The organism is Paenibacillus sp. FSL R5-0912 (genome assembly GCF_000758605.1).
Lineage (GTDB): Bacteria > Bacillota > Bacilli > Paenibacillales > Paenibacillaceae > Paenibacillus_AQ.
Genome location: NZ_CP009282.1, coordinates 3,574,123 through 4,035,495 on the forward strand (window position 1 = coordinate 3,574,123; position 461,373 = coordinate 4,035,495).

Genomic DNA, 461,373 nt, shown 5'->3' on the forward strand with positions numbered 1-461,373 from the left:
CTACTCTGCCAACTGGGCAGGCTATAATGATCAGGCCCTCAAAGGCGGGTTTCTTGAGCTGACTGATGAATTGCTGCAGAAGTACGCGCCGATGACCTGGGAGGCGATGCCGGAGGTGGGCTGGGGTCAGGCGAAGGTGAACGGCAAGCTCTATATGGTGCCTCAGAACCGCGGGGAAACGATTGAGAAGCTGATCCTGTACCGGGAGGACCTGCGCAAGAAATATAATCTGCCGGAGATCAACAGTCCGGAGGCGTATGCTACTTATCTCAAGACGGTCTCCGAGAAGGAGCAGGGTGTCACTCCGTTCGTACCGGAGACAGGGGACTGGAAGCTGCACAATCTGGACCGGGTCCTGCTGAAGCAGCAGAATGAATGGAACATGTTCGACTTTGATCTGCCGATTGGCTTCAAGCTGACAGATCCGGCCGGTAAGGTATTCAATGTATACGAAACTCCGGAATTCAAAGAGCTTGTCTACTATTATAAAGATCTTGCGGATCACAATGCCTGGTCGAAGAGCGCACTCAACAGCAAGCTGGATCACCAGCAGGAGTTCCGTGCAGGCAAGACCGCATCGATCACACACAATCTTGGCACACTAGGCGCTTTAATGACGGATATGCGCGAGAAAAATTCACCGTATGAGCTGGCTCTGGCTGATATTACACCGGACAAGAAGAAGTCTGTTGCTGTCTCCACCCAGAACGGGGTCTCCATTCACGCTACGACCAAGAACCCGGAACGTTCACTGATGGTGATTGATCTGCTGCAGAATGACAAGGAACTGCATGATCTGATGATGAACGGCATAACGGCTGTGCATTATAATCCGGTTGGCGACGATAAATATACGAATGCTGAGAAAAATGCTAACTATACCGGATTCTCCAACTGGGGCTTTAACTCCCCATTGAACCGGGACAACGCCTCCTTCCCTGACGAAGGCAATGCACTGACTGACAAATGGGAAGGTGAGGTTTACCACTATCCGCTGGAGACCTTTGTCTTCGACAACAGTAAAGTGAAGACGGAGGTAGCTAATGTCGGTAATGTGATGCTGCAATATGGCATTCCGCTGGAATACGGTTCAGTGAAGGATGTGGACGGCGGACTGGCCAAGCTTCAGGCACAAGTGAAGGAAGCAGGAATTGATACCATCATCGCAGAGGTTCAGCGGCAAATTGATGAATTCCTGGCTAATTCCGGGCAGTAAAAGGCTGGAACCATAAGAAGGAGGCCCGCAGGATATATGCGGGCCTCTTTATAAGTTTAATCTTATTATTATACTTTACGGGCCGGGGGAATGCTCTGCGGATTGTTAAATACATTTCCGGGGTCATATTTGGCTTTGACTCTCCGTAACCGGGGATAGTTCGCTCCATAATAGACCGGGCCGGAATGTTTGATCCCCTGGTCCGGAACATTAATATAGCTTCCGACGATGAACGGCTGCAGCTTCCGGCGTGTATTCCGCACTATGGCAATATTTTTGGCAGCATCCGATTTCTTGACCCATGAACTGTTCCACTCTACATAGAATTTCGCTTTACGCCAGTAGAAGGCGGTAGATCTGGGTGATTTACGGCTTACAGCCCCGCCCCAGTTGAGGAAATAGAATCCTGCGAACTCGCCCTCCACGTTCTCAAGGAACTCACGCATAGACTTAAACGCTTTATCCGGGAAAGGTTTTCTTCCGAAACCGCTGGAGAACTGGTTGCTGAATCTTTGGGTCTGCACCGGATCGGGAGCCAGCAGGAAACTCACTACTTTGGGATAAGGTAAAGAGCGGATCAATTGATTCGTGGGCGTCCCTACGTCCGTAATGGGCTTTAAGAGGCGGACCGCCTCCGCTTTTGATCCGAGGAACAGGCCCAGCATGCTGACATTACCGCCCTTTTTGGGACCAATGGATAGCTCGCTGCCCAGTCTGGTGTTAACGGAAGGAGCCCAGCGCTGCCAGGCTTTGAGTACCTTCTCGAACTGATTCCAGGGCCAGGTGATGCGGAATACGGTCGCCGTGGCCGGCGCGGGACGCACTTTGAACTTATAACGGGTGCAGACTCCGAAATTACCTCCGCCACCCCCGCGCGAAGCCCAGAGGAGATCGGCGTTGCTGTTCTTATTGGCGACAATTATTCTGCCTTTGGCATCCACCATTTCGAGCTCAATCAGATTATCGCTGACAAGGCCTACGGTCCGCTGAAGCGGCCCAATTCCCCCGCCTAGTGTAATGCCCCCGATTCCGACAGTAGGGCTATCCCCAAAAGGGGCCATGTATCCCTGCCGTGCAAGCGTATGGGCGATTCTTCCCACCGTATTTCCGGTCCCCACAACTGCAGTTCCCGATTTTTTATTGAGCTTGATGCTCCTCAGTTCACTTACATCGATGACAATGCCTCCGTTGACCTGGGACAGATTGACCTCCAGCGAATGTCTGCCGCTTCTTGGCCGGATAGGGATGTTATTCTCGTTGGCCCAGCGGATGGCGTTGGCTACATCCTGCGTTTGCTGTGCAAAGACAAATACCTTCGGGAATCTGTCCGTATGCGGATCCCAATTTTTGCGTGCCGTTTCATAGCCCGGATCACCTTTATAGATAACCCGCCCGGTAAGTCTCGTTCCTGATTTCAATGATTCCAGCTCCTTTTGAGCTAACAATTTAACTGCATGTATGCAGTTAGGTCCCGATATAGTATGTAGGGCGTTAGTCTATGGAGTGGGCTTTCGCGGAGAGTTTGCGTCAGTACTATCCTTCTTTCTTCAATAGAAGATACAGGAAATAAGGAGCGCCGATAAATGCAACCATGATTCCGGCGGCGATACCGTCTGGCTGGGTCAGGTTACGGCCAATCGTATCTGCCAGCAGCAGCAGCCAGCCGCCGATTAATATGGATACCGGCACGAATTGCTGGTGCCTCGCTCCTACCAGGGCTCTGGCAATATGCGGAGCCATCAGGCCGACAAAGGCGATGCCGCCGGTCATCGAAACAGCCGACGCCGCCAGCGCAACCGCCGCCAGCATAAGGAGGACCCGGTCTCTGGAGACCGCCACGCCTGCACCGATAGAAGTAGGCTCATTCAAAGCAAGCAAATTCAGTGTTCTGGATTTGTACAGCACATAAGGAACCAGAAGGATCAGCCAGGGCAGCAGGGCCAGAACGAAAGGCCAGTCTGTACCCCACACATTGCCGGCCAGCCATTTGGAGATGAAGTCCACCTTGGTCCTGTCCACGGAAGAGATGAGTACGATCATCACGCCGGAGAGCGCCATGGAGAACCCGACTCCGGTGATGACCAGCCTGATCGGCTGAACGCTATCGGTGCGGGTGTAGGAAAACGCATAGATGAGTACAGCGGTTACCAGGGCTCCGGCGAATGCCGCAAGTGGAATCATGTATATGAAGGACCCGGCGTCAATGGATGCAAAGATGAAAAAGACGGTAACCCCGACCCCGGCCCCGGCATTAATGCCTATAATTCCCGGATCAGCCAGCTCATTGCGGGTAATGCCCTGCAGAATAGCACCGGATAAAGCAAGCGCCATACCTGCGAGCAGCGTAATCAGTATCCGGGGGAGGCGGATGGAGAACAGTACAAAATTATCCTCGAAAGAACCGTGCCCGAGGATTGTCGGAATCAGTCTCCCGTATGACACCGGGGAAGATCCGATCCCTATTCCGATAACGATGGTAGCCAGGATAAGAAGCATGAGCAACAATACGACAAGCGGTTGATTACGATACAGCCGGGCTGGTTTCATGAGAAGGATCGCACTCCTTTACGGACAATGAACAGGAAGAACGGCAGGCCCAGCACAGCCACGATCGCGGCGACAGGCGTTTCGAACGGGACGTCAATCATCCGGCCGAGTGTGTCGGCGAACACCATAAAGGTGGCGCCGGCAATGGCGGACAGCGGCAGAATGGCGCGGTAATCTGTCCCGGCAAACACCCGCACGAGATGGGGGATCATTAGGCCGACGAAAGCGATGTTGCCGACAAGCGCAACAGCAGCGCCTGCGAGCAGCGTGATCAATATGTACAGTGCAATTTTAACCTGAGTCGTCTTGAGCCCAAGACTCACAGCCGTTCCTTCGTTCAGACTAAGGATTGTCAGCTGACGGGACAACAGAATGGAAACGATGAGGCAAATGATAATTACAGGAGCTATTGCTGTAATCTGACCCCAGGTGGTGCCGATCAGCCCGCCGGATGTCCACATCGATACATTTTTAGAGATCTTAAATTGAAGGCTGATTCCTTCGGCTACAGCGGTCAGCAGAGCGGATACGGCAGAACCGGCCAGCACCATCCGCAGAGGCGACATATTCTGCCTCCGGAGTGCAGCGATCCCGAACACCAGCATCACGCCACAGGCTGCGCCGATGAAACAGGCGATCATGATTCCGTAGTATCCGATGGAGGGGATGAAGGCAAAGGATACCGCCAGTGCAGCATTGGCACCTGCGGTCAAACCAAGGAGTCCCGGATCGGCAAGCGGATTTCGGGTTAGTCCCTGCATGATTGCCCCGGCAACAGCAAGGGCAGCGCCTACCAGTATGCCGCCGACTTCACGGGGCAGCCGCAGTTCACGGATGATAGAGATATCACCACCCGTAGCCTTCGGGTTGCTGATGGCGCTCCAAATATCCGCCAGTGAAACATTTTTGGCACCAAGCCTGACCGCCAGGGCAAATACGGCCACAAATAAAATCATGCTGACGAGCAGCTTAAGCATAAAAGTAGAGTTTATCGGCTTTTGCGGAGACTGTTTTCCCATTTCAACCATCCGTTCCTTATCAGTTTGCGAAAAAAAAGAACGCGATTTGCGCTCCTTTTTTCGGTTTCACGTGGCTGGATTATTAAAGATTATTTAATTTCCCAGCAATGACTTGGAAATAAAATCAAGCTGATAGTCGAGTGACAGTGCATCGTTGAAATAGAAAGATGTAGCATCTATTTCGTAGACATGGTTATTTTTGACGGCCGGGATATCCTTGTAAGTGGAAGTCTCCTGGAAGGAAGCATCACCGGCAGGGTCTTTGCTGTAGATCACGTAATCTCCCATATAATCCGGCAGGATTTCCAGTGACAAATTGAAATATCCGTCTTTGGCTGTCATTTCCTTCACTTTATCCGGCATCTTCAGCCCCATGGCCTGATAGATGATTTCTGTACCGCGTCCCCAGGCGCTGCCGAAGGTGTACAGATTTTTGGAATCTCCTTCAATAACCGAAATCGTGCTATCAGCACCGATTTTGGCTTTGATTTCTTCACCGGCGGCCTGGGCACGTGCCTTGAAATCAGCAATCCAGTCAGCGGCTTTCTGCTCCTGGTTAACCGCTTTGCCGATCTCCAGGATCTGCGTCAGATAATCCACTTTGTTATATGTATAGGTAACTACTGGTGCAATTTGTTTCATCTTGTCCAGGTTTTTGGTGTCTGACGAAGCAATGATTAAGTCTGGCTTGAGATTCAGAATACTCTCCACATTCTCCTCGGAGACTTCGGCGACATCCTTCAACTGGTCCTGGAAATTCGGATTTGCTTTGATGTAGGAATCCACTCCGGCGAGGGGGACATCCAGAGCGAGCAGGTTGCCTGCGTATCCGGCAAGAACTACAACACGCTGGGGATTAGCGGGAACTTCGACAGGTCCGGTTTCAGACTCATAAGTAATGGTATCCGCGCTGCTGTTGTCAGCACTTGCAGTTGCGCTGGCTTCGGGTGCCGGTGTAGTTGTGGCAGCAGTTGTATTGCTGCTTGCACTGTTGCTTGCATTATTGCCGCAGGCACTTAGAAGCAGGAGGGTAAGGATGAGTAAGGGTAACAACAATTTCTTCATTACTGGTAATCTCCCTTTCCGTGATGTTTTATGAAATTGATAATCATTATCAATGATATGACTGTTAAAACTTTAAATGTTTATAGGCCGTTTGTCAATCCTTAACTTGATTTCGTAACCATGGTGCCAGTTGTTCGTATTAGGATAAAAAGCAGGATCCCCATCTGTTCAAAGGCCGAAATACAGCAAAATAAACCAATATGAAGCTAAGGTTGTGCATCCTATGAATGAAATTGTCAGAGATCATCCCCATACAGGTTATCCATTGGCTGAGCAGAAGGCCGCCCGCTACTTAAGCTCACTCCATGATCAGATGAAGAGCCAATCTTATGTGACGGCGTTGACGGCGGATATCCATGAATGGAAAAAAAAGCATATCCGGCGCTTCTCCGTGTTGTCCTTGTGGTCACCCGGAAAGAAAAAGCCGGATACCCAAGATTATTACCGCTACATCCAATGGCTGAATTACACAGGGAAGCTGGATGATTATCTGGACCGGAGCGTCTCGTACATTTATATGAGGGATCTGGGTAAGGCACCGGATTCTCCAGATACACAGAAACGGATCAGGAGAACCATCGCTGATCTGAACCAGCATCTGCTGAAGTCTGCCCGCTCAGGCAGTGGAGAAGTGCCGGATTTCATGAATCTGGACGGGGTATACCGCTGGGCCCAGAAGGAAGGGATAGAAGCTGCAGTGATCTGGGTGTTTGCCAAATTAAGATCTGTAGCTGCCCATATACCGGAGGGAATGAACGCGGAGCATGCCCAGCGCAAGCTAATCAAGATTATCGTTGGCGTTATTCTGCATGTTATCGAAGAGATGGACGATGATACTGCGCCTGTGGAACGCTCCCGGAGATTGGATGAAGCGATCAGGCTTGGCTATTCCTATGGACTGACGTATCCTTTCGTTGACGATCTGCTGGATTCAAAGATACTGACGGCTCGTGAGAAAGAACAGTACTCCGAGCTGATCCGTGAGGCACTGCTTACCGGGGTTGTCCCTGGGCTGGGCGGCTGGTCCGGCGAGAATATGAAGCTGATCGGATACATTCATTCGGAGCTTTCAGAGGCATTCGAGTATATTAAGCAGCAGCAGCGGCCGGAGACACAGCATATCTTTTTCGGCCAGTCCTATGTTTTTTTTCAGGCTCAGGATAGGGACCGTGTCAAAGTGCTCACCAAGAGGGATTACACTAACGAAGAGCTGTACATCCCCGTTATCTTGAAGTCATCGTCGTCCCGGCTCATTGCGCGTTCGGTGATTAGTGCGTCTGAGGATGAGGGATTTGAAGAGCGGACCTTCTTTTTTGGCCTATACAATCAGCTTGCCGATGATTTCGCGGATATGGCCGAGGATATGAGTGATGGAGCCGTAACGCCTTACACTTATTATTTGAAATATCATGAGCAAAGGCCGGATCTGATGAATCCTTTTGAATTATACTGGGCGGTGATCTCCAATCTGATCCACAGTGTATACCACTCCGATGCCAAAGCCCGTGAGGTAATACTGGATCGGGCGATTAACGGGCTCAAACGATACAAAGAACGTGTGGGATCAGATAAATATAATGAGACGATGAGGATTTTTGCACCAGGAAATACAGAGTTTAACAGGCTCATTCAGATCATGGTAGACAAAGCGGATGAAGTGGACTTTTTTGATAAGCTGCTGCGGGACCGGATGATTGAGCACTTGAAGAAGGATGCCAGGGAGCAGAAGGAGTTTGCCGATACGTTTAAAAGTGTCCGCAGTCTGATCAATGACGAACTGCTCTTTACCAAGCCACAGGAACTGCCGGCCATGAAGGAGCGGCTGATCGATGCGGCCAATTACAGTCTGGAGGGTGACGGCAAGCGGGTGCGTCCGATTCTAACCTGGGTGATGGGTGTGAAGGAATACGGCTTGGAGCCAGCAGCCATAGTTCCGCTTCTCCGCTCGCTTGAATATATGCATACCGCCTCCCTGATCTTCGATGATCTGCCTTCCCAGGATAATGCCGCTACCCGCAGAGGGCGCACGACCCTGCATGAGATTCACAGCAGTGCAGTTGCGGAGTTAACCGGTCTGTATCTGATCCAGAAGGCCATTGGAGAGCAGGCATCGCTTGACCGATTTAAGGCGGAGACTGTGCTTGCCTTGATCCGTTATTCGGCCCGGAAGGCAGAGGAGATGTGTATGGGCCAGGCGATGGATTTGGATGCAAAAGGCAAAACATTGACGCTGGAGCAGCTGAATAATGTGTGCTTTTACAAAACAGGAGTGGCCTTTGAGGCGTGTCTGGTCATGCCGGCTATGCTGGCAGAGGTTGGTGAAGCAGAGATCGCTGCACTCCAAAAAATCGCTTACCATATGGGGATTGCTTTTCAGATTAAGGATGATTTGCTTGATGTGGAAGGGGATACGCATGTACTTGGTAAGCCTGTCGGCAACGATGTTGTTAACAATAATTCGAATTTTGTCTCGATTCTTGGTCAAGAAGGGGCCAGTAAAGAGATGTGGGATCACTATTGCAAGGCCAATGAGGCACTGCGCGGGATCCCGCGTAATATTACCTTCCTGAAGCATCTAATGAATTATGTGGTGAACAGGGAGCGGTAAGCCCGGACTAATCGATCATCCGTCTGACCTCATCTGCGACCAGCCCGGGCTCGCTGTACATGATCATATGACCGGATTGCCGGGATTCAGGTTGCTCCCTCAGCAACCATGGTATGAGCTGCCCGCATAGTGAAATCCTCCTGCCGCTGTTCCTTGTAGACATCCGCTGGCAGAACCTTGCCCGGCTTGCTTCCCATCAGCTTGTATAAGCCGGTTCCGGCAAGCAGCGGAAGGAGGGTGTTCATCTTGGCGAAATGCTTCACGGAGGCTTCCTCGAAATACAGCCTGCAATGCTCGTCTGTCGGATCGACCAGAACAATTCCGCGGATGATGGCGGGGTTCCGTGCAGCTACAGTGCGGACGACAGGCCCGCCCCAGCTATGTCCGACGAGAATGAAGGGGCCTGCTCCTAAGCGGTTCAATAGGCACATGAGATCATCAGCCATTCTGCTCAGGGTCCTTGGGGCGTGGTCCACGTCACTCTTTCCGCTGCCCGCCCGGTCGTAGACGACGGCCCGCGCGTACCTGGCGACTACCGGCTGCACCAGCCCCCAGGCAGAGCGGGACATCCCCATGCCCGATTCGAATACGACAGTTACCGGACCGGATCCGTTCTCCATGTAATGGAGCTGAAGCCCGTCCAGTATTTTTATGTAGTGGCTGTTTCCATACGTATGAGATATCGCAGCTGGCAGCTTCATTTTCCACCCCATCCATTAAGAATGATTATCAATTGGACTCATTGTAAGTGAAGAACGGGGAAAGGACAAGTCCGGGAAAATTCAATTTATATACGCTTAATTGTTTACATTTCGTGTAATGTATATATACTTATAATTTAAAGGATTCATATCTCCGGGTTAACCGGCAAGGGAGGACTATATTAAACATGACTTCAAACATCAGAGTTGGGATTGTCGGTTACGGGAATTTGGGCAAGGGGGTGCAGCAGGCGATTGAACAAAATCCGGATATGGAGCTTGCAGCTATATTTACCCGCAGAGACCCGCAGCAGCTGGCGGAGATCACAGGAACAGTTACAGAGCATATATCCGCAGCCGAGCAATACATAGGCAAAATCGACGTAATGATTCTGTGCGGCGGATCAGCAACAGATCTGCCGGAGCAGACCCCACAGCTGGCCCGGCTGTTTAATACAGTGGACAGCTTTGACACCCATGCCAAAATTCCTGACTTCTTCACTGCCGTGGATAAGGCAGCCCAAGGCGGCGGGACAGTTAGTGTGATCTCAACGGGCTGGGACCCGGGAATGTTCTCCATGAACCGTCTGCTGATGCAGTCCATCCTGCCGGAAGGTGAGGAGTATACCTTCTGGGGCACCGGGGTCAGCCAAGGGCATTCGGATGCGATCCGCCGCGTTCCCGGTGTGAAGGCAGGCGTGCAATATACCGTTCCTGTCCAGGAGGTCATTGACAATATCCGCGGTGGTGAGACCCCGCAGCTGACTACCCGCGAGAAGCACCGCCGCGAATGTTTCGTAGTGGCGGAAGATGGGGCGGACCGTGAGGCAATCACCCGGAGCATTGTGGAGATGCCGAATTATTTCGCCGATTATGATACAACGGTGAACTTCATTTCGGAGGATGAGCTTGCTGCGAAGCATTCCGGCATGCCGCATGGCGGCTTCGTTATCCGTAGCGGTATAACCGGCGGCGGAAGCAAGCAGATTGTCGAATTCGGGTTGAAGCTGGACAGTAATCCGGAATTTACGGCCAGCGTGCTGGCAGCCTACGCCCGCGCAGCTGTCCGCCTGAAGCATGAAGGCCATAAGGGTGCCAAGACGGTATTCGATATTCCGCTTGGCCATCTGTCCCCAAAATCGGCAGAGACGCTGCGGCGCGAGCTGCTGTAGGCTGGCGAAGAGTGAGCAACGGGCATGCTGGTGGGAGCAGCCGGCTGCTGTGATGACGATGATCTGGCCGGGGCTCGCCCGGGGGAGACCCTGATCCTGCTTAAAAAGCACAGCAGTTGGAACAACGGTCCGTTCGCGGAGCGTTCTCACCACGAGTTTATGTGTATCTTATACTCAAAAAACTAGGGGTGTCTCAAGCAGCCATTTCATGGCCTTTGAGACACCCCTTCTGCAGGTTCTGCTGGAATCAAAAAAAAATCAGAGGTAGAAGTACCTCTGATCCATAGGGAGTGGAAGGAACCGGACAAACACGGTTACTAAATAAGCTGGACGAAATAGTCATACTGAAATCCTGCACGAAATACAACATTTCCTTCAGAATATCGGGTCTAATCAAGAATTGTTGTATAAAAAGCAGCATTTTCCACGTAATCAAGCGCAGGTAGCTTTACACATATAGCAACAGATCGATTGCGGGTAGTCCATACAACTCGCTGTAATAACCAAAGCTTGTTCCGCCCGCCATTAATCTGCTGCTTATTTAGTTACACAATCCCCTGCGCCAGCATGGTATCGGCGACCTTCAGGAAGCCGGCGATGTTGGCTCCGGCCACCAGGTTACCGGCAACCCCATATTCCTCTGCCGCCTGTACGGTTCTGCGGTAGATACTCTTCATAATCTCCTGCAGCCTGGCATCGACCTCTTCGAAGCTCCAGGCCAGCCGCATGCTGTTCTGGCTCATTTCAAGTCCCGAGACCGCTACTCCTCCTGCATTAGCAGCCTTGGCCGGAGCGAACAACACATCATTCTCAAGGAACAATTCAACCGCTTCAATCGTCGTCGGCATATTAGCCCCTTCGCCGATGGCCTGAACCCCGTTCAGAATCAGCGTCCGGGCGGATGCCAGATCAAGCTCATTCTGGGTGGCGCAAGGCAGGGCGATATCGCAAGGCAGACTCCAGATTCCGCTGCAGCCATCAATGTACTGGGCATGCGGATGCTCCTTCACGTATTCGCTGATGCGCAGGCGTTCGGTTTCCTTCAGTCTTTTGACAGTAGCGAGGTTGATGCCTTGCGGATCATGAATGTATCCGTTGGAATCACTGCACGCGATAACAAGAGCTCCCAGCTGCTGAGCCTTCTCGATAGCATAAATAGAGACGTTTCCTGATCCCGAGATAACTACCCGGCTGCCCTCGAAGCTGGTTCCCAGCGTGGACGACAGCATTTCCTGCACGAAGTATACACAGCCGTAGCCGGTAGCCTCCTTGCGTGCCAGACTGCCGCCGTACAACAGCCCTTTTCCGGTGAGAACCCCGGCCGCATGTCCTCCGTGAATCCGTTTATATTGTCCGAACATATAGCCGATCTCGCGTGCGCCGACACCAATATCCCCTGCGGGAACATCCGTATCCTGGCCGATGTGGCGGTACAGTTCCGTCATGAAGCTTTGGGTGAAGCGCATAACTTCCTGATCGGATTTATCCTTGGGATCGAAATCACTGCCGCCTTTGCCGCCGCCCATGGGCAGGCCGGTCAGGGCATTTTTGAAAATCTGTTCGAAGCCCAGGAACTTGATAATGCCAAGATAAACGGATGGATGGAAGCGGAGTCCGCCTTTGTAAGGGCCGATGGCGCTGCTGTATTGAACGCGGAAACCGCGGTTGACCCGGACCTTGCCGGCATCATCGACCCAGGGCACGCGGAAGGATATGCTGCGCTCGGGTTCAACCAGCCGTTCGAGAATCCCATGCTTCATATATTGCGGATGACGGGCCAGGACAGGCACGAGACAATCCAGGAACTCCTTGACCGCCTGATGAAATTCGGGCTCTTGCGGGTCGCGCTGCTGGACCTCCGCGTAGATCTGATGAACATATTGTACAGCCTGGTTAGTAATTTCTGAAGTAACGGAATGAACGGTGGACACTTTAGCTAGCACTCCCTGTCTGATAGTGGATTCGGGCAGCCCCGGATTTATTTTTAATTTAAAAGAATTCTATAAAACCTAACATCAATTTACCAATCAATTATTTTTGGTGTGGTCATTAAGAAATTCTATGAACCTTACATGCGATGCCAGATATAGCTTGTGAAAGGACTGATTTGGGCTTCAATATAATGGTAATTATGTTTCAATGTTGTCATATCCTTGTCCGTAAACTTTACAAACAGTATCGGAATAGATATAATTTAAGTATAATTTTTAGGGTTTGAAACAACAGAAAGGGGCCTAACGCCAGTAGGCTCCTTTTGTATTTCTTGCCCATGTTACAGGAGGGCGAAGGTCATTCACAAGGAAAAAATTATGGTATGCGTTCATTATGGTCCGCACGGGGAGCGTTTGATCCGGCGTGGAGTCGAGCTGTCTGAGATGCTGGGGGCACCGCTTTATGTGCTCAATGTGGATAGCTCGGATAGTGATGAATACAATCAAAGCAAAGAAATGTTCATGGCGGTCTGGAAGCGTCTCGCCGAGGAGGCCGGAGCAGAGTTTATGGTCCGCAAACGCCGGGGCCGCAAGACAACGGATGTAATCGTTGAAGCGGCAGAAGAGAAGGATGTCACGCAGATTATTATCGGACAATCCGCCCAGACACTGTGGCAGGAGCTGACCAAGCGCAATTTTGTCAATGAGCTGATCAGTAAAATGAAGATGATGGATCTGCATGTTGTGGCAGTACAGCGGATGCGCGCCGGTCTTGAAGAGACGCATGAAGAAGGTGTAATCTCCTATCTGGTGAAGAATGAGGGCGTTTATCAGCTCAGTGATGAGCCGGAAGGTCAGGATTTCATCAAAGGGAAATTTTTTCACGAATTGCACACGGAATTTGAGAATGGCTTATTCAGAATTGAGCAAGATGGTAAAGCGAGATATTTGCATATCTGCGAGGGGACACTTAGCGATCCCTTATAATCGTTTTTACTTCCAGTAGTATGTACTATTGTTCACAACTTAATTTGTAGAGTGGAAAAGGAGGCTTGCCTTTGCTGCATATAACCGTACTTGTTCCGTTTCTGCTGGCCCTAATGATAGCGCTTCTACGCGGGCGGATGGCCTGGCTCCACCGGGGTTGGCTAGTACTTGCCGGACCGCTGGCGTTGTTCATTTATTTCTTGACCCGGATTCCTGTCATTAAGGGAGGGGACTCCGGATATGAGACTGTATCCTGGATTCCGTCCCTTGGCATTAATCTGGTATTTCATCTGGATGGATTAAGTTTGCTGTTTGCATTGTTAATTACGGGAATGGGGATGCTGGTCATCTTCTACTCGATTTATTATCTGGACAAACGCAAAGAAGAACTGACCCCGTTTTATGTATATCTCCTAATCTTTATGGGCGCGATGCTCGGGGTGGTAATGTCCGATAACCTGATGGTTCTGTACGGCTTCTGGGAGCTGACAAGTGTATCCTCCTTCCTCCTGATTGCCTATTGGCACCGTAGACAGAAGTCACGCTACGGCGCACTGAAGTCGATGCTGATCACGGTCTTCGGCGGTCTGGCAATGTTCGCCGGCTTCCTGATGCTGTATGGCATAACAGGGACCTTCAGTATCCGTGAAATCTGGAGCCAGGCCGGGGACATCAGCGGACAAACGCTGTTCATACCGTCGATGATCCTGATTCTGCTGGGGGCTTTCACCAAATCGGCCCAGTTTCCGTTTCATATCTGGCTGCCGGATGCGATGGAAGCACCGACCCCGGTCAGCGCATATCTGCACTCGGCAACGATGGTCAAAGCAGGACTGTATCTGGTCGCGCGTTTCAGCCCGGTGTTTGCGGGGCAACATGAGTGGTTTTGGATTGTGTCGGGCGTCGGCCTGATCACCTTGATCTATGGATCGATCCAGGCGATGAAGCAGACGGACCTGAAGGCTCTGTTAGCCTATTCTACAATCAGCCAGCTGGGGCTGATTATGGGATTACTGGGAATGGGATCGGCAGCTTCATTCTATACGGGCGAAGAGGCTGTGTTCTTTACCGCCGCAACAACGGCTGCCCTCTTTCATTTAATTAATCATGCCATATTCAAAGGTTCGCTGTTTATGGTGGTCGGGATTGTCGACCATGAGACGAATACACGTGATCTGCGCAAGCTGGGAGGACTGGTGTCACTGATGCCGGTGACCTTCACGGTAGCGCTGATCGGCAGCTTCTCCATGGCAGGCCTCCCGCCGTTTGCCGGATTTCTGAGCAAGGAAATGTTCTTCACGGCTGTACTGAATATCAGACAGCTGGATATCCTCAGCCCGCAATCTTTCTTCACGATCTTTCCGGTGCTGGCCTGGATTGCAAGCATATTTACCTTTGCATACAGCATGATTATGGTTTTCCATACCTTTTTCGGCAAATACCAGCCCGAGAAGCTGGATAAGAAGCCGCATGAAGCACCGTTTGGGCTGCTGCTTCCTCCGATTCTCCTGGCACTGCTGGCCGTTATCACCGGCCTGTTCCCGAACATCCTGTCCAAGACATTGATTGTACCGGGAATGAATGCTATTCATCCGCAGCTTGCGGCAAGCTCGCCCTTTTATGTGAACATTTATTTCTGGCATGGCTTCACAGCTGAAGTGTGGATGACTCTGGGGGTGATCCTGCTGGGAATTGTCGTATACCGTGTGTATGGCCGGTTAAGTCTGGTCGATAAGGAATGGCGCAGCGGGTATACACTCAACCAGGTATACGACGGCAGTATCCGGCTGGTGGAGCGGGTGTCCCGTTCGGTGACAGGGCTATATATGACAGGCTCCATGCGCCATTATCTGATGTATATTTTCACCTTGATTATTGTTGTAGTTGGCGGTTCATTGCTGTACGCAGACGGAATTACGTTTGGCCAAGGGCAGTATGCTCCGGTCACCTTCTTTGAAGTCGTGGCAGTGCTGGTCATGCTGACAGGTGCGCTCGCGATTCCGTTCGCCAGGTCCAGGATTGCGGCAATTCTGTTAACGGGAATGGTAGGGTATATGGTGACATTGCTCTTCATCCTGTTCCGTGCACCCGATCTGGCGCTTACGCAGATGATCGTCGAAGTGGTGTCGGTGACGCTGTTCCTGCTCTGCTTCCGGCATTTGCCCCGACTGAAACGGGAGAAGGTCAAATTCCGGGTAAAGATCCCGAAGCTGATTATCGCCGTAGGATTCGGGGCAACGATGACACTTGTCGCACTGGCAGCGCTTGGGAGCAGTCCGTTCGAGTCCATCTCAAGCTACTACGTGGAGAACAGCTATACCCTCGGCGGCGGCAAAAATATAGTCAACGTGCTGCTGGTGGATTTCCGCGGCTTTGATACCATGTTTGAGATTACGGTGCTTGGTCTGGCCTCGCTGGCTATCTATTCAATGATTAAGCTGCAGCTTGAACCGGGTAGTAAGCCTGATCTGGTCAGAGATGTGCCGGACGATAACAAGCCGCGTTATGCGCGCAGTAACGATGTGCTGCTGCAGTCTGTGGCCAAAGTGGCCTTCGTGATTATTATTACCTTCTCGCTGTATTTGTTCTTTGCCGGTCATAACCATCCGGGCGGCGGATTTATCGGCGCATTGATGGCTGCAGCCGGGCTCGTGCTGCTCTCGATTGCGTTCGGTACAGAGTTTGTAGAGAAGGTGCTGCCTGTCGATTACCGTAAGTTAATTGCGGCCGGAATTTCTATAGCTTTTCTCACAGGGATAGGTTCCTTTGTATTCGATGTTCCGTTCCTGACCCAGACCTTCGGCTATTTCGAGCTGCCGGTGATGGGCAAGACTGAACTTACTACAGCAACACTGTTCGATCTGGGCGTATACCTGTCAGTGATCGGTGTTACCATGAATATCATCTTTACGATCGGGAGGGATAACTGATGGAGATCCTTATTGCCCTGGCGATCGGCGTCTTGTTTACCGTAGGTGTATATCTGGTCTTATCCAAAAGCCTGCTCCGCATCCTTCTGGGGACAACACTGCTGACTCACGGTGTTCATCTGCTGCTGCTGACCATGGCGGGACTTAAGACTGGCGCTTCACCGCTGCTTGGCGAGAAAGCGGAGAGTTATGTCGATCCGCTGCCGCAGGCGCTTATCCTTACTTCGATTGTAATCAGCTTTGGGGTATCCGCGTTCTTCATCGTGCTGGCTTACCGGGCATACCGCTCGGCAGGCATGGATGATGTGGAAGGAAGCAAGGGGGAGAGACCATGAACAATCTGCTGGTACTGCCTTTGCTGATTCCGGCCTTTACGGCGGTCATCCTGATTTTTCTGAAGGAAAGAATTAACCTGCAGCGTATAATCAGTGCAATCAGTGTATTTGTCAATATTGCTGTTGCGATAATTATTGTGTATCAGGTGAATACAAACGGGATTCAAACGCTGTACATGGGAGGGTGGCTGCCGCCCTACGGCATCGTCTTTGTTGCTGATATGTTTGCGGCATTGCTGGTATTAACCACGGCGGTTGTAGGCGCGGCCTGCCTGTTCTTTTCCTTCGCAAGCATTGGGGAACAGCGGGAGCGGTTCTACTACTATACCTTCTTCCACTTCCTGCTGACCGGTGTGTTCGGCTCCTTCCTTACGGGAGACCTGTTTAATCTGTTCGTATGCTTCGAGGTATTGCTGGTTGCCTCCTATGCGATGATTGTACTGGGCGGAACCCGGGTTCAGCTGCGGGAGACACTGAAATATATTCTTGTCAATGTGATCTCCTCCAGCTTGTTCGTAGCGGCAATTGCTTATCTGTACGCTGCGACAGGTACGCTTAACATGGCGCATCTGGCGGTCCGTGTAGCGGAGGCGGGGCAGGGCGGTGTCATGAATGTAATTGCTGTACTGCTGCTGCTGGTCTTCTCGCTCAAAGCCGGTCTGCTACTGTTCTTCTGGCTGCCGGATTCATACAGTGCTCCTCCCCTGGCTGTAAGGGCGCTGTTCGGAGCCTTGCTGACCAAAGTTGGGCTGTATGCCATCACACGTACATTCTCCCTGATTTTTGTTCATGATCCGGGGCTGACACATACGCTGATCGGCTGGATGGCCGGAGCAACAATGATTCTTGGAGCTGTCGGCGCGCTGGCTTACAATGATCTGAGCCGGATTTTTAATTACAATATTGTGATTAGCGTAGGCTTTATTGCCTTTGGCATATCGGTGGCAACCCAGGATTCATTAAACGGGGTAGTGTTCTATCTGATGCACGACATGATTGCCAAGGCGCTGCTGTTCTTCCTGGGCGGTATGATTATTGCAGCGTCAGGAACGGAGCAGCTACGGCAAATGGGCGGCCTGATCCGCCGGTATCCATGGACGGGCTGGATGTTTTTCATCCTGACTCTGGCGCTGGTGGGCGTTCCGCCGCTTAGCGGTTTCGCGGGGAAAGTGATGATGGTCCGCAGCGGCTTCGGGGAGCAGCACGTCGCTCTTGCACTTATTGCACTGGCGTCAAGCTTCGTTGTGCTCTATTCGCTGATCAAAGTGTTCCAGGAAGTGTTCTGGGGTGGTGAAAGAAGCGAGGAAGAAGTCCACCCGCTGCGCTACAAAGCAATGATGGCACCGGCCGCAGTGCTGTTTGTCCTCATCATCCTGATGGGGGTCGGCGCCGAAACGGTGAACGGGCTTGTGGCCCAAGCCGGGGCCGTGCTGGCTGATCCGGCAGAGTACATTAACGCTGTGTACATTAACGCTGTCATGAAGGAGTAGATGAAGATGGCCTTTCAAATATTATTAAATCTCATGATAGCGTTCTTGTGGATGTTCCTGAATAATGACTGGACGGCCTCCGGCTTCATTGTCGGGTATGTGCTGGGTATTGCCGTTCTTATGGCTATGCGGCGTTTCTTCGACGGGCGGCTGTATCTTGGCAAGGTATGGGCTATTGTGAAGCTGGCTGGCCTGCTGCTGCGGGAACTGGTTGTATCCAGCTATATCGTGGTCAAGGCGGTGCTTCGGCCGAACCTCAACATCCGCCCGGCCATCCTAATGTACCACACGGAGCTGGAGTCGGACTGGGAGGTTGCCGTGCTGATTACACTGCTCTGCTTGACTCCGGGGTCCGTGGTGCTGGAAGTATCCAAAGATAACCGGACGTTATACATTCATGCGATGGATATACAGGATGTGGAACAGTTCGGCGCGAATATCCGCAATACGTTCGAACGAGCGATTCTGGAGGTGACCCGTTCATGATTCATTTTATACTCATGCTGTCGCTTTCGATCATGGTCATTTCGATTGCAATTTGCGCCTGGAGGCTGGTCAAAGGACCCTCGCTGCCTGACCGGGTCGCAGCACTCGATACAATCGGAATCAACCTGCTGGCGATGGTGGCGGTTCTCTCGATCCTGTTCAAGACTGAGGCCTTCATTGAATACATTCTGCTGATCGGCATTCTCTCTTTCATCGGAACTATGGCGCTGGCCAGATATATCGAAAGGGGAGTGGTGTTTGAATATGGAAATGATCAAGACGGCCGTTGAATTGCTGTTCGTATTGCTTATCCTGACAGGTGCACTCCTCAGTGCTGTCAGCTCTGTGGGGCTGATCCGTCTGCCGGATGTCTACTTAAGATCACATGCTGCTGCCAAAAGCGCTACGCTTGGTGTATTGTGTGTGCTCAGCGGGGCGTTTCTCTACTTTGCTTTTTTTCTCGATTACGTCAGTGCAAAGCTGCTGCTGGGGATTGTCTTCGTATTTATGACTTCACCGTTGTCAGCCCACCTGACCGGCCGGGCGGCCTACCGCTCCGGTGTTCCGCTGTGGAACCGCCGTATCCAGGATGACCTCAAAGAGGTGCTGGAGAAGGAACGGATCAAGTCGGATTCTTCAACGTCATAGCCGTAAGGTGTAAACAGGGATGTCCTCCAGGCCATAAATGGTCTGAGGGACATCCCTGCCCTGGTTTATTGTGAAAGCTGCTGCGGAGAATTGTGATTCTGTGCAGTCCGTCTGCGGTACAGATGCAGCAGTGCGTATGAGAGGACGAACGCAGCTGTAACCAGCCATAGAGGGATTCGCGGATCGAGCTTGTACGCCCAGCCGCCGATGATGCCCGCAGGTGCAGTGAACAGCAGGATCAGCACGGACAGTGTGGAAAAGACTTTGGCCCGTTTATCGTCATCGATGGCGTTCTGTACGGCAGCCTCCAGATAAGGTGAACTGATCATCAGTCCCACGGCTGCCAGTATGGTGCTGAGTCCGATCCACAAGAGGCTGGACGAAGGATATAACACCAGCATAGCATTGGACAGCGCAGATAGTCCGAAGCCGGCCATCATGGAGCGGTTGGCGCTCTGGTCCGGGATTTTGGGCATAAGAAGCCATAAGGTCAGCAGCATGATTATAGAGGAGACTGCGGGAAACAGGGAGAGGATACCGCTATCCATATGCAGATAATCAGCCAGGTACAGTGACAGATAGGTGCTCTTCAGCGTGGCCTGGAAATTGAACAGGATGTATACGCCGAAGATCAGCAGCAGATTGCGTTCCACCCACAGCTCACGGAATGCTCCGCCATATTCGACCATAATTTCCCGCAGTCCAAGTTCACGTGTTTCCTGACGTTTCCTTATTCCGGCTTCGGTTTCACGGGTCGTTAGCTGACGGCCGACGAACTGGAAGGTCATGAACAGAAACGCGAGCACATACATCATCCGCATCCCCTGAATCATGCCGTACTGGTGTACAAGCAGACCGCCCAGCGGTGCAAACAGCCCTCCGATGACACCGATAATCTGCAGCAGCGTGAAGACATACGTCCGGTCAGAGGGCCGGGTGTCCTCGACAATCAGGCAGTAAAAGGCAATATGCGGGACACGCTGGAAGCCGTTTATGACCGCAGCAGCTACAAAAAACCACAGATTGTGTGAAAACGCCCATAATAGAGTTGCCAGGCTCCAGCTAAGCAGGTCAAAGTATAAAATAGCCCGCTTGCGTCCCAGACGGTCCGTCAAATATCCGCTGATTAATGAAGAGAATACCTGTACGATCAGTCCGATCGTGGTAATCCAGCCGATGTTCAGCTCCGACAGTCCCAGCTCGTACATATAAAGCGTGGCATAGGTGGAGAACATGCTGTAGGGAATCAGGAAAAAAGGTTCAAAGGTTAAGCAGCCCCGGCTGTTTCCCTGCAGCCGCGGAAATAAAGGTTTGGCCATGATTAAATCCTCCAGGGTTGTCTGTAAAGTAAGGAAAGGTCCAAACCATTAAATGATAATTACAGGACAATGTCAACAACAAAACACAGCTTAGTTGCAGTAGTGCCTGAAGTTACTGTAGACTGGTTAGAAAAGATTTTGTGCTCGGGATGAAATTTACATAAGGTGGTTAACATGTATATCCTTATCGGAATCGTATTTATCATTGTATATGCCTTAATTGTATTCTACATCGGCTGGAGCGGCTGGGGCTGGATCAAGCCGGTAGTGTCTGGCAGGTTCCGGCTATTCTATATCCTTGCGCTTGTTTTTCTGGCCAGCTCGCTGATCCTGTCCAGAGTGGTCGCAGGATCGGCCATTTTAAGTGTTATCGGCAGCTACTGGCTGGCATTGTTCAGCTTATTGATTATGCTGCTGCCGCTTGTTCATCTATCGGTCTGGTTAACGAAGCTGAGCAGGCTGCCGCGTCATGCCGTTCAGAAGTGGTCGGGGATTCTTACTATGCTGCTGCTGGCCGGTCTGCTTGGATTCGGGAGCTTCAACGCTTACAGTCCGGTTGTCCGTTCGTATGACATACAGATCGACAAGGCAGGTCCGGCGCAAGGTGAACTTCATATTGTGATGGCCTCTGATATGCATTTTGGCTATTTGTCGGGTAAAAGCCATGCGCTGCGGATGGTAAAGGAGATCAATGCGCTGAAGCCGGATATTGTCTTATTCCCCGGTGATATTGTAGATGATGATATTGTGCCGTATAAGGACAAGGGCATCGGTGCGATTTTAGCGGAGATTGAAGCGCCGCTCGGCGTGTATGCTTCTCTGGGCAATCATGACCGCTTCAAAGGCGGGACGGAGGAGATCATCAGTCTTCTGGAGGAGAGCGGGATTCAGGTCCTCTATGATGAAGCCATTGAGGTGGGAGACTGGCTGACGCTGATCGGGCGGAAGGATTATAGTGATAAGGAACGTGCGAAGCTGGAGGATCTGACCAAGAACACAGATCCTGCTAAGCCGGTGTTTATGCTGGAGCATCAACCGGTCGGTTTCGACACAGCAGAGGAGCAGGGGATTGATCTGATGGTCTCCGGTCATACCCACCGCGGACAGATTGCGCCTGCCAATATATTGACTGACAGATTGTTTGAGAATGACTGGGGATATCTGCAGAAAGGGCAGCTCCATTCCATAGTATCCTCCGGATATGGATTCTGGGGTCCGCCGATCCGTATCGGATCGCGGTCGGAGGTAGTATCCATTCATGTGAATTTTAATCATTCAGAGCGATAGTACAAGAAGGGTCCATCCGGATATTCGGATGGGCCTTTCTTGTTATAAGCAGCTCACTCTTGAGACGCAGCTCCTTTGCTGCTCAATATTTCCTTGTAGAGTTCTATAGCCAGCGCCCGTGACCGCTTAAGATCAACAATGGCATCAGCGCGGGGCAGGTGGATGGCCTGGTCTGACAGTTCTGACAGCTCAGGCATCCAGGTGCGTATATAGCTGCCGCTTGGGTTGTGGGTCTGAGACTGGGTTACCGGATTCATCACCCGGAAGTAAGGCGAGGCATCGTACCCGAGTGAAGAGCTCCACAGCCAGCCGCCGCGGTTCAAAGTATTGTCATAATCGCTAAGCTTCAGCCGGAAGTAGCGCTCCCCGTAAATAAACGGGCAGCCGAGATTCTTGGTCAGGAACATCGCAGTAATCATCCGCAGCCGGTTTGGCATCCAGCCGGTTTCATTCAACTGGCGCATAGCTGCATCAATGACCGGAATACCGGTCTTACCGCTGGACCATGCCTCGAAATTACATGTCCCCAGAGCAGACAGATCATATACATTCTCGTAGTTGAAATAATCAGGTTCCAGCCGCGCCTGATACAGATAGAAATCCCTCCAGGCCAGCTGTCTGAGCCATTCTTCCCCTAAGTGCCCGTTCTCCGTAAGCCGGCTATAGACCGTCCGGACAGAAATCGCCCCTGTATTAAGATGCCTGCTGAGCCGGCTTGTCCCTTCCTGCGAATAGTTATCACGGTGTGCCGCATAATGCTGCAGCTCCGTTTGCAGGAAATCCTCAAGCAGATGACGGGGACTCATCGTCTGCGCAGGCTGGGCAAGCGCTGTGAGCTGCCGGGTAATCTCTCCGGGAATCCGGAAGGTGTCAGTTATTTGCGGATGAATGTCCACGGTTTGCAGTTCCTGCAGACCCGCAGAGTAGGGAGGCCGGAAGCGTTCCGAGAGAAAACTGCGCCAGCGGCGGTAAAAGGGGGTGAATACCTTAAAGGGCTCACTCCGCCCGCACCAATCCATGAAATCTTCCAGGTCACAGAGCATGCTGTCATGATGGGTGTGAAACCGGAGGCTCAGCGCATGGGCCGTGTCACGAAGAAGCCTGTCTCTTTTCAGAGCATAGGGGGTATAGTCGGCATGGATCCTAACCTCATGAATCGGGTGAACCCCGGCCAGACTCCTTAAGATAGCATCCGGCTCCCCGTAAAGAATATGGAGAAGCTTACCTTGACGTTCATATTCCTGCTGCAGGGTGGATACATGCTGGAGGAAATTCAGGCCGCTATGCTCAAGATAACGTTCATTCCGTAACAAAAAAGGCTCCAGAATCAATACATGCAGGGAGTTTTCCTGCGCAGAGCAGATGGCGTCAAAAGCCGGAAGATCATCTGTCCGCAGATCCTTCCGGTGAATGAACAGAATCATAGCTGTAATTCCTTTGGTTCATACAACCGGGTTAAGGCCTGCATATGCTGATCGTTCATGGGAGCTACTCTCGAAAAATAAGGCAGCTGCCATTTCTGCGCAGCAGAAGCCTGCTTATTAGTCACGGTATCCCAGTCCGGATACACGCGCATTGCCATTTTTCCTGGTGCATCCTTGTCCGCCAGCACCCCTTGCATTCTCAGCACGTCTTTGGGAAAGACGAACTGTCCACTCTCCCCGCTGAAGGGATGGAAGGTGTGGATTACCAATATATCGGGAGCGTTCATATAGGCAAAAGCCCGGTTTTTCCGCTCCGCATCCTTTTCCCAGAAGACGACAAACTGCCCTGTCTTCGTTGGGGTGATTTTTGCAACACGGAACCGAACGGACAGAGTATTCAGCTGGAACCACCCTGCGCCGTATTCGGCATTCTGCGGTTCTTCCCGCACTGAATCAACAGTGAAGCGGGCAGGTGCATAAAACGCATCAGTTATATAAGCTAACGTATTATAAAAGTTATTCATGAGATGCCTTCTTCCTGAGTGGTTATAATGCTGTCTTCAATTAAGATAATACCAGTCCATCCGGCATAAATGTAAGCTGTCTGTAATGTTATGGAGATGATATTTGTTAGAATGGGGGAACTGCAGGAATTTACCCGACTAAAGGAGAGGTTTAATTGTCAAGAAAAGGATTTACCGTTATGTTCTCAATACTATTGCTATTATCCGGCAGTATCACGGCATTTACTGCCGGGAAAGGCAGCGGAGGAGCAGTGGGAGTAACCCCATCAGGGATTCCGCTGACCCGTTTGGAAGCTTTTGCCGGACCATTTCCTGACCAGGCTGAAATATGATGATCCCATTACGATGCTTCATCTGATGAACCACAATGCCGGATTTGAGGAGTATATGTTCGACATGGCTTATCAGTCCCCTGAGGAAGTGCGCTCTTTGGAAGAGGGGCTGCAGCTTGCCCAGCCGGCACAGATTTACAGACCGGGTGAGGTTGTAGCTTACTCTAACTACGGCAACTCACTGGCTGCCTATATTGTGGAGAGAATCAGCGGCCAGCCTTATCATGAATACGTTCAGCAGCATATTTTTGATCCCCTCGGGATGAAGGATTCGATTGCCTATTCTGTTGTAGAGGACCGTCCGGAGCTGCTGGAGCATAAAGCTAAAGGTTATTTCTTCGAGGGAGAAGGGAGTTTTACGCAAGGATCATGGAATTATATGTCCATGTACCCTAACGGAGGCAATAACGGCACTGCAGAAGATCTGGCTAAGTTTGCGATGGCATTCATGCCTGCAGCCGGAGAAGCATCCCCTCTGTTCGAGAAGCCGGAGACACTGGGCACGATGCTGACTCAGAGTTATACCTCAGCTGAAGGAATGCCGGGTATTGCCCATGGGTTCTGGGAATATCCCGGAATGAAGCGTACGCTTGGACATGGCGGAAATACGATTGCATTTGCCACCAATCTGCAGATTGTGCCCGAAGACCGGTTCGCGATTATAATTATGACCAATCAGGCCAGCGAATCCAATGCTATGAACGAATTTGTCAATCCCCCTGTTTCTTCCCTTTTTAACAAAGGTTTTTTCAATCCCTTGGGCATGGAGACAACATGCGAGTCGTCGGCTGGCACACTGCTATCCGTGGGTTGGTTCCACATGTTAGGCCTACGTCGAAGGAGCTTCCCTAAACTATTGTCGCACGTCAAACCCATCCGGGTTTTGTGCAGTTGGATTTCGTGGATTCTCCTTGAACCTTTCTCGTTGTCTCCATGCCCCAAGGATTCATCCTTTGGGGACAGGCTTTTTCTTGTTCTATATTATGCGATTCCTGCTTCTGCCTTTACCGCAACACACCAAATGAATCCGACCAATTCCCGTCCCACCGCTGCGATCACCAAGTTTCGGTGTTTTCCCCGTTTGACCATCTGCACATATTTTTTGTGCAATCTCTCCTGCGCCTTCCATGACGTTTCCTGGACATGAGCACTTTGCCCTTCTAACCGCTTTTCTAAATCGCCTTTGACCGCCGGAAGGTAACGGTAACTCCAGGCCGATTCCACCAAAGCACGCCTTACGGAGGCTTTTCCTGTTTTAGTCAGGCGGCCCCGTCTTGTCTTGGGTCCTGTAGAAGATTCCCGCGGAACCAGTCCCAGGTAACTCATCAGCTGCGCAGGCGAACGGAACCGCTCAAAATTCCCGATTTCAACGACGAGCGTCATGGCCGTGAGCAGGGCAATCCCCCGAAGACCCTGGAGCGCTTGAATCACAGAGGCGTACGGGCAGATTTCGGCTTCTTTCCGCATGGCCTCCTCTAGCCGTTTAATGCGCTCCTCCACCTCCCGCAACTGTTGTTGCATCTCGGTGAATACCCGTTCTTGCGCGGTATGCTCAAACGTCAAGGTAGAGAGCCACAGCCGGTATCGTTTCGTCCAGCGTTTTTTCATCTCTTCCGGGGTGTGGATCTGGTGCCGTAACAGAAAATGAACGAGGTGCTGCCGGGCCCGGTGCAGTTCTTCCCGAGCATTCTCCCGGGCTCGGATGAGATCCCGAAGAGCCTCGAGTTCCGGAGTGGGTACATGAATGGCCGTCAATTCTCCCGCACGGTGGAGCTGAGCGAGCCGCTCTGCATCCCGTCGGTCGGTTTTAATGGCATCGCCTGAACGCTGAGGAATACGTGAGGGGGCGATGACCGTGCAGGAAATTCCCATCTTGGTCAGCCAGCGATACAAATCATACCCGGTGGGTCCCGCCTCATAGCAGACTTCAAGAGTAACCTCCGGGCTTTTCAGTTTCCGAATGAGTCGTCCTACAGCATCTGGCGTATGGGCAATCGCTCCGTGATACCGTGCGGGGTCCCGTCCCTCGTCTGCAATCGCCACTGCAATTTTTTCTTTTGACACGTCCAAACCTACGTATTTTATGGTATTCTTCATAGTAACAGCTCCTTTCGCATTTAGCTCTGAAATGGTTGTCCTTACTCCCATTTTAACCTAAGGTGTGCGAACAGGGGCTGCCTTTCGTTCATCATAACTATTGTACATGGTCTGACCAAAGCAATACTGGGCACGCGTGAGCAGGAAGATGCCGGTGATCTGCCGGATTCGTCAGAGGTTCAAGGCGAATTCATGGCTGCGCGGCGCCCCGGACACGGCTTCATGAATCTATTCCCCTATCTAACGCTGATGAAGCTTGAGCCGCAGGGGGAAGATCAACTCCGGGTATCACTTGCCGGGATGACTGGAAGCTATAAGCAGGTTCAGCCCTATCTCTATGAGAAAGTGAGCGGAGACTCGGCGCTGGATGCCTGGCCAATGCTGCATGCCACGGTCAGTGAGGGTAAGGTGGAGGCCATCTCGGTATATACGACAGATTATTTGCCGCTGCCTGCTGGTAAGTCAATGCCGGTGCTGCTCATGAATGCCGTGCTTGCGGCACTGGTTATCCTCTATTTCGTTATCGCCCCGTTTGTCTTGCTGATACAGGCAATATTGAACAAGCGAAGAGCCGGAACACGCCCTGAACCACGTGCCGTCAGCCGCATGCTGGCAGCTGGCCTCACTTTGACAGGCACCGGCATTGTGGTGAATAACCTGATTCTGGCCTTGAGGATGCTAAGCAACAATTGAACGTGCCTACGCAGAAGTGTATCCGCAGATTTTGGTTAACTATGGTCTGACTGGACTGGCGGTGTTGTTCTTGGCCGCGCTGCTGCTATCCTGGAGGAAGAACCGCTCTGCTTCAACAGCCCGTGGCAAGTGGTCAGCTATTCTTCCTATAGTCATGATGGTTGTTCTGGTGGGGTTGCTTGTATTCTGGCAGTTCTACAGTTAATAGCGCAACCAATTACAGACGATTGAAATACATGTTGAAAAAGCCCAGCCTTAATGATCCTTTTCCCTATACTGATTACCAATATATGATAATTGAAGAATACATCGCCAAGGGACGCATGCTCACCGGCGATGTATTTTTTGCGTTCCGAAGAGAGTGCGGTGTAAATGCGACTTTATGCTCAGCTTGTTGTTGTCTGTCTATTCCACCGGCAGTATAGGACAACTGCTGCAATATCCATGATCCGCTCTGAGCTGGTAGGCCAGACAGCAGGTTGCCTTAATAGATATCAAGTGATGAGGGGGGCTTGGGTCCGTTCGGAATCTGGCTAGAATGCGGAACGGATTACTGCGAAGTCCGAAGTCCTCCGGCTTCAGCGCCCAGGTCACAGCCTTGAATTGTTCGGTGATCTGAGCGCGGCGGATCTCACTTGCTGCATCCTGGGCTTCCTCTTCCATGAAGGTATACAACTGACTGTACACCTGCTTCCACAGCATCACTGCTCCGGTCTGTGAAGCCTCGGCAAGCGCAGCAATAATCGGTCTGACATCATTATTGTAGAACATTCCAAGCTCGTCTATGAATTCATTTCCCTTACCCGTCCGATCATAGACACCCTCCCGCAGATTATGGATAGGGAAGGCGAATTCGGGGTATCCCTCCGTGCGGAGGAGCTGCACAGACATATTGCTCCCGCACAAATCATAAGCCATCGGGTGTCCAGCCGTTAGCAGTACAGCTTTGGCTCCGCAGATTCCGGCGATCCAGCTGCAAAAGATGGCCGCCGCGAGTCGTTTGTTCGCCGTTCCAAGCATAGAAGCATAAGTGCTGAGCAGATGCTCTGCTGCAGCAGGCTGGCATAATTCAGTAAGTGATATAGTAATCACTGCATTCTCTACGGCTTCAGGAAAGATAAAGAAACGTTCTGCCCACTGCATGTTTCCAGTTTCGCACATCCTGAAATCCCCTTTATTTCGAGTTGCCTCCGAAGGCCTCTAGAACCGCATCAATCGCATAGCGATTCGCCAGCGGAGACATGCCCAGGTTAAACCAATCCTTGCCCGCCATCATGTACACCTGATTATTCTTCACTGCCTTCATGTTCTTCCACAGAGGGCTGTTCAGCATATCCTCATAGGTTTGCTGCACCTCCGGGCTGTCCTCATTATTCAATTGCAGAATGAGGTGGTCGGGGTTGAACTCCGGTAACTTCTCCAGGGATATGGATAGTGACGGATCTTTATCAGGGAAGTTTGGAATCATCTCCAGTCCCAGGGTGGTATGAATAAACTTGCCGCGATCGATCTGATCCCCATAGAGAACGAAGCTGTTAGGCATAACCATCATATACATCACGGTTTCGTTGCCAACCAGGGCATCTAACTTCAGTTTGGCTTCGTCTTCCTGGACCTCGAGCTCCTGAATGACTTTCTCTGCAAGTTCCTTCTTGTCCAGCACCTCGGCGATATCCTTCAGTTCATCACGCCAGTCCTCACGTTCGGGCAGCAGAACCGTCGGTGCGATCCCGGATAACTGGTCATAGTCCTTGCCTGACCACCATGCGGGAGCAAGGATGAGATCTGGATCGGAGGCCAATATCATTTCAAAATTCGGGGTTTTGGCAATGCCCATTTTCAGAGTATCCTTGAAAGGCTCTTGTAGATAGGTAGGGAACTCTTCCTGGTAATTCTGAACTGCGACGGGTGTAACGCCTAAGGCTTGCAGAAACTCCGGGTAGACTACGGATAGGCCAACGACTCTAGTGGGATGGGCAGGGATCTTAATCTCTCCTTGTTCACTGTTCACTACACGATAATCCGCTTTCGCTGTAGCGTCAGCCTTGGCCTGTCCATCCTTATTTGAGCAGGCCGCCATGATCAATATCAGGACAATAGCCATACACAATGCCATACCTTGTCTCATCTGTCTCATATATTTTGTAACCTCCTGAGTATTGATACCTTCATCCTCACCTGATAGTGAGAATCAATATCACTGTTAGGAGTATAAAACAATCCTGAGTATTCGACTATTGACGATCACGCCAATATTTTATGTCCAATTACGCCACAGAGACAGTGCCAGCTCAAGAATCAGCTCCTGTGTAAACGAGTTATACTCTGTCCAGGGGAAGGGAGGGAGAAGCTCAACACGCGAATATCCGGCTGAATCAGGATGCTTCCACGGCGCCTTATCCCGGAGCCTGGACCAGATGGCCTGCGAGCTGGCATCCTCATCTACAATCAGCAGAAGCTTGTCCGTATCCGCAGACTCCAACTCTTCCAGCGTCAAGGTCTGCCCTTCAAGCTTGCGGTTCACAACGTTCGCCGGAATAAACTGCAGATCATCGTAGAGTACTTCACCTAGGCTCCGGTTAGACATCACGGTGATTGTCTGTGCAGATATCCGGGCAATCAGCAGTCTGACACTGGCGGGTTCAAAGACGAAGTCTGCCCGTATAGATTTGGCTTTGCGCTCATACCGGTTTAGCCATGCTGCCGCCTCCTTTGACTTGCCCAGGCAATCTCCAATGAATCTTAATTGCGTCCGCCAGTCCATGGGATGACGGGGCACCAGATAAGTGGAGGCAAGCTCTCCAAGCTGCTGCTGTATAGCCGGACTTAGCGTTTGCTCCAGACCCAAGATGTAATCAGGACGGAGGGAGGCGAGCTGCTCTATTCTGCTCTCATCATCCTCGGCAAGCGGCAGCACTGCACCTGGCTCATATTTACGGCGGTAATATTCAGTCCACGGATGGTCAGCCGGAGCAGCGAAGGGAATAATATTCAGCGTAAGCAGTGCCCCGATTAGATTGCCGTGGTAGGCAACGATCTTCAACTTGGCATTCCGCATGAAGGTGGCCGGAGCTACACCCGTAACTTGCTTGAACTTGCGCCGGAAATAAGCAATATCCTTGTAACCGACGTAAGCGGCAATATCCTTCAATTCATAATTCGTATGCGGCAGCATAAAACTTCTTGCTTGTCTGATCCGGTATTCGGTCAGGTATTCAATCGCGCTGAGACCGTATCTCTGCTTGAATAGCCGGATGAAATGCCTTACGCTAATGCCTGCTTCGCCCGCGAGCAGAGCGATGGAGAGATCCTCACGGTAGTGCTGCTCTATATAAGTCTTGACCCGCTCCATAACAGCGTCGGTATCGCTCGGCTGCAGCTGGTCTGCATCGCTGAGCAAGCTGTACAGCAGTTCATAGAATCTGCTCTGGGCCCGCAGCCGCTCCAGGCCGTTATCACTCCGCATGGAAGCGGCGATGGCTTCACAGTGTTTGCTGTAAGTAATCGTTGAAGCAACTGCGGCTTCGCCTTCCCATGGGAAGCGACAATGAAGCTCCGGAGAGCTTGCCGGTTCATGAGGTTCATGAGGCCCAGGCAGATCACGCAGCCCAAATACATCAAAGCGCAGAATATATAATCCCAGCTCTCCTGAGCTGTCTAACTGTGCTTCGATTAGTTGCCCAGGCAGGCACACGGACACATATCCGGGTCTGAGTTCGCTATACTTGCCGTCCACAGTGATCCAGCCCCGGCCCGAAACTGGAATCAGGAGCAGATGCGATTCAAGAAATTGCAGGCGGAGTGAACACTCTCCCGTGAGACTGCTGTTCTGCTCAATGCTGCGAAGCCTGAACCACATCTGATTAAGCTGTCCGAAGGTTCCCGCAGGAGGGATCCCGTTCTTGTCATTCATTCTTCGTACCACCTTCCGCTAACTGTCACCGTGCAGATCAATCTCCCTCAGCACCCTTGTGAGTACATGCCCCAGATGGATAAATGCCAGCCTGGAGTGACGGTAGAATGTAGGGGGCTCATATGAAAAGCTTCGGTTGCTGCAGTGTATATTGGACGCAGGGAACCTCTCTGTGAGCAAGACTGTTCTGGACCGCATCCGGTGATATCGTCCCGGGTCCCGCCGCTGGAAGTCTTCCCGCAACATCCGCGATACGAGCTGGTGCAGGCGGAGTCCGCTCAAACCGGTACGCACACAAGACAACCTGCTCAGTTATTGTCCGGCAAAAAAAAGCCGCCCGGCTTCAGCAAGCAACTGAGCACGGGCGGCCCGTCATATTCTTATTCGCAAACGGTACGTTAACCGTAATCAAACGTTTGTGCTTGCATGTTCGAGAGCGGTCACGGTGTTTTCCTTTTTAGAAGACTCGGAGTCCTGGCGCTTGACGGCTTCTTCGTCCCGCACACCATTTAATTCATATTCGTTCTGGTGAAGCTCCTTGAGCATATTCCGGTAAATATGGGTCTCCTGACGGTCCAGTCCGTCGCGATTTTCTTTCATAACCCAGTTCTCGACTGTCTTCTTCAGAATTTCGCTTTTCCGTTCCAGTAATTCCGTATAACTCAAATGACTTCATCCTTTCCGGTTTGCGGTTTCAGACGCCGGATGGACCTTGTTTACCTGCGGTTAGTAAGATTAACATCACATCCGGCGTAATGTTTACCATTATACAGGAAATACGGAACGCACCCAATGCGGTCCAGTCTTCTTCAGGCAGGGTGAGCACGGCTAAGGCCGGAACAGGAGGGCCTCAACGGACCGCTTCGCAGAAGTGCTGACAGATGCTCCGGGATGCGGACAGATGCTGCACGGAGACGAAGGAGTCTTTTTGAACAAGGCCGGCTGTTTACTTTTGTATACAATGCTTTTCAGTTGAATTATGTTGTGTACTTGTATAAATAGTGGAAATCAGACATGGATCAATTAAGAGCTTGGGGGTGAGCGTGCGAAGAGAGCTGGCAAATCTAACAGGGCGCCGTAGAAGCTGAGTCAAAGGTAATGGAGCTGCTGCAGTTTGACGATTACCGCTTTCAGCAACGCCATCCTGGTATTAAAGATTAACTGATATGATATTAGTAAAACGGGGTCTGTGCTAACCGGAGTTCATGGGCCGTTGTCAAATTATACGAAAGTGCATTGTGGCGCAACTCCAGGTACAGCTCGGCCTTAGTGGCATTGATATAGGGCTGAACAAATAATACGCCGATGCCGAGTGCCAGCAGGCCCAGCAGAATCCAGCCAATGAAGCTCAAATCAAGCACAAACATGCTGAATTTATGACCGCGTGTCATTTGCTTGCTTAATTCTACTGCGCGGTTATACCCGATATGCGGATTGTCCGCAAGGATGTAAGGCACCTGACTGTACGCATAGGATTTTACAATGCCAGGAATGATCAGCAGAAGGAACCATAAGAAATTCAAGAAACCTCTCCAGAGCATAGTTAGAACTATAGCCCAATACCGGTCCCTGTTAAACGCATAGCCGACATTGCCCATCCGGACTTCACCCTCGGCAGATCGTTTGAAGTAGCGCAGTGAACCTACAGTAAGAGGGGAAGCGATCAGGACATAAAACGCTATTCCAATTACTACGAAGATGCCAATTATGAATAATGCGATTGCAAGAAAAGACCCTAACACGCTCCAATCTACTTCCACACCGGAGCTGGAAATTTTAGAACGTGCCGACGATCCCCAGTTCCGATTTAAGCTTGGAAGACCTGAGCCTTCTCCGAGAAAGACCAGCAGTAAACTTACTACAAAAGCCTTCCAATACGAGGTGCGGAGAACATTCTTAGCCCTTCCCTTTATTTCTTTACGATCCCACATCAAAAAACCTCTTTCCTTGTTAGCATTTTATTCTTCGTCTTACAATTGATACCATAGATTATGTCATTAGACAATCCATTAATTACTGTAACCTTTGACTGAATACAGAATTGATCTTTTTTTATTATTTTAGCCAGCTAAAAGTGTCACACTAAGTATAGATACAAGCAAACGCGGCAAAGTATGCCCCGTCTCCTAACCTATTCGGAAGAAGGCGGGGTTTTGTGCGTTTAGAAGCAAATTACATTGCAGAGTGAGGGATGGACAATGGGCTTTAAGGAAGAACATGAGCATTGGCTGGCCGGACATTTTCAGGGACTACACCCGGAATATGAAGTTAAGGATTGGCGTGGCAGATCCTATTTTGTCGATGTATTATGGGAGGTAGGAGTCTCGCGTATTGCATTTGAGATTATGGACTTTGGCTCACATGGCACGGACCGGAGCAAATACCGGATGGACCTGAACCGCGGGCTTTTCCTACAGTCACAGGATTGCATGCTGCTCTTTATATCACTGGATGAGCTGAAAGAGAATCCGTCGTTCATCCTCTCCGCGCTGCGGAGTATTCTGTTTCCATATTTGTCGGCAGAAAGGTCTGTACATAGCAGCGCTAAGAGAACCTATTCTAAAATTGAATGTGATTTGATGCGGTCAGCCCTCCGTCCCCATCGTATCTTTCGCCCGGCTGAAGCTGCGAGAGAGCTGGAGCTGCATACAACGACGGTCATTAAAACTGCCGCATGCTGGTGGATAAAGGGGAATTTCACCCCGTGGCAAGAGGAGTATCTCAGCGAATTATTTATTATGAGTATATAGGTACGCTCCAAAGTCCAGATTTGATCTGATGAGTAATGTAACCGGCGAATGGTTATGGAAAACCAGCCATGTAAAGAGGCGGCGGGATGATGAATTGCTCCTCTAATTGGCTCTAATGTTGATTATTCGCCGGTAGCCACAGCTTTACATAACTAATCGATCGCTCCAACTTCCTGCAAAGAGTTGTACATTCGCAGCTGGCAACGTGAATGCTAGTTGGCTTCATGTTAACTTCGGAGTATAAAAAACGAGAGTTACATACAATTTACTGAGTCAAACAATGTTTACTATACTCATACATGTTCATAAAAGTAGGATTAGCTTCAAACCATCATCGGAAATTATTAGAAAGCTAGATTTAGAGGCGCTTTAATTACCTAATATCTCCACCAGCTCTTGAAACTCTTTTTGTATAAGTTCCTCAACGGATTGTCTATTTCTCTTAAGTATTCGAGCCCGTTTTTGCTTATTTTCATTTGAAAAATAGAATTCAAAATCTATCGTACAACCTTCTTTCTCAAAATACTCAACGTTTGTCTCACTTGTAAGCGGTAGTGGACCGATCTCCTCATTAAAAAAGACACCTTTGACTTTGTAGAGATCCATAATATCTTTAAGACCCCTGTCATGTGATAAAAAGAAGGGTAAATAAAATCGCCCTTCGCCAACATTCTTCATGAAATATTCCATAACTCGCGGGACAATAAAGTCCCATGATATATTTTCAATTTTTTTTAATAAATCAGATGTTTTACCCCTTTTTTGAATTTTGCTAAATATTCTAAATCCACCAGGTTTATTGAAATATTTATGTGCCAATATCATTTCACGATCAAAGTAGGCACCTACAATCTCATTCATGTATTCAAATAACTCAGAAACTTTCTTTGCAGCATTCTTTCCACTTTTAAAGTTTATTTTCAGTATTCCAATTAGTATTAGTGTCATTTGTTTTTGGATAAAGATAAATTGATTCAGAAATTCTTTCCCGCTTTCACTGCAATACAAGTCCTCAATTAATTTATTTGCATTGTTAACTGCTTGTTCTTTGGAAATTGTGTAAATTATTCTATTAGAATCTTTAAATTCATCAATATCTATACTTTTAAAAAGCTCTAAACTAACTAAATTCGAATGCAGATCCTGATGCTCCTTTATGAAAATTTGTAAGTCGAATTCCATATGTAGTGAAGTATCCTTGTAGTTTTCTAGTAAATAGAACCAATAGTCATAATTAAATCTTTCCTTTAGCAATATAGAAATTGTGTTGAATACATTATTATTGAAATCTATAGTATCAGCATTGATAAATCTATGTATATAGCTCGCATAATTTGAATCAACCATTATTGAATAATCAAGTGGAAAGTCTACTGATTTTCCGTCGTTTATCTCTTCTAATAATTTTTCATCAACAAAAAATAGATTTTCTGAAGAAAAATAAGAAACAAAATCATGTGCATCCGACCTAGCCAGGTTACTTAGTTGATTTGGGATTATATCTTTATCATAATTCACAAGTGCTACAATTGTTTTAAATTTTCTAGAAGTAATGCCGTAGATGTTTAATGAAAATAATACATGATTAGGTTGTTCGGCCTTAGATAAAAGAAACAAAAGCTTCTCAAGTTCCAAAAAAATGTACCTCCAGTATTATAAGTCACTCAACTTTCGCACCTGAATAAATGGCTAAAAGCCTTGAGTGCGTATGAAGAATTCTGTGGATTTTCTCAAATTAACAAAAAACACCTTACTTGTTTGGAGCGTTCTCCTGATCTCTCTCGATGTGTTCAGGGAGCGATAATTAGTTAATGTCCTTTATCTGCTTGCAAATGTTTTCTCCCGCTTGAGGTTAACTCCTTGTTGGCTTAAGATACCTCTTGGACTCTGTACGAATTCTAAACCTATATGATCCCAGCACAAATAGCCCGCGTCGGACGCGGGCTCATCATATTTACTCTTCCCCAGTCGCCACCGGATTCTCCTCGTACGAAATCCAGTCACTCCAGCTTCCCGCATACAGCCGCACGTTCTTGAACCCAGCCTTCTCCAAGGCCAGTACATTCGGGCAAGCGGTTACTCCGGAGCCGCAGTAGACGATGATCTCACAGTCCTTGTCGAGACCTGCAAAGTGCTCCGCAAGCTCATCGGCGCTCTTGAAGCTGCCGTCTGCGTTCTGCGTGTCTTTCCAGAAGTAATTAACCGCGCCGGGGATATGTCCGGCCTTCTTGTCCAAGGTCTCGTTCTGGCCGTGATAGCGGTCATTCGCGCGGGAGTCGATCAAGACAGCATTTACCGTCTTCTTCGACACCTCCCGAACCTCTTCAACGTCCACCAGCATATGCGGCTGTACATTTGCCGTAAAAGTACTTGGCACCCGCACCGGCTGATGATCCGTCACCGGGTATTTCTCGGCTTTCCACTGGCTGAAGCCGCCTTCCAGGATGAATACCTGCTCGTGTCCGAGGTAGCGCAGCAGCCACCACAGCCGGGCAGCGTTCATGCCGCTCTCATCGTCATAGGCGACAATACGTGAATCGTTGCCGATTCCAAGCTTCGTGAGCCGTGCGGCCAGCACCTCAGGATCAGGCAGGGGATGACGGCCGCCATGTCCGCCAACCGGAGATGACAGATCCAGCTCCATATCCAGATAGACTGCACCCGGAATATGCTCTTCTTCATAACTATTTCTGCCGGCCTGAGGTTTGCCCAGTGTGAAGCGGCAGTCAACGATGATCTGCTCCGGCTCGTAGAGTCTGGCGAGCAGCCAGCGTTTGGTTACGGTAGCGTGCATATGTATCCCATCCTTTACTTATATTCTGTGAAGTTAATTATAACGGAAAAATAGATTTCCGCATAACCGCTGAACCTGAATCATGGCAATTTGACATAGTCTCAATCCTGATTCTACAATGGCTTGAGAACCAGTGGAGTGAACTGAAGATAATTACAGTACATATATTTACTTGGAAAGGGGCAAAAGCCTACGGATACTATTGTAAGCCAGGCCTGGCCGGAGTGGAATGGAACGTTAAGGAAGCGGAGCGGAGGCTGGAATAACACCACCTACTTCGTGGACAAGGACGCCCGCCGCGCTGTACTAAGAATCTATGATACACATCGGGACCGGAATAAAATAGAGTTCGAGCATGCCGTGCTGCAGAAGCTGGCTATACTGGATTTGCCGTTTAAAACCCCTGTTCCCATTCTTACCTCCACAGGGGAAACGATGGTTCAGCTTGAAGAGGGGGAAGGGAAGCTCGCTTGCCTGTTCGGCTATATTGATGGTGAATCTCCCGCTGAACAGGATTCCGGCTTCTATGAGTCGTTCGGTGAGGCAGCTGGGACATTATCTGCTGTGCTCGCTGATGTGAAGCCGGAGAGCCCTCCTGTATACAGGCCCTACTATGAGCTGGGGCGGTCGTACCCGCTGTGCACCCGGGAAGCGCTCCGCGACCTGTTGTTGAATCCGCCTGAACCTCTCCAGGGTTTGCTGCCCGAACTGAAAGTGCTTGTTGAGGCTTATGAAGGAGTGGCAGACTCACTGGAGCAGCTGGAGGAGTTACCCCACCAGCTGGTGCATGGCGATCTTAATGCCTCTAACCTACTGGTGAATGCGGAGGATGCTGCGCAGGTGACGGCGCTGCTTGATTTTGAGTTCTGTACCTGGGATGTACGGGCCATGGAGGCTGCGGTCATCTTGTCCGGAATGCTGTGCCATGAAGAGGAAGAGCGGATTATCCGTGATTTCTGGCGGGGCTTCAGCCGCAAGATCATGCTTACCGCAGAAGAATTCACAGCGATTCCGACGCTGATCCTGCTGCGTAAGGTCGACGTCTTTCTTCATTTTGTCACCCGTTACTGGAAGGGCATTGATGAAGTGAAGGTGCTGCAGGAGCAGATCGCAGTGCTCGCGGCAGAGGTGATACAGATGTCGGGCGGGAAGCTGTAGCTGAATTTATTCATCCGCTAGTTTACTGCCAGCCCTCCCCCGTACGGAAATTAATGATTCGCCGGGAAGCAGGAAGATACCGGATGGCGGTTATTTCTGTTTCATGAGCAAGAATCAGATTGCTCATATAGCCATTAACACGGAATCTCCCCTGATCCGTGGTGTCTACGATGAGCGTACAGCTGCCGCTGGTTTCGCAGCTTTTCCTGCTGTCCGTAATTAGGGTAGAATACTCGGCGAAGCTGCCGCTTTTCCAATAATGAACCAGGTCAAGCGTCTACTGAGGGGTTTGGAAGACAAAGGTTAGAACCAGCAGCACCGCTGCGGGCCAATTCAGGAAGCTGAAGATATAGAAGAACCGGTAGCTGCCCTTGAATTTGTCCCTAGCTCTAATTGTGATGCCGTAAAGCTTCAATGTTAATATCAGTCCGGCTATCCATAAGATGGCACATTGCACCGTTTTGGCGGTGATGAGCCCCTGCTGCACTCCAAGCCCCCAGGCTGTGACATAATAGCGGTCAGCAAACCCCAGGATAACTACGGCAAAGGCAAATCCAGCTAACCGCCAGAAGTATTTCTGGAAGAAGGTTTCCTTGATTACCCGCTTTGGATTCATTTGAACAACCAAATAGGGCACACTCCGGCTGGGCGATACCGGAGCGTGCCCTATTGGTCTTGTGGATGCTACTAGATCAGCCGGTAACCCGAAGGCAGATTTCCGCTGCTGCGGATGCTGCGGATTTGTGCCAGGGTCAGCCTTTGGTTAGTTGAGATAATCGACTCTACATCGTTGCCTGAGATATAGTCATCCAGATCACGAATACTGTGGTTCCCGCGAAGTACACGGAAGCTGCCTCTGAACCGGGTTCTGCTGAACAGGACGAGCGTAGCATTGCTGCTGGTGGAGAAGAAACGGAGACTTTCGATTCCGTCCAGGATATTGTCTGTATTACGGATACCCAGATTGCCCCTGTAAATTCTGCTTCTTCCCCGGTAGTTTTCCTCGCTGTACACGGTCAGCCGCGGATAAGTCTGTGAGATATGAACCTCTTTGTCCATGCGAACTCCTCCTCGAAGCTGGAATGGCAAATGCAGTGCGATACTGCCAGTTGCAATACTATTCTATGATTGCTTTGGAAGACTGGTATGGTTAAACCCCACGCATGAATAGCCTGTTTCAGGTGAGGATAAGGAAAAAATTCACAAACGGGCTTTACAGATTGAAATGTCTAGTGTACTATTTAACTAACACACCAATACAACAATTTAAAAGCACAGTTGAAAACAATAACAATCCCGTACTACACAAGGAGGCTGTCATGAATACATCCACTCGTAATCAAGGGCTGTCAGGCCCGGTGAAGAAAGAAACCGTATTGGAAATGCAAGGCGTCAGCAAGGTGATAAAAGGGAAGGCAATCGTAGACAACCTTAGCTTCGACATCCGCAGAGGGGAGATTATCGGACTGCTGGGTCCGAACGGTGCGGGCAAAACGACCACCATCCGCATGATGACCGGACTCATCCGTATGAGCGGAGGAGATGTCCTCATTCATGGGCACAGCATACAAAAGGATTTCAAGCGGGCCATCTCGCAGATCGGAGCGATCATCGAGAATCCGGAGTTTTATCCCCATATGACCGGTTATGACAATCTGAAGCAGTATCTGCGGATGAGCGACGGGGCCGGAGAATCGCGGATTGATGAAGTTGTGGCGCTGGTTGGACTGCAGGAAGCGATGGAGAAGAAGGTAAAAGCGTATTCGCTGGGCATGCGCCAGCGTCTGGGCATCGCCCAGGCCTTGCTGCATTCGCCGAAGCTGCTCATTCTGGATGAACCGACCAACGGGCTGGACCCCGCCGGAATCCGGGAAATGCGCGATTATATGCGCACGATTGCCGAGGTGGAAGGCATTGCAATACTAATCTCCAGCCATATGCTGGCCGAGATTGAACAGATCTGCCACCGCGCAGTTGTCATTCAGAACGGGAAGCTTGTGACGGTTACGCAGATTGCTGAGGCGCCGGAAGCGCGCAGTGAAGTAGCCCTCACCATCCGGGTGGATAATACCGGGAATGCGCGTACTGTTGCCGAAGCATTGCAAGGTGTGGAGGTGACCGGGACAGATGAAGCTCACTCCGAGCTGCATGTAAGCCTGCCCGACGGGAATGTTCCGGTGCTTGTGGCTGCACTCAGTGAAGCTAAGGTTGGGGTATACCGGATTACCGAGAATAAACAGAGTCTGGAAGATGATTTCCTGAAATGGACAGGGGGGAACCGCATTGCGTAAATTTAATCAGCTCGTACTGAATGAATGGCTCAAAATCTCGAAGAAACGCAGCTTTACTGTTCCATATGCCCTTCTGGTGCTGATGGTATTTGTAATAGGTTATATTGTGCACACGGTGGCAGGGGCGGATACGTATACCTCTGCGGCGGAATTCACAGCAGACTCACTGCTGCCTACAGGAATCGGCCAGGTGCTGGTGATCCTCGTCATTGTAGGGATATCGGGGATTGTGTCCAAAGAATACAGCCAGGGGACCATCAAGTTTCTGCTGATCCGGGCCCGCAGCCGGACTGCGATACTGGCCTCTAAATATGTAACCGTACTGCTCTATTCATTGAGTATGCTGCTGATTGCAACGATCGCGCTGTTTGTCTCAGGAATGATCTTCTTTGGACTCAGCGGAGGGGATTCAGGACTCAGCGATATCCTTACCTCACTGTTGTACTCCTCCGTATACTGCATCGTGTATGCCACGCTCGGATTTATGCTCGGAATCCTGACCCGCTCAACAGGGGTGACGATCGGTGCGACTATCTTTGCCACTACCATAGATAAAATCATCATCAACCGTGATTTCTATAAATACTTCCTGTTCCCGAACCTAAATCTCGCAGCGTATAAAGATGGGGGTGCGCCGATGCCTGGAATGACGTTGAACTTCTCCATTGTGCTGCTGTGCATATATCTGGCGTTGTTCCTGTTCGCTGGATTTGCGGTCTTCAGACGCAGGGATGTTGCTTGATGGTTATCGAATTTGATAACAACCAGCCGATTTATCTTCAGATCATGAATTACATCAAAGGGGAGATCATTACAGGCAAGCTGAAGCCCGGTGACAAAATCCCCTCAGTACGTGAATTGGCGGCAGAAATGCAGATTAACCCGAATACGGTACAAAGAACCTTTCAGGAACTGGAGCGTGAGACAATCGTGGAGACTCGCCGCGGCATGGGCAGATATGTTACCGGAAGAAAAGAGACGATTCTGACCATCAAGAAGGAAATGGCACAGAATGTGCTGGACCGTTTTATCCGCGGCATGCAGGAGCTCGGCTTCCAGGGTGAAGATATTCTGGCGGCCGTAGCGGAGAATATACATCAGCGCGACCAAGAATAGGGGGATTACCAAGAGTGGATGAGTTACTTGAAGTACAGGGTGTGACCAAGAAGTTCGGCTCCAAACAAGCACTGCGCAATGTCTCTTTTAGACTGGGCGCAGGCAGAATTACCGGACTGCTCGGCAGCAACGGCAGCGGCAAAAGCACCCTCATGAAGCTGATCGCAGGATTGGCACAGCCGGGCTCAGGCCGGATATCAGTCCTCGGTGTTCCCATTGGGGTGGAGAGCCGGAAGCTTGTATCCTTCATGCCTGATGTCCCCGTTACGGAGTCTTGGATGAATGTGGGGGATGCGCTGAAGTTCCAGCGGGATTTCTACCCGGACTTCGATCAGGCCAAAGCACATCGGATGCTCGATTTCATGAACCTCAGAGGGCAGGATAAGGTCCGGACGTTATCCAAAGGGATGAACGAACGTCTCCAGCTCACGCTTGCGCTGTCGCGCCGGGCCAGACTCTACATGCTGGATGAACCAATCGGCGGTGTCGACCCTGTAGCACGGACCAAGATTCTGAATGCGCTGATGGAGTTCTATGAGGAAGACAGCAGCATTCTGATCTCTACACACCTGGTGAACGATATCGAACGAATTTTTGACGAGGTTATTTTCTTGAAAAACGGGGAGATCGTTCTCCAGCGCGAAGTGGAAGAGCTCAGACTGGAGCGCGGGAAAAGTATAGATGAGCTGTTCAGAGAGGTGTTTGCCGAATGCTGAAGCTGCTAAAATATGATCTGAGACGCAGAAGGGAACGGATCCTTGTCTTTATTGTTATTGCTCTGCTGGTTCAGCCTGCGATTTGGATATCCAGCACTAAAGTTAATGAACAACTAGTTTCGCTGAATCTGGTTATCTACTTTATACTTGCATTGGCGCTTGTATTTATAGCTGTATTCAGTTATTTCCGGAATCTGAAGTCTTACCAGCGGCGGCTTATCCCGGTTACTGCCCTGCAGACGGTCATGTCACCGTTGCTGTTTGCGCTGCTGCTAATCTTGACGGTGATCGCACTGGGCCTGGTGCATTTTAGCATTTACCAGCTTATCTACCCGCTAGACTTCCTGCCGGACAATATAGTGTCCGTTGGCTTAAGATGTTTACTGCAGTTTATGTGGTCAGCTGGTTTCATGATGATTATGGTCATGTTCTCTATTACTGTAGCATTAAGCTTACGGTTCAAGTGGAGAATATGGGTAGGGATTGTGATCCTCACACTTCTGCAGAATGGTATAGCCTATCTTGAAAAACTTATGTTTAACAGCTATTTCATTGGTCTGGACAATACCTTTAATTTTGAGGTTTACGAGAGTAATCTGCGGCCAGAAAGCGGAGTAACGATTAGATACCTTTCTACCAATCAATGGCCGCTTGTGCTCGAATTTGTAGTTGCCTTTATTCTGATCTATTCAATGGTTGTAATGGTGAAGAAAAGAATTGAAGTGTGATCGTGTAGGGAGCTGCCCTGAGCATATGTCCATTCAACAAGAAAGCAAGGCTGACGATGTCAGCCTTGCTTTCGTTTTTGTGCAAATTACAGTTACAATCCTTGAGCCCTTCTGCCGTGGGTCCAGATCTCCAGCTCCCGCAGCAGCTGTTCTTCTTCGGCTTCCTGCAGATCAAGCCTTACCCCGTACTGGAATTGTCCAAGGCCGAACATCCAGCCCCAGCGGACACTTCCTTCATACTGAAGCTTCTCTTCCGCCAGCTGGAAATGTATAATCAGCTTCGTATCACCTGCAGTAAAACGGAGGTTCAGAGAAGTACGTACCTTACAGCCGGAACGGCTAAGGTCTAGCAGGATGCCTTCCGTCAATTTACCGGCTCCGGGCCCGTTATTACTGGCCGGGATTTCAAGCCAGCAATCGATGGGCTGGTTCATAACATAACGGAACGGTTCTTTTCTGCTGGAGTCATCCATCATTTACCTCCGCGAGTTTATTTGCTATTATATCGAAACGGCTACACTTGGACAATCTCCTAAAGTAGTATATTTAAAAATAAATTATTATCCGGTATTCAGAACTTTAGAATCAATACCCATAGGAAGAGGGGTCAAAACATTATGTATCAATACCACAATGAAACCTTTCAGAATCATAACTTTGATTATGCCAATATGCAGGATGGAGAAATAAATGGTTGTACCTTTGAACACTGCTCGTTCAGAGGGGCTTCCATGGAAGAAATGACCTCCACCGGCTGCCGTTTTGTGGACTGTGATTTTACCGGTGCGCTGCTTAATGCTTCACTGCATCGAGACGGGGCTTTTACCAATTGCAAGTTTACCGGGGCGAATCTGTTTGTGTCGAAGTTTGAGAATTGCAAGATGATTGGTTCCGATTTTGCGAATGCCTATATGGATGGGATTACTCTCACCGGAGGGGACTGGGCTTATACGAATCTGCGCCATCTGAATCTCAGCAGGCAGGATCTGCGGGGCATCCGGTTCGCCGAGGCGGATATGCAGGGCTGCAATTTGCAAAAAGCGGACCTGCGCGGTGCCGACTTAAGCCGTGTACAGCTTGCGCAGTGCCAGCTTGCAGGGGCGGATCTGCAGGGTGCCAAGCTTGAGGGGATAGACCTGAAGAGTCTTGATCTTAAAGGGGTAAGGCTGGATGTGGAGCAGGCTGTGCTGCTGGCGCGCTCGATGGGAGCCAAGGTCGGATAACCGGAGGGGCTGGCCGGTTATTCCCTATACACCTGCATAGGTGAAGCAACAAAGGAACTGCCGCCCCGGAACGGGACGGCAGGGCTGCAGTTTTTGTTGGGGCTGCTTTATGTAACCTGGTGAAGAATTAGAGGCTATAGAGTGAAGCCATGCAATCTACGAACATTTTGTTGTACTGGGAACGGGTCAGATCGCTGGAAGAGGCAATATCTCTGCCAAGGAACTCAAACCAGGTAATTTCCGTGCCGTCTTTTTTATAGAGGAATCTCTGGTGTTCAATGGCAAAAACCTCATTCTCATAAGAAGGGACATGCTCAAATTTCAGCTCGGTCCCCTGTTTCTCCGATATAAGCGTTGCCAGCAGAATAAGCATTTTGAACGGATCATCATACATTTCAAATTGTTCTGTCATCATCAATCACTCCTTAAGGTGGCATGTGCTACAGAGCAGATTATACTATAATGCCACAAAGTAAACACTATCATCCGCCCAACTCCGCACAATATTGATACAACATATGAGCTAAATTAAGGAAATCGGAAAGTCTGCCGGTAGCTGTATTATATTTCCCCTGATTCCTTCCGATAAATAATTATCGACGCTTTTCGACATTGAGTGTGCTTCCAGGCAACCTCGGCGGTCGGTGCTACGAAAAGGTCTTCCGAAGAGGAGAATGTGAATGTCTTTAAATCTGCGTACGTTATTTGCAACGGCTTTTGCGGTCATTATTATCCTATTAACGGCGTTGCTCAGCTATGTTATCGGCCACCGGTCTACTCAGTCCGTAGAGATCAGCATTGGCAGCTCTCTGGCAGAAGAAGCCTACCAAATGTCTGAGAAGCTTGATCATTTCATGTGGTCACGTTCCGGAGAAGTCGAGGTACTCAGCAAGCTTAATGCGTTTCAGGAGCCGGTTGACTCCTCAGAGATCAGCGGATTGCTTCATCAGCTGAAGAAGAGTCTGCCGGTGTTCACCTGGGTGGGTTTCCTCGATAATAAAGGGAATGTCCTTTCTTCCACAGATCATATTCTCCAGGGTACGAATGTTAGCCAGAGGCCGGTGTTTCAGGAAGGCCTGAAGGGGACCTTTACCGGTGATGTCCATGATGCGGTGCTGCTCTCCAAGCTGCTTCCCAATCCTACCGGCGAAGCCTTACAGTTTGTGGATGTTAGCGTGCCGGTTATTGACAAGCAAGGCCGGACAAGCGGTGTACTGGCCGCACACCTCAGCTGGGAGTGGTCGCGTGAAGTCGAGGCTTCCATTGTGACTCCGCTTAAGGAGCGCCTGAAGGGCGTGGAAGTGTTTGTAGTCAGCAGGAAAGATGACACAATCCTTCTGGGTCCTGAAGCGCTTGTCGGCAAAAGAATGCCGCAAGAAGTGCTGCAAAAAGCCCGTAGCGGAAATAGCTCATGGATTATTGAACAGGAGCGGAATCAGGACTCCTATCTGACCGGCTACGCATACGGAGACGGCTATCTGAATTACCCCGGGCTGGGCTGGTCGGTTATTATCCGCCAGCCTGCGGATATTGCTTTTGCCTCGGTGCATCAGCTTGAGCGCTTCATTCTGATCAGCGGACTGATCACCGCAGTTGTCTTCGCGGTTATCGGATGGCTGCTGGCCGGATGGATCAGCCGTCCACTGAGGAACATTACCCGTACAGCCGACCTGCTCAGCTCCGGCGCTGATGTGGAGATTCCATCTTCGACCCGGTTCAAAGATGTAGCGATTCTGTCTGCGTCACTGCGCAACCTGGTGAATAATCTGACCAAAACAGAGAACAAGCTGAGCTATATGTCGGATATGGCGCTGCATGACAAGCTTACGGGCTTGCCCAACCGGGCAGCACTGGATGAATTTCTGGCCCATGCGGTCAGCAAAACCAAGCAGAGCCGCACAACGCTTAGTTTCTTATACCTTGATCTGGACGGCTTCAAAAAAATAAATGATACCTGCGGCCATGCAATCGGCGACGCTTTGCTGCAGGAGGTAGCCTTCAGACTGGTGGATTGTACACGTGATAATGAAATCGTAGTCCGGCTGGGCGGCGATGAGTTCGTCATTATTCTTAATACTTCTGCCGGTAAACCTATGAAGGAGGCAGAAATTGTGGCTTCACGGATTATCAGTAAAATCAATTTGCCTATTGTGATCAGAGGTGAGAATCTGCATGTCGGCTGTAGTGTAGGCGCGGCAGTATGGACACCGGACGGGGGCAGCGACATCGTTGAAACCCTGCGGCTGGCGGATGAAGCGTTATACATTTCCAAGCGGAGCGGAAAGAACCGGATTACCTTCGAAGCGGCTTCTTAAGTGATCCAGCGCAAGTTCATATACGCAGCGAATAACCTCTCTCCGTCAAATGACGGAGAGAGGTTATTCGGCATTCTAGTTATAGAGAACTATATGCAAATATGTATCTAACGAATTCAGCGTAATCTCTTGCGTGGCTTAGACCACCATTTAATCCACAGAAATCCTTCGTCATCACGGAAAAACTTAATACCTATCCAACTAAGCGGTGTCCAGAACTCCTTAAAATAATATGACGGCATAGTAAATTAGTCCCTCCGATATAGTTAATTATTACTAGTTTACGCTACGATGGAAGATTTCACAATACTTTTTTTGCTTATAATTACCATATTATGCATTAGCCCGGTTTTTTCAGGACCTCAGGCATATGATGCTAAGGAAAGACATAAACGACGGCACAGGCTGAGGGAGGAATTGCAATGGGAGAGAATGTGGCTGGTTACGGCTATGGCTGTATTGGAACGTCTGCTGCTACCATTTTGGTACTGTTTATCTTGCTGGTTATTATCCTCAGCGTATTTTAGCTGAAGCTAACTAGACGAATAACTTAAAGAAGCGCCGGAGCGGGAGCTCTGGCGCTTTTTGCATAAATGACCCTGAAGTATCAGGGATAAGCACAGGCAGCATAACTGAACGAGCATTTAATATAGTAGGAAGGGATGTGATGAAATGACGGATTCTGAGTTTATCAACCGAATGGTCTCCTTTGCCGTGGCTGATATGCACCGCAGTCATATTGCGGCTTCCCTGACAATTGCCCAGGCCGCGCTGGAATCCGGCTGGGGGAACAGCAGTCTGACTGTAAAGGCGAATAACCTGTTTGGCATCAAAGGCAGCGGCCCCGCCGGAAGCTTGTCAATCCGGACTACGGAATATAGGAACGGCCAAGCTGTGCAGGTATCTGCGCTTTTCAGGGCCTACAATAACTGGGGCGAATCTGTGGCTGACCACTCTGCCCTGATTGCCCAGGGCGTATCCTGGAACCGGGCCTTATACAGCAAGGTGATTGGAGCGGACGGCAGAACGGCTTCCAGGGAGATCGCCGCTGCTGGGTACGCGACCGATCCGAACTACGCGTCAAAGCTGATTCAGATTATGGATGCATATAACTTGTATCAATATGATGAGCTGAAGGAGGATGAGGAGATGTCGATTGAAGATAAACAAAGGCTTGCGGCTTTGGAAACGGAGCTTCAGGAGATGCGGGGATTGCTGGCAGGACTTACCGTAAGCCGGGATACGCTCAAAACGGGTGTTCTGGAACAGGGACAGTCAATTAAAGGAGTAGCAGAACGGCTTACCGCAATAGAAGGCCGTGCTGCAGTAAGCACACCTGCCTGGGCAGAGCCGGCGGTTCAGGCAGCGGTAGCAGCGGGACTGCTCGATTCCCCTACAGGAGGAAGCTATGATTTCTACCGGATATTGACGGTGTTGAACAGGGCCGGACTGCTGGTTACCAGGAAGGAGGTGTAGACCTTATGTATTACGATGCGCTTAACAATGTGCTGGCGTTTGCGTCGCTGTTGGCCGTCTTTGTGATGGCGCTGGTTCAACTGGTGAAGAACAGTGTGAACCTTCCGCGCAACGTTGTTCCCGCAGTGGGACTGGGAATTGGTCTGCTGGTCGGAGCTGTAGCCTATCCTTTTACAGACATGAACCTTATTCTGCGTTTATGGGCAGGCGGGCTTGCGGGATTGTCGGCAACTGGATTGTTTGAACTGGCCTTTAACAAGCGTGGAGGGACCACCAAGGAAGATTAAGCAGGTTGCTCGTAATATGGGGAGATGTGCATTGGCGTTATATCCAAGCAATTCTGGGGACTTGTTAATACACATATATGAAGAAAGGAGGTGCTTGATATGGGAACTTATGTTGATGGAAGAACTTCGCAGAATGCCAGTACTGCCAACTCTATTGCAATACCGATTCTGGTGGTTGATACTCCGCAGCTGTTCGGGCAGATTGGTATTATCACAGAGGGTGTAACCACTAACCCACGAGTCATAATGAAGGGTACTGTAAGTGTACAGCTTCCGCTTGCACTCGTTGGGATTACTATTTCAATCGTTAGAGGAACGTTGCCCACGGATCCTTTAGTGTACTCCGCTACCTCTACTTTCAGCCTTAGTGTGCTGGCTCCACAGGTTATCACCTTCTCTGCGGATGATTTCACTCCTCCGATCACTCCACAGCTGACTTATACTGCATTTATCTCCTCTAGCCTTCTCGGTACGGTTCGTGTAGGTCCTGAGAGCTTTGACGGAATTCTGGTTTCCGATTAATCCTTAGATTCATGCATCCTGTCCGGTTCGGTTGACCGGGCAGGATGCCCTTGTACATACCCCCAAATTTTGACCGTTTCGCCCAATCTGTTAAGGCATTCTGCTCATATTCTGTTCTGTAGTCATCATTTTGAAGGAGGTAATCTCATGGGTGCAGATTGCGGATACGGTGGTAATGTAGGCGGCGTTAATGTGGTTCCGGTAAGTCCTTGGACTTCAACCGGTGCGATTCTGGTACTTTATATCCTGCTGGTTATTATTCTGAGTGCCTGCTTCTACTAGACCTTAACGTCAATCAGCGCAGTCCTGGGCAAAGGCCTTGGGACTGCGCTTTTTTTCTGATTAGCTATGTCTGGCAGGAATATGCGATAATAGTAGTCATTGTCTTCATGGCAATCAATGCAGTGATGAAAGAGGTGCTTCATGGAAGAGAAGGAATTGGTCTATGCCATACTTAAGCGGATTGAATTGGGCAAGCCGGTCGGTCAGGATGAAATGGGGCTGGAGGCCGCAGAGTATGCCGATATTATGGAGGAGCTTGTGGACAGCCGGATGGTGGATAATGTGAGCTTCCTGAGAGCCGGCAATGGCACTGTAACTGTCCGGACTGCCGGAATGAAGCTGACCCGCCGCGGCCATGATTTTATTCTACTGAAAGAATCGGGCAGAATTTGAATTTACGCTGACTGAGATACAGAATTTGATGTTTCAGCACAAGGGGGCTTGTATGGATATCAGAAAATTGCTGACCGGCGAATTGCCGCCGATGGATTTGCTGCTGTCCGCAGATCCGTCCGAATCATTGGTGAAGGACTACCTCAAAAGAGGCGACTGCTATATTGCCGTCCAGGATGAGGAGGTATTGGGTGTGTATGTGCTGCTGCCTACCCGGCCGGATACAGCCGAGCTGGTGAATGTGGCGGTTGCTGAAGAGCATCAGGGTCAAGGGATCGGCAAGATGTTGGTGCAGCGCGCCATTGAGACGGCGAGGCAAACGGGCTATACAACTATTGAACTGGGAACGGGGAATTCAAGCGTGGTGCAGCTGGCGTTATATCAAAAATGCGGCTTTCGGATCGTTGGCGTAGATTTTGATTTTTTCACCAGACATTACGCGGAGATTATATACGAAAATGGCATACATTGCAGGGATATGGTGCGGTTATCACAGGACTTGAATGGCGGGAAATAAATTTGGGATTATGTAACTATCTGCCAAATGCTCCGTATAAACAAAAGGATGTGAGTATTGAAGGGAGTTGTAATCAATGAGAAGACCCAAACGATTCTTGTTGTCCATGCTGGCCTGCTCTCTGCTGTTATCAGCGGGATTTGTCACACCGCGGGTAGCGCAGGCAGCGGATAACAAAGTAACTCTGAGTGTGAACGGTGAAGTATTGAAGTTCCCCGTAGCCGAGGCGCCATATCTGGAGGGTACAATGATCATGGTGCCTGTCCGTCAGGCAGGGGAAGCTTTGGGGTTTGAGACGGCTTACATAAAAGAGAGCTCCAGTCTGCAAATCAAGCTCAGCGGTACAGAGCTCTTGATGAAGCTGGAAGGCGGTCAGTTTATCTTAAATGGAAAGGATACACTTACCATTGAAGGTGCAGCTGTTCTGAAGAACAATCGAATTTATGTACCGTTGCCGCTACTGGACGAGATCGGCTATATTACTAAGCCCGGTCCGGGCTCTGGCCAGGCAGAAATAAGCACACCGCAGAATTACACCGAGTCAGTAATGAAGCTGCTTGCTTCCGGCCAGTATGAAGCATTATCAGACCGGTTCTTCAGCACAGAGGTGAGGAAAAACTTGTCGAGTCTTAAACTTCAACAGGTCTGGGAGAGCTTTACTGCTGCTTATGGAGAGTATGGTAAGGTCGATTCGCTGAAAAGCAGCCGTGACAATGGGCGGTATTCTCTGTCCGGTATCGCTGTATTTGCACATGGAAAGCTCACGGTGAAGTTTACAGTCAACAGCAGCGGCCAGATTCAGGGGCTGTGGTTTACTCCGTACGAAGATCCGCAAGCAGCGCCGGAGCTGGCTCTGCCGGCAGGTGTTACCGAAGAAGCAGTTACAGTAGGAGCAGGGACCTCACATCCGCTTAAGGGCATTCTGACTCTCCCCAAAGCAACCGGGAAGCCTTTGCCTTCTGTAGTACTGGTGCACGGTTCAGGTATTTCTGATCTTAATGAAGCAGCATATGCGTACAAGCCCTTCCGTGATATAGCGTATGGTCTTGCAGAACAGGGAATTGCAGTTCTGCGTTATGACAAGCGGGGCTACAGCTATCCGCAGGAATTCATGGGAAGTGCCGCCGCATCGGTTACCGTTAAGGAAGAAACGGTTGAAGATGCCATTGCAGCGGCAGCTCTGCTTAAGCAGGACAAGCGTATGGATGCTGTGCAGGTATATCTTGCCGGGCACAGCCTGGGCGGGATGCTGGGCCCGAGAATTGATGCGGATGGCGGCAACTTCGCCGGGTTAATCCTGCTTGCCGGCTCACCGCGAAGCTTGTGGGAGATTATCTACGACCAGAATATGAGAGTGATCTCCAGGCTGGATGATGCTATTCCTGCTAAGGCAGAAGCCGCTGCCGGCGTGAATGCGGAGCTGGCCAAAGCCAAGGCGCTGTCGGCACTGACAGAAGAGCAGGCCAAAGCTGCTCCGGCTGTGTTTGGTGCAGCGGCGTATTACTTCAAGGAAATGGATCAGCACAGTACCGCCGAGCTGGGCCGGAAGCTTACGAAACCTGTGCTTGTGTTGCAGGGAAGCGATGATTTCCAGGTCTATGCGGACGTGGATTATCCGCTCTGGAAGGATGTTCTGAAGAATAATAGCTTGGCAGAGTTCAAGCTGTATCCGGGCCTGAATCATTTCTTCGTTGATTATGACGGAGCGGGGGCAGGAACACCGGATGAATACAATGTCCCCGGTATGGTCGATGCCCAGGTGATTAAAGATATGGGGCGATGGATTTTGAAGCAGAGCAGGTAGAATAAGAAGCTTGGTTCTGGTACAATCTATTTATTAAGTTTTAAGGAGCGGGATGCATGGATAATGATCTGGCAATGTTGTTAAGATCCGTCATTCGTGAAGAATTAGAGCCTGTGAATGAGCGCTTGGAACGGATTGAGACTGAACAGACCGGCTTGAAGCAGGAAGTTCAATTAGTGAAGCAGGATCAACAGACGCTGAAGCAAGATGTGCAAATATTGAAGCAGGATCAGGAATTGATTAAACGTGCGGTATTGGATACGAATGAACGGGTGATCCGGATGGAGTCCATTCTGGAGAATCAGCATCGGATCATCGAACTGCTGTCGGCACGCTCGATTGAGCAAGAGGCTCTCATTAAACGAATTAAATAAATTGCTTAGTCCGGCACTGCATGGTGCCGGGCTTTTCTTATAGGTTTCCCAACACAAAAAATCGAGGCTCCCTTTCGGGAGCCTCTTTCATGGGAGAGGAGAAACCGGACGAAGAGCTTATGGGGAAACGTAAGCCTGCTCCGCGGTTGTCTACGACATTTTGCGATGTCGATAGTTACATGATGGCCCGGTTGCCGGACTTTTATACATCCATTCTCCAAAACTTCTGAACTGCGCATTGTGACAAAGTCGGACAATCTTTTTATTTCACGGAATAATTGTGGTACTATAGGCTTGGACTTGTGCCCTGAAACGGCATAATAAATAGAGACATAAAAGCAGGTGGATGATCGGTGAGAGTAATATCGGGCACTGCAAAGGGCAGGCCGCTTAAGAGTGTTCCAGGCAATGGCACCCGGCCTACAACCGATAAAGTGAAGGAAGCCTTATTCAGTATGATCGGGCCTTATTTTGAAGGCGGAACGGCACTGGATCTGTATGCCGGTACCGGAGGGCTTGGGATTGAGGCCTTGAGCAGAGGGATGGAAGCCGCCGTATTTGTGGATATGGAGCAGAAGGCGCTCGACACTGTGCGGGCGAATCTAAAGGCAGCCAAGGTGGAGTCGCAGGCCGAAGTCTACCGCAATGATGCCGGAAGGGCACTGGCTGCGCTGGAGAAGCGGGGGAGAGCGTTTGATCTTGTTTTTCTGGACCCACCGTATCGTCTGAAGCACGGGGATGAGCTTATGATGACGATGGCAGCCAAGAATCTGCTGAAGCCTGATGCCGTAATTGTGCTTGAGCATGAATCGGGTTATGAATATCCGGAGAATATACCGGGATTCAGCAGGACACGGCAATCCGTATATGGAGAGACTACGATCTCAATCTATCAGTATGAAGCTGCTCTGCCGGAAGTTGCCGTCAGTGGCGAGGAGGTTAATGATGAGTCTGCAAATTAGAAAAGAGCGTGTGGCAATCTATCCCGGAACCTTTGATCCGGTAACCCTGGGACATATGGATATTATTCACCGTGCAGCGAAACAGTTCGACAGGCTGATTGTGGCGGTGCTGAACAATTTAAGCAAGAATCCGTTATTTTCAGTCGAGGAGCGTACAGAGCTTCTGCGCCAGGCTACAGCGGACATCCCGAATGTAGAGATCGACAGCTTCCGTGATCTGCTCGTTAATTATGTCCGGCAAAAGGATGCACAGGTGATTGTACGGGGTATCCGTACGGTCACCGACTTTGAGTATGAGCTGCAGAATGCATCGATTAATCATAATCTGGATCCCGAAGCAGAAACGATATTTATGATGACCAATCCGAGATATTCCTATCTTAGCTCAAGTGTGGTTAAGGAAATTGCCCACTTTGGCGGGAACGTCTCGGATTTTGTAACGCCTGAAGTGGAACAGGCCATGAAGCTTAAGTTCAAACGGATGGATGGCGGCGCCAAGTAAAAAGCTTTAGAGCTACTGATAAGCTTAGCAGGAGCAGGAGTATTAGTCCCTGCAGACTAAGAATCTGAGGGAACAAGCCCCATATTCCGGTTGCAGAGCCTAAACCGGTTTCCAGACTGTCTGAACCGGTACTGGTGAAGACCGGAAGTACAGCGGCGCGGATATTTACGAGCGGCTTCCAGAGCAGTAGGGTTAATGCAAAGGCGGTTAGTCCATGCAATAACCGAACTGCAGCAAACGGGAGAAAGCGGACATTCGCCGGTTTAAGCAAAGTCAGCGCCTGAAGCTGGGCGCAGATTCCGCTCCAGGCAAGCAGAGCTGACAGCAAAGCGGGACCGAGAAGACTGCCGGACAAGAACCCTCCAGGGCTGGCCGAATCTGAGGTTACCGCATGGGCACCTAGGTGAATCTCTAGCACTCCGGCAGCCAGCGGAGACGGGAGCTGCGGCAGCAGCCTGGTGATGATGTTAATAACTACTGCGAACATGATCATATAGCCGCCTACGATCATCAGATTCTGGACAGCGGCGGATACAGATTCGCCCAGCACTTTGCCGAAGCCCCGTCCGTCTCTCGCGCGGGCATCCAGTGCCGCCTGATGGATTCGCCCGGGCAAGGATGCTTTTTTGGCGTGCGGGCCGCTGCCTGGCAGTCTGCTGACAGTGGCGGCGGCCCCGCTACTCTTCCGCGTTCCGCTGAAGAGAGCGGATAGCCATCCGGCGGCAAGGCCTGAGAGCCAGTGAATGGCAAGCAGGGCGTATCCGGCTGCCGGACTGTGCAGAAAAGCGGTGCCGACGACTATAAGCAGTGTAACCGGGCTGGCATAATGGACCATGGAGGCCAGCCGTCCGGCATCCTTGTCCGTGATGTCCCCCTGCTTATGCAGCTGCATCACCGCTCCGGCTCCGGCCGGGAAGCCGGCGGTGATTCCGAGCACAAGCGTCCAGCCGCCTGCTCCGGGAAGCCGGAACAGGCGTTTCATCAGCGGCTCCAGCAGGACGCCAATGCCATGCACGAACCCTGAAGCGGTCAGCATCTCTGACAGGATCAGGAATGGCAGCAGTGCCGGGAAGACAAGGGACCACCAGAGCTTCAGTCCCGCAAGGGAAGCCTTAAATGAGGATTCCGGTGCCAAGACGATCGCTATTGCGAGCAGGATCGCAGCCGCCCCTGATAGGAATGGAGCCGAACCCCGGAAGAACCGCCGTATTGTAAAGTTAATCATTAGTAGCATCACCTCTTCATAGCTTAGGACATGGGCAGAGCTTGTTATCAATTTATGCAGGGGAGACAACCATCATGCCACAGCCGGAGAGAAGCTCCCGGCTCCTGGCAGCACATTCCAATGCCGGGGCTGCATGCCGCGGGAAAGAAGGGGAAGAGACTTGAGGCAACAGAAACGCCGTGTGGGTATCCGCGCCACAGCCTACTTATTTACATTTGTGGTCATTCTCTATGTTGCTGTCTTTATGAATACTCCGTATATTGTGTATCAGCCGGGAAGCGCCTCCGAGGTAGCCCCGATGATCAAGGTGGAGAATGCTGATCCCGCGGAGCAGGGCATGTTCATGATGACTACCGTATCTGCCAGTTATGCCAATGTGGCGCTTCTGGTCGCCTCCGTATTTAACTCGAATGCGGAGGTTGTCCTGAAAGAGACCCGCCTGCAGGATAAGACGGAGCAGGAATACGCGGCTGAGCAGGTCTTTTATATGAACAGTTCACAGTCTTATGCTGTACAGGCCGCTTATCATGCTGCCAAAGTGCCGTATGAGGATGTTGTGGATTATTTGTACGTGTTCTCAGTGCCGGACGCAACCAATCAGGGCCAATTTAAGCCGGGCGACAAGATTATCAGTGTAAAAGGACAGCACGCAGCTGATCCGGCGGCTCTGTCTGCCTTGCTGTCTGCATACAAAATCGGCGATACCGTTGAGGTAGTCCTGCAGCGTGGAGGCAAGGAAATTTCCGAGCAGGTGAAGCTGGTGGAGGTTAAGGATAAAGAAACCTCGGCCGGACGGCCTGGCTTCGGGGTTGTTATCGGAGCTGTTCAGAAGGTACAGCCTAAAGAAGAGGGGAAAGGCGTCAGTTTTGTGGATACGAATGTAGGAGGACCTTCCGCAGGATTGATGTTCACCATGGAAATCTATAACCGGCTCACTCCGGGAGATTTGACCAAGGGCCACCGGGTAGCGGGTACAGGTACAATTGATGCTGAGGGAAATGTGGGAGCGATCGGCGGAGTGAAGCATAAGATTGTGGCTGCTGACCGCAAAGGTGCCGAATTCTTCTTCGTTCCAGTCAAAAACTATGAGGAAGCCAAGGCAAAAGCTGACCAGATCGGCACGGACATGAAGCTGATTCCGGTATCGACTCTGTCTAATGCGCTGAAATATATGGAAGAACAGCCGGTCATCAAATCCTGACCGGCGGCTCCAGATAATCGCTGTACAGATCATTTCGTGCGGGATCGGCATAAGCAGCGGCGAACACAGCTGCCGCCTGCAGATCCCGCTCCAGCATAGGATGGGAGAAGCGGGCAGGGCTTGTGACCACCGGAAGTGCCGCGCGCTGCTTCATTTGCTTCAGCAGCCTGCGGCCGCTCTCCCGGAAGCCAAGAACCCGGATATAACCCGGACCCTGGGCCAGTGCGGCCGGGGTCATTTCTTCTTTGCTGTGATTCAGCAAGGTATGAAGCAGCAGACGCTGCAGCCGTGTATGGGTGTAACGTCTGCTCTTCAGCTCCTGCAGAAGACCGGCGACCGTGAACCTGCCGAGCTGGGGAAGGATGCGGAGTATCCGGTTCTCCAGCCCTTCATTCATATCCTGCACCGTTCGCAGCTCAGCGGCTGAGTGTGTGGAGAGCACGTGGCGCAGCGGAGTCTGGAAGTCCTCGAGCGTAACCGGCCCCCGGCCCGCTGCATGCTCTCTCTCCAGGATGGACACGCTATACTCCGGCATGTATGCCGCCGGAGAGCCGCCTTCCCGCAGCAGCCTGCGGATTGCTGTCGCACTGGCAATGGACGACCCGCCCTGCAGCGGGTCGTGGAAGCCCGCGCCGGTCCGCGGCACGGTGAAGGGCCTGATCGCGCTGCCGAGCCGCTGCAGCGCGATCAGGTAGTGCAGGCCGAGGCTGTTGTTCGGCTGCCGCAGCAGCGCCTCGGCATCAAGGGGACTCCCGTTCCCGGCGGGAGTCTCCCCCCAGGCTGCCGCCGCAGCTGCGCTGTATGCGGCGGGGAATCCCGCACCTTGTGCCATGCGCGCGCGGATCTCGTCCTTAAGCGCGCTGCTCTCCTCGGCCAGGAATCCGGCCAAGGGCAGCAGCGCGCCCAAAGTGCCGGCTTCGGAGCCAAAGCACAGGCTGTCCACGACGCCGGTAGCCTCCAGCAGGAATACCGCTCCGAAGGCGAACCATTCCGCCGGCTGTACGGCATAAGCCACCGGCAGCTCAATCACGAGGTCGGCGCCCATATGCAGCGCCATCTCGGTGCGGGCACGCTTGCTGACCGCCGCCGGCTCGCCGCGCTGGGTGAACGGGCCGCTCATGATGACGATGGAGCTTTCGGCTCCGGAGATTCTTTTGGCCTCGCTGAAATGGTGGACATGCCCGTTATGTAAAGGGTTATATTCGGCTATAATGCCTACAGTGGTCACGTTTGCTTCACGCCCTATTCTGGGATATCTGACGATTCGGGTTCCGGATTCAGACTCATTCCTTCCCGTTTTTTGCAGATTTCTTGCATTAAACTTATCTATATCATAAATTGTCTCTGTGCCTGAAACAATATAAAGGAAAAATGGTTGACAAAGTTCGGTAATAATAGGTATAATAAATTTTGTTTGTTTGGAGTGATAACTATGAACATTCACTTTCGCAAATTAGCGAATGCCGACGAGCCCCTGGTCCTCCACGATGTTGTGGATGTCAGTGAGGTTGTCAAAGGGCGCAAGGATATTCTTGCTGTTGCACCACTCTCAGTAGACCTTAAAGCGCTGCCCGCGGGAACCGATAGTGTGAACGTGGTGGGAACACTGAGTGGAGAAGTGGACATGTTATGTTCACGTTGTCTCACGGAGGTTAACAGTAAGCTGAACATTCCTTTCGCTGAGACTTTCAAGTGGCTTAAACAGCCAATTCTTCCGGAAGATGAAGGTGAGGAACTCATTTACATCAAGGATGAGATTGTGGATCTTATCCCCTATGTGGAAGAAAATTTCGTACTGCACTTACCGGATTCGGTATTGTGCAAGGCAGACTGTCTTGGTCTTTGTCAGAAATGCGGACAGAACTTGAACGAAGGCACCTGCAGTTGCGACAACACAGTGATCGATCCAAGACTCGCTGGGTTGAAAGGATTCTTTACCAAGCAAGATAACTAAGAACAAATCCCGGGCTATAACGGGTCAAAACCAAAATCAGGAGGTTGATTAACATGGCAGTACCACAACGCAGAACGTCCAAGACACGCCGTGACAAGCGTCGTACTCACTTTAAACTGGTAGTTCCAGGTATGGTGAAATGTGAACAATGCGGAGAGCTGAAACTGGCTCACCACGTATGCAAAGTTTGCGGAACATACAAAGCAAGAGAGATCATCAAACAATAGTTTGCATATTTGCATATAAGAGTAGCACTTCATCTGCCGGTGAAGTGCTATTTTTTTGGGGATATATGAATTTATATGCTTCACATGATAGTTCATCCTTCTGTTTCCCGTACTGTTTCCCCAAGTCCGCTGCGGGTTTGCGCCGGTTTTCAAGTCAAAGCTTTATTTTTGCGGCGTCATGCTTTATACTACATATTAGTACCTGGTTCTAATTGTTAATTAAGAACAGAGAGTTATAACTACAAGCGGCCACTCTTGCGGCCGGATGCTTTTCAGTAGAGGCATGTGCCAGGAGGTGAGTCGCCATCGAACGGTTGTCCAAGAAAGAACGGCAGCAGCAGCTGCTCTCAATCATTGAAGGTAATCCTTTTGTAACGGACCGGGAATTGACCCGCCAGCTGAAGGTGAGCATTCAGACGATCCGGCTGGATCGGATGGAGCTGGGGATTCCGGAGCTGCGTGAACGGATGAAGCAAATGGCAGAGCACTCCTATGATCAGGTCCGTTCCCTGCCTGTTGATGAAGTGGTTGGTGACATAGTCGATTTGCAGCTGGACCGGAGCGGGATTTCTATTTTTGAGATCCGTGAAGAGCATGTTTTCTCCAGAAACGGGATTGCCCGCGGCCATTATGTCTTCGGCCAGGCGAATTCGCTGGCAGTTGCTGTTATCAATGATGAAATTGCCCTGACCGCTTCAGCCGATATCCGGTTCGTGCGCATGGTCCGGCTGGGTGAGAAATGTATCGCCAAAGCGCAGGTACGCTCGCTTGCGGGCCGGAACGGCAAAGCTGAGGTGGACGTGTTTACATATGTTGGAGAAGAACTGGTATTTCAAGGCCATTTTGTAGTGTACCGTTCTGCAATTGAAGAGTACAGCGAAGGGGGAAACCGGAGTGCTGATCGCCATTGATGCCATGGGCGGGGATAATGCTCCTGAGTGTAATGTAGAAGGGGCCCTGGCCGCAGCTGCGGAGTGGAGTGATACGCAGATCGTGCTGGTCGGTGATGAAGCCAGACTTGCGCCGCTGCTCAAGAACAAGCCGTCCAATGTGACGGTGCGTCATGCAGGGGATGTGATCGGTTCCGATGAGGAGCCGGTGAAGGCAGTCCGCCGTAAAAAGGATTCGTCCATGGTAGTCGCCGGACGGATGGTGCGCGAAGGTGAGGCCGATGCCATGATCTCGTCCGGCAATACCGGAGCACTTATGACTACGGGGCTGCTGGTTGTGGGAAGAATGCAGGGTATAGAACGTCCTGCCCTGGCACCGATGATACCAACGCTGGATGATGTCGGCGTATTAGCCCTGGACCTGGGTGCCAATATGGATGCCAAACCGCAGCATCTGGCCCAATATGCCCTGATGGGCAGCATATACCGTAATAAGGTCCATGGCATTGCGAAGCCCCGGGTAGGTCTGCTGAACGTAGGGACTGAGCCTGGCAAGGGGAATGAGCTGACCAAAGAAGCTTATCCGCTGCTTGAAGCTTTGACTGGCATTCATTTTGTCGGCAATGTGGAGGCGCGGGATGTGCTCACCGGAGCCTGCGATGTGCTGGTCTGTGACGGGTTTGCCGGCAATATCCTTCTGAAGACGCTGGAAGGAACGGCAGGAGCCATGTTCTCTCTGCTGAAGGAGCAATTCAGCAAGTCGCTTAAGACCAAGCTGGGCGCAGCCATACTGATGCCGGAGCTTAGAAGTCTGAAGGGCAAAATGGATTATAAGGAGCACGGCGGAGCGCCGCTGCTCGGTCTTAGCGGTCTCGTAGTGAAGGGGCATGGCTCCTCCGACGGCAACGCGGTGAAGAATGCGGTAAGGCAGGCCCGGATTGCACTGCAGGCGGATCTGGTAGCCAGTATATCCAGAGAAATTAGCGGGAAGTGAGTGACGATATGAAACAATTACGTCCGGTAGGAATCATTGGTACAGGGAAATATGTACCCGAGAGAATATTGACCAACAGCGATCTGGAGAAGATCGTCGACACAAACGATGAATGGATTGTCAGCCGTACAGGAATCCGGGAACGGCATATTGCTGCTCCGGAACAAGCCACATCCGATCTTGCTTATGAAGCAGCGCTGAAGGCACTGGAATCCGCTGGCATGAAGGCGGAAGAGCTTGATCTTATTATTGTAGCCACAGTTACACCGGACAGCACTTTCCCATCCACAGCCTGTATTCTTCAGGACAAGCTGGGCGCTAAGGGGGCTGCGGCCTTTGACCTGTCGGCAGCCTGCTCCGGTTTCGTCTACAGTCTGGCTACGGCAACCGGCTTTATCCAGAACCGAATGTATAACAATGCGCTTGTTATTGGTGCTGACACATTGTCGCGCATCACGGATTATACAGACCGCAACACTTGTGTACTGTTCGGTGATGGTGCCGGCGCAGTCATTGTAGGTGAAGTACCGGAAGGCCGCGGCTTCCAGTCCTTCGATCTTGGCGCTGAAGGTTCCGGCGGCAGCCTGCTCAAGATGGAAGCAGGCGGTTCACGTCTGCCGGCTTCCCAGCAGACGGTAGAAGACAAGAAGCATTTCATCTATATGAACGGCCGTGAAGTATTCAAATTTGCGGTGCGTGTAATGGGGACGGCTACGGAACGTGTGCTAACCAAAGCGGGATTGACCAAGGAGAATATCGACTTGTTCGTGCCTCACCAGGCTAACATCCGGATTATTCAATCGGCGATGCAGCGTCTGGATCTGCCGCCTGAGAAATGTGTTATCAACGTTGATAAATATGCGAATACTTCAGCGGCGTCCATTCCGCTGGCACTTGTGGAAGCAGCAGAGGAAGGCCGGATGAAGGAAGGCGACACGGTGCTTATGGTCGGCTTCGGCGGCGGACTCACCTGGGGAGCTTCCGTACTGATCTGGTAAAGAACAGGGCAATACTAACAGAACGAAGCGGTTCTATCCGGGCGTAAGGCGGGAGGAGCCGCTGTTAACGGGAAGGGAGCTTTTAAGCATCATGGGTAAAATCGCATTTGTCTTTCCCGGTCAGGGTGCACAGGCAGTTGGTATGGGTAAGGATGTATATGAAGCCCTGCCGCAGAGCCGTGCAGTATTTGAAAAGGGTGACGAAGTACTTGGATTTCCGCTAAGTAAGCTTATATTTGAAGGACCTGAGAGCGAGCTTAAGCAGACTGTCAATACACAGCCGGCATTGGTTACAGCCAGTGTGGCTTATCTGGAAGCACTGCGGGATTTAGGGGTAACGCCTGATTATGTAGCAGGTCACAGTCTTGGTGAATATAGCGCTCTTGTAGCCGCCGGGGTCCTCTCTTATGAGGATGCAGTGCGGCTGGTCCGTCTGCGCGGACAATTCATGGAAGAAGCTGTACCAGGAGGACAAGGGGCTATGGCTGCTACACTTGGCGCAGACCGTGCGGCCCTCACGGAACTTTGCCGCAGTATTTCAGAGGCTGGCAATTCCGTTGAACTGGCTAACGTCAACTGCCCGGGACAGATCGTGGTTTCCGGCACCGTGGCTGGGGTGAATGAAGTGGTGCAGCGCGTTAAGGAAGCAGGCGGCAAACGGGCAATTCCGCTGGAGGTCAGCGGCCCGTTCCACTCCTCATTAATGAGGGAAGCCGCTGAACAGCTGGCTGCAGAGCTGCAGAAAGTAACCTTTAACGTTCCTCTTATGCCGGTAATCGTCAATGTCACAGCTGCCCCGGTAACGGATCCGGAAGAGATCCGTAATCTGCTGGTAGCGCAGGTATTCTCTCCTGTACTCTGGCAGGACAGCGTGGAATGGCTTATTGCAGACGGCGTGGACACTTTTGTAGAGATCGGCTCCGGCAGCGTGCTGGCAGGCCTGATCCGCAAAATTGACAAAAATGTTAAGCTCGTGAATATCAACAGCCTTGAGAGCGCTCAGACTGGCTGGTAATCCGCTTGACATGAGAATAGCGGCATGATTATTGAAGGGGGACAACTGGAAATGTTTGCAGCACTCAAAGGTCAGACCGCCCTGGTTACCGGCGGTTCCCGGGGGATTGGCCGTGCTATTGCACTGGCACTGGCGGAGCAGGGCGTGAAGGTTGCCGTGAACTACTCGGGCAGCCTTCAGTCGGCAGAGGAAACTGTATCCCGGATTCAGGAGCTGGGCTCGGAAGGAATTGCTCTGCAAGGGAATGTCGGTAACAGCGAACAGGCGGAGAACCTCGTGAAAGAGGTTATTAACACTTGGGGAAAAATTGATATTCTTGTGAATAATGCCGGCATTACCCGGGATAATCTGATTATGCGCATGAAAGAGGAAGAATTCGACCAGGTCATCGAGACGAATCTGAAGGGTGTGTTCAATTGTCTGAAGGCAGCGACACGTCCGATGATGAAGCAGCGTTACGGCCGGATCATCAATATTTCCTCTGTCGTGGGTGTGACGGGTAATCCCGGTCAGGTGAACTATACGGCTGCCAAGGCAGGGGTTATCGGGATGACGAAATCCGCGGCACGCGAGCTGGCTTCACGGGGAATTACCGTGAACTGCATTGCGCCAGGGTTCATCGATACCGATATGACCCGCGAGCTGTCCGATGAAGTCCGCAGTGAGCTGATCAAGGGGATTCCCCTTGCGAAGCTTGGGCGGGCGGAGGACATTGCTAACGCGGCGGTATTCCTGGCCTCGGAAGGGGCAGCCTACATGACAGGTCAGACACTTCATGTGGATGGCGGAATGTACATGTAAGGCTTCTAAGCGTCAGATCATTACGGGGGAAGAGAGCAGAGGCGGCCAGAAAGCGTTTTTTATGCTCTATGGTATTTTGACTTCATATCTCGTATAATACCAAAAGAGGAGGTGAACCGGATGTCCGATGTATTGGAGCGTGTAAAACGCATTGTCATCGACCGCTTAGGTGCCGATGAAGCTGAGGTAACATTAGAAGCGTCTTTCAAAGATGATTTAGGTGCTGATTCTCTTGATGTAGTAGAATTGGTTATGGAATTGGAAGATGAATTCGATATGGAAATCTCTGATGAAGATGCAGAGAGTATTACGACCGTGGGTGAAGTTGTGAAGTACATACAATCTCATACCTAGAGTCATATGATTGAGGGTCCCGTTCCTGCCAGGGCGGGACTTCTCCTCATTTTGAGGTGATTTAAGGGCAGCAGCAAAGGGTGCATGAGCATCTTTATGGGGAAAATAACAGAACCGCAGATGGGTTAATCTTGCGGCGACTGCAGTTTATATAGACTTCTGGCCGGAATACAATTACATGTTGTAGAAGTATTACAGCCTACAGATGGGGTGAGCGCGTTTGAGTCAAAGAGTGGTTGTTACAGGTATGGGAGTGATGACGTCGCTGGGCAAGGATCTGGAAACGTTCTGGGACAGCCTGATGAGCGGTACATCCGGAGTATCTCTTGTTGAAGCTTTTGATGTCAGTGAATATACTACGCGAATTGCGGCTTCGGTTAAGGATTTCAATGCTGAGGAACATTTCGGCCGTAAGGAAGCCCGCAAAATGGACCGTTTCGTGCAATTTGCGGTTGCTGCCGGCGAAGAAGCCCTGAAGGACAGCGGACTGAAGATTGGCGAAGATATCGATGCTGAGCGTATCGGCGTTTCTGTCGGCTCCGGTATCGGCGGTCTGGGTACTTGGGAAGACAATCACAATCTGCTGCTGGAAAAAGGCCCGAAACGGGTCAGCCCGTTCTTCATTCCAATGATGATTGCCAACATGGGCTCCGGCCAGCTGTCGATCAATCTCGGTGCCAAAGGTCCGAATACAACGACGGTAACCGCTTGTGCGACAGGCAGCCATTCCATTGGTGAATCCTTCCGGCTGATACAGCGCGGTGATGCGGATGCGATGATCTGTGGCGGTGCAGAAGCAACCATCCGTCCTACAGGTATGGCAGGCTTTTGTGCGATGAGAGCCATGTCCACCCGCAATGACGAGCCGCAGAAGGCAAGCCGCCCGTTCGATGTTGACCGTGACGGTTTCGTTATGGGTGAAGGCGCAGGAATCCTGATTCTCGAATCTCTGGAACATGCAGAGAAACGCGGAGCCAACATTTACGCCGAAGTGATTGGTTATGGCCTGAGTGCCGATGCCCATCATATGACCGAGCCTGATCCTGACGGTGCAGCACGCTGCATGAAGATGGCGATCCGCGATGCCGGAATTAATCCGGAGGATATCGATTACATCAATGCGCATGGCACCTCTACACCGGTAGGCGACAAATCGGAAACAGCGGCTGTCAAGAAAGCTCTGGGTGAGCACGCGTACAAGGTAGCGATCAGTTCCACCAAATCAATGACAGGCCACTTGCTTGGCGCTGCCGGAGGTGTGGAAGCGATTATCTGCGGTCTTTCGCTGCAGAAGGGCATGATTGCTCCTACGATTAATTTGGACAATCCTGATCCGGATTGTGATCTGGATTATGTTCCGAATGTGCCCCGTAAGGCGGATCTGAATATCGCAATGTCGAATTCATTCGGATTCGGAGGACATAACGCGACTGTTATACTCAAAAAATATAATAAGTAGGGGGACAGTGCAGTGAAAGGAGACCTGAAGCAGTTACAAAGCCAACTTCAAATCCAATTTCACGATCCTGTACTTCTGAAGCAGGCTTTTACCCATGCATCTTATGTGAACGAACACCGTTTCAATCAGCATCAGGACAATGAGCGCCTGGAATTTTTGGGTGACGCTGTACTGGAGCTTACGGTGTCCGAATATTTGTACAATCTGCTCCCGGACAGGCCTGAAGGTGAACTGACCAAGCTGCGTGCCGCTATTGTATGCGAGCCGTCGCTGGTCCGGTTTGCCGAGACGCTCGGCTTCGGACGGTTTGTGCTGCTGGGTAAGGGGGAAGAACTTACGGGCGGGCGTACCCGCCCGGCTCTGCTGGCCGATGTGTTTGAAGCCTTCGTGGGAGCGCTTTATCTCGATCAGGGACTGGAAACGGCCCGGAAGTTTCTGGATAATCACGTTTTCCCGCTGGTCGAAACCGATGGTAAGCTGCAAATGCAGATGAGCGATTTCAAAACAGAGCTTCAGGAACTGATACAGCATCATGGCATGGGTACGCTGGAATATCGGATTATTGAAGAGCGCGGACCGGCGCACGAGCGCGAATTCGTATCTGAAGTGTTCATGGCCAGCCGTTCGCTGGGCAGCGGCAGCGGCCGTTCCAAGAAGGAAGCGGAACAGCAGGCCGCAGCAGCGGCGTTATTGCATTTGAAGGAAGACGGTGCCTGAAGTAGACTTGAACAGCAAAGCTGGGCAAGCGGAGTAGAGCAGCAATGGTCTGAATGCCGGCGTTTAGGCGGAAGTCAGACTTTTGCTGCTCTTTTTCGAGATATCAGAAATAAAATGTTTTGGGGTCCCCGCAAAGTACTTGAGTAAACGTCGAAGCGAGTGCACCACTTTGTGGGGGTGTTTAGGCAAGGAAACGCTATGGTATAATGGGTTAGAGGTGATAGGCGAGTTATGTTTCTGAAACGGATTGAATTAGCTGGCTTCAAATCATTTGCCGACAAAACGGAAATGGAGTTTGTGCGCGGAATTACGGCCGTAGTCGGCCCGAACGGAAGCGGCAAAAGTAATATTTCCGACGGTATACGCTGGGTGCTTGGCGAACAGAGTGCCAAATCACTGCGCGGCGGTAAAATGGAAGATATTATCTTTGCCGGAAGTGACGCCCGCAAAGCGGTCAATTACGGCGAGGTCTCTCTTACGCTGGATAATGAGGATCATGTACTGCCGCTGGATTTCAGCGAGGTTACGGTTACCCGCCGTGTGCACCGCAGCGGAGAAAGTGAATATTTAATCAATAAGCAAGCCTGCCGGCTGAAGGATATCACAGAGCTGTTTATGGATACCGGGATCGGTCGTGAGGCTTATTCGATTATTGGACAAGGCCGGATTGAAGAGATACTTAGTACCCGTTCCGAAGACCGGAGGGGGATTTTTGAAGAGGCTTCGGGGATTGTTAAATATAAATCGCGCAAAAAAGACGCCGGACGCAAATTGGACGAGACCGAGCAGAATTTGCTGCGGATTCATGACCTGATCAGTGAGCTTGAGGATCAGGTGGGGCCGCTGAAGGATCAGTCCGAGAAGGCCATCCGTTACAAGGAACTGCGTGAGCAGCTGAAGCATTTGGAGATCTCCGTATATGTGCATCAGATTGAAGGCATACATACGGCCTGGCAGGAGGGGAATGCCCGGCTTGAGCTGCTGAAGGATGAACAGCTGGAGCTGTCGACAGTAGTCTCCGCCCATGACGCCAAGCTGGAGAGCGGCCGTGCTGAGCTGCGGAGCCTGGAGCAGGAAGTGGAGAAGCTGCAGGAGCAGCTGCTGCATTACAGTGAAGCGAATGAGAAAAGTGAAGGCTACGGAGAGTTGCTCAAAGAACGCCGCCGCAACCTGGAGAACAACCGCGAACAGCTGATGCAGACACTGGGTTCTGTAGGCGAGCGTTCTGAGGGACGGCAGCGTGAGCTGGCGGAGCTTGAGCATAAGCTGAAGCAGTCCCGCCAGGCACTGGAGGAACTGCGTCTGCAACTGGCCGATGAAGAATCCCGGCTGCAGGGTGTTGCCGGGGGCATCAGCCAGAGCAAGGAAGAGAAGCTGAAGAGCGCGCTGCTCGAGCTGATGAACCTGATGGCTCAGGCGCGCAATGAGATCCGCTATGCGGATCAGCAGAAGGAGAGCCTGGAGAAGAGGATGAGCCGCAGCCAGGAAGAGAGCGGTAAGTGGACTGCCCGGCTGGAGGAACTGACCTCTGCCCAGAGTGGGCTTAAGGATAAGATTGCCGGACTCGGCAAGGAAATCGGCACTTTGCGCGGCGCATACATTACGGAGAGCGAGCAGACCAGTAAGCGGCAGAAGCTGCTGGAGGAAACGCAAAGCGGCCTGCGCAAATGGGAGCAGAAACGCGAAGCCCAGGTCTCCCGGCATGAGACGATGAAGGAAATGCAGGATGATTTTGACGGATTCATGCTTGGGGTTAAGGAAGTGCTGAAAGGTGCACGCAAAGGACAGTTAACTGGCGTACACGGCGCGGTTGCTGAACTAATCTCGGTTCCGGAGAAGCTCGAAATGGCTATTGAGACGGCCATGGGCGCTTCACTGCAGCATGTTGTTATGGAGAACGAAGCTGTGTCCCGGCAAGCGATTGCTTTCCTAAAGCAGCGCCAGCTGGGACGGGCGACCTTCCTGCCGCTGGATGTTATCCGCCCCCGGCAGATTACCGGCAGTGACCGCAGTATGGTAGAAGGTGCCGAAGGGTTTGTAGGAATCGGATCTGAACTGGTCGGCTTTGAGGAGAAGTATTCTAGCATCGTAGGAAGTTTGCTTGGGAATGTCGTCATCGCTGAGAGTCTGGAGCAGGCAAACCGCATTGCTGCCAAATGCCAATACCGGTACAGAGTCGTAACGCTCGAAGGGGATGTAGTTAATGCCGGCGGTTCGATGACCGGGGGCAGCCAGCATAAGAAGAACAACAGTCTGCTCAGCCGCAAACGGCAGCTGGACCAATTGTTCGGCGAGATTGAAGAGAGCGAGCAGCAGATCGCCAAGCTGAAGCAGGGAATCCTCCGTCTGCGCGCCGAGCAGGACAAAGCAGCGCAGAAGCTGGAAGAGCTGCGGCATGACGGTGACGAGAAACGTCTGGAGGAGCAGCGGGTCTCCGGTGATCTGAAGCAGCTGGAGCAGGAGCTTCGCCACGTCAAGGAGCAGGTTGAGGGTGCTGGCGCAGAGCGCAGCGGATTCGAGAATGAGGTCCGCGGCTTCGAAGAGACCCGCAAGCAGGCGGAGGCGGAGCTTGCCCGGCTGGAGAAGGAAGAGAAGGAAGCCCACGAGGCCATCCGGAACGCCGAATCCGACCGTAAGGCAAATGAAACCGCCAAGGAAGAGCTGCAGGGTAAGCTGACAGGCATGAAGGTTACGGAAGGGAAGCTGGACCAGGAGATTTTCTCCCTGGAGGAGCAGCTGCGGCGTATGCGACAGGATGCCGGCTCGCAGGAGAAAGAGCTGCGGCAGAGCCGCAGCCTGCTGATGACCATCGAGCAGGATCTGGAAGAGAATACACGCGAAGCTGTGAAGCAGAAGGAAGATGTGAACAGCTTACGCCTCAAGAAGGAAGATACCTCAGCGAAGCTCGACCTGGCCCGTGCCGACCGTACCGCGATCTCTCGCAAGCTGGAACTGGCTGAAGGAGAGACCAAAGACCAGCGGCAGGCGCTTAAAGGGGTTGAAGACAAGCTCCGTTCAACGGAGGTTGCCGTCGGGCGGCTGGATGTTGAGCTGGATAATATATTGCGCAAGCTGAGCGATGATTATGAACTAAGCTATGAGCTGGCTAAGCAGCGTTATCCGGTTCCCGAGGATGTGCCAGCAGCGCAGATGGAAGTACAGCGTCTGAAGCGCAGCATCTCCGGACTGGGTGAGGTGAACCTTGGCGCCATTGAAGAGTATCAGCGGGTGCATGAACGCTATACCTTCCTCAGCGGACAGAAAGACGATCTGGTCGAAGCCAAAACTACGCTGTATCATGTCATTCATGAGATGGAAGAGGAAATGTCCAAACGCTTCAAGCAGACCTTTGATGCTATCCGCCGTGAATTCGGCACGGTATTCTCAAAGCTGTTCGGGGGTGGGCGGGCAGACCTGATGCTGCTTGATCCGGAGCATATGCTGGATACGGGGATTGATATTGTCGCCCAGCCTCCGGGCAAAAAACTGCAGAACCTGCAGCTTCTGTCCGGCGGTGAACGCGCTTTGACCGCTATGGCCTTGCTGTTCGCGATCCTTCAGGTCAAGCCGGTGCCGTTCTGCGTACTGGATGAAGTGGAAGCGGCGCTGGATGAAGCCAATGTCGTGCGCTTCGCCCAATATCTTCGCGAGTTCTCGGAACAGACGCAGTTTATCGTAGTCACCCACCGCAAAGGAACGATGGAGGAAGCGGATGTACTCTATGGCGTGACCATGGAGGAAGGCGGCGTGTCCAAGCTCGTATCGGTGCGGCTGGAGGATGAAGAGGCGGAAATTGCCTGATAGGCTGATGCTTACGAAGTGAGTTTTATTGCGGAGTAATTCTATGCAGTATCGCTTCATAAAACTTTTAGGAGGAACAATATGAGCTTTTTTAAGAAACTGAAAGAAAGCATCTCCGGCAAAACGGAAAGCGTAACGAAACAATTCCGCGACGGCCTGGAGAAGACCCGCAAGGGCTTCGTTGAGAAGGTCTCTGATCTGATCATCCGCCGCAAAAAGATAGATGAAGAATTCTATGAAGAGCTGGAAGAGATTCTGATCGGTGCCGATGTTGGCGTCAATACAGTAATGAATTTGGTGGAAGAGCTGCGCGTCGAAGTGAAGCAGAAGCGGATCGAGGATGCTTCAGAGCTGCAGCCGATTCTCTCCCGCAAGCTGATGGAGCTGCTGCGCGGCGATGACGATAACAGTCTGAACGAGAATCCGGACGGCATTACAGTCATTCTGTTCGTAGGCGTGAACGGGGTCGGTAAGACTACGACGATCGGCAAGCTGGCGCACCGTTATAAGCAGGAAGGCAAGAAGGTGTTGCTGGCGGCAGGCGATACTTTCCGCGCGGGAGCAATTGAACAGCTCGAGGTCTGGGGTCAGCGCGCGGGCGTGGATGTGATTAAGCAGCAGGCAGGTTCTGACCCGGCAGCTGTTATGTTCGATGCGGTACAGGCTGCCAAGCAGCGTAACGTAGACGTACTGATCTGCGATACTGCCGGTAGACTGCAGAACAAGAGCAATCTGATGGAAGAGCTGAACAAAATCTTCCGGGTGATTCAGCGCGAAATACCGAGTGCCCCGCATGAGGTATTGATGGTACTGGATGCAACGACCGGCCAGAATGCACTCAGCCAGGCCAAGCTGTTTGGAGAGAAGAGCGGTGTGACCGGGCTGGTGCTGACCAAGCTGGACGGCACCGCAAAGGGCGGAATCGTAGTAGCCATCCGCCAGGAGATGAATCTGCCGGTGAAGCTGGTGGGGCTGGGCGAGAAGATGGAAGACCTCCAGCCGTTTGATTCCGACCAGTTCGTGCATGCCCTGTTCGCAGGCATGATCTCTGAAGAGGAAGAGACCGAAGGACAAGCGTAATATCCGGGTCTCAACTCCTGCTGCACCAGTATGAACGTAATCTATAAGGCCTCCAGTGAGCGAAAATGCCCTGGAGGCTTTTTTGGTATGGGAAACTATAGACTACATGATTTGTGAAAAAGGCGTTGTTGAATCCGGAAATCCGGAAATCCCCAAGTATAACATGTGAGGAACCAGGCTTCATAGTGGAAGTAGAAGTAGAAGTAGAAGTGGAAGTAGAAGTAGAAGTAGAAGTGGAAGTAGAAGTAGAAGTGGAAGTGGAAGTGGAAGTGGAAGTGGAAGGTATGAGGAGGGCAAGAGGAAGGTAAGAGGAAGCTGTAGCTGCAGACAGTACGGGGAACGGACTTATTTCCTGAAAAAACCGCTTTTTGATAGTGCAGCGGGCTGAGATTCCGTTATCCTGTTCATTGGAGCTGAAAATGAGGTGTCAGAAGTCCATATAAGGGATTCTCAGTCCGAATGCTCCGCAAATCACAAGATTTTGCGCGATTAGCAGAATTTCAGTCCGCATCATAGGTGATGGGCATGAAGTAGCCCCACTCACTTCTTTAAGGCATGAAGCGGTCGAACCCACTTTTTTAAGTCGTGAAGCAGCCCGCCCACATTTAAATAGAAGGAACGGCTGTTGTTTTACCGAAATCAATATAAAAAAACATTATATGAAAAATTCATAATAGTACTGCTTGTCAACGCTCCTGCATACAATTTGATGTACGATTCCCATTAGCACGCCTCCAAAGCACCTTTAAGAGAAAGGAAGCGATTCCAATCATGCGGGATGGTTCATAAACTCCATTTTGCTGTTATATATATTGACATGAACATTATCATTTACGTATTATGAAGTTAGTATTTAATATTTTCATGATATATTTCTAAAAAGTAAGCTAATTTGTCAATAAACTTTACACATTACACTGATCCGAGAGGAGTCGGGCTCATGTCCAAACTAGATCCTTTGCCCGGTGTAGCTCCGTATTCATTGCAGCATTTTTACGATGAAATGTATGCCGATGAACGGAGTATCCGGCCTCATTACAAGCATGTGAACCGCATGTTTTCCGGGATGAGCCCCGAAGAGCTGCAAGGCAAGCAGAAGCTGATGCAGCGTCGGATGATGGAAGAAGGCATTACTTTTACACTCTACAACCCGGCACAGGATCAACCGATGGAGCGGACAATTCCCTTCGACATGATTCCACGGATTATTCCAAAGGCAGAATGGGAGCGGCTTGAAGCTGGCATTGTGCAGCGGATTACAGCACTTAACCTGTTCATTCATGATATTTACCATGAGCAATATATCGTGAAGGATGGGGTTGTCCCCCGGCGGATGATTATATCCAACTGCTATTTCCGGCCGGAAATGACTGGACTTCGGGTCCCTGGCGGTGCTTACGTTACTACCTCGGGGATCGACCTGATCCGCCATCATGACGGTGAGTATTATGTGCTTGAAGATAACTTGCGTACGCCTTCCGGATTTTCCTATTTATTCAAAGGCAGATCCCTTATGAACCAGCTCTTTCCCGAATTATCGTTCGCCAGCTCTATCCGCGATGTGGATCACAGCCTGAACCGGTTCCTGTCGGTACTTCGCAGCCTTTCCCCTTCGCGCACCAAAGATCCGGTGATCGCTTTGCTGACCCCTGGCGAATATAACTCCGCGTATTACGAGCATGCTTTTCTCGCTCAGCAAATGGGCATCCACCTGGTAGAAGGACGGGATCTGGTAGCCCAGGACCACAAGATCTACCTGAAGGAAATGAATGGCTTGCGCCGCGTGGATGTACTGTACCGCCGTTTGGATGATGATTTCATCGATCCTTTGGCTTTTCAGCCCAGCTCACTGCTTGGGGTTGCCGGCTTAATGAATGCCTACCGTGCCGGGAATATCGCAATTGCCAATGCACCAGGAACCGGCGTCGCAGATGACAAGGCCATGTATGTGTATGTGCCGGATATGATCCGTTATTATCTCAATGAAGAACCGATTCTGGGCAATGTTCCGACATACCTGCTATCCCGGCCGCAAGAGCGACAGTACGTGCTGGATAATCTGTCCGAAATGGTGGTGAAGGAGACCTCACTCTCCGGCGGATACGGTATGCTGATCGGAAGCGAGGCGACCAAGCAGGATCTGGTGGATTTCCGGCTCAAAATTCTGGCGGAACCGGAGCGGTATATCGCCCAGCCCATAATGTCGCTGTCCCGTGCACCGGTATTGTCGGGAGCTTCCATGGCGCCGCGCCATATTGATCTTAGAGCGTTCGTGCTAATGGGGGCTGACCGCAAGCCCCATGTGATTCCCGGCGGTCTTACCCGGGTGGCGATGCGCGAAGGCTCGCTGGTCGTGAACTCATCACAAGGCGGCGGAGTGAAGGACACTTGGGTAATGGCCTAGCGTGATATGGATTCACCAATAATGCAGCATCAATATGTAAGGTGAAGGGGTGGCTACGATGCTGAATCGCAATGCGGAGGCTTTATTCTGGATTGGCCGGTATATAGAACGGGCCGAGAATCATGCAAGGCTGATCGATGTGCATTATCATATTCAACAGGAAGAGGATTTCCAGGCGGAAGGCCATAAGTGGTCGAGGCTGATTGATGCGCTTGGTGTCCGGAATGAATATCTGCAGCAGTTCGAGAGCTTCGCTGAGCAGGATGTGCTGTCCTTCATCACACTGGATCTCGGTAATACAAATTCATTGTTCTCCTGTGTGCATCAGGCCAGGAACAATCTGCGCACCCTGCGCCAGCATTTGCCCAGTGAGCTGTGGGATATAGCCAACAGCTTCAATCTGTGGCTTGGCGAGCAGTCGGTAGCAGATATTATGAGCAGTCCCCACCAGTTCTATCAGCAGATCAAAGAACGCGCCGCCATGTTCCTCGGAGCAGAACAGTCGGTGATGCTTCGCGGCAACGAATGGCATTTCATTGAAAGTGGCCGGTTCCTGGAACGGGCCGAGAATACGACGCGTATTCTTCAGGCAGTAACGGTATCCTGTAAATCGAAGGATATCAATTCAATCTATACGCAATTGCAAGCGGTGCTGAAATCGGTGAGCGGTTATCAGTCATTCCGCCGGTATTACGCGGATGATATGTCCCCCGAATGCATTTTGGAATTCCTGATTGTGAATCCGCAATTCCCGCGTTCCATAAGATTCTCCTTCCATAAGCTGGAGGAGCATCTGGCTAAGCTGGAGCTGGATAGCTCCGAGAAGGGCTCGGGGCATGAGAAGGTCATCCGTCAGGCGGGGAAGATCAAAGCCGAGCTGGACTATATGGAGAAGGAGGAAATGTCCGGTGACTTGGTTGAGGATGTACTGCAGGCTCTAATGTTATCCTGCCAGAAGCTCGGCAAAACAATGGAGGGTGCATTTTTTCGCCGTGAAGGAGTCTCGGTATGAAGATCCAAATCAATCACACAACAACCTACACTTATTCGGAGCCGGTGACGGACAGTGTCAATGAGATCAGGCTGACGCCGCGCACCAATTACCGCCAATCCTGTTACCATCATGAGGTGGAGGTGCACCCGCCGGCCAATCTGTTGACCTATGAAGACTTCTTCGGCAACCGCGTCCATGCCTATTCTGTGAACAAGCCGCATACGGAGATGGTGATCCATACCAAAGCGACGGTGGTGACGCTCGACAAAGCCCAGGGTGCGGACCTGCCGCATATCCCGCTGGAGGAGCAGGTAAAGCTGCTTAATGATGAGAAGTTCCAGAACCGTTATGTGGAGTTTATTCTGCCGACAAGGTATACCGAGGTGACGCCTGAGCTGGTGGAGTTTGCTTCACAGCATCCTTTTGAGGAAGCCGAGGATATGTATGAGTGGACCAAGAAGCTCTCCTCAACGATCTATGAACAGTTCACATATGACCCTGAAGCGACCAGCGTAAACACAACGGTCAAAAAAGCGCTGAAGCTCAAACGCGGGGTCTGTCAGGATTATGCGCATCTGATGATTGCCGTCTGCCGCAGTGTAGGGCTGCCGTCGCGTTATGTGAGCGGGTATCATTTTGTCGGCGATCTGCAGGGAGGCAATGCCAATTTCGAGCAGGCCTCACATGCCTGGGTAGAGACCCATATTCCGGGAACGGGCTGGCTCGGCTTCGATCCGACTAATAATGTTGAAGTCAGCTGGCGGTATATCAAGCTTGGACATGGACGGGATTACAAGGATATTGTTCCGGTCAAAGGCGTCTACCGCGGGGTAGCGGGCACCCTTACTGTTAAAGTGGATGTCCGTCGGCTGGATAATTAAAGACAACAGGCAGGACCTCACAACGGTGGGGTCCTTTCTTATTGTGAACGTGTGATAATACTGTGCAAGTTGCACAAACTTTGTGCAATTTTTGCATAAAATGATTATAATCCAGGCTCAAATGGGTAATCTTGAAACAGAACCATTCTCATGAAGATGGACGATACGGAGGGAGAGAATACATATGAGCCCAAATATAGCTAAAAAGCAGCGTTTTCTCGGGAAAACGGCCATAATTACAGGTGCGGGCTCGGGGATCGGCAGAGCGGCCGCGATTCAGATGGCGCGTGAAGGTGCGAATGTGGCCTTATTCGATCTGGTGAATGAACGTACCTCGATCCTGGAGCAGAAGCTGAACAAACAGCGCAAAGACTGCGCATTAGCCATTGATGTAGATACTTCGGATGCCGTGCGAATGGAAGAAGCGGTGCGCAGGACCGTGGAGCATTTCGGAGGGCTTGATATTGTCTTCGCGAATGCCGGCATTAACGGAGCAGTCGGTCCGATTGAGGAGCTGAGCCTGAGTGATTGGGAGAAAACCATTTCAGTCAATCTGACGGGTACCTTCCTGACGCTGAAATACAGCATTCCCCACCTGAAGGAGAAGGGCAAAGGCAGCATCATTATCACCAGCTCGATTAACGGCAACAGCAGATTCGCCAGCTTCGGCTGGTCACCATACAGTACAACCAAGGCAGGCCAAGTGGCGTTTGCGAAGATGGCCGCGCTGGAGCTGGCCAAGTTCAAAATCCGTGTGAATGTCATTTGCCCGGGAGCAATATCCACGAATATCGATGAAAGCACAGAGTTCAATGAGGATGTAGAATCGATTGTGATTCCGATTGAATTCCCCGAAGGTGCACAGCCCCTCGCTGACGGTCCAGGTAAACCTGAGAATGTGGCTGATCTGGTGGCGTTCCTGGCCTCAGATGAGTCGATCCATATTACCGGTGCGCAGATTGTTATTGATGGAGCGGAGTCATTGTTATCTTGAGTAGCTTGTATAAATAGGCTGTAGAAAATAACCTTGTCCGAAGATCCGCGTGATCTGGACAGGGTTGTTTTTATGTGACCGGATCAGGTACGGACAGCACAGAACAAGGGCGCAGTATGTGGGCCAGAGTGAAGGGGAAGACGGAGAATGATCTGCGCAAACTGCCGTTCCGGGGAACCTACTTCTTTCGTCCGGGGTTTATCCGGCCTACTCCGGGCTTGACCCGCACACATAAATATTATTATGCTATTGGATGGATGTACCCCGTGCTGCGCGCCTTATCACCGGGGTATGCCGTGACTCTGCAGGAAATTGGACTGGCCATGATTCACATTGTGGGCCGGGGCCATGACCGTGATATTGTGGAGAACCGGGATATTGCTGCTATAGCCAAACCGTAAGAGCCTGCATCACATCCTCCAGAAAAAGGTGATTCCATGAATGAAGAGGTTACAAATTTCATTGCTCAAATCAAAGTACCCTGGCAATTGGAGATATGCTCTAAGTTACGTCAAGTGATTCACGAAACTATTCCTGACGTGACGGAACGGATTCAATACGGCAAACCGCATTTTCTCAAAAACGGAAAATATGCAGCTGTAATCTCCACCGCCAAAGGCTGGGTGAGCTTCTCCATATTCAATGCAGCAGCGCTGGAGGTGCCTGAAGGCCAATTCGAAGCGGGAAGCGGGGACCGTCTGACAACCAAGCTGCCGGAGGGCAAGACTGTTGATTATGAGCTGCTGTCCTCCTTGCTGAAACAAGCCACGGCTTCACTATAGAACGATTAATCAAATAACCACAGCGGGGAACTGAGACACTGCCTTAATTGGCGGTGTTTTTATTTTTTAAACAAACAATCTAATTAGATAGTTGTAAAATAACAAACGAAATGATATTATATCTATATAAAAACAAACAAAGAATGTGGTGATCCAGTTGTCGGAAGGAAATGAAGCGATGCGGATTTCAGAGAAATTCTGGAATGCCTCCATTGCAGAATTGAAGCAGGGCTATACCTGTGAAGGTGACGGGCACCTGGCTGTGTTCCATTGTCTGGTCTGCGGAGAGCCATTCGAGAAGGGGATTATTTATAAGGATGGGGACAGCTTCTATGAAGCTGAGAGGTTCGCAGCTCAGCATGTAGATACCATGCACGGGGGAATGTTCGCTTGGCTGCTTACGCTGGATAAGAAGCTGACCGGATTAACGGAGCTGCAGAAGGGTCTGCTGCAGGCCTTCCGTCAAAGTCTCAGTGACGCTGAGGCCGCCAAAGAGCTGGGAATCGGCAGCACGTCTACAGTCCGCAATCACCGGTTCACCCTTCGGGAGAAGGTGAAGCAGGCCAGGCTTTTCCTGGCTGTAATGGAGCTGGCCGAAGAGAAGCCGGGGGCTTCATCCCCTTTTGTCAGTATTCCGCGTACGGCTGTGATGGTTGATGAACGGTTCGCCATTACTGAACAGGAGAATACCGAGATCTTGGGTGCGTATTTCAAACAGGGCCTGGACGGCCCCTTATCAGAGTTCCCGAAGAAACAGAAACGCAAAGCGGCAATTCTGCGGCATTTGATCCAGCGTTTTGAGACGGGACGCGAGTACAGCGAGAAAGAAATTAACGCCGTGCTGGAATCGGCTTATCCTGATTATGTGACGCTGCGGCGCTACCTGATCGATTACGGACTGCTGGACCGCGAAGATGACGGAAGCAGCTACTGGGTGAAATTATAGCGCAGTTTAAGGGAGAACACAGACTAGCGCAGATATGAAGGAGAGACAAGAGAATGGACAAATTAAGACGCAAAGAGCTGGGATATAATTATGCGCACTCGCACCGGCCGATGGGGGTATACAGAATTGTAAATACCGGCAACGACAAAGCGTATGTAGGAAGCAGCCTGAATCTCGATGGGGTCTGGAACAAGCATAAGTTCATGCTGGATATCAACAACCATGACAACAAGGAGCTGCAGGCCGATTGGAATAAATATGGTGAGGCCGGGTTCCGTTTTGAGGTATTGGAGCAGATTAAGCCAGAAGAAGATTTCGTGGCAGATGTACAGGAATTGAAGAAATACCGCAAAATGCTGCCGGAGCTGGAGAACAAATGGCTGGAGCAGCTATCTCCATACGGGGAGCGGGGTTATCATAAGCAGAAAGTAAACCGGGAATGAATTTCATCAGCGCCTGTGCTAAAATAAGGGCAAACAGCAGGCGCTGGCGAATGGAGCGGTGTGAATGGCTATATTATCTTGGCTTGCAGAACAGAGAATTCAGGAGGCCATGCGCAGCGGAGAGTTCACTAATCTGCCTGGGCATGGCAAGCCGCTGGAACTGGAGGATCTCTCGGGAGTGCCTGAGGATCTGCGGATGTCCTTCAAGATCATGAAGAATGCAGGGCTGCTGCCCGAAGAAGTCTCGCTGCGTGCGGAGTGTGTAACCCTGGAAGAATTGCTGGCTGCCTGCCATCGCAGCGGGAACAGCGATAGCGGTGAACGCAAGGAGCTGGAATCTAAGCTGTCCCTGAAGCGCCTGCGTCTGCAGGCACTGCTGCAGGAGCGCGGACTGGACGACAGTGCGGCTTATATGGATTACGGAGATAAGATCCGGCAGCGGCTTGAAGGAATGGACGAGTAAGGAATATGTAGGAGCAGCCTCCAGTTCGAAGAACTGGGGGCTGCTTCTCTGTGTATATAGCTGGAGCGAAAATATAAGTAGTCTGTACAACAGCGGGTTGTACCGTGAGCTCTTATAGTGCAGACAATAATACAGAGCGTTAGCGGATAATTGTATATCCTGCAGTTAAAAGACGGGGATGAAACGGATGATCCGGGATAACTGCATTCTGTACAACTAAAAATAGGAGAATTATTCTTTTACGGCATGAGAATTTAATAAGTGTAGAGAGTGCAATTAAACCGGCTCCCAGGCAGAAATGGCTCGTTATAGTTGTATAATCTTAATTTGAGCTGAACTCCTTGATATCCAGGCCGGTTTCGCCCATGATAATGAAATGGATATACCTGATTAAAGTATGTTAATTCAAATTACACCTAATTTGTAGCGGATGATGGAGAGATGAAATGAAGCAGCTTCCAATTATGCAGGTGCTCCCTGACCTGAAAAGAATACTTAGAGATACTACTGCGGCAATACTGATCGCCGAGCCGGGAGCGGGTAAGACAACAGGGACCCCTCCGGCTTTTTTGGACGAGCCTTGGCTCGCCGGTAAAACCATTCTCATGCTGGAGCCCAGACGTCTAGCAGCCCGTTCGGCGGCGGCTTATATGGCTTCCTGTCTCGGTGAAACGGTCGGCCAGACGGTCGGATACCGGATGCGGATGGATACCAGGGTCGGCAGGAATACGCGTATCGTTGTAGTTACAGAAGGCGTGTTAACTAGAATGCTGCAAAGCGATCCTTCGCTCGGTGATGTCGGACTCGTGATCTTCGATGAATATCATGAGCGGAGCCTGCATGCTGATCTGGGGCTGGCGCTGACGCTCGAAGCACAGAGTGTACTGCGGGAGGATCTGCGCATTCTGGTGATGTCGGCGACACTGGATGGTGAGCGGGTATCGGCTCTGCTTGGCGGGGCGCCGGTAGTCCATTGTCCGGGACGGACTTATCCGGTTGAAACGGTGTATGTACCGGGCCCCGAAAAGATCTATCCAGAGATAGCGGCAGCGGCTGCCGTGCGCCGGGCACTTGCCGAGCAGCCGGGGGATGTACTGGTCTTCCTGCCGGGCGAACGGGAGATCCGGCGGACGGAGCAGGAACTGGCCTCCTGTGGTCTTCCGGAGGGAACTGTGCTGCGTCCGCTATATGGCCAGCTGCCGCAGCAGATGCAGGATGAAGCGGTCGCAGCGGCTGTACCGGGAGAACGCAAGGTCGTCCTGGCGACATCCATCGCCGAGACCAGTCTGACGATTCAAGGTGTGCGCACGGTGATTGACACGGGACTAAGACGGACCCAGGTGTTCTCTCCGCGCACCGGCATGCCGCGGCTGACCACAGTGCCGGTCTCGAAGGCCTCGGCGGATCAGCGGCGCGGCCGGGCCGGCCGCACGGCGCCGGGCGTATGCTACAGGCTGTGGAGCCGGGAAGAGCATGACCGCCTTCCGGACGATAACGTGCCGGAGATTATGGAGACCGACCTGGCGCAGCTCGCCCTGGAGCTGGCGCTGTGGGGCGTGCCGGGGCCCGGAGCGCTCGCCTGGCTCGACGCGCCGCCTGCCGCGCCTTACGCGCAGGCCACGGCGCTGCTGCGCCAGCTCGGCGCGCTAGACGCCGGCGGCGCCATCACGCCGCACGGCCGCAGCATGGCCGCGCTAGGCGCGCACCCGCGCATCGCGCACATGCTGCTGCGCGCGGCAGACCTTGCAGCAGCGCCGCTCGCGGCACTGCTCGCGGCGCTGCTGCAGGAGCGGGACCTCTTCAAGGGTCCCGCGGCACTAAGCAGCGACCTCACGCTGCGCGTGGAGGCGCTGCTCGGGTCCGGGCGCTCCGCTGCCGGCGGCGGAGCGGACCCGGCGGCCCTTCGCGCGGTGCAGCGCGAGAGCCGGAACTTCCTGGCGCAGCTGCAGGCAGCGCCGGGCGGACCGCCTGACAACATCAGCCTCAGCGGGCTGCTGTTGTCGTTCGCCTATCCCGACCGCATCGGGCAAAAACGCGGCGATGGCGCGTTTCTGCTCTCCGGAGGTCGGGGGGCGGCGATGCGTGAGGGCCAGCCGCTGGCGCGCTCGCCCTATATTGTGGCGCCCGGCGTGGATGATCGTGCCGGGCAGAGCCGGATCATGCTTGCCGCAGAGCTCTCCGAGCAGGATCTGCTGAAGCATCATGCGGACAGCCTTCTTGAAGAGCGCGAAGTCTACTGGGACAGCGAGAGCGGAAGCGTGAAGGCGCGCAGAGTAACCCGGCTGGGCGCGCTCATCCTGAAGGAGACGACGCATGAACGCGCAACCCCAGAGGAGACGGAACGCGTACTGCTGAAAGTGATTGCCGCAGAAGGGCTGGAACGGCTGCCGTGGGAAAAGGGAACCATCCAGCTGCGCCAGCGGATGGGCTTCCTGCATGCCCTGCGGGCGGACTTTCCGGATATGTCCGATGCTGCGCTGTGCGGTACCCTGGACGAATGGCTGGCCCCGTATATCCACGGAATGCGTAATCTGCGCGATCTGCAGCGTGTGAATCTGACCCAGGCTTTGGAGAGTATGCTGGACTGGAACAGCAGGCAGACGTTGAACAAAGAGGCGCCCACACATATTACCGTGCCTAGCGGGTCGCGTATTCCACTGGATTACAGCAATCCGGGATCTCCGGTATTGGCCGTGAGGCTGCAGGAAATGTTCGGGCAGACCGATACACCGAGGATTGGCGGAGGGAAGATTCCGGTACTGCTGCATCTGTTGTCTCCGGCCAGAAGGCCGATGCAGGTGACCTCAGACCTGGCCAGCTTTTGGCAGGGCACATATTTTGAGGTCAAAAAAGATTTGAAAGGCCGCTATCCTAAGCACTACTGGCCGGATGACCCGCTGCAGGCTATTCCAACCAACCGCACCCGCCCGTCCAAATAAACATTTTTGCATATTAACGCAAATTAGCCCGCAAAGAATTGGAATCGCTGTTTGGCACACCTGTGAATGGGTAATACAATAGCGAACGACAATTTCGAAGGAGGGCTTCAAGTGACAGATAAAATCGTAGGTGTATTCGACACAGAACAAGAAGCGACCAGAGCAATTGAAAGTTTACAGAGTCAAGGGTTCACTAACGACAATATTTCAGTAATTACACGGGATCGTGATGATTTAAAAAGCATTTCCAAGGATACAGGAACGATGGCGCCGGAAGGCGTAGCAACAGGAGCGGCAACCGGGGGCGTAGTCGGCGGAATCACCGGATTACTAGCAGGAATCGGCGCACTCGCTATCCCGGGGATAGGACCGATCCTCGCAGCAGGTCCCATTGTAGCCACTTTGACAGGCGCTGCAATTGGCGCAGGTGCAGGCGGACTGGTGGGCGGATTAATCGGACTCGGCATTCCGGAGGATGAAGCCCGTGATTACGAAGGATACGTGGACAGCGGCAAAATCCTCGTCCTCGTTGATGACAACGGCCGCGGCAGGGATATCCATAATATTTTCCGGGGGAACCGTTCCCTCAATGCAAGCCGTTACGACAGCCTCTATGCAGACGATACCGTAAACAGCACACTGGCAGACCGTGGACCTACGAATCCCGATATTATTCCGGAGGATACAAGGGTCGGCAACACGCTGGGTAATAGAGGTGCGATGAACGCCGACAGAGATCCGGACCTCTATAACCGCGACAAAATGTAAATCAGCAGATTCATTTCAAAATGATATAAAGGATAACAAGGACTGCCTCACAGGAGCATTCGGCCTGGGGCAGTCTTTGCTTTGGGAGGGATATCGAGCAGGTATCGTCTAAGAGTCCGTAGGGTCTATGAATGCTTTTCTGAAGTGATTATTGTTCCCTCTGCTGCGGTGCTGTTAAGCATTTTGGTCATTATATAATCAGTCTGTTCCTCGTCGCCCATATAGAAACAATGCGTACCGGTCTGGACAAACCCCATTTTTGTATAAAAAGCAATCGCACCCCCGTTTCGTTCCCACACGCCCAGCCAAATTTTATCGATATTCCGCTCAACCGCAATTGCTATGGCTTTATTTATCAGATATTTTCCAAGTCCCTGATTGTGAAAAGGCCTCCTGATATAGATCCGCTCGATTTCAAGCGAACGGTTACCCATATTTTCAGATTGGGCCTCATTCGTGTTTACTTTCAAATACCCGGCAGGCTCGCCTTTGGAGTAGATGAAATAGAATTCAGAAGCGGTATTAGATAACTCGATATTTAATTGCTCCAGGTTAAAAGCTTTCTCTAAATAGGTTTGCATAACCTCCGCTGAATTTTGATGCTCAAAGGTACCCCTGAAGGTCTCAACACTAATTTCTTGAAGCAAGCCCAAATCGCCGGCCGAGCATTTTGTTATAGTTATACTCATGTATGACTCCTCCTTAATCCAATCAAGCTCCCGTTATTACAACTACCCTGTATAAGCTGAACTTCAGAGACTAACGGCACTAACTAAAAATCCTTACGAATCAGCTTGGATCAATACATACAAGTTGCAATTTGTACAACATTTAGGACTGTTCGCTCGGGTGATTTTACCGTGACTTCTGCAGCCCGTAATAATATTGTCACATGGAGGTAAAAAAATAGTACATGATTTATGTTGCATTTACAACAATAAATATGTAGCGAGAATTGAAATTTCAATACATGAAAAATTCACAATAGTAACTCAAGCATTATGAAGAAATAAACAAAAGATACAAACAGACAAGGGAAAATAGAAAAACAAAAACCGACCAAGAACACACAAACAAACAAAACAAATGAAGTAATAGGAAAGATTAAATAGATCGATAAAATAAATAAATATAGACCAACTGGAGACCAACAAAAGACCATAAGAGACAACAGAAGTTCAAAGAACAAACCCCGAAAAATTGTATAATATCACTATGTGAAAAATTCATAATAGGTTGATAGCATTAAATAAACTCCCAATTAATAAATAAATATAGATAAGTCCGGTCAGTACAGGTATACAGCTGCCAAGAAACAAAGAAAACTCCAGCTCAACGAGGGATCAAAATGGAATCGACCGATAGTATATTTCGACACCATGAAATTGGAGGGTTCTTCCGACTAATCAGTCCGCTTGAGCAAGCAAGGCTACTTCGCCCCACTGATTCCTGTTATTCTGCAAATTCATTATATGAATAATTCACAATAGAAATATAAAAAAATACCAACACGTGCCTACACACTCATACACCTTAAATCACACTCAACATGTATCTATCAAATTTTCAAACCGGAAAAAGGAGGCTAGTATTCAAACCCTCCCGATGTCCTGAATTTAACTTGGGCATAACTTGTTGTGAAAGATGGGAAATAGGGTTTATACTAGGGTAATAAGGAAGCCAAAACAAACCATAAAAAAGCCATATCAAAAACCATATCAAAGAATCCAAATCAAAAAAACACCCAGGAGGTGACCTATGGCGTTCATGATTGCACAGCGGGCGTTTATAAAGGTATATCTGATTACTATGGTGGAACAGCACAAAGGATACGGTTATCAGATGTTGGAGGATTTGCGGAGAGATTTCAAAGCGTATGGGTATTCCCCTCCCCAAAGTGAAATTTACCGTGCGCTGCATGAATTAGTGCAGCAGGGGATACTTTTCCGCACGAAGCAGCTAAAGGGCAGTGATCCCAAAGTCGATTTTCAGGAGATTGTCCTATATCATTTCACTGCCGACGGGGAGGAGAAGGCCAAGCTGTACAAAAAGCAGGTGAAGACTGATCTGGACCGCTGTCTGGGGATATTGAATAAGGCGGTCGCAGACAACTTTTGAAGCTAATCTATTGACCCGCCATTCTGCCCGTAGCGCAGGAATCCTCTTATTCGGTATCCTGGCCCGGAGGGGGAACAGGTGAGCTCGCACTGCCGTAATCCTCGACTGCTTCCCAGGCACCGGCGTCATCGAATCTCCCGCTATGCTCCTGCCGTCCCTGGCCTGCGCCGGAAGGCGGCGGAGTCATGACTTCTTCTTCCACGGGACGCACGTCTGAATTCCGGCTGGACGGGGCATATTCAACAGCGTAACGGGTGTGGGGGATGGCTTCAAGACGTTCATAAGGAATTTCCTGCTTGCTGATTTCACAGATTCCATAAGTACCGTCTTTAATCCTCTGAAGGGCAGCTTCGATATCGGTTAATTCTTGGGATAGTGAAGTGTTGATGGACAGGTCACGGCTGCGTTCAAAGGTTTCGGTTCCTGTATCGGCAGGGTGGTTATCGACAGAAGAGAGTTCTCCCGTAGAGAGTGTAAGTGAATCGCCCAGCAGGCTGTCTTCCGCCCCGTTGCTGGAGAAATGCTGTTCCAGTTCTGTTCTGCGCTCCTCAAGTAGCTGCTGGAGCTTAGTCAACTCTGATTTTGTTAAGTGGCTCATCGGGTCATCTTCCTTTCGGATGTGTGTAGTGGTTATACTGTTGTAATCTTTCCTTACCCTATTGTCCCAGAGTGCAATCAGCAGGCTCACTTCTGCTTAAATGCAACTTTAGTGATGTTTTCAGGTTGCTTTCACCCTGTTATAATAATTACTGCCGGATGAAAGCAGCATAACTTTGGAGGTTACTTAAATGGACGAACATATGAAACGCCGGTTGGACAAGCAAAGAAAGCTGTTCAGCCAGCTAGGTATTACTCTGGATGCACTTACTATTCATGAGAAGGAATTCAGCATGAAGCTTCGCGGTTACGATGCCGAGGAAGTGGATACGTTTCTGGATAGTGTAATTAAGGATTATGAGCGGTTCTATGCTACCATTGCCGATCTGATGGACAAGTGGCAGGAGCAGCAGATTGAAATGAAGGAGTTGAAGGCCGAGACCAAGGCAGCAACAGCGCCTGCTCCGGTTATCAAAGGGATCGACCCGCTGGATTTGGAAGAAATTATTATTAAGCTTGAAGCTAATGTACGGCAGCTCAAGGACAGATTACCGCGTACAGAAGGATATTTGTAGGACTTTACACCTGGAAACCGGTCTACCTGTTACCCCTTGCACCAGACTTTACAATTATAGGAAATAAAGTATATTATAACGCAAAATGGGGGTTGGACCATTGCCGGAGAAGCATGCGTGGAGCTTGAAGATCCGTGGCAAAATCGCACTTGGATATGTCATCATTTTATTAATGCTGGGGCTGTTTCTGGTTATCGTCTCCAACAGGATTACCAGCCTGGAGAAAGAAACCGTGTTCCTGAGTGACCATGATATCGAGGTTCATGAACTTACATATCAAATTGAAAAAAATGTTCTGGATATGGAGACCGGGCAAAGGGGGTACGCCCTTACCGGGGACGAGTCTTACCTGGAGCCATATAGTAACGGACTTGTAGAATGGCGGATTAATTTCGCGAAGCTACACGGTCTGATTACAGATAACCCGGAGCAAGTCGGGAACCTGAATAACATTTCAGATAATATTGAGAAATGGATCGATGAGGCCGGTCAATATGTAGTTGATCTGAAGCGGAATGGCCAGAATGAGACTGTAAGTGCTTTTTTTCGCAATGACGCAGGTAAAATAGTGATCGATGCGATTCGTACGCAATCCGATTACTTTCGCGATATTGAACGCACGCTTACCAAAGAGCGCATTAACAATCTCAAAGACAGTAACCATAAGCTGCTTATTACGATGTACATTCTTTGGGGTCTCGTAGCCGTATTAGCCTCACTCATTACCTATCTGCTCTCAGCCAGCATTGTGAATCCTTTGCACAGTGTAATCCGGGCCATTAACGAAATAGCCAGCGGAGGGAATAGGTCAGAGCGAATCAAAGTGAAGACGTTTGATGAGATCTATGAATTGGGAGAAGCGACCAATGGCCTGCTGGACACTGTGCAGCGGGATCAGTGGAACAGCGAACAGCTTACTTCGATGTCCATTGCACTGCAGGAAACGACGGATATGGCTGCTTTGTGCCGGATCTTTATCAACCGCCTGTCGCTGATGCTGGAAATGCAGTACGCGACTATATTTGTGCTTAACCGGGATGAGCTTTTTGAGCGGAGGTACTCCTATGCTGGAGCCGAGAACAAAGAAGCCCGTTTAAGCGGAGATCTCGTTCAGCCTGGAGCGGGTTTGATCGGCCAGTGCGCATTGGATCAGCGGGTTAACATTATTGAGCATCTACCGGAGGATTATATTTATATCTCCTCTGGTTTGGGCAGGACTGCTCCGCGGTTTGCGGTCATCGCTCCGATTGTTTTTGAGAACAAGACGGTAGCAGTGCTGGAGGTTGCTGCGCTTACGCGGTGGGCGCCATATCATTTCGAGCTGCTGGATGAATTGCTGCAAATGATGGGCGTGACCGTCAATTCCGTAATGACCCGAATGGAGATTCAGAAGCTCCTGCATGAATCACAGGTTATGAATGAAGAGCTGCAGGTGCAATCCGAAGAGCTGCAGGTGCAGTCGGAGGAGCTTCAGGTACAGACTGAGGAGCTGCAGGACCAGACCAGTGAATTGCTGACCGTGAACAAGGAGCTTGAGGATCAGAAGTCTGTGGCAGAGAACGCAGCAATAGAGCTGGAGCGGTACAATGAACAGCTTGAGCTAAGCTCCCGCTATAAATCGGAATTTCTGGCCAATATGTCACATGAACTGCGCACTCCGCTCAATAGCATGCTGATTCTCTCACAGCTGCTTACGGAGAACCGTAATCACACATTGACAGAAGAAGAACAGGGGTATGCCTCTGTAATTTACAATTCCGGCAGTGATTTGCTGAGTATGATTAATGATATTCTTGATCTCTCCAAGGTAGAGGCCGGCAAAATGCTGGTGGAAATGGATGCCGTTAATCTTACAGAGCTGCCGTCCCTGCTGCAAGGTTATTTCGGTAAGCTCGCTGAGGGAAGGCATTTAGAATTTGAGGTGACCATTGGCGCAGAGGTTCCCGATCTGTTCTTCACCGATGAAATGAGGATGCACCAGATCCTGCGTAATCTGCTATCCAATGCGTTTAAATTCACACAGCATGGTTCAGTTTCTGTGGATGTCCATAAGCTGGATTCCTACTCGAATATGAATTACGCCATGAATGATACCTTACTGTCCTTTGCGGTAAAAGATACGGGTATCGGCATTTCGGCGGAGAACCGCGAACTGATCTTTGAGGCCTTCCGTCAAGCTGATGGGACGACTGCCCGCCGATTCGGAGGAACCGGATTGGGGCTGTCCATTTCGCTTCAGTTAGCCAAGCTGCTGGGCGGACATATCAGCCTGGAGAGTGAAGAGGGTGCAGGCAGCACGTTCACGCTTTATCTTCCATGCCGTGAGCTGGACAGCGGGGAAGAGCCAGATAGCCTTCCGGGGCAGACTCAGGCTGCAGCAGCTTCTGAACAGGCAGAGGCTGCCCTGCGCGGGACGGTGGCCAACAGCAAAGATTTACTGTTTGATAAGGAGTTCCAGAAGCTTCAAGGCAGAACTGTTCTGATTGTAGATGATGATACGCGTAATATTTTTGCACTGCAGAAGGGCCTGGAGCCTTATGAAATGAATATCCTCACTGCCCAGACAGGTTACGAGTGTCTGCAGATTGTCAGAGAACAGCCTGATGTGGATATTGTATTGCTCGACATCATGATGCCGAATCTCGATGGCTACGATACCTTGTCTATTATCCGGGAAGAACTATTACTCACAGAGCTTCCGATCATTGCGATTTCAGCCAAGACTATGAAGGAAGACCGTGAACGGTGTCTGACCGCAGGAGCATCAGATTTCATAAGCAAACCTGTAGTAATGAAAGATGTAGTCAGCCGGATGTGCCGGTGGATACAGGAACGGGCTTAATAAGTCTACAACTGAAGAGTCAGGTAAGAACTCCTCTAGAGAGTTTTGTCTGACTCTTTTTTCATGTGGAAATAAGGGATTATTATGCATAAATACTGAATAATGGTGCAGACTACAACGATACAGGCAGACTGGCAGGGGCAAAACTTGACTTTTCGAAAAACCCATTGACGGAACACAAGGTATGATTTATTATGAGATCATAAATGATCATTTATATGCAAGTGGCGTGTTACCTTTATAGGGCATGAGCCAAGATCTGATTTCATTCATTTGAGTCAGTCTTGGCTCTTTTTTGTGCGAAAAATCAGGCAATGGACGGAAAGGAGGGAGAACTTGGCGAGGGAAAATGAACAATTTCAGGTTTTGCGGGTGATCGGAAATAATGTCGTGATGGTTCAAGGAGGTAAGAAAAGCAAGGAATACGTGATTATCGGCAAGGGCATCGGTTTTGCGCTTAAAGACGCAGGTGTGATTGATGCGGATGATCCCCGGATTGAGAAGCTGTTTCGGCTGGAGGACCGGGAAGAATGGAGCCAGTATCAGATTCTGCTGGAAGATATAGATCCTAAGGTCATGAGGATTACGGATGAGATTATTTCGGATATCGCCCGTGAGTTTCCCGGCAAGTTAAACGACAAGATCTATTTGGCGCTCCCCAGCCATATCCAGTTCACCATTTTCCGCTTGCGGAGCGGGATGGACATTGTCAATCCGTTCCTTGAGGAAACCCGGATGACCTTTCCCAGGGAATTTGAGATCGCTTACAAGGCATCGGAGAAGATCAGCGCGGAATTTGAGGTGCGGATCCCTGAAGATGAAGTCGGATTCCTCACCTATCACGTATATTCTGCGGTCAGCAATGTGCCGGTTGGTCAGCTAGTCAAGGCCTCTAACATCGTCAGTGATCTGATGGATATGATCCGCAACGAACGCAATATTATTTTTGAACAGGGTAGTATGAATCATGTCCGGCTGATGGTTCATTTGAGATTCTCTATTGAACGGATTCTGCAGGGTTCGCTCATAGATAATCCATTCGTGAAGCACATCAAGAAAGAATACAAGGATGAATATAAGCTCGCTCATAAAATGGGAAAGATCATGCAAGGCAAGCTTGGTGTAGACGTACCGGAAGAAGAGATATGCTTTCTGGCCATGCATCTGCACCGCTTATTCCAGACCTTAGAGAAAAACAAATAGCAGAGGCAGGGAGTGGAATTTATGTTTTCCAGATGGAAATCTAAAAAAGAAGAGAAACATGCTGAGACCAGCATTGAGATATCTGCGCCGGTCAGCGGGCAAGCCGTGCCGTTATCCGAAGTGCCGGATGAGACCTTTGCTGGCGGACATATGGGCAAGGGGATTGCTATAGAACCTTCCGAAGGGAAATTAATCGCCCCCTTTGACGGCAAAATCGCTCATGTGGTCAAAACCAATCACGCACTTATCCTGGAGCATTCCTCCGGTCTGCAGCTGCTGATGCATATAGGAATTGACACCGTCAGCTTAAAAGGAAGCGGATTCACTAGCCATATTGTAAATGGTGATGAAGTAAAAGCAGGCCAGACGCTGATTGAGTTCGATCTCGAGGCGATACGGACAGCGGGGTACCGAACCATTACACCGGTCATTGTGACCAGCAGCGAGGAGTATACCCCGGAAGTCAAATGCCATTACGGCGCAATATCTGCGGGACAGAGCAGTATTCTTACAGTGGCTTCAAAGCTATAAAAACATATACGTACTAATATGAAACCGGGAGATGATTTCATTATGTTAGCTTTTTTACAGAAGTTAGGGAAGTCTCTGATGCTTCCAGTCGCAACATTGCCGGCAGCAGCGATTCTGCAAGGGCTTGGACTTCTCGATTATGAAAAGGATTTGCATCTGGGTAGCACAATAGGTGGATTCTTGAACCAATACGTTGCTCCATTCTTAAACGCAGGTGCTGGTGCGGTATTCGGCAACCTGGCCTTAATTTTTGCAATTGGTGTCGCCATTGGATTCGCCGGGGATGCCGTAGCTGCTTTATCCGCACTAATTGCTTATATGGTTCTTACCAAAGTATTGTTAATCGTACCGGCAACCTTTGGTTTCATTGGTGATGATGTAGTGCTGGATATGGGTGTGCTTGGTGGTATATTCGCCGGAGCCTGGGCAGCGTTCCTGTATAAGAAATATCATAATATCAAAATGCCGGATTGGCTGGGCTTCTTCGCCGGTAAACGTTTTGTTCCAATTGTTACAGCTGCTTCGACTATGGTACTGGCGGTCTTCATCGGTATGATCTGGAGCCCGGTACAGGATGTCATCAGTGATTTCGGGAACTGGGTAGTAGGCCTTGGCGCAATTGGCGCATTTGTATTCGGAACCGCAAACCGTCTGCTTGTTCCGATTGGCCTTCATCATGTCATTAACACTATTGCTTGGTTCCAGCTTGGTGATTATACGAACGCAGCCGGTGAGGTAATCCATGGTGATGTTTGGCGCTTCCTGGCCGGAGATAAAAGTGCAGGGATGTTCACCACAGGGTTCTTCCCGATTATGATGTTTGCTTTGCCTGGTGCGGCGCTTGCCTTCATCCATACCGCAAAACCTGAAAAGAAAAAGATGGTAGCATCAATATTCATTGGTTCTGCTATTGCCTCTATACTTACAGGTATTACCGAACCACTGGAATTCTCATTTATGTTTGTGGCACCGCTTCTGTATCTAGTTCATGCGATTCTGACAGGTGTGTCCATGGCAGTGATGTACATTCTAGATGTACGGCTAGGTTTCAGTTTCTCCGCAGGTCTCATTGACTACCTGACCAACTTGAAGCTCTCAACCAATGCATGGGTTCTAATTCCTGTAGGGCTGGCTTTCTTCGTACTCTATTATGTATTGTTCCGCTTTGTTATCGCGAAGTTCAATCTCAAAACACCTGGCCGTGAAGATGATACAGATGATGAGATGATTGACTTGGGCAAAGGCACAACAACCGTGTCGGCTTCTTCCCGTGCTGCTAAGATTCTGGAGAACATCGGTGGCCCTGCGAACATCCGCAGCATCGATGCCTGCATCACCCGTCTGCGTCTTAACGTTAACGATGAAAAGGCGGTTAAGGATTCCGCCCTTAAGCAGCTTGGCGCTTCCGGTGTAATGAGACTGGGGCAAGGGGCCGTACAGATTGTATTCGGACCGCAGTCCGAGCAGATTAAGGATGATATTAAAAAGCTGATGTAACTCTGCAGCACAATAGTTTAATCCGAAGCGGACATCTTGGATGTCTGCTTTTTTTACGCACAAACTAATTGTGGATAGCTGAGAAATAAGATCCGTATACCCCAATTTGTGGGGTTATTTTGCGTACCGTCAGCTCTTATGGTAAGAATTAGATGGACCATTTGGAATGGGAATGATACAAATCTGCCTCAGCCTTCGTCTTACTTATAGCTGCAGCGGATAAGGAGGATTACCTGATGGACATTCCGGAATCAGACAACTTTAAATCGATTTTTTATACACATTATCCAATCGTGCGCCGAAAGCTGGCTGCGCTTGTAAGGGATGAGAGTGCAGCCGATGATTTGGCGCAGGAGGTCTTTCTGAGACTGTACAGAAATCCGCCGGATGATCCCGAAGCTCTGGGAGCCTGGCTGCATAGAGTGCTTACACGGATCGGTTACGATTACCTGAACAAGCAAGTACGGGAGCGCAGACTGATTAATAAGCAGGAGTTAATGTACGACACAGATGCCTCAGCCCCTACGGGGGAAGAAATAGTGCTGGGCAAGCTGGACCAGGAAGATGTGAGGAACTGGCTGGACGGGCTACCTGAGCGGGACCGGCAGGCTCTGCTGCTTAAGTACTCGGGTTACAGCTATGCGGAGATCGCCGGAGAGCTCGGTGTGAACCCGCCGGTGGTAGGCACGCTGTTAAGCCGGGCTACCGCCAAATTGAAACAGCATGCGGTGAAGTCGCTTCCGCAAGAATAAGATCATCCGGGAGGAATGAAGCAATGAATAATAGAGCACATGGGAATTCCCAGCCTGCGGGAACAGACGAGGCTTGGGCTAAACTGCAGGAGAAGCTCGGGCAAGAACCGGTGAATCCGGTATGGGCAGATTGGGGCAAGCGGGAGGCAGTCCTAGCGGCTACAACAGAGGAAACCGTTAAAACGGATTCTGCGGCAAGCGGAATCCATTCTATATCTTCAATAAGAGCAAGGGAGAATACAGATTCAGGGCTTTCGCAGAATTCCGTCCGTAAATCACGCAGACCGGGACTAAGCCGCAGCCGTAAATGGGCTGCTGCAGCTGCAGGGGTTGCCATCTTCGCCGCTATCCTGGCTACTCCAGTAGGCAATACCGCCATGGCGGCTATCCTGAACCAATTCCGGATGCAGGATGTAGCCGTAGTCGAAGAGAGCGATCTTCGGGATATGTTCTATCAGGTGAGCGGGGAAGGCAATTTCAACCAAACTATGAATTCCTTCGGCACCTTCACATTCGCTAACGGATCTGTCGAGGGCAAGCTCCCGGTTGGGGAAATACAAGGGGTGCTGGGATATGAACACCTGAAGGGCCAAGATATTACTAATATGAAGACTGTAGAGGTAAGCGCGTCCCGTGATATTACCCTTACGCTGAACGTGGATGAAGTGAATCAGGCATTGAAGCGTGTAGGCTCGAACGATCTGCTGCCGGAGTCTGTGGACGGAAAACCGATTACACTGCATTTGCCCGAAATTGTGAATTATGACCTGTCTACAGATCAGGAGCATTGGGCTACTCTGTCACAGATGAATACACCTGTAATTACCGTTGATCCTTCTATAGATATGGATGAAGCGTTGGATGCCGTAGTTAACTTTCCGCTAATTCCCGATTATCTGAGAAGCGACCTGCAGAAGAGCCGGATTCTGTCTGGTGATATTCCGATGCCGCTGATAAAGGGCAGCAATGATGAACAGATTACAGTGGCTGACACCCCTGTTATTCTTACCGAAATGAAGTTCAGCGAAGGCTATAGCTATTCCGCAGTCTGGGTCCAGGATGGTCAGATGCTCCAGCTTACAGGCGGAGATGTCTATCCGGATAGGGATAAGTTCATTCAGAAGGTACAGGAGTTGATTACACAATGAGTAGCGCACCTGCAATTGATGCTAACGCCCTGACCAAAGAGTATCCTAATGGACGCGGTTGCCGGGATGTTACCATCACTGTGGGGAAAGGGGAAGCCTTCGGCTTCCTCGGCCCCAACGGTGCCGGCAAGAGCACCTTCGTCAAAATGCTGGTGGGACTCATCTCGCCAACGGGCGGGAAAGCTTCCATCCTGGGTCATCCGCTCGGTTCTCTTGAAGCCAAAGCCAAGATCGGGTACTTGCCTGAGCTATACCGCTATCAGGATTGGCTGACCGGAGAAGAGGTAGTCAGACTGCATGCTAAGCTAAGCCGGACCCGGAAAAGTGTGGCGGACATAAGGATCCCACAGCTTCTGCAGGAAGTAGGCATTGGTCAGCGGGGGAAGGACCGGGTCAAGCATTATTCCAAGGGAATGCAGCAGCGGCTGGGACTGGCTTGTGCGCTGGTCAACGAGCCGGAAATTATTTTTCTCGATGAGCCCTCCTCTGCGCTTGATCCAATCGGGAGAATGGAAGTACGGATGATTCTGGAGCGGCTCAAGGAGAGAGGGATCACGATATTTCTCAACTCCCATTTGCTTGAGGATGTTGAAGTGCTGTGCGACCGGATGGCCATGCTTAATAACGGGACGGTCCTGCGGCACGGCAAAGTATCAGAGATCCTGAGCCAGCGGACCAGCTGGCATTTCAAAGTGGGCGGGTATACGCCTTTTTTGCTGTCCTGGCTGAAGGAACATACAGGGCTTACCATCCGGCAGACGACCGCTGGAGCCGGAAAAACCAGGCAGGGAATCGGACAAGAGCCGGAATTAGGCAGCAGTGTCGTATGGCTGGAAGCAGAGCTGGACAACGAGGAGCAGGCGGGCTGGCTGAACGGGCTGATTGTGGAGCAGGGGATGACTCTATATGAAGTAACCCGCAAACAAGAACGGCTGGAAGAGTGGTTCATGGATGCTGTATCCGGACTTAGCCATAGGGGAGAGAGCGAATGAATACCATACTTGAAATGACATGGAAGGAAATGCTGCGTAAAAAGGTGATGCTGCTAACTCTGCTGCTCACGTTTGTCTTTCTGATCGCCTTCTGGTTTGTGGCCGATACGGTTGGAAAGAATGAGCCTGGGGCAGGGTCTATACATAACGGGAGTGAGTTGTTCACACGATTTACGAACGGCGCCTTTATTCTTAGTCTGGGATACTTCTTCGGCGCCTTTGTAATCGCCTTTCTGGCGATCTTCAGCTCGTTCTCGGTAATTGCGGGGGAAGCGGAACAGGGAGTCATGCAGGCATTGCTGCCCCGGCCGCTGCCGCGCTGGAAATGGTATGCCGGACGCTGGCTCGGTTTCGTAACACTGGGTGTAGTTTATGCCTTCATTCTATTTCTGGCTATCCTGCTGATCACAAATGTCCATGCGAGCGTTCCCAGAGATCCGGCAGCACTAGTGAAGTCATTTTTGCTGTTTGCTTCTGTGGTTCCATTGTTAATCTCCGTATCCATGCTGGGCTCAGGGATTTTCTCGGCGCTGGGTAACGGTGTGTTCATGACGATGCTCTATGGGGCAGGGTTTCTGGGAGGAATGCTTGATAAGCTAAGCGGTTCGCTGCGGCTGGAGAATGACGCGCTGAATGTGCTGCATAATCTGACCGGGATCATGTCGATGCTGATGCCGGCAGATGCCTTGCAGCGCAGAATGACCGCCGAGCTGTTCAGTCTGAAGGATATCAGCGGTCTGGTTTCCCTAAGTAATGGCGGACTTAGCATCATTAATATCAGCGCGTACCCGTCAGTGTCATTCATCGTATATGCTGTGTGTTATACCGTAATTGTATTTGTAATAGGAATTCTGCATTTTCAGCGCAAGGATTTATAAGACAAATAAACAGCGCCCTCAAAGTTTCCTGGTTAAGGAACTTCAGGGGCGCTGCTTCGCATGCAGGCCGGCAATCATTTGGTCACGCCAATCTCAATCCAATCCGTAGACCAGTTACCGATTTCACCAAGAATGGGAGCCAGTGCCGTGCCTTTGTCGGTCAACGAATACTCAATACGCACAGGCATTTCAGGATACACCGTGCGCTGAATGATGCCTTCGTTCTCCATTTCCTTCAGCCGGTCGGATAATACTTTGCCGCTTAGATTGGATAAGCAATGCTCGATTTCCCCGAATCGCCGCGGACCATCCATCAGGACGAATACGATCAGTGCAACCCACCGTTTACTAAGCACATCGACCGCTTTCTCGAAGCGTGGACACATTTCGAAATTGTTCATTAGCATCACCTCAACATTCATTATATCATAAACTTACAATAAGTAATCATTAATATTTAAATATATATTATAACTTGACGAACTTATATTACAATGATAAACTAACTTACAAATAGTTACTAGTGAAAATAATGAATATTAAAATTTTACGAACCAGGCATAGGCTATTACGCATTTTTTAGAGAAAAGTTGCTTGCCTGCTTATACCAACTAAGCCTATGCTTCCGATACGAGTTTTGCGTAACCAGTTCGGAGAAGCTTATGCTATCAAAACTAAGTGTATGCTTCCGAAGCAAGTTTTGCGAAATGAAATCGAAGAAGCTAATGCTATCAAAACTTTTAGGATGGTGCACTCATGATCAAACCCGATATCCTTTCCATATTACAGAACAAAATCAAACGGATCTCCAAGGATGATTCCACGAATATACTGGTTGGTCCCATTACCTTGCCGGTGAACCTGGACGGGGAGACCGTTACCTTCAAATGGTACAGCTGGCTGAAAGTGACGGATGAAGAGCTTCAGCAAGCGGAAGGTAAAGAGGCTACTGAACTGCTTATCAGCCGGTTGTCTTCAATGAACCTTGCGGATGGACAACAGTCGAGCGTTCTTGTCTATGGGGATTTCGAGAACTCCGACGAAGCGCTGATCCGGATGCACAGCATTTGCCACACCGGTGATATTTTTGGCAGCAAACGCTGCGATTGCGGCTTCCAGCTGCACACATCGATGAAGATGATTGCCCAGCATGGTTCCGGAGCACTCTTTTACCTGGCTAATCATGAGGGACGAGGCATCGGCCTGTTCAGCAAAGCCATGGCTTATATTCTGCAGGAAGAAGGATATGATACTGTAGAAGCTAATCTGGAGCTGGGCTTTGCTGATGATTCCAGAGATTACACAGACGCGATCAGTGTGCTTCAGCACCTGCGCAGCAAACCGGTGACCCTGATCACCAATAATCCGAAGAAGATGGAAGCTCTGAGAGCTGCCGGAATGAACACGGTCAAAAGAGTACCGCTATGGGGCGATGTCTCGGTCTTCAACGAAAAGTATCTGCGGACCAAAGTAGCCCGCTCCGGACATCTGGAGGCTGTGCAGAGCGCGGATTTTTTTGAGGGCAGAGTAGCTAAATAAGCCGGCCGTACTCTGGCAGAGCAGAATGGTAAGGGAAATAGGTAGTACTTTTGGATTCATTCTATTATAATGGGGTACTGAACCCAATACTTAGCTTAGTGAGGTAACCTATGAATGCTATTCAAGTGCAGGACTTGCGCAAGACATTTAAAGTCCAAAAAAACCGCGAGGGCCTCAAAGGAGCCTTCGCTGATTTGTTTAAACGGCAATATTCCGAAGTGACCGCAGTGAAGGACATTTCGTTCAGTATTCCGGAAGGCGAAATATGCGGATACATCGGGGAGAACGGGGCCGGCAAATCGACCACGATTAAGATGCTCACTGGTATTCTCGTACCTACCGCCGGCAGTCTTTCTGTAGGCGGCTTCGTGCCGTATGCGGAACGTGAGAAGTTCGTACAGAATATCGGAGTTGTATTCGGACAGCGCAGCCAGCTCTGGTGGGATATCGGTGTCATCGAATCGTTCCAGCTGCTGCGTAAGGTGTACCGGGTCTCCGAGCAGGATTTCAAAAAACGGCTGGATGAGCTCGTTGAGCGGCTGGAGCTGCAGGAGCTGCTGAACCGTCCGGTACGTAAGCTCAGTCTCGGACAGCGGATGCGCTGTGAGCTGGTCGCTGCGCTGCTGCACAATCCGTCGATTCTGTTTCTGGATGAGCCGACGATTGGCCTTGATATTGTCGTGAAGTCAGAGATTCGAGAGTTCCTCAAGGATATGAACCGTGAGCATGGCACGACCATCCTGCTGACGACGCATGATCTGCAGGATATTGAAGCTCTCTGCTCGCGGGTAATCATGCTGGATGACGGGCGGATTATCTATGACGGGGGTCTTGAGGATCTCAAGCAGCGGTGGGGAACGGGACGTGAAGTGCAGTTCCAGTTCGGTACCGCTACGAAGCTGCAGCAGCTGGTGCAGTGGACAGAGGGGATGCCGGTTACCTGGACAGCCGAGAATGAGCTGGGTGCCAAGGTATGGATTCCGCTCGAGCTGAATGTATCGGATGTGCTGGGCCGGGTGGTCGGACAGGCAGATATTACAGATATCAAAATCATCGAAACCAATACGGATGACATCGTCCGCAGTATTTATCAGTCAGGCTCGGCAGAGAAGCCGGAAGAGCGGATCGCGGCACTGAGTGATGAGAAAGAGGCACTCCATGTCTAAGCAGCTGGCAACGGCAGCTTCCTCCTCCGGCAGCAGAACACCGGGCGGCTCCCGGGAGAACGGACGAAGGCTGCTGCTCGGCGCTTATTTCGATTTCATCCGCATCCGCTTCCTGACGATGCTGGCTTACCGGATCAATTACTATTCAGGAATTCTGATCTACACGCTGAATATCGGGGTCAACTATTTCACCTGGAAAGCTATTTATGGAGGCGGAGAATCACTAGGCGGCTTTACCGGGGCACAGATGACTACGTATGTGGCCGTCTCGTGGATGGCTCGGGCGTTCTATTTCAATAACCTGGACAGGGAGATTTCTACGGATATCCGTGACGGCAGCATCGCGATTCAGTTCATCCGACCTTATAACTATGTGCTGGTCAAAATGATGCAGGGACTTGGCGAAGGCCTGTTCCGCTTCATGATGCTGATGATTCCGGGCATGGTGATTGCCATTCTGCTGTTTCCGGTGCAACTGCCGACAGAACCATCCGCCTGGATCGGTTTCCTGGTAATGCTCTTCTTCAGTTTCCTGATCAGCTCACAGATTAATATCATAACGGGGCTCTCTGCATTCTTCGTCGAGAATAACGAGGGGATGATGCGCATGAAGCGTGTTATCGTTGACCTGTTCTCTGGCCTGATCGTCCCGATTACGCTTTTTCCGGGCTGGTTATCGTCCATTCTCAAGATTCTGCCCTTTCAGGCCATCACGTACCTGCCGGGTTCCGTATTCACGGGCCGGGTGCAGGGAGTGGGCATTTGGAATGTGCTGGGCATCCAGGTCATCTGGTTCCTGGTCCTGCTGATTCCGATTGTCTGGCTATATCACGCAGCGCGCCAGCGGCTGTTCGTGCAGGGAGGTTGAGCCGGAATGTACTATTTAGGTTTGTTAATTGAATATCTGAAAAATTATATGAAGACAAGGTTAACCTATCGTGCTGATTTCTGGGTGGAGGTTGTTTCCGATCTTCTCTTCCAGGCAACGAACTTTATCTTCATTATGGTCATTTTCATGCATACCGACAGCCTGGGCGGCTGGAATCAGAACGAAGTGGTGTTCGTCTACGGGTTCTTTATGGTGCCGTTCGGCGTGTTCAGCTGTTTCGTGAATATGTGGGGCTTCAGTGAGCGATATATCGTCAAAGGTGAGATGGACCGCATTCTGACCCGACCGGCGCATAATCTGTTCCAGATTTTCCTGGAGAATGTGGACCCGCCATCACTTATGGGCTCCTTCATCGGACTGATTATTATGGCAATCAGCGGCAGCAATCTGGGCTTGCCGTTCGAATGGTGGACGCTTCCGATGCTGATTATCCTGACACTCAGTGCGGTAGCAATCTATACCGGCATCTATACGACATTGACTTCACTGTCTTTCTATTCAGATGCGCCGACGGGTATTCTGCCGCTGATGTATAATATCCAGACCTACGGCCGTTATCCGGTTACGATCTACAACCGGGCGATTCAGGTGCTGCTCACCTGGATTATTCCGTTTGCATTTGTCGGGATCTATCCGGCAGCTCTGTTCCTCCACCGTGATGAGATGAAGGGGATGGCGCTGTTGACCCCCCTAGTGGGTGCTGTGTTCCTCGGCATTGGGCTGATGGCCTGGAGCTATGGCGTTAAGCGGTATAAAGGTGCGGGTTCTTAAGGGATTCCGCTAAGAAAATCATACAGGGTCGTCCGAGCAGCTATCTATAGGATGGCACGGACGGCCCTTTTCGTGTAGAAAATACTATAATGATGCTCAAAAAATCCTACCTGCCCAATAAATGAAAGCGCATAATAAGGAGGGAGAGTGAAGCCAGGACAAATAATGTAAAGGAGCAGAAGCGATGGAAAAATATACGATAGGTATCGATTTGGGCGGAACGAATATCAAAGCTGGATTGTTCGATGGGGATTACAGAGCAGTCGGTGAGCTGTCTCTGCCAACGGAAGCGGCGGCAGGGCCGGCGCATGTGCTCGCCAGGATCAGGCTGGCCGTTACACAGCTGACAGAGGGCAAAGGGATAGATCAGCAGCAGATCACCTGTATGGGGATGGGAATTCCCGGTCTGCTGGACCCGGAGGAAGGCCTGTCCATCTTTTCGCCTAACTTTCCCGGATGGGAACAAATACATATAGTGAATGCAATGAAGCCCTTTTATAATTTTCCGGTCTACATCGATAATGATGTGCGAGTTAACTTATATGGGGAATGGCAGCAGGGAGCCGGACAAGGATGCCGTAACCTGGTGCTGCTCACACTTGGAACCGGACTGGGCTCAGGCATTGTCCATGACGGCAAGGTGTTGTACGGAACAACTTTCAGCGCTGGTGAAATCGGACACATGAATATGTACAGGCAGGGCAGGCCCTGCCGCTGCGGGAGCTCCGGCTGCCTCGGGAGGTATGTATCTGCTGTAGGCATGGTCCATACATTCAAGGAGAAGCTCCGGGAAGGAAGGAGCAGTCAGATCCTGGCCTGGACGAATCAGGATGACGGCCAAATTACCGCAAAGATGATCTCGGAGGCTTATGATCTCGGGGACCCGCTGGCGGTCGAAGTCATGCATGAAACCGGAGAGCTGCTGGGGTACGGTCTGGCAAATGTAATTAATCTGCTGAACCCGGAGCTGATCATTGTTGGAGGCGGCATGGCTGCCGCAGGAGAACGGCTGCTTGGCAGCGTCCGCGGCACTGTAAATGCTCATGCGCTGAAGCTCTCAGGAAGCAAATGCAGGATCGTTCAAGCCGAATTGGGCGCCAGAGCGGGCACACTTGGCGCGGCGGTATATGCGGACCAGAGACTGAATGCTCTAAAATGATGATTGACCGGGACAATGATCTCCTGAAATTGATCGGCGAAGACTAACTATGAGTGATGCAAAACTATTGAATTACAATAATTCACCATATCTACATATTAAGGACCTCAACCGACAATAATCGTCAAATTATCCCAATGATGACAGCATATTCTTGGCTGTATACTAATAACAGGTTAAGAATTCGGCAGCAGTTCTTTATCCGCAGTTTCTGTGGAAGCGGCATGTAACGGTTCTTCATAACTGCTAAACATCATCCCGGGCAGACTGAATAAACCGTGAAGCTGGTGGCTGAAGGTATTCATCCGCTCGATAAGGAGCCAGGTAATGTTATGAATCTCGTAATCGGAGGCAATGGCGGTTTGGGCCATTCCATCACCCAAGAATTACTGTGGCGAGGTAAGCTGGTAACAGCGACCTATCATCGTTCTAATGAGGCACTAAGCAGATTGAGAGGACCGCTGCTGACTATGGTTTCACTGGATATACAAGATGAGAGGGCACTTGCTTCTCTGCTGACAGGAGTGAGAACGGTCTACTTCTGTCTTAATGTGCCTTACCAGGACTGGTACACGATCATGCCCAAAGCGTTGGAACGGGTAACCGCGAAGCTGCATTCCGGGCAGACGCTGGTATTTCCCGGGAATGTCTACGGATACGGCAGATTCCAATACCTTCCCGCTGATGAAAGCCATCCCAAGGCGGCTCTTACCCGTAAAGGGAAGCTTCGTAACCAAATGGAAGAGCTGCTGAAGAAGCAGGCAGCGGAGAACGGCTTCCGCAATGTCATTCCGCGTTATCCCGACTACTATGGCCCCAACGTTACGAACAGGGTATTCGGACCCATATTTAACGGAGCGCTGCAGGCCAAAACCATCGCCTGGCCGGTCAGGCTGGATGTTCCCCATGATCTGATCTATATCCGCGATGCGGCTAAGGCAGCAGTGCTACTGGCGGAAAGCGGGGAAGAAGGGGAGTGGCATGTGTCGGGCTCCGGGGCGATTGAGGGCCGTCAGTTCCTGAATATCATCCAGGATGAAGCAGACAGTCCAAGGAAATGCCGGACACTCCCGGGCTGGGCCGTTGGTTTGGCAGGTATATTCGATAAAGAAGCTAAAGAATTCCATGAGCTGCTATACGAATTCCAGTATCCGCTGGTGCTGAGCGAGAACAAATTCATGAAGCGGTTCCCGGAATATTCTCCAACCGCCTACAAGGATGCAGTCAAAGAAACCTTGGGCTGGTTCCGGGAGCAGCAGGAATAGACAGGAGAACCAATAGGAGGCTTAGCCGTTCATGCATATCATTGCCGTATCACTCGGGACCGCTTTTTCGGTTCCTGAGTTGCTGCCCTATGTGTCACCAGAACGCCGGATGAGCAGCAGCCGGCTGAAACGTGAAGACGATGTTCGCAGGTCTCTTATCGGAGACATCCTTGCCCGGATGTTCGCTATGGATATGGAGGGGATGCGGAATGATGCGATCTGTTTTGACCAAGGGGTGTTTGGCAAACCCCGGCTGTCTGCTATGCGCGAACCGTGGGACTTTAACCTCTCACATTCGGGGAAATGGGTGGCAGGTATCGTCAGCCGCAAGGGACAGCGGGTAGGAATCGACATTCAGAAGATGGCAGCCATAAATCCGGTATTAGCCCGGTACAGCCTGTCCCCTGAAGAAATGGAGCGATACCAGAGCTTGAAATCAGAGGCTCAAATACGCTATTTCTATGACTTGTGGACGCGGAAGGAGAGTTATCTGAAGATGGAGGGCATTGGCCTGACGATTCCAATCCGTTCTGTATTCTCCGAGCAGTACGCTTTGAAGTATGAGCAGTCTGTGCTTAGCGACCGGCTGCCCGATCATGCGTTCAGGCAATATCCGGTAGATCCGGGCTACGTGCTGACCGCTTGTTCAACAGATTTCCGCTTTCCTGATCAGTATTTGGTGGTCCGGGCTAAGGATCTCGTCGAAGTGTTTCTGCGGCGCTGCCGGCTGCAGGCGGAGCAATCTGCTCCAGAACCTGACGGACTCACCGTCTTGTAGGGAAGAGGGTACCCGACAGCCGGCATAAGTTTTACTGGACGCAATATATCCTTGCACGGCGCTACACTTACATACAGCAGCGATTGCCATCATGGCACCGCTGCTTTTTTGGCTAGTATTTCCATTCAGTGCATAAGTTCTAAGTCTCAGAATTGTACGCGATCCGGAGTAGCATGATATGCTGTAGATATTGAAGCTCACAGGAGGGTAATGATGAAACGAGACATTCAACATGTGCCTTATGGTTATGAACCGCCAGCCGGTGAACGCAAAGGAACCTTGATCTTCTATGATTCATTCGAGCATATCTCGGATATGGATTTGCTGAAGGCGGCTGAGACAGCGATAGAGCGAAAATTCACCAAGCTGGTGCTGTATCCGCTGCATGAAGAAACCGTTAGACGGATGACGAAGGAGCCGGTGCAGGCTTTTCATAAACGGGAGGACCGGCTGCATGAGTGGAAAAGAGATCAGGGCCGGTCTTTCATTACGGTGGAAAGTCTGGAGGGGAAACGCAAGAAATACACCCCGCTCGATTCTGCGCTGCGCCATATCAGTGAGGTCTATTCCGCTCCTTACTTTCTCTATCTGACTCCGGAGATGGCAAATCTGTTCGCGTCTTATTCCTCCTTCGAGGAATGGATCGTCAAGCTGCGTTTGCTGGTATCAGAAGCGCCGGCACAACTACATCCGCGGCTGGAGAAATTCCGTCATCGCTGGGATGTGGCTGGCGAAGGCAATTAGGTAAATAGTTGTATACCCTATACCCGTGGGAGGGCGATGAGCATGAATGAGGCCTATCAACTCAATGTTAAATTGCAGCCCAATGAGACGCTTGCGCTGATCAAAGAGGGAATGCCGCAGGAGTCGGAGCTGCTGTACGAGGAGCTGAATGATCTCGGTGAAGGCAAGATGATCGGGACGCTGGTCTATGAGCGGTATTATTTCCGGTCCGGTAATCAGGCTGCGCTGGTGATCCTAGTCGATAATCTGAAGGGCAGAAGTAATGTCCGGCTTATTCCGGCGGGAGGCTCCAACGGGTTGATCCTTAAGCTCGATTGGGGCGCCGGCAAAAGCTTCGCTTCTTCGGTGGAGCGAATTCTGGCGGATTATATTGTGGAATAAGCGGGGAGGTTAAGGAGGGGAGCTTGGAGGCCAGTGTAGGTCCGGCAGCATACTGCTGCTGCGGCTTACTGGCCCTGTAAGATTCACCGCACGGGCAGCACGGACTCCTGCTTATTTGTGGAGAGCTGCCTGTTTGCGTCTATAGGTATACATTCTCCACTGGTAGTGGATGAAGCACCCGATGCAGAAGCCGAGGATAGCTACTGTGGCTGCTACCGCAACCATGATCGAGAAGATATAAGCGGCTACGGTCCAGCCGGCAAGGAAGCTGACCAGCCCTGCAGTCAGGCAGAAGACGGCAATGCTCTGGTTGAACTGCTGCTGTTCCCAGTCTTCCAGTACATAGGCGGAGCGCTCCTTAGTCAGGAATTTCGCCGCAACCTTGATCACCGGATTATATCCGAAGATTAGGCCAGACAGTCCTGCGGCAAGCGGCAGGGCAAGAATCCAGTAAGCTCCCGTAAATAGTGACAATAATACAGAAATTACGATAAAAGCCTGATTAGTTCTGACTAACGGCCGGGGAATTCCCTTAATGATTGAAGGCTCACTCATTAAATTCACACCTTTCGCATTGGAATAATTAAATTATAACCAATGATCTGCAATGTGGCAATCGGTAAGCGTAAACATTAAAATTTGAAATTATTATCCATTGACAGCGGAGCCCACTCGTGGTTTTATTATGTAGACCAATTGTTATAAAAGTGCAGAAACATCTATAAAGGAAGTGTCCGGCTTGTCAAACAAGCATAATGCACGTGAAGCTATTCTGGATACGGCTTCAAGATTGTTTTTCACACAGGGCTATCATGCAACCGGGCTAAATCAGATCATCAAGGACAGCGATTCGCCCAAGGGATCATTGTATTATTATTTTCCTCACGGCAAAGAAGAGCTGGTGTTGACCTGCATTAACCGGACAAGTGAAATGGTCTCCCAAAATTTGCGGCATTATGTAGAGAGTGAAGCCTCACCTGCCCAGGCGGTGCAGAATTTCATTCTGTCTATAGCCAGGGAAGCGGAGGAATCTTCTTTCGAAGGATTGGTGCCGTTCAGCTTCTGGGTAGCCGTTGAGACTTCCTGTGTCAGCAATGAGCTGAGGACTGCTTGTCAATGTGTGTTCAAGGATTGGCAGGATGTGATCGCCCAGCGTCTGATGAAGGAAGGCATGCAGGAGGAAGCTGCTCTGCGCAAGGCGACTGTTGTGGTCTCCTTGTTTGAAGGTGCGCTGCTCCTGGCGTTGACCTGCCGAAATGTCCAGCCGCTGGTTGCAGCAGCAGAGAGTATTCCGGCAATACTGGCTTAAGGTTCACAGTACCATCGTAACACTGTAACACTGCAATACTGCAACAAATAGAGAGAGAATAAACAGATTATCAGGAGGATATGAGAGTGAACGCAACTATGACTGGTAAGGGGCACACAGAGCCCCGCAAATTTAAGACCCTTCCAATTCTCGTCTCCTTATTGCTTGCCGGATTTATCGGCATGTTCAGTGAGACCGCATTAAATGTAGCCTTAAGTGATCTTATGAATGTATTACAAATTACTCCGACCACAGCGCAATGGCTGACTACTGCTTACCTGCTGACGCTGGGTATTCTGGTTCCGATCTCCGGGCTGCTGCTGCAGTGGTTCACGACCAGACAGCTGTTCATTGCTGCACTCTGCTTCTCGATTGCGGGAACATTCCTGGCTGCAATGGCGCCGAGTTTCGAATTCCTGCTTACAGCGCGTGTGGTTCAGGCGATGGGAACTGCACTCCTTTTGCCGCTGATGTTCAATACGATCCTGATTATTATCCCTGCGGAGAAAAGAGGCGCAGCGATGGGTCTCATCGGACTCGTCATCATGGTAGCTCCTGCGATCGGCCCTACCATTGCGGGTCTGCTGATTGAGAGTCTCAGCTGGCACTGGATCTTCTGGCTGTCCCTGCCGTTCCTTGTGATCGCGCTGTTCAGCGGAATTTTCTTCATGCAGAACGTCACAGAAGTGACCAAGCCGAAGATTGATATCCTCTCGATCGTATTATCGTCACTCGGTTTCGGCGGCGTTGTGTATGGATTCAGCAGCGCCGGTGAAGCGGAAGGCTGGGGAAGTCCGAAGGTGATTATCGCCATTGCTATTGGTGTAATTGCGCTCGTTCTATTCTGCATCCGGCAGTTGACGATGAAGCAGCCGATGATTAATCTGCGTGCCTTCAAATTCCCGATGTTCGTGGTCGGTGTTCTGATGGTCTTCATCTGTATGATGGTGATTCTATCCTCGATGCTGATTCTTCCGATGTACCTGCAGCAGGGACAAGGCTATACTGCGTTCAAAGCAGGCTTACTGCTGCTGCCGGGCGGAATTATCAACGGACTGATGTCGCCGGTGATGGGACGCCTGTTCGATAAATACGGTCCGAAATGGCTGGTTATTCCAGGACTCGTGCTCGTAGCTGTTTCGCTGTGGTTCTTCTCCAGTATTACAGCAACTTCTACCGTTATCTTCGTAATTGTACTTCACAGCGTGCTCATGATCGGAATCTCGATGATTATGATGCCTGCCCAGACGAACGGGATCAATCAGCTTCCGCTGGAATACTATCCTGACGGTACAGCGATCATGAATACTCTGCAGCAGGTTGCAGGGGCGATTGGTACGGCTCTGGCAGTAAGCATTATGACCTCCGGTACCAAGAGCTACATGAAGACTGTAACTGACCCTGGTGATCCGCTGAATATTGGCGCTGCATTTACCCATGGGGTACAGAATGCGTTCATCTTCGGCATGGTGATGGCCATTGTCGGTCTGGTTGTTGCTTTCTTCCTCAAACGTGTTATTGTCTCGCACAAGACACAGGCTTCCATGCACTAAACTAATCTTCTTATACAGCAAACAGCACATCCGGATTACGGGTGTGCTGTTTTTGTTATGTGCAATATGGAGCTCACAGAGCATTGATTGTAAAAAATCCTGCCCAAAATACAACATTTCTCTCATGATAACGCTCCTAATTCATAATTGTTGTAAAAATGGATTCCTGAGTTTAAGACGATGATTGGACATCAACTGGGAATTAAAGTATATTAAGCATAGATTAACGATGTATCAGTGAATTGCCATACGAACGGGAGGGGACGTCAATGAAAGTCAGCAAAGAAATGCTGAAGGGCAGCACGGGGACCTTAATTCTCACGCTGCTACTCGATAAGCCGTTATATGGCTACGAACTGATTAAAGAGCTGGAGCAGCGCTCGCAGGGGGTATTTTCCCTGAAGGAGGGCACGCTCTATCCGATACTCCATGCGATGGAGAGCGAACGCTGGGTAGAGGCGTATTGGCTTGAGGTAGAAGGGCGCAAACGCAAATATTACCGGCTGCTGGATGAAGGCAAGGCGAAGCTGCAGGAGAAGAGAGCAGAATGGAATCTTTTCAAAGGCGCGGTGGATTCGGTACTGGGGGAGGGCGGCGCATGATGGAGCAGCGGAAGAAGCTGGACAACTATCTGGACAGGGTGTGTGCAGAGGTTAGAGCCAAAGGGATGCACAGGGAGATAAGGGAGGAACTCAGCGGGCACTTCCAGGACTTGATGCTGGAGCGGCAGCAGCTTGGTGCAACTGAAGAAGAAGCACAGCAATATGCTATCGCGCAAATGGGTGATCCGCAGGGGGTCGGCCGGGATCTGCACAAAATCCATAAACCGCGGATTCCGTGGGGACTGCTCACCGCAGTAATGATGTTGTCAGCTGTAAGTCTGCTGGGGATGGGGGCGATAGAAGCCGGAACCTCCTTCAACCCGGCCTTATCTGATCTGACGATGCGCCAGACGGTGTATATCAGCCTTGGGATCGCCGTTATGACAGGAATGTACTTCGTCAATTTCAAGCTGCTTCAGAGAGCATCAGGATTCATCTATGCTGCAGCATTAATGGCTATAGTTGCCAGCCTATGGCTGGGACCTGAATTAATCAATGGGAACAGACGCTATGTTGGTTTTTTGGGCTTATATTTTGATCTGGTTGGATACAGTCCTTATCTATTTGTTATCGCTCTGGCAGGGATATGGACCAGCCGCAGCTTTATGCTGAAATGGAGCAGACGGACCAGGGAATTAGCGGAGTTAGCCTTACTGCTGCTGCCTGCGGCGATCTATGCGGCGCTCCGGTCTTTACCGGAGCTGGTGGTTTATTTGGCAGTATCGCTGACGCTATATGTATGGATAACACGGCGCTGGATTACAGCCGGATTAATGGTTATAACATTTGTGTCGGGCGGAGCCATCTATGTTTGGAATAATTTGAACTTGCGTGACAGGGTCATCGGAGCGATAAATCATAATTATATGCTTAATGGCCCGGGTTACCTCAACCGCAGAATTCACGAGACCATTACATCCGCAGGCTGGAGAGGGTATGGCTTCGGAGGTGGGGAAGAAGGACTGCCGTATGCGTATTCGGATCTTTTTCCGGTATTTCTGGTTCAATGCTTCGGCAGGGCCGGGGGCTTGCTCTTCATTGCGGCAGTGGGCTGGTTCGTTCTCAAAATGATCTCCTATACCCGCGCTGTACGCGATACCTACGGGCGGATGCTTATCCTTGCTCTGGCTCTCATGTTAGCCATCCGCTTAGTTTATGGTCTATCGATCCTCAGCGGAAGAATGCCAATCACAGCTATACCGTTCCCATTCCTCAGCTACGGACAGCATGTCTTCATTGAATTCGCCGCTGTCGGGCTGCTGATGGGTGTCTACCGGCGGAAGGATATGCTTCCTGCGGATACAAGTCTGGACTTAACTATGGACGCCTAGTGCTGCTGCACGTATACTGGTAGGGTGAAAAATACGGACGAGGCAGGAGAGGGGTTAGCATTGTGATGAAGCTGCGAATTACAGGCAGAAGGTTGGGGCTGATCTCATGTGCGATTATCCTAGGCGGAGCTGCCCTTCTAACGGCAACAGCAGCCACAGCTGCTGCTCCTAAGATACAGAATACAGCCGCAGCCCCGGCGCAAAGTAGGGTGGAGAAGAAACACAACCTGCCCGGCGGTTTTGTGTATCTGGATGAAGTGATTCCTAAGGCGCAATATGAGATACGCTACTACAGTGAGAATAATTTCACCGGAACAAGGGTGGACGGGTATAAGGCTCCGCTGGCGATTTTCTCGCGGACTGCAGCCAATGCGCTGAAGAAAGTCAGCGATGATCTGGACGGCAAAGGTTATATCCTGAGAATCTATGATGCCTACCGTCCGCAAAAAGCCGTTAATCACTTCGTACGCTGGTCACAGGATGCCGCGGATATTAAGATGAAGCAGCAGTATTATCCCAAGCTGGACAAGCGTAATCTGTTCAAGCTGGGCTTCATCTCCAAGAAATCAGGGCACTCGCGGGGCAGCACCATCGATCTGACACTGGCTGATAAAAAAACGGGGGCGCTGGTTGACATGGGCAGCCCGTATGATTTCTTCGGTGAGATTTCTTACTATAATACTACTCTGGTCAACAGTACCCAGCATGCCAACCGTAAAGTTCTTAAGGATGCCATGTCGAAGCAGGGCTTCAAGCCCTATACCAAGGAATGGTGGCATTTCACACTGATCAAGGAGCCGTATCCGCGGCAGTATTTTAACTTTAATGTGGAGTGAGGCTGTTCCAAAGCTGCGCAGAACGGTTAATGATTAATGTAAGTTTAGTGCCTGAAGTTTGCGTGCATAATAATTATATTACAGGAGAGGTGGGATCGATTTGAAGAACAGAATCGTAGCCGTTTTCCTAAGTGTACTGTTATTGGCAGCAGGATCGGGAGTATTAACCGGTAATAGTGTCCACGCAGCCCCGGGTGTAAATATTATAGTGAACGGACAAGCCTTGCAGCTGGATGGACCGCAAACCTATACTAGTGGAACAACCCCAATGCTCCCGCTCCGGGAGACTTCGGAAATCCTTAAGTACAAGACTACCTTTATAGGAGCTACAGGGCAGTTTAAGCTGAACCGGTTCCAGGAAACGATTGAATTCAGGCTGGGCGGGAAAGAGATCCTTCTGAACGGCAAGGATCGGGTGGCTTTTACAGATAGCATTGAACTGAAGCAGCAGCGGGCCTATGCACCATTGTCTTTTTTTAGAGCGATAGGGCTGGTTACATCCTATGATCCGGCAAAAGCTCAAGTTGAGATCTACTCACCGGAGGTAGCTGCCGGAGCGGTAGCCGGATTGCTGGCCGCAGGCAACTATACGGGACTCCGCGAGCGTTACTTCGCTGTGGAAGCAGAGCAGCCCTCGCTGCCCGTCATTCAGCAGAGCTGGGAGGGTGTAAGTGCTCCGGCAGGCCAGTACTTCGGAGTGAAATCTACGGAGAGCCGGCAGCATGAAGGGAATATGACAATAACAAGCGTGCTCTCCTTCTCCAAATCCGAGGCGCTACTGACACTGGAGCTGAATACATCGGGCAAAATCGTGAAGCTGGGTCTGGCGGAGCTGCAGGCAGCGGAAGTGCTGGCCAACCCGTCGAAATAACAAATAACGGATCATTCATAGCAGGAGCATCTCACAGCTGTAAACCGCTGCCGGAGATGCTTCTTTTTTATTAATGACCAACACTTTTGAAAATTTCTGAAAACTTCTATTGACAGATCACTCCAAAGAGAGTAACTTTAGATTCTGATTAAACGCTGTTTAAATCATTGATTAGAAATTGTGGTGAAGGAGGGCGACAACCTGCATTATGGTTAAATCCGACAACAAGGCTGATCCTTCAGATAAAGATACGAAGCAGATTATACTCGATGCTACCGTGGATTTGATCCGCGAGGAGGGGTTCAGTTGTATCACCCTTCGGAGTATCGCAGCAAGGGCAGAGACGAATCTTGCACTGGTGAATTATTATTACGGCTCCAAGGAAAAGCTATTTGGCGACGCAGTGAAGAAGCTAGTGTCTACATTTGATGATGCCTTCAAAACACTGGAAGATGACAGCCTGCCGCCGAAGGAGCGGATGAAGCTATTTTTCATGCGATATATTATGAATCTCAGCCGTTACCCGGGAATGGCCCGGCAGATGCTTGATCAAAGACATCATATTATGGGCTCACAGGATGAATATGCGAAGTACTCCAAATTGATGAGGCTTGAACGCATTAAGGAAGTGCTCAGTGAGATCACAGGGGAGCAGGACCGCGACAAGCTCATGATGATGATGATGCAAGTCTATGGGGCCATTGTTTTTCCGGTAATTATGGTCTCCAGCCTGCCGAAGGACCGGGAGGATCTCAAGGAGTTCTTCAGGCTTTCGCCGCTTGAGGAGCAGATTGATGGGTTATTTGAACTTTATTTTCATAAGTATAACTAATTATAAACAGAGAAAAGAGTGGAGAAGAGAATGACAAACGCCTCAAATAAAGGAAACAGTGCAGCAGTGGAAGTACCGTTCTCGCTGAAAGCCATTATTCCGCCGTTAATGGCTATTATCGTCGGCATGATTATGGTTATCTTGGACAGCACTGCTGTAAACGTTGCGGTACCGAATCTGGTGCAGTATTTCGCAACAGATCTTAAGACCGTTCAGTGGGCCATTACGGGGTATACACTGGCGCTGGCTGCTGTAATTCCGCTGGCTGGCTACATGACTGACCGCTTCGGGTCCAAGCAAGTCTTTCTAACGACTATTGTTATGTTTGTATTGGGGTCCGTTCTTTGTTCGGTTGCCCAGACCTCGACGCAGCTGGTCATCTTCCGTGTCATACAAGGTCTTGGCGGCGGGATGGTAGCTCCAATCGGTATGGCAATGGTCTTCAGACTGGCTCCGGCAGAGCGCAGAGGTTCTATTATGGGGATGCTCGGTGTTCCCATGCTGCTGGCTCCGGCACTTGGTCCGATCCTCTCCGGCTGGCTGGTAGAATACGTGAGCTGGCACTGGATCTTCCTGATCAACCTGCCTATCGGTATCGTTGGTATCATTCTGGGAGTTAAATATCTGCCTGTTACCGAGAAGAAGGGCAAAGCGCATCTGGATATCTTCGGTATCATTCTGGCTCCGCTTGCGTTCTCCATGCTTGCTTATGGCGTGAATCAAGGCGGAGGTGAAAGCTGGACCTCGACGGGGGCTCTTGTAGGTTTGTCTGTCGGTGGTGTGGCGCTGGTGCTGTTCGTCATCGCTGAGCTGCTGCAGAAGCATCCGTTGCTGGAGCTGCGTGTCTTCCGTTCATCGGACTTCACACGCGGCATTATCCTATCCTGGGTGACCCAGGCTGCCTTATTCGGTTCCATGCTGTTCGTTCCGCTGTATCTGCAGCAGATCCGGAACTACACACCGCTTGAGACAGGTCTCATTCTACTTCCGCAGGCGCTGGCATCCGGTATCGGTATGCCGGTGGGGGGCCGCTTATTCGATAAGATTGGTGCACGCCCATTGCTCTTTGTCGGACTCAGTATCATTTCCACTGCACTGTTCCTGTTGTCCGGTGTTACAGTAGACACCAGTCTTCCCGTTATCATGGGCTGTCTTGCTATGATGGGTCTGGGAATGGGCTTGTCGATGATGCCGGTCAACACCCATGTTCTGAACTCCGCGCCGCGTGAATGGGTTGGCCGGGTGACTCCGCTTACCGCCGCAGCCCAGCAGGTTGTTGTATCCTTCGCGGTTGCCGGTATGACCGGATACTTAACCAGCCAGATTACCGTTCATATGGGTGAGATGGCTGCCGGAAGCAACCCGCTTGTCGCCGCTGTTCAGGGTTTCAATGATGTATTCTTCCTCTCCGCCTGCATCGCGCTGGCCGGAGTGGTCATCAGTCTGATTCTGCGCAAACCGAAGACAGCCGGTTCCGCCGGAACTCCGGAAGGCCAGCAAGCGGACGCTGCTGTAATGATGGGACATTAATTCATATCTTGGGTTTACGACCGTCGCAGCATATCGCTGCGGCGGTTTTTTCTGATTTCACCCCCGTTGTTGCGATTACGATTCGAAATCCTGAACAAAATACAACATTTCTCCCAACCCTACGGGTATCTCGGTATCAGAGTTGTACTACGTACAACATTTATGTCCTTACAGCAAGAACTTAAGTAATTCAATTGCTGTCATCTTATAGTACGGCTATACAGAAGGGCGAAAGGAGGAATTAGAGGTATGCTGTTCTTCTTCCTGGAATCGAAGACAGAGAGAGCAGATCAGAGCCATCATCGGGAGGCTATAGATTAGCCCGCCGTTTCTTAAGCGTTCTTGCCGGGAAAGGGGCAAAGTGCAATCTGCCGAGCAGCTCGGAAGCTATAATGCCCAGCAGGACAAGGGCAGCGCCGGTGTAACCTTGCAGCGAAAGCTGCTCATGTGCGAACCAGTAGCCGAAGAAAGCGGCAAAGACCGGTTCCAGGGCGAAGATTAATCCGGTGCGGGTCGGCGTTGTGTATTTCTGGGCAACGGGCTGCAGGATGAAGCCGCAGGCGCTGCAGAAAATTCCGAGTGCGAGGATGGCGATCCAGCCGGGAAGAGTCGAAGGCAGTGCGGGAGTCTCGAAGACAGCTGACAGAATCAGGGCATATCCCCCGGCGAAGCCCAACTGGAGAATGCCGATATTCAGCGAATCGCTGGATTGTACAGCCCTGCTGGTGACTAGGATCTGTACGGCGTAGAATACAGCAGCCAGAATACAGAGCAGATCACCGGGCCGGATATGCAGCGAGCCGTTCAGGGTGAGCAGCCCGATACCGGCGATGGCCAGAATGGCTCCGAAGATCTGAGGAGGTGCGACTTTCTTTTTGAAGATTAGCACATCCAGCAGCGGTACAAACACAACGGTCAAGGCGACGAGGAAGCCGGCGTTTGAGGTCGTAGTGGTCTTCAGTCCGAAGGTGATACAGGTGAACACGCCGAGTAGAAGGAAGCCAAGCAGAGCTCCATATTTCAATGTTCTGGCGTCCACACCGCGCAGCCGTTTGTGGAACAGCAGAGCCGCCAGAATGAAGGCCAGCCCGAAACGCAGTGCAATCAGATTGAATTCTCCCAGTGTGCCGAGTCCCATTTTCATGAACAGGTAGGAGGAACCCCAGAACATCGTTACTACTATGAGCATCAGCTCGGCCTTTAGCGGCTTCATTCCATCATCATCCTTCTTTATTCCAAGTGATTATAGTATAATACGCTCAAATACATAAGGTAACTGAATGTTTATCATATGAAACATGAGGAAATCTCATGCAAACTTGGAGGACAGCGATGAGCATAGTCAAATACGAAGTGTTCCTCAAAGTCGTTGAACTGGGCAGTCTGACCAAAGCCGCCGAGGTGCTGGGCTTCACCCAATCCGGTATAAGCCATACCATCAGCAGTCTGGAGAGCGAATTCGGATTCCCGCTGCTTGTGAGGAGCCGTTCCGGTGTCAAGCTGACAGTCAATGGGGAGCAGGTTATTCCGCCTATCCGCGAAATCCTCAAATGGAATGAGCAGCTGAAGCAGCAGGTGGCCGATATTCATGGTCTGGAGACAGGGACCATAACAATAGGCACCTTCACAAGTGTATCCGTTCATTGGCTGCCGGACATGATCAAACAATTCCGGAGAGAGTACCCTTACATTGAATTCAAGCTGATGGAGGGCGGGTATCTGGAGATTGAGCAGTGGATTGAGGCCGGGGTGGTCGATTGTGGCTTCCTCTCATTGCCTACCAGGGAGAAATTCGAGGTGTTTCCGCTCAAGCAGGACCGGATGCTGGCCATTCTTCCGTTAGACCACCCTCTGAGCAAAGCCCCGTATATGCCGCTGGCCCAGATCGCCTACGAGGATTTCATCATTCCGAGGCCCGGCTCGGACTATGATGTGCAGCGGGTGCTGGAGAAAGCGGGGATTAAGCCGAACATCAAATTCTCGGCCGGAGATGATTATGCGATTATAGCTATGGTGGAAAAAGGCCTGGGTATCAGCATCCTCCCGGAGCTGGTTACCCGCTTCCAGCAAGAGCATGTGGCGATGCTGGAGCTGGAGGAGTGCAGCTTCCGTTCTCTGGGCATTGCGGTCAGCTCAATGAAATATGCTTCTCCTGCAACGAAGCGGTTCCTGCAGCATGTGCAGAATTGGTCGCCTGGCCAAGAAGGGATTTGACGGGGAAGTAAAAGCAGCGATTCTCCAATAACGGGAATCGCTGCTTTTTTAACGTTCGAAGCTTTTGAGAAATTTGAGAACCTAACTTGTCAGTAGAATATCTACTATTGGGACAGCCTCTACTTGGTTTTGCTTAATTGGCGCCCTTCTTTGTCGAGAAACAACAGCTCGTAGTATTTTTTCGGCCGGCCTTTACTGTTGTCACGTTTCTCAAATACCGTTTGGACGTATTTTTTTTCTTCAATTTTGTTAAGGATACGGTTTGCACCTTTGACGGTCATGGACAGGCACCCAGCAACATCCTCAGAGGATAATTTATTGGTTCTCATAATTTCTGCGTAGGACATGATTTTCTGCAAATTGATGTTGTTTATTCCAATATTTTTGGCCAATGCGATGATTTCCGGGTCCCCCTGTTCAGAGAACTGAATGACATTCATGCTCCGCATTGGGCCGATAACCTGCTGATCCTCGTTAATAAAAAAGCTGCAACTGCCCGTAAAGGCTTTGGCCTGTCTGTAAGCTTTGGTGGCGTTCTCGTTAGCTTGAAAATACTCATGTCCTGAGCCCCACCCGATCTTCACCTTGTAGCTTACGTACTCTTCCAGATACTCCAGCAGGGAGCAGTTCTGCGCGCCAGAGGTAATTTTCATGAAATTTCCGTAGGTGGTGTATAGTCTGACAAAGCCTTCCGAAATTTGGGCTGTGTCGGCAAGATTCACGCTGCGCAGAAACCTGCCGACAAGAATTTTCAGCTCATGAAGCTGCTCTTCGGATGGCGGCTGTGCCGTTTTGGTCGATACACATGCTACAACTGCCCTCTGGCTCTTAAGTTTGAGGATGGTAATTTCGTTGATGATCTCTCTTAGGGTTTCTTTAACATCTTCCAAAGTGGGCCGGATCAAGATATATCTGACTCCGTGCTTTTGGAGCTCTGGAACGAAGTGGCCGAACGCCGTAATGGACAGGTCAATCTTCTTGTCTTCCCACAGCGTGATATGGTTCTCCAGCATGGTCTCCACCCGTTCGAGCAGATCTTCGCCGTCAATGGGCTTTCCATCATGAGTCAGGTATTGTTGGAATTCACTGAAAGAATCAATGATATACGCATAATCCACATAGATCCTCGATATATCAAGCCCTGGTTCTGTGACCAGCAGCCGGAAAAGTTCTCTATACAGAAGATTCTCATTATCCTGCAAAATGTGAATAGGGACCTTCTCATCCAGGCAATCCTTATCTATTGACTCATAAAGCATCCTGCCGCTGACCACAAATCCATCCACTGAACCTAAGTTCTGCAGATATAGGTCTGTTGTTTCCCTGAAGTTGCTGACAGTAAGGAACCGGAACTGGCATAAGGGCCGCATTTCTTCTTCAATAGCGCGGAAATAATCCATATGGGTCTCTGGCGTGATAATACCCAGCTTGATTTTCATAGTAGATTCCTTTCATAAACAGTTCAATCAAAAGAGTTATATCACAATAAATGTGATATTACAATGTTCCGGCAGCCTTTAAAATAATGTTCTTAAAATGTCTATAAATATCTTGACAGCGAAGGAATTTAAAAGTACGATGATTATGTTCTTAAAAAGTCTTAAAATGTGAAGGAGGACATTTAAACTCTGTACTTACATTCATTCAATTTATGTTGCGGGAGATGTTCATTGTGATTGAAGAAGCTGGAGACTATTTGAGTATGGCTCATCAGCTGCAGGACAAATTGGTCATGTTCAGGCATCATCTTCATGCGATTCCGGAGCTTGATTTAAGTTTGCCCAGGACAACTGCTTATGTAAAAGAGGTGTTGGAGTCGATGGGTCTTAAGCCCGCTCCAGTAGGGGAATCAGGTCTAACGGTTACGATTGGCGGGCAGCATGACGGGAAGGTGGTTCTTATCCGTGCAGATATGGACGCTTTGCCTATTGCAGAGGAAACGGAGCTTTCTTACGCGTCGTTGAACGGGAACATGCATGCTTGTGGTCATGACATGCATACTTCCATGCTGCTGGGAGCGGCGGAGATCCTGAAGGCTAACGAAGAGCAGCTTCGCGGGACGGTCAAGCTTATGTTTCAGCCGGGTGAAGAGACGCTGCATGGGGCAAAAATGATGCTTGAGAGCGGGATTCTCGACACTCCTAAAGTGGATGCAGCTATGATGCTTCACGTGTTGACCGGAATGCCACTTCCTATCGGACAATTTGTAGTGCCTGAGGAAGGTGGAGCGATTTCTGCTTCTTCGGATTGGTTCGAAATCATCATCCGCGGAAGGGGTTCACATGGCGCAATGCCCGAGGCCGCAGTGGACCCCTTAAATGTGGCTGCTCATCTTCATCTGGCGCTGCAGGGTATACTTAGCCGTGAAATTTCGCCAATTGAACATGCAGTCCTTACCATCGGCGTGATGGAAGGCGGAAGTACAAACAATGTGATTCCCGATACGGCCAGATTGAAAGGCAGTGTACGCACATTTAACGCCGCACTGCGGGATAAAATGGAGATCCGTATCCGCGAAATTACAGCAGGTATCGGAGAAACTTTTCAGGCAAAGCTGGATGTGATCTATTCGAGGGGTTGTCCTGAAGTGAAAACGGATGGCGGGCTTAATGAGCAAATGAGGATTTCGATTGAAAATACCTTTGGTGACGGTTCCTACATTGGTATAACTGAGCTGGTACCCGGCGGTAAATTAATGGGATCAGAAGACTTCGCCTTTGTCTCACAGGCGGTGCCAAGTACCACAGTGTTTCTTAACGCAGGCAATATCGAAGATGGTTATAGTTACCCTGTACACCATCCGAAGACGATGTTCTCGGATGAGGTGCTTCATAGAGGGGCTGCGGCTTATGCAGCATTTGCCAGAGACTGGCTTGAAAATAACGGTTAAGCTCTAAACCAAACTTAGGAGGAATTACAATGACAGAGAGACGTATGATTGGACCCACCAAATTCGAAGAGTACTCGGAGAAATACAAGGAATTCCTGTTAATGACCCGCCGTGACGGAATCATTGAAGTGCGTCTTCACACGGGCGGAGGTTCGTACACGCACAATTGGGAAGCTCATACCGCCTGGTCTCATGCCTGGTCAGATATCGGCCGTGACCCTGAGAACGAAGTCATGATTATTACGGGAACTGGGGATAAATGGTTGATTGGCGACCCAGAGGTCTGGAATACTAAATTTATGGATTGGCCGAAGCAAAAGAAGCTCGAACAGTATCATGAATCGCTGAGACTGCTTGAGAACCTGATCTTCTGCATTGACATCCCGACCATCGGGGCAATCAATGGTCCGGGAACGCACTGTGAACTCGCGACTCTCTGTGACATTACCATTTGTACCGAAGACGCCGACTTCTTTGATCCGCATTATCTGGGAGGCACACCTCCCGGAGATGGAATGCTGCTCACACTGCAGAACATGATCGGTTTCAAAAAAGCAGCCTACTACGCATACACCGGCAAGAATATCAATGGTCAAACCGCATTGGACCTGGGCATTGTTAGTGAAGTTCTGCCCCGGGAACAGCTTCTGCCCCGCGCATGGGAGCTTGCCGAGATGATTATGCAGGCACCGCGTTCAACGAGACATCTGTCGCACTCTATCATCTCCCGTCCATGGAAGCAGGCTATGGTCGCCGATCAGGGATTCCAGCTTGCCCATCAAATGTACGACATGGCCATTGATGAAGAAGGTGCTCTGGAGCGCCTGAAGAAAATGCAAGGGCGCCTTATGGGCAAAGATGTTCAATAGAGAGATGACGGGACCTACACGATTCGAAGAATATTCGAAGAAGTACAAGGACTTGTTCATCATGACCCGCCGCGGCGGCATACTCGAAGTGCGTATGCACACCGGCGGGGAACCGCTTCAATTTGACTGGTCGGTACAGACTGCCTACGGTAATGTATGGTCAGATGTGGGCCGCGATCCTGAGAATGAGGTGATGATCCTTACAGGCACAGGAGAGCTGTGGCAGACAGGCAATCCTGAAGTCTGGAACACCAAATTCATGGATTGGCCGAATCGCCGGAAGCTGGAGATGTACCATGAATCGCTCAGAATGATTGAGAATATGGTTCATTGCCTTGATATCCCCACCATTGGGGTGATCAATGGCACAGGCTCACACTGGCAGCTGGGGACGCTGTGTGATATTACCATTTGTGCAGAAGACACTGTGTTCTTCGATGCCCATTACCTGGGAGGAGTACCGCCCGGGGATGGAATCGTCTTGGCACTTCAACAACTGCTGGGAACCAAGAAAGCGGCAATTCACGCATACACGGGGATGAACATTGATGCTCAAGAGGCACTAGACCTCGGTCTGGTCAATGAGGTGCTGCCTCGTGAACAGCTTCTTCCACGCGCGTGGCAGCTGGCAGAAAGAATCATGCAGGCACCCCGCTCTGTCAGACATCTTACTCATTCGATTGTGTCGCACCCGTGGAAAAAAGCTCTTGCAAATGATCAGGGTCTACAGATTACTCACCAATTGGTTGACATGGCCATTGATGAAGAGGGGATTCATGAGCGCCTGATGAAGCTCAAGGAACGTTTTCAGGGGAAGGGTCAATGAGCCTCAAGCCGCAGGATGAAGAGCTTAAGCCAAAGACAACTGAGAAGGGATAAGGGTGCTATGAGATCGTTGACTGAGCTATTTAAGATTGGCAGTGGACCGTCCAGCTCCCATACTATGGGGCCGGAGAAGGCGGCCAGGATCTTCAAATCAGAGAATGAAGACGCAGACCAATTCAAGGCGTTAATTTATGGTTCCCTTGCCAAAACAGGCAAAGGCCATTTGACGGACAAGGCTATTCTTAGAGCACTTTCACCCGTTCCGGCGGAGGTTGAATTTGTTCCACAGGCAGATTTTGTTCTGCCACATCCCAATACCATGGACTTGTTCGCTTACAAAGACGGGCGGCAAACCTCATCTATGCGTGTTGTCAGTATTGGCGGCGGGGACATCGTTATTGAGGGGCGGGAGGAGATGCAAACGCCCGATGTCTACCCGGAGAACTCCTTTGCAGCAATCAGTACCTTGTGTAAAGCGAATCATATCTCCCTAAGCGATTACGTTGAGCAGCGTGAAGGCGAACAGATCTGGGATTTCCTCCAAGGAATCTGGGAAGCGATGAAGCGTTCGATCGACGAAGGGCTGTCTGTCACAGGTATTCTGGAGGGCGGTCTTGAAGTCGAACGCAAGGCGAAATATCTGTATCATCAGCGGGATATGGATGAGAGCCCGGAGACGAGGGAGAACAGGATCGTCAGCGCATACGCTTTCGCCGTCAACGAACAGAATGCCGCCGCCGGCACTGTCGTAACGGCCCCGACCTGCGGGGCCAGCGGTGTCGTGCCCGCCTCGCTACGTTATATGCAGGAGAAGATGCAGGTTCCGGATGAACAGATCCTCCGGGCTCTAGCGGTCGGCGGGCTCATTGGCAATCTGGTCAAGCAGAACGCGTCCATCAGCGGCGCTCAGTGCGGCTGCCAGGCGGAGGTCGGCACGGCTTGCTCTATGGCAGCGGCTGCACTGGCTGAATTGTCTGGTATGGAGATCGACCAGATTGAGTATGCGGCGGAGGTTGCTATGGAACACCACTTGGGGTTAACCTGTGATCCGATTAACGGACTGGTTCAAATCCCTTGCATTGAGCGGAACGCTGTCGGTGCGATGCGGGCGATCAATGCGCTGAGCCTGGCCAAATTCTTGTCTGGTACCCGTAAGATATCCTTTGATCTAGTTGTACAGACCATGTATGAGACAGGCCTGGATATGAACAGCAGGTACCGTGAAACTTCAGAGGGCGGGCTTGCTAAGCTCTACAAAGCATAATTTCATACTTGTGAAAAATGACGAAGAACGTCCCATGCTGCAGGTTGGCAGAAGGGACGTTCTTTTTGATATATTAGGATTCACTGTCCATTCGATGAAATACGTTTCGAGGCAACGGAAGCGATTCATCCAATCTGTGCAGAGCTGGTCATCTGCGCAAGAAGCAATTTGACGGAGCGCCGCTTGGATGAGAAAATGTATGCGTGTACATGGAGTAGTGAATTTAGTAGAGGAGGCTTCAAATGAAACAGCTACGGATCGGAATGATAGGTTATAAGTTCATGGGCAAAGCCCACAGTAATGCCTACCGCAGTCTGCCCATGTTCTTCCCCCAGGCACTCAAACCGCAAATGTCTGTCATTTGCGGACGGAATGAAGAAGCGCTGCAGGAGGCCGCCGGCCAGCTGGGCTGGTCGGAAGGTGTGACGGACTGGAAGGAGCTGGTCTCCCGCAGCGATATTGATCTAATCGACATCAATGCGCCGAGCAATGCCCATAAGGAGATTGCGCTGGCGGCGGCTGCTGCTGGCAAGCATATTTTCTGCGAGAAGCCGCTGGCGCTGAATCTGGCAGATTCGCGAGAAATGCTCCAGGCTGCAGAGGCGGCCGGCATTGTTCATATGGTTGGCTTCAATTACCGTTTCTCCCCGGCGGTCAGGCTGGCGAAACGGCTGATTGAGAGCGGGCGGCTCGGAAAGGTCTATCATTTCCGTGCCTGGTTCCTGCAGGACTGGATTCTCGATCCTGAATTCCCGCTGGTCTGGCGTCTGCAGAAGGAGATTGCCGGCTCAGGATCGCATGGGGATCTGGGGGCGCATCTGATTGATCTGGCCCATTTCCTGGTAGGCGATGTGCAGGAGGTCATTGGCATGAGTGAGACATTCGTCAAGGAACGGCCGCTGGCAACGGAGATGACAGGTCTTAGCGCCCGGGCCAGCAAAGATGCACCGCGCGGCGCAGTAACGGTGGATGATGCTACTTTGTTCCTGGCCCGTTTTGCAAACGGCGCATTGGGCAGCTTTGAGGCGACACGGTTCGCTGCCGGGCATCGTTCGACCAATTCTTTTGAGATCAATGGCAGTCTGGGCAGTGTGAAATTCGACTTCGAGCGGATGAACGAACTGGAGGTCTATCTGACCTCGGATGACGAAGATGTGCAGGGCTTCCGGAGAGTGCTCGCCACCGATCCTGCACATGACTATGCTGAAGCCTGGTGGCCGCCGGGCCATACCATTGGATTTGAGCACACATTCATTCACGAGATGCTGGAGCTGTCGAATGCGATTGCCGAAGGCCGTCAGCCTGAGCCGAATTTCCGTGACGGTGTGAAATGCCAGGCTGTACTGGAAGCTGTGGAACGTTCGATTGAAGAGCGGCGCTGGGTTCCGATATCTGAAATGTAGATACTACAATGTATAAGGGGCTATCCCAAAAGTAGACATTCTACTGACAAGTCAGATTCTCATATTTCTCAAAAGCTTCAAACGTCAAAAAGCAGTGATTCTCCCGTTACTGGAGAATCGCTGTTTTCTGTTATGGGCGTATTGCTGCTTGCTTCAATTTTAAAAACAGAGGGCTATTTACGTACCATAGAGGGTGTCAGGCCTTTGTACTGCTTATAGAGCTTCGTGAAATAATTGGGATTGTCACAGCCGACTCTGCCGGAAATCTCTGTAATGCTGAAGCCGGTCTCCTTAAGCAGCCGCTCGGCTTCATCCATCCGGCACAGGTTCACATAGTCGATGAAGGTGCGTCCTGTCAGCTTCTTGAAGGTTTTGCAGAAATGGAAAGCGTTCAGATTGACAAAGCGGGCAGCACGCTCGACCGACATTTTCTGATCGACATGTGTTTCCAGATATTCCAGCAACGGCTTGAAGCGTTCGCGGTTGATAGAATGGCGTTCGCTCTGCTGCGCGGGAAATGTACGGGACAGGTGTGTGAAGAATAAGTGGAGCTGGTTCTTCACCACAAGCTGAAAAGCCGGTTGTTTTGCCTGCACTTCCTCAATAATCCGCTCAAGCAAGGGATAATACGAGGCGCATTCCGGGTTGTGGACCACTGGCATGACAGGAAACTGATACCGGTTGCTAAGATAAGGTGCCACATATTGCTCATGCTGGGAATCCTGATTGCGGTCCTTGAACAATGAGGCATGAAAAACAATTGAGACATAGGAAACATCCCCGCTATCCAGGCTATAGCCGACATGCAGCCCGCCGGAAGGTACCATGATCACGTCTCCGGGGCCGGCCTCATAAGGTTTGCTGTCCACATGAAAGATCGCCCGGCCTTCACGCATGACAATAATCTCGAAATGCTCATGCCAGTGCAGGAACAGGATATTCTGTTGGGGCTTGGCATCCCTGCAATGGTTGAAGAATAAGCGGAATGGATAGGTCTTCTCCTCGAGCGCAGGATATTCCTTCAGTTCTTTCGGATATGTCATAATGGCTTCAACTCCCACAAGATTCAGCTAGTTTAACGCAAGATAAGAAGAGATTTTGCCCGAAATGAGGGATATACTTGGGTTATTGAACTAACTATAAACCAATATTGGAGTGGTATACAAGATGCAGGATACAATGAGAATCGGGACACTGGTGGGAGGCGGAGATGCACTAAGAGTGATTCCGCAAATTATAGGACACGGATTCGAATCATTCAGCCTGACCTTCTGGCAGACGACGGGAAATACGGATCTGACAGAAACTGCTGCACGGGTGCGTGAATTGGCCGCGGAGCATGATTTCGTGATCTCTTCTGTAGGGATATTCGGGAATCCGCTTACAGGCACTGGGGATAACTCCGATGCTCTGGCTAGCTGGGAACGGCTGATCGATCATGCCCATTTGTTTGGAAGCGATATGGTCTCCGGCTTTACCGGACGTCTGCCTGGGGTTTCAATCGACGAATCCATTCCGAAATTCGCAGAGGTGTTCGGTGAGCTCTCCAAAAGAGCTGCGGACCGCGGTGTCAGAATCGCCTTTGAGAACTGTTCCATGGATGGAAACTGGCAATCCGGGGACTGGAATATTGCCCATAACCCTACAGCTTGGGAGAAAATGTTCAATGCGGTGGATGCCGATAACCTGGGTCTGGAATGGGAGCCCTGCCACCAGATGGTGCAGCTAATTGATCCGATTCCGCAGCTGCGCAAATGGACGGACAAAATTTTTCACGTGCACGGCAAGGACGCTACGATTGCCTGGGATATTATCAAGGAATACGGAATTCACGGACCTAAGCCGTATGTGTGGCACCGGACACCGGGCTTTGGAGATACGAACTGGACTGATGTAATCTCAATACTGCGGCAGGCCGGGTACACAGGAACGATTGATATCGAAGGCTGGCATGATCCCGTTTATCGTGATGACCTGGAAATGACAGGCCAGGTTCATGCGCTCCATTATTTGAAAAAATGCCGGGGCGGAAGCTTCGTGCCGAATCCGGTCTAATCCAGAAAGCGGGGAACACCTATGACAGCAGAGTATCGTGTAGTTGTAGCGGGCTGTGGAGCCATGGCTAATGAATGGATCAGTTATGCGGTGAAGCATACTGAAATTGAAATCGTCGGACTCGTAGACATCCGGGTGGAATCCGCGCAGACCATGGGTGAGAAGCATGGACTGACCTGCCCGGTATTTACAGATATATCACAGGCAATTGAAGCTACAGCGGCTAATCTGGTGTTCGATATCACCGTGCCTTCGAGCCATTTCAGTATTGCCAGTAAGGCACTGGAAGCCGGATGTCATGTCTTCACCGAGAAGCCGCTGGCAGAAACGATGGAGCAATGTAATGAAATCGTTAACATGGCCGGACGTACCGGGCTGAGCCATGCCGTAATGCAGAACCGCAGGTATGATCCGCATATCCGCTCTTTGCGCGGGTTAATCACCTCGGGAGCAATAGGGAGAACGGGTTCCATAAGCGCAAGCTTCTTTCTGGCCCCGCATTTCGGCGGATTCCGGGAAGCGATGGACAGCCCGCTGCTCCTGGACATGGCCATCCATACCTTCGATCAGGCCCGCTTTATCAGCGGCGCCGATCCTGTAAGTGTGTACTGCCAGGAATTTAACCCTCCCGGATCATGGTATGAAGGGAATGCGGCAGCCATCTGTATCTTCGAAATGTCAGACGGCTCCGTATTCTGTTATCAGGGCTCGTGGTGTGCGGAAGGCGCGCCTACGTCCTGGGAAGCGTCATGGCGGGTCCAGGGGGAACGGGGGGCAGCGATCTGGGATGGCCGGGATATGCCGTATGCCGAGATTATCGGTGGCGGTGAAGCTTCCGGACAGTTCCTCAATGAATATGAGCGGGTAGAAGGGCCGGCTGTGCAGATGAAGGAGACCTTCCATCAGGGCTGTCTTGAAGAGATGTTCCGCTCACTAGCGGAGCAGCGTCCCGCCGAGACTGACTGTCGCGACAACCGCTACAGTATGGCGATGGTGCTTGGCGCTTTGGAGAGTACGCGGACAGGCAGCAAGCTGAACATTGCGGAATTTATCCGGAATGCCGAGCGGAATGTGCCTGATAAATAAATTGAGTGGAAGAGGGGGCAGCCGATTGGCTGCCCCCTCTTCATTCAGTCAGACAGGAACGGAATCTGAGTCCGCTTGCGCAGTAAATTCGCCCAATCTGAGCAAATAGAGGAATGTCAGTCCGCTTCACCAGAGGTTGCAAAACAAGTCACATAAATCCATGGAAAGCTGACAAAGCTGTATTCCTGATCTCTACAAATGAGATTACAATGGATACCAGGGTAGTGAATGCTAACCAAGGAGTGGTCCGGTTGAATGAACCGTTAAAAGTAGTGATTGGAAGCGGAGGTGGCTCTTGGCGGATATATCCGCTGTGCTGTTCCGGACGGGTTCTTCCCTGATGAAGCTTATCAGAACATTGTGCAGATCGGCGGGCCGGGACCGCTGGACCATCCTGCTGCCTCCCACCGGATCGTACATACTTATATTACTCTGCAGAAGATGTTCACTGCCGCAGGGTATCAGGTTAAACTGCTGGAATACTGTGATGAATCCGGCCAATTTCATGAATTTCCCTGGGATGAGCGCGGCGGTTTCATCTACCGGTCGAAGCGTTTTGATCACCGTAATGCGGAGGGGAAGTTAGGTTTTATTTCATTAATTGCCGATGCAGTTAAACTGTGAGACTTGTATTCAAAAGTAACAAATAGGCTGATCCGGTTGCAGGGAAATCTGCGTATGGATCAGCCTATTTACCGTTCTTGATAACTAATGCAAGTTAGAACCCTTTATACTGCGGCTCTTCTTTCTCGATTTCGGTTACGCGGCCTTCCACTTGCTGGACAATTTGCAGCGTCTGCTCTGCAGCACTGGTGAACAGGGTCTTGGCTTCCTCGTTCTGGGTTTCCATGGCAAACTGCTCAAGACTGGCTTGGGCGCTCTTCAGCGAAGCTACGCAGGTTTTGACCTGTGATGCAACAGTCATTGGATCATTACCTCCTCGGGTCTGGGTTGGAACAAAATCTCACAGCGTAGTATCCGCATCCGGCAGTATGAAATACAGGTAATAAATCCCATTGAGCAGAAGGCCAGTGCGCCGTTTGGCAGCAGGAATTTATTCTCTTGGTTATTTTCCGCCTGTTGTGACAAATAATGAAGATACATATGCGGAACATGAATAACTTCACAGGAGGTTTTACGAATGCCGGAAGCACTGGAGGTCATTCTTCGGACAATTTTTGCTGTAGTAGTGCTTTTCTTCCTTACCAAAATGCTGGGGAAGCGACAGGTATCACAGCTGTCTTTTTTCGAATACATTACGGGAATTACTATAGGCAGTATTGCAGCATATATCTCGCTGGATACAGACAAAACCTGGCATCTAGGCATGATCGCCCTACTTGTCTGGGTTGCTTTCTCATTCGGGATTGAGTTCCTGCAGATCAAGAGCAAGAAAGCACGGGATTTCATTGATTTCAAATCGACCGTACTGATCAAAGACGGTAAGATCCTGGAAGACAATATGAAGAAGGAGCGTCTGTCGACGGACGAGCTGCTGGAGGAGCTGCGCAAGAAGGATGTCTTCAAAGTGGCCGATGTTGAATTTGCCATTATGGAGTCGGACGGTGCAATCAATGTGCTGCTCACCCGTGAGAATCAGCCGCTTACACCTAAGCATCTTGGAATTAAGGTTGCTCCAGAGAGAGAGACTCAGGCGGTGATAATGGACGGCGAAATTATGGATGAACCACTCGATGCCCTGAATCTGTCGCGCGGCTGGCTGCAGGGAGAACTGGAGAAGCTGAATCTGAGCGCGGAAAATGTATTCCTGGGCCAGGTAGACTCTTACGGTGAGCTTACCGTAGATTTGTACACGGATAGTGTGGAGGTTCAGCAGCCGCAGGACAAGCCCCAGCTGTATGCGCTGCTGAAGAAATGCGAAGCCGATCTGGAGCTGTTCAGCTTGTCTACGAAGCATAAAGAAGCCAAGCAGATGTACGAAAATTGCTCAGAACAGCTGCAGACCTTGCTGAAGAGACTGAAGCCTTTTATCCAAAATTGACAAAAAATATTGGTTGAAGCTAACCGGCAGCGGTATACTATAATCGATTTCATAAGATCTATTTAGCCAGAAGGAGGATCTGCCGATTATGGAATATGTGAAGCTGGGAACAACGGGACTGGATGTATCACGGATTTGCTTGGGGTGTATGAGCTACGGGGTGCCGGAGCGCGGGACCCATCCCTGGTCACTGAATGAGCAAGAGAGCCGGCCGTTTATCCGCAAAGCGCTGGAGTTGGGCATCAACTTCTTCGATACGGCCAACATTTATTCTGACGGTACCAGCGAAGAGATTGTCGGACGTGCGCTCAAGGATTTCACCTCCCGGGATGAAGTGGTCATTGCTACAAAGGTGCATGGTAAAATGCGTCCCGGCCCCAATGGCGGAGGTTTGTCGCGCAAGGCTATTATGAGCGAGATCGACCATAGCCTGAAGCGGCTGGGGACGGATTATGTGGACTTGTACCAGATTCACCGCTGGGACCCGTCGACCCCGGTTGAAGAGACGATGGAAGCGCTGCATGATGTGGTGAAGGCGGGCAAAGCTCGCTACATCGGAGCATCCTCGATGTCTGCCTGGCAGTTTCTGAAGGCGCTGCATGTGGCGGAGCGGCACGGCTGGACCCGGTTCGTATCGATGCAGAATTATGTGAATCTGCTGTATCGTGAGGAAGAACGGGAAATGCTGCCGCTGTGCGAAGCGGAAGGGATCGGAGTGATTCCCTGGAGTCCGCTGGCCCGCGGGAGGCTGACCCGGGACTGGCAGGAGACGAGTACCCGGTCGGAAAGTGACCAATTTGCTAAGCTGCTGTACTCCCGGACGGAGGAAGCCGACCGCCTTGTGGCGCTGAGAGTGAAGGAGATTGCTGAAGAACGGGGTCTTCCGCGTGCCCAGGTTGCACTAGCCTGGGTCCTGCAGAAGAAGCCGGTCACAGCACCAATTGTCGGAGCGACCAGCATGAGCCATCTGGAGGATGCCGCTGCAGCGGTGTCGGTCACGCTCAGTCCGGAAGATGTACTCCGTTTGGAGGAGCCTTATATTCCTCATCCTGTGATGGGCTTCTAAGGACAGATACAGCAACGATAATGCACCGTTTAATGGAGGAGCCGGGATGATCCGGCTCCTTTTTTAATAGAATTTATAGGTTTCGGGCCCCCGCATAGTGGGGCTATTTGCGCTTAGAGGCATAAATTGAGGGTGTTCTGGCACACTAAGGAAGATTCTCTATAGCCGGAAGGAGGCAGGCAGGGTGCCGGACAAGAATATACTTGAGCTCATCCAAGAACAGCTCACAGATTGCAGTGATGCTGTATACCAGTCGATACATGTGTACGGACACGCCTGCATGCTGATCTATATACCTGCCATCGTGGACATGCTCAGCTTGCAGGAATTTGTTGCCAGTCCGCTGAAATCAGAGGCTAACAGTGAACCGGACTGGCCGCAATTCATGGAGCGTCTGGACCGCGGCTCAGCCTTTGTGATTCCATATATGAAGGCTTTTCATCCGGACAGGGCCGTGGAGCTGATTGTCAGCGGGAATCCGGTTCTATGTATTGAAGGGCTGCCTTATGTCTATTATTTCGAAATTACCCAATATCAGAAGAGGGCAGTGTCCGAATCACAGAACGAGCTGGTGGTCATTGGACCCCAGGAGGCTTTTATCGAGGATGTTCAGACGAATCTGTCCTTGCTGCGGCACAAAATCAAACATGCTGATCTGAAGACCAAACATTTCTCGATTGGCAGATACACCAAAACCGATGTATATCTGGTTTATATCGAAGGGCTCTGTAAGCCGGAAATCCTGGATGAAATGGAAGAGAAACTAAATAATCTTTCAGTCGACGGAATTCTGGGCATCAGCTATTTGGCTGAGCATATGCGCCAGGGGAATTTTTCACCTTTTCCAATCTATCAATATACAGAACGTCCCGACTCTGTAGCCGCATCATTGATGGAGGGCAGAATCAGCATATTGCAGGACGGTACCCCGTCGGCATTACTGGCACCTGTAACCTTCTTTGCGCTCCTGCAATCCTCTGAGGATTATTACCAGAACTTCTATGCCGGCAGCTGGATCCGGCTGGTCCGCTTCTTTTTCTCGCTGATATCGATGATTCTGCCTTCTTTATATGTGGCGATCACAACCTTCCACGCACAGATTATTCCGTCCAACCTGCTGATTACCATTGCTGCCGCCCGTGAGAATATCCCTTTCTCCGCACTGACGGAAGCTTTGATCATGGAACTTACTTTCGAAGCACTGAGAGAAGCAGGGACCCGCATTCCGAAGCCGGTTGGCCAGACTGTCTCTATTATCGGCGGTATTGTCATAGGGCAGGCAGCGGTACAGGCGGGAATTGTCTCAGCACCCATGGTCATTGTAGTTTCCATTACGGGTATCGCCTCCTACATCATCCCCCATCTTGAGCTTGGATTGACCTTCAGGCTGCTGCGTTTCGTGCTCCTGATTCTGGGGGGGACGATGGGACTGATTGGCGTCTTCATCGCCGTTTTTATCATATATGGCCATCTGGCTAATCTAAAATCGTTCGGCACTCCCTTTCTCCAGCCGGTGGCTCCGCTGGTTCTTGAAGACTGGAAGGATACCGTGGTCCGTGTTCCGTCCCAGTATATGACGGAGCGCAGCTCTTCTTATACCGACAGGAAGAATAAAAGGAGACAGAAGCAATGAAACCACTCAAGCTGATCCTTGTGTTAGTGCTGCTTATGAATCTGACCGGCTGCTGGTCCAAGCTGGAACTGGACGAATTGACCTTTGTCTATGGCTTGTTTATTGACGTTGGTGAGGAACCCGGAACGGTTGAGGTGACGATCAGTTCACCGCTTCCGAACCGTCTGGGTTCAGGCGCACAAGAGGGCGGTTCCGGAGACGGAAAGAGCTATTCTATGGTATCCAAGACTGCACCGACCATTCCGGAAGCTATCCTGCTGATTCAGAAGGATTTGTCACGCAAAATGGAGGCTTCACATCTCAAGATAATTGTACTGGGCAAACAATATGCCAAGCAGGGGATAGGAGATATGCTGGAATGGTTCCAGCGGCAGCCTGAGAATTCTCTCGGAACCTATATTATGGCTGCTCCGGGCAAGGCTAAGGAGATCCCGTTGCTGACACCGGTCTTCGAGCAATTGCCCGATCAGGTACTCAATAATATGGCCCGGCAAAAGGTTCTGTTCAGCACTACAATCAGAGACTGCATACTGTCGGAATCCTACCATATGGGCTATGCCATGAATTATTTGTCTTTCGGCAAAAAAAGTGAAACTTCTGAGCAGGGGAAGAAAGAATATTGGTGCGGGGTAGACGGTGTGATGCTGTTTCAGGATAAGAAGATGAAGGCCATACTGAAGGTGAAAGAGGGTAGAGCCTTGGCTTGGGCGGCAGATCATTACGTTCAATCTGTAAATTCGTTTGCTTGGGAGGATGACGGAAAGGGGACTGCCACTGCGTATTTTCTGAATGACAAGGCCTCCTCCTCTGTCAAGATGACTCCTGGAGGGCCAGAATTCCATGTGAAGCTAAAAGGCCGGGCGAGTATAACCTCCTTCAAGGACTCCAATCAACGTAAAGCGGACCAGCTCAGCCATCTGCTTAAGACCAAACTTCAGGAGAAAGTGGTAAAGGAAGTTTCGGAGACGCTGGAAAATGTGCAGAAGGCGGGAGTAGATGTACTTCAGCTCGGTATGCTGCTGGAATGGAATTATCCGGAAGAATGGAAACGTCTGCGTGATCACTGGGAGGATTATTACAGCAGGGAGGCCCGGATCAAGGTGACAGCTGATTTTAAAATTGCAGATTTTGGTTCGGAGAAATAAGGGGGCGAAGGAGAAAATATGCGGACATCGAAATGGCAAATGACTCGGTTCTCGATTGTATACCTGGGCTCTCAAAGCACGATGTTTCTGATTCCCGGTCTCATTGAAACCTCATCCTACCAAGGCTGGATAAGCCTGATTCTAGGCGGTTTCCTCGGCCTGATTCTGTTATATTTCACGATCCTGGTGGGAAAGCTCAAGCCGGAAATAGGCTGGGTAGAGTTCGGGGCAGAGATCATGGGGAAGTGGCTGCATGGAATCATAGTGATTCTGCTCTTGTGCTGGTGTATTTATTACGTATCATATGATATACAAAATTTCGCACTGTTCTTCGGAGGCAATTATTTGCGCGGAACTCCCCCGCTTTTTATTATACTTGTTGTGGGTCTGGTCATTATGTACACCGCTCATCTGGGTTTGGCCTCTATGGTGTATATGTCGGAAGGCATTGCTCTGATCTGCATTGTCTTCGCTATTCTAAGTACGTATTTATTCATCCAGCATGCAGAATATGCTATGCTTCCGGCATTTCTCCATTATCATGACCCGCGTATCGTCATTAAGGATTCGATTACGGTGATGTCCTGGTTTGGCGAATGGGTTGTGTTTCTTTTTGTTGCCCCGGAGCTTAAGATCAGCAATAAGATCATGAAGCCACTGAGTCTTGGGGGGATCACTGTGATACTGATTGTTCTGATCGTATGGCTTATGACTATGCTGAATTTCGGCCCGTATCTCGGGAAGGAACTGCAGTTTCCCTTCCTGCAGATGATCCGCAGTTCCTCGAATGATGATCTCCTGGGAAACTCTGATCCGATTCTGATTGGCATATGGTCGTCCTCAATGTTTATTCACAGCTCTTTTATGATCTATGTTGCTTATAAATGCGCCTTGTATCTTACCAGACAAAAAGCAAAAAAAGTTATGATTCCGCTCCTGACGGTCTGTTCCATTACCATTGCATTTGTATACTCGATGAATGTGGCCGTATATTACCACAATTATTATTCTTTCAATACGACTATTTTTTGGCTGATTGTGGAGTTTATACCGGTGTACTATTTTATCGTGGCATGGGTACGCTCGAAGTCCGGCAAGCAGCTGAAATGACTGTTGATTCTCCCAATTATATAATGTAGACGCTTTCTGGTATGATGAAGCTATAGTACATACCTTTTTTTGGAATAGGATGGTGTCATTATACATGAATCTTCAAGAAGCATCTGCTCGAATTGAATCGATCCGGGGAAATTTGGCTAAGGTTATTGTCGGAAAAGAAGATGGTGTAAACCTGCTGCTGACCGCTTTGCTCGCAAATGGTCATGTCCTCCTGGAGGATGTGCCCGGAACAGGCAAAACGCTGCTTGCCAAAACACTCGCCCGCTCGCTGGACTGCACATTCAAGCGGATTCAATTCACGCCCGACCTGCTGCCTTCTGACTTAAGCGGCATCAACTACTACAACCAGAAAAGCGGGGAATTTCAATTCCGTCCAGGTCCGGTATTCGCCAGTATTCTGCTCGCTGATGAGATTAACCGGGCCACTCCGCGTACCCAGTCAAGCCTGCTGGAATGTATGGAGGAGCGGCAGATTACCATCGACGGTGTGACTCATGAGCTGCAGCGGCCGTTTCTGGTCATCGCCACGCAGAATCCGATTGACAGCCAGGGGACGTTCCCGTTGCCGGAGGCACAGCTCGACCGGTTCTTAATGCGGATTACAACAGGGTACCCTACATTCGATGAAGGGGTTCATATTCTGCAGCGGTTCCGCCAGAACAACCCGCTGGAGGATACCGGTGCGGTTGCAGGTGCAGAGGAAATTCAAGAGATGCAGCGGCTTACCGCCGGTATTAATGTAAGTGATGAACTGCTGGCGTATATGATCAGTGTGGTCGAAGCTACACGTAAATCTCCTGCTGTCCGGCTGGGTGCGAGCCCACGGGCAAGCTTCGCCCTCCTGCGTGCTTCGCAGGGGTATGCTCTGATTCAAGGGCGGAATTATGTACTTCCGGATGATATTAAGTCCGTGGCCGTTCCGGTGCTTGCACACCGGCTCATCCTTCAGCGCGGACCCGGAGTCCGCGAGGGGCAATCGGCAGAGGTCGTGCTACAGGTGCTGCGCGAGGTGGAGGTTCCGGCGGAGGCTGCTGTCCTGTCCAGAGGCGGAAGGGTGGAATGAACCATGTCGCTGCCGTGGTTCATTGCAAGCACGCTGTTCCTGCTGTTGTTCGTCTCTGCTGTATACGACCGTAACGCACTTAAGAAGGTTACATATACCCGCTATTTCTCTTCCAAGGCCGTATATGCAGGAGAGCAGGTGGAGATGGTCGAGGAGATCATGAATAAGAAGCTGCTTCCGCTGCCTTGGCTGCGTCTGGAATCCAGTATCGCCCGGGGGCTTGAGTTCGGTTCCCAGGAGAATCTGGGCATCAGCAGCGGCGAGATCTCACAGAATCACGTCAGCCTGTTCTTTCTAAGGTCTTACCGCCACATCAAACGCCGGCATAATGTGATTTGCCGGGAGCGCGGATTGTTTCTTCTGGAGACCGCAACCATGACCACGGGGGATCTCTTCGGCATGAGCCGCAGATCGAAGACCTTCCCGTTGCAGCTGGAGCTCCTTGTCTACCCGGGGCTGCTTCAATTTCATGAGCTTCCGCTGCCGGTGCACAGCTGGCTTGGCGAGCTGCCCGTCAAGCGCTGGATTGTAGAAGATCCGTTCCTGACCGCAGGTACCCGTGAGTACAGTGCAGGGGATTCCCTGGCTTCGATTAACTGGAAAGCGACAGCCCGGACAGGAAGCATGCAGGTGCATCAGAAGGATTACACGGCCGATTCAAGGCTTGTAATCTGCCTGAACGTGGAGATCAGCGATTCCATGTGGCGGACCGTAACCGATGTGGAGCGGATTGAGCTAGGCATCCGGTATGCGGCGACCGTGGCTGAATATGCCATCAGCCATGGCATTGAGACCCGGCTGCTCAGCAACGGAAGGCTGGACGGCGGCGGGGCAAGAGAGCCGGTGGATACCTGGCCAATATCACATGCTGAAGAATTCCTGGGCATGCTGGCCAGACTGAATCTGGACAGAACATTGCCAATGAGCAGGCTGATGGAGATTGAAGCAGAGAAGGGGGAGGGTGATGCAGATTATCTGATCATTACCTGTCACCGGGGGGCGGAGCTGCAGGCTGCTGCTGCTGCATTAAGCTTCATGGGGAATGGCGTAGAATGGCTGGATATTCCGGAAGAAGGCGGTGCAGCGCGATGAAGCTCCGTTTCTCGTCTTCCTTCCAGGCCAACCTTGCGCTATGGATTACTGCATTCATAGACTGGCTGCTGCTTCTGCCTGTCTGGCTGGTACTTCAGGCTTATCTGCAATCCGGTGAAGCAGTGGTCCGGTGGATTTACCTATTACCGCTGCTGGTTGCAGGCGGTGTACTGCTGCGCTATAAGTGCAGCCGGTTATGGCAGCAGCTGCTGGCAGCGCTGCTGATGGGTCTCTTAGCCGGACTGATAAGCAGCATACTGACACTTCCGGGCATCCCGCTGGTAGCGGGTGCCGCAGTCTGTGCCTATCTTGGCATGACTACTGCTTCACGGATGAACCGGTTCAGAATCTATCTGGCCGGAATCACAATCTATTTCATTGCTTCAATAGCCTTCTCCCGGATTCCGGAGCTGCAGGATAATGTGACTATTCTAACCTGGAGCGGAAGCTTATGTCTGGTGCTGGCACTGATTGACTCGAGCAGCAGCCATCTGCGCTACAGCTCCTTAAACAGTGATTCAGCACGTCTGCCCGAAGGCCTGCGGCGGCATAACCACCTGTATCTGGCGGGCTTCATTGTCCTGGCTGCAATCCTGGCGGCGGGCGGAGGCAAAGCGGTGGGTATGCTGCTGTGGAATGCGGCGAGGCTCTTCTTCACCTGGCTCAGCCGGCTGTCTTCCGGTGCAGAAGAACCTCCGCCGGAGGAGGCTCCCCCACAAGCCATTCAGGAATTCCCGGCAGCGGAAGCCGGCGAACCTGGCATTCTGGCCGCAATTCTTAACATTGGCTTCTATATTATAGGGGCGGCTGCAATAGTTGTGGTGCTGTATTACGGTGTACGCTGGCTTTACAGAAATACCGGTGGACTACTCCGCAGAGCAATGGACTGGCTGTTGACACTACTGCGTAGAGAATCGCCTGCAGCTGCTGCCGGTTATCAGGATGAAGAGACCAGCCTATTCACTTGGGAGCAGACCGTTCAGGGTTTCAGAGATTACTTGCGTACCAAGCTTACACCATCCAGCCGCCGGGACCGGTGGGAGACGATGGACGGAAGCCGGGCACGCATCCGCTGGCTCTATCGGCATTGGCTTCGCGCCAAGCATATCGACGGATATGAGGTGAAGGCATATCTGACCCCTCAGGAGACGGGTGCCGATGTGGCAGCGTGGTCGGAAGGACAGAAGCGGCAGCGCAAAAATCCGGGCAGCGAAGGGCAAGCCTATAGCCGTCTGCTTGCCCTTTATAATAAAGCCAGATATGCAGATGAACACTCAGACCTCACTGAGCTCTCTGCTGAAGAGATTACCGCACTTAAAGAACAGTTGAAGCTCTAGCTAATCCTGCAGGAAGGAGAAATAGGGATGACCCCATATTTACGAGGCGAGCTGGCCAAAGAGGCCGGAGTAAACATAGAAACGCTAAGATTTTATGAGAAATACGGGTTGATTCCGCAGCCGCAGCGCACGTCCAGCGGATACCGGATGTATCCGGAGGAAGCACTGGGACGGATCGCTTTCATTCAGAATGCGAAAGCTTGCGGCTTCACTCTGCGTGAGATCAAGAAAGCTTTGGTCAAATCTGCAGACGGCAGTATCGGAATACCGGACTTTATTACAGTCATTGAAAGTAAAATGGCCGCTGTAGATCTGGAGATTGCCAAACGGCACAAGACCCGCACAAAGCTGGAAGAATTGAAGAGCAGCCTCCTTACACAGGACATACATCCAGGTATTCAGGAGACTCTTGATATCTTGAACATGAAAGGCTGAATCGGCGGGAATTTAATCTGAGATAGCCACTTGACCCTGTACTCCGGTACAGGGTTTATATTGTGTCTATGAACGATTAAGAGGAGGAATGAACCGTTATGATATGCCCTAGTGTAACTCCGGCCGGACTGCTGCAGGCCATTTCCAACCAGTTGAAGTACAATAAACCGTATCCGGGACAACCTGCCCAAGAGATCCGCGCCGCCCTTGCGGAATCCACCGGACAACTGCCTGCGTTAAACGGTGTGCAGGTTGAGCAGGTAAGGACAGAGAGGTTCAGTGGGGAGTGGGTCAGGGCTGATGAAAAAACGGATGCAAATAGGGAGACTAAGGTAATTCTGTATTTCCACGGCGGAGGGTTTGTGGCCGGCAGCTGTGCAGTTTACCGGGATCTGGCCGCTAGGCTCTCGGCCGCCAGCGGAATTGCTGTGCTTACTGTGGAATACCGGCTGGCTCCGGAATTTCGTTATCCGGCTGCAGGTGAAGATTGCCTGTCTGCGTACCAGTGGCTGCTGGACCAGGGCTTCAAGCCCGGGCACATCATATTTGGCGGAGATTCTGTAGGTGCCACGCTGGCCCTTATGACGCTGATCTCTCTGCGGGATGAAGAGAAGGCGCTTCCTGGCGGCGCATTCCTGCTCTCGCCTCATGGAGATCTTGTTCATTTGGACGGAGAGTCTTATACGAGCCGGGCAGATAGAGATCCCACAGGAAGCAGGGAGACTAATCAGCGTATTCTGGAAGATTATCTTGGAGAGTATGCCGGGGAAGCTCCTGCACTATTATCACCGCTGAGACAAGACCTCACTGGATTGCCGCCTCTGTTCATTCAAGTAGGTGATCACGAGGTTCTGCTGAGCGATGCCGATCGGCTGGCCGGTAAGGCACTGATGGATGGGACACCCGCCACGCTGGAAGTGTGGGAGAACATGTGGAGTGTGTTTCAGATGCTGGCTGCGCTGCTGCCTGAAGCGCAGCAGGCGATTCATCATATTGGCGATTATGTAAAAGAGACGCTGAAGCTGGAAGCTGAAGTATAAGAGCTTAATACAGCAGACGCAGCAGCATCAGCGCCAGGATACCGGTAACTACGGTTCCGAGCAGGCTGCGGGTTTTGACGGCTATCCAGAAGGAGGGGAATGCCGCGATCAGCTCCATATTCGTGGAAAGCCCCGCGAACTTGCCGTCTGTTACGAATAGTTCCTGGGCGACCAATGCAGCCATTACCGCAATCGGCACAAAGCTTAACCAGCGCATCCCCCAGTCCGGAATGGAGATCCGGCTAAGCAGCATAAGCGGAAGAACGCGGGGAAGGAAGGTAACAAGTGCAGCACCCAGGATAATGAAGAAGATGTCCAGTCTTATTTCCATTGTTCAATCACCATTCCAATCGTAGAGGCTACAAGAGCTGCCGCAATCACTCCCATGCTGGGCGACCACAGAATAGAGACCAGAACGGCAACAATGACAGCTATGAAGCCGACGGTAATGTCCAGCAGATATTTGCGCCGTGCCATGACCGTCAGCACCAGCAGTCCGATGAACATGGCGGGCAGAGCGAAATCCAGCCCCCACTTCTCCGGACTGGATATCCACTGTCCGAGGAAGGCGCCGGCGATATTGGCCAGGAACCAGTTCAAATAGGCTGTAATATTAAGCCCGTGCATCCATTTCTCGCTGATCCGCTTCCTGGAGGCGCTCTTCTGGATGGCTACCCCGAAGGTCTCATCGGTAAGCAGTGATCCAATCAGCAGATTGCGCAGCGGATTCAAATGGCGGAAGTACGGCGATATCGCCGCGCTCAGCAGCAGATGACGCAGATTGACCAGCAGAATTGTGATAATGATGCTGGAGGCGCTGCTTCCGGCCGCAATCATTCCTGCGGCGATAAACTGTGCTGATCCGGCATAAAGAATAATGGAGATCATGGCGATTTCGGCGATGGAGAGGCCGGCCGTTTTCTCCACAACACCTGCTGCAAAGCCAATGCTTAGATAGCCGAGCAGAGTAGGGAGGCAGTCTTTGACCCCTTGCAGGAAGGTGTCATTCCCCTCCGGTACCTCAAGGGCATCCTGCTGCAGGCGGCCATTCGCCGGAGACTCCTGTTGTATGAATTCTGGCTTCACGGATTCACTCGCTCCTCTATAGTCCAAACTATTCATCTCCAAGCTATGTATAGCATCACATATAAACTTGTAATACCTACTTTGGTAAACTGCTTGCTGAAGGTTTGACAGTGACTGGCTACGGTATATCAGGTAAGCTTAATTGTACTTTGTACAACTAAACCATCTGTTTTACTAGTGTTTAAGCGTTTAGTTGTATATCGTGCAATTAAACTGCCCTATGTAGAGGGGGGCTCGCCCATTCGGGCAAATTTAGTTGTACAGACTACAGTTATAAGAGGCAAACATGCTTTTTCTCTGTTTATAATTGCACATAATACAACTATAACTAACTTCCACGTTGAAACTGAATATGAATTTCAGTTTTTAATATCTAATAATTCACAGCGTATTGCAAGGAAATTCTATATTTTATATGCTGCAATGCCTTCGCCAGTTTCGGTGCCGGGCAGCTTGCAGCAGCAAAAGGGTTCCGCTATCCGCAGAGCAATCTGCGGCGGCGGAACCCTTTTATTTTGATATAGTCATGCCCTAGACTTCATAGCAATTGTTATTCCAGCACCAGAACGCCATATCCATCCAGCGTATAATTTCCACTGAGGGTTTGTCCGCTCAGCAGATCCGTTCTGGATTTCTTAAGCACGATCTCTGCCGGTTCTTCACTATAGTTAAGCAGGAAGGTGAGTCCTGCAGTGGTATTCTCCTCAGAAGCGCGGATCTGCAGCTCAATCTCCGGCGGCAATTCCAGCCATTCAGCAGCTGGTGAATTCAGTCCCAAACTTCCGATCAATTGCAGCACGGCCTGCTCATTAAATACAGCCCCGTAGTACCAGACTTCCCCCTTGCCGCGCTTGTTGCGGGTTACTGCCGGTTTGCCGGCATAATAATCGGTAGCGTAGGTTCCCATAACCTCGACACTGTTCTCTTCCACATGAAGAATATCATTGAAAGCATCCGCACCCGTGAGCGTCTCTGGATTATTCGTCCAACGGATCGAGGTAGGCTGACGTGTTCCTTTGACCATAGTGAACTCTTCCACGGTTACACCGCACATCTCCTGGGCTGCTCCGGGAAAAGGCCGCATATAACATTGTCCGGTGGTATCCTTGTATCCGGTGCGGCAGCCGAAGATCAGCTTCCCGCCTTGCTGTACATATTGATCCAGCAGGGCCTCTGTGTCGTCGCTCATAATGGCCGGGTGCGGGTAGACCAGCACCTCGTAACGCACAAGCTCTGCAAGCGTTGTATTGCTGCGCATATACAGAACATCATTGGGGATATGCATCCGCTGCAGTGCCTTGAACCATTCCTTGTTGCTCTGCCACATGAATGGCCCGTGCCAGACGTCATATTCCCCGTCCCACTCATTATCATAATCCCGCACGATGGCGATATTAGCCTGAGTCCGGCTGCCGATGAAGGCTTTGCCGATCTTTGCCAGCTCCTTGCCGATCTGCTCGGCTTCCTTCACGCGCCGGTTCGGCTGGTTATGATAGTCGTTCAAGCCGTGCCAATAGATTTCGTTCCCCATAGTAGCTGTCCGCCAGCGGAAGTAGAGCAGCATATCCGCACCATGGGCGATAGACTGGTAAGTCCACAGCCGCATCTGCCCGGGCTTCGGAGAAGGCATATCCATCCGGTTTACCCAACCGCCGGGTCCCGACTGCTGTTCCATCACACAGAAGTTGCTGCTTACCGAGCGGACCGCAGAGAGTGACAGCCCCCAGCCGCGGTCACGCAGCGGGTTCACCTCTGCCGGATCAAAGTAAATGGTGGAGAACTGCGGATATGAATCATAGCTGAAGAAGTCCAGCAGCTCGTCATTCAGTTCATGGCTGTCCAGATGTCCGAATAAGCCATTCGTAGTCACCCACTGGTCAGGAGCCAGTTCACGGAGGATATCCGCCTGGATCTTGGCAAAATAAATCGTGTTATAAGAGATGAAGCGCTTCTCATCCAGTGCCTGATGCGGATTGGGCTGGTTCGGCGAGGGGGTTGGCCGGGTCAGATAGACCTGTGACCAGCGTGTATAGGTCTGATTCCAGAACACAGTACCCCAGGCTTCGTTCAGCTTTTCCAGTGTTACATATTTGTCCTGAAGCCATGCCCGAAAGGCAAGATGGTCACTCTCCGAGTAGAATACATTGACTTCACAGTTCAATTCGTTGTCAATCTGCCATCCGGACACACCAGGGTGGCTTCCGTAATGCGCGGCAAGCTTAGTCACAATTCTGGCGCAGAGCTCGCGGTATTTGGGACTGCTGTAATTATAATGACGGCGCATGCCGTGCTGCATCGTCACACCTTCATAAGTCACATTTAATACCTCAGGATATTGTTCGGTAAGCCAGGCAGGCGGAGTGGCAGTAGGTGTTCCCATAATGACCTTCAGCCCGTAGCTGTGCGCCAAATCAATAGCACGGTCAAACAGGCCGAATTGAAATTGACCTTCTTCCGGCTCAAAGACCGACCAGGCGAACTCGCCCAGACGAACAATAGTGAATCCGGTTTCAACCATACGGCGGTAATCATCCGCCCACATGGATTCAGGCCAGTGTTCGGGATAATAACAGACGCCAAGCTCGAATCGTTCTGCAGCAACAGGTTTCTTCATAGTAACCTCCAAGTGTAAATATTTGCTTTATAGTTGATACCAATCTATTGTATTATCAGCAGTGTATACACTTATATAACATAATATTGCTATTGTATTACTATATTGCGTGCTTGATATACGGCAGGTGGAGGTGAGAGTTAATATGAAAAAACATTGGGTTCTGCCGCAGCCTGCATATACGCACTATGTGTGCTATCCGGAGATGCTGGGCCATTACAGCGACTTCCCCCAGCATGCAGAGCGTAGAAGCGAAGGGCTCCTGAACAGCTATAATCTACATATGGTCTTTGGCGGAGAAGGGTATGTGTTCCAGGAAGGGGAACGGATATCCATGAAGCGGGGGAGCGGGTTTCTGTTCCCGCGGGGGGCTTACCAGCAATACGGTTCTGAGCCGGGCCAGGCCTGGAATGTGCGCTGGGTCCATTTCGCCACAGCTTTATCTTTGCCGATGCTGGAGGAGGCGGATCACTCCCGCGGTTATTTTTTCACCTTCGATCCCGGAACGGGCTATGAACCGGTCTTCGAGGAGATGTACAGGCTAAGTGCGGCTTATGAGACCCGGAGTGAACCGCGTCTGTCTACTCTGCTCTATGAGATTCTTGTGACCCTGATGCAGAATTCTGAGCCGCTGCACGGGGCGGTGCCGCTGGAGATCAGACATTCCATCCGGCTCACGGCCGACAGGATACACAGCGAATGCGAGCGGCCCTGGACACTGGAAGCGATGGCTAGGCTTGCCGGTTACAGCAGCTATCATTTTCTGCGGCTGTTCCGGAGCATAATGGGCAAGACGCCGAACCGTTATTTAAGTGACTGCCGGATGGCCCGTGCCAAGCTGCTGCTGGTCTCGACTGAGCTGTCTGTCGCGCAAATTGCACTGCAGAGCGGTTTTCACCAGTCCAGTTACTTCATTAAGGTCTTCAGACAGCTGGAAGGCATGCCGCCCAACCAGTACAGACGGTTGTTCAGCTCATAGAATCATAGTGTAGCCGAAACAATATTAACAAACTTTGTTACATTATCAGCGCTTTTTGTGCTGTACTTGACATGTTTTTGCTTGAGAAGGTTACAAACGGAAGCGAAGGGTTACAAAGTGGATACAATTTCCACGCGATCTGCAACTATAATATTGCTAGTAAATACATCTGGAGGGAAATAAATGAGAAAGTATAGAGTTACATATGCTGCTCTGCTCGTGAGTACGCTTGTAGCCGGTCAGCTGGCCGGCAGCATCGCTGCCCCCGTTGCCGCCGCAGCCGCAACAACTAAGAATGCGGCGGCATCTGCCGCTGCACCAGCATTCAAATTCAATCCCGTTACGCTGGGAGCCGGGGTGACAGCAGTCCTTGAGAACGTGAACATCTGGAGTCAGACCGGCGGAAATATCGTATCTTATACGCTGAAATATACCAATTCCGGTAATTCAAGCGCGAGTCTGCTGAAATATTTCTCACGGGTTGTAACACCTGGAGGTTCAGTGCTTCCGGGAAATCCGGTAGGTACGGATGCACTGAAGAAAAAGGTCGGAGCGAAAGAAAGTCTGAGCGTTACCTACTATGTAAATGTGGGACAAACTTCATCCTTGCAGGGCCTTAAGATCTCTATGCTGGTCTGGGACGCCAAGGCGAAGGGGTACTTGAAGCAGACGGGTTCTTACGCAGTTCCGGCGAATTACTCTACAGCTGCTGCAACCGGTACAAGTCTGAATACCACCATGAACGACATTCCTGTTACAGTCAGTGCGGATTCACTGCAGCTCTACAAATACGGCGGCAAAGTCTATGCCAAGGTAGGGCTCAATCTGACCAATAAAGGAAACAAGGTGCTGGGTGATCCGGGGTATTCCGCGTACCTGGTATCCGCCAGCGGGACTTCCTTTGAGCTTGCATTAAGCAGCACGCAGGCGGATTACAAGATTCAGCCGCAAGAGAAGCGGAGCATCTATTATCTGGCTGAAATACCAGCTTACCTCAAGACGGATAATATGAAGCTTCAATTTACGCAAAAGGATGAAACTACGAAGCTGGAGCTGCCGAAATCGGCCTATAAGCTTCCAGCGGCCACATCGCCTAATCTGGTCGTCGGCAGCGGCGTAGTCAAAAAAATCATCGTGAACAGCAATACCATAGAAACGCTGATACGCAATGCCAATGTATATTCACAGGATGCTGATGCGGTATGGACTTTTCAGATGCAGATCAAGAATACCGGCAACAAAGCAGTCACGCTGCCAAGCTATGAGCTGGCGGTCAAATCCCAGAAAGGCACAACCTTCCCGGTGAGTGCGAAGGGGTTAAGCGGAGTTACGCTCAAGCCGCTAGAGACCAAAATCATTCCGCTGACGGTCCGCGTACCGCTTGAAGTGGAGCAATCCGGGCTGCAGCTCATGATGATCGAAGCGGTTGGCGCGGATACAGCAATTGGATCTGGTACGGCAGGTACAGAAGGTACAGAAGGAACGCCTGGTGCAGGGAATGCTGGCAGTGGAGCAACGACATCCAAAATGATTTTCCCGGTTGCCTATTTCGTCATTCCTTACGCGCTTCGTGCGGATGTGCAGACGGGGCAGGAGTACATGACGACGAATTCATACGGCTCCTTCTCTTACAGTATTCAATCTGTGCAGCGTTACCCTTGGAGAGATGATGATATTGTAGCCGCCAGACTGAAAATTACCAATACACAATCCGTGTCGCTGACCCTGCCGGAACTTAAAGGTTCCATCAAGCTCGATAATGACAGTCTGCTTGTGACTACGGATCTGTTCATGGAGAATAAAGAATCTTCGGTTCTGGCCCCCGGCAAGTCAGTGGTACTGTATGTACTCGGCAAAATCGCCTATACGGCTGAGTTCCGGGATATCCGAATCGCCTTATACGGCACAGAGAATACAGAAACCGTTCCATTCCTGGATCTGAGCATTAACAACTCGATTAACAGTATCGCCATCATTCCGCAGGGCAAGAACTACACCGTCAATGGAAAAGGCAAAACAGCCACTGTGCAGGAAAACAGAACGACCGTCTATGAAGGGGAAAATTACAATCTGGTCTATACCGAGCTGCTCATGAGCAGTGAAGAAAAGCGACAGAGCAAGATGGCCCGGCTGCAGGCATATTACAGAACCAAAGATGGACAATATTTTGAGGCAACGCCTAGCCAATCAGATAACAGCGCTGCTCCCGGTGCGAAACAGCTCGTGGTCTTCTGGACCAAGCTGCCCAAAACCACGGACATCAGTGACATCTCCCTCTATCTGGGTGCCGGTATCAACGGAGGCAAGCTGATTGAGAGTAAGGAGGAAGCGACCGGATTTGTAGATGTGGCTGCGCTCCAGCTGAATCCGCAGGCCAATGTACCGGCAACCACACTACTGAATACGGTTCTATATCCTTATACCATTTCCTTCCTGAGCTCAGAAGGCAGACATATGATATCCACGGATACTATCAATATTTCAATTAACTACAATTTGAAGCGGGATTATCAATACGATGCAGGAGCCTTGGAGCATAAGCTTATTTTACAAATTACCGATCCTTTCGGAATCTCGCAGGAAAAGACGCTCATCATAGGTACCGACCTGATTGAGGGAACGAACAACGTCTATTCGCTCGCCATCAACAGAAGCCTGTACAAAACTCTCGGCGGTGGTACTTATAAATTAACCTTGTATGATGAATTCCAGGGCGAACGGCTGATGCTCGGCGGCCAGGTCTATATCGTCAAAGAAGAGCTTCCGCCTAAATCATAGTAATTGAAATTCACATCAGCCTAAAAAGGAGCAGCTTCCATGTTGCGTGTTGAAGATATTACGCATTCGTACAAAAGCGGTAATGAATGGACATCCGTTCTTCATAAAATCAATTTTTCGATCAATCAGGGGGAGATGGTTGCACTACTGGGCAGCTCGGGGTCCGGCAAGTCGACGCTCCTTAATCTGATGGCCGGCTTGATGAAGCCTACGGAAGGTCATATCTACATTGCCGACCAGGACATTGTGAAGATGGGCGAGAATAAGCTTGCCGAGTTCCGGCGCAAGAATATCGGCTTTATCTTTCAGGCATATGAGCTGATTTCAAGCCTCACGGTCCGTGAGAATGTGGAGCTGCCGCTGGTCTTCCAGTCGGTCTCTCCCAAGGCCCGCAAGGCAAAGGCGCTTGCGCTGCTGGAGCAGGTGGGGATTCCCGACAAGGCGGATTTATTTCCTTCCCAGCTCTCCGGTGGACAGCAGCAGCGGGTCAGTATTGCCCGGTCGCTGATCACAGAGCCGTCGGTCATCTTCGCCGATGAGCCGACGGGGAACCTGGATTCCAAGACCGAAGAGGAGATTATCAGCATTCTGCTGAATCTGAACCGTACGATGAAGACCACGTTTATTGTGGTTACCCATGAATACAAGGTGGCTGAACAAATGCAGCGGATTTTTACGCTCAGGGATGGCTTCCTGATTACAGAATCGCAGAGAGAAGTAGTGGTTGAACAGCAAATAGCCGAGGAAGCTGAACAGGAAGCAGTGGTAGTGGTTGAGGTTGAAGAGCAATTAGCTGCAGAAGCTGAGCAGGAAGCTGTAGAGACAGAACACCTGACAGCAGCAGCGGATGAACATCAGACCGCTGAAGAACCTGAACACCAGACCGCTGTGGAAGTTAAGCCTGCAGAGGGAGGGAAGCCGTGAAGATCAGAGATATTTCACGGATGGCCTGGGAACAGGTCAAACGGCGCAAGGTGGTCACAGGTCTATGTATGACCGGGATTTCCATCGGCTGCGCAGCTATTATCGTGGCCTTGAGTGTGGGCCAATCTGCTCAGGTCTATGTGACTGAACAGGTGAATCAGAATTTCAAAATGGATGAAATCATGGTCTCGCCGGGCGGCGGGATTCCATCAACCGGCAAGGGCGGCAGCGGGGGCGGCGGTTCTGGAGAGGTGAATGAGAACCTCGACCCGGGTAAGCTGACCGACCAGAAGCTGAAGATCATCCAGGGGTTAAATCATGTAAAGGCCGCTTCCCCGTTCCAGGAAGCCGGATACCTGCAGATGGTGACCGTAGATAACAAAATCGCCGATATCCGTATCATCATTGCCGATTTGCATATGCTGACGGCCTATGATCACAAGTTCAAGCAAGGGGCGGCCGGTGGTCAGGTGGGGTCAATTGTGCTGAATTACGGGGCCACTCTTGGCTTGATTGATCTGGAGACCCGTCAGAAGCTGTTTGACCAGATGAATGCGGAACCGTTCAATCAGGACCTGTACCAGCAATATGACAAATTAGCCACAGTGCCCACCGAAATGTATCGGAAGCAGATCCAGATTCAGGCTCAGGATTACAGCTCTACAACACCGGTTATCAAGCTTAGCTCGCCGCTTCAGGTAGACGGAATTCTGGCAACTCCCAAGGGAATGGATGACTTGCGGGCATCGTATGAGAAGATTATGTACATGTCGCCCGAAACGGCCTTGCAGCTCTCCAAGGAGCTGACCTTCGATAATTCCACCACCAGTGTGCTCACGCTTCCGCCGGAGGGGACGTATAACTCGCTTACGGTCAAAGTGGACGATGTGGCGAACATCAAGTCGGTGGAGCAGATGATTCAGAAGCTGACACTGAACGCTCAAGACAATCTATTCCAGCAGGAGATGCTGAAAGAACAATTCGACATGATTAAGATGGCTGCACTCGGAATCGGGGTATTCATCCTGGTGATCGCTTCGATCTCCATCATTGTGGCTATGACCATGTCGACTCATCAGCGGCGCCGGCAGATTGGAATTATGAAGGTGCTGGGAGCGAACATGGGGCAGATCCGCAATATGTTCATTACAGAAGCTGCGCTTCTGGGACTGCTGGGCGGAATGCTTGGTGTCTTGTTCTCTTACTTGATTGTCATGGGGCTGAATAAGCTGGTCGGTTCGGCAGGCGATGGAATGAATTTCTTCATCCCGCCGATGAATTTGCCGATCGGGATGTCCTTTGCCATTATGACCGGCGTATTGTCGGGGATTTATCCGGCGATCAGCGCCTCCAGAACCGATGCATTAACTGCCATTAAACGAGACTAACCCTAAGCTAGAAAGGAAGCCGAAATGATGAAGAGGACTCTAAAGAAGAGCCTGAAGTGGATCATAATCTTAGGTATCATCAGTACCGCAGGTTATCTGGGGTATACCAAATTCTTCAAGGGCAAGGAGGTTGCGGAGCTTCCGCCGGAAACGATGCAGGTGATCAGCTTCCCGGTAACAGAGGAAACGCTAACCACCTCGATACAGATCAAGGGCAGATCGCAATACCAGCAGGAGACGCTGGTATACGCACCTTTCGCCTCCAAGGTTACGGCTTGGAAGGTCGAGAATGGGGCGCAGGTGAAGAAGGGCGATGTGCTCTTCACTCTGGATCAGACTACGCTCCGCAATGAGATTGCGACAGCAGAGGCTGCCAACCGCAAGGCGAAGCTGGAGGGAGAGCTGAACGCTTTTGTCAGCCAGCAGGAGGACGATACTGCGGCTCCGGCCGGTACGGAAGCGGAACGGCTGAAAGCATTGGCCGCCCAGGAAACGGCGCGACTGAACGACGAGCTGAATCAGGTGACTGCCGAGATTCAAGCCAAGGAGCTTTCGGAGAAGAAGGCGAAGCTGGGCACTGCCGTGTATCATGCACCGGAGAACGGCATCTTCCTGTTTGACAGCAGCACTGAACGGCCGCAGACGGTAACCGACAATCAATACATCGGCAAGATTGTGGACATGAAGAAGGTGGAGTTCATTGCCCAGGTCGGAGAGCAGGATATCTTCCGCATCAAAAAAGGCATGAAGGTTAAGGTGAAGATGACCGCGATGAAGGACCTGATCCTGAACGGTGAGGTAACAGAAGTAGCCAAATTTGCCACCACCACCACAGGCCAGAACACAGCCGGACAAATTCCGCAATTTGAAGTCGTCATCTCCCTCCAGCCGGACGAGCATTTGATCGGCGGACTCAGCCTGAGCGGAGACATCGAAACCTCGCGCAAAGAGAAAGCAGTGGTTGTATCCAATATCGCTGTTATCCGTGAAGGTGAATTGGCCTTTGTGATGCTGGACAAAGGGAACGGGCAGTATGAACGGAAAGAGATTAAGGTCGGAATGGAAACAACAGACAAAACGGAAGTGCTGTCAGGACTGAAGGCAGGAGACACCGTAGTTCTGCAGTAGTATAGCAACAATGAATAGCCCCAACCGGGTTGATTGCCGGGTTTGGGGCTATTTTTAAATACAAATTACAGGCGGAGCGCGGCGGATGATCTAAGTGGAATTAGTACATCTAATTTGATGTCACGGGCACAATTCCTGGAAACAGTTGGATAAACAACACTTAATCAGACCGAATTCTGCTAAAATCCTTGGGGCTCAGTGGATTAATTGTACTTTTTCCAACTGCCTCCCTGAAGCGCATGGTTTCGGCAGAATTAAGTGCCTTTTTTCCAACTCTGCTGGTTCACACCTCTCGCTACTGCATAAGGAGTAAGCTTCACTTCCCCAGAGCGTATAAATTGTTGAGAGTGGTACCGATTCCGCTTGTTAACTACTTGTTCTGATGAAATGGCTTACGCCAAGCTTTGATCCCGTTGTTCAGCCCGGTAAGATCCGGGACGGGGACCACCTGATCAGTCAGCTCATATTTGGCTTTCAGTGCAAGAATGCGGTAGACACTTTCATCAATCCGTGATTCTGTGATCGTACCGTCCTTCACGCTGCTAAGCAGAGCGGCACGCACCGCCTGCTCATTCTTGTACTCGTGGGCGACCAGCAGAATATCGCTGCCGGCCCGTACAGTATCGACTGCAGCCGCAGCGAGGCTGTAGTTCTTGACGATAGCGCCCATCGTAAGATCATCGGTAATGACAACTCCCTTGAAGCCCATCTCTCCGCGCAGCTGCTCGCCGATGATTACTTTGGACAGGGAAGCGGGTTTCTCAGGGTCCAGCTTCGGATACAGGATATGGGCTACCATAACTGCATCTGCCTTCTCCTTAATAGCCGCCTGGAAAGGTAGCCATTCCAGCTTGGCGAGCTGCGCCTCGGTTTTGTTAATTACCGGCAGCTCCAGATGGGAATCCACGGAAGTATCCCCATGGCCGGGATAATGCTTCACTACAGGCACAATCCCTTCAGACTCCAAGCCCTTCATTTCGGCGATGCCGAGTCGGACTACCAGATCTGCAGTGCTGCCGAAGGACCGGTCACCAATAACCGGGTTATCCGGATTGCTGTTAATATCAAGGACAGGTGCGAAATCCATGTTGAAGCCGGAGGACTTCACGGCCCGGGCGAGAAGTTCGCCCATTGTTCCGGCATCGGTGGCAGTATTCCCTTTTCCTACCGCTGCATTTGAAGGGAACACTGCGTATTCAGCAGGAAGCCTGCTCACCTTGCCGCCTTCCTGGTCCACACTCATGAACAGCGGGGCAGGGTTGCCGTTATTGCTTTTCTTCAAGGCATTGGTCAGACTGACCAATTGCTTCAGGCTGCTGATATTATCGGAATAGAGGATGATTCCGCCAACCTTGTCTTCGGCAATCATCTTCTGTGCCGCTGACTCTGCCGCAGTTCCATCGATTCCGACCAGCAGCATCTGCCCGATCTTGTCCTCCAGAGTCATTCCGGCTAGCTTCCGGGAGATAACGTCACTAGTGTCTGTACTGTTTGCTGCCGAAGCAGGAGTAGCGGAGGGCTGGACACTGGCTGCAGGTGTTTCTGCTGCTGCTGCCGGTGTAGTTACCGGAGCAGAGGGAGAAGCTGACGCCGGTGCCCGGGAAGGACCCGTTCCTGCCTGTGCAGAGCTTCCGTTTCCTCCACAACCACTTGCCAGCAGAAGACAAACAACGGTTGTCACTAGGAAGAGAGGGCGCTGATGCAGGGACGATTTATATTGCCGTGGGCTGAACCATTTCATTGTTGGAATTCGTCCTTTCGGTTGCTGATTGGCGGGTAGGAATGTTAAGATGAAGTAGATTTTACATAAGAACTGCTTACTGTGTACACAAATGAGAAGGATGAGGTGACCTGTCAATGAAAGAACAATTAATGAACACGCTAAATGAACAGATGAATTTCGAGTTCTACTCCGCTCATGTATACCTGGCGATGGCCGCGTATTGTTCCGGTGAAAGTCTGGATGGATTCGCCAACTTTTTCCTGGTGCAGGCTGAAGAAGAGCGGTTCCATGCGATGAAAATCTACAAATTCCTCAACGACCGTGACTATCGTGCCACCCTTGCCGCCCTGCCGGAGCCGAACAATGAATATTCATCTATGCTGGATGCGTTCGAGCATGCCTTCGCCCATGAGCAGCAGAATACGAAGAAATTCTATCATCTGGCTGATTTGGCCCTGGATGAACGCGAGCATGCTACAATCTATTTCCTCAAATGGTTCATTGACGAGCAGGTGGAAGAAGAAGCGCTCTTCAGCAATATTATCGCCAAGCTCAAACGGATTGAAACGGACAGTAATGCTTTCTATATGCTGGATGCCGAGTTCGCCGCCCGTTCCTTTACACCTCCGGCGGAATAAAATAATTCCGGACTTGTCCCTTTCGTTTGCTTTTACAGCGGATACCTCCTATATAAGGAGGGGATCCGCTTTTTAATGCGGCTGCCGTGACGGCTTCTTATTAGTTAGACGATGTTTGCAATGAAAAGTTACAGGGTTCTGCGACAGGGATTCGTGCTCCATGTTGAACCGGGGCAAACAATGTTGCGCAAGGCAACATACTTCCGGCTCCGCAACTCTATTTGGCGGGGTTAACTCTTGCGCAGTCCGGCAACACTGTTTCTCTAGACCCACCCGCCAGTCAGCGTGTAGTATGGAACAATACTAATATTTGGAGGTCCTTTTTCTTGGATAATTACAGCGATATTAAACAAAGTGAAAAAGGGGCTTGGCTCAGTCTACTAGCCTACATCTTGCTATCTGCCGTCAAATTGTTTATCGGCTCCGTTTCAGGCTCGCAGGCACTACTTGCCGACGGACTGAATAACAGCACCGATATTATTGCTTCCATAGCCATTTTGACAGGCCTGAAGATTTCCCGCAGACCCCCGGATTCCAATCACAGCTATGGTCATTTCAGAGCAGAGACAGTTGCTGCACTGATCGCCTCCTTCATTATGATTGCTGTAGGCTTTCAAGTGCTGTATCAGGGTGTCAACAAGTTCATTCAGCCTTCGCTGGAAACCCCTGATCTAATTGCCGCGTGGACGGCAGCTGCCTGTGCTGTGATTATGATCGCTGTGTTTAGGTATAACATCAAGCTTGCCCGTAAATTGAACAGCAATGCGATGCATGCCGTTGCCCAGGATAACCGTTCGGATGCGCTCGTAAGCGTGGGTGCCTTTATTGGTATTATCGGCTCACAGTTCGGCATTCCCTGGCTTGATCCGCTTACTGCTACCATTGTCGGTCTGCTGATTTGCAAAACCGCTTGGGATATCTTCCGCAAAGCCACTCATGACCTGACAGACGGATTCGATGCAAGTGAGCTGGAGTTAATGAAGCAGACGGTATCGGAGATTGAAGGCGTAGAGTTAATTAAGGATATCAAAGCCCGCATTCACGGAAACAATGTACTAGTGGATACTACGGTACTTGTGGATTCCAGACTGAATGTGGTGCAGAGCCATGATATTACGGAAGAGATTGAGGACCAGTTGAAAGACCGCCATCAAGTAGCTACGGTGCTTGTCCATATTGAACCCTTGTGATTCATATATAGTTGCTTCGAACCATTGGCAGACAAACGGATAGCATATATGCTATCCTTATTTTTTTCTGGAAAACGAATGATGCAAAACGCTCAGTTAAAAGATAAAAGAAATAAATGTTTTTGTTTTTTTACGGTAATGTTCGAAATCATTGTCATACTTCTCGGCAAGGTACTTATCGAGCATCGGGATGTTGTAGAATGCGAAGAAACAGAACAACCATAGTGGTACGAGCAGCGCCCATGCGTTCCATGCGGTGAGCGCCATCGCAAGCACCCACAATACATCTCCGAAATAGTTAATATGGACGGAATAGCGGAAGTAGCCGCCTGTATACAGTTTTCCTTTATGCTCTGGTTTTTGTTTCCATAAATGACGGCATATACAATGTCCCATCCATTCAAAGGAAGTATCTCAAGTATCCATCTACAATTATTTCGGGAGCAAGGACGATCTGTTATTTGAAGCTATCAGTGAAATGATGGAGGAACAATTGAAGAGATATGAGCAGTTAATAGAAGGCCATATGTCTTATCCAAAGCTCATGTATACGGTAATGACGGAGGAAATGAAATACGTCAAGGTCATTCATGACTGCATGAATCAATCTGCTGATAGTCTTGCGATGCAAGGGAGAGTGGACCGGTTTCTGGCGATGAGGTTCGTTCCATTTCTGCTGAAGCTCGTTCAGCGCGGGAAGGAGGAGCAGTATGTGGCAGAGGATTTGAAGGAAGACGAACTATTCTTTTATTTCAATATGTACCAGAAAGCGATGATTCAGTTCCAAGAGACTGGACCTTCCGATCATCCTGTTATTTCCGAAGAACGCTTTATTCAATTTTTCTTCAAAGGTCTTATGGGCGATATGCGGCATGCCAAATCAGAATAGAGGTATTACCAGTTTTTGAAGTAATAAGAGGGTACTATAACGGGATTTTGTCATTTTTCCAGCTATACTTGTGATTGGCATGCATTCCAGGAACCGATATATAATAACACTATGTTATTAACAAGAGGTATAATTATGAGAAAAAGGAGTGCACGCATGCCAAACCAACCCGTCACTGATCACAACGGTCTAACCGAAGAGCAGTTCCTGAAGACTTATGACGCCGGGAACTATGAACGTCCGTCTGTTGCTGTGGATATGCTGATCTTCACCGTAATGGAGGAGCAGCAGGATAATTACCGCAAGCTGGCCGAGAAATCACTGCAGCTTCTGCTGATACAGCGCGGTGAACATCCTTTTCTGGGACAATGGGCGTTGCCTGGAGGATTCGTGGGGATCCACGAAAGCGTAGAGGAGGCAGCCCGCCGGGAGCTGTACAGTGAGACTAATATTGATAATATTTATATGGAACAGTTATATACCTGGGGCGATGTTCAGCGTGATCCGCGTATGCGTGTGATCAGTTGTTCTTACATGGCACTCGTGGACCGCAAAGCGTTGACTGTACAGGCAGGGGATGATGCGGCCGCAGCCGCCTGGTTTGAGGTTTCTTACAATATCCTGGAGACACGCCGTGAGGAGCTGGAGCAGGGCACCCGGCTGGAGACATTTGTGGAGATTATTCTGCAGAATGAACAGGCGAAGCTCAGTGGTGTGGTCAGGCTTACCGAAACCATCCGGGGGCATGTCCGCCATATGGACCGTGAGATTGTCCGGAGCTCGGGGTTTTCTTTTGACCATCTAATGATGGTGCAGGCTGCAATCGAACGCTTGCGCGGCAAAGCTGAGTATACCGATATTGTATTCAATCTGATGCCGCCGCTCTTCACATTGTCCGAGCTTCAGCGTGTGTATGAAATCATCCTTGGCAAAGAGCTGCTCGCCGCCGCATTCCGCCGCAAGATTGCTGAGCGGGTGATTGAGACGGATGAGAGTACCCGCGATGCCGGACACCGCCCATCGAAGCTGTACAGATACAATCTAGAGTGGAATCTAACTTGAGGATGCGAAATATAGGTTAACAGCCTGCTAGAAGACCAGTACAACCTATGTTACAGACTCAGCGGAATTAACATCCAGCCGACTCCAGAGACCTTACGGATTATCGTGGCTCAGTCCACCTTATTCGACAATTAGCATGACGTGTGATGTTGTTTATAGAGGTTTTATGCGGAAAAGTGGACAATAAATTATGCTTTTCATTATGTAATTTATTGTAAAGGGTAGGTGAGTCATTGATTACCTGGAAGGATTCATATGACATCGGAGTAGAGAAGATTGACTGCCAGCACAGACAGCTGCTTGTGAAGCTGAATGACTTTTTTGAAGCATGTACCAATCAGCAGGGCAAAGAGAAGATCGAAGAAACACTGAAATTCCTCAAGGACTACACCGTGGAGCATTTCGGCAGTGAAGAGCAATTGATGAAGGACATCGACTTCCCTGAACTGACAGAACACCAGAAGACGCATGCTGAATTCGTACAGACCGTTCTTGATCTGGAAGAGAGCATTAAGACCAAAGGGGTATCCGTATTGTCAACAATCAAGCTTAACCGAACTTTGACTGACTGGCTGATTAATCATATTCACAAATGTGACAAGCTGATCGGGGACTGTATCGCAGCCAAAGGTAACAAAGCCGTTTAACTACATAATCCGGAACACGAAGATGCCGCAGGGCATTTTCTTTTTTTAGAGGGGAGAGAGGCGCAATATGGATTGCCTGGGATGCAGAATCGCTAAGGGTATTGAACCAGACCTGAATATTATACTGGAAAATGAACTTATCACTTGTGTCCTTGATATCGCTCCGTTCAATGAAGGGCATACCCTGATTCTTCCTAAAAAGCATTACCTGGATACTGACGAGCTGGACCCGGAAACCGCGCATGCGGTTATGGATGCTTCGCAGAAGGTTACTGCGCTGCTCAAAAGCTTGTACAAACCGGATGGGATTAGAATTTGTGCTGACGGCGGTAAATTTAACAGTTAGCTGTCAGAATTCCCCCACTTCTCTAAGTGGCGGGATGAATGTCAGCGGTCTTTCTCATAGACAAATACAACCTAAAATATTACAATAAAAGTATTCAGTAGTATTATGAAATAGGTTGTGATATCCGTGGAATTAGACACAAATAATCATTCAGTATTCTCTCTTCATTATCATCTTGTTCTAGTCGTGAAGTACCGCAGAAAAGTAATAGACGATGACATTTCGAATCGGTTACAAGAGATATTTGAGTCTATTCAGCCTAATTACAATATCACCCTGCAGGAATGGAAGCATGACAAGGATCATGTTCACATTCTAATGAATGCTCACCCCAATAGCGATATTTCTAAATTTCTGAACGCTTATAAGAGTGCATCCTCCCGTCTAATTAAGAAAGAATTTCCTGTAATTCGTCAACAGCTGTGGAAGGAATATTTCTGGTCCAGAAGTTATTGTCTACTGACGACTGGCGGTGCGCCGATTGAAGTCATCCGGAAGTACATCGAATCTCAAGGTCAGAAATGAGGTGGACAGGTGTTAAAGGCTTATAAGTATCGAATCCATCCCACCTATAAGCAAGAGCAGTACTTCACTAAAGTATTCGGCGCAGTTCGCTTCATCTACAATCGAATGCTTGCAGATAAGATTGAACATTACAAGCAAACGGAAACGATGCTCCAAACGACACCTGCGCCCTACAAAAAGGATTTTGCCTGGCTGAAAGAAGTGGATAGTCTAGCCTTAGCCAATGCCCAGCTTCACTTGGACAAGGCATATCAGAATTTCTTCCGTGAACCGAACGCGGGATTTCCAAAATTCAAGAGCAAGAAGAATAGCCATAGCTTCACAACCAATAACCAGAAGGGAACCATTGCCATTACAGAGGGAAGGATCAAAATTCCTAAACTAAAAACGAAAATCAAAATCAAGCTGCACCGTCCATTCGAGGGACGTATTAAATCATGCACCATTTCCAAAACACCCACGGGAAAATATTACGCTTCCGTATTGGTGGAAACGGATATCATCCCATTGCCCCCACTCGAGACGAAGATCGGTGTGGATCTGGGGTTGAAAGACTTTGCGATTCCTTCACATGGCGAAATCATACCGAATCCGAAGTACTTGCGGAAGTCTGAACAACGATTAGCCAAGCTGCAAAAGGACTTGTCACGAAAGAAGAAAGGGAGCCGTAACCGGTATAAAGCAAGGCTGAAGGTCGCCAGACTGCATGAAAAAATAGCGAATCAACGGAAAGACTTTTTGCACAAAACGTCCACCCAAATGATAAACGAAAACCAAGTGATCGTGATGGAGGACTTGCGTGTAAAGAACATGATGCAGAATCATAAGTTAGCCAAAGCCATATCCGAAGTGTCTTGGAGCCTGTTCAGAGACATGCTGACCTACAAAGCGAAATGGTACGGCAGAGAATTAATCATTGCCCCCAAACACTTTGCAAGCAGTCAATTGTGTTCCTGCTGTGGCTACAAAAATGCAGAAGTAAAGAACCTAGCCGTACGGGAGTGGTCCTGTCCTGCCTGTCATACAGAGCATGACAGAGACCGGAATGCGGCACTGAATCTTCTACAACTAGCCATGTAAATGGCCATTAGCGGGTTAGGAACTAGCCTATAAGCTTGGGTAAACTTGGAGCAGTAGCTCTATTGACCAAGAAGCACCCACCTCTTAGGTGGTGTGTAGTTCACCGATCTGACCCATTACCATATGCATGTTGTTCCAAGGTACGAGGGTGATGGGATGGCCTGGAGTGAGCCCTTGCACCCGGATGGTGCAGAGACACGGTTAAACGAGACTAAAGGGAAAATTCTGAAAGCATTAAGTGAAGTATAAATGGAGCCTGCTGGGCTCTTTTTTACTGTGCATACACAGCTTAATAATCTTCCAGCAGTAATTTTTTATCTTCAGGCAGAAGTTTGCAGCAAATGCTGATGGATCTTGTTTGGTATGCTCGATTGAATCAATCAACAATCCAAGTATTATTGATTTCTGTATAGCGGATAATCATTACTCCATCATCGTCTAGCTTATGTTCACTAGTTGCCACCTTTTGTGTATCAGAGTAATCAAAACTCATGAAGTAAGGATCAATGTTTTCACAAAAGTATGATCCAAGGAAATCCTCACCTTTCTCCCGCTTAACGTAAATAGTTACTCAACTGTTACATAGAACGGATTCGTTTTTATTCTGCAAAGTTCCTGATGTGTCTAAGATTTTTCATAGTGGCAGAGCACAATTTATACCTCTCGAATACTTTGTGATATGATCTGAAGTAGATATTATAGAAACTTACCTTAAGGGAGTGGATAGGGTGAAAAACATGCGCATGCTGGCTTCGGGAATTATCATGCTTCTTGTGCTTGGACTTGTTAATTTCTACATTGGATGGCATCTGTGGGTTCTGCTCCAGGAATGGCTGCCGGGTATTCATGCTGCTGCGTACTGGCCTGTCTTTCTTGTGATTGCCTTCTCTTATATTATTGGCAGAGTTCCGTTGCCGAAGGCGCTTAAGCCGGTTGGCCGGTTGTTCAAGGTGGTCGGCTCCTATTATTTGGCCTGTATGGAGTTTGCCGTGCTTCTGCTGCCGTTGACCGATCTGGTATATGGAGTGCTGGCGCTCACTGGTGTGGGCCTCTCGGCGTTTGTGACCGAAGCTGGAGCTACCGTGCTGGCACTGCTTGCCGTATTCCTGCTATGGGGTTCACGTAATGCCTGGAGCACAGTGGTGCGGAGCCACAGACTGAAAGTCGATAAGTCTATCGGAACCAGCGTTCCGCTGACGGTAGCTGTAGCCTCTGACCTGCATTTGGGCAACATTGTCGGGAACCGGCATTTACGCCGGATGGTCTCGGAGATTAATGCGATGAATCCCGATATCGTGCTTCTGGCCGGAGATGTGCTGGATGACAGCATCGAACCTTTTATCCGCAATGGAATGGACCAGCAGTTGAAGCAGCTTAAGGCACGTTACGGGGTCTATGCTGTGCTGGGGAATCATGAGTATTATGGCGGTTCGATTGCGCAGTACACCGAAGTGATGAAGAACATAGGCATTAAAGTTCTGCAGGATGAGGTTGTGGAAACCTCGGGAGTATACGTTGTGGGCCGCAAAGACAAGACGGCGGAGGCGATGGAAGCGGGCGGACGGCTCAGTGTAGAGGCTCTGCTGGACGGACTTGACCGCACGAAGCCGATTATTATGATGGATCATCAGCCGACCGGCTTCGAGCTTGCTGCGCGGGCTGGCGTGGATGTACTGCTGTCGGGACATACCCACCGCGGGCAGATTGCTCCGAATCACTGGATTACGAGACGCCTGTTCGAGCTGGACTGGGGTTATCTGCTCAAAGACAAGCTGCATGTCATTGTCTCCTCCGGCTACGGAACCTGGGGACCGCCGATCCGTCTGGCCAGCCGCTCTGAGCTGATCAAGCTGGAGGTTGTTCTGGAGGGTAGTATGAGCTACAACGAAGAACCAGTAACTTCAACGGCTAAGGCGGTATTGATCTAAAAGATCCTCTAGTGGAGGCGACATAATTGTACGTGAGCCAGCTACTGTGTTCTGTACCATCTACCGGATTTGAACCATCTACTGGAACTGTACCATCTACGGTAACTGTACCATCTATCGGAAGTGTACCATCTACGGTAACTGTACCATCTATCGGAAGTGTACCATCTACCGTAATTTGTACCTTTTGACGTCCTCCGTGTGCCTTCCGCCTTGCCCCCTACCTTCGACTGAAGGATAGGGGGTTTTATTTATGCGAAAAGTGGAACATAGCAGGCCTGATCCGATCAAGCGAGGGAGAAATCCTGCAGAAAGTACAACAATTCGAATTCGATCTCGCTAATTTACCGGGAATCTTGCACAAACTACAACAATTCAGTCCGATAACCGGCTGAATCGTAAGAATCGTTGTAAAAGTACAACAATAACCATTTTTACAAGTAAATTAAGAAAAAATCTTGCATTTAATACAACAATCCGGGCTTAGTCCGGTTAAATCACCAGTAATCCTGCGCAAGATCCGAATGAATACCCAACCGAATGCCTAAACCAGCCGAGTACTGAAATCGTATGATCAAACTAGTACCAAAAACCGTTAGTCCAAACGCACCCCTAAATGCACACCCAAACGCACACCCAAACCCAAACTATGTGTCATTAAAATGGCTTTTAGTTTAAACCCACATCTACCGGGGGGCACTGATGCAACATTTTGACAATAAGAGCTGGTTGAGTTATTCTCTATTTAAATATAGTTAAGCTATTAACTATAATTAGTTTGCATCGTTAAGGGACCTTAAGAAGCGTTAAGAGGCGTTATGTCTCGTTAAGAGGCGTTATGTCTCAATAAAGGGCGATATGGACAAAACTTTGAATGATAGAATGGGTGATCAAATGGGTGAGCGGATGAATAAACCAGCCGACGAACAATTGAACGGACTGATGGATGATTCTATGAATGGACTTATGAGTGAAAGAATGAATGATCGGCTGGATGCACGGATGGATGCACTGCAAAAGTATGTGCTGGAGCTGCCGCTCCACAATGAGGTTTTCTTCGCTATGGTGGGAGCGACAGCCCATGCAGTAGCCGTATCCGAGAAATACTGGCAGGCTCAAGGGCTGAACGGGGCAAGAATTCGCGTACTGGTAGAGATTGCGAAGCAAGGGGGAGCGATACTGCCTTCACTGCTCGCTGAGAGAATCGGTGTAACCAAAGCCAATATCAGCCTCCTGCTCACTCCGCTGGAGAAAGACGGTTATATCTCCCGTGCGGATCATGCGAAGGATGGACGCAAGACGGTGATTTCGATTACCGAAGCTGGCCGCGTCCTGCTGTCTGAACAGTTGCCTGGAAACCGGGAAGCTGTTGCCAGCGTGATGAAGCGTCTGGATGAAACGGAGCTGCACCAGCTGCTGGGTCTGCTGAACAAATTGAGCGAACATACAAGGGAGAGATAAGAATGAAGATAATGATTACTGGCGCCACCGGACAATTGGGAAGTCTGATCATAGAAAATTTGCGCAGCCGTATCCCCGCAGAACAGATTGTAGCCGGAGTGCGGAAGCTGGAGCAGGCGGCGTATCTACGGGAGCAAGGCGTAGAAGTCCGTTATGCCGATTACGATGTGACGGAATCGCTGGACGAAGCTTTTCGCGGGATATCCCGGCTGCTGCTAATCTCCAGCTCGAATACGGATGACGGCATACGTCTGATCCAGCACAAGGGGGTCATTGATGCTGCTAAGCGAAGCGGTGTCGGGCATATTCTCTATACGGGTTTTGCTTTTCCCCGGCAGAGATCTGAGCAGAGCAAGCCGGACAATGTGCACACGCTAACCGAGCAGGCGATTATAGACTCCGGACTGGAATATACCTTTTTGCGCAATGCCTTATACATTGATTTCGTAGGAGTGCTGGGGCTGAAGGAAGCTCTGTCCAGCGGGGAATTGATTACCGCTCCGGGTGAATGGAAGTTCAATTCGGTAACCCGTGGAGATCTTGCGCTGGCAGCTGCGGCTGTGCTTCTTGAAGGAGAACCAGGCAATCATATTTATGAGCTGGCCGCTGCACATACCTGGGATTTTGTTGATCTGACTGAAGTATTAACCGGGGTTGCCGGGAAGCCCGTGGTACACCGTCAGGATGCCGCAGCTCAGCACTGGATCTATGCTTTTATGAGCAAGCTGGATACCTCATCCACTTCAGGAGACTTGGAACGGCTAATGGGGCGTCCTGTCACACCGCTGAAGGAGAGCATTATGCCTTTTCTCACAAGAACGGCTGAAGGCTCATAGGCTTGTCTTAAGAATGGTTTGTTGCTAGTATGATGTCATTGAATTCGGCAAGCCCGGAGGGAGAGCTTACAGTTGAAAAAAATTATAGTAGCCGACGATGATGTCCATATCCGCACGCTGCTGCGGCATGTCTTGACGAGAGAGGGGTATCATGTCCTGGAGGCCGGCGACGGCCGGGAAGCGGTAACCCTGATGCAGGAGCAGACAGTGGATCTTGCGGTGGTTGATGTGATGATGCCGCACATGGATGGTCTGGAGCTATGCTCGTACATAAGGGAAACTTACGATATTCCGGTGATCCTCCTGACGGCCCGCCAGCAGCTCAGCGACAAGGAGCAGGGGTATCTGCGCGGGACGGATGATTATGTGACCAAGCCTTTTGAACCGGAGGAGCTGCTGTTCCGCATTAAGGCACTGTTCCGCCGCTATTCGATTGCCTCTGACGATAAAATCCGCCTGAACTCACTGGTGATTGACCGAAAGAATTATGAGATCAGTGACGGGAATGAGGTGCTTTTGCTGCCGGTGAAGGAATTCGAGCTGCTGGCCCAGCTGGCGCAATATCCCGGACGGCTATTCTCGCGCAGTGAGCTGATCGAACGGGTCTGGGGAGCGGATTATGAAGGGGATGAGCGGACGGTGGATGTACATATCAAACGGCTGCGCCAGCGGTTCAGTGACTACCAGAATGATTTCACGATCCGCACCGTACGCGGGATTGGCTACAAAGTTGACATGGTGAACACATGAGGTCGCTGTATGTAAGAATGAGTATTGTGTTCTGCTCGGTTATAGTGATCAGCAGTGTATTGGGGTTCCTCGTTTCCAATCTCTATTATCAGGCCAAAATCAAACCGCAGAACGATGCCAAGCTGACCAAAATGGCCATCGGCTTGCAGCAGTTCATTCAGGACCACCCGGATGCGGTGGAAGAGTATCTGCTGAGTACCGCCTCGCTAGGCTACAAGATGTATCTGTCCAATGACAACGGCAATGAACAATTCTACGGCCTGCCTTTCCGCAAAAATGACCTGCAGGAGGGAGCGCTGCAAAAGGTACTGGCGGGGGACATTTACCACGGAGTCGGTAATTTCCCCAGCTCAGCGTTTATCACCGGCTTCTTCGATAATCAGCTCAGTAATTCGATTGGTGTACCTGTCCAGATCACCGGACAGACTTATGCGTTGTTCATGCGTCCGGATGCTGAGGTGCAATTTGGCGAGCTGCGGATCTTTTTTGCCGTGCTGATTGGCGTCATTATCTTATTCAGCCTGTGGTTCATGCTCATTACAGTATTTCATGTGGTGAAGCCCATAACGCGGCTAACCGAGGCTACGCTCAAAATATCCAAAGGCAGGTACGACATCAAGTTATATACCGCCCGGCGCGATGAAATCGGCCAGCTGGCTTCCCATTTCATGACGATGAGCCGGGAGCTGGAACGGACAAACCGGGCGCGTCAGGAATTTGTCGCCAATGTCTCACATGAAATTGAATCTCCGCTGACTTCCATCCAGGGTTTTGCCCATGCGCTCAAAGACGGTGCGCTGCCCGAACCCCAGAGGCTGGAGTACCTGTCGATCATTGATGAAGAGAGCCGCCGGCTATCCGTGCTCAGCAAGCAGCTGCTCACGTTATCTTCACTTGACTATGAAGAACATGCGCTGCAGAAGCGAAGCTTCGACCTCCGTGCCCAGCTCCGCCAGGTCATGCAGATTATGGAATGGCATCTTACTGAGAAGGAGCTTGCGGTCCGGCTGCACGTAGCTGAAATCACACTGGAAGGCGACCCTAACCTGCTCTATCAAGTATGGATGAATCTGGTATCTAATGCCGTGAAGTACACTCCGGCGGGCGGCACAATCAGCATTGCAGCACGTGCAGACGATCATACGTGTACTGTAACGGTGACGGATAACGGTGAAGGGATTCCTGCGGAGCAGCTGCCGATGATCTTCGACCGGTTCTACAAAGTGGATCAGGCGCGCACCCGTGACAGCAACAGCAGCGGGCTGGGGCTGGCCATTGCACAGAAGATTATCCAGGCGCATAACGGTACAATCGAGGTGGCAAGTACAGTTGGAGAGGGCACCACTTTTACTGTCACTTTGCCCAGCCACTATTCAGAGTGAGCAGACGCATAGTAACAGATGAACTATGGTTCAATCTGTATAATGTAATTCTTTATTCATACTCCGTTCATTTTCATCCTCTAAACTGTGGATATACAGATTAGAAGGAGTGGTTATATGTTTTTGGCTTTACGGGAGATGAGGCATTCCAAAGCACGCTACAGCCTCATAATGGTGATTATGCTGCTGGTTTCGTTTCTGGTCCTGTTCGTAACGGGGCTGGCCAGAGGACTTGCCTATGCAAATATCTCGGCACTGGAGAATATGCCTGCGAATTATTTTGTCGTGCAGAGCGACGCTGACCATACGTTTAGACGTTCACAATTAGGCGATTCGGAGCTTGCAGCAGCCCGTGCGGTAGCCGGGGAGGCGAAGGCAACTCCGCTTGGCGTGCAGACCAGTACTATTACTGCTGCCGATGCGGATGTGAAGGCGGACATTACTTTTTTTGCCGTAGATATGGCGGGGATGCTGGCTCCTGAAGTGAAGGATGGTGCTGGAATCACCAATGAAGTTCAAGGGAGTGCCGTGGTAGATTCGAAGCTGGAAGAGTCCGGTGTCACGATCGGCAGTACAATCAGTGATCAGGCAACGGGCATGAGCTGGACGGTTAGCGGTTTTGTGAAAGACAGCTCTTACAGCCATACGCCGGTGGTATATATTAACCAGCTGGATTGGCAGGCCATGAAGCAAGGGGCGGTCCAGAGCGGCAGCAGTTCAAGTAATTCAAGTGATGCTCCTTACAACGTTATTGCGCTAAAAGTATCTTCTGCACAGGCATCTGAAATTGCCGGACAGCAGCAGGCGGTAGAGGTGATTACCCAGAAACAGGCGATTTCCAGTGTCCCCGGATATGCGGCTGAACAGAATTCTCTGCTTATGATGATAGCCTTCCTGTTCATTATTGCTGCAGTTGTACTTGCCGTATTCTTCTACGTCATCACAATCCAGAAGACCAGCCAGTTCGGTATTCTTAAGGCAATGGGTACCAAAATGTCCTATTTAGCCTGGAGCGTGGTCGGCCAAGTCCTGATTCTGTCTGTAGCCAGTCTGGCACTGAGCCTGCTGCTTACGTTCGGAATGAATATGGGGCTGCCGGATGCGATGCCGTTCCAACTGGACGGGCAGACGATGATTCTGACCAGCCTGCTGTTCATCGGAATGTCACTGCTGGGTTCACTGATATCTGTAGCAAGAGTAGCCAAGGTGGATGCCTTGGAAGCGATAGGGAGGACTGGAGCATGAGCGCCAAATTAATCATGAAGCAAGTGACCAAAACCTACGGGGACGGAGACGGGGCAATGACTGTTCTGAATAACCTGGATTTTACGGTAAACGAAGGTGAATTCGTAGCGGTACTGGGTCCTTCAGGGTCCGGCAAAAGCACTTTTCTCTCTGCCGCCGGTGCTCTGCTCACCCCAACAAGCGGGGAAATCTTCATCGATGGTGAATCACTGCGTGACAAAGACAAAGGGGCTTTGACGGAGCTGAGGCTGCAAAAGATCGGGTTCATGTTCCAGAGCGCACAGCTGCTGCCTTTCCTGAAGGTGGAGGAACAGCTGCTCTATGTTGCCAAGCTGGCCAAGCTCACCACGAAGGAAGCCAAGGTTCGGGCAACCTATCTGCTGAAGCGTCTGGAAATCTGGGAGCGGCGCAATCAGTATCCCGAGCAGTTGTCCGGCGGTGAGAAGCAGCGTGTGGCCATTGCCCGGGCGTGGATGAACAAACCGGCTATCCTGTTCGCAGATGAGCCGACAGCGAGTCTGGATTACAGCCGCGGCAGAGAAGTAGTGCGGATGATCGCCGATGAGGTGCGGAGCGAAGGCAAGGCAGCTGTCATGGTAACCCACGATGACCGCATGCTGGAGTGGTGCGACCGTGTGCTTCATCTGGAGGATGGCGTGCTGGTTCAAGCCTAGGTTATGATTTGAGTGGATAGTGAGACTGAATCCCGGGGACGGGGTTCAGTTTTTTTGTTAGTTAGGAAGATGATGTACATCAGTTGTGGACAAATAAGTTTTAGACGATCCATAAAATGAAGCAGCGGTAGAAGAAGACTGCATAGATAAAGTCTTCTTCTGCCGCTGTTGTTGTTTAACTAACCTCCACTATGGGTCCAACCTGCCCTAAGTTCGCAGCTATGCCTTGAAATCGCTGCTCGCTCCATTCGTTAGAATTGCGCTCACAATAATACTAAAAACATGCTCAGCTCGTGGCACTGACGAGGGCTGGTCGCCGAGCCACGCAAGTGCAGCAGCTAGCGCGAACAGGTCATCACCGTTCATGTCGGTACGCGCAAGTCCCCTGGACTGAGCGCGAACGAGAAGCCGTGCACCTGCCTCTCGTAACGTGACGCACGAAGCGTGGAGTGCGGACTCCGTGTCCTCCATAGCCTCAACCATAACTGTCACAACACCCTGATAGATCCCAGTGAATGTAACGACCTCACGTAGCCAAGACACAAGTGCATCACCGGGTGAATCCGCAGTCTCGAGCTCACATGCCTTTACGGTCAACTCGTCGAAACCTGCACGGAGCAATGTATCAAGTAGCGCCTCTCTGGTCGGAAAATGACGATATAGTGTGCCGAGCCCGACACCAGCTCTGCGTGCGATATCGCGCAGCGAGGCATCGGCGCCGTGCTCAGTTACAACGACGTTCGCGATTGTCAGTATGTGCTCATAGTTTTTCTTTGCATCGGATCGCATAGTTATCCCCCTTGACAATAGGAGCAGTGCTCCGTATAATCATAAGCGGAACGGTGATCCGTTTAAACGGAGCGCTGCTCTGGTAAGTATAACTCATTTGCATGAAGGGAGAAAGCCAGATGTCTAAAGATACAATGAAAGCAATTCGTCAGTATGAATTCGGCGGCCCAGAGGTACTGCGTTACGAGGAGGCGCCTTTTCCCGAGCTGAAACCAGGTGAGGTGCTGGTCCGCGTTCACGCGGTTGGCATCAATCCGCCTGACTGGTATTTGCGCGAAGGGTATAAGGATCTTCCTCCTGAGTGGCAGCCAGCGGTGTCCTTTCCCTTGATTCTGGGGTCGGACGTGTCGGGCGTCGTCGAGGCGGTAGCTACGGATGTGCATGGCTTCTCCGTCGGCGATGAAGTTTTCGGTATGGTTCGTTTTCCTAGTATGGGGGAGAGCACTGCTTATGCCGAGTACGTCACCGCACCAGCATCAGATCTTGCGCTGAAACCGGCTGGCATCGATCACGTGCTTGCTGCAGGAGCGCCAATGGCAGGTCTCACCGGATGGCAGTTCCTGATTGAGCTGGGGCATAGTGAAGTTAATCCGTTTCAACCGGAGCCGCATCGTCCGGTGCCGCTTAAGGGCAAGACGGTACTCATCAATGGCGCTGCGGGCGGCGTGGGGCATATAGCGGTACAACTGGCTAAATGGCAGGGCGCGCATGTCATCGCGGTCGCATCGGGTAAACATGAGTCATTCCTGCGCGGGCTTGGTGCTGACGAATTCATTGATTATACCAAAAACTCTCCTGAGGATATCGCCAAAGACGTTGATCTCGTCCTCGATACCCTTGGTGGTCCAACAACCGGTCGATTCTTGCGCACGCTCAAGCGAGGCGGAGCTTTGTTCCCGGTATTCATAGGCTTCTCTGACGCTGAGGAAGCCGCGAAACTGGGCATCACGGTATCAATGACCCAGGTGCGCTCCAATGGTCCGCAACTGGCGGAATTAGGACGCTTACTCGACGCGGGGACGGTTCGCGTCGCCATTGATAGTACATTCCCACTCTCCGATGCTCGCAAGGCGCATGAGCGGGTATCCGGTGGACACATTCAAGGCAAAATCGTGCTCACGATCGTGTAAGGACGGCAGCTCGAACGATTATCACTCTCCTAGCAGAATTAGAATTAGTTCTGAAGCAATTTACTCACTTAAGAAAAGGATGAACAGCAATGATGATACTCATGGGTTACGCTCACCTAGATCCATCTGATGTGAATGAGTTCACTGCAGAAGTTCAGGCCGTTGTTTCCAGCACGAGAGCTGAAAAGGGATGCCTGTTTTATGCCTTTACTTTGGAAGATGCACGCACCGGACGTATGCTGACTGTCCAGCGGTGGCAAGATCAAGAATCGCTGACGGCCCATGTTGAAAGACATGAGTCAGCGCCGTTTTTGAAAAAGTGGGGGAACAAGATGACAATGGACATTCTAAAATACGACGTCTCGAACGAGCGCTCATTTATGTAGTGAAAAAGTTGTTTAGACCGGGGGACTCCCCCAATCTCTAACAGAAAAGATCAGAACGTGAAGTTTCCCACTCATTCGGCTTTTGTTATCCAATTGCGGGCACTAGTTTCATTTTCCACTACTAAAAGAGATTTGAGCTGTTCTTGGCAACAGAAGTAAGAAGGATCCGCTGCGGCGGATCCTTCTGCTTTGTATTAATAATGTATCGGCTCCTTAAACGAAACTGCCCGTTAGCTTAATAGGCATCTAATGATTTCGCCTGCCTATTGTCATAGCGCTATCGTTCCCGTCAGCGGAATTACATAAGATCAATGTACGTGTGCATATAATACAATGTTAAATCAATTTCTAATTTTATAAATATAACAACAAATCGGAAAACTTCTTAATGTTTAGATGTTTTGTAGTTTCATCAGAGTTTGGTCTTGAAAGGATTAAAATTGATTGCATACCCAAGGTTGATGCACTATCTAAGTTCTTTTCATAATCATCGATAAATACTGTTTCTATTGCTGGCAAATTCATAGCCTCAAGTGCGTGTCTAAACATGCCAAGACTTGGCTTAGATTCTCCAAGTTCAAAACTTAGTGTCATAGTATCAAAATAATCATATATACCTGCATTTTTTAAGACCCTTTTAATTGATGGGTCAGTATCTGAAATAACTCCAATCTTATACTTTTCTTTCAGACCTTGAATTGTTTTCTTTGTATTATCAAAAAAAATGTAATTAGAATCGTTATACCTCTTAAGCCCCCTAATCGAATTGGAGTCCTAAAGATGCATAAGGTACACTAATAGAGAAGGGGATGAGGACATGAAAAGTAACAAGTTGTACGATGAACAACGGATTAAAGTTGCCCAGGAAGCGATTAATGGGACGAAGCTCTCTTTCCTCGCCCGTAAATATTCAGTTTCTCCCAGCACGATTACGAACTGGGTGAAGTTCTACAAAGAACGATTTGGTGAGCAAGCGACACCTTCAGTTAACGAACGTATTGAAGATGCCAAACGTGTCCAAGAGTTAGAGACCAAAATGGACACTGCGATTAAACTGCTGGGCGAAAAGGATTTGGAGATCGAACTCCTGCGTGAACTGCTAAAAAAGACCAACCCCGCTTACAAGACAGACTTGAAATAGCCGATGAAAGCATTAAGCGGGGCTATGCGGTATCGGTGGTACTTCGGCTGGTGGGTGTGCTGGAATCGACCTACTATGCCCGCAAACAGCGTCAAAAGGAGAACACCAAATCTACGGTAAGCTTAGGGACAGCCGGAAGACCGATCCCAGCGTATTCGTTGACGAAAGACGGCCAGAAGGTCAGCGACGAGCAGATCGAAGAATGGCTTAGCGAACTCGTTGCAGGCGAGGAACACGGCTACGGTTACCGTAACTTAGCGCATGCCCTCTACATCCAGCATGACTTAATTCTGAACCACAAGAAGGCCTACCGGCTTTGTAAAAAGCTAGGGCTGCTCCAAAAGAAACCTGACAAGAAAGTGAGATATCCAAGACGGCTTGCCCAAAACCGCGTGGTTACCGGAGCCAACCAACTTTGGCAAATAGATATTAAGTACGGATACATTCATGGCTACGACCGCTTCTTTTTTATCTTTGACATGATTGATGTGTTTGACCGCTGTATTGTCGGCTACCACTTGGGTGCAAGTTGCAGTGCAAAGGAGATCTGCACGACCATTAAGCAGGCGTTGAAGGCCCGTATACAGCCTGGAGGGGCTAGGCCTATTCTTCGCTCAGACAATGGTCCTCAATTTCTCAGTCATGCTTTTGCAGAGATGTGTATGGACCCGGATGAACCTTTGATTCATGAACGGATTCCGCCTAAAACGCCGAATATGAATGCATATATTGAGTCCTTCCACAGCATTTTAGAACGAGATCTCTACAGCAAAATGTACTTTGAAACCTTTGAAGAAGCCTACGAGACTGTCACGGAGTACATTGAATTTTACAACGAACGCCGCTTTCACGGCAGTTTAAACCGATTGAGTCCTAACCAATACCATGCGGCATGGAGAGCAGGCCAAGTGGCAGAGGTAAACATCTCACTTTAAGAAACTGCAAGAACCAGAGATTTCAAGAGAATGACTCCATAATTAAGGGGCCGAACCGATACACTCTATCATATGCAATAATTTCAGCTTGTTCGTATGTAATATCGATTTCTGGTAACATTTCTGCAATCGTTTTATAGTAATTAATATACCTTTCAAGCTCCTCATTTTCAGTTTTGTAAATTTCATTTTTAACGTATTCATTTGCTTTTGAAATTACAGTATTAAATTTATCTTGTGGTATTGACCATAGAATTTGTGGATTTATATATTCCAAAGCTTTTACTGTTATTCTCCAATCACCTGTTGCTGGACGGAAAATTGTCCAACCAAGGTCAAAAAATATACCGCGAACAGGTTTTATTATAGTCATTTCAAATCCCCCTACTTTATCTTTTTATGAAATGATAATGGTAAAAAACCTTTTGTAAAAGAGAATTTAATCTGTGCTTATTTCCTATTTTAGATTCTCATTGAGGCCTATAGCCTGCCTGCTTACGAAAGTATACTGCCCGTTAGTTTGATGAAACCCGGTCAGACGAATACTTTATTCTTGAATACAGTACGGCCACTTTGTCCTGATTTAGGCAATTATGAATTTAGAAAAGAAGCCGCAGCTTTGTACTGCCATTCACATTCTTTGTTCAGCGGTAGATTTCGTTGCTGCCGAGGATGCCGCTCCGGTCAGCTCCAAGTTATGCTTAAAGGAACTGATAGCGAGGGGGAAGAAGCTGACATGGGAAAATCATTGAATCTGCCGGGTGTCTTGCTGCCGGCAGCGCTGGGTGGAGGCGGATATATTACCGGCTTGCTGCAGCATCCGGCGGACAACCGTGTATTATATGCCCGCTGTGATGTGGCCGGCGTCTTCCGCAGCAGTGATGGCGGAGAGAGCTGGGAGACCCTGAACCGGGGGCTAACCCAGGCATACCATCACCAGGTGCAGAGCTTTGCCATTAGCTGTCATCACCCGGAGGTGATGTTCCGCTGCTGTGGCGAAGTGAGGAGCCGGACCTTCTACGGCGCGGTGCACAAATCAGCAGATGGAGGGAACAACTGGTATGAGGTCTGCGGCGGGATGGGCTTCTACGGCAACGGGCCGACCCGGATGTACGGGGAGGTCATTGCCGTAGATCCCTTTCATCCCAGTATTGTAGCGGCCGGCGGGTATACCGGCGGACTCTGGATCAGCAGGGATGAAGGAGAGAGCTGGGAGCAGAGCAGCCTCCCGGGGGAGCGTTTCGGGTGTGTCGCTTTTCACCCGGATCAGCCGGGCATGTTATATGCCGGAACGATCAGCGATGAGGAGCTGAATATGGATTATGCCGATCCGGGGGAGTACGGCATATTAGGGCTGCTGCAGGACCGCCCGCGGGGGAAGGCGGGCAGGCTGTATCTCAGCCGTGACTCGGGACAATCGTGGGAGCTGCTGGTTGAAGGTCCCAGCTTTGCCGGGCTGTCATTCGACAGCCGGGACCCGCAGCGGCTGCTGGCCGCCTGCATCTGGGGCGGCATCAAGAGCAGTGCAGACGGAGGGCAGACCTGGCAGTCTGCCGGAGTAGGTCTGCTGAAGGGAGCGCAGCGGTACGGGACCCTTGTCCAGGATTGGCACATCCCGGAGCGCTGGTATACTGCACCTGATCTGCGCCCGCAGATGCAGGACATCCCGCCGATACCGCTATATGTTTCAGACGATGGCGCGGAGCGGTGGAAGCTGCTGCATCATCACAACGATAATGATTTAAGCGGCTTTCCGGCATACATGGACAGCTTTATCGGAGGTTCACGGGCTTCAGCTGCCGGCTGGGCGATCTCCAAGATTATCGTAGACCGCTTCACACCAGGCCGCCTCTATCTCTGCAACTGGTATGGGGTAGCCTACAGCGGGGATGGCGGAATGACCTGGCGGGCCGGGCAGTTCCGGGGGCTTGAGACCACCTGCATGGAAGCGGTTGTGGCAGATAAGCTGCTGCCCGGCAAGTTCTGTGTCACCATGGCGGATCATTCCCCGAAGGTGACTGAGGATGGCGGTCTCTCGTTCCGCAATCTGCCCGGACTGTCCGGCTATTCTGGAAGCTCTGCGGCTGTTATTTCTGCAGCAGATCCGGGATTGTATCTGTACGGCCTCATCGGCCACGGCCGTACAGCCTGTATCGCTGTATACCGCAATGGTGATGACCGTGCCCGAGCAGCTCTAACACTGGGTCCCGGGTTATTCGTGCAGGCTTTGCGTGAGGACGGCAATCAGCCGGGAAGCTATTATGCCTATGTGGACGGGGAGATAAGCGCAGGGGCAGGAATCTACCGCTCACGGGACGGCGGCACTTCATGGGACCGCACAGCTTATCGGCCTCCGGCTTATGTGGAGACACTTCCGCATCAGAAGCGCTGGATTGAAGCCGAGCTGCTGTCCGTTGTAGTCTATCAGGTCAAGAATGCCTGCGGGTCCAACCAGCTCATGGATACGGATCCGCATCAGGCAGGACAGCTAATTGCCGGAGAAGCCACAGAGGGGATTTGGCAATCCTCAGACCATGGTGACACCTGGGATTTCATAGGAGAGGGGCTTCCTTTTCAGCTTGGCGGACCCGCTTCAATACTGAGCGCAGTGGCGTACTCTCCCTCCAATCCGGGGACAATCTATGCGGGGTTTATTTCGGAAGGGCTATGGCGCAGCAGTGACGGCGGACAGAGCTGGCACAAGCTGTTTCCGGTTATGGCAGGCAAGCTCTTCAATGTATCAGCACTCTGTGTTGGGCGGGGTGAACACGAAGAGGATGTGCTGATTTCGGCCAGCGAACCGATGGTCCGGACCTCCACAGAATCTGAAATGTCCTGGAGCCGGGACGGGGGAGACACCTGGGAGGAGTGGGAGCATGCCCGGCTTGGAGCTGTCCGCTGGAAGGGGATTGCGCTTGATTGTGAGGTCAGACAAGTGCTTGCCGTCACTTGCGGCAACGGTGCTTTCCGCGGGACAATCAGCCAGTAGCGGGAATAGCTGCTTTTAACTGCGTTGTCATTGCTGAAACACAGTTTTCGTTGCTGCGGGTTCTTGTTGAGTCTCTAGGAAAACGCTTACATTTGATGAGCCGGACGATGTAATCATCGAATATAATCCGGCTCTATTCAAATGGAGGACTGAATAAAGTGGCTGCACGAACGAGCAAAAAATGGTTGCATGGTTGCCTGGCCCTCGCTCTGTTTGTTGCATCAATTCTCCTGCCGCCAACGGTATCATATTCGGCAGGGGAGAATCTTCTTGGAAATCCCGGCTTCGAAGCGGGAGATGTGTCGTGGGAGAAATGGGGGAGTCCGGTGGTGACAACCGCCGAGAAGCATGGTGGCGCGAAGAGTCTTCAGGTGAAGCGAAATACAGGCGGGGCATCTGCATCCGTAGCAGTGCAGGAAGGTAAAACCTACAGGGTGGGCTTGTGGGTCAAATTCGCAGGAACGGGAGTGACGAGTGCGGCGATCGATCTGGATGCCTTCGGCAATCAGCAGACGAAGCAATATCTCTATTTCTCCGGTTCGACCCAGTGGGAGTACAAGCAGCTGCTGTACACAGCGGCTCCCGGGGTGCAGTATATCCGCTTCTCGTTCTGGAACAGCACCAGCAAAGATTATTACATTGACGACGCGGTGATCCGGGAGAATGTAGATATTGAACGGCCGTCAACGCCAGGAACCTGGCTAGCCGAGCATGATCCGGATTCACTTAAGCTGACCTGGGCGGGCTCTACAGATGATATGGCGGTCGAATCTTACCAGCTGTCCTACAAAAAAACAGAAGACTCCGGCTGGAATACCTTATCGGTTCCGCATCTGGAGACCGTTACCTCGTACACCTATACTTTGCAGAACCTTGAACCGTTCTCTGTATACGCTATCATGCTGCGTTCCAGAGATACGGCCGGCAATACATCCGGTGCTGTGATGGGCATGGAGGCAACGCCGGGCGTGAATCTGCTAACTAATGGCGGTTTCGAAACGGCTTCGATCAGCCCGTGGACCGAAACGGGAACAGTGCAGACAATAACCTACGGAACATACGCTGGACAATATGCGGCGCGGTTGACGGACAATTCGGCAATCAGAAGCGAGGAGATTCCTGTATACGGGGAAGACTCTTATCTGGTTTCCTACTGGACCAGGTCAGCAGCTGTACCCCCGCTAGCATCTACCGTAAGCCTCAGTGTCTATCAGGAATCCTCTGAAACTGAGCATCCGCTGATCACAAATACTGCTATGGTATGGGCACGCTCGGAGAATCAGCTGCGGACAACAGGTTCCACCGAATATATGCAGCTGACAGCAAAGAATCAGACGGGGACGGATCAGTTCCTGGATCAGGTATATATCGGCAAGCTGCCGGAGCTTCCAGAGGACCTTGCACCTGGGGCGCCCGCAGGGTTTACCGTGAACCGTACAGATGGTGTATCCGCTGATCTGGAGTGGCTGGCAGCTACGGGTCCTTTTGGTGTGAAGAATTATAGCATTACCTTCAAAAAGGCGGCGGATACTGAATGGAGCAATATAACGGTGCCTTATGTTCCTGGTCAATCCTTGTATGCCTATAAGCTGGAAGGTCTGTCACCTGAGAGTCTCTATGAGGTGAAGGTGACAGCAGTCAGCGAAGGGACGGCAGTGTCGGCGGCGAGTTCACTTGAGCTCACTACCGGCAAGATGTTCCCGGTGAATCCGGGAGCATCGGAGGAAGCGGTGGCCCTTCTGGACCGGCTCTATGCCAGGGTCGGCAATGCTGTGTACACGGGGCAGCATAACTATTACGAAGCGCCATCCCTTTGGTATGATACGGCAGCAGAATTGACCGGATATTATCCGGCAATCTGGGGTTCGGATTTCGCCTATTATACCAGCGGGGATTTCAGCGCCCTGCGCCAGGCCATGATTGACGAGGCTATCAACAAAGGTCATACGGGCAGCATTATTACCCTGACGTATCATGAGCCCCGTCCTATGGATTCTGCCACCGCCGGATGGGAAAGTGTCACAGGAGATGTAACAGCAGCTCAGATGGCGGAGATTGTTACTCCGGGGACTGCACTCTACAATCAGTGGGCTGCTCAAGTGGATGAAGTTGCAGGATATCTTGCCCAGCTGAGAGACGAAGGCATTCCGGTGCTGTGGCGGCCGTATCATGAGATGAATGCCGAATTCTTCTGGTGGGGCGCGCGGCCGGAGCTGTTCAGGCAGCTGTGGGACAATTTGTACGACCGTTACACCCATCTGCATGGTCTGGATAATCTGATCTGGGTATGGAGCCCGAATGCTGAGAGCTCATGGGCCTATGATTCTGCTCCTTATTATCCCGGTCATGATGCCGTTGATGTGCTGGCGATGGATATCTATAACAACGATTACCGGGATACGTATTACAACAAGCTTGTGCAGCTTAGCGGTGGCAGACCGATTGCTATCGGGGAGAACGGGGAGCTCCCGGACATGGATCTGCTGATGGAGAAGCAGCCCCGGTATGCGTATTTCATGACCTGGTCGCAATATTTGACCGACAAAAATTCACTCAGTGCCATTCAAGCACTCTATAGCAATCCGCGTGCGCTCCATAACGGCGAAACAGGCAATGGCCCGTATGTTCCGCCGCCTGCGGACAGTTATCTCATTGATGATTTCGAGCAGTACGGCAGCTCGAACAGCAGCCTGCGTGCCAAATGGCAGCGGAATGTCTCCGGCAACCTGGCGACGGTGACGCTGGACACTTACCATCTGAACAGCGGCATCTACGGGCTTAAGCTGGACTATACGGTTGGCAATCCCGGCTATGCGGGAGTCTACCGCAGCATGGGCAAGGAATGGCCGGGGATGGAAGCCATTTCCTTCTGGCTGCAGCCGGATGGCTCGAACCGGCAGCTTGCAGTTCAGTTTCATGAGACGAACGGTGAGGTATGGGAAGCGAGTATTCCGGTCCAAGGCACATCGCCAGTGCTTGTAAGTATTCCCTTTACCGAATTCCTGCGGCCCGGCTGGTCTACCGGCGGCAACGGCGTCATTGATCTGGGTTCCATTAAAGAGTTCGCCTTCTATATTGCCCAAGGCAGCGGGACACAGGGAAGCGGAACACTGTATATAGACGATGTAAAAGCTATCAAATTGCCCGTGGAGGAAGAATAAGCCCACTGTAACTAACTCAACCAGCCGGAGTGATCCGGAAAAATCTCCGTTGCTGGACCACAGTTTTCGTTGGCTGCGCTACTGGTAGCTCCTTCCTGGAGATCATAGAATGAAGGTGTAAAGCAAAGAAACAGGAAGGATGACCAATGTGGAAATCGAGCGGAGATTGCCTGTCCGGAAGAAAGGAAAATCAGTATATTGGTGCAATAACTGGATCAGACAATGGGATCTTCAGCTGATGGTAGTGCCTGCTTTGATCTTCATCTTTATTTTCAGTTACCTGCCCATGTACGGAGTTCTAATGGCTTTCCAGGATTATCAGCTGTTCGGCGGATTTTTACACAGCCCATGGGTGGGACTGAAGCATTTCGAGGCTTTCTTCAATTCCCCGGACTTCTGGAGAGTCATGCGCAACACGATGGTGATCAGTCTGCTGAAGCTCTGCTTCGGCTTCCCGGCACCGATACTGCTGGCGCTGATGCTGAATGAAGTCCGGAGTATGATGTTCAAGCGGGTCGTGCAGACCGTAAGCTATCTGCCGCATTTTCTCTCGTGGGTGATCGTCGGCGGTTTCGTAGGCTCGATGCTGTCGACTGATAATGGAAGCGTTAACATGCTGCTGATGAGCCTGAATCTAACCTCTGAGCCGATCAGCTTTCTGTCTGTGCCGGAGTATTTCTGGAGTATTCTCGTTGGGACGGGGATGTGGAAAGAGATGGGGTTTGCCGCCATTGTCTATCTGGCTGCCATTGCCGGAATTGATCCGCATCTGTATGAAGCCGCTTCCATCGACGGGGCAGGGAGATTCAAGCAGATCCAGCTGATCACACTGCCATGTATCCGGCCCGTCATTATCATCTTCATGATTCTGGCGGTGGGTAATATTCTTAACGCCGGGTTTGAAGATATTCTCATTCTGGCCACGAATCCGATTCTCCGTGATGTGTCGGATGTAATCGATACCTATGTGTACCGGATGGGGATTCTGAATAACCGCTTCTCATACGCGGCAGCAGCAGGGTTGTTCAAGGCAGTTGTCAGTGTAACACTGCTGGCGCTGGCCAATAAGGCAGCCAGAAAAATGGGCTCCAGCCTATGGTGAGCGAAGCAGCATCAAAGCGGTATAGATGCAGAAATGTTCATGAAATCAGACGCTGCGGGGAAAGGGGTTACAGGTTATGATGAAGCTGTCAACGGGGGATAAAGTGCTGCAGCTGTTCATTTATATCATTCTGATCCTGCTGGGCTTCGTCACCCTGTATCCCTTCTGGAATTCCCTGGTTATCTCTTTCAATATGGGCTCGGATACATCGCTGGGCGGCATCACGTTCTGGCCCCGGGTCCCAACGTTTGATAACTATGAGGTCGTCTTCCAGGACAGCCGGATCGGGCAGGCGTTCATGATATCCATTCTGAGAACGCTAACCGGAACGATCCTGTCCGTGCTGTTCACGGCTATCCTGGCTTACGGGCTATCACGTCATGAGCTGATCGGGCGCAGGTTCTATATGGTCTTCTGCATCATTACAATGTATTTCAGCGGCGGCTTAATTCCTACCTTTCTGCTGCTGCGGGAGTTTGGCATGATGGACACCTTTTGGGTTCTCGTTATTCCCGGCTTAATCAGTGTATATAATATGATTATTTTCCGGACCTTCTTTCTTGGCCTGCCGGCGGGACTGGCGGAATCGGCACGGATTGACGGCTGCAACCATATCGGTGTGCTGATCCGCATCGTCCTTCCCATATCGGGTCCCGTCGTGGCAACCCTGTCCCTTTTTACCGCCGTCTATCACTGGAATGACTGGTTCTCAGCCAGCATTTATATTAACGATCCCAGCCTGATTCCGATCCAGACGCTGCTGAAGCAGATCCTGAGCTCCAATATTGTGACCGATCAGCTTCAGTCCGTCGGCAATGCGGCAGCCCAGGACCGTCTGGCTCTGGTGCAGTCTGTCACCACCAAGTCGCTGATTATGGCTACCACTATGGTGGCAACGCTGCCGATCATTATGGTGTATCCGTTTCTGCAAAAATATTTTGTCAAAGGGGTACTCATCGGTTCCTTGAAAGAGTAGCGCAGATTTCTTGAACTCACATGTAGAGAGGGGTTACTTAATTTGAAACGGACGACCAAACGATGGACACAAATGACGGTTGCATTATGCACGGTGCTGCTGATGGCCGGGTGTGGCGGAGGGAATAACGCGGCAGTTCAGGGTACGGCAGAACCCGTTAAAGAACCGGCGGCAGCCACTGCTGCAGCGGAAACGGCGGTACCCGCAACTACGGAGCCTTCCACAGACGCAGTAAGCACAGTGAAGCCGGTAACCTTCAGCTATTACAGCAATTATGACTGGGATACTACGGAGCAGTGGGGCGCCGACTCAACCACGCGCTGGATTGCCGATACCCTTAAGGTCAATATGACTCCCGTTCAGTCAAGCGGCGCTGCCGAGACGAAGTTCAGCACCATGATTGCTTCAGGCAGTCTGCCGGATGTCATTATGACGGACCGCGGTGCGAGTGTCGAGCGTCTGCGGCAAGGCGGAATGCTGGTGGCACTGGATGATTATCTCGACAAATATCCGAATCTTAAGAATAACGCCGGGGAAGCCACACTCGGTATGCTCCGCTCAGACGACGGCAAGCTGTACCAGTTCCCGAACTGGTATACCTCAAGCCCCAACGGCAACGGCGGTTGGATCATCAACAAGAAAATTTATAAAGAGCTGGGCTCGCCGAAGCTGGAAACCTTCGATGATCTGTATGCCTATCTGAAGCTGGTGAAGGAGAAATACAGTGATGTTGTTCCGCTGGAGGTTGGAGCCAAAGGCCGGGGCATTGATACCATGTATGGCGGATGGGCGGAGAACAAACCTTATCTGACGAGAGCTAATCCTGTGGGCAATGAACTGAAGTCGATCTTTGAAGACCCGATTTTCATTGAGAACATGCAGTATGCCAGCAAGCTGTTCCGCGACAAGCTGATTTCACAGGATGTATTCACGCAGACCGGCGACCAGATTAACGAAAAGCTGAAAACAGGCCGCGTCGCAGTATACGTGGATGGCGATGTGGTCAATCCGGGCCGGGGAGCGGACGGTGCCCTGAAGGCTACCGATCCGGAAGCGGGCTATGAGATCATCTGGCCGATCCATAAAGCTGGCCTGGATGCCACCAAAATCACTCCGAATAATTACAATTCCCTCGGCTGGAATGTGCTTGTTATTACGAAGAATGCCAAGGACCCTGAAGCGATCTTCTCCTATCTGGACTGGTTAACCGGAGAGGAGGGCCAGCGTATTATCAACTTCGGACGTAAGGGGCTCTACTGGGATGAGACTGACGCAGATGGAGTACCGATTCTGAATGCCGGGGGTCTTAGCACAGAGCAGGCAGGAAAAGACAAGGAAAGAATCGGCCGCTTCAACTGGGTAGGCAATACGACATTCATCGATCAGACCAAAGCCAAGATGGATGCGCAGCTGCCGGCTGACAAGCAGAATTGGACGACGCTGGCCCAGCAGAAAGTGACCTGGAAGACTTCCCGAAACTTTACGGAATTCGTGAACCTTGATCCGCTTCCGGATTCGGAAGAAGGAACCATTGCCACTGCCGTTAACGATATCTATCAGGAGGCTTTTGCCAAGACGCTGTATGCCAAGAGTGATGAAGAGGTGCTGAACCTGATTAACCAAGCGAATGAAGACGCCTCAAAAGCGGGTTACGGTAAGCTGCTGGCGTACCAGACGGAAAGATGGCAGAACAACCTCAGCAGGATGAAATAACAATAGAGTCTGCCTGGGGCGTGGGGTATACTGAAGCCAAGTATACCCCATTATTTGGGAAGGGGCTGCCTTCCGCCTTAAGGGGATAACCTCCGCTCTTGCGCCTTGGCAGCAAGCGGTCTGAAGGAGGGGATGGAATGTATAAGGTGCTGCTGGTTGACGATGAGCTGCTGGATCTGAAGGGTCTGCAATACTTCATGAACTGGGAAGATATGGACATGGAAGTGTGTGCAGCCGCAAGCAGCGGCTTCGAGGCGCTTGAAGTGCTGGAAGCGCAGCAGGTGGATATTGTCGTTACGGATATCAAGATGCCGATTATGACCGGGATGGAGCTTGCCCGCAGAGCACTTGAGCTGAATCCGATGCTGAAGATTGTTTTTGTCAGCGGTTATGAGGATTTCCAGTATGCCAAGCAGGCCATTTCCATGAGTGCCTGCGGTTATATTCTGAAGCCTGTGGACGATGAGGATATGCGGCGGACGTTGATTGATGTGAAGGAGGCCCTGAACAAGGAACGGGCGCATAGCCATCTGGAGCATTATTTCTCGGAGTCGGAACCCCTGCTGAAGCGTGAGCTGTTCATGCAGCTTCTCGATGGAACACCGGATGAGGACCGGGTATTGCCGCTGCTTCAACGCATGGGGATTGCATGGCAAAGATCCCGCCTGTACACCGCTCTGCTGGAACCAGATGACCTGGCCTGGAAGCTGAACGGATATAGTGAGGAGGCCCAAGCGGCAATAGAGCAGCAGCTGAGCCTGTCGGTTGAACAGTTCTGTGCGATGGAACGGATTCAGGTCTGCAGACTGGATCAGTTCCATTTTGCTCTAATCCTTGAAGAACGTGTAGAGCATGGACGGCTAAGGGAATTCATTCATCATGCGGTCAGCGGAACTCCGCTGACAGTGACCATAGGAGCCGGACCGCTGGTGAACAGTCTGAAGGAGCTGCATTTCTCCTTCCAGCGGGCCAAGGAAGCCCTAGGATTGAAGCTGTTCATGGGCAAAGGCAAGCTGATACTGCACACGGATGCCAGAGGGCCGGTTACGGCTGAAGCTAAGGATCTTGATGATATTCTCCAGGCCTTGTTTCAGGCCATGTCCTCTTACCGGCTGGTTGCCATCGACGATTGTAATGAGGAGCTGTTCGTGTGGGTAGGGCATATGGAGACCAAGCTGGAGATCTATCAGCTGTTTCTGCATGTGGTGTCGAAGCTCGATGCTTATTTGCATACGATTAATGAGGACTTCTACGGGGTGCTCGGACTGGACCGGAAGCATCTGAGCATTCTCTACCATTTCGAGACTACCCAGGATATGAAATCCTGGCTGCGCCGCCGTATGTTCGAGCTGTCGGAGCATTTGCAGCGTAAACGGCAGGGCAAGAAACGCAAGCTCGTACAGGAGATTGAAGCTTATATAGAGGAACGTCTGGAGCACAACGTGATGCTGCGGGATGCTGCCAATCATTTCTCCTTCTCGCCCAATCATCTGGGACAGATTTTCTTTGAAGAGAAGGGAGTCTATTTCTCCGACTATGTCTCCTTAAGACGGCTGGAACGGGTGAAGCTGCTGCTTGGTGACCCGAAGCTTAAGGTTTATGAAGCTGCCCAGCGGGTCGGCTATAAGAATCTGTCCCATTTCAGCAAGCAATTCAAGGATTATTACGGAGTCAGCCCGGGCGACTACAGGAGACATCTGTAAGATGTGGCGCAGGCTAAGCATGCCCTACGGATACAAGCTGATTCTGCCTTATGTGTTCTGCCTGCTGGTAGCTGTGGGTACGGTAGGCATGTTCGCCTACAGTCATTCCGTGAACTCGCTCAAACAGAAGACGAGGGAGAACATACAAGGCACACTGCAGCAAATGCGGGATAACATCACCTACCGTACGGATAATATTGAACGTATATCCAGCACTTTATACTATAATTTCAATCTGCAAAGTGCCCTGCGGCACTATGATCAAGGCTGGTACAGCTATGAGACCATGACGAAGACCCTGATGCCTACGCTTGAGAATCTGCTCAATTACACGGCAGGTAATGTCGGACTGTCGCTATATCTGGAGAATGACTCCATTCCTGAACTATACTACAGCGAGATTGGACCCAATCCGCTGCTTTCGACCAAACGTTACGAAATTTTTCATGTACAAAGAATACGGAAAGAGAAATGGTACCAGGCTCTTGTGATGCCGGAAGCTAAGGCCGGTACCGGACAATGGCGGCAGGTTCTGCGCGATGAGGCGAATGGCAATATCTCGCTGATCCAGCGGCTGGATGATATTCAGAAGCAGCGGAGCATGGGTCTAATCCGGGTGACCGTTCAGATGCAGGATCTGCTGGATTCGGTGGATTACCGCAAGATCGGCGAATATGCCACTCTTGTGGTGACCGACCGCAGCGGCAGAATGGTGCTGGAATCTTCGCCGGAGACTGCTGATTCCGGCACCTTATATTCCAGCGGTAACCGGCTACAGCTGAGTGAACCGCTGAACGGTGTGGGATGGGTGCTGCAGGCCTATATTCCGAACAGCCAGTTCGATGAGAGTGCAAACGAAGTGCGGAGAATGACTCTGCTGGTCTGTCTGGCCAGCGCGCTGGTCCTGGCCTGTCTCGGCATCGGAGTATCCAGCTATTTCACCCGGCGGATTCAGAAGATCGTCGGATCGCTGAACGCTTTTCACGATGGAGACTTTCACAAGAGAATTAAGTATAAGGGCAATGACGAACTGGCACAGATTGCGGTAGCCTTCAACCGGATGGGCAGCAATATCGAAGAGCTGATTCATAAGAATTATGTTGCCAATCTTCAGAAAAAAGAAGCGGAGCTGGAATCACTGCAGGCGCAGATCAATCCGCATTTCCTCTACAATACACTCTCCTCGATCAATCGTCTGGCCCAGTTCGGAGATATTCAGAAGCTGCACACCCTCGTTCAGGAGCTGGCCAAGTTCTACCGGCTGTCTTTGAACCGGGGCGGAATTATCACAACCGTGGGCAATGAAATTGAGCATGCCAAGGCTTATATTGCCATTCAGGGCATCAAATACGGGGAGCGGATGTCGGTATATTACGATATTGACCCCGGGGTGCTGGAGTATGCGACGGTGAAGCTGATTCTGCAGCCGATGATTGAGAATGTGCTGGAGCATGCCTGGTTCGGCAGCACCATCGGAATCCGGCTGGTAGCGGAGAAGAGGGAGGACAGCATCATCTTCAAGATTATAGACAATGGGGTAGGCATGAATGCGGATACCATCCGGCAGATTCTGGCCCCAGAGGGGACCCGGATCGGCTACGGCATCCGTAATGTAGATTCCCGGATTAAGCTGCATGGCGGCAGCGAATACGGAGTGCTAATCGCCAGCCGTTCCGGAATTGGCACCTGTGTGCAGATTTCGATTCCCTGCCGGTTATAACCGTATAAGCGGATAATTGGCTATGAAGGAGCTTGGACCGTAATGAAGACCATTCGCACGGGAGATTACGAGATTCTTCTTGAAGGAAGCAGTCCGGACTTTCAATCTCAGCTTCATGTGGAGCACGGAGTAGATGGCGTTACCTATACTGTCCTGACACTCAGTGCTCCTGTTCCGGCAGCTCCCCCCAAGCTAACCCTTCGCTGGTGCTACCAGGCCATTGATATTCAAGGAATGTGGCATCCGGCAGCGGAACGAAACAGGGGACTGGTTCCCGATTGGCGGGAGGGATTCCTGTCCAGATCCACTTTCTCTGCACCGGTTGTCAGCCTATATGGCCTCAGGGGGAACAATGCTCTGACCTTTGCCTGCTCCGATGTCTTGAATCCGCTGGAGCTGCGTGCGGGACTGAATGAAGAAACGTCCAGCTTTCAATGTGCTGTAACGTTGTTCGCAGGCGATGTCTCTCCCTTAACTCATTATGAGCTCATCCTGCGGCTGGATTCCCGCAGCGTTCCTTACTATGAAGCACTGGGCGCAGCGGGGAAATGGTGGGCAGGCTTGAAAGGGATTGAGCCGTCCCCGGTTCCTGATACTGCAAGGGAGCCGGTGTATTCCACCTGGTACAGCTTCCATCAGCAGCTGAAGCCGGAGACCGTAGAGCTGGAGTGCAGACTCGCAGCTGAACTGGGCTGCGGCGCGGTAATTGTGGATGACGGCTGGCAGACGTCAGATGAAGCCCGGGGGTATGCGTATTGCGGAGACTGGAAGGCCAGCCCGGACAAAATCGCGGATATGCAGGCTCATGTAGCCCGTGTCCATGAACTTGGCATGAAATACCTGCTGTGGTATGCCGTGCCGTTCATCGGCAAGCATAGTGAAGCCTGGCTGCGCTTCAAGGATAAGTTACTCTACTATAGTGAGAGCTTCGGAGCAGGCGTGGCAGACCCCCGTTATCCGGAAGTCCGGGAATATTTAATTTCCTTATATGAGCAGGCATTGCTGGATTGGGATCTGGACGGCTTCAAGCTCGACTTCGTGGATAGCTTCTATACGGCCAGGGAGGCTGAGGGCCAGAAGGATGAAGACTGGCGCAGCCGGGATACAGGTTCGGTTCCGGAAGCCGTCGATCTGTTGTTAAGCGGAGTCCTCTCCCGCTTGCGGCAGCTGAAGCCGGATATTATGATCGAATTCCGCCAGAATTATACCGGACCGCTGATGCGCAAATACGGCAATATGTTCCGGGCAGCAGATTGTCCAAACGATGCCCTGCAGAACCGGATGCATACAATCGATATCCGGCTGATCTGCGGGGATACCGCGGCACATGCCGATATGCTGATGTGGAATCCGGAGGAACCGGTCGAGGCAGCGGCATTGCAGTTCATTAACATTCTGTTCGCTGTGCCGCAGATATCCGTCCGGCTGGATACTCTGCCAGAGCCGCATAAGGCTATGCTGGGCTTCTGGCTAAGCTTCTGGCGCGAGCACCGGGATGTATTGCTGGACGGCAGATTGGAGCCGGTGAGTCCCGAGCTGCTGTATCCGCTTGTCATCGCCCGCACCGCGCAGAAGTGGGTGTTTGCCGCTTATCATGATACAGTGATCCCTTTAGCAGGGGATTTGCCCGGGCTGGTTCTGGTAATCAACGGGACGCTGAACCCGCGCCTGGTACTGGAGCTGGACCGCGATCCGGGTCTGCTGCTCGTGAATATCCGCGACTGCCGCGGAACTGTTATTGCGGACCACAGGCTGGTGTGGAAGAAAGGTGTGCATGCACTGGAGGTTCCGCCGGCAGGGATAATCATGATTCGGCCTGCCCCGAATAGCTGAATAATTGATCTTACAATACGGCCGGTCCCCCACATGTATTCCAGTGGAGGACCGGCCGTATTGAAGCTGTTCTGCTCTGGCTTCTGCTTGCTGATTAACTGGAGCAGAGTATATCAATCCAGCAGCTTCCCGATAAAGACCCGCATAGCCAGTGTATCTGGAGCATTCTTCTGCCGGATGATCCGGAAATCCCGTTCAGTCAGTGTATGCCTGATTCTTAGTTCACTTAATTCGCCGCTGGCCAGCTCTTTGCGTACTATCCATCTGGACAGCAGGGACAATCCAAGTCCGGCACTGACGGCTTCCTTGACACCCTGGCTGCTGTTGAATACATAGGAGCGTTTTACCGGAATACCAGACTCCTGCAAGAAGCGGTCGCTGAAGGCCCGGGTACCGGAACCCGGTTCCCGCAGCACCCAGACTTCATTATGCAGCATCTGGTCTTCTACAGCGATTTCTCCGCTCAGCGGATGACCGGAAGGGGCAACCAGAATCATCTCGTCCTTCATATACGGGATGATGATCAGATCGGAGCCCGACGTTTCACCTTCGATGAAGCCGATATCCAGCCGGTTAGACCGGACCGCCGCAATAATCTCTTCCGTATTGCCTATGGTGACCTGGAGACTGACTAGCGGATATTGCCGGGCGAAATCGGCCAGGCGGGCCGGGAGCACATATTCCCCAATCGTGAAGCTGGCTCCGATCTGCAGAGTGCCGGTCACTTCGTCCTGCAGCAGCCGGATCTCCCGGCCGGCCTCTTCATAATGCATGAGCATCTGTTTCGCATGCTTGTAGAGAATGGCTCCGGCTTCAGTAAGACGCACTTGCTTGGGGGAACGGTGCAGCAGCTTCACTGCGAATTCGTTCTCCAGATTGCGGATATGCAGGCTGACCCCGGGCTGGGAGAGGTTGAGCAGCTCACCCGCCTTAGAGAAATGCTGCTGCTCTACTACGGTAACGAAAACGCGGAGCGCATCAGTAATCATAATAATCCCTCATTTATTGATGATGGATGTAACGGTAATTGCGATTATTTACTATTTTAACATAGTGAATTCGCCTAAGCATAAGTATTTGTAATGATTGAAATAGCAAACCTGTATTTCACATTCCGTAAGCATGCTTATATAGTAAAGCTATAAAAGCGGCGTTATAACGAAGTAGTGAATGGGGCGCGGGTACGGATGAATGGAAGCGGAAGTTACAGATTGCAGCGGAGTAATCACAAATATGTCTACTTTGCCGGCGGGATTGTTGTTACACTCACACTGGCGGTTGCGGCGAAATATTTAGCCTTGCTGCCGGTCCTTGGCATTATGGGCCAGCTGGTGCTGGCCATTCTGCTGGGGATTGGCCTCAGAGCAGTAGCCGGTGTTCCGGAGCAGGCTATGGCAGGCGTACGGTTCTCGGGCAAAAGACTGCTCAGAGCAGGAATCATTCTGCTGGGGATGAGATTAAATCTGGGGGATATCGTACAGGCGGGTCCAAAGGTGGCCGGGATTGCAGCTATTAACCTGGTGTTCACGCTGTTCACTGTGTATGGTTTGGCGCGTTGGCTGAAAATTGACAGAAGACTGGGGCTGCTGACTGCGTGCGGAACAGCCATCTGCGGCGCAGCAGCAGTAGCTGCCATTGCCCCGCAGATCAAAGCGACCGACAACGAGACGGCAGTAGGAGCGGCAACAGTGGCGATTCTGGGAACTGTTTTTACACTAGTATATACGATTCTATATCCATATATGGGCTTAAGTGCTTCGGGGTACGGAATCTTCGCAGGAGCAACCCTGCATGAGGTGGCACATGTCATCGCTGCAGCCGTACCTGCCGGGCAGCAAGGCTCCGATCTGGCAGTACTGGTGAAGCTGACGCGGGTAGCGATGCTGGTTCCGGTCGCTCTGATTCTGGGCCTGATAGAAGGCCGCAGGGAGCGGAAACTAGACCGCCGTATGAAACTGTCCAATGGAGCAGAAGAAGGGTATACCGCTGAAACGGAAGGAAACCGGGAGCGCAAGAAGCTCCCGGTCCCCTGGTTTATTGCAGGCTTCCTGATGATGAGCGGAATTAATACACTTGAAGTCATCCCTCAGCAGCTTGCGTCAGACATGATCACACTTGCCTATCTGCTGCTGGCCATGGCGATGGCGGGACTTGGACTCGGCATAGACCTCAAGACCTTTAGCAGCATGGGGCGTAAGCCGGTGATCGCCGGCTTCATAGGTTCGGTATTCATGTCGCTGCTTGGATTTGGACTTGTACATGGGTTGGGATTATCTTGATCCGATGGAACCGCTGTATAGATCACGCTCAAACCCCGGAGTAAGCCATGAATCCGCCGTCCACAGGCACGGTGATTCCGGTGACGAACCCCGACATTTGCTCATCTGCCAGCCAGAGCAGGGTGCCGAGCAGATCCTTGGGCGTACCGAAACGGCGCATCGGGGTTTGGGAGATGATTTTGCGGGAACGTTCTGTCAGCTCTCCATTAGTGTCCACAAGCAGCTGTTCATTCTGAGCGGTTACGAAGAAGCCCGGGGCTATAGCGTTAACCCGTATTCCCGCTTCTGCCAGATGGACGGCCAGCCATTGCGTGAAGTTGTTAATCCCCGCCTTGGCAGCACTGTATGCCGGAACTTTGGTCATCGGCGAAGCGGCACTCATTGAGGAAATGTTGATGACGGATGTTCCGGTGCGCCCGAGCATCTGCTTGGCGAAGATCTGGGTCGGAATTAACGTTCCGGTCATATTTAAGTCAAGGACATTGCGGAACCCGCTCACAGACAGATCGAAGAAGGAGACGATATCCGGATTCTCCAGGTCTCCGTCTGTGAAGGTCTCATGGGTCGTAATTGCCGAAGGCTGATTACCGCCGGCTCCGTTAATTAATAAATCACAAGGCCCCCAGTGCTTCAGAAGTTCATCGGCTGCCTGCTGCACATTGCTGGAATCCATAACATCACAGGCCAGGGAAAGTGCTTGGCCTCCGGCTGCAGTTATCTGCGCGGCCAGAGTCGCCCCTTTGTCCGCAGTGCGGTTCAGAATGGCGACCTTGGCGCCTTGACGGGCTAATTCAAGGGCCATCACGCTGCATAGTGCGCCGGCTCCTCCGGTAATCACGGTGATTTTGCCTGCCAGTTGAGGCTGAAATGCCAACTCAGACATAGGTATCCAACCCTTCTCTAATGTAAGTATGATCCTAAATAGGACGAAGTCTGTTTACTATCGGGCATCATTACCCGCCGGGCGGGGCTTCTATTCAGTTCCTCGGATTCCTTTTTAAATGGACGCAGAGCCGTTTCTACTTGTAGTACTGCGGGTATTTCTCCATCAGCATCTCCTGATCGGCAATGGTTAAGGCCATATGCTCCTGCATCATATGATCACCCTGCGAAACATCATGTGTCTGAATCGCTTCATAGAGGCAATAATGCTGCTGATACAGATGCTCCCAATTATGATCTGCCGTAAGCTTAAGCATCCGGCTGCGGTTCAGATGGACCTTGATCTGCTGGACGACTTCCCAGGTGTTCTTCTTGCTGCAGCCTGTAAAGATCAGATGATGGAATTCTTCATCCAGCATGAACATTTCTTTATAGTCCTGATCTTCAATGCAGAGTCTCTGTTTATCCAGATTCGCCTTTAGATCTATAAGATGTTTGGCCTGAAAAGAGCTGCAGGCCTCGCGCATAACCGCCCGCTCCAGATGCTCGCGCATGAAGCGGGCTTCTTCGACGAGTCCGGAATCAATAAGAGAGACAACCGTTCCGCGCTGGGGATAGACATCGAGCAGGCCCTCTTGGGCCAGCCGGACGAAGCTCTCTCTGACGGGAGTGCGGCTAACATTGAATTTAAGTGAAATTTCTTTCTCCGAGATGCTGGTGCCGGGAGGCAGCTCCAACAGCAAAATCTGATTCTTCAAAGAACGATACACGATGTCCCGTGTGGAAACCGCTTGTGTACCGATAATGTATTCCATCGCGTAGCCCTCCTGTTAAGTTGTTCAGAAGCACTACCATACTACCATACAAGTATGGTAGTATGGTAGTGCAAACAGGCAGAAACGGCTAATACCGTCCTCACCAGGACAGGAATCCTCTTCTGCGGGAAAGATAAGAACGTTATATTGCGTGTAGCTTATACATTCTTATCTTCTAAAATACGGTATGACGAAAGGCTGGAGAACACATTGAGTACCTCACCTTTTATTCATGAAGATTGGCTGCTCCTCAACAAAAGTGCGCAAACCCTGTACCATGACTATGCCCAAAAAATGCCGATCTACGATTTCCACAGTCATCTGAATCCTCAGGAGATCAGCAGCAACCGCAAGTTCCGCAATATTGCCGATTTGGCGTTATCGGGGGACCATTACAAGTGGCGTGCGCTGCGCTGGCTCGGTATTGATGAACAGCTGATTACTGGGAACGCTCCGGACAAAGACAAATTTATGGTCTGGGCACGTTCCGTACCCGAGATGCTGGGCAATCCGCTGTACCATTGGACACATCTGGAGCTGAAGCGCTACTTCGGCATCGATGAGCTGCTCTCGGCCGATAACGCGGAGAGTGTCTGGCACCGCTGTAATGAACAGCTGCAAGGAGACGGCATGACTACACAGGGCATCCTTAAGAAGCAGAATGTTGACGTCGTCTGCACAACGGATGATCCGGCCGATTCACTGGAGCATCACATTCTTATTAAGAATGACAGTGCACTGGAGACCGTGGTTGCTCCAACCTTCAGACCGGACCGGGTGCTGAATATCCGCGATGAAGGGTTTGCCGGCTATGTTGCCACGTTAAGTGAAGCCAGCGGACTGGAAATTCACTGTTATTCCGAATTCATGAAGGCTGTGACTTCGCGGATCGATTATTTCCACAAGCATGGCTGCCGTCTGTCGGATCAGGCCTTCGGTGAGCTTCCGCACGCCCATTCAACCGAACATGAAGCAGCTTACATATTTGCCCGTGCCTTCAAAGGCGAGGAGATCAGCGCCCAGGAGGAACAGAAGTTCCAGAGCTACACACTGCTCAAATTAGGCCGGCTCTACCACGAGCGGGGCTGGAGCATGCAGCTGCATATCGGGGCGCTCCGCAATAACAACTCACGGATGTTCGATGCACTTGGCAAGGACAGCGGCTTCGATTCGATTCTGGACTTCAATATGGCACGCAGCTTGAACGCCTTGCTGAATGATCTGGATGCCAGCGGACAGCTTCCGAAGACCATTGTGTATACGCTGAATCCGTCACAATACGAGATGATTGCCACATCGATCGGTAATTTCCAGGGCTCTGGGATCAAAGGCAAAGTGCAGATGGGCTCAGGCTGGTGGTTCCATGATCAGAAGGAAGGCATGCTGCAGCAATTGAAGGCGCTCTCCAGCATCGGGCTGATCAGTCCATTCGTCGGCATGCTGACCGACTCCAGAAGCTTCCTCTCCTTCACGCGACATGAATATTTCCGCCGGATTCTCTGCAACCTGTTCGGCACATGGATTGAAGAGGGCGATCTGCCGCGTGATTATGCTTTTGTGGGCCGGACGATCGAGAACATCTGTTACAACAATGCCGAGGCATATTTCGGGATTAAATAGTATGTAGCTACAAAAAGGAACAGTCCTATCAGCCATCATATGGCTTGGGATTGTTCCTTTTTTTCATTTGGAATAACCTTTGGAGTCTTGCTGTTTTTTGTGCTTATATATGGACCCCTCCAGGTAGCCTATTAAGTTGTGCTCAGAGACTCTGCCGGAAGCAGTTGGATAAATGACATCTTATTCTGCAGGAATAACTAATTCGGCTAATCTAGTTGGAAAAACAACACTTACTTCTACTGAAAATAGGAAAAGTTAGAATATTCGCAGAATTAAATGCTGAAAATCCACTTACTCGCCTTTGAATGGGGAAACGGGATAATTAAGTGCCGAAAATCCAACTAGCATTCCTCGGAAGCGGTTTTTTGCCTAAAAGTCGGGTCCAGCGAAGTAACGCCGCACGTTCTGAACTGCTGGATCTTATATCAGCTATCGCAGTCTTAGCTGGAATGGAGCAGAGCATTCACCCAAGGCGCATATGATTATCGTACCCCAAGCCCCCTACTTCGTACTGCTCCGGTAAGCAGAAGGAGAAACGCCAGTAGTCTTCTTGAATACCTTGGAGAAATGGGCAAGCTCCATGCCGACCTGCTCAGCGATATTGGAGATGCTGAAATCGGTGTAGGAGAGCTGTCTTTTTGCGAGCTCCATCCGTTTCAGCTGAACGTACTGCATCGGGGGAACGCCGATGAATTTCTTGAAATAGGGAATGAAATAGTTCGGATGCAGATGAACGAGCTCCGCCAGCTCTTCCACATCAAGCGGACGCATCAGGCGCTGGTCAATGTAAGTCAGCACATTCGCCAGCTTCCCCTGATCGCTGGTATGTGTCAGGTCATCCAGGAAATTGCTGTAGCCTCCCGATTCCAGACACAGCGCCAATAGCGTGAGCAGCGAAGCCTGAGTCCGCAGAGTCGCCAGAAAGCCGGTATCCTGAAACAAATCAATCATTTCCGTGAAAATCGCCCTTACCGCATCCGGATCCGGCACATCGCTGATGTAGAGCTTATTCGCAGAATGAAACAGCGGCCATTCCCCGATCTGCGCATCGAAATGGCAATAGTAGCGCGTATAAGGATCATTCGGCGAGGTGTCCGTGGTCTGGGTAGAGCCGGCCGGCATGATCATTAATTGTCCGGGCTTGGGATAATACGCCACGCCGTTGATGATCACTTTGCCTTCGCCGGAATCAATATAGTACAGCCGGTTGAAGGAAGGGGTCTCGTTTGTCCTATTCCATCCGGGGTATCTGCTGGTTAACTGGGCATGTGTAACGGTAACGGTCAGATTCTGCAGCAGGCGTCCGGTCAGGTTTCCGTTGGCATTCATATTCATAGGGTTAGCTCCTTTACAACGCTCATACATTCATTATACCGCTTTCATTTATCTAATACATCTTATTATTATACAAAAACACCTTAATTACAGTCATGTTCAGCGGGGGCGATTAAGGTTATCCTCATATCATAAACTGTAATAGGAAGTGATTGGGAGATGGAAAAGGTACGATTTGGCATTATCGGAGTGGGCAATATGGGGCGAGCGCATGCGCAAAGCCTGCTGAGTGATATTAAGGGGGCCGAGCTGGCAGCCGTTTGTGACAGCAACCCGGAAAGGCTGGACTGGGCGGAGGAGCATTTGCCGGATAGCGTGCAGCGGTTCAGTTCACCGGAAGAATTGTTCAAGTCTGGCAGCATTGATGCTGTGCTGATTGCCACACCGCATTATGATCATCCGCCGCTGGCGATTGAAGCGCTGGGGTACGGGCTGCATGTTCTGATTGAGAAGCCCGCAGGCGTCTACACCAAAGCTGTTCAGGAGATGAACGACGCTGCTGCGAGGTCTGACCGCAAGTTTGGCATTATGTACAACCAGCGGACCAACCCGCTCTACCAGAAGCTTAGAGAGCTGATCAAGTCAGGGGAGCTGGGGGAGATCCGGCGGACGAACTGGATTATCACCAATTGGTACCGCTCTCAGAGTTACTATGACTCCGGCGGCTGGCGGGCGACCTGGGGCGGAGAAGGGGGCGGCGTACTGCTTAACCAGGACCCGCATCAGCTGGATCTCTGGCAGTGGACGACCGGAATGATGCCGAAGCGGGTACGGGCTTTTTGCCACTTCGGGAAGTACCGCAATATTGAAGTGGAGGATGATGTGACTGCCTATGTGGAATATGAGAACGGCGCAACGGGGCTGTTCATCACCACCACAGGGGAAGCGCCGGGCACTAACCGGTTCGAGATCACAGGCGACAACGGTAAAATCATAATCGAAGACGGGAAGCTTACGTTCTTCCGCCTGCGCACACCGGAGCCGCAGTTCAATGCTGAATTTACAGGAGGATTCGGAGCACCCGAGTGCTGGAAATGCGAGATTCCGGTTGCCCCTGGTGAAGGAGATCAGCATAAAGGCATTCTGCGTAATTTCACCAATGCCATTCTTCATGACGAGCCTCTCCTGGCGCCTGGAGAAGAGGGGATTCACGGACTGACACTGTCCAATGCGATGTACCTGTCAGCATGGACCGATAACTGGGTAGACCTGCCGATCGACAGCGACCTGTTCCACGAGAAGCTGATGGTACAAGTGCAGAACTCTACTTTTCAAAAGGCGCCTGTCAGCCAGAAAGCCCTGGATGTATCGGGAACCCACTAGCATCACTCTTTAATCTGCAGGTATAGCATCATCTAACCAATTCAAACTAATCTAGGAGTGGATGAATGAAATGGAGCGTTCAACGATTGCCGCACAAATGTATACCTTACGTGAATTTACCCAGAGCCCGGAGGGGTTAAGAGAAAGTCTGCGGAAGGTGAGTGAAATTGGCTACCAGGCCGTGCAGATCTCGGGGATTGGACCCATTGACTCCCAGCTGGTGAAGGAGTATGCGAATGAATACGGCTTGAAAATATGTGCAACGCATGTCCCCTGGAACCGGCTGGTGAATGATCTGGATGCGCTCGCGGCTGAACATAAGCTGTGGAACTGCAAGTACATCGGTCTTGGCGCACTGCCGGCAGAGTATCAGACCAGCCAGGAAGGCTACCGCACCTTTGCCAAGCTGGCTTCCGGAATCGCGCGTACGCTGAAGGAGCAGTATGGCCTGCAATTTGTCTATCATAATCATGATTTTGAATTTGAACGGTTCGAAGGCATGACGGGTATGGAGATTCTGCTGCAGGAAAGTGATCCGGAGGTTTTTGGCTTTGAGCTCGATCTGTACTGGGTTCAAGCCGGAGGCGGCGATCCTGTAGAGTGGATTCATAAAGTGAAGGGCAGAATGCAGGCGGTGCATTTCAAAGATATGACGATTCTGTCGCGCAAACCGGTTTTTGCCGAAATCGGCCAGGGGAACATGAATTACGGAGCGATTATTGAAGCCTGCCGCAAGACAGGTGTGGAATGGCATATCGTGGAGCAGGATGTGTGCCAGCGTGATCCGTTTGAGAGCCTGGAGATTAGTCTGAACTATCTGCACGCCAAGCTGGAGGTTGAAGCATGAGCCGCAAGGACGGAATGATGTATGCCCCGGTACATGAGGCCAAGCCTGTTGTGGGCCCCGGTGAATTCGTAATTGCCGCACTGGCGCTGGATCACGGGCATATCTACGGGATGTGCAACGGGCTTGTGGAAGCGGGAGCACAACTGAAATGGGTATACGATCCTGACCCCGAGAAGGTGAAAGTGTTCCAGAACACCTATCCCGGCGTCCGGGCCGCACGCTCGGCTGAAGAGATTCTTGAAGATCCTGAAGTACGGCTCATAGCGGCGGCGGCGGTTCCTTCGGAGCGGGGTCCGCTGGGTCTGCGCGTCATGGCGCACGGGAAGGATTATTTCACGGACAAATCACCGTTCACCTCACTCGATCAGCTGGCAGCAGCACGCCTTCAGGTAGAGCAGACACAGCGGAAGTACATGACGTATTACAGCGAAAGACTGCATGTGGAGAGCGCTGTCTATGCCGGTCACCTGGTGCAGCAGGGAGCCATTGGTCGTGTCCTCCAGGTAATGGGCATGGGACCTCACCGGTTAAATGCGCCAAGCCGTCCTGACTGGTTCTTCCAGCGCGATAAATACGGAGGCATTCTCTGTGACATTGGCAGCCACCAGATTGAGCAGTTCCTCTTCTATGCAGGCTGCCGCGATGCGAAAGTATTGCACAGCAAGGTAGCCAATTACAACAATCCGGCGTACCCGGAGCTGGAGGATTTCGGAGATGCCACGCTGGTTGGCGATAACGGGGCTACCCAATATTTCCGGGTGGACTGGTTCACTCCGGCGGGTCTGGGAACATGGGGTGACGGACGGACCATTATTCTAGGCACGGAAGGGTATATCGAGCTGCGCAAATACAGCGATATTGGCCGCTCCAGCACCCCTGACCATGTCTACTATGTGGACCGTGAAGGAGAACATTATGAACATGTAGCAGGTAAAATCGGCTTTCCGTTCTTCGGCGAGCTGATCCTGGACTGCCTGCAGCGTACAGAAAATTCCATGACCCAGGAGCATGCCTTCAAGGCGGCCGAACTATGCCTGGAGGCGCAGCGTCAAGCGCTCAATCTGACCCCGGATACTCTCAAATAGTTGCATGAACAGCTACTAGAAGAACGGAAGGTGTATAAGATGAATCCAATTGGAGCAGCGATTGTCGGCTGCGGTGCGATTGCTCCGCTGCATGCCAGGGCCATTGCTTCTATAGATGATGCGCGGCTGCTGGCCGTGGTGGACAGTGATCCCGTTCAGGCGGCACAATCCGCTCAGGATTATGGATGCGAAGCCTTGACGGATTACAGGCAGCTTCTGGAGCGGTCGGATATCGGTATTGTCCATTTGTGCACGCCCCATTATCTGCATGCCGGGATGGCGGTGGAACTGCTGAAGGCCGGCAAACATGTGTTAACCGAGAAGCCGATGGCGCTGGATGTACCTTCTGCCCGGTTCATGCAGGCAGCCGCGGATCAAGCGGATGGGCAGCTCGGTGTAGTTTTCCAGAACCGTTACAATGACCCTTCGGTCCGGATCAAGACAATGATAGATTCCGGCGAATTGGGAGCCCTCATTTGTATGAAGGGGGTAGTTACCTGGACCCGTAGTAGCGATTATTACAAGAATAGCAGCTGGAGAGGACGCTGGGCTACTGAAGGCGGAGGTGTGCTCATCAACCAGACTATTCATACCCTGGATCTGCTGCAATGGTTCGGAGGAGAAATTTCTTCCGTGAAGGGCAGTGTCACAACCGATGTGCTGAATGAAGTCATTGAAGTGGAGGACAGTGCGCATGCATGCATCAGCTTCAGGAATGGTGCGCGCGGACTCTTTTACGGTACCAATGCTTATGTGGTGAATTCTCCGGTTGAACTGGAGCTGGTCTTTGAGCAGGGAACGCTGCTGCAGCGCCGGGATTGCCTGTATCTGTTAAAGGACGGGCAAGAGACGCTGCTCAGCGAACCGGCAACCGGCAGCACCAAGGGGAAATCGTATTGGGGGAGCGGACATTCACGGTTAATTGATGATTTCTATGCCCATATCCGTGATGGCCGAAAGTTCTGGATTGACGCAGCGGAAGGAATTAAGACGCTTGAACTGATCGAAGGGATCTACATGTCCTCGACGAGCAGAACTGGGTTGACGGCAGGACAGTATGTGTAGAATGAACGGAATAAGATGATACGTAGTACCCTCATAGTGTACAAGGCAAAAGGATCACGTGCTGTGATCCTTTTTTGGCGCGCTGCAACGATCATACAGGGGTGTTGCCTGCAAGATTGACAAACCTATAATCTGCATGTGATAATTACCTGACGATCGTCAGGGGGTTGATGAGATGACTGCTAACGCGATACTGCAGGCTGCATGTTCACAATTCGCCGAGAAGGGCTTTGAAGGAGCTTCGTTGGCAGGGATTGCCCAGGCGGTAGGGATTAAGAAGCAATCCATTGCTACCTATTTTCCGAAAAAAGAGGATTTGTTCATGGCCGCCTTCGGCGAAATGGCCCGGCACTACTATGAATTTCTTGAACAACTGTATAAGGGCCTCAGGGATACACCTATAGAGATGAAGCTGCGTGAGATTATGTATAAGAACTACTATTACAAAGCGGAGCACCCGGTATTGACTGCATTCTACAAAATGGCCGTGCAATTTCCGCCGCCGTTCTTCCAAGATTTGCTGGAGGAGCAGATTGCGGTGATGGAGCAACGTTCCGCTGTGCTGTACCGGGCGATTTTTGAGGAGGGCATGAGCACGGGAGTCATACGGCAGCAGCGGACAGACAGCCTGCTCTCGGCCTATTATTGTTTGCTGGACGGGATCGCTATGCAGATGTTATTTTACAAGCAGGAGGAATTTGAACAGCGCCTGGAGGATATCTGGGGGATTTTCTGGGCGGGTATTAAGCAAGCTTAACCGGAGAGGGAGGCAGGATGATATGCGTGTAGACAAGGTTACGAATGAAGCAGGATTACAAGAGGCCTTCCGGATCAGACGTGAAGTGTTTGTGGAGGAGCAGGGCGTACCGCTGGCCGATGAATTTGATCAATATGAGAACCAGGCAGAGCATATATTGGTGTTTCACGAGGATGAGGACGCTCCAGTAGGAACAGCCAGATTGCGGGTTGTGGACGGATGGGCCAAGCTGGAACGGATTTGTCTGCTGGCCCCGTACCGCCGAAGCGGGCTAGGGTCCGTAATTATCGGCACATTGGAGGCTATGGCAGTAGAGCAAGGACTCCGGCAAGCTAAGCTGCATGGCCAGAAGCAGGCCGAAGGCTTTTATCAGAAGCTGGGCTATGAGACTTCCTCGCCTGTCTTTATGGAAGATGGAATTCCCCACGTCATTATGGTCAAAAGCTTGCAGGTCTAATCTCTCAAATTGACTTTATGACCAGCAGGCCTTATCTTCAGAACAAGCGTTAATGTATGAATTGCAGATGAGAGACAGGGAGAGGGATTAAGCTTATGGAACAGGCAATGTTTGCCGGAGGCTGCTTCTGGTGCATGGTTACACCGTTTGAAGAGCTTCCCGGAATTCAAGGAATTGTATCAGGGTACGCCGGAGGCACGGTGGAGAACCCTACATATGAGCAGGTCAAGACTGGGACAACGGGTCACTATGAGGTAGTACAGATTACGTTTGATCCGGCACTTTTCCCCTACGATAGACTGCTGGAGCTGTTCTGGCCGCAGATTGATCCGACGGATGACGGCGGACAGTTTCAGGATCGCGGCACGCAGTACCGGACAGCGGTATTCTACTATAATGAAGAGCAGCGGCTGGCGGCTTTGGCTTCCCGGGAGCAAGTGGCGGCCAGCGGCAGATTTGAGCTTCCTGTGGTGACGGAGATTCTGCCTGCACCCCATTTCTATCCGGCTGAGGACTATCATCAGGACTATCACAAGAAGAATCCGAAGCATTATAAAGAGGACCGTGAGCAATCCGGACGGGATACCTTTATTTCGCAGCACTGGTAAAAGCGGATACTGAAATAAAGTTTAGAAAAGCCTTTAATCACCTGGCATCTGGGGATTGATGGCTTTTTGCTATTTTTGCAGCGCTCTAGAGGTGAAACGGAAGAAATTAAGTCATAAAACCAAAAAATGGGAACCTGAATCCGAAATTCCGAGCCTACTAAATGAAGATTTGCCCTACTATAATCATATTTGTAAACGCATACATCTACACGTAATTCTGGTTTGATCCGGGGATGGGGGAGGGTGGATATTTTCTGAAATGCTGAATGATCTGTCTATAGCTTCCCGTTGCTAAAGGTAATGATTACAGCAATGCCACTATAATTCAGGAGGAATATATGATGCGTAAAAAATGGCTAATGTCCATGCTTGCGTTCGTGCTTCTGCTCTCTTGCCTGCCATTCTTTGGTTCCAAAGCTGCCGCCGCTGATTATACCCAGGGAGTAGAATTGTCGGGAACTACAGCGACGATCTGGTTCAAATCTACAGTAAGCACCAGTTGGGTGGATGTACATTACAAGGTCAATTCCGGAACGCAGCTCAATTACCGTACTACCTACAACAGCAGCAAAGCCCGCTATGAGCAGGTGGTCACTGGCGTTACCAGCGGAACGGTTCTCACCTATTTCTTCACGTACAACAATGGAACACCGGCATATGATACCGGCTGGTTTACGTATACCGCCGGAACGGCGCCGACTACCCCGCCTGGGGGTTCCTCTGCTTCGATCTATTCCATTACCGCCTCTTCCATTCCCACCCCGCCGGGAGGTTCCGTGTCGGTGAAGGTCATGAACGGCACGGGCGGAGCTTATCCGGACAATCAGGTATATTGGGGAGTCATCGGCATTAATCCGGCCAACGGTAAATGGAGTTATCTGGATCTGAGCGGCAATCTGCTGCCAATCTCTAATGCGCTGAATGATGCCTCCGGTCATCTGATCAAGAACGGCGTGAATTACGCGAATATCTACCATACCGTAAGTCAGGCTTCCTGGGTAACGATGCCCAAAATCACCTCCGGCCGCATGTTCCTCAGCGTAGGCACGCCGCTGTACATCAAGACTTATGATGACGGCTTTGCCGGACCGGATATTGATAATCCTACCGACCCTAACCGTAATCTCTATTTCGATTTCGTTGAATTCACGGTGGATGCTACAGGCTATCACGGCAACACGACACGCGTAGATGCCTTCGGCTTCCCGATCCAGCACCGGCTGGTAGGCTTGTCGGGTGGCTATGATAAGACCGTAGGCGAGCTGGAATCGGAGACACGGTCCGGAATCTTCACTAAATACCAGAATGAAGTACCGTCCGCCTTCAAATCACTTGCTACGGATCAGGCGCCTTACCGGATTATCGCTCCTGTCCATGGATCGTTTAAAGCCGGCGGGGCCAATGGCAATTATTTCGCAGGTTATTCCAGCTACAGCACCCAGGATATTCTCCGCAACGATGGCTCGCTTATTGATGCTGCCACCAGCGCTGCCATTAACCGCCATGTCTACACCTCCGGCAACTGGAACAATGTCGCGGACTATTACAAAGCGGCTCCAGCCAATTACTATGCGAAGTTCTGGCATGATCACAGCATCAGCGGGCTGGCTTACGGCTTCCCTTATGATGATGTCAACGGCCAGGCGGCCTATCTCGAAGTCGGCGATCCCAAAGGCCTGATTATCCGCGTGGCCTGGTAAGCAGCTTCATTCTTTCTACACATTTGTCCTCTACACTTCTAGGTATTCGCTAGAGCAACTTGAATGGAGGGACAATGATGAAGAAAAGACTACTGACGGCTACCTTTATCCTGCTGCTTGGAGCTATACTGGCGGGTTGCAGCCCGGGCGCGGATAACAAGGAAGAATCAAGCGCTATCCCTGCACAAACAGCGGTAACCACGCCATGGATCGCTACCAAGAATACAACACGGATTAACTCCTCTGACCCTGTTCAGGCGGCTGTACTGGTCTCCCGGACCTTATGGACGGCTGAAACGAAGGGCAACCGGCCATCGTCTGTAGTCCTGACAAGTGTGGATAACTGGCAGATTGCGGCGGTAAGCACGGACCTGATCCACCATCCGAACAACGGTCCGGTGCTCTTTTTCACCCAAGATGGTGTGCCGGATGAGACTCTTACTGAATTGAAGCGGCTGAAGCCGCTTGGTGCGGACGGCAATGACGGCATTCAGGTTGTAATTGTCGGTCCTTCGTCTGAAGCTGTCGAGTCGCAGCTCAGCTCGCTTAATCTGAAGCTGGACAAGATTGAAGGGGATGATCCAGCCGCAGTGGCAGGCGCTATTGATGCTTACTATGCGAAAGTGTCAGGCGAGCTGCCGCAGAGTGTAATTATCGGATCGGTGGATAGTCCTGAATATACCCTCCCGGCTGTGAACTGGATCGCCCATATGCCAGAACCTTTACTATATGTGAGAAGTAGCGAAATCCCGGCTGCAACAACAGACGCGCTCAAGGAACGCGGCGGCAGTGCAGCAATCTACATTCTCGGTCCCCAATCTGTCATTTCAGCTGATGTGGAAGAGCAGCTTAAGCAATACGGAACGGTTACGCGTATAGCGGGAGAGGATCCTTATGAGAATGCCATTGCCTTTGCCAAATTCAAGGATACGGCGAACGGCTTCGGCTGGGGAATCACTGCTCCCGGACATAATCTGTCCTTGTTGACTACGGATTCAACGATGCTTGCGATTGCCGCAGCCCCCTTCTCCCATCTGGGCAAACACGCGCCGCTGGTCTTCATGAAGCAGGACGGATTGCCGGATTCTCTGATGAATTATACGATGGAGCTGCAGCCCAAATTCAAGGATTCACCGGCGGAAGGCCCGTATAATCACGCTTGGCTGACTGGCGATGCAGCAACGATCAGCGCCGCGGCGCAGAGTGAGATCGATGACATGCTGGAAATTTCCTCCGCCTCCGGTGACAATCCGCACTCGGGGCATTAGACAGAGCAAGCCGGCAGCGGGACCCGCTGTCGGCTTGCTCTTTTTTCGCGGAAACGGACCTCACCCCAAAAGAACGGCATAACCGTTCCCACTTGGGTATAATGAATGCACGAACGATTAACCATTCCACAAAAAAGGGTGAACGGCTTGTCCAAATCTCAAATACTTATAGTAGACGATGAATGGAATATGCGGAATTTGCTGCGTATATATCTGCTGAACGAGGGCTTCACCACCAAGGAAGCGGCCACGGGGCAGGAAGCCATCCGCATGGCGGGGCAGCACGCGTTTGATCTGATACTGCTCGATGTGATGATGCCTGACATGGATGGCTGGCAGGTCTGCCGTGTGATCCGGGAGCAGAGCCATATCCCCATCCTGATGCTCACCGCGCGTTCGGAGATTAAGGATAAGGTGCAGGGTCTTGGCATCGGCGCGGATGATTATCTGACTAAGCCGTTTGAGCCGGAGGAGCTGCTGGCCCGGATACATTCGCTGCTCCGCCGCTCTGCACTGACGCAGTCACTGGCACCCCAGGAAGAAGTACTGGAGTACCCCGATTTGCGGATTTACCCGGAGGCACGCGAGGTGCGTGTACAGGGAAAGAATGTTGATTTTACGTTAAAAGAGTTCGATCTCCTGGCCTTGCTTGCGCGCAGCGGACAACGGGTATTCACCCGCGATGAGCTGGTCGAACGGTTATGGGGCAACGATTACGGCGGTGAAACCCGGGTCATCGACACCCACATCAAGAATATCCGCGAAAAGATGCAGAGAGCGGGACTGGCGTATAATCCGGTGCAAACGGTATGGGGCCTCGGTTATAAATTCCAGGTCACGGGTAGTCCGGATGAAACATAATATCATCGGCTCCAAGCTTGGGCTGGTCATCATGTCCGTATTCCTGATCGTGCTGCTGTCGCTGGGCATGGTGATCGACAGGATGTTCACCAGCTTCTATTACAACGAAATGCAGACGGAAACGGAGGAGCTCGCCTCCCATTTCACGGTCATGGCCCAGTCCAAGGAATCCACGACCAGCCAGATGATGACGACGTTTGCTGAATTCTCTAATGTCAGTATATTTAACATACTTCCCGACGGCCATACGAATCTCCATTCAGGCGTTCACGATTCTTCGGACAGGGCGTTTATCCGAACCGGGGATCTAACTGATATTTTCAACGGCAAAACGGTCAGCTTCCTGTACAAAGATCCAGAGGGGCACCGTTATTTCGTTACTGGTCAGCCTATCTCGGGCAGTGAAGGTGTCAGTTCGGCGCTATATGTGATGTCCTCCACCACGAATATGGAAGAATCGCTGGCCTCAGTACGTAATATACTGCTGCTTGCCGGGATCGGCGCATTCCTTCTGGCGCTCGGCATCACCTGGATTATTGCCGTGGTCCTGTCCCGTCCGCTTCTGCAGATGCAGAGAGCCACCCGCAAGATCGCCGCCGGTGAACTGGAGACACGCCTTACCATCCGCGGTAAGGATGAGATTGGTTTCCTCGCAGGAGCCATTAACGATCTGGCCGTTGATCTGCAGCGTTACAGGGATACCCGACAGGAATTCCTCGCTAACATTTCACATGAACTGCGGACACCGATTACTTACCTGCAGGGATATGCCAAGGTATTGAAGAGCGGGTTGTATGAGACGGAGGAAGAGAAGGGACTGTATCTCGACATCATCGATCAGGAAGCGCACCGGCTGCAGCACCTGGTCGACGACTTGTTCGAGCTGGCCAAGATGGAAGAGGGCAGAATTCCACTGAACCTGGAACAGGTCGATCTCAGACAGATCGTGGATCAGGCGGTCCGCAGGGTGGAATTACCGGCGAAGGAGAAAGGTCTGCTGCTGACAGCGTCGTACGATGGCGGGCAGGACGTGAGGGTATTAGGCGATGGCAAACGGATGGAGCAAATTGTGATGAATCTGCTGGAGAATGCTGTCCGCTATACCGAAAAGGGACAGATCAAGGTGAATCTAAGATTCACTCCGGACTCAGCAATATTTGTTGTAGAGGATACGGGAATCGGAATTCCGGAGGCGGAGCTTCCCTTTATTTTTGACCGTTTTTACCGGGTAGAGAAATCCCGCTCGCGGCAATACGGAGGCTCCGGCCTCGGGCTTTCAATTGTGAACAAGCTGGTCGAGCTGCTCGGCGGTACGATTGTATTTACAAGTAAGGTCGGCGTAGGAACACGCTGTGAGGTTACTTTTAAGAGATAACTAAGAATGATTTAGACTTATCCCTTGCAGGATGTAATCCCAATTCGCATAATCATTCATATCGCCAGGCACTTCCAGAACGCAGACATTGCCGATACCCCATTCCGCTTCTCTTGTTAGGGTAAGGCCGGGTATGGGATTTAGGATGAGTATTGTGAATTTCTTGTTGTCTAAAAGTTTTGATAATATCCTATGCAGCTCCAGTACCTGTTCAGCGCTTGCAAACCATCTGATAAAAAAACTATTGTCGCTGCTGAGCAGACTGTTCCAGAACCGGCCGACCCGGTATTCCAGCTTCAGTCTGTAGGCGGGATAGGAAGCGCTCCAGCCCTGACCTGGAATAATCGGGAAATCGTGGGCAGAGATGATGTTATACAGAGAGTCCCGTATGAAATAGGATGGTGACAGATTGTTCCTGGAATGATCCAAATATACGGGATCTCCATCATCCAGCAAAAAATGAGTCTCATCCAACGGATGCAGATTTCTGAAATCCATAAAGTTCTTGAACTCATTCTTTAGAAGCCGGTTGACGTCTGCCAGTGAATACGAAATCATCCAGTCTAGAGGCATTGAGAATTTACGTAGACCGTATCTCTTCAGGTTAATTGCTGGCGCACAAGATGAACCTAAGCTGACGATCAGTCCATAGTCCTTTTTGACGTCTTGTAGTTTCATGAATTCACCCATCTCTATCCAGACTTCATCGTTAGTAAATCATATACGAGATGCTCCGGGATTGATTGGACGGATGAGACAAAATTCAGCGGTACACATGCTTCGGATAGCTGAGAGGCGATTTCATTCTGAGGGGTTTGTGCGTAATGAAAACCAAAAGGCGCCCGGGCAGCTATTTCTATAGTCTCCCCGGACACCTGTCAATCTTTTATAAACTTAGGTGACTCAACTCTTAGTGGCTCATGCCAGCCATTCCGCCCATAATTTCCGGATTCACCATCCCGAAGATCATAGCGATGTGGGCAACAACGAGGAAGCCGCTGATCAGCAGGAAATGCAGCTTAAGCTTGCTCTCTTCACTGCGTTTGCGGGCGATGAGACCGAGATCCAGCAGGGCCAGAGGCAGCAGGAAGATGACTCCGCTCAGATAAAAGCTTACCGCAACCACATCCACCCAGGTGTGCCATTCACCATTTGCGGTGAGCGGAATGAAGGCGGTAGGGAACAAGTACAGGAAAACTCCGGTGAAATAGAGTCCGGCAAGAATACTACATACCCGGTTGAACGCTCGGAGCGGCCCGTTCAGCTTCTTGGTGAACAGAATAATAAACTCCGTAACCGTAATCGTCTCGGCAAAAATCACGGGAATCGCCATAAAAAGAATCAGATTCCATGGCTGATTGTCCGCCAGCAGGGACATATAATGCGTCATGTTCATGTTACATCCTCCAAATTCAAATATAGCTTACATAGTGATGTTAGTAGATAAGTGTGTGGAAAGTATGAAGAAAGGAAGGTATGATGGATAAAAGTTAAACAGGAAGGGAGCACGAACGGAAGTGAAGGACGCGTTGCATCATATTTTATTTGATCTGGACGGCACATTAACCGACCCCAAAGAAGGCATCACCAAATGCGTGGAATATGCACTGCATAAGTTAGGGATCGGGGTGGAGCATCCCGACCTGCTAATCCCGTATATCGGGCCGCCGCTCTACGATTCTTTTGTTCACATCCAGGGTCTGACACATGAAGCTGCCCTGCAGGGCGTGGACTTCTACCGGGAGCGTTACCGGACGCTAGGCATGTTCGAGAACAATGTGATCCCAGGGGTTCCGGAGTTACTGGAGAACCTGCGGAATCAGGGGTTCAGCCTGTATGTGGCGACATCCAAGCCCACGGTCTTTGCTGAGGAAATTCTCCGCCATTACAAGCTGGATCACTTCTTCAGGTTCACCGCTGGCAGCAATCTGGACGGGACACGCTCGAAGAAGCGCGAGGTGATCCAGTATGTGCTGGACCAGAATGATATTCCTGCCGCACAGGCGGTGATGATCGGGGACCGGGAGCATGATATTATCGGGGCGAAGGCCTGCGGTGTGCCCTCCATTGGCGTGTTATTCGGCTACGGTTCGGAGGAGGAATTATCAGCTGCCGGAGCGGATTATATTGCTCCTACGGTTGAAGAAACGGGTAAGATTATTTCACGGATTTCAAGTGAATGATAGTAACGGATAGATTGCCGGGGGGGCAGCGGCATACAACTATTTTTACATTGAGGTATTGACTTATAGCAAAGGCATTCAGTATTATGTAACCAGCAACACCATATCTAAGGCAATGACCAGAGACAGGATATCCTCCCAGGACTGACCAGAGAGAGAAGTGCAAGGTGAGAGCTTCTTACAGAGACCAGCCGGATGTTACCCCTTTGCAGCCGTGACACTGAACCCTCCTGCTGTTAGTGAGGCTGTAAATGCCACCGACCCATCCCCGTTAACGGATGCCATGAGGATTGTGCTTATCACGTTTCCGCCGAACAGCCGGGGGTCCGTGAATACATAGTCGAATTAGGGTGGAACCACGAGCGTAGACGCACTCGTCCCTTTCCGGGATGAGATGCGTTTTTTTGCGTTCAAATCACACTAACAGAAACCTGAAGAAATGGAGGCCACAATCATGGAGATTCAAGTGAAACTGCCGGATGGAACAATTAGGAGGTATTCGCGTAACACCACAGTTGCGCAGGTTGCGGAGTCAATCAGTGCAAATCTGAAGAAGAATGCGGTAGCAGGTAAGATCGACGGCAGGCTCGTTGACCTTGATCACCCGGTTGAACAGGATAGCCTCGTTGAAATTATAATGGCGGACAGCAGTGACGGTCTAATGATCCACAGACATAGTACTGCTCATCTGATGGCCCAGGCTGTCAAACGGATCTACGGGGATCAGAATGTTAAATTGGGTATCGGTCCGGTCATAGAGGATGGATTCTATTACGATATTGATATAGCACGTCCGTTGTCCGTGGAGGATTTGAGTGCGATTGAGCGGGAAATGGAGAAGATAATCGGAGAAAATCTGCCGATTCTGCGCCGGGTTGTCAGCAGAAGTGAAGCGATGGAACGGTTCCGGCAGCTGGAGGAGCCCCTTAAGCTTGAACTGCTCCGTGACCTGCCGGAGGATGCAGTGATCAGCTTGTATGAGCAAGGTGAATTCACTGATCTGTGCCGGGGGCCGCATTTGCCGTCTACTGGCCGGATCAAGGCCTACAAGCTGCTTAGCGTAGCGGGAGCCTACTGGCGCGGGGATTCAGATAATCAGGTGCTCCAGCGGATCTACGGAACTTCATTCTTCAAGAAATCCCAGCTGGAGGAGCATCTCCACATGCTGGAGGAAGCGAAGAAGCGTGATCACCGCAAGCTGGGTAAAGAACTTGGGTTGTTCATGTTCTCCGAAGAAGCGCCGGGTATGCCGTTCTATCTGCCGAAAGGGATGCTTATCCGTACAGAGCTGGAGAACTTCTCGCGTGAATTACAGAGGTCCAGCGGCTACGATGAGGTCCGTTCACCGTTGATGATGAATAAACGGCTATGGGAGCAGTCCGGACACTGGGATCATTATAAAGACGAGATGTATTTCACAAAAGTAGATGAAACAGATTTTGCGCTCAAACCGATGAACTGCCCCGGACATATGCTGATCTACAAGAACAGCCTTCGTTCCTACCGTGAGCTGCCGATCCGGATTGCTGAATATGGCCAGGTCCACCGCCATGAATTCTCAGGGGCGCTGAATGGTATGATGCGTGTCCGCACGTTTTGCCAGGATGATGCCCACCTGTTTGTCCTGCCGGAACAGATTGAGGATGAAATTAGCCGGGTGCTGGAGCTCATTGATCAGATGTACAAAGTATTCGGTTTCGAGTACAAGGTGGAGCTGTCCACACGTCCGGATGATTATATGGGGGCTGAAGAACTCTGGGATCAGGCGGAGCTGTCGCTCGAACGCGTGCTGAAGAATAACGGGACCCTGTATCGGGTGAACGAGGGGGATGGCGCTTTTTACGGGCCTAAGATCGATTTCCATGTCCTTGATGCCTTGAAAAGAAGCTGGCAATGCGGTACAATCCAGCTGGATTTCCAAATGCCGGAGAAGTTCGATCTGACTTATATTGGTGAAGATAACGTAAAACACCGTCCGGTAGTCATTCACCGTGCTGTATTCGGCTCCATTGACCGGTTCATGGGCATTCTTACAGAGCACTTCAGCGGAGCTTTTCCGCTATGGCTGTCTCCCGTGCAAGTCAAGCTGCTGCCTGTATCCGGGGTTCATGCTGATTATGCCTTCGAGGTTAAAGAGCAGCTGCAGGCTGCCGGACTGCGGGTTGAGATGGATGTGCGGGATGAGAAGCTGGGCTACAAAATCCGTGAAGCACAGCTGGAGAAAGTGCCTTATATGCTCGTACTTGGAGATCAAGAACAGAACAACGGTACTGTTTCCGTTCGGGGCCGTGCGGAGAGTACACAAATACCGCTCAGCGTGCAGGAATTCATTCAGCTGCTGGCCGGCCAAATCGCTGATCGGAAATAAATTGCTTCATTAATAGGTAGTCGAAGAATAGGTAGTCAAAGTTCAGGAGGGCTGATATGATTTCGAAGAATGCTGAGCAACTGGAGGGCAGCGTGATCAGGCTTGTGCCCCTCATGGAAGAGCATAAGCCGGAGCTGGTTAAGGTGCTGAACGATCCGCTGATCTGGGAATACACCTGGAGAAGAATCAGTACAGAAGAGCAGGTAGGGCAATTGATTGACGCGGCATTGGTGAACAAGGCTAAAGGTACGGATATGCCTTTTGTCATCATTGAGCAGGCTTCCGGCCGAATTGCCGGCACTACGCGGATCATGCATCTGGACCGGACACACCGCAATGCTGAGATCGGCTGCACCTGGATTTCGCCGGATTACTGGAGAACCGCAGTGAACACGGAGTCGAAGTCGCTGCTTCTGCAGTACTGCTTCGAGGCGCTCGGATTAATCCGTGTTAACTTCTCTATTGTCAGTAGCAACCTCCGGTCACAGCGGGCGGTTGAACGGATTGGTGCTGTCCGGGAAGGCGTGCTGCGCAAGCACCGCCTCACTTCTGACGGCATGGTTATGGACAATGCGCTGTACAGTATCATTGATGACGAGTGGCCGGCGGTGAAGGCTAATCTTGATTATTTGTTGAATGTGAAGTATAAGTAGCTGCATCCATCCGGGTGCCCAAGCGAAGCTTAGAGGGGTCCCATTGCGGGCCCCTCTATTATTTTTTTGCAAATAGCCATATCTGAGAAACATTGATATAATAGAAAGAACTGAGGATAGAAACATACATTCCCCAATATATCGTTTATCGTGATCCTAGCCCATACTTCACCCTTCGGGGCAGATGTGGGTTTATGTTATGTTGTGAGGTAAATTATGAAGTGATGGCGAGGTTGGCTGGAGCATGAACTGGAATGATTTTGGAGAACGGAATAAACGGCTGAATCCCCTATGGAGTCTGGGGGCAGGCATGAATCTCGGCGAGCTTCAGCCTTATAAGGAAATGATTGCTCTAAGCGTGCTGCTGCAGATCTATTATCTGGAGCTGGAATCGAATGAACAGAGATCCAGGGAGGATCTGGTCCAGCTGACCTGGAGCTCGCTTGAACGCTTCGGCATCGCGAAGCTTGGCAGTCCGGAATCGGTGGAACGGCTGGTGGACGGGCTACTGTGGAGCGGAGGCGGCGGGGATTTCGAGGCGAACTATTATGATGATCAGTCCCGTCAGATGGCGGTGCAGAAATACAAATATTTCTCAGTGGATGAAGATGCCACCCGTACCAGCTGGGAAGAGAACGGGACCACAATCTACCGGCTCTCCGAATATGCGATGGAGCTGATCTTCATGAGCCATGAGATCATTGACGAATTTCAAATCAGCATCAAGCTGCTCGAGATTCAGATGCATATCAAGCATGGACGGGTAACCCGGGCGATGCAGGATGTGAACGAGCTGATCTCCCGGGTGCGGAAGATGACCCAGCAGCAGCAGGAATACCGCAATGCGCTACGCCGTAATCCGAAGCATATCTTCAGCGAATATGGCGCTCAGCGGCACCAGCGGCTGGAGGAGATTCATCAGCAATTTGACGAAGAACGCAAGCATTTCGATAATATTCACCGCTCGCTGGCCCGGCTGGCCAATGATGAGAAGGATGTCATCGACTTCAATGAGCTGCGCCTGCTCTCCGAGCGGGTCGAACTCTCCCGTCGGGTGCATGATGAGCTTGCCGAAGTGGTACTTAGCATTTTTGAAGCGGAAACCAATCTCAGGCTCAACTTCCCCGAGCTGTTCTGGGGTGCCGCCGGCTTCAACTTCCGTACCCACGTCTGGGAGGAATGGGTGAAGCCGGAAGGGTTGCCGGATGGAGACAGCATGGAAACTCTGATCAGCGGGCTATTTTCTCCCAGCCAAGACTTCATTTATCCGCTGGCCTGGGCCTGGGAAGAGCAGGATGTCGGCTTCCTGCCGGACGAATTGCCGGAAGACCCGGATGAAGCCGGGGAGGAGGAAGAACTCCACTATGTCCCCAAAAGCATACCGTGGACCGAGGTATCTGAGCTTTGGCTGCCGGTCTTCGCCGGACTGGCAGAACAGGGAAGCTTTACATTCTCGGCAGAGGCTTTCTCTGAGGATGAACAGCGGCGCTGGGCGGATACCCCCAATGCGGTGGACCTGTGGGTTCAATTTTTCCATACCGAAATTAAGGTGCAGGAGCAGGAAGTGGAAGGTTACGGCGGGGCCGATGAATGTCAGAAGCTGATTGGGCGGCTGATTGCGGACCACCCGGAGCTTGAGACCTTGCGGGGCAAAGTGCTGCAGACCAGGATTGCTAACGGGCAGCAAGGCAGCATCCGCTGGCCCGGTCTGGAGATCAGTCCTTATACCATTACTATAGTAGAGAAGTGAGATGATTCAGCATGAGTTATTCGTTAGAGCAAGTACAACAGGCTTCACGGCTGTTCTTCGACCTGCTTCGCCGCAAGGTGATATCACTTGATGATCCCGCTGCGGCCGAATGCCTGCAGGATACCGTCGCTTATGATGCCTTACAATATGTAGCCAAAGAAGCCGGCTGCCGGATTATGAACTCCGGGCATCGTCTGCACCTGCTCGTGAGTCCAATGGGTTCCGGCTTTGCCAGCAACTTCACACAGCTGCGCAATAAATATTCGCGCATCGAACGCAAGACGCATCTGCATATCATCAACGTAATTATTCTGGTGTTCCTGGCTGAGATGGATCAGGATGAACAGCATTTCAAGCCGGGTCAGGACAGCATGTCCTACATACAGCTCTCGGATCAGGTATCCGTCCTGTTCCAGACATGGATGGACATGGACGAAGACGGCAGCTTCAGCAAGCAGTGGCGGCTGGATATTCAGGCGATGCACAAAGTATGGAGCAGCCTGTATATGCAGACCAAAAGCCAGGAGGAGGGCGATTCGCTGACCCGCGGCGCCGGCTCACGGATCGGCCTGATCCATGAGGGGATGAAGCTGCTGGAGGAAGAGCATCTGGTGTTCATCTCCGAGAACGAGAAGCGGATTTTCCCCCGGGAAGAGCTGTATGAGCGGATGCGTTATCTCTATCATGATGTGGACCGCTATAAGGAGCTGAAGGCCCTGATTGGCCGGACACTCAGCGAGAAGGAGGAGGAAGCCCATGCCGCGCATTGAGCGAATCCGCATCTCCGGACTTAAATATGAGAAGATGCTGAAGAAATATGAGGATATGATCCTCGACCTGTGCAATGAGGAAGGCCCGTCCAACACGCTGATTACACTGATGAACGGCGGGGGGAAGGGCGTGCTGCTGCAGTCGATATTCCAGCTGCTGATGCCCAAGGCGGCCTGGGGTAAAGATAATGAGAACCAGGTAGAAGCCTTCTTCCATAATCACAAAAAACAGCTGAAGCCCTATACGTTCCACGTTGCTATCGAATGGCGGCTGGACGAGCCGGAACGGACGGAGTACATAACCACCGGAATCGCAATGACTGCCCAGAACTCGATGGATCTGCTGGAGATCAAAGTAGATTATCTGCTCTATGCGCTGCTCAATTATGATGAGAATGCGGAGCTTACATTGTCTACCCTGCCGCTCTATGATCACGAGCTGAACACTCCGGCCAGCTTTGAAGCGATTCAGCAATTTGTCCGTGAGCGGCGTAATGAGATCGTTGCGTTTGGCAGCCACAGCTCGGATCTGAAGAAATATTATGCTTTTCTGGCAGACCGGGATATCCATATTGATGAATGGCGGAATATGCGGAGAATCAACGGCGAGGAGGGCGGAATTAAAGGCTATTTCCAGAAGAATGACGCCTTTACCAACCACAATCTGTTCGAGAAGCTGATTATTCCGGAAATCGGGTCGAGTCTAAACGGCAGCATGCGCGAGGATGAAGGCTCACTTCAGCGGATGTTCATAGATTCCGCTACGGTTGCACAGAGGCTGCCGATGCTGGAGCAGAGAGAGCGGGCTTTTGCTGAATTCACTTCACTTGCCGCCCCGCTCTATGAGGCCGTCAAGCAGGGGACTGAGGCTGACCGCAGCTTTCAGGAGACCGAATTGTTCGGGCGGCAGCTGTACACGGTGATCTATGATGAGCTGAAGAATGCCGAAGACAAGCGCCGCAAAACTGCGGATGAGCTGGCCGGGCATTATCAGGAAGCGAAGCAGCTGAAATTTGAGACGGATAATCTGAAGTATCTGAAGCTTAAGGAAGAGCGTGACCGCAAACAGGATGATTTCAAAGCGGTCTCAGATAATCAGGCACGGGCTAAGCAGCGGCTGGAGGAATCGAAGATCAAGGAAAAGGATCTTGAGGTTGCCCATTATCTAGCCAGACGCAGATTGCAGATCCGCCAGATGGAGCAGTGGCAGAAGGAAATTGAAGCCATCGAAGGCTCCCTTGCGATGAAGGAGCGCCAAGAGGTCATTCAAGCGGCCAAGCAGGAGCTTCGCCTGCAGTGGGATGAGGTCTACCGGCTGTGGCAAGCGCGAATTCTGTTCTTCAGCGGCCGCCAGCAGGCTCTGGGTGCAGAAGAGGGCGTTCTGCGCAAAGGCCGGGAGGCATTCCTGCTTGAACTCGGCGGACTGGAGGGCAAGATTCATGAATTAACGGCGCTCATCCGCCAGTATACCGAAGATCTAGGGGTGTTCGCTTCCCGCCACGGGCAGGAGGCTGCCCATTCCCCGGCAGCCGCACTTCAGCGCACGATGATTGCAGCCAGAAGCATGACCGAGAATATCGTTGCCCTGAACGAGCAGCGCAAATCCGCAGAAGAAGAGAAGCTTGCTCTGCATACCAGACATACACGGCTGACTGAGAAGCTGCTGGGGGCTGCAAGCCAGGCGGAGGAGCTTACGGACCGGATTGAAGCTCAGATGGGCAAGGAATCACAGCTCTGGTCACAGCTTGTAGTTCTGCTGGAAATGTATGAAGAACATCAGCAGCTCGGGACGACAGCATTGTTCGAGGCCAAATCACTTATTCAGGAACGGTTCATCCGCAGGCTGGATGATGCCGAGCAGCAGACGAAGCGGCTCAGACGGGAATACTATAATCAATTGCTGGATGTAGAGCTGCAGCAGGAAGCTTATTGGCTGCCTAATAATGATATCCTGACAGTGAAGGATGCCCTGGATGCCCTGAAGATCAGCTCCATGATCGGCAGTGCATATCTGAACGACCAGTCTTACCTGGTCCGTGAAGAGGAGCTGGAACGTCACCCGCTGCTGCCTTACGGGCTGATTGTAACGAAGCGTGAATCGGCTAAGCTTCAGCCTGAGCTGCTTCAGGAGCTTTTGCTCAAATCGCCTGTCCCGGTCTTCGTGCGTGAGGAAATGGCGGATGCCACAGGAGCTTCATTCCTGCTGCTCACCCATCAAGGGCCGCAGATGGTGCTGCAGCCGGAGCGTTTCCTGGACTGGAAGCAAGGGATCGCCTCCCGGCTCAAAGAGCGGGAAGAAGAGCTGCAGGATGCGGAAGGGTATCTGGCGAAGCTGAAATCAGCCAGACAGGAGTATGACCGTCTGCTCCAGGGTGAACACACCGTAAGTCTGCGGGCCAGACAGCAGGTATTAGAGACCCGGCAGCAGGAGCTTGGCAAGAGTCTAAATGAATTGAATGCTGAAATGTCCCTTAATGAAGAGACTATATCCGGAATAGCCAGAGATCTGGCTGTCAGTGAGGCCGAGAAAACCGAGCATGAGGCCAGGGCAGCGGCGCTGCGTGAATGGGCGGAGCGTAGCCGGAAGCAGGAGCAGGATTACAAGGACAAACAAAAGTCAGTTGAATTGAAGACAGCCTTAAGCAAAGAGATTGCCGTCAAGGAACAGCAGCTGGCACTTCTGAAGGCGGACATAGACAGCCTCGCCCTGCAACGGGAGAAGTGGCTGGGAGAAGCTAAGTATTCCTTGTTCCCGCGGCTGCAAAACTGGTTCCCGGAGATTCACTTCCCGAGTGAACATGGCGGTGCTGCACAAGATACTGTGCAGGAAGAAGCAGTGCCGGATGAAGCATTACAGGATAAGCTGCTGCAGCTGCTGAGTACCGTGGAAAGTCTGCAGCAGTCCCTCAGCCAGAATGAGCTGGAAATCCGCACACGGGCTGCCCAGATCAAAGCGGCGGGACAACAGCTGGTTGAACTGGAAGCTGCAGTACATCAGGTCGATGACGGATGGCAGTCTGCGCCCGAACCGGATGAATCACCGGAGGTTATTCAGTCGGCCAGAACACGGCAGAAGAGTGACACGGCGATTCTGGACGAGGATTATCAGCATATCCGCGATTCCTACATCCGCTGTATGGCAGAGCTGGACAACCTGCAGAAGGAGCTGGGCAAAGCCGAGAAGGCCATCAAGGAGAAGCACGAGCGTGCTGTAGAGCTCTGGCATGAGCCGCTGGTACAGAAGGAAGAAGAGCTAAGTGCGCGCTTCCGCGAGAATGAGTATTTGCTGAATACAAGCAAGCAGGCGCTTGCCTCAATGGATATTTGGCTGCAGACTCTCTCCAATCAGAGCAAGGTCATGGATACCCATGTGGAGAGCCGCATGCCGCTGCGGGATGTGCCCGAGGACGTGCAGCTGGATGTGCGGGAGAACTGTGAGCAGTTGGTTGCAGACTGGCTGCTGCGCAGCAAGGAGAGCCGCAGTCAGCGTGCGGAAATCTCGCGCAAGGTCAAGGAAGAGAAGACAACGCTCAGCGGCAGACTGGCCAAATCCGGATGGAACGTTGAGCTGGAGACCAAAATTCAGGACCGGCTGAACACAGTTCACTGGGATGATTTCTCGATTGCACTGCAGGTGCTGGACTCGATGCTCCAGAGCTCACGTGATCAGATTGAGAGTATCCGCAGTGACAAGGAAGATATGGAGCTGTCGCGTAAGCTGTGGGTAGGACGTGCCGCGAAGCGGGTCGTGCAGATTACCGACATTCTCAAGCGGATGGAACGCCGGATGATCATTCATAATGAGAACGGGCATGCCTTCCCCCTGGTCCGGCTGAATTACAAGAATATTACCGTTCCGAGAACGACAGATGACATCGAACCGCTGGTCAGTGAGTATTTCAACCGCTGCATCAGCAGCCTGCTAGAGAAGTTCCCGAAGATCGAGCAGGTTCCGGCTTCCGCAGTCAGAGAGCTGATTAATGACGGGCGGATGGTGTATGCCGCGCTGCAGAACCGCTTCCCGGTGCTCCAGGTATATAAACCGGTGACCGAGAATTATTTCCTCTACGCAGCACCGGAAGAGTACCATTACTCGGATTGGGAGGTCATTAACCGCGGGGCGCTGGATGAGGCCGTCGGCAGCGGCGGTCAACGCCAGTCGGTTCAGCTGCTGGTGGCGATGATGATTATGACCCACAAGCGCGTCAACCGGGAGAATAAAGGCTGGACGGTCTTCCTGTACGATAATCCGTTCGGTGAAATGGTCTCCAATAACGTGCTTGATCCGGTATTCGAGATTTCCAAGGCGCTGAAGTTCCAGTGGCTGATCGTTACGCCGCCGGAGCTGGTGAAGAATGACGTCAGCATCCGTTTCGGTGTGTACTGGCAGCTGTATTTTGGCGGGGATAAAGGAGATGCACTGGATTCAACCCTGATTAAGGGCGGACGCAAGCTGGTCCCTGCCTCATTGTTCTAGCAACAATCCAAATCATATAGATGGGTGGTACTCTGATAATGATGAACCTAAAGTCGGCAACGAAGTTAGCTAACGGTGTAGAAATGCCTTGGTTTGGTCTGGGAGTGTTCAAGGTCCAGGAAGGCCAAGAGGTTGTGGATTCTGTCAAAGCAGCAATTAAGGCCGGATACAGAAGCATTGATACAGCAACTGTGTATGGTAATGAAGAGGGAGTCGGTCAGGCGATCCGTGAATCCGGGATTGCCCGCGAAGAGCTGTTCATCACCACCAAGGTATGGAATAACGATCAGGGGTACGATTCTACGCTGGCGGCATTTGACCTGAGTCTCAGCAAACTGGGATTGGATTATGTGGATCTGTATCTGGTGCACTGGCCGATTAGAGCCAAATATAAAGACACCTGGCGCGCACTTGAGAAGCTGTATGCAGACGGAAAAGTCCGTGCGATCGGTGTCTCGAACTTCCAGATAGATCATTTGGAAGATCTTTTAACTGAAGCCAAGGTGAAGCCGATGGTTAACCAGGTGGAACTGCATCCGCTGCTTAGCCAGCTTGAGCTTCGTGAGTTTTGCCGGGTGCAGGACATTCAGATTGAAGCATGGGCTCCGCTGGCCCAAGGCCATCTGCTGGACAATGAGGTGATTGCTGACATTGCGGCACGCCATAACAAAACGCTGCCTCAGGTCATCCTGCGCTGGGATCTGCAGAACGGTATTGTGACGATTCCAAAGTCGGTCAAAGAAGAGCGGATTATCGCGAATGCCGATATCTTTGATTTCGAACTGTCAGAGGATGAAATCAGCCGTATTAATGCGCTGAACAACAACCAGCGCTTTGGATCGCATCCGGACAGATTTAATAACGAGTAACCTCCGGGCAGTCTCTTTTGAATATGTACTAGATTCGGACATAAGTATAAGGGGAATGGAACTATATCCCATTGTGAGCTTAACCGATATAGTATAGTAGAGATATAAGTAGCCGGAGGGGTATTAATGTATGAGAAAACTTTAAAAACTGCGCTTATCACTATTCTGATGATCCTGCTTCTGCTGCCGCTGGCGCCAAGCCGGACGGAGGCAGCTGTTCCCGCCCATTCGGAGTCCTTTTATGTGAATGACTTCGCGGGCGTAATCGATCAGAAGACAGAGAATTATATGGTCAATTACGGCGTGAAGCTGCATCAGCAGACTGGTGCTCAAGTTGTGCTGGTGACGGTGAATACTACGAACGGAACATCGATGGAAGAGTATGCGACCTCGCTGTTCAATGCATGGGGAGTCGGTTCGGCAGATAAGAATAACGGAGTTCTGCTGCTGCTCTCCACCCAGGATGATGATTACTGGGCGGTTCCGGGCAAAGGTCTGGAGGATACGCTGAACGACAAGGTGTTATCCCGGATTCTATCGGAGTCACTGGAGCCGGATTTCGCGGCGAAGAACTATAGCGCTGGTGCGCGCAAAACCTATGGTTCATTAATTCAGGAGCTTGGCGGAATCTATTCGGAGACTGTCGGCACCAAAAACTATGTATCGGATAATGCCGGGGTCTTCAAACAAGTTACGAAGGATTATCTGAACCAGTCCAGCAACCGTTATGCGGCAACGACCGGAAGCGGGATCTATGTAGTGACAATCAAGAATTCCGGTGATAAAAGCCTGCAGGATTATACGTATGCGAAGTTCGCCGGCGTAGCCGCAGGGCCTAAAGATGTAATGCTGGTGCTGGATATCGGCGGAGATAATTATCATGTCCTTCAGGGTAAGGCAATCGATGGAATTTTGACCAATGAACGCATTGGCGGAATACTGGACACGGTACTTGAACCGGAATTTGCTGCAAAGGATTACGCAGGCGGGGCAACCGGGACGGCGAATGCTTTCTACAGCTTCTTCCTGGCCAGAGCAGATGCCAGCCTGGAGGCTGCGGCGGCGGGCTCCAAATCTACCGCTGCAGCAGGAACCCAATCACCCGTAAAATCGCATATTAACGACAAACCGAAACCCGTCAGCGCATCTACAGGATTAAAGATTATGGGAGTGTATCTGATAATCATTGCTATATTCAGTCTTGCTGCTTCCGGCCGCAACCGTTTAATTGCCCGTTTTGGATCACGGCTTAATCCGTTCAATCAGCAGAATATTAACCGTCTAGTTACCAGGTTCGGCTCAGGTTCTACTATGCGGCAGCGGCGGCACCGCCGGCATGAGCGGCATCGTAACGAAGCCTTGAATCACAGCAGTTCGCAGAGCAGCTTCTGGGGTAGCAATGAGGGAGGTGGCGGTTCATCAAGCGGTGGCGGAGTAGGACGCCATTCCTCTTACCAGGATGAAAATGAGGGGGATGGCGGTTCTACCAATGGGGGTGGAGCGGGGCGTTATTCTTCCTATGATGACGATGATGATAATAATGCCGGCGGAGGCGGCAGTGCAAGCAGCGGAGGCGGTGTAGGCAGACACCGGTGATAGGCTGGAGCTGTAGACTATGCAAATAAAGTATTGTAAAAAAGGACAGTGGCCGTGTGACCGCCCTGTCCCTTTTTCATTGATAAAGATAAAGATAAAGATGTGACGAGCTTACGGTTTGATCAAGGTTTACAGATCAACCCTCAAGGTGCCCAGCATCTTGACGAACTTCGGATCGTGGTAGGATAAGAAAAGACTGTCCCGCGTATCGAGGGCGGTAATTTGTCCGATATCATCCGCGCTCAACTCAAAATCGAAAATATTGAAGTTCTCCGCGATCCGCTCTTTTCTCACTGATTTTGGAATCACAACGATTCCACGCTGAACAAGCCAGCGCAGCACGACCTGGGCGACGGACTTGTTGTGTTGTTCTGCAATCGAGGCCAGGACTTCGTTGCCGAACATGTTGCCCAGTCCTTCAGCAAACGGCGCCCACGACTGGTGCTGCACGCCCTGATCTTTCATAAAAGCAGAGCTCTCGGCCTGCTGGTAGAACGGGTGCGTTTCGATCTGGTTGACAGCGGGTACGATTTCGTTATGCACAATGAGGTCCATCAGACGGTCGGGCAGAAAGTTGCTGACACCGATCGCCCTGATCTTGTTATCGCGGTACAATTCTTCAATAGCACGCCAAGCGCCGTAGTAATCCCCGAACGGCTGGTGAATAAGGTATAGATCGAGATAGTCGAGCTGCAGCTTATTCAAGGATTTGGCGAACGCCAGCTTGGCACTCTCATAGCCGGCATCCTGAACCCAAAGCTTGGTCGTGATGAATAGTTCCTCACGCTTCACGCCGCTACGCTTAATTGCGCGTCCAACCGCTTCCTCGTTGAGGTAACCGGCCGCTGTGTCAATGAGGCGGTATCCAGCTATTAGTGCTTCATATACGGCGTTCTCGCATTCTCCAGCATCCGGGATTTGGTAGACACCAAAACCGATGATCGGCATTTTCACACCATTGTTTAAGGTTACGCTTAGCATTATAATTCCTCCCAGTATTCAGATGTACAACAGCAAACGGTGCGTATCCCCAAGTAGGATACTGAAGCGGGGATTCCACTTCCATCCGAGTTGCATTACAATAAGCCTATCGCCTTCGTGTAACACGAAGTCAAGCGGTCTTATCATTTTTTTCAAGGAGGATCACACATGCATACGGTCAAAGAAGCCGCCCTGATTACAGGACTCACTGAGCACGCTGTACGCTATTACACGGATAAAGGGCTGGTGCCCAGCGTACAGCGAAACCAGAATAATATCCGGCTGTTCGATGAAGAATCGATCAACTGGCTGCATGGCGTCAGATGTCTCAAGCAATCCGGGATGCCGATTGAAGTTATCAAAATATACATTGATCTCTGTCTCAAAGGTGATTCGACCCTTCCGCAACGCAGTGAACTCATGATGAAGCATAAAGAAGCAGCGCTCATTAAGCTTGAAGAAGCCAAACAGCATATAGCCCATCTGGAACAAAAAACTGCCCTATATCAGGACATTCTGGAGCATGGTATACCAGATACGACCAATCCCCGCAACTGGGCCGAAATTCAGCATATGCATGCTGACGTGTTGTACTCCCCCGCTGTCCGGAAGGCGTGAGATGCTCCGAACGAACAGATTTGCACAATATTGTTGTCTTTGAAGAAAATTCGAAATCGGAGGAGAAGCAAACATGAGAAAACTCGATTTGTCCGGTCATCTTGGGCAGTGGGAAATCAGCATTCCACGATGACGGTGAGAAAATCAGGCTCAAGCTGCTATCCAGCCGAACGCTCAAGTCGGGCATTATCGCGGCCCGCTATGAGTTGGAGAAATAGCCTTGCCGTACAAGGTGTTCCACTTAGCCTGACAATTCGCCGACATGAAAAAACTCCCCATACTGTAGACAGGTTGTATGATCTCACCTGTCTACCATATGGGGAGCCTATCCCTAGTTATTAAGCTGAATACTTTTGCGTATTAGCCTTTACTATGAAGAGTAACCTGATAACCGTCCGGGTCGGCAAATGTAAAGGTTCGTCCGAAGGGGCCGTCTATGGGTGCGGATGTAATCTTTACGCCTGCTGCAATAAGCTTGTCGTGGATTTCTTGCGTATCAGGGGCATGAAGCCATAGAGCGACACCAAGTCCAGGTTGAGTGCCTGTACCGAGTTCTATTCCAGGCATTAGATCACGAAGGGCAAATGCAATGGGCTTGGTATCAAAGACCACAGCATGAGGTGGGCCCGCCTGGGAGCGGACCAGTCCGAGATAGTTCTGATAGAATTCCGCAGAGCCTTCAAGATTGCTTACTTGTAGTGAAATGAAGTCGGGTCCAATTGCTGACATAATAATGTCCTCCTGTTTATGTTATTAGAATAATCATCTGACTCGCCATCGCCTCAAAATCAGCATTTGCAAATCTTCAATGCACTATTCGTATATCTTGATTATACAAGCCCCCTACTGCCAACAGCATGTCAGTAGCGTTCTTTCATTTTTTCGATTTCTTCTCTTATCCGGTTTTTGAAGGATTCAGGTTCAGTGACTACTACATCTGCCCCCCATCCAAGCATCCAGCTCAGCAATTCTTCCGGCTCGTGGACACGAAAAGTGACATGGTAACCGTCCTCTTTAGATTCGGCAGTCTCCATATAATAGTTATTGGCTTCTTCAACTCTATCTGTGACGTTTGGATTAAAAATTGCGCAGACCCGTACGCTACGGGTATCCTTCGGCCGGTAGGACTCAAGGTTGAAGTTATCGGGAGTCTGAAACGTATCCTCAGTCATGGTAAGGTCACTGATCCGGGAGACCCGGAAATGGCGAATATCCTCCCTTAGGTCACAGAAAGCAAGTAACAGCCAGCCATTCTGCTCATCATGTGCTAATCCGTATGGCGATACAATTCGCACATTTACCCGGTTCCCATCAGCTTCAGCCACCCGCTTGTGATAGGTTAAACGAAGTTTCTTGCCCTCCAGCATGGCTTCACGAATGATTCCCAAGTTTACTTTCTCCCGGGCCATTATGACCTTTTCATCCCTTTGAAGCAACCGGATGCTCCCTTGGATTCGGGTTGTCTCTTCACGCATGGGCCGGGAAAGAATGGCTTCTATTTTTCTGCGGGAAGAACGGGCACTATTGCGATAAGTCGGATCAAAACGTTTCTCTATGAATTCAGCTCCAAGAAGAAGTGATACTGCCTCTTCTGTGGTAAAACTGATGGGTGGAAGAAAATAGCCTTCCATTAAGGAGTATCCTAATCCAGTCTCACCGATGATGGGAACTCCCGCTTCACTCAGAGCCTGCATATCACGATAGATCGTTCTTACACTAACCCCTAAGACCGCTGCTAATTCATCAGCTGTCTGCAATTTACTTCGCTGTAGTTCTATCACAATCGATAAAAGACGCTCTGTTTTATTCAATTGAAGCTGCACTCCCTTGCTTAGAATTCAACCCTTGATCATATCTTTCGTGGTTTCAAAATAACGTATGATAGTTTCTACATTTCTATTTGCTGTATTCTGATTGATTCCTATCCTTGAGCAGAAAATAACAGATAATGGACAGAGAATTGACCAAACTGAAACTTTTAAACTTCTATATTGCTCTATTATGAGATATGTGAGTGTATAGAAGTATACAACAAAAGGCTTGTTTAGGGAGGATAACTAGAAGTGAATTCTTCATCATTACCGCAACGTTCCACTATCCGCAAGAAGAAAAAACCGGCCCGTAAGCGCAAGAAAAGGGGCTTTTTCCGTACAGTCTTCAGAGTATTTATGTTCTGCCTCATCCTGATGATTATAGCCGGAGGCTGGCTCTACCTTGCACCGTCTGCCCAGAACACCCGATATCTGATTGCCGATACACTGATTACGACACAACACCGGTATATGGCCAAATATATAATTGGCGAAGATGAGCTTAAGAACCGCGTCAGCGAATATACAGAGCGGTTTCAGGAGATGGGCAATGAGGTAGACACCCATGTGATTGAACCGGAGCCCGTGGTCCCGGAGGATAAACCGCTGGTCGAAATTGAAAAGGTTACTGGCAGCGGGTATGCCGGTTATGTGATGATTGTGAATGATCCGAAGAAGGTCCGTCTGGGTGTACCCGATAAGGTTGGTTCAGGGGAAAAGGTATCCAGTATGGTGGCGCGGACAGGGGCAATCGCCGGGGTGAACGGCGGGGGCTTCGCCGATCCGAACTGGAAAGGCAATGGCTTCAAGCCGATCGGGCTGGTCGTCTCACAAGGGAAGCTGTACTATAACGGACTTGGCGGCAAGAAGTCTACACAGATTGTGGGTCTTGATAAAGAAGGCAAAATGATCGCCGGAAACTACACGTTAGATGAGCTGAGCAAGATGGGAGTACAGGAGGCGGTGACTTTTCAGCCGCGGATTATTGTGAACGGCAAAGGCCAGATCAAGAATGCCGCTGAAGGCTGGGGGATCGCCCCAAGAACGGCTATGGGCCAACGGGCGGACGGTGCGCTGATCTTCGTGGTCATCGACGGGCGGCAGCCGGGCTACAGCATCGGGGCGAATCTGTATGATGTGCAGCAGATTATGCTGAAGCAGGGTGCAGTGATCGCAGCCAATCTGGACGGGGGTTCATCCACTGTACTGGTGAAGGACAACGAGATTCTTAACAAGCCTTCTTCACAATACGGGGAGCGTTATCTGCCTACGGCATTCCTGGTGTTTGAAGATCCCGGACAGGCGGATATCAGGAATATCTGGGAAGGACTTGATCCGTCCAAAATCGATGCGGGCAAGAAGCGGACCCAATAACTTCAGCTTTTCACGCTGCATAATCCCTAGTAGATTGGGTGCGGTAAGGTGTGATAGGATAACTATTAAATTCTTATTTGTAGTATAGGTGAATTCCTTGATCAGAGGGGGAACAGGTTTGACATTGCAGCAGCTCCGCTACGCAATTGAGATTGCGAACAGCGGCTCTATGAACGAAGCGGCCAAAAGGCTATTTGTGTCACAGCCCAGCCTCTCGAATGCTATCAAGGAGCTGGAGAGCGAGCTTGGCATTACAATCTTCGAACGCAACAACCGGGGGATCAGCATCTCGGCGGAAGGCATGGAGTTTCTGGGCTATGCCCGGCAGATTATTGAACAAACGGAGTTTATGGAGAACCGCTATACCGGCAAGAAACGCAGTCCGATCTACTTTTCGGTATCCACGCAGCACTATGCTTTTGTTACGGACGCATTTGTGAAGCTGATGAAGGAGAGTAAGATAGCGGAATACAATTTCAGCCTGCGGGAGACGCAGACCTATGAGATTATTGAGGATGTGCGTACCCTGCGCAGCGATATTGGTATTCTGTATATCAATGAGAGTAACTATAAGGTAATGAACAAGCTGTTCAGCGACGGTAACCTGAAGTTTACACCGCTATTCAATACGAATCCGCATGTGTATGTGCGGGCAGGACATGTGCTGGCCGGCAAAGAGAGAATCACTATTGATGATATTCTTTCGTTTCCTTATATTACTTTTGAGCAGGGGGATAACAACTCACTGCACTTCTCGGAGGAAATGCTTAGCTTCACGCAGATTGAGAAGAATATTAAAGTTACCGACCGCGCCACACTGACTCATCTGCTGCTCGGAAGCGACTCGTATACGGTAGGCACAGGGATAATGGCCTCAGAGCTTAATGATGCGGGACTGGTCACTATTCCTTTTGACAGCAAAGAGGTGTTCTCTGTCGGCTGGATTGCCCACAAGGACCGTAAACCGAGCGAGATTATGTCGGGGTATATTAACATTCTGAATGATCTGGTGTCGGATAATTATTTCGAGCTTGAGTCATTCTTACTTTAACAGCAGGAGGGACGTATGAGTAGTCCAGTTATCGGATCGACTAGAAATGCACCGCCCTTTCGCTATGACATTGTCGGAAGCTTCCTGCGGCCAGAGGCGCTCAAAGCTGCGCGCAGCCTGCATGCCCAAGGTACCATGACCGCCGGGGAACTGCGTGAGGTTGAGAACATAGAGATTGCCAAGCTGCTACAGCAGCAGAAATCCCTGGGGCTACATGCCGTAACTGATGGCGAGTTCCGCCGCTCCTGGTGGCATCTTGATTTCTTCTTCGGGGTCCAGGGGACACAGAAGATCACGCTCGGGCCGGCCGGCAGCTCCAAGGAATCGGTGAACCGGGCAGAGAGCTTCAAGATTACCGGGAAAATCGCATTCGGCGACCATCCTATGGTGGCAGACTTCAGCAGTCTGCAGCAGATGGCCGGAGTCACGCTTGCCAAAATGACCATTCCTTCACCGGCGCTGTTTCATTTCGTGCAGGATTATAACGGAAACGAGGTCTACTCGGATTCCGCAACGCTGTATGGAGATATCATCCAGGTGTACCGGGATGCGATACAGGCCTTCTACGATGCCGGCTGCCGGTATCTGCAGCTCGATGATACCACGTGGGGCACACTTTGCAGCGGCAAACACCGGGCGCATCTGCGCAGCAGAGGCGTCGATCCCGACCAGCTGGCGAAGGACTATGTCCGGCTGATTAATGAGAGCATCGCTGCCCGCCCTGCGGATATGACGATTGCGCTGCATGTGTGCAGAGGTAATCTCCGCTCGACCTGGTTTGCTGCCGGGGGCTACGGGCCGGTTGCCGAAGAGCTGTTCGCTGGCGCCGAAGTGGATGCGTTCTTCCTGGAGTATGACAATGAACGTTCCGGTGATTTCGAACCGCTGCGCTTTATTCGTAACCAATTTGTAGTGCTGGGGCTGGTGACCACGAAGCATGGCGGCCTGGAGAGCAAAGAGCAGCTCAAAGCCCGGATCGCAGAAGCGTCACAATATGTGGATATTAATCAGCTCTGTCTCAGCACCCAATGCGGCTTCGCCTCCTCCGAGGAAGGGAATATCCTGACCGAAGAAGAGCAGTGGGACAAGCTGCGGCTGGTGATTGAGACGGCGGATGAGGTTTGGGAGTAGAAGGTATATGCTGCATAGAGGGCGGGTTTGCCCGAAGGGGTGACCTGCTCTCTTTTTTGCAAAAGAAATGGGGGAATCTCCCAAGGAGGGACTGTTCCCGGTTAATGCTTTGTTATTGACAGATCCCTCCCTCCCGAAGTACACTTGCAAATAATTACTTACATACACACAAGCGATGAAGAGAAGAGTAGGCAGGCGGCAGCGTTCACAGAGAGCTCCAGAGTGGTGAAAGGGGGCAGCGAAGCGTCTGATCTGAAAAAAGTCTCTGAGCTGCATACGGAATTGGGCACAGCACCAAGGATGCTATGCCGGGATCTCCCGTTACAGAGATAGGGTATAAGCGTAAAGGCCGTACCCGAAGAGGCGGAAGATTAGCAATAGGTCCGCGAATAGAGGTGGTACCACGAAGCTTATTCAAGCTCTCGTCCTCAAGATAACAATCTTGAGGGCGGGAGCTTTTTTGTGTTCCCGGGCGGCCGGGCGTCGTGCCAAGTCAAATAAGCTCCAAATCGTATCCATAAAACAGTAGAGGTGATTGTCATGCATTGGGCAGAGAGAATAGCAAGCCAGTTAATCGTGAACCATCCGGAGCGGCAGACTTTTGTATGTGCATCGGGGATCAGTCCGTCCGGATCGGTCCATATCGGAAATTTCCGCGAGATTGTGACCACTTCGTTTGTAGCCAAAGCGCTGCGGCGGGCGGGGAAGGAGGTACGGTTCATTTTCTCGTGGGATGACTTTGACCGGTTCCGGAAGGTGCCGAAGCTTGTGGACCCTTCGTTCGGACAATATATAGGGCTGCCGTATTCGCAGGTTCCCTGTCCCTATGGCTGCCATACTTCGTACGCGGCACATTTCGAGGCGGAGTTTGAGCAGGCGCTGCAGGCGTTTGAGATCGAGCCTGAATTCATCTACCAGAGCCGGGAATACCAGTCACACCGCTATAATCCGGCAATCCTGCATGCCCTGCGCCACCGGGAAGAGATCTACGATATTCTGATGTCGTTCAAAACAGGGGAGAGCTCTGCGGAAGACCGGGCAGCTTTTTATCCGGTAAGTGTATACTGCAGACGATGCGGAAAAGATGCGACAACGATTCACAGCTTCGACGACAGCGCAGAGACCGTGGTGTATAGCTGTAAGTGCGGTCATGCCGATACCATTCGTGTTCCTGAGGCTGACAACCTGAAGCTGCACTGGAAAATCGACTGGCCGATGCGCTGGAACATGGAGCAGGTGGTGTTTGAGCCTGGAGGGCGTGATCATTCGTCTGAAACCGGCAGCTATAATGTGGCCGCAGTAATCTCGGAGCGGATCTTCGGCAACCCTCCGCCTATGTATGAGCCCTATGAATTTATCAGCATTAAAGGCAGTTACTCCAAAATGTCCAGCTCTTCCGGGCATAATTACACACCCGATGATCTGCTGAACATATATGCCCCGGAGAATATCCTGTTCCTGTTCGCCAAATACCAGCCGAATGCTGCTTTTCATATTGGACTGGATGAGGATGTGCTGCGCAATTATGCGGAGTTCGAGCGGTATGCTGCTGGAGTTCATACCGGAGCATTAACTGGTGATCTTGCGGATGCGCTGGAGTTATCGCTGCTAAGCGGCTCTACCGGAACGTCCCCGAGCTTCAATCAGGTGTCCAGTCTGCTGCCATTAATCAACTTCGACCGGGAACTGCTCCGGGATATTCTCACCAAGAATGGGGAGAAGGCAGATGAGCATCAGCTGCTGCTGACGGCGGACCGGGCGGAGCACTGGATCAGAAACTGGATGCCGCACAAGCTGATTACGGTCAATTCTTCGCCGAACTTAGCCTATTATCATTCACTGGACGCGGCAGAACTGAAATGGCTGCGCACCCTCTGCGGCCTGCTAAGAAACTGTGAGCTGGACGAAACGCAGAGAATGACTCAAATCTACGCGATCTGTCATCATGAAGACAAAAAAACAATGCGGACTCAGCAAAAAAGGCTGTTCACCATCATCTATCAGCTGGTTCTGAGTGCGGATGAAGGCCCGCGTCTGCCAATGCTTATTCAGGCTGCGGGGACGGACCGGATGCTGGCTTTACTGGATTTATGAATGAGCGCCGGACGGCCCTTTACGGGATATATCGAACAGAGGTATAATATACAGGACTGTTTTTAATCAAATGTTGGAAAGCGAGCGGTAACGATATGGGTCGTAAGTGGAATAATATTAAGGAAAAGAAAGCATCCAAGGATGCCAATACAAGTAAGGTCTACGCCAAGTTCGGTGTAGAAATCTATGTTGTCGCTAAGAAGGGCGAACCTGATCCGGAATCCAACCGGGCACTGAAGGTTGTTCTGGAACGGGCCAAAACCTATAATGTGCCGAAGGCGATTATCGACCGTGCACTCGAAAAAGCAAAAGGCAGCGGCGACGAAAATTACGTGGAGCTCCGTTATGAAGGCTTCGGTCCAAGCGGTTCGATGATCGTGGTCGATGCGCTGACGAATAACGTCAACCGTACAGCTCCGCTGGTACGCTCCACCTTCAGTAAGAACGGCGGGAATATGGGTGTCAGCGGTTCGGTAACCTATATGTTCGATCCGACAGCTGTAATCGGTGTAGAAGGCAAATCGGCGGATGAAGTGATGGAGCTGCTGATTGAAGCTGACCTGGATGTCCGTGATGTGCTGGAAGAGGATGAAGCAGTGATTGTATATGCCGAACCCGACCAGTTCCACGCTGTACAGGAAGCTTTCCGCGGCGCAGGCATTACGGAATTTACCGTAGCCGAGCTGACTCTGCTTCCACAGAATTATGTGGCCCTGCCGGAAGATGCACAGGCGCAGTTCGAGAAGCTGATTGATGCTCTTGAAGAACTGGACGATGTGCAGCAGGTCTACCATAACGTGGATTCGGAAGAATAGAATAAGCTGCTTTGCTAAGCGGACAAGCCCATTCTCAGGCTTGTCCGCTTTTTTACTTCTGCCATGCTGTGTATATTCTGTACCGATCTTTGCCAAAATAAACCGAACCGAGTAGCACACTACTTAGAGGAGGCAATACAGTGGAAGAATATACAGCACCGGATAAGAACCTGGTTAATACCGTCAAGGAGCTTGATCAGGACCCGGTCACCAGCCAGGAAGCGCAGCAGATGGAACAGAAGAAGAGTGACATCCGCAAGGAATCCCTGAGGGATGACAAAACGACCTATAAGAAAAATGAGCAGAATACGTATAAATGATTTACTCCTGTAAATGTAGCAGGGGCCATGCGGGCGGTGAGGGCAACCTTACCGCTTTTTGGCATTCAATGAAGAAGACAGTACCCTTTCCGTCTGACAAAGTACAGCCTGGTATGCTATAGTCGATTGTAAAAAGGCAAACTAATGTTCTCTTTAATTGGTTAGCTGATCATACAGGAGGGATTAACAAATGGAACCTTTCCGGTTGTTGAGTGTAGTCCATGTATTTCTGATCAAAGATGGGCAAATATTGCTGCTGAGGCGCTTGAACACAGGACATCATGACGGGGATTACGGTCTGCCTGCGGGCAAGTTGGATGGAGGTGAGGAGTTGTTCTCCGCCGCCATCCGTGAAGTCCGGGAAGAATGCGGTGCTGTCATCGCGCCATCAGACCTTGAAATGCTCGGAGCGATGCATATCCGGACTCCCGGAAATGAACGGATTGATTTCTTCTTCAAAGCGGAGCATTGGAGCGGTGAGATTTGCAACACCGAGCCGGATAAATGCGATGATCTGCGCTGGTTCCCGCTGGATGATCTTCCGGAGAATGTAATCCCTTTTGTGCAGGAGGCCTGGAGCAAGTTCAGGGATGGTGTCTGGTTTGCTTCACATGGCTGGGCGTGACAGGAGTAACCGGAGCCGTACGCATTTTCACAAATCTATGGTGCATCCTGCGAAAATTGTGTATGCTGAATGAAGTTTACTGAAAACAAATGTAAAGTACATAGCAGGAGGATTTGCACGGGATGGAAGATTGGACGATTGGCATGGTCGCAGTATTGGTGCTTTGCGGTTTTTTGGCCGGATTAATTGACTCTGTGGTAGGCGGGGGAGGACTGATTGCAATTCCTGCACTGCTGTCCGTAGGGATTCCTCTCCCTCTGCTGCTGGGCAGCAGCAAATTGGCCGGGTCAATGTGCTCCCTGACCAGTACGGCTTCTTTCGTGCGGTCCGGCAAAATCAATTTCAAGCTGGTCCGGACACTGATTCCGTTGTCCATTATAGGTGCGGTAGCCGGTACACTTACCGTCCGTCAGGTACCTTCAGAGTTTCTGAAGCCGCTGGTCATTGTCATGCTGGTAGTGATAACGGTCTATACGTTGTTCAAAAAAGCCTGGGGAGATGTATCCACCTTCTCCGGCAGCAATGGCAGAACACGGCTGATCGGGATTATCGCGGCACTGGTCATAGGCTTCTACGATGGCTTCTTCGGACCGGGAACCGGATCTTTTCTGATCTTTGCTTTTCTGATGATGGGCTTCGAATTTGTTACGGCCGCAGGCAATGCCAAAATGCTGAATTTCGCCAGCAACATCACGAGTCTGCTTACGTTTATAGCCCTCGGCTCTGTCAGCTATACCCATGGGCTGATTCTGGGCATTCCGATGGTGATCGGAGCTATTGTGGGCTCCAGAATTGCCATCCGCAAAGGCGCGGCGTATATCCGCCCGCTATTCATAACAGTCACTGTCATATTGATCGGCAAACAGATATGGGATACGATGCATTAAGTACATATATTGGAGTGGATGAGATGGAGATCAGGATCATACAGAAGGAAGAAGCATGGAAACTTAGGCATGAAGTGATGTGGCCCGAGCGTGAGCCAGATTACATCAAGCTGGAGGATGATGAGCGGGGTGTACATTACGGGCTGTATCTGGGAGAACAGCTGGTGTCGGTGTTATCTCTGTTTATTAATGGTACAGAAGCACAGTTCCGCAAGTTTGCTACGCTGGAGCTGGAGCAGGGTCTGGGCTACGGCAGCAGACTGCTGCAGACGGTGCTGAAAGAGGCAGAGCAGGCAGGGGTACAAAGGATCTATTGCAACGCACGAACCTACAAAGCAGGCTTCTACAAGAAATTTGGCATGCAGGCAACAGATGAGGTATTCAGCAAGGGCGGCAAGGACTATGTCGTAATGGAAAGGTTCTTCACGCCCGCTGAAGACGGTAACGGAAAGGAGTCTACGCATGACTAAGAAGCTGTATTATGATTCAGCCTACTTGAATGAATGGAGTACAATCATAAGTGGTACAGTTGAACGTGAAGACGGGATCTATGTGACACTTGCGGAGACAGCCTTCTATCCCCACGGGGGCGGACAGCCTTGTGATACAGGGTACATAGGTGAGCTTCCGGTGCTGGATGTAGTGCTGGAAGATAATGAGGTGCTGCATAAGGTAGCGCAGCTTCCTGATCGGGCTGAAGTCAATTGCAGGCTCGACTGGAGCCGGAGATTTGACCACATGCAGCAGCACAGCGGCCAGCATTTGTTGTCGGCTGTCTTCCGTGATCTGTACCAGGCGTTGACACTAAGCTTCCACCTAGGCAGTGACTATGCCACGATTGACATCGGAGTGCCGGAGCTGTCTGCTGCACAGATGGCGGAGGCCGAACAAGAGGTCAACCGCCAGATATACCTGAACCGCAGTATAACCAGCTACTTCGTCACTTCAGAAGAAATGGCCAGGCTACCGCTGGTGAAGCTGCCTAAGGTGACAGAGGACATCCGGATTGTGGAGATTGAAGGTGTCGAACATAACGCCTGCGGGGGGACACATGTAGCTTCAACAGGAGCCGTGGGCATGATCAAGCTGCTGCGTTCCGAGAAGCAGAAGGGCAACACCCGGATTACCTTCAAATGCGGAAGCCGGGCACTGGATGAATTCAATGACAATGTACGTATTCTGGGGCAGCTGTCAGCCAAGTTCAATACCGGTAAGGACGAAATTATCGACCGGATTGAGAAATGGGAGCATGAGCAGAAGCTGGTGCAGACTGAACTGGCTTCGCTTAAGGAACAGAATGATATTTATCTGGCCCGGGAGCTATTATCCGCACTGGAACCCGGCAGCGGACTGATTACACATATTTCTGATACCCGAGCGCTTAAGGATTTGCAGAGTCTGGCGGCGAAGCTTACAGCATTAACGGACCTGCCTGTTCTGCTGCTGAGCGCGGCGGAGAATAAAGCGGTGCTCGCCCACAGCGGTGCTGCGGATCTGTCCTGCGGAGCCTTCTTCAAAGCCCATCTTGGCGAATATCAGGGCAAAGGCGGAGGCAGCGACAAGCTGGCCCAGGCCGGCTTCCCGGTATGGCAATCAGCCGTGGCCTTTTATGATTTTGCCCAAAAACAATTCTAGTTTCAAGTGAAAAGGCCGCGGATCGCGGCCTTTTGTGTAATGTGACAACGGTTATGCGGATTTAGTGTTATAATCACCCCTGAGTGTGGATAGATGAATTTTGAGGTTATGAACCAGAGGGGCGATAGGTTTGAGCGTAATACGTATGGAGAATGTGACAAAGAAATATGAGGATACATTGATCTTCAGAGATATCTATTTCCGCGTAAGCAAAGGTGAACGAATAGGTCTAATCGGACGCAATGGTGCAGGTAAATCGACTGTATTCAAGCTGATCATGGGACAAGAACAGCCTACGGCCGGGAACGTGGAGCTGGACCCGAAGGTTAAGATCAGTTATTTCTCCCAATTCTCGGAGCTATCCGGGTCCTTGTCTGTGCAACAGGAGCTGGAGCTGTGCTTCGGGCAGGTGACGCTTATCGAACAGGAGCTTCAGCAAATTGGGGAACAGCTTGGGCAAGTAACGGATGATAACCAGATGAATACCCTGTTAGAACGGCAAGCGGAGCTTTTTGAACAGATGGATCATTTGGATGGCTGGAATGTCTCGGTGGAGATTAATACGGTGCTCACTAAACTGGGGTTTGATGAGAGATCACGGCATCAGCCTGTAGACGAGTTATCAGGAGGGTGGCGGAACCGCGCGGCACTGGCCAAGGTCTTAATTGAGGTGCCCGATGTCGTATTGCTCGATGAACCTACCAACTTTCTGGACATGGATGGCATCGTATGGCTCGAGCAGTGGCTGCACCGTTTCACCGGGGCGATGCTTCTGGTCTCACATGACCGGCAGTTTATTGACAGGGTAGTAACACGGACCATAGAAATCGAGAATTATCATTTCCAGGAGTACGAAGGCAATTATACCGATTATGTTCAAAAAAAGAAGATGCGCAAAAAGGTACTCGACCGTCAGTTTGAATGGGAGGAAGAACTTCTGCTTATGGAGTCTGAAGCCATGGATAACCGGGGCCGTAAAAAGTCTCCCAAAGACCGCCTGTCGCGCAAGCTGACGGAGATCAAAAAGCGGGTGGAGCCGCATCCTGTGAATGTCCTGATTACCGATATTTATAGCAATTTGCGTTTTCCGGACAAGCTTGCTGAAGTGAAGGGAATTGGCCAGACGTATGATGACCGGACCATCTTCCAGAACATTAGCTTCGACATTCAAAAAGAAGACCGGCTGGTCATCGTCGGCCCTAACGGAAGCGGGAAATCGACGCTAATCAAGGTGTTGACGGGTCAGGAGGAGCCGGATTCCGGGGTTGTGACCTGGGAGCGAGGTGTCAGCTACGCGTATTTCAACCGGATGTGGGACGAGCTTGATCCTAAAGATACAGTAAGCCATGCGGTTAATGTGTATGGTCTGGGTCTCGATGCGCCGCGGAAAAAAGTGAACAAATTCCTGTCTATGCTGCAATTCTCGGAAATAGATTTGAGCAAAAGGATCGGACATCTATCCGGCGGCCAGCAGGCCAGAGTAGCGTTAGCGAAATGCCTTCTCTCCGGTGCTGCTGTGATCATCCTGGATGAGCCTACCAATCATCTGGATCTGACCAGTATTCAAGTGATGGAGCAGGCACTCATTCATTTTCCCGGGGCGGTAGTTACTGTCAGCCATGACCGGTTCTTTATTGATAAAATAGCGACGAAGATGCTTACCTTTGACCCGGAATCGGGGATCTCGGAGCAGGACGTTTAGGTTAGAAGTAATTAGAGAGCTATGGATCATTCTGTAGCTCTTTTTTTGCGCGGATTTCTTTTGCAGCGACTTAAGGATTATTTAATATTTGCCCCGCTATAATCAGGACAGAGCTTGACGAAAGGAGAACAACATCGTGTTCCTGAAAATACTTAAAAAAGATCTGCGTCGTAAAAAAGTGATGAATACCGTTCTATTGGTACTCATTATTCTGGCTTCAACGCTCGTAGCGAGCAGCTCCAGCCTGATGTATTCCACCTCCAGCGCCCTCGACAGTTTTATTGACAAGAGCCGGGTGGCAGATCTTAATATTGCGCTGGCCGATCATCCGGAATATAACAAGGTCATCCAGGAATGGATTCGGAATGAGAAGAGAGTAGAGACTTCGTACATGGAGAAATTTATCTCAATAACGCTGAATCAGATAGAAATGCCTGACGGGCGTGCCAGCTTTTCCGGGAATATGAGTCTTATGCTGTCTACCGTGCCGGAGCAGGTCAATCTTATCTTTGGAGAAGACAATGAGCCTTATAGCCTTCAGCCAGGGGAAATAGGACTGCCGACAAGCCTAATACTAGCCAGTGGCATTAAGTCAGGAGAACCAATCACACTTACCTTTGACAATATAACGAAAACCTTCAAGGTGCACGGTTTCTTCAAGGATGCCTTTATGGGGTCGGATTTGATGGGCTTCAAACGGATTATACTGGCGGATGAAGATTTTGCAGAAATAGAGCAGAGCCTGCCAGACGATTCTCTGGTGAATCTGTGGAGCTTAATCGCGGTCCCGGGTATATCTCCCACGGAATTGTCGGGCTCATTCGCCACAACGAATCTGCCTATTAACTTCGATGCCGACAAGTCGCTAGTCTCCACGTCTTATTTAACAGACCAGATCATCTCCGTGATGATGTTTGCGATCAGCCTATTTCTGATCTTCATTGCATTTCTCACCCTGCGGTTCACGATTGTCTCTACGCTGCAGGATGAGTACAAGGAGATCGGCGTGATGAAAGCGATCGGGTTCAGGAGCCGGGGGATCAAGCAGCTCTATTTAACGAAATATATGGGTCTCGCCTTTCTTGGCGGCGCCATCGGACTTGGAATCAGCCTTCCGCTGACAGAGCTAATGTCCCGCAGGACCTCGCAGTATCTGATCTTACCCGGCGGCAGCATCAGCATCATTATTTCAGCGTGCAGCACTGTGGCCATTATAGGTTTCATTCTGTTGTTCTGTTTACTCTGTATGCGCAAGATTAACAAGGCTTCGGCCATTGACGCTATCCGCCAAGGCCAGACAGGAGAACGCTTCAAGGCTTCCCGCAGCATTCATTTACATAAAAGCCGGTTCCTGCATACCGCATTCTTCCTGGCGCTGAGCGATGTGCTGAACCGGCTGAAAAGCTATACCTCGCTTATTCTAACTCTAATCTTAAGTACAGCCATCATTCTGATTCCGGTGAATTTGACCAATACAATTGTTTCTCCTACATTTCTGGATTATTTTGGTACGATTGGAGCGGATTTCTATACCAAGACTGTGGTAGGGGATAAGACCACTCAAGAGATTCAGCAGGAGAAGGCAGAAATCAGCCGGAGTATGAAGGAGCAAGGGTTTGACGTGTCACTTGCGGCGAATTACGCATTGATGACCAAGTACATTTCTGATGACGGGCAAGAGAACCGGAGAATTAACGGACAGAAGAATGACTTCGCTGAATCCGTTCCATTCCTGGAGGGCACTGCGCCTATGCTTAAGAATGAAATTGCTGTTACAACCATTATGAGCGAGAAATACGGCAAGCAGGTTGGCGACAATATGATATTTGAGATTGATGGCGTACAAAGCACTTTTATCATTACCGGATTGTTCCAAAGTATCTCTAACGAGGGCTATGCGGTCTGGATTGCACAGGAATACAACCCGCAGGTGATAGGTGCTTATCTGTTCTCCGGAACAATCAATGCCCCGGCTGACCAAAAGGCAGAGATGATTAAGGAAATCCAGAGTCAGTACAGTGACCTGAATATCAAGACGGCGCTGGAAATGCTGGGCGAAATCACTGGAGGCTTCATGGGCCAGTTAAAAAGCATCAATTCGCTGCTCACGGCAATTATCTGCATCATTACATTCTTCATCACTAGCCTGTTTGTCAGGCTGATGATTACGAAGGAAGTGCACGGGATTGCGGTGATGAAGAGCATCGGCTTCACGAATTCAGCCATCCGGCTGTGGCAGGTGCTGCGCATTCTGATTATTATGGCAGCCTCATTAATCCTGGGTGTAATCGCCGCAAACACCCTTGGAGGACGTTTACTCGGCATCCTCTTCCGGATATTCGGTCTGACGAAGCTGGAACTCACGATCGTCCCGCTTCAGGTCTATGTGTTCTATCCGCTGCTCATCCTTGCTGTCGTCATGCTGGCGGTATACACCAGCTGCGGTCAGATCAAACGTGTGCAGATCTGGAATATGAATAAAGAGTGAGCTTCAGCGAACAGAAATCATTTACCCAAGGAGGAATATTGAATGGCAGCTGTACTTGAAGTGACCAATCTATGCAAAACCTATATTGTAAATAAAGGACAGAATAATGTCCTGCGGAATATTAATCTTACGCTTCATGAAGGAGAATTCGTGTCCGTGATGGGGCCGTCCGGCTCAGGTAAATCAACACTGCTCTACACCGTCAGCGGGATGGACCGGCTCACGGCGGGTGAAGTGGTGTTTGACGGGCAGAGTCTCTCGCAGCTCTCCGAGAAAGGAATGGCTGACCTGAGGCTGCACAAGATGGGATTCATCTTTCAACAGATGCATATGCTGAGCAATCTGTCGGTTTATGATAATATCATTCTATCGGGCTATCAGGCGATATCCGGGAAGGGAAGCAGGCGCAGCCGCAGCGATGTCAATCAGTACGCAGATGCGTTGATGCGGAAGCTGAATATTATTGAAACGGCCGGACATGACATTACAGAGGTATCCGGCGGACAGCTGCAGCGGGCCTGTATTTGCCGGGCACTGATTAATGAGCCGGCGATGCTGTTTGCCGATGAACCGACGGGTGCACTCCATTCGAAAGCTGCGCAGGAAGTCATGAATGAGCTGTGCCGGATCAACCGTGAGGGAACAACCGTTATGATTGTGACCCATGATGTGAAGGTAGCCGCACAGAGTGATAAGGTATTATATATGGTGGACGGCAATATTCAGGGCGAGCATGTCCTGGGCAAATATTCACCGGAGCAGGGTTCGAGGGAACGTGAGCGCAGCCTGGCGGGCTGGCTGATGGAGATGGGCTGGTAACAAGCAGCAGGAGGAGATAGCCGTGGCGGATATTCTGATCATTGAAGACAATGCGGAGCTGGCGGAGGTGATCAAGGATTTTTTGCAGTTGGAGGGGTATTCTGTATTCATTGCGGCTTCCGGGGAAGAGGGGTTGACATATTTGGAGATGCATCCGGTCAGGCTGCTGCTGCTCGATATTATGCTGCCGGAGCTTGACGGCTTCGCCGTCTGCAGAATCGCCAGGGAGAAGTTCAATTTGCCGATTCTGATTATGAGTGCACGCCATGGGGATGACAATAAGATTATCGGCCTTACGTTGGGCGCAGATGATTATCTGGAGAAGCCTTTTTCGGTCAACCTGCTGACAGCCAAGGTCAAAGCACATCTGCGTCGCAGCTATGAGATGAACGATGATAAGCAGCTGCTGGCCGATGGAGACCTTACAGTTAACCGGACCTCGATGATGGTATATAGAGGCGGGCAGCAGCTCGGGATGACGGCCAAGGAATATGAGCTGCTGGTGCTGCTGATGAATAACAAGGGAAAGGCTCTGCGTAAAGAGTGGCTGTTCCAGCAGGTATGGGGGGCAGACAGCTTCAGTGAGCCTTCGACGCTGACGGTACATATGAATAAGCTGCGGGACAAAATCGAACTGAACCCCAAAGAGCCAAGGCGGATTGTAACCGTCTGGGGGGTAGGATACAAGTATGAAGGCATTTAACAGACTGATTCTCTGGACAATACTCGGCGGGTTCATCGTGATTGCCATTCTGAATACATATGTATCCTACCGGGAAATAAGGGAGCCCGGCAAAGCTTACCGGGTGGAGATCAACCGGATTATTGAGCAGGTGCAGCGCGGGGTGCGGCCGGAAGAGATTATACTTACTCCGGGAGATTATACATACGTTAACGGCTTAAGCTGGATAGATCAGGGGGCGGAAGCACAGGCAGTTGAGCGGTTTTTTGCCGGAATAGGTGTAGCGGATTCATACGAATTCACGGTCAAACCTGTCTATCTGGAGCAGCAGCTGACAGGGTATTTAAGGTTCTCATACCGGTTGCCCGGTGCGGACCGCAGCGTATTCCTGGTCCTGAATGTGTTCCTGCTGGCGGTGCTTGGGGCAATGATAGCCCTGCTGTTCTATATCCGTAAGCAGATTCTGCAGCCGTTTCACACCCTACAAGAGTTGCCTTATGAGCTGTCCAGGGGTCATGTGAATACAGGGATGAAGGAGCACCGGAGCCGGTTCTTCGGCCGTTTCGTATGGGGGCTCGACCTGCTGCGGCAAACGCTGGACACCCAGAAGCAGACCAATCTCCGCCTGGAAAAAGACCGCCAGACGCTGGTCGCTTCTCTATCGCATGAGCTCAAAACACCGGTCGCCTCGATCAGGCTATACGCCAGTGCGCTGGACGAAAGCCTCTATGACAGTGAAGAGAAACGCAAAGCTGCTGCAAGGCTGATTGGTCAGAAAGCAGAGGATATTGAACAGCTGATCGGCGATATTATCATGGCTTCAGTCTCCTCACTGCAGGAAATGGAGGTCGTGCCGGGGGAGTTCTATATCAGTGAGTTAATCAAGAAGGTGGTCCTGGGTCATAAAGAACGGTTGGAGTTGCTGAAGATAGAGCTGAAGGTGGGTCCTTATCAGGACAAGCTGCTGTTGGGTGATCTGGATAGGCTGCTTGAAGTACTTAATAATCTTATCGAGAATGCGATAAAATACGGCGATGGCGGTACGGTCAGCATGACCTTCCGGGAAGAGGACTACCGCCAGCTCATCGTCATTGAGAATTCAGGCGAACCGCTATTGCTGGGCGAGCTGCCCTATATCTTCGCCAGCTTCTGGCGCGGCTCCAATGCGGACGGGAAGCCGGGTAACGGCCTCGGCCTATTCATCTGCAAGCAGCTGCTGGTGAAGATGGGCGGCGATATCTTCGCGGAGCCGCTGGAGCGGGGCATGCGGTTTGTGCTGGTGCTGCGGTACTGAACCCAAAAGACCTGAGTGGCGGCGGATCGCCGGATCAGGTCTTTTGGCGTGCGGGCTTGCATAGGCTATGAGCTTACCCGGCGCAAGCCGTAAGCCGGTTATGCCATCAGCAATACGGAGGAAGCTTTGATAATTGCCGTAACAGCAGAGCCTTCCTTCAGTTCCAAATCGCGTAGCGCTTCTACTGAGATAATAGAAGTGAGCTTCTGGCCTCCGGTGTCCACCACAACCTTCGCATTGACTTGTCCCTCTTCAATCGACACTACAGTACCTTCAAACTGGTTTCTGGCGCTGATCTTCATGATTGTATTGGAGGTTGAATATGGTGTGACCGTTGACTACAGGGAATTTACTGTTCTGGAGGCTCATGAAGAGGACCGTGAACAACAGTTATTTCATTGATGTGGTTACATACTCAGAAGCTGAGCGCGGTAAAGGATACGGGACGCTAGCCGCCCGGTCACTGATTAGTTATTACCTGGAGAGAGGCCAGCTACCCTTGTGGGAAACCACACATGAGAATACCGCGTCACATAGGTTGGCACTGAAGCTGGGATTCGAGCATGTGGAGAGCTATCCGGTGTTTGCTTATGTCATGGAGAGCTAGGAGCTTAAACTTCAGTCACCGGCTGTGCTCCATTAGAATGGAGGCGGTCTTTTTTAATGTAAACAACTCTATGTTGCATTTGGGTAAGAAATCCAGTGTTGTAGGATGCGGACTGAGATTCCGTTATCTAGTTAAATCGTGTCTGAAATGAACAGTATTGAGTAATTTAAGCGATTCTGAGTCCGATTGTTCAGCAAATCACCCTGATAAGCTCAATTAAGGGAATCTCAGTCCGCGTCAGAGGTGGATGGACTTGGAATCTCCCGCAAGAACGGACTAGTATGCAATCTGCGATTAAGTATGGGGCGGTATAACTATACAGAGACTGGACCTTACCGTGCAAACCATTCATAATAATAAGGTCAGTTGTTAACGGTTCCATAGGATTCATTATACTAACTAAACTCAAAACGGAGGTTCTACGATGAAATACCGCAAGCTGGGAAATACAGGTTTATCAGTAAGTGAAGTCAGCTTTGGCACTTGGGCAATCGGCGGGGACTGGGGCAGCAGCAGGGATGAAGACGGACTCAAGGGATTGCAGCTGGCTTTGGAGCAGGGCGTTAATTTCTTTGATACTGCCGATGTATACGGCTCCGGGCATGCGGAAGAGCTACTCGCCAAGGCAACCAAAGGCAAGCAGGATGAGATACATATTGCCACTAAGTTCTGCCGTGGTGGAGATATTCATGATCCGCAGAACTACTCCGCACGCAGAATTAGTGAATATTGTGAACAGAGCCTGCGCAGGCTGGAGAGAGAGGCCATTGATCTGTATCAGATCCACTGTCCTCCGATTGAGATTCTACGGGACGGCAGTGTCTTCGAAGCGCTTGACCAATTGAAAGCTGAAGGCAAAATCCGCCATTACGGCGTGAGTGTTGAAACTATCGAGGAAGGTCTGCTATGCCTTGAATATCCAGGTGTGGAGGCGCTGCAGGTGATCTTCAATCTGTTTCGCCAGCAGCCTGCACTTGAACTGCTGCCGCGTGCTGCCGCCCACGGAGCGGGTATTCTGGTGCGTTTGCCGCTGGCCAGCGGACTGCTGACTGGTAAATTCAAGGAATCCAGCACATTCCAGGAGAACGACCACCGCAGCTTCAATGCGAACGGGGAGCACTTTAATGTCGGGGAGACCTTCGCCGGACTGCCGTTTGTCACCGGTGTTGCATTGGCCCGCAAGCTCGACTGGATCGCAGAAGGACGCGGGAATATGGCCAGAGCATCTATGCGCTGGATTCTGGATCATCCGGCCGTCAGCTGTGTCATTCCTGGCTTCAAGAACGAGGCTCAGATCGCAGACAATCTTGCTACACTGGATGTTCCATCCTATAGTTCAGCTGAAATGGAGCGTCTTAGCGAATTTTATCAGTCCGAAGTAGCTCCGCATATCCGTGGAGGTGTGTAAGCGCACCGTATGAATAATATAACTGTCGGACTGCTCGCACATGTAGATGCCGGCAAGACGACCTTCGCTGAGCAGCTGCTCTACCATACCGAAGCGATCCGCAGCCGTGGCAGAGTGGATCATCAGGATACCTTCATGGATACCCACGAGATTGAAAAAGCGCGCGGAATCACTGTTTTTGCCGATCAGGCGGAATTTGTGTATAAGGATTCGCGGTATTTCCTGCTGGATACTCCGGGCCATGTTGATTTCTCTCCAGAGATGGAGCGCTGTCTGCAGGTGCTGGATTATGCGGTGGTCATCCTCAGTGCGGTGGAAGGCGTGGAGAGTCATACGGAAACCGTATGGCAGCTGCTGCGCCAGCATAACATTCCCACCCTGTTCTTCATTAACAAAACCGACCGTGCTGGTGCGGATACGCAGCGTGTACTCGAAGAGATCCGGCAGCAGCTCAGCGGCAATGCCTTCCTGCTGTCGCAGCAGCCGGGGGAAGCGTTGACTGATGAGCAGAGAGCATTTATAGCCGAGCGTGATGACGAGCTGTTGGAAGTGTATCTGGAAGGAACACTGTCTGACAACGTCTTCCATAGTGCTCTGCCAGACATGTTGAAGCGCGGAGAGATATTTCCGTGTATGCAGGGCTCTGCATTGCTTGATCAAGGGGTGGACGGGTTCCTGGAGGTTCTTAACGCGTTAACCTTCACGGAGTACGATCATGAGCTGCCTTTTGCGGGGAGAGTCTACAAGATCCGCCACGACGAAAAAGGCACGCGTATCACCTACATCAAGGCTCTACAGGGAGTTCTGAAGAATAGGGACAGCATAATGTACGGACATGGACCGGAACGTTTATCGGCGCGGGTCACCGGAATCCGGAAATATAATAGCACCAAATATATTTCCGCCGATTGGGCTGCCGCAGGGGAACTGTTCGCGGTTGTAGGGCTTACTGAGGCCCTGCCCGGTGAGGGCGTTGGTGAACTGATGGACTCACAGGAAAGCGGCCTGATACCTACGCTGAAATCCAAAGTCCTTTTTGAGCCGCCGGTACACCTGAAAGAACTGATGAATGCCTTTGGACAGTTGGGTGCGGAAGATCCTTCGCTCAATGTAAGCTGGGATGAAGAGCTGCAGGAGCTGCATATCCATGTGATGGGAGGAATTCAGCTGGAGATTCTGGAGCAGATCATGGCTGAACGGTTTCAGATCCGGATCACTTTTGGTCCGCCGGAGATTCTCTACAAGGAGACGATCACTGGCACCGTCTATGGCTACGGACATTTCGAACCGCTGGGCCACTACGCCGAGGTTCATCTGAAGCTGGAGGCTGGGGAACGCGGCAGCGGTATTACCTACATTAACAATTGTCATCCGGATGATCTGGCCGTGGGCTATCAGCATCAGATTGAGCAGCATTTGCTGGAGAGCGGCCATCACGGCCTGCTGACCGGTTCACCGCTGACCGACCTGAAGATCACCCTGCTTAGCGGCAGAGCACATAATAAGCATACGAACGGTGGAGATTTCCGTGAAGCGGCTTACCGTGCCTTACGCCAGGGGCTGGAGCAGGCCGTGAATCTGCTGCTGGAGCCAGTCTATGACCTGAAGCTCCGGATAGATTCAGACTACGTGGGCAAAGTAATGAGTGATATCCAGCAGGCCAGCGGCAGCTTCAGCCCACCTGAGATTACGGAGTCCAACGCTGTCATTACCGGTACGGTTCCAGTGGCAAGCTTCATGAATTATGGGGTGAGACTGGCTTCCATGACCCAGGGCAAGGGTTCGCTGTCGCTTAGAGTCGCGGGTTATCAGCCGTGCCATCAGACCGGGACAGTAATTCAGCAGCGGAATTATAATAAAAATGCCGATCCGGCTTACTCCTCTACCTCGATCTTCTGCGCCAAAGGCCAGGCGTATCCGGTACCCTGGGATGAAGCGGAGCAGCAAATGCATATTAAAGTTCGATGAAGAAAGGTGCAGACGGACAATGACAGAAGTAATTGATAAAATTGCCTGGATATATATTGTGGACGGCAAGGTGCTTGGTGCGCGTTCCAAAGGAAAGGACACTTATTATTTCCCGGGAGGCAAACGGGAGCATGGTGAGAGTGATGCACAGACATTGATCCGGGAGATCCTTGAGGAATTATCTGTTCAGATCATACCGGAGACTATTGCGGAATTCGGAAGCTTTGAAGCTCCAGCGCATGGCAAAGCAGAGGGCATTTCAGTCCGGATGACCTGCCTCACGGCAGATTTCACGGGTGAACTGAGTCCGGCTTCCGAAATCGAGGAATTGGCCTGGTTAACCTATGAGGATAAAGCCCGTGTATCAGCTGTCAGTGTGTTGATTATGGACAAGCTGCGGGAAATGAAGCTACTCTCCTAAACCATACAGTTATAAGCCCGTTTCGAGCCGGAAATCCGGTTTGGAATGGGCTTTTTATCTCTTTACCGGCCGCTTTCGGGCAGCTGTTCGCAGACACTTTTTACAACTCAGGACATATGTCCTTCCCGAATCCGGCAAACTGGCTTTTAATTAAAGCAGACAGTATATAGAGGAGAGAGACAGATGAAGGGGATAATTTTCGCATTTATAGGCGGGGCATGCATTACGCTGCAAGGGGTAGCGAATGCAAGAATCAGCCAGGATATTGGTACATGGCAGGCAGCAACGATCACACAGTTCACCGGATTCCTGATGGCGCTGGTCATTGCGCTGATCGTACGGGACGGGAAGAAACACGGCTTCCGCAAGGTTAATCCGTTGTATCTGATCGGTGGCGGATTTGCCGCATTCGTTATTTTCAGTGAGGTTACGGCGATTCAGAGCATCGGTGTCACCTTAACCATCTCCGCTTTGCTGATTGCCCAGCTGTGCCTGACTTTTGTCATCGACATCAAGGGCTGGTTCGGGGTAGCCAAGCAGAAGATGAAGCTGCCGCAGTTTATCGGGATCGGGATGATGATCCTGGGTGTGGTCGTGCTGAAGTTCTGATGATTAGGTCAAGCAATGTAGAATATATCCAGCAGGCAACAAGGCAATACAAATTAGTATATAAGGGAGCAACAGATATGTTAGCAGGAATATTACTCGCGCTAATCGCGGGTGCACTGGTTAGTCTTCAGAATATTTTCAATGCCAAGGTCAATGAGCATACAGGCTCCTGGACAACCACCACACTGGTGCTGGGCATGGGATTCGCAGCTTCACTGATTATGGGGCTGATTATGGAAGGGAAGAACATGTTCACGCTGCAGCATATGCAGCCCTGGTACTGGTTCAGCGGTATGATCGGTGTGGGTGTCGTCATCTGTCTGGTCCAGGCCACCCGAATTCTTGGCGCAACTTATGCCATCTCCATTGTCCTGACCGCTCAGCTCGGCTTCGCCTTACTCTGGGATTCCTTGGGCTGGCTGGGCCTGGAGAAGGTTCCGTTCTCGTTCAATCAGCTGATCGGTGTGCTCATCATCGTCGGGGGAATTCTGGTGTTCAAATTAGGAGGCAAAAGCGATTCTAAAGAATCCGCCGGAGCCATCGAGCGCCGCAATGCGCTGCATACGGATTAAATGTGAGGCGCGCACCGTTCAAATACGGACTGCGTGCTTTTTTTTCAATATACAAGAATTTATTGGCATCCACCATAAATTTATCCTTCTATTCCTTGCTGAAAAGATGCTTTCCTTATAGGGACGGGTAAGCTGCCGTTACAGGAGAGATGCTGATATGTGAGGGCTTGCTAAGAACGGGTACTGGTGGGGATGAAGGTACTGGTGGAGCTGGTAGTGCTGGTAGCGTACTGGTGGAGTTGGGGAATTGGAAATACTGGTGTGTTGGAGGTGCTTGTGGTACTGGAGATGCTTGTGGTACTGGAACTGTTCGACTAAGTGAAGAAGCGGACTGATATTCCTCTATTTCATGTAAAAAGCTCTATTGCAGCGTACGCGGACTGACATTCCGTTATCCTGTACATTCGGACAAAAAATGAGCGTGTTTCGGACACTTAACGGAATCTGAGTCCGCTTGTCAAGCGATTTCGCCAAAACTGCTGAAATAACGGAATCTCAGTCCTCATAATAGTGTGTTAGTTGTGTAGAACCCGGTATGCTCCCGCAGAAAAAGTGCCTGATCGCCAGTACTCCCGCAAAGGAAAGCAACACCAGGCAGCAGCCCGGTGCTTAACCGCGCGCAAAAAGCAGACCGCAAATACGGTCTGCCGCCCCTTTATACGCCTGCAAAGAGGCTACACCTGCCCAAGGGAGGCTGCCCTGCTTGCTAACATCGTGCTTTTCCATTTCGCATACGTATTCCAGGCCTGACCGTTATCCAGCAGATGCTTGCAGGTATAGACGCCTTCCTCAATAGAGTTGACCCTGCCGGCGGCATGGAGTCGGGCTGCGCCATTGAGCAGTGTCTGATTGTAGAATGCCAGATGTCCGCCGCCCTGCAGCACTTCCTCGGCGGTACGCAGCTGTCTTTCGGCTGTCCAACTGAACTCCGGAACGGGCACGTCCAGTCCGAGCGACTCCGGATCAATAATATCCAGCTCCGCCGCTCCATTCTGAATGCGGTATACGCGGTTCGGCCGGTCGATATACAGATCCTCTGAGCCTTCCACGCCTTGAACAACCAATCCCCGCTGATAACCGAGCTTCACAATCAGCCGGGAGATCCGGTCGAATACCGTATTATGAAAAATGCCGAAGACGATATAAGGTGAACAGGAATAATCAATCAGCTTCTCGGCTGTGTTGAAAATCGTGCGCAGCCCAATGTCTTCACGCAGGCCGCGCAATGCACCCAGCGGCGGGCACCACTGCTCAGAATTTGCGAACAGCACACCGCTGGCCTCCGCCGCCTCAATGGCGGCACTGCGGCTCAGACCGGCAATATCAATTCCGGATGCTTGAATGATATCCTGCAGCGTAATTCCCCACTTCGGAGGCAAGCCTGCGGAGCCATGCAGGGTAACCGGCAGACCGGCGGCAGACAGAAGGAAGGCTGCCGGGAATGTGGCGATGAAAGAATGAACCCTGCCGTCATAGGGGCCGGCACAATCGATCCCCTGTTGGACAGGTTCCCGTGAGGCATATTTGCGGCAGACCGCGACGAAGGCTTCCAGCTCTTCCAGGCTCTCCAGCTTCATGCGTTCGGCGATCAGGAACGCGCCAATCTGCACCGGAGAAGCAGTCTGTCCGAGAATGGCTTCCGCCGCATATTCCGCTTCCCCGTAGCTTAAATCCTTGGCACCGCGCTTGCCGCGGGCCACTTCTTTCAGAATATTAATCATATGGAAGTCTCCTTAAGTTTGATCCTGCAGCATCTGGTACACCTTGACAATGGAAGTAGCGACATCGACCATCCGTTTCCGTTCATTCATGGCCTGCTTGCGCAGCAGGTCGTAAGCTTCGGATTCGCTGATGTTCCTGGCTTTGGAGAGAATACCTTTGGCCATGTCGATCCATTTACGCTCCTCAAGCCGGGATAACAGCTGTTCCCGTTCCTTGAGCCATTGCTGGCGCTCGAAGCATTGTCTGGAGCTGAAGTGGAGGATCCAGTGGATCTCCTGAGGCTGCATCGCCGGAGACAATATTCCATCCACCATAATATCATCTCCACAGGCAGAGACGGATAACGTTGCGGTTCGCGGGGTACACCACCAGAGTACCGGGGCAACCTTGTGCTGAACCAGAATACTTCTCCAATAACTGATCTCAGTAACGGGGAGATGGAGAATGAAGGCATCCGTATCACTGATCAGCGGAAAGACCTGATCTTCCGAAGCAGCCGTCCCGGTTACATAACCGCAGGAACTGAGAATACTGTCAGGACTTGGTGAGGAGCGTTCTTCTGCGGAATTCTCTGTTCTGCCCGGATCTATAACTAACAGGGAATGCATAGTTGACGACGCTCCTTTTACATATAATAAGGGGTTAAGTCTGCACATCAGTGGAGAACAAGTACAGTCGGAATAAAGATGATGTAATATTATATAACACAGTTTAGGTAATTTTGTCGATGAATTAAAATAATAAAATTTTATATGTCATAATTATTGACGTAATCAGGATGGCTGTAGTATAGTCGTTTTAACAAATTCATCAATTCTTCGAATACAACGATGTATTCGGTTGAAGCGGCAATGGCGCCTGCTTTCACTTAAATCGCAAGGGAAGAAGTATGTTTCCGGGCGGAGTGAAGCGGGCTATTTCTGTTGTTTACCTGGAGAGGAGAGAGAGACATGTCAGCAATTCGCAAAAAACTGATACTAGTCGGCAACGGGATGGCGGGGGTACGGGTGATTGAGCATCTGCTCAAATTAGCGCCGGAGGCTTATGACATTACAATCTTTGGTTCGGAGCCGCATCCGAATTATAACCGGATCATGTTGTCTTCTGTTCTTGCAGGCGGTGCAAGCCTTGAAGAGATCGTAATCAACGATCTGGAGTGGTACCGGAGCTTCAATATTCAGCTGTATACAGGACACACCGTAACCTCCATTGATCCTGTAGAGCGCAAAGTCCATACGGATAAAGGAATTACTGCCAGTTATGATGAGCTGATTCTGGCAACCGGCTCCAACCCCTTCATGCTGCCGATCCCGGGTGCAGATAAGGAGGGCGTTATTGCCTTCCGGGACATCAAGGATACACAAATCATGCAGGAGGTATCGCAAAAATATGGCAAAGCGCTGGTGATCGGCGGCGGTCTGCTCGGACTGGAGGCGGCAAGAGGGCTGCTGCATCTGGGGATGGAGGTATCGGTAGTCCACATCCATGAATATATTATGGAGCGCCAGCTGGACGAGTCCGCCTCCGTAATGCTGCGCAAGGAACTGGAAGGCCAGGGAATGAAGTTCCTGCTGAAGAAGCAGTCCGAAGCAGTTCTTGGCAAAAAGCGGGTCAAGGGCCTTTTGTTCGCAGATGGCAGCATAGAAGACGCGGATCTGATTGTGATGGCTGTCGGCATCAAGCCGAATGTAGAGCTTGCCCGCAGCAGCGGGATTGAAGTCAACCGCGGGATTATTGTGAACGATTATATGGAGAGCAGCCTGCCCGGCATCTATGCCGTCGGGGAGTGCGCGGAACACCGGGGTATTGCCTACGGGCTTGTCGCCCCGCTATATGAACAGGGAGCCGTCCTGGCTAAAAGGCTGGCAGGTGTACCAACAGAAGGCTACGCCGGTTCGGTTACCTCTACCAAGCTGAAGGTATCCGGCGTCGATGTGTTCTCGGCAGGACAATTCACCGAACAGCCCGGCACCAAGGCGCTGCGGTTCCAGGATGAGACCGACGGTGTGTATAAGAAGCTGGTCCTTCACGGCGACAAACTGATTGGAGCCGTGCTGTTCGGTGATACAGGTGACGGAGCGCAGCTGTTCTCGATGATTAAGAAGGGCGAGAATATTAAGGGGAGAGAAAAAGAGCTGCTGCTCGGAATATCTGCTGATGCGCTGGCACCTAAAGGGAACCGGCTTGAAGGAATGGCAGATGATGAGATCATCTGCGGCTGCAATGGAGTCTCGAAAGGGGCGATTGCCGATGCGATTACCTCCGGCGGCTGTACCAGTGTTGGGCAGATCAAAGCCTGCACCAAAGCTTCGGCTTCCTGTGGCGGCTGCAAGCCGCTGGTGGAAGGACTGCTGCAGCTATATGCCGGTGAGGATGCCGTAACGGTCAAAGAAGGGATCTGCGGCTGCACCACGCTCGGGAGGGATGAGATCGTCGCCGAAATTAAACGGATGAAGCTGATGACTGTCAAGGAGGTCATGAATGTCCTGGAGTGGAGCAATGAAGAAGGCTGCGCCAAATGCCGGCCTTCCCTTAACTACTACCTGGGAATGCTCTGGCCTGAGGAATATCTGGATGAGAACGAATCCAGATTCACCAATGAGCGCTATCATGCCAATATCCAGAAGGACGGTACGTATTCTGTGGTGCCGAGAATCTACGGAGGTGTCACCTCTCCGGCAGAACTGATCAAGATTGCCCAGGTTGCGGTGAAGTTCGAGGTACCGCTGGTCAAGTTCACCGGCGGACAACGGCTCGATCTGCTTGGGGTGAAGAAGGAGGACCTGCCGAAGATGTGGGAAGAGCTGGATATGCCCTCCGGCCATGCCTACGGCAAGACACTGCGGACAGTGAAAACCTGTGTCGGCTCCACCTATTGCCGGTTCGGCACACAGGATGCCCTTGGAATGGGTATCCGGCTGGAACAGGCCTTTGAACGGCTGAACACACCGGGCAAAGTGAAGCTGGCCGTATCCGGTTGCCCGCGCAACTGTGCGGAAGCGACGATTAAGGACTTCGGTGTCGTAGCCATTGACGGCGGCTGGGAGCTGCATATCGGCGGCAACGGCGGCGTTCATGTCCGGGCCACGGAGCTGCTCTGCGTGGTGAAGACCGATGATGAGGTGATGGAGTGGGCCAGTGCGTTCCTGCAATATTACCGTGAAAATGCCGGGTGGAATGAACGGACTGCCCAGTGGGTGGAACGTGTCGGCCTTGACAGCATCAAGCAGGCGCTGGAGTCCCGCGAGGCACGATTGGCGCTGCAGGAGAGAATTCAGAAGACGCTTAGTCTCACCACCGATCCATGGAAGCAAATTGTGAATACACCGGAGCTGCGCAAAAATTTCGAACCGATCTCCTTGCCGGAGACAGTCTAAGGGGGCTTACAAATGACAATGACCAAGATGCTCATTGGTAACTTGAACGATATTGACATCAAGGGCTCGCGTAAGTTACGGGTGGGAAATACCGAGATTGCCTTGTTCCGGTTAAGCAGCGGGGAGGTGCTGGCGGTGGAGAATAAATGCCCGCATAAAGGCGGAGTCTTATCCGAAGGGATGGTCTGCGGTTCGAAGGTGCATTGTCCGCTCCATGACTGGCGGATCGATCTCCATAGCGGTGACGTGCAGGCACCTGATACAGGGCATGTGACAACCTATGAGGTAGAGGTTGATCACACCAGTGGCAGCTTGTACCTAACGATATAATTCATCCGAGCATATAAGGGGGATTCCTAATGGACTATGTCAAACCAAGTGAAGTATTGACCTCAATGATTGAAGCCGGCAAGACCAAAGCGGAACTGGGCATTATGCAGCTGATTGTCCGCGGCAGCCTTGGCGGTGCCATACTGGCCTGTGCCACAACGCTGGCCTTTACCGCAACCGCTCAGACCAAGATCCCGATGGTTGGTGCACTTCTGTTTCCTGTAGGCTTTGTGATGATCATTCTACTTGGGCTTGAACTCGTCACCGGCAGCTTTGCCCTGGTCCCGCTGGCTGTGCTGGAGAAGCGGACAACAATAAAACGGATGCTGGGTAATTTCTTCTGGGTTATTATCGGGCATCTGATTGGATGCGCAGTATACGCAGCTCTCTATGGACTCACAATTACGAAGATGGGGACGGATATGTCGAATCCGCTGATTCAGACACTGATTACGGCCAGTGAAGGCAAGACGACGGCCTACAAGAGTATGGGGGCAGAGGGGATGACACTCGCCTTCATCAAAGCCATACTCTGCAACTGGATGGTTACGCTGGGTGCGGTTCTGGCCATGACCTCCAAATCCACATCCGGCAAAATCTTCGCCATGTGGCTGCCGATCCTTACCTTCTTCGGGCAAGGCTTCGAGCATACGGTAGTCAACTTCTTCGTTATTCCTGCCGGAATGATGCTTGGCGCGAATGTCAGCTTCGCGGACTGGTGGATCTGGAACGGTATTCCCGTACTAATCGGCAATTTCGCCGGAGGCCTGCTGTTCACAGGCATTCTTCTATATCTGTCGCAAAAAAGTTTCAAACCCGGAGCCTCTTCTGAAGCCGGATTGACGCCGGGACGCGATACAGTAATCTCAGCCACAGCCGCCCTGGAGAAAAGCCTATGAAGCAGGGCAGCATATCCATTGTCGGTGCAGGCCCCGGTGATCCCGAGCTGATTACAGTCAAGGCACTGCGGCGTATTCAGTGTGCAGATGTGATTCTGTATGACCGCCTGGTGAATGAAGAGCTGCTGGGCTATGCCAAAAGCGATGTTCTGCGCATCTACTGCGGCAAAGCACCCGGACTTCACTCGATGCCGCAGGAATCCACCCAACAGCTGATGATCAACTATGCTGCAGCCGGATGTCATGTGGTACGCCTGAAAGGCGGAGACCCGTTTGTCTTCGGACGGGGCGGGGAGGAAGCGCTGGAAGCCGCCGCTGCAGGAATCCCATACGAAGTAATTCCAGGGATCACCTCGGCGATCGGTGCAGCAGCTTCTGCCGGCATCCCGCTGACCCATCGCGGTTTGGCAGCCTCATTCGCTATCGTGACCGGCAGCCGCTGCCATGATCAGGACTCTCCGGTACGATGGGATGCACTTGCCCATAGTGTGGACACTCTTGTCATCTATATGGGAGTCAGCAAACTGGGCGAGATTTGTGATCAGCTGCTTAAGCACGGGAAAGATCCGCTGACACCTATTGCACTGATTGAGAACGGGACAACAGTGCGCGAACGGACGGTGACCGGAACGCTCGGCAGTATTGGCAAACTGGCAGCGGCGATGAGAATCAGCAATCCTGCCATCATCATTATTGGCGAAGTGGTTAAGGTAAGAGAGGAACTACTCAGCCTGGAAAAGGCAGTGCGCTCACAGATCGGCTAAGATATAGTATAATCCCTAATCAGGCGTTGACATGACCCGGCGGCGGCCGGGGCACGTCAACGCCTGATTATATGTTATATTAATGTCAAACCCAAAGTGACTGCTGTCACAGGAGTCCAGGCAAAATACACACTATACTTGTCACCTGATCGAATTCTCAGGCATTTTGCCCTACAAAGGAGAGAAATATCTGATGCAAATACAACTAAACCCGCTTACTGAAGAACGTCTTACGCAGAGTCTTGCCGGCCAGCCCGGGCAATTCAAAATGTTCTATGATACGGAGGATTGCGGCTGTAATGGCGTTCTGGTCATCCGGATTGTAAGCGGTCCTTCCCCGACGGATATCGTATTTCAAACCGAACCCTTCACCTTTCTGTGTGACCGGCAGCAGGAATCCCTATTCGATGAGATCATGCGACTGGAAGCAGAGGAAGGCTACCCGGCCTACAAACTGACAAGCGATTCTACTTTGTTCGGCAGTAATATCAGGGTGCAGGATGCACGCAACTAACAACGGTATGTATTAAGGCCATCCACCGTGAATAACGGGAGATGGCCTTTCTTTTGAAGCAGGGCAGACTATTCATAAGCAGTCCATCCGCCATCGGCTGTCACTACAGCTTCATTAATAAAGCTTGCTTCGTCTGAGCCGAGGAACAGGGCAAGCAGCGCGATTTCCTCCGGTTTGCCTGTGCGCGGATTGAGAGCCGCCCCCGGCTGGGTATGTCCCTTCCCGAATTCATTAATATGCGTCATGGTAGATCCGACCACCGCATGCTTGGAGGCGGTGTAAGCTGCATCTGCCCGGGCACCAAATAGTCCGCCTGCGGATGCTACGTTAATAATCACTCCTTGCTGCCTGGTTGACGCTGTACTTCATGAAGGCTTACCATAGAGGCTATATGAACGGGAAGAGGATGAAGTATATGATCATGATCGGACTGGATATCGGAACCACCTCAATTTCCGGATTGCTCTACGATCTGGAGACACGAACCGTCCTGCATTCGACGACAGAGGAACAGGTAAGTAAACCCTTCAGCCTGAATCATGAATGGGAACGTCTGCAAGAGCCGGGGATTATTCTGCAGCAGGCTGAACGTATCCTTGGTTTCCTGCTGTCAAGGGGGCCGGAAGCAGCAGGAATCGGCCTGACCGGGCAGATGCACGGGATTGTATATATAGACCAGAGCGGGAATCCTCTGGGCCCGCTCTATACGTGGCAGGATGGCAGAGGAAATCTGCCTTGCAGGGCGGGTGACAGCCTCACTTATGCGCAGCAGCTTAGCAGGCTAACCGGATATCGTATAGCTCCCGGCTACGGACTAGCCACTCACTATTATAATTTGCAGCATCAGCTGGTGCCTGAGCATGCAGTCCGATTCTGCACGATTGCGGATTACATCGCGATGAGGCTGGCGAACAGCGTGGTACCTCTAATTGATGCAACGCAGGCGGCTGGCATCGGGGGCTACAGCTTGGAGACAGGTGCTTTTGATATCACTGCGCTTATGCAGGCCGGAATTGATGTGACGATATTGCCGCCGGTTGTCCCTTCCGGAACCGCAATCGGTACAACACTACAGGGAATACCGGTGTATACTTCGCTCGGTGACAATCAGGCCAGCTTCCTGGGCAGCGTACCGCAGCCCGCCGATTCATTGCTGCTGAACATCGGCACAGGAAGCCAGCTGTCGGCCTGGCTTCCTGAATACAACCCTGCTCCATCAGCAATGGAGGTGCGTCCTTATCCGGGCGGTGGAGTACTCATGGTAGGGGCTGCGCTTAGCGGCGGCAGGTCGTATGCTCTGCTGGAAGGCTTCTTCCGGCAGCTGATCACAGCTTACACAGGAGAAGCACCTGCAGATATCTATTCTCTGCTGGCCCAGTTGCTTGCGGAAGAGCCAGCAGATGGTATGACCGCCGGACTAAAGGTGAATACACAGTTTCTGGGTACAAGAGCAGATCCGGGCAAGCGCGGCAGCATCGAGGGAATCACTCTGGATAACTTCACACCTGCCGGACTGTCCCATGCTTTTCTCCAAGGTATGATTGATGAATTATACGGCTTCCTGAAGGATCTTGAGCAGCAGGGGGCGAAGGGGTTCACCCGCCTCATAGGTTCCGGTAATGCATTGCGGAGTAATCCGGTGCTGTGTGCCAAGGCTGAAGCAGCATTCGGAGTACCGCTAACAGCTGGTGCGCAAATGGAAGAAGCTGCGGTAGGGGCGGCTCTATGTGCCGGTGTGGGCAGCGGGGTGATCTCCAGTTTCAAGGATGCTGGTGCTTTTCTTAGGGATATTTATCTTTGACAAAATATATTAAATATGCTATAATTTACATATTAATGTTTTGTGTATATAATAAGATTCTCCCGGCCGGGGGAATCTTATTTTTTTTATGGGAGGATATACGTTTGAAGCAGAAAGAGTCCAGTTTAACTTCCAAAGTAGCAGCGTTTGGCCGAGCCTATCACAGTAAATATGACACACCCAAAATTTTTGATGATTATTTGGCCCAAGACTTGATTTCACCGCAGGAGTTTTCAGACATCAGCAAGAATATGGTGCAGGGCATCCCTTTTTTCAACACAGACATTGCAAATCAACATCAGGATGATCCGGACGCCATTCTGAAATGGATTACACATGTACAGCTGTCCCCGACACCGCTCGCGCGTGCTGCATACTGTGAGGCCATATTACTGCATGAGCTGATCTTAGGATTGAAGCAGTATGTCATCCTTGGAGCCGGACTTGATACCTTTGGCTACCGTCATCCTGAATTGAAAGACCAGCTGGAGATCTTTGAAGTGGATTATCCGGCTACACAGGAGTTCAAGAAGCAGAGGCTCAGTGACGCCGGGTTGGAAGTTCCGGTCAATCTTCACTTTGTACCTATGGATTTCACCAGGGAATTCTCTTCTTCCAATCTGATTGGGCGGGGGTTTGATCCACAAGCCAAGACCTTCTTCAGCCTGCTGGGTGTATCCTACTACCTGACGAAAGAGGAGAACGCCAGCCTGATTACTGAATTGTTCAACGGTCTCCCGGCAGGCAGTTCTATTCTACTGGATTATGCGGATGAGCGGCTTTTTGAAGAGAAGGGGCTGTCGGGCCGGGTGGAAAAGATGGTGCAGATGGCTGCCGCCAGCGGTGAGCCGATGAAATCCTGTTTCGCTTATCATGAAATGGAGCAGCTGCTGGAGCAAGCGGGTCTGCTTATTTATGAGCACTTATCCCCGGCGGAGATCAATGACAGGTTTTTCAGCAACCGGAGTGATGCTTTGACCGCCTTTGAGACGATTCATTATCTTCATGCAATCAAGAAATAACGTCTAATCACAAATCCGCCTCCCAATCTAATATTATTGATTGGGGGGCTTTTCAAGAAATGTGGAGGATGATAACCTATGCAGAGCAAAGGTGAAGAATGTGTACATACAGGGACCCAACTGATTGTTACGGAGCGTCTCAGTTTAAGGCCATTCCTATTGCAGGATGCAGCCAGCATGTACGGCAACTGGATTGGCGATCCGGCAGTTCAATCTGAATATGGAGAGCAGGCCTGCGATACTGTTAATGATGTGAATGAGCTGCTTACGCGCTGGACCGCCGCTTACGGCAATAAGGACATTTATAGATGGGCCATAGTGCTTCAGGAGGACGGAGAATGCATCGGGCAAATTGCCTTCTGCAGTATAGATCACGAACACCGGATTGCGGATATTGAATACTGCATCGGACAAGCTTACCAGCGGCAGGGATATGCCAGTGAAGCTTTGTCCGCTGTGATTAGATATACTTTTGCGGAGACGGGCCTGCACCGGCTGCAGGCTTTTCACCGCGGGAGGAATAGTGCTTCCGGAGGCGTGCTGCGTAAGGCGCAAATGACGTACGAAGGCACGCTCAGGCAGAGCTTTTATTACAGGGAAACCGGAGAATATGATGACAGAATCTATTATGGAATTATAAAAGGGGACTAGGCAGTCCCTGCACCTGCTCCGTAAATAAAAGCTTCCACAGCCGCAGCAGCAACGTTCCTGTCCGGATGGGAATTATCAATCTGTGCCACCTGCGAAGCCGGAAGCGGCCATGCCACGGTGCGGCTGCCCAGGGAAGCGCTGAACTCATCCCAGTGTGCGAACTTCCAGGCGTCCAGAGGGGATTGTCTGCCCTCAAGCCGTTCACGGAACGCTGCCGCATCCGGAAGACTGACCATCACAACTTTGACCTCGACCTCCTCCAGTGTACGTCCGATGCGCGACAGTTCACGCACGATCCACTCCGGGTCGGCCGCTTCTTTGGTGAAGGGACCTACGACGAATATATCGCTTTGTAGTCCGATATTGTCCAGTGCAGCGTCCATCGTAATCCGGTACCCCAGGTCTCGGCATAAGCTTTTATATTCATCCGAATCCCTGTCATCGGGGTCCAGTCCACGCATAGTCATGATCGCTGTAGCTGCCGGACGCAGCAGAATATCCATATCGAATACAGAGGCCGGGCGCCGGGCTGCTATGGTTTTGGCCAGTGTTGTTTTGCCGGCCCCGCCCGGACCGAGGAAAAAAACAAGTTTGTTCATTAGACTCACTCCTTGAAATATGCAGAATTCTCGGATACTCCTTGTGGAACCGGATAACCGCAGGAGAGATCAGGTAGCTCTCCACCGGATTTGGATTGGCTGAAACTATGATAATGATAGCCTATTCTGAATAGAAAAAGCACCTGCCATTCTCTAAATTAAGAGTTGTCAGAAACAACAAAACTAGAAAAGAGGAATTACAATGGCAAAAGCGGTGTTTTTTCATGCGGGTTGGAGTGAAATCTGTACCGGCACTTATTCTGGATGGATGGGCTATCATATTAATTTCGTAGCTTTTTTTGTGAGTTGATGGAGGAGGAAGTCTGCTGTTATGATAAAGTGTATAGGATAGCGGGACATAGCCCGGAAAAATGGCGGGAGGCTTAACAGAATGATGAATATCAGATACATAGAGCGAAGAGATAATGCGGCCATTGAAGGGATTATCCGGGAATGTCTGATTGAATTCGGGGGCAACCGTGAGGGTCTCGCCTGGGCTGATGACAGCATGCATGACCTTTACACCTATTACAATAGTGCTGCGAACAGGGCTTACTGGATTGTTGAAGAAGATGGAGAGGTGCTTGGCGGCTGCGGAATTGCACCTTTTGATGAGGAGAACGGGATCTGTGAGCTGCAGAAAATGTATCTGTCATCCGCCATCCGCGGCCAAGGAGTTGCTGCAGATCTATTAGGGACGGCGCTGGCATTCGCCAGGCAGCATTACGGCAGATGTTATCTGGAGACGCTGCAGACCATGCAGGCCGCAGGCCGCTTTTATGTCAAACACGGTTTCGGGCTGCTGGATGCTCCGCTTGCCGGCTCAGAGCATTATGCCTGTGATGCCTGGTATATCAAAGAATTGTCTTAGAATGGAATAGTCGGTCATCTAATCCTCCTTGAAGATTCAGGGAGGATTTTTGTCACATTCCAGAATAAACCACCGGGATTATAATACTCGGGTGTAAGCACCCAGTAATCGCAAGGAAGGTGGATTTTGAAGAAGCTTGTTTACAGAATCATCAGAGCGCTGTTTCTTATAGCCTTTTTGATCCTAGCCCTTGACTATTCCGGCAAGGTTGCCAAAGAAAAGCGTTATGAGAGCTATGCAACGGAAGCTGTTGATGTGGATACTATCGCAGCCCGAAGGGAGTACACCAAGTCGATACTCAGCCTGACAGAGCCGTTCCGTATCAGTTTCCAGAAGCAGTGGATTCCTGAGGATGAAGAGCATGTGATTGATATTCAGCAGGAGATCCGCAAGATAGGCGATACCGTCGTTACGCTGGAGAAAGCCTACCTGAGCCGGGGTGACGTAACTTTGGCACTGTCGCTGGAGCATCATACTGTAGTGCGGAGCGGTGCTTTTTTGTACGATTATATGATTGATAAAGATGGAGCGCAGCATGGGATAACCCCTGTGCTGAAATTCTATTCCCGCAACGAGCCGCTTGCTGTTGACTCCTTCGGTTACGGGTATGGTTCAGGCAGCAGCAGTGTCTCTGTGTCTATTCCCCTCGAAATCCTGGAACAATACAATTATTCTATTGATGTAGAATACGATGGTTTCGTATTATACGGGTACGAATATACGGGTGATTAATATGATGCAGGCATGATCCTTGAGCACTTCCCTGGCGGAAGTGCTTTTTTTTGATCACGATCATTGAATCGCCTATCTTTTAAGTAGAATTAGCTATTAAAGATCTTGCTGCATTATCTTTATAATTAGTGTGTATTGCAGCGAAGTGAAGGGAGGCGATGAAGATATTATAGATTGTTACGTAAAAAGATTAGACCAGAAGGGTGGCATAGACAGGTTGTAAGAAGATTGGCTCATGGGTTCTACATTTGTTGTAACCGCTCTCACAATCGAAATGAGGAGGAATATAATGCGCAACAAGTATGTCTTATGGTCACTTGTAGCCACGCTGCTAATCTCAACTCTGTTTATGGCCGCCGGACCGCTGACACATTCATCAGCTGCCGGGGGACAGAATCTGACGCTTAACAAAACCATCACTTCCAGCGGCCAATCTCAGACGTATACGCCTGACAACGTCAAGGACAGCAACCAGAGCACCTATTGGGAAAGCACAAATGATGCTTTTCCCCAATGGATTCAGGTTGATCTGGGTGGACTCACCAGTATTGATCAGCTCGTGCTGAAGATACCTGCAGGCTGGGAAACACGCACGCAGACGCTAGCGGTACAAGGGAGTACGAACGGTTCCACCTTTACAGATATCGTGGCTTCGGCAGCTTATGTGTTTAATCCATCGGCTGCGGGCAACAGTGTTACGATTAACTTTGCAGCAACCAGTACGCGTTATGTGCGCCTGCTCGTAACCGCGAACACCGGATGGCCGGCAGCCCAGTTCTCTGAGCTTGAAATTTACGGTGCCAGCACTCCAACGGCCACCCCTGCAGTCACTCCTACTGCAACACCGGTTCCAGCAGGTACCTATGAAGCAGAATCTGCCGCACTCTCCGGCGGGGCGAAAGTGAATACAGATCATGCGGGTTACTCGGGCACGGGATTTGTTGACGGTTATCTGACCCAAGGACCGTCAACCACCTTCACGGTGAACGTAGCCGCAGCGGGTTCGCGGAATGTTACGCTGAAGTACGCCAATGCGAGCGGAAGCGATAAGACCCTCAGCATCTATGTTAATGGAAACAAAATTCGCCAGTCCAGCTTGCCTAATCTGGCGAACTGGGATACCTGGAGCACGAAGGCCGAGCTCCTGACGCTGAACTCCGGCAGTAATACCATCGCCTACAAATATGATGCAGGTGATACGGGGAACGTCAATCTGGATCAGATTGTTGTAGCGGCAGCAGTGACCGCCACACCAACACCTACACCTACACCTACACCAGCTCCTACAACGGCTCCATCACAAACACCGGTGCCTACGGCTACGGTGGCGCCTACTTCCACAACTACACCTGCGCCTACCGCAACCCCAGTTCCGACGGCATCTCCAACGCCGACCGCCACACCGGTTCCAACGCCAACGGCTTCCCCTGGAGGGAACATCGCCATTGGTAAGGCAATCAGCGCATCCTCCAGCACACAGAATTTCGTTGCCGGTAATGCCAACGACAACAATACGGCTACTTACTGGGAAGGAAGCGGTAATCCAAGCTCGCTCACGCTTGATCTCGGTGCCAATCATAACATCACTTCGATTGTACTGAAGCTGAACCCGGCCACGGAATGGGGGACACGGACTCAGAATATTCAAGTACTAGGACATAATCAGAGCACGTCAACCTTCAGCAATCTGGTCTCCGCTCAGGCGTATACGTTCGACCCAGCCAGCGGAAATACGGTGACGATTTCCGTTACGGCAACCGTCAAGCGTGTCCAGATCAATATTGCTTCCAATTCAGGTGCCCCTGCGGGACAGATAGCCGAGTTCCAGGTCTATGGAACACCTGCACCGAACCCGGACCTGACGATTACAGGCATGTCATGGACTCCGGCTTCTCCCGTTGAAACGAATGAGATTACATTGAATGCCATCGTGAAGAATAGCGGCAGTGCCGCAGCAGCGGCCTCAACAGTTAATTTCTATCTGAACAACGAGCTGGCAGGCTCGGCCCCGGTAGCAGCTCTGGCAGCGGGTGCTTCGGCAACCGTGTCATTGAATGCCGGTACCCGAACAGCTGCCACCTACCCGCTCAGTGCGAAGGTAGATGAGACTAATCTGATCATTGAACAGAATGACAGCAACAACAGCTACAGCAGTCCTTCATCACTTGTTGTTGCTCCTGTATCAAGCTCCGACCTTGTAGGTACGACATCCTGGACACCGGGCAATCCGGTAGCAGGTAATAGCGTATCCTTTGCAGTCAATCTCAAGAATCAAGGAACAACTGCTTCCGCAGGAGGTGCTCATGGAATCACCGTAGTATTGAAGAACTCAGCTGGTTCCACCGTACAGACATTCAACGGCTCCTACAGCGGAGCGATTGCTGCAGGGGCTTCTGTGAATGTCTCCATCCCGGGAACATGGAGCGCAGTCAACGGCAATTATACCGTCACCACAACAATTGCTGCAGATGCGAATGAAGTAACGACCAAGCAGGTTAATAATGTAAATACCGTTAATCTAGTTGTATATGCCCTGCGCGGGGCCAGCGTCCCATACAGCCGGTATGATACACAGGATGCAACCCGTGGCGGATCTGCTACACTGAAATCCGCTCCAAACTTCGACCAGATGCTGATTGCTTCAGAAGCATCGGGCCAGAGTTACGTAGCCCTGCCTTCGAATGGCTCTTATGCCCAGTGGACCGTCCGTTCAGGTCAAGGCGGTGCCGGGGTCACAATGCGATTCACAATGCCGGATTCGGCAGACGGAATGGGTCTTACCGGAGCGCTGGATGTATACGTAAACGGCACCAAAGCCAAAACCATCCCGCTTACTTCCTATTACTCCTGGCAATATTTCTCCGGCGACCAGCCTGGTGATGCACCAGGTGCCGGACGCCCATTGTTCCGCTTCGATGAAGTACACTGGAAGATGGATACACCGCTCCAGCCCGGTGATACGATCCGTATTCAGAAGAATAACGGGGACAGTCTGGAATATGGTGTGGATTTCCTGGAAATCGAGCCTGTCCCGGCAGCGATTGCCCGCCCGGCCAACTCGGTATCGGTAACCGATTACGGTGCAGTTGCGGGTGACGGCCAGGATGATCTTGCAGCCTTCAACAGCGCGGTTACAGCAGCCGTGGCCGGCAACAAATCACTCTATATTCCAGCCGGAACCTTCAATCTCAGCAGCATGTGGGTGATTGGCTCCGTCAGCAATATGATCAATAACTTTACGGTTACAGGGGCTGGTTTCTGGCATACCAACCTGCAATTCACCAATCCTAGTGCTGCGGGCGGCGGGATCTCGCTCCGCATCCTGGGTAAACTGGATTTCAGCAATGTCTACATGAATTCCAATCTCAGATCACGTTATAACCAGAATGCCATCTACAAGGGAATGATGGATAATTTCGGCAACAATTCAGTCATTCATGATGTCTGGATTGAGCATTTTGAATGCGGCATGTGGGTAGGCGATTATGCACGGACTCCGGCAATCTTCGCTAACAATCTGCTAGTGGAGAACAGCCGTATCCGCAACAACCTGGCTGACGGCATCAACTACTCCCAGGGTACCAGCAACTCGACCGTCCGTAACACCAATGTGCGCAATAACGGAGACGATGGTCTGGCCGTATGGCCGAGCAACACTTTCGGTGCTCCGGATGGGGTGAATAATACCTTCTCGTACAATACAATCGAGAATAACTGGCGTGCCGGCGGGATTGCCTTCTTCGGAGGCAGCGGCCACAAAGCGGATCATAACTACATTATCGACACGGTAGGCGGTTCCGGCATCCGACTGAACACGACCTTCCCGGGTGCGCATTTCAACAACAACACGGGCATTCTTTTCTCGGATACCACGATTATTAACAGCGGCACCAGCCGTGACTTGTATGACGGGGAACGCGGCGCGATTGACCTCGAAGCTTCGAGTGACCCGATCAAGAACGTAACGTTCACTAACATCGATATCATCAACACCCAGCGTGATGCGATTCAGTTCGGATACGGGGGCGGATTCTCCAATATCGTATTCAACAACATCAATATTAACGGCACAGGACTCGATGGAGTAACCACCTCACGCTTCTCCGGCGCCCATAAGGGAGCTGCGATCTATACGTATACCGGCAACGGCTCGGCTACATTCAACAACCTGACAACCAGCAATATTGCTTATCCAAGCCTGTATTATATCCAGACCGGCTTTGGGCTGCTGATACAGTAGACAGGATAGTAAGGGGAGGGGCTCAAGCGGGCTCCTCTTATTTTACATGGAATATTAATATTGATCTTCGATAAATTCCGACAGCGTAATATCTGCCCCCCATGCTATCCTATTCCTAATACATAATGGCTTTACAAAGGGGAAACGTTGATGAAAAGGTTGCTTCATGTCATTTTGGCAATAGGTTTAATGTTGAGTGTAACGCTCACGGGAGGGACGGGCAATTCATCTGCTGCACAAGCTAATACTGTATTGCGTATTGGTCTGGGAAGTCTTCCAGAGGTACTTGACCCGGCAGTAATTGCAGATGACAGTTCAGTTACGGTTGTTAAGGGGTTGTTTGAAGGACTGTTCCGCCTGAATGCTGCCGGCCAGGCTGTTCCGGCAATCGCAAAATCATGGACCCTATCGAATGATGGCCTAATCTATACCTTCACCCTTCGTTCGAATGCGAAATGGAGCAATGGGCAGCAGGTGCTGGCCTCGGACTTCGAGTATGCCTGGAAGCGGGCGCTCGCTCCGGAAGCAAAGCATGTCTACGCTTTTAATATGTATATGATTAATAATGCGCAGAACTACAACGAGGGAATTCTCAAGGATGCTGCCAAAATCGGCGTAAAGGCGTTGGATACAACCACTCTTCAGGTCACATTAAAGGAGAAGACCTCCTATTTCATTCAGTTGCTTGCGGAGAGCATCTATCTGCCGGTGTACCCGAAGAACGCAAAAGCCAACAGCCAATGGGCATCAGATATTAAATCTATGGTAACGAATGGTCCCTTTAAGCTGAAGCAGTGGTCCTATAAAGAAATTGTTCTAGGCAAGAATCCGGATTATTATGCGGCCAAAGAAATCAAGCTGTCTGAGGTACGCTTGCTTCTGCCAAAAGCCGGAACAGCAAATCCGACGGCTGCTTTCGTCAATAAAGAGGTGGATTGGGTTGGAGGCGGAGGACAAGAGCTTCTGGATTCATCTTCTTTAGATTACAGAACCTCCAAGCTTACTTATGGAGCGCCCTATGCAACTAATTATTACTATCAATTCAATCTGAATAAGGCTCCATTCAAGAATCTGAAAATACGTAAGGCATTGGCTATGGCCGTTGACCGCGAAGGTCTGCGTTATGGTACTCCTGCATTTGGAGTTGTTCCCCCAAGCATTCATGGAGCGAAGCTGAATTTCAGGTCAGAGGTCTCCGACAAAGCCTACTTAAAAGAAGACGCTGCAATGGCGAAGGTGCTGCTGGAGGAAGGGCTGCGTGAAGAAGGATTGACCACTCTTCCAGAATTTACAATTATTATGAATGATGAGGGCAACCATGATTCCATCGCAGAATCTGTCATTTCGGATTGGAAAGAGAAGCTTGGCATTCAGGCAAGTCTTGAGGTGCAGAGCTGGCCGGAGCTGATGGATAACCGGGCGAATCAGAATTTCTCGGTGGCTAGAGCAGGTTGGGGAGCAGATTTCAATGATCCGGCATCTATGCTGGAGCCGTTCACCTCATGGAGTCCGGATAATGATACAGGCTGGAGCGATGAAGGGTATGACGCTTATCTAAAGGAAGCCCGGCAAACGGCAGATCCTGTTATACGCATGCAAATCTATACGAAAGCCGAAAAAATGCTTATCGACCAAATGGTAATTCTCCCGCTGTTTTATTGTGTTTCCGGTGTACTGCATAATCCTTCAATCCAAAATGTACACGTTGACTATGACGGGTCTATAGCGTTTACAAGAGGGTTTTGGATGTGAATCTATACAGGAGCTCGGTATCTTACCGCAGCTCCTTTTTTGCATCTAAACGCATCGCAAGACAAGGTATGAATAGAAGTGGTAAAATTTACTCAACTGATTTCACAGGAGGCAAAAGATGATGCGGATTGAACCCAGAGAGCTCAGCTACAAAGCATTCCCTGCATCGGAAGCGACAGCGGTGGGGATGAAAGTCCTGCCTATGAATCCTGACGCGGTCTATTGCAAGGTGCTGCACAATCATACCTATTGCGAGAGAGACGGCCGGCCCCTGCATATGCATCTGATATTACCGTCACAGCATGAACGTCCGGAAGAATGCCGGGCAGTTTAATATTGATCCGGAGCAAATCGTAATTTGGGGAGACTCCTCCGGCGGTCATACGGCAGTGATGACGGGGATAACTCCGCAGGACAAGACGCTCGATACGGATGTGTACAACGGATTTTCCTGCGAAGTGAAGGGAATCATCGACTACTACGGTCCTGCAGATATTACCCGGATGAATGAGGCACACTCAACGATGGACCATGCCGGAGCAGATTCTCCCGAAGGCCTGCTGATCGGAGGTCTGAGTGTACTGGTGAATCCGGAGCAGGCGGAACCAACCATTATTATGAATCATATTTCGCAGGAAGTGGACATTCCGCCCATCCTAATCATCCATGGCAATAAGGATCGTCTGGTCCCTTTTGAGCAAAGTGTGCTGCTGTATAACGACCTGAAGCAAAAAGGTAAGGATGTTGAGTTCTACAAAATAGAGGGAGCCGATCATGGCGGCCCTGACTTCTGGTCTGATGATGTGCTCGGTATTGTTCAAGATTTTATTATACGGGGAGGGTGAGGTCATAAGCGGATAACGGTTGTGGCCTTTTTAGAAGGTCTTCACTAATCGTTCAAGATCAAGCTGTATCCGGCCAGACAACGAAGCATATCTATGTTATTATATGAAATGAATGAATATAAATATATTCATTCACAAAAACAAGTCCAAAATATAATTATGATCTCATCACTACTCTGGAGGGACAGTCATGAAGAAAGTCACCGCAATTATTGGTAATCAGCAAAAGCATGCGACGTACAGAGCAGTCTGCGAATTTGAAGCTCAGCTAAGGACATACGGGGAGATTGAGTTTGAGTACATTTTCCTGAAGGATTACAGGCTAGAGTTCTGCCGGGGCTGCAAGGTCTGCTTCAGTAAAGGCGAAGAATTGTGCCCGCTCAAAGATGACCGGGATGTACTGATCAGGAAGATGGAGCGCTCCGATGGTGTTATTATGGCCACTCCGAATTATGCATTCCATGTATCGGCAACGATGAAGAATCTGCTGGACCGGCTGGCTTATGTATTCCATCGGCCGCAGTTCTTCGGCAAGACTTATACAGCGGTCGTCAACCAGGGCATTTACGGCGGCAAGGGTATCGTCAAATATCTTAGCAGTATGGGAGAGAATCTGGGCTTTCAGGTGACCCCGGGCTGTGTGCTTCATACGATGGAGCCGATAACACAAGCTGCCCAAGAGAAAAATTCACAGCAAATCCGCAAGGCCGCCGCCAGATTCCACAAAGGGCTTATGCGTCCGTCACCTCCAGCGCCCACGTTATTTAGACTGATGCTGTTCCGCTTGTCCCGGACCAGTATTCATAATATGCTGGATGACAAGTCCAAAGATTACCGGCATTACAAGGACAACGGCTGGTTTGAGTCGGCTTATTATGTTAAAGTTCCGCTGGGGCCCTTCAAAAGACTGGCCGGACGCCTATTTGATCTGATCGGTCGAAGAATGGCTAAGAATGCCAAACAATGAATGAGTACAATTATATTCATTCACGGAAAATGGGGGTGCGTTGGATACGCTGACTTGGCTGAGGCTACTTCAATAGCACAATTAAAAAAGAGCTATGCCTCCTGCAATAGCAGAGGTCATAGCTCTTCAAGACTCACGCAAGAAATCAGCTGTTCAGCAGCTCAGATTTCTTGCGGTCGAATTCCTCTTGCGAAATTACGCCCATATCCAGCAGCTGTTTGAACTTCAGCAGTTCATCCGCGGCACTAAATTTCTCCGGTTTCGCAGCAGCTGTTGTTGCCGGTTCTGGTTTGGAATCAAACCCTAAGTCAAAGAATTCGCCTTCAATTACATTAATCTCCGAATCTGCAACCGCACGCTGCACCTTATCCCTATCCTGCGCCAGCTGAGCTTCTGAATAATGATCGCAAGCATCGTACAAAGCTTCCCGCAGGCGGTGTCCCATAGGTTTCATGGAGAAATAGGTCATCCCACCGGAGAGAAGTCCGCCCAGAACAGGTATGAACTTGGATGCGCCTTGGGCGAAGGTTTTCTTGGTAATTTTAATCCCGATATAAGAAGAGATTTTCTTCAGCAGCGGGTAATACATCGTTTGGGCGAAGTCTTGCCGGGTCTGCTCATTCAGTAGCTGCCGGGAATTAGGTGCGTTCAGAATGCGCAGCATCGGAGCAGAGCCGGCCACTCCAAACATAACTCCCAGATATAATGTAAGCTCACGGCTAACCTGCTCCGAATCCGGGTTGTTGCCTTGCCACAGAGCTGCGCCCCCATACAGGTAGGCTAATTCCTGGGACAAGCGCATGGCTACGCCAAAAAACTGCAGGGTGTCTGCCGGAATGGTCGCTGCCATGGCTAATCCGCCCGGAAGGCCTGCTGCTGTGGAAGCTGCTGTACTCAAGATAGTACGCTTTTCAATTAGCGTCTTGGCTAGTTTGTCAATGACCGATAGGCTGATCCCGGCTTCAAGCGGTCCCCGCTCCAGTATGGTACTCATATTTCCATAAGTATCATATTTGGCAAACTGCTGTGCAAGGAATTCACTCCGGTCAACCTGTACCCCGGGAAGCTTCACTGCTCCAGCCAAAATCATCTCCATCGTCCCTTGTCCAGATTGCTGTTCGTTGGTCATCTCAGATCTCCTTAGAATCGGTATGTTGAATTATTTACTCTACAATATTCTGCACCGCCCTGCGGATCACCTCCTAAATGATGCCATCCATCACCTCATCTTAATGCAATCTTAATGCCACAGCCAATTCCATAATGTCATGCTGATTGTGCACATGATATACTGACGCTATCATAAAGAGTACGAACGCACGGCATGATGCTTATATAGGAAGGAACCATTCGAATGGCAGGATACACACCGGCTGAGAATCAGCGGGGCAGGCTGAAAATATTCTTCGGCTACGCACCCGGTGCAGGCAAGACATGTGCTATGCTCTATGCCGCGCATGAAGAACAAAAGGAAGGTCTTCAGGTGGCCGCAGGCTTTATTGAATCTCATAACAGAGCAGATACGCAGGAGCTGCTGAACGGGCTGGAGCTTCTACCACCGCTGGACATATCTATTCACGGGGAAAGGGTCCGGGAGTTTGACATTGACCTCGCGATCCGCAGAAGGCCGCAGCTGATCCTGGTCGATGATCTCGCCCACACCAATGCTCCGGGAGGCCGCCACAAAAGAAGATATCAGGATGTGGAGGAGCTGCTGCGGGCTGGAATTCACGTATACACCACGGTAAATGTTGAGCATATAGAGAGTCTGACTGATGTCGTGACCTCCATTACAGGTATTCCTGTGCTGGAGCGTATTCCGGACAGCGTATTTGACCGTGCAGATCTGGTGGAGTTTGTGGATGTCGGACCCGGCGAGCTGATTGAACGTTTCCAGAAAGGCCGGATATACCCGGATGAAGAGCTGCAGCAGAGACATGCAGGTTTGTTCATCCCCGAAAAACTGCTTGCCCTGCGGGAAATTGCACTGCGCTATACAGCTGACCAGCTGAACAGGATCGCCGTACAGCTTGGGGAGAAGGCGGTCAGTGCTACCTTTTATACGAAGGATCATATACTGGTCTGCCTGTCCTCGGCAATCTCCAGCAAGAAGGTGATCCGCACTGCAGCCAGAATGGCCGATGCCCTGCATGGAACGTTCACGGCACTGTATGTGGAAACGTCTAGGACGAAAGAATTAACAGTCAAGAACAAGGCAGAGCTGCGAGAGAATCTGAGATTGGCAGAACAGCTTGGAGCACAGGTCGCGACAGTCTATGGGGAGGATGTTCCCGGACAAATTGCCGAATACGCCAAAACAAGCCGGGTCTCCAAGATCGTTCTGGGGCGTTCTCAGCACAAAACCCGCTGGCCGGCCAAATATACCATTGTCGACAAGCTGTCGGCGTCCGCTCCGAATATTGATATTTACATTATTCCGGATAATGGGCCTTCCTTGTACAAAAAGTTCCCGCAATATGCCAAATCTCCGCTTCTGACGCTGGCTGATACCGGTAAAACGATAGGCATCCTGCTGGTCTGTACATTGATCGGGTTATGGTTCAAGTATCTAGGCTTCAGTGAAGCGAATATTATCAACGTGTATATCCTGGGTGTTCTGCTGGATGCGATGGTTACGAAAGGGCGGCTGTACAGCGCAGCTACTTCGATTTTGAGTGTGCTTGTATTTAATTATTTGTTTACTGAGCCTTTATTCTCTCTGCAAGCCTATGATTCCGGTTACCCAGTGACTTTTCTGGTCATGCTGTCAGCCTCGTTTATCACGAGCACACTGACCTTGCGGGTGAAGGAACAAGCCAGGGAATCCGCACAAAAGGCTTACCGGACTGAGGTTCTGCTGGAGACCAGCCGGAAGCTGCAGCAGGCCAAGGATACCCCGGCGATCATCAACGAAACGGCATTGCAAATGCTCAAGCTGCTGGACCGGAGCATTATTATCTATGGGGTAGTGGAGGGTGAGCTTGCCGAACCACTGATTTTTGCCAAGGAGGAAGCCGCAGTTGATCCGCAGAGCTGTATCTTCGATGATGAACGCAGAGTGGCGGAGTGGGTGCTGCAAAATAACAAACGGGCAGGAGCTTCAACTGATACTTTCTCAGCCGCTCATTGTCTGTATCATGCGGTGCGCGGAGGGGATACGGTCTTTGCGGTGGCGGGCATCGTAATGGAGCAGGAAGAACCGCTGGAGGTTTTTGAGAAAAGCCTGATGATTGCCATGCTGGGTGAATGTGCCCTTGCCCTGGAGAAAGATAAGCTGAATGAGAAGCAAAAGGAAATCTCTCTGCAAATCCAGCAGGAACAGCTGCGTACCAATCTACTGCGGGGCATTTCACATGATCTGCGCACACCGCTTACGAGTATTTCCGGCAATGCGGGCATACTGATCGGCAACTCGATGGTCCTGAATGAAGAGCAGAAGAAGGAACTGTATAACGATATCTACGATGATTCCATGTGGCTGATCAATCTGGTGGAGAATCTGCTGTCCATTACCCGGATCGATAACGGCGCTCTTCACCTGAATTTTCAGGCGGAGCTGCTGGAGGAAGTGATTGCCGAGGCGCTGCTGCATGTAAACCGCAATAAGGATGAGCATCATATTGAGATCCGGCTGGAGGATGAGCTGCTCATGGCCAGAATGGATTCACGGCTGATTATTCAGGTCATCATCAATCTGGTGGATAACGCGATTAAATATACTCCGCCCGCGTCACAGATAACGGTATCCGCCAGACTCGAGGCGGGCTGGGTGGTAGTGGAGGTCGCTGATGATGGCCCCGGCATTTCACCTGAAGCCAAAGCCAAGGTGTTCGAGATGTTCTACACGGCAGACAACGTGCGCGGAGACGGCAGGCGCGGATTAGGCCTAGGACTGGCACTCTGCAAGTCGATTATCCACGCCCATGGCGGTAATATTGAATTACGAGATCATGCACCGCAGGGGACGGTATTCAGCTTCACCCTGCAGGCAGAAGAGGTGAATGTCCATGAATAAACCTTTGATACTTGTGGTAGAGGATGACAAACCTATCCGCAAGCTGATTACAACAACACTGGAGACCCAAGGCTATAAATATCATACCGCAGAGACAGGGGAAGCTTCGATTCTAGAGGCCGTGTCCAGTCAGCCGGATATCATGATTCTGGATTTGGGGCTGCCCGATATGGATGGTGTTGATATTATCCGAAAGGTCCGGGCCTGGTCCAATATTCCGATTATTGTGGTCAGTGCGCGCAGTGAAGACCGGGACAAAATTGAAGCGCTCGATGCGGGGGCTGATGATTATCTGACTAAGCCGTTTAGCGTGGAGGAGCTGCTGGCCAGGCTGCGGGTTAGTCTACGCCGGATCCGGGGAGACAGCGAGAAGCTGATGAAGGATTCGTCTGTTTTTACCAACGGGAATTTGCGAATCGATTACTCGGCAGGCTGTGTCTGGATGGAGGATGAAGAAATCCATCTGACGCCGATAGAATATAAGCTGCTGTGCCTGCTGGCCAAGAATGTGGGTAAGGTATTAACCCATAATTACATCCTGCATGAAATCTGGGGCAGCCCTACGTATGATATTCCGGCACTGCGTGTATTTATGGCTACACTCCGGAAGAAGATCGAGAGTACACCCTCACAGCCGAAGATTATCCAGACGCATATTGGTGTCGGTTACCGGATGCTTCAGGCAGGAGACGACAGCAAGGTGATCTGAACCGGCTGGCGGAATTCGCACAGCTGCGGTCCCCAATAACATTCTTAACCATGTCCTTAACAGACATGGTTATTTGTCGTTCCAGCTATGGAGGCGCTAACTGGAGCGGTTGTGCTACCGGCATTTTAACGAAATCTTAATTCGCTGAAGCAAACCCTAACCCTGAATTAATGGCATGAGTGGTACGCTGAAGCGGAAGTGATACACAGAAGAAGGAAGGCAATGTAAATGGATCTGATGTTTAGAAATATTGGTCTGCTCACGGTCATAACAACATTACTGGTTCTGATCAAAAAGAGATACGACTGGATCGGTCTGCAGCAGGAAGGCTGCTATGAGAACTGTGATGTATATAAAGCAGCGGACCGGTTCGCTAATGGAGCGTCTCCAGAGGAGGTCAGGGCGATTCTCGTTGACAGCTTCGAGTTCGATCTAAAGGGGCCGGAACAGATTCTTGCCCGGGCGTTGCCCCGCAGAATGGAACCGGACGGAGGACATCGGGCTTTTATCCAGGCGGTCAATCAGGAGCTGGGTGAGGAAATTTACCGCTCATAATTCAGAAGAATGCACACGGATAGTCATGGTCCATTCGCAGAAAAGCCCCTGTAGGAGAAGCAATCATCGGCCAGTCGCGCACACCTCTATGGCGTGCGTTGTGGAATGAAGAAGATCCGCTGGGCCTGGGCCCAAGCTTATTAATAGACAATCACCTGCACTATGTTCATAAATGTACAGACATGCCCGCATTGGCAATTGCGCATCATCCCCTCTGCTGATAATCTAATGAACAGATGTTCAGAAAAGAACAAATGTTTGAAGATGAGAGGGGATTAATGATGCGAATATTAGTTATTGGAGCAGGTGTACTCGGCAGTTATTTGGCACATGTGCTGGTGCGTGGCGGGAATGACGTAACGGTGCTCGCCCGGGCGAAGAGAGCGACCCAGCTGCAGCAGGACGGGCTGGTGATCCGGCATTATTTTCAGCATAAAACGACTGTAGACCAGGTGAAGGTTATTACCGGACTCAGGACGGAGGATGTCTATGATCTGATCTTCGTGGTGATGAAGTACAATGACTTCCCGGCGGTGCTGCCGCTTCTGGCGGACAACCAGAGTACCAATATTGTTCTGGTCGGCAATAACGGAGATACTCACGGCATGCAGCGGTTCTTCAAGGAGAACAGCCGAATTCCACAGAATATCGTGTTCGGGTTTCAGCTTAGCGGAGGGATCCGGGAGAAGAACGGCCGTGTGATCAGCATTCGTATGGGTGTTCAAATGGTGCTGGGCAGCCTGGAAGGGGAGGTTCCCTTCAAGTCCGAGCTTGCGCAGGCCTTCCGGCAGACGAAATACAAGCTTGATTATCCGGAGGATATTACCGCATGGTTGCTGAGCCATATTGTTCCAATTGTAGCTATCACTTCAGTCAGTTATCTTCATAACGGCGATTTGGCAAAAGCAACAAAGGATAACGCCCGCTGGAAACAAGCCGTTGCGTTGATAGATGAAGGATTCAGTGTGCTTGACAAGCTTGGCATTAAGACGAATCCGGCAGCACTCGTGAAAGGGGTTAAGCGGCATCCAAGGCTGGTCTATCAAGGAATGAAAATGGTCCACAAGCTGCCATTCATGAAGCTGGTGGACGGCTCCTTCAGCGAGATTTCCGCACTTTATCAAGCGTTTGAACCGCTTAAACAGCAAGCGGGTCTGCCTACTCCGGCCTGGGATGATTTCAAGCAGCAAACGTTCACGAAATATGCCCTGGAGCAGAAATGACAAACTAACCAGAAACAACTCATGAAGAGACCGCTGCTGCGGAGCTTTATGAGTTGTTTTGTTATGCGGCTTGACAATTCCCTGAATAAGGGTATACAAATGTATACAACTGAAGGAGTGAACATAAACCATGACAATCATTGATACCATCCAGACCCGCAGAACAATTAAAGTCTTCAAACCGGAGCCAATCCAGGAGAACGATGTGAACTCTTGGCTGGAGGCGGCAAGCTATGCCCCGAATCACCGGATGAACGAGCCCTGGGAGCTGCTGTTTATTGGACCGGAGACAAGAGCAGCGCTGAACCATAAGACAGATTTCGGCGGAGCTCCATTGTTAATTGGCATTCTCTCCAAGCCTGCCGCCAGCCAGATGGAACGCGATGAGAACGTTATGGCTGTCTCCTGCTATATCCAGAATTTCATGTTGGCTGCCCATGAAGCAGGTGCAGGTGTGTTCTGGTCGTCCCTGGGCGCTTCAGTCCGGGGCCGTGAGATTCTTGGCGTTCCGCAGGAGCATGATGTGATAGCTGTACTCGCTGTGGGCTATCCGGCGGAAATCCCTGCTGCCAAGCAGAGAATGCCAATCGCTGATAAAATCACATACTTGCCGTAAACGGACGACTGATGAGATGAAGGTGACCTGAATGTGGAAACTCAGGGGGTTCATGAAGCCGTATGTACTCTGGTGCGTGCTCGCCCCGCTGTTAATGGTAGTTGAGGTAGTTATGGACCTGCTGCAGCCGGCACTGATGGCCAGCATCGTGGACAAGGGCCTGATGATGAATGATCTGCCGCATATTATTTCGACAGGCGGGATCATGCTTGGGGTTGCAATCATAGGTATGGTCGGCGGTGTAGGCTGTACTGTTTTTTCAAGTATCGCTTCACAGAATTTCGGGAATGATCTGCGGATCAAGCTATTTGAGCATATCCAGACCTTCTCTAACCGGAATCTGGACCGGCTCAAGACCGGATCACTGATCACCCGTTTAACGAATGATGTGGTACAGCTGCAGACTTTCATGCAGATGATATTACGGATGTTTGTTCGATCTCCACTGCTGCTGATCGGCAGTCTGGTGATGGCGATCCGGATCAGTCCGTCGCTGGCGCTAATCCTGCTGGCTGCGGTGCCGCTGCTGTTCATTCTGCTATACGTGCTGATCCGTCTATCTTTTCCTTTGTTTGCTAGAATGCAGGAGAAGCTGGATGCGGTAAGTAATGTGCTGCAGGAGAACCTATCCGGCATCCGCGTGATCAAAGCTTTTGTCCGCGCGGGACATGAGCAGAAGCGGTTCGATACCGCTAACACAGACTATACCAATACCGGAATTAGAGCCATTCGCCTAATGGCGCTCAACATGCCGCTGATGATGCTTATCCTGAACGCAAGTATTATTGCCGTCCTCTGGTTCGGCGGGCTGCAGAACTGGAGCGGCAAGCTGCCGGTGGGTGAACTGATCGCATTCATTAACTATGTAACCCAGCTGCTGATGTCCATGATGATGCTGAGCAACATGCTCGCGTTTGTATCACGGGCTAAGGTGTCAGGGGACCGGGTGAATGAAGTGTTCGCAACCACAAGCGAGATTACAGAAGCACCTTCGGCGAATAGTGATGTAATTACGCATGGACGGATCGAATTCAACCAAGTCTCATTCGCCTATAACCGGGCAGATGAGAATCTTGTGCTGGAAGATATCAGCTTTGTTGCGAACCCCGGCGAGACAGTTGCTATTCTGGGGGCTACCGGAGCCGGCAAATCCACGCTGGTCAGCCTGATTCCACGGTTCTACGAGGTGTTGTCCGGAGCTATTGCCATTGACGGAACAGACATCCGGCAGATTGGCATTGATCATCTGCGCAGCCGGATCGGCTTCGTTATGCAGCAGTCGCTGCTGTTCAGCGGCAGCATCAGGGACAATATCCGCTACGGCCGTCCGGAAGCCACAAATGCAGAGGTAGAGCAGGCAGCTATAGCCGCCGAAGCACATGGATTTATTAATACACTGCCGGATGGTTATGACACCTTGCTCGGGCAGCGTGGGGTTAATCTGTCCGGCGGACAGAAGCAGCGGCTGTCCATCGCGCGTGCGCTGCTGATTCAGCCCGTAGTTCTGATTATGGACGACAGCACCAGTGCGCTGGATGCGGTAACGGATGCGCGGATTCGTCTGCTTTTGAAGACTCAGCTGCGGAACTGTACCATAGTTATGATAGCTCAGCGTGTATCGTCGATCATCGATGCGGACCGGATCCTGATCCTGGAGAATGGCCGGATTGCTGCCCAGGGCACCCATAAAGAACTGATGGCAGGCAGCGAAATTTACCGGGATATCCGGGAGTCGCAGCTGAAGGGAGAGGAGGAACCTTATGTCCAGTCATCCTAATCAGACACAGGCACCCGTCCGCCCAGGCGGGTTCGGCGGGGGGCCTCCCGGCGGACGAGGAGCTGTGGTGCCGAAGGTTCGCGCGAAGAACCGCATGGCTACGATCAAGCGCATCTGGTCCTATCTGAACCGTCAGCGTACGGGACTTATTATGGTCTATGTATTTACAATACTTAACGCCGTAGTAGCACTGATCGGGCCTTATTTGCTCGGAAAAGCGATAGACTCGGCAATCATTCCCCATGATTATGGGCGGCTCGTCCGGTTCTGTATCATGCTGGGCGGTGTTTACCTGCTTGGCAGCGCCGTCTCCTGGGTGCAGGCCTACGTAATGACTTCCGTGTCCCAGAGAACGGTGTACGAGCTGCGGCGTGATCTGTTCGCTAAATATCAGGAGCTGCCTATAGGCTTCTTCGATACGCGTGCCAATGGTGAGCTGATGAGCCGGGCAACCAATGACATCGACAACGTGTCGAACTCATTGAATCAAAGTGTGACCCAGCTGCTGAACAGTCTAATCACATTAAGCGGTTCGCTGGTCATAATGCTGATGCTGAATGTTCCTCTGACGGTTATCGCTTTGGTGACGATCCCGCTGGTCCTGCTGGCCAGCCGTAAGATTACTGGCCTCAGCCGGATCTATTTCAAGAACCAGCAGCAGCATCTGGGTGAACTCAACGGCTTCATTGAAGAAGCGATCAGCGGCCAGAAGGTGATCAAGCAGTACCGCAGAGAAGAAGCTGAAACGGCAAGGTTCCGCGGAATGAGCGATGAACTTAATAAGGTCAGCATTAAGGCGCAGATTGTATCCGGGCTGGTCGGTCCGGTCATGAACCTGATTAACAACCTGGATTTCGCGCTGATTGCCAGTGTGGGCGGATGGATGGCTTTCAAAGGCCTGGCTACAGTCGGAGTTATTGTCAGTATGCTGAACTACGCCAAGCAGTTCAGCCGGCCGATATCCGAGCTTGCGAACCAGTACAATCTGATCCAGTCGGCAATTGCCGGAGCGGAGCGTGTATTCGAAGTGATGGATATGCCTTCGGAGTACATCGGCGAGCAGCCGCAAGAGCTGCCCCGGGTGCACGGGGAAGTGATATTCCGTGATGTCGTCTTCGGCTATCAGGCGGATGCTCCGATCCTGAGCGGTGTAAGCTTCGTAGCTAAGCCTGGCGAGAAGATCGCTCTCGTCGGCCCGACCGGGGCAGGGAAGACTACTATTGTTAACCTGCTGACCCGCTTCTACGAAATGAACAGCGGAGAGCTGCTGATCGACGGAAGAGATATCCGCGAACTGAATAAAAATGAGCTGCGCAGCCAGTTAGGTATGGTACTGCAGGACGCGCATGTATTCTCTGGAACAATTCGTGAGAATATCCGGTTCGGCCGCCTGGACGCTACTGACAGTGAGGTTGAAGAGGCCGCAAGCCTGGCTAACGTCAGCGGGTTCATCGCAAGATTGCCGCATGGATACAATACGATGCTTGGCACGGACGGAACATCGCTCAGCCACGGCCAGCGCCAGCTGTTGACGATTGCCCGTGCCATCCTTGCCGATCCGGCTATCCTTATTCTCGATGAGGCAACCAGCAGCGTGGATACCCGGACTGAAATGCATATCCAGCAGGCGATGCGGACCCTGATGCAGGGCCGGACCAGCTTTGTGATTGCCCATAGGCTAAGCACGATCCAGGATGCGGACAGGATTCTCGTCATCCAGGGCGGTCAGATCGCCGAGCAGGGCAGCCACGAGCAGCTGCTTGCTCTAAAAGGTATGTACCATGAGCTGTATAGCAGCCAGTTCAAGCATGCGGTTCAGGCAGGCTAAGGCAGCAACAGTACATTTGAATAGTTGCATTTCAGGAGGGCAGCGCAATGCGCTGCTTCTTTTTCTTAGAAAATTTGAATCAGGGCACATAAAGGACATACAACTCGACTATGCTGAGTGGTATAAACGGGGGGAAAGCGGGGACTACATTGAAGAAGAAATTGCTGCTCGTCGAGGATGAGCTGCGTATCCGTGAACTGGTATCGGATTATTTCATCCAGAACGGCTGGGAAGTGCGCGAAGCCGACAACGGACAGGATGCGCTCCTCTGGTTCGATTCACTTCTGCCGGATCTGCTGATTCTGGATATCATGATGCCCAAGATGAATGGTTTTGAAGTCTGCCGGGAAATCCGCAAGCAATCAGCGATCCCCATTATTCTGCTGACCGCCAAGTCTGCAGATGACGACAAAATATACGGCTTTGAATTAGGTGCAGATGATTATGTAACCAAGCCCTTCAGTCCCAAGGTACTGGTGGCCCGGGCAAATGCGCTTATGAAACGGGCCCAAGGCACACATCTGCCGGATTCGGGCATTGTGAAGTTTGGGTCGGCGATCTTCAATACGCCGGCCCACCGTCTGGAGTTAGAGGGTGCAGAAGTCGAGCTTACCCCGAAGGAATATGATTTATTAACGCTGCTGATCCGGAACAAAGGGATGGTGATTTCCCGGGATACGATCCTCAGCCGGGTCTGGGGAATTGAATTTGAGGGAGACTCCCGTGTCGTGGATAGCCATATCAAGAAACTGCGCAGCAAGCTGGGTTATGAATCCCGGTTTATCCGTACGGTCATCGGTACAGGGTACAGGTTCGAGGTTGAGGAATGAGAAGACGCGGAATTACCTTTAAGCTGTTTGTGATGACTGTAATCTTTTTTGTATGTTTTTACGGGATGGTGATCTTGAGCCAGCTGCTGTTCTTCGACAGCTTCTACCAGAGCCAGAAGGAGAACAGGGTGGAGAAGCATCTTAAGAGCTTCGGGACGGGCTATACGGAAGAATCCTGGGGGCGTAGCCGTACGTCCCGCGAACTGGTCCGCTTCATGCTGCGCAATAAGACTCAAATGGTCATTCTGAAGCTGGATGGCCGAATGAAGTCAGAGGACCCGTTCCGGATGAAGCTGACGGATGAGGCGGGCAAGATTCAGGTAATTCCGATGTCCCTGTTCATGAACGAGTACGGGGATACGCTTAGGGCAGCCAATCTGAAGGAAAATGATCAAGTCACTGTCCAGGGAGAACGTCTTGAGGAAGACAATGACTCTGGGAATCTGATCTATCCGCTCACAATTACAAAGCAAGGCGGACCGCAGATAGGCGAGGAGCCCGAAGACGGGATGAGCACTATTTCCGGGACAATCACTGAACTTGTATTACCGGATCTGAAGGTCTGGAATCCGCGGCAGGGCATCCTCTTCGAGGCCTTGGAGGACTGGTTTCCTCTGACTCTTGAGCAGAATGAAGAGCTCCGTAATCTGAACATACTGAAAGAGGAGTGGACCGCTCCCTGGAGCGGCATCCGGAATTCAGTCATCATTCTTCCGGTCAAGCAGGCGGACGGGGAGATTGAACTCTTATTTACGGTCACCTCCCTGCAGGATGTTAAGGATTCGAATGTAGCGCTGCGCTGGTTCTTTTTATATCTGGGGATCGGCGGGTTTGTTCTGATACTGGTCCTGTCCCTGTTCTATTCCAAGATGGTTACCCGTCCGCTGATTAAGCTCAATAATATCGCGAAACGGATGGTATCGCTGGATTTCACAGGTCATTCTTCGATCCGTCAAAAGGATGAGCTGGGCAGCTTGTCCAAAAGTATGTTCACTTTGTCGCAAAGTCTGGATGCTGCACTGGGTGACCTTCGTGAGGCGAATCAGCAACTGGTTGAAGACATGGAGCAGAAGAAGAAAATGGAGCAGATGCAGCAGGACTTTTTTGCGAGCGCCTCTCACGAATTGAAGACTCCGCTCAGTATTATCAAGGGATTCGCCGAAGGTCTGGAGGATGGGGTAAGCGCCGGCAAACAGGATCATTATATCAAGGTCATTATCGAGGAAGCCGACAAGATGGAGTTTCTCGTCAAAGATATGCTCGATTTAGCCAAGCTGGAGTCCGGGACCATCAAACTCCGCAAAAGCTCCTTTATGCTGAGTGAAATGACGGAGAAGGTGACGGACAAGCTGATCCATTCACTCGGTGACAAGCAGCTGAATGTGGTTATTATTCCGGCGAATGAGCGGCCGCTTTATGCAGATGTGTCATGGATTGAGCAGGTAATCAGCAACCTGCTGACCAATGCGATCAGACATGCGGAGCATGATAGTACAATAACAGTAGCTGTGGAGGGTCATGAGAAATCACTCTCATTCAACATACACAATAAGGGTGAGAACATCCCCGAAGATCAGCTGGAGCAGATCTGGGAGCGCTTCTACCGGGCGGAGGCTTCACGCAGCCGTCTGACAGGAGGAACCGGACTCGGGCTTTCGATTACGAAGCAGATACTCGATATGCACGGCTGCCGGTATGCAGTGATAAACACAACGGACGGCGTCTGTTTTAGTGTGACCTTTGAAGGCTGAACGGACTCCTTACAACCTGTCAAGAATTCTTATATTTTGAGAAAGGAGTGAAACAGCATGAAATGGAACTGGCTGCCTTCAATGTGCACACTGGGAAACCTGGGACTTGGATCAGTTTCCTTGCTTTTCACCATTCAAGAACGTTATAATCTCGCCTTATTAATGATACTGCTCGCGGCAATATGTGATGTCATGGACGGATTGCTGGCAAGAATGCTCCATTGTACCAGCGATTTCGGCAAACAACTGGATTCCCTGGCAGATATTATTTCCTTTGGGCTTGCTCCAACCTTCCTCATATTGTTGTACAGACTGGAGAATATGCAGTGGCTTGGACCTGTTGCTGCGATTACCTTCCTGATCTGCGGGGCGCTGCGCCTGGCCAGATTTAATCTGTCTGCACCTTCGAAGGGGTTCACTGGGATGCCGATTACAGCTGCAGGCGTTATTTTATCGATGATTACATTGGTGGATGAACGGATGAAGCCGGAACTGGTCATCGCCGTAATGGGACTGCTGTCACTGCTCATGGTAAGCCGGATTCCATTCCCGTCGTTCAAAAAATACGTCAACAGGAAGTGATGCCTTATGCCCTGGATCATGGAGATGATCTCGCAATACGGATATATAGCTATATTTGCACTGCTCGCGCTGGGACTTCTTGGACTCCCGGTTCCCGACGAGCTGCTGATGCTGTTCGTGGGCTATCTGTCTTCGACAATGGTGCTTGATTTCTCAGTTTCGGTGCTGGTGTGCTTCATCGGCTCCATAACAGGTATGCTGATCAGCTATACGATCGGTCTGAGACTCGGGCAACCGGTGGTGGATAAATACGGGAAGTGGATAGGACTTACGCCGAAGCGGTTCGCGAGTGTGAAACGATGGTTCTTCCGGTTCGGAAACTGGACGGTCTTCATCGCTTATTTCGTCCCGGGCCTCAGACATGTTACGAGCTATATCTCCGGGATCAGCGCAATGTCTTTCAGGAAATATCTGGTTGTCACCGTTGCCGGTGCATTTATCTGGTCGCTTCTGTTTGTCTCTATCGGGTATCTGGTGGGTGCAAGGTTATCCTTTGCATAGCTTGTTCATAGTTTTGCAATGACCGGAGCGGGCACGGTATGATGATAGCTATAGGTAATAATCTTTTATAATCAAAGAAGATATTACTATGGTTAAACCTTCTATTATATACTGTAAAAAACATCCACTTTTTGCCGTGTGTGTACATTGCATTAGGTGAGAAGCTATAGTGATCTGAGGAGGGAATATCGTAATGCCGGAAACACAAGAAATCGTCATTGAAGAATACGTGCCTGCCAAACATGCCGCATCCATTGCCGAGATGTGGAATCGGAGCTTTGAGAGCTGGGGCGGGGATAATACTTACCGGACAGAGGAAAGTGTGCTCCGTGAACACGAGAACAGCACGCTGCTCAAGGTATTTCTGGCCGTTGCGGGCGGAGAGGTTATCGGATATTGCAGCTTCTCCCACTACAAAGAGGATACAGGCGCGCTTTATATACCACTGCTTAATGTCAGACCGGATTTCCATGGACGTAAGGTTGGCAAGAGACTGGTGAGACATGCTGTCGAGGAGACGATTCGGCTTGGCTGGGCGCGGCTGGATTTGTACACCTGGCCGGGCAACGTCAAAGCGGTTCCTACCTACAAGAAAAGCGGCTTTTTCTGGGAGAAACGGGACGACACCACCCACCTGATGAATTTCATCCCTTCAGTGCTGCAGACCGGAGCGGTGAAGTCTTATTTCGGGACGATCGACTGGTATAACGACAGCATCCGCGAAATCAACGTTCAGCCTGACGGGCAGGGAGACAACGGTTTTGACTATTTTACATATGAATGGCTGAAAGACGGCCTGCGGCTGACAATGCAGTATGAGCGGAGCGGCCGCGGCCTGCGCCTGATTGAGACGGAGGATTACCGGATACAGGCAACGATTCCTGAACGGCATGAGCTGCCTTTCGGAGCCCGATACCCCATTGTCTATGAAGCTGTGAATAAAAGCAGAAAGCCGTTGGCTCTGGAGATTAAGGGCATAAGCAATCCGCAAATCAGCTTTGAGCTGAACGAAGCGCAGGAAATTGAATCCGAGGCACGGATCGAAGGCAGCTTCTTCATCCATCCGGCAGAAGAGGAACAGAGTATCTATCAGACTCATCCGGTTGTTGAGGCTGAACTGCTCATTAATGGCCTGCCCGCCGTATTCAAACTCGGGGTTGAACCCAAGTTCCCGGTCAAAGTACAGCTGCAGCTGCCGGACAGAATAGCTTATATAGGCGAAGAGCTTGAGATTGATGTGATTGTCGAAAATGAATACAACGCAGATACGGTGTTCGCCTTCGACCTGCCTGATGATGCTATACTCTCTTTCCGGCAGTCTGCACTTAAAGTCGAAGTTCCGGCAAAGGGCCGGAGAACGGTTACTGTACAAGCGCGGCTGCAAGCCTACGGTATTTGGCATCATCATGTGAAGATCCTTAATTGGGGCAGCAGTCCTGCGAAGGCCGCTTCATTAATTCTCCAGCAGGAGATGAGCCTGGTCTTCCCTGGGGCAGATGCTGCCTTTGGCGGCAAAACGGAGAAGGAATGGATCATCAGCAGCGGAAGATATTCGGCAGTCCTGGAGAAATCCGGCAATACGCTGAAGCTATATGACGGACGTAAGAATGTCGTTAGCCTGCCCTATCCGAAGTTCGGTCTGCCTTATACCAATGAGTTCAAGAAGGTATCGCCTGTTGAAGTGCAGTATGATACAGATGCTGGAGCCATTGTGCTTGAAGCCGTCTATGAACTGACAGCAAGAAAGGGCATGCTGCTGACCATGGTGGTGAAGCTGAACAGCAATGGGCTCATCTCGCGGCATTTCAGGATTCATAACCCGCTGGAAACGGATCAGGAGGAAGAATTGATCTTGAAGGACAGCTTCGAGTTCAGTCTTAGGGGAGGCGTTATTCCTTATAACGGCAAGTATCTGGATTTGAAATCAGGCGCAGAAGCTTCCAGCCCAGACTACTGGGATGTGCAAAAGTTTACAGAGAACTGGATGTTCGCTTCCCATGGAGCAATCACGCGGGGGATCAGCTGGCCGGCAGAATTAGAGCTTATCCAGGAGTCTTGGCTGCACGCCGTTGAGCATTCGCTGGGCCGGATTCCGGCTGGAGGCAAGCTGGAGACAAGTCCGCTGCGGATTGCATTGGGGACCTGGAACACCTGGCAGGATTTCCGTTCATTCGCACTGCAATGCAGCAACACACGCGATCTGAATGCTGCACAACAGCTGGAAGTGAAGCTTAATCAGGGTAACCCGTTCATCAGCGGTCCGCTTACACTCTCCATTCTGGAGCAGAAGAAGAGTTATTTGGACGGCGAGATCACTGTTTCTTCTTGTGCAGGCAGCATTGAGGAGACCTCGGTTACGGTACAAGGTGAACACAAGCTCTCGGAAATCAGCCTTCCGCTGACCCGTTCATTAGGCTCTGAGCCTGATCTCCTTACGCTGCAGCTGGATATGGATATTTATGAGAGCTCAAGAGCTTTCCTTGTCTTTCCTGTGTCGGATCAGGTTATCCGCCGTCAGACTCTGGAGATTGAGCAGTCTCAGGTGCTTGCCGTAGACAACGGAATTCTGCGGATACAGGCCAGCAGCCATTTTGCTCCGGGATTATTCTCGCTGGAGTATCATGGCCAGGAGTGGCTGGATTCCTCTTTTCCACAGCCCATAGCTAAATCCTGGTGGAATCCCTGGGTGGGTGGGATTTTAACTTCGATCAATGACATGTCCTTACGCAGCTTCATGGAGGAGCCGCGGACCGCTGAGTTCGCTGAGCTCACGGACAACAAAGGTAACCGCTGGTCGGGCATACGCATGAGCGTTACCATTAAGCAGAATGATAAATATAAAGGGCTAACCCTTCATCAGTATTTCATGCTGCTTCCGGGTGTACCTGTGCTTGCCTCTACTGTACACATTGAACAGAATACAGGGACGCCGTTATATCCGCTCGAGCTTGACACCTCGTCCCATTACCGTGCGGCCGCCGATCTTAAGGACAGCAGAGGGTATCTGAAGAATAGCAGTGGTGAAGAGATTGTGTATAAGGCAGGAAGAGTCCAGCTGGGGGTTAGAAGTACTAACGGAATCCTTCAGGTGGGCTCCACAGAACGTAAACAGCGCCTGACTCTAGTTACTGCAAAGGATCTTACTTCTACAGCCTTCATGGCCAACACTCATGCGGCACTGTCTTATGCCATAGACCCGCTGTATCTTCAAGACGGGGAAGAGCGGTTCAGCAAGCCTCAATTCTATCTTATCTCGGATCTGAAGGTTCCTGAGCAGGCCTACGCCGATCTGCTGACAATCCGGTTCAACAAATGAGCTGAAGAAAGGAAGCACCCATGAAAATCATTGACGCACATGTGCATTATTCGAATATTGATACCTTTCACGAGACAGCCCGGACTTTAGCGCATATCGATTATACCGGCAAAGGACTCCTGGAGGAGTTCCGCCGCTCCGGTGTTGTCGCCGGAGTCGGTATGGGCGTAACGGAGACGGCCGCAGGTAGCTTTCCGGATTCCGAAGCGCTTAATCCCATGCTGCTTGATCTTAGCGGGACACTTCCTGACAATTTGTTTACCTGTGCCGGAATTAATCCGCTGACTCTCCATCTGGACGGGCAGCTGGAGGCGCTGGAACAATCGCTGCAACAGAAGGATGTCGTTGGAATCAAGCTCTATGCCGGCTATTACCACTTCAATGTGGGGGATGAGATCTATGATCCGGTCTACAAGCTGGCCTCTGCTTACAGACTGCCGGTCGTTATTCATGGAGGGCTTACTTACTCTGACCGGGGACTGCTCAAATATTCGCATCCGCTGTCTATGGAAGAGACGTTCCTGAAGCACCGGGACATTACCTTTATGCTCTGCCATCTGGGCGATCCCTGGGTTATGGACACAGCGGCGCTTTTGGAGAAGAATCCGAATCTCTATACCGACCTGTCGGGCTGGATCGTCGGAGATCAGGCGAAGGTGGACCGTCTGCTGACCGAGCAGACCTACACCGATCATTTCCGCCGGGCGATTGTATTCGCCGAGAAATATGACCGGCTCGTCTTCGGTACCGACTGGCCGCTGGTTCCGCTGGATGCCTACATTACATTCGTGAAGCATCTGATCCCGGAAGCACACTGGGAGGATGTATTCTATAATAATGCGCTCCGCGTATTCCCTAAGCTGGAAGAGCGGATTAGAGAACTAGATTTGGCGGAGGCGTAAACGATGCACAGAATCTCTGACGAAGATGCTTATAAGTATGGCATTGAAACCAGACATGATCTTATGGATAGCGGTGAGCGCAGATTCAGATTAATCTGCTCAGCAGACGGAAGCTCCTATTGCCGGACGGTAGCCTCTGAGAAAGGTGCCTGGCAGAGCAGTCATTATCATAGGTCCGTCTCTGAGATCTACGTCGTACAGTCCGGCTGGATGGTGTATGCGGAACTGAAAGAAGAAGAATTCAAGCTTCGCGTATTACGGGAAGGAGAGACTGTCTCGTTTGCGCCTTTCGTGCATCATAATATTTATTTGTCCTCCGAGGCAGTCATCCATACGATTAAATACGGCATATCAGAGGACAATGACTGGCACGCCTCCCCGGAGCTGGATAGCCGGACACAACACCTCTCTTCGGAAGTACTTTTATCCTTGTGAAACTAAGAACAGTGATCCTCCTCTAACCGGGGGATCGCTGTTCTTTTTGTTTTTGCGTGAAATGGGTTGGGGCCAGGGTTTACTCCCGCCTGATGCTTGATTAGGCAACCTGTGCTAAGCTATTAAGGGTCATACTTGCCGAAATATAATAATTTCCTACAGATGGAGGGTAAGCATCATGCCTCATGTGAAAGTTAAAGATCTGGAATTGTTTTATGAAAAAATGGGTACCGGAGAGCCGATTATTTTTCTGCACAGCAGTTACTCACGTGGGTTATTAGCCTTCTCTAGTCAAATTCTGGACTTCCAAAATAGATATACCTGCTATTTCCCTGATTTCCGCGGACATGGCAGAACCAGGTGCGAAAGCCTTGAATGGTCTACACCTCAGCTGGCAGATGATATCATAGCCTTCATGGATTGCATGAATATTGAAAAAGCGCATCTGATCGGTTACAGCATGGGTGGCAATGTCGGGCTATACCTCGCGGTGAATAATCCGGCAAGAGTTGCTACACTGACGACAATAGGAACGGGCGGATTCTTCGATCCTGCCGGAGCGGAGGAATTTGAGCCGGAGCGTCTGCTGGAGCTTGGGCAACATGGCATCATCCGTCAGATGAAAGAGAGGCATGAAGAAGCGCATCAAGGGAACTGGCAGGAATTCATGCGTCAATCTGCTAATGATTGGCGTAGATACCCGGACCTGAGCGTAGCACAGTTAAGCAGTATCAGCTGTCCGGTTCTAATCATTGCAGGAGAGCACGATACATACGCTGCAGCGGATAAGATCATTCAGCTAGTCTCGCTGATCAAAGGATCACAATGCCTGATCGTCCCTGGTGCCGGCCACCGGCCGCATATGGGAAGAGAACAGCCGGTGCTGGTGAACGATACGATCCTTGAATTTCTCGCACAGAATTCTAACCTCAAGTGAAAGGGCTGTACATAGCTTATGAAGAAAGTCATCGTAATTGGAGCAGGGATTCTCGGGGCTTCTACAGCTTACCAGCTGACAAAAATGGGGGCAGAGGTGCTGATTGTCGACCGTAAAGATCAAGGACAAGCCACGGATGCGGCCGCAGGCATCATCTGTCCCTGGCTATCCCAGCGGCGCAATCAGATCTGGTACCGGCTGGCAAAGGCTGGTGCACGATTCTATCCTCAGCTGATCGCCGAACTTGAGCATGGAGGCGAAACCCATACGGGCTATGCCCGGGTAGGTGCGCTAAGTATTCATACGGATGCAGGCAAGCTGGATAAAATAGAAGAGCGGGCGCGTCTGCGGCGGGCAGATGCACCGGAAATCGGAGAAATTACGCGGCTTACGGCTGAAGAAACCCGTGAACGGTTCCCGTTGCTTGCTGAAGGGTATGCCTCTGTTCATATCAGCGGGGCTGCCCGGGTAGATGGACGTGCCCTGCGGGATGCGTTACTTCACGCTGCGCAGCAGCAGGGTGCCACCAGAATTACCGGAGATGCGGCGCTTCAATATGGGCCAGACCGGGTGACCGGGATTACAGTAGATGCGGAGTATTACCCGGCGGATGAAGTTATTGTATGCGCAGGCGCATGGGCGAACCCGCTGCTCCAGCCGCTTGGCATTGATTTCAAAGTCAGTTACCAAAAAGGGCAAATCCTACACTTGCAGGTTTCCGGTCATCAGGTGACGGAAGCATGGCCGGTAGTCATCCCGCCGAGTGATCAATATCTGCTCGCTTTTGACCAGCAGCATATTGTAATTGGGGCAACTCATGAGAATAATGTAGAAGGATATAATACCAGAGTAACCGCTGGCGGGATGCAGGAGATTCTGAATAAGGGGCTGGACGTGGCACCTGAGCTGGCAAACAGCACTTTGGGAGAAGTGAGGGTAGGGTTCCGCCCGTTTACACCAGGCTTCCTCCCGGTCTTAGGTACTGTCCCTGGATGGAAGGGGCTGCTCGCAGCCAATGGACTGGGAGCTTCCGGACTCACGATGGGCCCGTTTATTGGCAGCCAGCTGGCGAAGCTGGCATTAGGCAGAGAGACCGATATGGATATTAGCGCTTATGACCTTCAAGCAGCGATGGAGAGCAGATGATTACGAATTCATTTCCTGCAATGGAAGGATTAGATTCACTTCTGACGCTCAAATGAACTTTTGTTTGACAGGAGAAGATGTGTAATCCATAATACAATCCATACTAAACATATATGATTTAATAGGAAGGGTGGATCACACGTGACCAAGTTAAATGCAAAATTTAGAAAAACGATTGGAATGGGGACACTGACAGTAATGTTTGTAATGCTACTGGCAGGCTGCTCCGGTTCCAACAACAATGCGGACACCCGTAATGACGCTCAGGCAAGTGCGAGTCCGGCCGCAACGGAAAGCACAAGCACAGCAGAACCTGCTGCAGGAGGTACTTTTACCTATGGCCGGCCGGCTTCAGTAACCTCGTTTGATCTGCATAACCAGATCACCTCCAATAATGCGTTTGCAATTGATAAAGTGTTTGAATCACTGGTCGCTTTTGACAGCAAGGGTGAAATTAAGGACTTTCTTGCAGAGGCGCACACGATCAGTGAAGATGGCTTGACGTATACCTTCGTATTGCGTGACGGTCTGAAGTTCTCGAACGGAACGCCAGTCACAGCAGAGGACGCCGTGTTCTCTCTGAACCGTCATTTGACGGTTGAAGGTCCGCTGGCGATCTCGGCGACGGTCGAATCCTTCAAGGCACAGGATGACAAGACGCTGGTAATTAAGCTGAAAGAACCGTACACACCGTTCATCTCTGAGCTGTCGAACTTCTCCAACGGTATCATCCCGAATAACTTCGGCGGCGTCAGCGAAGAAGAGTTCTTCAAGAAGCCGGTAGGCACGGGACCTTTCGTAGTTGAAACCTGGGACCCTGCTGGTGATGTTACCTTCACCAAGAACACAAACTACTGGCAGGAAGGCAAGCCTTATATCGATAAGCTTGTCTATAAACTGATTGAAGACGACAGCCAGGCGATCAACCAGCTGAAGGCAGGAGAAGTGGATGCAGTAGAAGCTCTGTCCCTTCAGAATGCAGGGGAGATTAAGGACGGCACAGACACTACTGTCGTAACGAACGGCAGCTGGGTGACGGAGCAATTGTTCTTCAACACGCTGGATGAGCATTTCTCCGATGTGCATGTGCGCCGTGCACTGGCGCTGGCGCTAGACCGTGACGGTCTGACCAAAGCATTAACCTTCGGATATGCACAGACCGCCAATTCTTTGCTGCCGACAACAATTCCATACAACGCCAATGATACCCTTAAGTCATTGAACTTCGATGCCGCCGCAGCCAAGGAAGAGCTTGCCAAATCTGCATTCCCTAACGGATTCTCAACCAAGCTGCTTATCGCTTCCGGCAACAGCACAAGAGCCCAGGAAGCACAGATTATTCAGGCAGCAGGTCAGACCATCGGAATCAAGATTGAGATCGAATCCGTTGAACTGGCTACCTTCCGTGAACGCTTCTTCGCCTATGATTTCGCGGCGATGCTGAACAGCGGTCAAGCCGACTCTCCGGAAGCGAATTCGATCCTGGCGTTCCAGACCGATCCGGAAGGCTTCAGCAAATCGTACTGGACGCATTACACGAATGATAATGTAACCAAGCTGCTGTATGAGGGTCAAAAAACAGCAGACGGCGATGCCCGCGCAGCCATCTACACCGAACTGCTGCAGACGCTTGCCGATGAAGTGCCTTATATTCCGCTCTACTACCCGGATATCCTGATTGGTGCCCGTTCTTCGGTGGATGGACTGGTTGTTCTGCCTAACGGCAGTATCCGTCTGGAAGATGTGCGCATAAGCAAATGATGAATTCCAGGCAAACCTTAACCGGTGCGCAAGGAAACAATGGTTCTTACAAGTGGCTGGGGATAGCACTTGTAAGAGCCTTAATTGTTATCCTCTGCGTGATGACGGCAGTCTTTTTCCTCATACGTATTGTACCCGGCGATCCTGCCAAGATGATTCTCGGAGAATACAGTACGCCCGAAGCGCTTAAGAATATGCATCACACCCTGGGGCTGGATCTCCCGCTATGGGAACAATTCATCCGGTTTATGAAGACCTTGTTTACGCAAGGGGATACCGGCAACTCCATTATTATGGGCACCTCGGCACGAGAGCTGATTATGCAGCGGGCTCCTGTAACTTTGCTGCTTATCCTGATTGCCTGTGTGCTGGCAATTATTACTGCACTTCTGCTTGCTACTGCTGCAGCCACACATAAGGATAAACTGCTGGATCATCTGATCCGCATCTTTCCTGCGATCACTCTCGGTATGCCAATCTTCTGGGTTGGCATCCTTTTGATTCTGCTCTTTAGTGTCCGGCTGGGCTGGTTCCCTGTCGGGGGAATAGGCGAAGGCTTCACAGGGACGCTGCGTAGCCTGGCGCTGCCGGCGATAACGGTTGCTTTTTCACAGATTCCTACGCTGGTCCGCTCGCTCAGGGCGCAAATGCTGGAGGTACTCGAATCCGACTTTGTGGTCACGCTGAGAGCAGCGGGTATACCCTCCAGAGTTATTCTGTTTAAGCATGTCCTGCGCAACTCTGCGTTGCCGACACTGATGCTGCTGGGAGTCAACATCTCTTATCTCATCGGAGGTACGCTCGTCGTCGAGCAGGTATTCGGCATCAAAGGGATCGGCAGCCTGCTGTTCACTTCAATTTCGAATCGGGATTTCCCTGTCATCCAAGGAATAGCCCTATACTGTGCGCTATCTGTAGTGATCATCAGTCTGCTGATTGAAATCATCTCCTGGTGGCTGGATCCCAGAACGAAGGGGAAACAATGACAACTACAACGCCAGATATACAATTGCCAGAGGGCAAGAAGCAAGTAAACGGTCTAAGACGGATATGGAATACCCCATCCCTGCTGATCGGAATTATTATGTTTGCCGTGCTTATCCTGCTGGCTCTGTTCATCCCTTACTTAAGTCCGTATCATCCGACGGAGCAGAACTTGAGCGCCTTCCTGCAGCCGCCGTCTTCCACCCACTGGCTGGGTACCGATCAGCTGGGGCGTGATTTGTTTACCAGACTGATCTATGCAGCGCGGACGGATCTGACTATCATGGTTCTGGCCGAGATCATTCCTTTCTGTACCGGTGTATTATTGGGAATGCTGTCAGGGTATTACGGCAAATGGACCGATAGAATTATTGCACTGATTACAGATACATTCATCGCTTTCCCGTTCTATCTGATCGTAATTATCGTGGCCTTCGCCAGCGGTGCCGGGGAGCGGGGGATTTATATCACTTTCATTCTCGTGGGCTGGATTGTATTCGCCCGTGTGGTCAGAGGTCTTAGCGCATCTTTCCGGGAACAGGAATGGGTGGCTTCTGCCCAGACCCTGGGACTGCCCGGCAGCCGCATTATTCTGCGCCATCTCCTGCCTAATGTATTGCCGCAAGCCGTTGTCGTGCTGATGACGGATATGGTCGGGCTGCTTGTAGCCATTGTTACACTGGGTTATCTGGGTATCGGTATCGCACCGCCTACACCGGACTGGGGGACAATGATCTCAGACGGACAACCCTTTATTACCACCGCCTGGTGGCTGTCAGCAGTTCCGGGATTCGCCGTGGTATATACGGGGATAGCGTTGTCTCTGTTAGGGGATGGCCTGGCCGATATTTGGAGGAAAAAATAATGTCAACTGAACCTGTGCTCGAAATAGAATCACTGACACTTGCAGCCAAGTCGAAAGAGATACTCGTCAATAATATCAGCTTCTCACTTGGGCGCGGGGAGAGTCTCGGGCTGGTAGGGGAATCAGGCTCGGGCAAGTCGCTTACGCTGCGTGCAATACTCGGCCTCCTTCCACGAGGGGTGGAGCAGACTGGAGGGAGCGTCCGGAGTAAGGTAAGCAGTGCGATGGTATTCCAGGACCCGAGAGGCGCGCTGGACCCGCTCTGTCCGGTTGTGAAGCAGCTGGCAGAAGTTGTGTATTACAGACAACAAGTCAGCCGGAGAGCTGCACGGACGATTGCGCTGGAGCTGCTTGAAAGACTGGGTCTTCCGGATTCTTTGAGAAAAAAGGACCGCTATCCCAGCCAGCTGTCAGGCGGTCAGTGTCAGCGTGTTGTTATCGCATTGGCTCTTGCCTGTAAGCCCGGCATTCTGCTCTGCGATGAGCCGACAACCGCCCTGGACGTCACCGTTCAGCGGCAGATCATCGAGACGATCACCAGTCTGCAGCGTGAGCTGGGCTTCGCCATGGTCTTCGTTACACACAATCTGGCAATTGCCGCTAACCTCTGCTCCAGATTGTATGTCATGAAGCAGGGGCAGATTGTCGAGCACGGTGAGACGCTTAGTCTATTGCAGCATCCGGCTGATCCCTATACGCAGATGCTGATCGATTCGGTGCTTCCGTTGCCGGAGCTGGAGCTTGAAGGGAGCGGACAATAATGGATTTAGCTTTGCAGGTGCGGGATTTAACGGTCCGTTACGGCGGATTTACCGCGCTCGACCATATTCAGCTGGATTTGGAGCAGCATACGACGCTTGGACTTGTCGGAGAGTCCGGTTCAGGAAAGTCTACGCTGGCGCGGGTCATTGCCGGGCTGATCGCTCCGGATGAGGGGCAGATTCTGCTGGGTTCCCAGGAATTGCGCAAGAAGAGAAGCAGAGAGCAGCATAAGAAGATTCAGATGATCTTTCAGAATCCGGATGCCTCGCTGAATCCCAAGCATTCTATCCGGCAGATTCTGTCTGAAGCCCTGCTGTTTCACCGGATTGTCGACCGTTCCCAAGTGGAGACAAGAAGTAAAGAGCTCCTTAGCCGGGTGCAGCTGGAAGCCAGGTCCCTGGACAAATATCCGCATGAATTCTCCGGCGGCCAGCGCCAGCGGATTGCCATTGCACGCGCTCTAAGTGTGGAGCCGAGCCTGCTGATCGCCGATGAGCCGACAAGTGCACTCGATGTATCCGTGCAGCGGAGCGTATTGGAACTGTTCCACACGCTCAAGGCTGAGCTTAATCTGACCGTGTTATTCATTTCTCATGATCTCGGGGTTATTCACGCAGTCAGCGACACCGTTGCCGTCATGCGGCAGGGGAAGCTGGTAGAGATCAATACCAAGGATCAGTTCTTCATCCGTCCGGACCATGAATATAGCCGTGAGCTGTTATCTGCGGTTCCGAAGATGCCACAATGACACAATACCATCAGGAGGTCTATATGAACCGAGAAGCACAAGGATTTGTCCCGCTGACCCTGTCAGAGTTCAATACATTAACAGGACAGCTCTCTAATCTCTTATCCACCCAGTACCCTCCAGTGATCATTCCGGGGGAAGCCATTTTAGGCATTGAAGCGGTAGCTGCAGGAATTGCTGCACCCGGCCGGACCATACTAAATGTAGTGACTGGCCCTTACGGCAGTTTGTTTGGACAATGGCTGGAGCGCGGCGGAGCGACGGTGATCGAAGTGAAAGTTTCCTTTGATGAAGTCATTACTGTGGAAGAGGTTGCGTCTGCAGTTGAGCGGTATCATCCGGTTGCTATTTCTTTCGTACAGGCAGAAGTAGTTACAGGCGGCTCTAACCCTGCGAAGGAAATCTTCGGGCTTGCACGCCAGCATAATCTCCTTACGGTGACGGATTCTGTATCAGCAGTAGGCGGAGAGGCTCTGCTAGTCGATGAGTGGTCCGTGGACTTTGCCGTAATGGGTGCGCAAAAAGCGCTCGCCGGACCTAACGGTGTCAGCGCAGTCAGCATTTCACCACGCGGCTGGGCCTTCCTGGAGTCGAATGAAAGAGCGCCTCGCAATTCCATTCTATCCTTGCTCGATCTGAAGCCGGCACCGGATGGCACGCCGCCGCTTCGTGTCCCGCCGAATATTCCGGTACTTGAAGCCAGAGCGCTGATCCAGGCATTGACAGCTGTTGCCGAAGAGGGACTGGCTCAAGTGATTAAGCGCCATGAACTTGCAGCAGCTTCTGCCATAGCGGGTATCACAGCTCTGGGGCTTGAACCCTGGCAGAAGAATAACCGGCATTATTCCACATTGACGACTACGGTTCGAGTGAACGGGGAGCAGAACCTGCTGATCAAGCAGCCAATCGGCATCGTGGCTCCCGGAGACGGCGAATTATCCGGCCAGCTGCTGCGGATTAACCATTTCGGGGCAAATGCCAGCCGGGAAGGTGTTGAAGGCGCAGTGCGGACGCTTGCCGGATTACTGGAGCAGGATGCGGAGCAGGCCGTACAAGCTGTTCATCAGGTTTGGGGTGAAGCCCTATGATTCTCAAGCATCCGCATTTCCAGGCGTACAGCGGTATCCATATCGCAGGTATCGAAGGCAAACCGTTCGATATTGAAATTCAGAATGGCCGGTTCACTTCGGTTAAGGAAGCAGAACCGCAGCATGTACAGGCGGAACAACCTCAGCAGAAGCTATGGATCAGTCCGGGGATCATTGATCTGCATACGCATCTGGCCTGGACCGATTTCGATCATGCCGACCAGCTGAACCGGGACAGCCGGGAGGTTGAAGTGATGCAGGCAGAAGCCTTCGCAGCCACCTTACGGACTGGCGTAACTACTGCGCGTGATGCCGGCGGCATTCTGCCAAGCACCATCCGTCATCTCGTGAAGTATTATCAGCAGCCGTTACGGGTGCAGACCAGCAGTGAAATGCTGGGCGCAGCGGATGCCAAGGGGGTTAAGCATCTGGAGGGCCGCCTGGCAGATATCTACGCTACCGGAGCAGGCTGGATCAAAATCATGGCAACAGGCGGTCTGGGCGCACCTACCGAGAAGGTAACAGAGCCGAACTTCTCTGAGGAAGAGTTCGCCTTCATCGTCCGTCATGCACACGCGAACCGGAAGAAGGTTCTGGTACATACCTGGGGCGGCGTGACGATTGACTGGTCCATCCAGGCTGGAGTGGAATCCATAGAGCATGGGATGTTCCTGACCTGGGATCAGGCGGGCAGACTGGCCGAGTCCGGCGTTGCCTTCGTGCCGACAACTTCGATCTACCGGATCGCAGCTGATCCCAAAGGTGTACTGGCACTGAATCCGGTTATCTGTGAACGGGCTGCCCGTGCAGCCGATGCTCATGCCACGGCCATTGGATATGCCAAGCGGGCGGGAATACGTCTTGGATTCGGTACGGATTATGCAACTCCTTCACTGCATGGCTACAACCTGCAGGAATTCGATACGCTGTTCGATTACGGCCTGAACCGGGCAGAAGCATGGAAGTCCGCTACACAAGACGCCGCAGAGATCCTTGGAAGTGGTCATGAGCTGGGGCGGATTGCCGAGGGCTATATTGCTGATGCGGTAATCTTTGCTGCCGATCCCTATCAGGCACAGAATGCAGATCAGCTCCGGAAGAGCATCATCTCGGTGGTTACCGGGGTGCAGGAATCGGATCTGATCCAGACAAATTGATCGTGCTCAGCATGCTAGGACTGTCCCGTTTAACCATTTCATGGTTTTGGGTCAGTCCTTTTTCACGTTCATTGCTGAAAATAATCCTTGACCTGGAACGCATTACATAAATTATAGTTCAGAGGAACATTACACAAGGGGGCTGGGGATTCATGAGTCAGAGCAGCAGAAAAATAGTCTTCATCGACATTGACGGAACACTTCTCACAGAGAATGGAATCATACCGGAATCGGCGCAGCAGGCGTGCAGACAGGCGCGGGAGAACGGGCATTTGCTCTACCTGTGTACCGGCCGCTCGAAGGCTGAAATCTATGACTCGATCTGGAATATCGGCTTCGACGGCCTGATCGGAGCGGCAGGCGGGTATGTAGAGAGCGGCAATGAAATGCTTTATCACAAAAAAGTAACCCCGGAAGACGCCAAACATCTGATCGATTATTTCCACGCCAATGAGGTGGATTTCATTCTGGAATCCAACACCGCCTTATACGGAAGCCGGAATTTTCAGCCGCATCTGGAACGCAGAATTTATGGTGATCTGCTGAATGATCCTGCAGCACAGGAGCGCAAACGGCTGTCCCCGCATCCTTATATCGCTACACTGACATATGGAAACGAAGAATTATATTTGGATGATGTCAACAAAATCTGCTTTCTGGAGAGCAGTCTGCCCTTTCATCAGATCCAGGAGGCATTAGAAGGGAGGTTCACAGCACTCCAGAGTTCTATCCCCCTGTTTGGAGAGAACAGCGGGGAGCTGATGATTCCGGGTGTCCACAAGGCTTCGGCTATTGCCGATGTACTGAAGCACTTGAACATTCCGCGTGAAGACAGCATGGCGCTCGGTGATGGGCTTAATGATCTGGAGATGCTGGAATATGTCCAGGTAGGTGTTGCTATGGGCAATGCCAGAGAGCAGCTCAAAGAGATTGCCGATGATATCACCGACCACATTGAGGAAGATGGACTATATAACTGTTTCCTGAAATACGGTCTGATCTCTGCTTGAAGAGACACTGTGTGCATACGGCCCGGGTTGATATCCCATAAAGCACATGGTAAAATGCACTTAATTAAAGGATTGGAGTTGAATAGTATAGTGTAGGATTCTCTTGCGGTATTAAACAATAAAACAGCTTTATAGTACGTGATCTTAAGAATGGCTACATTTTCATTCATAAGTTCATCTTATAAGGGCGTTATTTCGTGCGCGCGTTTTATTCTTTATATGCAAGAAGGGTCTGCATCTTTTCACTAAATCAATATATCCTTATTCAAGTCCGTCCGGGCTGAATTTGCTGTATTTATTTGAGCTGTAAGAAGATATCCTTCTTGCAGCTTTTATTATTTTATACAGGAGGATATTGTATGTCATTAATCAATGTGAGCAATCTGACGTTTGCCTATGAGGGCACTTACGATAATATTTTTGAGCAGGTGAATTTCCAGCTGGATACCGATTGGAAACTGGGCTTCACCGGGCGCAACGGCCGGGGCAAAACCACCTTCCTGAACCTGCTGCTCGGCAAATATGAATACAGCGGGACGATATCCGCACAAGTAAGCTTTGAATACTTCCCGTTTCCGGTTGCGGACCCCACAAGTCAGACCCTGGATGTAATCAGTGAAATTGACCCGGAATATGTTCACTGGAAATTGATGCGGGAGCTGAACCTGCTGAAGGTGGCGGAGGATGTGCTGTACCGGCCCTTCAATTCATTATCGAACGGGGAGCAGACGAAGGTGCTGCTGGCAGCCCTTTTCATCAAGGAGAATAGCTTCCTGCTCATCGATGAACCCACCAACCATTTGGATATGAAGGCTCGTAAACTGGTCAGTGACTATCTCAGCACGAAGAGCGGCTATATTCTGGTCTCCCATGACAGAGCCTTCTTAGACAACTGTGTAGACCATATCCTGTCGATCAACAAGACCAACATTGAGATCCAGAAGGGGAACTTCAGCAGCTGGTGGGAGAATAAGACTAGGCAGGATAACTTTGAGCTGGCGGAAGACGAGAAGCTGCGGCGGGACATTAAGCGGTTATCGGCTTCCTCCAAACGGACGGGCGGCTGGGCCCATGAGGTCGAGAAGTCCAAGAACGGCACCCGGAACTCCGGCTCCAAATTAGATAAGGGCTATGTCGGCCACAAGGCTGCAAAAATGATGAAACGCTCGAAATCGATCCAGCAGCGACAGGAATCTGCGATCACCGAGAAATCCAAGCTGCTGCGGAACATTGAAAGCTCGGACAGTCTGGAAATATCACAGCTTCCGTATCATAAGCAACAGCTGGTCCAGCTGGATGATGTTTCGATCTATTACGGGGATAAAAGCGTATGTTCAGAGGTGAGCTTCACGATTGAGCGGGGGGACCGGATAGCGCTCTCCGGCAGCAACGGCTCCGGGAAATCGAGTATTCTCAAATTGATCTGCGGGGAGGACATTCATCATACAGGTGTCATACGGAAGGACAGCCAGCTTGCCATTTCTTATGTATCACAGGACACCTCGCATCTGCAGGGCAGTCTGACCGAATATGCCAGCGAGCACGGGATCGATGAGAGCCTGTTCAAATCGATTCTGCGCAAGCTTGATTTCTCGCGGATCCAGTTCGAGAAGGAGCTCTCCACCTTCAGCGGCGGCCAAAAGAAGAAAGTATTAATTGCCCGGAGCCTCAGCGAGAAGGTGCATCTGCATATCTGGGATGAGCCGCTTAACTTCATTGACGTGATCTCCCGGATGCAGATTGAAGAGCTGCTGATGGAGTTTGCCCCGACTATTCTGTTCGTGGAGCATGACCGGGAATTCTGCACGAATATCGCAACGAAACAGGTTTATCTGGATTGAGCCTGGCCGATACCAGGGTTTGAATTTCAAAAAAAGCATCTGCCGTTACTAAATAGGCAGGTGCTTTTTGGTACGCGGATGAAGGCGATCCACAATGATGGGTAAGCGCTTTAAATATCCAATCAGAGCAATAGATATCCAACCGCTGTTATATATGAAGTGATCCCCCGTTAATTTATGATAGAACTATCAAGGAGGGGATGCACGTTGTACGCAAAGTTTTACAAGTACCGCTGGCAATATTTAATGATTCTACCGGGAGTAGTCCTGCTGCTGTTGTTCAACTACATACCGATGGCAGGGATTCAAGTGGCCTTCCGGGACTTCCAGATAGGCACTTCAATCTGGAACAGCTCATGGGTAGGGCTGAATAACTTCTCCTTCCTGCAGGACCCCCAATTTTTGACCGTGGTCAAAAACACGCTATATATATCGGTGCTTAAGTTCATCTTCGGATTCCCGGCACCAATTCTGCTGGCGCTGCTGATTAATGAAGTCACACGGCCGGTCTTTAAGCGTTTCGTTCAATCCGTCAGCTATCTGCCACACTTTTTCTCATGGATTGTAGTCGCTTACATTCTACAGTCGTTTCTGACACTGGACGGGGGCCTGGTCAATGAGCTGATCGGCAAAGCAGGTGGAGACCCCATATTCTTCCTGGGTTCGACAGACTGGTTCCGGCCTATGGTTATCTTTAGCAGTTTGTGGAAGGAGACCGGTTGGAACACGATTCTCTATCTGGCCGCCATCACAACGATTGATCCGCAGCTCTATGAATCTGCCAAGGTTGAGGGTGCAGGCAAGCTGGCCCAGATCCGGCATATCACCATTCCGGGTATGCTGCCGACAATCTCAATTGTCCTGATCCTGAGCATTCCGAGCCTGATTACCGTAGGGATGGATCAGATTTATCCGCTGATGAATTCGGCTAACCAAGGCGTAGCGGATGTACTGGATACTTATATTATCCGTAACGGATTGCAGCAGGGATACTTCGGGATGGCTACCGCCGTAGGGCTGTTATCTTCAGTACTCAGCCTAATACTGGTTGTCTCAACCAATCAGCTGTCCAGAAGAATAAACGGGGAAGGATTATGGTGAAGATTCATGAAGCTCAGCAGAGGTGAAAAAATAGCCCAGCTTATCATCGTCATCATTTTGGGCGGGCTATGCTTGTCTGTCCTGTACCCGTTCCTGTATATGCTGGCCATTTCTTTAAATGATGGGGCAAGTGCAGCCAAAGGCGGCGTGTATTTATGGCCAAAGGATTTTACTTGGATTAACTATGAAATCGTACTCGGCAATCAGGTCATCCGCCAGTCATATCTGATCACGATTGGCAGAACCGTAATAGGCACGTTTGCGGGACTTATTGTTACGCTCTTGGTAGCATTTGGCTTGTCCTACCGGGGACTGCCTTTAAGAAGCACCATTCTTGGCTACATTCTCTTGACCATGTTATTTAGCGGTGGGCTGGTTCCCTTCTATATTCAGCTGAACAATCTCGGGCTTATCAACACGTTCTGGGTTTATATTTTCCCCGGCCTGTTCTCGGTCTGGAATATGTTCGTCATGCTGAAGTTCATCCAGGGAATTCCGGAAGCGCTGATCGAGTCCGCGGAGCTGGACGGGGCAGGCCCCTTCCGCACTCTGATACAGATTGTGGTTCCGCTCTCTCAGCCGATGTTAGCCGCTCTTGGGCTGTTCACCGCAGTAGGTCACTGGAATGACTGGTTCGCCGGTGCCTTCTATGTCACAAGGCAAGATTTAATTCCTGTACAGACCTTCCTGCAGCAGTTGCTGGCGGCTCAGGATCTATCCGCTGTCCTCGGATCAAATACAAACCAGGAAGCGCTGGCCAGAAGCTCACAGATGGCGAACATAACGCTGCTGTCGATTAAAATGGCAGTCGTTATGGTAAGCGCTCTTCCGATTCTATGCGTGTATCCGTTTCTGCAGAAATACTTCGTAAAGGGGGTACTTGTAGGTTCAGTGAAAGGATGAGGTACAATAAGAACACAGGGGGAGTTATTTAATGAAGATCAAGAGATCAGGACTAACGGTCCTGGCAGCCGCAGTCTTACTGACAACCATTACGGCATGTTCCGGAAACAGCAAGGATACACCTAACAATGCTGCTTCAGGCAACGAAACCGCAGGCAATACGCCAGCGAGCGGTTCAACCTCCTTCAATCTCTGGCTGGGCTGGACCGCAACTCTTAACAACGACAGCCTGGTTCAGAAGTATTGGCGTGAGCAGGAGCCGAAAGTGGATGTTAAGCTTGAGACTACACAAGGCGATGCAATGACAGCGCTTAATCTCAAAATCAATACCGGCGGGTTCGAGGATGCTGCCATCTTCAGCCGGAATGAAACGGTGAAAAGTGCGATGCAGCGGTCCAAACAGCTGATGCCGCTTGAGCAGTATTTCGACATGCCCGACAAATATCCGGGACTGGCCTCCATCCCTAAGCAGTATCTGGACCTGATGAAGGATGATGAAGGACATATCTGGTCCATTCCGACCTGGTTTGACCAGAACCCTGAAGAGCCGTGGCCGGGTTGGGCTTCACAGGCTTGGATTGTGAGAAGTGATGTCCTGGAGAAGACAGGGATGACCAAAGAGGATCTGTCTACGCTTGCCGGGGTTGAGACCTTCCTTAAAAAAGCTGCCGAGCAGAAGGACGCTTCGGGCAAACCGCTGATTCCGCTGTCCTTCCTGATGGATACCAGCGATTCCATAGGCTGGAGTGACGAGAACGCCATTCTGACCGCCTTCGGTGTGAGCACCGCAGGTAAGGGGGTCGACAAACGCGGCGATGAATTTGTATTCGCTTACGATGATCCTAACTACAAAGCCGCCTATCAGTGGATGAATAAGATGTATCAGGAGAAGCTGATTGATCCTGAGGTAGTAACCAGCAAGAAGGAGCAGTACGGGGAGAAAAATAAGTCAGGCCGTGTTGCCATGAATGCAGGCAGCTTCTGGAACATTCCTTCCTCCGCTTGGGAGACGCTGGACGGACCAACCGAACCGGGCTGGTTCTATGAAACGATCCCATTCCCTAAAGTGGATGGTGTAGAGAAGCTGGGTATTAATCAGGTTACTAATCCGAATCCGGGTTATGATGTGTATATCAGTGAAAAAACTAAAAACCTGGATGCCATTCTGAAATTCTTCGATTATACGCTGCAGCCTAAACCGGAAATGCAGCAGATTATCAATGAAGGACCGGCGGGTCTGTATTGGGACTGGAGCGATCAGCCGCTGGGCAAATGGAAATTTATCGACGAAACATACGAAACAGGCCGTAATTCAGGAGATGCTGCACAAAAGGCAAAGGTTACACCTGAGCTCTACATGGCTTCCTCATACAGTAACGCATGGTACCCTTGGTGGAACACGGAGGATGGCGGTAAAGCCGGAGCCGCTAAGACAATAGAGTTCACCGAAGCCATTGGTAAAATGGGTACTATACGCGTAGCTGAGCCTTACGATCTGTTCCCGATGAAGGAAGGCGGCTCATGGGAGAAATACGCCCCGGAAATCGAGAATATCCGCAAGGAATACCGTGCCAAGCTGCTGATGTCCAAGGATGCGGACCAGTTCGAGAGCAACTGGAAGGACTTCCAGGCAGCGTTGGAGAAACGCGGACACTGGAGTGAAGTCAGACAGGAATGGCTGGATACCTACAAGGAAGAAGTACCAGCCCAATAAGATATTAAGTACGGAGCACCTCTCGTTAAGAGGGGGCTCCCTTTGCACTTCATGGGGGGACATATGATTAAACAACATATAGAGAAATGGATCATCCGTATGACCCGTTCCATGAATCTGAGGAGCAAGATCGTCTTATTCTATAGTCTGATTGTATTCATCCCTACCGTAATGCTCGCGGCAGGCGCGGGTTATATGATGCTGCATACGGTACGGGCAAATTACTTGCTTACCATCCGCGAGGCGGTGCGGCAAAGTGCGCAGAGCATCGAGTTCCGCAAGCAGAGCTATGATCTTCTGGCCACCAGGACAGCTACGGACGGGGAGCTGATCTCCAGGCTGTCCAGGGATTACGGAAATATCGAAGAGCAGCTGGCGACCGTAAATTATGTGGACCGTTCGTTCCTGCTTACGAGCAAATACCTGCCGGGCATTGAGAACTTCCGGATCTATCATACCAACGACACCCTTGTGCAGGATGGTGGCCTTCTATGGAAGCCGGAGGACCGGCTGCTCTCCGGCGTACGTGAGAAGGACTGGTATACGCAGATGCTGAATACCCCGGACAATCTGGTATGGAGGAATGCCGCCGATGACAAAACAAAGCTGGTGGTGTCCCACAAGATTCTGAATGCGTACGGCGATGTCTACGGAATAGTCTATCTGCTGCTGGACTATAACGGTGTGTTCATGGAATCCTTCGACCATCCCTTTGACGGGGCCGGGCAAATGTATATCGTAGACGACAACCGGCAGATTATTGCCTCCTCCGAGCCTGCGAAGATAGGCAGCCGCCTGGATTCCTCCTCCTTAGGGCAGTATTGGAACGGTTCTGAGCCGTCCACGGTCACCCGGAACGGAATGATGCTGATCACAGAAGAGATTAAGTCCGGCTGGACCGTTGCTGCGCTTGTACATCTCGACCGGCTCGAAGAGCAGTCTACGCGTATTATGTACTATATTGCAATAGGCATTGCCTTCTTCCTGCTGATATCCATTTTTCTGATCATGATTGTCCTCAAAAATGTCATCTGGCGGATACGCAAGCTGGGGATCCGGATGACCGATATCTCGGAAGGGTATTTCGAAGCGACCGTCAGGAACCGTGACAATGATGAACTCGGTGAGCTTGAGGTACTGTTCAACTCCATGTCCGGCCGTTTGAGAAAGCTGGTAGAGGAGCATACAGAGGCCATGCTCAAGGAACGTGAGCAATCGTTCCGGGCGCTGCAGGCACAGATCAACCCTCATTTCATTTATAATTCCCTTAGCCTGATCCGTTGGCGGGCTATGGATCAGCAGGATGATATCCAAATCCGGACGATAGATGCCTTGACCACCTTCTACCGGCTTGCGCTCAACAACCGGGTTAATGTGACCCTAATCCGTGATGAAATTGAGCATCTGAAGGCGTATATTGAAATCCAGCAGCTGCGATATCCCGGTCAGGTGTCGGTGGAATGGCAGGTGGAGCCTGAGGTATTGGATCTTTACAGCATTAAGCTGATCCTCCAGCCCACGGTAGAGAATTGTTATCTGCACGGCTGGATTCCGACCAGGGCGCATGCTTTTATACAGATCACGATCAGGAGGGTTGGGAATCGAATTCAGTTCCAGATTTTTGATAATGGCCAGGGGATCAGCCGGGAGAAGCTGGAACAGATTCGTTCCGGCAGCTACAGGGGAACCCGAAACGGATTCGGCATGAACAATATCCGGGAGCGCCTGGCGCTGTATTTCGGTCCGGAGGGCCGTTTTGAAATTGACAGCACAGAAGACGAATGGACCAAGGTAACCATATCTATCCCTGTCTGCACGGATAGTCCTGAGATTAAATAGGGGGTGCTTTTATGCGGGCAATAATTGTTGACGATGAACCTATGCAGATTCAGGGGCTTGTCCGGCATATCAGCTGGAAGGCCCTGGGATACGAGGAGCCGCTAACCGCGCAGTCTGGTGAGGAGGCACTGGCGATCCTGCGGGAAACTCCGGTAGATGTACTGATTACGGATGTCTCCATGCCCGGTATGACCGGAATTGAGCTATTGGCCATATGCAAAGCGGATTATCCGGCACTGCAGTCTATGCAGACAGTGATGATAAGCGGATATGACGAATTTGAATTTGTGCAGGAAGCTATACATCTGGGGGCTAAAGCCTACGTTCTGAAGCCTGTCCGGACAGAAGAGCTGGAGTTGAAGCTTGCGGCGTTCAGGGAAGTGTATGAGAAGAAAAAACAGATCGAACAGGAAACCGCCTTGCTTAAGGAGAAGGTTACAGAGAGCTATGAGGTATTGCAGGAGCGGTTCGTCAAGGATATGATCGAAGGCTGGATTCATAATGAAGAACTGCTTGAATCCTGGCGGCGGCTGCTGGAACTGCCGGATGGGGAATGGCAGACTTCGTTATTCCTCTTCGGCTATGACCGTCTGTTCCGGGACAATCCGCATGATGCCAAGGAGCGGATTATGCATAGCGAAGGGCTCTTGAATTGTGTGAAGCTTGGGCTTGCGGGATTCTCTACTGTTTATATCGGCAAGACTGGGGCGGATGAGCTGGCGGTCATTGTACTGAATGCAACACCCTTGGTCCGGGCAAGACTTGAGAAGCAGCTCACGTTCATCCAAGATATTCTAAAGGAGCAGTACACTGCTTCCGTTACAGTCGGAATCAGCAGGGAGTGCCATACCTGGACGGAAATACCGCTGCTGTACAAGGAAGTAAGGCATATGATGTCCGGTGCCAGACTGGCCGGGTACGGGCAAATTCTATATTTTGACCAGAGCCTGATGAACGAATATCAGGACTTCCGGCTACGTGAGGAATATATTCCGGAGATCGTGAAGCTGCTGGACAGCGGAGAGGGCGAGAAGGCAGCTGTGTATTTCAATCATGCATTCGAAAGGCTGCTAGCGCGTGAGCCCGTATCCTTTTCTTATGTGCAGGCTTTCGGTATGGGCTTGCTCAGTGAGCTGGCGCGTAAGACGAAGCGGCTTCAAGAGACGGATACGGAGATGAATATTCTCATGTGGCAGCGGTTGATCGACTGCACCGGAGTGAATGAAGTCAGGAAGGTATTACTGGAATATTTGGCGCAATATGCTAAGCTTAGTCAGGGAGAACAAGTCGCCCAGCAGCATAACCTGATCCAGCGGGTTGCCCGCCAGCTGGAGGAACGTCTCCAGGAGAATATAACAGTGAAGCAGCTAGCCGAGCAGTTTCACCTGAATCACAGTTATTTAAGTGTTCTGTTCAAGAAAGAAATGGGCCGGACGATTTCTGATTTCACGCAGGAAGCAAGAATGAACAAGGCCAAGGAGCTGCTCCGGGACCCGAATGTTAAGGTCTATGAGGTTGCAGAGCAGGTGGGATTCCAGACCGCGGCTTATTTCACCTTCCTGTTCAAGAAAACTACCGGTACCACACCGCAGGAGTTCAGAGATTACCATTACTAGGAGTGAGGATTTTGCAGACAAAGATCAGCCTCGAAGGCGAATGGAAGTTGCAGTTAGACGTGAGTAAGCAGGGACTCGTATTACCTTACACAGATGTAATCACACTGCCGGGAACAACCTCCCATGCACGCAAAGGACCGAAGAATGAGGAGTTTCTGGTAAGCGCTCTTACGGATGAATATTTGTTCGAAGGACCCGTCTGGTACTCCAGGGAGATTAACATTCCAGAGGAGCTGGCCGGCAAGAGCAGTTATCTATATTTGGAACGTACACGGCTTACAACGCTGTGGGTGGACGGGCAGGAGATTGGCAGCCGTGACAGTCTGAACACTGCCCATGTATATAAGCTGCCGCAGCTGCAGCCGGGTACGCATACGATCACGGTCCGGGTAGACAACACGGGTTACCCGACCAAAGGCGGACATCTGACTTCGCCGGATACCCAGACGAACTGGAACGGAATTACCGGTCGTATGGAGCTGCAATTCTACGGAGAGTCACAGCTTAGCGGCATCCGCTTGGATTCAGAACTGGCTGCACGTTCCATCCGCATCGCAGCAACTCTGGAGAGTAAGAGCGAAACTACACTTGTAGTATCTGCCAAGAGCTTCAATAGTGAGGATTCACACACGGTAGAAGAGCAGGAGTACATAGTAGCTCCGGGGAAATTCTCTGTAGATTACGCTCTCGGTCATGAGGCGCTGCTATGGAGTGAATCCGCTCCCAATCTGTATAACATCCTCCTGGTTCTGAAGGATGGCAAAGGCAATGTCATTGACAGGCAGGAGGTTATCTTCGGACTGAAGGAATTCCGGGCAGAAGGGGACAAGTTCACGATTAACGGGGAGAAGACCTTCCTCCGCGGCAAACATGACGGCCTGATCTTCCCGCTGACCGGCTATGCTCCTACAAATGTTGAAGAATGGGTCAGAATTCTTGGGATTGCCAAGTCTTACGGGATCAATCATTACCGTTTCCATACCTGCTGTCCGCCGGAGGCTGCTTTTACCGCTGCAGATATGCTTGGGATCTACATGCAGCCGGAGCTTCCGTTCTGGGGTACGGTTACGGTAGAAACGGACGAAGGGCATAATCAGGCAGAGCAGGATTACCTGATCAGTGAAGGCTATGCCATTCTAAGGGAGTTTGGCAATCATCCATCCTTTGTGATGATGTCTCTCGGCAACGAGCTGTGGGGCAGCAAAGAGAAGATTGATTCCTTCCTGAAGGACTACAAAGCGTTCGATGACCGCCCTTTATACACCCAAGGCTCCAATAACCACCAATGGGTACCGGAGATTCTGGAGCATGACGACTTCTTCAGCGGGGTGCGTTTTACCCGGGACCGCTTGTTCAGAGGCTCTTATGCAATGTGCGATGCTCCGCTGGGCCATGTCCAGACGGCTGTGCCAGGCACGATGAAGGATTATGACGACCAGATCGTTCCTCCGGACTTCCTGAATGGAGGAGGACAGGCTGCTGCTGCCGGCGGCGAGATCCAGATCCAGTATGGCACCGAAGCCAAAACGGTGCAGGCTGGCGGAGAATCCGGCGAATGGATTCCGCAGGTTCCGGTGGTCTCGCATGAGATCGGACAATACGCTACGTTCCCTAATTTCGAAGAAATCGCGAAATACACAGGTTCGCTCAAAGCTGAGAACTTTGTAATTTTCCGTGAACGGCTGGAGAGCAAGGGGCTGGGTCATCTGGCATCGAAATACTTTGAAGCCTCCGGCCAGCTTGCGGTAGCCTGTTATAAGGAAGAGCTTGAGGCCGCCTTCCGCTCGCGGCGGCTGGCCGGCTTCCAGCTGCTGGATCTGCAGGATTTCAGCGGTCAGGGAACTGCGCTGGTTGGCGTGCTTGATGCCTTCATGGATTCCAAAGGATTGGTTAGTGCCGAGGAATGGCGTACATTCTGCAATGATGCGGTGCTGATGGCACGATTTCCTAAGTATAATTATACCTCGGGCGAATTGTTCACTGCCCATGTGGAGCTTAGCTGCTTCCGTAGCGGTATGCCGGATTCCGCTCAGCTGCTATGGCAGCTTGCAGCAGAAGATAGCGTAATAGCCGAAGGATCAACCTTAGCGGCCATTCCGGCCGGAAGCCATTATATCGACATTTGCGGTTTGGCGGTAACTCTTCCTGCCGTAGACCGGATGAATAAGATCGTATTATCCCTTTCCATCCAGGGAACGGATATCCGCAAGAGCTACGACCTGTGGGTATACCCTGAGCAGAGCAGCAACCCGCTTGAGCACATTCACGTATTCACGGAGCTGTCCGAAGAGGCGCTTACAATGCTGGAGAAGGGTGGAAATGTGCTGCTGATGCCAGAGCCGGACTCTCTCCAGAATGCTGTAGAAGGATATTACTGCACAGATTTCTGGTGTTATCCGATGTTCCGTTCGATATCGGAGAGCATGAACCGGCCTGTACCTGTCGGTACAATGGGTCTGCTGATTGATAACAGCCACCCGGTACTTCGTGAGTTCCCGGGTGAGGAGCATTCGACCTATCCATGGTGGAGCATTGTGGAGAATTCGAAATCGCTGATCATGGATGATGCGGACCGCAGTTGGAATCCCGTTGTGCAGACCATTGATAATTTCGAACGTAATCATAAGCTTAGCTTCCTTACGGAGTGCCGTGTAGGCAACGGTAATCTGCTGGTATGTGCACTGGATGCAGGGAAGGTGAGCGAGACCCCTGAAGGCAGACAGTTCTTGACCAGCGTGGCAAATTATATGAAATCTGCTGAATTCAAACCGCAATATGAGGCAACTGTTGCCGAGCTTCAGGCGCTGATTCAATAGCAGGAACGAAATAATAACACAAAGGAGCGATTCTCCATTCCGGGAGAGTCGCTCCTTTGTGTCTTTTTCAAGATTATAAGCCCTCATCTATTCAGACTTCAGTCGAACCTGCTGAATATAATCCAGAAACCGTCTGGAGGCAGGAGACAGGTAACGGTCATGACGCCATTTCAAGCCGACCTCCCATTCCCAGCCCTCTTCCTCAATCGGAATCCAGACCAGGCCGTCCAGCATTAAGCCCAGCGTCTGCGGCAGTACAGAGACTCCAAGCCCGGCTTTGATGAAGCCGGCTACCGTAATCAGGTCCTCTGCTTCATAAGTCGAGGCCAGCTCGAAATGGGTGTTTTTGAATAGCGAGCTAATCGTAGCTTTGAGTCCACAGTTCGTTTTCAAGCCGACAAAGGGTTCACCGGACAGCTCAAACAAACTCAGACTGGAGCGTGAAGCAAACCGGTGCTGAGTGGAGACCACAATAAAGATCGGCATTCGCCGGATAATCATCCATTCGTCATCGTTCATTGTGGTTTCTCTGGAAGTGATCAGCATATCCGAAGTGCCAGTCTCCAGAGCTTCATCGATATCCCCATGATTTCCCTGATACAAATTAAACCGTACCTTGGGGTTGTCCGCCTGATAATCCCTGATCAGTGAAGGCACCAGGTCAACACCGAGAATATTCAGATACGAAATGTGGATGACACCGCTCTCCGCATTCGACCATTCTCCGATTTCACGTATACCGTTGCCGATATTGTTCATCGCTTCTTCTACCCATTTGCTGAACATAACACCATACCTATTCAACTGGACATTGCGTCCTTTCCGCTCAAACAGAGGAACGCCCAGCTCACTCTCCAGCTTGGAGATAGCATGACTCAGCGCGGGCTGGGTAATTCTAAGCGCCTTGGATGCGGAGGTCATATGCTCAAGCCGAGCCACGGTCAGGAAATATTCTAATTGGGTAAGCTCCATTTCAGACGGGTCTCCTCATTACATTAATATTAATAATAGATTTAATGAAAATAATAAATTAGACGCATAACTTAATCAAGCTTAAAATTATTATAGACCTTGAAGGACTGCACCCGGCAGCTTGAACGAGGAATCACTAATGAAATGAGGCTGCAACAATGACTATAACTTATGCAAACCCGCTGACAGAATACGAGGGCAAAAAAATACTGGTGACAGGTGGCACCAAGGGTATGGGGGAGGCCATCGTTAACCGGTTTAAAGCAGCCGGTGCTGAAGTGATGACTACTGCCCGCACACTCCCGTCTGGATTGGCGGATGCTGACTTGTTCGTACAAGCAGATCTGTCTGCCAAAGAAGGCGTGGAGAAAGTGATTGCTGCGGTTAAGGAACGTTTCGGCAGCATCGATATCGTAGTGAATAACATCGGAGGCAGCTCTACACCTCCCGGCGGGTTTCTTGCGGCAAGCGACGAGCACTGGATGGATGCGCTGAATCTCAACCTGCTTGCGTCGGTCCGGCTGGACCGGGGCCTGATCCCCTTAATGCTGGAACAGGGAAAAGGTGTGATTATTCATATCTCTTCAATTCAAAGAGTGCTGCCGCTGGTCGAATCCACTATTCCTTATGCAGCCGCTAAGGCAGCGCTAAGCAATTACAGTAAAAGCCTCTCCAAAGAATTCTCTCCACAAGGTATCCGTGTAAACCGTGTTGCCCCTGGATTCATTCAAACGACAGCGGCAGATGCCATGATGGAGAATATCGCCAAGGTTACGGGCAGTGCTGAAAGCGCGCTGCAGTCTGTAATGGATGCGCTGGGCGGGATTCCGCTGGGCCGTCCCGGCTTCCCCGAGGAAGTAGGCGAGCTGGTAGCTTTCCTGGCCTCCGACCGAGCAGCATCCATTACAGGTGCTGAATATGTGATAGACGGAGGAACCGTGCCTACGGTATAAGCATCAGACGTACTTTCACTTTCACTGGCAAGCAGGAGCAAATCTGCGCTAAAAGATAAAGAACAGACCGGGAAGCGGCTTAATGGCTGCTCCAGGCTGTTCTTTTTGTCTTATTCGGGATATCATTTCTTAAGAAAAGCAGCATTAATCTTTAGCTATTCTTTAGATTTGGTTTAGACTGGATTAAGAATGGCAGGCTATAGTTACAGTTAGCGCAGCTTGCACAACTAGATAGAGGGGGATTTCACCATGTATACCATTCTCATAGCTGATGATGAATCGGAGATTGTAGAGCTTCTGCAGCTGTATCTGGAGAAGGAATACAACATTCTGCAAGCACAGAACGGAATCGAGGCGCTGAAGCAGATGCAGAATAACAAGATAGATCTGGCTATTCTCGATATTATGATGCCGGGGATGGACGGGCTGCAGCTGCTGAAGCGGATTCGTGAGCATGAGCATTTCCCGGTGCTGTTCCTGTCAGCCAAGAGCCAGCATCATGATAAAATCTTAGGTCTTGAGCTGGGAGCAGACGATTATATCTCGAAGCCCTTCAATCCGCTGGAGATCGTTGCCCGTGTCGGGGCTCTGCTGCGGCGGGTGCATCAGTTCGATGCCAAGGCTATAGAAGAAGAACAGACGAAAGAACAGATTGTGCTCGGACGGTTAACGCTTGACCGGAGCAGCTGTCAGGTTGAGGTATCCGGCGAACCGGTAGCGCTGACTTCTACCGAATACAAAATCCTCGAACTGCTGATGGAGCAGCCGGGCCGGGTATTTACGCGCAAGAAGATTTATGAGGCCGTCTGGGAAGACTTCTATGTCTATGAGGACAACAGCATTATGGTGCATATCAGCAATATCCGCGATAAGATCGAGCGTGATTCCAAGAAACCGGAATACCTGAAGACGATCAGGGGATTGGGGTACAAAATTGAAGCACCCGTGGAAAAGTAGAGATAACCGCCCGCTGCAAACGTCGCTGACGATCGACTTTCTGCTGTTCAACTGTATGCTGGTGATGCTTGTACTGGTGGTCTATCTGTTCATCCAGAAGGATATCACCCACGTCATCATGGAGAAACTGATCCCCGATCCGGATCTGTCGGTCGAAGCCGGAGATTACCGTAACGAGCTGGGCCAGGGACCGGAGAGCGACCGGTTGCTGCAAAGCGGAGGGTGGCTGGAGCTGCTCGATTCGGGCAAGCAGGTTATCCGCGTTATTGGAGATAAGCAGGATCAGACTATGGGCTATGATGAGAACAGTCTGTTCCAGGGGCTGGAGAACCGCAGCGATCAGCCCTATTACTACTCCATTTCTCAAGTGGATAGTGACAGCGGAGTGGCCTGGCTGCTGCTCAAGATTCCCCGCCATGTGGTCAGCGTATCCATTAACAACGAAATGCTGATGGCCTATCTGAACCATTCGGTGTTCTTTTATGTGTTTGTGGTCAGCGGTCTGATTCTAATGCTGATTTTTGTATATAGCTACTGGGTCTCCAGAAGGATCAAGAAGCCGCTGCGGGTTCTAAATCTGGGGATGAACCGTATGATGGAAGGGCACTACAATACACGGATTGCCCTCTATGCGGAGACGGAATTTCTGCGGATTGGCAATAGCTTCAACTATATGGCGGATGTCATTGAGCGGACTACGGAGGAGAAGCGGCAGGCCGAGAAGAGCAAGCAGCGGCTGATGGTCGATCTGTCACATGATCTGAAGACACCGATTACCAGTATTCAGGGTTATGCACAGGCGCTGATCGAAGGACGGGTTACGGACCCTGAACGGCAGACCAAATACCTGAATTATATTTATACCAAATCCGTACAGGTGACGAAGCTGATTCAGCATATGCTGGACCTGCTCAAGCTGGAATCACCGGACTTCATTCTTCGCGTGGAGCGGCTGGAGCTGGGGGATCAGCTGCGGGAGATTATCGCCGATACCTACGGTGAAATTGAGCAAAAAGAGTTCGAGCTGCAGCTGCAGGTGCCTGAAGAACAGGTGTATGCCCATTATGATCCGGAGCTGTTCGCAAGCGTGATCAACAATCTGATCTCCAATGCGCTTGCCTATAATCCTGAAGGGACACGCATCCGTGTGACGGTTATTCCGGAGGATACAGATGTCCGGATCGAGATTGCTGATAATGGAGTGGGCATTCCCAAGGAGCTCTGGTCCACGATCTTTGATCCGTTTGTACGGGGAGATGAAGCCCGGACGACAGCAAGCGGGGGGACAGGTCTAGGGTTATCCATAGCCAAGAAGAACGTTGAGAAGATGGGCGGTTCTCTGATCCTGGAGAGCCGGGAAGGGGAGCCGACGGTGTTCATGATCCGGATTCCCAGATAAATAACTATACGAGGAGGAATAATAATGAAGCAGGATACGTTCAAGGGGCTCGTGGAGATTTCTGACCGGGTGATTTCAAGTATAATCCGCTATGCAGTTACCGAAACACCGGGCATTGCCGGAATGTCCGGCAACCCGGTCAGCGGGAATCTGGCCCGGCGCCTAAGCGGTAAGATTGGCACCAATGGATTATCAGTGGATGTTACGGATGAAGCCGTGGCGATTCAGCTGGATATCATTATTAACTACGGATACAAGATTCCTGAGGTATGCCAGATTCTTAAAGATAACGTCCATCAGGCCGTTGAGCATATGCTGGGTCTGTCTCCGCCAATCGTGAATATTAAGGTTGATAAGCTCGCTTTTCCCAACTTATAGCTCTGTTTTCACGTCATCGGTGTAGAAATCCTTCACGACCTGCCGGGCAGCCAGTTTATTCTTCGAGTAGTTAATTCTATAGATGCAGGAATAGATGACATTTAGGACATATTCAAAGGCAATCTGCGAGGAAAAGGTGCCGATCTTGGCATGCTTCACTTCATCCTCAGGCACTTGGATACACAGTGTGCTGAGCTTGGCCAATTCCGTACCATGAGCAGCGGTGATGGTGATAAAGGGAATGCTGTTGCGCGTGAAGTACTTTGCCGCCTGCAAATTATTTGCCGATAACCCGTGATAGGTTAAGAAAATGGCACAGTCCTGCTGCGTAAGATTAACCGTATGATATTCCCACTCCGACAGCTCCGTCGCAATCACGGCGTATTTATTGATTTTGATTAATTTATTCTGGAAGCTCTTCGCCCGGATCTCGGAATCGCCCAGCGCATAGATGAAGATCTTGCCGGACCGGTCAAGAATTTCTGCGGCCTTAGCAAGCTGGGCGTCCTCCAGGAAGGCAAAATTCTTCTCAATGGTTGCCTTCATTACTTCCGCAATTTCTTTGGCTACCTGGATGGGAGTTTCACCATGCTCAAACGGATAGTTGACATCCACATTAGAAATGCTATGGACATCCATCTGGAACTCCCGGGCCAGCTTTAGAATGAATTCCTTATAGCCCGCAAGTCCGAGTTTATGCGTCAGGCGGTTAATCGCCGAATGCGAGGTATAGGTAGATTTGGCGAGCTCCTGTATGGACATCGGCAGTATACTTTCCTTATGGGTCAGGATATGCGCAGCAATGCTTCGTTCGTTGGGGGTAAAATGGTTCATTTCCTTTAATTGCAGCAGCAGCTTCATGACTAAGGCTCACCTCAAGAATTGAATTTCTAAGCTATAACAGGCCCGGCTCTGAACATAATGTTCAAGGATTTATACCGGTAATTACATATGAACGGATAATTGTACCGTTATGCCTGCTAAGTCTTCACGGCGGGTCTTTTTTTTCTATAATTAATGAAAGAGAAGAGGAGGAATTATGATGTTAACACTCGGCTATATCGGCAACGGCAAAAGCACCAACCGCTACCACCTTCCATTTTCCATGAACCGCGATCACTTAAAGGTCAAGACGATCTATGCCCGTACGCTTACGAAAGCGGAATGGCCCAGAGTGCCCGGGATTGAATACACGGACGATCTTGAATCCATAATGAACGACCCGGAGATCCGGCTGATTGTAGTGTGCACCAACACCGATTCCCACTATCATTATGCCAGAATGGCGCTGGATCATGGCAAGCATGTTCTGGTGGAGAAGCCTTTTATGCTGACGGAAGAAGAAGCAGTCTCTATCTTTCAGTATGCCAAAGAGCGGAATCTTGTCATTCAGTGCTACCAGAACAGACGTTATGACTCAGATTTCCTCACCGCACAGCAGGTTATAGAATCCGGTAAGCTTGGAGATCTGCTGGAAGTGGAAATGCACTTTGATTACTATCGTCCCGAGGTTCCGGCTTCAACTCCATTCTCTGTGTACTACAGTTACTTGTATGGACATGGATGTCATACCATTGATCAGGTGCTGTCATACTTCGGCAAACCGGATACCATTCATTACGACGTCCGCCAATTGCTGGGACCGCAGCAGATGAACGATTACTTCGATCTGGATTTCTTCTACCCTTCGCTAAAAGTATCGGTTAAATCCAGCTACTTCCGGCTCAAAGAGCGGCCAAGCTTCGTACTTTATGGTAAAAAAGGTGTGTTCGTCAAGCAGACGAAGGACCGTCAGGAGGAGCATTTGAAGTTATTTTACCTGCCTGAGGGACACAGTGACTTCGGTATTGACCTGCCGGAGCATTATGGTATTCTAACGTATCTCGATGATGAGGGCAAGTACCATGAAGAGAAGGTCACCTCAGCCAAAGGCGATTATGCCAGGGTGTATGACGGGATCTATGATGCCATCGTCCTCGGCACGGATAAATTGATTAAGGATGAAGAGACCATAGGCGTTATGCAGATTCTGGAGCAGGGAATGAAGGGGTGCCGCTAAATGAACCTAGGAATAGCCGGAGCCGGAATGATTGTCAAGGATCTGCTCAGCTTCATCGGAGAGATTCCGGGAATATCACTGACAGCCGTGTTCGCCAGACCCGGCAGGGAAGGCGCTCTGCAGGAGCTGCAGGACCAGTACGGGATAGCCAAGCTCTATACTGATTACAGCGCTATGCTTCAGGATACAGACGTGGATACCATCTATGTAGCACTGCCGAATCATCTGCATTATGCCTTCACGAAGGAGGCGCTGCTTAGCGGCAAGCATGTCATCTGCGAGAAGCCGTTCACGTCTAATCTGGCGGAGTTTCTGGAGCTGAAAGAGATCGCTGAACACAGGGAGCTTATCCTGGTTGAAGCCATCTCGAATCAATATTTGAACAATGTTACGGCGGTGAAGGAGCAGCTGGCTGGTCTCGGTTCCATTAAAATGGTGACGTGCAATTATTCGCAGTATTCTTCCCGTTATGATGCTTTCAAACGCGGTGAGATCCTGCCTGCATTCAATCCGGAGATGTCCGGCGGCGCCTTGATGGACATTAATATCTACAATATCCATCTGGTTGTCGGCTTCTTCGGAAGTCCACAGTACGTGGAATACCGGGCGAACATGGAACGGGGAATCGATACGTCGGGGATGCTGCTGCTGGACTATGGAGATTTCAAATGCGTCTGCATTGGTGCCAAAGACAGCTCAGCTCCTGGTGCAGTGAACATTCAGGGGACGGAAGGGTACATTCAGATCAATGGTTCTGCCAATGGATGCGACTCCTACGATTATGTCCTTAACCGGGAGAAGCCCGTCCGCGTGGATCACAAGGATCACCCCCACCGGATGTATGACGAATTCCTTCACTTCGAACGATTCATCCGAGAGCAAGACAGAAAGACGGCCGCGGAAATGCTCGCACACAGTGAGCGGGTGATGCGGGTTATTGAACAGGCGAAGGCCAGCGCCGGGCTTGTATTTGGATCAGACCGCGGATAATAAAGAGCAGGGCTTCTTCCGGTTGGGGGGAAGCTCTGTTCTTTTGTTTATCTTTTCAGAGGAATGTCACCGGAAATCTCATCAGCAGAGAACTCTTCAAGGCAGAGTGTAATGGAGAAGTGGATTCAACTAACGAAGTAGATAAAACAGCAGGTACCCCGGAATACGTTCCATAGGTGCCAGCTGTTTTATGGCTGTAGACAACAATTTTGGATTTGCGCCGATATTACGAGGGGAATGTTGTATTCTGTGCCACAGAAAGTTGATGAATCAAGGAACAAGCAGGAAATAATTAACTTATTGTCGAATTATCTGATTTGAGCTAATCCAGCGTACAGCCAGGGGCAGCTTACATCCATTGGGGGAAGGAACTAGAACAACTATGAAAAAGATTGTATTACTGCTCACTACACTGTTGCTCATGATCGGACTGGGGCATCCGGGAGGCACCGGACAGGCAGCGGCAGCCGCAGCACCGAAGTACACGGAGATTTCCACATTTGTGGACGGGACACTTATGATCTCGGCATCCAAGTCTGTACTCGTCAATGGTTCGGCTTATGTCCCTGTGAAGCTGCTGAATCAGATTCCCGGCTTTACCGTTGCTACCGCAGCCTCTGTTGTGACAATCACCGGAAGTAAGGGAAGCGCGAAGTTGAACAAGGACAACTCCATATTCTACAAAAACTCCAACTATGTCGCGTTCAAAACACTGCTTAAGCTTGGAGCCATAGACGGCAAGTATGCCACCAGCTCGTATACGCTGTTCATCTGGAGTACGGAAGAAGGCAAAATAAAGAGCAACAGTATGCTCTACGCCATCAGCAAGCTGCCAGGAACAATGGGCCAGGCTGTGGGCAAGAAGGTCTATCTATATGCACATCCCGGCAGCCACTGGGTGACCGATGTTCAATACGCGGATGATACTAATACTTCTACTTTCACCATGCTGAGCGAAGCTGGAATAACCTGGACGCTGGATCTGGACGACAGTGAGACCGACACGTTGTACACGGAAGAGAATCTCTTTGCTTTCAAAGAGAATTTCAACGGTGATTCGGCATGGGCTGTAAATGCAAAGATTCCGGAAAGTCCTTTTAAGAACATGGAGAAGGTTACGGTCAAAGATTTCCGTTCCAGTCCGGGTGATGGCGGTTTAGAGGTACAGATCCGCCGGGCGAACGGTCAGGAAATCTATATCAGTCTAGACACGACCGTTAACCCTGTTGATTACCTTAAGGAGCTATTCTACTTTAAGAATCCTAGAACAGCTTATCCCAGCAGTGATGCCGTATGGGCTGCTATCCGGGATGAGCGGATCATTACCGACATGACGTTTGAACAGGTCTATCTGTCATGGGGAGAGCCCGACAGCTATAACGAAGATTTGGGATATATCGTATACGGCCATCAATATCTGTATTTCGTCAATAACAAGCTGAAATATTATTATGAACTGTAGATGATTGTGCCTAAGTCATTTGTAAATGGTACTTCACTGAAAAAGCCTCACCGTTGAGGCTTTTTCTTTTGGAATACAATACTAAGAATTCTGCAGGGACTGGTTAATTTTAAATTTCAACCTTTGTTCATACCCATGAATATAGTTGAGGCCTGAGTGAGTTAACTCACCTGAATTAGCATAACCTGCTTCGTGAATATGGGTCAGGGTAATATTGAAATCTCTTTCGTTCATCCCTATTTGATTGAAGCGGGGTTCCTTCTCTTCTTCAAGCAACTTCAGAATCTGATATACCGGGTCCGTACGTAGCAATTCATTCAGCTTCCTTCCTGTAAGCAATATGGCTTTAGCATATGCACAAGGAGGGATGTTGGTGACAGTGATTACAAGGACTATTTCGTTTCATGCTCAATAATTTTCTTGTATAATGAATTCACTGGCTCTGGACAAGCTATTGAAAATATTCATAATCGTACACTGTAGGAGGACAATATGCAGCTAATTCAGCCTAAAGACATCCAAACTCAAATCGACCGTTTCACCGGTCAGGATCTTTATATACACCTGGAGCTCACAACAGGCGCTTACGCGAGTCACATTGACAGTTCGCGTCCGCCGGGATCGGCGTTCATCAGTAATGCACTTATCCGCTACACGCACGGTTCGATTTCGGGAACGGGTCCTTACCGGGTTGGCCTGAAGACAGAACAGGGCTGGATTTATGCGGAAGGACTTACCCATGTGGATGAGAACGAAACCGAGCGGCTGATCCTGGCCGGACATGATAGTCAAGGCAAGCTGATTGTGGCATTGCAGCTTAGCCGGAACCCTTTTTAATGCAAATGGAGGATCAAGCAAACATGAATAGGAGACCTATGGACAATAAGAAGATCTTAGTTGTACTTCCCCATCCCGATGATGAGGCGTACTTTGTATCCGGAACCTTGGCTAGGTACATTGAAGAAGGTGCTGAGGTTACTTATGCTTGTCTGACACTCGGCGAGATGGGCCGCAACATGGGGGTTCCGTTAATCGCGAACCGGGTTACCCTGCCTGTGATCCGTAAGGAGGAGCTCGCTGCGTCCTGTCAGGCAATAGGTATTCAAGACTTAAGAATGCTCGGCTTCCATGATAAAATGATCGAGTTCGAAGACCCGAATCTGCTGGACAGTCAGATTATGAAGCTGATTCAGGAACTGGCTCCGTCGCTCGTCATTACCTTTTATCCGGGGTACAGCGTTCATCCTGATCATGATGCCACCGGAGCTGCTGTTATTCGCACCATTGCCCGGTTACCTCTGACAGAAAGGCCAGTTGTACATTGCTCCGCTTTCTCTAACAATCATGAGAAGATGATCGGTAAGGCAGATGTAAATATAGATGTGACCTCATTCCTCGCTGTGAAGATTAAGTCTATTCTATCGCATAGCTCCCAGTTCCAGGAGGACAAGCTTCTTGGCGGCCGTGAAATAACAGATGCTGTAATCCGCAGCAAGTTCGGCACCGAACGCTTCTGGACTTACCGGTTCGGGGATGTCACTGCAGCAAAACCGAGAGGAGAAATGCTGTGTGCGCAGACATAAGTGCTACGTACATAGAACAGTGATCCGTTACTGAACCGGATTATATTGCAGGTAATCTCGAAGCTGCTGTGAATTATGTGATGAATTTAGCTCGATAGGAGTGTTGCAGATGACGGAACAACAAGTGTACGTCCGGTTCCCTGAGGATACAGATGCCGGTGAGCTTACAGCGATGTACAAGCGCAACCGGGAGTTTTTTGAGAAGCATTCGCCTGAAGTTTCTGATGAGTTCTATACAGAAGAATACCAGCGCGACAAGATTGCACAGTATAAGGAAGACAGGGCAGAGGACGAAAGATACGATTTCCTGGTATGTCATAAGGCAGATGACCGGATTATCGGCACCGTAGGGTTGTCTTTTGTTGTGCGGGGACCGCTGCAGAGCTGCATGATCGGGTACAGCCTGGATAAGGATTATAACGGAAAAGGCTACATGACGGAGGCTGTGAAGCAAGTAGTACACTATGCCTTCGAGGAGCTGAAGTTCCACCGGATCACAGGGGAAGCTTCCCCCGCAAATCCCGGATCAATCCGTGTCCTGGAGAATGCCGGGTTCCACAAGGAAGGAATTGCCCAGCGCAACGTGAAAATCAGGGGAGTATGGGAGGATCATCAGATTCTGGCGATTCTCAATCCGTCAGATCTTATCTAACAGAAGCAATGCAGTCATAGCATTCATATTCTTAATTTCGGAGGTTCATTAATGAGTCAGCGTTTGCGTATCACCCGTTCAATGCAGGAAGGTAATGCAGAGCAAGCCATTACTTTGGAAGAGTGCACACAGTATTTTGCAGACAAACCCGATTTCTCGTACTCACACGTCTTAACCGTAAAAGGACCCGAGAGCACGATGTCCATTGAAGGTGACTTTTTCATGTGGAGCTATGAGGGGATGGAATTCCCTTTCCGGTTGTACATGGGGGATTTGTACGTAGCCCTTTCAACAGAAGCCATCGTTCCAGTAATGCTTGAGGTTGCCACCGCCCTGCGGGCTGACGTGGTTGAAGGGTAGCTGAGGGAAAGTTCAGGTTAATCTGTTTATTACACATTAAGTAACCCCTGGTGATGTTATATTTGTCCAATGAGTATGGCACATTTAGGGGGCAATAGAATGAATAATATTAGGATTAGATTAAATCCGCTGCACGAGATGTTAACCGATTTTGTTGAGAATAGACCGTTTACGGGATTAGCTATAGGCATTGTTAAAGATAACGAGGTTATCTTCACAGGTGAGTATGGAACAGCCAATGTGGCGACAGGTGAGCCTGTGGCTAGCAGCACTTTGTTTCATCAAGCCTCCGTCTCCAAAACATCCGTAGTTACGGCGGTTATGCAGCTGGTGGAACGCGGACAGGTAGAGCTGGATTCGCCCGTCACGAACTATCTTCCGTATTTCAAAATGGAGGATGAACGTTATCTTCAGGTTACAGTAGGACAGCTGCTCAACCATACCTCCGGCATGCCGGATGAAGAGGATTATGCCTGGGACCGGCCTGAATACGATGAAGAGAGTCTCGAACGGTACGTGAAAAGCGTCAGCCGTCACAAGCTGCTGAGCGAACCCGGCACTCAATTTGCTTATAGTAATATCGCTTATGAGATTCTGGGGGATTTGATCGCCAAGGTCAGTGGGCTGAGCTTTGAGCAGTATATGTATGAGCATATTCTTGAACCGGCGGGGATGACATCCAGTTCATTTCTGAAGCAGGAGGTGGAAGCGGCTCTAGCTGCTCCTCATGTGCTGAGGAATTCAACAGGGTACGGCCCCGGCGTAAGTGAGGTGTTTCCATACAACAGGGCGCATGCTCCCAGTTCCACGCTGTATACCAACGCCCAAGATATGAGCCAATATATGCTGATGCAGCTGGGTCAGGGGAAGGCAAAGGACCGGTATAACGCTTTACAGCCCGGCAGCTATGATCAGATGTGGAATCCTACTATGGCTACAGGCTGGGACCCTGAACATGGGCATGTCGGGCTGGGCTGGTTCCTGGGTGAGTATAAGGGCTCCCGGATTCTCTCGCATTCCGGATGGGATACCGGCTTTCTGAGTGACCTGATTCTGTTCCCGGATGATCATATCGGCATCTCTATAATGACCAACTGTGACTATGTATGGCTGGGCAGCGTAACCTACCCAATCCTTGATCTGCTGCTGGGTTCAGATATTAGTCAGCTCAAGCAGTCGATGGCACATCGCGTTGCCAAGGTTGCTGTAACCAATGGAGTCGATAAGGCACTTGATGAATACCAGCGTATCAATAGTTTGGAGCAAAATAAATATTATTATGTTGATTTTGAATTTGTGCGCGTCTCCGATACTTTAAGCTGGAGGGGCCACCGTGAAGAAGCTATCCGCGTTCTTACCTGTGCCGCCGCAATCTTCCCTGATAGTGAATCTGTTTCAGGAAGATTGAAGGGGCTTATGGCAGAAGCATAGACGTTTTGCAGATACTTAATAAGAACCTATCAAGGCTCCGCCGACAGTCAGAAGGACTGCGGAGGAGCCTTTTTATAAGATTCTATAGTTGCTGCACTGAATCCATACGCCGCCAGCCCATGTACACCAGAGACAGAGCAACAACGGTGAGGATGATCCCCAGTACCCGGAATCCACCGAAGCTGAACTGATTCCCCATCACGATGCCGATCAGCAACGAAGAGAGGATGGTCCCGAAGTATCTGGACGTACTGAATAATCCGGAGGATACGCCGATAATGTCTTTGGGGGAACTGTTGAACAAGGCGGCTTGCATCGCGACATTGTTCAATCCGTTACTGATTCCGAAGGCCGCCAGAGCGAGGCATATGCTGATCAACGGAGATGACGGATTAAACATCACGATCCATACTGATCCGAGTGTCATAAGGATTGCGGATACTACCATGGCGGGCCTTGGACCTGACACATCAATCCATTTCCCAGCCAGCGGAGAGACAACCAGTGAGCATAAACCCAGACTTAACATAAGAATTCCCGTGTGGAACTCGCTGACATGACGAACCAGCTGCAGGTAAGACGGCAAGCCGAAAAAGACAGAATAAAACAGAAGATTAACCAGCATGAACTGGAGATTGACCCAGGTCAGCGCCGGATAGCTCGCGAAAGTCCGCAGCGGAATAAAAGGTGACTTTGCGCTGAGCTCATGCCGCACGAAGAATGCAAGTAGAACAAGTCCGGCAAGTCCGGCTATAACATTGAATAAGGAGACATGTCCGGAGGATTTGGCAGACAGCAGTTGAGCTAGCAGGGCAACCAGACCTACAGAGAATAGCAGAATACCAGCTACATCCATACGGTTCATCCATTTGCGTACAGACAGCTTATTGGCAGCGGCCGCCAGCGGCTGGTCCTTCGGAATAGTCCTCCAGGCTAACACAAAGCTTGCCGTCACAAAGGGAACGTTGATGAAGAAGATGGACGACCAGCCCCATAAGTGAATCAGTACCCCTCCGATAAAAGGCCCAATGGCTGCGGCTCCCGATGTGAACATAGACAGAACAGACAGTGCGGTAGCCTGCTTCTCCGTAATATGCACCCGTACAATAGCCATTCCTACCGCCACCACCATACTGGTTCCAACGGATTGAACAATCCGGAATACGATCAGCCACCCGAAGCCCGGGGCCAAAGGAGCTAATATAGAAGCAACGAAGACAATAACCAGCCCGGTAAGAAAGATGGTCCTGCGTCCGAATATATCACTGGCTTTGCCCATGACAGGTTGAGCAACCGCGCTGGCAATATAGAATGAGAAGATAATCCAGGAGACTACGGTGTAATCAAGCTGAAACTGATGCTGTAATCGTGGTATAGCCACAGAAACCATCGAAGAGTTGAGCGGGTTTAGCAGGATTCCCAGCCCGACGGATATCATTAACCACCAGCTGCGGGTATTCATTGTAATTTCCCCCTATCATTGCGTTAGGGATATCGTACTTGAATTGGATTATTTACTCCAACGCATTTTATGTTATGATTTCATAGACTTGAGGGAATGAATGGAGGCGGGTTATGGAACTTCTTCAATTGCAATATTTCATCGCAGTGGCCCGTTTAGAGCATATGACCGAGGCTGCGCTTACGTTGCATGTGACTCAGTCCTCACTCAGCAAGACCATCCAGCGCCTGGAAGAGGATCTTGGGGTTCCCCTGTTTGACCGGACCGGGAGGAAGCTGCGCTTAAATGAGTCCGGCAGCAGATTCCTTCCGCGTGCGGAGAAAGCCTTGTTTGAATTGGAACAGGGGAGGCAGGAGCTTAGAGATCTGTCCAGCCTGGAGCCGGATACACTTGAATTAGCCGTCACCACCGCAAGCACATTGCCTAATATCCTCCGGGAATTCCGCAAAAAGCTGCCGGCTGTCCATTTTCACGTACAAATGCTGTCCATGCAGGAGATGATTACCCTTCTTCGAAGGGGAGAGGTCGATTTCTGTTTGTCCTCACCTCCGGTATGGGGAGAAGAGATGGAGTGTCAAATCGTCTGCACCGACCCTATCTATGTTGCCGTTCCAGCGGGGCACCGTTTGGCAGGCCGCCAGAGCGTATCCCTAATAGAGCTCAAGGATGAATGGTTTGCCGGTGTCACAAGAGGCTACGGGATTCGTGATTTGGTGGACTCCGTATGCCAATCCGCAGGATTTACCCCAAAGTATGTGTATGAAGGGGATGAACCGGCAAGGCTCGTCGCCCTGGTGGAAGCCGGAATCGGCTTAGCCTTCATACCCGGCACGGCCAAGAATGCCCAGGATAATATAGTGTTGATCCCTGTTGAGGATCAGGGCCTGGTCAGGGAAATCGCCTTGTTATGGCATAAGAGCCGCTACATTTCACAGGCTGGACGGATATTCCGTGACGTCGTTATTGAATATTTTGATGGAAACAATGAAGAATGAAGGGGGCTGTGAGCCATGGATATTAATCAAGCTGAACATAAGCGCGTGCTAGTTGTATTTCCGCATCCCGATGATGAAGCCTTCGCTGCTGCAGGGACCCTGGCAAAGTACATAGACAGTGGTGCCGGGGTGACCTATGCCTGTCTGACCTTAGGGGAGATGGGACGGAACATGGGAATCCCGCCATTCGCGAACCGGGTTACTTTGCCGGAGATCCGCAAGGAAGAATTGATAGCCTCCTGCCGTGCGATTGGCATACAAGATTTAAGAATGCTTGGTTTCCACGATAAAATGATCGAATTCGAAGACCCGCAGCTCCTGGATAATACACTGCTGGTACTGCTCGAGGAATTGACCCCGTCACTCGTCATTACCTTTTATCCCGGCTATAGTGTCCATCCCGATCACGATGCCACCGGAGCCGCTGTCATCCGGGCGGTCGGCAGGCTCCCGTCTGCGAAGCGGCCAATAGTTCACTGCATTGCGTTCTCCAGCAACCATGAGCAGATGATCGGCCCGGCGGATGTGAACGTAGACGTGACTGCATTCCTAGCGAAGAAAATGGCCTCGATTCAGGCCCACCGTTCGCAATATCAAGCGGCGGAGCTTGTGGGAAGCCGGGAGCTGACTGCGGAGGAGATTCAAACCCGGTTCGGACGGGAATCCTTTTGGACCTACCGGATGGAATAAGTGCTACAATAATAATGTTAATGCACTAAGGCGTCGGGAGGGCAGGCCATGAACAAAGAAGAACAGGTCCTGATGAATTTCAGGGATTTATTTAACAAGCTGAGCTGGCTGAATAAATCCAAGATGGAAGAGAGTCTTAAGGGGTACAAGCCCTCTGAGGTACATTGCATCGAATATATCGGGCAAAATGCGGATTCCAACGTGACCATACTTGCGGAGCATTTTTATATGACTAGAAGTGCTATAAGCAAAATAACCAAGAAGCTCATGGAAAAGGGCTATATCGAAAGCTACCAGAAGCCGGATAATAAGAAAGAAATCTATTTCAGGCTTACGAAGCAAGGGGAAGCGGTCAGCAAAGTCCATGAGGAGCTGCACCAGGAATTCCGCGAGCGGGATAAAGCTGTATTCGAGCAGGTAACAGAGGAGCAATATGACAACATGCTTGGCTTCATTGAGAAGTATAGCAGGCATTTGGATGCAGAAATCACAAAACTCGGTACAGATTTGAAACCGGAATGAATTGAATACTGATAATGAAACCTCAGGCAGCCGGGCTCTTTCGAGAACGGTTGTCTTTTTACTGCATTTTTGTTGACGAGGAAACAAAAATGCAGTAGGATGATTATGTTTCCTAGGAAACATAATCATGACGTTTGAGGGGAGAATTACATGTTCAAATCCAGATCACACTCTACAAAGAACACAGAACAAACCGTAGACAGACACGCTTTAATCTTCGGCCTTATCTCTGTATTTCTGTGCGGAATAGGCTTCACTATCATAGCGCCTGTCGTTCCATTCTTAGTGCAGCCGTATACCGATAATCCGGGCGAACAAGCGGTAATGGTTACGCTGCTGACCTCCGTTTATGCATTTTGCGTATTTTTTGCGGCCCCGGTACTTGGAGCACTAAGCGACAAATACGGCCGCCGTCCATTGCTCTTAATATGCCTGTTAGGTTCTGCGATCGGGTACTTTATTTTTGGTATAGGAGGAGCCCTGTGGGTACTGTTCGCCGGTCGGATCATAGAAGGTATAACAGGCGGGAGCATCAGCACGATCTTTGCCTATTTTGCAGACATTATTCCACCGGAGCAAAGAACCAAATACTTTGGCTGGGTGAGTGCGGTCGTAGGTGCAGGCACCATCATTGGCCCGAGTGTAGGCGGATTACTTGCCAAGTTTGGCTATGCTGTACCGATGTATTTTGGAGCGGCCATTACTTTATTGAATGTTATCTACGGATTCTTCTACATGCCGGAGAGTCTGAGCAAGAATAATAGACTGCAAGAGATTACCTTTGTTAGACTGAATCCATTCTCACAGCTGGCCAGTCTGCTCTCCATGAAAAACTTGAACAGGCTGCTTATTTCCGCCTTCCTGCTCTGGATACCTAATGGATCTATGCAGGCTGTGTTCTCACAATTCACAATGGATTCCTTCAGCTGGAAACCGGCAATCATCGGACTAATGTTCTCCATTATGGGTTTTCAGGATATCCTGTCGCAAGGCTTCATCATGCCCAAGCTTCTGAAGAAATTAAGTGATCAGCAGATCGCCGTACTTGGAATGGTCTCGGAGATTATAGGCTATGGGTTCATTGCCGTCTCGTCACTCTTAGCGTTCTATCCGCTTTTCATCGTTGGAATGTTCATCTTCGGCTTTGGTGATTCGATCTTCGGGCCTTCGTTCAACGGGATGCTATCCAAGTCTGTCGATTCGAGTGAACAAGGGAGGATTCAAGGCGGCAGCCAATCGATTCAGGCGTTGGCCAGGATGATCGGGCCTCTCATTGGGGGGCAAATCTATGTATCGCTTGGTCATTCTGCGCCTGCTGTTATGGGGATCATCCTAATCGCAGCGGCAATACCGGTTCTATACAAGAGAACGCATGTAACAATGTAAAATGTCTTGCAGCCCCGCCAATCAGTGGGGCTCTTGTTCTTCCTATATAATTATGGTATAACTTATTATAAGTCATTTAATAAGTGGTGATTGAGGTGCAGGTCGGCCGATTACTCTACAAGAAAAGGCAGGAACAAACAATGAACCAGAAAGAAAGAATGCTTGCAGGTCTCCCTTATAAAGCTTGGCTGGATGGATTAACGGAAGAGAGAACAGCTGCCAGACTGATGGTCCATCAGTTCAATCTGCTCCGTCCTGATGAAGAAGAGGAGAGAGCAGCACTGATCCGGAAGATTATCGGCAAGACAGGAGAGGTAATTCATATCGAAGCGCCCTTCCACTGCGATTATGGAACCAACATCTCTGTGGGGAATAATTTCTATGCTAATTTCAACTGTACTATTCTTGATGTCGGCAGAGTCGTCATCGGTGATAATGTCATGTTTGCTCCGAATGTATCGCTCTATACCGCAGGACATCCCGTCCATCCCGATTCCCGGAATTCAGGCTATGAATATGGGATCGCTATAACGATCGGCAATAATGTCTGGATCGGCGGCAACGTGATCGTGAATCCGGGCGTAACCATAGGTAACAATGTAGTGATCGGGGCTGGCAGCGTGGTGACCAAGGACATTCCCGATAACGTGATAGCAGTAGGCAGCCCATGCAGAATTATCCGTGAGATCACCGAGGAAGACCGGAAATTTTATTATAAGGATAGAGAATTTGATGTTACGGATTACTAAATAAGCACATAGGTAGCTCTCAGCGGTCCATGCACACCCACCACGAGTTTCATTTCGATATCGGCGGAATTGGAGGGGCCGGAGATGAAATTAATTGATGAGCCCACCGGCTCACCGGCTTGAATTCTCCGGTTAAACGCTGCTGCTGCCTGAGTAGAACGGAGCACAAGCCTCTGCCGCTCAATCACCGCAATATAATGGGCAGGCAGGAAGTGAAGGGAGCGGCCCTGATCCGGGCGGCTCTCTACCACAACCGTTCCGGACTCAGCCAGCGCACAGTCGGCGAAGATAATCGCTGTATTCGCTGATTCAGCCCGCATAACATTCTCCTCTCTTCCTGCTGCTTCCTCCCACACGGCGGCATCCGGGAACTCCAGCCCGTATTCGGCAAACCGGGGATCTCCGGAAGTCATAACCAGCCCGCCGCCATTCGCTTCTATAAGATCATCCAAGGTCCGCTGCAGAATCTCCGGATTCGATTCAATCACTTGAGTGTGAATGAAGAAACACTGCTCCTTAAGAATCTCTACCAGATCATCGTTAGTTAGCTCGCCATAGTTGTCCGGAATCAAGTCCTGTATAACAGGCCGCTGAACATTAGTCTTACGTTCCCGGCCCAGCTTAGCGGCAATTGTATTCAGAAAAGCCTCCTTATTCGAGGATACTGTCATTGCTCTGACCCTCCTTTACGTTTCTCCATCCATGCCCGGAAGCTGTCCTGCTGCTTGACGGGCTGCTTGAGGTCGCGGGCATGAATCCAGCCGTGAATCAAGGCTGGTCCTCTTACGATTCGCCCCTGTTTACTCATCAATCGGCTGGCGGAGTGTGCTAACCGCAGGGTCCGGCCGAATAGGGCAGGGGAGGACAGCAGCCGGCTGGCCACTTTCATCTGAAGCCTGTCTGCGGCGCCGGTTCTTCGCTGCCCGACAATGTTCTGCCGGTGCATGATCAGCTGCTCATGCAGCGGAATCTTCACCGGGCAGACATCTGTACAAGCACCGCAGAGACTGGAGGCAAACGGCAGCTCCTTATAGTCATCGTACCCGCCAAGCAGCGGAGTGATTACCGCACCGATCGGGCCCGGATAGATTGATCCGTAGGCATGCCCGCCGATATGGCGGTAGATCGGGCAGACATTAAGGCAAGCACCGCAGCGGATACACTGCAACGCCTCGTTAAATTCACTTCCCAGAATATCGGACCGGCCGTTGTCGACAACAACCAGGTGGAATTCCTCGGGACCATCTGTCTCTCCGGCTGCAGAAGGCCCCAATACGGTAATGTAGCTGGTTAATTTCTGTCCGACGGCACTGCGGCAGAGCAGGTTATCCAGCACCTCCATTTCCTCCAAGGTCGGGACAATCCGCTCCATGCCCATCACCGCAATATGGGTCTTCGGTATGGCAGCCGTAAGATCACCATTGCCCTCATTGGTCACCAGATTGATCGCTCCCAGATTAGCTATGGCGAAGTTGCAGCCCGTAATCCCGACTTCAGCTTCCAGGAACTTCTGCCGCAGAACCGTCCGGGCGAATCCGGCCAGATTCTCCGGGGTTTCATCTCCCGTATATCCGAGCTTCTCTGAGAACACCCGCCGGATTTGTCTCCGGTCTTTATGCAGTGCGGGAGCGACGATATGCGAGGGCGGGTCCCAATCATCCATTTGGAGGATATACTCCCCAAGATCCGTCTCAATCAGCTCACAGCCGGCTTCGATCAGGACATGGTTCAGCTCAATTTCCTCCGTGACCATAGATTTGGATTTTACAACCTTTTTAGCTTGCTTGCGGACGATCACATCTCTTATATAACTGCTGGCCTCTTCTTTGGTAGCTGCAAAATAAATATGGCCGCCTTGTCGCTCAACATTATCGGCGAGCTGGCCGAGATAATAATCCAGATTCTGCAGGGTATGCTGGCGGATAAGCTGGCCTGCGTTACGCCACTGCTCCCAATCCCCTAGTGCGGTGGCGGCAGACAGACGTCTAGTCTTGAGACTGTCCTGCGCAGAACCGACAGCATTTCGCATGAATGAATCCCCAAGACCGTCCAAAGTCCGTTCGCTGAAATTACGTTTATCGGTTTGCAGGCTCAAGTCCGGCTTCCTCCTCTGCTAACAACAGGCTGATGCTGATTCAGCACTTCAGCAATATGCATAATCTTGACAGGCTCACCCTTGCGGGACAGACGCCCCCCGATATTCAGCAGGCAGCCCATATCTGCACTAATCAGAATATCAGCTCCGGTATCCTTGATACAGCCGCATTTCTCGTCCACCATCTGCTCGGAAATCTCGGGCATTTTGACCGAAAAGGTTCCGCCAAAACCGCAGCAGTTATCGCTGTTCTTAAGCGGCTCCAGCTGCAGTCCTCTGACGTGTTCAAGCAGCTGATATGGAGTTTCCTTCTCACCCAGCAGTCTTGTCATATGGCAGGAACGGTGGTAGGTGGCGGTTCCTTCAAGGCTTGCACCAACATCAGTGACGCCAAGCACCCTGACGATGAACTGCGTGAACTCATAGGATTTTTCTTTCAAAGCAACCGCTTTCAATTCCCACTGCGGATCACCTTTGAAGATCTTCGGGTATTCATGGAACATAGCAACGCAGGAGCCGGAAGGACCCACGACATATTCGGAGTTCTCGAAGGCAAGCATCATATTCTGCATGGCGAGCTTCGAATCCTTCAAATAGCCGCTGTTGTAAGTGGGCTGCCCGCAGCAGACCTGCGAAGCCGGGAAATCGATCTCACAACCCAGCCGCTCAAGGACTTCAACCATAGCAATACCGACCTCCGGGGTCATAAGGTCTACTAAACAAGTAGAGAAAATACTGACTTTCACAGCCGATCCCTCCAATCAATGTAACCCTATATTCATAGCTTAACTCAAGAAGTCAATGAAAAACAACATAAAAACAAATAGTAAATGTGAATCTTATTGACAATAAATATTGATAGCGTTTACACTATGGTTGGGCAATTGTAATAATCTACCTTGAGGGGGAGAAACAGTGACCAAGCATTTGATGTATATCGATGGCCAATTTACGGAATCCGAAGGCAAAGAATGGATCGAAGTAACCAACCCGGCAACAGATGAAGTAATCTCACAGGTTCCCAAGGCTACAAGGAATGATGTCATACGTGCCATTAATGCAGCGGAAGAAGCCCAATTAGCCTGGGAGGAATCTCCGGCCGTCGAGAGAGGTAGATATTTGCATGCCATTGCAGACGGGATACGCGCGGAGGCGGACAGCATCGCCAGGCTGATCTCGGAAGAAGTAGGCAAGACATTGGAATTATCTGCGGTAGAGGTTAACTTTACAGCGGATTATTTGGATTATATGGCGGAATGGGCACGGCGTTATGAAGGGGAGATCGTTCAGAGCGACCGTGATAATGAGAATATTTTTGTGTTTAAACGGGCAATTGGTGTAACGACAGGCATCCTGCCCTGGAATTTCCCGTTCTTCCTGATCGCAAGAAAGATGGCTCCGGCGCTGATTACCGGCAATACGATTGTCGTCAAGCCAAGTGCGGAATCCCCGAACAATGCCGTGGCCTTCAGCCGTATTGTTGATAAAGCCGGCCTGCCCAAAGGGGTATTCAACCTGGTAACAGGCAGAGGCGGAGAAGTAGGCCATGAACTGGCCAGTAACCCGAAGGTCGGAATGGTCAGTCTTACAGGCAGTGTACACGCCGGACAAAAGGTGATGGAGGCGGCCGCCGAGAATATCATCAAGGTCAGTCTGGAGCTGGGCGGCAAGGCACCGGCGATTGTCATGAAGGATGCCGATCTGGACCTGGCGATCAAAGCGATCGTAGATTCCCGGGTGATTAATACAGGCCAAGTCTGTAACTGTGCAGAGCGCGTCTATGTACATGAGGGCATTAAGGATGAATTCACCTCCCGCCTGGTTGAAGCTATGAAGGCAGTGAAATACGGAGACCCGCTCAAGGATAAGGATATTCATATGGGGCCGCTGATTAATAAGGCCGCACAGGAATCGGTTCAACAGAAGGTAGACTGTGCAGTACAAGAGGGGGCTACAATTGCTCTTGGCGGTAAAAAGGTAGAAGGTGCAGGCAGTTTCTTCGAGCCGACGGTCATCACGAATGCCACCAACGACATGGAGATTGTGCAGGATGAAATCTTCGGACCGGTTATCCCGGTCATTTCGTTCTCCACCCTGGATGAAGCGATCGCGCTTGCCAACGACAGTGAATTCGGCTTAACCTCGTCCTTATATACCCAGAATTTGAATGTCGCTATGAAAGTAATCAAACGTCTGAAATACGGAGAGACCTACATTAACCGCGAGAATTTTGAAGCGATGCAGGGCTTCCACGCAGGCTGGAGAAAGTCCGGGATCGGCGGTGCCGACGGCAAACATGGACTGAACGAATACCTGCAGACGCACGTAGTCTATCTACAGTATGACAAGTCAGTTAACTAAATGAACTCATAATTCTCGCAGATATAATAAATGCTCCCAGGCAGTGTGGGAGCATTTTTGCGTGGTTATTCAAGACTTTTCTTCAAATAATATTTCGTCTGGCCTTCCTGGGGACAATTATGGATCTCCCCGAAGACCTCGTACCCCAGCTTCTGATAAAAGTGCGGAGCCTGCCAGCTCATGGTAGTTAATTCACTCACCTTACAGCCGTGCGACCGGGCTCTGTCTTCCAGCTCCTTGAGCAGTATTCCGCCTAGTCCGTTGCCTCTATAGGCGGGATCGACGGCCAGCAGGTGAACATTTAGAATCTTCCAGACCATATCACCGGTAATGCCTCCTACATATGTATCACCTTCATAAGCTGCCAGCGAGATCACTTCGCGCTCATAAGGCGGAATGCTGTCATCCATCCGCCGGCTATGCTCCTCCAGTAATCCCGATATTTCCTGACTGTTCTGCTCCAGGTTCAAATCTGCGATTCTCAACCCAATCACTCCTTCTGCTGAAATTGTAACACAAATTTAAATTATTATTGACAATTTGCCCGCAGTTAAATATATTGTTCATAAGACTAAATGTTTCCCACAGGAAACAAATATGTATTCAGAACTTATTGTTTCATTCAGGAAACAAAGAATATTCAGACTCATAATTACGTCATATTTCAGACAGCTATTAGCAGATAAGGAGTTAGCATATGATCGAGATTAAAGACCTAAATGTTGATTATTTCGGCAGTTCAGCACTGGAGAATGTGAATCTCGAGATCCCGTTCGGGCATACGGTGGGGATCATCGGACCGAATGGCGCAGGGAAATCAACACTGATTAAGGCATTATTAGAAGTGATTAAGAAGAGAACTGGCTCGGTCAGGGTTGAGGGCAGGGATATTTCGGAGTACAAACGGAAGATTGCCTACGTGCCGCAAAAAAATGATATTGATCTCACGTTTCCGATCACGGTGAAGGATACGGTGTTGACTGGAACCTACCCGAACCTGAGAATCTTCCAGCGCCCCGGCAAAAAAGACCGGGAACGGGCCGAGGAATGTATGGCGATGGTGGATATAAGCGATCTTGCGAATAAACAAATCAGCAATTTATCCGGCGGACAGCTGCAAAGGGTCTTTATTGCCAGGGCACTCGCCCAGGGAGCGGACGTTTTTTTCCTGGATGAACCGTTTGTCGGGATCGACATGGTCAGTGAGAAGATTATCGTGAATCTGCTTAAGCATCTTCGTGAAGAGGGCAAAACCATTCTCGTCGTTCACCATGATCTGCATGAGGTGGAAGAGTATTTTGACAAAATTATTATCCTGAATAAAAAACTGATCGCCTTTGGAGATGTGAAAGATACCTTCACTACCGACAATATCCGCGCAGCATATGGTGCCTCCTTGGGCAATGTGATCATCAAAGGGGCAGGAGGGACCGAATATGATTAATTATATGTCAGACTTGTTCAACATCCCGGTCTATGCGCTTAACGCCGGCTTATCCGCCATCATCCTGGGCATTGTATCGGGGGCGCTGGGCAGCTTCATTGTTCTCCGGAAGATGTCGCTGATGGGCGATGCTTTATCTCATGCTGTACTGCCTGGTGTAGCCTTGTCCTACATACTGGGGATCAACATCCTGCTGGGCGCATCCCTGTTTGGCCTGCTGGCCGCAATCCTTATCCAATTCATTACAAGCCGCAGTACGATCAAAAGCGACACCTCTATCGGCATTATACTCAGTTCATTTTTCGCCCTGGGGATTGTCCTCATTACTTTTGCCAAAAGCGGTCTGGATCTGACTCATATTCTGTTCGGGAATATCCTCGCCGTTCCGCAGTCTGAGTTAACGCAATCTTTCATCATCATGCTCGTTGTGATTGCCATTATTGTATTGCTGTATAAAGAGCTGCTGATCAGCTCGTTCGATCCGGTAGTTGCCAAGGCTTATGGTTTAAAAACAGGCTTCTATCATTATCTGCTGATGATGCTGCTGTCTGTAGTTACGGTATCCTCGTTATCGCAAGTGGGGATTGTGCTTGTCATTGCGATGCTGGTGATCCCGGCAGCCACCTCCTATTTATGGACCCATACGCTGATCCACATGATTGTATTAGCCTCTGCGGTGGGGGCGGTATCGGGAATTGTAGGTGTGTATCTCAGCTTTGGCTTTAATCTCCCGACAAGTGCCACGATAGTACTGGTGGGTGTGAGCCTGTTCGCGGTCTCCTTCATACTGTCACCCAAAAATAATTTCTTAAGGAAAGGGCTGAAGCAAGGATGAAACAACTCAAATGGCTATCATCTATCGTACTGATCTCACTGCTCGCTGCTTGTTCTAATACTAATGAGGGGGAAGCGGGTGAGGATAAGCTGCAGATTGTTGCCACGTACTCCATCATCGCAGATATGACCGAGAATATTGTCGGGGACAAAGCTGAAGTATACAGTATGGTTCCCATTGGAACAGACCCGCATATGTATGATCCATTACCCGCAGATACGGGCAAGGTGTCTAGCGCAGATCTGATTTTCTATAACGGCCTGAATCTGGAGACGGGAAAAGGATGGTTCCAGGACCTGCTGAAGGTGACGAACAAGAACGAGGTTGCTTTTGCAGTCTCCGATGAAGTGACCCCGATGTATCTGACTGAGAAAGGCAAGGAAACGCAAGTGGACCCCCATGCCTGGCTGGATATCCAGAATTCCATTAAATACGTGGATGTGATCACCAAACGTGTAATTGAACAGGACCCGGACAACAAGGAGTATTATCTTAACAATCAGACAGCCTACGTGAAGGAACTGAATGAGCTGGACCAATACGCCAAAGAGGAAGTAAATAAGATCCCGCAGGAACAACGGATTCTTGTTACCAGCGAAGGGGCATTCAAGTATTTCTCGAAGGCTTACGGCTTCGAATCTGCTTTCATCTGGGAGATTAATACGGACAGCCAGGGGACGCCGGAGCAAATGAAACGGATCATTAGTATTATTGAAGAGAATCAGGTGCCTGCATTATTCCTGGAGACGAGCGTGAACCCCAAGACGATGGAGACCATCTCTAATGAGACAGGAGTGCCTATACATTCTAAGATCTTCACTGATTCCTTAGCTAAAAAAGGGGAAGACGGCGACACCTACATTAAGATGATTCAATGGAATATCGACAAGGTCATCGAAGGGCTGTCACCTGATAAATGAAGGTAAATGCACATGAAGAGTGTCCAAAAGGCGGAATCCGCTGCTTGGAACACTCTTTTTAGGTTTCATGGTTTGCTGCGGATGCCCGCTTTGCGAGGTGTTTTGCGGACATTATTACATGAACTGCAAGCATTCCGTTATGGATATGCCACGCCTAGTCTCGTATAATCAACTGGTGTACTGCATTTTACTTACGAGAAATCGGGCAGGAGGTGAGCCTGTTGGAGAGTCGATGGGCTATAGTTACGGGTGCTGACCGGGGCGTTGGGCTGAGTCTGGTTAAGGCACTGCTGGAGCAGGGTTATCATGTGTTGGCCGGGCAGTATCTGCAGGAGAGCAATGAATACTTGGAGCAACTGAAGACAGTTTATGATCAGCACCTGCAGGTGCTTACGCTGGATATAAGCGACGGGGATAGTGTACAACAAGCAGTGGAGGCTATAGCAGCTTGCACGGACCAAGTGGACATACTGATTAACAACGGGGCGATTCTGGGTGATATGAGCAAGACGATTCAGGATACGCTGGATTTTGATGAAATGGAGCAGGTCTTCCGGGTGAACACGCTAGGCTCGCTGCGGATGTCGAATGGCTTAATTGATTCTATTCTCCGGAGTGACAGCAAGCTGATCGTTAACATTTCATCAGAAGCAGGCAGTATTGGAACCTGCTGGCGCAACAGCTGGTACGCTTACTGCATGTCCAAGGCCGCGCTAAATATGCAGTCTCAGTTAATTCAGAATCAGATTGCGGCGCAGGGCGGCAAGGTTATGGTTATCCATCCGGGTCATGTCCAGACTTATATGCAAGGAAAGCTGGATATAACCGGAAGCCTCACCGCTGATGAATCAGCCGGGTCTATTCTGCAGCAGATCGCGAATCGCCTGAAGTCGGATTACAAGCAGCAAGAGCTTACTCTGATTGACTATGCCGGTAATACGCTGCCCTGGTAAGTGGTGAAGATCCAATTTCATTTTAAAATCCTGCACAAATTGCAACAATGTGCTCATTTTTCCGGCGCCAATCCGCAAATGTTGTATGAAATGCAGCATTTCTTCGCTTCCCAGCGGCTAATTATAGAAGAAACTTGCCTGAAGTTTAGCTTTCGGGCTTTTTTAATGGGATCGTATAATATGAAGCTGAGAGCCCGTCAGCAATTATATGTGGAGGTGTGTGTAATGGCAGAACAGAAGTACAGGCCGGAGGTAAGCATTGAACCTTGGGATGCCGGAGATTTCGGATTGCTGCAGCAATTGAATTCTCCCGAGATGACAGTTTTCCTTGGAGGACCGGAAACGGAGGAGAAGCTCCTGTCCCGTCATAAACGTTACTGTGAGATTGCCGGAACTGGAACAGGGAGAATGTTCAAGATCCTGTTGCAGCCAGAGCTAGAAGTAGCCGGCAGTGTAGGTTACTGGGATCAGACTTGGCATGGGGAACCGGTGTATGAGATCGGATGGAGCGTGTTAACTGCTTTTCAAGGGCAAGGTATAGCTGCAGAAGCAACCGTTAAGGCCATAGCTAGGATCCATTCAGAGCAGAAGCACAAGTATATTCATGCTTTCCCCAAAATCAGCCATCCTGCTTCTAACGCCATTTGCAGTAAGCTTGGCTTCACATTTATGGGTGAATGTGATTTTGAATATCCTTTAGGCACGATGATCCGGTGTAACGACTGGAGAATAGCTCCGGACCTGGAAGTTAATTTTAATAGACATTTTCGTTAAAATAGTACATTACTATACTTTTTAGGCGAAATCATAAATTGTATTATAAAGAGACTCAAGTATAATAATAGACATGAATTCATTTAAATAAAGGGTTAGCCAACTTGTTTGGTTGACCCTTTTTGGCGAAAGAATAATAAGCGTTCAGAAATGATCAGGAGGAGTACACAATGGAGATTACAGATGCCGCAAAGAAATACCACGAAAGAATGTTTCCGGGTTACGAATCCAAGCTTCAAGTAACCGATCCCGAGTTTATCGAGCGGTTTGATAATTTTGCATTTGATGAAGTGGTTCATCAGGATGATTTGGATGACCGGACCCGTATGATGGCCATTCTATCTGTATTAATCGGCTGTCAGGGAATCGATGAGTTCAAAGCTATGCTGCCCGCAGCCCTGAACTTTGGCGTTACACCGGTAGAAGCCAAGGAAATAGTCTATCAGTCCGTCGCTTATCTCGGTATTGGCAGAGTTCTTCCTTTCCTGCATGTCCTGAATGATGTATTGACTGCGGGAGGTGTGGAGCTTCCTCTACCGGGGCAGGCCACAACCACTATGGAAACGCGTCTTAAAGCGGGGATTCAGGCGCAGGTGGATATTTTTGGCGAGAGCATGCAGGAGTTCTGGAAATCAGGACCGGAGGAGAGCCGGCACATCAATCAATGGCTTGCGGCTAATTGCTTCGGCGACTACTATACCCGGCAAGGACTGGATCTCAAACAAAGAGAGATGATTACGTTCTGCTTCCTGTATGCGCAAGGCGGTTGTGAACCGCAGGCGACCAGTCATGCCGCAGCCAATATGAGGCTTGGAAATGATAAGGAGTTATTGATCAAGGTCATTTCTCAATGCCTGCCTTACATCGGTTATCCGCGCAGTCTGAATGCGCTGCGGTGCGTGAACGAAGCAGCAGCGAAATCATAGTTAACAGGAGGATAGAATGATTATGCACAAAAGAACATGGCTGATTACAGGTGTCAGCAGCGGGTTTGGTTATGTGATGACGCAGCAGCTCCTTGAGCAAGGGGACAAGGTAATCCTATGGCGGACAGGTTGCCTTCCCGGGCAATTCAATGTACCATGCTACCAAATTCGGCATTGAAGGCTTCTGTGAATCTGTGGCCCAGGAGGTCGCTGCTTTTAACATCGGGATTACATTCGTAGAACCGGGAGTAGCCCTTACCGAATTCCGCTATGGCAGCGCACAGGTTGCTTCATTAATGCCAGAATATGAGGGGAATCCTGCGCACGGTTTTTTGAGCATGCTGGACGGTTCGAATGGACTGGCTCCCGGCGATCCGGCGCGTATGGCTGCCCGTATTATCGAGAGTGTGGACGTAGAGCCTGCGCCGATGCGTATGGTGTTAGGCTCCCAGGCATTGGCCACCACCCTTTCGACTCTTATGAAGCGTGTTGCTGATTTCGAGAAGCAGACCGACTTGGCTGCCTCAACGGACTTTCCGGCTGGTGAATAACCGGCACTAATCAGACGGGGTTAAAATCACTTGTAACTATTAACTTAGGAGGAATTACAAATGGAGTATGTAACCTTAAACAACGGAGTACAAATGCCGATTCTGGGCTATGGAGTCTATCAGATTTCAGATCACGCGGAATGAGAGAAATGTGTGCTGGATGCCCTAAGCGTAGGCTACCGTTCCATTGATACCGCACAAGCTTACCGGAATGAGAAAGCCGTTGGCCGTGCTATTAAGAAGAGCGGAGTTCCCCGGGAAGAATTGTTTATCACAACCAAAGTATGGATCTCTAATGCAGGCTATGAACAAGCTAAAGCTTCTATTGAAGAATCCCTGCGAAAGCTGCAGCTGGATTATTTGGATCTGGTCCTGATTCATCAGCCGTTTGGGGATTACTACGGAACGTACCGTGCATTAGAAGAGCTGTATAAGGCCGGTACCCTCAGAGCAATTGGTGTAAGTAATTTCTATCCGGACCGATATATCGACCTTGTACAGTTTACTGAAGTAGTGCCGGCTGTAAATCAGGTGGAGACCCATGTCTTCAACCAGCAGGTCAAAGCTCAGGAAATCATGGAGAAATACCATACGCAGATTGAATCCTGGGGTCCTTTTGCCGAAGGGAAAAATAATTTGTTCACCAACACCACCTTACAAACGGTGGCTGATCAATATCATAAATCCACGGCCCAGGTGGCGTTGCGCTATCTGATTCAGAGAGGCGTGGTAGTCATTCCCAAAACAGTTAGCCGAAACAGAATGGAAGAAAACATGAATGTATTTGACTTCGGACTGACGCCGGAGGACATGGCTAAGATCGCTGCACTCGATACAGGCGAAAGCGCATTTTTCTCCCACTACGATCCGCAAGTCGTTGAGAACCTCACTGGCTACGGGAAACAGGGTCTGGAATAAAACGCAGATCCAGTATAGATAGCCAGACATGGGCAGTTAAAAGAGAAGGGCAGCTTCTTAACGGGAAGCTGCCCTTCTTTTATATTTCTTTTGAAATCACAATTTTTCCCCGTCTGGGTTGTTTCTCGCTTGTGCGGTACGCTTCAAATAAACCTTGAGTGGTAAATGGATACCTATGATCTACATGAATGTTGAGCTTCCCCTCCTGCATGTGAGTGGAAATTACATTAAGATCATCCCGGTTTGGACGGGCACGGAAAAATAGCGAGTCAATATTGCGAACGCCTGGATAGGTTCCAATACCGAAAGAGGTTATGGAAATATATTTCCCGCCATCCTTTAATATGTCATAGCTATAATCCCCGAACTCGCCTGGAAGTCCAGTTTCTAATTCTTTTTTCCCTAGCATAGCTGTATCAAGAACCATATCTACAGGTGCGGATAACCTTGTCACGAAATCCGGTTGTGAATAATAGTCAATGACTTCATCTGCGCCTAAACCCAGGACAAAGCCATGATTATGCTCTCTTGCAGTTGCAATTACATAAGCACCATAATGTCTGGCTAATTGAATGGCCGCATGTCCAACACCACCGGCACCCCCATGAATGAGAATACGCTGACCTGGCTGAAGCTTACCATGCTCAAAAAGTGCCTGCCAGGCCGTCAAGGCTACCGTAGGCGCAGCAGCGGCTTCTTCGAAGGATACATTGTCCGGTATCATCGTTAAGGTATCCTCATCGGCAGCCACTTGATCCATATAAGAGCCTCCACGGACCATCCCCATAACGCGGTCACCTGCTTTAAAGTGCTGTACCCCCGTACCCACACCTCTTACAACACCGGCAACATCACCTCCAAGAAAAAACGGGAATTGAATGGAAAATTGCCCGCCTACCGGGCTCAGTAATAGCTCACCCGAACGTAAATGATTATCTCCAGGGTTAATTGAGGAGGCATACACCTCCACCAGTACTTGTGTCTCTTTAATTGCAGGAACAGCTAGTTCATACTCTTCAAAAGACTCAGGGATTCCAAAGCCGGTTATACCCATTGCTTTCATAGCGCAGCCTCCATTTGTATTATTGAACATTCGTTGAAAAACCAACGTTTGTTTGTTAAAATCACATTACAAAAAAGCAGAGAATTGTACAATCCCCAAAGCGATCCCTTATGTTGATTAATCAACACACACCTTAGAAATGTTCAATTCTGACTCATGAAGGAGAAATATATGGATAGACGTATACAGAAATCCAAACAGGCTATTATGGATGCTTTTTTAGCATTAATGTCGGAAACAGATATTGAAAATATCACTGTAAATAAAATTGCTGAGCTGGCCAATGTTAACCGTGGAACGGTTTATTTACATTTTCTAGATAAATATGATCTGCTTGATCATTGTTTGGAAGAACAAATTAACCGCTTAATCGACAAATGCGCGCCTGACAGTGAGGTTACCGGTAAATTCACTTCGAAATCCACATTGCTTCGGGTTTTTGAATATTTGGAACAGAATTCCGGGTTGTATTCTAAGATGCTGAGAAACCGGGGAGTACCTGCTTTTAGAAATCGTTTGCTTGTCGTTGTCCGGGAAAGTCTTAGCAGACAATTCGATTTAATCGCTGCCGGGCCAAATTTCAACAAGGAAATAACCGTACAGTTTCTAGCATCTGCGGTAATAAGCTCTTTCGAATGGTGGATTAGCAATTCTTTGCCTTATCCAGCTTCAGTGATGGCTGAACAGATATGGGCATTATTAGACCGGACGATGATTAGTTTGCCCCTGTCTAACCAAAATTCCGGATCTGTGATATAATCCTACTCTAAAATAAACGAGCAAAATTACTTCAAGAGGTGCAATCATGCGGTTTCATGAATTTTATATCGGTCAAGTGTTTAGAACCAAATCTCTAACCTTATCGAAAGAGGATATCACCAGATTTGCCGGCGAATTTGATCCGCAGTATATGCATCTGGATGAAGAGAAGGCAGCGCAAGGCCGATTCAACGGAATCATTGCTTCAGGAATTCAGACCCTGGCTGTGTCGTTTAAGCTGTGGGTGGAGACAGGCAGTTATGGGGATGAGGTTATTGCCGGAACTGCGATGAACAACATTAAATTCATGCGCCCCGTCTATCCGGGTGATGAATTGTATACCATGGTTGAAGTGACCGGGGTAGAAGAGAAGCGGAATGGAACAGGCCTGGTTACGGTGTTATTATCAACGTTCACCAGCTCAGACGATCAGGTTTTTGAGGGCGAGTTGTCTGTGCTGGTGAAACAGTGAAATCTTTTATCCTCTTAATGCTCTGAAAAATTCACGGATGTCTTTAGCCAGAGGCGCGGGATCTTCCATGGCTGTGAAATGTCCGCCGCGGGGCATGGTTGTCCAGCGGGTGATATTCAGATTGCGGTCAGCCCATTCCCGGGGCGGCAAGGCGACATCTCCCGGGAAAATAGCTATTCCGGCGGGCACCTCAATGCGCCCCAGAGGCGGCAGCGAATGTGTGTTCTCGTAATAGATATTCGCTGTTGACCCTGCTGTATGGGTAACCCAATAGATCATAATATTCGTAAGCAGTTCATCCTCGCTAAAGCTGTTCCTTAGGTCACCCTTGCAATCACTCCATGCATGGAATTTCTCAATAATCCAAGCTGCCAATCCTACAGGTGAGTCGTTCAGTCCGTAGGCAAGCGTCTGTGGCTTCGTCGATTGAATCGACATGTACCCGCCTTCATCAGCCATCCATTGCGAAGTATTCTTGATGTACAGGAGCTCTTCTTCAGACAGCCCTGACTTATCCTGCACAGCCAGAAGATTCCGGATGATGCCGATGTCGGTAAGATGTATGCCGGTCAGAAGTTCAGGATGATTGAATGCCAGATACCGTGTAACACCAGATCCGATATCCCCGCCTGCCGCAGCGAATTTCGGGTAGCCCAGATGTTCGGTCATTAGTCTGGCCCACAGCTCAGCAACATAGGCATTATTCACACCAGCGCGTTTCAGGCCATTAGAGAAGCCGAATCCGGGCACGGAAGGGACAATGACATCGAAGGAGTCTTCGGGATTCCCGCCATAACGTTCAGGGTCCGTAAGCATAGGGATAATCTTCTCGTATCGCACAAAGCTGTCCGGCCATCCGTGCGTAAGGATAATTGGCTGCGGATTAGGCCCTTTGCCGCGCTCGTGCACGAAATGCACATCGATTCCATCGACGTTACAGCGAAAATGTGACAAGCGGTTCAACTCGGCTTCTCTGGCACGCCAGTCAAACTGCTCCCGCCAATACGTAACGAGCGACCGTAAATAACTCTGATCCGAACCCCGTTCCCAGTCAGAACCCTCTAATGGATCGGGCCAGCGGACATGATCCAGTCTGTATTTCAGATCTTCAAGGATTTCATCAGACACATGGATTTGAAACCGTTCAATCGGCATATTGCTCTCTCCTTAAGTGTATTAGCTACAGCAACGATATAACTATAATATATCTTTTCAAAATCATGAGGCAATGCCGTAAACAAAAGCTAAGGATAATGCTAAGGATAATAGAAACAAAAGAAATCTATACCACCTGGAGGGATGCTAAGCATGAACGAAATGAATCAGGAGTATATCGTGATATCCGGTGCAAGGGAGAACAATCTTAAGAACGTATCCTTGCGTATCCCGAAACGAAAAATTACCATCTTCACCGGAGTATCCGGCTCCGGCAAGTCATCCATCGTCTTCGATACGATTGCTGCTGAATCCACGCGGCTGCTGAACGAGAACTTCAGCATGTTCGTGCGAACCTTCCTTCCGCGTTATCCGCAGCCGGATACAGACGGGATCGAGAACCTGAGCATGGCTGTTATCGTAGATCAGAAGCGGCTGGGCGGCGGTTCTCATTCCACGATGGGTACGATAACCGACATCTCGCCTATTCTCCGTCTGCTGTACTCCAGGGTGGGACAGCCCCATGTAGGCGGAGTGAACATGTTCTCGTTCAACGATCCGCAAGGGATGTGTCCCGAATGTAACGGGATCGGCCGCAAGCTGGGGGTCGATATGAGCCGGGCCGTGGACATGTCCAAGTCGTTGAATGATGGAGCCCTCATGCTGCCGGATTATGCAGTCGGCGGCTGGGATTGGAACATGATCGTGCAGGCGGGTGACTTCGATCTGGACAAGAAGCTAAGCGAATATTCAGATGCGGAGCTGGAACAGCTGCTGCACGGCAAGGCCAGGAAAGTGAAGATGGATTTTGCCGGGAAGGCAACTAACATTACGGTAGAAGGTGTTATTGAGAAGTTCACGGGCAAGTATATCAAACAGGATGTGAAGACCAAATCTGAGCGTACGCAAAAAATGGTCGCCCCGTTCATCACCGAAGGCACCTGCTCCAGCTGCCATGGAGCAAGACTTAGCCAGGCTGCGCTCAGCTGCCGGATCAATGGAAGGAACATTGCGGAGCTGTCCGCTATGGAAGTCGGGCAGCTTATCCGCACCATCCGGGAGATAGAGGAACCTGCCGCAGCTCCGGTCGTCAAGTCGCTGGCGGAGCGGCTGCAGCATCTGGTCGATATCGGGCTGGACTACCTGACGCTGGACCGTGAGACCGATACGCTATCCGGCGGAGAATCACAGCGCGTCAAGATGGTGAAGCATCTAAGCGGCAGCCTGGTGGATGTCACCTACATCTTCGATGAGCCCAGCGTCGGTCTGCACCCGCGGGATGTCCACCGGTTAAATGAGCTGCTGGAGAAGCTTCGCGACAAAGGGAATACCGTCATTGTCGTTGAACATGATCCCGATGTTATCAAGCTGGCGGATCATATTGTCGATGTCGGGCCTCACGCCGGCAGCCGCGGCGGTAATATTGTCTATGAAGGCAGCTTCCAGGGGTTGCTGGAATCAGGAACGCTGACAGGCACTTATATGAAACGTCCGCTTCAGCTGAAGCAGGATTGCAGGGCGTCTTCCGGCAGGCTGTCCATCCAGAATGCCTCTCTGCACAACTTGCAGAATGTAAGTGTGGATATTCCTACAGGAGTACTTACAGTGGTAACAGGTGTCGCAGGCTCGGGCAAAAGTACGCTGATTAATGATGTCTTCCTCAGTCAGCATCCGGATACGATCGTTATTGACCAATCGGCGATTGGCGTCTCAACACGCTCCAATCCCGCTACCTACACGGGGATTATGGATGATGTCCGCAAGGCTTTTGCCGCAGCCAATAAGGTAAATCAAGGGCTGTTCAGCTTCAACTCCAAGGGCGCCTGCGAGAATTGCCAGGGACTTGGTGTCGTGTACACAGACCTTGGTTTCCTCGACAGCGTGAAGCTGCCCTGCGAAGTGTGCGGAGGCAGACGGTTCAAGGAGGAAGTGCTTGCCTACAAGCTGAACGGCAAATCCATTGCCGAGGTGCTGGAGATGACTGTTGAACAGGCTCTTGAGTTCTTCCAGCTCAAAGAGGTGGTGCGCAAGCTTCAGGCTATGAGTGATGTGGGGCTAAACTATATTACACTCGGCCAGCCGCTCAGCACGCTCTCGGGCGGAGAATGCCAGCGCATTAAGCTGGCCAGCGAGCTGCATAAGAAAGGCAGCATCTATGTGATGGATGAGCCGACGACCGGCCTGCATATGTCCGACATCGGCCACCTCATGGAGATCATGAACCGGCTGGTGGATGCCGGCAATACGGTGATCGTCATCGAGCATAATCTCGATGTGATCAGCCAGGCAGACTGGATCATCGACATGGGGCCGGACGGAGGCAGCAAGGGCGGCGAGGTCGTATTCGAGGGCACACCTTCGCAGATTATTGATGCGGAGCATTCAATTACGGGAAGATATTTGGCGTAGTTATCGTCTGGAACCCGCATTATATGCGGGTTTTTCTTTATAATGCTATAAATTATTATAGATAACCCCATCTTCAGAGCCAGAAATGAGATTGACCGTAGATAAATAGAAAGATACCATAGAGTTGATGCAATCACCTTTTCTTGGAAATGTGGTTATGTTAGACGTTAACACATGAAGTATAATTCTATTTCACTAAATAAATCGAACTTAAAAATGTCCTGCTCTTTAGAAGCCTACGCCTTCAAATCTATTGAGAGTAAGTAACTAATGTGGAGTCCATAGCAAATAACTGTACTTCGTACAGTTAAATCATGGAGATAAACCTGATTTGACGGTTTAATTGTATTCTGTACAACTAAAAATAGCGGAAAGTCTTCTCTTACGAAATATGATGATTCTAATTGTAGAAAATACAATTAAAACACTCTCAACGCAATAATCGATCGCTTTAGTTGTACATAATACAGTTAAAGCTTACGTGCATGCTCGTTACGGCCAGCCTGCAGTTCAAGCAGGGAATAGGAGGAGTGATAATGTCTAATTACATTGTAAAAATCATACCAAAGCATGAGAAAACCATCCCCGGCGAAAAAGAGAGAAATGCAATTAAAAATCAAATGAGATTAATGACCGTTAACAAAGAAATAAGTGAACAGCTATATAATGAAGTAACATTTATAGATAGTGGATCGAATTTTGAAGGGATTAGATGCAATCATTGTATGACGTATTTAGAACCCGATTGGTGGGTTGAGCAAATGGATACAAAAAGCTCCAACCAGTTTAATGATTTATCAATAATTTCACCTTGCTGCGCCTCGGCCTTATCATTAAATGAATTGTATTATATTTGGCCAATGGGTTTTGCAAAATATGTTATTGAGATCATGAATCCCGAAGAAGATGAAGTGATTAGGATTGAACAATTCATAGAAAATATAAACTACAAATTAATAAGAGCGCATTACTAGAAATCCCAAAGTAAATATAGAGGCGATACAACATTAAACTACTCTTTATCTGCAGCCGGAATAAGTGGCGCAGTTTGACTGCTGAGAAGATTTTTGACGGATATAACGGTTACGAAGCAAGGTCGGCAGGCACGGAAGAAGGAGCAAGAATACAGGTGACCGAAGGACATATCGGATGGTCGGATCTGATATTCGTAATGGAGAAGAAGCATACAAGAAGGCTAAGGGACAAATTTGCAGACTCCCTAAGGAACAAACAGGTAATCTGTCTTGATATCCCGGACGACTATAGATTTATGGATGAAGAACTAATAGAAATCCTGAAATCCAGAGTATCCGAATATATTGAAGTTCCTGAATAAAGCAAATACAGAATGAAGTGGAATCGTTGAAAGCGTAAGGTGAATCAATGGACAGAATAGCCAACATCAGATCCGAAGAGAAGAAATATCATGATGACTGTTACGATACATACGACTTATTCAAGCCAGGGTCCTGGCTTCACAGGCCTGTTAAGACGGTGATCAGCCTTTTAGAGGAATATAAGGAGCGGGAATACTTAAGTGTGCTGGATTTGGGATCGGGGATCGGCCGGAACAGCATTCCTATCGCTGAATCTTTGAAGCACAGAAATGGTAAAGTGGTATGCGTTGACCTGCTGGAATCGGCTATAGATAAACTATATCATTACAGTAAGGAATTTGGAGTTGAGCAATACATAGTGGCAAGGTTATCCGATATTGAACAGTTTAACATTGAACCGGATGAGTATGATATTATCGTAGCCGTATCTTCTTTAGAGCATATCAGTTCGGAACAGGCACTGGAGCGGAAACTGCAGGAAATGAATGCCGGAACGAAACGAAATGGAGCGAATTGTATTATTATCGCTTCGAACATTCGTGAAGTTAACCTCGCACAAGTGGAAGAACTCGATCCCATGTTTGAAGTGAATCTAACTACGGCAAGAATGTTCGAGCTGCTGGATCAGCAGTATGCCGGCTGGAAAGTTGAGCGACGCTTCGTAAAACCGCTGGAATATGAAATCAGCAGAAAGGGTGAACCTGTCAGGCTGACTTCGGATTGTATAACGTTTGTGGCTAAGAAGAGCTGATCTCATGGGGATCAGCTTTTTATTTTGACCGCTGACACGCAAGAGAAATTTCATTATTTCTGTCCAACTGTGACTATACGCACCACCCCTTCTGTTCAATCGTCTACATTAAAAGTATACGGTTAAGCTTTTTCATAAACTTCCGGAATTTGATTTGAATCCTCCTTTTTGTACGGCAGCCGTAATAGAATGAGGTTGCTGATAAGGATTATCAATCAAACATTGGAGGTTAACAAAATGAGTACACAATTCAAACAAATCGCCGGGGATACTTACTGGGTAGGCAAAATAGATAACCGTCAGGTTCCGTTTCACCGCCTGATTCTGGCTAAAGGAACAACCTATAATTCCTATCTGTTAAAAACGGGCAAGCCGACCGTGATTGATACGGTAGATATGGAGTTCGGCCGTGAATATGCCGAGTGTCTCGCCGGTATGATTGACCTCATGGATATTCATTACATCGTAATTAACCATACGGAGCCCGACCATTCCGGCGGCCTGGCAGCCCTTGCATCCCAGGCGCTAAATGCCACGATCGTGTGCACCGAAATCGCTGTGCCGGAACTGCAGGAAATGTATAAGCTGCACAGCCGGAACTTCCTGGTCGTTAAAGATGGCGATACGCTGGATATCGGCGGAAAAACACTGCTGTTCAAAGAAACGCCGTACCTTCATACTGCTGAGACGATGATTACGTATTGTATCGAGGATCAGATCCTGTTCCCCTGCGATATCTTCAGTACACATGTAGCTGTGGAGAATCTGTTCAGTGATGAAGCGGGATTTGATATCACCGAAGATTACAAGGGCTATTATGCCGCCATTATTCATCCGCACAGAAGATATGTAAGAACACTGCTGGAAGCGGTCAAGGATCTGGATATCCGCATGATTGCCCCATCCCATGGATTCCTGATCCGGGAGGATATCCCTAAATTCATTGATCTGTACGCCACGATGAGCCGCGAAACAACTCAGGGTAAAAAAGCAGTCATTGTATATACCACCATCAAGAACAGCACGAAGAAAATGGCCAAAATCATTCAGGAATGCCTGCAGGAGAATAATATTGGAACAGAAGTCTGGGATGCGGATAAAAGCAGCACTGCGGATATTCTGAACAGCATTGCTTCTGCAGACGCGGTCTTTATCGGCAGCTCTACTAAATATGCGGACATGATCGGGAACCTGGAGGATGTGCTGAAGGAGCTGCAGCATATGAATCTGGAAGGCAAGCTTGCGGCATCTTTTGGCTCGTACGGCTGGAGTGGAGAAGCCATCGAGGTCATTCAGGACTATCTGAACGGAACGAATATGACCGTGCAAAGCACTTCGGAGGTCATTAAAACCACCGGCATGACACATGTTGAATTCCCGGTTAGAGTAAGATTCTCCCCTAAAGAGCCAGAGAAGGTCCAGAAAATTAAAAATGCGGCTGAATTTGTATCGGATCTGCTGCTGAGCTCAATTTAGGGAGGAGGAACAACTTATGACGAAGCATTATGTAATTGTTGGCGGCGGCGTATCCGCCGTCCATGCAGCTAAAGCAATCCGCGATCAGGACTCGGAAGCAGAAATATCGATTCTAGGTGAGGAAAGCGGGCTTCCGTATAACCGGATTAAGCTGACCAAAGGCCTGTTCACCGACCTGCACAGCGAGAAGGTGCTGATCAAGAAAGAGAAGTGGTACCGGGATAACCGTATAAACGTCAAGACCTCAACCCGGATCACCTCGATCCAGCCGGATCGCCGGATGGTAGAGACAGAAGACGGCCAGCGGGTGGAGTATCATAAGCTGCTGTTGTGTATGGGCGCGAGGAACCGCGCACTCTCTATCGAAGGTGCCGGACTTCACAATGTCCATACTATCAGAGACATGAACGATGCGGACCGGTTAAAAGATAGTCTGCAGGATGGAAGCCGCGTAGCCGTAATTGGCGGAGGTGTCCAGGGCATCGAGACGGCTTGGGCCTTGTTCGAAGCAGGTTACGAGGTAACCGTGATCGAAGCAGCCCCGTCCCTGATGGGCAGACAGCTGGACGGGCACTCTTCCAGCCTGCTTAGGGAGACTTTGAAACAATCCGGAGTGAAGGTGATTCTGCAAGCAGGAGTAACCTCTATTACGGGTACAGACTATGTTACCGGGATTACGCTGGACGATGGTTCTAATCTCCCGTGTGACCATGTTGTATACTCTATCGGAATTGTCCCGAACACGGCGCTTGTAAGCGGATCGGCTATACAAGTCCGGAACGGCATTATTGTAAACGAACAATTGCAAACCAGCGATCCGAACATCTTTGCTGCCGGTGATGTTGCTGAAATTAACGGGCATGTTGAAGGACTATGGGGCGGTGCAATAGAACAGGGAAGGATTGCCGGCAGCAACATGGCTGACAGTCTGACCGTTTACCGCAGAGCGGTTCCGGTTACTTTGTTTAATGCTTTTGGGATTTCTCTGTTCTCCATTGGCAACACAGATGAACGGCAATGCGATGTGGCGGTCAGCGGAGAAGAGAATGGCGCCTATACGCGGATCTATGTGAAAGATAATACAATTACCGGTGCGTTATCCTGGCAAGGAGCCGCTGCCTCCCTGACGTATAAGTCGGCTGTAGAACAGGGGATCAGCCTGACCGGAATTCATCTTGCCGGCAATAACATAGAAGCCATTATGGCTGAAGTACAAACCCGATTGAACTAAAAACAAACTATTAGGAGCTGAGAAGAATGAAGAAATACATCTGTACACCCTGCGGCTATATCTATGACCCGGCAATAGGCGATCCTGATGAGGACGTAGCCGCCGGCACCGCGTTTGAAGATTTGCCTGAAGACTGGGTATGTCCGGTCTGCGGAGAGGATACAAGTCACTTCGTAGCAGTTGAAGATAAGAAATCTGTTACTCATTAGAGTAAACAGCTTCTAAATACTACATTTCAGGGGGAACGGTATGAAAGAGCACTCCTGCCAGCACGCCGCAGAACCTTGTACACGCAAGGTACCGATTTTTGCTGCATTGACGGACGATGACCTCACCAGAATTAGCGCCATGATTAAGCACCGCAAGTTTACCAAAGGTCAGCCGTTAATTCTTGAAGGGGCGCCGTCAGATACGCTGTACATTATTCAACAGGGGCATGTGAAGCTATCCAAAATGACTCCTGAAGGCAAGGAACAAATCCTGCACATTCTGACGAATGGGGATTTCTTCGGGGAGCTCAGTATTTTTAACAGTGATGAGCTTAGTAATTTTAACGCATATGCCCTGAAAGACACTAATATTTGTATGCTGACCCGGAATGATATGGAGCATTTAATGACGGATAATCCGGAGATCTCTCTACGGCTGCTGAAAAGTGTAACCAAAAGACTCGCCCATACGGAGAATCTGGCGCAGAGTCTGGCGACCAAAGATCCGGAGATCCGGATTGCCTGCATGATCATGGAACTCAGTGACAAATACGGCAAGCGGCATGGAAGCCGTATTCATATTGATCTTCCGCTGTCCCGTGAAGAGCTGGCTAGTTATGTCGGGGTGACCCGCGAGACCATTAGCAGGAAGTTCTCCAGGTTTGAGGATTCGGGCCTGATCAAGCTGATTGGTAATAAACAGATGGTGCTCATGGATCCGGCCGGTGTGGAGAAGTATATGGGAAATTGAATCATAATAAAAGCGGCATTTCCACCAGTAGATAATGGGGAGATGCCGCTTTTTAAGCATGAAATAGTTAGGATGTAGTCTGCTGCAACAATTGTCCATCCCCAAACGCTATGTCCAGCAGCATAATCTCTGCTCTTCTGCTGACAGCCTGATTCCCCAGCTTAACATCAATGATGAAGTCATTGCTCAGCATCTGGCGGTACCGGGCGATAATGTCCTCTTCCGGCAATTCAGCCATCTGTTTCGTTTCCGGCGGGATGACCTGTATTCCGGACTGCTCAACTTGCCTAATATTGCGTTTAATATCAGCAGCAAGCTTGCTCAATGTACTGTCGCTTCTTGCAGTCTCCAAATCCACCATACCCGTACCATCCTCCGTATAAAAGTGCTTGTTGACTGCTGCCAGGGCAGCGTGTGAGATATGGAAGGCCTTTATATCCGGTTCGATTATATTAGTTAGACCTGCCTGATCAAGTAGTCCGGCAAGACGATTCACTCTTTCGGTCGTCTGTCCATTGATTTCACCAAATATAGTCCCTTGCCCAGGCTCCGTTCCAAACTGGGCGTAGAGCACACCGTCTTTGAGGTCTCCGCCAGCACCAGGGAAGCCTGGGAGCAGCCGCTCGCCTACGATTTCAAGCCAGGATTCATAACCTACCGTGTTGGTCAACGTAATAATGGTTTGGCTTCTGTTATTCTTAATCGCCTCAAGAGCAGACTCCGCCTGATCATACCGGACCGGAACAAAGATGAAATCATAGATGTCATCGTTATCGAGCTCCGCAATTACCTTCACCGGAATTTGCTGTATCGTGCCTTTCTCATTGTATTGCAGACCCTTCTTCTGGAGGGCATTCAGCCGCTTGCCCCGGGCCAGTAAGGTAACGTCAAGTCCTGACCGTGCGAACCGGAGTGCGTACACACTGCCAATCACTCCAGCGCCAACGATTAATATTCTGTCTGATTGTATATTCAAGTTCATCTGTCCTTTCAATTAGGTAACACACATTGTTTAAACAACACATGTCTGATACGATTGATGATAGTCCGGCATCCTGTTGAATTCAATCGGCAGACTCGGGGATAAGTCGGTTAAACAACATAGATTAAGATTTGATGTCTAAGAGGGGAAGTTAGCGATGGTTAACCAGATAGATCCAAGGGTTGTGCGCACAGGGCAGCTGATCAGAGAAGCCTTCCGTGAGTTGCTGCGGCTGAGAAGCTTCGATACAATCACCATCAAAGATATCGCAGAGAGAGCTACCATTAACCGCGCCACATTTTACACTCATTACGAGGATAAATATGCGTTGCTGGATGAAATCATCGAACAGGCTTTCCGCAAGATGATTCCCGGACCCGTGGAGCATGCGCTGGAGTTCACAGATGAAATATGTAACGAGCTGATCCTTATGACTTACCGGTACATTTTGGATTTTTTTGAGATCTGCCGGATGGATTCCAAATCGATTGCTACGCTGGTGGACGAGAAGATCAAGCAGCTGCTGCAGCAGATTATTGAGCGCATTTTTGTAAAAGGAGATCATCCCCATACAGCAGACCCCAATCAGACAACAATCCTGGCGGCCATGACAGGGTCAGCGATCTATAGCGCAGCGTATCAATGGTTCAAAGTCGGGGAGAAGGAACGGACGGATCTGCTTGTTGATCTGGTACGCCCCTATGTGATGAACGGTCTGGGCCTACATTATATATAACGATAAGCTGCTCGTGTTCAGGCATAGGGACTACCCGGAAGCTGGTGTGCAGGTTCCTGCCGGGACTGTAGAATCGGGCGAGAGTGTAGTAACGGCATTATTCCGGGAGATACTGGAGGAATCAGGAATAACGAAGGATGAGCTGCGGCTAGTCAAGCATTTGAAGACGTATCTGTACTACGCGGCGTATAAACAACAACATCATGAAAGACATGTGTATCAGTTAGAGTTAATTCAAGAGCGCCCGGCCCGGTGGGAACATACTATAGAAGCATCCGGAGAAGATTCGGGTCTAACCTTTGAATATTTCTGGATTCCGGTACATGAAGCTGAACTCGCCGGCGGGCAGGGAGACGGTTTAGAATTATGCTGTTAGATTGCGCTGTAATTAAAAATGTAGATTTCAATGACCCTAACTGTTAATATAATAATATTTGCAAAAGTTAAGGTTACAGGAAAATGAGGACGACGGAATGAAGAAGATTGTCAGCCATAAAGCTTATTTTATCGGAATGCATGTACTAATATTTATCCTCTTATTTACAACACTGTACGCTTCCTTCCCGGCCATCCGGGTTAAAGTGAAAGAAATCATCGATCCGGCGGAAAAAGTATATACGATCGCCCACCGGGGTGCGTCCGGATATGCTCCGGAGAACACGATGCCGGCCTTCGAGCTGGCGCGTGAAATGGATTCCGACTCGATTGAGCTGGATATCCACCTGACCAAGGATCAGATTCCTGTTGTCATCCATGATGATACAGTCAACCGCACGACCAATAGCAAAGGGTATGTAAGGAACATGACGCTGGAGCAGATCAAACAGCTGGATGCCGGGTCGTGGTTCAATAAGGCGTATCCGATGTTTGCCAGAGAAATATATGCAGGGACCACCATCCCCACCCTCGATGAGGTATTCGAAACCTTTGGCAAAGAGATCAGCTATGTTCTTGAAATCAAGGAATCAACGCCGAAGATTAATATTGAAGTCCTCTTGAATGAATACATTAAGAAATATGATCTGGAAAAAGTAGTGGCTATCCATTCATTCAGCGCAGCCAGTCTACGGAAGTTCCATTCCATCAACCCAGATATTCCGTTGTACCAACTCGTATGGAATGATTATACCTCGGTAAGACTTACTGAAGCTTATCTGGCAGATGTGAAGTCCTATGCTGTCGGCATCAGCCCGAATTTCCAGGGGACCAGCGCGTCTTATGTGGCGCAGATAAAGCGGGCGGGACTTAAGGTCATGCCCTATACCATTAATTATCAGCTCAATATGGATAAAGCTTATTCTTGGGGTGTAGATGGAGTCTATACTAATTTTCCTGACCGTTTCCATGAAGTCATTGAGACGAACAGGAAGAACGCGAACTGGTAACTTAGCAGAGCGTGTGGAGAGTGCGGAGAGAAAGTGCGGATTTTCTCATTTCATAGCACAGGGTCCAATTCTTGTTCTTTACGGAGGACAAGAATTGGACCCTGTGTGTATATTGGACAAGAAGAGCAGGTTTCTTACAACGAACTAAACACAATATTACGCAGCTTGCGAGTGACCGGCAGTGTGCCGGCATCTTTTTTCTGGATCATGAACAGGAAGGTCAGGCCGTCCTGCGGACTGTTGGTGAAATAAGCTCCAAGCCAGCCGTCCCAGCCGTATTCACCCTGGCCGCCGACCACTCCGGCTTTTCCGGTGTCTTTCAGGATACGCATCTGGTTGCCATAGCTATACCCCTGCAGGGAATGCCAGGTATCGAAGCCTTTTTGCTGCCCATCGCTTAGAACAGCTGTAGTCATATATTGAACGGTTCTAGGCTTGAGCAGCTGAACGCCGTTCAAGCTGCCCTGGTTCATCAGCATGGTGGTGAACTTGGCAGCATCGTCAATCGTTGAGACCAGGCCCGCTCCGCCTGACTCGTAGGCCGGTTCCCGGTCCATATGGTGGTAGATGCCCAGATGGCTCTCCGCATACAGCTTCAAGCCGCCTTCGCCGTCCTCCTGGTAGACTCTGGCCAGGCGGTTTCCTTTGTCTTCAGGCAGCCAGAAGCCGGTATCCTGCATTTGCAGCGGGCTGAATATTTCCTTCTGCAAAAATTCTCCGTACCGCATGCCGCTAACCGCTTCCACAATGGCTCCCAGAACATCCGCTGAGGTCCCGTACTGCCAGAACGAACCCGGCTCGAACGAAAGCGGGCCTTCACCCAGACGGGTGGCGAATTCCATGGTGCTCATCCGGTTATCGCCGTGCAAGCGGCTGTCCAGCTCCTTGAACAAAGCCTCCGTATGCAGAGCGGCTTTGTCTGTTCCTCCTCCGTATACCAGTCCCGAGGTCATATTCAGCAGATCATGAATGACAACCTCCCGGCTGACAGGCACCAGTTCTCCGTTCTTTTCGACCAGCTGGTTCTTGAACCCTGGAATATAACGGCTTACCGGATCGAACAAATCGATCTGTCCGCGCTCAAGCAGCAGCATGATGGCGGCGGATGTAACCGGTTTCGTCATCGAGTATAGACGGAAGATCGAATCCCGGGTGATAGGACGTCCCGCTTCGACATCGGCTAAGCCGTCTTCGTGATAGAACACCTCGCGGCCGTCCTTGATGACCATCAGGTTCGCACCTGCAATTTCCTGGTTACCGATACTTGCACTCAATGTTTTTTTCAATAGGCTGGTTGTGTTTGAATCTAGCATGTTTCTAAAGTCTCCTTTTCCGGATAAGTTCCCTGAAGCCAAATCAGATATGGTCATTACACTCCTTGAAAATTTTAAACTCTTTTGGACAGGTTGTATAGAGGCCAGAATTTCAATCTGAATATCCGGTACATTTGGTGGCACACTGATTATAGGTATAATAAACGCAGTCTCTCTTTTAACCCTTTCCAGATTTCCTCCGGCGCTTCCTTAAGTCTGATATCCCCGCCCAGGAAAAGCAGCCAGTTTATGATTTCCGCCAGTTCGTCGGGCATATCCGCATGGATATACGTCTTGAGAATGGCTGTGCTCTGGTAAGGATTCGTATAGGAGAGCGATACCTTCATTGGATGATATTTTTTGAATTGGGCAATCGCCTTGGGGCCGAGTTCAAGAACGAGGTTGACTTCTTCTTCCTGACTGTTCAGTTTTTCCAGGATCTTTTTCCTGCTTAATCTTTTTTTATCCGGATTTAGGACAACATCGGTGACTTGGTCCACAGGAATAATCCGCTTCCTTTCATCGTTTAAGTCGAAGGCCTCGATCAGCCACTGGCTTTTCTCACGATAGAGGCGTAAGACATAAACGGGATAAGCTTGGATGATCCTCGCTACTTCGCTGGTAATCAGCAAATAGCGGTCCACCAGCAGGATCTGGATCAGCTTCTCCAGCATGGGGTGGGGGAGATCAGACAGATCAAGCAGGTCAGGATTGTTCGGGTTGGTCCCTTCAAACAGCAGAATTTGATTCAGAAGAAACAGGTCCTCCTGCTGGTTCTCTGAGACGAGTCCGAGTAATTTTTCCGTTAGAGACTGACGGCTCTTGAGATAAGGGAGCTGCCCGTTTCTTGTGGCCATGAAGGCAATGAACAGGGCTTTGAGCTCATTATCTGTAAACCGGACCACGGGAAGGACAGAATTGCGCATCACAGAATACCCGCCATCCCGTCCAACTTCAGCGACAAGCGGCATCCCCAGCGCCTCGATTTCCCGGATATCCCGAATCGCAGTCGAACGGGAGATATTAAATTCCTGCATGATTTCAGTAATAGTAAAGTGGGCCCGGTTGTTAATATACCGCATGATCACATTTACCCGTTCAACTTTTTTCATCGCGTCTCCTAAACAGTTTCATTTTATGACATGATTTAAGACTATCATATACATATCAAGACAAGAAGACAAATTTCAAATACAAAGGATGGTTGCAGACATGGCAAATTACACGTTAGAGGAAAAAGACAGCTTCATCGTTATCGGCTTGGGCACGGAGCTTAAGAGCGATTACACGGACTATGCAGGTATTAACAAAGAAAAGTCAGACTTCTGGCAGGCCGTCAGTGAAGATGGAAGGCTCGATAAGTTGAAGGCGATGGCCGTGAACGACTATATTTTTGCCGTGAGTGAAGCGGTGAACAACAAAATGATGTATTATGCGGGTGTCATGACCGAAGCAGCTGCGCCGGAAGAGGCCAGAGTTATCCAGTTTCCTAAGGGTAAATACCTGGTGGTTAGAGGGGAAGCGGCAACGGCTGATGAACTGAATAATAAGCTCGCCGGAGTTGCTTTTGGTCAAGCTCTGCCGGAAGCGAAGGATGTCGCCTATGTGGGCGGGCCCAATACATCGGTTGAGATGGGGCAGAAGGATGGACAGGTTGTAGGTGAAATGTGGATTCCTGTTGTAAGTAAATAACGGGTTAGCCGAGGAGGAAGTGCAATGTCTTATATCGTTGATTTCAAAGAGGTGTCTACGGCCGGCTTGGAGTCGTCACCTGTAGTGGATGCACTTGCAGGATTGCGTGCGAATGAAGCGCGTTACTTCATGAATAAGTACACGCATGAGTTCACGGTTGTCCCGGCCAGCGAAAGCCAGGAGACCCTGGATTATGTGAATGGAATTCTGAAAAAAGAACGTGATCTTGAATTTTCGGCCAAGCCTTTGGAGACCTCGCGGTTTCAGGTAGAGAATATCCGGTTTGCTTACGTCTTTTATGAGGACGGACTGGCGCTTAACGTGATGTATACCGTGGATGATCCCAAGAAGCGGGCTGTCGGATTCAAGCTCTCTGAGGGCATGGAGATTCCCAAGGAGCTGGAGACAAAGTTCAAATTCGCCAGGCAGAAGTCTAAGCTGGCCGGAACGATCCGGGGCTCGTTCTTCGTCATCAAAGGCGAATACTGAACCAGCTGATAAAGCTGTGACTGAACCGTTAAAGATAGGTTTTCGCCTAATCGGGTTAATAATAGGTACGCATTTGGATATCCTATTCCCATAACCCGGAAGAAACGAGGCGATAAGCATGTCAACTTTGGATAAAAGTCATCAGGAAGCTGTCGAGACGGTCAGAGACCTTATCAAAGGGATTGATACAGCGATGTTCACGACGATCTCACCCGAAGGCCTGGTATCCCGTCCCATGAAGACACAGGAAGTCGAGTTTGACGGAGACCTGTGGTTCCTGACCAAGAAGGACACCAGCAAGTTCGATGAGATCCTCCATGATCCGAGGGTTAATGTTGTGTACGCTGACAAATCCTATGTCTCCATCCGCGGAACCGCCAGGATTGTCGAGGATCTGGAGAAGAAAAAAGAATTCTGGAGTGCAGGCTATAACACGTTCCTGAAGACCACCTATGATGACCCGAACGTGATCCTGATTCAGGTTCATGCCGAAGCTGCTGAATACTGGAAGAGCGGTAATCTGGCCGAGATGGCGACTTATATGTTCAAACGAATCACCAATCGGGACACAGAGAAGTCGGATCTGAACAAGACGGTTGAATTGGAATAGTTGTTTTGATAAAAGATGCCCCGCGGCGCTGGAGGATTCCGGCGCGCGGGGCATCTTTTTGCTGATCCATTATAATGTGAGGTCGGGGGGGAGGCTTCGGTTGCTCAAACCAATCGTTTGAATCGCTCTCACTGAGCGCCTTTTGTCAGAACAATGACAATTTCATCTTCTCCATCTGCATCTAAATCAATGACCGATATTTGAGGATAGAAGGAGGGGTTCGTTACATTGATCCAATTGAATGTTTTCGTTTCTCCATTTATTACAACATCTAATGACGAAAATATGTCTTTTTGTGCTTTTTCTTGAACACCATAAAATAGCAATTTTCTTATCTGAAGTCTCGGATAGTAGTGTATTGGGAATTGGTGTAGCTGGTGTTGACGCATTTCCATCAATCTTTTCCGGACTTGAAGACTGATTATTTGCCCCACATCCGGATAACAAACGTAAATCAAGATGATCTATCTACCGTGTGCGCGACAACCTTCACCATTCAGCGCTTATGTATCTCGATATTGTCCCACAACGTTGGCTCAATATAAACAGCGGCAGCCCTGGACACGATTTTCACGTCCGAGGCTGCCGCTGATTTTACACCTGGGCCAGTCTGATTAGGAAACTTGCGGATTGAACATGGGGAATCCGCCCGTGATCAGCGGCATGACCCGCTCCGCAAGTTCGGAGGGAGACTCCGCTCTTCCTTCCACATTCCATCGGTAGGTTACGCCGTATAAGGACCAGCTTAGCAGGGTGGCCGCAGTGGCAAGCGGCTTCGAATCTGCAGCTGAGTCTGATTCGCTAATAAGCTGCAGGATAAGCTTCTCAAGATGCAGCTTGATATTCTCCTCAAGCAGGAGAGCGACAGAATCATATCTTTTGAAGCAGCGGTCGCTGGTTTCATGATAGTTACATAAGGCTACGATGAGCTCCTGAAGCGTCTTTTCGGTCAACGGTCCCGTTGCATCGACTTTATGGAGGACCATATTCGTAAAGGCGTCTAACAAAAAGGCTTCGAACAGCGCATATTTATCCTGGAAATGTGCATAAAAGGTGGTCCGATTAATAGTGGCAGCTTTGGTAATATCGCCGACGGTAATCGAGTTGAAGTCCATGATATTCAATTGTCGGATGAAGGCATCCAGAATTAATTGACGGGTCCGAATCACCCGCGGGTCGTTAGGATTGGGGGGGAGTATGCCAGCCATCCAAGGAACACCCCTTTCAGTAGTGAGTAGAATCCCTTTATTATAATCACCTTATTGACAGACAACAAATAGGATCTGCCAATACGACAGTTTTTCCGGCTTCTAGCTTAAGCAACAACTTGGGCAGATTGTTGGTTGATGGGGGGGCTGGAGCTTGTTACTATTGCATTCATACCCCGCTTTGAGAATAATCATATAATCTAGAGGAGGCGTTAACCATGGCTAAACAGCAGGAGCAAATTCATTCACTGGAGACCTTATTTGAACCTTATACGGTTCAACAATTAAATATACCCAACCGGATCGTAATGTCACCGATGGCGCGTGCTTTTGCACCTGAGGGTATTCCAGGGGAGGATATGGCAGCGTATTACCGCCGCCGCGCTGAGAATGGGGTGGGGCTGATCATCACCGTTGGTATGATTGACCATCCGGCGGCGAGCAGTGATCCGGGACTCGCTAATCTGTTTGGCGAAGCCGCTCTGAGCGGCTGGCGTGAAGTCGTCAGACAGGTTCATGAGGCCGGCGGGATTATTTTTCCCCAATTGTCACATATGGGAATGATTCGTCCAATGGGTTCCCAGCCTTACCCGGATGCACCATCGATCGGGCCATCAGGTCTCGATATGCAAGGAAACAAGATTAGCGAGCCGATGACAGAAGAAGAGATTTCCGGCGTCATTCAGGCTTATGCCGATGCAGCAGTGAATGCGCAGCAGGCTGGCTTCGACGGGATAGAGCTTTCCGGCGGCCACGGCTTATTGATTGACCAATTCTTCTGGGAACAAACCAATCAGCGGACGGACCGCTATGGCGGCGATTTCCTGAAGCGCACCACATTCGCAGCCGAAGTTGTCGCTGCCGTCCGCGCTGCAGTCGGACCGGATTATCCGATTTCCATCCGGTTATCCCAGTGGAAAATGACTGATTACACGGCGAAGCTAGTAGATACACCGGAGCAGCTGAAGCAATTCCTGGATGTGCTGGTACAGACCGGCGTAGATATTTTCCATATCTCGACCCGCCGGTTCTGGGACCCTGAATTCGCGGGCTCGGAGCTGGGTCTCGCCGGATGGGTGAAGAAGCTCACCGGGAAGACAACGATTGCTGTTGGTTCCGTAGGCATGGACAATGATCCCGCTGAAGGCGGGGAAGCGGATCATCAAGGGATGGATGAACTGCTGAAGCGGCTGGACAATCAGGAGTTCGATCTGGTAGCCGTAGGACGCGCGCTGCTGGGTGATCCGGCATGGGCAAAGAAAATCCGCGAGGGCAGGGTGGAGGAGATTCAAGCCTTTACTCCTGAGGCGGCTGCCCAACTGTATTGAAGCATAGAGAGTGTTTATAGGTACACAAATAAGGCTGCCCATTGGCAGCCTTAACTTTTTTATTTAGACCATTATTTTTATCTACAGGGTGAATAATTTCCAAGAACCGTTCTCTATTACCCTTTCTCCGCCATATAGGTCTTCTGCGTCCGGAGGACCGGGAAGAGCCAATACATCCACATCACGGTAATGACGAGTGTACCAAGCCCGCCAATAACTGTCGCTGGTACGGCTCCGACCAGACCGGCCATCGTACCGGACTCGAATTCGCCCAGCTGGTTCGAGGTGCCGATGAACAGGGAGTTGACGGCGTTGACCCGGCCCTGCATCTCTTGCGGTGTGTTGACCTGAACCAGCGTGGAACGGATTACAACGCTTACGACGTCGGAGGCTCCGATGAGGAACAGCGCGAAGAGCGAGAGCCAGAAGCTGCGGGACATCCCGAACAGAATCGTCGCCAAGGCGAATACAACGAGGGAGGCGAACAATGTCTTGCCGATTGCTTTCTCCACCGAATATCGGGTTAGAATCAGCGAGACAAGGATCGCCCCGACCGCTGGTGCAGAACGCAGCAGACCAAGACCGAGTGAGCCGGTCTTCAGGATATCCTCGGCGAAGATCGGAAGCAAGGCAGTCGCACCGCCAAGCAGCACAGCGAACAGGTCTAGCGAGATAGTACCAAGAATGATTTTGCGGGCAAAGACAAACTTCAGGCCACTAAGGAACGTGTCCATATTGACGGCGTCCAGCTTCTTCACGAAGTGAACGGTCTTGACGAAGAAGATGAGCACGGTCGAGATCAGCAGCGCTGCAAGTGAGGCGATGTAGGCAGCGGCAGTCCCCCAAACGACAAGCACTCCTCCAAGTGACGGGCCGACGATCATCGCGGTCTGCATTGCGGAGGCAGACCAGGCTGCGGCCTTCGGCAGCTGTTCCCGGTCCACGATGTCCGGCACAAGCGCAGCAGAGGCTGGGCCTTCGAAGGTACGGCAGGCGCCGAGAATGGCGGCGGCGACCAGCAGATGAAGCGAGCCCAGCCAGCCCTGCACACTGCCGAGAACAAGCAGCAGGACAACTACGCTCTCCATCAGCTGGCAGAGATAGACGATGGTCCGGCGGTCGTACCGGTCAGCGGTCTGTCCGGCCGGCAGTGTCAGCAGGAGCATCGGCAGGAATTGCGCCAGGCCGACAAGACCCAGCTGGAAGGCGCTGTCAGTCAGCGCGTACATCTGCCAGCCAATAGCGACAGACAGCATCTGAAAAGCGCTGGTCGAGAATATCCGTGCGATCCACAGGCGCAGGAACGAGCGGTTATGTAGTACGGACGAGCCTTTTGAATTCAAAACATGTCATCCTTTCTAATTCACAGGTATACATTAAACTCATTACATGCCGGAGTTCTTCGCATGCATCTCGGGATGCTCCCGCCGGATCAGTGCATAATCCTTCCCGTACCGGTCCTCCAGCTCCCCGGCAAAATCTTTCTCGATCCGCATCATCACAACATCGTGGAAGTACGAGGTCTGCAGTACATTCAGCACCGCCGGGTGGTTGCTCTCCAGCGCCGATACCGGCGCGTGCCGGCTGAAGCTGCCGAGCAGCGCCGTTTCCTTATCCAGCAGCATGGAGAAATTGCGTGACCTATGCGGTCCCCCCGGCGGCACACTATGTACGATGACATGTTCAAGCTCCGTCGGCATTTCACCGATAACCATCAGATGAACGGCGGTACCCCGGTGCTCGGCTGAGAGCAGCGATTCCTCGACCCAGTGCAGATCCTCTGCCCAAAGATCGACCAGAATCTCCTCCCTGGCATTGGCGGCGAGGCGGCGGATCGCCAGATCTACCTGCTGATCTCCTTTCCAGTTACTGAAGAAGGGCGGCGTATCCGGCAGGGTAGTCAGCTCACTCTCCAGTAGGCGTGCAGTTCGTTCGAACTCCGATTGCAGCAGCTTAACAACCTGTCCGATTGGAATCGCCGCGAAGGTAATCGGATCACCTTCCTCAGCACGACAGACACCTTTCTCTACAAGGCCGCGCAGCGCAGCATAGACATTCGAACGTGAAACTGAAACCTGCTTAGAGACTTCGTAGCCTGAAGAAGGGGGCTGACCGTGCAGCGCCAGATAACAGCGGGCTTCGAGATCGGACAATCCGAGTTTCCGTAGAGCATCAATCATAGGGGGCCTCCTTTGGATTCAATAATTTTCCAGGAACATTAGAAGTATTTCAAAATACTACTCCTGACTTGAGTAGCTGTCAAGACCCCCGTAGCATAATTTTTCCCGCTCAATTCATCCTGAAGCTCCATTTAGGAGGATCAGACGCTCTGAGTGCCCCCGGTTGACAATACAGGGAGTAAGCAGGTATATTGATTTAAACGTAATAATTACGAATAAATACTCATAATCCAGTTAAGGAGCTTCAACACAATAATGAATAAAAACAGCAGTAATCAGCGTCTTCCTAGAGCGAAGGGTATAGATATGGGGACGTATTTCACACCAAAAGAATGTGCCAGAAAAGTAAAGCAACTTGTACTGCCCCAGATGAACCGGAAGATTGTTGAGGAGTTCATTACTATACTCGGGATGAGGCCAACTTTCGAAGAACACAACGTACCCATTCCCAATAAAGTGGTCATGTATGGTCCGCCAGGTACGGGGAAAACATTGACCGCATTCTATTTGGCCCAGATGCTAGAGCTTCCGCTTATTCTGGTTCGGCTGGACGCGGTTATTCACAGTCATTTGGGGGAAACCGGCAGTAATATCCGCAAAATATTCGAATATGCCAAAGCAACACCTTGCGTCCTTTTCCTCGATGAATTTGATGCGATTGCCAGAACACGGGAGAGCAATGATGAGGTCAAAGAGATGGCACGCGCAGTAAATACCCTGCTGCAATGTCTGGATGACTTCGGCGACAGCAGTATTTTTGTAGCGGCAACGAATTTGGAGAATGAACTGGACCGGGCGATCTGGAGAAGATTTGATACGAAAATGACCTATTCCCTGCCGGATGAATCCAGCAGACGTCAATATATTGAACAATTGATTAACGGATTTGATGGTGAAGCAGGGTTGACGGAAGAGGTATGTGGGCGCCTTGCCGGATGCAGCTTTGCAGATATTGAACAGATTGTGCTGAAAGCCAAACGGAAGGCAATTATAGAGCATAGCCCCTTAACACGAGAGCACATTGTGCTGTCCTATGAGGAATACAGTCCGTCCTTATAAAAAGATAGCGTGTAATTTGAACGTCCCGGATGATGCTTGTGCAGATCATCGGGACGTTTTGATTTGTGAGCGAGAAGGTTGAATGATGGTTCCCAGATTAACCGGAGCAGCAGTGATTGTAGATTCTGACGGTACAATATTATTAGTGAAGCATAGCTTCGGCAAAAACAACGGGGAAATCTGTGAATTTATTCAGAATGTAGATTGCAGGACCCGTACATAATTAGATTTGAATGAAGAGGATCCTGATAGGCGTTAAGCCTTTTGGGCTCTTCTTTTTATTATCCCAGGGTCGGTAATGATTAGTAAGCGGCAGTTACAGGTAATAAGTCTAGAGGCTGTTGATTCCAGCCGGATCTGTGAAGTATGCTAACTACTATACCAAACCGACAGGATGAGGACTTATGAAAAAAGCAATAATAACCACACTTTTGATCTCCAGTCTGCTGATAGGCGGCTGCGGCAATAATGAGGCCGGCAACGGCAATGCAGCGGCTCCTGAGCAGACCGGGGTGGAAACTTCTGCAGCACCGGAGATAACACCAGCAGCGACAGCCGTTGCCACTGTGCAGCCCGCTCCCGAAGCCACAACGACGGCAGCTCCCTCGCCGGAGGCAACCGCTGAATCTACCCCGGAGCCGGAGGAGTCCACGCGTCAGGCCTATTTTGACAAACTGGATAAGATTGAAGAGGGGTTGTCAGACCTGAAGGCTCTGTCGGATGAAGGTACAACGCTTGCAATGACAGCAGCGGCCGTTCAGGAGAACGAACGGTGGGACAAAGCACTGAATGAGATTTATCAGGTGCTCAAGCAGCAGCTCCCCCAAGCAGAAATGTCTAAGCTGAAAGAGGAACAGCGTAACTGGATTACACTCCGCGATGAGACAGCGGCCAAAGCCGCAGCCAAATACGAAGGCGGGACAGCGGAGGGGCTGGAGTATGCCGCCACGCTGGCCGGGGTTACCCGGGACCGGTGCTATAAGCTGGTCGAGTTGTATATGAAGTAAGAACAGCAGGAGTATAGTAAGCGTACAGGTATAATTCCACTGGAAATCCTGACAGGTAGTATGCCTCTCAGGATTTCTTTTTTTTGTGCCTGTAAGAATGATTTATAACGTGAACTATATAAATCCTTATATTTTAAAATAGTCGATTCTGGGTTGAAAGTGCGTTTTTTTGAGCAGAATTGAATCCCATTATTTGATACACTTGTGCATATTTGGTGGGACATACTGAAAGGGGATGGTTACCTCTGGCTGAGCGGGTATAGCATTTTGAAGTTAAGAGGACTGTAGCAGGTATGTTAAATGACAACTATGATGTGAACGTACAAGTTTCCCCCGATTTCTAAATGAGTTTAGAATAATAGGAGGAGTTAAGTACATGGGCAAAAAAATAATTTTCGTCAAAAAATCAGTGTTCGCATTCTTATTATCATTCCTACTGGTTATCCCGCTTGCCATTCCGGCATCTCCGGTACATGCAGAATCAACGGGCAGTCTTCCCGCGCGTCAGGCAGAATATCTGAACCGGGGGTTAGTAGCGATCCTGGTTGATAACGGTGTCTACTTGAGCTGGAGGTACTTGAATACGGATTCAGATGAAATCGCTTTCAATATATATAAAAACGGATATAAAGTAAACTCAGCTCCGATCAGCGGCTCCACTAATTACGTGGACGCGACAGGCGCGGACAGTTCCCAGTATCAGATTTCTACCGTCATTGCCGGTAAGGAAGAGATGCAGGCGGAGACCGTACCTGTGCAGCACAACGCTTATATGCCCATTCCGTTGGATAAACCGGCTGACGGCCGCACCAAAGACGGCGGCACGTATTCCTACTACGCCGGAGATGCTTCTGTAGGAGATTTGGATGGCGACGGTGATTATGAAATCGTTCTCTTGTGGAGTCCGAGCAATTCCAAAGACAATTCACAGGCCGGGTATACCGGCAACGTCTATATCGATGCCATTGAAATGGACGGCACGAAGTTATGGCGGATCGACCTGGGTGTCAACATCCGCGCCGGAGCCCATTATACACAACTGATGGTGTACGATCTGGACGGCAACGGCAAAGCTGAAGTCGTCGTCAAAACAGCGGACGGCACGAAGGACGGCCAAGGCACAGTTATCGGTGACGGTACGAAGGATTACCGCAATGAGAGCGGATATATCCTCTCCGGAGCAGAATATCTGACGCTGTTTGACGGTCAGACCGGAGCAGCCGTATCCACCGTGAATTACGACCCTCCAAGAGGGGATGTAAGTGCGTGGGGGGACGGATACGGCAACCGCGTAGACCGCTTCCTGGCGGGGATTGCCTATCTGGATGGCGTGAAGCCAAGCGTAGTCATGGCCCGCGGCTACTATACACGAACGACTCTCACAGCTTACGACTATGTTGACGGTCAACTGGTGAAGCGCTGGAACTTTGATACCAATGAAGCCGGATCGCAATATGAAGGACAAGGAAATCACAATCTAAGCGTACTTGATGTTGACAGTGACGGTAAAGACGAAATCATGTACGGCTCCCTGGCGATTGATGATGATGGAACCCTGATCTACAGCACCGGACTCGGCCATGGCGATGCGATGCATGCCGGCAAGCTCGATCCGGGCCGGGAAGGTTACCAGATCGTGAGTGTGCATGAGCATACGAACGCTGAATACGGGCTGGAGATGCGTGATGCTGCAACGGGTGAGATTATCTGGGGGCAGTATACCGGTAAGGATACCGGACGCGGAATGTCCGCGGATATTGATCCGAACTACCCGGGATATGAATCATGGGCAGCCACGATTGTTGAGGGTCAGATGGACCCTTTATCCCGCGGATATGCGGCTAATGGAGAGGTTATTTATGAACAGAATGAAGTGCCGCGAAGCGCCAACTTTGCGGTCTGGTGGGACGGGGATCTTCAGCGGGAGCTGTTCGACCATGAATGGAATAACACTACAGCGAAAGGCATTCCGCTCGTTTACAAGTGGGATTATGAGAATAAGCAGCTGAACGAGATTTTCCGGGCAACTGGTACCTTGACCAATAATCATACCAAAGGCAACCCTGCCCTTCAGGCGGATATCCTGGGCGATTGGCGTGAAGAGCTGCTGCTGCGCAGCGAAGACAGCTCGGAGTATAGACTCTATACGACAACCATTCCTACGAATTACCGGATTCCTTCGCTGATGCAGGATCCCGTATACCGTTTAGGGATAGCCTGGCAGAATGTCGCCTACAACCAGCCGCCGCACACCGGATTCTATCTCGGAGCGGAAGCGACCGAATTCCCTAAAGCGAATGTCACTCTAACCGGAGCACAAGAAACACCTCAGCAGGTTTATTACTTTGATTTCGGCACGGACCCGGCTGCCGGAGCAACAGCAGTTCAGGATACACCTTACACAGAGGCAACCGGATACGGCTTTGAGAGTACAAGCGGAATTACTCTGGACGCAAATCATGTTTCGCTTCCGGACAACACAAAGTTTGCTGTTGACCTGCCGAGTGCCAATTACAAGGTAACGCTCAAGCTTGGTGCTGATGCCCGGGATTCCAATATCGGCGTCAAATCTGAATTTGTTCAAAAGCTGGCCGTCACTGGCGTGAGCGCGGGAGCACCTCTGGTCTACTCGTATGATATTGCGGTGGTAGACGGTCAGCTGGAGCTCATTTTCTCCGGCACAGCCATCGACGTACAGGAGATTATTATCGAGAAGTACCCGGAGAAGACGCCGGGAAATGCGAAGACGATCTATATGGCCGGTGATTCCACGATGCAGTCTTATAGCAGTGCGCAGGCTCCCCAGGAAGGGTGGGGCCAGCAATTCGGACGATATTTTGCGAATGGTGTGGTGGTCCAGAACGATTCGATCGGCGGCAGAAGCAGCAAATCATTCATGGTTGACGGCCGTCTGGATACGATATTGCAGCGGATCAAACCGGGAGACTTCTTCTTCATTTCTTTCGGTCATAACGATGCCAGCATAGGAATTCCTGACCGCTATGCGTCTCCGGCAGATTACAAAACCTACCTGACCCGTTATGTGAACGGAGCCAAGCAGCGCGGTGCAACTCCGGTCCTGCTTACGCCGGTAGGACGAAGAGACTTCAATACAGTCACTCAGGAATTTAACGTAAGCTTCCCCGAATATGTGAAGGCAGCCAAAGAAGTAGCGGTAGAACTGAATGTACCGCTGATCGATTTGAGCCAGTTAAGCATTACGGATTACAATCGTATCGGCCTGGCGGCTACGGAGAAAATCTTCCTGTACGCTAATCCCGGCGAATATCCGAAGTACCCGAACGGCGTAGGGGATAATACGCATTTCAGCAGCTACGGTGCGCAGGTTATTGCCGGTCTGGTAGCCGGTGCGGTAAAAGACATGGGATTAACCATATCACCGTTAGTAATCGATCCGGACATTACGGAACCGGAGCCAGAACCGGAGGTTCAGGTCTATGAGGAGAACTTTGAGGGTGATCCGGCTGCCGCTCAATATTCAATGGTGAATGCCACGGGTATAGCCGGGACAATGACAGGCACGGTCACCGAGCTAAGCGGAAACAAGGTAATGTCAGTCACCGGTTCCGGTTCCGGGAATCGCGCGAAAGTGTTCCGGTTGTTCGATGCGGTGAACGGGGACATCGTTAATGTTAATTTCAACTGGCATTCCGGCAACGTAGGTGCTACCCCGTCAGAAGGACATCTGACCTTGCAGGATGCAAACGAGAATATCCTTCTCACACTGTTAACAAAAACAGGAACAACCAGTCCCGGTACGAAAATTCATTATTTTGTGGGCCCGTACACACCTGACTACGGAACCGGCACCACAGCTGTTCCGGATGGCGGAATTGCGACGGACATTCTGAAGAACCAGTGGGTCAATGCCAATGTGAAGATTAATTTTGCCGAGAAGAATATTGATCTGACATTGACGAGTCTGGCTGACCCCACTGTCACTCAGACGATCAAGGATATCCCGATGAGCCCCGGCGTTTATGCCAATAACGTAAGGGGATTCCGGTTCCTGGGAACGAGAAAGGGAGGCGGCGGCACACTGAGCTGGACCACGCAGATCGATAATGTGAAGCTCGAAGGCAAGATGCTTCCACCGGTTGCAGGTGATCAGGCGGCATTGATTGCGCTGCATCAAGAAGTGAAAGCTTTGGATCTGTCAACCTATACGGACACATCCGTAGCTGTGCTGAATAAAGCTTTGGCAGTTGTGGAAGCAGTGCTGGGTACAGCTGCCACACAGGCTCAAGTCGACCATGCAGTGAACCTGCTGACAGTCGCTAGGGAATCACTGACCAGTAGCCCGGCTGGTGATATCAGCGTATACAAATTTGATTTTGGCTCCGGAAGCGCTGCCCAAGGATACACCAGAGTAGATTCCAAAAGGGCTTATATTGAAGGGAATGGCTATGGCTTTACGGATACCGCGCTGGTACAGGATGAGAACCGCGAAACCGGAAATGCGCTGACAGAGGATTTCATCCGCATGAACGGCAGCAGCCTCCTGGTGGAAATGAAGCCGGCTAATTACCGTGTAACCATGACCATTGGCGATGCACAGGAAGCGACTAACGCTGCTGTGGTTGTCGAACAGATGACCAAGGTGCCGGTTACATCCGTGCCGAAGGGTGAATTCAAGGAATTTACGTATGACATTGCCCTGATTGACGGTGTCTTTGACTTTACGTTCTCCGGCAATTCGCCGAAGATCAATGCGCTGAAGATTGAGCGGCTGCCGGAGACCGGTGCGGCTGACCAGCCGACTCTCTATCTGGCAAGCGATTCCACGGTCGCCAATTATGCCGAAAGCTATCGCCCGCAGGCTGGATGGGGTGAGACGCTAGGCGGTTATTTCGATCTGGAACAGATTCGTATTGATAACCGTGCTGTCAGCGGTTTAAGCAGTAAGACCTTCCTGGTTGGCGGATATCTTAACGACATTCTGTTGGGTATTCATGAAGGTGACTATCTGTTCATGCAGTGGTCGCATAATGATTCCACACCGTCCCGGCCGGAACGTTATCTTACACCGGAGCAGTTCAAGGTGTATCTGAAAGATTACATTAACGGTACTGTGCAGAGAGGAGCAATTCCGGTGCTGGTCACACCGGTGAACCGGCGCGATTTCACCGGAGAAGTATTGAACAAGAGCTTCCCGGAATATGTGCAGGCGATGAAAGAAACGGCACAGGAGACTGGAGCCCTGCTGATCGATCTGAATCAAGCCAGCTGGGAATCTTTCCAGGAGCTTGGGCCGGAAGGTACCAAATCCATATTTATGTGGGTAGGTACAACCGAGGACAACACACATCTTCAGATGAACGGTGCGGTAAAGGTATCCGTTATGGTCGCAAAGCTTGTGCAAAAGCTGGACATTCCGCTCTCTAGTCTGGTTACCCTTGAAGAAGAGCCTTCGGATCAGACAGCGCCGCAGACTACAGCGGCTATGGCAGGAGAATTGCAGAACGGGTGGTATACTTCAGCGGTAGAAGTAACGTTTACCGCAACGGATGAAGATTCTGGAGTCGATTCGACTTACTATCAAATCGACGGCGGGGAGATCCAGACCGGCACGAAACTGACGATAAGTGATGAGGGCATGCACACCGTCACTTACTGGAGCGTTGACCTGGACGGCAATAAGGAGGCTGAACAGACACTTGCAGTACCTGTGGATCTCGCCCCTCCGGACATCGATATTCAGGGACAGCCGGAATACACGATTGACCAGCAGGTAGAGATTATTTATACAGCTTCCGATACCGTGTCCGGTGTGGCAGAACCAAGCGGTGTGCTGTTGAACGCTCCTGGTTATACGCTGGAGCCTGGCTTGCATGAGGTAACAGCTACGGTCTCCGACTTGGCGGGCCGGGAAACGAGTATGGATTTCAGTTTCGGTATTTCGGCTACCTTTGCAAGTTTGGCTGAACTGACACGTACCTTCGCAGCTGCTTCGGATGATCCAGATGCAGGGGCACTTGCCGAAGAGCTTAGCGGCAAGCTGCAGCAGGCAGAACTTGCAGCGGGTGCACATGAAGGTGCGAGAGCACGCCACCTGCTAGCAGCCTATGGCAATGATGTCAACACCGGCAGAAATACGGTATTTACAGCGGAACAGGCAGATGTACTGAGTAAGTGGGCAGCATGGATCAGCCAGGGAACGCCACTAGCGGACAGTGCTCCCGGAACTCCTGTATTGTCTGACAACAACGGCCATGATACAGGGCTGAGAGACGGAGATTACGCCATCACCATGAATCTCTGGTGGGGTAACAACGGCGCAAAGTTCAAGCTGTATGAGAACGGTGAGTTGATCCATGAAGTATCTCTGGCAGACCAGTCACCTGCCGCCCAGTCTGTACAGATCGATATTGCCGGCAAACGGAATGGTACGTATGTCTATACAGGCGAACTGAGCAATTCACTCGGTACAACGAAGAGCGCCCCGCTGAGTGTAACAGTCTCGGATGCCTCTCCAGGGCAAGCCGTATTGTCTAACGACAACTGGGACGGGGACGGCAGCTATAATGTAAGTATGAATCTGTGGTGGGGGACGAATGCTACCGGATATGATCTCTATGAGAATGGAATTCTGGTAGATACCCAAACCCTGCGGGCACAGACACCAGGTGCACAATCGGCAGTCACTGCAATTTCCGGCAAAGCACCCGGGACCTATGAATACGAGGTGGTGTTACGCAACCCGGCGGGTGAAACCAGAACGCCGAAGATGATCGTCACGGTACGGAAATAGACTGGTCAGGCTGATAGAGTGGCAGATGTTTAAGCTTCAAATTCAGGAAAGTCTGCGACCCGGACTTTCCTTTTTTATTTAGATTTGCAATCCCTCTATACAGTAATCTTGCAAAAGTACAGTAACATTTCCCGCTTCCGCGTGCTATTCTTGGGCCAGAAATACTTGAAAAAGCCTAAGGAAGGAGGTACGTCCGACAAAATTGAATGCGTTTACATGGATAGTTAATATTGCGCTTTGTAAGAAGCATTTATCTGAGGGAGGCGGAAGGTTTGAAGAAAATAAAAAAATGGAAGCTCGGACTCATGATGACGGTGCTGATGCTGCTGATACCGGCGGGAACCGGAAGCGCAGCCACTGTGCTGGAAGAGGTGCCTTTTCCGATGGATTCCAGCAATCAGGCTGGATGGTGGTCTCCCCTTGCCACGTATGGACTGGGTTATGAGTATGCGTACATGGCCTATAATGCACCGGGAACTATTGCCGGTAAACATACCGCAGCCATTGCCAGACGGGATAACGATGGGATTTGGAGCAAGCTGCCGCTCATGAATGGTGCCGTGCCTGCAGAATATACCGATGATCTGGGGCATAATCAGCCGTCCATGGCCAGAGACGGGAGCGGCCGGTTCCACGTATTCGCCTCCATGCACAGTAATCCGTGGCAGTACTTCCGCTCGGATACGGTAGGAGGGATTCCGCAGAATCACTCCGATGAGCTGCCTCAAGGCATGACGGTAACCTATCCGGTATTGGCGACGGCTCCGAACGGTGATTTGTATTTAATGGTGCGTGTTGATAAAGATCCGGCAGGCAAAAGAGAGGCTGTTCTGTTCCGCTGGAATAATGCCGAATCTGTGTGGAGCCAGGTCAAGGTGATTGCTGCGCACCTTAACCGGTCTGTCTACCCTGACGATCTGGTCTTTGATGCGAGCGGAGATCTTCATATCTTGTTCGAGTGGGCGTATTTCGCAGCCAGTCCTCTGCGCCACCAGCTGTCTTATCTGAAATATAGTCCTTCCACGGGGGTATTCTCCAAAGCAGACGGAACGCCTGTGTCAGCTCCGGTCTCACTGACTACCTCGGATATTGTGCAGCCTATGGCTCCTGCTGAAGCCTATGTACAGAGTGGCAGCGATCCCGGCGGACCGGGCGTTCAGAGCGCAAAGATGACGCTTGATACTCTTGGCCGCCCGGTTATCGCCTACCGCTATCGTGAAGAAGGAGCCACGAGCTTCTCGGTTAAGCAGGCAACGTATGGCACAGGAGGCTGGGCGCTGCAGACGGTCTATAATGCAGCTCCGACTACAGCCGCGATTGATGTGACCTGGGCAGGCAATGCCGCAAGAATCTATTACGTGAAAAGCAGCGGCAGCGATCGTGCATTGATGGCCGTAAATACGGGCACAGGCTGGACCGAAACATCGCTTGCGCCGGGTATCCCGGTCGAGCGGCTGGCGGTAGAACGCAGTCCCAAGGGTATCGATGTCCTGTATCTGGTGGATGTGACGAACCTCAAGCTCTATTACGGGCGTAACGAATAGACGAATAGAGGAGGACTCAGATTCCTTTATTTGTGTTAATCAGGCGTTATTCGCAGATCCTCAGTCCGCTTCAATATAACTTGCCATTCGTCAAAAAAAGAACCTGAGCTGCAGCTCAGGTTCTTCATATTGCATATATACATACACGATGATATAATCATTTCACAACTATACTAGTTTCTATAAACGTAGTTAATGCATCTTATATATTAAATATAACATGCCGGAAATTTCTTGTCAAATATTTTTTCAAGTCAATAGTTAGGGGAGATACGGAATGGATGCATTGGTTCTGGGTTTTGAGGAAACGGATAGTACGCAGCTGCTGCTAGTTGGCGGAAAGGGGTTAAATCTGGGGATGCTATCAGGAATAGATGGCATCCAAGTCCCCGAAGGCTTCTGTGTTACAACCGCCGCTTATCAGGAGGCAATCTTGCATAACGAAACCTATCATGTTTTACTGAACCGGCTAACCACGCTGCGGACGGACAACCGGGAGCAGATTAGTGAAATCAGCAGGGAGATCCGCCGGATTATTACGGAAGCAGAAATTCCGTCCGGGGTTGTAACAGCAGTTACACAGGTTCTCTCCCGGCTGGGTAGTGAACAGGCTTACGCGGTACGTTCCAGCGCGACTGCTGAGGATCTGCCGTATGCCTCTTTTGCCGGCCAGCAAGACACCTATTTGAATATTATCGGCGTTGATGCCATCCTACAGCATATCAGCAAATGCTGGGCATCGCTGTTCACGGATCGCGCGGTAATCTACCGGATGCAGAATGGTTTTGACCACAGTCAGGTTTATTTATCGGTTATCGTTCAAAGGATGGTCTTCCCGCAGGCTTCAGGCATTCTGTTTACCGCCGATCCGGTTACGAATAACCGCAAGCTGCTGTCCATTGACGCCAGCTTTGGACTTGGAGAAGCATTGGTCTCAGGCCTGGTGTCTCCCGATTGCTATAAGGTGAAGGAAGGCGAGATCACCGATAAGCGGATTGCAGCCAAAAAATTGGCTATCTACGGACTGCCGGAAGGGGGGACCGAAACCCGGCAGCTTGATTCCGGACAGCAACAGGCGCAGACGCTTACGGAACAGCAAATTCTACAGCTGGAACGTATTGGAAGACAAATCGAGGCTTATTTGGGCTCACCCCAGGATATTGAATGGTGTCTGGCTGATGGTACCTTCTATATTGTGCAGAGCCGGCCCATCACCACGTTATTCCCCATCCCTGAAGCCATTGATCAAGAGAACCGCGCTTATGTATCTGTAGGTCATGGGCAAATGATGACAGATGCTATGAAGCCGCTGGGACTGTCTTTTCACCTGTTAATTACTCCTGCTCCCATGCGTATAGCCGGCGGAAGACTGTTTGTCGATGTCACCTCCTATTTGGCTTCGCCCGCCAGAATGATGATCATTGATACCTTGGGGAAATCTGATCCGCTCGTCAAAGACGCGCTTATGACGATCGTGGAGCGGGGAGATTTCATACAAATCTCACCGCAAGTTGAAGCGGCGGCGCAGTCCGGCAAAAGCAATCCGGGTAAGCTGCCGGCAGGCGATCAAACACCTGCCGGCAGCGATCCGGCCATCGTTGCGGAGCTGATCAAGAGTAATGAAGCATCGGTAGAAGAGCTGAAACACAACATCAAGACGAAATCAGGCTCGGCTCTATTCGAGTTCATCCTTGAAGATATCGAGGAACTGAAGAGGGTTCTATTCAACCCGCAAAGTACGGCAGTGTTCATGGCCGCAATGGATGCTTCCGCATGGATTAACGAAAAAATGAACGAGTGGTTAGGTGAAATTAACGCGGCTGATACCCTTTCACAATCGGTGCAGAACAATATTACTTCGGAAATGGGTCTGGAACTGATGGACGTCGCAGATAAGATTCGTCCTTACCCGCAGGTCATTGATTATTTACAGAGTACACAAGAGGAGGACTTCCTGGAGGGACTGAATAGCTTACAGGGCGGGCAAGAAACATATGACGCACTAAATAATTATCTCAGCAAATACGGAATGCGGTGTACCGGAGAAATAGATATTACCAGAACCCGTTGGAGCGAGAAACCGGCGATACTGATCCCCATGATTCTTAGCAACATCAGGAACTTCGCACCGGGTGCCAGCAGACAGAAATTTGAGCAGGGACGGCAGGAAGCTTGGGATAAAGAACAGGAGCTGTTAGACCGCTTGAAGCAGTTACCGGATGGAGTACACAAAGCCGAAGAAGCCAAAGTGAAGATTGACCTGGTCCGGAATTTCATCGGTTACCGGGAATATCCTAAATACGGCATGGTTAGCCGTTACCTGGTTTATAAGCAGGCGTTACTGAAGGAAGCCGGACGGCTCGTTCAAGCAGGCGTTATCCGCGATACAGAAGATATCTACTACCTCAGCTTTGAAGAGCTTCACGAAGTCGTCCGCACGAATACAACCGATTATCAGCTCATCAATAAACGTAAAGATGATTATAATTTATATGTCAAGCTCACTCCCCCGCGTGTGATTACCTCTGATGGAGAAATCCTGTCAGGCCAGTACAAACGGGATCAACTCCCGGCTGGCGCTATGGCAGGTCTGCCTGTTTCCTCGGGAGTGGTTGAAGGCAGGGCACGTGTGATCCTCAACATGGAAGAGGCTAATCTGGAGGAGGGGGATATCTTGGTCACCTTGTTTACCGACCCCAGCTGGACCCCGTTGTTTGTCTCCATCAAAGGCCTAATTACCGAAGTAGGCGGACTGATGACCCATGGCGCAGTAATCGCACGGGAATATGGTTTACCGGCAGTTGTCGGAGTGGAGAATGCCACCAGACTCATCCAGGACGGGCAACGCATCCGCGTGCATGGAACCGAAGGGTATGTTGAAATATTATAAATACAGTAATCATGCAGGAGGGGTAAGGATGAGTATACAAGTTTATACCAAAAGACGTTCAACAAAGAGTTTTCTATTTGAGAAGTATTTAGCTTTACGAAATACTAAAAAAGGCTTTTCCAGTATTGAAAATACGACACAGTTTGTAAAACGGGCAGGCCTAGAAAACAGTAAGCCCTATAGGATGGGTGTTGTTAAATTCATCAGCAGAATTAAGGAGGAAGCGTTTGAGGGGATTAAGGTTTTTACAATAAATGACCAACAATCCATGACGCAAAAAGTAATTCTCTATATCCATGGCGGCGCTTGGGTTAACCAGCCTTTAAGCTTCCACTGGACGTTCATGGATAGAATGGCACAGTCGCTTAATGCGAAAATAATAGCCCCTATTTATCCTAAAATTCCTAACTATAATTATAAAAACACCTATCCGAAGCTCCTAAACCTGTATAAAGATATTCTGGGAACCGTTAAAAGTTCTGAACAATTGACGATTATGGGCGATTCTGCAGGCGGAAACCTATCTCTAGGCCTGGCCCATCTGCTCAAGATGAATGAGATTCCCCAGCCCAAGGACATCATTCTATTCTCTGCCTGTGTGGATATGGCCCTTACGAACCCGCTTATTCCTGAATATGAAAAGAAGGACCCGATGCTGTCGGTGGGTGGAATGGAAGTCATTACAAGGATCTGGGCGGATGATAAAAGCTTAAACGATCCTATAATCAGTCCCATCTACGGTGACTTTGAAGACCTCGGAAGAATCACTCACTTCATCGGAACGCACGAAGGTCTATATCCCGATGCCATGAAGCTCGATGATATGCTGACCGGACAAGGAATTGAAATCAATACCTTTGTATACCCCAAAATGAATCATGTGTTTGTGATCATGCCTATCCCCGAAGCATTAGACGCCCAGCGGAAGATTATTGAGATTATTAATAACTAGGAGACTCTTATTGCAGACTTAGTGTCGACTTCTATATTATGGTATTTTGGGGAGGGTAATATATGAGACTAGCTAAATATTTGAAGTTATCAATAATAATATTATTCGTTCTTGTGATTGGTTCTGCATGCCAAAACAACCAGGAGGGAGGGCCAGACAGCTATATTTCAATGAATGAATTAAGGGGTTTATCGGAAAAGGGCGCCACACTCGATTGGAGTGATTTGAATAAATATTCTTTTGAGGATACCGGTTCAGGATTATAGTTCAGGAATTATCCCATTGAAGGAGGGAACCAGCTTGTACTTACGGGTAAAAGCCTGGAAAGTCCGCCGGAGAGAGTATATAGTATGAGTGAATGGAGCCATTGAACTAAAATTTATACTAAGCAAAGAAGCCTCCTATAGGAGGCTTCTTTGCTTATGGCGATAAAACAACTTTCACCTTTATTGATAGTCAGGCAGCCAGTCACCGTGGGCATCGATCAGGTCGTCACACATATTAATGATATCATCCATCGATAGCTCTGCTGCTGTATGCGGGTCCAGCATAGCTGCGTGGTAGATATGCTCTTTCTTGCGTGTCATGGCGGCTTCAATCGTAAGCAGTTGTGTATTGATATTCGTACGGTTCAGTGCGGCACATTGCGGAGGCAGATCGCCTACGTAGGTCGGAGTTACTCCACTGCGGTCAACCAGACAAGGGACCTCGACACAGGCTTCTTTGGGCAGATTAGGAATCAGTCCTGTGTTCATAACGTTGCCTCCGATCTTAAACGGCACATTGGTCTCCATCGCTTCCAGTATATAAGAGGCGTATTCATGTGAACGTTCATGCGTAAGCTCCTGATTATTCACCAGCTCATCACGCATCTGTTCCCAGCGTCCAATCTGTTCTACGCAACGGCGCGGATATTCGTCAAGAGGGATCTGGAACCGCTCGATCAGCTCAGGATAATTTCTTTTGATGAAATACGGATGGTATTCCGCATTATGCTCGGAGGATTCTGTAATATAATAGCCGAATTTCAGCATCATCTCATAGCGGACCATATCACCGTGAGGCTCAAGCTGCTTCTCTGCAGCGAGGCGTTTGATCTCCGGATACAAATCCTTGCCGTCCTTGGTAACCTTAAGCAGCCAAGCCATATGGTTGATACCGGCAATCGTCGCCTGTACACCTTCCTGTTCTATCCCGAGGTGACTGAATAATCCGGGGATACATTGCTGCACGCTGTGGCATAATCCCACCGTATTCACGCCGCCGTAAGTGTTCATCACATTCGTTAGAACGGCCATCGGATTCGTGTAATTCAGGAACAGCGCATCCGGACAGACCTCACGAATATCCGCTGCGAAATCAAGCATGACCGGAATCGTGCGTAAATTACGGAATAATCCGCCAATGCCTACAGTGTCCGCAATGGTCTGACGCAAGCCGTACTTCTTCGGAATTTCAAAATCTGTAATGGTGCATGGATCATAACCACCGACCTGAATGGCATTGATTACATATTTGGCGCCGCGCAGCGCTTCTTTGCGGTCGGTATAGGCGATGATGGTACAGGTGCTGCCGCCACTGTTCTTCAGGTTCGTAAGCATATTTTCGGAGTCTTTGAGCCGCTGAAGATCAATATCATATAGAGCAATCTCAAACCCCTGAAGTGCAGCTGTCGCCATGATATCCCCTAGGACGTTCTTGGCGAAAACCGTGCTACCTGCACCGATAAATGTAACTTTTGACATTATACATTAGCCTCCTGTAATTTGCGGAATACGCTTCAGTCATTTGGAAATATGAATATTAATCCGAATGAGAATCGTTGTTCTAGAAGCTTTTTCCGCTCTTATATTCTATAATCACTATAGAATAGAACAGAAGGAACCACTATGGAGAAAGACAAGATAAATATGGAGGAATGTTGCATATGAATCCGGACCATTATGACTTCACTTTAGGGATTAATCTAACACCGGAGGAGCAGGATCTGTCTGTCCTGTTCAGCGGGGAGGCAAGACCTTTTCCTGGCCATAAAATCGGACCTTCCGTTCACGATTTTTATTTGATACATACTGTTCTGGAAGGCGGGGGGCTGTTTCAGAGCGGTATGTTCTCTGCCGAGTGCAGGAGTGGAGACACCTTCGTTATTTTCCCCGGCGCGCTCTTCAGCTATCAGGCAGATCAGGATGTCCCTTGGCATTATGCCTGGGTAGCCATGCAGGGGATTGGCGTTCAAGGACTTCTCTCCGCTGTCGGCATTACAAGAGAACAACCCTTCATGCATTCCGGTAATGTCACAGAGCTTCATAGCTTGTACGAACGAATTCGGCATGCCTTCACGCAGTCTGCTTACCCGCGGCTGGAGAGTCTGGAGGCTTCAGGCTGGGCGCGGCTGCTGCTTCATCAATTCGGGCTGGGTAATTTAAGTGCGCTGCCCCTGCATCCTGCCGAAATGCCCGAGATTATTGACCGGCAGATTGACCAGGCCATCCGCTGGATTTCGCTGCAGTTCCACCAACAGATCAGTATTGATCAACTGGCGTCCTCACTCGGCTACCACCGGGTGCATCTGTCCAAAGCTTTCAAGCAGCGAACCGGCTTGTCACCCAAACAGTTTTTGCTCAAAATGCGGATGGACAAAGCCAGACAATTGCTCGGGGCTCCGCTGACCATTGAGCAGGTAGCTTCGTCCGTGGGTTTCAATGATGCGCTGTATTTCTCGAAGCAATTCCGCAAGCACACGGGCATGCCGCCGAGCGAGTACCGGGCGGGTCTGAGGAACGGGGAATAGGGGAACATTCAGCCTATAGCTGACTGATTCCGATAATCCATACGGGTTCCAATGGTAGTCCTAATGAAGAAAACCAGCCTCTCACGCGGCTGGTTTTCTCATGGTTATGATTTCACTTTTTCAAGCTTAAACACAAATTCCCAAGTTGCGGTATTCCCTGAATATCGTCCTCGATTCTCGACAACTTTTACGGACAGTGATTTATTCTGTGTTGCCTTCAAGGTCGACACTTTAATGGAAGCGGTTGCTGACCCTTCCTCAGGAATTTTATCCTGTTCCTGTGCTTCGGCAAGCAGCTTGATAGTTCCTGTTGAACTAGCATTTATTGTGACGGATTCACCTTCTGCAAGTTCTTCTCCATCTACGTACCCGCCTGACCACCACTCATTACCCACATGATTGTTCTCTACTAAGCTCGCGCTCACAAATGTAACTTTGACTTTCTGAGTCTTAGCGGCTGCTGATAAGGGTTGGGCGCTTATAACGAGAGCGAATACCATCACAGAAACAAGCTTAATCCATTTCCATTTCATGACTTACACCTCTCTCTTAATCTATTATTTACCAATTATAGCAGGTCAATAGGCGTAGTTCTAGAGACTCATATGTTCGTTTTCCCGAAGCTGTTCAGAAATTGTTCATATGTCAGGTTTACAGTAACTTAAACTGCTGTCAGCGCAGGGATGATACAGGTTACGCAGACAATGGGCAGTAGACTTCAAACCAATCGATGACGAAAAAGGAGGAAGTATTCATCAATGAAAATGAAAAAGATTAGCATTTGGCTCGTACTTATTCTATTGGTTACCCAATGGACAACAAGCTTTGGCTCTTTCACTGAACGTGCTCATGCAGAACCCAGTAACATTACGGAAAATCTGATCACCAGCGTTTCTCTGGCCGTGTATACGGATGAGCACTACTCAGAGACAGTCACCGGCAATGTATATCAGCTTGATTCCTATTCTGAGCTGAACTACACGTGGTCATTAGCAGATGGGCATGGTTATGAAGCAGGCTCCACTTTTGAATTTAATATTCCCGATCAGTTTGAGCTTTATAATGATTTGGATGGGGATCTTCTATTTGGTGGGGATACAGTAGGTACCTATCATGTCGATAAAGGTAATAATCATGTTGTCTTTACGTTTAATGAATTTATTGAACAATATGATCATGTGCAGGGGACCTTTACTGTCCGTTCACTGCTTAGTTCTAAAAAAATAAAAGGGTCGACCACACAGCTTGTGGAGTTCCCGATCAATGGCGGCACCCAGGTAATTGAACTTCATTTCAAGCCTAACGTCAGTTCAACTGTAGAGAAGAAAGGTACTCCATTGCCTCAATTCTACAATCCAACGCAAATCGGCTGGACCGTCGATGTCAACAAGGTCTTGGAAAGTGTGGGCAACGCTGTCGTTACCGATGAGATTCCGGACGGGTTGACGCTTGACACAAGCACCATTGTTGTCCGTGAACTTGAGGTAAAGCTGGACGGTACAGTTATAGCAGGTGACATTGTTCCGGGTAGCAGTTATGATGCCACCGGGTCCACCCCGGCGAAGCTGGATTTAAAATTTAAACAGAGCCCAATCACCAAGGCGTATCGTGTAGAATTCACCACCGATATTACAGCCAGCGGTGAGGATGCAGTCAGCTATGAGAATACAGCTATTTTTACAGGAGACAACGGTTTATCAAAAGAATCGAAGACTACCGTAACCGTAGGACGTGGCAAGCCGCTTAACAAGGTAGTCGTGCATCATGATGATGCAAGCCAGACTACGACTTGGGCGGTTGAATTCAATTACAATGAAAAAAACATCTCTGCAAACGAAGCGATCCTGAAGGATACAATTGACCTCAATCATAAGCTCATCGAAGGTTCACTGAACGTATACCCAGTGACTATTAAAGCCGATGGTACAGGGGTTAAGGCTACTGAGCCACTTCCGGAGAGTAAATACACGATCACAAAATCAGTGGTAGATGGTAAAAATCAATTTGAACTCAAATTCAAAGATGCTATTGATTCGGCATACCGCATCGAATACAAAACTAAAGCGCCGGAACGTGTTTTTGAAAATGGCAAGGTCACTAATACAGTGACTTACGGTGAACATTCGGACTCAGCTTCCCAGAATATCACCCAACAAATATTGGTCAAGGGTAACAGCGAAAAAGATTATCTGAACAAGACAGTACGTTGGACAATTACGATCAACAAAGATTCAAAGACGATGGAAAATCTGAAAGTAACGGATACCTTCGTTAACGCTGGACTCAAGCTGGTACCGGGAAGCCTTACCATTAAACCGGTCGCTGGAGGTCCCGCTGTCGTTACTGAGGTTGTTTATACCGAACATGATCCTGTAGAGGCTAACGATGGGTTCACGATTACTTTTAAAGCTCCAATCTCTGAACCGTATACCATAACATACCTCACTAAGTTTAACTTTGATTGGTTGGCAGGGGGGAAAAACCAGTTTGTCAATCAGGCATTGCTGGAATGGGTGGAGAATGGAGAGTCTAAGACCATTACAAGAACATCGACATTCGATCCAAGAGCAGAAGTGAAGAATAACGGTCTCAAGAACGGTTCGTACAATGCCTTCACCAAACAGATTTCCTGGAATGTTGGGGCCAACTATAATATGAAAACCCTGACTAATGCTAAATTGGTGGACACGATCAGCAGCGGTCAAGTTGTGGTTCCGGATTCCGTTAAGGTATTCAAATGGATCTACGGTGCCAATGGAGACCCTTCGGTGGACGTAAACGTCGATGAAGATGATTACAAGGTAACTCTGAACGACGGGAAGCTTGAGGTAAGCTTTAACAAAACGATCAATTATGCCTTTTACGTTACCTTTAAGACTACTTTCGCGGATAAGGTTATTGACGTAAAGACTGTCGATAATACTGCATTGCTGTATGACGGCACAACCAAGGAATCCGCTGACCTGAATGCTTCGGTGAACATTCCTAACGGAGGCGAATATATCGCCAAGACAGGCGCACAAAACAACAATAAGATTGACTGGACGGTCTATATCAACCGTAATCAATCTGTTGTGAAGGACGCTCTGGTAACAGATACTCCGAGTGAGAATCAAATTCTGCTTACTAACACTTATCACCTCTATAAGACAAATGTTGCAGAAAACGGGACAATAACACCCGCAAGCGAGGAATTGATACGCGGCACAGATTATACACTGAACTTCTTGAAAGACAGTGAAGGCAAAGAAAGCTTCGAACTGAAGTTTACCAAAGAAATCTCGGAAGCTTACATTCTTCAATACCAATCTGTAATCACTGCACAAAATAATGAAACAGTCAGCAACGAGGTAGGTCTCACAGGTACGAATGTGAAAGAGGTTATCAAAGATACCAATTCTGAAGTCACGGTTAAGCTCTCGAGCGGTTCAGGCACAGGCAGTGGTGTCAGAGGTACGCTCAGCATTGAAAAGATTGATGCGGACAATCACAGCAATACTCTCAAAGGAGCATCCTTTGACTTATTCCGCGTCATCGGCAATGAGCAGATTTGGATTAATGAGGGAGTAACCGATGAAGAAGGCAAGCTTGAATTCACCAAGCTCCTCGGTGGAGATTATGCAGTAGTTGAAAAAACTGCACCTGCAGGTTATCTGTTAGATACGACACCTCATGCAGTTAAAATTAATTCAACTACAGGAATCGAGCTGAAAATCACAAACAAAACATCAGCGACGCCAACACCATCGCCGACGGCAACACCGACACCGACGGTTGCGCCAACACCATCGCCGACAGCAACACCAACACCATCGCCGACAGTGAAACCAACGGCAACACCGACTGTTGCGCCAACACCAGTACCAACAGCAACACCAACAGTTGAGCCAACACCAGTACCAACGGCAACACCAACAGTTGCGCCAACACCAGTACCAACAGCAACGCCGACTGTTGTGCCAACACCAGTACCAACAGCAACGCCAGCTCCGACGGAGCCAGCTACGCCAACAGCTACGCCAACAGCAACACCATATGTGCCGTCAACACCGTCATCAACGCCAACAACTCCTTCAATACCAGGAGTCATAGTCACACCGGGTCCAACAGTAGTTCCAACGGTGACACCATTAGGTTCACCATCAGCTTCACCAGAACCTACAAGTGAACCGACAAATGCACCGACATCAACACCTGTAATTAGCAGTCCGCCTAGTCCTCAACCAACAGCTGTCAACACAATTGAGGATATTCCGGTCGAGGGTGAAATTCCGCTTGGAGGAATACCTAGCCTGGGTGAAGATCCTGAGCATGGAACCGTCGTGATTACACCAGACGGGAAATGGAAGTATACACCTGACCCTGGCTACACCGGAAAAGACAAGTTCACTATTATCGTTAGCGATAATGGAGAGGACCAGGAGATTGAGATCGAAGTAGTGGTAGATGAAGTGCCTAAAGGAACAATTGATGAACCTTCACAAAATGAACCAACGAATCAAAGCGGTCTGCCGGGTAAGCTGCCTCAGACCGGTGAAGAAAGTCCGATAGGCATGTACCTAGCAGGAATGGGTCTGATCATCCTTGGTTTCGTGCTCTCGAAGAGATTTAAGACACGCAAGTAGAAACGGCTTTGCAGTCCTTTTTAAAGAACAGTTTTCAAAAAAAATAATGGTAAACAAAAGACCGCCGCTTCTAATTGAAGCGGCGGTCTTTCAGATCTTTCAGCTCACTCCGTTCGCTTACCGTACGTTTTCTTCCAATAGTCCAGCCATTGCGGATAATCGGTTCCTTTTATCTCGTTCAGTGTTTTTCCATCTATTGAATACTCTCCGCCCGCCATGATTAGGTTTTTGATTTTACTTCTTGGACCGGAGGTTCCGCCTATAACATCACCGTCTACAAGCATGACAGCCATAGAAATAAAGTAATCTTCCGGGCTAAACAACTTTTCCAGCGGATGATTCTTTACAAGAAAATCATAAGAGACGATTTCTTTCCCGAAATAGGCAGAAGGTTCTTTCTCCTGAACTGCCCAGAGCAGCATATAATCCAAGTTTTCAAGCATATTCTGCTCCAAGGTATATTTTGCGACCTCTCCTTCATCCGCAACAATTGTATAACCAAGAGCTTGAAGATAATCGGCGGCGATTTGTTCGTCGGTCTTTCCCGCCGCGGAATCTTCATTGTTGCATCCTATCATTGTTATCAGCACAAGGCATAGAAGAGGGAATACCCATCCTTTTCGTCTCATTATATTCGGACCATTCTCATTCCAATGTGCCTGAGGCTCTTCTTCTTTGAGTCGCTATGGCTATTAGTGGAACAGCAAAGGCAAGAGATAATCCGAATAAAATAATTGGCAGAAGCAAAGAGGTCTGATTGTCAGAAGGAGAGACATTGGGGCCGCCACCGACTAAAATCACTCCGTCATTTGAATTTCGATTCAAATTATTAAGAGAATCCACAGACTCGCTGATAACATTCAGGATCTCTGCAGGACTTATACTCTCATCATTTGTTAAATTGATATATTCCTCATTAATCGTACTATTAGTATAGACATAATTTAGGTTATAACGTTTATCATCAATAAGCTCGAATTTACCGTTTCCAGCATACTCAGCTTCTACCCGTTTAATTGCACTGTCAAAATCATCATGGTTACTGATGTTGAAAATTTTCCAGGCACCTGATTCAAAAGTGGCATCGACCACCGCAACCTGAGTTCCCTCTAAATAAAGCGGGAATTTATAACCAGTCAATTCATGTGAAAGTGAATCTCCGTGGACATTCACTTGATAATAGGCAACTCCTTCTCCCAAAGTTGCTTCATGAAAGCTTGCTTTGTCGCTGCCGTGAAAGCTAGTCCTCTGGGCTTCAAGAGTATCAGCATAATACTCTGTATATTCCCTAGCGATCGCCCCTTTGATATCTGCCCCAGCTGTCTCCAGACTTGAATCTGCATACACAGCATTTCCCAATGTGAATAGAGCAAATAAAACAGTTAATATAATGGCGCGAATTTTCAAAAAAAACCCTCCCACTATAAATTAATATTTTCTCTTGTTTGCTCACTCGTTCTTAGGTTTTCAGCCATGGACAGGTTGAGAGTTGGAGAAGTCATGTAAGGATGACATTATTTTCTTGCAGAGCCGGTGGCGGGAATAGAGGTTGGGGGGATTGTCCCCAGCCCATGGATCGTTCCTGTGATCGCACTTTGGATATCCACACCTGTCTCTTGACGGCTTACCCTCCCATGTCACGCGGGGTCTTTGCCCTTACATTCCTTCGTTCTGCCTCTCAAGAGGTGGACGCCGTTTCTTGCTCCTTTACAGGGTCGTTGCCCTTATGGAATTAGTTCCTGCGGCTGCTCCGTGCTTCTTTTGTCTTTGGTGAAACCTACTTCAATGAGCAAAATGAGTTTGGTTTTTCTTAGGCTGCCATCTGTAGCTGGGCCTGACGGACCGGCCCTAACACGCTGTTTGCATCGTATGGAATGTGCTTCGTCCCGAGCGTATGAAGCACGCGAATAAGTTTCCCGCACAACGCCACAAGGGATTGCTTTTTCTTCAGTGGATTCTGACTTCGTGTCGTAAAATACTGGTGCAGTGCCTTGAATTCGGCGTTCTTTGCTACCATGGGCATGACCGCCCGGAACAGCAGGGCCCTCAGCTTTGCACGTCCACGTTTGGTAATACTGGACTTGCCCTTTTTCTTTCCCGAACTATTCTCTTTGAGATTCAGTCCGGCCAGCCGAATAATCTGCTGTCCATGCTCGTAACCACTCAGATCGCCCACTTCCGCCAGGAATCCTGCTAACGTCACTACAGCCACACCGGGCACGGTAAGCATCTCTTTCGTGCCTGGAATTTGCCCTAGTAGACGTTCTACTTCGGACAGAATCTCTTCAAGCTGTCTGGCGAACATGTCATACTGCTCCAGAAGTGTTTTAATCTCGATCTTTGCTGCAGGAAGACCTTCGGTCAGACCGATAGAGCCTCTCGCCGTCTCGACCAGCAATTGGGCTCGCTTCGTTCCCACCGCTCGTTTCACGTCTTTCTTCCACCGCTGAGCGATGGCTTCTGCACCGAGTCCTACGATCTCACCCGGCGTCGGAAACTCGTCTAGAGTAATAAGCGAGGCTTTTCCTTCCCAGTCTTTAAACACCTCAGTGTATTCCGGGAAAAAGCGATCCTGCCAGTTCTGCACCCGCCTTTGCACCTGCCCGAGGTTCACCATGATCTTCTCCCGAAGATTCATGAGAATTCGCAGATCTGCGTAGATACGCGTTGGCAATTTAGGTTCGCTGTATTTCCCATTCCGCACTAAATCGGCAATGACTTTAGCGTCTTTATAGTCGTTTTTCGTGGGTGAGTTATCTTCCAGTTCTTTGCTTTTGTGTACATGATGCGGATTGACAATGACCAAAGGAATGCCGTGCTGTCCCAAATACTCGGCCAGGTTAAACCAATAGTGTCCGGTAGGCTCAATGCCAAAGAGGACGTCGCTCTTGGCATGCTCCCGCTGAAGCTCCTTCATCCACTGAACCAGTTGCTCCAGTCCGGTACGGGTATTTGAGAACACACAATCCTTTCCGAGTTCAATCCCCCGGTAGTCGATAGCGCGAGCCACATGGGTTTCTTTCGCAATGTCTGCGCCTACGACAAGGGTCTTGTCGGAAATTCGTGTAATCCGTTGATTCTGCTTCTTCGATTGTTTATACTTCATGTTGAGTGCCTCCTGTGCTGGAATTGTTCTTTGGCGGAACGTTTCCCAGTATACAGTTGGCGCTTTTTTCATTCAAACCTCAAATTAATTCATTACAGGAATGGCTCCTTAATGGATAGTGATTATTTTACAGTTAATTCACTTTTATATTGTTTACTGTATTGACCCAAGTATAGATAGAAGTATTGTCCTGCCATACTGGATACGGCCGCCCAGCACAAATAGCCTCCCTGTTGTTTCTGGGCACTTACGTCATGAATGCTAAGGCCAGAAGCGCCGTATACACTTGCTGTAAAAAGTGAAGCAGAGATAATCGAACAAAAAAATACTGAAAGCGATCTCAATTTTATTTTTTCACTTTTCTCAAACCCTTCATAAGAATTGAGCTCTCGGCCGAAAGGGCTATAGATGATATTATCATAATTAACTTTATATGGAAGTATGGAAATTAAAGGTTTCACCTTGAAAATTACAGATATCCTTTTAATAAACAGGATCATTTCGGCCTAAGCCGCTAACGATTCCGGCATCAATTCATGATTGATCATCAGACAGATACCCCCAACCGATTTGAACGGTAAATCAAGATACGGTAATATTTAATGTACCTAATTTTTGAGTGGACATGAATAACTTCATTGCCGATATCGCAGTGTAAAGGAGCATGTAATAGACATGGATTATACGCTGGAAGCAATTCTTGAAGAAATGAAGATGGAAATAGACAAGTGGCTCATCTATATCAGTGATAAAGAAGCAGAGAAAATTGTAAAACGGACCACGCTGCAGGCAGGCATTCACGGGTATGCTCTCCTCGAATATACGGATGGCAGAGTGGATGTGACAGATAATTTGCTTGGTTTAAACGAACCGGGTAAAAGGAAGCAGACTACTCCTGAGCAGTTGACAGAGGTACAAGTGCGGGAGCAAATCATTCCTGAGCTTGCTTCGTATATGCAGAACAAATTAAATGCATTGCCGCCGGCAGTCCTGGATTACCGGTTCAGGTTTGACGGGAAATTCAAGGTGAACGAAGGTGTTGTCCATGTGCGCATTCTTGAATATGTAGATGAGGCGAAGAGGCAACAGCTTCTGGAACGCATCAGCCTCTATATCATAAATAAGCTCGAATCTGGCAAATATCCGACCAAGCCGCTAGAAACTTTTTTCCTGGCCCGGCATCTCCTGGATGAAGGACTGTATCCCGTCTTGGATTCCGGCAGAATCATCGCTGTGTATGACAAGATACAAGAGCTGAACAAGGGGAACAAGCAGCTGGCTGAGCATCGCAATACTATCACCGTAGCACTTAGGAACTGGGTAGAGGATCATTGGCTGCCGCGTTATTTCGAGAACACAGGAACCCAGTGGCAAACGGGATTTACGAAGAAGAAAGATGCTGTACTGGAAAATGCCGGGCAAGAAACGGTTGCGCTCGTGATCTATGCTGCAGTTTGCATCCTCAAATATGAGCCTTCCTACAGCAGAAGTGCGGGGCTTGCCTTCCTGCAATGTGCGCTCGAACTCGGCAGTGTCCAGGCTGCACGGCTAATTAATCATGGCAGCGGTGCCTTTACTGAAGAGGTTACGAGATTACGCTATGATCAGGTGGAATGTAGCGCTAATGATGTATTTGCCGAGGTACGCATCCGTATTAATCAGGAGACAGAGGAGAGTTATGCGTTTGCACTCCGGTTTCTGACGAATCTGCTGAAGTCGGGCTTTCCAAAAAGCTATCAGATCAAGCTAACCTCCTCAGTTAAGCACTGGCTGCCGCTCAAAGGACTCGCCAAAACGGGCACGCACCGTTTCTTTGCGAATGCGCTTGAATATCCGGAGTTATATCCATTGCTTGAAGAGTACGCCATAGCTGCGATGGAAACCTTCGAATGGTATACGGACACGGAAGGGGAGAAGTGCTGTATGCCGGGCAGCTATGCGGTCTTTGGACTGGGTCTCACAGATCAGGCCTATTTCCCGCTGGCCCTTCAATATATGGAGAAGGTAGATGTTGAACATCAGTCTGTCCAGAATAGATTCACAGCTGCGTTAATCGAACAATACGGCATTAACAGAGAGATGCTTCCCGTGCTGTTGCCGTGTATGCTGTACTGTACAGATTCATTAAAGCTGAAGATGACGCGAGAGTTGGAGAATGTAGGGCTGCTTAGACTGCTGCTCGATCAGGTACACGGCCTGCATTACTACCAGGTGGAACATCTTGTCTACCTGATCTGGGGCGGAAAGAGCAAGCTGCAGAAGCTTGCTGACAAAGCTGAGGGAGAGCAGAAGCAATACCTTGCCGGACTGATCCAAGCGGCCAATCGGAGCTGATGCCACCACTGAAAGCTACTATTAATTTAAAAATAATCATTGCAAAATAGTAATAAACCATCTATTGTGGATAAAGAAGCTCTTTGATATCTGTTTTATCGAATCAAACAAGAAGTCCCAGGCTTCTTGCGGTCTAATTATAGACATCTAGAATCTATGAAGGAGGTTATTCATTATGGAGAAACAATATGCTGATGTGGCAATTATCGGCGGCGGACCGGCTGGTCTGAATGCTGCTTTGGTGCTGGCAAGGGCAAAGAAAAAGGTAGTTGTAATTGATGAGGGGCGTCCACGCAATGCTGTAACTGGCGCGGTTCACGGGTTTATTACCCGCGATGGGATCCCTCCGGGGGAGTTCCGGAGAATTGCACAAGAAGAGATCCTGGCTTATCCTTCGGCATCATTCGTAGCGGATACAGTGATATCGATCGCAGGAACCAACGGTCAGTTTGAATTGAGCACGGTGGAAGGACAAATGATATCAAGCCAAAAAATATTATTTGCTGTCGGCATGAAGGATCAGCCGCTTTCTATTTCGGGTCTTAAGGATGTATACGGAAAAAGCGCCTTCGTCTGCCCGTATTGCGACGGCTGGGAATTAAGGGATCAGCCGCTTGTCGTCATCTCGAAGGGGACAGTCCTCATGCATTTCGCTCCGGTTATTTCCGGATGGACAAACCAGCTTACGGTTTGTACGAATGGTCCGGATGAATTGACGGAGGCTCAGCGCCAGGAGTTCCAGCACAATGATATTCCCTTGTACGACTCACCGATCCGGCACATCGACTCGAATGATGGCATCGTTCACCAGGTTGTGCTGGAAGACGGAACGGCGATTCCGTGCAGGGGAATCTTTTTCAAACCCGAGCTGGTGATGGGCTCTGATCTTCCGCGCTCTATCGGATGTGAATGTACGGAAACAGGAGTACTCGCCGTTAATGAATACGGAAAAACAAACATTCCGGGCATTTATAGCGCCGGGGATGCAGCATCCATGATGCATCAGGCTATAGCTTCGGCTTCGGCGGGCTCATTTGTGGCTGCAGTCATGAATAATGAGCTGAATACCGAGGCATGGATGAAAAACCTCAAAGAAGTCCGGTAGCAGATTTAGCACCCAGACCCTGCAGCCATTGTACCAACTCAGTAGCAGCATTGCGCTGAGCAGCGTCTAAGGGAGTGAGGCCGTCCCACACTGAAATCCAGTTAATATCAGCCTTACGGTCGAGCAGGTATTCGGCAGCATCTCGTTGTCCGCCGTGGCAAGCGCACCAGAAAGCGACGTTCACCTCGTCCGGAGGCGATGAGTGTCCCGCTCCCCAAGGGTATTGCTGTGAGAGCGGGTCTCCGGCAAAGTGAGCTTCCATAGCATCTACCAGACCCAACGCAGCTGCATGCCAAAGAGCAGCTTTGGCTCCACGCTCAATTAATCTATGTGCTGCCCGCCATTGCGCGAATGCCACTGCGTCGTCCAGCGGCGTTCCGCCGGCTATGACGGCACCGGAAGCCTCGATGTCAGCACCGGCATCGAGGAGGAGATCAAGTACTTCGACATCATCGCAGCTCGCAGCCCAATGAAGCGGGGTCTCGCTGTGCGGGCCAGTAAACGGGGCATTCACATCCGCACCGGCCTCTATCAGTGCTGCAACTGTAGCTGTATTGTTAGGGAAATGGCCGGGCCAATCAGTTGCAATATGCAGCATTGAACGCAATTCCCCGTTCCTTACCATTCTTGAGGCGGCTAACCCGGAATTCTCATCAAGCAGCAGTTTCAGCATCGGGATATCGCCGGTATGAATCGCTGTAATTACCGAAATACCCAGCGAATGGTCCTCTGGAATGTAAGCTATGTTCTTCTCATCACTCATGATTAGTATGCCTCCCGTTCATAGGTATATCGCAACGGACTCCTTCACTAATCATACTTCATATGTAGCCAACTTCAAAAAGATACTTGTTATTCCCGTGCCGATGTTTTATATTGACATATCAGCAGGTCAAAAACAAAAGAGGTGGATGGACGAGATGACTCCACGTACGAAGGAACAAAATGAGGATATCCGGCTGCGTCGGCTGGCACAGATCCGCAAAGCCGCAGCCGATGTGTTTTTGGATAAAGGGCCATTGCTGGAAATCCGCGATGTGGCCGCTCAGGCGGGACTCGGGTATGGTACGGTATATCACTATTACAGCAATAAAGGCGATTTGCTCAACGATCTGCTATGGGACGCGCTGGACCGGGCCGGGGGATGGATGGGTGCCCAGCGGGAGGCTCCGGGGAAAATCCCATTGGAGGTTCTACGCGATTCAACTTCAATGGAGGCAACGGCGGGTAGACATATGGGGTTGGCTGCTGTGACAGACACCATGAGCACGGGAGCCCCGGATTCCTTAAGCGGCAGCGGTGAAACGGCCGCAGCCGTAGAGTTTGAACCCGCCACCGCCAGCGTCCGGCTGCTACAGCTTTGGGCGGAGGACCACTCCGTATTCCTGCTTTATAAGCTGGCGGGGGAGGGCTTTACTTCGCTGCCTGAAGGGCGTTCATCCCTGCTCTTGAACGCTTTCTGCCAGGAGGTGCTCATGCCATTTGCTGCACTGCTGGAAACCGGGAGCGCGGTGGAGGGGGCTGCTGCTTCCGGCGGAAACGCAGCGGAATCACCGGGTAAGCTGCAGCGAGCGGAAATGCTACTGGCCGCCATGACTGGCTGCGCTTCACTTTCGCTTCGCCGTGGGAAGCTGCACGAGGAGGCCGGGGATATCATCCGGCTTCTGAAATTCTAGCATGGATAAGGAGCGAATAAATCAAAAATGATTATTCTAAAATCACCCCGAGAAATCGATGAGATGAAACAGGCGGGTCAAATCGTGGCGGATTGCTACCGCGAGGTGGCCAAACTGATCGAACCTGGGATTACCACCCAAGAAATCAATGACTTTGTAGCCAGGCACATCACCAGGCTGGGCGGCAAGCAGTTTACGAAAGGTTATAACGGGTTCCCCGCTGAAACCTGTATTTCGATTAACGATGTGGTGGCACACGGCATTCCTTCGAATCGGGCGGTTATGGATGGTGACTTGCTGAAGCTCGACATCGTCGCGGAATACGACGGATGGTTCGGCGATTCGTGTGTGAGCTATGCGGTGGGCAACGTCCGGCCGGAGGCGCAGCATTTAATGAAGGTGACGAAGGAATGTCTGGACCTGGGGATCGCCCAGGCGGTTCCCGGAGGCCGGCTCGGCGACATCACATCGGCGATTCAACAACACGCAGAAGCCAGCGGCTATTCCGTTGTGCGTGATCTGCTGGCTCACGGGATCGGGCGGAGCCTGCATGAAGAGCCGAGCTACGAGCATATCGGCATAGCCGGCAAAGGCATCCGGTTAAAGGAAGGCATGGTATTTACCATTGAACCCATGATCAACGAAGGTACGTACCGCATCACGATTGACGATGATGAGTGGACGGCAAGAACAGCAGACGGCAAGCTGTCGGCGCAATATGAGCATACGATCGCAATCACGGCGGACGGTCCGTTGATTCTAACTGCCCAATAAGTGTGGGGAAAATAACTGCTGAGTCCAGCCAGTAATTAATATTACTTATAGCGATTGACCGGTCTGAGGTGATGGGGACAACTGTGGAGCCTGGATGTCAAGGCTGCGCAGATGATGATTGGTGAGCCCGATGATCAGACAAACGGCAAACAAGGCAGCGGCAAGACCGAAGCATACCTCCACGCCGATTCTGTCGGCCAGAATACCTACTCCGCCATAGGTTAACGGGATGGAGATGTTAAAGGCCATGGAGCTGATGCTATTGACACGCCCCCGAAGCGGAGACGGAACCAGCAGCTGGAACAAGGTGCTCATCGGGATCACCGTGACTGTTACGCCAAAGCCCAGGATCAAGTTGCCGAAGCAAGCCGGCCAGAGAGCGGAAGATAAGGCGATCACACACATACCAAGGCCTTGAACTCCCAGGCCGCAGGAAAACCAGAGACCAATTCTCCGGGGAGACCTGCTGCCGACGAACAGACCGCCCAGAAGTAACCCCGCAGCTATAGCTGCATTGAAAATACCGAGCTCACTGGAACCGCCTTCTAGCAGCTCACCGACCAGCATGGGGGGGAGCACATTGCTTGGCCCTAAGGCAATATTGCTGAGCGTACCGAGAAGGATAAGCACGAGCATGGCCGTTTGTCCCCGCAGCCATTGCCAGCCCTCGCGGATTTCCGCGAAGATCGATAAGCCGGTGGAGGCGCGGGAATTCTTCCCGGCCTTGCCGCGTTGCTTAATTTGCTGAATCAGAGCAAGTGAGACGATAAAGGTTACCGCATCCACAATCACAGCCCCTGAATTCCCAATGGAGGCCACCAATATTCCACCCGCAACCGTTCCGAGAATACGGGTGATTTGCAGGGAAACGGACAACAGTGAATTGGCTGAGATGAGATAGGTTTTATCCGCGATGAGCTCAGGCAGAAAGGAGCTCTGCGAGGTAGCAAACAGGTTGCCCATAATCGATAAGCCGACTGTGATCAGATAGATATGCAGCAGCTGAAGCTGCCCGGTGAGCATGAGTACTGCAAGGATTCCGGTGAGCAGGGCCTGAGCGGCATCAGCGATCTGCATCAGAATCTTTTTGTTCAAGCGGTCTACCCAGGCGCCAATGAATAAACCGAATATCATTTCTGGCAGGAACTTGGCGACAATGACCAGCCCCACCTGGAGCGAGGAGCCGGTCATCGAGTACACGAGCCAGCTGATAGCCAGATTGTATAAGGAATCCCCGAAGACGGAGCTGGCACGGGCCAGCCATAGATAGCGGAAATCGGCATTATGTTTTAACAGGAGTCTGTAATTAGGTTTGCTGATTGCGGGGTTCAAGGAATAGCACACCTCCTTCATATAGCGATCTTCAAGCTTCTGCTGCCGGTAACCGTTTCAGCCGCAGAAGCCGGTTCGAGATACAGTGTTGCCATAGCTCAGTATGGAACTCATGCTGCGCCGATTGCTGCAGCAGCTCTGTCAAACTTAAGCCAGGCACGAAATTCCGCAAAAACTCGATCATGGGTACAGGAAACGGAAAAAGAGTGCCATCCCGCCGGACGAACAGCTGCTGCTCTTTGGGCTGCGGGTAATTGGAGCAATCCGGTGTCCATTGACTTAGAAGTTCAGTAATGTTTTGCGCGGTGACTGCCTTTCCATCGCATTCGGAGATGTCCAGGATCTTATCCAGGTTCTTTCTGTTAAAAAGCTTGTGGACCGGAAGGTAATAATGTCCCTCTAGAAGGTGTCCGTTTAATTCCAAAATTGAGTTCTCGTTAGCTGCCGTCTGGGTTGTCCCTCTGATGACCTGGAGGACCTTGTTCCCAAACCGGTCGTGATAGAACATCGAATGCGCAGTATCCACTCCCCCCACCCAGGGACGGTCAAACAGGTTGCTTCTGAGGGATGCTTTGGCCTCTGTCAGCTCCTTCGGTCCCCAACGGGAAGTGTTTGCAAGCAAGTGCGTTTGCTCACTGTAATATAGCCTCCAGGCGATATCTTCGCCCTCAAAAGGCCGGAGATCCTGAATGCCGAAGCGCTCCGGTTCTTTGGCTATAATGGCACCTTTGGTTAAGACGAACTGGCCAAGCCCGCCAAAAGTCCAGTGCCTGCTGTTATGCTGCAAAAAATCAACTGAACTCAGGGCATCGTCAACCGTTTCCGTAGGAAATCCGGTGAATCCCATAATTTGTACGCCGATGCGGGCTTCGCTGAACATTTGGATCGTTTCCTGAAGCCGGTCCACCTTGGTTCCTTTATTAATCAGATTCAATATCCGCTGGTTGCCGGATTCAAATCCGACCGAGATGGCGGTACATCCGCTTTGCTGAAGCAAAGCGCAGCGTTCAGGTGTCCAGTATTCCTCTAACCGGATCTCCGCTCCCCAGCGGATGTCAAGGCCTTCTTCCATAATCGCTGCCGCCAGCTTAAGCAGCAGGGCCGGAGATAACACGTCCACTGAGAAATAGATATATTTGTAGGTGACGGCGAGCGTCCTCAAATCTTCCATAATCTTATCCAGCGGGTATTGCCGCCAGGGACTGGTAGGCGAATCGGTATTTAAACCGTAATCACAAAAGGTGCACCGGTTCCAATAACATCCCCGCGAAGGAGAATAGTAAATGAACGGAAAGGGGGATAAGTATTTCTCCCAGGGCAGCTTGCTGTACTCCGGCACCGGAAAGGAGCAGATATCTTCGTATTTGATTTCCAGAACGGAGGCACCATGCACCGCCTGGTACCGGGGATGTAGTGCAATGTTCGGTGACGCAGGCAGCGGCTTATGGTGCTTCAATGCCTGGAGGATAGAGACCAGTGCACTTTCACCTTCGCCGATAATGCAGGCATCTGCAGAGTCAAATACAGCATAGAAATCGCTTTTGATCAAAATATATTTCCAGTAATCTGAGACGGCAGTCCCGCCAAATATAATCCGGATTTCCGGGCAGCTCTCCCGGATGTGCTGCGCCATGCTGAGCGCGAAAGGAAGCTGGGCGACATAGGTGATGCTGATCCCGACGAGAGAATAACCGCCAGTGATGATGCCGGGAATCAATTCGTTCCTGAAATAATCGGTGAAAGGTGCAGAGATCACTCCGGTAATTCGGGTATCGCGCATATCCATGGAGTTAAATACATTGAAAAATCCGCTAGTGGCTAAGCTGAACCCTCTGAATTGCCCCGGGAAGCCCTTTAGAGATAAGGCATCCATCCAGAGCATTACGGTCTCAACGGCGCTGGTATACAGCCTGTAGTCAAAAAATTCTGTTTCATCACGAAAAGTATGCAGCGCGGCTGGCAGCGCCCCGGCAAAATTCATGCCTTGTACTTTGAGCGCGTAATAAAGCTCCATCTGTTCAATGGGCGTAGGTTGTTCCAGTGCTTGAAGCTGCGCAGTCCGGTCATTTATATATTGCATTGTTCTTCCGATTTGCTCAGGCGTTACGGTATACAGCCAGGAGTCTATATTACTATCAATAATATCAATATCTTCAAAGCCGAATTGCCGCGCATAGCCCGCCAAGCAACATAGGCTGTGATAACCTGAAGTAGGATCGCTGACCGGAGGGTATATTAGCGCAGTTTTTACCATTCCAAAACCTCCATCATGAAGAGAATACCTCCTCATTGGAAGATTTAATGAGGAGGATGGGCTGCGGAGAGCTACTAGTGAATGTTATTGACGTTGTTCTGCCGTGTAACATCGTTATCAGATGCTTCGGTGACTTCCAAAATAGCTGCAAGCAGCTCTTTTTCTTCCTTTTTCATGTAAATTCACCTCCTTTAGCTAATTAAAGAGATTATATGCTATAAAATACCATCAGACCTATGAGTTAGCAGATTGACGATGAAATTAATTACAGATAAACTATTAAATTGGGTATTTCTGTGTAAAATCGCTCAAACCTAAATGAATACTCACTCTGCTGTTACGGGAAGAATGTATGCAAGAGAATGTCTGGAAGGAGTGAGCGCTTGATGAAAGTTGCAATCATCTTGAAAAGCATGGAATAGAACCCGTAATTTTTGAGAGCCGCAGTATGAATGGAGACCGGTTTGTGAATGCCGAAGTGCTATTCGTGGAAGACATAAGAATTAGCGCTGCCCATCACGGACCAATTCCAATTCACCGGTTATCCCCTAGGGGTATGTCGCTCCGGCAGGATCGGCAATACATTTTATGTCGGTAATTGCTTCGGGGCAATGATGCCGTTCATGGGCTTCGGGCATCATGCCTCCTGGATGATAGGAATTTATGCCGCCTGGGATTTATGCGGTTTGGGTAATTATGAGGAGCTTACCAAGCCGATCAGAGCGAGTTATGAGAACTCGATTGTTCTGCGCAGGACGATGGAGCATCTCTCGGATGAGACCCTGGATCTAATTATCCGTAATCTCGACAGCTGCTAGGGAATAAAATTGCTAACAAGCCCAAACCTTAATCCTTTAAAGATAGCAAGTTATCTGCTTCGTCCCTATATTAAGCTGAAGAGCTAACATTTTGGCTTAAGAGCTTCAATAAATCGTTCCTCAGCTGCACAATTTCCCTGTTTGCACTATCCGCGTAATCCGGAAGCAGCATATCCTTCACCATCTTACTCCGCAGCCATAGCATAAAGAAAAAATCTAATATCAGGTTTGGGCATAAAAGCACAAATTTAAATACAGATGGATGAATAGCAACACCAGCTTTTTGGATGGCCCTTAAATACGTTTTTAAGGTGACTGTTATTTGGTGTGCCGTTTGTCTGGTTCTGATTGTTTGTTCGTCAATGATCTTATGGTCAGAGTGTAAAACACTAAGCAGTGCAATGTCCGATACGGAATGTGTAATTAGATAAGCTCTCATATCCTTATTGATTGCGTAGGGAAGCTTTGCTGCTTTAAATAATTGTGCGAGGTTTTCTACACGTTCTGTCACTGCACCGTGTATTTCGCCAAACATAGTAGCTATCAGAATCTTTGGCGGGAACCGGGCATACAAAATCCCCTCTTTAATCTGTCCGCCAGCCCCGGGAAAAGCCGGTAAAAGTCTGTCTCCCACAATATCCAGCCACGAAGCAAATCCAATCGAATTATTAGTCATGGTAACAATATTTTTGCTTTGATTGTCTTTGAGTGCCAGCAACGCGGATTCGGCTTGATCGTAACGAACGGTTACCAAAATAAAATCATATACATCATCATTCTCAAGCATATCGATGACTTTTACCTGTACCGCTTTAACAGCACCTTTCTCATTATATTGCAGGCCTTTCTCTTTCAAGGCTATAAACCGGCTAGAACGCGCAAACAGAGTAACATCCACCCCTGCTTCCAAGAATTTGATTGCATACGCGCTCCCTATAACACCTGCACCAAAAATCAAAATTCTATTTTGTTTTACTGGCATAATAATCCCCCTATTTTTTTAACATTCCGGTATTGACTATCCAACAACGTGTTGTATGATGTGATCATAAATCTTTAGTCTTCCCTCATCAACCATCAGTATTTCAGGATGTGTCGGATGATAATCTTGTCTGCAAAGGAGTATGGAATGAAAAAACAGCCCGAAATCACGGAAAAAACGAGACAAAATTTCATAGATGTTTTTTGTGAGCTGTATAGCCAAAAGCCGATTGAAAAAATCTCGGTGCAAGAGATTGCGAAGAAGTCAGGATATAACCGCAGCACCTTTTATCAATACTTCACTGATATTTACGAATTGTTGGACTCTGTTGAGAATGATTTGTTGAATTACATCAAAGAAGAGTTGGCGAATAAAAAGCTGGCTGCCTATACTGTTCAGGATGCGCTTCATTGTCTGGAAAACCAGGAATATCTCTCGGTCCTCAAGGCCCTCCTTGGTGATTATGGCAGTATTCGTTTTATTGAACGCTTGAAAAGAGAAATGATCCTGGATAGATTGGAATTAAACGTTCCGCACAACGATTCCTTAAAGCCATACCTGATTGAGTTTCAGATCTCAACCTCACTTTCTCTGCTTCGACTATGGCTTCAGCGGGAAAAGGATTTACCGCCTGAAGAATTCCACAGGTTAGTGGACAACCTATATACAGCGGGGGTAACGGCCTATTCGAATTAATGGCTCTGCTCAGGCCACTTGGACAGCAAGCAGAGTGGCTCCAGGCACTATTGAATGTAAAAAGAAACCTCTCCTTTGAAATGGTTGTGTGGAAACTCCATTTGACTAAAAGAGAGGTTTCTTAATTTGTTTTTTAAGATTGTTGATACAATTCCCGCTTAAACAGAGGTCCGTTCGCGCAGCGTCCACTCAAGTACACACGATGATTCTACGCCAAAAAAAGGGATTATTAGCTACCCCAACTAACCTCAGGGCCACTCTGAACCTCTGTACTTATAGCATCGGTAAAAGTATCAGTAGTGTGGAAGTAGTAGGAATGCTGGCCGGGAGGCAGCTTGGTCGTGTATTGATAGACTCTGCCGTCAACATAGCTAGTGTCACCCGGATTAGCAGGCTGCATGGTCCGGACAACGCCGTCCAAGACCAGCTCCATGGCAAATGGGGCCTGATTATCCGCATCTGTATAAGTGACTGTGAAAGTATACTCGGTCTGCGGAGTGCCGTCTGTATGATTTACGCCTCCTGAAGTTAACGTTGGCGCACTCCCGCTGACCTGATTGGTCGCCTTAATTTCATCGATCAGCATTTCTCCGGCAGTGACTGTATTTTGTTTCAACCAAATGGACATCTTCAGTGCCTTTTTATCAATAGCCGGACTAAGTGCATTCAGATCGAATTGCAGATCGCTCCATTCCGATGGAACCAGTGCCCAGCCTCCGGTCAGATTGTACGTTCTTTTGCCGTCATTGATTTCAATCCGGGTTCTGAGGTCAGGAGAGGCCGGATTCTTAAGCGTAAGATTCAAATACCGGTAGCCGCTCAGATCGACCACATCATTCCACGGCTGGAACTTAGCTGCTGAAGCCACACTTGCCGGAGTTTGGGCGAATTTGCCGGCTGAACGTCCGTCTGCTGTAAGCTTGGTAAACGTTCCCGTGCCGCCATTCTGATTATACCAGTTGACCCAGGTCGTGTTGGCCGCAGAGCCACCCCAGAAGCCGCCGCCTCCAAAATCATCATATAACAGCGGAGTGGAGGGGTCCGGCAACGCCGGAGCAACAGTGTAATGAGTCGAGCTGTAGGTGTATCCGCCGGAAGAGTCCTTCGCACGAACATCTACTCTCCGGCTTACGTAGGGCAAGGATTGGCTCTCATCGATAACCGCAGCGTACACCGCATCGTTTACAGTCGAATATACATTACCGGAAACCGTCATCGGCTGATAAGGCAATCCGGCTGCCGCATACTCTACCTGGCTCAGACCATCCCCAGCCTCAGCGAAAACAGTTACATTTCCGCGGACCCATTCTCCAATCACCGGAGAGAGTACCGGCAGGGCGGGCGGCTTCGCCGTGTTGTCCGCACCTGTTCCCGGAGCTGCACTCAGCCCCATTACCGTATATAGGAGTCCTGCCTGAATACTGATGCTGAACTCGTTATACCGCCACTGATTCGTATCATCCAGATAGAGCGACCGGTCCTCGTACCAGGGGCTTATACTGTTTCGATTCTTAGGATCCTTCATATTCGGTCCGCTGACCATGGCGCCGGGAAAGATAATTCCGGTATCACCCGCAGTATTGGAATCCTCATTGTAACGGGTATGCGGGAACATCACATGATGGGTGCCGATGCCGGAGACCCAGCTGATATTCCACGGATTTTCTCCGAACAGCCAATACATACCCTTCACCACCGCCTCCAGTGCTGACGGGTCACCGAATAATTCATAGTACCGCAGCAGGTCCCCTAAATAAGAAGCATGAGGTTCGTTTACACCGAAGTTTTTGAACTGGTTCAGTACACCATACGGTGTATCATCTGATGTGGAGAGGAAGAAATCCGCTTGTCCTTTTAACAGACTGTGAATATGAGATTGTGTCGCAGCATCGGCAGCCGGATAGAACTCGGCCATGGACATTGGGCTCATGTCCCAATAGTTCGTGGAGGAGATGTCACCCAGGGTTAAGGCGTTGATTGTCGCCGAAGCTGCATTCCTATACTGATTCTCGCCCGTCAGCAAGAACAGCTCCACATCAGCGAGCAGCTTGGAATTGGGGATGCCTCCTCTTGTGGAGTATGAACCTATGGGACCGTCAGGATGGGCAACCACATATTCATAAAAGATTACAGCTGCGCTCTCGCATTGGTCGGCAAAATCCGTGAGTTCTGCAATCTGAGCTGACGCGATATCGCCTTCGTTAATAGCCGTGCGGATCGCGCGAGCTGTAGCAGCAAGTGTACCCGCTGATTTGGCTGAGCCGCCGACACTTAAATCGGTCAGCTTCCGGTCATCCGCTGTGCCGGATAGGTTATCGGTAGATTTCTCCGGATGAACGAAAGAAGCATTGTTCCTGAGATTATACATTTCCCCGCCTAGCTGATCCGCGAACTTGATGAGATATTCGCTGCCGAAGACAGCTTCATCTACCAGGTCCGGGATGCCATTGCTGTCGTTATCGTACTTCACGCTGTCTTTGTCCGCATAACGCGTATAAGCAAGTGCGATCTCCGCGCCGACCCATTGGTTACCGCCATATTTGCCGTAATCACCGGCATCGTACCAGCTGCCTGTCAGATCATAATGGGTCAGGCCGTCCGCAGACTGGGCATCATCCAGGTGACCCGCGGCATGGTAGAGCTTGGCGGAAGGAGCTACACTGCTGTAACCCTCAGGATAAGCATCACTTGTGGCTACTGAGGCACGCAGAAGACGGTAGAAGGCAGTCATTTCATCCTTGTATTGATCCCACAGGTTAGGTGTGATTTCAAAAGGATAGGAGTACTGCTGATTACTTCGCACCCTGTAGTTGTTCCCGGAATCTGTGACGGAGGAGAAGCCGATAGAGTAGACATGCTTATTCCAGTAAAAGCCCTCGTAAGTCATGGTGCCTGAAGACACGACATTTGATCCATCCAAGATTTCATAAGTGGCGTCTGTGACGGTTGTGGTTGAGATGAGTTTGGCGTTCTTGATATCGTCTGCACTGTAGCCGGCTTGGCTCACTACAATATCAATTACAGAAGAGGAATTGGTTACGCTCAAATTGTGAATTCCGGTCGTGACTTCATTCGAAGTCGTATCCGTGGTACGGAAATAGTAGGAATGGGCTCCCGCCGGAAGCTTGGTCATGAACCTGTAATCTTTTCCGTCCGTGTAGGTTACATCAGCTTGATCGGTTTCGCGCATAGTATAGGCCGTGTCATCAATGATCACCTGAACAGCATAAGGGGCCTCGTTATCCGGGTCGGTATAAGTGGCATCGAAGGTAAAATTAGTGTTCTGGTTATAGCTGCCATCTGTATCCGCACTCATCACAGCCGGGCTTAACTGAGGCGCGGTACCGCCGGAGGCCGTGGTAAACACGATATCATCGATCAGCATTTCCCCGTAAGTCCCGCCGGCTTGTCTAAGCCACACCTCCAGTTTGACTTTCTCCTTCTGAATCTTGGGCGACAGGGCATCCAGATCAAACTGCAGGCTGGTCCAGGTATCCGTTGCAGATACATAACCGCCGGTAAGATTGTAATTGGTGATGCCGTCGCTTATGACAACACGAATGAGTGACTGGGCATAACCTGCATTTTGCAAAGACAGATTCATATACCGGTAGCCTGAGAGGTCAAAGGTCTCGTTCATCGGCTGAAACTTGGCCCAGGAGGTGGAGGAGCTTGGGGTTTGTGTGAACTTTCCAATTGTGCGGGTGCCTTGGACCATCTTGGTGAAAGTGCCGCTTCCCCCGTTCTGATTGTACCAGTTCGTCCAATTTTGCTTGAACAGCCCCCCGCCGGCAAAATCATCATACAGAAGAGGGTGGGCGGGTCCCGGTAAGGGGTTAACCGCTGCTGCGGCATGCCGGGGAGAAAGAGCAACAGTACTTATGATCAACAACAGGCTGAGGCATACCGGCAATAACTTTTTGAGTCTACCGGGGAATAGGCTTGATCTGAACATCTGTTTAACCTCCTCATAGTCGGATAATGTGAACCCTAATCTCCTTTCCTCATTTATGTAAACGCTTGCAAAAAGAGCATAAAAGAGTTACTATCACTAGTCGATGATGAATTACGGGAAATATATGATCTATACTAGGGCTGTAACGGCTTCGAACCTATGAAACAGAGTTCCTTCAAAGCATGACGGTCAACAATCCTGATATAGATCACACAAAAGATGAAATAGATCATCTACCGTAATTTGCAGCGAGTGTACTGTGATACAAAAGGGGGGAGCATCATGTATAAAATTCTCGTGGTAGACGATGAGCCGAGAGTGAGTGCGGGAATCAAAAATTTCCTGCTCGCTTCGGATATGAACATTACTTATGTAGAAACAGCTATCAATGGATTTGAAGCGATTGATTATTTGCGCATGGACAGCTTTGATCTGGTGCTTACCGATATACAGATGGGCCGGATGAGCGGTATTGAATTAATGGAGAATATCTATATGGAGCAGTGGAATGTCCCGGTGATTGTCATCTCCGCCCATGAGAAGTTTGATTTCGCCAAAAAATCGCTACGGCTGGGGGCAAAGGATTATCTGGTCAAGCCCGTAGAGCGAACAGAGCTGCTGCGGGTAGTCCGCAAAGCCTTAACCCAGAAAGAGCTTCCAGGGAAGAGCCTTGAGGCGGAAAGCAGGCCGATACAGGACCATTCAAGGCGTAATGAGTGGCTGATGGAGCTGGTTACGCAGCGGAATCTGACCCGGGAGGATATCGAAGATGTGACCAGTGAGCTGGGAGAGCTTTTACAAGGACAATTCTTCGGCGTGATCTCCAGCCGCATTGACTATAGCCAGGCCGGCTTCAGCCATCAGAAGGTCACGCTCCATGACCGCAAATTATTGAAATATGCGGCGATTAATATTATGAATGAAACCTTAATGGAGTGGAACGGTTTGACCTTCAACGGCTTCGGCCATTCGATCATCAGCATCATCCAGTTATCTGCCGAAGAAATGGGCGATCCCCGGGTTAGAGTACACTCGCAGATCCATATGATCGGGCAGATGATCGCTATGAATATGAAGCAGTATCTGAATGTGGAGGCAACGATCGGCCTCAGCACTTTAGGCGGAGATGTATTAATGCTCCCCAGGCTGATGGAAGAAGCAGACACTGCGGCGGATTGGACCAAAGTCCATCCCGGACAAAGAGTCTTCTATTATCACGATATAGCCGTGCAGGATAACCTGAGTATGGTGGTCTGGATGAATAAGGTTAGTGAATTCATGGAGCAGATGAAATCAGCGGTAGAATCCTCCGGGGATTTGAATCCGCAAAGCATCCTTGGCCAGCTGCCGGTGTCTGAACTGTCGCAGGAAGTCACGAACAGCTATTGCGGGATGCTGATCTACCGGATTTACGGACTGCTGGTCGAATACGGACAGGGGAACGGGGCTTCCCTCTATGATTTCAACCCGGATAGGGTGTTCCAGGGACTTAGCGGACAGCAGAAGCTGGAACGGCTGCACCGGTATATTGAAGATTCGGTTGCTTTTTTGCAGCAGCTCTCTAAGGCCAGAGATCAGAACGTGATCTCGCGGATTACCAGCTACATCCAGAAAAATTACCGTAACCCGGCGCTGAAAATCCAGGATATTTCCGAGGAGGTTCATTTCAGTGCAGCCCATCTGGGTTATATTTTCAAACGTGATATGAAAACCAACCTTTGGGATTATGTGACGGCACTAAGAATGGAAGAGGCCCGCCGGCTGATGATTACCACGGACAAGAAACGGTATGAAATCGCTTTTGCGGTAGGGTATGAGTCGCCTGAGCACTTCAGCCGGATGTTCAAGAGAATGCTGGGGCTCACACCGGCAGAATTCCGTAAGCAAGCCAGAGGAGGGAACCGGACTGAAACCGAAACTGAAGCTGAAGCATAAAGTCACCCTGGCATTCCTCGTATTGATTGTTTTGCCTTTTATAGTCGTGGGCTGGATTTCAGCTTACGTGGCTGTAGACACCATCAAGGAAGAAGTAGGCAGTACTACACTACAGCTGGTTAAACAAAATCATGTGACGATCGACAAAACCATATCCGCGATCAATGACAGGACGATCACACTGCTGGATAATCATTTTTTCAGTAATCCGGCGGGGTACAGCTTCTGGACCGGAATAGACACGCTGAATGAAATCCAGCAGGCCGATAATATTCTGGAGAGCTGGTCTACCGGGGGCACAGAATATGCAATTTATATGAGAAATATTGAGTCTAGAGATACGCCTTTTGATCTTTCCCATAAAACAAAGGGATTCAAGTATTTGGATAATGACGCGGGGGGATTGCCTGACACTATCGTAAGCAACATGGATGTCAGCGGAGGCGGGGCACTGCGCATCACATTATCAGAGACCGGAGAGAAAACAATCTCCTTCATGCGCAGTATTCTAAATCCCCGGAATTATAATGAGGCGATCGGCCTGCTGGTGGTCAACAAGGTAGAGGTGCTTTTAACCCGGGATATGGTATCTGTTGAGGTCCCTTCTGCTGCTGGAATCTTCTTATTCAACGACAAGGATGAGCAGTTAATGTCAGCCGGTTCAGGCAGCATTACACTGGCCGAGATTGACAGGAATATCGGACCTGCGGGCCCTTACGGCTTCACCTTCGCTGAAGAAGACGGGGAAGAATGGCTCTACGCCTATTCGGACAGCTCTAAATTCCACACCAGATTATTGTACAAAATCCCCTTAGCGTCCATCACCGGCAAACAAATCTGGCTGCAAAATATGCTCGTCATTATCTCTGTCGTTTATTTAGCGTTTGTCCTCACGTTCGTTCTCTATATAGTACGGCTTGTCGTTAAGCCCGTAGTGAAGCTCGTCTCGGTTATGAAAATTTATGAACCCGGCAAAACGCTGACAGGGTCTGACGAGCCCCTCAGGCATGATGAATTCGGCATTCTGTATGGATCATTTGTGAAAATGACCAAAAGGCTGGATTATTCCATTGAAGAAAATTATGTGATGCAGCTGAAACAAAAAGAGTATGAGCTCCTGATGCTCCAATCCCAGATCACCCCCCATTATCTGTACAATACCTTGGACTCGATTTACTGGTATGCGCTGGATAGCGGCAATGCAGAGGTTGGTGAAATGGTCCGTGACTTATCCATGCTGCTGCGTATCGGGCTAAGCAAAGGCCGGAAAATGATTACAGCCGGGGAGGAGCTGGAGCATGCCCAGGCCTATACACGGCTGCAAGAGAAACGGTACCCTGACACCTTCGGGGTCTGCTGGCAGATCGATGAAACATTGAAAGGCTATGAAACTCCCAAAGTCATTATCCAGCCTCTGATTGAAAACGCCATTATCCATGGTGTGCGCGGAATGGATGGGGAAGGCGAGATACGGGTATCTGCTGTTCAAAGTGAAGAAACTCTGCGCTTTATCATTGAGGACAATGGGCATCTGCCGGTAGATTTAGATGAGCTCTCTGCCATTATGCAGGAAGAGCATAGTCCGAAGGGATACGGAATCAGAAATGTGCATCAGCGGATCCAGCTCCATTACGGGGAGGCGTATGGATTAACCTATGAACGAAGCGGGGAGGGGTGGACCCGGGCAATCATCACCCTGCCTTTGCGCCGGCCCGAATGAGGTACTACCTGGATATGGACGTTTAAAAGATCACGTTTTTACGGGAATGCATCATCGTAGCTGCAGAGAGATGGTTCTATAATAAGTCCATGAAAGGAGTAATGGACATGACTAGAGCCACTGGATTCTCAAGATTCATCCATGCCATGTGGAAGTACAAGGCGCTGACGCTAATGATGCTGCCGGCCGTTCTTGTCCTTCTGGCGCACAGCTATTTACCGATGTTCGGTATATTTATTGCGTTCAAGAATGTGAATTACATTGACGGAATTTGGGGGAGTCCATGGGTAGGGTTTGATAATTTCAAATTCCTGTTCTCCTCGGGGGACATGTGGAGAATTGTAAGAAACACACTCCTGTACAGCTTAACCTTTATGATTATTAATTTAGTGCTGTCGGTATCGATCGCGGTGGCTATCAATGAGATCCGGCGGCGGTTTCTGGCAAAAGCTTACCAAAGCTTCATTATCCTGCCACACTTCCTGTCAATGGTCGTAGTGAGTTATCTCGTATACGCTTTCCTGCAGCCGGATCATGGCTTCATTAATGCCACCGTCCTCAAAGCCTTCGGGCAGGATGCGGTGTTCTGGTATTCGGAGAAGGAATACTGGCCTTATATCCTGGTGTTTGTGAACGCCTGGAAGCATGCCGGCTTCGGTGCTGTAATCTACATTGCGGCGATCGCCGGAATTGACCCCGAATACTATGAGGCTGCTCTCATCGACGGGGCTTCCAAGTGGAAGCAGATTACGAACATTACGATTCCTTTTATCCGGCCGGTCATTATTATTATGACGATTCTGTCGATGGGAAGTATCTTCAGTTCAGACTTCGGGCTGTTCTTCCAGGTGCCCATGAACTCAGGGGCATTGTATCCGGTTACGGATACCGTGGATACGTATGTATACCGGGCCTTGATGCAATTAAATGATATCGGGATGTCCTCGGCCACGGCGCTTGTTCAATCGGTGGTTGGGTTTATCATGGTGATCGCAACCAATAGCGCGGTCAGACAAATTGACCGGGAACAGGCATTATTCTAAATAAAGGAGAACAATCATGGCCAACGACTCCGGCAGCCGCATCGGCGGAATTTCTGTAGCTTCCAGTTTAATTTTAAACATTGCTTTTGTAATCCTCTCATTAATCTGCTTTTTGCCTGTTCTGCTAGTCATTATTGTATCCTTCACAGACGGACAGTCCATTCTGACTCAGGGATACAGCTTTGTTCCGGATAAATGGTCGTTGATTGCCTACGAATCCATCTTTAAGGATTTTCAGACGATTGTGTCGGGCTACCGGGTGAGCTTCACCATAACCATTCTTGGCACAGCGCTCAGTGTGCTACTCATGGCACTGTATGCCTATCCCATTTCACGTGCGGATTATCCGTTCCGTAATGCATTTACGTTCTTTTTGTTCTTCACGATGTTGTTTAATGGCGGGATGGTCAGCAGATATCTAATTTACACACAGGTGCTGCATATCAAGGATTCCTATATGGCGCTGATCCTGCCCATGCTGATTGTGCCATTCAACGTAATCATTATGCGGACCTTTTTCCAGACGACCATTCATCCTGCAGTGATTGAATCGGCAAGAATTGACGGTGCGGGTGAGCTTAGAATCTTCCTGCGGATCGTTCTGCCGCTCTCGTTGCCTGTCCTGGCAACCATGGCCTTGTTCAGCACAATCGGTTATTGGAACGACTGGTTCAATGCGCTGCTGTATGTCAGCAGTGAGGACAAATATCCGCTCCAGTATTTGATGATGCGTGTCCTCAATGATGTGCAGTATCTGCGCAATAATGTGGAGCTGGCTGCCCAGAATCCAACGATGATGAAGAACCTGCCGAATGAATCCTTGCAGATGGCCATGGCTGTCATTGGGATGGGGCCGATTCTGATCGCGTATCCTTTCTTTCAGAAATATTTTGTCAAAGGCCTCACAGTAGGGGCTGTTAAGGGCTAAAGCAGCGGTGGAACCGGCAAGCAGCATATTCTGTCTGCCGTTCTATATATAAGCTTAATAATCTAGGGAGGGTTAATATGAAAAAGGTAAAAGGACGTAAACCGCTATTCACAGCGATTGTTCTGGTTCTTGCGTTATCCTTACAGGCATGCTCTGGCGGTAATAACGGGGGTACTTCCGAACCGGCAGCATCAAAAGGCACGGAGAGCACGAGTACTGCGGCGCCTGCTGACAGTCCGGAATCGCTGAAGCCTTACGAGGTGTCGATTATCTACTTCGGTGCGCCGCAGCGGGATGATGCGCTGGTCGAAGCTAAGCTCAGTGAATATTTCAAAGAGAAATTCAATGCCACCGTTGATCTTCAGCCGATCGCCTCCAGCGAATACAAGCAGAAGACCGAGCTGATGTTAAATGCCGGTGAGCCGATGGATCTTGTGTTTACAGCCTCATGGCTTAATTTCTTCGGCAACGTCTCCAAGGGGGCCTTCCTGGATCTGGATGATCTGCTGGCCAAATACGGGCAGGGCATCTCGGAGAACCTCAACCCGATCTACCTTGAGGCTCCGCGCTACAAAGGGAAGCTGTATGGGATTCCCACAAACAAAGAGATTACCCAGGGCAAGGCCTACACTTACCGGAAAGATATAGTCGACAAATATAGTATTCCGATTGAGGATATTAAGACGATGTCAGATTTTGAACCCTGGTTCAAGCTGCTGAAGGAGAAAGAGCCGGCATTGATTCTGGATTTCATTAAGGAGTCGGGTGAAGGCATGATGTATGAGACCCGCTCGAACTTCCGCGTTATCGGGCCGACGCCTAATAAGATTCCTTTGTTCTTATATGATTATACAAATACAGATAACATCCAGATAAAGTCGGTTGTTGATCCGGAAATCTCATCGATTGCCAAAGCGGAGTATGAGCTGAACCGCAGCTACTATGAGAAGGGCTACATCAATAGCGATGCAGCTACAACAACGACTGACATCGGTGATTTAAGAAAACAGGGTAAAATCTGGATGCAGCAGGCCGTCTGGAAGCCGGGGGCTGATATTGAATTGAAAATTGCCACGGACAATAAATATGATTTCGTCTCTAAGGTTATCGAAGAACCTATTGTAACCACGGACCTTGCCGCCGGATCGATGTTCTCCATCTCCCGCACCTCCAAAGATCCGGAACGGGCCATGATGGTATTAAATGCGCTGCATACTGATCCTTATGCCGTGAACCTGTTCGTTAACGGAATTGAAGGCACTCACTATAAGAAGATTAGCGAGAACCGCATCGAGCCGATTGCCGATTCCGGATATGGCACCAGCGCCCTGTTCTGGGTGATCGGTAATCAGCTCATCAATTATCTCAAGCCGGGTCAGCCTGATGATTTGTATTCAAGCTGGAAGGAATTCAACAATGAGGCCAAACGTTCACCGCTGTTAGGGTTCGTATTCGATGAGTCGTCCGTCAAAAACGAGATTACTCAGCTCACCTCGGTCATTGGCGAGTACCGGGCCGCAAGCACGGGGGCAATTCCTGACCCTGCCAAAATGCTTGAGGAAAGAAATGAGAAATTAAAGAAGGCCGGCATTGAGAAGGTCCAAACAGAATTGCAGACCCAAATTGATGCCTGGAAAGCAGCTCAATAATTAACGGATTGAAGCATGGCAGGAGGTCTGTTGTTTCAGGACGTCCTGCCATTTAACTGTACAAGAGAAAAGGAGACATACACGATGGAGACTTGGATCAATGAGGCCTGGGATTATTCCCTGGGCAAATTAAGCAACACGCGCTACAGAATCGGAGCAACCTTCCCCAATGCCTCTTACGGCGGAAAATATGATGCGCGTGACCCCGATTGCTGGACCAACGGGTTCTGGCCCGGAATCCTGTGGCTGGCTTATCGTGCTACCGGCGATGAGGAATACCGGAGGATCGCCGAGAACTGTGAGGAGCAGCTGGATGCGCCTCTTCAGGAATACGAACAGCTCCATCATGATAACGGATTCCTCTGGAGTCTGTCAGCGGTGGCCGACTACAAGCTCACCGGCAATATGCTGTCCAGAAGAAGAGGGCTGATCGCTGCCAGCCATTTAGCCAGCCGCTTTAATCTTAAAGGGCAATTCATCCGTGCCTGGCTGTATGAAGGCAGTGAAGGCCTGGCTATTATAGATTGCATGATGAATCTTGGTTTACTGTACTGGGCCAGCGAAGAGCTTAAGGACCCGCGGTACCGGCATATAGCCGCTGCACATTCTGAGATGGCGCTCCGCGAATTCATCCGTCAGGATGGCTCGGTGCACCATATCGTCCGCTTCGATCCCGGAACGGGAGAGCGGATAGAGGCGCTTGGCGGACAAGGGTATAGTCCGGATTCCGCCTGGTCCCGCGGATCGGCCTGGGCGATTTACGGATTCGCTATAGGGTACCGCTATACGCGCGACATCCGGTTTCTGGATGCGGCCAAAGCGGCTTCGGATTATTTCGCCGCACAATTGCCGGAGGATCTTGTGCCTCCGTGGGATTTCCGGGCGCCTGCCGAACAGCTATGGGCCAAAGATTCAACAGCTGCGGCCTGCGCAGCCAGCGGAATGCTGGAAATTGCCTATCTGCTGGAAGGTGAAGAAGCAGCGCGCTACCGGAAGCTCGGCGCGGCAATAACGGAATCGCTGTTCCGTCATTACACGCCGGAGGACCCGGCGGAAGAAGCGTTGATTACTAAGGGGACCGGCAGCTTCCCGTCCAATGCCGAAGTAGAGGTGCCTATCATCTACGGCGACTTTTTCTTTCTGGAAGCCTTGCTGAAGTTAAAGGGAGAGAGCGAAATCTTTTGGTAGAGGGAAGGCTTTACCGGCAATGAAGGAGGTACAACGTTGATGAGAAGAAGAGTGGATTACGTCGATCCGTTTATAGGCGTGGATGGGGAAAACAATTGCTTGTGCGGGCCTTATCTGCCTGGCAGCATCGTAAGGCTTGGCCCGGATACGCTGCCGCCGCAGCTATCCCACGGCTATGACAGTTCGAGGCCGATTATCCGATTCAGCCATACGCATGTCAGCGGAACAGGGGGCGGAGGCCGTTACGGCAATGTGGGCTTCACCCCTTATACCGGCATGCAGCGGTTCCATATTGATCCTTACCTTAAGGAGAATGAGCAGGCCGAAGCAGGATATTACAGCGTGCGATTAATGCCCGCTGCCATACAGGCTGAATTGACCAGCACAGCGCGCACAGGCATCCATCGTTACCGCTTCAGGGCAGGGGACGCTGCCAACCTGCTGATTGATGCAGGAGCAGTCATTCAGGTAGGCGGAGATGAGCCGGGGAAGACTACCGGCGTCTCCACGGGCGGTTACCTTGAAGTGATATCGGAGTACGAGATTGCAGGCCGTTCTGATCTACGCGGGGGCTGGGGGCATGAGTTCCCTTATTCCGTGTACTTCTATATCCGCTTCGATCAGCCGATGAAGAGCAGCCTGCTGGCAGACGCCGGCGGAGTACGGCGTAGCCCGTCTGTAGATGGCCCGAATTGTAAGGCTTCCCTTAGCTTCGGTGACTGCGGAGTTCTGGTGGCGAAGACGGGTATTTCTTATGTAAGTGTCGGCAAGGCCAGAGCCAGTGTGGACCGGGAGGCGTCTGCCGGATTCAATGAAATCCGGCAAGCGGCCAGTAGCATCTGGGAGGATAAACTAAGCAGAGTCACGGTGGAAGGGGGGAGCGAGGAGCATACACGGCTGTTCTATACCCTGATGACCCGGCTGTTCTGTATGCCGAGTGACTTGGGTGTAGACGATGAGAACTTCGCCTGGGAATCCGGGGTCCGGCACTTCACTGATCTGTATGCACTGTGGGACAGCGTCCGAAATGCCAACTCGTTGATTACACTGCTCGACCCGCAGCTTGAAGCGGATATCCTCAATTGTCTGCTGGATATCGCGGATCATACCGGCTGGCTGCCGGACGCCTGGATTATGGGACATAGCGCGATGATTCAAGGAGGAAGCTCCGCAGATGTGCTGTTCTGTGAAGCGGCGCTTAAGAAGCTTGAGGGAATCGACTATGCCAAAGCCCTGAAGCAAATGCGCAAGAATAATGAGGTTACGTCCCCGGACACCTGGCTCTATGGCCGTCACCTGAAGGATTATCATTCCCTGGGGTACTTGTCGACGGATGTGAAGAAGAACTGTGTATCCCGTCATATGGAGTATACCTATCAGGACTGGTGTATCGGCCGGTTAGCTGAGGTTCTCGGTCAGGATAAGACAGCCGAAGAGTATTATCAAAGCTCGGAGAAGCTATGGAATTTATGGAGGGAGGATCTCAAATGCTTCGCGCCCCGGCTTCCGGACGGGGAATGGGCAAGGTCCTTTGACCCCACATCCTGCCTGCCGGATTCATGGAATGATCCTTACTTCTACGAAGGAACCAGCCTGCAATGGTCGTTCAGCACGCATCATGACTTTCATGGACTGGTCGAACGGCATGGGGGGAGAGAAGCTTTTATCAGGCATTTAGACCGTTTTTTTGACGGCGGATTCTATAACTCCAAAGAAACGATGCTGCATATTCCTTATTTATATATTTATGCGGGAAGACCCGACCGGGCGGCTGACCGGGTCCGGGAATGTCTGGAGACATACTTCAGGGCTGAACGTGACGGATTGGGTGATAACGAAGATATGGGCTGTCAGAGTGCCTTTTTCATCTGTTCAGCTATGGGGTTGTACCCTTTGATGGGTCAGGACATCTATTTCCTCGTTCCACCGTTTTTCAATAAGGTAACCCTGCTGTTGGGAGCGAAGGAGACTCCCGTTCCTTTGACGATCGAGACTCAGGGTGAATGCAGCGGGTCCGGCAACCGGTATATAAGGTCTGCTTCAATCAACGGTATGGAATTGAACCGTGCCTGGGTCCGCCATGAAGAAATCGCCGGAGGAGGCACGCTTCTGCTGGAGCTTGGTTCTGAAGCCGGAGAGTGGGGAAGCATGATTCCACCTTCTCCGCTCACGGAACGGGAGCAAGGCAAACAAACATCATGGTAGGCGCTGGCTCAAGGAGAGAATACGCATGCAGATTCTGAAAAACAAATGGCTGCAATATATCTCGGGAGATACGCTGAGTCATGAATCGCTGCAAAGTGTCAGGCATGATCAGGAGACGATGCTCTATCACCAGGTGTTGATATGGGCTGATGTTCCTTATGCTGAGAACGCTTCGGATGTGTTTATGATCATCGGCAGATTAAGAGGGATGGCAATCGCTTTGAAGTCATCACGGTCTCCTTGTTATCTGGACTCTACATTAAGGCAGCAGGTGATCTATGGATTGGAATGGCTAAATGCACAGAGATACAACGAAAGCTGCCGTCCCTATGGAAACTGGTGGTATTGGGAGATTGGCGTGTCGATTGCGCTGCTGGAAACACTGCTGCTCATGGAGCAGCTGCTGGATACAGAACTTATAGAGCGGCTGCTCCTCACCATAGACAAATATGTGGGCGATCCGGCGTTTCATGCACAGTGGTTCGTGGCTAAGGCTCCGCCGTCCACCGGAGCGAATCTGGTCTGGAAGTCTACGGCAGTTGCTCTTGCTGCCGTTATTCAGGGCGACGGGCAGAAGCTGTCCGCCGCCCTTAGTGCGCTGCTTCCGGTATTCAAGAATGCTAGCGAAGGGGACGGCTTCTATGAGGACGGCTCCTTTATTCAGCATGATAAATACGCGTACACCGGCGGATATGGGGTCTCACTGCTGCAGGATGTGGTCCGCCTGATGGTGTGGCTACATGATACTCCTTGGGAATTTCCGGGTGAAGCCCGCGATTTGACAGCCAAGTGGATTGAAGCTTCATTTGTGCCCCTTATGTTCCGGGGATCTATGCTGGATATGGCCAGCGGCAGGGAAATCTCGCGGGCAGATTCGCAGAATCATGAGAGCGGACATTCGGTGATCACCTCCTGCTTACGCTTCTCGCGCATACTGGATGAAGTAGAGCAGGTACGGCTGCTCTCCAGAGTGAAAGGGTGGATTGTGGCTGACACGTATAAATCCTATACAGCCGGTGCACCGCCAGATACTGCCGCACAAGCCAGAGCTCTGCTGGACAATGAACTCGTGCAGCCTGCCCGGGAAGAAGCCTTCTGCAAGCTGTTTGCGCATATGGACCGGGTGGTGCTGCAGGGTCCGGGTTTTGCTTACTCCATTAGTATGTTCTCCAGCCGGATCTATAGCTATGAATCTATCAATGGGGAAAATCTAAAGGGCTGGTATACTTCGTATGGCATGTGCCAGCTGTATAATAGTGACTTGGGGCAATATGCCGATGCTTACTGGCCGACGGTTGATCCCTGCCGCCTGCCCGGAACTACAGTAACTAATATGCGGAAGGAAGACGGAGCCGGGCAAGGCCGTTTAAGCACCAAGTCTTTTGTCGGCGGGGCCGTACTTCATAACCAGTGCGGCGCCATCGTCATGGAATTGGAGGATGTAGTTAACGAGGCCGATGGACTGACAGCGCTCAAAAGCTGGTTTTTGTTCGGAAACCATATTATCGCCTTAGGAACGGATATTACGAGCCGTAATTCCGCTAAAGTGGAAACGATTATAGACAACCGGAAATTGAGCCCGTTGGGAGAACATGTGATTACAGCAGACGGAACAAGGATCTGCCGGAAGCCTGGATCTGGCGAGATAGAGACCCTTAACCCCAAATGGATTCATATGGCGGGCAGTGAGCGGGGAGCAGATGTGGGCTTCTTCTTTCCTGAGCAATGCTGTGTACATGCCATGCGTGAACAGCGGCAAGGGACCTGGAAGGAAATCAACGATGCCGGTTCACCTGAGAAGATGGAACGGTTCTATCAGATGTTGTGGTTCGATCATGGCGAAGCCCCGGCGGGAGATACCTATGCATATGTGCTTCTGCCTGGCTACAGTGAGCAAGAGACTGCTTGTTTTGCTGAGGAACCAAGGGTGAGAATCCTGGAATTGAATGCTCAGGTGCATGCGGTTGAAGATTCTGAACTGGGAATTACAGCAGCCCATTTCTGGAAGCCCGGCTGGTATACAAGTGGGGGGATTGCTTGCAGCAGTCAAGCCTCCATTGTGCTGCAAAGGAATCCGGCAGGCTGGAGCCTGGCTATAGCCGATCCGACACAAAGGCAGCGCAGTCTGATCGAAATCGGGATTGAATTCAATCACCCTGTTACCCGAGTGATGAACAAGTCAGACCGGATAACGGTAGAACACATTGAACCCGGGAAGGTGAGACTGTGGTTTGACCCGGATGGTGCCGGGGGAGCCTCGTTTCACGTTGAGCTTGGGACCTAGCGAATCTATGAAATGAGGAACAACATTGGCAGAGTTGTCTGCGCAGATGGCTTGGAATAGTTGGATTTTCTCCATTTGCTCATGAATGGAGGAGTCCTAGCCAAGCTACAGTTGGAAGATCAGGGGAGTGTGCCGTCAGCAGAGTGAAGCGGACTCAAAAGCCCTTATTTCGCAGCCAAGCCCCTTTCTGGGGCTTAAGCGGACTGAGAATCCGCTAACTTGTTCATTTGGGCTTGAAACGGGCTGCGGCAGCCCCATTAACGGAATCTGAGTCCGCTTAGCCAGCAAAATTGGAATATTTGTGGAAATAGCGGATTTTCAGTCCGTTTGGTTTGACTAGCTGATGGTCCAAAATGAAAGGTAGCCTTTCAAGATCGCTCGAAATTTCATACCTTTTCTCGAATTCACGTAGTTTCTTTAGCGGCCCTTCCATATCATACTATTAAATGTAAGCGCTTCATCGTAAGGCGGAATTACAGGCGTGGTAAAGGAAGAATTATGGCTGGAAAAAAAAGCGTTTGGATTACGAAAACGAAGCAAACGAAGCAATGGATGAAAAAGGAGGATTATGGATGAGAAGAATGCTAATCAAAAGCTGCATGATTATGTTAATTCTGCTCCTGTCTGTCAGCGGCTTTGGAGGAATAACGGGTACGGATCGTGCCCACGCAGCGGATGAATTCGACGGGATGAGGGAGCACCGCAGGGTTATGCTGACCGGAGGAGCCTCGCTGAATACTGCGGATACCGATATAGCCGCTGCAATTACCAGGCTGACTACGGAAGCGAACGGCTATTGGCAGACAATGAATACCTCGCCCAGCCGTACCTATCTGTGGAGCGATAACCCTGGTATTGGGAATTCGATTCACATCCGGGTGACCTATGAACGTCTGTACACCATGGCGCTCGCTTATGCCACCAACGGTTCGGCATTGTACGAGGATAGTCAGCTTGAGACCGACATCGTTGCTGCACTCGATTATATGTATGCAACCAGATACCATGAGGCGGTAACTACGACCGCCAGCGGAACCAGCAATTGGTGGGATTGGCAGATCGGCATACCGATGCAGCTGAACGATACAGCAGTGCTGATGTATGACTCCCTAAGTCCGGCTCAAATTACGAATTATATGAAAGCCGTAGAACGTTTCTCGCCAAGCGTCACCTTAACAGGAGCCAACCGTTCGTGGAAAGCGATCGTCGTAGGCGTTCGGGGAATCCTCGTCAAAGATGGTGCCAAAATTGCCGCTGCGCGTGACGGGCTTTCCTCAATTTTTAATTACACGGTTAGCGGAGACGGCTTCTATCGTGATGGATCATTCATTCAGCATGGCAATATCCCCTATACCGGAGGGTATGGACTCAGTCTGCTGCTGGCTGTAAGCGATCTGATGGGGATGCTCCACGGTTCAACATGGCAGGTCACCGATCCCAACCAGTCTAATGTCTGGGATTGGGTATACAATACCTATCAGCCGCTGATGTACAAAGGCGCCATGATGGATATGGTTCGCGGCAGGGAAATCTCCAGAAACTACAGTCAGGATCATGACGCGGGACATACAGCAATGCAAGGTATACTGCTGTTGTCGGGGATCGCGCCGCCCGCGCAAGCGGCTGACTTCAAGCAGATGATTATGGGCTGGATAATGTCGGATACCTTCAAGTCCTTCTATTCCAGTGCACCGATCCCATCCATCGTTCTGGCCAAGAGCATAAGCGCGGACCCGTTGATTGAGCCGTCGGAAGAGCTTAAGGTCTATAAGCAGTTCTCGGCGATGGACCGCGCAGTCCAGCACCGGCCGGGCTACAGCATCGGACTGGCGATGTATTCGAAGCGCATCAGCAGCTTTGAAGCGATCAACAGCGAGAACGCCAAAGCCTGGTACACCTCGGCCGGGATGACCAGCTTGTATAACAGCGATCTCGGACAATACAGCGATGATTTCTGGCCAACCGTCGATAATTACCGCCTGCCGGGAACAACCGTGTTGTCCCAGACCCCGTCAAGCAGCCATACTAGTGCAAATACGTGGACCGGCGGCACCGGCATTCAGAACCTATACGGCAGCTCAGGTATGGATTTGCAGTATGCGGATCATACGCTTGGCGCGCGGAAATCCTGGTTCATGTTTGACGACGAAATCGTCTCCCTGGGTGCAGGCATCAACAGCACGGACAATATTGCCGTTGAAACCATCGTGGAGAACCGGAAGCTGAACACGGCGGGCAGCAATACGCTCACTGTGAATGGCGAAGTACAGCCTTCAGCTGTGGGATGGTCGGATACCCTAGACCAGGTAGACTGGGCTCACCTGTCCGGCAGCACAGCCGGTGCTGATACCGGATATTATTTTCCCCAGAATGTATCGCTTAGCGCCAAGAGAGAGGCCAGAACAGGGAACTGGAAGCAGATCAATCCACGTCCGGTAACCCCGTCCACAACGATAACCCGCAATTATATGACCTTATGGCTGGATCATGGCGTGAATCCGGGTGGCGGGGAATATCAATATGTCCTGCTGCCGGGCAAGACCGCTGCTCAAGTGGCTGCTTATGCCGCAGCGCCTGATATTGAAGTACTGACAAACACATCCTCTGTTCAAGCGGTAAAAGAAACGAAGCTGGGCATCATTGGGGCGAATTTCTGGGAAGATGGGGCCAGCTCCGTCGATCTGATCTCAGTGAACAAGAAAGCATCGGTCATGACCAGAGAAGCCGAAGAGGGCGCTTTGGAACTATCGGTCAGCGATCCGACACAGTTAAATACCGGTGTAATTGAGGTTGAACTGGACCGTTCGGCAAGCGGATATACTGCAGATCCCGGAATTACAGTGACGCAGCTCAGCCCGACCATCAAATTAACAGTCAATGTCAACGCAGCCAAAGGCAAGACGTTCAAGGCCTTCTTTGAACCGGGCAGCGGTATGCCGCCAACCCTTCCTGGAGAAGAGGTTATTGTGGACAATAGCGACACCACAGGTGTGCTAAAGACGGGAAGCTGGAAGACCTCTGCGGTACAGACCGACCGGTACGGAATCAACTATGTACATGATGACAACAGCGGCAAAGGCAGCAAAAGTATTGCGTATACACCCGAGTTGCCCGTCACCGCCACTTATAGCGTCTATATGATGTGGCCGGAGCATTTTAACCGCTCCACTGCAATCCCAATTGAAGTCATTCATGCCGGCGGGACGGCAACACTCACCATAGACCAGACCTCAAACGGCGGGGTATGGAACTTAATCGGAACGTACACCTTCAATGCCGGCACCTCCGGCAGTGTGACGATCCGCAATAACGGAACAAGCGGATATGTTGCTGCCGATGCGGTCAGATTTGTGCGTAACCCGTAACTGGTAGCATTGTAGACCGATTGACCCTGGATTATTTCACCCTTGACGGTCTTCACCCGAACGAGGCTGGCTTTCAGCGGATTGCTGAGCTGGCTGTTCCTTTTCTGGAGCGCATTTGAACCGTAAATAGATAACAGCATTGTCGGACAAGAACATATACGCACAGAAAGCCGCCGGATGGGCGGCTTTCTGTGTTTTCAAAGAGGTTTCAATCAGGAATTCAAATGCAGCTGCCGGTATTCCGTCGGGGTCATGCCATAGTATTTCTTGAAATTGCGCAGAAAGCTGGAGAAGTTGGTGTAGCCGACCTGCTCGGCAATATCATTCAGCTTCATGGGGGTTTCCAGCAGCAGCCGGTGAGCGGCCTTCATGCGTACTTCAATCAGATAGTCGACAAAATTGCTGAAGGTATATTCCTTGAACAGCTTGCTTAAATAATTGGGGCTGATGCTGAACCGGTCCGCCAGATAATTAACGGAAATGTCACTCTGGGCGTAATGCTCCGTAATGTAAGAGAGAACGCTTTCAATCAACTCGCTGCTTTTTTTCTTACTGCTCCGTTTCTCCTGCAGAGACTGAATCAGTTCAGTCATCAGCGAGCTTAGAACCATCCGCATCTCGTACAATGTCTCGCATTGCTGAAGGCGGATGAACACCGCTTCATGCTCCGTCTGAAACTGTTCATTCAGGCTGGAGTCTGCTGCGGTCCGCAGCGCTTTCAGAATGACCTGCAGGCAGAGCTGGACCATCATCTCTTTGGACAGATTGCATCGCGCCGCCCGTTTGAACAGCTCCTCCAGCACGATTCCGGTTTTCTCCGCGTCCACCTGCTTGACCGTTTCCTGCACGGCATCAACGGATTCAAAGACCTCAAGCAGCCTGCCGCTGTCCCATGCGCCAACATCGTTTGAGGTGATGAGCGCATTATGACCCATGAGAATTTTACAGGATATCAGCCCTGCCGACTCCAGATAAGATTTGCGGATATCTTGAAAATGATCGTAATACTCACCCATGCTGACAGAAATTGTCCGTCTGAACTGCACCTCAACATAGGCCATGAAATACTCTCCGAATGACCTGGCTTCCGCTGTATTCTCCGCACGACCTGCATCCCTGAAGCTCAGAATCATTACCGCCTGATCATCGTTCATCTGAATCGCAGCCCCTTTGACCTTGTCCTGCCGGGAGCGGATCATCTCTTCAGCTACATTACACAGCGCGTACAGGTACAGATTCATGTCTCCAACCTTCTCCAGCATAGCCTTATTATCGAATTCAATGGTGAGGACGATATAATGCTGCGGATACAGTTCAATGCCCACATGATTAAGCATGGGCTCAGCGGAGGTGAATTTCGTCCGGTTGCCGGTCAGAATATCGAACATAATCTGCAGCTTCAGCGCCGGAATGCTCTCGTGGAGCTTCTTTTCTGCAATGGAATAGCCGGTGAATACCTGCTCTATTCTGTTCTGCAGATCATTATAGGAGAGAGCCTGTGAGGATGTTGCGCTCTGGAAACCAGATGGCGTGCGCACTGTAATCTCTTCCAGCCTTGCAATGAAAAACTCCATGGGAGCAAACCAGCGGTGATTGACGAAGCGGCTTGCAGAAACCGCGATGACAACCATGAGCACGGCCATGGCGATCAGAATATAGCGCACTGTAAGCGAAAGCGTACTGAGCTGCTGCTGGGATACGATGTAAATCAGCTTCCAGCCGGTATACGCAGAGTTATCGTAGAATACGAGATTTTTCCCGGTGGCCGTTTTCTCTACCACGTACCCCCGCCCTTCGCGTGCAAGTACCCGGGATGCGTAGCTGTTGTCCAGAATGCTCTGATGAATCAGCTTAGGGTCCTTATGGGACAGCACGTTCCCGTTCCGGTCGACCAGAAATACATTGTAGCTGTCACTGAATTGCAGATCGCCGAACATCTTCGAGATACTCTTTTCATTAATTCGCGTGACCATTACACCGCTTCTGTCTTTGGGTCCGGCGGTAAAAGGGTAATTGCGGACAAGCAGGAAATCGCTGCTCTCTGCTGCCGGAGGAGAGGCATTCCATTTGCCGGTCTTGCCGCTGCCGGTGAAGGAATTGATCCAGCCCATGGAAGGCGCTGATTTCAGCGGGTAATAGTCGGACGCAGAGAGGAGCTTGCCGCTTTTCTCCGAATACAGATAGATCGCCTTCATATTAAAATTGGCTGCGAGATTGTTGCCCAGCTGATCCTGGAGCATAGAGAGGCCCAGCAAATGCTGTGCGGAATCCGGGCCGGCGTCCTCAAAAAAAGACCGGGTATCATTACTCCGCAGCAGATTGATGGTGGTCAAATCGATTTCCTGAAGTGTGCTGTCTACCCGTTTGCTGATCTGGCTCAGCACATTCTGATTGGAACCAATCACCTGCCTTTCTAACTGGCGGATAGAGCTGATATAGCTGATCGCCACAGTCATCAAGATAATAAGGATGAATAATGCGGTATAGATGAGCTGTACTTTGGCAGAAATTCTTCTCTTCACTTGCTATCGCTCCTTAACCGGCGGATGTTCACTTCATTATATGACATAATGCAGCGGTAAGCGGGTGTCACTTTCCATTATGATGTAGCGTTATCTACAAATATTCGCCGGATAGCGGGAGATGAGAGTTCATTGTAGGTTCTGCAACTATTCAGTCTGCCGGATAGCCCGCTATAGTTAGGTGGAGGCCAGGCGCCAGGCTTCACCGTATTAGCAAGACCTAATCTGCCCAACATCACAAGTCCATTGGAGGTCAAAAGAATGTACAGAAACAGAAAGCTCACCCCCGCGTTTCTCGCGGTGCTGCTGCTAGGAACGGCGGCTTTGTCCGCATGCGGCAACAGTAACGGAAACGCCGGCACGTCCGAAGGGCCATCCCCGGCCGCTGCCTCACAGGCGCCAAGCGCAGATCCCTATGCTTCGCTGCCCAAGGAAATATCCGGTTCCATTTATGACAGGGGGCAGGTGGCAACGGGAGAAGGCTCTTATGAAGAGAACCGCTGGACAAAGTATATCAATGAGAATTCCGGAGTGAAGGTGAGTTGGGTGCCGATTCCGCGCAATCAGGAGGCGGATAAATTCAATGTGCTGATTGCTTCCGATCAGGCGCCGGATATGATGACTACCTTCAACCGCGACTTTATTGTCCGCTGGGCCGATGAAGGAGCCATTCAGCCGCTGGATGAGTATATCGACAAGTACAGCACCAGCTACAAAAAATATCTGCAGGAGCATCCCGAGCTGAAGCCGTACCTGACCCTGGATGACGGTAAAATCTATGCCATCGCCAGCATGCGGCCTGCCCGTGCCAATACCGCCATATTCATCCGGCAGGACTGGCTGGATAAACTCGGGCTGGCTATGCCGACTTCGGTGGATGAGCTGGTGGAGGTCGCCAAAGCCTTCCGGGACAAAGACCCAGACGGCAACGGTGCGGCCGATACCATTCCAATGGCGATGTCAACGGCCTACACGGCGATAACTGACGACTGGTATATGGCACGCAGTGCGGCCTGGTTCGTAGAGGACGGGAAGCTCACCCAGAGCTTCTTCACCGAACGGTATAAAGACGCGCTTGCTTTCCGCCAGCTTGCTTACCATGAGAGTCTCGTTGACAAGGAATTTGCGACAGATAAGGAATTTTCGCGGCAGAAGCAGCTGTGGACCACGGGTCGCTCCGGCATCTATTTCAGTAACCTGAACATGGACAATACCATTACCGAGCTGCGGAAAAATAATCCGGAGGCCACACTGGCCGCAGTTCCGCCTCTGTCCACGAAATATGGAACGAACGGCTATGAGGTCGAAGTCCCTAACCATCTGCTGACCGCTTTTAACAAAAACATGAAAAATCCGCAGGCCGCGATGGAATTTATCGACTGGATGCTGGATTCAGGCTGGGAGCCGCTGACCTATGGAACTGAAGGCGTACATTATCAGTTGAAGGACAGCATTCCGGTCACAACCGATTTTGACAAATGGAAGACTGAGGTCGGCTATGCTTCGGAATACCGGCTGGTTCAGCAGGAGCAGCAGACACCGGATTATTTGGTCACCCGGGCAGGGGACAGCAAAGATGATCAGGATATGGCTGCCCTCAAAAGTACGATTATAAAGAACAGTGAGACCTATACCTTCCGCAAGGATCTGCCATATATCCCGCCAGTTGCGGAATACGCCTCCATCGCCGGCCAGTTTGAAACCAAATGGAAAGAAATCAACACCCGTATGGCGATGAGCAATCAGACACCGGATGAAGCGGTCGAAGAGCTGCGCCAAGCCTGGAACAGTCTGGACGGAGACAGTGTAACCGCCAAGGTTCAGGCCTGGTACGATGCGAACAAAGACAAGCTGAAGTAAAACATACGGTTCTTGGATATAAGGGAGCTGCGGAATGTACCCTATTCCAGGCTCCCGAAATGTATAGAGGAGTGAGAAAGAGCTATATGCCAAAAACATTGCACCAGCCCTCCGGTCCGGCGGCCATACGCTCCAAAGGCCTGAACAAGCCGGGGCGGGGCCTGCTATTTTATCTCTACCGGGACCGTTATCTGTACTTGTTCCTTATTCCGGCCATGTCCTATTTCTTCCTGTTCAAATTTGTCACCCTGTACGGCGAGCTGATCGCTTTCAAGGATTTCCGTCTGCTGGACGGGGTTTGGGGCAGTCCCTGGGTGGGGCTTAAGCATTTCCATACTTTGTTTGAAAGCGCTGATTTCTGGAATGTGCTGCGCAATACCCTGCTGCTGAATTTGTACAATCTTGTTTTTGCCTTCCCGGCTCCGATCCTGCTTGCCCTGCTGCTGAATGAGCTGCGGGTGAACTGGTTCAAGCGGGCTGTGCAGAACATGCTGTATTTGCCTTTTTTCATCTCATGGGTAGTTCTGGCGGGGATCATTGTCTCTTTGCTGTCACCTTCCACCGGAGTAGTGAACGCGGCCCTGCGCCTGTTCGGGATCGATCCGGTTTACTTCATGACCAGCACCTTATGGTGGCCTGTGGTGTTCATTGTCTCCACCATCTGGCAGAGCGCGGGCTGGGGCACGATTATCTATATGGCCGCTATCTCATCTATTGACCCCGGCTTATACGAAGCGGCCAAAATCGACGGAGCCACCAAACTGCGCCAGATCTGGCATATTACGCTGCCGGGTATCCGCGGGACCATTGGTGTCCTGTTGGTTCTGCAGATGGGGAAGATGATGGATGTGGGCTTCGAGCATATCTTTAATCTGCAGAATGCCGCTGTCTTCAGTGTATCCGATGTCATCAGCACGTTCGTGTACCGCACAGGGCTGCAGAACGCGCAATACAGTCTGGCAACGGCTGTGGGATTATTCCAGGCGCTGATCGGGCTGATTCTGGTGCTGACTGTCAACAAAATTGTGAAAAAGCTGGGAGAAGGCGGATTATGGTAAACCGACTGAAAAGTATGCCGCTGTATTTGTTTCTGGCCCTGTGTGCGTTCATTACAGTGTTTCCGCTTCTGAATATTCTGGCGATGTCGCTGAGCAGCAGCCGGGCGATCATTTCGGGTGAAGTGGTATTGTGGCCGGTGGAAATTACCGTTCAGGCCTATAAACAGCTGTTTATCGACGGGCAGCTGCTCATCGCCCTCAAGAATACAGTGATCATCACAGCCGTAGGTACTATACTCCAGATGATTGCAACCACACTGGCCGCATATACGCTTTCGAAACGGAGATTGAAAGGACGGCAGATCTTTACGTTTATGGTCATGTTCAGCATGCTGTTCGGCACCGGGCTGATCCCGCTGTTCCTGCTGGTTAAGCAGCTGCACCTGATCAATACCTTCTGGGCGATCTGGCTTCCCGGGCTGGTAAGTGCTTACAATCTGTTTGTGATGAAATCATTTTTTGAAGGCCTGCCGGCCGAGCTGGAGGAATCAGCGACGATTGACGGCGCAACGGACCTGACGGTGTTCTTCAAGCTGACGCTGCCTTTATCCAAGCCCATCTTGGCTGCGATTTCGCTGTTCTATGCGGTTGCTCTGTGGAACACCTATTCCAATGCCTTGTATTTCATCAGCAAATCGCAGCTGCTGCCTGTAACAGTCAAGCTGTACCAGATGCTGCAGACGCCGATTGATTCCCTGCTTGCAGGCGGGGATTCCTCCCAATACATCCAGCCGGAGGGGCTGAAGGCCGCGGCGATCATCATCACTGTGCTGCCAATCCTCTGCGTTTATCCGTTTTTGCAAAAGCATTTTATCAAAGGGGTTCTGCTGGGCTCGGTGAAGGGCTGAAGTGCAGAATTCCATTTCCGGAGGGAACACATGAAGGTGACTACAAACTATACACTCGGTTCATTTGCGTTTGATTTACGGAAAAGTCTGGCCCCCCCGGAACATCTATGGGTGTGCAGCGGCTATAGTACAGTTGCGCCTTCCGCGCGAACGGTCTGCGGCGTTCAAGGCTGCTATTCACCGCCTTTTGCCGCCAAGGATCTGGGCGTGAAACTTCATATAACAGCGGACGGACATCCTGTCCGGGATAACGGAGACTTAGGCAAAGGGGACTGTGGCGTACTGTATGCGAAGGGCGTCTGGCAGCCTGATCAGATCAAAAGGCAAGGGACCTATCATCATCTGATGGAAGGAGAGCTGTTATCACTTGCGGTGTCCAGTGAATTGACGCCTCTGACGGATACCCATGGCTTCCTCCTGACTCAGCGGATCAAGAACCGCAGTCGTAGAACGGTAACGGTTGCGGTTCTACCGGAGCTGGTGCCGGGAAGCCCGGCCATGGTTCCGCTGGACGATTGGGACTATGGAGCACCGCTGACCTCTGCCGGTCCTGCGCTGCAGCTTGAGGAAGGAATCTGGGAGAATGAACAGGTCCGTATTACCCTGCTTCGGGAAGGCGATCAGGAGCTGAGCCTTGGAGAAGGGAAGGAGGCCGTGTTCCGGCTGGCTGCGGTTCTGACTCCTGCCGGACAAGAGTTCCGTTGGGAAGAAGGGCAGACCCTGAAAGAGCTGGGGGGGCGGACAACCGCTGTCTGGGAGCACCGGCTTGAGGAGGCCTGCCGTGAATTGCCGGTGCTGCAATCGGATATTCCGGGTCTGGAAGACTATTACCGCCGCTCATTGATCAGCGGGATGGTCTGTCTGTGGGAGAATCCGGAATTCGCCATTCAGCCGTTTCCTGCCGTTTCCGGGCTGGAAGGTGCCGGAATCTGCTGTTATCCATGGGATGCGGGGGGATACGGTGCAAGAACGCTGGCGCTGATGCTGGGGAAGGACAAAGCGGCAGAGCTGGCTAGTCTGATGGCAGCCAGCGGCATTGAACGGCACTCCCGGTTTGCTCCCAGCGGACAAGGCGCCCATGTGCCCTATTCGTATAGCTTATGGTCCTTCCTGAACTTTGCCTGGTCGATCTTTGTACTGCACGGAGAAGGGGCAAAACTGTTCCCGACCATGCGGACACTGGCCTTATATGACGATAGCCGGTTGCCGGAGTGGAATGAGCTGCTGGATTACGGCCTTCAACCGAACCTGCTGGAAATGCGGGGGGCAGGCTATGAACATATTGTAGCCAGTCCGAATGCCGAGCGGGCCTGGAGCTATGACCGCTTGGCCGATCTGGCGCAGCATCTGGATCTGGCGGCGGATCAACCCGCACAGGAATGGCGGGACAAGGCGGAGCGTATCCGCCAGTCGATCCGCACCCATCTGTGGGATGAGGACAAAGCCTGGTTCAAGGCCATATATCCCGAAGGCCATGCGGAATCGATCTATTCGATTCAATATTATGACGCGCTGCGCTTCGGGGCCTGCACCGAGGAGATGAAGGAGGGAATGTTCGCACAGGTTAGGGATGGGGCATTTCTCGGCAAATACGGCGTAAGCAGTATCTCGGCCGAAGATGAGCTGCATTATGAGCAGAATGATCCGGACTGGTCGGGAGGCGGGGCTTATACCGGGGATGGGCCGATGCTGGCGCTGACATTGTGGGAATCCGGACGCGATGAGCTGGCGTGGGATACATTGAGGCGTCACTTCTGGATGGGGCAGCATCTGCCGTATTATCCGCAGGAGCATTACTGTGACCGCCCGGCTGTACCCGTGCATAAGCGGGCGAATGTGGTCGCAGGCTTGGCCGGTGCGGAAGCCATTCTGTTCGGCCTGGCCGGTCTTGATCCCCGCCTGGACGGCAGCTTATGGATTCATCCCCGCCCGCCCGCTGAAGGAAGGGTCTCTCTTTCCGGTTTCGCTTTCCGGGGGCATATCATTGATGTGCGGATGAGCCCGGAATGGTGCGAAATCATCTGTGATGAAGAGGTAATCTACAGCGGTGTGCCCAGCCTCCGTGAGGTTGTTCAGTCCACCGGGAGCCGGAGGAATTGAAGAGAGAGAAAGGAGCGGACGCTATGAAGGGAAACTGGAATTTCGAGCTTGTGGTGGTGGGAGCCGGAGTCGGCGGGATCAGCGCAGCCCTGGCCGCTGCGAGGTTGTTCCGGCGGGTGCTGCTGATTGAGGCGGGGCCTGAAGTCGGAGGCACCGGCGTCTTCTCCAGCGTCTCGCTGATCTGCAATTTCCGCGACAGAATGGGACGCCCGGTTACAAGCGGCATTCACCGCGAGCTGTTCCCGGCGGCGTATACCCATTACAACGAACAGCGGGTGCCGACCTATGATGAGCAGTCTCTGAAGTCCACCTACCAGCAGCTCCTGGAAGCCGAGCCAACGCTAACTGTGTGGACCGGGTGCTCGGTGAAAGAGGTTGATGTGGAGAAGGGTCGGATTCAGCGACTTCACCTTCAGGGCAATCAGGCTGGAACGGTTGCCGCAGAGGTATTTCTGGATGCAACGGCGGACGGTAATCTGTCCGCAATGGCAGGGATGCAGTACGAAATCGGCCGTGAAGGTGACGGCAAGCTGCAATCAGCCACCGCCACCTTTCGTGTGAGCGGCTTCGATCCCATGAAGCTGAAGAATCCGGATATCCAGACCTGGCCGGCGATCCATTCCCTGCGGCTTGAGCTGCTGCCGTATTATCAGGAGCTTAAGGACAAGGGGGAGACCGCTAATCCAAGGCAGAGCATCACCTGCTTTCCTTATCCGGACGGCAAGTCGCTGCTCTTCAACTCCACCTCTGTGCTGGGAGTGGACCCTACCTGTCGGGATTCAGTAAGCCTGGGCATGGAGGAGGGTACCCGGCAAGCCAATGAACTGTTCGGGGCCATCTGCGGGCATCCGGCATTCCGGCAGGCCAAGCTGGATTATATCGCGCCGCGACTCGGTGTCAGGGAAGGCCGGCGGATCACTGGTGAGTATGTCCTGACAGCCGAAGATTGCCTGAACAACCGGCATTTCGGGGATATGATTGCAGCATGCGCCTACTCACTGGACATTCACAGCCCGGATGGAGGAGCGACCCGGCTGGAGCGCATTCCCGGGGACGGATATTACCATATTCCCTATCGTTCCCTGATCCCCGTGGGCTGCTCCAATCTCCTGCTTGCCTCCCGCTGCATCAGCGGAACCCATGAGGCGCACAGCTCTTACCGGATCATGGCGTCGGTCAGCGCCATCGGTGAAGCGGCGGGGGTTGCTGCCTCGCTGGCCGTGATTCAGGGGAAGGCGGATGTAAGGGAGGTGATGCCTGCACATATCCGTTATGTGCTGCAGCTGCGGGGGCAATTCACAGATGGTGAAGTGGAGCGGATTCCGCTTCCGGCCAGTCCGCATCAGGAACAGCCTGTATCATTGGAACCGAACTTCAAGTCAAGTCATGACTGACCATTCAGAAGGGAGGAACGGGCAACGATGAGGAGAAGAGGCAAGCAAGCAGTGTGGGCGTTGATCATCCTGCTGGTATTCTCCATGGCGGCAGAGGGGTTCCCCTCTGCTGTCTACGGAGAACAATTGAGAGCGATTGCATCAACTGGGGGAATCATACCGCCGGATGCTTCGGGTACTCCCGCCAGCGTAACGGAGTCCGTCTATGAAGAACTGGGGTCCCCGGTCATTACAGACTGGGAAGACTTCCGTGGCAGCTTCGGTAAGCATACGCACGCTTTGGCTCTGGAAGCGGAGGACATCGTCATTGACGGTGCAGTGGACGAGTGGAGCCGCTACGCAGAGATCCGGCTGCCGGAGGCTGCCGGACAGGTACTGGTCGAAGGCTGGGGAGGGCCTGCGGATGTGTCTGCCAGCGTGTATCTCGCCTATGACCAGAGCTACTTCTACTGGGCGGCGAAGGTGAAGGATAATGTGCATGTTCCTGTCTCCGACAGCACCATGTGGAGAGGGGACAGTATCCAGTTCGCCTTCAGTCCCGGCGGCAGCTACGGGCCGGAATACGCCATCAATTATATGGACGGGCAAGCACATGTCTGGCAGTTCAGCGAAGGCGGAGCCCCAGCAGGAGAGGAAGTGATCACGGCTGCAGCCAGCCGGACCGGACAGGAGACCTCCTTTGAGGTACGGATGCCGTGGTCTGCCATCTCCACGGGTATACCGGAGAATGGGGAGCTTCCGTTCACACTGCTGTTCAACGACAATGACGGCGCGGGCCGCCGGGGCTGGCTGGAATGGACACCGGGCATCGGCAAAGCCAAAAGTCCGGCTGACCATGCAGTGGTTCATCTGGTCCCTTCCGCCGCCCCTTGGAGCTTCTGGGTGGAAGGTCCCCGGGAGATCAATGTGAATACGACTGTCTCTTATTCGGTGTATGCTGTGAACACGACCAGTGAACCGCATAACCTCCATCTGTCATCCAGCCTGCCGGGCGTTGAAGTGGATTTCACGCTGCCTGCCGGCTCGGCCGCCGGATGGAGCCTGCCGTTCACCACGGCGGACCCCGGAGAGCAGCTGCTTAAATTCACGCTTGCGCAGCAAGGGAGTATTGCCGGCAAGAGGCAGGAGCTGAAGGTGACTGCGGTGCTCGATCCCGCAGAGATTGAGGCCATGCTGGACAGTGTGAATGCACAACTGCCCGGTCTGGAGCAGCTGCTGCTGCAATGTGAGGCACAAGGACTGTCCACAGATTATGAGCGCATTGATTATACCGTAATCAAGGACTTCATTGGTTACGGCAAGGAGGATATCGTGCAGGGGCGGCTCGGCAGAGCGCAGTATGTGGCGGCTGAGCTGGAGACGCTGCTTACGGGCAGCATGCAGCAGCTGGAGGGGTATCTGGACGGCAGCCTGACCCCGCAGTCCGCTCCCCGCTATGTCTCCGGACGCCCGGAGATTTCCGGATATTCCTTCTTCGGTGACACCATCGTGAGGAGTACGGGCGTCACCGAAGAACGGCCAATCTTCTTCACGGGCTACGGTCACTTCAACCAGGTGAAGCGGGACATTCCGAAGCTTCAGGATCTCGGAGCTAACGTAATCCAGATTGAGCTGGGGCCAAGGGATGTCATTCTGGACAAACAAGATTTCGTAAACCGTTACACCGTCAACCGCTCCGGTGCGGTGTCCGCTACAGCAGCAATTACAGAAGGGATAAGCCATTCCGGCAATCATTCCCTGAAGATTGCCAATGCATCGCCGCGGCAGTCGAATGTATTCATCAATGTCGCCCAGACCATAGCAGTAGAGCCGGAGACTACCTATGAATTCAAGGTATGGGTGAAGGGTGACAATGCCAGGAACGTCTGGTTCCCGGGCGGAACGGGCTGGAAGCAGCGTCAGCCGTTGCCTGGCGGAACCTATGACTGGACAGAAGTAACATTCGAATATACCACAGCGAAGGGGGAGGTATCCTACCCGCTGGTTATTTTATCCGAGAATACAGGTACGGTCTGGGTGGATGACTTAAGCGTCGTCAAGGCTGGGAGCATGGTGAATCTGATTCAGAATCCCGGCTTTGAGGATCTGGGCGGTTATTCCCCAGACAAGGAGTACGTTGTCTCCACCCGCAATATCCAATCGGAGCTGTTACCGGCGCTGCAGCGGGCTGAGGATTATGATGTTGCGGTCAATCTCCTGATATCCCCGCATTATTTTCCGGACTGGGTGCTCGCAAAGTGGCCGGAGCTGAAGGTGGAGAATAACGGCTCTATCAAATTCTCCCTGTTTGAGCCGATGGCCCAATCCATTATAGAGGATTATCTGCGAGCCTTGATTCCCGCCATCAAGGATTATGATTCGCTGCAGAGTCTTACGCTCACCAACGAATCGGTCTATACGGCCAATAAGGATGCCTATGCGATGCCTGCCTGGCACGAGTATCTTGAAGGCATCTATAACGGCGATATCGGGCAGCTGAACGGCGTCTATCAAACGGCCTATAGCTCTTTTACCGGAGTACCTATGCCTGAGAATATTACAGCTTCTCCGGCGTCTTATGACTATGTGCTGTTCAACCAGGATTACTTCGCCAGCTGGCATGAATGGATGGCCGGAATTATCCATGAGCTTGCTCCAGAGTTGCCTGTGCAGGCGAAAATCATGGGTGATCCCCGGGGTAGCCTGTCCTGGGGCGTGGATATCGAGCGCTTCTCGGAGTTCAGCCAGATCAACGGCAATGACAACTGGAATTATATCAACGAAGGCCCGAAGGGCTTCATGGAAGAACTCAGCTTCTATGATTTGCAGGCCTCCTTCAAAGAAGCCCCAGTCTTTAATTCGGAGCATCATCTGATCGCTGACGGGGACAAAATGTATACGCCGGAGCAGGCGAAGCATGTCCGTTCGGTACTGTGGCAGAGCGCGATTCACGGCCGGGGCGGCTCGGCCATCTGGGTATGGGAGCGGACTTACAATGAGACGGCCAGCACCGAGGGCAGTATACTGCACCGGCCGGATGTTATAGCGCAGGCAGGGCGGACCAATCTGGACCTGAACCGGCTGTCCGGACAGGTTACCGCCTTCCAGAATGAACAGCCGCAAGCAGCGATTCTGTATTCTACCGCCTCGGGTGTCTTTTCGGGAGAATACTCGGCAGTCTCGCTCCGCGCTTATGAAGCATTGTCTTACAGCGGCTATAAGGCCGGATATGTATCTGAAAAGCAGGTGGACAATGGCGGGCTGGACACGTATAAGCTGCTGATTGTGCCAAACGCTTCAAGAGTCAATCCGGAGACGCTGACCGGCATCAGGCAGTTTATGGAGCAGGGCGGACGGGTGCTGCTGATCGGTTCACACGCTTTGGAGCTAACACCGCACGGCGCACCGCTCTCTGCCGCAGACAGAAGTTATGTATTCACCCACGCGGACAAGATATCGGCAACGGACTGGACCGCAGGCCAAATCAGAGATTTCTTGTTGCCGGTCCTGATGGCCGTAAATCCGGGGCAGCTGTTATTACTTGATCCGGCGGATAATGCTCCCGTATACAATGTGGAGTGGAGGACCGTTGAATACGGGGGACAAACACTGGTGAATGTGGTTAACTATGGCCCGGAACCCGTCGAGGTGAAGGCGGTCCGCAGTGGAGTAACGGCAAACGGCTTCATGGATCTGATTACAGATCAAAGCTCTGCGGGCCAGACTATAGAGCTTCAGCCGCTGACCCCCTATTTGTTCAGTCTGGGAATGTGATATTCAAAAACTGAAATTCGATATAAAAGCTAACTTTAGGAGGCACACGTAATTGGACAAGAAGCGTTATGTACAGGTAGGCATTGGCGGCAGGGCGCAATTTTTCTATGAAGCTATCGCGAAGGAGTACAGGGATTCTGCGGAGCTTACCGCTTTTTGCGATGTGAATCAGACACGTATGGATTACGCCAACAAGCTGTTGTCGGAGACACATGGGTATCCGCAGGTGAACACCTACCTGGCTGAACAGTTTGACACCATGATCAAGACAGAGAAACCGGATATTGTCATTGTCACCAGTGTCGACCGGACCCATCACAGATATATTATCCGTGCGCTTGAGCTTGGGTGTGATGTGATCACAGAGAAGCCCATGACCGTTGATGTGGAGAAATGCAAGGAGATTTACGAAGCGGTGGAGCGTACCGGACGCAAGGTCAGGGTCACCTTCAATTACCGCTATGCTCCGCATCATACGAAAGCCCGCGAGCTGATTGCCTCCGGGGTAATCGGGGAAGTGCATTCCATTCATTTCGAATGGCTGCTGAATACTGAGCATGGGGCGGATTATTTCCGCCGCTGGCACCGGGACAAACGCAACAGCGGGGGACTGCTCGTTCACAAATCCACTCATCATTTTGATCTGGTCAACTTCTGGATCGGTGCGGAGCCGGAAACGGTGTTTGCCTTCGGTGACCTGCGATTCTATGGCCGGGAGAATGCCGAGAACCGCGGCGTAACTTCATTCTATCAGCGTGCCACCGGAAATCCGGCAGCCAAGGACGATCCCTTTGCCCTGCAGCTGGATGAGAATCCCGTTCTGAAGGAGATGTACCTGGATGCGGAAGCAGAGGACGGCTATCAGCGGGATCAAAGCGTGTTCGGCGACGGAATCAGCATTGAGGACACCATGGGGGTAATGGTCCGGTACAGCAATAAGGCGATTCTTACGTATTCATTGAACGCCTACATGCCTTGGGAGGGTTACCGGATAGCTTTTAACGGCTCCAAGGGCCGAATCGAAATGAGTATCGTGGAAAAATCCTATGTCAATGCCGGGGGTGACCGCGCCTTGGAGGGAGCTGTGGAGGGCAAACATATTGTGGTGCATCCCATGTTTGGAGCGCCTTATGAAGTCCATGTGGATGAAGGAACGGGAGGACACGGCGGCGGCGATCCTGTGCTGCTGAATGATCTGTTCGGAACCCCGGACGAGGATATTTACCACCGCGCGGCCAACCACCGGGACGGAGCCCGCTCCATCATGACCGGAATCGCCGCCAATCAGGCCATGCGAACCGGACTACCGGTGCTCATCAAGGATTTGATTACCATCTAATTTGTTGAAGAAGTCTGCATGCTTACAAGAGGCATCCCCATCAGTGAATGATGTATGGGGGATGCCTCTTCGTCTTTATACAGTAGGACCCTCTATTTCTGCTTTTAATTGTTTAAACCACTCTAAGTTAACAAAGTGATGGGAACGGGAATTTTCGTTCATGCGGCGGTAGTAATCGATTGTACCGGGAAGTTCTTGTGTGCCGGACAGGTATTCCTCAAGGCGGGAGATTCGGGCTGCAGTCAGGTCGATTTGCAATTGGATCAGTTCCAGCAATTTGCTTTTGTCGTATTCATCAGCGAAGAGCAGCGCACCATAAAATTGCAGGTTGACATATTCTGATTTACTGCCGTACGTGACCATTAATTTTTCGAATTCAGTGATTCCTGATCCGGTGATTTTAAAGTTCCGAGTTTCGCGCCCGCTGGTTGAAGGTTTCTGCTGAATCTGTTCAATCCAGCCTTTTTCTTCAAGCTGCTGCAGATTGTAATAAAACGAGCCCTTTGTGAAGTTTACAATGTATTTGTAATGGCGCTTTTCCATTAAGGCCAGTAGTTCGTATCCGTGAGCACCGGGGTTTTGGATGAGCAAGCCAAGGATGAGTAAGGGAATCAAGGCTGCATCACCGTCACCATCTTCGCCTCGAATTCCGCGTACGTGATTTTACCCGAAGCCAAGTCCAGGCTATGAAGATACATCTGCTCTGTTTTTGAATAGTCGCGCTCGACTTTCAGTGACTGTTCCTCCCCCGGGATGGGTACCAGGACATGACACTTTTTCGAAAAAGCCTCGAAATAGCGGTAGCCGAATATGCGCTGCGAAACCGCATCTAGATGAATGCCATCGGGATTCGCGGTCAAATCTTCCGCTGTGACAAAATAACGATTTGGCTGTTCGTTAGCGAAGTTCTGCAATCGTTCATTAATCTGCCGGTACTCTGTCGCTTGCTGTCCAAAACCGGTCTTCCCGAGGAAATCACCAAGTCCGCCAATGATCAAAGGTACCTCATCAAGATTTAATTCGTTTCTGAGGGTCTCAATGATGAGGGACAACTTTTCGTAATAAGTTTCATGTAGCGAATGATAGCTGTCGCTCTCACCCTGGTGCCACAGGATTCCGCAGATTTGACTGGATCGCAGGGCGAAGCGGGCTTCGGACAACGCATGCTGAAATAGGATGCCTTCCGGATGCCAGTCATTCAATGAACTGCCACCTTCCGCACAAGGAATCAAACCAATTTCTTCATCGGGACTTACTTTCGACCAGGCCTCGGCAAATGACGCCGCCAGGCTAACCCCGGAAACGGGACGGTCATAATTAATCGGCTCTGTCATCATCTGCCACTGTCCATTGCGCAGCATTTTTATTTTTTCATTATAGATAGGATCGACTTCATGCAAAAAACCACGGCCCGCCATATTCGACTGACCCAGCATTAAAAATGACTTTATCATTTAGGCTTCACTCCTTCACATCACAATATTAGTCTAATTGGACTAAATATATTGTATAGTCTGATTAGACTATAGTCAAATCATCGGTCTGGGTAAGACCTCATCGGCTTTAGTGTTGCTCACGCTCGCTCGTTTTGATGCCAAATTCCTGCTCAATCCACTCCTATCTATTACCCGATTGGGCGATTGGAATGACTTCGATCCCTTCTTAAATGCGTTCTATATAGACTGAAAAACAAGTATTAGACTGGCTGGCGCCTCATTAAAATGACGGGTAGGCTAACACCAGGAATATGATTCCATTGAGTACCGTCGAGATGATTAGTTGCGCCAGAATGGAACTTAGGAGCGAATTTTGGTCGTAAGTGTTTGCCTTTATATCAGCAAGTCTAACTTTCCACAAAAGTTGGGTATTTTATGGACGGTACTATAGAACATGACAGTGAATTAAGTTGCTATAGTTAAGGTCATTTTTAATTATTAAACAACGTAAAAAGATCGGAATTACCATAAATAATAGTAAAACATGATTCTAATAAATAATCATAGATTGAATCTGATGGATGGTGAGACGCTGATCGTTAAATGATTATCAATTCCTCGTTTTTTGCCCGGGGTACTCTTATTCAATATTACATGTCCTTGGCTGGCTCCAATATATCACTGCATACCCTGTCAGTTATCTGCGGCAATGGAATTCCTTGCCTGAATGTTAACTGTAACTTTTACAGCGCTCTGATATTAAGCGAATAAAAGCTCTGTAACATAGGGGGTAGGACCAGCAGGAAGACAAGCTGGCAGCTGCAAGCTATAAGTGAAGGGAGGATGCTTACTTGAAGCATAACCCCATTATTGCTTCGATCACCGAGGAGTCACAGCTGGACCAGGCGGTTGCCTGCGGTGTGAAGCGTGTGAATCTGATGACCGGGAACATCAACAACCTGGGGAAGATTGTGAAGCCGCTGCAGCAGGCAGGCAAGCAGGTATTCGTCCATGTAGAGATGGTCGGCGGGATTGGCAGAGATGCGGCGGCGATTCAGTATTTGGCTGAAGCCTTCCGGATCGACGGGATCATTACCACCAAGAGCAATGCCATCGCCACAGCCAGAGCGCACGGGCTCGCCAGTATCCAGAGGGTTTTCGCCATTGATACGGCGGCAGTAGAGACTGCCCTGCGGATGATCAAGAACTGTAACCCCGACGAGGTCGAGCTGATGCCCGGACTGATGCCGAGAATTATCAGGGACATGAAGCAACGCATTAAGCAGCCGCTGATCGTAGGCGGACTGATCCGGGAAAAGCAGGAAATCAGCAGTGCGCTGGACAGCGGCGCCGATTATGTCTCCATTGGGGATGCGGCCCTGTGGCAGTGGACGCGTGGAACAAGTGAATAACGTACCCCCGGGTGGAGACGATGAGAAAACCCAGCGGTCAGTCATTAGCATTCGATGGAGCCTTGCCAGGCTGTAGACGGAGGCTTAATTTCTGGAGCTGGTTTTTTTGCGCGGAAATTCCGGCGCGGAGAACCAGTGAACCTGAATGAAAAGGAGCAAGCGCGGATGGACATCGCTTCATATGAAGCCTACTGCTTTGATTTGGATGGGACCGTGCTGATTGGCGATCAGCTGCTTGCAGGTGTGGTTGAGACGGTTGCGGAGCTGCGGCGAAGAGACCGGAGAGTTCTTTTTCTGACCAACAGCTCGGTCCATACTCCCCGGGATTGTCAGCGCAGACTGGAGCACATGGGGCTGGCCTGCGGAGAAGATGAAATCTTGACGGCACTCTATGTCAGCGGCAGCTACTTCGCCCGGGAGGAACCGGAGGCGAGGGTGTATCTGGTTGGAGAAGCGGTGATGCGAAGGCAAATGGAGGAGTCCGGAGTGGCCGTCACCGGGGACCCGGAGGAAGCAACCCATGTACTGGTAGGCATGGACCGCAATTTCAATTATGAGAAGCTGGTGCTCGGAATGAGAGCAGCAAGAAGGGGCGCCAGGCTGGTGGCGGTCAATCCCGATCCGGTCTGCCCGGTACCCGGAGGCTATATCCCGGACACCTGGGCGATTGTCAAAGCGCTGGAAACTGCGGCCGGGACAGAGGCTGAGCTGGTTATTGGCAAGCCTTCTCCCTATTATGCGCAGGAGGCGCTTCGGATGCTGGCTCACCCTCCGGAGCATTGCCTGATGGTGGGCGACCGGCTGGAGACAGACATTCTGATGGGGAATCGTTGCGGTATGCAGACGGCCCTAGTCCTTACCGGCGTGAGTACAAGAGCGGATATTGCGCGGCAGCAGATTCTTCCGGGTTATGTTCTGGACTCCCTGGCCGATCTGTTCAACAAGTAAGTCTAACCCCAATAACAGGAGGATGAGAAACGATGCAGGATTGTAAAATACTCGCCCACCGCGGTGCAAGCGCCTATGCACCGGAGAATACGATGGAAGCCTTCAGGCTCGCGGTGCAGCAGCATGCCGACGGTCTGGAAATCGACATTCACCTGACCCAAGACGGAGAGATCGTGGTGATTCATGATGATACGATTGACCGCACCTCTAACGGCAAAGGAGATATTATGTCCTACACGCTGGCTGAGCTTAAGACCTTCCGCTTCAATACAGGCTTCGAGGAGCAATACCCGGATGCTCAAATTCCTTCTCTACGAGAAGTGCTGGAACTGGTGAAGGAGCATGATCTATATCTGAACATCGAAGTGAAAGATATCCTCTCTAAGTCGGAGCTCTACTCCGGGCTCGGTAATGAGGCGGCGAAGCTGGTAGAGGAATATGGCCTCGGTGCAAATGTCATCTTCTCATCCTTCAATCATACCTCTATGGTGCGGCTCAAGGAGTCTTGTCCGGAGATGCGGACAGCGCTGCTCTACATCGCGGGGCTGTACGAGGGTGGGAAATATGCGCAAATGACCGGAGCCGATGCCCTGCATCCGTTGTACATCGGGGTTAACCGCGAACTGGTAGAAGAAGCGCACGCAGCGGGGGTTCAGGTCAATGCTTGGACAGTGAATGATCCGGTCCATATCCGCATGGTGCTGGAGGCCGGTGTAGACGCGATCATCACTGACCGTCCCGATGTCTGCTATCCGCTTAGAGAGGTACGGGCATGAAGCAGACACAGATACTGGCTCACCGGGGAGCAAGCGCCTATGCGCCGGAGAATACGATGGCTGCTTTCGGGCTGGCCCTTGACATGGGGGCACACGGCATTGAACTGGATGTACAGCTGACCCGGGACGGGAAGCTGGTGGTGATCCACGATCTCTCCATTGACCGGACTTCGAACGGGACAGGTCTGGTCGGAGAGCTGACGCTGGAGGAGCTGCGGCAGTATGATTTCTCGTATACTTTTGCCGGGAAATACGGAACGGACGGAAGCCGCCTGCCCGAGCTTGGAGAGGTGATGGAGTTCGCCATGAAGCACGGGTTGTACATCAACATCGAGACGAAGGATTATTCTCGGCCTTACGGTGAAGTGAATCTGCGGACAGCGGAGCTGGTACGCCGCTATGGCTATACAGAGAATACATTGATCTCTTCGATCAATCATACAGCGGTAGCCCGGCTGAAGCGTGACTACCCGGAGCTCAAGACGGCGATTGCGTTCATGGAGAGCTTCTACCGGCTGGAGGCATATGCGGCGAATTGCCGGGCGGATGTGCTGCATCCGTATTACCCCGGCGTAGATGAAGCCTTCATGGAGCTGGCGAACCGCAGCCGGTTCGAGGTCAATCCCTGGACGGTGGACGATGAGGCGGAGATGATCCGCTTGCGGAATCTGGGGGTTACGCGGATTATGACCAATAAACCGGACCTTGCGCTAGAGTGCCTGAAGAACTGATAGACGAATGGAAGCGGCCCTAAGAATCCGGCTGGAGGAGGAGAATATGAGCGGCATCGTTCTGGAGAAGGTAACCAAGAAATACGGCGACAAGCTGATTATTGAGGATTTGAATCTGAGCATTGAGAGCGGCAGCTTCACGGTGCTGGTCGGCCCTTCCGGGTGCGGCAAGTCTACGACGCTAAGGATGATTGCCGGACTGGAGCATTCCACGGAAGGCACGATTCACATCGGCGGGGTAAGCATGAACCAGGTAGAGCCGGGCAGACGGAATCTGGCCATGGTGTTTCAGAATTATGCCTTGTACCCGACCATGACGGTCGAGAAGAACATTGAATACGGGCTGAAGAATAATAAAGTACCGAAGGAGGAACGCAAGCGGCTGATTACTGAAATTGCGGAGACTGTCGGACTGACCAGACATTTGCATAAAAAGCCGGAGTTTCTCTCCGGCGGTGAACGCCAGCGGGTCGCTTTGGCGCGGGCTATGGTGAAGAAGCCTGCCGTGTTCCTGATGGACGAGCCGCTGTCCAATCTGGATGCCAAGCTGAGGCAGCAGATGCGGGCGGAGCTGATCGAGCTGCACAAGAAACTTGGCGCGACCTTTGTCTATGTGACCCATGATCAAGTGGAGGCGATGAGCATGGGCACCCGGATCGTGCTGATGGATGGCGGGAAGGTCATGCAGGAGGATAACCCGCACAACCTGTATTACAATCCGGCCAACCTGTTCTCCAGCCGTTTCATCGGCACCCCGCCGATGAATATTCTCGCACTGGACCACTGTGGGGAAGAGATCCGTAAGCTGGCTCCGCAGCAGGCCCGGTATCTCGGCTTCCGTCCGGAGAAAGCGAAGTTTACCCTGGAGCCGGGAATGGAGCCGGACAATACCGTTAGCCTGACGGGTACGCTCAGCGGCCGGGAGCTGCTCGGGTCAGAGATTATTTACAAAGTGCAGCTGGAGAACGGGCTGATCATTTCGGTGAAATGCTTCGATCGTCCGGAACGCGAGCTGGAAGCCGTGAGACTCTACGTGAAGAAGGAGCATCTGGCATTCTTCGACGCGCAGGAGCAGCGTGTCCGGGAAGCTGCACAGTCCGGAATCAGCGCTGCCGTAAGCACTGGTGGTTCGGCATGAAGCGGCTCCGCCCCTCCGTGAAGCTGCTCCGCCCCTCCGTGAAGCTGCTTCCCTATCTGCTGGTTGCTCCGGCAGTGATCATCCTGACCGTATTTTATCTCTATCCGATTCTCTACAACATCTATTTAAGCTTCTTCACCTGGAATATGCGCGGACCGATGAAGTTCGCCGGACTTAGCAACTATGCAGAGCTGTTCAGCGGCCGGGATTTCCTCCATACCCTGCTCAATACGCTGCTGTACATGGTGATGGACGTTGGGCTGGTGATGGTGCTGGCGATGGGGCTGGCGCTCTTTTTACAGAAAAGTACGCCGCTGAACCGCTTCATCCAGACGCTGAGCTTCACACCCAATATCATCTCGCTGGTATCCGTATCGCTAATCTGGATGTGGCTGATGAACACGGATACGGGGCTGTTCAATTATCTGCTGTCTGTGCTGGGAGCAGCGCCAGTGGGCTGGCTGACCGATAAGGATGTGGCCCTGTTCTCGCTGGTGCTGGTCTCGGTCTGGAAATCTGTCGGGTTCAATGCACTGATCATTTGCTCTGCCCTTGGCTCCATTCCGGGTTATCTCTATGAGGCTGCGGCTCTGGATAATGCGTCCAAGCGCTCCGTTTTCTTTCAAATTACACTGAAGATGATTTCACCGACCTTGTTCTTCCTGATCCTGATGAATATCATCGGCTCCTTCCAGGTGTTCGAGACGATCAATATCATGACACAAGGCGGTCCGTCCAATGCCACGAACACGCTGATCTTCAGCATTTATAAGCAGAGCTTCGAATATTACCGGGTCGGCTACGCCTCCGCAATGGCGGTCGTGCTGATGGGTATCGTGGGGCTGATTACGATTTTCTACTTCAAAGCACTGAATAAACGGGTTCATTACCGCTAAGGGGGTGAGGAAATGAAGGTTTGGGTCCGGCTGCCGGGCAGAGGACTACGGATCATTGTATCCGTTCTGCTGATCGTGATCTTCCTGATGCCATTCTATTGGATGATCCTCACCGCGTTCAAGACGCTGGGCGAGGTGCTCCGGATGCCGCCGAAATTCTGGGTGGATTCGCTGCAATGGCAGAATTTCCGGGATGCTTTTACGAGGATTAACTTTCTGCATTATACCCGCAATTCCCTGATCATTACACTCGGGACGATGCTCGGCCAGCTGGTCGTGGTTGTGCCGGCAGCCTATGCATTCGCAAGATATCAATTCAAGGGTAAAAATGCGCTGTTCGGCATCGTGCTCGCCACCATGATGATTCCGGGCCAGCTGATCTTCCTGCCGATCTTCGTGATGTTTGCGAAGTCCGGACTGCTGAACACGTATGTATCGCTCATCGTGCCCTTCATTGCCAGCGGTACGGCCATCTTCATGCTGCGGCAGACCTTCATGCAGGTGCCGGATTCCCAGCTGGAGGCAGCCCGTCTGGATAATGCCAGTGAGTTCAAAATCATCTATACGATCATGATGCCTGCCGCTGTGCCCACCTTGTCCACACTCGCGCTGCTGACGTTCATCGGGACGTGGAACAGTTACTTTTTCCCGCTCGTATGGACCACAACCGATGCCGTCCGGACCTTGCCGCTTGGAATTCAGAAGCTCCAGGATGTGGAGGGACTCAGCCCGCAGATCGTGATGGCCGGGAATATGATGCTGATTGTGCCGATTCTGCTGGTCTTCCTGATTGCACGCAAGCAGATTATCAAAGCGTTCACCTACATGGGAGTGAAGTAGCGGGAATACCCTGCGGCCTTGCATGTTGAATACCAAATACAGCAGTTCATGGAGGAGAAACGAATAATGAAGGTATGGGGAAAAAGAGTAACTCCGCTGCTCGCCACTGTTGCACTGACTGCCGTTCTTGCAGGCTGTGCCACCACCGAAGCCGAATCCAGTGTAGCGGCCTATGAGAAAGGGGATTCCGTCCTCGAGCTGAATTTCTGGACTTCTGCCGTGGAGGATGTGAACCAGAATCTGGTGGACCAGTTCAACGAGACCAAGGGAGCCGAGCTGAATATTCATGTGAATGCCGAATATCAGGGCGATTATTGGGAAATGCAGCAGAAGATCAACGCTGCAGCCATAGCGGGTACGCTGCCGAATGTTTTTATTGATGAAGTGGCGATGACTAAGGGATTTGCCGACAGTGACATTATTACCAACCTCGAACCGTTCATGGAAACGGACAAGTTCGATACCTCGGATTTCAAAATCGGCGACCTCGGCAACCTGTATCTGGGCGAGGATCTGTATGCCTTTCCGCATATGCGGAGTGTTCCCGTGATGTATGTAAACAAGACGCTTGCCGCTAAAGAAGGGCTGGATCCGAACGGCCCGGCGACCTTTGCCGAACTGGAGGCCTATCTGCAGACCGCATATGATGCTACCGGCCAGCCGCCGATGTACCTGTTCAACTATGACTTCTGGGTGATGGAGGCGCTGCTGCATTCATACTCGGATACCCATGTGGTCAATGAGGATGAGACGAAATCCAACATCAACAGCGAAGGCGCAGTGAAGCTGATCACCTTCATTGAGGATCTGGAATCCAAGGGTCTCATCAAAGTACTCGGAGTCACAGACAAGGATGCCTACTATGCCTCCATTGCCAATCCGGGCACAGCGCTGATTTTCTCCAGTGTCGGCGGCTACAAAACGTTCGCCGGTATGGCCGCGGAGAGTGGAATAGATCTCGGCGTATCCATGATCCCTACCGGAGAAGACGGCAAACGGGGCGTGCCGGTCGGCGGATCGAATACGTATCTGGCGAATACGGGAACGGATAATGAGAAGGCGGCCGCTTTTGAATTCATGAAATGGCTGTCGGATACAGAGCAGGCGGCGTATGCTTCTGCCAATACGGGATATCTCCCGACCCGTCTAACCTCCCTGGACACGGAGCTGATGAAAGAGACCATTGCCGCCTTCCCTGGCTACAAAGTCGCTTCCGATGAGCTGGAATTCAGCAAAATGCGTCCTATGACCGGTACGTATCACGAAATCGAAGATCTGATGGGCACACGCATCAACGATATCTGGCTGGAGAACCTTCCGATACAGGAAAGCCTGGACACCCTTGCTAAAGAGGTGGATGCAATTCTGAACCGCTGATAATGAATGAAGTATAAAGCAAGCAGAGCTGTGAACCTCCGGTGACGGGAGAATCGCTGTTCTGCTTTTTGAGTTCACTGCGGCTGGTTTCTGCACAATTTATTCTGACCGCAACGCGCGCCGGACTCTCCAATGATTCTGAGAATCCGAAGGACTGGAATGACAACAAGCCTACTGAACCTACGGATACACAGGCAACTTATTACCGTTCACTCTTAATCGCCGGACCTACTGCAAAGAGGATATACGACATTTGAGAAAGTTCGTTTCGGAATCCTTCCGTAGCTGATGTCCATCTTCCTCTCGGTTACGATTTATCGCTTCGATATGAATATGCGAGAGGCGTCCATTCTCAGACTGGTTGGCACAACTGATCTCTTTTATAGGCCAAAAGTATATTTTACAACAGTTTACATAAATCTATCTTTTTTCTAATTCTTTTGCTATAGCATAGTAGACGGCAAGCAGGTGGACATTTATGGTAATTGCTCGCCGGACTATGACTTAAGGAGGAAGGGTATGAAGGAGAAGCATTCAGTTTGGAAAAAGAGGCTGATGAACTGCACTCTTGCAGTGGCGGTAGCCGTACCACTTCAGCTGTTCGCGTTCGGGACCGGTTCGACGGTATACGCAGAAGGACCAAACGATCCTGCACCGTACATTGAGGCCAAAGTAGTCAATGGGCATGCAGGCCAGAAGATTCTGTTCGACAACACCCATGAGCAGACTGCGGGAGCGGCCGATTGGGTGATTGACGGCGCTTTTTCAGACTTTGGGAACGCCCTTGCCCAGGAAGGTTATGATGTAAAAGAACTCCGCAAGACGACTCCGGTAACCTTGAATGATCTTTCCGGTTATGATGTCTACATTGTCGCCGAATCCAATGTGCCCTACAAAGCAAGCGAGCAGCATGCGATGGCAGAGTATGTGGAGAACGGCGGCAGCATTTTCTTCATCGGCGACCATTATAACGCCGACCGCAACAAGAACCGGTGGGACGGCTCTGAAGTATTCAACGGCTACCGCCGCGGAGCGTGGGACAATCCGGCCAAAGGCATGAATGCCGAAGAGACCGCTTCGGCTGCTATGCAGGGCGTGGTCAGCACCGACTGGCTGGCGGAAGAGTTCGGTGTCCGCTTCCGGTACAATGCGCTTGGCGACATTAGCGCGACCAATATCGTGGCTCCCGCTCAGGCCTTCGGCATTACAACGGGCGTATCGGCGGTAGCCATGCATGCCGGCTCCACGCTGGCTATCCTGGACCCGGCCCGCGCGAAAGGGATTGTCTACCTGCCTCCAACCAGTGCAGCCTGGGCCAATGCCGTAGACCAGGGGGTCTATAACGGCGGCGGTGTAGCAGAAGGCCCTTATGTGGCGGTAGCGAAAAAAGGAGCCGGCAAGGCCGCCTTCATCGGTGATTCTTCTCCTGTAGAGGATGCGACACCAAAGTACCTGCGGGAGGATACCGGTGCCAAGAAAACAACTTACGACGGCTTCAAGGAAGTGGACGATGCTACGCTGCTGGTGAACACCGTCAACTGGCTCGCCGAGCAGGAGAGCTATTCAGATTTCACCCAGGTGAATGGCCTGACACTGGATCAGCCGACGGCACTGCTGCCGTTCGAGGAGCCGGCACTATCCGCCGAGCCACAGCCGGAGCCTTGGGCAGAGCCGAATGCCGGCTACAAATGGTATGACCGCAGCACCTTCAGAGCAGGCTCCTACGGCGGACCAGCTGCTACTGCAAGCGCGGTTTACAGCTTCACGCATCAGGCAGTGCTGCCGAATGCGCAGAATTTCCAGATTCGGGTAAGTGCAGTTAATCTTCCTGCAGGTACAACAGTATCCGGCTTCCAGGTAGGCATCTACCAGGTAAGCGGCGGCGCCCAGATTGCCAAGATTCAGAATACCGACGGAACCTGGCCGGGCAGCTATGGATACAGCACCTCATTTAATCTGACCGCTGATCTGAACGGTCATGCCTACAAGGATCTGACGGTACAGATCAAACCGGGCTCCACAGCTGCTTCCAATCTGCGCCTGCGCCAGAACAGCACAAACCTTAAGACCGAATCGGTGATGCTGGGCAATGTTCCTGCAGAGCCGCTTCCAGCCGAAGAAGATCCGATTCCGGCCACAATCTCCATCAGCGACTCCCGGGCTAAGACAGCCGGGTCATTGGTAACAGTGGAGGGAACCGTGACGACGGAGCCGGGAATCTTCGGCGGACAGTCTTTCTATTTGCAGGATGAGACTGGGGGGGTATATGTCTTTCAGAATCAGAGCGGCTTCCACGCGGGTGATAAGGTCAAGGTGACCGCGTCCACCGCGTTATACAATACAGAGCTTGAGTTATCCGAAGTCGTGCAGATTGCGAAGACCGGTACGGCGGTACTGCCGCAGCCGGTTACGGCCGGCAAGGTGAATGATGCCAACCAGGGCCAGCTGCTTCAAGTGAACGGTGTGACGGTGACGAATATAATCAGCGCTACGCCAAGCGGTTCCTTTGAATTCGACGCCGTCAACGATGACGGGACAAGCAATCATGTGCGCGTGGATGCCCGGACAGGCATCACCAAGGACGGCTTCCCTTATACAGAAGGCCAGAAGCTTAATATTACAGGTGTTTCTGCAATCTTCAAAGGCATCTATCAGCTCAAGCCAAGAAGCCTCGGTGACTTCACCGTTGTAGAAGAAGAGGCGGCTCCAGTAACAACGGCAACGCTCTCAGCTGAACCTAATGAATCCGGCTGGATAAATCAGGCGGTAAAGGTTACCCTGAAGGCAGACTCAGATACAGCAGATGTCTATTACTCGCTGAACCGCAGTAAGGAAGCTGTATACAGCACACCTGTGAACATCGAGGAAGACGGACGACATACGCTGACTTACCATGCAGTGCCGGGAAAGGGCAAGCCGGAAGAGGCCAAGACACTCAGCCTCAATATTGATACGGCTCCACCGGTAGCCGAACTGAAGGAATCCGGCCATGAGGTGAGAGATGTAGAAGAAACGTCGCAGCTCAACTTTGATTTAACTGCTGACGATATACTCTCAGGAATTGCTTCGCAGCAGCTTTTATTAGATGGAAAGCCGATTACGGAAGACCAACCCCTGAGCGCCGCAGATGTAGGCGCCGGGTCCCACACCGTGAAATACACCGTGAAGGACGCGGCCGGCAATATGGCTGAGAAGAGCTACACGTTCCAGGTTGCGGGCGGCGAGGTGCTGGCAACGGGTGAGCCGGGACAGGCGGTGCTGTCTTCCAACAGCCGTTATGCTTATGGACTAAGTGATGGCAACTATACGGTAACCATGAATATGTGGTGGGGCAATAACGGCACGAGCTACAAGCTCTATGAGAACGGTACACTGATTGATTCCATAACGCTGAAGGATGTATCACCGGCCGCCCAGACGGCAGGTACAGAGCTTCACGGCAAAGTGAACGGCACTTATGTGTACACTGCGGAGCTGACGAACAAATATGGCACAACCAAGAGCAAGCCGCTTACGGTCACCATCAGTGACTCCGTTCCAGGCAAGCCGGTACTGTCTGAAGATAACTGGGATGGGGACGGCACCTATAAGGTATCTATGAACCTGTGGTGGGGGACCAACGCCACTGAGTATCGATTGTATGAGAACGGGCAGCTTATCGACTCGCAGCCGCTGAACGCCAATACACCCTCAGCGCAAAGCGCAGTGAGTGCAATCAGCGGACGCGCTGCCGGTGTGTATGAATACAAAGCGGAGCTGATTAACGCAGCAGGTGTGACTTCCAGTGATACGATCAAGGTAACAGTTCTCCGATAAGAAGGGGCTGTCTCAAAAGTGGTTTTTCTGCGAGTAGAGACAAATCCTTCTCATTTTCAAAACCGCGAAATGTCAAAAGAGCAGCACTCCCGTCACTGGAGAATTGCTGCTCTTTGTATTCTACCAGAAAGGCAATTTCAACATTTCAATATCAATAGATAACCTTCCAGTTATCGTTACATACGGAAGCGATCACACCATGTTCCCGGATATATTCAGTAAGAATTTCTGTCATGTCAGTAGGTATCTCCCGTAAGACAGGTTTTCCTTTCAGCATGTCAAAGTTGCCGCCGCCTCCGGCGCGGTAGCTGTTCATCACTACATCGAAGCTGCTATCCGGATCCAGAGGCCTCCCGTCCCGTTCAAGCCTGACAACCCGTTGCCCTGGAGGTTTAGAGATATCCAGCAGGTATTCAATGCCTTCCCACATATCGTAGTTAAAGTGCTGCGGCTTAGGTTCCAGATATTCACGTGATACCCGCAGGCCTCCCTGTGCCGGATCGAGCTCGAAGTAGCAGGCGTTCTGCTCCAGTGCCTCGCGGATATCCCGGCCGCTAAGACGAAGGACCTTGAGCGTATTGGGATAGATGTAATTGGATACGACGTCACGCATGGTAATGTTCTCACTGAAACCTCTGGCTTCATTGGTGAAAATCACCGCACAGGAAATCCCGGCGCCAGTCACCGCCATCTGAACCCGGTTAATGAACTCTGTGAACGGGTGGTCAGCCATCCGGGCAGAGAACGGATCGGATATGGACAGATCGCCCTTGGTCTTACCAATTGGTTGATCAAGCCACTTCTGCGTTGCATCCTCATCCTCCGAGAATAGAGCAAGCAGTTTCTCGTCGGCTTTTACCGTCTCGTCAACCCTCAACAGCTGTGTAGTTTTGCTTTGCAGAGTCCAGCCGTTCTCTGTTCCCGGTACGAACTCCAGCACAGTCTTGCTCATTGCCTGTCCGGTGCTTCCCGGCTGGGCGAAGGCGACACCGTTAAGTTCTCCGGCCAGCAGCCGGTGCTGATGACCGGTCAGCAGCACATCCATACCTGTCAGCTGCCCGCACATCGCATAACCTTGATTCTCCCCGGTCAACGGCTCTGTCGGATTTCCAGTCAGCGGATCACACTCGAATCCGCCATGGTAGGAGACCACAAGCGCGTCGGGCTGTTCGTTTTTACGGATATGATTAATCCAGCTCCGGGCAGTCTCAAGGGCGTCCTTGAATTCCAGTCCGGCGATGTTAGCCGGATTCTCCCAGTTAGGGATATAATGCGTTGTGACCCCAAGCACCGCAATACGTATCCCTTGGGGGAGAGTGAAGATACGATAGGGCAGCCCATAGGCAGGCAGCCCTTCATCGTGGCTCACGATATTCGCAGAAAGCCAAGGGCAACCGGAATCCGAGATTACTTGATCAAGCAGCTCCAGACCGTAATTGAACTCGTGATTACCGGGCACAACAGCATCGTAGCCAAGCGCGCGGAGTGCCCGTGCTGCCGGATGCTTGCCGCGGCGGACTAATTTGGTGTAATGATACATTAGTGGCGTACCTTGAATAAAGTCTCCGTTATCCAGCAGAATCAATGCAGGGTCCAGTTCCCGTTCTCTCGCAATTAAGGTCGACAATTTGGCAAGACTAAGCGGCTTATCGCCGGGTCCGCGGTAATCCGTCGGGTACAGGTGACCGTGAATATCGCTGGTATGTAGAATTGTCAAAAAGACGGATGGTGAGGGTGTCATCGGGCCATAACTCCTTTTGTACATGGATTGTTGTACATTTAGTATAACGGGCTTGTTCCAGATTATTGTTAACTCTGTATTCGATGAGGAGGAAATATATTAACGGTACCTGTAAAATACCTTTGACAAATCCAACAGGTACCGTTATATTATTAACAACAGGTACCTGCACATCAATTAACAGGTACCATTAAAACAATTGAAGGAGGTTTCAACACGAGTATGAATACAGAATTATACGACAAGCTTGCGAAGCTGCAATGGCTGTTGCAGAGACAGCATCTGAAGAACCACGCCGCTGTTGGCCCTATGGCAGATACGTCACGGGGACAAGGGAGGATCATGGCGTTTCTCCGGATGAAGGACGGAATCAGCACCAAGGATTTATCCTATATGCTGGACATCCGTGTATCCTCGCTCAATGAATTGCTTGCCAAACTGGAGAAGGCCGGATATATTACCCGTCAGCCTTCCGAGACTGATAAACGCATTATGCTGATCTACCTGACGCCGAAAGGGCGGGAGGAAGAAGGGCAAGAGGTTGAGGGCGGCAGCATATTTTCAGTCCTGTCTCCAGAAGAACAGGCAGCTTTCGGGGAATACCTGGTCCGCGTCATTTCAGCCTTAGAGGAAGAGCTTGGAACAGATGCAGATCGTGACGTAATGGCTATGTGGATGCAGGCCGCTAAGGAGCGCATAGGATCAGAGGAATTCGACAAGCTGATGGCCATGCGCGGACAAATGAGCAGAATGTGGGGAAACATGGATGACGGACGCTTTAGCGGAAGATTCCCCGGATTTGGCCGGGAAGGTCAAGGCGGCGGCATGAACGGGTTCGGCTGGCCTTCCAGAGATGGAAGAGACGGCTCGAAGGACAACTCCAATGATTCGGATGACAAGTAAGAGCATTTTCTATTAAACAGCAGCAGCGGCGCTGTCTTTCCCATAGAGCTGAAGGCAAAGGCAGCGCAATAAAGATTTTATCAAATAGGGTCTGGGAACTGACGATTAGTCATCACCCGCTCACGAAACCCGCATGGTCATTTGTTACGGGTTTGTTTGCTGCGGCGAGAAGTTCGTATTCAATCAATAGTTAGAACTCTAACTAATATAGAGACTAACATACATGAAGAAAGTGGTGAACCGCATGGATACAGAAAACCTCCATTACTTTGAACAAGCACCTGTCGCAAAAGCCGTAGCGCACTTCGCAATACCAATGATGCTTGGAACTTCAATGAGTGTCATCTATTCCATCTTGAATGCATTTTTCATTGGAACGTTAAATAACACTGCCATGTTAACCGCACTTGCCTTAACCTTACCGTTATTCGCAGTCATTATGGCGCTGGGCAACCTGATTGGTGTCGGAAGCAGTGCCTTCATATCCCGTTTGCTGGGAGAGAAGAATACGGCTGATGTAAAGCATGTTTCTGCATTCGCCTTTTACAGCAGTCTGGTTCTCGGTCTTATCGCTATGGCCGCGGGAATCCCGCTCATCAATTCCATCGTTCACGGCCTGGGGGCAACGCCTGACTCCTTCGGATTTACCAAGGACTACGTCACCATTATGCTTATAGGCTCACCCTTCGTACTATTGTTCTTCACGCTGGAGAGTGTTGTACGCTCGGAGGGAGCTGCAATTACATCTATGATCGGTATGCTGCTTAGTGTGGCCGTGAATATTATTCTCGATGCGCTGGTCATCTTCGTCTTCCACTGGGATATAATCGGCGTTGCGTCAGCCACGGTCATTTCTAACATGGTTGCGAGTGCTTACTACGCCTATCATATAGGATTTAAGAGTCCATTCTTAACGATCTCCATGAAACAATTCAAGGCTACCAAGGTCATTCTGGGCAATGTATTCAAAATCGGAGTTCCCGTCTTTGTGATGAGTCTCTTCATGGGTGCCATGTCGCTTATCTTTAACCGTTTTCTGGTTGAGTATGGGGAGCAGGCTATTGCGGGCTTCGGGATATCCTCACGTTTGCTGCAATTCCCCGAATTAATTCTGATGGGCTTAAGTGAGGGAGTCGTCCCGCTTATTGCATTCTCTTTTACAGCCAACCGATTGCGCATGAAGCATACCATTCAATTCACCATTAAAACAATTCTGGCGTTAGCTATCTTGTTCGGTGTTATTGTCTACCTGATCTCTGACCACTTAATTGGTCTATTCACGAATGACCCGCAATTGATTGAAATGGGCAGCTACATCCTGCATGTGACCTTCTTGTCTTTGTTCATTACAGGTATGACGACGCTATTCACGGGGATCTTCCAGGCAACCGCACAAGGGACCGCCGCCTTCATTATGTCAGTTATTCAAGGAATTACTCTGATTCCTGTGCTCTACATCGCTAACCGGATGATCGGTTTCCACGGGGTAGTCTGGTCCCTGGTCATTTCCGATGTCGTGGCGTTCCTGGTCGGAGCCATCATGCTGTATACGCTGCGGAACAAATTGCAGCCGGATTTGATGAGTTTAGCACAGTAGGATCTGGGATCAGCGCTTGATAAGGCAGCCAAGGATAGATAATCTAGAGGGAGCCGCAATAATACCGAAATCTTCAATGAAGGAGCCAGATTCATGAATGTGGTGGAAAATGTGTCTTCCATAGCAGCTGGTTACCGTCACACTGTCCTGCTTAGGCCCGATGGGGCGGTAATGGCTGTGGGCGACAATAGATATGGTCAATGTGACGTAAACGGCTGGCAGGATATCGTGGCAATTGCTGCAGCTAATGCCCATACAGGGAATTCACATACCCTCGGACTCAGATCGGACGGTACGGTGGCCGCTGTGGGCTGGAATAAGCATTATCAATGCGAGGTAAGCGGCTGGCACGATATCGTGGCGGTTGCGGCAGGCTGCGCTCATAGTGTTGGCCTTAAGACAGATAGCACGGTGATGGCTGCTGGTGATGATACATATGGTCAATGCGAGGTAAGCAGCTGGCCTTTCGGACAGCTGGAGGACTATTGAGAGCAGGATGAAATACGAATAAATCATACGAATAAGGGCATTGTAATCAATGGAAAAGTTGATAAAAGATGATCGTAAATCGCGGCATTTCGAATTCCCCGGGAGGTTAAGACAATGATAAATCAGGATCCGCAGGAGCTTCTTCGTCTAAAGCACGAGCAAGATGAGCACAAAAAGCAGTTCACCAATTTTGCCCGGAGTGTCAGCGCCCATGGCGAGGCAGAAGCCGGCCAGGAATTTAGTGTTGACCGTGTGCCTGACGATCAGAACCGTATGAAATCTGTAGAGAACAAACGGGATTAACTTAAAAAGTTAAATGAAGCCGGTCCCTTTTGGGACCGGCTTACTCATTATTTGCTTTGCAGATAATAATCAATGATCACCCTGGCGGTTTCCCGAGCATGCTCCGCAGGCTTAGGATCAGTCTGCAGCATGGCTGCAGTAATCGCGCCTTCCACTAACAGAGACAGACCGCTGGATAAAGCTTCGCGATTCACAGACGGACATTCACTAAGAACAGAATCGATGTATTTTTTCATAAAAGCTTTGTAATTACGGGCCGCTTCATAGTAAGGATGGGAGTGATCCATAAATTCCGCTGCCGTCTTAATGTACACGCAGCCATTAAATTCCGGTTCTTCGAACCATTCTCCGAGCATATCGAATACAGCCAATAATTTGTCCCTGGGTGTTTTTGCGCTCTTATTGACTGAGTCTTCGAACCGTTTTCTCCATTCGTCATCGTACTTCATGAGATAAGCAAGGACAAGCTCATCCTTGGAGCGGAAATGATTGTAGAGCGTCATTTTGGCTATGTTCGATTCAGAGACAACCTGGTCTACACCGGTAGCCCGGATTCCCTGTTTATTAAATAAATCGGAGGCGACAGTTAGGATATGTTCTTTTTTACTTTTATTAGCCACAGGATTCCCTCCGGTTCACAGTATTTAAAAAGTATACAGATCAGTCTATCTATTATAAATGGCCCACGGTTCGTACGCAAATGATAAATCTAAAAAAATAACTTGTAACTATACAGACCTGTATGTATACTATTGAGTATCGGAGCAGACATTCTGTTAACCGGTAACAGACGGGGAGGTAAGTTCAATGACTATACAATACAATTATGAACAAGTTAATGGTTTGAATATTTTTTACCGCGAGGCAGGGAGCAGAGAGAAGCCTACACTTCTTCTGCTGCATGGATTTCCTTCGTCATCGCATATGTACAGAAACCTTATTCGTGAACTCGAAGGCGAATACCATATCGTTGCTCCGGATTATCCCGGTTTCGGGAACAGCGATCAGCCGTCAACTTCAGAATTCACGTATACCTTCGACAATCTTGCCGTGCTGATCAATGCATTCGTTGAACAATTGAACCTGAACCAATATATCCTTTATGTTCATGATTACGGTGCTCCGGTAGGCTTCCGTTTGGCCCGTATGCATCCGGAACGCGTTCAAGCCATTATTTCACAGAACGGAAATGCTTATGAAGAAGGAATCGGAGAGTCCTGGGCACCGATGCGTGCCTTTTGGAATGATCCCGGGAATCCGGCCAGTCTTGAAGGTATGCTTAATCTGCTGACACCGGAACTGACGAAATATCAGTATGTGAATGGAACCCGTAATCCTGAGGCCATAAGCCCTGATAACTGGAATATGGACCAAATTGCCCTGGATCGTCCGGGGAATCAAGACATTCAACTGGCCCTCTCTTACGATTATCAGAATAATTTGAAACAATATCCGGTCTGGCAGGAATACTTCAGGGATTTCCAGCCGCCGGTGCTGGTTGCATGGGGGAAGAATGACTTTTTCTTTGGACCGGAGGGAGCCTTAGCCTTTCAAAAGGATTTAAAAGATGTGGAGGTTCATTTGTTAGATACAGGGCATTTCCCGCTCGAAGAGGATTTAGAGCTCAGTGTAAGCCTTATCCGGAGTTTTCTTAAAAAAAAGTTAAAATAGCATATCGTAATGGATAAGCATGAGAATGGAAAGACAAAAAACTTTTCATTACCATATAACCCATATATTGATTATATGGAATATTATGGAATAATCTGGTTAATAGCGCGCTAAAAAATGAATAGAGGGTATAAAATGAGAATGAAAAAGATTTCTCTTGTATTAACCATACTATTTCTTGTTTTTAGCGTGGAAATTAATCCGAGTGCCTACGCTATGGAGCTGTCTTCCTCCAAAACTATGGATAAATACGAGGAGATTGGTAAGGAATTTCTGAAGGAATATTATTATTCTTTTGATATGAAGCAAGACATGAATGTGTCCAAATATATTAAGGACGAAAATGTGCTCCAATATGTCGATTTGAAGCATGATATTATCAAAAACAGAAATGTTCGTTTCTTTTTCTTGCATTATTATGATCGGGACAAAGCCGCTTCAACCCAGGCTGCCGCAAATCAAAATGAAGTTATTATTCCAGAGATTGACTTACAGAAAATTGATGATTTCTTTATTGGCTCTGAGCCTCCGCACCTTATTTATGCAGATAGAGATAAGGTAATATTTGAAACCACGGGCGGAGTGTATGTTTATGATATGAAGGGTAAGTCTCTTCTCAGATCCTTCGATACCGTCTCATTCGCATCAGAAAGTTACTCGAACGTACTACGGAGTGCTTTTGCTACGCAAGACGGAAAGCAGCTTATTTTTATCTTTAGTAAAGGACCCGGATATGTTGCTGCCTACCGTTATTCCTTGGAAGATAAGTTTATGAGTGAATTAACCGGGAAGGAATACGCAGAGTATCTTAAAAAAAGATTTGAATACAGCTATCTCGATCCCGGTGATGAACTGTACCAAAAATCCTCAGGCCTCATAATCACAATTTCCGGCTCAGAATATGTTTATTTAACGTTTCAGGACTGGAAAGTGAGTACAATCAACGTGGTTTATGTGCAGGATGATAAGGAAACGGTCTACAGCATGTTTACCAGCAAATAATAAGCACCATTCCTGACAAGCGAGTCCTCCGTGACTCGCTTTTTTGATGTGAAATAGATTCAGAAAAACGGTTGAATTCGTCTTAATTAGCATATGTGCATGAATTATCCAGCATCGGCCAAAATAAGGGTTACGATCAGAGGGGGTGTTTGTGTTGTGGAAGAACATAACGGGTTACATTCCCGGCTGGAGTGTGTGTATGCAGGCACTTATTATTTTTATTGCTCCGGTCATTTTGACAAGATTCATGCTGTGGCTTCGCGCTAAGGAAGGCAAGGCCAGTACCCGGGGAAGACGGGCTGAAGGGCAGAAGGGCGGAGGCGTGCCAAGCTCCGAGGATACCGGTGAAGCGGAGCAAACCAGTGATGCTGTGAAAAATAATAAGATTGTTCCTTCAACTACTTCGCAGAAAAATCAGCAGCCAACGTTAACCTATACCGGACAATTTCAGCAGGATTTACAGACCTTTAGGGAGATCAGCGCGGATATGTCGGATGTAAATGTACGGGAGCTGCGTGTAGGCATCCTGCAATTGAAGGCAGCGCTATTCTTTCTGGACGGCCTCACCGACAAGGATGGGATGGACCGCAATATCCTAAGGCCGCTGATGAACGCAGCACGGCCATTTGAAGGGATGGACACTCCGCCTGATCCGGCGCGCCTGAAAGAAATTATTGTCCATCAGGTGATGCTGGTCTCGGAAATTGAATTCACCAATCAGCTGGATATGTCGCTCAAAAAGGTGTTATTCGGCTCTGCGGTGCTGCTGATCGAAGGAATGAACGAGGTCTTCATCCTGGGAACGTCTAAAGGGAATACAAGAAGTGTGGAGGAACCGATCTCGGAAGCGCTGCTGCGCGGCCCGCGAATCGGCTTCACGGAAGCGCTGAGCGACAATACGGCCATGCTTCGCAGGCACGGACAGAACACCAATCTTGCGATGATTTCTTTCACGGTCGGGGAAAGAGTCGAGAAAGAGCTGATACTAACCTACATTAAAGGGATTGCTAGTGATGAACTGATTGCCGAAATCACCCGAAGAATTCATACGATTAATATCGATGATGTGCAGGAATCCGGATATATCGAACAGCTGGTTGAGGACAATTATCTCAGCCCTTTCCAGCAGGTTCAGAATACGGAACGGCCGGACCGGGTGATGGCTGCACTGCTGGAGGGGAGGGATGCCATTTTGCTTGACGGCACACCGTTTGCGTTAATCATGCCGGTGACGTTCGGGATGCTGCTGCAATCTCCCGAGGATTATTATGACCGCTGGTTCTCCGGCTCCTTGCTGCGGATGCTGCGCTTCTTCGCCGCCTCCGTATCACTGTTTGCTCCGGCGCTCTATATTTCCTTCCTCTCCTTCCATCCCTGTCTGGTTCCAACCAAGCTTGCGATTTCGATCATGAGCTCACGCCAAGGGGTTCCGTTCCCGACCTTAATCGAAGCGCTTATTATGGAGATTTCGATCGAAATCCTGCGTGAGGCGGGCCTGCGTCTGCCTAAGCCGATTGGCCCGGCCATGGGTATCGTCGGCGGTCTGATTATCGGCCAAGCGGCGGTCGAGGCTGGGATTGTCAGTCCTATTCTGGTTATTGTCGTTGCCGTTACAGCGATCTCTTCCTTCTCGGTACCGATGTACAGTGCAGGGATCACCCTGCGGTTTCTCCGCTTCTTCGCGATGTTCTTCGCTGCTACCTTCGGGCTGTATGGTGTAGTGCTGTTCTTCCTCCTGCTGGCCAGTCATTTGATTAAGCTGAAGAGCTTCGGCGTGCCTTATCTGAGCATAATCACGCCTAACCGGATGAGTGATCTTCGCGACTTTATTATCCGGGTACCGCTCCAGTTGATGAAGCGCTTTAGTACAGGACTTGGCAATTGGGCAGTCGTGCTCTTCGGACTGATCCCGCTGCCACTGCTGCTCATTGCTTATTTCCGGAGAGCCGGTTCATGAAGCACTGCATTCTGCTGATTGTGTCCATCGCTCAAATTGTGCTGTTAACGGCCTGCTGGAGCAGTACACCGATTGAGAATTTGAATATGGAAGTGGCGGTAGCGCTGGATGTGGCAGATGAGACCGTTATTGAAAAGAAGTTCGATGGTAAATGTGGAGACTATTCTAAACGTGACCGGATATCGGCGACCTATCAATTTATTGTGCCGCAAGGCGCAGTAGGCTCCAAAAAAGAAGGGGCTGCTTCAAGAAATTTCTACAATATGACCGAGACCGGCGATTCTATCTTCGAGGCCATCCGTGAGCTCTCGCTGCGCACTAACCGCGAGCCGATCGGACACCACCTGAAGGTGATTGTCATTGGCGAGAAGCTGGCCCGTTCCACGAAGCTGTCGGAGCTGATTGATTTCTTCAGCCGGGATAATGATATCCGCCCGAGCGTGCTGGTTCTGGTCAGCAAGGGAAAGGCCAAGGATGTACTGAACAATGTGCTGCCCGGCCAGACACCCGCCTTTGTGCTCGAAGGCATCTTCGGCAACCGTGACCGGAGCCTGCGCATCTGGGACCCGGTAACTATTACCAAGATTGTTGGCCCTTTGCGCGGCAAGAAGAGCTTTCTGCTGCAGAATGTCATTGCTGCGGAGAATGAAATGAAGTTTGCCGGAGCCGGAATCATTGACGGTGAGTCGGGCAAGCTCAGCGGTTTTTTGAGCGAGAAGGAACTGGAGGGTGTTGTCTGGCTGACTGGTAAGGGTAAAGGCGGTGTGCTCAAAACCCACAAGGATGATACCGGCAGGCTGATCACCTATGAGGTGAAAGCGATGAGCAGCAAAATCGAGGCCGTTGTGGAGGATGGTCAAATTTCGTTTAATGTAAAGATTGAATCGAAAGGCAGATACGCCGAAACCTTCTCAACGGCCGGGGAGCGCTTGGATGCAGCTTTTATGAGACAGGATGATATGGAGCTGGAGAAGGAAGTAAGGGAGCTTGTAGGGACCGTGGTTGCCAAAATGCAGCATGAGCTGCATGCCGACATCGGCGGATTCGGTAAAACCCTGAGAATTCAGCATCCTGAGGCTTGGCGGAAAGTGAAGGCGCATTGGGATCAGACGTTCACCGGGCTTCCGGTACACCTTGAGGTTAAGCTGCAAATCGAAGAGTATGGTGCCTCCGGTACAGCGACAGACTGACCTGAAATACCGCACACAGATCCTATCCGGGTCTTTTTTTTTGCTATATAGCTCTTTTACATAGAACACGACTCTCTTGGTTTGTCTTGATCAGGGTTATCAACTATGATAATCAATGGAATGAATTACCGCAATTATATAGAAGTATAGTTGAGAGGACGGCAAATATGCTCAGTAACTTCCGGCGATCCGCCATTTTTCTTTGTTTGCTTATGACATGGGGATGTTCCGGCAGCCAGAATCCGACGCAGCCGGATATAACCTCCCCAATCTCTTCAAATCAGCGAATTACACCAGCTCCTCCAACTGTAAACACAAATCCGGAGGATGCCGCAAATACCTATTACATATCTATAGCTGGAGATAACACTAACCCGGGAACGATAGATTCGCCCTGGAAGACGCTACAATATGCTGCCGATCATGCCGATCCGGGTAGTTACGTCTATATTCGCGGAGGCGTGTATCATCAGAAGCTGCGCATCTCAAGAGGAGGCTCAGCGGCAGCGGGATCTATCGTGTTCGCCGGATATCCTAATGAGACAGCAGTCCTTGACGGGGAAGGCCTGCCGGTTAACGGGCTGGAAGGCCTTATCGAGATCGGTCAGGCGGGCTATGTAACTATTAGGGAACTGGAAATTCGCAATTATAAGACGTCAACCAGAGGTGAGGTGCCTGCAGGTATCTATATTCACGGCTCAGGGAAGTTCATCTCGTTACTGAATAACCGCATTCATTCCATCGCCAATACCGCCAACCCTGAGGGGGACGAGCTTTCCGGCAGAGATGCTCACGGTATAGCGGTGTACGGTACTGAAGCAGACACAGCCCTGGTTGGCCTGACCATTGACGGCAATGAAGTGTATGATTTGGTCCTCGGTTCCAGTGAAGCGCTGGCTGTGAATGGCAATGTGGATGCTTTTGCGATTACGAACAATATCATTCATGACAATGACAACATCGGGATTGACCTGATCGGCTTTGAAGGCACGGCCGGAGATATGGCGGTAGATCAGGCAAGGAACGGAACGGTTCGGGGCAATGTAGTCTACGGGATTTCATCCAATAGTAATCCGTCATACGGCGCTTCTGTGCCGAACGGCAGCAATGCAGCGGGCGGAATATACATCGACGGGGGCAGGTCAATCCTTGTCGCGGAGAATCGCGTATACGACAATGACATAGGGATTGAGCTTGCTTCCGAGCATAAGGGACGGCTAACCAGCGGCATCACGGTACAAGACAACCTGATCTACCGCAATCGCCTGACCGGCATTGCAATGGGCGGTTATGACGGGGAGCGCGGCGGTACCAGCGATAGTACGGTTGTATCCAATACGCTGTACAAGAATGACCTCTTAGGCGACGGCAATGGACAATTGTATCTGCAAGCGAACTTAAGCGGCAATACGATTAGTAAGAACATTATTGTAGCTGGGGATTCCAGCGTCTTTATCAGCAACGAATACACGAGCAACCGGAATACCACGGTGGATGGTAATCTTTATTACGCTGAGGCTGGTGCGGATGAGGCGTTCTGGCTCTGGAAAAAGAAACCTTACACCAGCTTTGCCGCTTACCAGCGCGGCTCAGGCAACGATTCCGGCTCACGATTTGCCGAGCCGCTATTCATAGATGCTGCCCGTGATGACTTCCGGCTGAAGCCAGATTCACCGGTAGCCGATGGCGGAGCTACAGAAGAAGGAGCACAGCCATGATTTATTTGCGGAGCTTTAAGCTGTCTGATGAAATCGAGCGTAATCCCAACATCTACCCTGACCATGTATTTAAACATATCGCTGGAGAGGTGCTGCTGTTTGACCGGATCACGGTGCTCTATGGCAATAACGGCAGCGGTAAATCCACGTTACTTAATGTAATTTCGGGCAAGCTGGGGATTCCGGGAGCCGAAAGAATGACCAGCTATGGGCATAGTATTTATGCTCAGCGGTTTATAGAGAGGAGCAGCTATCAGCTCGGGCAGGATGAGCAAGAGCGTGCAATCAGGCGGCTTCCAGAAGGAAGCCGGTATCTGAAATCAGAGGATATTTTATATGAGATCAAGAAGATCCAACAAGCTTCCGTACTGCGTGAGGGACTGTTATATGAGCAGATGAATAAAGGGATGAGCAAAGAACAGGCAGCAGAATATGAAGCAACGTATGCATTTAAGAAGAAGCTGGACGACATTCAGTTCTCGCAAGAGAAATATTCGAATGGCGAAACATCCATGCAATTTTTCGAGGAACATCTGCTGCCTGGGCATTTGTACTTACTGGACGAGCCGGAAACATCACTATCTCCAGCCAATCAGATAAAAATAGCGGAACAAATCAATGAGCTGGCGCGTTATTTGGACAGCCAATTCATTATTGCTACTCATTCACCCTATGTTCTAGGCACACTACAGGCAAAAATATACAATCTCGATGCAAGGCCGCTTCATACAGCAGAATGGTTTGAGCTGGACAATGTCCAATTCTTTTATCAGTTTTTCAATAAGCATAAGCAGTTGTTTGAATGAGAGTGTAAGAGGTTCTTAGATAGTGAAATGAGTGGAGAATAGTATGACAGCTTTACATCCACCAAGTATGAGGAAGGGGCCACTTACCTGCTGTCCTGTCTGCGCAAAGAGGGAATTGAAGTAACCTATATGCCCGCCCATGAAGTCCAGGTCCGGTTTCCCCAGTCGCTTGAAGAGCTTAAAGCCTATGAAGCCATTGTCATCAGTGATGTAGGAGCGAACACATTCCTGCTGCAGAACCCTACCTTCTACCAGATGCAGATTATCCCCAACGCTCTGGATCACATCAAGCAGTATGTCGAAGAAGGCGGCGGTCTGCTGATGGTCGGAGGCTACCTGACCTTTATGGGTATCGAAGGTAAAGCGAACTACACGAATACGGTACTGGCCGAGGTGCTGCCGGTTATTATGCAGAACGGCGATGACCGGGTTGAGATGCCGTCAGGGTTCTCTCCTGCAATCGCCAAAGAACATCCGCTTGCAGGCTACGGCGAGTGGCCGAAGCTGCTGGGATACAACAAGCTGGCGGCCAAGCCCGATGCCGAGGAGCTGCTGAGCCCTAACGGTGATGCCATTCTTACCGTTGGCACTTACGGCAAAGGCAGAACCGCAGCCTTTGCCAGCGACTGCTCACCGCACTGGGGCTCCACAGAATTTATGGAATGGTTCAGCGTTCTTGGCAAACCTCGTCAAGTCGTTGAAGCAGATTTGACATCAGATTTTGACGGAGAATTCATTGTACAGCAAGAACAGCGTCTTCCGTAACCGGAGGATGCTGTTCTTTTTTATATTACTTTAGCCTTTTAAGTTATTACCAAATTCATTTAAGGGATTACATTTTCTTATTTGCCCCGGAAGCTATAATGAAGGACATGAGAGCTCCTTAATACAGCCGGAGGGATGAGAGAAATGAAAGCGGTTTTATACAATCAGCGGAATCGTGTCGGAATAAATAAGAGAAATACTTTTTGGTTCAGAATAAAAAGAGATGCCATCCTCTATGTCCTTTTGCTGGTGCCTCTGTCGTACATTGCCATTTTTAAATATGCTCCCATCTATGGCTTGATTATGGCATTCCAGGATTACAACATCTTCGCAGGAATAAGGGGGAGTGAGTGGGTTGGACTCGATGTGTTCCGGTTTATTTTCCAGCAGGACAGCTTCTATCGTGCACTGAAGAATACGCTGGTTCTGAATGTTCTGGATTTGATCGCGGGATTCCCGGCGCCCATATTGCTGGCCATTCTGCTCAATGAAGTAAGGCAGGCCAGATTCAAGAAGTTAACCCAGACCGTCTTATATCTGCCGCACTTTATGTCCTGGGTGATCATTGGGGGAATTGTATACCTGATGTTCTCGAACAGCGGGATGGTCAATCATTTCATCGCTGCCCTCGGACTAGAGAAGATTGAGTTCCTGTCGCAGAAAATTCCGTGGCTGATCACCTACATCTTCGTGGGAGTCTGGCAGAATATCGGCTGGGGGACCATCATATATCTGGCGGCGATCACCGGAATCAATAAGGAATTGTATGAGGCCTCCGATATGGACGGGTGCAGCAGGCTTCGCAAAATGTGGCATATTACCCTGCCCGGCATTAAGCCGACCATCAATATTCTGCTGATCCTGCAGATTGGGCGGATGGTGTCCATCGGGTTCGACCGCCCCTTCGTGATGGGGAATTCACTGGTCAGCGAGTACTCCGATGTAATCAGTACCTTCGTGTATAGAGTGGGCATCAGCTCGGGAGACTTCTCCCAGGCTACAGCGGTAGGCTTGTTCCAATCCGTGGTCGGTCTGACCCTGCTCATAGGCGCCAACTATATCGCGAAGAAATTAGGTGAGGATGGAATATGGTGAAGCTGATGAAGAACGTGCGTCCAGGCAAAAAAATGAGTGTAACCGATGTTGCGATTATAGTATTCATTGTGGCCTTGTCCTTCACATGTATTGTTCCTTTCTTATATATGATTGCGCTTTCGCTAAGCTCTAACGAAGCAATTGTAGCCCAGAAGGTAGGGCTGTGGCCGGTAGATTTCACCATTGAAACGTACAAAACCATTCTGAGCGATATGGATATGCTGTACACGCTGGGATATAGTATTGTGCTTACTATTTTCTTCACCGTCGTGTGCATGTTCCTGACCATTTGCGCGGCGTATCCGTTAACGAAGAAGCGGCTGTGGGGAAGAAATTTCATTCTGTCAGCCCTCGTCTTCACGATGTATTTCAGCGGCGGACTGATTCCTTCCTATATTCTGGTTAAAAACCTCGGTATGATGAACACGGTATGGAGTCTGATTCTGCCGGGCGCCATGAGTGTCTTCAACCTGATCATCCTGAAAACGTTCTTCACCTCGCTTCCTGAGAGTCTGGAGGAATCAGCGTCCATTGACGGGTGTTCGGATCTGGGCATTCTCATCCGGATTGTACTTCCGCTCTCGCTGCCTTCCATTGCCACATTAAGCCTTTTCTATGCGGTGGACCGGTGGAATGGCTTCCAGGATGCCTTGTTCTATATTACGAAGAAGGAGCTGTACCCTATGCAGCTCAAGCTGTACCAGATCATTTCGGCCAATCAGCAGCTGGATAGCCAGCAGGGGGGAGAAGGAAGTATAGGCTCCTTCATTGTGCCTGAATCCTTAAAAGCAGCGAGCGTGATGTTTACAACCGTTCCGATTCTATTGATCTATCCGAAGCTCCAGAAGTATTTCGTAGATGGGGTAATGACCGGAGCGATTAAAGGCTGAGGGCGGCAGAGTCCGAGTGAAGGGGGGGATTCCCGGACGGATAGAAGCGTAGTGTTGCACAAGATCTACAGCGTGGATGATCTCAACAAACAGGGGAATGAAAGGGTGGTTAATGTGAGTACGGGTATAAAGAAAACAGCAGCAATTCTGTTCAGTATGACGCTTCTGGCCGGTGTTGCGGCAGGCTGTGGAGGGAATGGCAACAAGAGCGGAGAGACATCATTGTCAGAGGCATCAACAACTGCATCGGGGGCCCCTTCCGGTGCTCCGGCAACCTTGACGGTAGAAGTGTTCGACCGCGGGGTTCAGGGACAGCCGGATTTGAACAACAACAAATGGACCCAATACGTTAATGAGAAATTCGGCAAGCCCAATAACGCCGTGGTAGAATTTGTTCCTGTCCCCCGTTCCCAGGAAGTCGACAAGCTGAATGTGTTAATGGCCGCAAACCAGGCTCCTGATATTTCCTTCACCTACGACGGGACCCTGGTCACCCGCTTCGCCAAAAGCAAGGGACTCTATACGCTGGACGAATTGCTGGAACAGCACGGCCAGCAATTGAAGTCGTACCTGGGTGAGAAGGTGCTCTCCTACGGCAAATATGACGGCAAACAGGTCTCCATCCCGGGCAAGCGGACCCTGCTGGCCTGGAACGGAATGTTCATCCGCAAGGATTGGCTGGATAAGCTGGGTCTGCCGCTTCCTACGAACCGGGAAGAATTGTATGAGACGCTGGTAGCCTTCCGTGACAAGAACCCCGGTAATGTTGACGGCGTCATCCCTTGGGCTACAGCAGCTGCCGGTATGAATTACACCTTCGGTAACCTGGTGCAATCGTTCTGGAAGACCATGCCCGAGGAGGAATTCATCACCACGACGAACTGGCTGAAGCCCGGTAACAAGGAGGCTTACCAATGGCTAAACAAGCTGTACAATGAGAAGCTGATCAGCCCCGATTTTGCCCTGGACAAAACAACCAAGCAGGCGGATGCCGATGTAACCAACGGCAAGGTAGGCTTCTATGCTGCCAACTGGGATTATCCGATGACGCAAAAAATCCGTGTTCCGCTAAAGCAAAATTCGCCGGAG

403 protein-coding genes and 9 pseudogenes (2 of these 412 cut by a window edge) are annotated in these 461,373 nt (G+C 50.6%); 327 read left to right on the forward strand and 85 right to left on the reverse strand.

Annotated features, from left to right (window positions below):
- Positions 1 to 1,216, forward strand: partial view of an ABC transporter substrate-binding protein gene (locus R50912_RS15055; protein WP_331281916.1) — the 3' portion only. Its footprint begins 374 nt before the window's first position; 1,216 of the gene's 1,590 nt are visible here — the last part of the coding sequence; its start codon lies off the left edge, out of view; it ends in the stop codon at positions 1,214 to 1,216.
- A gap of 68 nt (positions 1,217 to 1,284) precedes the next feature.
- On the opposite strand, the gene R50912_RS15060 is transcribed toward R50912_RS15055, so the two are convergent.
- The 4 genes from R50912_RS15060 to R50912_RS15075 all read right to left on the reverse strand — a co-directional run bounded on the left by R50912_RS15060 (position 1,285) and on the right by R50912_RS15075 (position 5,847).
- Positions 1,285 to 2,634, reverse strand: coding sequence for an FAD-binding oxidoreductase (locus R50912_RS15060; RefSeq protein ID WP_042236041.1), 1,350 nt, complete (start codon positions 2,632 to 2,634; stop codon positions 1,285 to 1,287).
- A gap of 115 nt (positions 2,635 to 2,749) precedes the next feature.
- The gene (locus R50912_RS15065) at positions 2,750 to 3,763 is read right to left on the reverse strand and encodes a FecCD family ABC transporter permease (protein ID WP_042236043.1); all 1,014 of its coding nucleotides are present in this window, start codon (positions 3,761 to 3,763) and stop codon (positions 2,750 to 2,752) included.
- Positions 3,760 to 4,782 carry a FecCD family ABC transporter permease gene (locus R50912_RS15070; protein ID WP_042236045.1) on the reverse strand — a complete coding sequence of 341 codons (1,023 nt, stop codon included), beginning with the start codon at positions 4,780 to 4,782 and terminating at the stop codon, positions 3,760 to 3,762. Before R50912_RS15070 ends, R50912_RS15065 begins: the two co-directional genes overlap by 4 nt.
- A gap of 93 nt (positions 4,783 to 4,875) precedes the next feature.
- The gene (locus R50912_RS15075) at positions 4,876 to 5,847 is read right to left on the reverse strand and encodes an iron-hydroxamate ABC transporter substrate-binding protein (RefSeq protein ID WP_042236046.1); all 972 of its coding nucleotides are present in this window, start codon (positions 5,845 to 5,847) and stop codon (positions 4,876 to 4,878) included.
- A 214-nt stretch (positions 5,848 to 6,061) separates the two neighbouring features.
- Between R50912_RS15075 and R50912_RS15080 the strand changes: the two genes are divergently transcribed.
- Positions 6,062 to 8,455, forward strand: a complete 2,394-nt coding sequence (locus R50912_RS15080) for a polyprenyl synthetase family protein (protein ID WP_042236048.1) — start codon at positions 6,062 to 6,064, stop codon at positions 8,453 to 8,455.
- Positions 8,456 to 8,541: 86 nt separating this feature from the next.
- On the opposite strand, the gene R50912_RS15085 is transcribed toward R50912_RS15080, so the two are convergent.
- A complete protein-coding gene (locus R50912_RS15085) occupies positions 8,542 to 9,156 on the reverse strand; it encodes an alpha/beta fold hydrolase (protein WP_052416357.1) in 615 nt (204 codons plus the stop codon).
- A 188-nt stretch (positions 9,157 to 9,344) separates the two neighbouring features.
- Between R50912_RS15085 and R50912_RS15090 the strand changes: the two genes are divergently transcribed.
- Positions 9,345 to 10,328 carry a diaminopimelate dehydrogenase gene (locus R50912_RS15090; RefSeq protein ID WP_042236050.1) on the forward strand — a complete coding sequence of 328 codons (984 nt, stop codon included), beginning with the start codon at positions 9,345 to 9,347 and terminating at the stop codon, positions 10,326 to 10,328.
- A gap of 545 nt (positions 10,329 to 10,873) precedes the next feature.
- On the opposite strand, the gene gdhA is transcribed toward R50912_RS15090, so the two are convergent.
- Positions 10,874 to 12,229 (reverse strand): NADP-specific glutamate dehydrogenase, encoded by a 1,356-nt coding sequence (gdhA, locus tag R50912_RS15095; protein WP_442950519.1) that lies wholly within the window; start codon positions 12,227 to 12,229, stop codon positions 10,874 to 10,876.
- 408 nt (positions 12,230 to 12,637) lie between these two features.
- Here gdhA and R50912_RS15100 point away from each other — a divergent pair, with 408 nt between their 5' ends.
- The 7 genes from R50912_RS15100 (at position 12,638) to mnhG (ending at position 19,135) form a co-directional block, all read left to right on the forward strand.
- On the forward strand, positions 12,638 to 13,246 hold the full coding sequence (locus R50912_RS15100; protein WP_042136847.1) for a universal stress protein: 609 nt from the start codon (positions 12,638 to 12,640) through the stop codon (positions 13,244 to 13,246).
- 65 nt (positions 13,247 to 13,311) lie between these two features.
- Positions 13,312 to 16,176 (forward strand): Na+/H+ antiporter subunit A, encoded by a 2,865-nt coding sequence (locus R50912_RS15105; protein ID WP_042236053.1) that lies wholly within the window; start codon positions 13,312 to 13,314, stop codon positions 16,174 to 16,176.
- Complete coding sequence (locus R50912_RS15110; RefSeq protein WP_042136851.1) at positions 16,176 to 16,511, forward strand: Na(+)/H(+) antiporter subunit C; 336 nt, start codon at positions 16,176 to 16,178, stop codon at positions 16,509 to 16,511. Before R50912_RS15105 ends, R50912_RS15110 begins: the two co-directional genes overlap by 1 nt.
- On the forward strand, positions 16,508 to 18,001 hold the full coding sequence (locus R50912_RS15115; RefSeq protein ID WP_042236055.1) for a Na+/H+ antiporter subunit D: 1,494 nt from the start codon (positions 16,508 to 16,510) through the stop codon (positions 17,999 to 18,001). The genes R50912_RS15110 and R50912_RS15115 overlap by 4 nt, the downstream gene beginning before the upstream one ends.
- A gap of 6 nt (positions 18,002 to 18,007) precedes the next feature.
- Positions 18,008 to 18,487 (forward strand): Na+/H+ antiporter subunit E, encoded by a 480-nt coding sequence (locus R50912_RS15120; protein WP_042136855.1) that lies wholly within the window; start codon positions 18,008 to 18,010, stop codon positions 18,485 to 18,487.
- A complete protein-coding gene (locus tag R50912_RS15125) occupies positions 18,484 to 18,777 on the forward strand; it encodes a Na(+)/H(+) antiporter subunit F1 (protein WP_039306104.1) in 294 nt (97 codons plus the stop codon). The genes R50912_RS15120 and R50912_RS15125 overlap by 4 nt, the downstream gene beginning before the upstream one ends.
- Positions 18,752 to 19,135, forward strand: a complete 384-nt coding sequence (mnhG, locus tag R50912_RS15130; RefSeq protein ID WP_039306101.1) for a monovalent cation/H(+) antiporter subunit G — start codon at positions 18,752 to 18,754, stop codon at positions 19,133 to 19,135. The genes R50912_RS15125 and mnhG overlap by 26 nt, the downstream gene beginning before the upstream one ends.
- A gap of 65 nt (positions 19,136 to 19,200) precedes the next feature.
- On the opposite strand, the gene R50912_RS15135 is transcribed toward mnhG, so the two are convergent.
- Positions 19,201 to 20,454 carry an MFS transporter gene (locus tag R50912_RS15135; RefSeq protein ID WP_042236056.1) on the reverse strand — a complete coding sequence of 418 codons (1,254 nt, stop codon included), beginning with the start codon at positions 20,452 to 20,454 and terminating at the stop codon, positions 19,201 to 19,203.
- A gap of 174 nt (positions 20,455 to 20,628) precedes the next feature.
- Here R50912_RS15135 and R50912_RS15140 point away from each other — a divergent pair, with 174 nt between their 5' ends.
- On the forward strand, positions 20,629 to 21,741 hold the full coding sequence (locus R50912_RS15140) for a metallophosphoesterase (protein WP_042236058.1): 1,113 nt from the start codon (positions 20,629 to 20,631) through the stop codon (positions 21,739 to 21,741).
- A gap of 53 nt (positions 21,742 to 21,794) precedes the next feature.
- Here the strand turns inward: R50912_RS15140 and R50912_RS15145 are convergent, their stop codons facing one another.
- Positions 21,795 to 23,165, reverse strand: a complete 1,371-nt coding sequence (locus R50912_RS15145) for a cryptochrome/photolyase family protein (RefSeq protein ID WP_042236060.1) — start codon at positions 23,163 to 23,165, stop codon at positions 21,795 to 21,797.
- Positions 23,162 to 23,689, reverse strand: a complete 528-nt coding sequence (locus tag R50912_RS15150; protein ID WP_042236063.1) for a MepB family protein — start codon at positions 23,687 to 23,689, stop codon at positions 23,162 to 23,164. The genes R50912_RS15145 and R50912_RS15150 overlap by 4 nt, the downstream gene beginning before the upstream one ends.
- Before the next feature lie 297 nt (positions 23,690 to 23,986).
- Here R50912_RS15150 and R50912_RS35900 point away from each other — a divergent pair.
- Positions 23,987 to 24,697: pseudogene (locus R50912_RS35900) on the forward strand (serine hydrolase domain-containing protein); the annotation flags it as partial.
- Positions 24,698 to 25,002: 305 nt separating this feature from the next.
- Here the strand turns inward: R50912_RS35900 and R50912_RS34205 are convergent.
- Positions 25,003 to 26,118, reverse strand: a complete 1,116-nt coding sequence (locus R50912_RS34205) for an IS110 family RNA-guided transposase (protein WP_081956510.1) — start codon at positions 26,116 to 26,118, stop codon at positions 25,003 to 25,005.
- 192 nt (positions 26,119 to 26,310) lie between these two features.
- On the opposite strand from R50912_RS34205, the gene R50912_RS15165 reads away from it, so the two are divergent.
- Both R50912_RS15165 and R50912_RS15170 read left to right on the forward strand, forming a co-directional pair.
- On the forward strand, positions 26,311 to 26,811 hold the full coding sequence (locus R50912_RS15165) for a hypothetical protein (RefSeq protein WP_042236065.1): 501 nt from the start codon (positions 26,311 to 26,313) through the stop codon (positions 26,809 to 26,811).
- 31 nt (positions 26,812 to 26,842) lie between these two features.
- Positions 26,843 to 27,016 carry a hypothetical protein gene (locus tag R50912_RS15170; RefSeq protein WP_197073087.1) on the forward strand — a complete coding sequence of 58 codons (174 nt, stop codon included), beginning with the start codon at positions 26,843 to 26,845 and terminating at the stop codon, positions 27,014 to 27,016.
- A gap of 200 nt (positions 27,017 to 27,216) precedes the next feature.
- On the opposite strand, the gene R50912_RS15175 is transcribed toward R50912_RS15170, so the two are convergent.
- From R50912_RS15175 to R50912_RS35905, 5 genes are all read right to left on the reverse strand, one after another.
- Positions 27,217 to 27,972 (reverse strand): (2Fe-2S)-binding protein, encoded by a 756-nt coding sequence (locus R50912_RS15175; protein WP_042236067.1) that lies wholly within the window; start codon positions 27,970 to 27,972, stop codon positions 27,217 to 27,219.
- Positions 27,973 to 27,985: 13 nt separating this feature from the next.
- Positions 27,986 to 28,948, reverse strand: a complete 963-nt coding sequence (locus R50912_RS15180) for an ABC transporter substrate-binding protein (protein ID WP_231637860.1) — start codon at positions 28,946 to 28,948, stop codon at positions 27,986 to 27,988.
- A 120-nt stretch (positions 28,949 to 29,068) separates the two neighbouring features.
- Positions 29,069 to 30,724, reverse strand: coding sequence for a helix-turn-helix domain-containing protein (locus tag R50912_RS15185; RefSeq protein WP_042236069.1), 1,656 nt, complete (start codon positions 30,722 to 30,724; stop codon positions 29,069 to 29,071).
- A 408-nt stretch (positions 30,725 to 31,132) separates the two neighbouring features.
- On the reverse strand, positions 31,133 to 31,390 hold the full coding sequence (locus R50912_RS15190) for a hypothetical protein (RefSeq protein WP_042236070.1): 258 nt from the start codon (positions 31,388 to 31,390) through the stop codon (positions 31,133 to 31,135).
- 506 nt (positions 31,391 to 31,896) lie between these two features.
- Complete coding sequence (locus R50912_RS35905) at positions 31,897 to 32,247, reverse strand: DUF975 family protein (RefSeq protein WP_231637861.1); 351 nt, start codon at positions 32,245 to 32,247, stop codon at positions 31,897 to 31,899.
- 675 nt (positions 32,248 to 32,922) lie between these two features.
- On the opposite strand from R50912_RS35905, the gene R50912_RS15200 reads away from it, so the two are divergent.
- The gene (locus R50912_RS15200; RefSeq protein WP_052416362.1) at positions 32,923 to 33,474 is read left to right on the forward strand and encodes a hypothetical protein; all 552 of its coding nucleotides are present in this window, start codon (positions 32,923 to 32,925) and stop codon (positions 33,472 to 33,474) included.
- A gap of 369 nt (positions 33,475 to 33,843) precedes the next feature.
- Here the strand turns inward: R50912_RS15200 and R50912_RS15205 are convergent, their stop codons facing one another.
- Together R50912_RS15205 and R50912_RS15210 are read right to left on the reverse strand one after the other, a co-directional pair.
- Positions 33,844 to 35,109 carry a hypothetical protein gene (locus R50912_RS15205; RefSeq protein ID WP_042236073.1) on the reverse strand — a complete coding sequence of 422 codons (1,266 nt, stop codon included), beginning with the start codon at positions 35,107 to 35,109 and terminating at the stop codon, positions 33,844 to 33,846.
- 319 nt (positions 35,110 to 35,428) lie between these two features.
- The gene (locus R50912_RS15210; RefSeq protein WP_042236074.1) at positions 35,429 to 36,268 is read right to left on the reverse strand and encodes a sulfurtransferase; all 840 of its coding nucleotides are present in this window, start codon (positions 36,266 to 36,268) and stop codon (positions 35,429 to 35,431) included.
- 201 nt (positions 36,269 to 36,469) lie between these two features.
- Between R50912_RS15210 and R50912_RS15215 the strand changes: the two genes are divergently transcribed.
- On the forward strand, positions 36,470 to 37,426 hold the full coding sequence (locus R50912_RS15215; protein ID WP_331281929.1) for a phosphotransferase enzyme family protein: 957 nt from the start codon (positions 36,470 to 36,472) through the stop codon (positions 37,424 to 37,426).
- A 277-nt stretch (positions 37,427 to 37,703) separates the two neighbouring features.
- Here the strand turns inward: R50912_RS15215 and R50912_RS15220 are convergent, their stop codons facing one another.
- The gene (locus R50912_RS15220; RefSeq protein ID WP_156123138.1) at positions 37,704 to 38,042 is read right to left on the reverse strand and encodes a hypothetical protein; all 339 of its coding nucleotides are present in this window, start codon (positions 38,040 to 38,042) and stop codon (positions 37,704 to 37,706) included.
- A 71-nt stretch (positions 38,043 to 38,113) separates the two neighbouring features.
- On the reverse strand, positions 38,114 to 38,485 hold the full coding sequence (locus R50912_RS15225; protein WP_042236079.1) for a hypothetical protein: 372 nt from the start codon (positions 38,483 to 38,485) through the stop codon (positions 38,114 to 38,116).
- 260 nt (positions 38,486 to 38,745) lie between these two features.
- On the opposite strand from R50912_RS15225, the gene R50912_RS15230 reads away from it, so the two are divergent.
- The 5 genes from R50912_RS15230 to R50912_RS15250 are packed head-to-tail and all read left to right on the forward strand — an operon-like array spanning position 38,746 to position 42,277.
- Positions 38,746 to 39,717, forward strand: a complete 972-nt coding sequence (locus tag R50912_RS15230) for an ABC transporter ATP-binding protein (RefSeq protein WP_042236081.1) — start codon at positions 38,746 to 38,748, stop codon at positions 39,715 to 39,717.
- Positions 39,710 to 40,459, forward strand: a complete 750-nt coding sequence (locus R50912_RS15235; protein WP_042236082.1) for an ABC transporter permease — start codon at positions 39,710 to 39,712, stop codon at positions 40,457 to 40,459. The genes R50912_RS15230 and R50912_RS15235 overlap by 8 nt, the downstream gene beginning before the upstream one ends.
- Positions 40,459 to 40,833: a GntR family transcriptional regulator gene (locus R50912_RS15240; RefSeq protein WP_042236083.1), complete on the forward strand. Its 375-nt coding sequence runs from the start codon at positions 40,459 to 40,461 to the stop codon at positions 40,831 to 40,833. Before R50912_RS15235 ends, R50912_RS15240 begins: the two co-directional genes overlap by 1 nt.
- Positions 40,834 to 40,847: 14 nt before the next feature.
- Positions 40,848 to 41,549, forward strand: coding sequence for an ABC transporter ATP-binding protein (locus tag R50912_RS15245; protein WP_042236085.1), 702 nt, complete (start codon positions 40,848 to 40,850; stop codon positions 41,547 to 41,549).
- A complete protein-coding gene (locus tag R50912_RS15250) occupies positions 41,543 to 42,277 on the forward strand; it encodes a hypothetical protein (protein ID WP_042236086.1) in 735 nt (244 codons plus the stop codon). The genes R50912_RS15245 and R50912_RS15250 overlap by 7 nt, the downstream gene beginning before the upstream one ends.
- A gap of 92 nt (positions 42,278 to 42,369) precedes the next feature.
- On the opposite strand, the gene R50912_RS15255 is transcribed toward R50912_RS15250, so the two are convergent.
- The gene (locus R50912_RS15255; protein WP_039306017.1) at positions 42,370 to 42,750 is read right to left on the reverse strand and encodes a PilZ domain-containing protein; all 381 of its coding nucleotides are present in this window, start codon (positions 42,748 to 42,750) and stop codon (positions 42,370 to 42,372) included.
- Positions 42,751 to 42,894: 144 nt separating this feature from the next.
- Between R50912_RS15255 and R50912_RS15260 the strand changes: the two genes are divergently transcribed.
- A complete protein-coding gene (locus R50912_RS15260) occupies positions 42,895 to 43,500 on the forward strand; it encodes a pentapeptide repeat-containing protein (RefSeq protein ID WP_042236088.1) in 606 nt (201 codons plus the stop codon).
- A gap of 127 nt (positions 43,501 to 43,627) precedes the next feature.
- On the opposite strand, the gene R50912_RS15265 is transcribed toward R50912_RS15260, so the two are convergent.
- The gene (locus tag R50912_RS15265) at positions 43,628 to 43,915 is read right to left on the reverse strand and encodes a hypothetical protein (RefSeq protein WP_231637862.1); all 288 of its coding nucleotides are present in this window, start codon (positions 43,913 to 43,915) and stop codon (positions 43,628 to 43,630) included.
- Positions 43,916 to 44,180: 265 nt separating this feature from the next.
- Between R50912_RS15265 and R50912_RS15270 the strand changes: the two genes are divergently transcribed.
- The 12 genes from R50912_RS15270 (at position 44,181) to coaD (ending at position 52,934) form a co-directional block, all read left to right on the forward strand.
- Positions 44,181 to 45,815: a sensor domain-containing diguanylate cyclase gene (locus tag R50912_RS15270; RefSeq protein ID WP_042236091.1), complete on the forward strand. Its 1,635-nt coding sequence runs from the start codon at positions 44,181 to 44,183 to the stop codon at positions 45,813 to 45,815.
- Positions 45,816 to 46,237: 422 nt separating this feature from the next.
- Positions 46,238 to 46,342 carry a sporulation protein YjcZ gene (locus tag R50912_RS35600; RefSeq protein WP_197073088.1) on the forward strand — a complete coding sequence of 35 codons (105 nt, stop codon included), beginning with the start codon at positions 46,238 to 46,240 and terminating at the stop codon, positions 46,340 to 46,342.
- 145 nt (positions 46,343 to 46,487) lie between these two features.
- A complete protein-coding gene (locus tag R50912_RS15275; RefSeq protein WP_042236093.1) occupies positions 46,488 to 47,291 on the forward strand; it encodes a glycoside hydrolase family 73 protein in 804 nt (267 codons plus the stop codon).
- A gap of 5 nt (positions 47,292 to 47,296) precedes the next feature.
- Positions 47,297 to 47,578 (forward strand): holin, encoded by a 282-nt coding sequence (locus R50912_RS15280; protein WP_042236095.1) that lies wholly within the window; start codon positions 47,297 to 47,299, stop codon positions 47,576 to 47,578.
- A 99-nt stretch (positions 47,579 to 47,677) separates the two neighbouring features.
- Entirely contained in the window at positions 47,678 to 48,100 is a 423-nt protein-coding gene (locus tag R50912_RS15285) for a hypothetical protein (protein ID WP_042236096.1), read from the forward strand.
- Positions 48,101 to 48,247: 147 nt separating this feature from the next.
- Entirely contained in the window at positions 48,248 to 48,382 is a 135-nt protein-coding gene (locus tag R50912_RS34980; RefSeq protein ID WP_099052468.1) for a sporulation protein YjcZ, read from the forward strand.
- 141 nt (positions 48,383 to 48,523) lie between these two features.
- Positions 48,524 to 48,775 (forward strand): hypothetical protein, encoded by a 252-nt coding sequence (locus tag R50912_RS15290; protein ID WP_042236099.1) that lies wholly within the window; start codon positions 48,524 to 48,526, stop codon positions 48,773 to 48,775.
- Between the two features lie 52 nt (positions 48,776 to 48,827).
- On the forward strand, positions 48,828 to 49,292 hold the full coding sequence (locus R50912_RS15295) for a GNAT family N-acetyltransferase (RefSeq protein ID WP_042236100.1): 465 nt from the start codon (positions 48,828 to 48,830) through the stop codon (positions 49,290 to 49,292).
- Between the two features lie 76 nt (positions 49,293 to 49,368).
- Positions 49,369 to 51,096 carry an alpha/beta fold hydrolase gene (locus R50912_RS34210; RefSeq protein WP_081956511.1) on the forward strand — a complete coding sequence of 576 codons (1,728 nt, stop codon included), beginning with the start codon at positions 49,369 to 49,371 and terminating at the stop codon, positions 51,094 to 51,096.
- A 56-nt stretch (positions 51,097 to 51,152) separates the two neighbouring features.
- Positions 51,153 to 51,470: a hypothetical protein gene (locus R50912_RS15305; RefSeq protein WP_042236102.1), complete on the forward strand. Its 318-nt coding sequence runs from the start codon at positions 51,153 to 51,155 to the stop codon at positions 51,468 to 51,470.
- 353 nt (positions 51,471 to 51,823) lie between these two features.
- Positions 51,824 to 52,432: a 16S rRNA (guanine(966)-N(2))-methyltransferase RsmD gene (gene rsmD, locus R50912_RS15310; RefSeq protein ID WP_042236104.1), complete on the forward strand. Its 609-nt coding sequence runs from the start codon at positions 51,824 to 51,826 to the stop codon at positions 52,430 to 52,432.
- A complete protein-coding gene (gene coaD, locus R50912_RS15315) occupies positions 52,416 to 52,934 on the forward strand; it encodes a pantetheine-phosphate adenylyltransferase (RefSeq protein ID WP_156123140.1) in 519 nt (172 codons plus the stop codon). The genes rsmD and coaD overlap by 17 nt, the downstream gene beginning before the upstream one ends.
- Here the strand turns inward: coaD and R50912_RS15320 are convergent.
- Positions 52,906 to 54,159 carry a nucleoside recognition domain-containing protein gene (locus R50912_RS15320; RefSeq protein ID WP_042236108.1) on the reverse strand — a complete coding sequence of 418 codons (1,254 nt, stop codon included), beginning with the start codon at positions 54,157 to 54,159 and terminating at the stop codon, positions 52,906 to 52,908. The genes coaD and R50912_RS15320 overlap by 29 nt on opposite strands.
- 160 nt (positions 54,160 to 54,319) lie before the next feature.
- Between R50912_RS15320 and R50912_RS15325 the strand changes: the two genes are divergently transcribed.
- Positions 54,320 to 55,360: a YlbL family protein gene (locus R50912_RS15325; RefSeq protein WP_052416365.1), complete on the forward strand. Its 1,041-nt coding sequence runs from the start codon at positions 54,320 to 54,322 to the stop codon at positions 55,358 to 55,360.
- On the opposite strand, the gene R50912_RS15330 is transcribed toward R50912_RS15325, so the two are convergent.
- Positions 55,350 to 56,588: a nucleotidyltransferase gene (locus R50912_RS15330; RefSeq protein ID WP_042236110.1), complete on the reverse strand. Its 1,239-nt coding sequence runs from the start codon at positions 56,586 to 56,588 to the stop codon at positions 55,350 to 55,352. The genes R50912_RS15325 and R50912_RS15330 overlap by 11 nt on opposite strands.
- A gap of 204 nt (positions 56,589 to 56,792) precedes the next feature.
- Here R50912_RS15330 and R50912_RS15335 point away from each other — a divergent pair, with 204 nt between their 5' ends.
- The 24 genes from R50912_RS15335 to R50912_RS15445 all read left to right on the forward strand — a co-directional run bounded on the left by R50912_RS15335 (position 56,793) and on the right by R50912_RS15445 (position 81,264).
- The gene (locus tag R50912_RS15335; RefSeq protein ID WP_039307410.1) at positions 56,793 to 57,314 is read left to right on the forward strand and encodes a YceD family protein; all 522 of its coding nucleotides are present in this window, start codon (positions 56,793 to 56,795) and stop codon (positions 57,312 to 57,314) included.
- A gap of 53 nt (positions 57,315 to 57,367) precedes the next feature.
- Complete coding sequence (gene rpmF, locus R50912_RS34215; RefSeq protein ID WP_019911234.1) at positions 57,368 to 57,541, forward strand: 50S ribosomal protein L32; 174 nt, start codon at positions 57,368 to 57,370, stop codon at positions 57,539 to 57,541.
- A 314-nt stretch (positions 57,542 to 57,855) separates the two neighbouring features.
- On the forward strand, positions 57,856 to 58,452 hold the full coding sequence (gene fapR / locus R50912_RS15340; protein ID WP_039307413.1) for a transcription factor FapR: 597 nt from the start codon (positions 57,856 to 57,858) through the stop codon (positions 58,450 to 58,452).
- Positions 58,436 to 59,425, forward strand: coding sequence for a phosphate acyltransferase PlsX (plsX, locus tag R50912_RS15345; RefSeq protein ID WP_042236112.1), 990 nt, complete (start codon positions 58,436 to 58,438; stop codon positions 59,423 to 59,425). The genes fapR and plsX overlap by 17 nt, the downstream gene beginning before the upstream one ends.
- 8 nt (positions 59,426 to 59,433) lie before the next feature.
- A complete protein-coding gene (locus R50912_RS15350) occupies positions 59,434 to 60,423 on the forward strand; it encodes a beta-ketoacyl-ACP synthase III (RefSeq protein WP_156123142.1) in 990 nt (329 codons plus the stop codon).
- A gap of 91 nt (positions 60,424 to 60,514) precedes the next feature.
- Positions 60,515 to 61,438 carry an ACP S-malonyltransferase gene (gene fabD, locus R50912_RS15355; protein ID WP_042236115.1) on the forward strand — a complete coding sequence of 308 codons (924 nt, stop codon included), beginning with the start codon at positions 60,515 to 60,517 and terminating at the stop codon, positions 61,436 to 61,438.
- 51 nt (positions 61,439 to 61,489) lie between these two features.
- Entirely contained in the window at positions 61,490 to 62,239 is a 750-nt protein-coding gene (gene fabG, locus R50912_RS15360; protein ID WP_042242442.1) for a 3-oxoacyl-[acyl-carrier-protein] reductase, read from the forward strand.
- A 120-nt stretch (positions 62,240 to 62,359) separates the two neighbouring features.
- Entirely contained in the window at positions 62,360 to 62,593 is a 234-nt protein-coding gene (locus R50912_RS15365; protein ID WP_039307421.1) for an acyl carrier protein, read from the forward strand.
- A gap of 220 nt (positions 62,594 to 62,813) precedes the next feature.
- Positions 62,814 to 64,052, forward strand: a complete 1,239-nt coding sequence (fabF, locus tag R50912_RS15370; RefSeq protein WP_081956512.1) for a beta-ketoacyl-ACP synthase II — start codon at positions 62,814 to 62,816, stop codon at positions 64,050 to 64,052.
- A gap of 12 nt (positions 64,053 to 64,064) precedes the next feature.
- On the forward strand, positions 64,065 to 64,769 hold the full coding sequence (gene rnc, locus R50912_RS15375) for a ribonuclease III (RefSeq protein ID WP_042236118.1): 705 nt from the start codon (positions 64,065 to 64,067) through the stop codon (positions 64,767 to 64,769).
- A 231-nt stretch (positions 64,770 to 65,000) separates the two neighbouring features.
- A complete protein-coding gene (smc, locus tag R50912_RS15380; RefSeq protein WP_042236120.1) occupies positions 65,001 to 68,570 on the forward strand; it encodes a chromosome segregation protein SMC in 3,570 nt (1,189 codons plus the stop codon).
- Positions 68,571 to 68,651: 81 nt separating this feature from the next.
- Positions 68,652 to 69,650 carry a signal recognition particle-docking protein FtsY gene (gene ftsY, locus R50912_RS15385; RefSeq protein WP_042236121.1) on the forward strand — a complete coding sequence of 333 codons (999 nt, stop codon included), beginning with the start codon at positions 68,652 to 68,654 and terminating at the stop codon, positions 69,648 to 69,650.
- Positions 69,651 to 69,835: 185 nt separating this feature from the next.
- Positions 69,836 to 69,958, forward strand: coding sequence for a hypothetical protein (locus R50912_RS36215; RefSeq protein WP_269322103.1), 123 nt, complete (start codon positions 69,836 to 69,838; stop codon positions 69,956 to 69,958).
- A 632-nt stretch (positions 69,959 to 70,590) separates the two neighbouring features.
- Positions 70,591 to 72,054, forward strand: coding sequence for a circularly permuted type 2 ATP-grasp protein (locus R50912_RS15395; RefSeq protein ID WP_042236125.1), 1,464 nt, complete (start codon positions 70,591 to 70,593; stop codon positions 72,052 to 72,054).
- A 58-nt stretch (positions 72,055 to 72,112) separates the two neighbouring features.
- Positions 72,113 to 73,066, forward strand: coding sequence for an alpha-E domain-containing protein (locus tag R50912_RS15400; RefSeq protein ID WP_042236126.1), 954 nt, complete (start codon positions 72,113 to 72,115; stop codon positions 73,064 to 73,066).
- The gene (locus R50912_RS15405) at positions 73,063 to 73,929 is read left to right on the forward strand and encodes a transglutaminase family protein (RefSeq protein ID WP_042236127.1); all 867 of its coding nucleotides are present in this window, start codon (positions 73,063 to 73,065) and stop codon (positions 73,927 to 73,929) included. Before R50912_RS15400 ends, R50912_RS15405 begins: the two co-directional genes overlap by 4 nt.
- Positions 73,930 to 74,113: 184 nt before the next feature.
- Positions 74,114 to 74,923, forward strand: coding sequence for an SDR family oxidoreductase (locus R50912_RS15410; RefSeq protein ID WP_042236129.1), 810 nt, complete (start codon positions 74,114 to 74,116; stop codon positions 74,921 to 74,923).
- Between the two features lie 74 nt (positions 74,924 to 74,997).
- The gene (locus tag R50912_RS35910) at positions 74,998 to 75,324 is read left to right on the forward strand and encodes a Rossmann-fold NAD(P)-binding domain-containing protein (protein ID WP_156123147.1); all 327 of its coding nucleotides are present in this window, start codon (positions 74,998 to 75,000) and stop codon (positions 75,322 to 75,324) included.
- Positions 75,325 to 75,360: 36 nt separating this feature from the next.
- Complete coding sequence (locus R50912_RS15420; RefSeq protein WP_042236130.1) at positions 75,361 to 75,705, forward strand: DUF1801 domain-containing protein; 345 nt, start codon at positions 75,361 to 75,363, stop codon at positions 75,703 to 75,705.
- A gap of 178 nt (positions 75,706 to 75,883) precedes the next feature.
- Positions 75,884 to 76,651 carry a DUF2087 domain-containing protein gene (locus R50912_RS15425; protein WP_042236132.1) on the forward strand — a complete coding sequence of 256 codons (768 nt, stop codon included), beginning with the start codon at positions 75,884 to 75,886 and terminating at the stop codon, positions 76,649 to 76,651.
- Positions 76,652 to 76,704: 53 nt separating this feature from the next.
- Positions 76,705 to 77,094 (forward strand): GIY-YIG nuclease family protein, encoded by a 390-nt coding sequence (locus R50912_RS15430; protein WP_042236134.1) that lies wholly within the window; start codon positions 76,705 to 76,707, stop codon positions 77,092 to 77,094.
- 64 nt (positions 77,095 to 77,158) lie between these two features.
- Positions 77,159 to 77,557 (forward strand): DnaJ family domain-containing protein, encoded by a 399-nt coding sequence (locus R50912_RS15435; RefSeq protein WP_042236135.1) that lies wholly within the window; start codon positions 77,159 to 77,161, stop codon positions 77,555 to 77,557.
- Between the two features lie 446 nt (positions 77,558 to 78,003).
- On the forward strand, positions 78,004 to 80,496 hold the full coding sequence (gene hrpB, locus R50912_RS15440; protein ID WP_042236136.1) for an ATP-dependent helicase HrpB: 2,493 nt from the start codon (positions 78,004 to 78,006) through the stop codon (positions 80,494 to 80,496).
- Positions 80,497 to 80,607: 111 nt separating this feature from the next.
- Positions 80,608 to 81,264, forward strand: coding sequence for a general stress protein (locus R50912_RS15445; protein ID WP_052416368.1), 657 nt, complete (start codon positions 80,608 to 80,610; stop codon positions 81,262 to 81,264).
- 125 nt (positions 81,265 to 81,389) lie between these two features.
- On the opposite strand, the gene R50912_RS15450 is transcribed toward R50912_RS15445, so the two are convergent.
- Complete coding sequence (locus R50912_RS15450) at positions 81,390 to 81,953, reverse strand: spermidine/spermine N(1)-acetyltransferase (RefSeq protein ID WP_042236137.1); 564 nt, start codon at positions 81,951 to 81,953, stop codon at positions 81,390 to 81,392.
- A gap of 1,069 nt (positions 81,954 to 83,022) precedes the next feature.
- Between R50912_RS15450 and R50912_RS15455 the strand changes: the two genes are divergently transcribed.
- Positions 83,023 to 83,382 (forward strand): replication termination protein, encoded by a 360-nt coding sequence (locus R50912_RS15455; protein WP_042236138.1) that lies wholly within the window; start codon positions 83,023 to 83,025, stop codon positions 83,380 to 83,382.
- Between the two features lie 46 nt (positions 83,383 to 83,428).
- On the opposite strand, the gene R50912_RS15460 is transcribed toward R50912_RS15455, so the two are convergent.
- Positions 83,429 to 83,980: a TraR/DksA C4-type zinc finger protein gene (locus R50912_RS15460; protein ID WP_042236139.1), complete on the reverse strand. Its 552-nt coding sequence runs from the start codon at positions 83,978 to 83,980 to the stop codon at positions 83,429 to 83,431.
- A 190-nt stretch (positions 83,981 to 84,170) separates the two neighbouring features.
- On the opposite strand from R50912_RS15460, the gene R50912_RS15465 reads away from it, so the two are divergent.
- The 9 genes from R50912_RS15465 to R50912_RS15505 all read left to right on the forward strand — a co-directional run bounded on the left by R50912_RS15465 (position 84,171) and on the right by R50912_RS15505 (position 94,397).
- Positions 84,171 to 84,554, forward strand: coding sequence for a DivIVA domain-containing protein (locus R50912_RS15465; RefSeq protein WP_042136936.1), 384 nt, complete (start codon positions 84,171 to 84,173; stop codon positions 84,552 to 84,554).
- 100 nt (positions 84,555 to 84,654) lie between these two features.
- Positions 84,655 to 87,396: a CHASE3 domain-containing protein gene (locus R50912_RS15470; RefSeq protein WP_052416370.1), complete on the forward strand. Its 2,742-nt coding sequence runs from the start codon at positions 84,655 to 84,657 to the stop codon at positions 87,394 to 87,396.
- Positions 87,397 to 87,732: 336 nt separating this feature from the next.
- On the forward strand, positions 87,733 to 88,599 hold the full coding sequence (locus R50912_RS15475; protein ID WP_081956514.1) for a PRD domain-containing protein: 867 nt from the start codon (positions 87,733 to 87,735) through the stop codon (positions 88,597 to 88,599).
- 21 nt (positions 88,600 to 88,620) lie between these two features.
- Entirely contained in the window at positions 88,621 to 89,130 is a 510-nt protein-coding gene (locus R50912_RS15480; protein WP_042236141.1) for a PTS sugar transporter subunit IIA, read from the forward strand.
- A gap of 42 nt (positions 89,131 to 89,172) precedes the next feature.
- A complete protein-coding gene (locus tag R50912_RS15485) occupies positions 89,173 to 90,627 on the forward strand; it encodes a PTS transporter subunit EIIC (RefSeq protein ID WP_042236143.1) in 1,455 nt (484 codons plus the stop codon).
- Between the two features lie 236 nt (positions 90,628 to 90,863).
- Positions 90,864 to 91,379, forward strand: a complete 516-nt coding sequence (locus R50912_RS15490) for a sigma-70 family RNA polymerase sigma factor (protein ID WP_042236145.1) — start codon at positions 90,864 to 90,866, stop codon at positions 91,377 to 91,379.
- A 23-nt stretch (positions 91,380 to 91,402) separates the two neighbouring features.
- Positions 91,403 to 92,527: a hypothetical protein gene (locus R50912_RS15495; protein ID WP_042236147.1), complete on the forward strand. Its 1,125-nt coding sequence runs from the start codon at positions 91,403 to 91,405 to the stop codon at positions 92,525 to 92,527.
- On the forward strand, positions 92,524 to 93,519 hold the full coding sequence (locus R50912_RS15500) for an ABC transporter ATP-binding protein (RefSeq protein ID WP_042236149.1): 996 nt from the start codon (positions 92,524 to 92,526) through the stop codon (positions 93,517 to 93,519). The genes R50912_RS15495 and R50912_RS15500 overlap by 4 nt, the downstream gene beginning before the upstream one ends.
- A complete protein-coding gene (locus tag R50912_RS15505; protein ID WP_042236151.1) occupies positions 93,516 to 94,397 on the forward strand; it encodes an ABC transporter permease in 882 nt (293 codons plus the stop codon). The genes R50912_RS15500 and R50912_RS15505 overlap by 4 nt, the downstream gene beginning before the upstream one ends.
- Before the next feature lie 74 nt (positions 94,398 to 94,471).
- On the opposite strand, the gene R50912_RS15510 is transcribed toward R50912_RS15505, so the two are convergent.
- Positions 94,472 to 94,798: a catDE operon transcriptional regulator CatR gene (locus tag R50912_RS15510; RefSeq protein ID WP_039292833.1), complete on the reverse strand. Its 327-nt coding sequence runs from the start codon at positions 94,796 to 94,798 to the stop codon at positions 94,472 to 94,474.
- Between the two features lie 355 nt (positions 94,799 to 95,153).
- Here R50912_RS15510 and R50912_RS15515 point away from each other — a divergent pair, with 355 nt between their 5' ends.
- The 9 genes from R50912_RS15515 to R50912_RS15560 all read left to right on the forward strand — a co-directional run bounded on the left by R50912_RS15515 (position 95,154) and on the right by R50912_RS15560 (position 103,089).
- Positions 95,154 to 95,936 (forward strand): GTP cyclohydrolase II, encoded by a 783-nt coding sequence (locus tag R50912_RS15515; protein WP_042236152.1) that lies wholly within the window; start codon positions 95,154 to 95,156, stop codon positions 95,934 to 95,936.
- A gap of 110 nt (positions 95,937 to 96,046) precedes the next feature.
- Positions 96,047 to 97,102 (forward strand): ABC transporter ATP-binding protein, encoded by a 1,056-nt coding sequence (locus R50912_RS15520; protein WP_042236154.1) that lies wholly within the window; start codon positions 96,047 to 96,049, stop codon positions 97,100 to 97,102.
- A 73-nt stretch (positions 97,103 to 97,175) separates the two neighbouring features.
- Positions 97,176 to 97,970, forward strand: a complete 795-nt coding sequence (locus tag R50912_RS15525) for an ABC transporter permease (RefSeq protein WP_042242455.1) — start codon at positions 97,176 to 97,178, stop codon at positions 97,968 to 97,970.
- 6 nt (positions 97,971 to 97,976) lie between these two features.
- A complete protein-coding gene (locus R50912_RS15530) occupies positions 97,977 to 98,762 on the forward strand; it encodes an ABC transporter permease (protein WP_042236156.1) in 786 nt (261 codons plus the stop codon).
- 184 nt (positions 98,763 to 98,946) lie between these two features.
- On the forward strand, positions 98,947 to 99,921 hold the full coding sequence (locus R50912_RS15535; protein WP_042236158.1) for an ROK family protein: 975 nt from the start codon (positions 98,947 to 98,949) through the stop codon (positions 99,919 to 99,921).
- Positions 99,922 to 100,253: 332 nt separating this feature from the next.
- Positions 100,254 to 101,186, forward strand: coding sequence for an NAD-dependent epimerase/dehydratase family protein (locus R50912_RS15545; RefSeq protein ID WP_081956515.1), 933 nt, complete (start codon positions 100,254 to 100,256; stop codon positions 101,184 to 101,186).
- A gap of 31 nt (positions 101,187 to 101,217) precedes the next feature.
- The gene (locus tag R50912_RS15550; RefSeq protein ID WP_042236163.1) at positions 101,218 to 101,964 is read left to right on the forward strand and encodes a 4'-phosphopantetheinyl transferase family protein; all 747 of its coding nucleotides are present in this window, start codon (positions 101,218 to 101,220) and stop codon (positions 101,962 to 101,964) included.
- A 213-nt stretch (positions 101,965 to 102,177) separates the two neighbouring features.
- Positions 102,178 to 102,708 (forward strand): hypothetical protein, encoded by a 531-nt coding sequence (locus R50912_RS15555; protein WP_042236165.1) that lies wholly within the window; start codon positions 102,178 to 102,180, stop codon positions 102,706 to 102,708.
- Between the two features lie 42 nt (positions 102,709 to 102,750).
- Complete coding sequence (locus R50912_RS15560) at positions 102,751 to 103,089, forward strand: DUF6054 family protein (RefSeq protein ID WP_042236168.1); 339 nt, start codon at positions 102,751 to 102,753, stop codon at positions 103,087 to 103,089.
- A 111-nt stretch (positions 103,090 to 103,200) separates the two neighbouring features.
- On the opposite strand, the gene R50912_RS15565 is transcribed toward R50912_RS15560, so the two are convergent.
- Positions 103,201 to 103,644 carry a DUF4395 domain-containing protein gene (locus R50912_RS15565; protein ID WP_042236170.1) on the reverse strand — a complete coding sequence of 148 codons (444 nt, stop codon included), beginning with the start codon at positions 103,642 to 103,644 and terminating at the stop codon, positions 103,201 to 103,203.
- 184 nt (positions 103,645 to 103,828) lie between these two features.
- On the opposite strand from R50912_RS15565, the gene R50912_RS15570 reads away from it, so the two are divergent.
- The 8 genes from R50912_RS15570 to R50912_RS15605 all read left to right on the forward strand — a co-directional run bounded on the left by R50912_RS15570 (position 103,829) and on the right by R50912_RS15605 (position 111,953).
- Positions 103,829 to 104,398: a TetR/AcrR family transcriptional regulator gene (locus tag R50912_RS15570; protein ID WP_042236172.1), complete on the forward strand. Its 570-nt coding sequence runs from the start codon at positions 103,829 to 103,831 to the stop codon at positions 104,396 to 104,398.
- Positions 104,399 to 104,496: 98 nt separating this feature from the next.
- Positions 104,497 to 105,951 carry a DHA2 family efflux MFS transporter permease subunit gene (locus R50912_RS15575; RefSeq protein ID WP_042242458.1) on the forward strand — a complete coding sequence of 485 codons (1,455 nt, stop codon included), beginning with the start codon at positions 104,497 to 104,499 and terminating at the stop codon, positions 105,949 to 105,951.
- A gap of 269 nt (positions 105,952 to 106,220) precedes the next feature.
- A complete protein-coding gene (locus R50912_RS15580; RefSeq protein ID WP_039292805.1) occupies positions 106,221 to 106,553 on the forward strand; it encodes a PadR family transcriptional regulator in 333 nt (110 codons plus the stop codon).
- Positions 106,550 to 107,884, forward strand: coding sequence for an FtsW/RodA/SpoVE family cell cycle protein (locus R50912_RS15585; protein WP_042236174.1), 1,335 nt, complete (start codon positions 106,550 to 106,552; stop codon positions 107,882 to 107,884). Before R50912_RS15580 ends, R50912_RS15585 begins: the two co-directional genes overlap by 4 nt.
- Positions 107,885 to 107,949: 65 nt before the next feature.
- Complete coding sequence (locus R50912_RS15590) at positions 107,950 to 108,720, forward strand: M15 family metallopeptidase (protein ID WP_081956517.1); 771 nt, start codon at positions 107,950 to 107,952, stop codon at positions 108,718 to 108,720.
- Between the two features lie 100 nt (positions 108,721 to 108,820).
- Positions 108,821 to 109,591, forward strand: a complete 771-nt coding sequence (locus tag R50912_RS15595; protein WP_042236176.1) for a stalk domain-containing protein — start codon at positions 108,821 to 108,823, stop codon at positions 109,589 to 109,591.
- A gap of 208 nt (positions 109,592 to 109,799) precedes the next feature.
- On the forward strand, positions 109,800 to 110,423 hold the full coding sequence (locus R50912_RS15600) for a TetR/AcrR family transcriptional regulator (protein WP_042236179.1): 624 nt from the start codon (positions 109,800 to 109,802) through the stop codon (positions 110,421 to 110,423).
- Between the two features lie 30 nt (positions 110,424 to 110,453).
- The gene (locus R50912_RS15605; protein WP_042236181.1) at positions 110,454 to 111,953 is read left to right on the forward strand and encodes a DHA2 family efflux MFS transporter permease subunit; all 1,500 of its coding nucleotides are present in this window, start codon (positions 110,454 to 110,456) and stop codon (positions 111,951 to 111,953) included.
- A gap of 310 nt (positions 111,954 to 112,263) precedes the next feature.
- On the opposite strand, the gene R50912_RS15610 is transcribed toward R50912_RS15605, so the two are convergent.
- On the reverse strand, positions 112,264 to 113,166 hold the full coding sequence (locus R50912_RS15610; RefSeq protein ID WP_042236184.1) for a DMT family transporter: 903 nt from the start codon (positions 113,164 to 113,166) through the stop codon (positions 112,264 to 112,266).
- A gap of 119 nt (positions 113,167 to 113,285) precedes the next feature.
- On the opposite strand from R50912_RS15610, the gene R50912_RS15615 reads away from it, so the two are divergent.
- Positions 113,286 to 114,167, forward strand: a complete 882-nt coding sequence (locus tag R50912_RS15615; RefSeq protein ID WP_042236186.1) for a LysR family transcriptional regulator — start codon at positions 113,286 to 113,288, stop codon at positions 114,165 to 114,167.
- Between the two features lie 119 nt (positions 114,168 to 114,286).
- Here the strand turns inward: R50912_RS15615 and R50912_RS15620 are convergent, their stop codons facing one another.
- A complete protein-coding gene (locus R50912_RS15620; RefSeq protein ID WP_042236188.1) occupies positions 114,287 to 115,606 on the reverse strand; it encodes a hypothetical protein in 1,320 nt (439 codons plus the stop codon).
- Positions 115,607 to 115,830: 224 nt separating this feature from the next.
- On the opposite strand from R50912_RS15620, the gene R50912_RS15625 reads away from it, so the two are divergent.
- The 5 genes from R50912_RS15625 (at position 115,831) to R50912_RS15645 (ending at position 121,418) form a co-directional block, all read left to right on the forward strand.
- Complete coding sequence (locus R50912_RS15625) at positions 115,831 to 117,057, forward strand: M20 metallopeptidase family protein (RefSeq protein WP_042242464.1); 1,227 nt, start codon at positions 115,831 to 115,833, stop codon at positions 117,055 to 117,057.
- Between the two features lie 29 nt (positions 117,058 to 117,086).
- Positions 117,087 to 117,926, forward strand: coding sequence for an enoyl-CoA hydratase/isomerase family protein (locus R50912_RS15630; RefSeq protein WP_042236190.1), 840 nt, complete (start codon positions 117,087 to 117,089; stop codon positions 117,924 to 117,926).
- Positions 117,916 to 118,752, forward strand: a complete 837-nt coding sequence (locus tag R50912_RS15635; RefSeq protein WP_042236192.1) for an enoyl-CoA hydratase/isomerase family protein — start codon at positions 117,916 to 117,918, stop codon at positions 118,750 to 118,752. The genes R50912_RS15630 and R50912_RS15635 overlap by 11 nt, the downstream gene beginning before the upstream one ends.
- 60 nt (positions 118,753 to 118,812) lie before the next feature.
- A complete protein-coding gene (locus R50912_RS15640) occupies positions 118,813 to 120,015 on the forward strand; it encodes an L-serine ammonia-lyase, iron-sulfur-dependent, subunit alpha (protein ID WP_042236194.1) in 1,203 nt (400 codons plus the stop codon).
- A gap of 242 nt (positions 120,016 to 120,257) precedes the next feature.
- Positions 120,258 to 121,418 (forward strand): Gfo/Idh/MocA family protein, encoded by a 1,161-nt coding sequence (locus tag R50912_RS15645; protein WP_042236195.1) that lies wholly within the window; start codon positions 120,258 to 120,260, stop codon positions 121,416 to 121,418.
- A 173-nt stretch (positions 121,419 to 121,591) separates the two neighbouring features.
- Here R50912_RS15645 and R50912_RS15650 read toward each other — a convergent pair whose 3' ends face one another.
- Positions 121,592 to 122,461, reverse strand: a complete 870-nt coding sequence (locus R50912_RS15650) for a helix-turn-helix domain-containing protein (RefSeq protein WP_042236198.1) — start codon at positions 122,459 to 122,461, stop codon at positions 121,592 to 121,594.
- 124 nt (positions 122,462 to 122,585) lie between these two features.
- Between R50912_RS15650 and R50912_RS15655 the strand changes: the two genes are divergently transcribed.
- The 3 genes and pseudogenes from R50912_RS15655 to R50912_RS15665 all read left to right on the forward strand — a co-directional run.
- A complete protein-coding gene (locus R50912_RS15655) occupies positions 122,586 to 123,473 on the forward strand; it encodes a sugar phosphate isomerase/epimerase family protein (RefSeq protein WP_042236199.1) in 888 nt (295 codons plus the stop codon).
- 21 nt (positions 123,474 to 123,494) lie between these two features.
- Positions 123,495 to 124,559 carry a Gfo/Idh/MocA family protein gene (locus tag R50912_RS15660; RefSeq protein ID WP_042236201.1) on the forward strand — a complete coding sequence of 355 codons (1,065 nt, stop codon included), beginning with the start codon at positions 123,495 to 123,497 and terminating at the stop codon, positions 124,557 to 124,559.
- Positions 124,560 to 124,859: 300 nt separating this feature from the next.
- Positions 124,860 to 125,183, forward strand: a pseudogene (locus R50912_RS15665) (class I SAM-dependent methyltransferase); the annotation flags it as partial.
- A 94-nt stretch (positions 125,184 to 125,277) separates the two neighbouring features.
- Here R50912_RS15665 and R50912_RS15670 read toward each other — a convergent pair.
- Positions 125,278 to 125,484: a DUF1657 domain-containing protein gene (locus tag R50912_RS15670; RefSeq protein ID WP_042236203.1), complete on the reverse strand. Its 207-nt coding sequence runs from the start codon at positions 125,482 to 125,484 to the stop codon at positions 125,278 to 125,280.
- Positions 125,485 to 125,700: 216 nt separating this feature from the next.
- Here R50912_RS15670 and R50912_RS15675 point away from each other — a divergent pair, with 216 nt between their 5' ends.
- The 10 genes from R50912_RS15675 to R50912_RS15720 all read left to right on the forward strand — a co-directional run bounded on the left by R50912_RS15675 (position 125,701) and on the right by R50912_RS15720 (position 136,491).
- Positions 125,701 to 126,561: a DUF421 domain-containing protein gene (locus R50912_RS15675; RefSeq protein WP_042236206.1), complete on the forward strand. Its 861-nt coding sequence runs from the start codon at positions 125,701 to 125,703 to the stop codon at positions 126,559 to 126,561.
- An 88-nt stretch (positions 126,562 to 126,649) separates the two neighbouring features.
- Positions 126,650 to 127,627, forward strand: coding sequence for an aldo/keto reductase (locus tag R50912_RS15680; protein WP_042236208.1), 978 nt, complete (start codon positions 126,650 to 126,652; stop codon positions 127,625 to 127,627).
- Positions 127,628 to 127,811: 184 nt separating this feature from the next.
- Positions 127,812 to 129,260, forward strand: a complete 1,449-nt coding sequence (locus R50912_RS15685) for a spore germination protein (RefSeq protein WP_042236210.1) — start codon at positions 127,812 to 127,814, stop codon at positions 129,258 to 129,260.
- The gene (locus R50912_RS15690) at positions 129,257 to 130,405 is read left to right on the forward strand and encodes a Ger(x)C family spore germination protein (protein ID WP_042236212.1); all 1,149 of its coding nucleotides are present in this window, start codon (positions 129,257 to 129,259) and stop codon (positions 130,403 to 130,405) included. The genes R50912_RS15685 and R50912_RS15690 overlap by 4 nt, the downstream gene beginning before the upstream one ends.
- Before the next feature lie 18 nt (positions 130,406 to 130,423).
- Positions 130,424 to 131,515: a GerAB/ArcD/ProY family transporter gene (locus R50912_RS15695; protein ID WP_042236215.1), complete on the forward strand. Its 1,092-nt coding sequence runs from the start codon at positions 130,424 to 130,426 to the stop codon at positions 131,513 to 131,515.
- Between the two features lie 94 nt (positions 131,516 to 131,609).
- Positions 131,610 to 132,587, forward strand: a complete 978-nt coding sequence (locus R50912_RS15700; RefSeq protein ID WP_042236218.1) for an AAA family ATPase — start codon at positions 131,610 to 131,612, stop codon at positions 132,585 to 132,587.
- Positions 132,588 to 132,590: 3 nt separating this feature from the next.
- On the forward strand, positions 132,591 to 133,679 hold the full coding sequence (locus R50912_RS15705) for a DUF58 domain-containing protein (RefSeq protein WP_042236220.1): 1,089 nt from the start codon (positions 132,591 to 132,593) through the stop codon (positions 133,677 to 133,679).
- Entirely contained in the window at positions 133,676 to 135,016 is a 1,341-nt protein-coding gene (locus R50912_RS15710; protein ID WP_042236222.1) for a hypothetical protein, read from the forward strand. Before R50912_RS15705 ends, R50912_RS15710 begins: the two co-directional genes overlap by 4 nt.
- Before the next feature lie 27 nt (positions 135,017 to 135,043).
- On the forward strand, positions 135,044 to 135,451 hold the full coding sequence (locus R50912_RS15715) for a MerR family transcriptional regulator (protein ID WP_042236223.1): 408 nt from the start codon (positions 135,044 to 135,046) through the stop codon (positions 135,449 to 135,451).
- Positions 135,452 to 135,549: 98 nt separating this feature from the next.
- Positions 135,550 to 136,491 (forward strand): alpha/beta hydrolase, encoded by a 942-nt coding sequence (locus R50912_RS15720; RefSeq protein ID WP_042236224.1) that lies wholly within the window; start codon positions 135,550 to 135,552, stop codon positions 136,489 to 136,491.
- Between the two features lie 4 nt (positions 136,492 to 136,495).
- On the opposite strand, the gene R50912_RS15725 is transcribed toward R50912_RS15720, so the two are convergent.
- From R50912_RS15725 to R50912_RS15735, 3 genes are all read right to left on the reverse strand, one after another.
- Complete coding sequence (locus R50912_RS15725) at positions 136,496 to 136,822, reverse strand: AzlD domain-containing protein (protein WP_042236226.1); 327 nt, start codon at positions 136,820 to 136,822, stop codon at positions 136,496 to 136,498.
- Positions 136,813 to 137,532, reverse strand: a complete 720-nt coding sequence (locus tag R50912_RS15730) for an AzlC family ABC transporter permease (protein WP_042242471.1) — start codon at positions 137,530 to 137,532, stop codon at positions 136,813 to 136,815. The genes R50912_RS15725 and R50912_RS15730 overlap by 10 nt, the downstream gene beginning before the upstream one ends.
- Before the next feature lie 595 nt (positions 137,533 to 138,127).
- On the reverse strand, positions 138,128 to 140,191 hold the full coding sequence (locus R50912_RS15735; protein WP_042236227.1) for a beta-galactosidase: 2,064 nt from the start codon (positions 140,189 to 140,191) through the stop codon (positions 138,128 to 138,130).
- 145 nt (positions 140,192 to 140,336) lie between these two features.
- Between R50912_RS15735 and R50912_RS15740 the strand changes: the two genes are divergently transcribed.
- The 5 genes and pseudogenes from R50912_RS15740 (at position 140,337) to R50912_RS15760 (ending at position 147,388) form a co-directional block, all read left to right on the forward strand.
- On the forward strand, positions 140,337 to 141,170 hold the full coding sequence (locus R50912_RS15740; RefSeq protein WP_042236228.1) for a helix-turn-helix transcriptional regulator: 834 nt from the start codon (positions 140,337 to 140,339) through the stop codon (positions 141,168 to 141,170).
- A 183-nt stretch (positions 141,171 to 141,353) separates the two neighbouring features.
- Positions 141,354 to 143,948, forward strand: a complete 2,595-nt coding sequence (locus tag R50912_RS15745; RefSeq protein ID WP_052416373.1) for a hypothetical protein — start codon at positions 141,354 to 141,356, stop codon at positions 143,946 to 143,948.
- A 39-nt stretch (positions 143,949 to 143,987) separates the two neighbouring features.
- Positions 143,988 to 144,653: pseudogene (locus tag R50912_RS15750) on the forward strand (ABC transporter ATP-binding protein); the annotation flags it as partial.
- Positions 144,654 to 144,868: 215 nt separating this feature from the next.
- Complete coding sequence (locus R50912_RS15755) at positions 144,869 to 146,260, forward strand: ABC transporter permease (RefSeq protein ID WP_052416374.1); 1,392 nt, start codon at positions 144,869 to 144,871, stop codon at positions 146,258 to 146,260.
- 24 nt (positions 146,261 to 146,284) lie between these two features.
- The gene (locus tag R50912_RS15760) at positions 146,285 to 147,388 is read left to right on the forward strand and encodes an efflux RND transporter periplasmic adaptor subunit (RefSeq protein ID WP_331281917.1); all 1,104 of its coding nucleotides are present in this window, start codon (positions 146,285 to 146,287) and stop codon (positions 147,386 to 147,388) included.
- A gap of 370 nt (positions 147,389 to 147,758) precedes the next feature.
- On the opposite strand, the gene nagZ is transcribed toward R50912_RS15760, so the two are convergent.
- Positions 147,759 to 148,835: a beta-N-acetylhexosaminidase gene (gene nagZ, locus R50912_RS15765; protein ID WP_231637863.1), complete on the reverse strand. Its 1,077-nt coding sequence runs from the start codon at positions 148,833 to 148,835 to the stop codon at positions 147,759 to 147,761.
- A 31-nt stretch (positions 148,836 to 148,866) separates the two neighbouring features.
- Between nagZ and R50912_RS35915 the strand changes: the two genes are divergently transcribed.
- From R50912_RS35915 to R50912_RS15775, 3 genes are all read left to right on the forward strand, one after another.
- Positions 148,867 to 149,088: a hypothetical protein gene (locus R50912_RS35915; protein WP_231637864.1), complete on the forward strand. Its 222-nt coding sequence runs from the start codon at positions 148,867 to 148,869 to the stop codon at positions 149,086 to 149,088.
- A 157-nt stretch (positions 149,089 to 149,245) separates the two neighbouring features.
- The gene (locus tag R50912_RS15770; protein WP_039292730.1) at positions 149,246 to 149,749 is read left to right on the forward strand and encodes a ferritin; all 504 of its coding nucleotides are present in this window, start codon (positions 149,246 to 149,248) and stop codon (positions 149,747 to 149,749) included.
- A gap of 326 nt (positions 149,750 to 150,075) precedes the next feature.
- On the forward strand, positions 150,076 to 150,939 hold the full coding sequence (locus tag R50912_RS15775) for a cation diffusion facilitator family transporter (protein ID WP_039292727.1): 864 nt from the start codon (positions 150,076 to 150,078) through the stop codon (positions 150,937 to 150,939).
- Between the two features lie 96 nt (positions 150,940 to 151,035).
- Here R50912_RS15775 and R50912_RS34220 read toward each other — a convergent pair whose 3' ends face one another.
- Entirely contained in the window at positions 151,036 to 151,335 is a 300-nt protein-coding gene (locus R50912_RS34220; RefSeq protein WP_081956520.1) for a DUF1295 domain-containing protein, read from the reverse strand.
- Positions 151,336 to 151,432: 97 nt separating this feature from the next.
- Here R50912_RS34220 and R50912_RS15785 point away from each other — a divergent pair, with 97 nt between their 5' ends.
- From R50912_RS15785 to R50912_RS15845, 13 genes are all read left to right on the forward strand, one after another.
- The gene (locus tag R50912_RS15785) at positions 151,433 to 151,828 is read left to right on the forward strand and encodes a hypothetical protein (protein WP_197073091.1); all 396 of its coding nucleotides are present in this window, start codon (positions 151,433 to 151,435) and stop codon (positions 151,826 to 151,828) included.
- A 156-nt stretch (positions 151,829 to 151,984) separates the two neighbouring features.
- A complete protein-coding gene (locus R50912_RS15790) occupies positions 151,985 to 152,890 on the forward strand; it encodes an NUDIX hydrolase (RefSeq protein WP_042236232.1) in 906 nt (301 codons plus the stop codon).
- A 233-nt stretch (positions 152,891 to 153,123) separates the two neighbouring features.
- The gene (locus R50912_RS15795; RefSeq protein ID WP_081956521.1) at positions 153,124 to 153,537 is read left to right on the forward strand and encodes a bacteriohemerythrin; all 414 of its coding nucleotides are present in this window, start codon (positions 153,124 to 153,126) and stop codon (positions 153,535 to 153,537) included.
- 67 nt (positions 153,538 to 153,604) lie between these two features.
- Entirely contained in the window at positions 153,605 to 153,883 is a 279-nt protein-coding gene (locus R50912_RS15800; protein ID WP_081956522.1) for an HIT family protein, read from the forward strand.
- 126 nt (positions 153,884 to 154,009) lie between these two features.
- On the forward strand, positions 154,010 to 154,408 hold the full coding sequence (gene tnpA / locus R50912_RS15805; protein ID WP_042236233.1) for an IS200/IS605 family transposase: 399 nt from the start codon (positions 154,010 to 154,012) through the stop codon (positions 154,406 to 154,408).
- Positions 154,409 to 154,417: 9 nt separating this feature from the next.
- Positions 154,418 to 155,488, forward strand: coding sequence for an IS200/IS605 family element RNA-guided endonuclease TnpB (gene tnpB / locus R50912_RS15810; protein ID WP_042236234.1), 1,071 nt, complete (start codon positions 154,418 to 154,420; stop codon positions 155,486 to 155,488).
- A gap of 737 nt (positions 155,489 to 156,225) precedes the next feature.
- Complete coding sequence (locus R50912_RS15815; RefSeq protein WP_042236235.1) at positions 156,226 to 157,416, forward strand: metallophosphoesterase; 1,191 nt, start codon at positions 156,226 to 156,228, stop codon at positions 157,414 to 157,416.
- Positions 157,417 to 158,322: 906 nt separating this feature from the next.
- Positions 158,323 to 158,877, forward strand: coding sequence for a MarR family winged helix-turn-helix transcriptional regulator (locus R50912_RS15820; RefSeq protein WP_331281918.1), 555 nt, complete (start codon positions 158,323 to 158,325; stop codon positions 158,875 to 158,877).
- 2 nt (positions 158,878 to 158,879) lie between these two features.
- Entirely contained in the window at positions 158,880 to 159,713 is an 834-nt protein-coding gene (locus R50912_RS15825) for an NAD(P)H-binding protein (protein ID WP_042236237.1), read from the forward strand.
- 72 nt (positions 159,714 to 159,785) lie between these two features.
- Positions 159,786 to 160,463, forward strand: a complete 678-nt coding sequence (locus tag R50912_RS15830) for a response regulator transcription factor (RefSeq protein ID WP_039292716.1) — start codon at positions 159,786 to 159,788, stop codon at positions 160,461 to 160,463.
- Positions 160,460 to 161,845, forward strand: coding sequence for a sensor histidine kinase (locus R50912_RS15835; RefSeq protein ID WP_042236239.1), 1,386 nt, complete (start codon positions 160,460 to 160,462; stop codon positions 161,843 to 161,845). The genes R50912_RS15830 and R50912_RS15835 overlap by 4 nt, the downstream gene beginning before the upstream one ends.
- 117 nt (positions 161,846 to 161,962) lie before the next feature.
- Positions 161,963 to 163,090 (forward strand): ABC transporter permease, encoded by a 1,128-nt coding sequence (locus tag R50912_RS15840; RefSeq protein ID WP_042236240.1) that lies wholly within the window; start codon positions 161,963 to 161,965, stop codon positions 163,088 to 163,090.
- On the forward strand, positions 163,087 to 163,764 hold the full coding sequence (locus R50912_RS15845; protein ID WP_042236243.1) for an ABC transporter ATP-binding protein: 678 nt from the start codon (positions 163,087 to 163,089) through the stop codon (positions 163,762 to 163,764). Before R50912_RS15840 ends, R50912_RS15845 begins: the two co-directional genes overlap by 4 nt.
- Positions 163,765 to 163,983: 219 nt before the next feature.
- Here the strand turns inward: R50912_RS15845 and R50912_RS15850 are convergent, their stop codons facing one another.
- On the reverse strand, positions 163,984 to 164,553 hold the full coding sequence (locus tag R50912_RS15850; protein ID WP_039292705.1) for a TetR/AcrR family transcriptional regulator: 570 nt from the start codon (positions 164,551 to 164,553) through the stop codon (positions 163,984 to 163,986).
- Between the two features lie 119 nt (positions 164,554 to 164,672).
- Between R50912_RS15850 and R50912_RS15855 the strand changes: the two genes are divergently transcribed.
- Both R50912_RS15855 and R50912_RS15860 read left to right on the forward strand, forming a co-directional pair.
- Complete coding sequence (locus R50912_RS15855; protein WP_042236245.1) at positions 164,673 to 165,683, forward strand: NADP-dependent oxidoreductase; 1,011 nt, start codon at positions 164,673 to 164,675, stop codon at positions 165,681 to 165,683.
- Positions 165,684 to 165,772: 89 nt separating this feature from the next.
- Positions 165,773 to 166,069 (forward strand): putative quinol monooxygenase, encoded by a 297-nt coding sequence (locus R50912_RS15860; RefSeq protein ID WP_042236249.1) that lies wholly within the window; start codon positions 165,773 to 165,775, stop codon positions 166,067 to 166,069.
- A 354-nt stretch (positions 166,070 to 166,423) separates the two neighbouring features.
- Here the strand turns inward: R50912_RS15860 and R50912_RS34225 are convergent, their stop codons facing one another.
- The gene (locus R50912_RS34225; protein ID WP_081956524.1) at positions 166,424 to 166,831 is read right to left on the reverse strand and encodes an HAD family hydrolase; all 408 of its coding nucleotides are present in this window, start codon (positions 166,829 to 166,831) and stop codon (positions 166,424 to 166,426) included.
- A gap of 55 nt (positions 166,832 to 166,886) precedes the next feature.
- Here R50912_RS34225 and R50912_RS15865 point away from each other — a divergent pair, with 55 nt between their 5' ends.
- Together R50912_RS15865 and R50912_RS15870 are read left to right on the forward strand one after the other, a co-directional pair.
- Positions 166,887 to 167,210 (forward strand): transposase, encoded by a 324-nt coding sequence (locus tag R50912_RS15865; protein WP_042236251.1) that lies wholly within the window; start codon positions 166,887 to 166,889, stop codon positions 167,208 to 167,210.
- Between the two features lie 35 nt (positions 167,211 to 167,245).
- The gene (locus R50912_RS15870) at positions 167,246 to 168,145 is read left to right on the forward strand and encodes an IS3 family transposase (protein ID WP_052416376.1); all 900 of its coding nucleotides are present in this window, start codon (positions 167,246 to 167,248) and stop codon (positions 168,143 to 168,145) included.
- A 22-nt stretch (positions 168,146 to 168,167) separates the two neighbouring features.
- Here the strand turns inward: R50912_RS15870 and R50912_RS15875 are convergent, their stop codons facing one another.
- A complete protein-coding gene (locus tag R50912_RS15875) occupies positions 168,168 to 168,518 on the reverse strand; it encodes a hypothetical protein (RefSeq protein ID WP_042236254.1) in 351 nt (116 codons plus the stop codon).
- Between the two features lie 363 nt (positions 168,519 to 168,881).
- Here R50912_RS15875 and R50912_RS15880 point away from each other — a divergent pair, with 363 nt between their 5' ends.
- From R50912_RS15880 to R50912_RS15915, 8 genes are all read left to right on the forward strand, one after another.
- A complete protein-coding gene (locus R50912_RS15880; protein ID WP_042236256.1) occupies positions 168,882 to 171,134 on the forward strand; it encodes a beta propeller repeat protein in 2,253 nt (750 codons plus the stop codon).
- 158 nt (positions 171,135 to 171,292) lie between these two features.
- Positions 171,293 to 174,295, forward strand: coding sequence for a glycosyl hydrolase (locus R50912_RS33320; RefSeq protein ID WP_052416377.1), 3,003 nt, complete (start codon positions 171,293 to 171,295; stop codon positions 174,293 to 174,295).
- A gap of 139 nt (positions 174,296 to 174,434) precedes the next feature.
- Positions 174,435 to 175,397 carry an ABC transporter permease gene (locus tag R50912_RS15890; RefSeq protein WP_042236258.1) on the forward strand — a complete coding sequence of 321 codons (963 nt, stop codon included), beginning with the start codon at positions 174,435 to 174,437 and terminating at the stop codon, positions 175,395 to 175,397.
- Positions 175,398 to 175,473: 76 nt separating this feature from the next.
- A complete protein-coding gene (locus R50912_RS15895) occupies positions 175,474 to 176,373 on the forward strand; it encodes a carbohydrate ABC transporter permease (RefSeq protein WP_042137056.1) in 900 nt (299 codons plus the stop codon).
- Positions 176,374 to 176,445: 72 nt separating this feature from the next.
- A complete protein-coding gene (locus R50912_RS15900) occupies positions 176,446 to 178,086 on the forward strand; it encodes an extracellular solute-binding protein (RefSeq protein WP_042236260.1) in 1,641 nt (546 codons plus the stop codon).
- A gap of 137 nt (positions 178,087 to 178,223) precedes the next feature.
- Entirely contained in the window at positions 178,224 to 179,789 is a 1,566-nt protein-coding gene (locus R50912_RS15905) for a response regulator (RefSeq protein WP_042236262.1), read from the forward strand.
- Between the two features lies 1 nt (position 179,790).
- The gene (locus tag R50912_RS15910; RefSeq protein WP_042236263.1) at positions 179,791 to 181,509 is read left to right on the forward strand and encodes a cache domain-containing sensor histidine kinase; all 1,719 of its coding nucleotides are present in this window, start codon (positions 179,791 to 179,793) and stop codon (positions 181,507 to 181,509) included.
- Between the two features lie 42 nt (positions 181,510 to 181,551).
- Complete coding sequence (locus R50912_RS15915; RefSeq protein ID WP_052416380.1) at positions 181,552 to 183,342, forward strand: glycoside hydrolase family 36 protein; 1,791 nt, start codon at positions 181,552 to 181,554, stop codon at positions 183,340 to 183,342.
- 113 nt (positions 183,343 to 183,455) lie between these two features.
- Here R50912_RS15915 and R50912_RS15920 read toward each other — a convergent pair whose 3' ends face one another.
- Positions 183,456 to 184,331, reverse strand: a complete 876-nt coding sequence (locus R50912_RS15920; RefSeq protein WP_042236265.1) for a LysR family transcriptional regulator — start codon at positions 184,329 to 184,331, stop codon at positions 183,456 to 183,458.
- 198 nt (positions 184,332 to 184,529) lie between these two features.
- Here R50912_RS15920 and R50912_RS15925 point away from each other — a divergent pair, with 198 nt between their 5' ends.
- The gene (locus R50912_RS15925; RefSeq protein ID WP_042236266.1) at positions 184,530 to 185,621 is read left to right on the forward strand and encodes a YeiH family protein; all 1,092 of its coding nucleotides are present in this window, start codon (positions 184,530 to 184,532) and stop codon (positions 185,619 to 185,621) included.
- Between the two features lie 28 nt (positions 185,622 to 185,649).
- Here the strand turns inward: R50912_RS15925 and R50912_RS15930 are convergent, their stop codons facing one another.
- Both R50912_RS15930 and R50912_RS15935 read right to left on the reverse strand, forming a co-directional pair.
- Positions 185,650 to 186,504 carry an SDR family oxidoreductase gene (locus R50912_RS15930; protein ID WP_042236268.1) on the reverse strand — a complete coding sequence of 285 codons (855 nt, stop codon included), beginning with the start codon at positions 186,502 to 186,504 and terminating at the stop codon, positions 185,650 to 185,652.
- A 136-nt stretch (positions 186,505 to 186,640) separates the two neighbouring features.
- Entirely contained in the window at positions 186,641 to 187,318 is a 678-nt protein-coding gene (locus R50912_RS15935) for a GntR family transcriptional regulator (protein WP_039292670.1), read from the reverse strand.
- A 210-nt stretch (positions 187,319 to 187,528) separates the two neighbouring features.
- On the opposite strand from R50912_RS15935, the gene uxaC reads away from it, so the two are divergent.
- On the forward strand, positions 187,529 to 188,938 hold the full coding sequence (gene uxaC, locus R50912_RS15940) for a glucuronate isomerase (protein ID WP_042236270.1): 1,410 nt from the start codon (positions 187,529 to 187,531) through the stop codon (positions 188,936 to 188,938).
- 501 nt (positions 188,939 to 189,439) lie between these two features.
- On the opposite strand, the gene R50912_RS15945 is transcribed toward uxaC, so the two are convergent.
- Entirely contained in the window at positions 189,440 to 190,273 is an 834-nt protein-coding gene (locus R50912_RS15945; RefSeq protein ID WP_331281919.1) for a helix-turn-helix domain-containing protein, read from the reverse strand.
- A 159-nt stretch (positions 190,274 to 190,432) separates the two neighbouring features.
- Between R50912_RS15945 and R50912_RS15950 the strand changes: the two genes are divergently transcribed.
- From R50912_RS15950 to R50912_RS16000, 11 genes are all read left to right on the forward strand, one after another.
- The gene (locus R50912_RS15950) at positions 190,433 to 191,596 is read left to right on the forward strand and encodes a Gfo/Idh/MocA family protein (RefSeq protein WP_042236271.1); all 1,164 of its coding nucleotides are present in this window, start codon (positions 190,433 to 190,435) and stop codon (positions 191,594 to 191,596) included.
- Between the two features lie 70 nt (positions 191,597 to 191,666).
- A complete protein-coding gene (locus R50912_RS15955; protein WP_042236273.1) occupies positions 191,667 to 192,443 on the forward strand; it encodes a sugar phosphate isomerase/epimerase family protein in 777 nt (258 codons plus the stop codon).
- Positions 192,440 to 193,528 (forward strand): Gfo/Idh/MocA family protein, encoded by a 1,089-nt coding sequence (locus R50912_RS15960; RefSeq protein ID WP_042236274.1) that lies wholly within the window; start codon positions 192,440 to 192,442, stop codon positions 193,526 to 193,528. Before R50912_RS15955 ends, R50912_RS15960 begins: the two co-directional genes overlap by 4 nt.
- A gap of 39 nt (positions 193,529 to 193,567) precedes the next feature.
- Positions 193,568 to 194,593, forward strand: coding sequence for a Gfo/Idh/MocA family protein (locus tag R50912_RS15965; RefSeq protein WP_042236275.1), 1,026 nt, complete (start codon positions 193,568 to 193,570; stop codon positions 194,591 to 194,593).
- A 175-nt stretch (positions 194,594 to 194,768) separates the two neighbouring features.
- Complete coding sequence (locus R50912_RS15970; RefSeq protein WP_042236277.1) at positions 194,769 to 195,350, forward strand: TetR/AcrR family transcriptional regulator; 582 nt, start codon at positions 194,769 to 194,771, stop codon at positions 195,348 to 195,350.
- 22 nt (positions 195,351 to 195,372) lie between these two features.
- Positions 195,373 to 195,807 (forward strand): GNAT family N-acetyltransferase, encoded by a 435-nt coding sequence (locus R50912_RS15975; protein WP_042236279.1) that lies wholly within the window; start codon positions 195,373 to 195,375, stop codon positions 195,805 to 195,807.
- Between the two features lie 95 nt (positions 195,808 to 195,902).
- On the forward strand, positions 195,903 to 196,415 hold the full coding sequence (gene msrA, locus R50912_RS15980; RefSeq protein ID WP_042236281.1) for a peptide-methionine (S)-S-oxide reductase MsrA: 513 nt from the start codon (positions 195,903 to 195,905) through the stop codon (positions 196,413 to 196,415).
- Positions 196,416 to 196,756: 341 nt separating this feature from the next.
- A complete protein-coding gene (locus tag R50912_RS15985) occupies positions 196,757 to 198,115 on the forward strand; it encodes a glycoside hydrolase family 64 protein (protein ID WP_042236283.1) in 1,359 nt (452 codons plus the stop codon).
- A 77-nt stretch (positions 198,116 to 198,192) separates the two neighbouring features.
- Positions 198,193 to 199,383, forward strand: a complete 1,191-nt coding sequence (locus R50912_RS15990; protein ID WP_042236285.1) for a cell wall-binding repeat-containing protein — start codon at positions 198,193 to 198,195, stop codon at positions 199,381 to 199,383.
- Between the two features lie 147 nt (positions 199,384 to 199,530).
- Positions 199,531 to 200,244, forward strand: coding sequence for a response regulator transcription factor (locus R50912_RS15995; protein ID WP_231637866.1), 714 nt, complete (start codon positions 199,531 to 199,533; stop codon positions 200,242 to 200,244).
- Entirely contained in the window at positions 200,234 to 201,619 is a 1,386-nt protein-coding gene (locus R50912_RS16000; protein WP_042236288.1) for a sensor histidine kinase, read from the forward strand. The genes R50912_RS15995 and R50912_RS16000 overlap by 11 nt, the downstream gene beginning before the upstream one ends.
- On the opposite strand, the gene R50912_RS16005 is transcribed toward R50912_RS16000, so the two are convergent.
- Both R50912_RS16005 and R50912_RS16010 read right to left on the reverse strand, forming a co-directional pair.
- Complete coding sequence (locus tag R50912_RS16005; protein WP_042242504.1) at positions 201,620 to 202,297, reverse strand: DUF1796 family putative cysteine peptidase; 678 nt, start codon at positions 202,295 to 202,297, stop codon at positions 201,620 to 201,622.
- Positions 202,298 to 202,529: 232 nt separating this feature from the next.
- On the reverse strand, positions 202,530 to 203,015 hold the full coding sequence (locus R50912_RS16010) for a DUF6803 family protein (RefSeq protein WP_039291493.1): 486 nt from the start codon (positions 203,013 to 203,015) through the stop codon (positions 202,530 to 202,532).
- Between the two features lie 121 nt (positions 203,016 to 203,136).
- Here R50912_RS16010 and R50912_RS16015 point away from each other — a divergent pair, with 121 nt between their 5' ends.
- From R50912_RS16015 to R50912_RS33325, 8 genes are all read left to right on the forward strand, one after another.
- Positions 203,137 to 203,802, forward strand: a complete 666-nt coding sequence (locus tag R50912_RS16015; RefSeq protein WP_042236291.1) for an HAD family hydrolase — start codon at positions 203,137 to 203,139, stop codon at positions 203,800 to 203,802.
- A gap of 454 nt (positions 203,803 to 204,256) precedes the next feature.
- Positions 204,257 to 206,170: a threonine--tRNA ligase gene (gene thrS, locus R50912_RS16020; RefSeq protein WP_042236292.1), complete on the forward strand. Its 1,914-nt coding sequence runs from the start codon at positions 204,257 to 204,259 to the stop codon at positions 206,168 to 206,170.
- 56 nt (positions 206,171 to 206,226) lie between these two features.
- The gene (locus tag R50912_RS16025) at positions 206,227 to 206,823 is read left to right on the forward strand and encodes a GNAT family N-acetyltransferase (RefSeq protein ID WP_042236294.1); all 597 of its coding nucleotides are present in this window, start codon (positions 206,227 to 206,229) and stop codon (positions 206,821 to 206,823) included.
- A 244-nt stretch (positions 206,824 to 207,067) separates the two neighbouring features.
- The gene (locus R50912_RS16030; protein WP_042236296.1) at positions 207,068 to 208,573 is read left to right on the forward strand and encodes a hypothetical protein; all 1,506 of its coding nucleotides are present in this window, start codon (positions 207,068 to 207,070) and stop codon (positions 208,571 to 208,573) included.
- Positions 208,574 to 208,584: 11 nt separating this feature from the next.
- Positions 208,585 to 209,343, forward strand: a complete 759-nt coding sequence (locus tag R50912_RS16035; RefSeq protein WP_042236297.1) for a DUF6063 family protein — start codon at positions 208,585 to 208,587, stop codon at positions 209,341 to 209,343.
- A complete protein-coding gene (locus R50912_RS16040) occupies positions 209,330 to 213,820 on the forward strand; it encodes a coiled-coil domain-containing protein (RefSeq protein WP_042236298.1) in 4,491 nt (1,496 codons plus the stop codon). Before R50912_RS16035 ends, R50912_RS16040 begins: the two co-directional genes overlap by 14 nt.
- Positions 213,821 to 213,858: 38 nt before the next feature.
- Complete coding sequence (locus tag R50912_RS16045; protein ID WP_042236300.1) at positions 213,859 to 214,689, forward strand: aldo/keto reductase; 831 nt, start codon at positions 213,859 to 213,861, stop codon at positions 214,687 to 214,689.
- Positions 214,690 to 214,815: 126 nt separating this feature from the next.
- On the forward strand, positions 214,816 to 216,285 hold the full coding sequence (locus tag R50912_RS33325) for a TPM domain-containing protein (RefSeq protein ID WP_052416384.1): 1,470 nt from the start codon (positions 214,816 to 214,818) through the stop codon (positions 216,283 to 216,285).
- A 129-nt stretch (positions 216,286 to 216,414) separates the two neighbouring features.
- Here the strand turns inward: R50912_RS33325 and R50912_RS16055 are convergent, their stop codons facing one another.
- The gene (locus R50912_RS16055; RefSeq protein ID WP_042236301.1) at positions 216,415 to 217,266 is read right to left on the reverse strand and encodes an aldo/keto reductase; all 852 of its coding nucleotides are present in this window, start codon (positions 217,264 to 217,266) and stop codon (positions 216,415 to 216,417) included.
- 168 nt (positions 217,267 to 217,434) lie between these two features.
- Between R50912_RS16055 and R50912_RS16060 the strand changes: the two genes are divergently transcribed.
- Positions 217,435 to 217,884: a MerR family transcriptional regulator gene (locus tag R50912_RS16060; protein WP_042236303.1), complete on the forward strand. Its 450-nt coding sequence runs from the start codon at positions 217,435 to 217,437 to the stop codon at positions 217,882 to 217,884.
- A 360-nt stretch (positions 217,885 to 218,244) separates the two neighbouring features.
- Here R50912_RS16060 and R50912_RS16065 read toward each other — a convergent pair whose 3' ends face one another.
- Positions 218,245 to 218,613, reverse strand: a complete 369-nt coding sequence (locus R50912_RS16065) for a VOC family protein (protein ID WP_042236306.1) — start codon at positions 218,611 to 218,613, stop codon at positions 218,245 to 218,247.
- Positions 218,614 to 218,744: 131 nt separating this feature from the next.
- A complete protein-coding gene (locus tag R50912_RS16070) occupies positions 218,745 to 219,695 on the reverse strand; it encodes a helix-turn-helix transcriptional regulator (RefSeq protein WP_042236308.1) in 951 nt (316 codons plus the stop codon).
- Positions 219,696 to 219,947: 252 nt separating this feature from the next.
- Here R50912_RS16070 and R50912_RS16075 point away from each other — a divergent pair, with 252 nt between their 5' ends.
- The 15 genes from R50912_RS16075 to R50912_RS16145 all read left to right on the forward strand — a co-directional run bounded on the left by R50912_RS16075 (position 219,948) and on the right by R50912_RS16145 (position 236,612).
- Complete coding sequence (locus R50912_RS16075) at positions 219,948 to 221,069, forward strand: phosphodiester glycosidase family protein (RefSeq protein WP_042236311.1); 1,122 nt, start codon at positions 219,948 to 219,950, stop codon at positions 221,067 to 221,069.
- A 118-nt stretch (positions 221,070 to 221,187) separates the two neighbouring features.
- The gene (locus tag R50912_RS16080; RefSeq protein WP_042236313.1) at positions 221,188 to 222,120 is read left to right on the forward strand and encodes a LysR family transcriptional regulator; all 933 of its coding nucleotides are present in this window, start codon (positions 221,188 to 221,190) and stop codon (positions 222,118 to 222,120) included.
- Positions 222,121 to 222,135: 15 nt separating this feature from the next.
- The gene (locus tag R50912_RS16085) at positions 222,136 to 223,251 is read left to right on the forward strand and encodes a 5-methyltetrahydropteroyltriglutamate--homocysteine S-methyltransferase (RefSeq protein WP_042236314.1); all 1,116 of its coding nucleotides are present in this window, start codon (positions 222,136 to 222,138) and stop codon (positions 223,249 to 223,251) included.
- A 540-nt stretch (positions 223,252 to 223,791) separates the two neighbouring features.
- Complete coding sequence (gene lysS / locus R50912_RS16090; protein ID WP_042236316.1) at positions 223,792 to 225,345, forward strand: lysine--tRNA ligase; 1,554 nt, start codon at positions 223,792 to 223,794, stop codon at positions 225,343 to 225,345.
- Positions 225,346 to 225,440: 95 nt separating this feature from the next.
- Positions 225,441 to 226,160, forward strand: coding sequence for a YebC/PmpR family DNA-binding transcriptional regulator (locus tag R50912_RS16095; RefSeq protein ID WP_042236318.1), 720 nt, complete (start codon positions 225,441 to 225,443; stop codon positions 226,158 to 226,160).
- A 140-nt stretch (positions 226,161 to 226,300) separates the two neighbouring features.
- A complete protein-coding gene (locus R50912_RS16100; protein ID WP_042236321.1) occupies positions 226,301 to 226,480 on the forward strand; it encodes a hypothetical protein in 180 nt (59 codons plus the stop codon).
- Between the two features lie 190 nt (positions 226,481 to 226,670).
- Complete coding sequence (locus tag R50912_RS16105) at positions 226,671 to 227,105, forward strand: NUDIX hydrolase (protein ID WP_042236323.1); 435 nt, start codon at positions 226,671 to 226,673, stop codon at positions 227,103 to 227,105.
- Between the two features lie 122 nt (positions 227,106 to 227,227).
- On the forward strand, positions 227,228 to 227,992 hold the full coding sequence (locus tag R50912_RS16110) for a TSUP family transporter (protein ID WP_042236324.1): 765 nt from the start codon (positions 227,228 to 227,230) through the stop codon (positions 227,990 to 227,992).
- A gap of 23 nt (positions 227,993 to 228,015) precedes the next feature.
- A complete protein-coding gene (locus R50912_RS16115; protein WP_197073092.1) occupies positions 228,016 to 228,462 on the forward strand; it encodes a GNAT family N-acetyltransferase in 447 nt (148 codons plus the stop codon).
- Positions 228,455 to 229,627 carry an alanyl-tRNA editing protein gene (locus tag R50912_RS16120; RefSeq protein WP_042236326.1) on the forward strand — a complete coding sequence of 391 codons (1,173 nt, stop codon included), beginning with the start codon at positions 228,455 to 228,457 and terminating at the stop codon, positions 229,625 to 229,627. The genes R50912_RS16115 and R50912_RS16120 overlap by 8 nt, the downstream gene beginning before the upstream one ends.
- A 130-nt stretch (positions 229,628 to 229,757) precedes the next feature.
- Positions 229,758 to 231,329: an ABC-F family ATP-binding cassette domain-containing protein gene (locus R50912_RS16125; protein WP_042236328.1), complete on the forward strand. Its 1,572-nt coding sequence runs from the start codon at positions 229,758 to 229,760 to the stop codon at positions 231,327 to 231,329.
- A gap of 136 nt (positions 231,330 to 231,465) precedes the next feature.
- A complete protein-coding gene (locus tag R50912_RS16130; RefSeq protein ID WP_042236330.1) occupies positions 231,466 to 233,817 on the forward strand; it encodes an ABC transporter permease in 2,352 nt (783 codons plus the stop codon).
- Positions 233,818 to 233,859: 42 nt separating this feature from the next.
- Positions 233,860 to 234,636, forward strand: a complete 777-nt coding sequence (locus tag R50912_RS16135) for an ABC transporter ATP-binding protein (protein ID WP_042236333.1) — start codon at positions 233,860 to 233,862, stop codon at positions 234,634 to 234,636.
- 22 nt (positions 234,637 to 234,658) lie between these two features.
- Positions 234,659 to 235,339, forward strand: a complete 681-nt coding sequence (locus tag R50912_RS16140; RefSeq protein ID WP_042236334.1) for a response regulator transcription factor — start codon at positions 234,659 to 234,661, stop codon at positions 235,337 to 235,339.
- Complete coding sequence (locus tag R50912_RS16145; RefSeq protein ID WP_052416386.1) at positions 235,326 to 236,612, forward strand: sensor histidine kinase; 1,287 nt, start codon at positions 235,326 to 235,328, stop codon at positions 236,610 to 236,612. The genes R50912_RS16140 and R50912_RS16145 overlap by 14 nt, the downstream gene beginning before the upstream one ends.
- 98 nt (positions 236,613 to 236,710) lie before the next feature.
- On the opposite strand, the gene R50912_RS16150 is transcribed toward R50912_RS16145, so the two are convergent.
- Complete coding sequence (locus R50912_RS16150) at positions 236,711 to 236,914, reverse strand: TOBE domain-containing protein (protein WP_042236335.1); 204 nt, start codon at positions 236,912 to 236,914, stop codon at positions 236,711 to 236,713.
- 65 nt (positions 236,915 to 236,979) lie between these two features.
- On the opposite strand from R50912_RS16150, the gene R50912_RS16155 reads away from it, so the two are divergent.
- The 7 genes from R50912_RS16155 to R50912_RS36220 all read left to right on the forward strand — a co-directional run bounded on the left by R50912_RS16155 (position 236,980) and on the right by R50912_RS36220 (position 242,515).
- Positions 236,980 to 237,219 (forward strand): GNAT family N-acetyltransferase, encoded by a 240-nt coding sequence (locus R50912_RS16155; protein ID WP_042236336.1) that lies wholly within the window; start codon positions 236,980 to 236,982, stop codon positions 237,217 to 237,219.
- Positions 237,220 to 237,643: 424 nt separating this feature from the next.
- Complete coding sequence (locus R50912_RS16160; RefSeq protein ID WP_042236338.1) at positions 237,644 to 238,627, forward strand: aldo/keto reductase; 984 nt, start codon at positions 237,644 to 237,646, stop codon at positions 238,625 to 238,627.
- A gap of 9 nt (positions 238,628 to 238,636) precedes the next feature.
- Positions 238,637 to 240,595 carry an elongation factor G gene (locus R50912_RS16165; RefSeq protein WP_042236339.1) on the forward strand — a complete coding sequence of 653 codons (1,959 nt, stop codon included), beginning with the start codon at positions 238,637 to 238,639 and terminating at the stop codon, positions 240,593 to 240,595.
- A gap of 19 nt (positions 240,596 to 240,614) precedes the next feature.
- Positions 240,615 to 241,016 (forward strand): NUDIX hydrolase, encoded by a 402-nt coding sequence (locus R50912_RS16170; protein ID WP_042236340.1) that lies wholly within the window; start codon positions 240,615 to 240,617, stop codon positions 241,014 to 241,016.
- A gap of 183 nt (positions 241,017 to 241,199) precedes the next feature.
- The gene (locus R50912_RS16175) at positions 241,200 to 241,625 is read left to right on the forward strand and encodes a DMT family transporter (protein WP_039291582.1); all 426 of its coding nucleotides are present in this window, start codon (positions 241,200 to 241,202) and stop codon (positions 241,623 to 241,625) included.
- Between the two features lie 77 nt (positions 241,626 to 241,702).
- Positions 241,703 to 242,197 carry a DMT family transporter gene (locus tag R50912_RS16180; RefSeq protein WP_042236342.1) on the forward strand — a complete coding sequence of 165 codons (495 nt, stop codon included), beginning with the start codon at positions 241,703 to 241,705 and terminating at the stop codon, positions 242,195 to 242,197.
- Positions 242,198 to 242,383: 186 nt separating this feature from the next.
- A complete protein-coding gene (locus R50912_RS36220; RefSeq protein ID WP_269322104.1) occupies positions 242,384 to 242,515 on the forward strand; it encodes a hypothetical protein in 132 nt (43 codons plus the stop codon).
- A 356-nt stretch (positions 242,516 to 242,871) separates the two neighbouring features.
- On the opposite strand, the gene R50912_RS16185 is transcribed toward R50912_RS36220, so the two are convergent.
- Entirely contained in the window at positions 242,872 to 243,918 is a 1,047-nt protein-coding gene (locus R50912_RS16185; RefSeq protein ID WP_042236344.1) for an anthranilate phosphoribosyltransferase, read from the reverse strand.
- Positions 243,919 to 243,930: 12 nt separating this feature from the next.
- Complete coding sequence (locus R50912_RS16190) at positions 243,931 to 244,527, reverse strand: ANTAR domain-containing response regulator (protein ID WP_042236346.1); 597 nt, start codon at positions 244,525 to 244,527, stop codon at positions 243,931 to 243,933.
- 342 nt (positions 244,528 to 244,869) lie between these two features.
- Between R50912_RS16190 and nirB the strand changes: the two genes are divergently transcribed.
- From nirB to R50912_RS16215, 5 genes are all read left to right on the forward strand, one after another.
- The gene (gene nirB, locus R50912_RS16195; RefSeq protein WP_042236348.1) at positions 244,870 to 247,296 is read left to right on the forward strand and encodes a nitrite reductase large subunit NirB; all 2,427 of its coding nucleotides are present in this window, start codon (positions 244,870 to 244,872) and stop codon (positions 247,294 to 247,296) included.
- Positions 247,297 to 247,314: 18 nt separating this feature from the next.
- Positions 247,315 to 247,626, forward strand: a complete 312-nt coding sequence (nirD, locus tag R50912_RS16200) for a nitrite reductase small subunit NirD (RefSeq protein WP_039291804.1) — start codon at positions 247,315 to 247,317, stop codon at positions 247,624 to 247,626.
- 29 nt (positions 247,627 to 247,655) lie between these two features.
- Positions 247,656 to 248,525, forward strand: a complete 870-nt coding sequence (locus R50912_RS16205; protein WP_042236349.1) for a formate/nitrite transporter family protein — start codon at positions 247,656 to 247,658, stop codon at positions 248,523 to 248,525.
- Positions 248,522 to 249,289: a uroporphyrinogen-III C-methyltransferase gene (cobA, locus tag R50912_RS16210; RefSeq protein ID WP_042236351.1), complete on the forward strand. Its 768-nt coding sequence runs from the start codon at positions 248,522 to 248,524 to the stop codon at positions 249,287 to 249,289. Before R50912_RS16205 ends, cobA begins: the two co-directional genes overlap by 4 nt.
- A gap of 193 nt (positions 249,290 to 249,482) precedes the next feature.
- The gene (locus R50912_RS16215) at positions 249,483 to 249,803 is read left to right on the forward strand and encodes an iron-sulfur cluster biosynthesis family protein (protein ID WP_042236352.1); all 321 of its coding nucleotides are present in this window, start codon (positions 249,483 to 249,485) and stop codon (positions 249,801 to 249,803) included.
- 68 nt (positions 249,804 to 249,871) lie between these two features.
- Here the strand turns inward: R50912_RS16215 and R50912_RS16220 are convergent.
- Positions 249,872 to 250,144, reverse strand: a pseudogene (locus R50912_RS16220) (SDR family oxidoreductase); the annotation flags it as partial.
- Positions 250,145 to 250,218: 74 nt separating this feature from the next.
- Between R50912_RS16220 and R50912_RS16225 the strand changes: the two are divergent.
- The 3 genes from R50912_RS16225 to R50912_RS16235 all read left to right on the forward strand — a co-directional run bounded on the left by R50912_RS16225 (position 250,219) and on the right by R50912_RS16235 (position 253,277).
- On the forward strand, positions 250,219 to 251,604 hold the full coding sequence (locus R50912_RS16225; RefSeq protein WP_042236354.1) for a sedoheptulokinase: 1,386 nt from the start codon (positions 250,219 to 250,221) through the stop codon (positions 251,602 to 251,604).
- Between the two features lie 104 nt (positions 251,605 to 251,708).
- Positions 251,709 to 252,626 carry a class I SAM-dependent methyltransferase gene (locus R50912_RS16230; RefSeq protein ID WP_042236356.1) on the forward strand — a complete coding sequence of 306 codons (918 nt, stop codon included), beginning with the start codon at positions 251,709 to 251,711 and terminating at the stop codon, positions 252,624 to 252,626.
- A gap of 78 nt (positions 252,627 to 252,704) precedes the next feature.
- Positions 252,705 to 253,277, forward strand: a complete 573-nt coding sequence (locus R50912_RS16235) for a GNAT family N-acetyltransferase (RefSeq protein WP_042236357.1) — start codon at positions 252,705 to 252,707, stop codon at positions 253,275 to 253,277.
- Here R50912_RS16235 and R50912_RS16240 read toward each other — a convergent pair.
- Positions 253,274 to 253,876, reverse strand: coding sequence for a P-loop nucleotide/nucleoside kinase family protein (locus tag R50912_RS16240; RefSeq protein ID WP_042236359.1), 603 nt, complete (start codon positions 253,874 to 253,876; stop codon positions 253,274 to 253,276). The genes R50912_RS16235 and R50912_RS16240 overlap by 4 nt on opposite strands.
- Before the next feature lie 391 nt (positions 253,877 to 254,267).
- On the opposite strand from R50912_RS16240, the gene R50912_RS16245 reads away from it, so the two are divergent.
- The 7 genes from R50912_RS16245 (at position 254,268) to R50912_RS16275 (ending at position 263,283) form a co-directional block, all read left to right on the forward strand.
- Positions 254,268 to 254,747 carry a GNAT family N-acetyltransferase gene (locus R50912_RS16245; RefSeq protein WP_231637868.1) on the forward strand — a complete coding sequence of 160 codons (480 nt, stop codon included), beginning with the start codon at positions 254,268 to 254,270 and terminating at the stop codon, positions 254,745 to 254,747.
- A gap of 126 nt (positions 254,748 to 254,873) precedes the next feature.
- Positions 254,874 to 255,479, forward strand: a complete 606-nt coding sequence (locus tag R50912_RS16250) for a hypothetical protein (RefSeq protein WP_042236361.1) — start codon at positions 254,874 to 254,876, stop codon at positions 255,477 to 255,479.
- Between the two features lie 289 nt (positions 255,480 to 255,768).
- Positions 255,769 to 259,719 (forward strand): discoidin domain-containing protein, encoded by a 3,951-nt coding sequence (locus tag R50912_RS16255; RefSeq protein ID WP_042236363.1) that lies wholly within the window; start codon positions 255,769 to 255,771, stop codon positions 259,717 to 259,719.
- A gap of 150 nt (positions 259,720 to 259,869) precedes the next feature.
- Entirely contained in the window at positions 259,870 to 261,471 is a 1,602-nt protein-coding gene (locus R50912_RS16260) for a peptide ABC transporter substrate-binding protein (RefSeq protein WP_042236365.1), read from the forward strand.
- Between the two features lie 118 nt (positions 261,472 to 261,589).
- Positions 261,590 to 261,805: a hypothetical protein gene (locus R50912_RS16265; protein ID WP_042236367.1), complete on the forward strand. Its 216-nt coding sequence runs from the start codon at positions 261,590 to 261,592 to the stop codon at positions 261,803 to 261,805.
- The gene (locus R50912_RS16270; protein ID WP_081956527.1) at positions 261,774 to 262,316 is read left to right on the forward strand and encodes an alpha/beta hydrolase; all 543 of its coding nucleotides are present in this window, start codon (positions 261,774 to 261,776) and stop codon (positions 262,314 to 262,316) included. Before R50912_RS16265 ends, R50912_RS16270 begins: the two co-directional genes overlap by 32 nt.
- A 190-nt stretch (positions 262,317 to 262,506) precedes the next feature.
- Complete coding sequence (locus R50912_RS16275; RefSeq protein WP_042236369.1) at positions 262,507 to 263,283, forward strand: flavodoxin family protein; 777 nt, start codon at positions 262,507 to 262,509, stop codon at positions 263,281 to 263,283.
- Positions 263,284 to 263,428: 145 nt separating this feature from the next.
- On the opposite strand, the gene R50912_RS16280 is transcribed toward R50912_RS16275, so the two are convergent.
- Positions 263,429 to 264,412: an SHOCT domain-containing protein gene (locus R50912_RS16280; RefSeq protein WP_042236371.1), complete on the reverse strand. Its 984-nt coding sequence runs from the start codon at positions 264,410 to 264,412 to the stop codon at positions 263,429 to 263,431.
- A 225-nt stretch (positions 264,413 to 264,637) separates the two neighbouring features.
- On the opposite strand from R50912_RS16280, the gene R50912_RS16285 reads away from it, so the two are divergent.
- The 31 genes from R50912_RS16285 (at position 264,638) to R50912_RS16435 (ending at position 304,611) form a co-directional block, all read left to right on the forward strand.
- Positions 264,638 to 267,298: a sensor histidine kinase gene (locus tag R50912_RS16285; RefSeq protein WP_042236372.1), complete on the forward strand. Its 2,661-nt coding sequence runs from the start codon at positions 264,638 to 264,640 to the stop codon at positions 267,296 to 267,298.
- Positions 267,291 to 268,007, forward strand: a complete 717-nt coding sequence (locus tag R50912_RS16290; protein WP_042236373.1) for a response regulator — start codon at positions 267,291 to 267,293, stop codon at positions 268,005 to 268,007. Before R50912_RS16285 ends, R50912_RS16290 begins: the two co-directional genes overlap by 8 nt.
- A gap of 228 nt (positions 268,008 to 268,235) precedes the next feature.
- Positions 268,236 to 268,562: a hypothetical protein gene (locus tag R50912_RS16295; protein WP_042236375.1), complete on the forward strand. Its 327-nt coding sequence runs from the start codon at positions 268,236 to 268,238 to the stop codon at positions 268,560 to 268,562.
- Between the two features lie 278 nt (positions 268,563 to 268,840).
- Positions 268,841 to 269,785: a ketopantoate reductase family protein gene (locus R50912_RS16300; protein ID WP_331281921.1), complete on the forward strand. Its 945-nt coding sequence runs from the start codon at positions 268,841 to 268,843 to the stop codon at positions 269,783 to 269,785.
- 130 nt (positions 269,786 to 269,915) lie between these two features.
- The gene (locus R50912_RS16305) at positions 269,916 to 270,401 is read left to right on the forward strand and encodes a nitroreductase family protein (protein ID WP_042236376.1); all 486 of its coding nucleotides are present in this window, start codon (positions 269,916 to 269,918) and stop codon (positions 270,399 to 270,401) included.
- Between the two features lie 31 nt (positions 270,402 to 270,432).
- Positions 270,433 to 272,178, forward strand: a complete 1,746-nt coding sequence (locus R50912_RS16310) for an ABC transporter ATP-binding protein (protein ID WP_042236378.1) — start codon at positions 270,433 to 270,435, stop codon at positions 272,176 to 272,178.
- A complete protein-coding gene (locus R50912_RS16315) occupies positions 272,162 to 274,006 on the forward strand; it encodes an ABC transporter ATP-binding protein (RefSeq protein WP_042236379.1) in 1,845 nt (614 codons plus the stop codon). The genes R50912_RS16310 and R50912_RS16315 overlap by 17 nt, the downstream gene beginning before the upstream one ends.
- Before the next feature lie 149 nt (positions 274,007 to 274,155).
- Positions 274,156 to 274,836, forward strand: a complete 681-nt coding sequence (locus R50912_RS16320) for a response regulator transcription factor (RefSeq protein ID WP_042236381.1) — start codon at positions 274,156 to 274,158, stop codon at positions 274,834 to 274,836.
- Positions 274,833 to 276,587 carry a sensor histidine kinase gene (locus tag R50912_RS16325; protein WP_042236383.1) on the forward strand — a complete coding sequence of 585 codons (1,755 nt, stop codon included), beginning with the start codon at positions 274,833 to 274,835 and terminating at the stop codon, positions 276,585 to 276,587. The genes R50912_RS16320 and R50912_RS16325 overlap by 4 nt, the downstream gene beginning before the upstream one ends.
- A gap of 57 nt (positions 276,588 to 276,644) precedes the next feature.
- Positions 276,645 to 277,169: a CDP-diacylglycerol--serine O-phosphatidyltransferase gene (pssA, locus tag R50912_RS16330; RefSeq protein ID WP_042236385.1), complete on the forward strand. Its 525-nt coding sequence runs from the start codon at positions 276,645 to 276,647 to the stop codon at positions 277,167 to 277,169.
- 6 nt (positions 277,170 to 277,175) lie between these two features.
- Entirely contained in the window at positions 277,176 to 277,670 is a 495-nt protein-coding gene (locus R50912_RS16335; protein WP_042236387.1) for a DedA family protein, read from the forward strand.
- A gap of 193 nt (positions 277,671 to 277,863) precedes the next feature.
- A complete protein-coding gene (locus R50912_RS16340; protein ID WP_042236389.1) occupies positions 277,864 to 280,986 on the forward strand; it encodes a GNAT family N-acetyltransferase in 3,123 nt (1,040 codons plus the stop codon).
- A gap of 20 nt (positions 280,987 to 281,006) precedes the next feature.
- A complete protein-coding gene (locus R50912_RS16345) occupies positions 281,007 to 281,888 on the forward strand; it encodes an amidohydrolase family protein (RefSeq protein WP_042236391.1) in 882 nt (293 codons plus the stop codon).
- A gap of 3 nt (positions 281,889 to 281,891) precedes the next feature.
- The gene (locus tag R50912_RS16350) at positions 281,892 to 282,323 is read left to right on the forward strand and encodes a cupin domain-containing protein (protein WP_042236393.1); all 432 of its coding nucleotides are present in this window, start codon (positions 281,892 to 281,894) and stop codon (positions 282,321 to 282,323) included.
- Between the two features lie 178 nt (positions 282,324 to 282,501).
- Complete coding sequence (locus R50912_RS16355; protein ID WP_081956528.1) at positions 282,502 to 283,260, forward strand: alpha/beta fold hydrolase; 759 nt, start codon at positions 282,502 to 282,504, stop codon at positions 283,258 to 283,260.
- Positions 283,261 to 283,278: 18 nt separating this feature from the next.
- Complete coding sequence (locus R50912_RS16360) at positions 283,279 to 284,406, forward strand: NAD(P)/FAD-dependent oxidoreductase (protein WP_042236395.1); 1,128 nt, start codon at positions 283,279 to 283,281, stop codon at positions 284,404 to 284,406.
- Between the two features lie 198 nt (positions 284,407 to 284,604).
- Positions 284,605 to 286,167: an ABC transporter substrate-binding protein gene (locus R50912_RS16365; RefSeq protein WP_231637869.1), complete on the forward strand. Its 1,563-nt coding sequence runs from the start codon at positions 284,605 to 284,607 to the stop codon at positions 286,165 to 286,167.
- Positions 286,164 to 287,153, forward strand: a complete 990-nt coding sequence (locus tag R50912_RS16370) for an ABC transporter permease (protein ID WP_231637665.1) — start codon at positions 286,164 to 286,166, stop codon at positions 287,151 to 287,153. The genes R50912_RS16365 and R50912_RS16370 overlap by 4 nt, the downstream gene beginning before the upstream one ends.
- Positions 287,150 to 288,016 (forward strand): ABC transporter permease, encoded by an 867-nt coding sequence (locus R50912_RS16375; RefSeq protein WP_081956529.1) that lies wholly within the window; start codon positions 287,150 to 287,152, stop codon positions 288,014 to 288,016. The genes R50912_RS16370 and R50912_RS16375 overlap by 4 nt, the downstream gene beginning before the upstream one ends.
- Entirely contained in the window at positions 288,016 to 288,777 is a 762-nt protein-coding gene (locus R50912_RS16380) for an ABC transporter ATP-binding protein (protein WP_042236398.1), read from the forward strand. The genes R50912_RS16375 and R50912_RS16380 overlap by 1 nt, the downstream gene beginning before the upstream one ends.
- A complete protein-coding gene (locus R50912_RS16385) occupies positions 288,777 to 289,526 on the forward strand; it encodes an ABC transporter ATP-binding protein (protein WP_042236399.1) in 750 nt (249 codons plus the stop codon). Before R50912_RS16380 ends, R50912_RS16385 begins: the two co-directional genes overlap by 1 nt.
- 23 nt (positions 289,527 to 289,549) lie before the next feature.
- Positions 289,550 to 290,614, forward strand: coding sequence for a pyridoxal-phosphate-dependent aminotransferase family protein (locus R50912_RS16390; protein WP_042236400.1), 1,065 nt, complete (start codon positions 289,550 to 289,552; stop codon positions 290,612 to 290,614).
- Entirely contained in the window at positions 290,611 to 291,771 is a 1,161-nt protein-coding gene (locus tag R50912_RS16395) for an amidohydrolase family protein (RefSeq protein WP_042236401.1), read from the forward strand. Before R50912_RS16390 ends, R50912_RS16395 begins: the two co-directional genes overlap by 4 nt.
- Positions 291,772 to 291,923: 152 nt before the next feature.
- The gene (locus tag R50912_RS16400; protein ID WP_042236403.1) at positions 291,924 to 292,781 is read left to right on the forward strand and encodes a Cof-type HAD-IIB family hydrolase; all 858 of its coding nucleotides are present in this window, start codon (positions 291,924 to 291,926) and stop codon (positions 292,779 to 292,781) included.
- Positions 292,782 to 293,140: 359 nt separating this feature from the next.
- Positions 293,141 to 294,622, forward strand: a complete 1,482-nt coding sequence (locus tag R50912_RS16405; RefSeq protein WP_042236404.1) for an Lsa family ABC-F type ribosomal protection protein — start codon at positions 293,141 to 293,143, stop codon at positions 294,620 to 294,622.
- Positions 294,623 to 294,829: 207 nt separating this feature from the next.
- Positions 294,830 to 295,723 (forward strand): ABC transporter permease, encoded by an 894-nt coding sequence (locus R50912_RS16410; RefSeq protein WP_052416402.1) that lies wholly within the window; start codon positions 294,830 to 294,832, stop codon positions 295,721 to 295,723.
- 6 nt (positions 295,724 to 295,729) lie between these two features.
- The gene (locus R50912_RS16415; protein ID WP_042236407.1) at positions 295,730 to 296,626 is read left to right on the forward strand and encodes a carbohydrate ABC transporter permease; all 897 of its coding nucleotides are present in this window, start codon (positions 295,730 to 295,732) and stop codon (positions 296,624 to 296,626) included.
- Positions 296,627 to 296,657: 31 nt separating this feature from the next.
- The gene (locus R50912_RS16420) at positions 296,658 to 298,340 is read left to right on the forward strand and encodes a type 2 periplasmic-binding domain-containing protein (protein ID WP_042236408.1); all 1,683 of its coding nucleotides are present in this window, start codon (positions 296,658 to 296,660) and stop codon (positions 298,338 to 298,340) included.
- A 63-nt stretch (positions 298,341 to 298,403) separates the two neighbouring features.
- Positions 298,404 to 300,179 (forward strand): cache domain-containing sensor histidine kinase, encoded by a 1,776-nt coding sequence (locus tag R50912_RS16425; RefSeq protein WP_042242531.1) that lies wholly within the window; start codon positions 298,404 to 298,406, stop codon positions 300,177 to 300,179.
- 11 nt (positions 300,180 to 300,190) lie between these two features.
- The gene (locus R50912_RS16430) at positions 300,191 to 301,795 is read left to right on the forward strand and encodes a response regulator (protein ID WP_231637666.1); all 1,605 of its coding nucleotides are present in this window, start codon (positions 300,191 to 300,193) and stop codon (positions 301,793 to 301,795) included.
- 2 nt (positions 301,796 to 301,797) lie between these two features.
- Positions 301,798 to 304,611, forward strand: a complete 2,814-nt coding sequence (locus tag R50912_RS16435; protein ID WP_231637667.1) for a DUF8487 domain-containing protein — start codon at positions 301,798 to 301,800, stop codon at positions 304,609 to 304,611.
- Between the two features lie 87 nt (positions 304,612 to 304,698).
- Here R50912_RS16435 and R50912_RS16440 read toward each other — a convergent pair whose 3' ends face one another.
- A complete protein-coding gene (locus R50912_RS16440; protein ID WP_042236410.1) occupies positions 304,699 to 305,583 on the reverse strand; it encodes a LysR family transcriptional regulator in 885 nt (294 codons plus the stop codon).
- 158 nt (positions 305,584 to 305,741) lie between these two features.
- Between R50912_RS16440 and R50912_RS16445 the strand changes: the two genes are divergently transcribed.
- The 4 genes from R50912_RS16445 (at position 305,742) to R50912_RS16460 (ending at position 309,270) form a co-directional block, all read left to right on the forward strand.
- A complete protein-coding gene (locus R50912_RS16445; protein WP_042236411.1) occupies positions 305,742 to 306,536 on the forward strand; it encodes an SDR family oxidoreductase in 795 nt (264 codons plus the stop codon).
- Between the two features lie 249 nt (positions 306,537 to 306,785).
- Positions 306,786 to 307,493 (forward strand): response regulator transcription factor, encoded by a 708-nt coding sequence (locus tag R50912_RS16450; protein WP_042236412.1) that lies wholly within the window; start codon positions 306,786 to 306,788, stop codon positions 307,491 to 307,493.
- Positions 307,471 to 308,892, forward strand: a complete 1,422-nt coding sequence (locus tag R50912_RS16455; RefSeq protein WP_042236414.1) for a sensor histidine kinase — start codon at positions 307,471 to 307,473, stop codon at positions 308,890 to 308,892. Before R50912_RS16450 ends, R50912_RS16455 begins: the two co-directional genes overlap by 23 nt.
- 24 nt (positions 308,893 to 308,916) lie before the next feature.
- The gene (locus R50912_RS16460) at positions 308,917 to 309,270 is read left to right on the forward strand and encodes an Asp23/Gls24 family envelope stress response protein (RefSeq protein ID WP_039291716.1); all 354 of its coding nucleotides are present in this window, start codon (positions 308,917 to 308,919) and stop codon (positions 309,268 to 309,270) included.
- Here R50912_RS16460 and R50912_RS16465 read toward each other — a convergent pair.
- The gene (locus R50912_RS16465; protein ID WP_042236415.1) at positions 309,265 to 310,131 is read right to left on the reverse strand and encodes a MurR/RpiR family transcriptional regulator; all 867 of its coding nucleotides are present in this window, start codon (positions 310,129 to 310,131) and stop codon (positions 309,265 to 309,267) included. The two genes, R50912_RS16460 and R50912_RS16465, sit on opposite strands and share 6 nt — an antisense overlap.
- A gap of 181 nt (positions 310,132 to 310,312) precedes the next feature.
- On the opposite strand from R50912_RS16465, the gene R50912_RS16470 reads away from it, so the two are divergent.
- The 8 genes from R50912_RS16470 (at position 310,313) to R50912_RS16510 (ending at position 317,807) form a co-directional block, all read left to right on the forward strand.
- Positions 310,313 to 311,329, forward strand: a complete 1,017-nt coding sequence (locus tag R50912_RS16470; protein WP_042236417.1) for a Gfo/Idh/MocA family oxidoreductase — start codon at positions 310,313 to 310,315, stop codon at positions 311,327 to 311,329.
- Positions 311,330 to 312,319 (forward strand): Gfo/Idh/MocA family protein, encoded by a 990-nt coding sequence (locus R50912_RS16475; RefSeq protein ID WP_042236418.1) that lies wholly within the window; start codon positions 311,330 to 311,332, stop codon positions 312,317 to 312,319. It abuts the gene before it with no gap.
- 382 nt (positions 312,320 to 312,701) lie between these two features.
- Positions 312,702 to 313,781 (forward strand): hypothetical protein, encoded by a 1,080-nt coding sequence (locus R50912_RS16480; protein WP_042236420.1) that lies wholly within the window; start codon positions 312,702 to 312,704, stop codon positions 313,779 to 313,781.
- Positions 313,782 to 314,273: 492 nt separating this feature from the next.
- Positions 314,274 to 314,618, forward strand: a complete 345-nt coding sequence (locus tag R50912_RS16490; protein ID WP_042236424.1) for a YojF family protein — start codon at positions 314,274 to 314,276, stop codon at positions 314,616 to 314,618.
- A 23-nt stretch (positions 314,619 to 314,641) separates the two neighbouring features.
- A complete protein-coding gene (gene bshB2 / locus R50912_RS16495; RefSeq protein ID WP_081956530.1) occupies positions 314,642 to 315,364 on the forward strand; it encodes a bacillithiol biosynthesis deacetylase BshB2 in 723 nt (240 codons plus the stop codon).
- A gap of 109 nt (positions 315,365 to 315,473) precedes the next feature.
- Entirely contained in the window at positions 315,474 to 316,016 is a 543-nt protein-coding gene (locus R50912_RS16500; RefSeq protein ID WP_042236428.1) for a GNAT family N-acetyltransferase, read from the forward strand.
- 51 nt (positions 316,017 to 316,067) lie between these two features.
- Positions 316,068 to 316,376, forward strand: a complete 309-nt coding sequence (locus tag R50912_RS16505; protein ID WP_042236430.1) for a hypothetical protein — start codon at positions 316,068 to 316,070, stop codon at positions 316,374 to 316,376.
- Positions 316,377 to 316,475: 99 nt separating this feature from the next.
- The gene (locus R50912_RS16510) at positions 316,476 to 317,807 is read left to right on the forward strand and encodes a serine hydrolase domain-containing protein (RefSeq protein ID WP_052416404.1); all 1,332 of its coding nucleotides are present in this window, start codon (positions 316,476 to 316,478) and stop codon (positions 317,805 to 317,807) included.
- Between the two features lie 82 nt (positions 317,808 to 317,889).
- Here the strand turns inward: R50912_RS16510 and R50912_RS16515 are convergent, their stop codons facing one another.
- Entirely contained in the window at positions 317,890 to 319,269 is a 1,380-nt protein-coding gene (locus tag R50912_RS16515) for an MFS transporter (protein WP_042236431.1), read from the reverse strand.
- Between the two features lie 113 nt (positions 319,270 to 319,382).
- Between R50912_RS16515 and R50912_RS16520 the strand changes: the two genes are divergently transcribed.
- From R50912_RS16520 to R50912_RS16540, 5 genes are all read left to right on the forward strand, one after another.
- A complete protein-coding gene (locus R50912_RS16520; protein WP_042236432.1) occupies positions 319,383 to 320,264 on the forward strand; it encodes a LysR family transcriptional regulator in 882 nt (293 codons plus the stop codon).
- 15 nt (positions 320,265 to 320,279) lie between these two features.
- Positions 320,280 to 320,954 (forward strand): bacillithiol biosynthesis deacetylase BshB2, encoded by a 675-nt coding sequence (bshB2, locus tag R50912_RS16525; protein WP_042236434.1) that lies wholly within the window; start codon positions 320,280 to 320,282, stop codon positions 320,952 to 320,954.
- A 48-nt stretch (positions 320,955 to 321,002) separates the two neighbouring features.
- On the forward strand, positions 321,003 to 321,476 hold the full coding sequence (locus R50912_RS16530) for a MarR family transcriptional regulator (protein ID WP_042236435.1): 474 nt from the start codon (positions 321,003 to 321,005) through the stop codon (positions 321,474 to 321,476).
- Between the two features lie 150 nt (positions 321,477 to 321,626).
- On the forward strand, positions 321,627 to 322,862 hold the full coding sequence (locus R50912_RS16535) for an MFS transporter (protein WP_042236436.1): 1,236 nt from the start codon (positions 321,627 to 321,629) through the stop codon (positions 322,860 to 322,862).
- Positions 322,863 to 323,002: 140 nt separating this feature from the next.
- Positions 323,003 to 323,611 (forward strand): sugar O-acetyltransferase, encoded by a 609-nt coding sequence (locus R50912_RS16540; protein ID WP_042137280.1) that lies wholly within the window; start codon positions 323,003 to 323,005, stop codon positions 323,609 to 323,611.
- On the opposite strand, the gene R50912_RS16545 is transcribed toward R50912_RS16540, so the two are convergent.
- The 3 genes from R50912_RS16545 to R50912_RS16555 form a co-directional block, all read right to left on the reverse strand.
- Positions 323,608 to 324,282, reverse strand: a complete 675-nt coding sequence (locus tag R50912_RS16545) for a LutC/YkgG family protein (RefSeq protein ID WP_042137281.1) — start codon at positions 324,280 to 324,282, stop codon at positions 323,608 to 323,610. The two genes, R50912_RS16540 and R50912_RS16545, sit on opposite strands and share 4 nt — an antisense overlap.
- On the reverse strand, positions 324,279 to 325,640 hold the full coding sequence (locus tag R50912_RS16550; RefSeq protein WP_442950520.1) for a LutB/LldF family L-lactate oxidation iron-sulfur protein: 1,362 nt from the start codon (positions 325,638 to 325,640) through the stop codon (positions 324,279 to 324,281). The genes R50912_RS16545 and R50912_RS16550 overlap by 4 nt, the downstream gene beginning before the upstream one ends.
- A gap of 62 nt (positions 325,641 to 325,702) precedes the next feature.
- A complete protein-coding gene (locus R50912_RS16555) occupies positions 325,703 to 326,452 on the reverse strand; it encodes a (Fe-S)-binding protein (RefSeq protein WP_042236438.1) in 750 nt (249 codons plus the stop codon).
- Positions 326,453 to 326,621: 169 nt separating this feature from the next.
- Here R50912_RS16555 and aldA point away from each other — a divergent pair, with 169 nt between their 5' ends.
- The gene (aldA, locus tag R50912_RS16560; RefSeq protein WP_269322066.1) at positions 326,622 to 328,067 is read left to right on the forward strand and encodes an aldehyde dehydrogenase; all 1,446 of its coding nucleotides are present in this window, start codon (positions 326,622 to 326,624) and stop codon (positions 328,065 to 328,067) included.
- A 65-nt stretch (positions 328,068 to 328,132) separates the two neighbouring features.
- On the opposite strand, the gene R50912_RS16565 is transcribed toward aldA, so the two are convergent.
- Positions 328,133 to 328,552 (reverse strand): GNAT family N-acetyltransferase, encoded by a 420-nt coding sequence (locus tag R50912_RS16565; RefSeq protein WP_042236440.1) that lies wholly within the window; start codon positions 328,550 to 328,552, stop codon positions 328,133 to 328,135.
- Positions 328,553 to 328,767: 215 nt separating this feature from the next.
- On the opposite strand from R50912_RS16565, the gene R50912_RS16570 reads away from it, so the two are divergent.
- The 8 genes and pseudogenes from R50912_RS16570 (at position 328,768) to R50912_RS16605 (ending at position 335,388) form a co-directional block, all read left to right on the forward strand.
- Entirely contained in the window at positions 328,768 to 329,511 is a 744-nt protein-coding gene (locus R50912_RS16570) for a metal ABC transporter ATP-binding protein (protein ID WP_197073119.1), read from the forward strand.
- Positions 329,504 to 330,346 (forward strand): metal ABC transporter permease, encoded by an 843-nt coding sequence (locus R50912_RS16575; protein WP_144026133.1) that lies wholly within the window; start codon positions 329,504 to 329,506, stop codon positions 330,344 to 330,346. Before R50912_RS16570 ends, R50912_RS16575 begins: the two co-directional genes overlap by 8 nt.
- Positions 330,343 to 331,266, forward strand: coding sequence for a metal ABC transporter substrate-binding protein (locus R50912_RS16580; protein WP_042137290.1), 924 nt, complete (start codon positions 330,343 to 330,345; stop codon positions 331,264 to 331,266). Before R50912_RS16575 ends, R50912_RS16580 begins: the two co-directional genes overlap by 4 nt.
- Positions 331,267 to 331,487: 221 nt before the next feature.
- Positions 331,488 to 332,219 (forward strand): SDR family NAD(P)-dependent oxidoreductase, encoded by a 732-nt coding sequence (locus R50912_RS16585; RefSeq protein ID WP_081956532.1) that lies wholly within the window; start codon positions 331,488 to 331,490, stop codon positions 332,217 to 332,219.
- A 225-nt stretch (positions 332,220 to 332,444) separates the two neighbouring features.
- Positions 332,445 to 332,993 carry a GNAT family N-acetyltransferase gene (locus tag R50912_RS16590; RefSeq protein WP_042236442.1) on the forward strand — a complete coding sequence of 183 codons (549 nt, stop codon included), beginning with the start codon at positions 332,445 to 332,447 and terminating at the stop codon, positions 332,991 to 332,993.
- Between the two features lie 170 nt (positions 332,994 to 333,163).
- Positions 333,164 to 333,919 carry a carboxymuconolactone decarboxylase family protein gene (locus R50912_RS16595; RefSeq protein ID WP_042236445.1) on the forward strand — a complete coding sequence of 252 codons (756 nt, stop codon included), beginning with the start codon at positions 333,164 to 333,166 and terminating at the stop codon, positions 333,917 to 333,919.
- Positions 333,920 to 334,044: 125 nt separating this feature from the next.
- A pseudogene (locus R50912_RS16600) lies at positions 334,045 to 334,470 on the forward strand (SDR family NAD(P)-dependent oxidoreductase); the annotation flags it as partial.
- 60 nt (positions 334,471 to 334,530) lie between these two features.
- A pseudogene (locus tag R50912_RS16605) lies at positions 334,531 to 335,388 on the forward strand (aldo/keto reductase).
- A 79-nt stretch (positions 335,389 to 335,467) separates the two neighbouring features.
- Here the strand turns inward: R50912_RS16605 and R50912_RS16610 are convergent.
- On the reverse strand, positions 335,468 to 336,451 hold the full coding sequence (locus tag R50912_RS16610) for an NADP-dependent oxidoreductase (RefSeq protein ID WP_042236448.1): 984 nt from the start codon (positions 336,449 to 336,451) through the stop codon (positions 335,468 to 335,470).
- A gap of 171 nt (positions 336,452 to 336,622) precedes the next feature.
- Between R50912_RS16610 and R50912_RS16615 the strand changes: the two genes are divergently transcribed.
- On the forward strand, positions 336,623 to 337,210 hold the full coding sequence (locus tag R50912_RS16615) for a TetR/AcrR family transcriptional regulator (RefSeq protein ID WP_042236450.1): 588 nt from the start codon (positions 336,623 to 336,625) through the stop codon (positions 337,208 to 337,210).
- A gap of 46 nt (positions 337,211 to 337,256) precedes the next feature.
- The gene (locus R50912_RS16620) at positions 337,257 to 337,682 is read left to right on the forward strand and encodes a MaoC family dehydratase (protein WP_039307901.1); all 426 of its coding nucleotides are present in this window, start codon (positions 337,257 to 337,259) and stop codon (positions 337,680 to 337,682) included.
- A 6-nt stretch (positions 337,683 to 337,688) separates the two neighbouring features.
- Here R50912_RS16620 and R50912_RS16625 read toward each other — a convergent pair whose 3' ends face one another.
- Positions 337,689 to 338,837, reverse strand: a complete 1,149-nt coding sequence (locus tag R50912_RS16625) for an epoxide hydrolase family protein (RefSeq protein ID WP_042236453.1) — start codon at positions 338,835 to 338,837, stop codon at positions 337,689 to 337,691.
- Between the two features lie 153 nt (positions 338,838 to 338,990).
- Between R50912_RS16625 and R50912_RS16630 the strand changes: the two genes are divergently transcribed.
- The 8 genes from R50912_RS16630 (at position 338,991) to R50912_RS16665 (ending at position 347,001) form a co-directional block, all read left to right on the forward strand.
- Positions 338,991 to 341,246, forward strand: a complete 2,256-nt coding sequence (locus R50912_RS16630) for an ATP-binding cassette domain-containing protein (RefSeq protein ID WP_042236455.1) — start codon at positions 338,991 to 338,993, stop codon at positions 341,244 to 341,246.
- A 536-nt stretch (positions 341,247 to 341,782) separates the two neighbouring features.
- On the forward strand, positions 341,783 to 342,220 hold the full coding sequence (locus R50912_RS16635) for a hypothetical protein (RefSeq protein WP_042236457.1): 438 nt from the start codon (positions 341,783 to 341,785) through the stop codon (positions 342,218 to 342,220).
- Positions 342,221 to 342,252: 32 nt separating this feature from the next.
- Positions 342,253 to 342,582 carry a low molecular weight protein tyrosine phosphatase family protein gene (locus tag R50912_RS16640; RefSeq protein WP_042236460.1) on the forward strand — a complete coding sequence of 110 codons (330 nt, stop codon included), beginning with the start codon at positions 342,253 to 342,255 and terminating at the stop codon, positions 342,580 to 342,582.
- A 47-nt stretch (positions 342,583 to 342,629) separates the two neighbouring features.
- Positions 342,630 to 343,334, forward strand: a complete 705-nt coding sequence (locus tag R50912_RS16645) for a class I SAM-dependent methyltransferase (RefSeq protein WP_042236461.1) — start codon at positions 342,630 to 342,632, stop codon at positions 343,332 to 343,334.
- A 237-nt stretch (positions 343,335 to 343,571) separates the two neighbouring features.
- On the forward strand, positions 343,572 to 344,810 hold the full coding sequence (locus R50912_RS16650) for an FprA family A-type flavoprotein (protein ID WP_042236462.1): 1,239 nt from the start codon (positions 343,572 to 343,574) through the stop codon (positions 344,808 to 344,810).
- Between the two features lie 16 nt (positions 344,811 to 344,826).
- Positions 344,827 to 346,041: an NAD(P)/FAD-dependent oxidoreductase gene (locus R50912_RS16655; protein ID WP_042236464.1), complete on the forward strand. Its 1,215-nt coding sequence runs from the start codon at positions 344,827 to 344,829 to the stop codon at positions 346,039 to 346,041.
- A gap of 26 nt (positions 346,042 to 346,067) precedes the next feature.
- Positions 346,068 to 346,250: a rubredoxin gene (gene rd / locus R50912_RS16660; protein WP_039307922.1), complete on the forward strand. Its 183-nt coding sequence runs from the start codon at positions 346,068 to 346,070 to the stop codon at positions 346,248 to 346,250.
- A gap of 40 nt (positions 346,251 to 346,290) precedes the next feature.
- Complete coding sequence (locus R50912_RS16665) at positions 346,291 to 347,001, forward strand: Crp/Fnr family transcriptional regulator (RefSeq protein ID WP_042137310.1); 711 nt, start codon at positions 346,291 to 346,293, stop codon at positions 346,999 to 347,001.
- A gap of 67 nt (positions 347,002 to 347,068) precedes the next feature.
- On the opposite strand, the gene R50912_RS16670 is transcribed toward R50912_RS16665, so the two are convergent.
- Positions 347,069 to 347,977 (reverse strand): ketopantoate reductase family protein, encoded by a 909-nt coding sequence (locus R50912_RS16670; RefSeq protein WP_042137312.1) that lies wholly within the window; start codon positions 347,975 to 347,977, stop codon positions 347,069 to 347,071.
- A gap of 163 nt (positions 347,978 to 348,140) precedes the next feature.
- On the opposite strand from R50912_RS16670, the gene R50912_RS16675 reads away from it, so the two are divergent.
- From R50912_RS16675 to R50912_RS16685, 3 genes are all read left to right on the forward strand, one after another.
- Positions 348,141 to 348,719, forward strand: a complete 579-nt coding sequence (locus R50912_RS16675; RefSeq protein WP_042236466.1) for a TetR/AcrR family transcriptional regulator — start codon at positions 348,141 to 348,143, stop codon at positions 348,717 to 348,719.
- 13 nt (positions 348,720 to 348,732) lie between these two features.
- Positions 348,733 to 349,095 carry an NUDIX domain-containing protein gene (locus R50912_RS16680; RefSeq protein WP_231575384.1) on the forward strand — a complete coding sequence of 121 codons (363 nt, stop codon included), beginning with the start codon at positions 348,733 to 348,735 and terminating at the stop codon, positions 349,093 to 349,095.
- 97 nt (positions 349,096 to 349,192) lie between these two features.
- Complete coding sequence (locus R50912_RS16685; RefSeq protein ID WP_042137318.1) at positions 349,193 to 350,104, forward strand: glycerophosphodiester phosphodiesterase family protein; 912 nt, start codon at positions 349,193 to 349,195, stop codon at positions 350,102 to 350,104.
- 134 nt (positions 350,105 to 350,238) lie between these two features.
- On the opposite strand, the gene R50912_RS16690 is transcribed toward R50912_RS16685, so the two are convergent.
- Together R50912_RS16690 and R50912_RS16695 are read right to left on the reverse strand one after the other, a co-directional pair.
- Entirely contained in the window at positions 350,239 to 351,417 is a 1,179-nt protein-coding gene (locus R50912_RS16690; RefSeq protein WP_042137320.1) for a serine hydrolase domain-containing protein, read from the reverse strand.
- A 149-nt stretch (positions 351,418 to 351,566) separates the two neighbouring features.
- Positions 351,567 to 352,529 (reverse strand): helix-turn-helix transcriptional regulator, encoded by a 963-nt coding sequence (locus R50912_RS16695; RefSeq protein WP_042236467.1) that lies wholly within the window; start codon positions 352,527 to 352,529, stop codon positions 351,567 to 351,569.
- A 100-nt stretch (positions 352,530 to 352,629) separates the two neighbouring features.
- On the opposite strand from R50912_RS16695, the gene R50912_RS16700 reads away from it, so the two are divergent.
- The 3 genes from R50912_RS16700 to R50912_RS16710 all read left to right on the forward strand — a co-directional run bounded on the left by R50912_RS16700 (position 352,630) and on the right by R50912_RS16710 (position 354,208).
- The gene (locus R50912_RS16700; RefSeq protein WP_042236469.1) at positions 352,630 to 353,109 is read left to right on the forward strand and encodes a GyrI-like domain-containing protein; all 480 of its coding nucleotides are present in this window, start codon (positions 352,630 to 352,632) and stop codon (positions 353,107 to 353,109) included.
- Positions 353,110 to 353,133: 24 nt separating this feature from the next.
- On the forward strand, positions 353,134 to 353,598 hold the full coding sequence (locus R50912_RS16705) for a DUF8821 family protein (RefSeq protein ID WP_042236471.1): 465 nt from the start codon (positions 353,134 to 353,136) through the stop codon (positions 353,596 to 353,598).
- 118 nt (positions 353,599 to 353,716) lie between these two features.
- A complete protein-coding gene (locus tag R50912_RS16710) occupies positions 353,717 to 354,208 on the forward strand; it encodes a pyridoxamine 5'-phosphate oxidase family protein (RefSeq protein ID WP_042137328.1) in 492 nt (163 codons plus the stop codon).
- Positions 354,209 to 354,336: 128 nt separating this feature from the next.
- On the opposite strand, the gene R50912_RS16715 is transcribed toward R50912_RS16710, so the two are convergent.
- Together R50912_RS16715 and R50912_RS16720 are read right to left on the reverse strand one after the other, a co-directional pair.
- Positions 354,337 to 354,603 (reverse strand): hypothetical protein, encoded by a 267-nt coding sequence (locus tag R50912_RS16715; RefSeq protein WP_042236473.1) that lies wholly within the window; start codon positions 354,601 to 354,603, stop codon positions 354,337 to 354,339.
- A 219-nt stretch (positions 354,604 to 354,822) separates the two neighbouring features.
- A complete protein-coding gene (locus R50912_RS16720) occupies positions 354,823 to 355,416 on the reverse strand; it encodes a TetR/AcrR family transcriptional regulator (RefSeq protein ID WP_042236474.1) in 594 nt (197 codons plus the stop codon).
- A 218-nt stretch (positions 355,417 to 355,634) separates the two neighbouring features.
- On the opposite strand from R50912_RS16720, the gene R50912_RS16725 reads away from it, so the two are divergent.
- Positions 355,635 to 356,744 carry an NADH:flavin oxidoreductase gene (locus R50912_RS16725; protein WP_042236476.1) on the forward strand — a complete coding sequence of 370 codons (1,110 nt, stop codon included), beginning with the start codon at positions 355,635 to 355,637 and terminating at the stop codon, positions 356,742 to 356,744.
- Between the two features lie 116 nt (positions 356,745 to 356,860).
- On the opposite strand, the gene R50912_RS16730 is transcribed toward R50912_RS16725, so the two are convergent.
- Positions 356,861 to 358,087: an MFS transporter gene (locus tag R50912_RS16730; protein WP_042236478.1), complete on the reverse strand. Its 1,227-nt coding sequence runs from the start codon at positions 358,085 to 358,087 to the stop codon at positions 356,861 to 356,863.
- Positions 358,088 to 358,129: 42 nt separating this feature from the next.
- Positions 358,130 to 358,924 carry a TrmB family transcriptional regulator gene (locus R50912_RS16735; RefSeq protein WP_042236480.1) on the reverse strand — a complete coding sequence of 265 codons (795 nt, stop codon included), beginning with the start codon at positions 358,922 to 358,924 and terminating at the stop codon, positions 358,130 to 358,132.
- A gap of 255 nt (positions 358,925 to 359,179) precedes the next feature.
- Between R50912_RS16735 and R50912_RS16740 the strand changes: the two genes are divergently transcribed.
- The 7 genes from R50912_RS16740 (at position 359,180) to R50912_RS16770 (ending at position 373,414) form a co-directional block, all read left to right on the forward strand.
- Entirely contained in the window at positions 359,180 to 359,983 is an 804-nt protein-coding gene (locus tag R50912_RS16740) for an AAA family ATPase (protein ID WP_197072929.1), read from the forward strand.
- 404 nt (positions 359,984 to 360,387) lie between these two features.
- Complete coding sequence (locus R50912_RS33330) at positions 360,388 to 360,990, forward strand: lysozyme inhibitor LprI family protein (RefSeq protein WP_052416405.1); 603 nt, start codon at positions 360,388 to 360,390, stop codon at positions 360,988 to 360,990.
- Positions 360,991 to 361,366: 376 nt separating this feature from the next.
- A complete protein-coding gene (locus R50912_RS16750) occupies positions 361,367 to 367,762 on the forward strand; it encodes a rhamnogalacturonan lyase family protein (protein WP_042236483.1) in 6,396 nt (2,131 codons plus the stop codon).
- 272 nt (positions 367,763 to 368,034) lie between these two features.
- The gene (locus R50912_RS16755; protein ID WP_197072930.1) at positions 368,035 to 369,306 is read left to right on the forward strand and encodes a BNR-4 repeat-containing protein; all 1,272 of its coding nucleotides are present in this window, start codon (positions 368,035 to 368,037) and stop codon (positions 369,304 to 369,306) included.
- A gap of 277 nt (positions 369,307 to 369,583) precedes the next feature.
- Positions 369,584 to 372,196, forward strand: a complete 2,613-nt coding sequence (gene ppsA / locus R50912_RS16760; RefSeq protein WP_042236485.1) for a phosphoenolpyruvate synthase — start codon at positions 369,584 to 369,586, stop codon at positions 372,194 to 372,196.
- 28 nt (positions 372,197 to 372,224) lie between these two features.
- The gene (locus tag R50912_RS16765; RefSeq protein ID WP_042236488.1) at positions 372,225 to 373,148 is read left to right on the forward strand and encodes an alpha/beta hydrolase fold domain-containing protein; all 924 of its coding nucleotides are present in this window, start codon (positions 372,225 to 372,227) and stop codon (positions 373,146 to 373,148) included.
- Between the two features lie 62 nt (positions 373,149 to 373,210).
- Positions 373,211 to 373,414, forward strand: coding sequence for a hypothetical protein (locus tag R50912_RS16770; protein WP_042236489.1), 204 nt, complete (start codon positions 373,211 to 373,213; stop codon positions 373,412 to 373,414).
- A 180-nt stretch (positions 373,415 to 373,594) separates the two neighbouring features.
- Here R50912_RS16770 and R50912_RS16775 read toward each other — a convergent pair whose 3' ends face one another.
- Positions 373,595 to 374,893, reverse strand: a complete 1,299-nt coding sequence (locus tag R50912_RS16775; protein ID WP_042236490.1) for an alpha-glucosidase/alpha-galactosidase — start codon at positions 374,891 to 374,893, stop codon at positions 373,595 to 373,597.
- Between the two features lie 182 nt (positions 374,894 to 375,075).
- Here R50912_RS16775 and R50912_RS16780 point away from each other — a divergent pair, with 182 nt between their 5' ends.
- Positions 375,076 to 375,939 (forward strand): AraC family transcriptional regulator, encoded by an 864-nt coding sequence (locus tag R50912_RS16780; protein WP_197072931.1) that lies wholly within the window; start codon positions 375,076 to 375,078, stop codon positions 375,937 to 375,939.
- A 104-nt stretch (positions 375,940 to 376,043) separates the two neighbouring features.
- On the opposite strand, the gene R50912_RS16785 is transcribed toward R50912_RS16780, so the two are convergent.
- Complete coding sequence (locus tag R50912_RS16785; RefSeq protein ID WP_042236492.1) at positions 376,044 to 376,472, reverse strand: hypothetical protein; 429 nt, start codon at positions 376,470 to 376,472, stop codon at positions 376,044 to 376,046.
- Positions 376,473 to 376,697: 225 nt separating this feature from the next.
- Here R50912_RS16785 and R50912_RS16790 point away from each other — a divergent pair, with 225 nt between their 5' ends.
- Entirely contained in the window at positions 376,698 to 380,564 is a 3,867-nt protein-coding gene (locus tag R50912_RS16790) for a collagen binding domain-containing protein (RefSeq protein WP_042236494.1), read from the forward strand.
- Positions 380,565 to 380,668: 104 nt separating this feature from the next.
- Here the strand turns inward: R50912_RS16790 and R50912_RS16795 are convergent, their stop codons facing one another.
- The 3 genes from R50912_RS16795 to R50912_RS16805 all read right to left on the reverse strand — a co-directional run bounded on the left by R50912_RS16795 (position 380,669) and on the right by R50912_RS16805 (position 383,670).
- On the reverse strand, positions 380,669 to 381,193 hold the full coding sequence (locus tag R50912_RS16795) for a hypothetical protein (RefSeq protein ID WP_042236496.1): 525 nt from the start codon (positions 381,191 to 381,193) through the stop codon (positions 380,669 to 380,671).
- 16 nt (positions 381,194 to 381,209) lie between these two features.
- Positions 381,210 to 381,971: a hypothetical protein gene (locus R50912_RS16800; RefSeq protein WP_042236498.1), complete on the reverse strand. Its 762-nt coding sequence runs from the start codon at positions 381,969 to 381,971 to the stop codon at positions 381,210 to 381,212.
- 403 nt (positions 381,972 to 382,374) lie between these two features.
- Entirely contained in the window at positions 382,375 to 383,670 is a 1,296-nt protein-coding gene (locus R50912_RS16805) for an IS110 family RNA-guided transposase (RefSeq protein WP_042234001.1), read from the reverse strand.
- 675 nt (positions 383,671 to 384,345) lie between these two features.
- Here R50912_RS16805 and R50912_RS16815 point away from each other — a divergent pair.
- Together R50912_RS16815 and R50912_RS16820 are read left to right on the forward strand one after the other, a co-directional pair.
- Positions 384,346 to 386,004, forward strand: a complete 1,659-nt coding sequence (locus R50912_RS16815; protein ID WP_042236502.1) for a DUF6138 family protein — start codon at positions 384,346 to 384,348, stop codon at positions 386,002 to 386,004.
- Between the two features lie 175 nt (positions 386,005 to 386,179).
- Positions 386,180 to 387,109, forward strand: coding sequence for an NAD(P)/FAD-dependent oxidoreductase (locus R50912_RS16820; protein ID WP_042236504.1), 930 nt, complete (start codon positions 386,180 to 386,182; stop codon positions 387,107 to 387,109).
- On the opposite strand, the gene R50912_RS16825 is transcribed toward R50912_RS16820, so the two are convergent.
- Positions 387,093 to 387,872 (reverse strand): ankyrin repeat domain-containing protein, encoded by a 780-nt coding sequence (locus tag R50912_RS16825; protein WP_042236506.1) that lies wholly within the window; start codon positions 387,870 to 387,872, stop codon positions 387,093 to 387,095. The genes R50912_RS16820 and R50912_RS16825 overlap by 17 nt on opposite strands.
- A gap of 157 nt (positions 387,873 to 388,029) precedes the next feature.
- Here R50912_RS16825 and R50912_RS16830 point away from each other — a divergent pair, with 157 nt between their 5' ends.
- Both R50912_RS16830 and map read left to right on the forward strand, forming a co-directional pair.
- Entirely contained in the window at positions 388,030 to 388,785 is a 756-nt protein-coding gene (locus R50912_RS16830; protein WP_042236508.1) for a TetR/AcrR family transcriptional regulator, read from the forward strand.
- A gap of 27 nt (positions 388,786 to 388,812) precedes the next feature.
- Positions 388,813 to 389,559: a type I methionyl aminopeptidase gene (gene map, locus R50912_RS16835; RefSeq protein ID WP_042236510.1), complete on the forward strand. Its 747-nt coding sequence runs from the start codon at positions 388,813 to 388,815 to the stop codon at positions 389,557 to 389,559.
- Positions 389,560 to 389,604: 45 nt separating this feature from the next.
- On the opposite strand, the gene R50912_RS16840 is transcribed toward map, so the two are convergent.
- Both R50912_RS16840 and R50912_RS16845 read right to left on the reverse strand, forming a co-directional pair.
- Complete coding sequence (locus tag R50912_RS16840; protein ID WP_042236511.1) at positions 389,605 to 390,891, reverse strand: MFS transporter; 1,287 nt, start codon at positions 390,889 to 390,891, stop codon at positions 389,605 to 389,607.
- Between the two features lie 31 nt (positions 390,892 to 390,922).
- Positions 390,923 to 393,145: a B12-binding domain-containing radical SAM protein gene (locus tag R50912_RS16845; RefSeq protein WP_042236513.1), complete on the reverse strand. Its 2,223-nt coding sequence runs from the start codon at positions 393,143 to 393,145 to the stop codon at positions 390,923 to 390,925.
- Positions 393,146 to 393,831: 686 nt separating this feature from the next.
- On the opposite strand from R50912_RS16845, the gene R50912_RS36225 reads away from it, so the two are divergent.
- Positions 393,832 to 393,963 carry a hypothetical protein gene (locus tag R50912_RS36225; protein WP_269322067.1) on the forward strand — a complete coding sequence of 44 codons (132 nt, stop codon included), beginning with the start codon at positions 393,832 to 393,834 and terminating at the stop codon, positions 393,961 to 393,963.
- Positions 393,964 to 394,033: 70 nt separating this feature from the next.
- Here the strand turns inward: R50912_RS36225 and R50912_RS16855 are convergent, their stop codons facing one another.
- Positions 394,034 to 394,945 (reverse strand): ketopantoate reductase family protein, encoded by a 912-nt coding sequence (locus R50912_RS16855; protein WP_042236514.1) that lies wholly within the window; start codon positions 394,943 to 394,945, stop codon positions 394,034 to 394,036.
- Positions 394,946 to 395,092: 147 nt separating this feature from the next.
- On the opposite strand from R50912_RS16855, the gene R50912_RS16860 reads away from it, so the two are divergent.
- Positions 395,093 to 395,641: a TetR/AcrR family transcriptional regulator gene (locus R50912_RS16860; RefSeq protein WP_042242550.1), complete on the forward strand. Its 549-nt coding sequence runs from the start codon at positions 395,093 to 395,095 to the stop codon at positions 395,639 to 395,641.
- 229 nt (positions 395,642 to 395,870) lie between these two features.
- On the opposite strand, the gene R50912_RS16865 is transcribed toward R50912_RS16860, so the two are convergent.
- A complete protein-coding gene (locus tag R50912_RS16865) occupies positions 395,871 to 399,596 on the reverse strand; it encodes a glycoside hydrolase family 9 protein (protein ID WP_042236516.1) in 3,726 nt (1,241 codons plus the stop codon).
- A gap of 282 nt (positions 399,597 to 399,878) precedes the next feature.
- On the opposite strand from R50912_RS16865, the gene R50912_RS16870 reads away from it, so the two are divergent.
- From R50912_RS16870 to R50912_RS16910, 9 genes are all read left to right on the forward strand, one after another.
- The gene (locus R50912_RS16870) at positions 399,879 to 401,531 is read left to right on the forward strand and encodes a response regulator transcription factor (RefSeq protein ID WP_042236520.1); all 1,653 of its coding nucleotides are present in this window, start codon (positions 399,879 to 399,881) and stop codon (positions 401,529 to 401,531) included.
- Positions 401,419 to 403,251, forward strand: coding sequence for a sensor histidine kinase (locus tag R50912_RS35920; protein WP_231637898.1), 1,833 nt, complete (start codon positions 401,419 to 401,421; stop codon positions 403,249 to 403,251). The genes R50912_RS16870 and R50912_RS35920 overlap by 113 nt, the downstream gene beginning before the upstream one ends.
- Before the next feature lie 107 nt (positions 403,252 to 403,358).
- Positions 403,359 to 404,294, forward strand: a complete 936-nt coding sequence (locus R50912_RS16880) for an ABC transporter permease (protein WP_197072932.1) — start codon at positions 403,359 to 403,361, stop codon at positions 404,292 to 404,294.
- Between the two features lie 16 nt (positions 404,295 to 404,310).
- Positions 404,311 to 405,222, forward strand: a complete 912-nt coding sequence (locus tag R50912_RS16885; RefSeq protein WP_042236530.1) for a carbohydrate ABC transporter permease — start codon at positions 404,311 to 404,313, stop codon at positions 405,220 to 405,222.
- A 77-nt stretch (positions 405,223 to 405,299) separates the two neighbouring features.
- Entirely contained in the window at positions 405,300 to 406,871 is a 1,572-nt protein-coding gene (locus R50912_RS16890) for an ABC transporter substrate-binding protein (RefSeq protein ID WP_042236531.1), read from the forward strand.
- Between the two features lie 84 nt (positions 406,872 to 406,955).
- Positions 406,956 to 408,059, forward strand: coding sequence for a glycoside hydrolase family 88 protein (locus R50912_RS16895; protein ID WP_042236534.1), 1,104 nt, complete (start codon positions 406,956 to 406,958; stop codon positions 408,057 to 408,059).
- Positions 408,060 to 408,098: 39 nt separating this feature from the next.
- Positions 408,099 to 410,264: a GH92 family glycosyl hydrolase gene (locus R50912_RS16900; protein WP_042236536.1), complete on the forward strand. Its 2,166-nt coding sequence runs from the start codon at positions 408,099 to 408,101 to the stop codon at positions 410,262 to 410,264.
- A gap of 25 nt (positions 410,265 to 410,289) precedes the next feature.
- A complete protein-coding gene (locus R50912_RS16905; RefSeq protein WP_042236539.1) occupies positions 410,290 to 412,548 on the forward strand; it encodes a polysaccharide lyase 8 family protein in 2,259 nt (752 codons plus the stop codon).
- 572 nt (positions 412,549 to 413,120) lie between these two features.
- Positions 413,121 to 415,913, forward strand: a complete 2,793-nt coding sequence (locus R50912_RS16910) for a polysaccharide lyase family 8 super-sandwich domain-containing protein (RefSeq protein ID WP_052416410.1) — start codon at positions 413,121 to 413,123, stop codon at positions 415,911 to 415,913.
- Positions 415,914 to 416,125: 212 nt separating this feature from the next.
- Here the strand turns inward: R50912_RS16910 and R50912_RS16915 are convergent, their stop codons facing one another.
- Positions 416,126 to 418,435, reverse strand: a complete 2,310-nt coding sequence (locus tag R50912_RS16915) for a helix-turn-helix domain-containing protein (protein ID WP_042236541.1) — start codon at positions 418,433 to 418,435, stop codon at positions 416,126 to 416,128.
- A gap of 261 nt (positions 418,436 to 418,696) precedes the next feature.
- On the opposite strand from R50912_RS16915, the gene R50912_RS16920 reads away from it, so the two are divergent.
- From R50912_RS16920 to R50912_RS16950, 7 genes are all read left to right on the forward strand, one after another.
- Positions 418,697 to 420,295 carry an extracellular solute-binding protein gene (locus R50912_RS16920; protein WP_042236543.1) on the forward strand — a complete coding sequence of 533 codons (1,599 nt, stop codon included), beginning with the start codon at positions 418,697 to 418,699 and terminating at the stop codon, positions 420,293 to 420,295.
- Positions 420,296 to 420,381: 86 nt separating this feature from the next.
- A complete protein-coding gene (locus tag R50912_RS16925; protein WP_081956538.1) occupies positions 420,382 to 421,353 on the forward strand; it encodes an ABC transporter permease in 972 nt (323 codons plus the stop codon).
- The gene (locus R50912_RS16930; RefSeq protein ID WP_042236544.1) at positions 421,347 to 422,201 is read left to right on the forward strand and encodes a carbohydrate ABC transporter permease; all 855 of its coding nucleotides are present in this window, start codon (positions 421,347 to 421,349) and stop codon (positions 422,199 to 422,201) included. Before R50912_RS16925 ends, R50912_RS16930 begins: the two co-directional genes overlap by 7 nt.
- 30 nt (positions 422,202 to 422,231) lie before the next feature.
- Positions 422,232 to 424,301: an MGH1-like glycoside hydrolase domain-containing protein gene (locus R50912_RS16935; RefSeq protein WP_042236545.1), complete on the forward strand. Its 2,070-nt coding sequence runs from the start codon at positions 422,232 to 422,234 to the stop codon at positions 424,299 to 424,301.
- Between the two features lie 23 nt (positions 424,302 to 424,324).
- Positions 424,325 to 425,695, forward strand: coding sequence for an FAD-dependent oxidoreductase (locus R50912_RS16940; RefSeq protein WP_042236546.1), 1,371 nt, complete (start codon positions 424,325 to 424,327; stop codon positions 425,693 to 425,695).
- A 27-nt stretch (positions 425,696 to 425,722) separates the two neighbouring features.
- The gene (locus R50912_RS16945; RefSeq protein WP_042236547.1) at positions 425,723 to 429,448 is read left to right on the forward strand and encodes a sugar-binding protein; all 3,726 of its coding nucleotides are present in this window, start codon (positions 425,723 to 425,725) and stop codon (positions 429,446 to 429,448) included.
- A gap of 52 nt (positions 429,449 to 429,500) precedes the next feature.
- Complete coding sequence (locus R50912_RS16950) at positions 429,501 to 430,787, forward strand: Gfo/Idh/MocA family oxidoreductase (protein ID WP_042236548.1); 1,287 nt, start codon at positions 429,501 to 429,503, stop codon at positions 430,785 to 430,787.
- Positions 430,788 to 430,862: 75 nt separating this feature from the next.
- Here the strand turns inward: R50912_RS16950 and R50912_RS16955 are convergent, their stop codons facing one another.
- Positions 430,863 to 431,402: a PadR family transcriptional regulator gene (locus R50912_RS16955; protein ID WP_042236550.1), complete on the reverse strand. Its 540-nt coding sequence runs from the start codon at positions 431,400 to 431,402 to the stop codon at positions 430,863 to 430,865.
- Positions 431,399 to 432,241: a sialate O-acetylesterase gene (locus tag R50912_RS16960; RefSeq protein WP_042236552.1), complete on the reverse strand. Its 843-nt coding sequence runs from the start codon at positions 432,239 to 432,241 to the stop codon at positions 431,399 to 431,401. The genes R50912_RS16955 and R50912_RS16960 overlap by 4 nt, the downstream gene beginning before the upstream one ends.
- A gap of 833 nt (positions 432,242 to 433,074) precedes the next feature.
- Between R50912_RS16960 and R50912_RS16965 the strand changes: the two genes are divergently transcribed.
- From R50912_RS16965 to R50912_RS17010, 11 genes and pseudogenes are all read left to right on the forward strand, one after another.
- The gene (locus R50912_RS16965) at positions 433,075 to 433,635 is read left to right on the forward strand and encodes a glycerol-3-phosphate responsive antiterminator (protein ID WP_042236553.1); all 561 of its coding nucleotides are present in this window, start codon (positions 433,075 to 433,077) and stop codon (positions 433,633 to 433,635) included.
- A gap of 165 nt (positions 433,636 to 433,800) precedes the next feature.
- Entirely contained in the window at positions 433,801 to 434,583 is a 783-nt protein-coding gene (locus R50912_RS16970) for an HAD-IIA family hydrolase (protein ID WP_042236555.1), read from the forward strand.
- A 32-nt stretch (positions 434,584 to 434,615) separates the two neighbouring features.
- Complete coding sequence (locus R50912_RS16975) at positions 434,616 to 435,359, forward strand: glycerophosphodiester phosphodiesterase (RefSeq protein WP_042236557.1); 744 nt, start codon at positions 434,616 to 434,618, stop codon at positions 435,357 to 435,359.
- Complete coding sequence (locus tag R50912_RS16980) at positions 435,356 to 436,090, forward strand: glycerophosphodiester phosphodiesterase (protein ID WP_042236558.1); 735 nt, start codon at positions 435,356 to 435,358, stop codon at positions 436,088 to 436,090. The genes R50912_RS16975 and R50912_RS16980 overlap by 4 nt, the downstream gene beginning before the upstream one ends.
- 46 nt (positions 436,091 to 436,136) lie before the next feature.
- Complete coding sequence (locus R50912_RS16985) at positions 436,137 to 437,228, forward strand: ABC transporter ATP-binding protein (RefSeq protein WP_042242559.1); 1,092 nt, start codon at positions 436,137 to 436,139, stop codon at positions 437,226 to 437,228.
- The gene (locus R50912_RS16990; RefSeq protein ID WP_042236559.1) at positions 437,225 to 438,124 is read left to right on the forward strand and encodes a carbohydrate ABC transporter permease; all 900 of its coding nucleotides are present in this window, start codon (positions 437,225 to 437,227) and stop codon (positions 438,122 to 438,124) included. Before R50912_RS16985 ends, R50912_RS16990 begins: the two co-directional genes overlap by 4 nt.
- Before the next feature lie 12 nt (positions 438,125 to 438,136).
- Positions 438,137 to 438,964: a carbohydrate ABC transporter permease gene (locus R50912_RS16995; protein ID WP_042236561.1), complete on the forward strand. Its 828-nt coding sequence runs from the start codon at positions 438,137 to 438,139 to the stop codon at positions 438,962 to 438,964.
- A 66-nt stretch (positions 438,965 to 439,030) separates the two neighbouring features.
- Positions 439,031 to 440,341 (forward strand): ABC transporter substrate-binding protein, encoded by a 1,311-nt coding sequence (locus R50912_RS17000; RefSeq protein ID WP_042236563.1) that lies wholly within the window; start codon positions 439,031 to 439,033, stop codon positions 440,339 to 440,341.
- 92 nt (positions 440,342 to 440,433) lie between these two features.
- A pseudogene (locus R50912_RS17005) lies at positions 440,434 to 440,580 on the forward strand (phosphonate ABC transporter substrate-binding protein); the annotation flags it as partial.
- Position 440,581: 1 nt separating this feature from the next.
- Positions 440,582 to 440,707: pseudogene (locus tag R50912_RS35925) on the forward strand (phosphonate ABC transporter, permease protein PhnE); the annotation flags it as partial.
- 153 nt (positions 440,708 to 440,860) lie between these two features.
- A complete protein-coding gene (locus R50912_RS17010) occupies positions 440,861 to 444,157 on the forward strand; it encodes a chitinase N-terminal domain-containing protein (protein WP_042236568.1) in 3,297 nt (1,098 codons plus the stop codon).
- Positions 444,158 to 444,308: 151 nt separating this feature from the next.
- On the opposite strand, the gene R50912_RS17015 is transcribed toward R50912_RS17010, so the two are convergent.
- Positions 444,309 to 445,898 (reverse strand): bifunctional metallophosphatase/5'-nucleotidase, encoded by a 1,590-nt coding sequence (locus R50912_RS17015; RefSeq protein WP_042236571.1) that lies wholly within the window; start codon positions 445,896 to 445,898, stop codon positions 444,309 to 444,311.
- 222 nt (positions 445,899 to 446,120) lie between these two features.
- Here R50912_RS17015 and R50912_RS17020 point away from each other — a divergent pair, with 222 nt between their 5' ends.
- From R50912_RS17020 to R50912_RS17035, 4 genes and pseudogenes are all read left to right on the forward strand, one after another.
- Positions 446,121 to 446,801 carry a MarR family winged helix-turn-helix transcriptional regulator gene (locus R50912_RS17020; RefSeq protein WP_052416413.1) on the forward strand — a complete coding sequence of 227 codons (681 nt, stop codon included), beginning with the start codon at positions 446,121 to 446,123 and terminating at the stop codon, positions 446,799 to 446,801.
- A 244-nt stretch (positions 446,802 to 447,045) separates the two neighbouring features.
- Positions 447,046 to 448,398 carry an MATE family efflux transporter gene (locus R50912_RS17025; protein ID WP_042242564.1) on the forward strand — a complete coding sequence of 451 codons (1,353 nt, stop codon included), beginning with the start codon at positions 447,046 to 447,048 and terminating at the stop codon, positions 448,396 to 448,398.
- Between the two features lie 120 nt (positions 448,399 to 448,518).
- Positions 448,519 to 448,887 (forward strand): annotated as a pseudogene (locus R50912_RS17030) (chromosome condensation regulator); the annotation flags it as partial.
- A 114-nt stretch (positions 448,888 to 449,001) separates the two neighbouring features.
- On the forward strand, positions 449,002 to 449,190 hold the full coding sequence (locus R50912_RS17035) for a hypothetical protein (RefSeq protein WP_042236572.1): 189 nt from the start codon (positions 449,002 to 449,004) through the stop codon (positions 449,188 to 449,190).
- 47 nt (positions 449,191 to 449,237) lie between these two features.
- Here the strand turns inward: R50912_RS17035 and R50912_RS17040 are convergent, their stop codons facing one another.
- Entirely contained in the window at positions 449,238 to 449,810 is a 573-nt protein-coding gene (locus tag R50912_RS17040) for a TetR/AcrR family transcriptional regulator (RefSeq protein ID WP_042236573.1), read from the reverse strand.
- 187 nt (positions 449,811 to 449,997) lie between these two features.
- Between R50912_RS17040 and R50912_RS17045 the strand changes: the two genes are divergently transcribed.
- From R50912_RS17045 to R50912_RS17090, 10 genes are all read left to right on the forward strand, one after another.
- Entirely contained in the window at positions 449,998 to 450,861 is an 864-nt protein-coding gene (locus R50912_RS17045; protein WP_042236575.1) for an alpha/beta fold hydrolase, read from the forward strand.
- A gap of 135 nt (positions 450,862 to 450,996) precedes the next feature.
- Positions 450,997 to 451,863, forward strand: a complete 867-nt coding sequence (locus tag R50912_RS17050) for a hypothetical protein (RefSeq protein WP_042236577.1) — start codon at positions 450,997 to 450,999, stop codon at positions 451,861 to 451,863.
- 154 nt (positions 451,864 to 452,017) lie between these two features.
- Entirely contained in the window at positions 452,018 to 453,820 is a 1,803-nt protein-coding gene (locus R50912_RS17055) for a spore germination protein (RefSeq protein WP_081956540.1), read from the forward strand.
- A complete protein-coding gene (locus R50912_RS17060; protein WP_042236580.1) occupies positions 453,817 to 455,010 on the forward strand; it encodes a Ger(x)C family spore germination protein in 1,194 nt (397 codons plus the stop codon). The genes R50912_RS17055 and R50912_RS17060 overlap by 4 nt, the downstream gene beginning before the upstream one ends.
- A gap of 461 nt (positions 455,011 to 455,471) precedes the next feature.
- Complete coding sequence (locus R50912_RS17065; RefSeq protein WP_052416419.1) at positions 455,472 to 456,728, forward strand: right-handed parallel beta-helix repeat-containing protein; 1,257 nt, start codon at positions 455,472 to 455,474, stop codon at positions 456,726 to 456,728.
- On the forward strand, positions 456,725 to 457,534 hold the full coding sequence (locus R50912_RS17070; protein ID WP_042236581.1) for an AAA family ATPase: 810 nt from the start codon (positions 456,725 to 456,727) through the stop codon (positions 457,532 to 457,534). The genes R50912_RS17065 and R50912_RS17070 overlap by 4 nt, the downstream gene beginning before the upstream one ends.
- 99 nt (positions 457,535 to 457,633) lie before the next feature.
- Entirely contained in the window at positions 457,634 to 458,299 is a 666-nt protein-coding gene (locus tag R50912_RS17075; protein WP_269322115.1) for a glutamine amidotransferase, read from the forward strand.
- Between the two features lie 144 nt (positions 458,300 to 458,443).
- The gene (locus R50912_RS17080) at positions 458,444 to 459,394 is read left to right on the forward strand and encodes an ABC transporter permease (RefSeq protein WP_042236583.1); all 951 of its coding nucleotides are present in this window, start codon (positions 458,444 to 458,446) and stop codon (positions 459,392 to 459,394) included.
- Positions 459,388 to 460,284, forward strand: coding sequence for a carbohydrate ABC transporter permease (locus R50912_RS17085; protein ID WP_081956541.1), 897 nt, complete (start codon positions 459,388 to 459,390; stop codon positions 460,282 to 460,284). Before R50912_RS17080 ends, R50912_RS17085 begins: the two co-directional genes overlap by 7 nt.
- A gap of 114 nt (positions 460,285 to 460,398) precedes the next feature.
- Positions 460,399 to 461,373: the 5' portion of an extracellular solute-binding protein gene (locus tag R50912_RS17090; RefSeq protein WP_156123483.1), read on the forward strand. The gene runs 633 nt beyond the window's last position; 975 of the gene's 1,608 nt are visible here — the first part of the coding sequence; its start codon is at positions 460,399 to 460,401; its stop codon lies off the right edge, out of view.

Bases quoted from the DNA above. Each gene is read 5' to 3' on its own strand.
- R50912_RS15065 (WP_042236043.1), bottom strand. From the start codon at position 3,763: ATGAAACCAGCCCGGCTGTATCGTAATCAACCGCTTGTCGTATTGTTG.
- R50912_RS15070 (WP_042236045.1), bottom strand. From the start codon at position 4,782: ATGGGAAAACAGTCTCCGCAAAAGCCGATAAACTCTACTTTTATGCTT.
- R50912_RS15075 (WP_042236046.1), bottom strand. From the start codon at position 5,847: ATGAAGAAATTGTTGTTACCCTTACTCATCCTTACCCTCCTGCTTCTA.
- R50912_RS15085 (WP_052416357.1), bottom strand. From the start codon at position 9,156: ATGAAGCTGCCAGCTGCGATATCTCATACGTATGGAAACAGCCACTAC.
- R50912_RS15090 (WP_042236050.1), top strand. From the start codon at position 9,345: ATGACTTCAAACATCAGAGTTGGGATTGTCGGTTACGGGAATTTGGGC.
- R50912_RS15100 (WP_042136847.1), top strand. From the start codon at position 12,638: ATGGTATGCGTTCATTATGGTCCGCACGGGGAGCGTTTGATCCGGCGT.
- R50912_RS15110 (WP_042136851.1), top strand. From the start codon at position 16,176: ATGGAGATCCTTATTGCCCTGGCGATCGGCGTCTTGTTTACCGTAGGT.
- R50912_RS15115 (WP_042236055.1), top strand. From the start codon at position 16,508: ATGAACAATCTGCTGGTACTGCCTTTGCTGATTCCGGCCTTTACGGCG.
- R50912_RS15120 (WP_042136855.1), top strand. From the start codon at position 18,008: ATGGCCTTTCAAATATTATTAAATCTCATGATAGCGTTCTTGTGGATG.
- R50912_RS15125 (WP_039306104.1), top strand. From the start codon at position 18,484: ATGATTCATTTTATACTCATGCTGTCGCTTTCGATCATGGTCATTTCG.
- mnhG (WP_039306101.1), top strand. From the start codon at position 18,752: ATGGAAATGATCAAGACGGCCGTTGAATTGCTGTTCGTATTGCTTATC.
- R50912_RS15135 (WP_042236056.1), bottom strand. From the start codon at position 20,454: ATGGCCAAACCTTTATTTCCGCGGCTGCAGGGAAACAGCCGGGGCTGC.
- R50912_RS15140 (WP_042236058.1), top strand. From the start codon at position 20,629: ATGTATATCCTTATCGGAATCGTATTTATCATTGTATATGCCTTAATT.
- R50912_RS15145 (WP_042236060.1), bottom strand. From the start codon at position 23,165: ATGATTCTGTTCATTCACCGGAAGGATCTGCGGACAGATGATCTTCCG.
- R50912_RS15150 (WP_042236063.1), bottom strand. From the start codon at position 23,689: ATGAATAACTTTTATAATACGTTAGCTTATATAACTGATGCGTTTTAT.
- R50912_RS34205 (WP_081956510.1), bottom strand. From the start codon at position 26,118: ATGAAGAATACCATAAAATACGTAGGTTTGGACGTGTCAAAAGAAAAA.
- R50912_RS15165 (WP_042236065.1), top strand. From the start codon at position 26,311: ATGGCTGCGCGGCGCCCCGGACACGGCTTCATGAATCTATTCCCCTAT.
- R50912_RS15175 (WP_042236067.1), bottom strand. From the start codon at position 27,972: ATGTGCGAAACTGGAAACATGCAGTGGGCAGAACGTTTCTTTATCTTT.
- R50912_RS15180 (WP_231637860.1), bottom strand. From the start codon at position 28,948: ATGAGACAGATGAGACAAGGTATGGCATTGTGTATGGCTATTGTCCTG.
- R50912_RS15185 (WP_042236069.1), bottom strand. From the start codon at position 30,724: ATGAATGACAAGAACGGGATCCCTCCTGCGGGAACCTTCGGACAGCTT.
- R50912_RS15200 (WP_052416362.1), top strand. From the start codon at position 32,923: ATGGGCTTTAAGGAAGAACATGAGCATTGGCTGGCCGGACATTTTCAG.
- R50912_RS15210 (WP_042236074.1), bottom strand. From the start codon at position 36,268: ATGCACGCTACCGTAACCAAACGCTGGCTGCTCGCCAGACTCTACGAG.
- R50912_RS15220 (WP_156123138.1), bottom strand. From the start codon at position 38,042: ATGAATCCAAAGCGGGTAATCAAGGAAACCTTCTTCCAGAAATACTTC.
- R50912_RS15225 (WP_042236079.1), bottom strand. From the start codon at position 38,485: ATGGACAAAGAGGTTCATATCTCACAGACTTATCCGCGGCTGACCGTG.
- R50912_RS15230 (WP_042236081.1), top strand. From the start codon at position 38,746: ATGAATACATCCACTCGTAATCAAGGGCTGTCAGGCCCGGTGAAGAAA.
- R50912_RS15240 (WP_042236083.1), top strand. From the start codon at position 40,459: ATGGTTATCGAATTTGATAACAACCAGCCGATTTATCTTCAGATCATG.
- R50912_RS15250 (WP_042236086.1), top strand. From the start codon at position 41,543: ATGCTGAAGCTGCTAAAATATGATCTGAGACGCAGAAGGGAACGGATC.
- R50912_RS15255 (WP_039306017.1), bottom strand. From the start codon at position 42,750: ATGGATGACTCCAGCAGAAAAGAACCGTTCCGTTATGTTATGAACCAG.
- R50912_RS15260 (WP_042236088.1), top strand. From the start codon at position 42,895: ATGTATCAATACCACAATGAAACCTTTCAGAATCATAACTTTGATTAT.
- R50912_RS15265 (WP_231637862.1), bottom strand. From the start codon at position 43,915: ATGATGACAGAACAATTTGAAATGTATGATGATCCGTTCAAAATGCTT.
- R50912_RS15270 (WP_042236091.1), top strand. From the start codon at position 44,181: ATGTCTTTAAATCTGCGTACGTTATTTGCAACGGCTTTTGCGGTCATT.
- R50912_RS35600 (WP_197073088.1), top strand. From the start codon at position 46,238: ATGGGAGAGAATGTGGCTGGTTACGGCTATGGCTGTATTGGAACGTCT.
- R50912_RS15275 (WP_042236093.1), top strand. From the start codon at position 46,488: ATGACGGATTCTGAGTTTATCAACCGAATGGTCTCCTTTGCCGTGGCT.
- R50912_RS15280 (WP_042236095.1), top strand. From the start codon at position 47,297: ATGTATTACGATGCGCTTAACAATGTGCTGGCGTTTGCGTCGCTGTTG.
- R50912_RS15285 (WP_042236096.1), top strand. From the start codon at position 47,678: ATGGGAACTTATGTTGATGGAAGAACTTCGCAGAATGCCAGTACTGCC.
- R50912_RS34980 (WP_099052468.1), top strand. From the start codon at position 48,248: ATGGGTGCAGATTGCGGATACGGTGGTAATGTAGGCGGCGTTAATGTG.
- R50912_RS15290 (WP_042236099.1), top strand. From the start codon at position 48,524: ATGGAAGAGAAGGAATTGGTCTATGCCATACTTAAGCGGATTGAATTG.
- R50912_RS15295 (WP_042236100.1), top strand. From the start codon at position 48,828: ATGGATATCAGAAAATTGCTGACCGGCGAATTGCCGCCGATGGATTTG.
- R50912_RS34210 (WP_081956511.1), top strand. From the start codon at position 49,369: ATGAGAAGACCCAAACGATTCTTGTTGTCCATGCTGGCCTGCTCTCTG.
- R50912_RS15305 (WP_042236102.1), top strand. From the start codon at position 51,153: ATGGATAATGATCTGGCAATGTTGTTAAGATCCGTCATTCGTGAAGAA.
- coaD (WP_156123140.1), top strand. From the start codon at position 52,416: ATGAGTCTGCAAATTAGAAAAGAGCGTGTGGCAATCTATCCCGGAACC.
- R50912_RS15320 (WP_042236108.1), bottom strand. From the start codon at position 54,159: ATGATTAACTTTACAATACGGCGGTTCTTCCGGGGTTCGGCTCCATTC.
- R50912_RS15335 (WP_039307410.1), top strand. From the start codon at position 56,793: ATGAACATTCACTTTCGCAAATTAGCGAATGCCGACGAGCCCCTGGTC.
- rpmF (WP_019911234.1), top strand. From the start codon at position 57,368: ATGGCAGTACCACAACGCAGAACGTCCAAGACACGCCGTGACAAGCGT.
- R50912_RS15350 (WP_156123142.1), top strand. From the start codon at position 59,434: ATGAAACAATTACGTCCGGTAGGAATCATTGGTACAGGGAAATATGTA.
- fabD (WP_042236115.1), top strand. From the start codon at position 60,515: ATGGGTAAAATCGCATTTGTCTTTCCCGGTCAGGGTGCACAGGCAGTT.
- fabG (WP_042242442.1), top strand. From the start codon at position 61,490: ATGTTTGCAGCACTCAAAGGTCAGACCGCCCTGGTTACCGGCGGTTCC.
- R50912_RS15365 (WP_039307421.1), top strand. From the start codon at position 62,360: ATGTCCGATGTATTGGAGCGTGTAAAACGCATTGTCATCGACCGCTTA.
- smc (WP_042236120.1), top strand. From the start codon at position 65,001: ATGTTTCTGAAACGGATTGAATTAGCTGGCTTCAAATCATTTGCCGAC.
- ftsY (WP_042236121.1), top strand. From the start codon at position 68,652: ATGAGCTTTTTTAAGAAACTGAAAGAAAGCATCTCCGGCAAAACGGAA.
- R50912_RS15395 (WP_042236125.1), top strand. From the start codon at position 70,591: ATGTCCAAACTAGATCCTTTGCCCGGTGTAGCTCCGTATTCATTGCAG.
- R50912_RS15400 (WP_042236126.1), top strand. From the start codon at position 72,113: ATGCTGAATCGCAATGCGGAGGCTTTATTCTGGATTGGCCGGTATATA.
- R50912_RS15405 (WP_042236127.1), top strand. From the start codon at position 73,063: ATGAAGATCCAAATCAATCACACAACAACCTACACTTATTCGGAGCCG.
- R50912_RS15410 (WP_042236129.1), top strand. From the start codon at position 74,114: ATGAGCCCAAATATAGCTAAAAAGCAGCGTTTTCTCGGGAAAACGGCC.
- R50912_RS15420 (WP_042236130.1), top strand. From the start codon at position 75,361: ATGAATGAAGAGGTTACAAATTTCATTGCTCAAATCAAAGTACCCTGG.
- R50912_RS15425 (WP_042236132.1), top strand. From the start codon at position 75,884: ATGCGGATTTCAGAGAAATTCTGGAATGCCTCCATTGCAGAATTGAAG.
- R50912_RS15430 (WP_042236134.1), top strand. From the start codon at position 76,705: ATGGACAAATTAAGACGCAAAGAGCTGGGATATAATTATGCGCACTCG.
- R50912_RS15435 (WP_042236135.1), top strand. From the start codon at position 77,159: ATGGCTATATTATCTTGGCTTGCAGAACAGAGAATTCAGGAGGCCATG.
- hrpB (WP_042236136.1), top strand. From the start codon at position 78,004: ATGAAGCAGCTTCCAATTATGCAGGTGCTCCCTGACCTGAAAAGAATA.
- R50912_RS15450 (WP_042236137.1), bottom strand. From the start codon at position 81,953: ATGAGTATAACTATAACAAAATGCTCGGCCGGCGATTTGGGCTTGCTT.
- R50912_RS15455 (WP_042236138.1), top strand. From the start codon at position 83,023: ATGGCGTTCATGATTGCACAGCGGGCGTTTATAAAGGTATATCTGATT.
- R50912_RS15460 (WP_042236139.1), bottom strand. From the start codon at position 83,980: ATGAGCCACTTAACAAAATCAGAGTTGACTAAGCTCCAGCAGCTACTT.
- R50912_RS15465 (WP_042136936.1), top strand. From the start codon at position 84,171: ATGGACGAACATATGAAACGCCGGTTGGACAAGCAAAGAAAGCTGTTC.
- R50912_RS15480 (WP_042236141.1), top strand. From the start codon at position 88,621: ATGTTTTCCAGATGGAAATCTAAAAAAGAAGAGAAACATGCTGAGACC.
- R50912_RS15485 (WP_042236143.1), top strand. From the start codon at position 89,173: ATGTTAGCTTTTTTACAGAAGTTAGGGAAGTCTCTGATGCTTCCAGTC.
- R50912_RS15490 (WP_042236145.1), top strand. From the start codon at position 90,864: ATGGACATTCCGGAATCAGACAACTTTAAATCGATTTTTTATACACAT.
- R50912_RS15495 (WP_042236147.1), top strand. From the start codon at position 91,403: ATGAATAATAGAGCACATGGGAATTCCCAGCCTGCGGGAACAGACGAG.
- R50912_RS15500 (WP_042236149.1), top strand. From the start codon at position 92,524: ATGAGTAGCGCACCTGCAATTGATGCTAACGCCCTGACCAAAGAGTAT.
- R50912_RS15505 (WP_042236151.1), top strand. From the start codon at position 93,516: ATGAATACCATACTTGAAATGACATGGAAGGAAATGCTGCGTAAAAAG.
- R50912_RS15510 (WP_039292833.1), bottom strand. From the start codon at position 94,798: ATGAACAATTTCGAAATGTGTCCACGCTTCGAGAAAGCGGTCGATGTG.
- R50912_RS15515 (WP_042236152.1), top strand. From the start codon at position 95,154: ATGATCAAACCCGATATCCTTTCCATATTACAGAACAAAATCAAACGG.
- R50912_RS15520 (WP_042236154.1), top strand. From the start codon at position 96,047: ATGAATGCTATTCAAGTGCAGGACTTGCGCAAGACATTTAAAGTCCAA.
- R50912_RS15530 (WP_042236156.1), top strand. From the start codon at position 97,977: ATGTACTATTTAGGTTTGTTAATTGAATATCTGAAAAATTATATGAAG.
- R50912_RS15535 (WP_042236158.1), top strand. From the start codon at position 98,947: ATGGAAAAATATACGATAGGTATCGATTTGGGCGGAACGAATATCAAA.
- R50912_RS15545 (WP_081956515.1), top strand. From the start codon at position 100,254: ATGAATCTCGTAATCGGAGGCAATGGCGGTTTGGGCCATTCCATCACC.
- R50912_RS15550 (WP_042236163.1), top strand. From the start codon at position 101,218: ATGCATATCATTGCCGTATCACTCGGGACCGCTTTTTCGGTTCCTGAG.
- R50912_RS15555 (WP_042236165.1), top strand. From the start codon at position 102,178: ATGAAACGAGACATTCAACATGTGCCTTATGGTTATGAACCGCCAGCC.
- R50912_RS15560 (WP_042236168.1), top strand. From the start codon at position 102,751: ATGAATGAGGCCTATCAACTCAATGTTAAATTGCAGCCCAATGAGACG.
- R50912_RS15565 (WP_042236170.1), bottom strand. From the start codon at position 103,644: ATGAGTGAGCCTTCAATCATTAAGGGAATTCCCCGGCCGTTAGTCAGA.
- R50912_RS15575 (WP_042242458.1), top strand. From the start codon at position 104,497: ATGACTGGTAAGGGGCACACAGAGCCCCGCAAATTTAAGACCCTTCCA.
- R50912_RS15580 (WP_039292805.1), top strand. From the start codon at position 106,221: ATGAAAGTCAGCAAAGAAATGCTGAAGGGCAGCACGGGGACCTTAATT.
- R50912_RS15585 (WP_042236174.1), top strand. From the start codon at position 106,550: ATGATGGAGCAGCGGAAGAAGCTGGACAACTATCTGGACAGGGTGTGT.
- R50912_RS15590 (WP_081956517.1), top strand. From the start codon at position 107,950: ATGAAGCTGCGAATTACAGGCAGAAGGTTGGGGCTGATCTCATGTGCG.
- R50912_RS15600 (WP_042236179.1), top strand. From the start codon at position 109,800: ATGGTTAAATCCGACAACAAGGCTGATCCTTCAGATAAAGATACGAAG.
- R50912_RS15605 (WP_042236181.1), top strand. From the start codon at position 110,454: ATGACAAACGCCTCAAATAAAGGAAACAGTGCAGCAGTGGAAGTACCG.
- R50912_RS15610 (WP_042236184.1), bottom strand. From the start codon at position 113,166: ATGAAGCCGCTAAAGGCCGAGCTGATGCTCATAGTAGTAACGATGTTC.
- R50912_RS15615 (WP_042236186.1), top strand. From the start codon at position 113,286: ATGAGCATAGTCAAATACGAAGTGTTCCTCAAAGTCGTTGAACTGGGC.
- R50912_RS15620 (WP_042236188.1), bottom strand. From the start codon at position 115,606: ATGAAAATCAAGCTGGGTATTATCACGCCAGAGACCCATATGGATTAT.
- R50912_RS15625 (WP_042242464.1), top strand. From the start codon at position 115,831: ATGTTCATTGTGATTGAAGAAGCTGGAGACTATTTGAGTATGGCTCAT.
- R50912_RS15630 (WP_042236190.1), top strand. From the start codon at position 117,087: ATGACAGAGAGACGTATGATTGGACCCACCAAATTCGAAGAGTACTCG.
- R50912_RS15635 (WP_042236192.1), top strand. From the start codon at position 117,916: ATGTTCAATAGAGAGATGACGGGACCTACACGATTCGAAGAATATTCG.
- R50912_RS15640 (WP_042236194.1), top strand. From the start codon at position 118,813: ATGAGATCGTTGACTGAGCTATTTAAGATTGGCAGTGGACCGTCCAGC.
- R50912_RS15645 (WP_042236195.1), top strand. From the start codon at position 120,258: ATGAAACAGCTACGGATCGGAATGATAGGTTATAAGTTCATGGGCAAA.
- R50912_RS15650 (WP_042236198.1), bottom strand. From the start codon at position 122,461: ATGACATATCCGAAAGAACTGAAGGAATATCCTGCGCTCGAGGAGAAG.
- R50912_RS15655 (WP_042236199.1), top strand. From the start codon at position 122,586: ATGCAGGATACAATGAGAATCGGGACACTGGTGGGAGGCGGAGATGCA.
- R50912_RS15660 (WP_042236201.1), top strand. From the start codon at position 123,495: ATGACAGCAGAGTATCGTGTAGTTGTAGCGGGCTGTGGAGCCATGGCT.
- R50912_RS15670 (WP_042236203.1), bottom strand. From the start codon at position 125,484: ATGACTGTTGCATCACAGGTCAAAACCTGCGTAGCTTCGCTGAAGAGC.
- R50912_RS15675 (WP_042236206.1), top strand. From the start codon at position 125,701: ATGCCGGAAGCACTGGAGGTCATTCTTCGGACAATTTTTGCTGTAGTA.
- R50912_RS15680 (WP_042236208.1), top strand. From the start codon at position 126,650: ATGGAATATGTGAAGCTGGGAACAACGGGACTGGATGTATCACGGATT.
- R50912_RS15690 (WP_042236212.1), top strand. From the start codon at position 129,257: ATGAAACCACTCAAGCTGATCCTTGTGTTAGTGCTGCTTATGAATCTG.
- R50912_RS15695 (WP_042236215.1), top strand. From the start codon at position 130,424: ATGCGGACATCGAAATGGCAAATGACTCGGTTCTCGATTGTATACCTG.
- R50912_RS15700 (WP_042236218.1), top strand. From the start codon at position 131,610: ATGAATCTTCAAGAAGCATCTGCTCGAATTGAATCGATCCGGGGAAAT.
- R50912_RS15705 (WP_042236220.1), top strand. From the start codon at position 132,591: ATGTCGCTGCCGTGGTTCATTGCAAGCACGCTGTTCCTGCTGTTGTTC.
- R50912_RS15710 (WP_042236222.1), top strand. From the start codon at position 133,676: ATGAAGCTCCGTTTCTCGTCTTCCTTCCAGGCCAACCTTGCGCTATGG.
- R50912_RS15715 (WP_042236223.1), top strand. From the start codon at position 135,044: ATGACCCCATATTTACGAGGCGAGCTGGCCAAAGAGGCCGGAGTAAAC.
- R50912_RS15720 (WP_042236224.1), top strand. From the start codon at position 135,550: ATGATATGCCCTAGTGTAACTCCGGCCGGACTGCTGCAGGCCATTTCC.
- R50912_RS15725 (WP_042236226.1), bottom strand. From the start codon at position 136,822: ATGGAAATAAGACTGGACATCTTCTTCATTATCCTGGGTGCTGCACTT.
- R50912_RS15735 (WP_042236227.1), bottom strand. From the start codon at position 140,191: ATGAAGAAACCTGTTGCTGCAGAACGATTCGAGCTTGGCGTCTGTTAT.
- R50912_RS15740 (WP_042236228.1), top strand. From the start codon at position 140,337: ATGAAAAAACATTGGGTTCTGCCGCAGCCTGCATATACGCACTATGTG.
- R50912_RS15745 (WP_052416373.1), top strand. From the start codon at position 141,354: ATGAGAAAGTATAGAGTTACATATGCTGCTCTGCTCGTGAGTACGCTT.
- R50912_RS15760 (WP_331281917.1), top strand. From the start codon at position 146,285: ATGATGAAGAGGACTCTAAAGAAGAGCCTGAAGTGGATCATAATCTTA.
- nagZ (WP_231637863.1), bottom strand. From the start codon at position 148,835: ATGACTCTGGAGGACAAGATCGGGCAGATGCTGCTGGTCGGAATCGAT.
- R50912_RS15770 (WP_039292730.1), top strand. From the start codon at position 149,246: ATGAAAGAACAATTAATGAACACGCTAAATGAACAGATGAATTTCGAG.
- R50912_RS34220 (WP_081956520.1), bottom strand. From the start codon at position 151,335: ATGGGACATTGTATATGCCGTCATTTATGGAAACAAAAACCAGAGCAT.
- R50912_RS15790 (WP_042236232.1), top strand. From the start codon at position 151,985: ATGCCAAACCAACCCGTCACTGATCACAACGGTCTAACCGAAGAGCAG.
- R50912_RS15800 (WP_081956522.1), top strand. From the start codon at position 153,605: ATGGATTGCCTGGGATGCAGAATCGCTAAGGGTATTGAACCAGACCTG.
- R50912_RS15815 (WP_042236235.1), top strand. From the start codon at position 156,226: ATGCGCATGCTGGCTTCGGGAATTATCATGCTTCTTGTGCTTGGACTT.
- R50912_RS15820 (WP_331281918.1), top strand. From the start codon at position 158,323: ATGAATAAACCAGCCGACGAACAATTGAACGGACTGATGGATGATTCT.
- R50912_RS15825 (WP_042236237.1), top strand. From the start codon at position 158,880: ATGAAGATAATGATTACTGGCGCCACCGGACAATTGGGAAGTCTGATC.
- R50912_RS15835 (WP_042236239.1), top strand. From the start codon at position 160,460: ATGAGGTCGCTGTATGTAAGAATGAGTATTGTGTTCTGCTCGGTTATA.
- R50912_RS15840 (WP_042236240.1), top strand. From the start codon at position 161,963: ATGTTTTTGGCTTTACGGGAGATGAGGCATTCCAAAGCACGCTACAGC.
- R50912_RS15845 (WP_042236243.1), top strand. From the start codon at position 163,087: ATGAGCGCCAAATTAATCATGAAGCAAGTGACCAAAACCTACGGGGAC.
- R50912_RS15850 (WP_039292705.1), bottom strand. From the start codon at position 164,553: ATGCGATCCGATGCAAAGAAAAACTATGAGCACATACTGACAATCGCG.
- R50912_RS15855 (WP_042236245.1), top strand. From the start codon at position 164,673: ATGTCTAAAGATACAATGAAAGCAATTCGTCAGTATGAATTCGGCGGC.
- R50912_RS15860 (WP_042236249.1), top strand. From the start codon at position 165,773: ATGATGATACTCATGGGTTACGCTCACCTAGATCCATCTGATGTGAAT.
- R50912_RS15865 (WP_042236251.1), top strand. From the start codon at position 166,887: ATGAAAAGTAACAAGTTGTACGATGAACAACGGATTAAAGTTGCCCAG.
- R50912_RS15875 (WP_042236254.1), bottom strand. From the start codon at position 168,518: ATGACTATAATAAAACCTGTTCGCGGTATATTTTTTGACCTTGGTTGG.
- R50912_RS15880 (WP_042236256.1), top strand. From the start codon at position 168,882: ATGGGAAAATCATTGAATCTGCCGGGTGTCTTGCTGCCGGCAGCGCTG.
- R50912_RS15890 (WP_042236258.1), top strand. From the start codon at position 174,435: ATGACCAATGTGGAAATCGAGCGGAGATTGCCTGTCCGGAAGAAAGGA.
- R50912_RS15895 (WP_042137056.1), top strand. From the start codon at position 175,474: ATGATGAAGCTGTCAACGGGGGATAAAGTGCTGCAGCTGTTCATTTAT.
- R50912_RS15900 (WP_042236260.1), top strand. From the start codon at position 176,446: ATGACGGTTGCATTATGCACGGTGCTGCTGATGGCCGGGTGTGGCGGA.
- R50912_RS15905 (WP_042236262.1), top strand. From the start codon at position 178,224: ATGTATAAGGTGCTGCTGGTTGACGATGAGCTGCTGGATCTGAAGGGT.
- R50912_RS15910 (WP_042236263.1), top strand. From the start codon at position 179,791: ATGTGGCGCAGGCTAAGCATGCCCTACGGATACAAGCTGATTCTGCCT.
- R50912_RS15915 (WP_052416380.1), top strand. From the start codon at position 181,552: ATGAAGACCATTCGCACGGGAGATTACGAGATTCTTCTTGAAGGAAGC.
- R50912_RS15920 (WP_042236265.1), bottom strand. From the start codon at position 184,331: ATGATTACTGATGCGCTCCGCGTTTTCGTTACCGTAGTAGAGCAGCAG.
- R50912_RS15925 (WP_042236266.1), top strand. From the start codon at position 184,530: ATGAATGGAAGCGGAAGTTACAGATTGCAGCGGAGTAATCACAAATAT.
- R50912_RS15930 (WP_042236268.1), bottom strand. From the start codon at position 186,504: ATGTCTGAGTTGGCATTTCAGCCTCAACTGGCAGGCAAAATCACCGTG.
- R50912_RS15935 (WP_039292670.1), bottom strand. From the start codon at position 187,318: ATGGAATACATTATCGGTACACAAGCGGTTTCCACACGGGACATCGTG.
- R50912_RS15945 (WP_331281919.1), bottom strand. From the start codon at position 190,273: ATGAATATGAATGCCAACGGAAACCTGACCGGACGCCTGCTGCAGAAT.
- R50912_RS15950 (WP_042236271.1), top strand. From the start codon at position 190,433: ATGGAAAAGGTACGATTTGGCATTATCGGAGTGGGCAATATGGGGCGA.
- R50912_RS15955 (WP_042236273.1), top strand. From the start codon at position 191,667: ATGGAGCGTTCAACGATTGCCGCACAAATGTATACCTTACGTGAATTT.
- R50912_RS15960 (WP_042236274.1), top strand. From the start codon at position 192,440: ATGAGCCGCAAGGACGGAATGATGTATGCCCCGGTACATGAGGCCAAG.
- R50912_RS15965 (WP_042236275.1), top strand. From the start codon at position 193,568: ATGAATCCAATTGGAGCAGCGATTGTCGGCTGCGGTGCGATTGCTCCG.
- R50912_RS15970 (WP_042236277.1), top strand. From the start codon at position 194,769: ATGACTGCTAACGCGATACTGCAGGCTGCATGTTCACAATTCGCCGAG.
- R50912_RS15975 (WP_042236279.1), top strand. From the start codon at position 195,373: ATGCGTGTAGACAAGGTTACGAATGAAGCAGGATTACAAGAGGCCTTC.
- msrA (WP_042236281.1), top strand. From the start codon at position 195,903: ATGGAACAGGCAATGTTTGCCGGAGGCTGCTTCTGGTGCATGGTTACA.
- R50912_RS15985 (WP_042236283.1), top strand. From the start codon at position 196,757: ATGCGTAAAAAATGGCTAATGTCCATGCTTGCGTTCGTGCTTCTGCTC.
- R50912_RS15990 (WP_042236285.1), top strand. From the start codon at position 198,193: ATGAAGAAAAGACTACTGACGGCTACCTTTATCCTGCTGCTTGGAGCT.
- R50912_RS16000 (WP_042236288.1), top strand. From the start codon at position 200,234: ATGAAACATAATATCATCGGCTCCAAGCTTGGGCTGGTCATCATGTCC.
- R50912_RS16005 (WP_042242504.1), bottom strand. From the start codon at position 202,297: ATGAAACTACAAGACGTCAAAAAGGACTATGGACTGATCGTCAGCTTA.
- R50912_RS16010 (WP_039291493.1), bottom strand. From the start codon at position 203,015: ATGAACATGACGCATTATATGTCCCTGCTGGCGGACAATCAGCCATGG.
- thrS (WP_042236292.1), top strand. From the start codon at position 204,257: ATGGAGATTCAAGTGAAACTGCCGGATGGAACAATTAGGAGGTATTCG.
- R50912_RS16025 (WP_042236294.1), top strand. From the start codon at position 206,227: ATGATTTCGAAGAATGCTGAGCAACTGGAGGGCAGCGTGATCAGGCTT.
- R50912_RS16030 (WP_042236296.1), top strand. From the start codon at position 207,068: ATGAACTGGAATGATTTTGGAGAACGGAATAAACGGCTGAATCCCCTA.
- R50912_RS16035 (WP_042236297.1), top strand. From the start codon at position 208,585: ATGAGTTATTCGTTAGAGCAAGTACAACAGGCTTCACGGCTGTTCTTC.
- R50912_RS16040 (WP_042236298.1), top strand. From the start codon at position 209,330: ATGCCGCGCATTGAGCGAATCCGCATCTCCGGACTTAAATATGAGAAG.
- R50912_RS16045 (WP_042236300.1), top strand. From the start codon at position 213,859: ATGATGAACCTAAAGTCGGCAACGAAGTTAGCTAACGGTGTAGAAATG.
- R50912_RS33325 (WP_052416384.1), top strand. From the start codon at position 214,816: ATGTATGAGAAAACTTTAAAAACTGCGCTTATCACTATTCTGATGATC.
- R50912_RS16055 (WP_042236301.1), bottom strand. From the start codon at position 217,266: ATGCTAAGCGTAACCTTAAACAATGGTGTGAAAATGCCGATCATCGGT.
- R50912_RS16060 (WP_042236303.1), top strand. From the start codon at position 217,435: ATGCATACGGTCAAAGAAGCCGCCCTGATTACAGGACTCACTGAGCAC.
- R50912_RS16065 (WP_042236306.1), bottom strand. From the start codon at position 218,613: ATGTCAGCAATTGGACCCGACTTCATTTCACTACAAGTAAGCAATCTT.
- R50912_RS16085 (WP_042236314.1), top strand. From the start codon at position 222,136: ATGAGTAGTCCAGTTATCGGATCGACTAGAAATGCACCGCCCTTTCGC.
- lysS (WP_042236316.1), top strand. From the start codon at position 223,792: ATGCATTGGGCAGAGAGAATAGCAAGCCAGTTAATCGTGAACCATCCG.
- R50912_RS16095 (WP_042236318.1), top strand. From the start codon at position 225,441: ATGGGTCGTAAGTGGAATAATATTAAGGAAAAGAAAGCATCCAAGGAT.
- R50912_RS16105 (WP_042236323.1), top strand. From the start codon at position 226,671: ATGGAACCTTTCCGGTTGTTGAGTGTAGTCCATGTATTTCTGATCAAA.
- R50912_RS16110 (WP_042236324.1), top strand. From the start codon at position 227,228: ATGGAAGATTGGACGATTGGCATGGTCGCAGTATTGGTGCTTTGCGGT.
- R50912_RS16115 (WP_197073092.1), top strand. From the start codon at position 228,016: ATGGAGATCAGGATCATACAGAAGGAAGAAGCATGGAAACTTAGGCAT.
- R50912_RS16120 (WP_042236326.1), top strand. From the start codon at position 228,455: ATGACTAAGAAGCTGTATTATGATTCAGCCTACTTGAATGAATGGAGT.
- R50912_RS16135 (WP_042236333.1), top strand. From the start codon at position 233,860: ATGGCAGCTGTACTTGAAGTGACCAATCTATGCAAAACCTATATTGTA.
- R50912_RS16145 (WP_052416386.1), top strand. From the start codon at position 235,326: ATGAAGGCATTTAACAGACTGATTCTCTGGACAATACTCGGCGGGTTC.
- R50912_RS16150 (WP_042236335.1), bottom strand. From the start codon at position 236,914: ATGAAGATCAGCGCCAGAAACCAGTTTGAAGGTACTGTAGTGTCGATT.
- R50912_RS16155 (WP_042236336.1), top strand. From the start codon at position 236,980: ATGAAGAGGACCGTGAACAACAGTTATTTCATTGATGTGGTTACATAC.
- R50912_RS16160 (WP_042236338.1), top strand. From the start codon at position 237,644: ATGAAATACCGCAAGCTGGGAAATACAGGTTTATCAGTAAGTGAAGTC.
- R50912_RS16165 (WP_042236339.1), top strand. From the start codon at position 238,637: ATGAATAATATAACTGTCGGACTGCTCGCACATGTAGATGCCGGCAAG.
- R50912_RS16170 (WP_042236340.1), top strand. From the start codon at position 240,615: ATGACAGAAGTAATTGATAAAATTGCCTGGATATATATTGTGGACGGC.
- R50912_RS16175 (WP_039291582.1), top strand. From the start codon at position 241,200: ATGAAGGGGATAATTTTCGCATTTATAGGCGGGGCATGCATTACGCTG.
- R50912_RS16180 (WP_042236342.1), top strand. From the start codon at position 241,703: ATGTTAGCAGGAATATTACTCGCGCTAATCGCGGGTGCACTGGTTAGT.
- R50912_RS16185 (WP_042236344.1), bottom strand. From the start codon at position 243,918: ATGATTAATATTCTGAAAGAAGTGGCCCGCGGCAAGCGCGGTGCCAAG.
- R50912_RS16190 (WP_042236346.1), bottom strand. From the start codon at position 244,527: ATGCATTCCCTGTTAGTTATAGATCCGGGCAGAACAGAGAATTCCGCA.
- nirB (WP_042236348.1), top strand. From the start codon at position 244,870: ATGTCAGCAATTCGCAAAAAACTGATACTAGTCGGCAACGGGATGGCG.
- nirD (WP_039291804.1), top strand. From the start codon at position 247,315: ATGACCAAGATGCTCATTGGTAACTTGAACGATATTGACATCAAGGGC.
- R50912_RS16205 (WP_042236349.1), top strand. From the start codon at position 247,656: ATGGACTATGTCAAACCAAGTGAAGTATTGACCTCAATGATTGAAGCC.
- cobA (WP_042236351.1), top strand. From the start codon at position 248,522: ATGAAGCAGGGCAGCATATCCATTGTCGGTGCAGGCCCCGGTGATCCC.
- R50912_RS16215 (WP_042236352.1), top strand. From the start codon at position 249,483: ATGCAAATACAACTAAACCCGCTTACTGAAGAACGTCTTACGCAGAGT.
- R50912_RS16225 (WP_042236354.1), top strand. From the start codon at position 250,219: ATGATCATGATCGGACTGGATATCGGAACCACCTCAATTTCCGGATTG.
- R50912_RS16235 (WP_042236357.1), top strand. From the start codon at position 252,705: ATGCAGAGCAAAGGTGAAGAATGTGTACATACAGGGACCCAACTGATT.
- R50912_RS16240 (WP_042236359.1), bottom strand. From the start codon at position 253,876: ATGAACAAACTTGTTTTTTTCCTCGGTCCGGGCGGGGCCGGCAAAACA.
- R50912_RS16245 (WP_231637868.1), top strand. From the start codon at position 254,268: ATGATGAATATCAGATACATAGAGCGAAGAGATAATGCGGCCATTGAA.
- R50912_RS16255 (WP_042236363.1), top strand. From the start codon at position 255,769: ATGCGCAACAAGTATGTCTTATGGTCACTTGTAGCCACGCTGCTAATC.
- R50912_RS16260 (WP_042236365.1), top strand. From the start codon at position 259,870: ATGAAAAGGTTGCTTCATGTCATTTTGGCAATAGGTTTAATGTTGAGT.
- R50912_RS16265 (WP_042236367.1), top strand. From the start codon at position 261,590: ATGATGCGGATTGAACCCAGAGAGCTCAGCTACAAAGCATTCCCTGCA.
- R50912_RS16270 (WP_081956527.1), top strand. From the start codon at position 261,774: ATGAACGTCCGGAAGAATGCCGGGCAGTTTAATATTGATCCGGAGCAA.
- R50912_RS16275 (WP_042236369.1), top strand. From the start codon at position 262,507: ATGAAGAAAGTCACCGCAATTATTGGTAATCAGCAAAAGCATGCGACG.
- R50912_RS16280 (WP_042236371.1), bottom strand. From the start codon at position 264,412: ATGACCAACGAACAGCAATCTGGACAAGGGACGATGGAGATGATTTTG.
- R50912_RS16285 (WP_042236372.1), top strand. From the start codon at position 264,638: ATGGCAGGATACACACCGGCTGAGAATCAGCGGGGCAGGCTGAAAATA.
- R50912_RS16290 (WP_042236373.1), top strand. From the start codon at position 267,291: ATGAATAAACCTTTGATACTTGTGGTAGAGGATGACAAACCTATCCGC.
- R50912_RS16295 (WP_042236375.1), top strand. From the start codon at position 268,236: ATGGATCTGATGTTTAGAAATATTGGTCTGCTCACGGTCATAACAACA.
- R50912_RS16300 (WP_331281921.1), top strand. From the start codon at position 268,841: ATGATGCGAATATTAGTTATTGGAGCAGGTGTACTCGGCAGTTATTTG.
- R50912_RS16305 (WP_042236376.1), top strand. From the start codon at position 269,916: ATGACAATCATTGATACCATCCAGACCCGCAGAACAATTAAAGTCTTC.
- R50912_RS16310 (WP_042236378.1), top strand. From the start codon at position 270,433: ATGTGGAAACTCAGGGGGTTCATGAAGCCGTATGTACTCTGGTGCGTG.
- R50912_RS16315 (WP_042236379.1), top strand. From the start codon at position 272,162: ATGTCCAGTCATCCTAATCAGACACAGGCACCCGTCCGCCCAGGCGGG.
- R50912_RS16325 (WP_042236383.1), top strand. From the start codon at position 274,833: ATGAGAAGACGCGGAATTACCTTTAAGCTGTTTGTGATGACTGTAATC.
- pssA (WP_042236385.1), top strand. From the start codon at position 276,645: ATGAAATGGAACTGGCTGCCTTCAATGTGCACACTGGGAAACCTGGGA.
- R50912_RS16335 (WP_042236387.1), top strand. From the start codon at position 277,176: ATGCCCTGGATCATGGAGATGATCTCGCAATACGGATATATAGCTATA.
- R50912_RS16340 (WP_042236389.1), top strand. From the start codon at position 277,864: ATGCCGGAAACACAAGAAATCGTCATTGAAGAATACGTGCCTGCCAAA.
- R50912_RS16345 (WP_042236391.1), top strand. From the start codon at position 281,007: ATGAAAATCATTGACGCACATGTGCATTATTCGAATATTGATACCTTT.
- R50912_RS16350 (WP_042236393.1), top strand. From the start codon at position 281,892: ATGCACAGAATCTCTGACGAAGATGCTTATAAGTATGGCATTGAAACC.
- R50912_RS16355 (WP_081956528.1), top strand. From the start codon at position 282,502: ATGCCTCATGTGAAAGTTAAAGATCTGGAATTGTTTTATGAAAAAATG.
- R50912_RS16360 (WP_042236395.1), top strand. From the start codon at position 283,279: ATGAAGAAAGTCATCGTAATTGGAGCAGGGATTCTCGGGGCTTCTACA.
- R50912_RS16365 (WP_231637869.1), top strand. From the start codon at position 284,605: ATGTTTGTAATGCTACTGGCAGGCTGCTCCGGTTCCAACAACAATGCG.
- R50912_RS16370 (WP_231637665.1), top strand. From the start codon at position 286,164: ATGATGAATTCCAGGCAAACCTTAACCGGTGCGCAAGGAAACAATGGT.
- R50912_RS16375 (WP_081956529.1), top strand. From the start codon at position 287,150: ATGACAACTACAACGCCAGATATACAATTGCCAGAGGGCAAGAAGCAA.
- R50912_RS16380 (WP_042236398.1), top strand. From the start codon at position 288,016: ATGTCAACTGAACCTGTGCTCGAAATAGAATCACTGACACTTGCAGCC.
- R50912_RS16385 (WP_042236399.1), top strand. From the start codon at position 288,777: ATGGATTTAGCTTTGCAGGTGCGGGATTTAACGGTCCGTTACGGCGGA.
- R50912_RS16390 (WP_042236400.1), top strand. From the start codon at position 289,550: ATGAACCGAGAAGCACAAGGATTTGTCCCGCTGACCCTGTCAGAGTTC.
- R50912_RS16395 (WP_042236401.1), top strand. From the start codon at position 290,611: ATGATTCTCAAGCATCCGCATTTCCAGGCGTACAGCGGTATCCATATC.
- R50912_RS16400 (WP_042236403.1), top strand. From the start codon at position 291,924: ATGAGTCAGAGCAGCAGAAAAATAGTCTTCATCGACATTGACGGAACA.
- R50912_RS16405 (WP_042236404.1), top strand. From the start codon at position 293,141: ATGTCATTAATCAATGTGAGCAATCTGACGTTTGCCTATGAGGGCACT.
- R50912_RS16415 (WP_042236407.1), top strand. From the start codon at position 295,730: ATGAAGCTCAGCAGAGGTGAAAAAATAGCCCAGCTTATCATCGTCATC.
- R50912_RS16420 (WP_042236408.1), top strand. From the start codon at position 296,658: ATGAAGATCAAGAGATCAGGACTAACGGTCCTGGCAGCCGCAGTCTTA.
- R50912_RS16425 (WP_042242531.1), top strand. From the start codon at position 298,404: ATGATTAAACAACATATAGAGAAATGGATCATCCGTATGACCCGTTCC.
- R50912_RS16430 (WP_231637666.1), top strand. From the start codon at position 300,191: ATGCGGGCAATAATTGTTGACGATGAACCTATGCAGATTCAGGGGCTT.
- R50912_RS16440 (WP_042236410.1), bottom strand. From the start codon at position 305,583: ATGGAGCTTACCCAATTAGAATATTTCCTGACCGTGGCTCGGCTTGAG.
- R50912_RS16445 (WP_042236411.1), top strand. From the start codon at position 305,742: ATGACTATAACTTATGCAAACCCGCTGACAGAATACGAGGGCAAAAAA.
- R50912_RS16450 (WP_042236412.1), top strand. From the start codon at position 306,786: ATGTATACCATTCTCATAGCTGATGATGAATCGGAGATTGTAGAGCTT.
- R50912_RS16460 (WP_039291716.1), top strand. From the start codon at position 308,917: ATGAAGCAGGATACGTTCAAGGGGCTCGTGGAGATTTCTGACCGGGTG.
- R50912_RS16465 (WP_042236415.1), bottom strand. From the start codon at position 310,131: ATGAAGCTGCTGCTGCAATTAAAGGAAATGAACCATTTTACCCCCAAC.
- R50912_RS16470 (WP_042236417.1), top strand. From the start codon at position 310,313: ATGTTAACACTCGGCTATATCGGCAACGGCAAAAGCACCAACCGCTAC.
- R50912_RS16475 (WP_042236418.1), top strand. From the start codon at position 311,330: ATGAACCTAGGAATAGCCGGAGCCGGAATGATTGTCAAGGATCTGCTC.
- R50912_RS16480 (WP_042236420.1), top strand. From the start codon at position 312,702: ATGAAAAAGATTGTATTACTGCTCACTACACTGTTGCTCATGATCGGA.
- R50912_RS16490 (WP_042236424.1), top strand. From the start codon at position 314,274: ATGCAGCTAATTCAGCCTAAAGACATCCAAACTCAAATCGACCGTTTC.
- bshB2 (WP_081956530.1), top strand. From the start codon at position 314,642: ATGAATAGGAGACCTATGGACAATAAGAAGATCTTAGTTGTACTTCCC.
- R50912_RS16500 (WP_042236428.1), top strand. From the start codon at position 315,474: ATGACGGAACAACAAGTGTACGTCCGGTTCCCTGAGGATACAGATGCC.
- R50912_RS16505 (WP_042236430.1), top strand. From the start codon at position 316,068: ATGAGTCAGCGTTTGCGTATCACCCGTTCAATGCAGGAAGGTAATGCA.
- R50912_RS16510 (WP_052416404.1), top strand. From the start codon at position 316,476: ATGAATAATATTAGGATTAGATTAAATCCGCTGCACGAGATGTTAACC.
- R50912_RS16515 (WP_042236431.1), bottom strand. From the start codon at position 319,269: ATGAATACCCGCAGCTGGTGGTTAATGATATCCGTCGGGCTGGGAATC.
- R50912_RS16520 (WP_042236432.1), top strand. From the start codon at position 319,383: ATGGAACTTCTTCAATTGCAATATTTCATCGCAGTGGCCCGTTTAGAG.
- bshB2 (WP_042236434.1), top strand. From the start codon at position 320,280: ATGGATATTAATCAAGCTGAACATAAGCGCGTGCTAGTTGTATTTCCG.
- R50912_RS16530 (WP_042236435.1), top strand. From the start codon at position 321,003: ATGAACAAAGAAGAACAGGTCCTGATGAATTTCAGGGATTTATTTAAC.
- R50912_RS16535 (WP_042236436.1), top strand. From the start codon at position 321,627: ATGTTCAAATCCAGATCACACTCTACAAAGAACACAGAACAAACCGTA.
- R50912_RS16540 (WP_042137280.1), top strand. From the start codon at position 323,003: ATGAACCAGAAAGAAAGAATGCTTGCAGGTCTCCCTTATAAAGCTTGG.
- R50912_RS16545 (WP_042137281.1), bottom strand. From the start codon at position 324,282: ATGACAGTATCCTCGAATAAGGAGGCTTTTCTGAATACAATTGCCGCT.
- R50912_RS16550 (WP_442950520.1), bottom strand. From the start codon at position 325,640: ATGCGAAATGCTGTCGGTTCTGCGCAGGACAGTCTCAAGACTAGACGT.
- R50912_RS16575 (WP_144026133.1), top strand. From the start codon at position 329,504: ATGATTAATTATATGTCAGACTTGTTCAACATCCCGGTCTATGCGCTT.
- R50912_RS16580 (WP_042137290.1), top strand. From the start codon at position 330,343: ATGAAACAACTCAAATGGCTATCATCTATCGTACTGATCTCACTGCTC.
- R50912_RS16590 (WP_042236442.1), top strand. From the start codon at position 332,445: ATGGCAGAACAGAAGTACAGGCCGGAGGTAAGCATTGAACCTTGGGAT.
- R50912_RS16595 (WP_042236445.1), top strand. From the start codon at position 333,164: ATGGAGATTACAGATGCCGCAAAGAAATACCACGAAAGAATGTTTCCG.
- R50912_RS16610 (WP_042236448.1), bottom strand. From the start codon at position 336,451: ATGAAAGCAATGGGTATAACCGGCTTTGGAATCCCTGAGTCTTTTGAA.
- R50912_RS16615 (WP_042236450.1), top strand. From the start codon at position 336,623: ATGGATAGACGTATACAGAAATCCAAACAGGCTATTATGGATGCTTTT.
- R50912_RS16620 (WP_039307901.1), top strand. From the start codon at position 337,257: ATGCGGTTTCATGAATTTTATATCGGTCAAGTGTTTAGAACCAAATCT.
- R50912_RS16625 (WP_042236453.1), bottom strand. From the start codon at position 338,837: ATGCCGATTGAACGGTTTCAAATCCATGTGTCTGATGAAATCCTTGAA.
- R50912_RS16630 (WP_042236455.1), top strand. From the start codon at position 338,991: ATGAACGAAATGAATCAGGAGTATATCGTGATATCCGGTGCAAGGGAG.
- R50912_RS16635 (WP_042236457.1), top strand. From the start codon at position 341,783: ATGTCTAATTACATTGTAAAAATCATACCAAAGCATGAGAAAACCATC.
- R50912_RS16645 (WP_042236461.1), top strand. From the start codon at position 342,630: ATGGACAGAATAGCCAACATCAGATCCGAAGAGAAGAAATATCATGAT.
- R50912_RS16650 (WP_042236462.1), top strand. From the start codon at position 343,572: ATGAGTACACAATTCAAACAAATCGCCGGGGATACTTACTGGGTAGGC.
- R50912_RS16655 (WP_042236464.1), top strand. From the start codon at position 344,827: ATGACGAAGCATTATGTAATTGTTGGCGGCGGCGTATCCGCCGTCCAT.
- rd (WP_039307922.1), top strand. From the start codon at position 346,068: ATGAAGAAATACATCTGTACACCCTGCGGCTATATCTATGACCCGGCA.
- R50912_RS16665 (WP_042137310.1), top strand. From the start codon at position 346,291: ATGAAAGAGCACTCCTGCCAGCACGCCGCAGAACCTTGTACACGCAAG.
- R50912_RS16675 (WP_042236466.1), top strand. From the start codon at position 348,141: ATGGTTAACCAGATAGATCCAAGGGTTGTGCGCACAGGGCAGCTGATC.
- R50912_RS16685 (WP_042137318.1), top strand. From the start codon at position 349,193: ATGAAGAAGATTGTCAGCCATAAAGCTTATTTTATCGGAATGCATGTA.
- R50912_RS16690 (WP_042137320.1), bottom strand. From the start codon at position 351,417: ATGCTAGATTCAAACACAACCAGCCTATTGAAAAAAACATTGAGTGCA.
- R50912_RS16695 (WP_042236467.1), bottom strand. From the start codon at position 352,529: ATGAAAAAAGTTGAACGGGTAAATGTGATCATGCGGTATATTAACAAC.
- R50912_RS16700 (WP_042236469.1), top strand. From the start codon at position 352,630: ATGGCAAATTACACGTTAGAGGAAAAAGACAGCTTCATCGTTATCGGC.
- R50912_RS16705 (WP_042236471.1), top strand. From the start codon at position 353,134: ATGTCTTATATCGTTGATTTCAAAGAGGTGTCTACGGCCGGCTTGGAG.
- R50912_RS16710 (WP_042137328.1), top strand. From the start codon at position 353,717: ATGTCAACTTTGGATAAAAGTCATCAGGAAGCTGTCGAGACGGTCAGA.
- R50912_RS16715 (WP_042236473.1), bottom strand. From the start codon at position 354,603: ATGGAAATGCGTCAACACCAGCTACACCAATTCCCAATACACTACTAT.
- R50912_RS16720 (WP_042236474.1), bottom strand. From the start codon at position 355,416: ATGGCTGGCATACTCCCCCCCAATCCTAACGACCCGCGGGTGATTCGG.
- R50912_RS16725 (WP_042236476.1), top strand. From the start codon at position 355,635: ATGGCTAAACAGCAGGAGCAAATTCATTCACTGGAGACCTTATTTGAA.
- R50912_RS16735 (WP_042236480.1), bottom strand. From the start codon at position 358,924: ATGATTGATGCTCTACGGAAACTCGGATTGTCCGATCTCGAAGCCCGC.
- R50912_RS16740 (WP_197072929.1), top strand. From the start codon at position 359,180: ATGAATAAAAACAGCAGTAATCAGCGTCTTCCTAGAGCGAAGGGTATA.
- R50912_RS33330 (WP_052416405.1), top strand. From the start codon at position 360,388: ATGAAAAAAGCAATAATAACCACACTTTTGATCTCCAGTCTGCTGATA.
- R50912_RS16750 (WP_042236483.1), top strand. From the start codon at position 361,367: ATGGGCAAAAAAATAATTTTCGTCAAAAAATCAGTGTTCGCATTCTTA.
- ppsA (WP_042236485.1), top strand. From the start codon at position 369,584: ATGGATGCATTGGTTCTGGGTTTTGAGGAAACGGATAGTACGCAGCTG.
- R50912_RS16765 (WP_042236488.1), top strand. From the start codon at position 372,225: ATGAGTATACAAGTTTATACCAAAAGACGTTCAACAAAGAGTTTTCTA.
- R50912_RS16770 (WP_042236489.1), top strand. From the start codon at position 373,211: ATGAGACTAGCTAAATATTTGAAGTTATCAATAATAATATTATTCGTT.
- R50912_RS16775 (WP_042236490.1), bottom strand. From the start codon at position 374,893: ATGTCAAAAGTTACATTTATCGGTGCAGGTAGCACGGTTTTCGCCAAG.
- R50912_RS16780 (WP_197072931.1), top strand. From the start codon at position 375,076: ATGAATCCGGACCATTATGACTTCACTTTAGGGATTAATCTAACACCG.
- R50912_RS16785 (WP_042236492.1), bottom strand. From the start codon at position 376,472: ATGAAATGGAAATGGATTAAGCTTGTTTCTGTGATGGTATTCGCTCTC.
- R50912_RS16790 (WP_042236494.1), top strand. From the start codon at position 376,698: ATGAAAATGAAAAAGATTAGCATTTGGCTCGTACTTATTCTATTGGTT.
- R50912_RS16795 (WP_042236496.1), bottom strand. From the start codon at position 381,193: ATGAGACGAAAAGGATGGGTATTCCCTCTTCTATGCCTTGTGCTGATA.
- R50912_RS16805 (WP_042234001.1), bottom strand. From the start codon at position 383,670: ATGAAGTATAAACAATCGAAGAAGCAGAATCAACGGATTACACGAATT.
- R50912_RS16815 (WP_042236502.1), top strand. From the start codon at position 384,346: ATGGATTATACGCTGGAAGCAATTCTTGAAGAAATGAAGATGGAAATA.
- R50912_RS16820 (WP_042236504.1), top strand. From the start codon at position 386,180: ATGGAGAAACAATATGCTGATGTGGCAATTATCGGCGGCGGACCGGCT.
- R50912_RS16825 (WP_042236506.1), bottom strand. From the start codon at position 387,872: ATGAGTGATGAGAAGAACATAGCTTACATTCCAGAGGACCATTCGCTG.
- R50912_RS16830 (WP_042236508.1), top strand. From the start codon at position 388,030: ATGACTCCACGTACGAAGGAACAAAATGAGGATATCCGGCTGCGTCGG.
- map (WP_042236510.1), top strand. From the start codon at position 388,813: ATGATTATTCTAAAATCACCCCGAGAAATCGATGAGATGAAACAGGCG.
- R50912_RS16845 (WP_042236513.1), bottom strand. From the start codon at position 393,145: ATGGTAAAAACTGCGCTAATATACCCTCCGGTCAGCGATCCTACTTCA.
- R50912_RS16855 (WP_042236514.1), bottom strand. From the start codon at position 394,945: ATGCCAGTAAAACAAAATAGAATTTTGATTTTTGGTGCAGGTGTTATA.
- R50912_RS16860 (WP_042242550.1), top strand. From the start codon at position 395,093: ATGAAAAAACAGCCCGAAATCACGGAAAAAACGAGACAAAATTTCATA.
- R50912_RS16865 (WP_042236516.1), bottom strand. From the start codon at position 399,596: ATGTTCAGATCAAGCCTATTCCCCGGTAGACTCAAAAAGTTATTGCCG.
- R50912_RS16870 (WP_042236520.1), top strand. From the start codon at position 399,879: ATGTATAAAATTCTCGTGGTAGACGATGAGCCGAGAGTGAGTGCGGGA.
- R50912_RS16880 (WP_197072932.1), top strand. From the start codon at position 403,359: ATGACTAGAGCCACTGGATTCTCAAGATTCATCCATGCCATGTGGAAG.
- R50912_RS16885 (WP_042236530.1), top strand. From the start codon at position 404,311: ATGGCCAACGACTCCGGCAGCCGCATCGGCGGAATTTCTGTAGCTTCC.
- R50912_RS16890 (WP_042236531.1), top strand. From the start codon at position 405,300: ATGAAAAAGGTAAAAGGACGTAAACCGCTATTCACAGCGATTGTTCTG.
- R50912_RS16895 (WP_042236534.1), top strand. From the start codon at position 406,956: ATGGAGACTTGGATCAATGAGGCCTGGGATTATTCCCTGGGCAAATTA.
- R50912_RS16900 (WP_042236536.1), top strand. From the start codon at position 408,099: ATGAGAAGAAGAGTGGATTACGTCGATCCGTTTATAGGCGTGGATGGG.
- R50912_RS16905 (WP_042236539.1), top strand. From the start codon at position 410,290: ATGCAGATTCTGAAAAACAAATGGCTGCAATATATCTCGGGAGATACG.
- R50912_RS16910 (WP_052416410.1), top strand. From the start codon at position 413,121: ATGAGAAGAATGCTAATCAAAAGCTGCATGATTATGTTAATTCTGCTC.
- R50912_RS16920 (WP_042236543.1), top strand. From the start codon at position 418,697: ATGTACAGAAACAGAAAGCTCACCCCCGCGTTTCTCGCGGTGCTGCTG.
- R50912_RS16925 (WP_081956538.1), top strand. From the start codon at position 420,382: ATGCCAAAAACATTGCACCAGCCCTCCGGTCCGGCGGCCATACGCTCC.
- R50912_RS16930 (WP_042236544.1), top strand. From the start codon at position 421,347: ATGGTAAACCGACTGAAAAGTATGCCGCTGTATTTGTTTCTGGCCCTG.
- R50912_RS16935 (WP_042236545.1), top strand. From the start codon at position 422,232: ATGAAGGTGACTACAAACTATACACTCGGTTCATTTGCGTTTGATTTA.
- R50912_RS16940 (WP_042236546.1), top strand. From the start codon at position 424,325: ATGAAGGGAAACTGGAATTTCGAGCTTGTGGTGGTGGGAGCCGGAGTC.
- R50912_RS16945 (WP_042236547.1), top strand. From the start codon at position 425,723: ATGAGGAGAAGAGGCAAGCAAGCAGTGTGGGCGTTGATCATCCTGCTG.
- R50912_RS16960 (WP_042236552.1), bottom strand. From the start codon at position 432,241: ATGATAAAGTCATTTTTAATGCTGGGTCAGTCGAATATGGCGGGCCGT.
- R50912_RS16970 (WP_042236555.1), top strand. From the start codon at position 433,801: ATGGACATCGCTTCATATGAAGCCTACTGCTTTGATTTGGATGGGACC.
- R50912_RS16975 (WP_042236557.1), top strand. From the start codon at position 434,616: ATGCAGGATTGTAAAATACTCGCCCACCGCGGTGCAAGCGCCTATGCA.
- R50912_RS16980 (WP_042236558.1), top strand. From the start codon at position 435,356: ATGAAGCAGACACAGATACTGGCTCACCGGGGAGCAAGCGCCTATGCG.
- R50912_RS16985 (WP_042242559.1), top strand. From the start codon at position 436,137: ATGAGCGGCATCGTTCTGGAGAAGGTAACCAAGAAATACGGCGACAAG.
- R50912_RS16990 (WP_042236559.1), top strand. From the start codon at position 437,225: ATGAAGCGGCTCCGCCCCTCCGTGAAGCTGCTCCGCCCCTCCGTGAAG.
- R50912_RS16995 (WP_042236561.1), top strand. From the start codon at position 438,137: ATGAAGGTTTGGGTCCGGCTGCCGGGCAGAGGACTACGGATCATTGTA.
- R50912_RS17000 (WP_042236563.1), top strand. From the start codon at position 439,031: ATGAAGGTATGGGGAAAAAGAGTAACTCCGCTGCTCGCCACTGTTGCA.
- R50912_RS17010 (WP_042236568.1), top strand. From the start codon at position 440,861: ATGAAGGAGAAGCATTCAGTTTGGAAAAAGAGGCTGATGAACTGCACT.
- R50912_RS17015 (WP_042236571.1), bottom strand. From the start codon at position 445,898: ATGACACCCTCACCATCCGTCTTTTTGACAATTCTACATACCAGCGAT.
- R50912_RS17020 (WP_052416413.1), top strand. From the start codon at position 446,121: ATGAATACAGAATTATACGACAAGCTTGCGAAGCTGCAATGGCTGTTG.
- R50912_RS17025 (WP_042242564.1), top strand. From the start codon at position 447,046: ATGGATACAGAAAACCTCCATTACTTTGAACAAGCACCTGTCGCAAAA.
- R50912_RS17035 (WP_042236572.1), top strand. From the start codon at position 449,002: ATGATAAATCAGGATCCGCAGGAGCTTCTTCGTCTAAAGCACGAGCAA.
- R50912_RS17045 (WP_042236575.1), top strand. From the start codon at position 449,998: ATGACTATACAATACAATTATGAACAAGTTAATGGTTTGAATATTTTT.
- R50912_RS17050 (WP_042236577.1), top strand. From the start codon at position 450,997: ATGAGAATGAAAAAGATTTCTCTTGTATTAACCATACTATTTCTTGTT.
- R50912_RS17060 (WP_042236580.1), top strand. From the start codon at position 453,817: ATGAAGCACTGCATTCTGCTGATTGTGTCCATCGCTCAAATTGTGCTG.
- R50912_RS17070 (WP_042236581.1), top strand. From the start codon at position 456,725: ATGATTTATTTGCGGAGCTTTAAGCTGTCTGATGAAATCGAGCGTAAT.
- R50912_RS17080 (WP_042236583.1), top strand. From the start codon at position 458,444: ATGAAAGCGGTTTTATACAATCAGCGGAATCGTGTCGGAATAAATAAG.
- R50912_RS17085 (WP_081956541.1), top strand. From the start codon at position 459,388: ATGGTGAAGCTGATGAAGAACGTGCGTCCAGGCAAAAAAATGAGTGTA.